The sequence below is a fragment of the Pseudomonas iranensis genome, assembly GCF_014268585.2.
GTDB classification, from domain to species: Bacteria; Pseudomonadota; Gammaproteobacteria; order Pseudomonadales; family Pseudomonadaceae; genus Aquipseudomonas; species Aquipseudomonas iranensis.
In genome coordinates, this window is the sequence record NZ_CP077092.1 from 3,371,737 (window position 1) to 3,833,109 (window position 461,373).

A 461,373-nucleotide genomic window follows, 5' to 3' on the forward strand; every position below is an offset into this window, starting at 1 on the left:
CAGCTCGCTGAAGGGTAACGAATTCGCCACGGCACCCAAGCATTCCGCCTCGCTCTGGAGTTACTACGACGTACCCGCCACTGATGTCAGCGTGGGCCTGGGTGCACGCTACGTCGGCGCTTATTACTTCGATGCAGCCAACTCCGGCAAAAGCGATGGCACCACGCTGTTCGACGCCGCCTTCAACTACAAGATCGCCAAGGGCACCGACCTGGCGGTGAACGTCAGCAACCTGCTGGACGAGCAGCACGTGGTCGGCTCCGGCACCGCGAACTTCTACAACCCGGGCCGCGAGATTACCGCCAAGCTGAGCTACAACTGGTAATTAGGCGGGCAGCCTATTTTCTCGTAAAGGAAACGGTGCCCGCTTTATCGCGGGCACCTTCGACTTGGTTATCAACCGCTGACCTCACGCAAAATTCTCTCGAGCTCAGGACGGGTCCACCTCTCCCAAGGGAATACCTCCCGGTCATCGCCGCTGTGCCAATACTCGCCCGCATCAAATGCCTGATAGATCGAAAATGCCGGCTCGGGCATCTCTGCGTACAAGGACAGATCGACGATATCGCTGATGACAATATTCATCACCTCATCACAGTAGTGAAAATCGCGGCCGCCGGTGATAAACAGTCTTGCCACTGAGATCGCCAACTGATTGAGAAGATCGCGGCTGTCGATCTGCAGGTGGTCACACATGACACTTAATTCCGTGTTTGGGGCTTTCTCAATCATCCCCAGTACGTAATCAAGCTCGGCATCACTAAGACGTGTGGCCATGGGATCAAAGTACTCGTGAGTTCGGTTTTGCGATGGATTCAGGACAAGCCTGTTAGGAAACATGTTGGCAGATTTGCTGTTAAGGGGCAGCTATGGTTCAAATGCAGCTTCGGATTGGGTGGTCCCGTTTTCCCCAGGCCTTACACGGTAGAAGTCGACTTGGACTGTCATCAGATAGAGGTGACGAAGCGGGTATCGAGACCCTCGCTTACTGGCGCTAGCGAATTGATCAATACGACCGCATCGTCGCCTTGGTTAAGGTAAATCAAGGTGTCGCCGGTCTCGAACGTCACTTTGAATCCGGCTAGCCAAGTCTCTTGCCCGTTGAGGGAATCAAGAATCCCCTCAACTTCGCAAATTATTTTGTGCTGAAGGTGGCTTGCTGACAGATCTGTAAACAGGCTTTCCATCTTCCAGGAGCAAGTCGCGTCCGGCTCTATATCAAATGAGGTGGGCGCGTCAGTCGGCAATAAATCCGCGCCTACTCGTTCGCCATCACTCAAGAGATACATGGATAAAACTTCTCTCTCGCCAAAACGCCACTCTAGAGAACCAATGTCACCCAAATACTTCTCGTGGTTGAAGTAGTACTGGTAGTACACCAGATCGCTCAGTTGCTTTCCCAAAAGCGAGCGTGCGTTTTGCAGATCCCGCCCAGCTCTTGCCGGAGACGAGGAGTAGCGATCAGGCATCAAGCATCTCGCTTAGCAGTGAATGGACACAGATAGTACACAAACACAAGGTGGCCGCTTTTGGGTATTTGGCGATCCGTGACACGGAGATCGGCCAGAAGCGGCCAGTCAGTATCGATGAAATACGTTAGATGATTCCAGTTTCAAATGAGCAGCGGGCAATACCCAGGTTGATCTACGCTTGAATGAAATCACGCAGAGAACCAGATCATGTCCCTCGCTCCCGGAAGTCTATTGGCCTTGGCTGTGGGTGTCTGCTTTTGCACATCCGTGCTCGGACAAGGGGCAGCAGACAGCGATTCTCCACCGGCGATACTGCCATTGGCATCCGAGAGTGCGCCGAGACTCATTGCCTACCCGCCGCTTGCCGAGCCGCTCGCCCGTGGAGTGGTCATCATCCAGTTTCGAACAGAGCACGCCAGGATCATGCCGGTATTTGGCAAAGTGGCTGCGCAGGTATCACCACGCTTAGGTCACCTTCACGTGACCGTCGATGACTGGAAAGGTACGTGGGCGCACACCAGTGAAGACCCGATTATCCTGGTCGGGCTAACGCCCGGTCCTCACAGAGTTCTCTTGGAAGTGGCCGACCCGACGCACCAGATCATCACCAGTACGACAGTGAGTTTTACAGTACCGGAGAAGAAACTGATGGACGCTCCCCGTACTGACGATGATCACGCGGTAAAGCCATGACTGCCGTGCTATTCACCGAAACAGGCAACGATCGGCGTCTCTGTCAGCGACTACCTGGCTCAATATCTCCAGAAAACCGGGGTCACGAGCACCAACACCGTCAGGATCTCTAACCTGCCTAGCAGCATGCCAACGGTGAGTAGCCATTTGGCCGCATCGGGCAGTGACGAGAAATTACCTGCCGGGCCGATGATTGTGCCCAGGCCTGGGCCGACGTTACACACCGCCGTAGCGGCACCGCTCAGGGCGGTAATCCAATCAAGCCCGATCAGCGCCAGGCCCAAAGCGATGGCGGCAATCGTGATGGTGAAAAAAAACGAGAAGGTCAGCAGCGAACGGACGATTTCCTCGTCGATGGGATGGCCGTTGTATTTTTTCTGAATCACGGCTCGGGGATGGATCAACTGCTTCAAGCTACTGACCAGAAGCGCGGCAGCCACCTGAAAACGGAAGATTTTCAGCCCGCCTGCTGTTGAGCCGGAACAGCCACCGACGAAGGTCAGATAGAAAAACAGCAACACAGCGAAGCTGCCCCACAAGGTGTAGTCGCCAACCGCAACTCCGGTGGTCGTGACCACCGAGGTCACATTGACCGCCACGATACGAAACGCGTCCCACCATCCGTAATCGCTGTGAAAATACAGCCAGGTACCTACTGCCAACGATGTGACGAGCAGGAATCCAATAAACCCGCGTACCTGGTGATCCCTGATCAGCGCACGCCGATTGCCTCGACATGTAGCGACGTACAAGGTGAATGGCAGGCTGCCCAGGATCATGATGACTACCGCCACCCAGTGAATTGCTGGCTGCTCCCAGTGCCCGAGGGAGGAGTCCGACGTCGAGAACCCGCCGGTGGAGATCAACGACATTGCGTGGTTGATCGCTTCGAATGGGGTCATTCCTGCGAGCCAGAGCGCCAAAGTGCCGACACCCGTCAGGCCCAGATAGAGCAAAAGGATGTACTTGGCTGCGACATGAGAACGTGGTGTCACTTTCTCCGACCAGTCCGAGGACTCTGTCTGGAAAAGACGCATGCCGCCGACTCGCAAGAGCGGAAGAATTGCGACAGCCATGCCGATAAAACCGATGCCGCCTAACCAGTGCAGCATGGAACGCCAGATCAACAAGCCGGGAGAGGCGCTATCCAGACCGGTGAGTACCGTCGAACCAGTGGTTGTGATGCCCGACATCGTTTCAAAGAACGCATCGGTGTAGCTGATATCGCTAATGAAAACCATGGGTAACGCTGCGAAGGCGCACACAACAACCCAGCTCGCGGTAGTCAGCAGGTACATGTCCCTGGGCCGAAGATTGCCAGTCTCCGGACGCCCTCGCATGATCAACAGCAGACCACAGATGAAGGTAATCAGACTCGACCAGAGAAAGGCCGACAGTTCGTCGCTATGCTCATAGACCACCAGCGTCATCATGGGTATAGCCATGCTTACCGCCAGGGTGATCAAAAAAATACCCAAAATGAAGCCGATAAGCCGAATTGCTGCGAGGGACATCACGATACCGTTCCAAATTAGCGCCGCGCAGTATCGGATGCCCTCAATAAAGACTGCGTAAATTCTCCGTAAAATTTTTACCTGCAATCAGTCAGATTGCGGGAGTCAAAGCGTGGCTATGAGTCAATTACAGGCCTTCGCAACAGGCCAGAATCGGCAGAAGCCGCCAGTGCCAGCCCTCTTCGCATCAAACGAGTCCCGGCCTGACGCTGAATGCTGCGCGTAAAATCTGGCTGCAGCATGCAGCGCCGTGCAAACGGAATTTGATCTGCGCTGATCGCTCATCAGGAGGAAACGAGTCTCTCGTAATCAGAGAAGGGCTTGAGCGCGCAGTACTGCACGTGCAGCAGATTCCCTTTGACGTAAGGCAGCGCCTCGATGTAATCACGCGCCTCTTCGAAGGTGGCGGATTCCAGTTCAAACGCGGCACCGGGACCATCGGCCAGCCCATGAACTGCGCGCACGATACCGCCAGCGAAGCCTTGCCAAACGTGCACTACCTCCGGTTTCGCCAGCCGCTTGAAGTCTTCTGCCGCTCCATCAGCACGGCGAGTCAGAATCACGAAGGTTTTCATGACACCTCCTCCGTTTTCAGCTGCTTGCGCTGGGTTGTTTCACCATACGCGACGTGCGCCATTATGCCGCTCTGGCCCACGGCCACATGCGGTTTAAGCTCATTGCGGGGAGTGTAGTCCCCACCGTTTTGGGGCCGGAAAGGTATTGGCGCATCTGTGAACAAATCCTCGAGCCGGGTGCGCCAAGCCTCTTTGGCTGCGACGGCATCTGCGGCGGTCAAGTTGCCAGTGCCGTATATGGCGAACGTCGGCAGCACATCGAACCCAGGAAAGTAGAGCGAGCCGTGCGTGATCGGAAACAGCAATTGCTCGAGTGGTCCGTTGATGCCGCGCGGCGAGTAGTCTTCTGCGGGGCCGCCGACAGCGACTGACAACATGGCCCGCTTGCCCTTGAAGGCGCCGTCACCATAGCGGTAGGCGTTGCCAGCGTCCTTGTAGCCGTGGGCGAGTCCGGCTGCCCAGACGCGATCTATCCATCCCTTCATGATGGCCGGCATGCCGTACCACCAAAGCGGAAACTGGAAGATGACAACGTCTGCCGCTAGAACCTTGTCTTGCTCCGCCGCCACGTCAGGACTTTGGCGGCGATGACGATAGGCGTGGGCGGACTCTGCTCCGAACGACAGTCGCTGAGGGTTGGCCCGCTGAGGAAAGTCGTTCTCGTCAAATATCGCTTTCCAGCCCATGGCGTATAGATCGGATTGCAGGACCTCGTGTCCTTGCGCAGTCAAGCATTCAACAGACACATCCACCAGTTGCCGCGTTAGCGACGAAGGCTCGGGATGGGCATAGATGATCAGTACTTTTTTCGACATGAAGGACGGCTCCGCTGTGATTTCGAAGGAGTGTCGCGGGGCTCGGGCCATCTGTGAAATCGCAAAATTTTGCTGCTAACATAAGATCGATGGATACCAGACGCCTTGATCTAAATCTGCTTGTGACGTTGGAGGCCCTTCTCATTGAGCAGAACGTGACCCGGGCTGCCGCCCGTCTGCATTTGAGCCAGCCAGCAGTCAGCGCTCAGTTGAGCCGTCTGCGCGACGTCTTCAACGACCCTCTTCTGATCCCCGCGCAGCGTGGAATGACGCCCACCGTCAAAGCCTTGGAGCTGCTCGTGCCGCTTCGCCAGGCACTTGACCAGGTAAGGGCGACCGTCACTACTCATCTGAATTTCGAGCCCGCGACGGCGAGCCTGACGGTATCAATCGCCTGCACGGATTACGTGCAGGCGGTTTTGATCAAACATCTCGTTGTCGCCATGCGACGCGAAGCGCCGGGTGTTCGCATCGCACTGCGCATCCTGGACGTACCACAGCTGGAGCTGCAGATGACCCGCGGCGAGGTGGATCTGGCCGTGATAAACATGAACGGGGTTCCGCCCGCACTGCACTCGCAACACCTCTATGATGAGAGTTACGTGCTGATCGGGCGTCGTGGGCATCCAAGCCTGCGCGCGGACCTGACCGTGGATGAGTTCGCGCAGCTGGAACATGTCGTGGTGTCACTGCGCGGCGGAGGCTTCTCTACCTCGGTGGATCACGCCTTGGTAGCGCGCGGGCTGCGGCGTAACGTCGTTCATTCAGCGTCGTCATTCCTTCCAGTACCGGAGTTGGTCGCGCAGTCGGATTGTGTGGCCCTGGTTCCAAGTCGTCTTGTAGAAGGTCGCAGCGAGCAACTGCTGTGCGTAGCCCCTCCCTTGCCGGTGGAAGGTTTTGCGATTGGCTTGTTCTGGCATGAGCGGTCGGATGGGCACGCCGGCTTCAAATGGGTACGTGAGTTCATCACTCGCGTGGCCGATTCTCGTGCATCCGATTATGGCAATCCAAGAACTCTGACAACCTTAAAACCCGTCCAGACAAGCTAGCGTGTCGAGTACTCGATAGGTCAAAGGCTCGCTGGTTGGCTCGCTCTTGCAAGCTGGTTGAGGCAATAAATCTACATCCATCTACGTATGGCCGATTATGGTTTTATCGGCATACCTGAATGACTGTTTTTGGCCGGAAGCAGGCGGGTATTACCTTGTTTCAGCTTCGTCAGGAGGCCAGCTCTCATAGAAAGAGCCGCCTACAGGGATCGGGTTGCCATCCATATGGTATGCGGCCCATGCCAGTACGTGTGCCATGCGTTCGGCAGCAACTGGCGACAGTCCGCAAGATTCTCTGACTTCGTCTAGCCGTACTCGGCAAACATCGAGGTGGCGTCGAACCCCGGAAAATCCACCAAGATAGAGAAAGAACTCGTCGAGAAGGATACCCACGCCTGGAACACCATAGGTGCCGGCCACACCTGGTGCCTCCTCATATAAGGCCTTCACATCATGGCCTTCCAAGGCCGCGACAGCGGTGAGTACCTCGCAAAAAGTATCTTTCATGCTGTTGCTGACCCAGAGGTCATAGCTGTTGCCGATAATGATGGGCGCGCCCATGAGTCTTACTCTGATGTCGATAATGGAATGCTGAAGAAGAGGCGTATTCAGCCATGTAGCCAATTTTCAATAGGCCGTCTCCGCTCCGATTATTATCTTTTGGGGCTGGAAAAGGCCATGCGTGGACGGCTGCTTTTGGCCGGAAGCTGCCTCCCAGGCAGCGAACCGTGAATGGTCACTCGTCAAACAAGGTCCAGCCATGGCAAATGCCGGCAAAGTCTTTTGCCGTAAAAAATAATGTCAGTTCCTTTGGGTCAAATTCTTTGTAGAGCCAATGCCCAGGAATGGGGCCTCTCGTTATCGCGTATTCCAAGCGGTATTTTTGAACAGGTCCAAAACCGAAGGAGCGTGAATTCAACTCAAACCTGTCACCTCTGTTGAGCGCCCATAGCTTTTCAACAAGGCAGTCATCAAGCACCACCTCTCCCGCTACCTCAACGAGATACTTTGAATGAAGTTTCTGTTGAAGCCTAACGCTTCTGGCCATGCATCAACCTACCTATGAACAGTCCGAGCCTCGGCACAATAATACTTGACCATGATGATGACCGCTTTGGGTTGAAAAAAGTGCGTTGGGCGTCCGCTTTTGGTCCAGGCTGTGTGAAAACGTCAGCGTCGATAGGGACGGGGCGTCTCTACGTGAAGTCCGTAGATATACGGAATCATCTTCACTGCTCTGGAGGTCAGTTCTTACGACGTTGGTTAAAGGATTTCTTGAGTTCATCGGTATCATTACTCTCGCCCCTCTCAAATCAGGTCATGCCATGAACCAAAACCCTATGGAATCCTGCCCCCGCTGTGGATCGGTCCAACACGTCAGACCAAAGGGAATTCTGATAGGAGCAGCAAGCCCAAAAAAACGCTTCAATGGGGAACAAAAAGCAGGCTATCAACGCTTGGATCAGCTAGCAGTTGATGAATGCAAGCCTGCCCTTCTGAAAGCAGCGCCGCTGGAGCAGCTGGTTGATGGGTTTTATTGCGATCATTGCGGGGTGGGTTTTGTAACAAGCGAGATTGTACAAGGTGTCGACCGAACATCGCTCTAGAGACGATGACGGGGGTTGTTTAGATCGAAACGGCTTTTCATGACAGGCAGAAGTCGAGCACACCGGGTGAAAACGCCAGTGCTTGTCTAATCTTTTGATCGTCTAGATCGTATCGAGGACGATCATGAAGCGATTCATTGAAGGCGAGGCCCGGACGCAAGTGACTCTGCTGCCGGAGTGCCTGGACGATTACGTAACCGAAGAAAATCCAGTCCGAGTGGTCGACGTTTTCGTCGATGAACTCGACCTGGGCGCACTTGGGTTTGAGGGCGTCGATCCTGCTGCAACGGGTCGTCCGGCCTATCATCCAGCGGTCTTGCTAAAGATCTATATCTACGGCTATCTCAATCGGATTCAGTCCAGTCGCCGGCTTGAGCGTGAGGCCGAGCGCAACGTCGAGTTGATGTGGCTAACGGGGCGTTTGGCCCCGGACTTCAAAACCATTGCCGACTTTCGCAAAGACAACGGCAAAGCCATTCGCAGCGTATGCCGCCAGTTCGTAGTTCTTTGTCGCAACCTCAATCTCTTCTCCCAATCGATCATCGCCATCGACGGCAGCAAATTCAAAGCCGTCAATAATCGCGACCGCAACTTCACTCAGGGCAAGGTGAAGGCACGCATGCAGCAGATCGAGCAGAGCATTGATCGATATCTGGCGGCGATGGATTCGGCGGATCGGGCAACGCCCGAAGTGGCCGAGGCCAAAGCAGAGCGGCTTAAAGAAAAGATAGAAACACTGAAAAAGCAGATGCAGACACTCAAGGACATCGAGGCGCAGCTCCACGAAAGTCCAGACCAGCAGATCTCCCTCACAGACCCAGATGCACGCTCAATGGCTACGAGCGGCCGAGGCACCGGAACGGTTGGCTGCAACGTACAAACAGCTGTCGACGACAAACACCATCTGATCGTTGCCCATGAGGTGCCAACGTTGGTAATGATCGTGGGCAACTGAGCAATATGGCGAAACAAGCGCGTGAAGAAATCGAGGCTGAATCGCTAACGGTGGTGGCCGACCGAGGCTATTACAAAGGTCTGGAAATCCCTGCTTGCGAGCAAGCCGGCATCACTACCTTCGTACCGAAACACCCCACATCTGGCAGCAAAGCCGAAGGCCGATTTGGTAAGCAGGACTTCATCTATCTTGCGGCGTCGGACGAGTATCGATGCCCTGCGGGACAGTTACTAACCAGGCGGCATTCGTCGATGGAAGACGGCATGTTATTGCATTGTTACTACTTTTCGGGCTGCCAGTCCTGCTCAATGCAAAAGCAATGTACGACGGGTAAGGAGCGCCGTGTGAAGCGCTGGGAACATGAGGCTGTAGTCGACGCGATGCAGGTTCGGCTAGAACATGCCCCGGGGAAGATGAAGGTTCGCCGCCAGACTGTTGAACATCCTTTCGGAACGCTCAAGTACTGCATGGGAAGTACCCACTTCCTGACCAAAACCCTGCCGAGGGTGAGCACTGAGATGAGCCTTCATGTGCTCGCCTACAACCTCAAACGAATGATGAGCATCTTCGGCATCGCAGGACTGCTTGAGGCGATCAGGGCGTGAACCAAGCCGCTTGGCCGTTCGTGAGCGCCTGTTTGGGTCGCTGACGCGGCCCAAACGGCAATACGAACGCCTATGCAACTGATCAAGGAAATTCGCGCTTCCGTCCGCTGATTCCACTGGCACCATCGCGACTTTCAGTTTGCGACGTATTTTGTGCGTTTTCACACAGCCTGGGCCGATAGCTGCCATCCGCCACCGGCAGCTATCAGCTGAGACGCCCGTACATCGGCCCAAGCAAGCCAAGCCACTCACAACACCTGTCCGCAGGTTTGTCCTGCCTGAACTCCCAAACCCGCACAAAAAAACCACCGATGCGTTGTCAGTTGATCCTTTTCAGCCTATCTTCAATAAAACCTATACAGCCAACCTGTATGCGTACAACCTTTTCGCCAGACATTGGTCCCGACTCAGCACCGCCACGAGTAACCCGAATGAGCCCACTATTAGCCAGCCATTACCGTGAAATCCTCGTTGGCGTCGGTGAGAACCCGGAACGCGAGGGTTTGCTGGATACGCCCCAGCGCGCCGCCAAGGCGATGCAATACCTGTGCAACGGTTACGCGATGAGCCTGGAAGACGTCACCAACGGTGCGCTGTTCGAGTCGCAGAGCGATGAAATGGTGATCGTCAGCGACATCGAGCTTTATTCGCTGTGTGAGCACCATATGCTGCCGTTTATCGGCAAGGCGCATGTGGCGTATATCCCCACTGGCCGGGTGCTGGGGCTGTCCAAGGTGGCACGGGTGGTCGACATGTTCGCGCGGCGTCTGCAGATCCAGGAAAACCTTACTCGGCAGATTGCTCAGGCGATCCAGCAGATCACCGATGCTGCCGGTGTCGCGGTGGTTATTGAAGCCAGGCACATGTGCATGATGATGCGCGGCGTCGAGAAGCAGAATTCGATCATGACCTCCTCGGTCATGCTCGGTGCCTTTCGCGACAGCTCGACGACGCGGCAGGAATTTCTCCAGCTCATCGGCCGGCGCTAGGCCTATACACAGCCTGTTAACTGTACAAGCTCAAGGAGTAGGAAGATGACCCGATTTCTGCTGCTGTTAGGACTGGCGCTCAGCATCGCAAGCTGCGGCAGTGTCGATGTTGCTCGTTATGCGGATCAGCAACCGGCATTGAATCTGGAGCAGTTTTTCAGCCAGCCCGTCAAAGCCTGGGGAATGTTCCAGAAGCGCAACGGCGAAGTGGTCAAGCGTTTCGAGGTCGATATCGCCAGCCGTCGTGAAGGTGAAAACCTTATCCTCGACGAGCGCTTCCGTTACAGCGACGGCACTCGTGAACGTCGGGTCTGGACCCTCACTCCCGGGGGCAATGGTCAGTGGAGCGGTCGTGCGCACGATGTGGTCGGTGTCGCACAGGGCCAGATCGCAGGCAACACCTTCCACTGGCGTTATCGCCTGAACCTGCCAGTTGATGATTCGACCTACGAGATGAGCATGGACGACTGGATGTACCTGGTCGACGAAGACACGTTGATCAACCGCACCCGTATGTCCAAGTGGGGTTTCGAAGTCGGTCAGGTGACGGTGTTCTTCCGTCGTCAGAGCGCCGGGGCGAACCCATGAGCAGTGGATTGACCCTGGCCTCGTTCGGCGACGGTTATCGCGCTCTGGTGATCGGCGCCAGTGGCGCCCTCGGCACGGCGTTTTGCCAACATTTGAACCAGGATCCACGCTGCGCCAGCGTCCGTACGCTGGGACGCGATACCGTGCCGAAGCTCGACCTCGAGCAGCCCGAAACGATCGCCAGCGCCGCCGCCGAACTGGCAGGCCAAGCGCCCTTTCACCTGATCATTCACGCGGCCGGCCTCCTCCATCGCGACCAAGTCAAGCCGGAAAAAAGCTACAGCGCGATCGAAGCCGAGTCGCTGCAGGCCGTGTTCCAGGTCAACACGCTGGGGCCGGCGTTGCTGCTGCGCGACTTTTTGCCATTGCTTGCGCCTCAAGGCGCGATGGCAATGCTGTCGGCGAAAGTCGGCAGCATCGGCGACAACCGTTTGGGCGGCTGGTACGCCTATCGCGCCTCCAAGGCTGCGCTGAACATGCTGATCAAGACCGCCGCCATCGAGCTTTCGCGCACGCGACCGCAGAGTCGCTTGCTCAGCCTGCACCCGGGCACGGTGGTCTCGCCGTTGTCGCAACCTTTTCGCGGAGCCTCGAGCGCCCGCCCGGCAGACATTGCCGCTGCGCAATTACTGAGTCTGATTGACACGCTGACGCCGGCCGATAGCGGCCATTTCTTCGCCTACGATGGAGAACGCCTGCCCTGGTAGGCAAGGAGTGAAGCATGAATCTGCAAACCCTCACCGAACGTGCGGCCAACAGTGAAGTTCGCGAACTGGAGCTGCTGTCACTCGAAGGTGGATTTTATCTGGCGAGAATTCGCGTAGATCAGGGCCAGTTCACCTTGCTCGATGACGCGGCCAAGCCAATGCACCTGCGTTCAATCACCCACCTTCGCGACTTGCTGCAAACCGTGCCGGCGTTTCCCTGCGTACTGGTGCAGCAATGCGTGCACGACGAAATGTGCGGCCGGGATTCAGGGCCGGTTGAAGAGCTGCGCATTCCATTTTCGCTGACCACGCCGTTATGACGCCGAAGCGAGGCGAGCGCTGAATGGCAGGCTGATAAAGCGCGCGTCGCCCACCGGCGACGCATTTATCGAACCCCTGCCCCGTCCACGGGTCTGCTTCACATCGATTCCCTGGAAGTAAACCCATGTCCACTCAACACACACTTGTCCTGCTTGCCCGAGGCGGATACGCCGCGCGCGGCGTTCTGTATCTGATCATCGGTATCTTCGCGCTGCTGGCGGCGCACGACTCCACCAAACCGAAAGACAGCCACAAGAGCCTTGAAGCATTGCTCAGCCAGCCCTTCGGCTACGTGCTGATTGGTGTTGTGGTCGCCGGCCTGCTGGCCTTCGCCGCCTGGCGTGCGCTGCAAGCGATCCGCGATGTCGACCACCACGGCAGCGAGTTCAAAGGCCTGGTCATTCGCGCAGGTCTGCTCGCCGGCGGTCTGGTCAATGCGGCGCTGGCCTTCTTTGCCTTGGGTCTGTTGGTGAGTGGTCTCAGGAGTTCGGGCGGCTCCGGCGATGGCAAGACCAAGGATCTGCTCGCGCAGCTGCTGTCGTTCGAGCATTCGAACCTGTTGATTTACCTGATCGCGCTGATCCCGCTGGGTGTCGGTATCGCCCACATCATCAAAGGCTGGAAGGCCACGTTCGAGAAATACTTCGAAGCGGATGACGAAGTGATGCGTTACGTGCGCCCGGTGTCGCGCTTTGGCTTGATCGCCCGAGGCGTGGTGTTTATCGAGATTGCAGTGTTGATGGCGGTCAGTGGCTCGGTTTACCAGGCAACCAATCCACCCGGCATGAAGGAAGCACTGGATGCTTTGCAGAATCTGCCGGCAGGCGGCGTGCTGTTGATGCTGATGGCGTTGGGGCTGATCGCGTTTTCGGTGTACAGCTTTTCCGAAGCGGCCTGGCGCCGGATCGAAATGGATGTGCCGGTGTAAGCGGCGATTCGAGGGGGCGTGTGCCCCCTCGACTGCTTCCCGTCAAGTAAACAGATCAACGCCCAACTGGAACGCTACCCATAGCGCCAGACCTGTAGCAAACATCAGCGCGATGTTTTCAAACAGGTTGTTGCGGTACTGCTTGTCCAGCAGCGATTTCTGGTTGGACATGATCAGCAAGCCCAGGGAAATCACCGGCAAACCAATGATGTTCAATGCGCTGACACCAATGGTCAGGGTGACGAAATCCGGCATGCCCGGCATCGACCAGATCAGCGGCGTGACCAGAATGAACAGCATGAACCACTTGTGCATCGGGTCGTGATGGAACTCTTTACCGTACTTCTCGCGACGCTCAGGACGAACATGCTGGAAGGCATCGGTGATCAGCATCGGAAACGCCGTGGTCTTGCCTGAAATACTGGCGAACAGCGTCGCGAACACACCGATGAAGAACACGTACCAGCCGATCGGGCCGAAGAAGATTTCCAGCGCCTTGCCCAGATCGCCCAAGGTTTTCACCTCGATGCCGTTGGGCCGTAGGATTTCCGCGCCGACGATCCAGATCGCCAGGTTGATGATGATCCCGACGAACACCGCAAACAGCAGATCGTTACGCTGAATGCGCTTGTGCTGCGGCCCGGTCCAGCCTTTCTGGCGCATGACATAGGGGTGCACGAAGTTGGCGATCGAGCCGGCGACCGCGCCGATCACTGAAACCGCCACCAGCAACGCGCCATGCACGCCTTCGTCCGGCGGAATGCTGAAGCCGATGGTGCCTTTGATGATGCCGCTGACATCCGGACCGGACATCACCGCCAAGGCGATGAACGCCAGGGTCATGATCGCCAGCAGCAGCTTCATCACGCCTTCGATCATCGTGTAGATGTTGCGCCCGACCAGCATCCACACCGCCAGCACCACCGCCACCGAGCACAGCAATGGCTGATCGATCTTGAACAGCATCGCCAGCGACTCCCCTGCCCCCTTGATCATGTAGGCGTTCATCAAGTGCCCCATCAACAGGGCATAAACCAGCATGAACCAGGCAAACACCGGGTTGAGCTGGGCGTAGCCCTGCAGGATGGTCATGCCCTGGTTATTGCACAGCTGGAACCGGGCAATGATGTTGACGATCAGGTATCTAAGCAACAGCGAGACCGCCAGCACCCACATCATCGCGTAGCCGTAATTCGCACCGGCCACTGAAGACGTGATGAGATCGCCCGCACCGAGCCACGACAGCACGGCGATAATGCCGGGGCCGAGCAGTTTCAGCGTTCGCAGGAACAGGTTTTGCGGTTTCGCAGCGGCCTGATGATCGAGTGGAGCCATGCTCGTCATAGGGGTATCTCCGTTATTGTTTTTGTGAGAATTGATGCAGTGGGCACATTAGGTAGGATGTCGTACAACAACGCTAACAGGAGAGTATGTATAAATGTGTCAAACCTCAATCACGACCACCCTCTCCGATCATTTCCGCTGATCAAAATCATCTAGAACAAGCACGTCAAATAAGCGTAGCGATGTTGCAGGCCCAAGAAATAGCCATTGATGGCCCAGCCAATCACTCATAGGATGACTGATCACAACAACAATAAGGCTGGAAATGATGAAAAGAACCCTCTTGATCGCTGCTCTCGCCTCCACGTTGAGCGTGACGACTAACGCCGCTACCTACGCTTATATCTCAAGCCCCGGCGACGGTCTGATCTCGCAATATCGCCTTGATCAGAGCAACGGCGCACTGACCCTCGTTGAGCAGATTCAGGCCGGCGACCAGGTCAATCCCATGGCCCTCACCCCGGACGGCAAAGTGCTGTTCGCAGCCTTGCGGGTCAAGCCTTTCCAGGTGCTGGGCTATCGAATCGACTCCAAAAGCGGGCACCTGACAAAGTTTACCCAAGCGCCCCTGGCAGAGAGCATGGCCTACCTGTCGACCGATCGAAAAGGTCGCTACCTGCTCGCCGCGTCCTACGGCGCCGATGCACTCAGCGTTCAAAAGATCGGCGAGGATCATCAGCCTTCCGCCAACATCCTGCGTTATCCGACCGGCCTGCACGCGCATTCGATTCGCACCGAGCCGAGCAATCGCTTCGCCTACGCCGGCAACCTGGGCACCGACAAGGTGCTGCAATATCGACTGGACGCCAAGACTGGCGAGCTCAGCCCGATCGGCAACGGCTCGGTCAGTGTTCCGGAGAAAACCGGGCCTCGGCACCTGGCGTTCTCGCCCAACGACAAATTCCTTTACGTCGTCGGTGAAATGAGCGGCACCGTGACGGCGTTTTCGATCGACGAGGCCAGCGGCGCGTTGACCCGAATCGCTGAAGCCAATGGCATTCCCGAGCGATTGAAACTGGCCCACGGCGAAGTCCGTGATGCGCGCAACAACGACTTGAAAGACGATCCGACCCCACGCATCTGGGCTGCCGACCTGCGCATGTCGCCGGATGGAAAACTGCTGCTGATGAGTGAGCGCACCAGCAGCAGCGTTTCGGCATTTGCTGTGGATCCGGCAACCGGAGGACTGACGTTTCTCGATAACTACTCAGTGCAGGAACAACAACCACGCAATATCGCCTTCTCCCCAGATGGCCACTGGCTGCTGGTGACGGGCGAGAAAAGCGCCAAGGTCGGTACGTACGCAGTGAGCAAGGATGGCGCGCTGAAGCGTGTCGGTGAAGCGGCCTCCGGCAAAGGCGCATTGTGGATCGAGATACTGCAAACGCCTGACGCATGAATATCTGCGGAGCAGCAACTGCTCCGCCGTCCTGCAACTAATCCCCCACCGCTTCGGTCATTAGGTTTGCCGAGGTTGATACATTTACGCAGACCTCACTTCCAAGAGACTGCCCCCCGTGATCAGCCATCTCGATCGCCGCAACAACCGCTCGCTGGACAGTCTGAATTTCTTCCTCGCCGATGTCCGCGACGGCCTCGGGCCGTACCTCGCCATCTACTTGCTCGCCGTGCACCACTGGGACCCGGCCAGCATCGGCGTGGTCATGACTCTCGCCGGTATCGCCGCGCTGGTCACGCAGACGCCCGCTGGTGCGCTGGTTGACAGCAGCCGGGCGAAACGGGCGCTGGTCATGATCGCCGCGCTGCTGGTCACGGTGAGTTGTCTGCTGCTGCCGTTCATTTCGTCATTCAGTCTGGTGGCGTTGACTCAAGCCTTGAGCGCGGCGGCAGCGTCAATTTTCGCCCCGGCGATTTCCGCGATCACCCTGGGCATCACCGGCCCGCGAGCATTCACCCGGCGTACCGGTCGCAACGAGACGTTCAACCATGCCGGCAACGCGTGCGCGGCGTTATTGGCGGGTTTGTTTGCCTATCTGTTCGGTCCGGTGGCGGTGTTTTATCTGATGGCGGTGATGGCGCTGGCCAGTGTGATTGCCGTTCTGTTCGTCTCGGCCGAGGCGATTGATCATGACGTCGCGCGCGGCTTGCAGCCGGGTGACCAAAGTCATCAGCCATCCGGGTTCAAGGTACTGCTGAGCAATCGCCCGTTACTGATGTTTGCCCTGTGCTGCGCGCTGTTTCACTTGGCCAACGCGGCGATGCTGCCGCTGGTGAGCCAGAAACTCGCCCAAGCCAACTTGCACATGGCCACGCCGCTGACGTCGGCGTGCATCGTCGCCGCCCAACTGGTGATGGTGCCGATGGCGCTGCTGGCCGGTGCGAAAGCCGATGTCTGGGGGCGCAAACCGTTATTGCTGGCGGGTTTTCTGATCCTGCCGCTGCGTGGCTTGCTCTACACCTTCTCGGATGATCCGTACTGGCTGGTCGCCGTGCAGTTGCTCGACGGCGTCGGCGCTGGTTTGTTCGGTGCGCTGTTCCCGGTGATGGTCAAGGATCTCACCCTCGGCTCCGGGCATTTCAATGTCAGCCTCGGCGCGCTGACCACAGCGTTTGGTCTGGGCGCGGCGCTGAGCAATGGGCTGGCCGGATTTGTCGTCGAGGCCGCCGGTTACAGCGCGGCATTCCTGACTCTCGCCGGAGTTGCAGCGGCAGCATTCCTGCTGCTGTTGATCGCTGTTCCGGAAACGCTGCAGCGGACTGAGCAATTCGAGTCCGCTGCAGTTATGGGCCAAACCTGAGCTAATCGCCACCGCAGCCATCGCCGAGCACGTTGTACGTGGCGACATGCCGCTGGCCGTGGCTGTCTTCATAGACGACCTCCACCGGAACAATTCCGCAGGCGGCGCTGGTGTCGGTGATGCTGATGGTCTTGGCGATATCCAGTGGCACGCCGGTCTGCGCAGGTTCGGTGGCGGCGAACACGTTGCCGGCGAGAATGGCCAAGGTCAAAGCAATAAACGTTTTCATGGTGTGATCTCTCTATAAAGGATGAGGAATTCAGGCCTGACGTTCAGTCAGCAATTGGCGCGCGGAATCGGCCATGACCGGCAGCGCTCCGGCGAGCATCAGGACGTCTTTGAGCACCAGGCGTCCGGCGCCGGACAGATAGGGAAAGCCATGTTGACCATCGCCCAGCGCAGCGACCCAGGCTTCAGGCGTGGTAACCAGAAAGCTCAGGGTCACCAGCGGCGTAGCGAACGCCAGCGCGCCACCGAGCAAGCCGGTGCGGCGGGACAGCGGGTTGGACAGGACCAGCAGACCGATGAGGATTTCCACCACGCCAAGCCCGGTGGAAAAGCCGTAGGTGTTGTTCGCGGTCTGCCAGGCGCGCTTGTCGGCGTTCAGCTCGCCCTCATGGGTCAGATGCGCCTTGTAGTCCTTCGGGTGTTCGTAGAAGAACGACATCACCGGGCTGTTGGCGACGAAGGGCGTGATGCTGTCGGCTTCGTACGGGACGAATTTCAGCGCGCCGATCCACAGGAAGACGATGGCGATGGCCACGCGCATCAGCGGGATACCGAGGCGATCGAGTTTGCCGAGCTGTTGTAGTCCGGCGTTGATTGAGGTGAACATGCGACGTCTCCAGATCAATGAAAGTGGAGTCAGTCTGCGGTGCTACCGAATCGTGCTTTTGTCGGTCATGCTCAACGTCTTGCTCAATCGTCTCAACTTTGCGGATTTCCATCGTGATGGGTGCCAATGAACTCGCTCGATAAGCTCATCAGCCTGGCCAACGTGCGCGGCAGCCTCGATCTGCGTTGCCAGTTCCAAGGTGATTGGGCGCGCGATCATCAACAGGAAGCCTTGGGCAAGGCGCCCTATCACATCTTGCTTAAAGGTGAATGCCGGGTTGAACTGGCCAGCGGAAAACGCCTGGCAATGCGCGCTGGCGATATTCTGCTGTTGCCACGGGGTACGCCGCATGTGCTGCACAGTGCCGGCAAAAATGTAGCGCCGATGTCGCCAACGCTGGTTCCCGGCGGGGTGTTGCCGATCTATCGGCTGGGTGGCGCGAGCGCCGATCTGGACATGCTCTGCGGTGGTTTTCATTACAACCGCGCGTCGATGCTGTTCGCCGCCCTCCCCGATTACCTGTTGATTGCCAACGATGGCTTGCCGATTGATGCGCCACTGACCGCCCTGATTGCGCTGTTGCGCAGCGAAGCCGACAGCGAACAGCCGGGCGCGCGGTTCCTCCTCGATTCACTGTCCCAAGCCTTGTTCACCTTGATTCTGCGTGCGCATCTGGCCCGTGCGGAGCAGGACAAGAGCACCCTGGCGCTGCTAGGCGACCAGCGCCTCGGCCGAACCTGTCAGGCGATACTGGCCGACCCGGCGCACGAATGGACTATCGAAGCCATGGCCGACACCGCGAACATGTCCCGTGCAACGTTCATGCGCACCTTCGCCCGGGTCGCTGGCGTGTCGCCGTGGGTACTGCTGACTCAATTGCGCATGGAGCTGGCGTTCAGTCTGCTCAGCCATTCGCATCTGGGCCTGAATGACATTGCCGTGCAGGTCGGCTACCAGTCGCAAGCTGCATTCAGCAAGAAATTCAAGGAAATCTACGGCGAGGCCCCGGGCAAGATCCGCCGCGCGATCTGAACGGATGGATCGCTTTGTATCAGCGTGTAGCAATTGCCGACGCAGATACATACGCATGCGAAGTTCGGCCGTGCGCACACACAACTGACACATTTAGCGCGCTAAATACCACTGTCGCTTCCATTCCTACCTTAACCAATCGACAGGACATCACCATGAACAAAGTCTTCGCTACCCTCGCCCTCACCGCTGCCATGTTCGGCGCCACCGCTGCGTTCGCCGCGCCGGTTAAACCTACCGTAGTGCTGGTGCACGGTGCCTTTGCCGATTCAAGCAGCTGGAACGGCGTGGTCAAGATTCTCGAGAAGGATGGCTATCCGGTGATCGCTGCGGCCAACCCGCTGCGCTCGGTCAAGAGTGATGCGCAATCGGTGGCGGATGTGCTGGCCAGCGTGAAAACTCCGGTGGTGTTGGTCGGCCACTCTTACGGTGGCCCGGTGATCAGCGAAGCCGCTTACGGCAATGCCAATGTCAAAGCGCTGGTGTACGTCGCGGCTTTTGCGCCGGAAAAGGGTGAAACCGCAGCCGAATTGTCCGGGCGTTTCCCCGGCAGCACCCTTGGCCCGACCCTGTCGGCCCCGGTTGAGCTGGCCGATGGTGGCAAGGATTTGTACATCCAGCAGGACAAATTCCATGAGCAGTTCGCTGCCGATGTTTCCCCTGCTGATGCGAAGTTGATGGCCGCGACCCAGCGCCCGGTGACCGTCGCCGCGCTCAACGAAGCCGCCACCGAGCCTGCATGGAAAACCGTGCCGTCGTACTTCGTCTACGGTGACCAGGACAAGAACATCCCGGCGCAAGCCCTGGCGTTCATGGCCGAGCGCGCGCACTCCAAGCAGACCGTCGTGGTCAAAGGCGCTTCGCACGTGGTGATGGTGTCCAATCCGAAAGCCGTCGCCAGCCTGATCGAAACCGCTGCGGCCGCGAAGTGATCCAGCGCTGAGTTGAACCTTCAAGCCCTAGCCGTGAACCCTGTTCACGGCTTTCAGCGCTGGGTGGTGTTGCAGCCGCTCGCTGAGAAAATCGACAAACGTGCGCACCTTCGCCGGTACGCGCGGATGTTTCAGATAGACCAGTTGCACCGGTAACGCCGGCGGCTCATAGGCCTGCAACACCAATTCCAGTTCACCGGCCGCAACCTGGCTGGCGACTTGATAAGACAGCACCCGGGTAATGCCCCAACCGGAACTGGCGATGTTGATCGCCGCCTGATTCGCGGTGACCACCAGACGCGGTTCGAAGCGAAAGCTCAACGGGCCATCGGCATGGGCGAATTGCCAATCGCTGAGCAAATGACTGGCGGACGACATGACGATATTGGCGCGGTTCAACTCGTTCGGATGTTGCGGTCGGCCATAGCGGGCGAAGTAATCGGGGGTGCCGCAAATCACCTGACGGACCTCGCCGACCTTGATCGCATGCTGATTGTTCTCGTGCAAATGGCCGATGCGCACGGCGACATCGATACCCTCTTCTGCCATGTTCACCACGCGATCGACCAGCAACGCCTTCAGATGCACCGAAGGAAACGCGTCGACGTATTGCGCCAGCAACGGCGCGATGAACAGCTCGCCAAACAACACCGACGCGGTCACGCTCAAGTGCCCGCACGGCACCCGATAACTGCCGGCAGCGGCCTCTTCGGCTTCGTCGACGTCGCACAGAATTCTTCGGCAATCGTCCAGATAACGATGCCCGGCTTCGGTCAAGTGCAGGCTGCGCGTGGTGCGCGACAACAGGCGCGTGCCGATGCGTTGCTCCAGCGCGGCAATGGCGCGGGTGACGCTGGGGGGCGAGGTGTTCAAACGCCGGGCCGCCGCCGCAAAGCCACCCTCCTCGGCCACGGCCAGGAACATGCGCATTTCCTGAAAACGATCCATAGGCGAGAACCTGTAAAAAACCTCGAAAACACAGTGAGTCCCTGTGGGAGCGAGCCTGCTCGCGAAGGCATTCTGTCAGTCAACATCGCCGTTGAATGACACACCGCTTTCGCGAGCAGGCTCGCTCCCACAGGGGTTGGTGTACACAGTTAAATTTGGGCAATGCTTCAACTCCCGCCAGTACGCCCGCACATTCGGATATTCCTCCAGCGATACATTTTCTTCCAATGCATGGACGGCATAGCTGACGCCAAACCCGTGGGAGCGAGCCTGCTCGCGAAGGCATTCTGTCAGGCAACATCATCGTTGAATGACACACCGCTTTCGCGAGCAGGCTCGCTCCCACAGGGGATGTGCATCGTTGTGAATCAAGCGCTTTGCAGGCCCACCGCTGTACGCTGCATGCCGACGAATTTCGGCAGCGCCTCGACCCGCCCGAGCCACGCCCGCACATTCGGATATTCATCCAGCGAGACATTGCCTTCCGGTGCGTGGGCGACGTAAGTGTAGGCAGCCACATCGGCGACGGTTGCCTTGTCGCCGGCAAGGAATGCGCTGTTGGCCAACTCGTCTTCCATCACCTGCAACAACGCATGGGAACGCTTGATCGCGTCAGCTGCGTCGTAACCGGCGCCGAACACCGTGATCAAGCGCGCTGTGGCCGGGCCGGAGCTGATCTGCCCGGCAGCCACCGATAACCAGCGTTGCACCTTGGCTTGCTCGGCCGGATCGCTCGGCAGCCACTGGCCGTTGCCGTATTTGCTCGCCAGATAAACCAGAATGCCGTTGGAATCAGCGAGCACCGTGCCGTTGTCATCAATCACCGGCACTTGGCCGAAACGATTGAGGGCAAGGAATTCAGGGGTTTTGTGCGCGCCCTTCATCAGGTCGACGAACACCAGTTCGGTCGGCACATCCAGCAGGGACAGCATCAACTCAACGCGATGCGAGTGGCCGGACAACGGATGGCGGTACAGTTTGACGGCTGACTGGGACATGACGTGCTCCTGGATTATTTGAGGTCGACCCGCTGATCGTGTCGATGGGTCTCATCCTGCTCCCCCGCCGCAAATCGCGGAATCCTCAGCAAATACAATCGAGCATTTCAGCCAGTGAAATAATCACCCGCCTCCTTAGGCGCGCGCAGGGATCATTTCACCGAGTGAAACAGTGGATTGCAGTTTCTGGCCATTCCCTCGCAACCGGCCGAGGGCGAACATGAGCCCACTTGAGCTTCAGCCCCTGGCGGCTCACCGGCCCGTTTACACCCGAGGAGAATCGAAATGGACACAGCGTCGAAACCGCAGCCCTCGCCCTGGCATGAAGGTGAGCTGACCCTGCAACGTGCCGTCGGCGCGGTGGAAATGATGGTCGGCGTCGGCCAGCGGCAACTGGCCCGCGACTGGATGCCGGACCAGCACCGCGAGTTCTATGCGCAACTGCCCTTCGTCGTGCTCGGCGCCGTCGACAGCCAGGGCGACCCGTGGGCAACGCTGCGCACCGGTCAACCGGGGTTCATGGATTCGCCGTCACCACAGGTTCTGAAGATCAAACTGGACGCGCAGCCCAACGACCCGGCCAATCAAGGCCTGCAGCCCGGCGACGCGATCGGCATGCTCGGCATCGAGCTGCACACTCGTCGGCGCAATCGCATGAACGGCAATATCAGCCGCCGCGAGGACGACAGCCTCGAGATCAGCGTGACCCAGGCTTACGGCAACTGCCCGCGCTACATCAACCTGCGCCATTACGCCTTCGTCGATGAGACCACTGACAACTCGCTCGACTTGCCGGTCAGCGAACCCTTGGTGCGCGACATGATCACCGCCGCCGACTCGTTCTACGTGGCCACTTACGTGGTGCGCGACGGTGAGCGGCAGGTCGATGTGTCCCATCGCGGCGGCAAATCCGGCTTCGTGCACATGGACGAGGACGGCACCCTGACCATCCCGGATTTCTCCGGCAACCTGTTCTTCAACACCTTGGGCAACATTCTGCTCAACCCGCGCGCCGGGCTGACTTTCATCGATTTCGAAAGCGGCGATCTGTTGCAGATGACCGGCAGCGCAGAAGTGCTGCTCGACGATCCGCAAATCGCCGCGTTCCAGGGCGCCGAGCGCCTGTGGTGCTTCAAGCCGCAGCGCATCGTTTACCGTCAGGCCGCGCTGCCGCTGCGCTGGGCCGAGCAGCCGCAAGGCGATTCGCCCAACTCGCAAATGACCGGCAGCTGGGAACAGACCCGCGAGCGTTTGCAGGCCGAGGCGCTGCGCAATCAATGGCGCGCGCTGCACGTCACGCGGGTGGTCGATGAGAGTCCACAGATTCGCTCCTTTTACCTGCAAGCCAACGATGGCTTCGGCCTGCCGCGCTTCGAACCGGGCCAGCACTTGCCGATCAAGGTCTTGCTCGACGGTCAGGATGCCGCGTCGATCCGCACCTACAGCGTGTCCAGCGCGCCGTCGGACGAGTTTCTGCGCATCAGCGTCAAACGCGACGGCTCGGTGTCTTCGCATCTGCATGATCGGGTTCAGGCATTGGACTTGATCGAAGCCCGCGCCCCGCAAGGCGACTTCACCGTCGACGCCACCGAACGTCGGCCACTGGTGCTGTTGGCCGCAGGGGTTGGGGTGACGCCGTTGCTGTCGATGCTGCGCGAGGTGGTCTATCAGGGCAAACGTATCAGCCGCATGCGCCCGACCTGGGTGGTGCAAAGCAGTCGCACCGTCGAGGATCTGGCCTTTCGCGAAGAAATCGATGCCTTGGCTGCGCGCGCCGGTGACAAGGTCAAGGTGCTGCGCGTGGTCAGCCAGCCGCCGCTGGAAGCAACAGCGCAGGGTTACGATCACGCCGGGCGCATCGACATCGCCTTGCTGAAGAGCCAGCTGCCGCTGGATGACTACGATTTCTACCTGTGCGGTCCGGGCAGTTTTACCCAGGCGCTGTACGACGGCTTGCGCAAAATGCGCATTCCCGATGATCGCATCCACGCCGAAACCTTCGGTCCTTCGACGCTGATCCGCGATGTCGAAATCAGTACCCCGGCGCCGCCGCAAGTGCCGGTCGCGGAAGAGCCGGTCAAGGTGTTGTTCGCCACGTCGGGCAAGGAAGCACGCTGGGAACCGGGCAGCGGCACCTTGCTGGAACTGGCCGAGGCACGTGGCTTGAACCCGGAGTTCAGCTGTCGCGGCGGGTCCTGCGGCACCTGCAAAACCCGCCTTACCAGCGGCCAGGTGCATTACCTCACCCCGCCGGCCATGCGCCTGGCGGACGACGAAGTGCTGATCTGCTGCGCCGCCCCGGCGCAGGGCAGCGAAACCCTGGTGCTGGACGTTTGAATGTTGAGGAGGTGCGCCATGAAGCCGTTTGCCGAAACCAACGTGGTTTGGCCGCAAGAGAACACCGGATTGTCCGCCAGTGAATGCGAACGCAGCTTTTTGCTGCCGCAATTGATGGGGTCACTCGCCGGTGAAACCTGCGCGTTGACGGGCTCACTCAGTCAACGTGAGCATCTGCCTTCGAGCCCGAACGGCTGGTTTTCCCGTGGGCTCAAGGCGTTGTTTGCTTAGGCTTTGCTAACAGCCGCCACCCTGCCCGCCGGCCGGTGCTGGCGGCTGGTGACCAGGCCAATGAACGAGATCAGCAGCGCCAGGCCAATGGTCGAAGTCACTTCAAGGCGATGTTCAGGGGTGATCATCATCACTGCCAACGCCGCGCAGATAAAGGCGATGACCAGCCAGGTGAGCCAGGGAAACAGCCACATGCGCAAGGTCATTTCGACCTTTTCCCGTTCCAGTCGGCGGCGCATGCGCAACTGCGAAATGGCGATCACCAGATACACCAGCAAGGCGATTGCGCCGGAGCTGGCGAGCAGGAACTGGAACAGTCCGGCCGGCATGAAATAGCTGAGCAAGGTCACGCCTGCGCCGATCACCGTGCTGGCAATGACCGCCGCGCGTGGCACGCCGGCCGCCGAAGTCACCTTCAATGCCGGCGGCGCATCGCCGCGTCGGCCCAGCGAATAGAGCATGCGCGAGGAAATGTAGATCGACGAATTCATGCAACTGGCCACCGCGATCAACACCACAACGTCGACGAGAAATTTAGCGTTGGGGATGTTCATCAGTTCCAGTGCGCGCTGGTAGGAACCGACCGAGGCAAGTTGCGGGTCGTTCCACGGCACCACGGAAATCACCACGAAGATCGACAGCAGATAGAAAATGCCGATGCGCCAGATCACCGAGCGCGTGGCCTTGGCGATGTTCTGCGCCGGATTGTTCGATTCCGCAGCGGCGATGGTCACCGCTTCGGTGCCGATGAAACTGAACATGATGGTGATGAACGCGCCGACCACCGCCGACATGCCGTTGGGCGCAAAGCCGCCGTGCTCGGCCATCAGCGTGCTCAAGCCACTGGCTTCGCGCTCGGGAATCCAGCCCATCAGCACCGCAAAGCCCAAGCCGATGAAACCGATGATTGCGATGACCTTGGCCATGGCGAACCAGAATTCGAACTCGCCGTATTTCGACACGCTGAACAGGTTGGTGATCACCAGCAGCACGATCGACAGCAAGGCGAACAACCAGGCATCGACCTGGGGAAACCACTGATTGAGCACATGCCCGGCGGCCAATGCTTCGATGGGAATTACCAGCACCCAGAACCACCAGTAGAGCCAGCCGATGGTGAAGCCGGCCCAGCGGCCAATGGCTTGATCGGCGTAGGTGGAAAACGAACCGGTGTCGGGGTGCGCCACGGCCATTTCACCGAGCATGCGCATCACCAGCACGACCAGCAGACCGGAGAACAGATAAGCGAGCAGCACCGCAGGTCCTGCGGCGGCGATGGCGTGGCCTGAGCCAACGAAAAGTCCTGCGCCGATGATGCCGGCAATGGAAAGCATGGTGACGTGACGCGGTTTGAAACCTTGCGCCAACTGACCGTTGGAGTCCTTGGGGTTCAGGCTAGTCATGGGTTCTTATTGTTCTCATGATCGACGTTTGGGCCACTGACTGAGCGTCAGGCGATCATCATTTCCGCTGTCGACATCAGGCGAAAGCTGCGACGCAGACGCTTTGCCGACGAAATGATGCTTCACCTTACGTGGCCCGACCGCCGCCTAACTAGCCTGAGTGCGGCATGCCGATGTCTGATTTCGACATGCCACTCTCAGGCCAGCATGGGGCGGCGGCAATCGCTGCGGCGATTTACAGCGTGTAGGAAATCCCCACCTGCACGGTTCGCGGCGCCCCCGGGTAGGCGTAAACGTTGCCGAAGGCGCCCTCTTCGTAGTCGCGATCGAAGATATTTTTCACATCGAGGTTGAGCCGCACTTTGTCGTTGACCTTGTAGAAGCTCAGCAGGTCGACCACGGTGTAACTGCCCATGGAAAACGCGGTGTTGGCGGTCTGCCCGGCGCGCTCGTCGACGTATTTCAGGCCAGTGCCGAGGCCGAGGCCTTTGAGCGTGCCGTCCTGGAACTCGTACATATTGAGCAGGCTGAAGCTGTTCTTCGGGATGTTCAGCAGGCGCGTGCCGGAGCGCAGCGTGTTGTCCTTGGTCACCTCGGCGTCGACGTAAGCGTAACCGCCGACCACTCGCCACTCGGGAGTGAGATTGCCGGTGACATTGACGTCGAAACCACGGCTGCGTACTTCACCGGCGGCGACGCTGAAGGTCGAATCCACCGGGTCGGTGGTCAGCACGTTGCGTTTTTCGATCTGGTAGATCGCCGCGTCGACGCTCAACTGCTGATCCAGCGCCTCCCACTTCACGCCCATCTCGTAGGACTTGCCTTTCTCCGGAGCGAAGCCGCCGCCTTCGCGACTGGCGCCGGTGTTGGGCTTGAACGAGCGCGCGGTGTTGGCGTAGATCGCCAGGGTATCGGTCAAATCGTAGGTGACGCCGATACGCGGGGTGACCGCATTGTCGCTGGCCTGCCAGCTCTTGCCGCCGGGCACGTAGGTTTCGTAATCGTGCTCGAAGCGCTCGAAACGTGCGCCGGCCAGCACTTTCAGTTTGTCGGTCAGGGCGACCTGATCCTGCACGAATGCCGCGTAGGTCTTGAGGTTCTCTTTATCGTGGGTCGGTGTGCGGGTCAGCGCCGGGCGTGGCTGGCCGTAGACCGGGTTGAAGATGTCGATCGGGTAGGCACTGACCGCGCCGCTGGAGCGCTGGATGATCGACTTGTAATCGTAATCTTCATACTCGATGCCGGTGAGCAAGGTGTGCTGCAGACCGCCCGTGTCGAAATGCCCGGTGAGGTTGAGCTGGGTGTCCTTGTCGGTCCACTCCAGCTTGCGGTAGTTGAAGTTGCGCCCCAGCGTGCGGCCGTCAGCGGCAATGCCGTTGGCCTCGATCGCATCACCCTTGAGCGAGCCGTCGAGCCACTGGAAACCACCGCCCAGGGTCCAGTCGTCGTTGAGCATGTGCTCGAAACGCAGTTGCGCCATGTTGTTGTCGTTGTGCAGCTTGCCGACGTCCTTCTCGCCAAAGAAGGTATCGCGCGAGGCAGTGCCGATCTGCGCCGGGTAGCGCGTCACGCCGCGATCGAGCGGCGCGTTGTTGCGCATGAAATCGCCTTCGAAAATCAGCTTGGTCGCGTCGGTGGCCTGCCAGGTCAGCACCGGCGTGATGCCGTAGCGCTCGGTCTCGACATGATCGCGGAAGGTGTCACCGCCCTCGCCCACCACATTCAAGCGATAGGCCAGACGCCCTTCTTCATCGAGCGGCCCGGAAGCGTCGAGGGTGCCGCGCTTCATGCCTTGGTCGTTCAATTGGCTGCCTAACGTAACGGTGCGCTCGGGCAACGGCTGTTTCGACACCACGTTGAAGGTACCGCCGGGATCGCCACGACCATAGAGCATGGTCGCCGGACCGCGCAGCACTTCCAGACGCTCGATGGTATTGGCGTCAGGCATGTTCGGGTAGCCACGGTTGATCGGGAAACCGTTGCGGTAGAACTCACCGGTGGTAAAACCGCGCACGGTGAAGGTGGTCAGGCCCTGCCCCCCGAAATTGTTCGCCCGACCGACGCCGCCAGCGTAATCCAGCGCATCCTGCAAACGCGTGGCGCCGAGGTCTTCGACGGCATCCTTGGTCACCACGCTGATCGACTGCGGGGTTTCATGAATGGAAGTGTCGGTGCGCGTGGCGCTGGCCGAACGGGTCGCGCGATAGCCTTGCACCGGGCCGTCTGCCCTTTCGTAATCCGCTGTGCCGACCACGTCGGTGGCTTCCAGCTCAAGCGTTGAAGAAGTCGGTTCGGCTGATTCAGCCCACGAGGAAGAAGACAACGCCTGCAGCACACAAATGGAAAGCAGAGTTCGACGCATGAGGTGAAAACCTTTACGAATAGGCCAGAACGAAGGGCAAAACCGCCAATGAAAACGCGGCGCATGGTATACGGTCGCATTAGTAATTGAAACGTATTCTTATTTGTCATGTTGATCAGGATTGGTGAGCGGGATTCATCACTCCATCCTGAAACCGCGCATTATCAGCAGCGCGTCGATGGCCTAGGCTCGTAGAGATCCGACGTCAATCGATGGCTGCGCCGCGCTACGTGGGCGTCGCCAGCCTGTCTGAAAGGAATTTGCAGATGAAATTCGACACCCCGGCCGGCTCCAATCCGATCGACCAACTGAACGTCATCGGCCAACCTGCCGACCGCATCGACGGCAAGCTGAAAACCACCGGCACCGCCCCCTACGCCTACGAGCAAAACGCAGCGGTGCCGGACGCCGCCTATGGCTATATCGTCGGCGCCGGGATCGGCAAGGGGCGCATTGCCTCAATCGATTCGACGCAAGCGCGTGAAGCGTCCGGGGTGATTGCCATCGTCACTTACGAAAACGCCGGGCCATTGGCCAAAGGCGAGTTTTACGTAGCCAGGGCCTTGGCCGGGCCGCAGGTCGATCACTATCACCAGGCCGTGGCGATTGTCGTCGCGGACACCTTTGAACAGGCCCGCGCGGCCGCCGGCTTGCTCGACATCCGCTACGTGGCCGAACCGGGTTCCTTCGATCTGGCGGCGGCGAAAGACTCCGCTACCCCACCGCCACCGGCCGGCTTCGGCCCGCCGCCGCAGACCAGCGTCGGTGACTTCGAAGGCGCCTTCAACGCTGCGCCCGTGCAAATCGATCAGCACTACAGCACGCCTGACCAGGCCCACGCGATGATGGAACCGCACGCAACCATTGCCCGCTGGAGTGGCACGCAGTTGACCTTGTGGACATCGATCCAACAGATCAACTGGGGCGTGCGCGATCTGGCGAAAACCCTCGGCATCGCCAAGGAAGATGTGCGCCTGATCTCACCGTATATCGGCGGTGGTTTCGGCGGTAAGGGCACGATTCTTTGCGACGCAGTGTTGGCATCCCTGGCCGCTCGACATGCCGGGCGACCGGTGAAAGTCGCGCTGCCGCGGCCGCTGATGTTCAACAACCTGACCCATCGTCCGGCGACGCTTCAGCGCCTGCGCATCGGTGCCAACCGTGACGGCGTGATCACGGCGATCGGCCACGAGAGCTGGTCGGGCAATCTGCGCGGTGGTCGCGCCGAAGCGGCTACCGCGTCAACCCGCTTGCTTTACGCCGGGGCCAATCGCATGACCCGTTTGAATCTCGCCGTGCTCGATCTCGCCGAGGGTTCGGCGATGCGCGCGCCGGGCGAGGCACCGGGGATGATGGCGCTGGAAATCGCCATGGATGAACTGGCGGAAAAGCTGCAGATGGATCCGCTGCAGTTGCGCATCCTCAACGACTCGCAGGTCGATCCTGAGCAACCGGCGCGGCCGTTCTCCAAACGGCAGTTGGTGGAATGCCTGAACACTGGGGCCGAACGCTTTGGCTGGCGTCAGCGCAACCCTCAACCCGGTCAGCGCCGTGAGGGCGGTTGGCTGATCGGCATCGGGCTGGCCTCGGCGATTCGCGGCGCACCGACGACCGCTTCGGCGGCGCGGGTGCGTCTCGATCGTCAAGGCGTCATCACCGTGGAAACCGACATGACCGACATCGGCACCGGCAGTTACACCATCATCGCCCAGACCGCTGCCGAAATGATGGGCGTGCCGCTGGACCGTGTCGTCGTGCACTTGGGCGATTCGCGGTTTCCGGAATCGTCGGGCTCCGGCGGCCAGTGGGGCGCCGCCTCCTCCACTGCCGGCGTATATGCCGCGTGCGTGAAACTGCGTGAAGCCGCCGCTCACGCCGTCGGGTTTGACCCGCAGCAAGCCGAGTTTGTCGACGGGCAAATTCGCGCAGGCTCGCAGCAGGTTGCCTTGGCTCAGGCCGCAGCCAATGGCGAGCTGACGAGCGAGGAGCGCATGGAATACGGTGACCTTGCCCAGCGCTTCGCCCTGCAGACCTTCGGCGCGCATTTCGCCGAAGTCGCGGTCAATGCGGCGACCGGCGAAATTCGCCTGCGTCGGCAACTCGCCGTGTGCGCCGCCGGGCGCATCCTCAACCCGAAAACCGCGCGCAGCCAGATCATCGGCGGCATGACTATGGGCGCTGGTGCGGCATTGATGGAAGAGCTGGCGGTGGATCATCGAATCGGCTTTTTCGTCAATCACGATCTGGCCGGATACGAGGTGCCGGTGCACGCCGACATTCCCCATCAGGAAGTGATCTTTCTCGATGAAGTCGACCCGTATGCCACCCCGCTGAAGGCCAAAGGCGTCGGTGAGCTGGGTATCAGCGGCGCGGCGGCGGCCATCGCCAACGCGATCTATAACGCCTGTGGCGTAAGGGTGCGCGATTATCCGATTACGCTGGATAAACTCATCGGCGAGTTGTCCTACCCGGTCTGAGACTCGATCACGCAGGATATCGCCCATGTACCCCACCACCCCCGATGGCCGCTATTTTGTGGTCAAGCAACAGCTGTGGCGTTGCAGCAATCCATCGCTGCCAGCCGCCGAGCGTGAGGCGTTTGTAGCCGAACTCATGTCAGCGCGGCGTGCGGTCAAAGAGGCGAAGCGTGCGGAGGATGCACAGGCGTTGATGTCGGCGAGAGCTCGCGTCAACGACGCCAAAGTCGCGCTGGGTGAACGCGGGCCGGTGTGGTGGGATGACGGCAGCCCGGATTACAACCGATTCAAAGTGAGCAATACACCGTATGCGCAGTGGTTTGCCCAACGGCCTGAAGAGGAAAAGTCCCCTGACTGAATGTTGAGTGGCCTGATCCGGTACTCCCTGGACATAACTGCGAAAACCACCGCAAATCCCTGTGGGAGCTGGCTTGCCAGCGATGGCGGTATATCTGCTACATCAATGCTGGATGTGCTGACCTCATCGCTGGCAAGCCAGCTCCCACAGAGATTGGGGATTAAATGAAGATCGGTGGTTCACTCATACAGGGATCTGCGGCGAGGCTCAGACTTGCAGCAACTGCCGGGTCATCGCCATAGAGGTCTCCAGCGACTGTCCGGTGCGCTGCAATTTGTTCAGCAGGCTGGCGCCGAGCCAGAGCTGATACAGCGTCTCCGCCAACTTGCGCGCATCGCCCTCGGGCAGGCTTTTGTCGGTCTGGCCTTGTTCGATGCATTCGGTGATGCGCGCGACGATGCGTTCGGCGCCGTCGCGCAAGGTCAGGCGCATTGATTCGGAGAGGTCGGCGACTTCGGCGCTGAGTTTCACCACCAGGCATTCATCGCCATGGCCTTCGAGGGTGCAGCGGTTCTGCCAGCCCTGCCAGTAATCCATCAAACGCTCGAAGGCCGTCAGCCCAGGCAATGTCAGGCGGCGCTCCATGTCGGCGAGGTAGTCGACGAAGTAATCCTCGAGTAGCGCCTGGCCGTACAACTCCTTGGATTTGAAGTAGTGATAGAACGAGCCCTTGGGCACGCCGGCGGTCTGCAGGATCTCGTTGAGGCCGACGCTGGTGAAGCCCTTCTCGGCCATCATCCGGTGGCCGGTGTCGAGCAAGTGTTGGCGGGTGTCGTCAAAGGTCGGCTTCATGGTGCGCAAAATTCCAGACAATAGACCAGTCGTATAGTTTTCAGGACCGGGAGTTTGCCATAACCGACGGGCAAAAACATTTTCTGAAAAAATTACTAGACGACTGGTCTAATTGGAAACTATGCTGCGCCCCGACACACAAATTCATGCGGCACCGACAACAAGCGAATCCCTCGCCTTCTGCCGATGCCAGACCAACCCAAGGGTGCTCTATGAAAATCTTGATGGTTCTGACTTCCCACGATCAACTCGGCAACACTGGCAAGAAAACCGGTTTCTGGCTGGAAGAGTTCGCCGCGCCCTACTTTGCCTTCAAGGACGCCGGCGCCGACGTCACCCTGGTATCGCCTGCCGGCGGCCAGCCTCCGCTCGATCCGAAAAGCGATGAGCCAAGCGCGCAGACTGCCGAAACCGACCGCTTCCGCGCCGATCCGGCCGCACAACAAGCACTGGCCACTACTGGCCGTCTGGCTGATGTGAAGGCCGAAGATTTCGACGCAGTGTTCTACCCAGGTGGCCACGGCCCGCTGTGGGATCTGGCCGAAGACAAGGCCTCGATCGCGCTGATCGAAGCCTTCGACCGCGCCAACAAGCCCCACGGTTTTGTCTGCCACGCACCCGGCGTGTTGCGTCATGTGGTGCGCGCTGACGGCCAGCCAATCGTCAAGGGCCGTGATGTCACCGGCTTCACCAATGCCGAAGAAGCGGCGGTCGGCCTGACTGACGTGGTGCCGTTCCTCATCGAAGACGAGTTCCAGCGTCTGGGCGGGCGCTATTCGAAAGTCGCCGATTGGCAGGTGCATGTGGTGGCTGACGGTCAACTGGTCACCGGCCAGAACCCGGCCAGCTCCGCCGCCGTTGCCGAAAAGCTGTTGAAGATGCTCGGCTGAATTCCTCGCTCCAACTCGATCAACGCCGCGTGCGTACAGCCCGGCGTTGTTTTTTTGCCCAGTCACTAGTCGACTGGTCTAATCAGATTCAAGGCTTACTCCATGAATAACGCTTTTTTCACGCCCGCCAAATTGGGCAACCACACCCTGAAAAACCGCATCGTTCTGCCGCCTCTCACCCGCCAGCGCAGCACACAACCGGGCAATGTCGCCAACGAGTTGATGGCCGAGTATTACCAGCAGCGCGCCGGTGCCGGTTTGCTGGTCACCGAAGGCACGCAAATCGAACCGCGTGGCCAGGGTTATGCGTGGACGCCGGGCATTCACACGCCGGAGCAGATCGCCGGTTGGCGCAAAGTCACCGAGGCGGTGCACGCCGTGGATGGCGTGATCTTCGCCCAGCTCTGGCATGTCGGTCGGGTCTCGCACACGGCGTTGCAGCCCAACGGCGATGCGCCGGTGTCAGCCTCTGCGGTCGCCACGGATCGCGTCAGCGTGTTCATCGAAACCGCGCCCGGTGTCGGTGAACTGGTACCACCATCGGCTCCGCGCGCGTTGAGCACCGATGAAGTGCAGGAACTGATCCAGCTGTACATCCAGGCCGCGCGCAACGCGATGGATGCGGGTTTCGACGGCATCGAACTGCACTGCGCCAACGGTTATCTGGTCAACCAGTTCATCTCGGCCCACAGCAACCTGCGCACCGACCAGTACGGCGGGTCGCTGGACAATCGCTTGCGCTTTTTGCGCGAAGTGGTGGCCGGCGTCGCCGAATGCATCGGCAAGGACAAGGTCGGTGTGCGTTTCGCGCCGTTGTTCACTACCACCGATGAAGCGCGGACATACCTGGGCCTGGTCGAGGAAGATCCGCACACAACTTACATTGCGGCGATCAAGATTCTCCAAGACGTGGGCATCGCCTACCTGTCGATCGCCGAAGCCGACTGGGACAACGCGCCAGCGATGCCGCAGACCTTTCGCCAGGCGGTGCGCGACACGTTCAGCGGCGCGATCATTTATGCCGGTCGCTACACCGCCAAAACCGGCGCGCAATTGCTTGAGTCGGGGCTGGCCGATCTCGTTGCGTTTGGCCGACCATTCATGGCCAACCCGGACCTGCCGGCGCGGATTGCCAATGACTGGCCGTTGAACCAATTGAACCCGGCGACGGTGTATGGCGGTGGTGCCGAGGGTTATATCGATTACCCGACCTACCCCGCTTAAGAACCCAAAACAAGTTCCTGTGGGAGCGAGCCTGCTCGCGAAGGCGGTGGGTCAGTCAGCATTTGTATTGACTGACAGGACGCTTTCGCGAGCAGGCTCGCTCCCACAATGGGATGTCAGTGGCTGCTAAACCTATACATAACAAACAATCTGTATAACTATTGGAGTTCGAATCGCTCACCGGACTTCGCTCCATGCCCCCTGCCCACCGCTTGCTCCTGATCCTCGGCGACCAGCTGTCATTCGACCTGGCCTCCCTGCAGCCACTCGATCCCCAGCAAGACCTGTTGCTGATGGTCGAGGTCATGGAGGAAGCGACCCACGTCGCTCATCATCCGCAAAAAATCGCCCTGATCTTCAGCGCCATGCGCCACTTTGCCGAGGCGTTGCGCGACAAAGGCTGCCGCGTCCAGTACGTCACCCTCGATGACCCGGACAACAGCGGCTCAATTCCCGGCGAACTACAGCGCTGGCGAACCCTCACCGGCGCCGACGAAATCCACATCACCGAATGCGGCGACTGGCGCCTTGAGCAATCAATCAAAGATTCGGGCTTGCCCGTGCACTGGCATTCAGACCGCCGTTTCCTCTGCTCCCGCGAAGAGTTCTCCAATTGGGCCAGCGGCAAGAAACAGCTGCGCATGGAGTTTTTCTACCGCGAGATGCGGCGCAAGAGTCGGCTGCTGCTCAATGGCGACGGCACGCCGGTCGGCGGTGCGTGGAATTTCGATGCGGAGAATCGCAAGGCCCTGTCCAAACACGCCAAACCGCCCTACCCGGCACGTTTCGCCAATGACGCAATCACCCAAGAGGTGCTGGCATTAGTCGGCGAGCGCTTCGCCACGCATTACGGCACGCTGGATGACTTCAACTACCCGGTGACCCACGCCGACGCCCAGGCCTTGTGGCAATACTTTCTCGACTATGCGCTGGCCGGCTTCGGTGATTACCAGGACGCCATGGCCAGCGACGAACCGTTTTTGTTTCATGCGCGGATCAGTGCCGCGCTGAACATCGGCCTGCTCGATTCGCGTCAGCTGTGCAGCGATGTCGAGGCGGCTTACTGGTCGGGGAGCATAGGTCTCAACGCGGCCGAAGGCTTCATTCGGCAGCTGATCGGCTGGCGCGAATACGTGCGCGGTGTGTACTGGCTGAAGATGCCGGATTACGCCGAGGGCAATGTGTTCGGCAACACGCGCCCGCTGCCGGAGTTCTACTGGACCGGGCAGACACAGATGAACTGCATGCGCCAGGCCATCGGCCAAAGCCTGCAACATGCCTACGCTCACCACATCCAGCGGCTGATGGTCACCGGCAACTTTGCCTTGCTCGCCGGGATTGCGCCGAAGGAAATCTGTGAGTGGTATCTGGCGATCTACATGGACGCCTTCGACTGGGTCGAACTGCCCAATACCCTCGGCATGGTCATGCACGCCGATGGCGGTTATCTCGGCTCCAAGCCTTACTGCGCCAGCGGCCAGTACATCAATCGAATGTCGGATTACTGCGGCGACTGCGCCTACAAGGTCAAGGAAAGCAGCGCGGACGATGCCTGCCCGTTCAATGCGCTGTACTGGCATTTCCTCATGCGCCACGGCGATATCCTGCGCGGCAATCAGCGCATGGGCATGATGTACAAGAACCTCGACCGCATGCCGCTGGCCAAGCAGGATGCACTGTGGCAACGCGGACAAATGCTGTTGGCGAAACTGGATAGCGGCGAAGCTTTCTAGTGCGCCTCAGGCCTGCCCGGCCATCCCGTTGCGCCCCGCCGCTTTCGCCCGGTACAGCGCCTGATCGGCGGTCTGGATCAACGCCGGCAGCGAATCCAGCTGCGCGCCCGTCCCCACCGCCATACCGATACTCACCGTAATCCGAGCAAACGGACTGCCCGGGTGGGCGATGTTCGCCTGCTGCAAACGCTCGAGCATCAGTTGCGCCACCACCGTCGCACCGGCGCTGTCGGTGGCCGGCATGATCACCGCCATTTCCTCGCCACCGTAGCGCGCGACCAGATCCGAGGGGCGTCGCACGCAGCCTTCAAGAATCTTGCTGACCGCTTGCAGACAGGCATCGCCGGCGACGTGGCCCAATGCGTCGTTGAACAATTTGAAGTGGTCGATATCGATCATCAGCAAGGCCAGCGAGGTGCCGTCACGCTGCGCGCGCCGCGCTTCCACCGTCAGCGTTTCATCGAAACAGCGGCGGTTGGCCAGGCCGGTCAGCGCATCCTTCAGCGCCAGTAATTCCAGTTGCCGATTGGACGCAAGCAGCTGCTGCTGGGCATCGCGCAAGGCTTCTTCAGCCTCAGTGCGGCGGCGGATATCGAGAATCAGGAACCAGCCGATCAATCCGGTCAGCCCCAACAGTCCGATCACTACCACCGCCGACAACGCCGCTTCGATGCGCCACGCCGCCAGCGCTTCGTCCTTGCCCAAGGCCACGGTGGTGATCAGCGGCAGCGTTTCGCTTTTGCGGAACGCGTACAGCCGCTCGACACCGTCGAGGCTGGAGGTGTAGGAGGCAGTGCCGACCGAGCGGTCAACGAGGTATTTGGCGTAGATCGGCGATTTGGAGAAGTTGCGGCCCATGTCCTGCTCGCGGAACGGGTAGCGCACCAGCAGCGTGCCATCGGTGTAAGACAGACCGATCGCGCCGTCCTGGCCAACGTCGAGTTTGCCGAACACGCGCAGGAAGTTTTCCACCCCCAGCGTCACCGCTACCACGCCAGCGAACTGCCCGCCATCGTCGTTGAAGCGCCGACTGATAGTCACCACCCATTCGTGATTGGCACGGCTCTGGATCGGCGGGCCAATGAACGGCTCGCGGCTCGGGCTGTCACGGTGGTGAATGAAATAGGCGCGGTCGCTGCTGTTGGCGCCCTCGGGAATCGGTCGGTTGGAGGACATCAGCCAATGCCCGTGCCGGTCATAGATGATGATGCCGCTGAGCTGTGGCATCAGCGCCTGCTGGCGGTCGATCAGGCTCTGGATGCGCTGAATCTGCGCCGGGCCGTTGCCCTCGGTTTCCAGACGTTCGACCAGCCCGAGCAAGAGCAGCGAGCTTTGCCGGACGATGCCTTCGGTGTAGGTGTTGAGCGCCTGGGTCAGGTTGAGGCCATGCACGTCGACTTCCGCCAGCGCACGCTCGCGCGAAGACCAGACTTTCCAGATCGTCAGCGAAGTCAGGGAACAGCCAATCACCAGCAGCAGGAGCATTACAAGGCGAGTATCACGCTTCACGTCAGTACCTTAAGGAAGTCCGGGATCCATTCCAGCCATCATTCGAACGTCGGCACTCACGGCGGCCACGTGTTCCGGGGCGCAAGCATACAAGCAGTGTGCAGCGGCTGCAGCAACAGAGTGTGCAGCGCTAAGCGGCGGGTGCGGCGGGTTTGAGGATTTCCACGAGAAAATCGATGAACACGTTGATCCGGCTCGACCCACGGTGGTTGGGCAGGTACAGCGCGTTGATGCAACTGCTGGCGTTGCCGGGGTTGACTTCATAGTGTTCAAGCAAGCGCGTCAGGCGTCCGGCGGCGACGTCATCGCGCACCAGCCAGTCCGCCAGTAGCGCCACACCGCCACCGCCAATTGCCGCTTCGCGCAGGATGTCGGCGTTGTTGCTTTGCAGGCGACCCTGGACGTTGAGCTGAATCGGCTCTTCGTCGCCCTGAAAGGTCCAGTGGTGATGGCTGCCGCCGTAATCGAAACGCAGGCATTGGTGCTCAAGCAGATCCCGCGGATGCTCAAGCACTGCGCTGCGCGCCAGATAATCCGGGCTGGCGACAATCCAACGCTGAAAGTGGCCGACGCGCTTGCTGACGATGTCTTCGCTGACCACCGTCGAGCCGAGCCGCACTGAAACGTCGATCTGCTCGCTGAGCAAATCGCTGACCTGATCGCTCAGCGACAGGCTGATCTCCAGCCCGGGATGGCGTTCAAGCAAGCGGCTCAGGTGCGGCGCAATCAGTCGCCGGCCAAACTCCACCGGCACGCTGATGCGCAAGCGGCCCTGGGCATCACTGCCACGATCGGCGACCACCGCATCGGCTTCGTCGATCGCATCGAGAATCGCCACGGCCTTCTCGAAATAGGTCTGGCCGGCGACGGTCACGCTGGTATTGCGCGTGGTGCGATTGAGCAGGCTGGCGCCCAACTCGTTTTCCAGCCCGGCCACTTGCCGTGTCACCGAAGACGTCGAAATCCCAAGCTTGCGCGCCGCCGAGGAATAGCCCCCGCAGCGCACGGTTTCAACAAACATCTTCAAGGCCAGCAACTTGTCCATAAGCGGGGTCCGGTGGTGAGGGAACGCCGCTGATTGTGCATCAGCGCCCGCCACACGTCTTGTATCGTCGTGCTTCAGGGCGCTCTCTGCAAAATGCATGTTCATCTGCTCCTGAAAAAATCGGGAAATCACACCGCCCCCTGTGGGAGCGAGCCTGCTCGCGAATGCATTCGGCCAGGCAGCCATTTATCGACTGACACTCCGCCATCGCGAGCAGGCTCACTCCTACATAATTCAGCTGTGCTCAGCATTGCGCCCCAGGAACAACGCCAGCGCCAACGCCGGCAACACCGCCACGGCAACGGCCGAGAGATTCCAGCCGAAGTGTTCGTACAGCGGGCTGGCGACCAGTGAACCGAGCGCGCCGCCGACGAAGATGCTGGTCATGTACACCGCATTCAGGCGTGCACGGCTGTGCGGGTCGAGGGCGTAGACCTCACGCTGGCCGAGGACCATGTTCAATTGCACGGCAAAGTCCAGCAGCACCGCACACACCACCAGCCATACGTAACCACTGCCCGGCAGCGCGGCGATCAACAGTGACAGCGGCGCCAGCAGCAACGCCACCAAGGTACCGCGACGACCGTGCCCGGCATCGGCCAGACGTCCGGCAATCGGCGCAGCGATCGCACCCACCGCGCCGACCAGAGCGAAGATCGCCACCTGCGCCTGGCTGAAACCGTGGTGACGCATCAGCTCAATTGGCGCGAGGGTCCAGAACAGGCTGAAACTGGCGAACAGCAAACCCTGATACAGCGAACGCTGGCGCAACACAGGAAAGCGCCGGGCCAGGGCAAACACCGAACCGATCAAGGCGACATAAGTGGCTTTGTGCGTCGGCACCCGGCGCGGCAATGCCACAGCGGTAATCAGCGCGATCACCGCCATCAGTGCCGCCGCGCTGTAAAACACCCCGCGCCAGCCGAACACTTCAACCAACAGACTCGACAGCGGCCGCGACAGCAGAATCCCCAAGAGCAGGCCGCTCATGATGTTGCCGACCACGCGCCCCCGGCTGGCTTCCGGCGCCAGATGCGCGGCCAACGGCACAAGAATCTGCACCGCCACCGAGGTCAGGCCGATCAGCAAAGAGAGCAGCAGAAACAGCGACGGCGAATGAGTCAGGCCAGCACACAGCAGCGTGACACTCGCAGCGAGGGTGAAGCCGACCACCAGACGGCGGTTTTCCATCAGGTCGGCCAGCGGCACCAGCAGCAACAAACCCAGCGCGTAACCGAACTGGGTCAGCGAGACGATCAGGCTGGCATTGGCGCTGGACAGGCCGATCTGCGGCGCGATCAGTTCGACGATGGGCTGCGCGTAATACAGGTTGGCGACGACCGCGCCGCAGCAGAAGGCCAGAAACGCGACCATCAGGCCGGAGAGTGAAGCAGGCTGTTCGGCCGGGGCCGCAACGGCAGGGTTGCCCGTAAGCATGGTGACACCTCGTTGAGTTCGGGAAAGTTGTGCCAAGGCTACGGTCAGCCGGCGGGGGCGAGAATCCGTGCCACTGGCAACGCACTGATGCGTGGCGCGCAACGTTGCTTGTGGCGCAACGCGCTGTTGCGCGGGCCGGTGATTCTCCGCTGCAAGGGTCTTCTCTACGCTTTGGCCCTGGCGCTGACGTCCGCATCGGCGCCCTTCCCCGGCTGCTACAAGGAGCGTTTCCATGACCCGCACTGCACTCGTCCTGCCACTGTCCGCCGCGTTTTTCTGCCGACCATGAACAGCCATTTGCTCAAATCCAGAACCCTGTGGATCAGCGTCGGCGTGCTCGCGGTGCTCGGTCTGATCATCGCCGTCGCGCTGATGTGGCGCCCGGCGATCGCACCAATCAAACGGCCGACGTCATTCGATACTGCGCAGTTGCAACGCGGCGCACGGGTGGTCGAGGCCGGCGACTGCGCGGTGTGTCACACCCGCCCCGGCGGCGAATACCTGGCTGGCGGGCTGCCGCTGGTGACGCCGTTCGGCACGCTGTACAGCACCAACATCACCCCGGATGCGCAGACCGGGATCGGTGAATGGTCACTGCCGGCCTTCGAGCGGGCGATGCGTGAAGGCATTGCCCGCGACGGCCACTTTCTCTACCCGGCCTTTCCTTACGTGCACTACCGGCGCATGAGCTCCGAAGACATCGCCGACGCCTATGCCTACCTGATGAGCGGCCCCGCCGTACACGCCCCGGCGCGGCAGAACCAGATGAACTTCCCGATGAACATCCGCCCGCTGGTGTCGTTCTGGAATCTGCTGTTTCTGCATGGCGAGCCGCTCACGCCGCAGGCCGAACACAGCGCGGCATGGAATCGCGGACGCTATCTGGTCGACGGCCCGGGCCACTGCGCCGGCTGCCATTCGCCGCTGAACCTGATTGGCGCGGAGAAATCCTCGCAATATCTTCAGGGCGGCAGCGTCGATGGCTGGGAAGCGCCGGCCCTGGTCGGCCTCGGGCAGCGCGCCAATCCGTGGAATCGCGAGCAATTGGTCGGCTATCTGCGCGCCGATGTCGTCGATGGCCACGGCACACCGGCCGGCCCGATGCGCCCGGTCAGCCTGAGTCTGGCGCGCTTGCCGGCCAGTGAGGCCGAGGCGATTGCCGACTACCTGCTGAGCCTGAAAAACCCGCACACGGTGAGCGAAATCACCGCGCAAAGGCCGCCTAGCAGTCCAGCGGATCACAGCAGCGGCGCCCTGCTCTTCAGCAGCGCCTGCGCCGGATGTCACGCACCCGCCGCGCCGATGCGTGAAATCGACGGCCGCCCAGGCCTGCCAAGCACTTCGGCGCTGCAAGCGGCCAGCCCGCGCAACTTTCTCAAGACCGTACTCGAAGGTGTGCCCGCCATTCCCGGCGCGCCCGGCCCGGTGATGCCGCCGTTCGCCGCCAGCCTCGACAACGCCCAGCTCGGCGCCCTCGCCGCGTATCTGCGCGAGCAAGCCAAACCCGAGCAGCCATGGACCGACCTTTCTTCCACTATTGAAGCGTTACGTCAGGAGACGAAATGAGCCAGATCACTCTCACCGTCAATGGAGCCGCCCAAGCGCTGGAGCTGGAACCGGACATGCCGCTGCTGTACGCGCTGCGCAATCACTTGAACCTCAACGGCGCCAAGTACGGCTGCGGCCTGGGCCAGTGCGGCGCGTGCACGGTGATCGTCGACGACCAGCCGGTGTTCGCCTGCCTGACGCCGTGCGCCGGCCTTGAAGGGAAAAAGATCCGCACCGTGGAAAGCCTCGGCAGCGCAGAGAAACCCGGCCCGTTGCAGGCGGCATTTATCGACAAGCAAGCGGCGCAATGCGGTTACTGCATCGCCGGCATGCTGATGCGCGCGCAGGCGTTGCTCGAACGCGATCCGCACCCGGACGAACAAACCATCCGCGAACACATGGCCGGCAATCTGTGCCGTTGCGGCACGCACTTGCGCATCATCGAGGCGATCAAGCAGGTGGCCGGGCACAACGGGAGCCGGACATGAGCGAAGCAAACGGCTTGAACCCCAGCCGCCGGGCCTTCCTGCGCGGCGGCGCGCTACTGATGGCCTTTACCCTGATGCCGGTAGCGCGGCGTGCCTTGGCCGACACCGAAGTCGACACCCTCGGCACCGTGGTGCTGGCGCCCGACCTGCCCGGCAGCTTGCGCACCAACCCATACCTGGACGCGTGGATCCGCATCGGCGCCGACGGCATCACCGTGTACACCGGCAAGGTCGAACTGGGCACCGGGGTGAAAACCGCGCTGCTGCAAATTGCTGCCGAGCGTTTGCAGGTGCCGGCCAGCGCAATCAACTTGCTCACCGCCGACACCGCACTGACGCCCAACGAAGGCTACACCGCCGGCAGCCACAGTATTTTCGACAGCGGCACCGCGCTGTACAACGCGGCCGCCCAAGTGCGGGAAATGCTCGTCGAGGCCGCCGCGCGCAACTGGCAAGTCGATGCTGCACAACTAAGCACTCGCGACGGCATCATCGAAGGGCCGACTGGTCAGCGCATGGCATATGCCGACGCGGTCAAGCATGTCGATGTGCACCAATACGCCAAGGCGCAATCACCGGCGATGGCGGCGGCCGACTTCAAACTGATCGGCCACAACCTGCCGCGCCTGGACATTCCGGCCAAGGTCAGCGGTGGCGCGGCATTTGTGCAGGACATGCGCTTGCCGGGCATGTTGCATGCGCGGGTGATTCGCCCGCCGCGTCCCGGCTGCACGTTACAGGCGTTCGATACGTCATCCATCGAGGCGTTGAACGGCGTGGTCAAAGTGATTCGCGACGGCAACTATCTGGCGGTAGTCGCCCATGATGAGTGGCAAGCGATCAAGGCCATGCGCGCCGGCATGGAAAGTGCCAAGTGGAGTGGCGGCGAGGCGATTCCCGAAGCCGCCGGGATTCACGATTTGCTCAAGCAACTGCCCTCCAAGCGCTATCCGATCAGCAACAACGGCAATGCCGGCGGCGCGACCGAGACGCGCTTCAAGGCGCGGGTGACCAAGCAGTATCTGATGCACGGCTCGATTGGCCCGTCCTGCGCGGTGGCCTGGTTCAACGATGGCGTGCTCACGGTGTGGACCCACACCCAGGGCGTCTATCCGCTGCGCGCAGGCATCGCCGAAATGCTGCGGCTGCCGCCGGACCGCGTGCGCTGCATTCACACCGAAGGCTCGGGTTGCTACGGTCACAACGGCGCCGATGATGCCGCCGCCGATGCCGCGCTGATCGCCATGCGCCTGCCGGGCACGCCGGTCAGGGTGCAATGGATGCGCGAGCAGGAAAATCTCTGGGAGCCGTACAGTTCGGCGATGGTCACCGAAGTCGATGCCGGCCTCAGTCAGGGCCGTTTGCAGGACTGGAACTACGAGCTGTGGACCACGCCGCACAACGAACGCATCGTCAATGCCGGGCGCCTGCTGCCGGCACGCCTGTTGGCGAAACCCTTCGCCTCGGCGCCGTCGGTGCCAATCGCCCAGCCCGAAGGTGATGGCGATCGCAACGCGGTGCCGCTGTACGAGCTGGGCGCGACGCGGATCAACATGAATTTCGTCACCACCATGCCCTTCCGCACTTCGGCCATGCGCTCGCTCGGTGCGCACATCAACATCTTCGCCATCGAGGCAGGTATTGATGAGTTGGCGATCAAGGCCGGGCTCGATCCGCTGGCATTGCGTCTGGCGCATCTGCGCGACCCGCGAGCCCGTGCCGTGATCGAGCGCGTGCGTGACGAAATCGGCTGGCCCCACAAGAGCAGCGAACCCGGCGCGGGGATCGGTTTTGCCTTCGCCCGCTACAAGAACATCATGGGTTACTGCGCCCTTGCGGTGAAACTGTGGGTGCATCCGCAGACCGGCGAGATCCGTGTCGATCATGTGGTGACAGCGGTCGATGTTGGCCAGATCGTCAGCCCCGATGGCCTGCGCAATCAGGTCGAGGGCGGCATCGTCCAGTCGGACAGCTGGACGCTCTACGAAAAAGTCGCCTACGACGCCGGCGGCATTCGCAGCTATGACTGGAGCGGTTATCCAATTCTGCGTTTCACGCAATTGCCGAAAAAAGTCGATGTGCACCTGCTCGATCAACCGGGCGAACCCTTCCTCGGTGCTGCCGAAATTGTGCAAGGGCCAATGGCTGCTGCCCTCGGCAACGCGGTCAGCAATGCCACTGGCCGGCGCTGGCTGAATCTGCCGCTGACTCGCTCGAACCAACCCGCCTGAACCACGCCCGCGCTCATCAGCGATGAGCGCGGATGCCGTTGCGTTGCGCGCAAAACTGCGTAGCGCCGGCCACGGATTATCAGCCCCGCCACCCCCGGTTAAGTTACCTGTACAGCGCGCGGCACCTGGCTGCCGCGCTTGAACCCTACTCATCGAAATCCGGAGCTACCCATGACCCGTCGCCTGTTTCAACCCATCGCACTCGGCCCTTACACCCTTGCCCATCGCGTGGCAATGGCGCCCCTGACCCGCTCGCGCGCTGGCCAGCCGGGCGACGTGCCGACTGCAATGAACGCCGAGTACTACCGCCAGCGCGCCAGTGCTGCGCTGATCATTACCGAGGCCACGCAGATTTCTCAGCAAGGCCAAGGCTATGCGTGGACGCCGGGGATCTACACCGATGCGCAAGTGCAGGCCTGGCGCGAAGTCAGCACCGCGGTGCACGCGGCTGACGGCCTGATCTTCATGCAGCTGTGGCACGTCGGCCGGGTTTCCCACCCGAGTTTCCAGCCTGACGCCGGTTTGCCGGTGGCGCCAAGCGCCCTGCCAGTGCCGGGCAAGACCTTTATCGTCGATGAACAAGGCAATGGCGTGTGGGGTGATGTGCCAGTGCCGCGCGCGCTCGAAACGGCGGAGATCGCCGACATCGTCGAAGACTATCGCCGCGCCGCGCGCAACGCGTTGAACGCTGGCATGGACGGCGTGGAGATCCATGCCGGCAACGGTTATCTGCTCGATCAATTCCTCAACAGCAACAGCAACCAGCGTGAAGACGCCTATGGCGGCAGCGTGGAAAACCGTGCGCGGTTTCTGCTCGAAGTGGTCGCCGCCGTCGCTGATGAGGTCGGCGCCGAGCGCATCGGCGTGCGTCTGACGCCGATGGGCCGCTTCATGGGCATGGGCGATGACACGCCCGAAGCGACCTTCGGTTATCTGGTCGAGGCGCTCAACCAGTGGAATCTGGCCTACCTGCATCTGGTCGAGCCGGCCATGGTCGGCACGGTCAAGGACGAAAACTTCGACCCGCGCTGGGACGCGATCATCGCCCAACTGCGCCAGACCTGGAACGGCGTGCTGATCCTCGCTGGCGGTTACGACGCCGAGTCCGCCGAACAGGCATTGAAAGCCAATCGCGCCGACATCATTGCCTTTGGCCGGCCATTTTTGGCCAACCCGGACCTGCCGCGTCGGCTGCACGATGGGCTTGAGCTGAACACGCCGGATCCGAGCAGTTTCTTTGGCGGCGATCAGCGTGGTTACGTCGATTATCCGTTTCACGCCTGAGGCTTGGGCTTCATAACTTTTAAGGTTTGTTTAAGGACTTTAAATAAAGCCTGCGGCCAGACTTTGCCCATCGATCAGGAGAGCCGCCATGAACCCGCAATCGGTGAAGTCAGACCCTTCCTGCCACCTGGCGCGCCCACTGGGCGCACTGTCCGGCTGGCAGGAACGCCGCGCCAAGGCCTACATGCTGCACGATCTGAGCCGCAGCCTGCGCGTCAGCGAGATTGCCGAACATTGCAATCTGTCACGCAGCCACTTTTCCCGGGCGTTCAAGATCGTCACCGGCTGCTCGCCTCAGGAATGGATGCTGAAGATGAAGATCGACAAGGCCAAAGGGCTGTTGCTGACCTCGATGGCGATTACCGAGATTGTTTATGAATGCGGATTTTCCGATCACTCGCACTTCACCCGCACGTTCGGGCGCATGGTGGGCATGCCGCCGAAGGTCTGGCGCCAACTGATGTGCGGAGCGCGGGTGGCGCTGGTGGATGCGGATGTGTGGCGGCTCAGCGATGGGTTGCTGAATTCGACGATGGGCCAGCGGTTGACGGAACTGCGGCCCTGAGTCGGATTTCAAAGGGTTTTGTTCACTCCTCCCTTTTGGCCGCGATTTTTCGCGGTTTTTTTTGGCAGCGAATTGGCGGTCGGCGTTGCGATCGCGGTGAATTCACCCCTCACCCCAGCCCTCTCCCTAGGGAGAGGGGGCCGATTTGTGGGCTTTTCCAATCCTGAGTTCACCTCGGACTTTCACGTCGGCGTATCTCCCCCAAACACCTCGGTCAGTCCCCTCTCCCACCGGGAGAGGGTTAGGGTGAGGGGCTGTTGTTTTTGCCAACCCTGAATTCAACTCGGTATTGCAAGTCGGCGTACGTCGACCAAACACCTCGGTCAGTCCCCTCTCCCTCCGGGAGAGGGTTAGGGTGAGGGGCTTTTGATCCTGGCGTCCGGCGCAAGCGGCAATCTGAAGCAGATCCGCGCGCCCTCTTCGCTGTCTTCCACGCGCAACGTCCCGCCATGGGCGCCTATTACCGTTCGGCAAATCGCCAGGCCCATGCCCATGCCGCTGCCCTTGGTGGTGAAGAACGCATCGAAAATTTCTTCACGCTGATGCTCGGCGATCCCCGGCCCGTTGTCTTGAAAAGCCACGCAGACCTGCCCATCGGACAGCGTCGACTCAATCACCAGGCGCCCGTCAGTCACGCCCTGCCCAGCCATCGCTTCCAGCGCGTTGACGATCAGGTTGTAGATCACCTGCTGGATCTGCACCCGATCCCCGAGCACCGGGTCAGCAGCGTTGAGTTGCGTGTGCAAGCTCACCCCGCGATTGTGCACATCGCTGGCCGTCAGTTGCACGACCTCACCGATCAACGCGTCAATCGACACCGGCAATCGTTGCAACGGCGCCTGCCTGGCCAAGGCGCGCAAGGCCTGGACGATCTCGGTGGCACGGGCGCTGTCGGAGCGGATGTCTTCCAGTCCCTGAATAGCCTCGTCGAGATCAGGCGTGTCGCGCTTGAGCCAGCGCAGACTGGCCGAGGCGTTCGATGAAATCCCCAGCAATGGCTGGCTGATTTCGTGGGCGATCGAGGCCGACAGTTCGCCCATCATTTTCAGGTGCGAGTTGCGCGCCAGTTCCGCCCGCGAGCTGCGCAAGTCGGCTTCCATCTGCGCGCGCAAGCGGTTGTCTTCGACCAGTTGCGCATACAGCCGCGCGGTCTGCAGCGACACCGCTGCCTGCGAGGCGAGGATTTCCAGCATGGTCAGGCGTTCGGCGCTGAACAGCTTCGGTACCAGGCTGTTTTCCAGATACACCAGACCGATCAGCGCGCCCTGCTTGAGCAACGGCAGGCACATCAGCGAGCGCGTCTGCCGTTGCTGCAGATCAGCGCTGTAGGCTTGCGGGCAGTCGGCGCGGGCATCCTCAAGCACCAGCGGCGTGCGCGTGCGCATGGTCGAATTGAGTACTGAAACCGGCGCGATCTGCTCCAGCGAGCGATCGTTGTCCTGACTGACCCGCACGTTGCCCGCCTCGACATGCGCGGCAGCGGCCAATTGCAACTCACCCTCGGCGACCAACAGCAGCGCGCCGCGATCGGCACCGGCCTGAATCATCAAGTGATTCATCAAGGTCTCCACCAGCCGATCGAGCAACACCTCTTGCGAGACCGCGCGTGCCGCTTCAATGCCGACTTCCAGATCAAGGCGCACCCGCGTCACCGGCGTTCCCGCTTCCAGGGAATGCTCGTGGGCGAGAAACGGATGCTGCGCTTCGAGCTGCCGCGCCTTGGCTTCAGCGCCCCACAGCACATAGCAGTCGCGCGCCACACGCAGGTGATGATGCGTGCCGGAGACCAGGCCGTTGGTCAGGCAGACCTCGGCCAGTTGTTCATGGGCCAGTGCTTGCTCATGGATAAACCCGGCAGCGGCCGCCGCGATTTGCGCTTGGTCGAAGCAGCGAATCGCGGCCAGCCCTTCGCCGCGCACGCGGGCCATCGCGCCTTCGATCAGCAGCAGTTTGTTGCTGAAGGTCGAAGGATTGAGCTCGACCCATGGCAGAAAACGCTGCCGTTGCTGCTCCAGCTTCTGCAGTTTTTCGGCAACAGAGCCCGGCGCCTCGGGACTGGCCAGTGCCAAGCTGTAGAACAGGTAGTAATGCGCCAGATCAATGTGCGCCGGCAGCGACCAGGTCAGCGCCTCGGCGTCTTCGAAACGGCGCAACGCGTAACGCACTTCACCGAAATACAACGCCGACATGCCCGAATACAACCACATCCACAACAGCGTCGGCTGTGAAACGCGGTCGCGATGCAGCGGGCCGAAGCGGTCATGTTCCAAAGCATCCAGCATTGCGATCGAACGAGGCTCAGGCCCATTGCGCAAATCGCTGGCAAACGCCTGTTGCGCCAGGAGAATGCGCTCGATGTCGATGTAGTGAAACTGCCGCACCCAACTCAGGCCGACGTCCAGCTCGTTCAACACGTTTGGCAGCGGCTCGCCCATGAACAGCAGATCGGAGCCGATGTGGTTGCAGGCGTAACACGACATGCCCAGATCGCCGCCGGCCTGACCGCACTCAAACGCGGCGAAAGCCTTTTGCCGCGCGTAAGCCATCGGCCGGGTCCATGCGCTGACCTGATCCAGCGCCACCAGCGTGCCGGTGCGCCCCGCCTCATAGCCGTGCAGATCAGTCAGTTCCAGCGCCAGTTCGGCGAAAGCAACACCGTCCAGATATTCGCCATAACGGTCGGCGATCATCACGCCGTACCAGGCGAAACCGTAGCCGCTGCTCGGCGTGGTGCCATGGAGCAAAGTCAGTTCGACCATCTTCGCCAGGTGCAGAAAAGCAATGTCGTCCTGCACGAAGAACGAGGCGATCAGCGTGCTCAGCAGCTCCATGGCCACTTCGATTCGCGGCTCGTTGGCTTTGGGCAACGCCGTCAACTCAGCGATCCGTCGCGCACCGACCAATTGCCGAACCCGTTCGAACGCTTCGCCCAGTTGCGCCTTCGAGGGTTGTCGCTGCAGGTCGATGTCGAGCAACGCAAGACCGGCCAGAGCTTCGCCGATCGCGCCGTGGTAATCGGAATGCAAGGTGCGCAGGCTGGCGCGCAGGCGGTAGGTTTTCGCCCGGTCCAGCACGGTGGCAGCGTGTTCCAGGCAATCGTCAAGACGCTGTTGCGCGCCGGGCAGATCCGCCAGCAACATCGCGCAGTCGGCTGCCAGCCAGCGCGCCGCGAAGGCTTGCGGGTAGAGCTGCGTCCAGCCGTTGTCGCCGAGTAACACCTCGGCGCTGCGCAGATAATCCACGGCCTGCTCGACAGCGGCACTATCGCGGGCGCGCTCGGCAGCTTCGAGCAATAACTGGATGAATTCAGCGCGTCGAGGCGCTTGCAGCGCATTGCCGGCGCTGCGCTGAATCTGACTGGCGATGTCGAAGACGCGCGCCTGCCGCTGCTCGCCGCATTGATCGAGCATGGCGGCCGCGATGCGCGCATGCTCAGCCGAACGCCCGGCCGGTGCGGTCAGCGCAGCGGCGGCTTCCAACACCCGATCGTGGGGAAACACCAGTTGGCTTGGCTCGCGCAGAAGAAATCCGGCGCTGACCAGATAATCCACGTCACGCAGCAATTGCGCCGGATCGTCCCCCAGCAAATCGCCCAACAGCGTTTCGTCACAGCGGCCACCGACATAACCCGCGGTGCGCAACACTTCACGGGCACTGGCCGGCAGACGCTGCAAGCGTTGCACCATCAATTCGGCCACGTTGTCGGCGTAGCGATAGCCGTTCACTTCGGCCTGATTCCACACCCAGCGCCGCGTCGTCGCGTCGAAACGCAGCAGACGCTCGTCCACCAGCGCGCGCGCCACCTGGCTGACGAACAACGGATTGCCGGCGGTTTTGAAGTGCACGACGCGGGCCAGCGCCTCGAGGTTGTCGACGTCAGCATCGAGTTCGACCGCCATCAGTTGCGCAACGGCCTGCACCGACAGCGGCCCTAGTCGAAGGTCACTGACTGGCAGCGCGGGTGCTCTGCGCATCTCATCGAGCCAGCCGCCCAGATGCTCCGTCAACTCGCCCTCGCGATACGCCAGAACCAGCAGCAGATGCCGCGTCGGTCGGGCGATAAAGGCTTTGAAAAACGCCTGCGTCGAGTCGTCAGCCCACTGCAAGTCGTCGATAAACAGCAGCAGCGGATGCCCCGGTTGCGCAAAGACTTCGAGCACATCGAGCAGCGCCCGATTGACTCGATCCAGGGCGTGGCGCGCCGGCATGTTCGGCAGTTCGGCGGTGGCGCCAATCAGCAGTTCGGCTTCCGGCGCCAGGTCCAGCAGCAAGCGGCCACGGCCCTTGAGGGTTTCGCGCAGTTGCTCGGCCAAGGCCTGCAAGGCCAGCGTGGGCTTGGTCAACACTTGGCTGATCAGAGACTGAAAAATCTGCGCCAGTGGCGCGAAGGGCCGGTCATTGTTCAGCAGTTCGATCTTGCCGCTGGCCCAATAACCGGGTGCCTGGCTACGCAGGACTTGCTGGATCAGCGTCGACTTCCCCGCTCCCGGTGCGCCGGCAACCAGCAGCACGCGAGCAATGCCGTCGCTGCGCACGCGCCGGATCTGTTCAAGCAGTTGCTGACGTTCGTCGTCACGACCAAACAGCACATCGCCGCGCGTGGCCGTTGCGCGAGCGTCGAAAGCGCCGAGGCGGAACGCTTCGATCTGACCTTTTTTCTGCCATTGACGCAGGCACCAGGTCAGATCGGCGGCCAGCGATTCGATGCTTTGATAGCGCGCGTCCGGCTCCTTGGCCAGGCCTTTGAGCAGCACATGACAAATGCCTTGCGGCAGGTCGGGTTGGTATTGCGCTGGCGACAAAGGCTGGACGGCGGCGTGCACATGCAACCATTGCGAGGCGTCGCGAGCGATCAGCGGCGGGCGCCCGGTCAGCGCCTCGTAGATGATTGCCGACAGCGCATAGACGTCGCTGCGCTCATCGCAATCGACGCCGTCGCGCTGCAGCTGTTCCGGCGCCAGATAAGGCCAGTGTTCCAGGCTCGGCAGTTCGGTCGCCGGCGTTTCCTGCGCGTGGGTGTGAAAGCCCATCAGCCTGACGCTGTCGTCAGCATCGACCAGCAGATGCCAAGGCAATAAAGAACCCTGTGGGAGCGAGCCTGCTCGCGAAAGCGGTGGGTCAGTCAAGGGTGATGTCGGCTGGAGTGACGCTTTCGCGAGCGCTCCCACAGGGTTTTGCGGTGTTTCCGGATGGCGAGAGTGGACCAGCGCATTGGCGGCGGCGACGGCGATATTCAGCACCCGTCCGAGTGGTAAGCCGGCGGCGTCGATCAGTCCAGCCAGCGGCGCGCCCCATTGCGGGTAGACCAACACCGGCCCGTCCGCCGAGCGAATCAGCGCAAGCGGGTTCAGCGCCCACTGCGAAGGCAACTGCAAATGGAAATCACGCTCCAGCCGCTGGCACAGCGCCGGACGCTGGATCGGCGCACGCACGGCGAACCAGCTCTGGCCCGAGCGGCCGTCTTCAAGGCTGAACCAGGTCAGTTCATGGTCACGGCGCAGCAGACTGAACCGACAGTTCTCCAGCCATGCTTCATCGAGCATCGGCGCATCGGCCGCGCGGGAAATTGCAGATGAGGATGGCTGGCCGGGCATACGCATTCACCGCTGGAAATGGGATTCAGGCTGGTGGCGAAGTATACCCAGCGTTTTTTTGCCAGAGGGCCAGCCGCTGCGCTGATGTCCGTCCGCAGCCTCAAGATGGCCGTCCAGAGCCTTGCGCTGCTGTTTCTTGCGCTATAGAAGCGCACGTCTTATCCCTCGGGATAATTGCTTTATGCCAGGCCGTCCCCTAGCGTAAGAGCCTGATAACCCGGCGCCCGCGCCCTGTCCTTCTCACCGCAACGCAGAGGCCTGCATGATCCGACTCGGCCAAGCCACGATTTCTTTGGAACGGCGCGAAGCCTTTCTCGATGGCCGGCCCTTGCGCATGGGCGGGCGGGCGTTCGAAATACTTTCGGTACTGATGCAGGCCGATGGGCGCATCGTCAGCAAGGACGAGCTGATCAATCAGGTGTGGCCGGACATCGTCGTCGAAGAGAACAATCTGCAAGTGCAGATTTCCTCGCTGCGCAAACTACTCGGGGAAAAAGAAATCATCCAGACGGTTGCCCGTCGAGGTTACCGATTATTGAAAGACCGCGAACCCAAACTGCCCGTGTTCAACGCCCTGGCCTCGGCGCCGATGGTGGCGCAGCCGCCGTTGGTCGATACGCAATCGGTGCCGGTGTTCATCGTTGACGATGAGGCCTGCGTGCGGACCGCGCTGAGCCGCTTGTTGCGCGCCGAAGGCATCGAACACCGGATTTTCCAGTCCGCCGAAGAACTGCTCGAGGCCGACATCGCCAATGGCCCGGCGTGCCTGCTGCTCGACGTCAGCCTGCCCGAAACCACAGGCCTGCAATTGCAGGCGGCGCTGAACGAGCGCGGCTTGCCGTGGCCGGTGATCTTCATGACCGGCCACGGCACGATTCCGATGTCGGTGCAGGCGATGAAGGCCGGCGCGGTGGAGTTCCTGACCAAACCATTCGATGACGATGAACTGCTCGGCATTCTGCGCAGCACCCGTCAACACGCCGCGACGGCGTTCAATCAATGGCAACGGGTTCAGCACGTGCGGCAATTGGCGGCGCAGCTGACACCGCGTGAGCGCGAGGTGCTGCCGCTGATCGTCGGCGGTCTGTCGAACAAACAGATCGCCAACCAGTTGGGCACCAGTGAAGTGACCGCCAAGGTTCATCGCAAACACATCATGGCGAAGATGCAGACCCGCTCGCTGGTCAACCTCGTCGAACTCTACGGACTGATCAGCGCTGCGCCTTCGCCTGGCCCATCGAGCCTGTCGTGAGCGCCCCGGCGGGTCGCCCGACGGCGATCGAAAACACCCCACCGACGATTGTCTGCATCGTCGATGACGACGCGTCGGTGCGCAAAAGCCTGTCGAATCTGCTGCGTTCGGTCGGTTATCGCGCGCAGGTTTATGCCAGTGGCGAAGCGTTTCTCGCCGAAGCCGACTTCGCCGAAATCGCCTGCCTGCTGCTGGATCTGCGCATGCCCGGCCTGTCCGGCATCGACGTGATGCGCCAACTGCCGCGACAGTTTCCGGTGATCTGCATGTCCGCCCATTGGGACGAGGCGGCGCTGGCTGAGTCCGGGCATTACCAGGCGTTTGAATGCCTGTGCAAACCCTTCGAAGAAGAGGTTTTGCTGGCGGCACTCGATAAGGCCCTGCACCGCCAGCACTGATCGCTTCAGCTGTCCTGCGTGGCTTCTTCCGCAGTTTCGATCGCGGGCAGCGACGCAGTCATCGAAGCGTGACACACCGCCAGAATCTCATCGGCCAGCGCCGAATCATCCGGGCAGGCCCGCGACAGCATGATCGCCCCGACGGCGTGGGCCAGCAGGTCGATGATCCGGGTTCGGCCCTCACCTTGCGGTGCATCCGCTGCCGTCGGGTATTTCTCGCCGAGCGTCTGCAACGTGCGCTCGATGCCTTCAGCGAACGCCGCTTTCACGTCCCCGGACTGCCGCGCCGCATCGCCGCACAGCGCTGCCATGGTGCAACCGGTGGAACGGCCATCGCGATGCTCGCGCGACACGTACACATCAATGAAATCCTGCACGCTCATGCTTTCGGCGGCGGCCGTGGACTGCGCCAGGCTGTTGGCCGAGGCTTCGGCCATCAGGTCGGCTTTGGAGCCGAAGTGCTTGTAGAAACCGCCGTGAGTAAAACCGGCGGCCGCCATCAGGTCAGCCACGCCGACCCCGTCATAACCGCGTTCGCGGAACATCACCGAAGCGGTTTCGACAATGTGCTCGCGATTGGCCTGAGCCTGAGCTTTGGATACGCGCATGTTGAATACCTCCAGCGCTGAAAAATCATGCGCCGATGATACATAGATGTTGGCCATAATCAAAACCATTGACAGTTTAGAGTTTGATCATCATCTTAAAGGCCCGCAAACAAACTTTTTCTGAAAAAGAGCCCACACCATGACTACTCGCCCTACTGTTCTGATCACTGGCGCCTCCTCCGGCATCGGCGCGGTTTACGCCGCACGTTTCGCCCAGCGCGGGCACGATCTGCTGCTGGTCGCCCGTGACCAGACGCGCCTGGACACCCTTGCTGCCGGTTTGCGCGCTGAGCACAACGTCAATGTCGAAGTGCTACAGGCCGACCTGACGCAACTGAGCGACCTGCAAACCGTCGAGGCGCGTCTGCGTGACGACGCGCGCATCGGCATCCTCGTCAACAATGCCGGCGCGGCGCAGTCCGGTACCTTCATCGAGCAGAGCACCGACAGCGTGGCGCAACTGGTCGCGCTGAACACCACGGCGCTGGTGCGTTTGGCCAGTGCCATCGCCCCGCGCCTGGCCAAGGCCGGCGACGGCGCGATCATCAACATCGGCTCGGTGGTGGGCCTGGCGCCGGAGTTCGGCATGTCGGTGTATGGCGCGACCAAGGCGTTCGTGCTGTTCCTCTCCCAAGGCCTGAGCCTGGAACTGTCGCCACAAGGCGTGTACGTGCAAGCCGTATTGCCTGCGGCCACCCGCACGGAAATCTGGGATCGCGCCGGTATCGACATCAACACCCTCACCGACATCATGGAAGTCGGCGACATGGTCGACGCCGCGCTGGTCGGTTTCGACCGTCGCGAAGCCGTGACCATCCCGCCGCTGCACGAAGGCGAGCGCTGGGATGCCCTGCAAGCTGCGCGGCAAGGCCTGTTGGGGCAGATTCGCCAGTCGGCTGTTGCGCAACGTTATCTGACTCAGGCCTGACCTCATCCAGACCCGCCGCTATGTCGGCGGGTTTCTATCGACAAGAGCATCTGCAATGAAGGCATTTTTCATCGAGCGCTACGGCAAGCAGAACGGCCGGATTGGCGACCTGCCCGAACCGCTGGTTGGCGCCCACGACGTGCTGATCGAAGTGCGCGCCAGCAGCGTCAATCCGCTGGACCTGAAGATTCGCAGCGGCGAATTCAAGATGATCCTGCCCTATCAAATGCCTTTGATATTGGGCAACGATGTCGCCGGCGTGGTGCTCAGCACCGGTGCGGCGGTCAAGCGTTTCAAGCCGGGCGATGAGGTTTATGCGCGTGCGCCTGAAAACAGGATTGGCACGTTTGCCGAACGCATCGCTGTCGACGAACAAGCGATCGCGTTAAAACCCGCCAATCTCGCCATGACCGAGGCGGCTTGCATGCCGCTGGTGGCGTTGACGGCGTGGCAGGCACTGGTCGAAGTCGTCAACGTGCAAAAAGGCCAGAAGGTGCTGATTCACGCTGGCTCCGGTGGCGTTGGCACGGTCGCCATTCAACTGGCCAAACACCTCGGCGCTTTTGTTGCGACCACGACCAGCACTGCGAATGTCGCGTGGGTCAAGGCGCTGGGCGCTGACGTGGTGATCGATTACAAGCAACAGGATTTCGCTATTGAGCTGCGCGACTACGACGTAGTGCTCAACAGCCTCGGCGGCGATGTCCTGGAAAAATCGTTGCAGGTGTTGAAACCTGGGGGGCAGCTGATTTCCCTGTCAGGGCCGCCGACTGCGCAGTTCGCTCGGGAGCAGGGTTTGTCGTGGCTGCTCGGGCTGGTGATGCGTCTGCTCAGCAGTAGTATTCGGCGCAAGGCGCGCAAGCGTGGGGTGGATTATTCGTTTCTGTTTATGCGTGCCGATGGCGTTCAGTTGCAAAAAATCACTGCGTTGATTGAGGCAGGAGTGATCAAACCGGTGGTTGATCGTATTTTTCCGTTCGATCAGACAGGCGACGCCTTGCACTACGTTGAACAAGGTCGGGCCAAGGGCAAGGTTGCCATCGCGGCCAACCTCAAAAGCCCCTCACCCTAGCCCTCTCCCGGAGGGAGAAGGAACTGACCGAGTTGTTTGATGGAGTGATTCCAACCTGCAATACCGAGGTGAACACAAGTTCTGAAAAGCCACCAATCGGCTCCCTCTCCCCGGGAGAGGGCTGGGCGGGCGGCGTTCCGATGAGGGGTGAATTCACCGCGGTATTTGGCCATGTGCATTGCAATAGCAAGCCCAAGTTGCCCCTCCTGCTGACACATTGAAAAAACCTCTCGCCTTGCGTTTTCCCCAACCTGCACCACGCTTGATTCACAGAAGTGCACGTTTTCATGGCAAAACTGCGGTTAACTGAATGGTTAGTTACCGCTATAATCCCGCGCTTCATTCAAACGGGACTTTCAATGTGAACCACAGTCAACGCGTCTCAGGCGTTTCAACGTTCATTCTGGTCGGCCTTGGCGTGATCATCGCCCTGCTCGGTCTGGCGCTCGCGGTCGGCGGTGTGAAGCTGGTCAGCCTGGGCGGTTCCTGGTACTTCCTGGTCGGCGGTCTGGCGATGACCGTTTCCGGGGTGCTGATCGCACTGAAGAAAACTGCAGGCGCCTGGCTGTTCGCCGCATTTCTCGTGGCCACCGCGATCTGGTCCGTGGCTGACGCCGGGCTGGTGTTCTGGCCGGTGTTCTCGCGGCTGTTCATGTTCAGCGCCATCGGCATGGTCGTCGCTCTGGTCTACCCGCTGCTGGCGCGCGCCAATGGCCGCGTGGCCGGTCGTGGTGCGTATGCCGTGGCCGCTGTGCTCGCGGTTGGTATCGCGGTTGCGGCGGGCAACATGTTCGTCGCTCACCCGACGGTTGCCGCGACTGGCACTGGCCCGGGCCTGACTCCGGTCGAGCCGGCCAAGGCGCAGAAAGACTGGGCGCACTACGGCAACACCGAAGGCGGCAGCCGCTTCGCCGCGCTCGATCAGATCAACCGCAACAACGTCGACAAATTGAAAGTCGCGTGGACCTACCACACCGGTGACGTCGCCGAGAGCGATGGCAACGGCGCCGAAGACCAGCTCACCCCGCTGCAGGTCGGCAACAAAGTCTTCATCTGCACCCCGCACAACAACCTGATCGCTCTCGACGCCGACACCGGTAAAGAGCTGTGGAAGAACGCGATCAACGCGCAATCGAAAGTCTGGCAGCGCTGCCGTGGCATGGCCTATTTCGACGCCACCGCGACCATCGCTCAGCCGAGCAATTCTTCGATCATCGAAGCCAAACCCGAGCCGGCCGCCAACTGCCAGCGTCGTCTGCTGACCAACACCATCGATGCCCGCCTGATTGCCGTCGATGCTGACACCGGCGAGTTCTGCCAGGGTTTCGGCAACAACGGCCAGGTCGATCTGAAGGCCGGTCTGGGTGATGTGCCGGACAGCTACTATCAGTTGTCGTCCGCGCCATTGATGGCCGGCACCACCGTGGTGGTTGGCGGTCGTGTTGCCGACAACGTGCAAAGCGACATGCCCGGCGGTGTGATTCGCGGTTTTGACGTAATCACGGGCACCATGCGCTGGGCGTTCGACCCGGGCAACCCGCAGGATCGCAACGCGCCGGCCGACGGCAAAACCTACGTGCGCAGCACGCCGAACAGCTGGGCGCCGATGTCTTACGACGCGGCGACCAACACGGTGTTCCTGCCGATGGGCAGCTCGTCCACCGACATCTATGGTGTCGAGCGTAGCGAACTGGACCACAAGTACGGCGCCTCGATCCTCGCGCTGGACGCCAGCACCGGTGAAGAACGCTGGGTGTTCCAGACCGTGCACAACGATCTGTGGGACTTCGACCTGCCGATGCAGCCGAGCCTGATCGACTTCGACAAGGACGGCCAAAGCGTTCCGGCGCTGGTCATCGGTACCAAGGCAGGGCAGATCTATGTGCTCGACCGCGCCACCGGCAAGCCGCTGACCGAGGTCAAGGAAGTACCGGTGAAAGCCGCGAACATCCCCAACGAGCCGTACTCGCCAACTCAGCCGAAATCCGTGGGCATGCCGCAGATCGGCGCGCAGCACCTGACCGAATCGGACATGTGGGGCGCCACGCCGTACGACCAGTTGCTCTGCCGCATCGACTTCAAGAGCATGCGCTACGACGGCCTGTACACCGCACCGGGTACCGACAAATCGCTGAGCTTCCCGGGTTCGCTGGGCGGCATGAACTGGGGCAGCATCTCCACTGACCCGGTGCACGGTTTCATCTTCGTCAACGACATGCGCCTGGGTCTGTGGATCCAGATGATCCCGTCGCAGAACAAAGGCCAGGCCGCTGGCGGTGGCGAAGCGCTGAACACCGGCATGGGCGCTGTTCCGCTCAAAGGCACGCCGTACGCGGTGAACAAGAACCGCTTCCTGTCGGTGGCCGGCATTCCGTGCCAGGCGCCGCCGTTCGGCACCTTGACCGCGATCGACATGAAGACCCAGAAAGTCGCATGGCAGGTTCCGGTCGGCACCGTTGAAGACACCGGTCCGCTGGGCATCCGCATGCACCTGCCGATCAAGATCGGTCTGCCAACCCTCGGCGGCACCCTGTCGACCCAGGGCGGCCTGATCTTCATTGCCGGCACCCAGGACTTCTACCTGCGCGCCTTCAACAGCGGCAACGGCGAAGAAGTCTGGAAAGCCCGTCTGCCAGTCGGCAGCCAGGGCGGCCCGATGACCTACGTTTCGCCGAAGACCGGCAAGCAGTACATCGTTGTCACCGCTGGCGGCGCACGCCAGTCGACCGATCGTGGCGATTACGTGATGGCCTACGCCCTGCCGTAACTCATTGCCGCACAACCAACCTCCTCCAAGCGCGCGGTGCCCCAAAGCACCGCGTCGCCGTTTTATTGCGTTAAAGATTTCAGCAGGAAGGATTCACATGTCATCGGCTGTTCGCTTTTCTCGTACCAAGCTTTCCACTGGCCTGTTGCTGGGCCTGAGCTGCACCACTGCCCTCCCCGCGCTGGCCGCCAGCGATTCCGATCTGCTGAGCCGCAGCACCCTGACCGGGGACTGGGGCGGCTTGCGTCATCAACTCGGTGAAGACGGCATCAAGTTCACTGGCGATTACAGCGGCGAAACCGCTTACAACGCCGACGGCGGCCTGCACCGTTCGGCGCGCTACTCGCAGAACATCAAGCTCGGCGTGCAGTTTGATCTGAGCAAACTCTACGGCGTCGACAACGCCGGCAAAGTGCAACTGACCATCAACGACCGGCGCGGCAACAGCGCTTCGGAAGATCTGGTCGGCAACCGCCTGCCGATTCAGGAAAACTACGGCGGCCTGTATACGCGCCTGACTGAACTGAGTTACGAGCGCAGCCTGTTCACCCCGGCGCTGAATGTGAAGCTCGGTTACATGGCCATGGGCAACGACCTCGGCGGCCTCGACAGCGGCATTCTGTGCAACTTCATGAACGCCGGTTTCTGCGGTCACCCGCTGAACATGTCCGGCGGCAGCGGCTGGACCAACTACCCCAACGCGCGTCTGGGCGTGCGGGTCAAATACGACCTGTCGCCGTCCTGGCAGCTGCGTGTGGCGGCGTTCAACGTCGATCCAGAAAGCAACGGCAATTCCAGCCGAGCCTGGCATCTGGGACCGAAGCACACCACCGGCACCGTCGTGCCGATCGAGTTGGTGTACAAGCACGCCGGCGAGCTGCCGGGTGAGTACAAGCTCGGCTATTACTACGACAGCTCCGACGTCAAACGCATTGGCAGCGACGACGAGGTGTCCGGGCGTGGCGGGCATTATTTGCTGATCGATCAGGCCGTATGGCGTTCGCCGACCTCCGAGGGCCGCAGCCTGCATGCGTTCGGTCAGTATTCGGCGGCTAGCGAAGCAGCCTCGCCGTTCAGCAAGTGGTACGGCACCGGTGTGGTTTTGTACAAACCGTTCGAAGGTCGTCCGCGTGACACCGTCGCCCTGGGTTATGGCCGCGCCGTGCCAAACCCGCGCAGCCGTGATGTGCAACAGGATGCCGCGCTGGCCAATGGTGCTGCGTTCCCTAACCTCGATAGCGCCGAGCAGTTGATCGAGTTGGGTTACGGCTACCAGGCCACCCCATGGCTGACCCTGCGCCCGAACCTGCAATACATCATCGAACCGGGGGCGTTCTCCGGGCAGGACATCGACAATTCGCTGGTGGTGGGGTTGCAGGTCAAGGCTGCGCTTTAAGCCTAGTGGTGAAAGGGCTGCCGTCATCGCGAGCAGGCTCACTCCTACAGGATTAGCGGCGTGCGCAAAATCCCTGCAAAACACAAAACCACTGTGGGAGCGAGCCTGCTCGCGAAAGCGCCGGGTCAGGCGACTGCGATGTTGAATGTTGCGCCGCCTTCGCGAGCAGGCTCGCTCCCACAGGGGGTTTGGGTCAGGTCGGAGAGTTGGATTCGCCGCTGCCGTAGCGGGATACAGAGGAATTGCGGCGGGCAGGAAATTAATTCCAGCGCATCGGTGAATTATTTCGTGTCCGCATGTATCTGAGCCAGAAGAGCCGGCGCCATCATGGAGATGGCATCGCAGCGGTAATCTGGATCAGCAAGCGGGAACAGCGCAATGAAATCACGCAAGAACACCGTCAAACCGATCGGTTTGAAAGACATCACCATCGTCGACGACGCCAAGATGCGCAAGGCGATTACCGCCGCCGCACTGGGCAACGCCATGGAATGGTTCGACTTTGGCGTCTACGGCTTTGTCGCCTATGTGCTCGGCAAGGTCTTCTTCCCCGGCGCCGATCCCGGCGTGCAAATGATCGCCGCGCTGGCGACCTTCTCCGTGCCTTTCCTGATTCGTCCACTGGGCGGTTTGTTCTTCGGTGCGCTCGGCGACAAATACGGACGACAGAAAGTCCTCGCCGCGACCATCGTTATCATGTCCCTGAGCACTTTTGCCATCGGCCTGATTCCGTCCTATGCCTCGATCGGCATCTGGGCGCCGATCCTGCTGTTGCTGGCGAAAATGGCCCAAGGCTTCTCGGTCGGTGGCGAATACACCGGCGCCTCGATCTTCGTCGCTGAATACGCGCCCGACCGTAAGCGCGGCTTCCTCGGCAGTTGGCTGGATTTCGGCTCGATCGCCGGGTTTGTCTTCGGCGCCGGTGTCGTGGTGCTGATCTCGACGATTCTCGGTGAACAGCGCTTCGAAGAATGGGGCTGGCGGATTCCGTTCTTCCTCGCCCTGCCGCTGGGCATGATTGGCCTGTATCTGCGTCACGCCCTGGAAGAGACTCCGGCGTTCCAGCAGCACGTGGAAAAACTCGAACAAGGCGACCGCGAAGGCCTCGCCGGTGGCCCGAAGGTGTCGTTCAAGGAAGTTGCGACCAAACACTGGCGCAGCCTGATGACCTGCATCGGCGTGGTGGCGGCGACCAACGTCACCTATTACATGCTGCTCACCTATATGCCGAGTTACCTGACGCACAACCTGCACTACAGCGAAAACCACGGCGTGCTGATCATCATCGCGATCATGGTCGGCATGCTCTTTGTACAGCCGCTGATCGGTTTCATCAGCGACAAGATCGGCCGCAAGCCCTTCATCGTCGTCGGCAGCATTGGCCTGTTCATTTTCGCCATTCCGGCATTCATGCTGATCAACAGCGGCAGCATCGGTCTGATCTTCTCCGGCCTGCTGATCCTCGCGGTGCTGCTCAACTTCTTCATCGGCGTGATGGCCTCGACCCTGCCGGCGATGTTCCCCACGCACATCCGCTACAGCGCGCTGGCCAGTGCCTTCAACGTCTCGGTGCTGATCGCCGGTCTGACCCCGACTGCCGTGGCCTGGCTGGTGGAAAGCACCAACGATCTGTACATGCCGGCGTATTACCTGATGGTCATCGCCGTGGTCGGTCTGGTCACTGGCGTGACGATGAAGGAAACCGCCAACAAGCCCTTGCGCGGCGCGGCCCCGGCGGCTTCCGACCTCGAAGAGGCCAAAGAGTTGTTGCAGGAACACCACGACAACATCGAGCAGAAAATCGAAGACATCGATGCCGAAATCGCCGCGCTGGAAGCCAAGCGCAAGGAACTGGCGCTCCAGCATCCGCGCATCGACTGATCAGTGCGGCGTCGGCAATCGGTCCGACGCCGCGCCGAGCTTGAGCTAGCCTTGAAACCGGATCGCATGCCATTCAAGGAGTTCACATGTTCAAGCTGATGAAAAGTTCGGTCGCTGGCGGATTGCTCTTCGCCAGCCTCCAGGCCGAAGCCGGCGGCATCATGATTTACGAGGCCGGCCACGAAGGCACAGGGCTGGCCAACGCCGGTTCTGCGGTCATGGCCAGCGACCCGAGCATTTTGATGACCAACCCGGCGGGCATCAGCCAACTGGCCGGCACGCAGATCAACTTCAACGCGCAGTTGATCCTCGGCAACGTCAGCTTCTCCCGCGACAACGCCAATACCTTCGGCGGCAACGAAGGTGGCAACGCCTTGAAGTACCTGCCCGGCTCCAGCTTCTTCATCAGCCATCAACTCGATGAGCGCTCCTCGATCGGCTTCGGCATGTACGGCAATTTCGGTCTGGCGCTGGACTACGACGATGACTGGGCCGGGCGCTATTTCGCTCAGGAGTCGGCCATTATCGGTGTGTCATTCCAGCCCACCTATGCCTACAAGATCACCGACGACCTGTCCGTCGGCCTCGGCCCGCGCTTCATGCTCGGCTACTTTCGCACCGAAGTGGCGGTCAACAACAACGTGCTCGGTCTGGGCAACGCCGAGGATGGTCAGTTGCGCTACAAGGACACCGACTGGGGCACGGGCGCCAACGTCGGCGTGCTCTACAACCTCAACGAGCGCACAAAGCTCGGGCTGGCCTGGACCAGCAAGATCAAGCTCAAATTCGAAGACAAACCCGAGCTGAAGAAAATCACCAATCCGCTGCTGCGTCTGGCGCTCAACCGTCTCGACGCCGATCAGCTGAACGTCGACATGAATGTGCCGCAGACCGTCACCACCAGCGTGTCCTACCAGCTCGATCCGCAGTGGACGCTGCTCGGCAGCCTCGGCTGGCAGGACTGGAGCGATTTCGGCAAGGTCGGCGTGGAAGTCGATACCGGCCTGGACTCGACTTCCAGAACGGCGCAGCGGCAATACAAGGACACCTGGCATGCCTCGATCGGCGCGCAGCACCAGATCAACCCGAAACTGCGCTGGAACGTCGGCCTCGGTTACGACTCCTCGGCAGTGGACGACAAGGATCGCACGGTCGACAACCCGATGAACGAAGCGTGGCGCCTGGCGACCGGGGTCAGCTATGCATTGCAGGACGATGTCGATGTGCACATGAGCTACACGCTGATCTACCTCGGCGACATGGACGTGCAACAGACCAAAGCGCGCTCCGGCGGCTCGGTCTCCGGCGAATACAAAAACGCCGCCCTGCATGTGCTGGGCGGCGGCGTGGTCTGGCGGTTCTAGGGATCACTCATCCTTCGGTGCCTGCGCCGGTGCGGTGAACCACTGCTCCGGCGGCACGCGCTTTTCCTGCTGCGGATCGCCCAGGTAATGCGGCGACATGATCTGCACGCCGTATTCATTGAACACGTCCTGAATATTGGCGTGGAGCATGCTCAGCAACACCGCACGCGGACGTGGCTGACTGGGGATGGCCTGGGCCACCAGTCGATACTCGGGATAGAAGTCCGACAGCGCGGTCTGGAACACCTGCGCCGGCGGGTCTTCGAGCACGCCCGGCGTGCGTTTGGCCGCCTCCAGCAGCATCGCCTCGACCTGGCGCCATGGCGTGTCGTAGCCGATGGTCACCACCGTGTCGACCACGTAGCCCGGACCTTGCACGGTGCGCGAGTAGTTCTTGGTCACGGTGCCGGTGATCATCGAGTTGGGCAGCGTCAGCACTTCTCCGAGGCCGGTGCGAATCCGCGTGGTGAACATGCCCAATTCGGTGACGGTGCCTTCGTACTCGCCGATCCTGACAAACTCGCCGGGGCGCAAAGTCCGCGTGTAGGTCAGGATCAACCCGGCCGCCGCTTGCCCGACAACACTGGTGGCGCCAAGGGAAATCATCAGGCCGATCAGCACCGACAAGCCTTTGAACGCATCGGTCCCGGCGCCGGGCAGATAGGGATAAGCCATCGCCAGCGCAAACAGCCAGACTGCCAGTGCGGTCAGGCGTTGCGTCGGTTGCAGGGTTTCATGGTTGAGCCAGCTGAACGTCCCCGGCGCGGCCATCCGGCGCAGGATGCGTCGGGTAAATGCGGTCACGCCCCGGGCGATGAAGAAAATCGCCAGCGCCACGCCCAGCCCCGGTATCGCATCGACGATGCCCTGCAACAGATAACCGGCCAGTTCCACCAGATAGTTGTTGAGGCTTTCGCCCCACGGCCGCGTATACGGGAAGCGTGACAGGACAAAGCCCAGCCATTCGTAGGTCAGCAGCAGGATCAGCAACCAACGCAGGAACAACAGACAGCGGCTGACCAACGGGTAGAGAAAATTCGAATCGATCAGTTGCACCCGCCCGACCTTCAGCGCCTTGGTGTGCCGATCCATCAGCGCCGGCAGTTTCGCCAACAGCTTGTGGCGCAGCCATGACAGGCACCACAGCAGCGCCAGATAGATCAGCGTGGCCACCGCCGCCAGCGCCAGCGAACGCACAATCATCTGCACGTTGCGCGCCTCACGGGTCTCGTTGACCACCTGGCGCAGTTTTTCCGCTGCGCCCTCGGCGGCTTCCTGCACCGAGGAATACGCCAGGCTGTCGACATCCTTGGGCGCAACGATAAACGCACGGGTATTGCCGATCAGCACCATGTAACTGTTCTGGATCGAATCAGTGCTGATTTTCAGCTCCGGGTCTTCCTCCAGCGCTTCACTGATCACCCGCTTCGCCCGCTTGACCCGTGAGGCCGGCGCCTCGCCAAGAATGGTTGCGCGAAACAGCATGATGCTGCGGTTGGCCACTTTCAGTTCTACCGCTTCGTCCGTTGCTGTCGTGGTGTCTTCCAGTGCCTGGCCGAGCCCGGACCACAGTGTTGCAGCCAGCAGCATCGCCAGCACCATCAGCCTGTTACGCATGCGCCGTTCCTTATGGCTGATTGTTGTGAGAGGTTTCGTCCAGCACTTCGCTGACGTCGGCCGGCTGATAGACCCAGCCGATGAACAATTCATAACCGACCGCCAGGATCACCGGCCCGGTGAACAGGCCGATGATGCCGCTGGTGACCATGCCGCCCAGCGCGCCGATCAGCACCACCGGCATCGGCACCGCCACGCCACGGCCGAGCAGCATCGGCTTGAGCACGTTGTCGGAGAGCCCGGCGATCACCATCCACACGGCGAAGATGATCGTGCCGGGGCCGACGCCATCATGGGCAAAGACAAACACCACCACCGGCACGGTAACCAGCAGCACCGGCAGTTGCATGATGCCCAGCAGCAACACCATCAACGCCAGCACACCGGCAGCGGGCACGCCCATGATTACCAGTGCCACACCGATCAAGATCATCTGGATAAAAGCGATACCGACCACGCCCTGCGCCACCGCGCGAATGGTCGAGGTGCACAGTTGCGCGATCTGCGGGCCACGCACCGGGCCGGAAATCCGCGTGGTGATCGCCACCGCTGTGCGATGGCCGCGTTCGCCGTGGGTCATGATCAGTCCGGCGACGATCAGCGCGACGACAAACACCACGATGCCTGCGCCGACGCCGGCGGCCTGATGCAACAGCACCCGGCCCCAACTGGTCAGGTGCGGCGCCAGTTCCTTGAACACCCAGCTCAGGTCCTGCGAAGCGTGCATCCAGATGCCATACAACGGCGCGCCGATCAGCGGCCAGTCGGCGACATTGGCGGGTGGCGGCGGAATCTCGAACTGCCCCGCTTCCACGGTTTGCATGCCCACCTTCACCGAATCGGCCACGGATGCGCCGAGCAGGCTCAGCGGCACCATCAGGATCACCAGCCCCAGCAATACCAGCACAATCGCCGCCCAACCGTAACGGTTGCCGAGTCTGGCGCCGAGCTTCTGGTTCAGCGGGTACAGCGTGACCGCGAGGATCAGCGCCCACAGCATCACATTGAGAAACGGATGGAAAATGTCGTAGCAGAACAGCACCAGAGTGGCGATCAACCCAGCGCGGATCAGCACGTCGAGCAAGGCTTTGGAACTGTTGAAGGCAATCAGTGGCTTATCTTCCATGGCAACATTCCTGAGCGGTGCAGCATTCGGGATGCGCTGAGCCTAGAACATGTTGGGCTGGTCTTCCTGTGGGGCGCGGGATTATCGGTTTACACAACACATTGTTGGAGCAGCCCTGCTGGCGAAAGCAGTATTTCAGGGCCAAGACCCTTTTGAATCTGCCGGCGCCTTCGCGAGCAGGCTCGCTCCCACCGGGCTTTGCGTTAATCCTCAATCTCGACCCGCCCACAAATCCAGTGTGGGAGCGAGCCTGCTCGCGAAAGCGCAAGGTCAGGCAGCACGGATGCTCAGGCTATCTACCAACAAAACCATCACCCCACCGATTACTCCGCCCGCCGCATGGTGTTAAATAGGCGCCAGTCCCGACCTTGTCGCTTCAAGCCGTGCCACGAGAACCGCTATGAAAACCCCTGCCCCAAACATCCACGCTCAAGAGGTGACCCGATGATCGAAGTCACCGAAGTCTCCATTGCCCAACTGCGCGCCGCCCTCGAATCCGGCCAGACCACTGCCGTGGAACTGGTGCAAGCCTATCTGGCGCGCATCGATGCCTACGACGGCGCCGACACCTCGACGGCACTCAACGCCGTCGTCGTGCGCAACCCCGAAGCACTGAACGAAGCCCGCGCCTCCGACGCCCGCCGTGCCAACGGTGAAACCCTCGGTCCGCTTGATGGCATCCCCTACACCGCCAAAGACAGTTATCTGGTCAAGGGCTTGACCGCCGCTTCCGGCAGTCCGGCGTTCGCCGATCTGATCGCCCATCGCGACGCCTTCACCATCGAGCGCCTGCGCGCTGCCGGGGCGATCTGCCTGGGCAAGACCAACATGCCGCCGATGGCCAATGGCGGCATGCAACGCGGCGTCTATGGCCGCGCTGAAAGCCCGTACAACGCCGCTTACCTCACCGCACCGTTCGCCTCCGGCTCGTCCAACGGCGCCGGCACCGCGACCGCTGCGAGTTTCGCTGCGTTCGGTCTGGCCGAGGAAACGTGGTCGAGCGGTCGCGGCCCTGCGTCGAACAACGGCCTGTGCGCCTACACCCCGTCGCGCGGCGTAATTTCGGTGCGCGGCAACTGGCCGTTGACCCCGACCATGGACGTCGTCGTGCCGTTCGCGCGGACCATGGCCGACCTGCTCGAAGTGCTCGACGTGGTCGTCGCCGAAGATACCGACACCCGTGGCGACCTGTGGCGCTTGCAGCCGTGGGTGGCGATCCCGCGTGTCAGCGAAGTGCGCCCGGCTGCGTACAGCGAACTGGCTGCCGACGCCAAAGCCCTGGCCGGCAAACGCTTCGCCATCCCGCGCATGTACATCAATGCCGACCCGGACGCCGGCACCAGCGAAGCCCCCGGCATTGGCGGCCCGACCGGTCAGCGCATCAATACCCGCGCGTCCGTGATCGATTTGTGGAAACAGGCGCGTCAGGCCTTGGAAGCCGCTGGCGCCGAAGTCATCGAAACCGACTTCCCGCTGGTCTCCAACTGCGAAGGCGACCGCCCTGGCGCGCCAACCGTATTCACCCGTGGGCTGGTGTCGAAAGAGTTTCTCCATCATGAACTGTGGGATCTGACAGCCTGGGCGTTCGACGACTTCCTGCAAGCCAACGGCGATCCGAAGCTTAATCGTCTGGTTGACGTCGACGGGCCGAAGATCTTCCCACACGACCCGGGCACGCTGCCTAACCGAGAAGGCGATCTGGCCGCCGGCATGGACGAATACGTGCGCATGGCCGAACGCGGCATCACGCCGTGGAATGAAATCCCAACCGTGCCTGATGGCTTGCGTGGCCTGGAGCAGACCCGACGCATCGACCTTGAAGACTGGATGGACAGCCTCGGCCTCGACGCCGTGCTGTTCCCCACCGTCGCCGACGTCGGCCCGGCGGATGCCGATGTCAATCCAGCTTCGGCCGACATCGCCTGGAGCAACGGCGTCTGGGTGGCCAACGGCAACCTCGCGATCCGCCACCTCGGCGTGCCGACCGTCACCGTGCCCATGGGCGTGATGCCCGACATCGGCATGCCCGTCGGCCTGACCTTCGCCGGCCGCGCGTACGACGACTCGAACCTGCTGCGCTTCGCCGCCGCCTTCGAATCCACCGGCAGCAAACGCCAGATCCCACCGCGTACACCGCCGCTGGCTTAATGCACTGTGTCAGCTCCCACAAACCCTGTGGGAGCTGGCTTGCCAGCGATGGCGGCCTGACAGCCGCCACAGTTCTACCTGACTGTTCCGCTCCCACAGGGTTTGGTGTGAGGGCTGCCAACTCAGCACACCGGCCCAATCCTTTCCAGGCCAATCCGCCGATCATCAGCGCCATCCTGATTACCACCGGCCCTGACCATGATCAACCGCGCCCCCTCCCGCCTCACCCTGCTTGCCATGCTCTGCGGTCTGACCGGCACCGCCCATGCCAGCGGCTTTTTCGCCGACGCCAAAAGCGATGTCCTGCTACGCAACTTCTACCTCAGCAACGACTACCGCTCGCCCACGCCCACCGGGAAAAACTACAAACAGGAATGGGCACAAGGCTTTATCGGCAACTTCTCATCCGGTTTCACCGAGGGCACAGTCGGTTTCGGCATCGACGCCCACGCCTTCGCCGGCCTGAAACTCGATGGCGGCAAGGGCCACTCCGGCACAGGCTTGCTGCCGGTCAACAGCGATGGCCGTAGCGAAAACAACTATTCCAGCGCTGGCGGTGCGTTCAAGCTCAAGGTCTCGCGTACCACTCTGGCCTTCGGCGAAATGACTGTAGAAACCCCAGTCTTCGACACCTCCGACAAACGTCTGCAACCGGAATACGCCACAGGCTTTTTGCTCAACAGCGCCGAGTTCGACAACGTCAATCTGGTCGCCGGGCATTTCACTGCATTCAAGAACCAGGACAGCTCTTCCGGCCAAGGCGATTTCTACGGCTACGGCGCCAACACCGAAGCGGGTGGCATCAGCTTCGTCGGTGCCGACCTGTTCAGCTCCAGCCCGATCGGCGGCGCACTCTACGCCTCGGAACTGAGCGACACCTGGCACCAGTATTACGGCAATCTGCACTTCAAACAGTCCGGCGTGCTGCTCGACGCCAACCTCTACCACACCCGCGACACCGGCCGCGCACTGGCCGGCGAGATCGACAACAGCGCCTTCAGCCTCTCCGGTAAATACAGCTTCGGCGCGCACACGGTGATGCTCGGCTGGCAACGCATCAATGGCGACACGCCGTTCGATTTCGTCGGCGGCGACTCGATCTACCTCGCCAACTCGATCAAATACGCCGACTTCAACGGCGCCAACGAACGCTCCTGGCAAGCCCGCTACGACCTCGACCTCGGCGCCTTCGGCATCCCCGGCCTGAACTTCATGACCCGCTACGTCAGCGGCAGCCACATCGACGGCACCCACGCGCCGAAGGGCGGCGCCTACAACCCGTTCGACGCCGACAGCGGCGACTATCAACCGCAACAAGGCAGCGGCGGCAAGCACTGGGAACGCGATATCGACCTGAAATATGTCGTGCAGACCGGCACCGCGAAGGATCTGTCGGTGCAGCTGTCGCACGTCACCCACCGCGCCAACGAAGCGCAGGCTGGCGATGATATTGACCGGATTTACGTGGTCATCCAGTACCCGCTGGGTTTCTGAACCACCCACGCCAACAAAGATGCACTCCCACATGGGTTTCTTGGCCCGAAACACTTTGGTTCGGCAGATAACCCTGTGGGAGCTGGCTTGCCAGCGATAGCGCCGGGTCAGCCAACGCAGATTGTGGATGTGCCGACCTTATCGCTGGCAAGCCAGCTCCCACAGGGATTCGGGGCAATCTCCACAACAAACCATTACCGTCCGTCGCAAACCTGCCCAGACCTGTCAGGTTTGACAGTAGCCAGACTCCCACAACCGGTGTCTGATCTTCCTTACCCGGCCAGCCCTCACTGGCCATCCAACCAGGAAGGTGTTCCATGCCCAGTAAAATCGCACCATCGCAGCATTACCCCGGCAAAATCGAAGGCGCAATCGACGTCACCCCTAAAGACCCGTTGTGGTCGCCGAGCGCACCGGCGACGCAAAAGGTTTTACCAAGCCATTTCAAAAAGGTGACCAACGCAGACGGTATCGAGGTAATCGCCATCATTTATTGCGTCGATCCCCCCATCGGGCAAGACAGCGACGATTACGTTCAAGTCGCCTTGATAATCGATGGCAAGGAAATAGACTCCACCAAAATCACCAAGGCTAACCGCAACAAGCAGTTCCTGTTTTACATCTCGCAGAACCTGCTGGAGATAAACACCGAGTACGAAATCAGCTATGAACTGCACCGCGACCTAGGAGAGACCGAGCAGCCCACAATGGCGCTCAGACTGGTATACGACAGCGTCTAGCCAGTCGTGCCCCCTGTGGGAGCGAGCCTGCTCGCGAAAGCATTGATCCGGGCAACGAAATTCAGTCTGCCGGATCGCCATCCCAAGCAGGCAAACACCTACAGGAAATCTCGGCAAACTCGGCTAAACCGCAGCGGTTGACTGCCTTGTCCTCACTCCCTATCCTCGCGCCCTGTCACGACACATTCGTGACCGGGTTTGACGGCCTGACATTCCAAGACGCACATTGCTTTCCAACGTGCGCGCGCACTCCTGTGTCACGCGCGCTGCTCAATGGTGACTGTGTGTGGGGCATCTTCGGATGCGCCGGGTACCTTGGACCGGTCCGTCAACCTGCACACAGTTGCCACCCATTCGATTGACGGCGATCTGGTGGCGGCTCTCGATGACCAAGGAGCTACACCGATGACCGATCCAACCACAAAGTCCAATTCCCGCGACCACATCGCTCACCACCCTTTCACCGTCCGACCCGACATCCCGCTCCTCGACGCCCTCGAACACGCGGCCGTGTACCTCAACTGCGCCGAATCCCTCGCCCACCAGGCCCCCTCCGCCATCCGCCCGGAACACAGCAGCTCACTGCGCTGGGCCAGCCAGCAAATGCTCGCCAACGCCCGCGCGCTGATCCATGCAGCCATCGCCGGTCAGCACTCCGCTAATGCCAGGGGTGACGCATGAATTCACACATTTCCATGACCCACAACGAACACAGCATCCCCGTCATGCTGGTCTCCACCGAAGCCCCACTGGACGTCCTGCACAGCAGCGCCGCCAGCCGCTTCCTCGCCGTCACACAAATGATGGAAAGCCTCGCCAGCCTGGACATCGCCTCAGCCAAAGGCGCCGACGTACAACAACTGGCCCACGCCGCCGCGATGCTGCTGCGCGATGGTTGTGACGTGATGGATGTGCTCGGACGGCAGATTCGTTTGCGGGTCTGAGGCGCACAAGATCAAAAGATCGCAGCCTTCGGCAGCTCCTACACCGATTTGTAGGAGCTGCCGAAGGCTGCGATCTTTTGGTTTGAGTTGCCAGAAAAAACACAACACTTGTGGGAGCGAGCCTGCTCGCGAAAGCGGTGGGTCAGTCACCGAGATGTCGACTTGATTGCAGTCGCGAGCAGCTCTCCGCTGGAGTTGTCACCCACTGCGCCCTACCGTTCGTCGCAAAACCACCTTCAACTGTCAGATCTGACAGTAGCCAACTCTCCTCGCCAGGTATCTGATATCCCCATCCGGCACGTATCCCACGGCCCCTATCAGGACGGTGTTCCATGACACTCAACGATGATTCTCAAGACGAAAATACGTTTACGTTGTTTCCCGCGAAAATCCCGCTTGCCATCGAGGATGTGATCAGCGATCCAGCGCCTCCGCCCGGCGTGCCGGTAGTCGGCTTGCCCCTAGGGATTTTCAAGGATTTGAGTGACGACAACACCGGCGCGAATGCGTTGAAGGTACTGGTCGATCCGCCCCCGCCGAACCTCTATACGAAAGTTTCTCTGTGGATCAACGGCGTGCAGAGCGGCGTCCCACAAGATGTCGGAAACGAGGTTCTCGAATTCATTGTTTTCCAGACTGAGTTCCGGGACGGAATCATCAATGTCATTCAATACAAATTGGAAACCAAGGAAGGCAACGAAAGCGAATCTACCAAACTGTGGACGCTCTATAGCGCTAACCGCCCCGGCGGCAACGCTCCCACCGGCACAGGTCCGCATCCGGAACTGCAGATCAACCTGCCTGCCCTGCTGGGCGATCCAGCGCTGATTGGCAAGACTGAAGTGGACAACGGCGTTCTGCTCACTTGCAGCTATACGCATGGCAAGGCCTACGACCTCATCACTTACGAGATCAATCGGAAACGCTACAGCCATAAAGTCATGCCGACGGAGGCCGGAAAAGACATTTCGATATTGATAGACCGTGCCAAGTTCGAACAAATTGGCAGTCTCAACGACTGCCCGTTCAGCTACACCGTTGATGATCAGTTGCACAACGGAACTCATAACGAGCGCTGGTCAAAATACATTTACGCGAATATCGATCTTGAGCGGGTGTTCTTGCCGATGCCGTTGTTGCGCGAGAAGGCTGGAGACAACACCGACGATCCAAAGATCGTGGATCTGAAAAAACTGGACGGTCACCCGCTGTTTGTGGTGGTCCTTCCAAACGATGCGCTGTATCAGAAAGACGACTGGGTGAAGGCGTACTACCGGCTTGACGATTCGCCGGAAGAGGAAACAAAGCGCGCCGCATTCACGGTAGATGATTTCGGTGCGCTGAATCCGTGCATTGTTTACATACCTAATGAAAAGCTCGTTTCAGGCAAAAGATTGCAGGTGCGTTTTCAGCTTGAACGGCCGGAGGGCACAGTCATCGGTACGTCCAGAATAGCCACGGCCAAAGTCATCGGTTCAGCACAGCCCCAACTGCAGCCACCCAAATTATTGGATCCGGCGGAAAATCCAATCGACGTGCTGAAGTACGAACAAGGCGTGTCCCTCCAGATTACATTTCTCGAAGCGGCGCCGGGGGACCATGCACAACTGGTCGAGGATCCACCGTTTGCCGGCAGCGTGCCGTTTCCTTCAGTGCCCTTCAACGCATCGAAAACGGCGGAATTCCAACTCCCATCAGAATTTCTCGTGACGCGTCGGGGGAGTACCCGAAAGTTTCGTTGGACGCTAATCCGAAATAGCATTCCTTCCGGGGAATCCCCGGATCTCACGCTAGTTATTAACGCTATCGCAACGGACGACCCGCGCTTGCCGACTCCGAATATTGCAGGGGAACTCGGGCAGCAACTCACTGTTTCGGATCTGCCGACCGATGCGCGGGTGCTCTCGGATAAAGTTCCACTCATGCAACAAACTCACCCGGTTTGGATAGACTTTGAAGGCGTCGATGTAGATGGGAAGCCCGCAACCAAAGAAGTTTCGGCAGGTGGGCTGAGTGAATTGGTGGACAGGATTTCGTTACTGGCGCCAGTCGAGTGGTTGGAAGCGCGAGAACATGGAAGTGAGTTAAGGCTGGCTTGTGCGGTCAATCTTGATGGGATTAAGGACAAGATGAAGGCAGTCCCGCTTCGGGTGCGCACTTATACAATGAGTGTGACCCAGGCATTGGAGATAGATCGCACACCAATGGTTCTTGATGGGCCCCACTTCTTTCCTGCACCCGCGCCCTACACCCCGACCTTTGCTGTAACAGCCTATCTAGATGATAACGCGCATCGAATCCGAGAAGCTTTGGGTGGCGTCCATCCCTATCATTACAGCTCATCGAATACTAACGTTGCTTCCGTTAATGCAACAACTGGGGATGTAGTTTCAACCAGTAATGGCACTGCCCGAATCGACGTGCGGGACGCCAAGGGCGACATTGTCGGTTACGAAGTGGTATGCAAAAACGTGTATGAATTAGTTTATACAGCTCAAAAACTTAACCACTCTCAGGCAGCGGCTTGGATGGGTTCCATAGGTGCGCAGTTTTTTCCAACTACTTTCCGGCACGGTTCTAGTGACCCGCTTATCAGAGCCGCAGCATTTGGTTTTCAAAAAACAGGCTCGGCGTATCTTTGGCATTGGCATACCTCAGAGTTGTGGTCGTCGGATGGGCTCTACGGTTCAAGTGTCGCAAGTGCCTATTACATAGCTCAATGGCAAACTCCGCCATACGTCGCTGGAGTCGTTGACGTCGGGAACAATGAGATAACTCTTTCCCTCAATTCCTCAATTGGATACCGTCTCAGAAATCGGTAGAGGCTTCTATGAGAGCAGACCGTGATCTCATCGAAAACTTCGCAGGAGTAACGTCAAATCAATAGATTGCGGCCTAAGCTGCGATCAATTGAGTTGCGGAACATGGCGGAAGATAGTTAGAGTCCGAACGGCCCGGGAACATACGCCCCCCAATCGGGTTCTGGATAATCTGGATTTTCCGCAGCGATGAAGAAAGGCTGAGTTATTCGCTGCTCACTCCGGCCCTTTCGCGAGCGCGCTCGCTCCCACAGTTTGACCGCATTCCAAATGTGCTGGTGAGCCTGCTCGCGAAGAGGCCATCAGCTTCGGCGGAATTCTTCGAGTTAAACGAAGCTGTTTAAAAGACACGCGCAGATACGGTCTCCAGGCTACAAATCCTTGCGCCATTACCTACAGCCAAGCCAGAATCCGCCGGCTTGTGCGCCTTGGGGTCGGGTTCTATTGTGGTCGGGTCGCTGAATGTTCAGTGATCGGGTTTAGCAGCTCGGCAAACTTTCAAGGCACGCTGGCTCCGCCTCTCTTTTTATGGCGGCTTGCGTGGGGCACTTCGGTGCGCCGGGATCCTTGAGCCTGGTCTGCTAACCCGCGTAAAGCCGCCACCCTCTTCGTTTAGCAGCGAAGGCTGACGGCTCCATCTCTCAAGGAGCTTTACCATGATCAAACCAACACCCAACCCACCCGAAACCGACCCCACCTCCCCCTACGAATCTCTCGATTCAAAAAAACTCCACCAAGCCGCCGACCGCGCACTCGACCATTACCTCTGCCCACCCGGCTCTACTCCACCGCCGTACAGCCCCCGCGCCATGTACGCCGTCACCGCCGACACCAAAAATGAAGACCTGCTGGCCAACGCCTGCGAAACCCTCGCCTCCGCTAAAACCATTGCCCAGGAATTCGCTGGGCTGGTGAAGCCATCGCAACGCCGGACACTGATGGGCATTGCGCAGCTGATCATGCTCGGGGAGCTGGCGGTGAATCGGGTGCTGGATAATCTGGAGTTGCCGCAGTAGCGGGCCTCGCTATAGGGGTCTGAGTTAGGCGCCGGCAGTGCCGACGCCTTCGCGGGCAAGCCCGCTCCCACAGGGATTTGTGTCGCTCACACGGCTTCGTTCACGCCGCCAAACTTTGTGGGAGCGAGCCTGCTCGCGAATGCGGTGGGTCAGTCCCTGAGATGTCGACTGATATACCGTTTTTCGCGAGCAGGCTCGCTCCCACATGAGTTCGCGGCTGCCTCTTAATAACTGGCGAACCAAACGTGGCCGACTACGTTTCTCCGGCATTCGGAATCAAAAGATCGCAGCCTTCGGCAGCTCCTACAAATCGGTGTTGGAGCGGCCGGAGGCTGCGATCTTTTCTTTTGTGGAAGCTGGCGGAAGACAGCCGGAGTCGAACCTGCCCGGGAACGGATGCCGTCCCCAACCGGGTTTGAAGCCCGGCCGCGCCACCGGGCGCGATTGTCTTCCTGAACTCATGGTGCGCAGGCGCCAGCCAGCGTGTTGTCGGGGCGGATCTGGCGGGATTCGCCGAGGCGGCGGGTCAGGCCGAGTCGGTCGAAATACTCCAGATACTGAATACAGCGTTTGCGTCCCAAGCCTAGCGCATCACGGAAAGTTGTCACCTCAATCGCTGGATGTTCTTCGGCGAGTTTCAGCAGCAGCGCCGCCATTTGTCGCAGGACGATGTCGCTGATGAACAGGTCGCGCACCACCTGGTGCATCAGGCCCAGCCGTGCCAATTTGCGCATTAACAGGCGAACACTGGCGTCGTCTTCGCCGAGCATTTTAGCCGCGTCGCGCACCCACGGTGGGTCGAAACCGGCCTGTTCGAATAAGGGCTGTAATTGCTGCCAGAGGATTTCATCGTCGGCATTCAGGCGCACCTGATGGTCGGGCAGGTGCAGCCAGGGGCCGCTGGCGAGGATCGAGCCGGCGCCGAGCAGTTCGTCGAGCAGGCTGATGAAGGTCGAGCGTTCCAGTGCCAGAGCGCTGAAGCGTCGCAGGCGATCGCGGTCAGGGCCCATCTGGTCGGGTTCCTGTTCGTGGAATCGCGCCAGTTGTTCGAGCAAGGTGAATTTCAACTGGCCCCAGCGCTGGACGTTGAACAGCAGCGCGCCTTGACGGGTGTCGACCAGGCGGATGTTCTCGGCCAGCGACCACTGCGCGCGCGGACGGTTGAACTGGCGTTCGAGGCGTTGCGGGTCGAGGCCGCCGGGGCTGTGGTTGAGCAGCGCTGGCAAGGCTTGTTCGAGGCTGACACTCAGAGCGAGGGTTTGCAGTTGCGCGAGGCGTTCCGGGCTGCGGCGTTGGCGCGCCGGGGCGAACGGGTCGAGCACTGTGCCGCCGCCGAGGGTCCGCTGGGCACTGGAGTCGCGCAGGATCAGCCGATCACCCTTCACCGCGTGCACCGGCGCGTTGATCAGCAGTTGCGCGAACATGCGCTCGCCGGGACTCAGGCGCGGGCCTTGCAGCAAGGCGACCCGGGCAATGACATCCTGGGTGCCAAGGTGCAGATGCACCGGGTGGAAGTGTTCGAAGGTGCGCTCGCCGGGCAACAGCTGAAAGTCGATATCGATGCGCTGGGTCGGGGCATGCAGCCAATCGGCCTGCAGCCAGTGACCACGGTGGATCTGCGCCAGTTCCAGACGATCGCCGCTGAGGTTCAATGCCACGCGTTGGCCAGCGAAGGCTCGTTCAGCGGCCTGGTTTTGCGCGTGCAGACCACGGATGCGCACCGATTTGCCGGCAGCCCCCAAGACAAGTTTGTCGCCAACCGCAACCGTGCCGGACAGCGCCGTGCCCGTGACCACAATCCCCGCGCCCGCGACGCTGAATGCCCGATCGATCGCCAGACGAAAGCCGCCCTCACAACCGCGCGCCTGCACCTCGTTGTGCGCCTGCAATAACGCCGCGCGCAACTCATCGACGCCCTGCCCGTTCATGCTCGACACGGTAAAAATCGGCGCATCAGCAAATGGTCCGGGCGCGAGCAGGTCGAGCACCTGACGCTGCACCTCTTCCACCCTGCCCGTTCCAGCGCGGTCGCACTTGGTGATCGCCACCAGCGCGCGCGGGATGCCGAGCAGTTCGACGATCGCCAGATGTTCTCGCGTCTGCGGCATCACCCCGTCATCGGCCGCGACCACCAGCAATACCAAATCGATGCCCTGCGCGCCGGCGAGCATGTTGTGGGTGAATTTTTCGTGCCCCGGCACGTCGATGAAGCCGGTCAGCCCGGCGCCCGCTTTTAGCTCGGCGTAGAGATAACCGAGGTCGATGGTCATGCCGCGTTCGCGCTCCTGCGGGCGGCGGTCGCCGGTTTGCCCGGTCAGCGCCTGCAACAGCGAGGTCTTGCCGTGGTCGATGTGCCCCGCCGTGCCGACGATCACCGGTCGACCTGCAATTGCGCCAGCTGCGCCAGCCACGCTGGCTCATCGTCGAGCTGGCGTAGATCCAGCCACAGCGCATCGTCGCCGATCCGGCCGAGTACCGGGACCGGCAAACCGCGCAACGCCGCTTCGAGATTGAGCAGATAACGCCCGCGCCAGCGCTTGGACACTTGCGGGCGACAACACAGCGCAGCGCTCGGCAGACGCGCCACCGGTTGGCTGCCACTGCCGATCATGCCCAACGCCTCGACTGCACTGACCTGCCAGACCTCGCCCAACACATCGGCGAGCAACGGTTGCAAACGCGCCGCTTGGGCGAAGATCTCGGCTTGCGGCCGAGTCAGCAGGCGCAGGCTCGGCAGTCGTTCGGCGAGGCGATCAGGGTCGCGGTACAGACCGAGCACCGCTTCCAGCGCGGCCAAGGTCAACTTGTCGACCCGCAGCGCGCGTTTCAGTGGATTTTTCTTGATCTTCGCGATCAGCTCTTTGCGCCCGACGATCAACCCGGCCTGCGGCCCGCCGAGCAATTTGTCGCCGCTGAAGGTGACGATGTCGGCGCCATCGAGCAAGGCCTGACGCACCGTCGGTTCCGCCGGCAGGCCCCAGCGCGTCAGGTCGAGCAGACTGCCGCTGCCCAGATCTTCCAGCAACGGCAAGCCATGGGCGTGCGCCAACTCGGCCAGTTCCGCAGTCGGCACCCGCGCGGTGAAGCCTTCGATGCTGTAGTTGCTCGCATGCACACGCATGATCAAACCGCTGCGTGGGCTGATCGCCGCTTCGTAGTCGCGAGCATGGGTGCGATTGGTGGTGCCGACTTCATGCAGCCGCACGCCGGCGCGGGCCATGATGTCGGGGATGCGGAAGGCGCCGCCGATCTCGATCAGCTCACCACGCGAGATGATGCCTTCCTTACGCGCGCCGAGGCTGTTGAGGGTCAGCAGCACGGCAGCGGCATTGTTGTTGACCACCGTCACCGCTTCGGCGCCGGTCAGTTCGCGGATCAGGCCTTCGATCAGATCGTCACGATCACCGCGCTTGCCGCTGGCCAGGTCGAACTCGAGATTGAGCGGATAACGTGCGGCCATTTGCACCGCTTCGATGGCTTCGTCGGGCAGCAAGGCGCGGCCGAGATTGGTGTGCAGCACCGTGCCGGTCAGGTTGAATACCCGCCGAACCTGGCTGCGTTGTTGCTGCGCCAAGCGTTCGCCGACGCGCCCGGCGAGCACTTCGGCGCCGATCTCCACCGCTGCCAATTGCCCGCTCAACACGCCGGGCCGCAGCTCATCGAGCAACTGACGCAGGCCCGTCAGCAAAGAATCCCGGCCGTAGCGCTCGGCCAACGGCGCGCACGCCGGGTGACGCAACAAGCCATCAATGGACGGCAACCGCAGGGCAACGCTGGAAGACATCAGCCACTCCTGATTTCACTAAAAACAATCCCTTTTGGGAGCAAGCTTGCTTCCAAAAGGGTTTCAGAAGTGTAGACGCACTGCCGGAGCTAGCTTGCTCGCGAAAGCGGTGTGTCAGTCAGTGTGGATGTGGCTGACCTGACGCCTTCGCGAGCAGGCTCGCTCCCACTGAGAAATCCGGGGCTGACCGGGCTTTGTGAGTCGGCACACAAGTCTGTGGCAGCTGGCTTGCCAGCGACTGCGGTGGGTCCGTCAAAGAAGGTGGTGGATGTGCCGACCAATCGCTGGCAAGCCAGCTCCCACAGGGATTCGGGGTGGAATGAACATCGTTGGTCACCACCAATCCCTGTGGGAGCGAGCCTGCTCGCGAAAGCGGTAAGTCAGTCAATGTGGATGTGGCTGACCTGACGCCTTCGCGAGCAGGCTCGCTCCCACAGAGAAATCCGGGGCTGACCGGGCTTTGTGAGTCGGCACACAAGTCTGTGGCAGCTGGCTTGCCAGCGACTGCGGTGGGTCCGTCAAAGAAGGTGGTGGATGTGCCGACCAATCGCTGGCAAGCCAGCTCCCACAGGGATTCGGGGTGGAATGAACATCGTTGGTCACCACCAATCCCTGTGGGAGCGAGCCTGCTCGCGAAAGCGGTAAGTCAGTCAATGTGGATGTGGCTGACCTGACGCCTTCGCGAGCAGGCTCGCTCCCACAGAGAAATCCGGGGCTGACCGGGCTTTGTGATTCGGCACACAAGTCTGTGGCTGGCTTGCCAGCGATTGCGGTGGGTCGGTCAAAGAAGGCGGTGGATGTGCCGACCGAATCGCTGGCAAGCCAGCTCCCACAGGGATTCGGGGTGGAATGATCATTGTTGGTCACCACAAAAACCTGTGGGAGCGAGCCTGCTCGCGAATGCGGTAAGTCAGTCAATGTGGATGTGGCTGACCTGACGCCTTCGCGAGCAGGCTCGCTCCCACAGAGAAATCCGGGGCTGACCGGGCTTTGTGATTCGGCACACAAGTCTGTGGCAGCTGGCTTGCCAGCGACTGCGGTGGGTCCGTCAAAGAAGGTGGTGGATGTGCCGACCAATCGCTGGCAAGCCAGCTCCCACAGGGATTCGGGGTGGAATGAACATTGTTGGTCACCACAAAAACCTGTGGGAGCGAGCCTGCTCGCGAAAGCGGTAAGTCAGTCAATGTGGATGTGGCTGACCCGCCGCCTTCGCGAGCAGGCTCGCTCCCACAGAGAAATCCGGGGCTGACCGGGCTTTGTGATTCGGCACATAGACCTGTGGGAGCACACCCCTCTCCCACAATTTTGCTCTGGTCAGTCGTCTCCCGGCGCCAGCAGCAGATTGGGGGCCAGACGCTGATAGCCGTCCTGGGCCAGACGCATGTCCAGCAGCAAACTGCCGAGATCCGCCGACAACGCTTCGGCTTCGGCGTCGTTCTCCAGGTAGAGCAATTTCAGGTAGCTGTTGCAGCTGGGGCAGACTTCGGCGCGCAGCGGGGCCTGTTCGGCGCTGTGCCGATCATCTTCCTGGCTCAGGTACTCGAGGCCTTTGCTCTGCTCGCAATACACGCACTTGACCCGCACCACATGCCATTCGCAGGCGCACAGCGAACACACCAGATAGCGCAAACCGTTGTGCTTGCCGCGATGGCGAATCACCCCGGCCATGGCCGGTGAACCACAGGCCGGGCATTGGCTGAGGCTGTCGCCGGGCTTGAGTTGCAGTTGCGGCACGCTGAGCAGCCAGTGGCTCCAAGCGGTTTGCAGCGCCGCGCCGAGAAACGGCACCAGCGCCGCCGGCACCAGCGAATACTGACCGCTGACCAGCGCCACCGCCCACGCGCGCAACTGGCCGGGACTGGCGGCGCGCAGCGTGTCCAGCGCGTCGATCACCGCTGGCTGATCCGCAGGCACATAGCGCTGCAGCAAGGCGTCGAGCCACGGCTGCCAGGCATCCTCGCGCACCAGGGTGTCTGCGGCGAACGGCGGCAGACCGTGCTGCTGACAGGCTTCGAAACGCTGCGCATCAAACGGCGCGGTCAGCGGCGGATCGTCGAACACCTGCTGCTGCGCCCGGCACAATCCGGCCATCAGCCGCAGATAATCCGCCAACCCATTGCCCTCGGCCAGACGCTCAAGGCGCTCAGCACGCAGGGCAAACAGGTTACGTGGTGGCAGGTACAGAAACGGCGGCGAACTGGCCGCCGCCTCGATTTCCCCGGGTTCAAGAATGCTTGGCAAAAGTCAGCCCTTTTTCGTCAGCGGTCGCTCGGGCAGGTCCCGAGGCTGTTCGTCGCGGGTCACCTCGCGGTACCACAGTTCATGGTGTTTCTTCGCCCACGGCCGGCTGACCCAGCCATGCAGCATGGCGTCGACCGAACCCTTGATCCACAAACCGGCGTAGATGTGCACGATGATGCTCAGCACCAGCACGAACCCGGCCAGCGCATGCAACAGCATGGCCCAGCGGATCACGCTGATGCCGAAATACGCGCTGAACCACGCGCGCCAGATCACCAGCCCGGTGAACAGCAACGCGAGCATGCACAGCAGTAAAGTCCAGAACAGCAACTTCTGCCCGGCGTTGTATTTACCCACCGGCGGCACGCTTTCTTCGTCGTTGACCATCACCCGGTTGATCCGCCGCAGCCACTGGCGGTCATTGGCGATAAAGAAATTGGTGCGCCAGAAGCTGAACACCAGGCCGAGGAACAGCACGAACATGGCGATGCCCATGTACGGGTGCAGGATCCGCGTCCAGGTGCCGCCGCCGAACAGGTTACTCAGCCAGAACAGCGACGGATGAAACAACGCCAGCCCGGACAACCCGGCCATGAAAAACAGGATCGCCACCAGCCAGTGATTGGTCCGCTGGTTGGCGCTGTAACGCAGGATCGTCTTGTTGCTCATGGCCGCTCCTCCCCGCGTGGATCGAAGGTGTGCACCGCCGGGTCGACCACGTGCACCGAGGTGTCGGGTGGCGTCGGATGTTCATCCTCCTCGACGCGATTCGGGCCGATGCGCACATAGTGGAAGAACCCGGCCAGCACCGCCGCACCCATCGCCAACAGGCCGAGGGGTTTGCTGATGCCTTTCCACAAGCCCACCAGCGGACTGATCGCCGGATGGTCCGGCAAACCGGCGTAGATTTTCGGCGTGTCGGCGTGGTGCAGCACGTACATCACGTGAGTGCCACCAACGCCTGCCGGGTCGTACAAACCAGCGTTTTCAAAGCCACGGCTTTTCAGGTCGACGATGCGTTCGGCGGCGTGTTCTTGCATGTCTTCCTTGGTGCCGAAGACGATCGCGCCGGTCGGGCAGGTTTTCACGCAGGCCGGCTCCAGCCCTACCGCAACCCGATCGGAACACAGCGTGCATTTGTAGGCCTTGTGATCCTTCTGCGAAATGCGCGGGATGTTGAACGGGCAACCGGTGATGCAATAGCCACAACCGATGCAGTGGTCCTGATCGAAATCGACGATGCCGTTGGCGTGCTGAATGATCGCTCCGGGGCTCGGGCACGCGGCCAGACAACCGGGTTCGGCGCAGTGCATGCAGCCGTCCTTGCGGATCAGCCATTCGAGGTTGCCGGCGTCGGTTTCGTGCTCAGTGAAGCGCATCAGCGTCCACGAATCCGCCGTCAGATCCTGCGGATTGTCGTAGGTGCCGTGGTTGTGGCCGACCTCGTCGCGCAGCTCGTTCCATTCCGAGCAGGCGACCTGGCAGGCCTTGCAGCCGATGCATTTGGTCGTGTCGATCAGCTTGGCAACGCCCTGCTGGGTCCTCACTGACGGCGGCACGGTGGTGGTGGCCGAGCGGGCAATGATGTCTTGGCTGGCCATTTACAGTTTCTCCACGTTGACCAGGAATGACTTGGATTCCGGGGTCTGAGTGTTGCCATCGCCGAGGAACGGCACCAGAGTGTTGGTCAGGTAACCGTGACGCGTCAGGCCAGTGAAACCCCAGTGCAGCGGGATGCCGATCTGATGCACGACCTGGCCGTTGACCTGCAGCGGCCGGATCCGTTTGGTCACCACCGCCACCGCTTCGATAAAGCCGCGCTTGCAGCTGACCCGCACCCGATCACCGGCAGCAATGCCCTTCTCGTTCGCCAGCACTTCGCCGATTTCCACGAACTGCTCGGGCTGAGCGATCGCGTTCAACTTGCAGTGCTTGCTCCAGAAGTGGAAATGCTCGGTAAGCCGGTAGCTAGTGCCGGCGTAGGGGAAGTCCTTGGCTTCGCCCAGGGTTTCCCAGACCGAATCGAAGATCCGCGCCGCCGGGTTGCTGGTGGCCTTCTTGTTCTGCGGGTGCAACGGGTTGATGCCGATCGGCGTTTCGAACGGCTCGTAGTGCTCAGGGAATGGCCCTTCGTTCATCTTGTCCACGGCGAAAAACCGCGCGACGCCTTCGGGGTTCATGATGAACGGGTTCATCCCGGCTTCCGGCGGCACGTCGGCCTTGTAGTCCGGCACATCGGTGCCGGTCCAGGCCTTGCCGTTCCACCACACCAGTCGCTTTTTCGGGTCCCACGGTTTGCCCGCCGGGTCCGAAGAGGCGCGGTTGTAGAGAATCCGCCGATTGGCCGGCCACGCCCACGCCCAGCCCTGATGCTGATGCATGCCGAACGGGTCAGCGTTATCACGCCGGGCCATCTGGTTGCCGGCCTCGGTCCAGCTGCCGGCAAAAATCCAGCAGCCGGACGCGGTGCTGCCGTCATCCTTGAGCAAACCGAAGCCGGCCAGTTGCGTACCGGCCTTGACCGTGACGCCGCCGGCATCGGTGAAATCGCTGACGGCGGTGCCGTTGATTTCCCGCGCCAGTTCTTCCGGCGAAGGCTCGTCGGGGATCTTGTAAGGCCACGACAGTTTCAGCAGCGGATCAGGAAACTTGCCGCCTACGCTCTGATAACGCTGACGCAGGCGCAGGAACAATTCGCTCATGATGCGAATGTCGGTCTGCGCTTCGCCGGGGCCATCGGCACCCTTCCAGTGCCATTGCAGCCAGCGGCTGCTGTTGACCAGCGAGCCGTCCTCCTCGGCAAAACAGGTAGTTGGCAGGCGAATGACTTCGGTCTGGATTTCGGCGGTTTTCACGTCGTTGTACGGCCCGACGTTCTGCCAGAACTCCGAGGTTTCCGTGGCCAGCGGGTCCATCACCACCAGCCACTTGAGCTTGGCCAATGCCCCCATTACGCGGTTCTTGTCCGGTAACGCGGCGATCGGATTGAAGCCCTGACAGAAGTAGCCGTTGACCTTGCCCTGGCTCATCAGGTCGAACATCTTCAGCACGTCGTAGTTGGGGATGTCGAGCTTCGGCAAATGGTCGAACAGCCAGTTGTTCTCGGCGGTGGCGTTGGCGCCGTACCAGGATTTCATCAGGCTGACGTGGAATTTGCTGTAGTTCTGCCAATACGAGAGCTGCCCCGGTCTGAGCGGCACCTGGGTGCGTTTGAAGATGAACTGGCCGTAATCCTGCTCGCTGTCGCTGGGCAGCGTGAGGTAGCCGGGCAAGGCGTTGGACAGCAGGCCAAGGTCGGTCAGGCCCTGGATGTTCGAGTGCCCGCGCAGCGCATTGACGCCGCCGCCGGGCATGCCGACATTGCCCAACAGCAATTGCACCATCGCCGCGCTGCGGATGATCTGCGCGCCGATCGAGTGCTGCGTCCAGCCGAGGGCATAGAGAATCGTCATGGTCTTGCCCGGCGTCGAGCAGGTGGCGATCTCTTCCCAGATTTTCTGCATCGCGTCGACCGGCATGCCGCAGATCTGGCTGGCCAGGTCGATGTTGTAGCGGCTGTAATGCTGCTTCATCAGTTGATAAACGCAGCGCGGGTCTTGCAGGGTCGGGTCGACGCGGACGAAACCGTCCTCGGCGAATTCGTAACCCCAGCCGGACTTGTCGGTATAGCTGCGTTTTTCCGCGTCATAGCCGCTGAACAGGCCGTCTTCGAAGCCATAGCCGGCTTTGACGATGAACGACACGTCGGTGTAATTGCGCACGTATTCGTGCTGGATCTTGTCCTCGGTCAGCAGGTAATTGATCAGCCCGCCCATGAAGGCGATGTCGGTGCCGGTGCGGATCGGCGCGTAATAGTCGGCCACCGAAGCGGTCCGGGTAAAACGCGGATCGACCACGATCAGCCGCGCAGCGTTATGCGCCTTGGCCTCGGTCACCCATTTGAAGCCGCACGGATGCGCTTCTGCTGCGTTGCCACCCATTACCAGGATCAGATTCGCGTTGGCGATATCGGTCCAGGTGTTGGTCATGGCACCACGGCCGTACGTCGGGGCAAGACTTGCCACCGTCGGGCCGTGTCAGACACGCGCCTGGTTATCGAACCCCAGCAGACCGAGGCTGCGAATCACCTTCTGGGTGATGTAGCCGGCTTCGTTGGATGCCGCCGATGCCGCGAGGAAACCGGTGGTCAGCCAGCGATTCACCGTTTGCCCGTTGGCATTTTTCTCGATGAAGTTGGCGTCGCGGTCGGCCTTCATCAGGTCGGCGATGCGATCGAGGGCTTCGTCCCAGCCGATGCGCGTCCATTCATTGCTGCCGGGCTTGCGCACCTGCGGGTACTGCAAGCGGCCGGGGCTGTGAATGAAGTCGAGCAGGCCCGCGCCTTTCGGGCACAGGGTGCCGCGATTGACCGGGTGGTCGGCGTCGCCTTCGATGTGAATGATGTTTTGCGCCACGTTCTTGCCGGCATCGCCCTGGCTGTACATGATCAAACCGCAACCGACCGAGCAATACGGGCAGGTGTTGCGGGTTTCACGGGTGTGGGCGAGCTTGAAGTGACGCACCTGCTCGGCGAAGGCCGCCGTCGGGGCCATGCCCAACGCGCCCAGGCTTGAGCCTGCAAGGCCGATACCGGCGACCTTGAAGAACTGACGACGGCTGAGATCCATCGTGCACTCCTGATCAGGTGGAACCCGGTACTTGTGCCGGGCTTTATCTGGACAATCACGGTTGCGACGCCTTGGCGCCGACTTTTTCACTGTAGACAAAGACCTTTCCGATTGTGTGAAAACCGACCGTCGGGTGTCTGGCCCGGATTTCCAGCCAGTTGATCGTTCCCACGCTCTGCGTGGGAATGCCTCAAGGGACGCTCCGCGTTCCACTGGGACGCAGAGCGTCCCGGGCTGCATTCCCACGCGGAGCGTGGGAACGATCAGTCAGATCGCTATTGCGAGCAGGCTCACTCCTACAGGGAACGAGTTGCGCATAGAATGTCCGGCAGAACCAACTCCGCCTTGACGAGACCGCGCATGACTTTCGATTTTGATCAGCTGTTCGACCGCCACCACACTGGCAGCACCAAGTGGAGCCGCTACCCGGCCGATGTGTTGCCGATGTGGGTCGCTGACATGGATTTTGCCGCGCCGCCGGTCATCGTCGAAGCCTTGCAACGGCGCCTGCTGCACCCGCTGCTCGGTTACAGCGTGGCCCAGGACAACCTGCGTGAAGCCATCGTCGCCGACCTGTGGAACAAGTATTCATGGCAGGTCAAACCGCAGGAGCTGATCTTTCTGCCGGGTGTGGAATCGGGCTTCAACATGGCGCTGAAGGCTTTGGTCCAGGCGCAGCAGAATGTCGTCGTGCAAGTGCCGAACTACCCGCCGCTGCGTCACGCACCGGGGCATTGGGGCCTGAATAAGGTCGAGCTTGAATTCAACGCCCAGGCCGATGGCACCTACTCCACGCCATTGGACGCACTGCGCGAGTCGCTCAAAGGCGGCGGCGCCCTGCTGCTGAGCAACCCGCACAACCCGATCGGCAAGGTCTTTGATCGCGAAGAGTTGCAGGCTGTGGCGGACATTTGCGTAGCGCAGGACGCGTGGATCATCTCCGACGAAATCCACGCTGAACTGTGCTTCGACGGCCGCATGCACATTCCCACTGCCTCGCTGAGCCCCGAGATTTCCAAACGCACGATCACCCTGATGTCGGCGAGCAAGGCCTACAACATCGCCGGTCTGAAGACCTCGTTCATGATCATCCAGGATGCTGCCCTGCGCGAACGCGTCAACCACGCCCGCTGCGGCATGGTCGACAGCGTCAACCCGCTGGGCATGGAAGCCACCCGCGTCGCCTACAGCGAAGCCGCGCCGTGGCTCGCCGAACTGAAAACCTACCTGCAGGCCAACCGCGACTGGCTGGTAGACGCCGTGCGCACGCGCCTGCCGGGCGTGACCATCAACGTACCGCAGGGCACGTATCTGGCGTGGCTCGACTGCACGGCGCTGGACCTGCCGGATCCGCAGCGGTTCTTCCTCGAACAGGGCAAGGTCGGGCTGAGTGCGGGATTGGATTTTGGTGACCGGCATCAGCAGTTCGTGCGCTTGAACTTCGGTTGCCCGAGGGCATTGCTGGAAGAAGGGATTGCGCGGATGGAGCGGGCTTTGGCTAACCGCAATCTCTGATCCTGCCCCGAGATACCCCGGTGTAAATGATCCCTGTGGGAGCGAGCCTGCTCGCGAAAGCGCAGTGTCAGTCGACACATTTATCGGCTGACAGACCGCTTTCGCGAGCAGGCTCGCTCCCACATTGGTTTTGCATAGCCAACTAAATCCAGCGCAAATCCGATCGAACTCAAGGCAAAGCCACCGGGTCAACCCGGAACACTGGCCTTGAAATCAGGAGACCCTGCAATGACTGACTATCCAAAACCACCCTTCCCGAAACAAGCCCAACCGGTGCCCGGCTCGCAACGCAAGATGGAGCCGTATCCAGACTGCGGCGAGCAGAGTTACGTCGGTTCCGGCCGCCTCGCCGGCAAGATCGCGCTGATCACCGGCGCTGACAGCGGCATCGGTCGCGCAGTGGCGATTGCCTTCGCCCGTGAAGGCGCCGACGTCGCCGTGGCGTACTTGAATGAACATGAAGATGCCAAGGAAACCGCACGCTGGGTCGAGCAGGCCGGGCGTCAGTGCATCCTGCTGCCGGGCGATATCGCCGAGAAAGCGCAGTGCCAAGCGCTGGTCGACAAGACTGTCGAGCGCTTTGGCCGCATCGACATTCTGGTCAACAACGCCGCGTTCCAGATGACCCACGAAAACTTTGAAGAGATCCCAGATGACGAATGGGTGATGACCTTCGACGTGAATATCACTGCCATGTTCAGGATCTGCCAGGCGGCGATCAAACACATGCGCCCCGGTTCGTCGATCATCAACACCAGCTCGGTCAACTCGGACATGCCCAAGCCGACCCTGCTGGCCTACGCCACCACCAAAGGCGCGATCGCCAACTTCACCGGTGGCCTGGCGCAGATGCTCGGGCCGAAGGAAATTCGCGTCAACAGCGTTGCCCCAGGCCCGATCTGGACGCCGCTGATCGTCTCGACCATGCCTGATGAAGAAGTGCAGAACTTCGGCGGCAGCACCCCGCTCGGCCGTCCTGGCCAACCGGTGGAAGTTGCACCGATTTACGTGCTGCTGGCCTCCGACGAAGCCAGCTACATCACCGGCCAGCGCTACGGCGTGACCGGCGGCAAACCGATGCTGTAACCGTGCAGCAGAAAAACTGAACCCGAGCGGCATGGCATCCCTCCATACCTGTAAGCGCCTACGGGCCAACAGGAACAGGAGGTTGTCATGTCCGCCCCCCTCGTCAGACTCTTCACCCAACCCAACTTCGCCTGGACCGATATCCGCCGCGAAGAAGAAACCCATCCCCGCCACTACCTCGCGCATCTGCTGCTGCTCGCGCTGATTCCGGCCGTGTGCCTGTTCATCGGCACCACCCAGGTCGGTTGGAGCCTTGCCGTGGGTGAAAACGTGCGTTTGAGCACGGCCAGCGCCTTGCAACTGAGCGTGTTGCTGTACGTGACGATCGTCGCCGGTGTTGCGGTCATGGGCGGGTTCATTCGCTGGATGTCGCGGTCGTTCGATGCGCGGCCAACGCTCAATCAATGCATCGGTTTTGCCGCCTACACGGTGACGCCGTTTTTCCTCGCCGGGATTGCCGGGCTGTACCCGAGCCGCTGGCTGGCAATTCTGGTGCTCGGCGCGGCGTCGATCTATTCGACGTTTCTGCTGTTCGTCGGCCTGCCGACCTTCATGCACGAGCGCAAGGAGCAAGGCCTGCTGTATTCGGCGTGCGTGTGGGGCGTTGGCCTGCTGGTGCTGGTGACCATGCTGGTGTCGATGATTCTGCTGTGGTTCAACGTGCTCATCCCCGAGTACCTGCGCACGACCGTGAGCTGAGCCGGTGCGCCTATCCTTGAAAATTCGCTGTAGTGAACGGTCATGAGTTTCGGCGTATGGGTCGCGGTGCTCGGCGCCGTGCTGCTGACGCTGGCCCTGACGTCGTCATGGTTGCGCTGGATGCCGGTCACCACTTCGGCGGTGTGCCTGCTGCTGGGCATCGCCATCGGCCCCAGCGGCCTCGACCTGCTGAAACTGTCGCTGGAAGAATCATCGTTGTGGATGGAGCACCTGACCGAGGTCGCGGTGCTCTTTTCTTTATTTGTCTGCGGTTTGAAGCTGCGCCTGCCGCTGGGCAACACGACCTGGCGTATCGCCTTTGGCCTGGCCGGGCCGGTGATGATCCTGACCATCATCGGCGTGTGTCTGCTGATGCACTGGGGCCTGCAACTGGCGTGGGGGCCTTCGCTGCTGATCGGCGCGATGCTGGCTCCGACCGACCCGGTGCTGGCCGCGCTGGTGCAGGTCAATGATGCGCAGGACATCGACAGCGTGCGCTTCGGCCTCTCCGGTGAAGCCGGGCTCAACGATGGCGTGGCCTTCCCTTTCGTTATTCTCGGCTTGCTGTTGCTGCACGGTGACGGCAGTGCCGGCGAGTGGCACCACTGGGTGATCCGCAGTTTGTTGTGGGCGGTGCCGGCGGGTTTGCTGACCGGTTACTGGATGGGCCGTGGCATCGGCCGCATCGCCCTGTCGCTGCGCATTCACAATGAGGACAGCACCCTCGGCCCCAACGACTACCTGACCCTCGCGCTGATTGCGCTTTCCTATGTGGTAGCCGATGCCATTGGCGGCTACGGCTTTCTCGCGGTGTTTGCCGCCGGTCTCGGCCTGCGTCAGGAGGAAGTCAAATCCACGGGCATCACCCAGGCACCTGCCGAGCATCTGGTGCAGCCGGTGGTCGGTCATCAGAACGTCGAACCACAGAACGCCGTGCATGGCGACATGGAGCAGTTGGAAGACAGCCAGGTCGCGGCCGGGATCATGATGGGCGACATGCTGGCGTTCGGCAGTCTGGTCGAGCGGGCGATGGAAGTGTTTCTGGTGACCCTGCTCGGCGTCGTCCTGATAGCGCATTGGGACTGGCGGGCGTTGTGGATCGGCGCCGTGCTGTTCTGCCTGATTCGCCCGCTGAGCGTGGCGCTGATGCCTTGGGGCAATCTGCTCAGCGGCCCGCAGCGTTTGTTGATCGGCTGGTTTGGCATTCGTGGCATCGGCAGCCTGTTCTATCTGTTCTTCGCCCTGAACCATGGCCTGGATGCCGATGTGGCGAAGGTCTGTACCGACATCACTTTGTCGGTGGTGGCACTGAGCATTCTGCTGCATGGCATCAGTACCCAACCGATGCTGGCGCGCTATGAACGTCTGAAGCAACGAAAAAGTTGATTCGTCGACCGCTGCGCCTGCCTGGAAATGATCGAAGATTTTTCTGCAAAAAAATGGATCGCCGGGCGCGACCCAACGGTCACAACTTTAACCGCGCCAATCATCCAGCGCGGCCCGGCAGGTTCGGTTCCCCTGCGGTGAACAGCCTATTAAACGGAACCCCGACACAAACAAGGTCACGGTCATGAACGAATGCTCGACTCCTGCGCAAATCAAGGCTTGCAGAGCACTGGCTCTGGAACGCAATCGTCAACTGTTCGAAGAAGCCCACGAACTGAACCGAGCGGCCAACGCGCTGCTGGAACAGACGCCGACCGACTTCGAACGCTTTGAGCAATACCGGGCACTGCGCAAGAAAGCCGATGCGAAGTTTGAAGATGCAATCGATCATCTGTGTGTGCTGAATGAGGACTTCCCGCCGATTCCGGCGGCGGTGCAGAATGCTGTAACTGCGCGGCGTGAGCTGGAAACGGCGTGATAAAAGTCAAAAGCCCCTCACCCTAGCCCTCTCCCCGAGGGAGAGGGGACTGACCGGGGTGTTTTTTCGTTATTCATCGACCTGAAAAATCGAGTCGAATACAAGTTTTGAAAAGCGTAAAAATCTGCTCCCTTTCCCCCTCGCCCCCTTGGGGGAGAGGGCTGGGGTGAGGGGGTAAAATCTCATTAACACCACAACATCCAGCACCTGTCCCGACCAATCCACCTCAAGGATTGGTCACCTGAATAAACACCGCATACACCCCCAACATCACCCAGAACGTGGCAAAAATCCAAGGCGTGCGCACCGAGAACAGCAGCGACTTGCGATAGCCCTTGTGGCTCGATTCCATTTCGCTGAAAAGTGGTGACTCGTCATACGCCGCGCCCATTACCGGCTCTGCGTGCAGCAACTGGCTCTGCTTGAAGTGCCAGTGATCAATGATGTCGTAAGCCGCGCGAATCCCCGGCCAGGCATTCAATGAACTGAGCACCCCGAGCAGCGCGAGAAACGGCGGCACGACGAGGGTGAACATCTTGCCCCACTCCGGATTGAGGTTGGCCATGCACGAGGCGAAAGCGATCACCAGAAACGACTGCGCCGCCAGGTAGGCGTCGGTGCGGTTGGCGAGGATGCTGGTTTCGTACTGGATTTCCCGTCGATAGAAATCCAGCCGCTCCTTGGGTGAGCCAAACATCTTGGCGTCGTGTTCGGCCAAGGCTTCTTCAACAGCGCTTGGCTGGGTCAATATGCGAGACAAGAGACGTGCCCTCCAAAGTGAACAAGACTTTTGGAAAGGCACGCGTCAGCACTAGTTCAGCCGGATCGACCAGCGCGTCATTTCATCGATTGGGCGATGATTTGCACCAGATTCAATTGGGTGAACGGTTTCGGCAGGCGCGGCAGTTCGGCGGCGAAGCCTTCCAGGCGTTCGGCGTAACCGGTGGCGAGAATGATCGGCAGATCCGGTTTGAGCAGGCGCACGGCGTGGGCCAGTTGCGCGCCACTCATGTGCGGCATGGCCATGTCGGTTATCACCAGATCGATCACTTCGCCCTGATCGAACAGCGCCAGCGCCTGGGCGCCGGAGTTCGCGCCGATGACGCGGTGGCCGAGGTCTTCCAGCAGCAGGCTGGTGCTGGTCAGCACCAGCGAATCGTCATCGACCACCAGCACGCTGAGCCTCGGCACCGCAATGGGCGCGGCGTCGCTGTACGCCGGGCGACTGGCCGTACGCTCAAGCGCTACCGGAATCCACAACTCGGCTGCCGTGCCCTGGCCCTTCTCGCTCTTGAGAATAAAGCGCCCGCCCAACTGCTCGATGAAGCCGTGCACCATCGACAAGCCCAGCCCGGTGCCTTTGCCCAGGCCTTTGGTGGTGAAGAACGGATCACGGGCACAGGCCAGCGTGGCTTCGTCCATGCCTTCGCCGCTGTCGATCAGGCTCAGGCATACGTAACGCCCCGCCGCCAGGGTCGAATGAGTTTGTTCCAGCACCACTTCGGCTTGCGCCTGAATGATCACCGTGCCGCCCTCGGGCATGGCATCGCGGGCATTGGTGGCAAGATTGAGGATCGCCAGTTCCAGCTGATTGCTATCGGCCAGCACTGGCTGCAGGTCGTCGGCAAAGCGCGTTTCGATACGGATCCCCGGTCCGAGCGAGCTGCGCAGCAGCCCGGTGATGCCTTGCACCAGTTGCGGGATATCCACCGATTCGGTCTTCAGTTCCTGGCGCCGGGCGAAGGCCAGCATGCGCTGGGTCAGCGAAACACCGCGCAAGGCGCCTTGGGTGGCGTTTTCCAGCAGTCGAGCGATTTTCGGCGCGTCGCCGATGCGTTTCTGCACGATCTCGAGGTTGCCGAGAATCACCGTCAGCAGGTTGTTGAAGTCATGGGCGATGCCACCACTGAGTTGGCCGATCGCCTGCATCTTCTGCGCTTGGAACAACGCCTCGCGGGTCTTTTCCAGGGCCTGCTGCGCTTCGTGGGCCTCGGTCACATCGCGGGTGATCTTGGCGAAGCCGAGCAACGCGCCGGTGTCGCCGCGAATCGCATCGACCACTACGTGGGCAAGAAAGCGCGTGCCGTCCTTGCGCATCCGCCAGCTGCGGTTCTCGAAGCGGCCTTCGCGGGTGGCAATCTCCAGCGAACGCTGCGGCTCGCCGAGTTCGCGGTCTTCGGGGGTGTAGAAAATCGAAAAGTGCTGGCCGATGATCTCTTCCGGCAAATAGCCCTTGATGCGCTGCGCGCCCTGGTTCCAGTTGCTGACGCAGCCTTCGGGGCTGAGCATGTAGATCGCGTAATCGGTGACGCCCTGCACCAGCAGGCGGAACTGCTGTTCGCTTTGCTTGAGGGTTTCCTCGGCCATTTTGCGGTCGGTGAGGTCGCGGGTGATCTTGGCGAAACCGAGCAGCTTGCCGTTGGGGTCGATGATTGGATCGATTACCACGTGCGACCAGAAGTGCGTGCCGTCCTTGCGCACGCGCCAGCCCTCGCCTTCGAAGCGACCTTCGCGAATCGCCGTGTCGAGCGCCCGTTGCGGCATGCCGTTGGCGCGGTCTTCAGGGGTATAGAAGCGTGAGAAGTGCTCGCCGATGATTTCCGCTTCTTCATAACCTTTGAAACGTTTGGCGCCGGAGTTCCAACTGGTGATGGTACCGTCGGGGTCGATCATGTAGATCGCATAGTCGACAACCGCGTCGATCAGCAGCCGGAAACGGCTGTCTTCGATCGCTGTGGTTCTGTTGTTCTCACTCATCACACTCACCAGCCACTGTCATGGGCTGAAGTATGCGTGAATCCGTCGATTTGAAAAGCGCCGGTTCGCTTTTGATCGCCCACCAGCGTGGCAGCAGTTGCTGGATGCGGCTTTCGGCAAAGCGGTCATCAATGAGCATGACCGTGCCGCGATCCTCACGGGTGCGGATCACCCGCCCGGCGGCTTGTACGACTTTTTGCATGCCCGGGTACAAATAGGTGTAGTCGTAGCCGGCGCCAAAAATCGCCGCCATGCGCCGCTTCATCTGCTCGTTGACCGGGTTGAGCTGCGCCAGCCCCAGCGTGGCGATGAACGCGCCGATCAGCCGCGCGCCGGGCAAATCGATGCCCTCGCCAAACGCGCCGCCCAACACCGCAAACCCCACACCCTGGCTGTCGGCGCTGAACTGGTCGAGAAACGCCTGCCGCGCGCCCTCGGCCATGCCCCGCGATTGCAGCCACTGAGTGATGCGCGGATGGCGCTCGGCCAATAAGGTCGCGACCTGTTGCAGGTAATCGAAACTGCTGAAGAACGCCAAATAGTTGCCCGGGCGCTCGCTGAACTGGCGCGCGATCAGCTCGACGATCGGCTCCAGCGAGGCTTGGCGATGGTTAAAACGCGTGGAGATCTGACTGACGATGTGCACCTGCAATTGCTCAGCGCTGAACGGCGATTCGACGTCGATACACACCGTGTCGGCGGGCGTGCCGAGCAGGTCGGCGTAATAGTTGCGCGGGCTCAGCGTGGCCGAGAACAGCACGCTGCTGCGCGCCGCGCTCAGGCGCGGACCGATGAACGCCGCCGGCACCACGTTGCGCAGGCACAGTTGCGACAACGGACGCTTGCGGTCGAGGTCGCGTTTGCTGATATCGAAAAGGTAATGCTCGTCGTACAGCTCGGCGACCCGGGCGAATTGCAGCAAGTCGAAATAGAAATTCTGCAGACCGCTGTCGAGGCCTTGCGGATGCTCGTTGAGGTAATCGCCAATGGCCGCGCAACACAGCGAGATGGCGTGCAGGAGTTTGTCCGGCGCCTTGTCGTACGCCTGATACGCCGCGAGTTGCTGCGCATGCAGCGCGTTCCATTCACGGTTGACCCGTTGCAGGGCATTCTTCAGCGCTGCCGGCGCGGTTTTGCGCACGCTGGCGAGGGTGAACTGGTCGAGGCTGGCGCTGTACATCTGCCGGCCGCGCTCGACCAGGTTGTGCGCCTCGTCGGCGAGCACCGCGACTTTCCACTGATTGAGCTGGGCCAGACCGAACAGCAGCGCGCTGAAGTCGAAGTAATAGTTGTAGTCGGCAACCACCACATCCGCCCAGCGAGCCATTTCCTGACTCAGGTAGTACGGGCACACGCTGTGCTGCGCGGCGACTTCACGCATCGCCGCCTGATCGAGCAGGTTGATGCGGCTGGCGGCTTCGCGGGCGGCCGGCAAGCGATCATAAAAACCCTGGGCCAGCGGGCAGGATTCGCCATGGCAGGCCTTGTCCGGATGTTCGCAGGCCTTGTCGCGAGCAACCATTTCCATCACCCGCAGCGGCAAGTCCGGCGCTTGCCTGAACAACACCTGGCTGGCATCCAGCGCCAGCTTGCGTCCGGGAGTCTTGGCGGTGAGAAAGAACACCTTGTCCAGTTGCTGCGGCGCCAAGGCCTTGAGCATCGGAAACAGCGTGCCAAGGGTTTTGCCGATGCCGGTCGGCGCCTGGGCCATGAGGCAGCGGCCGGTGCTGACGGCTTTGAACACTGATTCGGCCAGATGCCGTTGGCCGGGACGAAAATCCGCGTGCGGGAACGCCAGTTGCTGCGCGGCCAGATTGCGCGCTTCGCGATGGGCCATTTCCTGCTCGGCCCATTGCAGGAACAAAGCGCACTGCTGCGCAAAAAAAACCTGGAGCGACTCGGCGCTATGGGATTCGACCAGGCAGGTTTCCTTTTCGCTGACGACGTCGAAATACACCAGCGCCAGATTGATCTGCTGCAATTGCAGTTTCTGGCACATCAACCAGCCGTAGATTTTCGCCTGCGCCCAGTGCAACTGGCGGTGATTGGCCGGTTGCTTGTTCAGGTCGCCGCGATAGGTTTTGACTTCTTCCAGGCAGTTTTGCGCCGGATCGTAGCCATCCGCCCTGCCCTTGACCTTCAGTTCGCCGAATTCGCCTTGCAGCGCCACTTCGCTCTGGTACTGCTCGCTGCGCCGCGAGGCCACGGTGCGATGGCCGACGATGCCTTCCAGCGCGGTCGGTGACGGGGTGAAGCGCAGGTCGAGGTCGCCGGTCTTGGCGGTGAACTCGCACAGTGCACGCACGGCAACGCTGTAGCTCAAGCGCTCTGCTCCGCCCATTGCACGTAACACACGGCCACCGGCATTTGATGCTCGTGGCAGAACTCCAGCCAGCGCAGCTGATTGTCCTGCAAGCGGTCGCCGGGGCCTTTGACTTCGATCATGCGGTAGGTCTTGTGCTGCGGCCAGAACTGGATCAGGTCCGGCATGCCGGCACGGTTGGCCTTGATGTCGAGCAGCAATCGGTTGAACCAGTGTTTCAGGTGTTCGGCGGGCAGACAGGCCAGCGCCTGCTCCAGCAAGTCTTCATTGAGCGCGCCCCAGAACACGAACGGCGACTGGATGCCCCACTTGTCGACGAAGCGCTGGCGAATCGTCTCGGCGTAGCGGCCGTCATCGAGTTCGCCCAGGCAGGCCTGAAACAGCTCGGCGCGGCGCTCGAGGAAGTCTTCGCTGAGCAGATCCACCGGGCCGCGCTGAAACGGGTGAAAGAACGCACCCGGCAACGGTGCGAAGATCGCCGGCCAGCACAACAGGCCGAACAATGAATTGATCAGGCTGTTCTCGACGTAATGCACCGGGCCGTCATCGGCGTGCAAGTGCGCTTGCACATGAAACTCCACCGACCGCGCCGGATCGATGCGCGGCAAGTGCAAGTCGAGGCGCTCGACCTCTCTGGCCTTGGCACGCTTGAGCGGCGGGCCACCGAGTTTGCGCCGCAGGCGCGGGACGATGCGCTGCAAGCCTTGCTGCTCGGCCGCGCTTTGCGGTGCCTGTTCGGCCAGCGTGCCGAGCTCCAGCGCCAGCGCGTATTCGCCGCAGCGTTCGAGCACACGGATCATCCGCAGTCGTGCGCCCGGGTAGACGCAGTCGCGGTAAACACTCAAAGCCAGCGCAAAGTCGCCGATGCGCTCGGCGTACTGGCCGATCTGGAACAACGCCTTGGCTTGCCGGCGGCGCAGCCACGGGTTGTCGAATTGCACGGCGTTGATCTGTTCGACGATCTCGTCCAGCGCTTCACCGGCCTCGAAACGCAACTGGCACTGATGCAGGAACAGGCAGGCGTCGACGTCTTCGCGGCTGCGCAGGCCTCGGGAGTCGGCGCAGAACTCGACTTTTTCATAAGTGAAGATGCCCAGGTCGGCCAGCACGAACTCCGACCAGTCCTGATACAGATTGCCGAAGAACATCAGGCGCAGGCGATCGCACAGGTCCATCAGGGTCAGGCTGAACAGCCGCTCAGCCAGTTGCGGCGCCCAGACACGCAGGGTCTGCGCCTCGCTGAACTGTTCGGCCAGCACGGGCAGCCACTCGTCCTTGCGCCCTTTCGGCTGTTCGATAAAGGCGCCGAACGCTTGCAAGAGCTCGGCCTTGAGCAAGACGTCGAACAGTTCTGCCAGTGTCAAATCCGCGTGTTCATCGAGCCAGCCGTGATCGAGCAACGGCCGCGCCGCCTCGGCAATGTCGCCGATTTCCAGATAATTGAGTTTGCTCGCGCGAAAGTGAATGCCCTTGCGCATGACCATGCGCACCAGCAATCCCTGCGAGGCTTGCGGCAGCGTATTGAAGTCGCGGATGAAGCCGTGTTCGCTTGCGCTCATCACATCGGCATAGCGAAGCCCAAGCCAATCAAGCACTTGCCGGAAGTTGTTGAGGTAATAGAACGGATCGTCTAGAGGGTTGGAGGTCACGGGAATTCAAAGCCACGGCAAGCGAACACTGGTTATGCGTACAGATAACAGCTCAGCCCCGCCCGGCGCAAACGGAAAAAGATCAATGGCATTTTTTCGCGCCGCCATCGAACTTTTCCGCCGCTGCTGGCACCAACCGCGTTACAGGGCCGACAATGCCCGCAATCACATTCAAGCAAGGAGTCAGAGGTGGGTATGAAAATCAAGATGCTGGGCATTCCTGTAGCGGTCGCAGCCCTGTTGGCGCTGGGCGGCTGTTCGACCCAGACCGTGGTGACGTTGCAGAACGGCACCCAGTACCTGACCGAGGACATGCCGAAGACCGAGACCGAAGATGGTTTCTATGAGTTCGAAGATATTTCCGGGGCCAAGGTCAAGGTTCGCGCCGATGAAGTCGCGACCGTGCGCAAGGAAGACTGACTTGGCCTGAATGATCGTTTTTCGCGAGCAGGCTCGCTCCCACACGGGATCTACGTCGTTCACAATCCCCTGTGGGAGCGAGCCTGCTCGCGAAGGGGCCGGCACAGGCCCCGCACCAACATCAGGCTATAACAACCCCGTCGGCACTCAAACTCCCCAGCGCCACCCCCACCAACGTCACCGAATCCCCACCAAACGTCAGCACAGTATCCTGCCCGACCGCCGATGCATGGGCACGGAAATCATCCCCCGGCAACACCCCCTGCACGCCAAGAAACACCAGTTTGTCATCGGCCGTGTAGCCAACCACACGGTCCTGGCCAAACGCGCCATTGAACAAAAACGTATCCGCCCCGCCGCCCGATTCCAGCAGGTCATTGCCCGCACCACCGACAAATACGTCATTGCCCGCACCGCCGAGCAAATGATCGTTGCCCTCAAGGCCAAACAGCCAATCGCCGCCGGTATGCGCCTTGAGCATGTCAGCGCCGCCCGTTCCTCTAATACTTGATTCATAAGCGGTGAGGTTACTGCCGACTTTCAACCCCGTGGCGGTGACGCTGTGCAGCACGTCGTCCTTGAACACGCCCCAGAGAAACCCCGGTTCTTTGCTGACGATGCTGCCAATGTCACGGGTGATGCTGATCCCGCCGTTGGCATCGCGGATGTAAAGGTTGCCAGCGCCGTCGTTGGCGAAATCGAAGTGCTTCACCGACTGCTGCAAGTCGAGGGTGTTGCTGCCCTGCCCACCCAGAATGACGTTGTAGCCGCCGCTGTCGCGGAAGCTGTCATTGCCGGCGCGCCCCTCCAGATAGTCGTTACCGCTGCCGCCCTGGATCAGGTCGCTGCCGTCACTGCCGATGATGAAGGTGCTGCCCTTGTGGGGTTCGGCATTGCGGTTGAGGTCCTGCACCCATGTGTTGGCCCGCGCCGGGTCGGACAGGTTGGCGACGATGATCGTCGAGTCGCGGCTGGTCAGGTCGTAGAACTTCGATTCAAGCACTCGGGTCATGCCGTCGCCGTAGCCAGTGGGCAGGTGCGAAATCCACGTCGGGATATTCAGGATCGAATACGGCAGCACGTTCCAGGCGTTCGAGGCGTAGTGGTCGTTGAAGCTGACGATGTTGTCGGTGGTCGAGGCATGCGGCGCGTCGTGCACGCCCACCGAAGCGCTGCTGAAGGTCGAACCGTCAAGGGCACGAAACACCGGGTCGTTTTCGTAGCCGATATTCAGCACCTTGTCTCCGCTGCTCTGGGTCGGCGAGGCGTAGGCAATGTAGTTGGAATCGGCGAAGAAACCGCCCCACTTGCCAGCGCTCAAGTCAGCCATGCTGTTCACCGCCAGGCCGCCGAGGCTATGACCGCTTACCAGCACGTCTTTGCCGCTGAGGCCGTTGGCCCGGGCGAATGCGACCACATCGTTAAGCAGATTGCCAAAGGCTTCACCGACGTAGTTTTTCGCGTAATCGGCCGGGCCGAACGCGGCGAGCAGATCGTTGATCACGTCGCCAATCGAATCACCGATGAGGATTTCGCGCGGGCCGCTGGTGCCACGAAAGGCGATCCCCAGTTCGGTGAGGTGACCCTGAGCGTCGTACTTGCCGAGGATTTCCACTTGTGCGCTGGTGTAGCCGGCCTTCTCGCCGAAGAATGTCCCGCGTGCGTCGGTCTTGCCTTCATAGCCCAATTGCGCGGCGCTGATCGGTGTCCAGCCGGCCTTTTGCACGGCCTCGAGGGCGAGTTTTTCCGAATCGGGATTCCACGGGATACCGGGGATCACCCCTTGCGAATCGGTGCCGCCAATCAGCGCGGTAACCAGCGTCGCCGGCAGACCGAGGCCGAAGCCGTTGTGCTGGTAACCGGCGGCGAAGCCGTTATCGAGGTTGTGATAGGAGTACAGCGTGATCGCCATGGCATCGCTGAACAGCGCCGCGGAATCGGCTGTGCCGAAGTTCTTGTAGTCGTATACACCCATTGCCATTGCCTCTCTTGTTGTTGGAATTGTCAGAGATAGCTCACAGCCAGAGCGCGAGGCTCCGGAGCATTCATTACATCTTGCACATCCTCTGTAGGAACTGCCGAAGGCTGCGATCTTGTGGGACGCAGAGCGTCCCCGGCTGCATTCCCACGCAGAGCGTGGGAACGATCATGTGTACGCCGTACCTGTGGGAGCGAGCCTGCTCGCGAAGGCGGCAGCACATGCAACATCACAATCGCCTGAACCAGCGCTTTCGCGAGCAGGCTCGCTCCCACATTTGGATCTTCTGCACATTTGGATTTTTGTACTCGAACAATCCCATGAGCAGCGCTCCCTTCTCTTGAAAAACCGGCAGCCCGAGAAGCGCTGCCGGTTACGCCTCAGAACTGCCAGTCGAGCGTCAGACCGACGCCGTGATCTTTCTCGTTCGAGCCGATCAGGCCGTTGTAGTCAAGGTTGACCCGCACGTCGCGATTGAGCGCCAGCCCGGCGCGCACGCCGACCACGGCAGCGTCACGATCCATCGACACGCTCTGCACGGTGAACGCGCTGTTGCCGTTGGCGAAGGCCAGATGGCTGTCGGCATCGACGCTGCTCAGGTTGTGTTGCCAGCCGAGGCTGGCGCCGAGTTCCAGCTGATGGTTGTCCGACAAGGCGAAGCTGCGCTTGGCGCGCACGCCGAGGGTCGACAGCACCACGTCGCGGGTGTCTTCACCACCTTTGAGCGCGGCAGCGTCACCCTTCTCGGTGAAGCTGTCGGTGTTGAGGTGCACGTAGGACAGATTGGCGAACGGCTCCAGGTTCATCGGTTGCAGGCCCAGGTCGTAAGCGGCCTCGGTGAACAGTTGCGCGGTTGTCGCGTCACGCTTGGTTTTCTGTTTGCCGCTGACGTCGCCGAACTGCAGATCACGTTTGACGTCGATGCGATGCCAGCTGTAGGCGCCGCCGACGGTCAGGCGCAACGCGTCGATTTCATGGCCCAGATACGCACCCAAGTGGTAGCTGTCGACCGACGCCTGGGAATGCGTGCCGCTGCCCATGCTCAACGAGCTGTCGCTGTAACCGGTGACGAAACCGAGACGGGTATCTTCAGCGATCAGCCCGTCGACGCCAGCCAGCAGCCCGCCGATGGAGCTATTGGAATCGGCATTGTCGTATCCGCCATCACTCTCGCCCCATGAGCCGAGGACCTTGACCCAGACGTTGCTGCGCTCATCAGTCGGCGCATCGGCGTTGAACAGATCACGCTCACGCAGGCGCTCGCCGACGGCTTCGCGCAGGTAGCGGCTGTCGTTGATCAGCAACGTGCCGATGGCCGGGTGAATCTCGCCGGACAACTGTTGAAAGGCCTGCTGCGCCGACGCCGCGTTGGGCGACAGCAACAGGGTTTCGAACAGCGCATTGCCCGCACCTAAACGCTCGGCCGCCGCACCGACGGCGCGCTGGTTCGGCGTCAGGCCGACGCTGGCGAACGATGCCTCATTGCGCCCGACCGCCAGCTGAATGCCGCCCGCCGAGTAATCCAGAGTGCCGCCAAGGAAGGCGTAATTCGGCAAGACCTGACCGAAGCGCCCTTCAATGCCACCCGCCGCTTGCAGAATGTTGTAGCGAGTGCCGAGCAGGCTTTGCACTTCGCCGGTGCTGAGCAGGGTCGGGCTGTTTTCCAGCGACAGGCTCACCGTGGCGCCGTCGATGACGGCTTTGCCGCCCGCGACGATCTGGTCGCTGCTGGTTGGCGACAGCTCTACAGCGTAGGTTGAGCCCGGCGCGAAGGTCACGTCCCCCGCCACATTCAGGGTGCCAATGGAATTGCCCGGTGCCACCGTACCGCCGCTGTTCACCGCCAGCGCGCCGATGCGGCCATTGCCGCCGAGGATGCCGCCGTTGTTGACGGTGACCGCCGATTGCAGCGAGCCGTTGATGGCCAGACGGCCCTGATTGACCAGGGTCGGGCCGCTGTAAGTGTTGTTGCCGGTCAGCACCAGGGTGCCGATGCCTTGCTTGGTCAGACCGCCGTGGCCGCCGATGTCGTTGCGCCAGGTGTCGAGGCCGCACGTGATGTCGCTGCACACCCGCTCGGTCGGTTTGCCCTGGTCGATGATCGCGCCGATGCCCGGCAAGTCAGCAACGAACTGGCCGGAACCGTAAGCGCCCTGCACGCGGAATTCCTCGGGAATGTCCTGCTCGGTGACAAACATCGCCGGGCCGTCGATGGCCTTGCGCAGGTTGATCATGCCCCAGCCGTACAAGGCGTCGATGCCCGGTGCGCCGATGTCGGTCGCAGTGGTGCGCAACACGCTGGCGACCTGATCGCCGGACATATACGGGAAGCGCTCCATCAACACCGCGATAGAACCGGCCACGTGCGGCGCGGCCATCGAGGTGCCGTTGTAGTTTTTGTAGCCGGTGGTCAAGTTGTCGGCGTTGGTGCCTTCGATGATCGAGCTGTAGATCTTGGTGCCCGGCGCCGAGACGCAGTAACTGGCGGTGTAGCCGCAACGCGAGGAGAACGTGCTGATCACGTACGGATTGGCGCTGGCGGTGTCCGGATTCTGCTGCAATGCGGCGACCGTGATCCAGTTCGGCGCGATGTCCGGGACGAAATAACCGAGGCCGGCAATGGCATCCGGGTTGTTCAGGTTGTAGTCGTTGCCGGCGGCGAAAATGGTGACGATGCCGCTGCGTGCGGCGGCAATCGCGCCGTCGTAGGCGCCGCCGGGTTTGGTGCCGAGCAGCGTGCGGATTTCGTTGAACTGCAACTGCGCGTCGTTGACGGTGAAGTGCGGATACGCCGGATCGCGGCCGCCGAGGTCGAAGCGGTCGGTGATGCCGATGCCCCAGCTGTTGTTGATGATCCGCGCACCGCTGGCGATCAGCGCATCCCAACCGGCCTTGTACACCGCGCCGTCGTTGCCACGCACGATGCCGTCTTCAGGCCCCGGGTCGCCGTTGTCGGCGCTGATGATCTGCGCCCCGAACGCGACGCCGTGCATCACCCCGCCGTCGCGACTGCCCGCCGCGATACCGCCGACGTGGGTGCCGTGGGCGCCGAGCTTGCCGTCGGAGCCGACCGAGGGCGAACCGTCATAGCGAAACGCGTCGCCGGCTTTCACCGGGATATACGGGTCGGTGTATTCGCGGATACCGCTGGTGACCAGAGTGACGACTTTGTTACTGCCAGAGAACTCCGGATGCGCGGCGTAGACCGGCTGATCGAAGATGCCCAGTTTCACGCCTTTGCCGGTGTAGCCGGCGGCGTAGGCGTAATCCGCGCCGATCGCGCCCAGGCCCCAGTCGGCCTTGAATTCATTATTGCGCCAGCTCGACGGATCGCCGCTGCGGCCGTTCTCAACGTAAGGCGCTGCCTGTGCCATCGCACTGGCACAGAGCATGGCGACTGTCAGGGTTTTCAGGGCAAAGCGGCTACCCGATTGCGCGGGGGTATTGTTGTTATCCATCCACGACCTTCCTTAGTGATGTTGCGAAAAATCCGGTTGCCTGTGCTGCCGTTGATCGTTCCCACGCTCTGCGTGGGAATGCCTCTAGGGACGCTCCGCGTTCCAATGGGACGCAGACCGTCCCGGGCTGAATTCCTTTGCTGCGCGTGGGAACGATCAACACAGGTTTTGCGACTGCTGCGCAGTCGAGCGGGGATAAATCCCCTCGCCACAGTGGCTCAAACCCATGTAATCAGAACTGCCAGTTCAGGCTCAGCCCTACGCCATGCAGCTTCTCGCGGCTGGCCAGTTGGCCGTTGTAATCGAGGTTGACCCGAACGTCCTTGCTCAACGCCAGACTGGCCTGCACGCCGAGCAGCGCGGCATCACGCACCAGCGCCGAGCTCTCCACTGAGTACGGCGTGCCGCCGCTGGCAAAACGCAAATGCTGCTCTGATTCGATATCGCTGAGGCTGTGCTGCCAGCCGAGACGGGCGCTGACGTCCAGCGCTTGCTGGCTGGAAAGGTGGAAGGTTTTGCTCGCCCGCACGCCCAAGGTGCTCAACACCACATCGCGCTGATCGCCCGAGCTTTTCAGCGCCGCGGCATCGCCCTTTTCGGTGAAGCCTTCGGTGTCCAGATGCAGGTAGGTCAGGTTGGCGAACGGTTCCAGCGCCAACGGTTGCAGCTGCAAGCGATACGCCGCTTCGGCGAAAACCTGAGTGGTGGTCGCATCAAGCTTGGCTTTCTGCTTGGCGCTGACCTCGTCGTATTGCAGATCGCGCTTCACATCGCCGCGATGCCAGCTGTACGCCGCGCCAGTGCTCAAGCGCCAGGCGCCGATGTCGTGCCCGGCGTAAGCGCCGAGGTGGTAGCTGTCGACTTCTGCCGAAGAATGCGTGCCCGAGCCCATGCTCAAGGAGCTGTCGCTGTAGCCGGTGACCAGACCGATGCGGGTCTGCTCGTCCAGCGCGCCGTCGACACCCGCCAGCAGCCCGCCGATCGAGGTGTTGTAGCCGGCCGTGTCGTGGCCCGAATCGGTGCTGCCCCAAGCGCCGAGGGCTTTGATCCAGCCGTTGCTGCGAGTCGCCGATTCATCGTGCAGCCGCTCGCCGAGCGCATCACGCAACTGGCGGCTGTCGTTGATCAGCATTGTCCCCAGCGCTGGATAAATCTCGCCGCTCAGTTGCTGGAAGGCTTGCTGCGCCGAGGCTTGAGTCGGTGCACGAAGCACGCTTTCGTAAACCGAATTGCCAGCGCCCAGCCCTTCGACTGCCGCGGCCACCGAACGCTGGTTCGGCGTTTGCCCGACGCTGGCGAAGCTTGTCGCGTTGCGCTGGATATTCAGCTGAATGCCGGTTGCGGCGTAGTCGAGGGCGCCGCCGATGAACAGGTAGTTCGGCAGCACCTCGCTGAACTGTCCCTGTATGCCACCGGCCGCTTGCAGGATGTTGTACTGGCGGCCGAGCAGGCTTTGCGCTTCGGCGCTGCTGAGCAAGGTCGGGCTGTTTTCCAGCGCCAGGCTGACGCTGGCGCCGCTGACGGTTGCCGTGCCGCCGGCAACGATGCGGTCGCTGCTGGTGGGCGATAGCTCGACGGCGTAAGTCGAGCCCGAGTTGAGTGTCACGTCGCCGGCGACGTTCAAGGTGCCGATGGAATTGCCCGGTGCAACCCGGCCGCCGCTGTTGGCGGTCAACGCACCTATGCGTCCGGAGCCGCCGAGGGTGCCGCTGTTATTGACGGTGACCGCTGAAGTCAGCGAACCGTTGACCGTCAGCAGACCGCCGTTGACCGTGGTCGGGCCGCGATAGGTGTTGGCGCCGCTGAGCAGCAATTGCCCGGCGCCGGACTTGATCAGGCTGCCCTCGTACACCCGGTTCGTCGCTGCCGCATCACGCAGCATGCCGACGGCGTAATCGGTCTGGTCCTGCTGACTGGCGCCGGCCGGCACACCGTTCTGCCAGCCTTTGTCCTGCAGGGTTTGCTGCCAGGCGCTGTGCTCGGCGACGTCTTCGCGCTGGCGCTGGAGCAGCGCGTTGTCGGAGATGTCGTTGCTCCAGACATCGCGCTGCCCTGCCCCCAGATTGGCATCGAACGCACCGAGCAATTGCCCCGGCCCGCGCATCGCCCGGTCGAGGTTGGCGACGCCCCAACCGACGCGCTCGTTCGGTGCGTCGGTGATCGAGCCATCGAGCTGGGTGGCGGTGGTCAGAAGCACCTCGAGCGCCTGCTGGCTGTTCATGTACGGATAGCGTTCCATCACCAGCGCCAAGGCGCCGGTCGCGTGCGGCGCCGCCATCGAGGTTCCGGACTTGATCGCATAACCGCCGCCGGGAATGGTGCTGTCGATCTTCGCCCCCGGTGTGGTGATGCACCAGTACTTGGCGATACCGCACTGGTTGTACTTCTGCTGATTGCTCTGATCGAGCCCTGACACCGCCAGCCAGTGGCCTTCCAGATCCGGCTGAAAGTACGGCAGCGCCGAGCGCACGCTGGCGTTCGGATAACCGCTGTTGCCGGCGCTGAAAACGTTGATCACACCGCGCCGCGAAACATCGGCAGCGGCGTCGAGCCAGGTGCCCTTGTTCCAGTGCTGCGCGTAGGCGGCGTGCAGATCCGCGAGAGTGCGATAGCTGACATCCGGCGGCTGACTGCCCCAACTGTTATTGATCGCCCGCACCCCGGCATCGGCGAGGCTGTCGTAGACCGCTTTGAAATAACGCGGATCAGGGCTGGGGCCGAAGAGGAAACTGTCGTTCTTGTTGGTGTTGCCGACGTAGATTTGCGCGTTGTAAGCCACGCCGTGCATGCCGCTGCCATCACGGGCAGCGCCCATGGTGCCGACCACGTGGGTGCCATGGGAATCGTTGTTCGGGTTGAGCGTGCCGTCGACGTTGAACGCTGAGCCATCGACGTAGCTGCCGCTGGCGGTTACCGGGTGATAACGGTCGGCGGAGAATTCGGGATGGGCTGCATCGAAACCGGAATCGAGCGCGCCGATCTTCACGCCCTTGCCAGTGATGCCGGCTGCGTAGGCTTGATCGGCCTGCATGCGTTGCAGGCCCCAGTCGCGCAGGAACTCGGCACTACGCCAACTGGCAGGATTGCCGGGCTGGCCGGGTTCCAGGTATTGCGCCTGAGCCTGGTTTGCAGAAATCACAAGCAACAGGGTACCGAGCGAAATCGGCTTGATGTGTACGTCCATGGTCATCATTCTCGTTTTTGTTGTTTTGTTCAGGGCTGAATTGCGGTGTCGCCTGTTCCCCTCACCCCAGCCCTCTCCCAAAGGGAGAGGGGGCCGACCGTGTTGTCTTCTGTTATTCAGCGACCCGAGAAAACCAGTCGATTACGGATTCAGCACAGCTCGTTCAAGTCGGTGCATCTCGCCAATCTCCCCGGATCGGTTCCCTCTCCCTCTGGGAGAGGGTTAGGGTGAGGGCTGTTGCGCGACCACAAATGCTTCGTCCACCCGCGCCAGATCCTGCTCATTCAGCGTCCCGGCGTAGTAATGCAATTTGGTCCAGGCCATCAGGTAGTCGTAGCGCGCCTGGGCCAAATCCCGGCGGGTGGTGAACAGTTGCTGCTCGGCATTCAACGCATCGAGATTGGTGCGTTCGCCGCCCAGAATGCTTTGTCGGGTCGAGACCACCAGCGCCTCGGCCGACTTCAGGGCCTTCTGATAAGCGCGCAATTTGCTCACCCCGGACAGGCACGCGCTGAACTGGCGGCGCAGTTCGATCAAGGTTTCTCGGGTTTTGCCATCCAGTTCGTATTCAGCCTGTTCCATGGTGCGGCTGGCCTGCCGTGTGGAGGCCGATACCCCGCCGCCGGCGTACAGCGGCACGCTGACTTCCAGGCCGATGGTGTTGGTTTCGTAGCGCTGGTTATAGGTGTTGCCGCTTTCGGACTCGTTGTCGCGCATCGAGGCATAAGCACTGACTTTCGGCAGATGCCCGGCGCGGTTGCGCTCGACTTCGTAGCGCGCCACTTCCACGGCCTGACGCTGCGAAGCGAGGTTCGGGTTGTTGCTGATCGCCAGTTCATGCCAGGTGTCGAAGTTGGCCGGTTGCAGGGTGAAGGTCTGGAATTGCTGACCAAGCGGCGCCAGATCGCCGATGTCCACCGCCGACACGCCCACCAGCGCGCCCAGCTCGCGCAAAGCGGCATCCTGCTCGTTGCGCGCTTCGATCTCCTCGGCAGTCGCCAGCTCATAGCGCGACTCGGCTTCGAGAATATCGGTGCGCGTGCCCTCGCCCTGCTTGAACATGTGTTCGTTCTGCTGGAACTGCTGTTCGTAGGCCTTCTTCTTCGCCTGGGCGATGTCGATCTGGTCCTGGGCGAACAAGGCTTTGGTGTAGTTATCCAGCACGCGCACCAACAGTTCCTGACTCTTGCCGCGAAACGCTTCGTCGGCGAACAACGACTGGGCGACACCTTTGCGATATGCCGCATAAGCCTCGTAATCGAGCAGCGGTTGCTGCACCGTGAGCGCCGAGCCGTAACTGTTGTAGTTGCGCTCATCGGTGCGGTTGCGCGCACGATCATCCAGAGACGTCGCCTTGGAAGAGTTGCGGCCCTTGTTGTAGGTGTAACCGATCCGTGGCAGCAGCCCGGCGCGGCCAATCACGCGGTTTTCCAAGCCGGCATCGCGTTCCTTGATTGCACCGAGGAACACCGGATCGTTGCGCAACGCCTGTTCGTAAATCTCGAATGGCCCCATGGCCGCGACTGCCGAGTGACTCGCGAGCAGCGTCATTGCGGCCCCCAGCATGCAAAGCTTTTTCATACAGCCGAACATCCTTATTCCTCGGTCAACGCAGAACCGGCGCGATCAAGCAGCGGTTTGAACAGGTAGTTGAGGAGTGAACGCTCACCGGTGCGCACGAACATTTCCGCCGGCATGCCGGGCTTGATCACCAGGCCGTTGAGCTTTTCCATCGCCTGATCACTGACGCTGCTGCGCAACACGTAATACGGCACGCCGGTTTTCTCGTCGACCATCTGGTCGGCGGAGATCAGACTGACTTCGCCGGGCACGCGCGGGGTTTTGCTCTGGTTGAACGCGGTAAACAGAATGTCCACCGGCAGATGCGTGCCGACCTTGTCGATCAGGTTGATCGGCAAGTGCCCTTCCACTTCCAGGGTGGTGCCTTGGGGAACGATCTCCAGCAGGGTTTCGCCCTGACGCACCACGGCGCCTTCGGTGTGCACACCGAGGTTGACTGCCACGCCATCGGCGGTGGCGAGGATTTCGCTGTGCTGCAGGTCGAAACCGGCGGAGGTCAGCTGTTCGGACAGCGTCACGCTTTTCAGCTGCGCATCGGCCAGTTGCGTACGCACTTCCTTCTGGTATTCCTCGCCGTGCTGCTGCAACTTCAGGCGCGACTCAAGGATGCCCTGCTCCACGCGCCCGCTTTCGCCGGTGTTTTCCGCCAACTGCTGCTGCACTTGCGACAGTTGCCGCTGGTAGTCCATCAAGCGGTTGCGCGGGATGTAGCCGTTGTCGGCCAGCGGTTGCAGGTTGCTCAATTGTTGCTGCAGGGAGCTGGCCTGGGCATTGAGGTCGCTTCGGGCGCGGCGCATGCCGGCCAGTTGTGCGGTGGCGCCTTCGATGTTGGCGCGCAGTGCCGCTTGCTCCCGGGAGAACGCTTCGCGGCGGCTGCTGAACAGTTGCCGCTGGCCTTCCAGCACCAGCGCCAGGCGCGGGTCCGGGTCGTTGCTCAATTCAGGCGGAAAGGTCACTTGTTTGAGGTTGTCGCGCTCGGCCTGCCAGCGCGCGAGGCTGGCCCAGGCCATGCGGTACTGCGCCTGCAGCGATTGCACGTCGGCAGCCACTTGCGTCTGATCGAGGCGAAACAACGGCTGGCCCTGCTTCACGATCTGGCCTTCGCGCACCAGAATCCGGCTGACCACGCCGCTGCTCATCGACTGCACAGCCTTGCGTTTGCCCGACACCACCACGGTGCCCTGCACTGGAATGCCCTGATCCAGCGGCGCCAGTGCGGCCCAAGTGAAGAAGCTGCCAGCGCCGACGATGGCCAGAATCCAGCCCAGGCGCGCGAAGAATTTCGCATCGCGTTTCGGGCGCTCGGTGAGGTAGGCGTGTTCCATGCTCGCTTCGTTTTCAGTGTTCATGCTGGCGCTGCTCATACACCCGAATTCCTTGTCGAGGGTTGATACTGCCGACTCATGCTGAGCCCGCCCGGTGCCTGGGCAGCTTTTTCGCGTTGCTGTTCCTGCTGACCGGAAAGTGCCTTGAGCACATCCTGACTTGGGCCGAACGCCTGCAAACGACCATCGTTGAGCACGAGCAGTTTGTCAGCCTGAGCCAATACCGAAGAACGATGCGTCACCAGAATCACCGTGGTGCCCTGCGCCTTGAGTTGCGCAATGGCGCTGGCCAATGCGGCTTCGCCGACGGTGTCGAGATTGGAATTGGGTTCATCAAGCACCACCAGACTCGGCGTGCCGTACAGCGCGCGGGCCAGGGCCACGCGTTGCTTCTGGCCGCCGGACAAGCCGCTGCCGTCCTCGCCCAGTTGCGTGTCATAACCTTGCGGCAAGCGCAGGATCATTTCGTGAACGCCGGCCTGTTGCGCGGCAGCTACGACTTTTTGCGGATCGGCTTCGCTGAAGCGCGCAATGTTCTCGGCGATGCTGCCGCTGAACAATTCGATGTCTTGCGGCAGGTAACCGATGTAAGGACCAAGCTGATCGCGGTTCCAGCGATGAATATCAGCGCCGTCGAGGCGCACGGTGCCGCCCAGAACCGGCCACACACCGACCAGCACCCGAGCCAGCGTCGATTTGCCAGAACCGGAAGCGCCGAGCACACCCAGCACTTCACCAGCACTCAGATTGAAATTGACCATGTGCAAAGTGGCTGCACGCTGCCCGGGCGGGCCGGCGCTGACTTGTTCGAAAGTAATCTGGCCTTTCGGTGCCGGCAGTGCCATCGCCTCGTCGCTGGGCGGAAACGCCTGCAACAGCGCATCGAGACGGCGATAAGCCAGCTTCGCCCCGCTCCACTGCTTCCATACGGCGATCAGCTGATCGATCGGGCTCAGCACGCGGCCCATCAGGATCGAACCGGCGATCATCATGCCGGCGGTCATATCGCCCTTGATCACCAGCAACGCGCCCAGGCCCAGCACCAGGGATTGCAGACACAGGCGCAGGGTCTTGCTCAGCGAACTGATCACCGCGCCGGTGTCGCTGGCCTGGTTCTGCAAGCCGAGAAAGCGCGAATGCACGCCGAACCAGCGTTTGCGCAGGGAGCCGAGCATGCCCATCGCCTGAATGGTTTCGGCGTTGTGCAAGTGGCTGGTGGCCAACTGGCTGGACTGCTGGGAAAACCCGGCAGCCTCGCCCAGCGGCTTCTTGGTCATGTATTCGTTGATGCACGCCAGCGCGATCAACAACAGCGCGCCCGCCGTCGCCAGCACGCCGAGCCAGACATTGAACAAATAGATGACAAACAGATAAACCGGGAACCACGGCGCATCGAAGAAGGCGAACAACGCCGGGCCGGTGACGAACTGGCGGATGTGGGTCAAGTCACCCAGCGACTGCCCGGCGTTGCCTTCGCCTTTGAACAGGTTGCGTTCGAACGCGGCTTGATAGACGCGCAGATTGAAGCGGCGCTCCAACTGGCTGCCGATGCGGATGACGATAAAGCTGCGGATCACTTCCAGCAGCCCGATAAAGGCGAAGAAACCGACCACCATCAACGACAGCATTGCCAGGGTGGTTTCGTTCTGTGACGACAGCACCCGGTCATAGACTTGAAGCATGTAGATGGACGGCACCAGCATCAACACGTTGATCAGCGCGGTGAAACAACCGACGCTGATCAAGATGCTTTTATAGTCACCCAATGCCTTGATTAACGGAGCGGTGGCTGGGGCCTTCGCCATCTTCATTGATTCTTCCTGAACAGTATTCATCGCGCCTGCGGGGCGAGACTTCAATTAATTAAGCGTCCATCCCGGAATACACTTCCGTGGCGCCCATTTAAATTTTCATGACAACTAGCGCTGATTGATGCAGCGCAGTTGATTTGTTTACCTTGCTTATAACCATGCGACGAATCGCTATAGCTATATCGGTTTGTAAAAGGCAGATCAGTTATCGGGCGCCGTACGTTCCAGCGTGACGATCAGCCCGGACTTCAAAGTCGCCAGATATAACCCATCACGTTGGCGGCTGAAGAACTGGATTCTTGAGCCTTCGTGACCGGTGATCGACAAGCCGTCAGGATCAGGAAACCAGCCGATCGGAGCTTGCTCGAGCCATGCACCCAGACAGTCTGCGCCCTGGCCAACGGTCTTGTTGGCGAGCAGTTCGACGCTACAAGTATTCGAGGGCTTGTCCTGGAGCTTTTGCGCTCGCAGGTCATCGACTGTGCTGGACAGTGTTGCCTGCCACTTTCCGGCAAACACGGAGGGTTCTTCGAGTCTGAGGCTGCTTGCCATGCTTGTCGCTCCGGTCATCATCAGCGTGACTGCCATCAGCCATGCCATCGTCGTGTCAGTTAAAACGTATCGAGTCATAGGAAACTTCACTTCCGCTCGTAGCCTTGCTCGGCGATCAGTCCGATGCAAGCGAAGAAAGCGACGCACGAGGCGCCGCTTTCCTTTCACATCACGCCACGATGTCGCTGGTCGCAGCCTGGCCCACGGTGCTGACGATGAAATCAGCCACGCCATGCCCGGAGAAATCCACCGACAACAGGCTGTTGCCGCCCGACGAGGTCAACACGGCATCGCCGGCCGAACCGGTGAAGCTGTTGACGAAGTGCAGGCCCGCGCCGTTGGTGATGCCGGTCAGGTCGATCTTGTCCAGACCACTGACGAAATCGAGAATCTGATCGATCGCACCCGGCTTGGAGTCCGAGCTGGCGGCGAACACGAAAGTGTCCGATCCAGAACCGCCCCACAGTTTGTCAGCACCACCAGCGCCGTACAGGATGTCGTTGCCGGCACCGCCCTTCAGCTCGTTTGCCACGCTGTTGCCGATCAACAGATCGCTGCCCGAACCACCAATCGCGTTCTCGATGACCGCACCCTTGGCGATCGACACGTTGCCGACCATGCCGCCAACGTCGGAGAACGAAGCGCTGTTGAGGTTGATCTTCTGGTTTTGGGTGAAACCGGAGAAGTCCAGGGTATCCTTGCCGCCGGCATCCCACACCGAGAACACCACTTTGTCGCTCGACGACGACGCGCTGAGGAAATCGCGGCCGGTATTGGAGTTGAAGCCGTAGGTGGTGTCGCCGGTGCGGGTCGTGGTGTTGGCGCCGTAGAGCTTCTGGATCGCGGCGATGTCGTCCATCAGCGGGCCGGACGAGTAGGCTTCGACGCCGCCCTTGCTGAAGTTCTGGTTGGTGTTGCTCTCGCTCCAGTAACTCATGACGCTGTAGCCACGGGTGTCCTGGCCATAAGTCGCATCGTTGTAGGTCGGGTTGCCATTGCCGGCGTTGTAGTCGCCAGGGTGAGCAAGGCCCAGGGTGTGGCCGATTTCGTGGGTCAGGGTCTGACGACCGTAGTTGTTCAGATCCGGGTTCTTGTTCTGCGTGTAACCGCTGTTGATCAGGTACCACGAAGTACCGTCATAACCAGCGCCGGTCCCCGGCAGATAGGCAAACGCCGCAGCGCCATCCTGGCCACCGCTGTAGTTACCGAAGGTCATGTGCCCGTCGCCGCCCGAGGCTTTCTCGGTGAAGGTGACATTGGCCACGTCGGCCCAGGACTGCATGGCGAGCTTGGCCTGCGCCTGCTGTTGCGCGCTGAACTGACTGAACCCGCTGATGCCGTGCTTGTTCATCGTGCTGTTCGAGGCCGAGGTCAGGAACGTGTAGGTCAGTTCGATCTTGCCGCTGCCGTCCTTGTCCTGGTAGGCAGCGCCGTCACGCAGCAATTGCGTAGCCGCCTGGTCGACGGTGTACGAGGGTTTGCCATTGACCGTGAGGTTGCCGCCACGATCATACTGATGGCTAAAGCTATTGATCTGGTTGTACGCCGAGCTGAAGGCAGCCAGCTGGAAAGCCTGTTCGGCGGAATCAACAGCGTTGGTTTTAACTTTCGACATAAACACACTTCCTTGTTTAGCAATGGAACAGTTTTTGTCCGACAGGACGATCTTTGGCGAGATCGTCCTATCACTCGCCCAATGAAGGCGTAACGAACCTGACACAATTTGAAATCTGTCGTAAAGAGTTTTTTTGCGATCCAATTTGGCTGTATCAGGAAACTGCCGTAAACAAAGCGTGCGGGGAGGAAAGATTGTTTTTAGTTGTAGCGAGGGTGGAAATTGTCTGACGATTTTCTATTTAAATATTAAATATCGCTAAGTTTGAATTTGTTGGGCAAGTCACACTTTCATTCAGCGGTGCCAGTGCTTTGATATCAACTCTATGACTTTATTCGGACTGTAGGAGCTGACGAGTGCAACGAGGCTGCGATCTTTTGACTTTGACCTTTTTAAGATCAAGATCAAGAGATCGCAGCCTCGTGCACTCGTCAGCGCCTACAGAGGACGGAGGTTCAGCTACCGGTACGAATCTTATTCCACACCCGCGTGCGAATCCGGTCGATATTCAGCGGCATCGCCTCCAGCGCAAATAGCTTGCCCATCATTTCCGCGCTCGGGTAAACCTTGGTGTCGTTCTTGATCGCCGGGTCGATCAGTTTGTCGGCTTGTTCGTTGCCATTGGCGTAATGCACATAATTGGTGATGCCGGCCATGACATCGGGGCGCAGCAGGTAGTTCATGAAGGCGTAGCCGGCCTTCTCGTCCGGTGCGTCGACGGGCATGGCGACCATGTCGAACCAGATCGCCGCGCCTTCCTTGGGAATCGCATAACCGATCTCGACGCCATTCTTGGCTTCCTTGGCGCGATTCTCCGCTTGCAGTATGTCGCCGGAAAAGCCCACCGCTACGCAGATGTCGCCGTTGGCCAGGTCACTGGTGTACTTCGAAGAATGGAAGTAACTGACGTAGGGCCGCACTTTCATCAGCAAAGCTTCGGCTTTCTTGTAGTCTTCGGGATTTTTGCTGTGGTGCGGCAGGCCCAGATAGTTGAGCGCCGCCGGGAGCAGTTCCGGGCCGTTGTCGAGGATCGCCACGCCGCACTTCTGCAGTTTTTCCATGTATTCGGGCTTGAAGATCAGATCCCAGGAATCCACCGGCGCGTTGTCGCCCAGCACCGCTTTGACCTTGGCAATGTTGTAGCCGATACCGGTGCTGCCCCACAGATAAGGGAAACCGTGCTCGTTGTCAGGGTCATTGGTCTGCAGGGCCTTAAGCAGCGCTGGATTGAGGTTCTTCCAGTTCGGCAACTGACTCTTGTCGAGTTTCTTCAGCGCCCCACCCTGAACCTGCCGCGCCATGAAGTGGTTCGACGGAAAAACCACGTCGTAACCGGATTTGCCGGTCATCAACTTGCCGTCGAGGGTTTCGTTGCTGTCGTAGACGTCATAAGTGACGCCGATGCCCGTGTCTTTCTGGAAATTCTTTGTAGTGTCCGGGGCAATGTAGTCGGACCAGTTGTAGACCTTGACCGTCTCGGCTGCATGACTGACGGAAGCGGCCAGCAGCAGCGGCGCCAATGCGAGGGTTTTCTGGATCATGGGGCGATTCCTGTATGGGCTTTTTTTGTTGGCAGGCAATCAAAGGATCAAACAATCAGAAAATCAGCACGTAGCTCTTGCGCACGGTTTCCTGGATATCCCAGATCCCGAGCGTGTTGGCTGGCAACATCAGTGCGTCGCCGCCTTGTATCTGCAGGGTTTCGCCGCCACCGTCGGGGGTGAAGGTGCAGCGCCCGGAAATGAAATGGCAGAACTCCTGCGCGGTGATCTGCCGCCGCCAGCGGCCCGGGGTGCATTCCCAGACGCCGGTTTCGACACCGTCGTCGCGCTCGACACTGGTGGTCGAGGCAATTGCGACGGGTTCGCCGAGGGGCACGGCGACCGGGTTGGATTCTTCGAGCTCAAGCGTGGCGGTGTTCTTGAATTGGGTGATGCTCATGGCGTGACCTGTTTATTGAGGGAAACGGCGTTCAGTGCATGAAACCTTCCATGAACCCGGCAACCCGGCTGGCGAGCTTGCGCCGCCAGGGCGCGGTCGCGGGATTGGCCAGGGTCTGGTCTTCGTGCACGAAACTTTTGATGATCGCGTTGTAGCCGAGCCAGCGGCATGGCTCCGGTTCCCAGGCACGCAGCGCATGAATGCCGCCGTCGGGCAGGACCCACGGTTGTTGGGTCAGCTCGCTGTCGCGCTCAAGAATCAGATCGGCCAGCGTCCGGCCGCCGAGATTGCTGGCACCGACGCCCTCGCCGCCATAACCGCCAGACAACGCGATGCCGTTGGCGCGGTCGCAAAGCATGTGCGGCTTGAAATGCCGCGACATGCCAAGGTTGCCGCCCCAGGCGTGGGTGATCTGCACATTTTTCAGCTGCGGGAACAGTTCGCCGAACAGATAGCGGCGCAGTTCGACCTCATCGCGGGTGAGGTTGAAGTCATGGCGCAGCTTGCCGGCGAACTGATAACCGCCACGGGCGCCGAAGATCAGACGATTGTCGGCACTGCGCTGGCCATAGGTGACCTGACGGCTGAATTCACTGAAGGCCTGGCCGCGATTGAGGCCGATTTCGTCCCAGGTCGCAGCGGACAGCGGCTCGGTGGCGACAATCAGGCTTTGCACCGGCAATTGATAACGGCCAAGTGGCGGCAAGGTCACCGAATAACCTTCCACCGCCGGGACGATCCAACGGCTGCGCACGCTGGCCTTGGCGGTACGCAGACTGCCAGGTTGCCAGTGGGTGACCGGGCTGTTTTCGTAGATTTTCACGCCCATGTTCTGCACGGTCCGCGCCAGACCACGGACCAGCTTCGCCGGGTGAATGGTCGCGACATGGGGAGCGAAGATGCCGCCGTAGGGCTTGGCCACGCGGATCTGCTGGGCCAACTGCTCGGGACTGAGCCAGCGGTAGTCGTTATCGGTAAGGCCTTGGGCGTGCAGCTTGCTCAGGTAATCACGCAGAACGGCTTCCTGCTCTGGGTAGCGCGCGGCACAATAAAGCACCCCGCCCTTACGGTAATCGCAGTCGATGCCTTCGCGTTCGAGGACGATCTCCACTTCATCGGGGATGCTGTGCAGCAGATCAAACGAAGCCCTGCGCTGCTGCGGCGACAAGCCTGCAAGCAAGCGATCCTCACCCAGCAAGTTACCCATCAGCCAGCCGCCATTGCGTCCGGACGCACCGAACCCGGCGGTTTGCGCCTCGACAATGGCAATATCCAGGCCGGGCGCCTGTTTTTTCAGGTAGTACGCCGTCCACAGTCCGGTGTAACCGGCGCCGATGATCGCCACGTCGACATCCAGATCCCGCTCAAGCGCAGGGCGCGCCAGCAGCGGTTCATCGAGCTGATCCATCCACAAACTGATCGTGCGCCACGCCGACATGCCAGACTCCGCCACTGAAAACCTTCGATGGCGTCGATCCTAGTGGCTGCCTTCAGTGGATGTCTTGCGCGCGTGCCCGCAGAGAAATTTGTTTGGCGTAGGCCTTGGGCGACTGGCCGGTGTGTTCGCGAAAGCATTTATAGAACGCTGACAACGAATTGAAGCCGGCGGCAAACGCCAGCTCGTCGACACGCAACGGCGGCGTGGCGCTGTCCAGCGCACGCAGCAAATGCTGCAGGCGCGCCTGATTGACGTAGCGATAGAAGCTCTGCCCGAGCACCTGATTAAGCAGATAGGAAATCTGATTGCGGCTGTACCCGCACTCCTTCGCCACCCGTTGCAGGTCAAGCTCAGGGTCAAGATAGGGCTGCTGCTTTTCGAAATACTGCTGCAGGTCTTCGGCCATGAAACTCAGTTGCCGCGGTGACAGACCTAGCCGACTGACCGCCGGGCGCTGACTCTGTGCCGAGCTACCGTCGGCCTGGGTACGCACCAGCGAGGCGTACTCGTTGACGCGCCAGATCAAGCCGTCCTTGACCGTGATCGCTTCGCTGGAGCGAAACGACACCAGGCCGTCGCCGCCACGCAAAGTCACCTCGTACTGAATGAACGCGGTGTTGCCATCCACCCGGATTCGGTCGCAATGTTCGAGCAGTTCGTCGGATTCTCGCGGCATGCTCACGCGCACGTAGTCGCGTAACTCATCCAGGCCGAGCACCCGGTTCTGAAAGAAATCGTTGTACTGGATATCGGCGTGATAAAGCGCCATCACGCTGTCCAGATCCCGGTGTTTCCAGCTCAGGTGATAGCGCATGACCGTGGCCGCCGTGGCCTGGGTCTGTTCTGGGCCGTCGTCATCGGCGTGCATAAGCGGCTCGGCGAAAAAGAACCGAGCTTGCCCAACTTCCTCTGCCGCTTCAATGAAAAATCCATAGTGGCGTTTTGGCGATAATCGATGAGCCAGTGACTTACATCAAAAAATGCGAATCAATCGCTAAACGGACTGAAAAAACTCACAGTTTTTTCACACACGGATGCTACTTTTAAAGCTCAAGCACTGGTTGAGCCAATGAAGGCTCTTCCCACCTAACATGAGCAAAAGGAAGCGCTCGATGAAGCAGGCGGGCAACACCATGAATAAAGGGTTCAGCAAAGTCACCTTTCCAAACGCTTGCCAGCTGATGCGCTGGCATTTTCATCCCATGGGTTTCGAGGCAACGATGGATGCGCCGGGCAGCATGATCGCCCGTCTGTTCGACCGTGCCAGCGGCGAAACCATGATCGCCATCGCCGGGATTCCCTGCGCAACGGTGATGAATGCAGCGGACGTCGAGCGCATCATCGAAGCCATCGAGGATGAGCTGGAAGCCTTCACTCCTCCGGAATCTCTCAAGAACTACGCATAAACACCTGATTTAAAACAAAAAGCCCGCAGCGATGCGGGCTTTTTATGGGTCAGGCGCTGGTCTTTTCCTTTTCGCGTCGATGGTCGACGAAGAAGGGTTTGCCCTTGGCGACTCGATCCGACGCCCTCGGCATGTTTACCGCCTGGCTGTCCTGCGGTTCGACGTACCAATAGCAATGGCTGACGGCGCGTGTGATACCGACGTAGGCAAGGCGCAGGATTTCGTCCTTTTGCGCAGTGTCATAAGGCTCGCTGTCGCCGCTTTTGCCCAATCCCGCCATGCGATAGACCTGATTCTTGTACGGAGAACTGGTCAGATGCTGGCAATCACCCAGCAGAAATACTGCATCAGCCTGCAAGCCTTTGGCGCTGTGATAGGTCAGCTGTTTCAGCCGCCGCGCATCATAGGGCAAGCTCGAATCTACATTAAGTACAGGCTGAATATGCTGCTCTATCAATAACTTATCGCTGCTTTTTCGATAAAGCATCAAGATTGAATCGCCGCGCCGGTAATGCTCGGCCAGGCGCTGACCCAATGCTTCATCGTCCCGCTCAAGCACGTTGACCGGGTGAAGCGGCTTGGGCTCACCACTGGCCTTGGCCTTCTTGCCTGCGATTGCCGGCGCTGCACGGACAATGTGTTCGGCGGCGTCGATGATGTGCTGATGGCTGCGATAGTTGTCACTGAGCATCACTCTTGTGGTGCTCGGTGAAGGAAATTCCTTATTGAACTCCATGAAGTAACTCGGCGAGCTGCCGCGCCAACCGTAAATCGACTGCCAGTCATCGCCAACACACAATAGCGACGAACGCTGCGCCCCTCGCCCAACGTGCATGGCCGGGCCACGGCTGCGGATTTCATTGAGGCTGGCGCGAATCCACGAAACGATCTGCGGCGATACGTCCTGGAACTCATCGATCATCAAATGCGCCATAGGCCGCAGCAACTCATCGCTGAGCAGCTTGAGGTTTTCCGGCGAGTGCTCGCTGAACAGCGCGAACATGCGGTTGTAGGTCATCACTGGCGGTTTCTGGTCCAGCAGGTGATCTTCAAATGCGCGCCAGAACAGGCTCAGGGCTTCAAAGAAAAAACGATCAGGATCGTCCTTGGCGAAGCTCATCCGACTGACCGCGTCCGGTACATCCAGGCCGAGGTTTTCGATAAAGCCTGCTGCGGCGATAAAACAATCCAGCAATGGCGCCGATACCAGCTCGCCTTTGACCTTGTAATCGAAGCCGGGACCGGCGCTGGCATCTCCGGCCAACGTCGCAAGAACGCGCCTGGATGACTCGTAACTATCAAGCCATATCAATGGCTTACGGCAGAAAGCTTGAAACAGGGTGCGCTTGACCGCCCACTCTGCACGGACACTCAGCTTGGCGTTGGGTCGGGTCAGCTGGGCGTTTTCCCTGGGATCAAAGCCGAGCACCACCCAGGCATCGAGGCTGGGAATATAGCCGTGAGCGTGGAACTTCGAACCATTGATTTCGAAGGCCTGCCGATTCGGTTCGATGCCTTTGATCGGCCACGCCCCTGCGCGAAACCACAGATCCTCAATCACATCGCAGAGCTCTTCATCGCGCTTGGCCGCCAGTTCGGTGACCGCCATGCGTTTCTGCACATCGGGGTGATCGCGCTCCAGTTCCTTCAACTGTAATCCGGCACGAGACAGCGGCTGGATCAACTGGCGGAAACGCTCATCCTCGTTGAACAGGCGGTGATAACAAGCATTAAGTTGCTGGCGCTGCGCGTCATTGATACGCAGGTCAAACGGATTGCTGTCGACCTCCTCTGCGCCGCTTTGCGGGCGATCGCTGAGGTTCTCGAAGGCCTGCAAACGCTCGAAACCCGGCAGGCTGCGCACCATCGGCAGGATGCGTGAGTGGAAGGTTCTGACCAGCTCGCGGGCCTGTTTGAGGTTCAGCGGCTGCCCCCACAGCGTGAAGATTTCGATGAGTTTGTTGATGAAGTCCTTGCGCGATTCGCGGGTGAAGGTCACCACAGTCATCGAATCCAGCTCAAAACCCAGATAATGGCTGAGCAAGAGAATGCGCAGCACCAGCGTGGTCGATTTGCCGGCGCCGGCACCGGCCACCACCGAGGTGGACGGCGTATCGCTGAAGATCATCTTCCACTGCGCAGCGCTGGGCTGGGAGTGGGCCGGAAGCAAACGGGCAACGTCAGCCTTGATACGCTTCTTCAATTCCGCCGTCAGTGGCAGACGCCAGTCATCGAACAGGTGGTTATCGACGCTGGGCGGCCGATGCTCGGTGTTGCGGCTGTCGCGAATCAGCAGCACCTGGCGGCCTTCCTCCAAACCCTCAAGCTTGCCCTCCTTGAAACCGTATTCGACGCCAGCGGTGTGGCCACTGCGAAATCCGTCGGCTTGCCCGTGCAGCCACGACGCCCGGTGCTGGGCGCGCAGCTTGGTCAACCCGTGACCAAAGAATCGCGCGGCCAGACGCTTGAACCAGGGCATCTCGGCCAGTGGACGAAGTTCAGGGGGAAGATCGGGGATGTGTTGCGCCACGCTGACGGACTCCAGGGTGTGAGGCTGTGGCGGCTATGGTGTCTCGATTTGCCGTCCAGTTCTAGCGAAATGCTTACAGGTCATCGGTTTAGGCGACGAATTGAAAGTCGGATCAAATGATTTCGAGACGGCATCCCATCTAATAACCTGATCATGACGCGGCAGTTTTTGCGCTTTTTATCGATGATTGCCTGATAGATGATCGTCGTCATCAACCACGGGGCCCGCCCCCTGACGACCCTTATTAGGAGACGATCATGCTTGAACTCAGACCCTTCAGCTCGCTGGGCGGCGCCCATCATGGCTGGCTGGACGCGCATCACCACTTTTCCTTTGCCGAATACTACGATCCGCAGCGTATGAGCTGGGGCAATTTGCGCGTGTGGAACGACGACATCATCGCCGCAGGCACCGGTTTCCCGCAGCATCCGCACCGCGACATGGAAATCATCACTTACGTGCGTGAAGGTGCCATCACGCACCAGGACAATTTGGGCAACAAGGGCCGCACCGAAGCCGGTGACGTACAAGTGATGAGCGCCGGTACCGGCATCGCCCACAGCGAGTACAACCTCGAAGACAAGGAAACCAAGATCTTCCAGATCTGGATTCTGCCGACCGAAACCGGTGCGCCGCCGTCGTGGGGAGCCAAGCCGTTTCCCAAAGGCGAGCGCGAAGGTTTTGTCACATTGGCCAGCGGCAAGGACGGCGACGATGAGAGCCTGCACATTCGCGCCAATGCGCGCCTGGTGGCGGCGAACATCAAGGCCGGTGAAACCGCTGAATATCGACTGGATGAAGGGCGGCGCGCCTATCTGGTCCCGGCCACTGGCGTGATCGAGGTCAATGGCTTGCGTGCCCAAGCGCGTGACGGTGTGGCGGTAGCCCATGAGCAAGTGCTGACGGTCACGGCGATCGAGAACAGCGAGATCGTACTGGTCGACCTGGCTTGATCTGCAGGCAATAAAAAAGGGCAACCATTACGGTTGCCCTTTTTCATGTGCGCATCATTTGCTGGAAATGGCGCCGTCTACCAGAGTTTGCGCCTCGGCCACCAGTTGCTTGAGGTGGTCGTCGCCAAGGAAGCTTTCGGCGTAGATCTTGTAGATGTCTTCAGTGCCCGAAGGACGCGCGGCGAACCAGCCGTTCTCGGTCATGACTTTCAGACCACCAATGGCCTGATCGTTGCCCGGTGCATGGCTGAGGATGCTCTGGATCCTCTCACCCGCCAGCTCGGTCGAGGTGACCTGTTCCGGCGCCAGCTTGCTCAGCAGTGCCTTTTGCTCAGGGTTGGCCTTGGCGTCGACACGTACCGAGAACGGCTCGCCCAGTTCATCGGTCAGCGCGCGGTAGGCCTGGCTTGGATCGCGCCCGGTGCGCGCGGTCATTTCGGCGGCGAGCAAGGCTGGAATCAGGCCATCCTTGTCAGTGCTCCACACGCCGCCGTCCTTTCGCAGGAACGAGGCGCCAGCACTTTCTTCACCGCCAAAACCCAGCGAGCCATCAAACAGGCCATCGGCGAACCATTTGAAACCGACCGGCACTTCGTAAAGGCGACGGCCCAGGCGCTTGGCCACGCGGTCGATCAAACCGCTGCTGACCACGGTTTTGCCGACAGCGGCATCGGCGCGCCATTGCGGACGGTTCTGGAACAGGTAGTCGATGGATACCGCCAGATAGTTGTTCGGCGCGAGCAAACCACCGGACGGCGTGACGATGCCGTGGCGGTCATGATCCGGGTCGCAGGCAAACGCCACGTCGAAGCGCTCTTTCAGGCCAATCAGGCCCTGCATCGCGTGGCTGGACGACGGGTCCATACGGATTTGGCCGTCCCAGTCGACGGTCATGAAACGGAACGTTGAATCGACCTGTTTATTCACCACTTCCAGGTCGAGACGGTAGTGTTCGGCGATGGCCGACCAGTAGCGCACCCCTGCTCCGCCCAACGGATCGACACCCAGACGCAGCTTGGCATCGCGGATGGCGTCAAAGTCGATGACGTTGATCAGGTCGGCGACATAGGTGTTCAAGTAATCGTGACGATGGGTGGTGCTGGCTTTGAGCGCTTGCTCGTAGCTGATGCGTTTGACCCCGGCCAGTTTGTTCGCCAGCAGCTCGTTGGCCTTGGCTTCGATCCACTTGGTGATGTGGGTATCGGCCGGGCCACCGTTGGTTGGGTTGTATTTGTAGCCACCGCTTTGTGGCGGGTTGTGCGACGGCGTGATGACGATACCGTCCGCCAGGCCAGAGGTACGGCCGCGGTTGTAGCAGAGAATGGCGTGGGAAACTGCCGGGGTCGGCGTGTACTCATCGCCTTCGGCGATCATCACGGTGACGCCGTTGGCGGCGAGGACTTCCAGCGCGCTGGCACCGGCCGGGGTCGACAATGCATGGGTGTCGATGCCGACGAACAGCGGGCCGGTGATGCCCTGGGCTTCGCGATACAGGCAGATCGCCTGGCTGATGGCCAGAACATGCCATTCGTTGAAACTCAAATCGAACGAACTGCCGCGGTGGCCGGAGGTGCCGAACGCCACTCGCTGGGTAGAAATCGATGCATCAGGCTGGCCGGTGTAATAGGCCGTAACCAGTCGCGGGATATCGACCAACAGTTCTGCCGGTGCCGGTTTGCCCGCAAAAGGACTGAGTGTCATGCAAAAACCTCTGAAATCGGAGTGGTTCAGGAAATGCAGCGCAGTTTACTGGCAGTTTGACCACTGTGCGACGGGATGTATCCGAAACTCGCCCGATGTTTTTTAACGTTATTGACCGGGTGACAAGCGCAAGGCATCGCCGAGCAAGCCGATGACACTCGGCAGATCCCGCTCGCCGTGGTGCAACGCGCTTATCCGCAGATGATCCGCATGCAGACCTTGCAGGCTGAACAGCTCGCCGGGGGCCACGATGATCTGTTGCTTGAGCAGGCGACGGAACACATTCGCCATGTCGACCGGCCGTAACGAACGCACCCACACCGTCGCCCCGCCCTGCGGCTCGACGATCTGCAGCGTATCGCCCAAACGTTCGTGCAAAACCTGGATCAACACGGCTCGCCGCTCACCCAGCATTCGCCGCAGCACAGATAAATGCTGATCAAGCCGCCCGCCATTCAACAACCGGGCAATCGCCTTTTGGCGGATCGGCGACAAGCGAAATGCGCGCAGCAGAAAATGGCGTTGCAGCGCCTCACGCCAGTGACGCGACAGGACAAAGCCGAATGGCGCTTCAGCGCCGATGAATTTCTCGAAAGTGGAAAACACCAGCAGACGCTCAGGATCAAGCCAACTGCGCAAACGCTGTGAATCATTGCGCTCGTCAAGCTCGCTGTAGCAGTCGTTTTCCAGCACCCAGACGCCATGTTGATTGAGCAACTGCGCGGCGGCCTGCTGACGCTCATGGGTGAAACCCTTGCCGTGGGGCATGCTCAACACTGAAGACAAAAGAACCAGACGTACTGGCTCGTTCTCCAGCAGCGATTGCAGGACCGACAGGTCAAGCACGCCTTCGGCCAGCAATGGCCATTCGATCACGCGCACCCCGCACGACTCGAGCAGACGCAATATCACCCAGTCGCACGGTGATTCGACAATTACGCTGGCGTGACGCAATTCAAGCACCGAAATCAGAATTTCCAGGACCCCGCGCAGATCAGCACCGATATAGATGTCATCGGCATGCCAGAAATGCTCTGTCGAACTCGTGTACCGCGCTGCCAGGGCAACCCGCAATTCCAGCTCTCCGCAAGGTTGCACGAATGTCTGTAGCTGACGCGGATATTGGCGCAGAAGCTCACGTTCCAGCGTCAACAACGGACTGTCGAGCGGTTGCAGCGAGGCCGGTTCGTCGGCGCTTAACACACACATTCCGGGACGTCTGGCGTTGACGTACACGGTCTCCAGCAGATCATTGCCGTTGCCGGGCGCATCCATGCTGAACAGCGCTTGCGCGTAATACCCTGACTTGGCTATCGAATAGACTCGACCTTCCTTCTCCAGAAGCGAATAGGCGTACTGCACCGTTGAAATGGAGACATTCAGTCGATCCGCCAGTTGTCGCAAGGAAGGCATGCGTACCGCCGCACCACCTCCGGCGTCATCAATCAGCGTGGTCAGATATCGATAAACTGCCTGATAAACAAAGTCGTTGTCCCGCGCGCTTTTCACACCCTCATTTCCGTAGATATCGGTTCACAACCCAGGCTCCGGCTCACCGTCAGCGTTCCGTCGACCGCTCGAACGGCGCAGCCGAACGCGCCTCATCCGAACCCGAACTCTCCGAGGCCAATTGCGCGGGCGCATGAATCTGCACAGGGCCCGTTGCATAGAGGCGGATCACCAACCTGACCGGCAACCCGCTCACTTCCGTTATCCACTTCAACACCTGCTCCGGCGCGTGCAAGCCTTGCATGGCGCGGTGCAGGTCAGGCATGGCGACCAGCATGCCGGGATGACAGTTGCGCAGGAACCGCTCGAGACCTTTGCCGTTGTCGATGAACGGCGCAAACAGCAGGCACACCAGCTGCGTTTCGCTCAATCCGAAACCATTGATGAGGTAATCCTCGGCAAGCGCCCGCAGCTGCTCTGGCCCGCCGGCATTGTCATAGCTGGCCAGCAAGTGCTCGCAGACAGATTCGGCGACCTGTTTTCGCCGCATGTCGGCCAGCGTGTGACGAACATAATCGTCGATACCCGCCTCATAGGCGCGCCCCTCGATGAAGCGTGCGTACAAACCTCGCACGTGCGCCGAGATCAGAGGGTCAGCGAATACCGCTTCGCCCTGGTACAGCGCCAGGTCGTCAGGTTCATAACCGAGAAATTCGCCCAGCAGCGGCCAGCGATCCTCGATTTTGCCGACCATCATGTCGTTGATGTCGATAAAACTGGTGCGCCGGCAGGCTTCGAACTCACCTTCCGGGCGCCACGCTATCCGGTCGTCATCTGCGCGCAGCTCGCGGTAAAAATCATCACCGAGCCCGTCGAGCAGCGGAAAAAGCGCTTCGAATCCGGCATTGACCAGTTCTGGACCGGTTATTGCCACTCGCTGCATTGCACGGTTCAGGCCTTCGAGGAAATGCTGCTGACTGCCTTTGGTTTCAGTGCTGATCATGGCGTCGACACCATTGTTCCAGCGGGCGATCTGGCTGTAGTACTCGGCCGTCGCCAGATAGGCGTCATCCCATAATTCAGGCGTTTCCAGCCAGGTGCGACAGTGCCCGACCAGCAGCAGATTGACGCGACTGGCCTCACGCCCTTCGCTGCTCACAGGCGTGCGATGGTCGAACGACAGCACTTCGCGGTTATCGACCATCAGCACCTCGACCCGCGGATCGTCATAAAGAAACAGTGCGCTGTAGCTGCGATGCAGGTTTTGCAGGGCGAGCGGGCTGTCGCCACTCCAGCGCAGGGAAGCCACGCGCAACTGGAAGGTCGCCGGAGCACGTCCGGCGATGGTCAGCTGTGCGGCCCGGAGCAAGGCAAGGGTGTAGCAGCCGTCACGCAGGCCGGACTGAGGCACCAGCACCTTGAATTGCCCAATGTTTTCCATGCCGCCTGCGGCCACCACCAGGCGCTGTATCAACAACTGCAATGCCGTGCGCTCGGCTCGGGAAAAGAAACTCAGCAGACGCTGCAATACTTGCTGATAGACATAGTTCATTGCCTGATCATGGATCGTGCTCATCGGTATTTACCCGGTATCAAAAGTTTCATGCCGCGCAGACATGACAATGGGCGCGCGGCAATTGGATCAATAAGTAATAGACGCTGAAATGCTAACACTTACAAAGTTGTAGTTATTTGAAACACTTCACCTGAATAAAGCCATCCAGATGCCAAGCGTCACGCTCAACCACCCGTATTCATTGGGCTTTCGCCATTCGTAAATGATCTGAGGAAACTTCCCACAACGTCCCACGACAAATCATTACAAGAAAAGCAGAAGCAACTTCCGAAACGCCCTACAGCAATTAAACAGAAATTGGCGAAGCCAGCCGAGCCAGCCATTTGATATTGCCTTGGACAAATTGAATGCACAGCCATAGCTCATTCCTTGAGATGAAAGTAATCATTCAATTATCAGTGCTTATAGTGTGATTAGAAGATACAGATCGAAGGCAAAAACCAGTTCAGTTGCTGAAGGGCCGATGCTTCGATATCGGGAAGGGTTTACTGTCAGCGGAGGATCTAAACAGAAAAGAGTCCGTGGCGGCCACGGACTCTGATGAGCGGATTTACGCGGTTGCCACTTGCAGGGCCACTCGCTCGCGGCATGGGCATTCGTCCATGTAGCGATGCGCTTCGACGAACTCGTTGAACGGGAATACACGCGTCTTGAGCGGCAGGAGCACGCGGTCAGCGGTCAACTGGTTGATGTCACGCAGCGCACGCTGCAGAGCGACGTGGTCCTGGACAATGCCCAGCTCCGGCTTGCCGGTGAAGTTGCCGATGCAGTGCACAAAGAACTGAATGTTCTTCTGGAACGCTGCACACGCCGGAAACGGAGTCTGGTTACCACCTTGCAGGCCGTACAGCACCAGACTGCCGCGTGGCGCCAGCACATCGCCGAGCAACGACATCTGCGGACCGCCAAGACCATCGAATACCACATCGACGCCGCGGTTGTCGGTAATCTTGTTGATGCGCATCAACAGATCTTCCTCTTCGGTGACGATGACCTTCTCCGCACCGAGGGACAGCAGGTACTCCCGCTCCTCCGCCGATTTGGTCGCGGCGATCACTCGCACACCCAGAGCCTTGCCCAATTGCACAAACGACGGGCCGGCGCAGTGGCTGGCGTCAGTCACCAGCGCAAATTGACCGGGTTTGACCCGTGCCAGATCGGCATAAGCGAAGTAGGCGATCAGCAGCGGCGTGTAATGCACGCTCGCTTCGATCGGGCTGAGCACATCTGGATAACGAGTCAGCGCGGTGCGCGGCAGGACGATCGACTCGCCGTATACCGGATAGTCGTTCGGGCTTTCCGCGGGAAAACTGGCCACTTTGTCGCCAACAGACAGGTCGTCGACATCAGCGCCCACCGCAGTGACCACGCCAGCCATTTCATGACCGAGGCCCGAAGGCAGACGTGCCTGGGACGATGCCAGATTCTGGCGCCACAGGGTGTCGTACCAACTGATGCCGATTGCCTCGACACGCACCTGCACTTCGCCAGGACCTGGCTGAGCAGCCGCATGCTCTTCGCATTTGAGCACCTCGGCCGGACCAAACTTGTGAAAACGGATCGTGCGGGACATCGCAAACCTCGTCAAAGTAACCTCTAATGCCATGAACTCTATCTGGGCTTTCGACCCAAGACCATCAGTGGCTATTAATAGTCGACATGCCTGTCATTGATTCCGCATCAAGGGCGGCATTGGCAAATTCCATGAAAAAAGGCCTGCCACCGTCGCAGTAAAGCTGAATTTTCCGGTGCAGAGTACCAGCCTTTCCCCGTAAGATTCATGCCGGCCATTGTTCTCATATGGCCGCCCTCGTCAAGTTTGATGACTCTGCCAGGACTCCAGATGAATCGTAATGACCTGCGTCGTGTCGACCTGAACCTGCTGATCGTGTTCGAAACATTGATGCACGAACGCAGTGTGACTCGGGCCGCGGAAAAATTGTTCCTCGGCCAACCGGCTATCAGTGCGGCGCTGTCGCGCCTGCGCAGCCTGTTTGACGATCCCTTGTTTGTCCGCACCGGCCGCAGCATGGAGCCGTCCGCCCGCGCGGTGGAAATCTTCGCCCTGCTCTCGCCCGCCCTTGATTCGATCTCGACTGCGGTCAGTCGTGCCGCCGATTTCGATCCGGCGACCAGCACGTCGGTGTTCCGCATCGGTTTGTCCGACGACGTCGAATTCGCCCTGCTGCCCATGCTGCTCAAGCGCCTGCGCGCCGAAGCACCGGGCATCGTCCTCGTAGTGCGGCGGGTCAACTACATCTTGATGCCGGGCCTGCTGGCCTCCGGCGAGATTTCCATCGGCGTCAGCTACACCACCGACCTGCCGGCCAACGCCAAGCGCAAGGTCCTGCGCCGCAGCGCACCGAAGCTGCTGCGCGCCGACACCGTGCCGGGGCCGTTGAGCCTCGACGACTATTGCGCCCGACCGCACGCACTGGTGTCGTTCGCTGGCGACCTCAGTGGTTTTGTCGATGAAGAACTGGAAAAACTCGGACGCAAACGACACGTGGTGCTGGCGGTGCCACAGTTCAACGGACTGGGCACGCTGCTGGCGGGCACCGATATCGTCGCGACCGTGCCGGATTACACGGCTGAGGCACTGACGGCAGCCGGCGGTCTGCGTGCTGAGGATCCGCCACTGCCGACGCGTACGTTTGAACTGCACATGGCTTGGCGTGGCTCGCAGGATAACGACCCGGGAGAGCGGTGGTTGAGGTCGCGGATTCAGATGTTTTTTGGGGATCCGGATAGCCTGTAGCCGGACCTACTTGCCACCCGTCACATCCAGAAAAGTACCCGTGACAAAGGAGGCCTCCGCGCTGGCCAGCCACAAGATGGCCCGCGCCACCTCTTCCGGCTGTCCGCCCCGGCCCATCGGGATCGACTCCTTCACGCGATCCACCCGCCCCGGCTCGCCGCCGCTGGCGTGCATGTCGGTATAGATGTGCCCCGGGCGAATGCAGTTGACCCGAATACCCTCGCGCGCGACTTCCTTGGCAAAGCCGATGGTGAAGGTTTCCAGCGCGCCTTTCGACGCTGCGTAGTCGACGTATTCATTCGGGCTGCCCAGGCGCGCCGAGGCAGACGAAATATTGATCACCACGCCACCCGCTCCGCCGTGGCGCAGAGACATGCGCTTCACCGCCTGCTGCGCGCACAGGATCGGTCCCAGAGCATTGACCGCGAAGATGCGTTGCATGCGTGCAAAGCCAAGGTCTTCCATGCGCGACTGTTTCGCCAGAACGCCAGCGTTATTGACCAGAACGTCGATACGCCCGAATAAACGATCGATAGCCAAGAACAGTTCAGCAACCTGCTCGGGGTCAGCACTGTCAGCACGCACCGCGAGGCCTTTGCGCCCCAATGCTTCTACATCGGCGGCCACCGCCAGTGCGGCGGACTCGTTGGCGACGTAGCTGATGGCGACGTCGTAGCCTTGCGCGGCAGCGAGCCTTGCGGTGGCGGCGCCGACTCCGCGACTGCCGCCGGTGATCAGAATCAGCGGGGCCTGCGAAACGTTATCCATGCGACGTTCTCCTGAGCAGTTGGGCTGTCTTAGCCGATGATGATGGCGCCGCTGGCGATGACCACGCATGCCAGCATCCTGCGGACGGTGAGCTTTTCACCGAGGAACAAATAGCCGAGCAATGCGGCAAACAACACGCTGGTTTCGCGCAAGGCCGACACCGCGCCCAGTGGCGCTTCGTTCATGGCGTAGATAACGATTGCGTAGGCCAGCAGCGAGACCAGTCCGCCGACCACAGCGGCGAGCATGCCGGGCCGTACGGAAAACAGACTGCGAGCATCGCGCAGGCCGATATACACCAGCGGCATCAGCACGCCCCACAGTGCGCTCATCCAAACCGTGTAAGCCAGCGGCGCCCCCGACAGTCTCGCGCCAATGCCATCGACCACGCTGTAGGCAGCGATGAAACAACCGGTGCCCAGCGCATACGGCAGGCTCGGCACCGACAGGCTGCGCCCGCGAAAGGCCAGGGAAATGATTCCGCCGGATACCAGACTGATGCCGAGCAGTTCGCCGGGGGTTATGGTTTCGCCGGCAAACAGCGCGGCGCCGAGGGTTATAAGCGCCGGTGACGAGCCGCGGGAAATCGGATAGATCTGCCCAAGGTCGCCGACCCGATAGCTGCGCACCAGAAACAGGTTGTAGCCGACATGCAGCAGTGCCGAGAGCAGCGCATACCCCCAGCTCTCAGGTGCAGGCGCGGCCATGAAAAAGGTGGCGATGAGGCAGACGATGGCGATGGCCACGCACATTATCGTCATCGACCAGAGCCGATCGGCACCGCCGCGCAGCAGCGCGTTCCAGCTGGCGTGCAGGAGCGCGGCGAACAGAACGAGGAGTACGAGATGGATTGGCATGCGGCATTTTAGTCATCGCCGCAGCCCACATTACAGAGAAGTCTCTTCATCCAGTCATGAGCAATACCTCATGACTCAGTGCTGCGCGCCCTGCACTTTCAACGCCTCACTGAGCAACCACTCGCGAAAGTTGAGGATATGCGGCTGGGCTTCGATACCTTTGGGACAGACGAAATAATAGGCAAGCGGCGATGTGAACGGCACATCGAACAGCCTTACCAAGCGGCCGTCGCCGATTTCATTTTCGACATGGCCGCTGCGCACCAGCGCCACACCCTGGCCGAGCAATGCAGCTTCGACAGTCATGTTGGTGTCGCCAAACCTTACGCTTTCGCGCAGCGGCGAAAATGCCAGCCCGACGGACTCAAACCACGCTTCCCATTTTGGCGCCAGCTCGGCGCCGTCGCGAATCAGCAACGGCATCTGCAGCAAATCGGCGGGACTGCCCGGCCTGCCGACGCGCTGCAGCAGTTCGGGACTGGCCACGGGAAACACCTGCTCACCGAACAGGAACTCCGAATACAGACCGGGATAATTGCCCTTGCCCAAACGAATGGCGACATCAGCTTCGCCGCTGGCGAAATGGATGATCGTGTCCGTGGTATCCAGCGACACCAACAGCTCCGGGTGCAGGCGCGACAGGTTCGGCAAGCGTGGCAGCAGCCACTTCAACGCGAACGAATAGGTGGTGCTGACGGTCAGGCGAACCCTGTCCTTTTGCTCGCGCAGATCCTCCAGCGTTGCTTCAAGGCTCATGAAAAATTCGCGCACGATCGGCGCCAGCGTCGCCCCCGCTGTTGTAAGGCGTAACGCCTTGCCGCGCTCGAACAATTGCAAGCCCCAAAGTTCTTCAAGGTGCCGGAGCTGATGACTGACGGCGCTTTGGGTTACGTGCAGTTCTTGAGCGGCAGCCGTGAACGTCGGGTGCCGGGTGGCCACTTCGAAAGCCCGCAGGGTCGCGGTCGGGGGCAGGTCTCGCATAAAAATGATCCGGGGACGGTAAATGTCAGAGCATGAGGTGACGCTCATGTTAGAGCGAAACTCCTTTGGTTGCCCGTTCCGCGACATTGGCGTATTGCTCCGGCAAGTGGGCGAGGTGCTGATAACAGCGAGGCATTTAATCGCCGGATAGTCCTCCGCGCGCAGCTTCGGTCGCAATCATTGCAGATCAAGCAACACAGAATTGCCTTCAGGCCGATTGATAGCCCCCTAACGAAAGGTGCATGCTAGAGGGCTGCCTCGGCGCTTATATCATTCCGAATGATAGTTACCTTTGCTTCATTCGATTCGTGCCATCACACCCGCGCCGAGCATCATCCGCCCATCTTCAATACTTCGGCGGATTGCATCCATGGAACAATCACTCAAACATTTGCGCTTCCCGTTGGCCATGCTGGCCGTACTGGTGATGAGTGCCTGCGGCAAAACTCCGGAGACTGCCGGCGCCCCGCCCGCTGCCAAAGTCAGCGTGGCCAAGGTGCTGGAACAACCGGTCAACGAGTGGGATGAATTTACCGGGCGCCTCGAAGCGCCGGAAACCGTTGAAATCCGGCCACGGGTTTCGGGCCAGATCGATCAGGTCGCATTCACCGAAGGCGCGCTGGTCAAGAAAGGCGACCTGCTGTTCCAGATCGACCCGCGTCCGTTCCAGGCCGAGGTACGCCGCCTCGAAGCTCTGGTTGCTCAAGCCCGCGCCACCGCCACTCGCAGCGAAAACGAAGCCGCTCGCGGCGAACGCCTGCGTACCAGCAACGCCATTTCCGCTGAACTGGCCGACTCGCGCACCAGCGCTGCCCAAGAGGCCCGCGCCGCGGTTGGTGCCCTGCAGGCACAACTGGACCTGGCCAAACTGAACCTGAGCTTCACCCGCGTGACCGCACCGATCAGCGGCCGCGTCAGCCGCGCCGAAATCACTGCCGGCAACCTGGTGACCGCCGACACCACCGCGCTGACCAGCGTCGTCTCCACCGACAAGGTCTACGCCTACTTCGACGCCGACGAACGCGTGTTCCTCAAATACACCCAACTGGCCCGCAACGGCCAACGCGGCGCCACCACGCCGGTGTACATGGGCCTGTCCAACGAAGACGGCAACCCGCACCTCGGCCAGATGAACTTCGTCGACAACCAGGTCAATCCGAAAACCGGCACCATCCGTGGTCGCGCCGTATTCGACAACGCTGACGGCACCTACACCCCTGGCCTTTACGCTCGCTTGAAGCTGGTCGGCAGCGGCACCTACAACGCCATGCTGATCAATGACGAAGCCGTGGGCACTGACTTGGGCAAGAAGTTCGTGCTGGTGATGGATGGCGACAACAAGACCGCCTACCGCGCCGTTGAACTCGGTCCGAAAATCGAAGGCCTGCGCATCGTCCGCAACGGTCTGAACAAGGACGACACCATCATCGTCAAGGGTCTGCAACGGGTTCGTCCTGGCTCACCGGTCACCCCTGAAGTGATTCCGATGGCCAGCGAGCAGACCCTCGCCGCCCTCGCTCAACAACGTCAAGCGCTGGAAGCCAGCAACCTGCCCAAAGTTGCCCCTGCCAAGGGTGCATCGGGTTCGGCTGCGAAGCTGGCTGCTACGACCCCACGCGGTTAAGGGACGACAACTCCGATGAATTTTTCCCAATTCTTCATTTCCCGGCCGATCTTCGCAGCGGTGCTGTCGCTGTTGATCCTGATCGCCGGTGCGATCTCGCTGTTCCAGTTGCCGATCAGCGAATACCCGGAAGTCGTGCCGCCGACCGTGGTCGTGCGCGCCAACTTCCCGGGGGCAAACCCCAAAGTCATCGGTGAAACCGTGGCCGCTCCGCTGGAGCAGGCCATCACCGGCGTCGAGAACATGCTGTACATGTCCTCGCAATCGACCGCTGACGGCAAGATCACCCTGACCATCACCTTCGCCCTGGGCACTGACCTGGACAACGCGCAGGTGCAGGTGCAGAACCGGGTGACCCGGACCGAGCCGAAGCTTCCCGAGGAAGTGACGCGCATCGGTATCACCGTCGACAAGGCTTCGCCCGACCTGACCATGGTTGTGCACTTGACCTCACCGGACAAGCGCTACGACATGCTCTACCTGTCCAACTACGCAATCCTCAACATCAAGGATGAGCTCGCTCGCCTGGGTGGTGTCGGTGACGTGCAGTTGTTCGGTATGGGCGACTACTCGTTGCGTGTCTGGCTCGATCCGAACAAGACCGCTTCGCGCAATCTGACCGCCACCGATGTGGTGACCGCGATTCGCGAGCAGAACCGTCAGGTCGCCGCCGGTCAACTGGGCGCGCCCCCTGCCCCGACCGCGCAAAGCTTCCAGCTGTCGGTCAACACTCAAGGCCGTCTGGTTTCCGAAGAAGAGTTCGAGAACATCGTCATCCGCGCAGGCGACGACGGTGAGATCACTCGCCTGAAGGACATTGCACGCATTGAACTGGGTTCCAGCCAATACGCCTTGCGCTCGCTGCTGAACAATCAGCCGGCGGTGGCGATCCCGATCTTCCAGCGTCCCGGTTCCAACGCCATCGACATTTCCAACGAAGTGCGCGGCAAGATGGAAGAGCTGAAGAAAGGCTTCCCGCAGGGCATGGATTACAGCATCGTGTATGACCCGACGATCTTCGTTCGTGGTTCGATCGAGGCGGTGGTGCACACCCTGTTCGAAGCGCTGATCCTCGTGGTGCTGGTGGTGATTCTGTTCCTGCAGACCTGGCGCGCCTCGATCATTCCGTTGGTGGCAGTGCCGGTATCGTTGATCGGTACGTTTGCGGTCATGCACCTGTTCGGCTTTTCGCTCAACGCCCTATCGCTGTTCGGCTTGGTGCTGGCCATCGGTATCGTGGTGGACGACGCCATCGTCGTGGTGGAGAACGTCGAACGGAACATCGAACTCGGACTGACGCCGGTCGAAGCGACCAAGCGCGCCATGCGTGAAGTGACCGGGCCGATCGTGGCCACGGCACTGGTGCTGTGTGCCGTGTTCATTCCGGCGGCATTCATTTCCGGCCTCACCGGGCAGTTCTACAAACAGTTCGCACTGACTATCGCGATCTCTACAGTGATCTCGGCGTTCAACTCGCTGACCCTGTCGCCAGCGCTGGCTGCTGTGCTGCTGAAAAGTCACGACGCGCCGAAAGACCGCTTCTCGAAAGTGCTCGACAGAATCTTCGGTGGCTGGCTGTTCCGTCCGTTCAACCGTTTCTTCGACCGTGCCAGTCATGGCTACGTCGGCACCGTGCGCCGGGTCATCCGCAGCAGCGGCATCGCCCTGCTGGTGTATGCAGGCCTGATGGTGCTGACCTTCTTCGGTTTCTCCAGCACGCCGACAGGTTTCGTACCCGGCCAGGACAAGCAATACCTGGTGGCCTTCGCGCAATTGCCGGATGCCGCGAGCCTGGATCGCACCGAAGACGTGATCAAGCGCATGTCCGACCTCGCGCTGAAACAGCCGGGCGTGGAAAGCGCCGTAGCGTTCCCGGGCCTGTCGATCAACGGCTTCACCAACAGCCCGAACGCCGGCATCGTCTTCGTGACGCTGAAACCGTTCGACGAGCGTAAAGACCCGAGCATGTCCGCCGGTGCGATTGCCGGCGCCTTGAACGGCCAGTACGCGAACATTCAGGAAGCGTACATGGCGATCTTCCCACCACCGCCGGTACAAGGCCTGGGCACCATTGGCGGTTTCCGCCTGCAGATCGAAGACCGGGGCAACCTCGGTTACGACGAGCTGTACAAAGAAACCATGAACATCATCAACAAGAGCCACAATGTGCCGGAACTGGCCGGCCTGTTCACCAGCTACACGGTGAACGTGCCGCAGGTCGATGCCGCCATCGACCGCGAAAAAGCCAAGACCCATGGCGTGGCCGTCAGCGACATCTTCGACACCCTGCAGATCTATCTGGGTTCGCTGTATGCCAACGACTTCAACCGCTTCGGGCGCACCTATCAGGTCAACGTTCAGGCCGAACAGCAGTTCCGCCTTGAATCCGATCAGATCGGTCAGCTGAAAGTACGCAACAACAAAGGCGAAATGATCCCGCTGGCGACCTTCATCAAGGTCAGCGACACCTCGGGGCCGGACCGCGTGATGCACTACAACGGCTTCATCACCGCTGAAATCAACGGTGCCGCAGCCCCGGGCTACAGCTCTGGCCAGGCAGAAAAAGCCATCGAGAAACTGCTCAAGGAAGAACTTCCGAACGGCATGACCTACGAGTGGACCGACCTGACCTACCAGCAGATTCTGTCCGGCAACACCGCGCTGTTCGTGTTCCCGCTCTGCGTACTGCTGGCGTTCCTGGTGCTCGCCGCACAATACGAAAGCTGGAGCCTGCCACTGGCGGTGATCCTGATCGTACCGATGACCCTGCTGTCGGCCATTACCGGTGTGATCATCTCCGGCGGTGACAACAACATCTTCACCCAGATCGGCTTGATCGTACTGGTGGGACTTGCCTGTAAAAACGCGATTCTCATCGTCGAGTTCGCCAAGGATAAACAGGAAGAAGGCCTCGACCCGCTCGCAGCGGTACTGGAAGCCTGCCGCCTGCGTCTGCGGCCGATTCTGATGACCTCGTTCGCGTTCATCATGGGTGTGGTGCCACTGGTGTTCTCCAGCGGAGCCGGTGCCGAGATGCGTCACGCCATGGGTGTGGCGGTGTTCTCCGGGATGCTCGGGGTGACCTTCTTCGGTCTGCTGCTGACGCCAGTGTTCTACGTACTGATCCGTAACTTTGTCGAACGCGGCGAGCAGCGCAAAGCAGCCAAAGCCCTGCAATTGGAGGCGCAACAATGAGTCTGAAAGTCTTCCTGCCGAGTCTGCTGGTGCTGGCCCTCAGCGCCTGCGCCGTCGGCCCCGACTACAAGACCCCAGCCACGGAGGCGGCCAATATCACCACCGCCACCGACGGCGCCGCCGGACAAAAGAACTTCGACCGCTCGAAATTCGAAGGCATCTGGTGGCAGCAATTCGATGATCCGACCCTGAACCAGTTGGTGAGCCAGTCGCTGCAAGGCAACCGTGAACTGCGCGTGGCGTTCGCCCGCTGGAAAGCCGCCCGGGCAATCCGCGACGACGCCAGCAACGACGCGATGCCGACCATCACCAGCCGCGCCAGCAGTGACTTGGGCAAGGGCCAGATTCCCGGCCAGACCACCGACCGGGTCAATAGCGAACGCTATGACCTCGGTCTGGACATGGCCTGGGAGCTCGACCTGTTCGGCCGCATCCAGCGCAATCTGGAAGCCAGTGATGCCGACCAGCAGGCCGCCGAAGCCGATCTGTACCAACTGCAAGTCACGATGATTGCCGAACTGGTCGACGCCTACGGTCAACTGCGCGGCGCCCAGCTGCGGGAAAAAATCGCCGTGGCCAACCTGAACAACCAGCAGGAGTCGCGCAAGATCACCATCAGCCTGCGTGACGCCGGTGTCGGTGATCAGCTTGATGTCGAGCGCGCCGATGCGCGTCTGGCCAACGTCGAAGCCACCGTGCCGCAGTTGCAGGCGGAACAGGTTCGGCAGAAAAACCGTATCGCCACCCTGCTCGGCGAACGCCCGGACAAGCTGACCGTCGACCTGAGCCCGAAAGACCTGCCGGCCATCGCCAAGGCGCTGCCGATCGGTGATCCGGGTGAACTGCTGCAACGTCGTCCGGACATCCTCAGCGCCGAACGGCAACTGGCTTCGGCCACCGCGCGTATCGGCGTGGCCAAGGCCGATCTGTTTCCCCGGGTCAGCCTCAGCGGCTTCCTCGGCTGGACCGCCGGGCGTGGTTCGCAGATCGGTTCTTCGGCGGCCAACGCCTGGGCGCTCGGCCCAAGCATCACCTGGGCGGCGTTTGACCTCGGTAGCGTTCGCGCTCGTTTGCGCGGCGCCGACGCTGACGCCGAAGGCGCGCTGGCCAACTACGAGCAACAAGTACTGCTGGCTCTCGAAGAATCGGAAAACGCCTTCAGCGATTACGGCAAGCGTCAGCAACGTCTGATCTCGCTGATCCGTCAGAGCGAATCGAGCCGCAAGGCTGCCGATCTGGCGGAAATCCGCTATCGCGAAGGCACCACCGATTTCCTCGTCCTGCTCGACGCCCAGCGTGAGCGCCTGAACGCCGAAGACACTCAGGCCCAGGCCGAAGTCGAGCTGTATCGCGGCATCGTCGCAATCTACAAGGCCCTCGGCGGTGGCTGGCAACCGGAGACAGTTGCCAGCAAGTAAAGATTGTTAAAGAGCTCCTTTGGTTGGCCGCAACCAACCAAATTTTTTGCCCCGCGTATCATTCGGTCGCGGGGTTTTTTTATGCCTTTGTGCAGCACAAGGTTTCTTGTTGATCGTTCCCACGCTCCGCGTGGGAATGCCTCAAGGGACGCTCCGCGTCCAGTGACGCGGAGCGTCACGGGCTGCATTCCCACGCGGAGCGTGGGAACGATCAACACAGCTCCTACCGGGGATCAGGGTTCCAGGACGGTGACGGTGGCGGTGGTACCGGCGCGCAGGCGATGCTTGCCGGCAAAGTCACCATCAATGCCAATGCGCACCGGCACCCGTTGCGCCAGTTTCACCCAGGTGTAACTCGGGTTGATGTTTGCCAGCAGACGACTGCCCGGCGCGTTTTCGCGGTCAGCGATGGCAAAGGCGATGCTTTCTACCGTGCCGCCGAAACGCTCACCGCTCATCAATTGAATGCGTACCCGATCACCCTCCTCGATTCGCGGCAACTTGGTTTCCTCGAAGTAACCGCTGACATAAAAGGAATCGCTGTCGACCAGCGCCAGCAGTGCCCCGCCCGCCTGTGCGTAATCACCTTGGCGGGTCAGCAGGTTGGTGACATAGCCGCTCACTGGCGATTCAACGCGGGTGCGCTGCAAGTCCAGTTCGGCTTGGGTCAGCGCGGCAATTGCCAGTTGCACATTGGCTTCGGCCAGCCCGAGGTTGGCCTGATTGCGCAATAGATCCGCCTGGGCAACCGCTACGTCGGTACTGGCCTTCTCCCATTCTTCACCAGAAATCGCGAAGCCCTGCTTCAGCGTACGGCGGCGGCGCTCCTCGCTCTGACGTTGTTTGAGCAACGCCTCACTGGCGACGATTGCCGCTTGCGATTGCCCCAGCGACGCCTTGGACACTTCCACCGAACGCCGGGCATGCTCGACCGCCAGTTGATAGCGCGCCGGATCGATCTCCAGCAACAATTGGCCCTTGTCGACATGCTGGTTGTCCTGCACCGCCAGTTTGACGATACCCCCCGAGACATCCGCCGACAGCGTCACCACATCTGCCCTCACCCGGGCATCCCGCGTCCACGGCGCCCGGGTGTAATACTCCCAGGCGAACCAGCCGAGGACGATCGCCAGGATCACCACTGCCACGGTCATCATTCGTGCAACTAGTGCTTTCAAGACATCAGGCTCCCATCAACAGAATCAGCGTGGCGCAGACACAGGCATACAGCGCGCCTTCGAACAGTGCTTCATGCCACACCAGGCGCAGCACGCCGAGGCGCCGCAGACACCAGTCCAGCAACATGAAAATCGGAATCGCCAGTAACAGTGCCTGGGCAATCGGCGGCAGATAAACGCCGCCAATTTCGAAATCAATGGGCAAGTTGCGGTTCTCCTTCCAGGCCTTGAGGTTGCAAATAATCGCCGTGCCGCTCGAGGAACGACACGACAATCAGCAGCGCCACACGCATACGAAACACCGACCATAGATGTTCATGACTGGCGGCGTGCAGCTCGTCCAGCTCATCTCCGAGTTGGTGCAACGTGGCCAGCAGCGCCGCAAGCTGGACATCGTCGCGACCGGCAACCAAACGACCAGTCTTGCGCAACGCCGACGCCAGGCGTTGGCCGAACGCATCGGTAAGTAGTGCGTTGTTCTGCGCCTGCTGCCGCAGCTGATGCATGGCCACGCCCAAGGCCACGCATGCCAGGCTGATTTCATACAAGCGCTGCATGGCACGATCGTTCGCCGCTGGCAGCAGGCCGAGCATGCTGGTCAGGCGATCGGTCATCCGACTCTCGAAAGCGAATTGTTGTTCATCGGTCGCCGGCATTTTGCTCAGTTGGTACACCTGCTCCCGCGCTTCGCCGTACAGGCGGCGGATGCGCAAGGCCGGGCGGAACGGGAAGATCAGCGCATAAACGATCAGGGCCAGCATCGCTGCGCTGACGTAGGCGCCGGCGAATTCGAACCATTGAATCGCCGTGTTCTGGCCAGTGCCGGTATTTTGCGGTCCGAGCATGAGAAAACTGGACAGGCCAAGACCCATGCCGATACCGGCGGTGGCCGGACTGGAAATGCCCACGGCAATGGCATACAGCAGCGGCGCCAGCAGCAACGCGAGCAGCTCGAAATCGCTGATCGCCGGCACCAGCATGAATTGATAGAACGCCGATACCAGCAGTGCCAGGCCCAGGCCGCGCGCATAGCTTTGCGCAGCCATCAGCGGACGCGGAAAAGTCGCCATCAACGAACAGAGAATCCCCACCAGAATCATCCCGCCGCGCGCGCCATCCCACGCCGTTTCGATCCAGATCAACCCGCTGACCAACAGCGCGGTAAAGGCACGGATCGCATTCATCGAGGCCAGGGTGAAATCCAGATGCAACGGACTGCTCTGGCCGCGATAGAGACAACTGGCCGGGCGCCCTTCCTGAATCGCGTCGCTGAGTTCGAGGATCTGCTCAAGTTGCTGCAACAGGCGCGCCTGCTCCCACCGCAGCGCCCATGCCAATGAACGCAGGGTCGCGCTCATGTTCTCGGTCTGCTGCTCGGCCTTGTACGCCAATGCTTCGAACTGTTGCTGCAAGGTGACGAAACGCTGCCGATCGGCGCCAGACAGCGCGCGGCCCTGTTGCGCCAGCTGCTCAAGCAACGCCAGTTCCTCGGCACGCAACTGCTGGACCTCCAGCGGCAGATCGCCCTCCCAGCGCTCGATGAGCAATTCACGCTGATGACGCAGCGCGGTGAGTCGCGAGGTCAGCAGCATCAGTTGATTGCCGAGCAGCAATACCAGGTTGTCGGCACTGCGCAAACGTGGGGCATCGAAATACAAATGACGTCGCAAACCTTCCAGTGCGCTGATCTCACCGAGCAGCTGCATCTGCCGACGCTGGAAATCGGCTTCGCTTTCTTCCGTGCGAAGCACTTCGGCGGCGTGGCTGGCGGTCAGTTTGATCACCTGATCGATTTTGGCGAAATAACCTTTGGCCACTGCTTCAGGCCGGGCTGTGAGCAGGCTCACCACGCAAACGCAGGCAACGGCCAGCAGGGTTTCGGTGACGCGGGTGACCGCTAGCAAAAACGTGCCTTCCTGATCCGGGATTGCCAGCAAGGCCACCACCACTGCGGTGTAGCCACTGAGCACGAACGCCTGGGAACTGGTGTAGCGCAGCAAGGTGCCGCCCGCCGTGCACAGCGCCAGCCACAACGCCAATGTCGTGATGAACGGAAGCGGCGCCTGAGGGAAAATCGCCATGATCAGCACCGCCACCGCCGCACCCACGGTGGTGCCGATCACCTGGCCGAAACTGCGCGCCAGTGCCATCCCTGCCAGTGGCTGGCTGACGATCACCACGGCCATGATTGACCACTTCGGCTGTTCGAGATCGAAGATGAACGCCAGATAAAGGGTCAACAGCCCGGCGGCGATGGTCCGCAGGGCAAACAGCAGAACAGCCTGACCGGGATGGATCAAAGCCTTGAAATAGGTGTACAGCGCAGACATGGGCACTCTCTTTAAAACGACTTCTGCAAGCGTAGACATTGCAGCAAAAGCCTGACGGATTTCACAGTCGACACGTGTTGTAGGACGATTCGCTGGCAACGGTTTGACTCACGCGCCAAGCTGAACGAAGCTTGCCGCTCTGCTCAAGTTCGAAGCTTTCGGAAACCCGCATGACTCAGTCCCGCCGCAACCTGCTGATCGGCCTAGGCCTAGTACTGATCCTCGGCGTCGTCTGGCTGTCCTGGCGCAGCAGCACTCCGACCATCCCCGATGCTATCAAACATGGCTACAGCGAAGCGCTGAACGCCGCGCGCACCGGTGAACCCGGTGCGGCGCGCCAGTTGTACCAGCAATTGGGCCGCCCGGACATCTCGGTCAAGCGCCGGGTCTGGCTGCATGGCGAGCTGCCCAATTACCCCAGTCCGCAGGCGTTGAAGCTGGCGGACATCGACTTGCATCACGAAGCGCCGCAAGTGCGCGTCGCAGCGATCAAAAGCATCGTCGGTCTGGTGCCCGGCGGGCAACGCAGTCTGCTGCTAGGACCGTTGCTCGATGATGAAGAGCAAACTGTCCGTTTCGCCGCGATCAATGCCCTGCTCGGCCTGGCCCCGGACGAGCTCGGCCTGTATTTCGCACCGCTACAGCAGGCCATCGACGGCTGGCAACAGACCCTGGAAAGCCAGCCGGAAAGCGCCGCCAACTATGCGCAACTGGCCCGTCTCTATATTCACAACGCCGAATACAAGCAGGCCCAACAGGCTTTGGACAACACCCTGCGTCTGGAACCGGGCAACCTGCCGGCGCTGGTCATGCAGATCGATGTGCTCGACCGCCAGGGCCAGAGCGATGCCGCTCGCCAGTTGCTCGCCCGCCAACTCAAGGCGCAGCCCGATTCGGCCTATCTGCAACATGCCCTCGGTCTGTGGCTGCTGCACCATGGCCAGCGCGAATATGCCCTGCTCGGCCTGTCCAAAGCGGTCGAACTGGAACCGGACAACAAGGATTATCGCTACGACCTCGCCACCACCCTGCACAGCGCGGAAGAACTGGAAGCGGCGCAGAAACAACTGCAGGAAATCGTCCAGCGCCACCCCGCCGACCGCAAGGCGCGGGTGTTGCTGATCAACTACTGGAAAGAAAGCGGCCAGCTGCAGAATGTGCAGATTCTGCTGGCGCAACTGGAGCAGCTGAATCCGGACGACCCGGCCCTGCAACAAGGTCTTTGATCAAGGTACAGCGGGTGCGATCAACCACCTGTCGAAAGAAAAAGCGGAACCGTGAACATGCCCTGAGGTCAAGTTATTCAGGCGGCTCACTTAAGCCAGCCGCCGGATTACCCTAGTCATAAGAGGGCGTTTTTTGACTACATCAAACGAGTTGATCAGTGCAAAGGCCGCCGTCGGCATTGTAGGTCTGGATGACATCCTTGCCGGTGGCCTGTCTCGCGGCCATGTGTTTTTGCTCGAGGGGGAACCCGGAACCGGCAAAACTACCGTGGCTTTGCATTTCCTCCGCGCCGGTGCGCTGGCCGGGGAACGTTGCTTGTACATCACTCTTTCGGAAACCGAGAAAGAACTGCGTCAAGGTGCGCTCTCCCACGGCTGGGAGCTGAACGAAAACATCAAGATCTTCGAGCTTACACCGCCGGAAAGCCTGCTCAATGCCGAGCATCAGCAAAGCCTGCTGTATTCCTCGGACCTTGAACTGGGCGAGGCGACCAGGCAGATTTTCGAAGTGGTCGAACGCTTCAAGCCGACCCGCGTAGTGCTCGACAGCCTCTCGGAAATCCGCCTGCTGGCGCAGAGCTCCTTACGCTATCGTCGGCAGATTCTGGCGATCAAGCACTACTTTGTGCGCTACGACGCCACCGTTCTGCTGCTCGATGACCTGACCACCGAATCCCTCGAGAAGACCGTGCACAGTGTCGCCCACGGCGTGATTCGCCTTGAAGAGCTGACGCCAAGCTACGGCGCCGAGCGTCGTCGCGTACGAGTGGTCAAATATCGCGGGCAGAAATACCGTGGCGGTTTCCACGATTTCACCATCATGGGCGACGGCGTCCATGTTTTCCCACGCTTGGTAGCGGCGGAACATCGCGGCGACTACCCACGTCTGCAGCTGTCCAGCGGCATCCCGCAAATGGACGCCCTGCTCGGCGGCGGCATCGAGACCGGCTCCAGCACGCTGATTCTCGGCCCGGCCGGTACCGGCAAATCGATGATTTCGATGATCTTCGCCGCCGCAGCGGTGGCCCGAGGCGAAAAAGCCGCGCTGTTCATTTTCGATGAAGAGCTGGGCCTGCTGTTCGAACGCATGCGTCATCTGGGCATCGACCTCAAAGCCTTGCAGGCCACCGGTAATCTGCTGATCGAACAAGTAGACGCGGCCGAATTGTCTCCCGGTGAGTTGTCCCACCGCGTGCGGCGTTGCGTCGATGAGCTGGGTATCAAAACCGTGGTGATCGACAGCATTAACGGCTATCAAGCGGCGATGCCGGAAGAAAATGCGCTGGTGCTGCACATGCACGAGCTGCTGCTGTACCTTAACCGCAAAGGCGCGGCGACCTTCATGACGGTCGCCCAGCACGGTCTGGTCGGCGATATGCAGGCGCCGGTCGATATCACTTACCTGGCCGACACGGTGATTCTGTTGCGCTACTTCGAAGCCCTCGGCAAAGTCCGCCGGGCGATCTCGATTATCAAAAAACGTACCGGCAACCACGAGTCGACCATCCGTGAATACCGGATTTCCTCGCGTGGCATGACCATCGGCCAACCGCTGGAATCCTTCCAGGGCGTGCTGCGTGGCGTGCCGACCTACATGGGAGCGAGCAATCCATTGCTTGAGGATGAAAGCTTGTGACGGTCAACACGCCGTTGGCCGAGCGGGTGCTGGTGCTGGCGCCCATGGGTCGTGACAGCCAGATCGCGTTGATGATTCTCAACGAAGCCGGTTACGGCGGCATGGTGGCGCCGAATCTCGGCGCTCTGTGCACCGAACTGGAGGTCGGCGCCGGGTTGCTGCTGATTGCTGCTGAAGCGCTGCGCGGACCGGAACTGGAAGGGCTTATCGCCTACCTTGACCAGCAACCCGCGTGGTCGGACATGCCCATCGTGCTGCTGACTCATCATGGCGGCGATGAACAAGGTCCGCCGTCGCGTCTCAGCACCCTGCTCGGCAACGTGACTTTTCTCGAGCGCCCCTTCCATCCCGCGACGCTGGTCAGTCTGGTCTCCGCCGCCCTGCGCGGGCGGCGACGACAATATGAAGCACGCGATCGGCTGATCGACCTGAGTGAAAGCGAACGACGCCTGCAATCGACTCTGGAAACCCTCGAGCAACAGGTTGAAGAGCGCACCGCACAACTTCGCCACAACGAAGAAGCGCTGCGCCAATCGCAGAAAATGGAAGCGGTCGGCCAACTTACTGGCGGCATTGCTCACGACTTCAACAATATGCTCACCGGCATCATCGGTAGCCTGGAACTGCTGCGCCGGCGTCTGGCCCGGGGCCGCACCGAAGACCTCGACAGTCTGATCGATCTAGGCGTGACCTCCGCCAACCGCGCCGCCGGCCTGACTCACCGCTTGCTGGCGTTCTCGCGTCGGCAATCCCTCGACCCGAAAGCCGTGCAGATGAACACGCTGGTGCTGTCGATGGGCGAGCTGCTGCAACGCAGCCTCAATGAAAGCATTCATCTGGAGATGCGCCTGGACGACGACCTCTGGGTTGCCGAGGCCGATCCCAATCAACTCGAGAGCGCCCTGCTCAACCTGGTAATCAACGCCCGCGACGCGATGCCCGAGGGCGGCAAACTCGTGGTGGAAACCAGCAATCAGGTGCTGCATCGCGATTTCACTGCGGCTTACAGCAATCTGGAGCCGGGCGATTACGTGATGCTCAGCGTCACTGACAACGGCAGCGGCATGCCGCAGAGTGTGGTCAGCCGCGCGTTCGATCCGTTTTTCACCACCAAGCCGATCGGCCAGGGCACCGGCCTCGGGCTGTCGATGATCTATGGCTTCAGCAAGCAATCACGCGGGCATGTGTCGATCGACAGTGAAGTCGATCAAGGCACCACGGTAAAACTCTACCTGCCGCGTTTCCGTGGTGAGGAAGTGGAAATTCCCGTCTCGGATTCGCAGCAGGCTCCGTATGCGATGGATGGCGAGACCGTACTCATCGTCGAAGACGATCCGGCTGTACGCGTGTTGGTCAGCGCCGTGCTCAGTGAGTTGGGTTATGCCTTCGTGGAGGCCGGTGATGCCGACGGCGCCATGCCGATTCTCAACTCGACGCAACGCATCGACCTGCTGATCAGTGATGTTGGCCTACCGGGGATGAACGGTCGTCAACTGGCGGAGGTTGGTCGGCAATATCGGCCAGGTCTGAAAGTGTTGTTCATCACCGGTTATGCCGAGCACGCGGCGGTGCGCGGTGGCTTCCTCGACTCGGGAATGCAGATGATCACCAAGCCCTTCACCTTTGATCTGCTCACCGCCAAGGTGCGCGAGATGATCAATAGCTGAGCCTGTAGGAGCTGCCGAAGGCTGCGATCTTTTGACCTTGATCTATAAAAAGCAAAATCAAAAGATCGCAGCCTTCGGCAGCTCCAACATATCAGGCCAGCAACTCCTGAATCTTTTCCTGCAACACATCCAGATCGAACGGTTTTTCCAGGATCGGTGCCTTGCTGGTGATCGGGCTGCCGGTCTCACGGATTTCCTGCGGGTAGCCGCTGATGAAAATCACTTTGAGGTCCGGTCGCAATTTCACCGCTGGCTCGGCGATCTGCACGCCGGAGATCCCGCCCGGCAGGCGGAAATCGGTAATCAGCATGTCCAGGTGAGGTTTGCTGGCGAGGATCTCGAAAGCCTGCTCGCCATTTTCCGCTTGCAACACGCGATAGCCCTGCCCTGACAGGTAATCCGTCAGGACCATCAAGATAACCGGTTCGTCTTCGACGACGAGTACTACATCTTGCGCATCTACGCTCATGGGAAGCCTTTGTTCGGTCAATAGCTGCTGATACGACCGTGTGGTCACTCAGAGGTTGCGTCGGATATGCCGTTTTCCTGGATCGGCAGACAAACGCGAAACAGGGCGCCTTCGTTGATTTCACTCTCGACGACGATGGAGCCGCCATGGGCGGCGACGATCTGCTCGGAAATGAACAGACCCAGCCCGAGCCCGGCCACCACCGTCTTGGCGGACACCCGTTCGAACTGCTGAAAAATACGCTTCTGGTTCTCGGCGCTGATGCCGATGCCGTGGTCCTGGACCTCGACCCGCGCCTCCTCGCCTTCGCGATAGACGCGCACCTGAATCGGGCTGCGACCGCCATAACGCAAGGCATTGGTCAGCAGATTGGACACCACTTGCTCGATGCGGAACTCGTCCCAGCAACCTTCGACCGGCTCGGACGCCTCAAAGGAAACGCTGGTTTCCGCCGCCTCCATTTGCGGAGCAAAGTTCTGCAGCAGATTGCTGACCAACTGCACCAGATCGAAACGACTCGGGCGGATCGACAGTTTGCCGGTGCGTATCCGCGAGACATCGAGCATGTCTTCGATCAGACGGATCAGACTTTTGATCTGCCGCTCATCGCGGTCGACCATCGCCTGCATCTTGTCGAGGGTGAATGCCGCGGCGTTGTCTCGCGCCAGGTGCATCTTGCGCAGTTGGGTTTCAAGAATCAGACCATTGAGCGGCGTGCGCACCTCGTGCGCAACGATGGACATGAAGTCATCGCGCATGCGCACCGCTTGTTCCAGCTCAAGCTGAGTGCTTTGCAGTTGTTGCAGCAGCGCTTCCTGCTCGCGGCGGGCCTGCTCCAGCGCCTCGACCTGCTGTTTCATGGCCTTGCTCTGGCGATACAGATCGACGAAAACGTTGACCTTGCTCTTCACCGCATGAATGTCCAGCGGCTTGTGCAGGAAGTCCACCGCACCGCTTTCGTAGCCCTTGAACGCGTAGTTGAGTTCACGGCCGGCGGCGCTGACGAAAATGATCGGAATGTTCTTGGTCTTCTCGGTGCCGCGCATCAACTCGGCCAGTTCGAAGCCATTCATGCCGGGCATCTGCACGTCGAGAATGGCCATGGCGAATTCGTGTTGCAGCAACAGCGACAGTGCTTCGTCCGCCGACAGAGCCTTGTAGACCGTGCGATCCTCGCGCTTGATCAGCGCTTCCAGCGCCAGCAGGTTTTCTGGCAGATCGTCAACGATCAACAGTTTGGCTTGGATATTACTCAGCATGCGATTCGTTCCAGCTCGACTAGCAGACGGCCGATGCCGTGAATGGGTAGGACATGATCCGGCTGCAGAACGTTCAGTGCAGCCTGGGGCATGGTGGCGACTTGTGCATCATCGGGGTCTTGAACAATGGTCAGGCCGCCGCAGTGCTTGACGCAGGCCAACCCGCGCGCGCCATCGTGATTGGCGCCGGTCAGCAGCACGGCGGCGAGTGTCTCGCCGTAAACGTCAGCGGCCGATTCAAACAGGTAATCAATAGACGGCCGCGAATGATGCACGCGATCCTCCAGGCTCAGCGACAGGCTGCGATCCGCTTCGACCGACAAGTGATAACCGGGCGTGGCGAAATACACCGTGCCGGCTTCAATGTCCTGCTTGTCTTCAGCTTCCTTGACCGGCATCGCCACACGGCGGGAGAACACTTCGGCCAGATGACTGCGCCGCTCTTCCGGCAGATGCAGAACGATGATGATCGGCAGCACATAGCCTTTGCGCAATGGCCCGAGCAGGGTCAGCAACGCCTCGACACCGCCTGCGGAGGCGCCGATCACGACGGCCTCGATGCGAGGCAGGCTCGGGGTGTCGTTCATGATTTGCGGTAGATCCGTTCTTGTTTGACCAACGCCTCGAACTGGCTCGAATAGTTGGAAAAATCCAGGGTTTCCTTGCTGCCCAGCACCAGAAAGCCGCGATGCGATAACGATTCATGGAACAGCCCGAACGCCCGGTCCTGCAACTTCTTGTTGAAATAGATCAGCACGTTGCGGCAGGAAATCAACTGGGTTTCGGAGAACACGCTGTCGGTGGCCAGGCTGTGGTCGGCGAACGTCACGTTCTCGCACAGGCTCTTGTCGAAAATCGCGTAGCCGTAGGCTGCCGTGTAGTAATCGGCAAACGAACGCTGACCGCCGGCCTGCTGATAGTTGGCAGTGTAGGCACGGACGTTTTCCATGGAGAAAATCCCTTGCTTGGCCTTCTCCAGCGAGCGCGGGTTGATGTCGGTGGCGTAGATGATCGTGCGGTCGAGCAGGCCTTCCTCGCGCAACAGGATCGCCATTGAATAGACCTCCTCGCCCGTGCTGCATCCGGCAATCCAGATCTTCAGCGACGGATAGGTGCGCAGCAGCGGCACCACTTCGTTGCGGATCGCCAGGAAGTGCGACGGATCGCGGAACATCTCGCTGACCGGGATCGTCAGCAGTTGCAGCAGTTGCATGAACGCGGTCGGGTCGTGCAGGACTTTTTCTTGCAGGGCCGAGATGGTCGCGCACTCGAACTGACTCAGCGCGTGCTGCACCCGGCGCTTGATCGAAGCGCCGGAGTAGTCGCGAAAGTCATAGCTGTATTTCAGGTAAATCGCCTCGATCAACAAGCGTAATTCGATTTCGCTGTTGCGCTCGGCTGAACTGCTGCGTTCCACTAGATGCGTTCCATTTTCGGTAACCACACACGTATCAGCGAGAACAGACGATCAAGGTCGATGGGCTTGGCCAGGTAATCGTTGGCGCCCGCTTGCAGGCAGCGCTCCTGATCGTCCTTCATGGCCTTGGCCGTCACCGCGATGATCGGCAGCTTGCGCCAGCGCGGATCCTTGCGGATTTCCATGGTGGCTTCGAAGCCATCCATTTCCGGCATCATTACGTCCATCAGCACCAGGTCGATGTCCTCGACTTCATGAAGTTTCTCAATCGCTTCGCGGCCATTACGGCCGATCACCACGACTGCGCCTTTGTGTTCCAGCGCGCTGGTCAGGGCGAAGATGTTGCGCACATCGTCGTCCACCAGCAGCACTTTGCGACCTTCAAAGACCTTGTCGCGGCTGCGCGCGGTCTTGAGCATCTTCTGCCGTTCATGGGACAGCTGCGATTCGACTTTGTGCAGAAAGAGTGTGACCTCGTCGAGCAATCGCTCCGGGGAGCGTGCGCCCTTGATGATGATCGAGCGCGAATACTTGCGCAGTTCGGCCTCTTCGTCGCGGGTCAGGTTGCGTCCGGTATAAACGATGACCGGCGGGAACGAGCAGATGTCCTCGGTGGACATGCGCTTGAGCAGATCGTTGCCGAGCATGTCCGGCAGCTTGAGGTCGATGACCATGCAGTCGTAGATGGTCGTGCGCAGCAATTCCAGGGCGTCCTGGGCCAGGCCGACGGCAGTGATTTCGATGTCTTCGTCGCCAATCAGCCGCGCGATGCTTTCGCGTTGCAGATCGTCATCTTCGACCAGCAACACGCGTTTGACCTTCTGCGTCAGCTTGGCCTCGAGACGGGCGAACACATCCTTGAGCTCTTCGCGGGTGGTCGGCTTCACTGCGTAGCCGATCGCGCCCATGTGCATGGCCGCTTCGACGCGGTCTTCCACGGAAATCACGTGCACTGGAATGTGCCGGGTTTCGGCGCGTTCTTTCAGGCGTTGCAGCACGGTCAGACCGGAATGATCCGGCAGGCGCATGTCGAGCAGGATCGCATCCGGAACGAATTCGCGCGCCAGGTCGTAACCTTCGTCAGCGCCGTGGGCGACCAGACACATGTAGCCCAACTCATGGGCCAGGTCATAGAGGATACGGGCGAAGTTCGGTTCGTCCTCCACCACCAGAATGCAGCGGGTGGCGAACGGTGCCTTGTCGCGATCGTCGGCAAAGCGCGGGATGACTGCCGGAATCGCCGATGCGAGCGGAGCCGCAACAGCAACTGGCGCAGGCGTCACAGGTGCCGGGTGGAACGTCAGCGGCGCGGCCGGCGTTTCGCCGAACTCGTGATACTGGCGCGGCAACACCAGCGTAAACGTGCTGCCCTGCCCTGGCACGCTGTCGACGCTGATCGAACCGCCAAGCAACGTTGCCAGATCCCGCGAGATTGACAGGCCCAGACCGGTGCCGCCGTACTTGCGATTAGTGGTGCCATCCGCCTGACGGAACGCCTCGAAGATACTTTCCTGCTGATCCGCGGCGATACCGATCCCGGAATCCTTGACGCTGAAGGCGATGTGATCGTTCGGCTGCGCGGTGATGCTCAGGCTGACGGCGCCGTGCTCAGTGAACTTGATCGCGTTGGACAGCAGGTTCTTGATGACCTGCTCCAGACGCTGACGGTCGGTGAACAGCAAGCCCGGTGCGTCCGGCTGAACCTCGACGCTGAAGGCCAGTTTCTTGTCCGCCGCCAAGGGTTCGAACATCGAGCGCAAGCCGTCGACCAGACGATCGACGCGGGTGTTTTCGGCAATCACTTCAAGCTTGCCGGCCTCGACCTTGGAAATGTCGAGAATGTCGTTGATCAGGTTGAGCAGATCGTTGCCGGCCGAATAGATCGACTCGGCAAACTTGACCTGTTCCGCCGACAGATTCTGCTGCGGGTTCTCCGCCAGCAGCTTGGCCAGAATCAGCGAACTGTTTAGCGGCGTGCGCAGTTCGTGGGACATGTTGGCGAGGAATTCGGACTTGTACTTGCTCGAGCGTTGCAGCTCTTCGGCACGCTCTTCAAGCTGGATCTGCGCATGATTCAGCTCGGTGTTTTTCTTGTCCATCGCATCGCGCTGCTCGGCGAGCTGCTCGTTGGTCTGCTCCAGCTCCACTTGCTGGGTTTCCAGATGCGCCTGGGATTCCTTGAGAATCCGCGACTGTTCTTCCAGCTCTTCGTTGGCAGTCTTCAGCTCTTCCTGCTGCACTTGCAGCTCTTCATTGAGCTGCTGGGTTTCGGCGAGCACTTCCTGCAAGCGCTGACGGTAACGCGCCGCTTCGATCGAGGTGCCGATGTTGCCGGCAATCAATTCCAGCAATTCGATGTCGCGCTCGGACAGCGGACGCAGGAAGCCCAGCTCGATCACACCGTTGACCCGATCGTCATCGCTGGTCGGCACCACCAGCACACTGTGCGGCAGGCCTGCGCCGAGACCGGAGCTGACTTTGAAATAGTCGCCCGGGACCGCGTCGAGACGGATCAGGCGCGCTTGTTCTGCGACTTGGCCGACGATGCCTTCGCCGCTGTAGATCGTTTGATTGAGCTCTTCCTGCTCGCGGGAGAAACCATAAGTCGCCACGCGCTTGAGGCCGCCATGCTCTTCACGCACATAAAGCGCGGCGACGGCAGTGCCGAGGTATTGCGCGCAGAATTGCAGAATGTTGCGCCCCAGCAGGTTCAGCGTCAGTTGCCCCAGCACCTGCTCGGCCAATTGTGTCTGGCCGTTGCGCAGCCACGCCTGTTTCTCGAGGCGTTCAGCGCTGGCCAGCTGCGCGGCGAGGTTGGCGCTGTAGTTGGTCGACAGGTTGAGCAAATCACGGCGGCCGATGTAGGCCAGCAACCCACTGATACCGACGATGAAAATCAGATAAAGGGTGATGCTCCAGATGGTGGTGCGACGCACATCCTCGTTGCGCGTGGCGCGCAGCACTTGCTCGGTCTCGATGACGTCCTCGAATTGCTTGCGGATCTCATCGGTCAGGCGCTTGCCCCGCCCGGCCTTGACCGCGCCGCGATAATCACCGCTGCTGCGCTGCAGATCGATCATCGACTGCGCGTAATTGGCCCACTCCACCTGCAAGGCTTGCAAACGGCGCAGGCGATCGGTCTGCACCGGATTATCGGCGGTCAGCTCCAGCAACGTATTGAGGGCAACATCAATGCGCGGCTTGGCGATCTCATACGGGTCGAGGAAGTGCTCGTCACCGCTGAGCAGATAGCCGCGCATGCCGGTTTCCAGATCAACGGTGAGCTTCACCGCTTCATTGGCGTTATTGATCACCCGGTCGGTGTGCTCGACCCATTGGATGACCGACAGCAAATAAGTGATCAGCGAGACGAAGAACACGGCGCTGAGCACGCCGACGCCCAGCGGCAGGCTGACGTTGCGACTCAGAAGTTTGCGGAACCGTTGTTCATCAACCGAGGACGGAGAGGACATGGGGCAGCCTTGTCGAACTGTTGAAAACCCGAGAGTTTGCCCCAAAACCCCGCCATGGATCCATTTTTCTCACACAAATGAAGGCATTTTCCTACACGCGCCTGCGCATTGGACGACGCCAACGGTTATCCTTGCCGCACCGCACTGACCTGTTCTTTTTTGTATCAGCTCGGGAACTTGTGGCTATGCGCCACTTACTCATGCAAGAGTCCGGCAAAATTCGCTTGCCCGGTATCCCCCGATTTCAATTTTTGAGAGTCCTGCCATGTCTGCCAATGCCTCCACTATCCTTGTCGTAGAAGATGACGACATCGTGCGCATGCTCATCGTGGATGTGCTGGAGGAGCTGGAATACACGGTATTGGAGGCTGATGACGGCAACGCGGCACTCGAGATCCTTGCGAATCCTGGCAAAGCCATCGATTTGATGATGACCGACCACGGCCTGCCTGGCATGGATGGTCGCGAACTCTCTCAAAAGGCCCGTCAGCTGCGCCCTGCTCTGCCCATCCTGTTCGCCAGTGGTTATGCCGAGACTATCGAAGTACCCGGCGACATGCATGTCATCGGCAAACCTTTTTCGATTGACCAGTTACGCGACAAGGTCAAATCCATACTGGAATAGTCCTGCAGATCTACCAACATCAGGTGGAACCCGAGCGATCTTGATCAACCGGCACTGGCGATGAGCACACATCACTGTGGTTTAATTGCGCCCTTTTTTACGCGCCGAGAATTCAGTGATGTCCCACTCCGTTCCCACCAAAGTCCTGGTCATCGGCTACGTCTGGCCCGAGCCCCGCTCTTCGGCGGCCAGCGGGCATGTCATGCAGATTCTGGAAGCGTTCCTCGAGCAAGGCTGGGACATCACGTTCAGCAGCCCGGCCGGCCCCGGTGAACACAAGGCTGATCTGACGGCGCTGGGCATTCGCGAAGTATCGATCGAGCTCAACAACGGCAGTTTCGACACGTTCATTAGCGAGTTGGCCCCAGATATCGTGCTGTTCGATCAGTTCATGATGGAAGAACAGTTTGGTTGGCGGGTGGAGAAACACTGTCCGGACGCCCTGCGCATCCTGGAAACCTCCGACCTGCAAAGCCTGCGACATGCGCGTCATCAGCGTCTGAAAGACCGGCTGAAAAGCGACGACGAGCAGACTGATTTCACCGAACTGTTCGCACCGGCATTGCACGAAGAATTCCAGCTGATGGCGAGCACCGATCTGGCCAAACGGGAAATCGCTGCGCTGTACCGGTGTGATTTGAACCTGATGATTTCCGAAGTCGAGATCGACCTGCTGGTGGAGGAATTTGGCCTGCCTCGGCAAATCCTGCATTGGTGTCCGTTGATGATTGATCTTCCGGACACCGCCGCGCCAGGTTTCGAAGAGCGCGCGCATTTCCTCAGCATTGGCAACTTCCGTCACGCGCCAAACTGGGATGCCGTGCTCTGGATGAAGACCACGCTCTGGCCGCTGATCCGCGCGCGCTTGCCTCGCGCGCAACTGCATATCTATGGCGCCTATACGCCGCCCAAAGCCACCGCATTGCACAACCCGGCCCAAGGCTTTCACATCATGGACTGGGCCGAAGATGCGCTTGAAGTGATGTCCGCAGCGCGGGTCTGCCTTGCGCCATTGCGCTTTGGCGCGGGAATCAAGGGCAAACTGGTGGATGCCATGCTCTGTGGCACGCCAAGCGTAACGACACCGATCGGCGCCGAAGCCATGCACGGCGATGCTCCTTGGCCGGGAGCCGTTGCCCTGGACGCAAATACCTTCGCCGAACAGGCGGTGCAACTGTACGAAGATCCAGCGCGCTGGCAGCAGGCGCAGATTCAGGCTTCGGCACTTTTGCAGCAGCGTTATCAGCGCAGCGTACATGGCCCGCGTCTGATCAACCGGATAGATGATTGCCGACAACACTTGGCACAACTTAGAAACGACAATTTCACCGGCGCCATGTTGCGACATCACACACTCAAAAGCACTCAATACATGGCTCAATGGATCGAAGCGAAAAATCAGTTGAATCCAACAGAGCGTTGATCACATCAATTACATGACTTGCATTAAAAGTGAACTTTCGCAATAACACGAACATGCCTATAAACATCCTGCGCGCAACTAATCAATCACTTCGCAGGATATGCAACATGGAAAACTTCGACGATGTACCAACCCATCAATGGATGGCTGATTCACCACAAATCGATAATCTTTCGTTATTTGAAATGACCCTGCCCGGCGCGCATAACGCCGGTTGTGACTGGGAAGCGTCTTACGCCCTGATTCCCGGTAAAAACTGGCTTGCCTGCCAGGACGTTTCGTTTTATTCGCAGTTGAAGCGCGGTGCTCGCGCACTTGATGTACGCCTTGTTTACAACAGCAAGGCGAAACAACTGGCGAGATTCCGTTTCCAGCACAGTGGATTCAACTCTTCGCGAACGCTTGAAGACCTGATCAGGGACGTTAAGGGGTTTTATGAAAGTAGCCCGAACGAGTTTATCGTTCTGGACTTCCATGAACTTTCCAACGCTACAGATCCATTCAACCATGAGGAATTCAGAACAGCTCTGCTGGAGCACCTTGGGGAACGGATCATTCCCACCGAAAATCTGCATCTGACAATTGGCCAACTCAAAGCCATCGATCCATTGCAGCGCATTATGGTGGCTGCGCCGATGACCTGGGAAACCCTGGACTTCCGCTTTTATAGCCAGATCAATCACAAGTGGATCGGCAAATCACAGGTCAGCACCTCGGATCTTTATGGCTATATAGACAACGTACTGAGCACACCTGTCAGTACGCGCCGGCCGTGGTCGCTGTCGGCAACCAGCTACACACTGGGCGGGCCACAGCGAATCCTCGACAGTCTTGACGAGTGGTTCGACCCGGAAAAATCCGATTGGGCGCGCAAGTGCAACATCATCAATTTCGACTTCATCAAGAATTCGAATATCGTGCGCTTCTGCCAAATGGCCAACTTGCAAAAGGCCCGCGACAAGCTCAGCTGAGCGGTCTCCACGGACGGCCGATCGGAAGTGGCACAAATGGCAAAAAACGAGGCATGATCGCGCAGCGATAATAAAAAAAGTGCCTCGTCATGACCCGAACCGCTCGCGTGACCGACCCTTCCTACGAGTTGATGGACGACCATAACGGCTTGTCCATCATCTACCGCCAGCACGGCTTCCCCTGCCCGCTGGTGCGCTGGCATTTTCACAAGGAATACGAACTGCACCTGATCGTTGCCAGTTCCGGCAAAGTGTTCATCGGCGATTACATCGGCAATTTCTATCCGGAAACCCTGTTTCTGACCGGTCCCAACCTGCCGCACAACTGGATCAGCCAGGTCGCTGAAGATGAAGTGGTGGAGAAGCGCGACATGCTGGTCAACTTCACCGACGAACTGTTCGAGAGCGGCCATCAGGTGTTCGCTGAGCTGAAATCCCTGGCGCCACTGCTTGAGCGCGCGCAGTACGGCATCGAATTTCGCTGCAAGCGCACGATCCGTCAGGCCATGACGCTTATGCAGCGGATCGCCGACAGCACCGGCATCACCCGCCTCGGGCATTTTTTCATCCTGATGGAATTGCTTGCGGCCAGTGATGACTTCCAGTTGTTGTCCGGCGCCACCACCCCGCAACTGGCCGACGAACACAACATCGACCGCACCAACCGCGCGGTCGATTACATCTTCAGCCATTACGCGCGGGACATTTCACTGGAAGAAGTGGCCGAGCACCTGGGCATGACGCCGACCTATTTCAGCCGGGTATTCAAACAGGCCACCGGGCGCAACTTCATTGAATTCGTCAACCGCCTGCGCATCAGCAAATCCTGTGAGCTGCTGGCCGATGGCGACAAACCGGTGACCGAGGTGTGCTTCGAGTCGGGCTTCAACAATATTTCCAACTTCAATCGACGCTTCCAGCAACTCAAGGGCATGACGCCGTCGCACTATCGACGGCTGGCGGTGCAGCGGCTGACTGAACAGAATCATCTCTGACGACACGCCACCTGTGGGAGCGAGCCTACTCGCGAAAGCGTGCTGTCAGTCAAGAACCCTGTGACAGGCATATCGTATTCGCGAGCAGGCTCGCTCCCACAATAAACCGTGCCCCGACTCGCGAAAATCTGTACGCATTCGCTAACGGTCCCTCGCGCAAAACCCCTTCCCTGCGTTCACCCAACCAAACCCCAGTGCAAAAAAGTATCAACAAAAGTGCTAGGGATGATTTGTCAGCCCCGCCGTTGAAGGCTGTAATCAGCGCAGATTCTTCCTGCATTCGGAAGACACAAAAACAATAACTGTCCTTCTGCCCCGTCGGGTGTCAGAAAAGGAGTGCACGATGCAACCCACTGCAAAAGCTCTGCTCGCTCTCACCTGCATGACCCTCAGTAGCGTCAGCCTTGGCGCCCAGACCCTGACCATCGCCACCGTCAACAACAGCGACATGATCCGCATGCAGAAACTCTCGAAAACTTTCGAGAGCGAGCATCCGGACATCAAGCTCAATTGGGTGGTACTGGAAGAAAACGTCCTGCGTCAGCGCCTGACTACGGACATCGCCACTCAGGGCGGCCAGTTCGACGTGTTGACCATCGGCATGTACGAAGCCGCACTCTGGGGCGGCAAGGGTTGGCTGGAGCCGATGAAGGACCTGCCGGCCAGTTACGCCCTCGACGACGTCTTCCCGTCGGTGCGTGAGGGCCTGTCGGTGAAGGGTTCGCTGTATGCGCTGCCGTTTTACGCGGAGAGTTCGATCACCTATTACCGCACCGACCTGTTCAAGGCAGCCGGGCTGACCATGCCGGAGCGGCCGACCTGGGAAGAGATCGCCGGGTTCGCGGAAAAGCTCACCCAGAAAGACAAAGAGCAATACGGCATCTGCCTGCGCGGCAAGGCCGGCTGGGGTGAGAACATGGCGCTGGTCACCACGGTCGCCAATGCTTACGGCGCGCGCTGGTTCGATGAGCAGTGGAAACCGGAATTCAGCGGCCCGGAGTGGAAAAACGCGCTGAATTTCTACGTCAACACCATGAAGAAATCCGGCCCGCCGGGCGCATCCAGCAACGGTTTCAACGAAAACCTCGCCCTGTTCAACAGCGGCAAATGCGCGATCTGGGTCGACGCCAGCGTCGCCGGCTCGTTCGTCACCGACAAGACCCAGAGCAAGGTCGCCGATCACGTCGGTTTCACCTTCGCTCCGCATCAGGTCACGGATAAAGGCTCGGCGTGGCTGTATTCGTGGGCGCTGGCGATTCCGACCAGCTCCAAGGCCAAGGACGCAGCAAAAACCTTCAGCGCCTGGGCCACGTCCAAAGAGTACGGCGAACTGGTTGCCAAGACCGATGGCATCGCCAACGTGCCGCCGGGCACCCGCGCTTCGACCTACAGCGACGCGTACATGAGCGCTGCGCCGTTTGCCAAGGTGACGCTGGAATCGCTGAAGGCCGCTGACCCGAGCAAGCCGACGCTGAAACCGGTGCCGTACATCGGCATTCAATTGGTGACCATTCCCGAATTCCAGGCAGTGGGCACCCAGGTCGGCAAGCTGTTCTCGGCTGCGCTGATCGGCCAGACCACGGTGGATCAGGCGCTGGCGGCGGCGCAGCAGACTACGGAACGCGAGATGAAGCGCGCGGGTTATCCCAAGTAAGCGCTGAACGACTTGCTCCTGCCTCTTGTGGGAGCGAGCCTGCTCGCGAAGGCGTCGTGTCAGCCAACACACATGACACTGATCCGGCGCTTTCGCGAGCAGGCTCGCTCCCACATGGGGATCTCCATAGGTCTGTATGACTCGGTTGTGAATGCCATGAATACTTCAACTGCCAAAGCCCACATCGAACTGTCGCCACCCCAGCGCAAGCTGCGCGTGCGCAATCCCGGCTGGTTTCTGGTCAGCCCCTCGGTGGCGCTGTTGCTGCTGTGGATGATCGTGCCGCTGGGCATGACCCTGTACTTTTCGATGATCCGCTACAACCTGCTCTACCCCGGCGAAAACGAATTCGTCGGGCTGGAGAACTTCACTTACTTCCTCACCGATTCGGGCTTCATGCCCGGCGCGACCAATACGTTGTTGCTGGTCGGTAGCGTGCTGCTGATCAGTGTGGTCTTCGGTGTGTTGATCAGCGCGTTGCTGGAGGCCAGCGAATTCCTTGGGCGCGGCCTGGTGCGGGTGATGCTGATCTCGCCGTTCTTCATCATGCCCACCGTCGGCGCGTTGATCTGGAAGAACCTTATTTTCCACCCGGTCTCGGGGATCCTCGCCTACATCTGGAAGCTGTTCGGTGCGCAACCGGTGGACTGGCTGGCGCACTACCCGCTGCTGTCGATCATCATCATTGTTTCGTGGCAATGGCTGCCCTTCGCGATCCTGATTCTGATGACCGCCATGCAGTCGCTGGATCAGGAACAGAAAGAAGCCGCGCGCCTCGATGGTGCCGGTCCGATCGCGATCTTCTGGCACCTGACCCTGCCGCACCTGGCGCGGCCGATCGCCGTGGTGGTGATGATCGAAACGATCGTCCTGCTCTCGGTGTTCGCCGAAATCTTCACCACCACCAACGGCGGCCCCGGCTACGCCTCGACCAACCTCGCCTACCTGATCTACAACCAGGCGCTGGTGCAGTTCGATGTCGGCATGGCCTCGGCGGGCGGCTTGATTGCCGTGGTCATCGCCAACATCGCCGCGATCATTCTGGTGCGGATGATCGGCAAAAACCTGACTGACAAAGCGTGAGGCCTGCCATGACCCTCCAACAATCCCGCCGCCTGCAAAGCCTGCTGCTCGGCACCCTGGCCTGGGCCATCGCGATCGTGATTTTCTTCCCGATCTTCTGGATGGTGATGACCAGTTTCAAGAGCGAAATCGACGCTTTCGCCACGCCGCCGCAGTTCATCTTCACGCCCACGCTGGAGAACTACCTGCACATCAACGAGCGCAGCGACTATTTCAGCTTCGCCTGGAACTCGGTGGTGATCTCGTTCAGCGCCACGGCCCTGTGCCTGTTGATCGCGGTGCCGGCGGCCTACTCGATGGCGTTCTACGAAACCCAGCGCACCAAAGGCACGCTGCTGTGGATGCTCTCGACCAAGATGCTGCCGCCGGTGGGCGTGCTGATGCCGATCTACCTGCTGGCCAAGAGTTTCGGCCTGCTCGACACGCGCATTGCGCTGATCGTGATCTACACGCTGATCAACCTGCCGATCGTGGTCTGGATGGTTTACACCTACTTCAAGGACATCCCCAAAGACATCCTCGAAGCCGCCCGCCTCGACGGTGCGACGCTGTGGCAGGAAATGGTTCGCGTGCTGCTGCCGATCGCCAAGGGCGGCCTCGCCTCGACCGTGCTGCTGTCGCTGATCCTGTGCTGGAACGAGGCGTTCTGGTCGCTGAACCTGACCTCATCGAATGCTGCACCGCTGACCGCTTTGATCGCCTCGTATTCAAGTCCCGAAGGGCTGTTCTGGGCCAAGTTGTCGGCGGTCTCGACCCTGGCCTGTGCGCCGATTCTGATCTTTGGCTGGATCAGCCAGAAACAACTGGTGCGCGGGCTGTCGTTTGGGGCCGTGAAATGAAGCCTCTCAATCTAATGCGATTCACTGTGGGAGCGAGCTTGCTCGCGAAAGCGGAGCGTCATCCAACAATGATGGTGACTGACACGGCCCCATCGCGAGCAGGCTCGCTCCCACAGTCGGAATGTGCGGCTGGTTCAATCGAATAATAAATTGCGGAGGCCCATCTCATGGCCAACCTGAAAATCAAGAATCTGCAAAAAGGCTTCGAAGGCTTTTCCATCATCAAGGGTATTGACCTTGAGGTGAACGACAAGGAATTCGTGGTCTTCGTCGGCCCCTCGGGTTGCGGCAAATCCACCCTGCTGCGCTTGATCGCCGGCCTTGAAGAGGTCAGCGGCGGCACCATCGAACTCGATGGCCGCGACATCACTGAAGTCAGCCCGGCCAAGCGTGATCTGGCGATGGTGTTCCAGACCTACGCGCTGTACCCGCACATGACTGTGAAAAAGAACATGTCGTTCGCCCTCGATCTGGCCGGCGTGCCGAAAGCCGAGGTCGAGCGCAAAGTTGGCGAAGCGGCGCGGATTCTCGAGCTCGGGCCGATGCTCGAGCGCAAGCCGAAACAGCTCTCCGGCGGCCAGCGCCAGCGCGTGGCGATCGGCCGTGCCATCGTGCGCAACCCGAAGATTTTCCTCTTCGATGAGCCGCTGTCGAACCTCGACGCGGCGTTGCGCGTGCAGATGCGTCTGGAGCTGCTGCGCCTGCACAAGGACCTGCAAGCAACGATGATCTACGTGACCCACGATCAGGTCGAAGCGATGACCATGGCCGATAAAGTCGTGGTGCTCAATGGCGGCAGGATCGAACAGGTCGGCTCGCCGCTGGACCTGTATCACAACCCGGCCAATCTGTTTGTCGCAGGCTTTCTCGGCACGCCGAAAATGGGTTTCCTCAAAGGCAAGATTGCCCGCATCGACGGCGCCAGCTGCGAAGTTTCGCTGGACGCCGGCACGCGCATCACCCTGCCGTTCAACGCCGCCAACCTCAGTGTCGGCAGCGCAGTCACGTTGGGTATTCGCCCTGAACACTTGGAGCTGGCACAACCCGGCGACTGCACGTTGCAGGTGACTGCCGATGTCAGCGAACGCCTTGGCAGCGATACCTTCTGCCACGTCACCACCAGCGCCGGTGAAGCCCTGACCATGCGCGTGCGCGGCGATCTGGCCAGCCGTTATGGCGAGCAATTGAGCCTGCGCCTGGACCCGACTCACTGCCACCTGTTCGACGCTGAAGGTGTGGCGCTGACTCGCCCACTGCGCGCTGCCGCCTGATTTCGAGACTATCCGATGAAACTCAACCAACAGAACCTCAACCGCCTCGCCGCCCAAGTGCAACTGCCGGGCTACAACCTGAGCGACACGCGCCATGGCATCGCCCACATCGGCGTCGGCGGTTTCCACCGCGCGCACCAGGCGTATTACACCGATGCCTTGATGAACACTGGCGAAGCGCTGGACTGGGCAATCTGTGGCGTCGGCCTGCGACCGGAAGATCGCCGTGCCCGCGATGATCTGCGCGAGCAGGATTACCTGTTCACTTTGTTTGAACTGGGCGACAGCGATGACACCGAAGTGCGCGTCATCGGCGCGATCCGCGACATGCTGCTGGCCGAAGATGGCGCGCAAACGCTGATCGACAAACTCGCCGAACCGCAGATCCGCATCGTTTCGCTGACCATCACCGAGGGCGGTTACTGCATCGACGACAGCAGCGGCGAATTCATGGCGCATCTGCCGCAGATTCAACACGACCTCGCCCATCCCGAAGCGCCGGGCACCGTGTTCGGCTTCCTTTGCGCCGCATTGGCCAAACGCCGTGCTGCGGGCGTTCCGGCATTCACTGTGATGTCCTGCGATAACCTGCCGCACAACGGCGCGGTCGCGCGCAAGGCGCTGCTGGCGTTCGCCGCGCTGCGTGATCCGCAATTGCGCGACTGGATCGACCAGAACGTCAGCTTCCCCAACGCCATGGTCGATCGCATCACGCCGATGACCAGCACCGCGCATCGCCTGCAACTGGCCGACAAACACGGCGTCGACGATGCCTGGCCGGTGGTCTGCGAACCGTTTGTGCAGTGGGTGCTGGAAGACAAATTCGTCAACGGCCGCCCGGCGTGGGAAAAGGTCGGCGTGCAGTTCACCGACGATGTGTCGCCGTACGAAGAGATGAAAATCAAACTGCTCAACGGCAGTCACCTGGCGCTGACGTATCTGGGCTTTCTCAAGGGCTATCGCTTCGTCCACGAGACCATGAACGATCCGCTGTTCGTGCGGTACATGCGCGCTTATATGGATCTGGATGTCACGCCGCAGTTGGCGCCGGTGCCGGGCATTGATCTGAGCGAATACAAGGACACGCTGGTGGCGCGGTTTTCCAATCAGGCGATTGCCGATCAACTGGAGCGCGTGTGTTCGGATGGCTCGTCGAAGTTTCCCAAGTTCACCGTGCCGACGATCAATCGGCTGATTGCCGATGGCCGCGAGACCAAACGCGCGGCACTGGTCGTCGCGGCGTGGGCGTTGTATTTGAAGGGCGTGGATGAGAATGGCGATACGTATTCGCTTCCGGACCCGCGAGCGGCGTTTTGCCAGGGGCTGGTGGCGGACGATGGGTTGATCACCGAACGCCTGTTGGGCGTGGAAGAGATTTTCGGCACGGCGATACCGAAGTCGGCGGAGTTTGTTGCAGCGTTCGAGTGGTGCTGCCAGAGTTTGCGCGAGGTTGGGGTTTCGCGGACTTTGGAACGGGTGCTCGGCTGAAAAGCCCCTCACCCTAGCCCTCTCCCGGAGGGAGAGGGAACCGACCGCGTGGTTCTTCCGTTATTCATCGACCTGAAATTCCGAGTCGAATACAGAGTGTGAAAGGCATGAAAATCTGCTCCCTTTCCCCCTCGCCCCCTTGGGGGAGAGGGCTGGGGTGAGGGGGTAGCTCTTGATCTTCAGCGCAATCTGACAGGCCCATATATGACAACAACAAAGCTCTTCCTGGGTATCGACTGCGGCACCCAAGGCACCAAAGCGATCATCCTCGATGCCGACAGCGGTCAGGTGCTCGGGCTGGGCGCGGCGCCGCACACGATGATCAGCGGCGCCAACGGCCGCCGCGAACAAGACGTCCAGCAGTGGCTCGACGCTTTCGTCAGCGCGACCCGCGAAGCGCTGCAAGCGGCCAGTGTCGACGGCCAGGCGATCCTCGGCGTCGGCGTCTCCGGGCAGCAACACGGCCTGGTCCTGCTCGATGAGCAAGGCGAAGTGCTGCGCCCGGCCAAGCTCTGGTGCGACACCGAAACCACGCCTGAAAACGACCGTTTGCTCGCGCAACTGGGCGGCGAGCAAGGTTCACTGGAACGCCTCGGCGTGGTCATTGCGCCGGGCTACACGGTGTCGAAACTGCTCTGGACCAAAGAGCAGCATCCCGACGTGTTCGCACGCATCGCCCGAATTCTGTTGCCCCACGACTACCTCAATTACTGGCTCACCGGCCGCGCCTGCAGCGAATACGGCGACGCCTCCGGCACCGGCTATTTCAACGTGCGCACGCGGCAATGGGATGTGCAGATCCTGCGCGACATCGACGCCACTGGACGTCTGCAAACCGCCCTGCCCGAGCTGATCGACGCGTACGCCGCCGTGGGCACGATCCTCCCAGCGATTGCCGAGAAGCTGGGCATCAACCCCAACGCCGTGGTTTCAAGCGGCGGTGGCGACAACATGATGGGCGCCATCGGCACCGGCAATATCCAGCCCGGCGCGATCACCATGAGCCTCGGTTCGTCCGGCACGGTCTACGCCTATTCGGAGGCGCCGACTGTCAGCGCCGATGCCTCGGTCGCGACGTTCTGCTCCTCCAGCGGCGGCTGGCTGCCGCTGATCTGCACCATGAACCTGACCAACGCTACCGGCGCGATTCGCGAGCTGTTCAACCTCGACCTGCCGACCTTCAACGAACGGGTCGCGCAATCACCGATCGGCGCCGAAGGCGTAAGCATGCTGCCGTTTCTCAACGGCGAACGCGTCCCCGCCCTGCCCCACGCCACCGGCAGCCTGCATGGCCTGACCATGGACAACCTGACCCAAGCCAACCTGTGCCGCGCCGCTGTCGAAGGCACCACCTTCGGTTTGCGCTACGGGCTGGATTTGCTCCGCCAGAATGGTTTACAAAGCCTGCGCATTTGCCTGATCGGCGGCGGCTCGAAGAGCGCGGTGTGGCGGCAGATCGTCGCCGACATCATGAACGCTCCGGTGATCTGCACCGAACAGAGCGAAGCCGCCGCACTGGGTGCGGCGATTCAAGCGGCGTGGTGCGCGTCGCGCTCTAACGGCGATGATGTCTCCCTGGCCGAGCTGTGCGAGCGCTGCGTGAAACTCGACACGGGCAGCGAAACCCTGCCGATCGCCGCCAATGTCGCGGCGTTCCAGCAGGCCTACGAACGCTATCAACAGCATGTCGCAACCCTATAACGAGCAAACAACTATGTACCTGGTGTGTGGCGAAGCCCTGTTTGATTTCTTCAGCGAAAACGATGCCAGTGGTCTGGCCTCGAAAGTCAATTTCAAGGCGATTGCCGGCGGCTCGCCGTTCAACGTCGCCGTAGGACTGCGCCGCTTGGGCGTGGACTCGGCGCTCTTCGGTGGGCTGTCCACCGACTACCTCGGCCGGCGTTTGCAGCAAGTCCTGCAGGACGAAGGTGTGCGCCCGGATTATCTGGTGGATTTCGCCGCGCCGACCACCCTGGCGATGGTCGCGGTGGGCGCCAATGGTTCGCCGCATTACAGCTTTCGTGGCGAAGGCTGCGCCGATCGGCAACTGAGCGAGGCGCATCTGCCGACACTTGGCGACGAGGTTCGCGGCCTGCACATCGGCTCGTTTTCGCTGGTGGTGCAGCCGATTGGCGACACACTGCTGAAACTGGTCCAGCGCGAAAGCGGCAAACGCCTGATCAGCCTCGACCCCAACGTGCGCCTCAACCCCGAGCCGAACATCAATCTGTGGCGCGAGCGCATCGCCACGCTGGTGCAACTCGCTGATCTGATCAAAGTCAGCGACGAGGACCTGAGCCTGCTCTATCCCGAGCAGGATCCGCAAAACGTGATTGAAGGCTGGCTCGAACATCGCTGCCAGATCGTCTTCCTGACGCGTGGTGGCGACGGCGCAACAGTGTTCAGTCGCGCCCATGGCTCGTGGTCGGTACCGGCGAATCCGGTGAAGATTGCCGATACGGTAGGCGCTGGCGACACCTTCCAGGCCGCGCTGATCACCTGGCTGACCGAGCACTCGCTGGACTCGGTCGAAGGCGTGCAGCAGCTCAGTCGAGAGCAAATCGACGGCATGCTCAGGTTCGCCGTACAAGCCGCCGCACTGACCTGCAGCAAAACCGGTCCGGATTTGCCCTATCGTCATCAATTGAGCTGAGCGCGTAGACTGTCGGCCTTTTTGCGCACGACGGAAAACAGCTCTTGAATCACAGGCACATCCTCGCCCTTCTGACCCTGGCCACCCTGCTGAGCGGTTGCGGCACCTCGCCGCCCCGCTCGCCGGAAGACATCTGCGCAATCTTCCGCGAGAAAAGCGACTGGTACGACGCTGCGCAAGTCACCCAGAAACGCTGGGGCGTGCCGATCCAGGTGCCTTTCGCGATCATGTATCAGGAATCCGGCTACCGCTACGACGCCAAGACGCCGCGCAAATACCTGCTTTGGGTGATTCCGTGGGGCCGCGTCTCGACCGCTTCCGGTTATGCGCAAGCCAAGGATGAAGTCTGGGCCGACTACCAGAAAAGCACCGGCCGCAACTGGGCCGATCGCGAAGACTTCGACGACGCCATCGACTTCGTCGGCTGGTACATGGACAAGACCACCTCGATCAACGGCGTGTACAAATACGACGCCTATAACCAGTACCTGAACTACCACGAAGGCTGGGGCGGCTTCCGCAACAAGACCTACGCGAGCAAAGCCTGGCTACCGCCGACCGCGCGCAAGGTGCAGAACCGTTCGGATCTGTATGCGCAGCAATATGCCGGCTGCAAGGAAGACCTCAATCGCGGGTTCTGGAGCCGGTTCTGGCATTGGTTGTAGAAGCCGTTCGCGAGCAGGCTCGCTCCCACGGGACCTTAGTGAACGCCGATTTTGTTTACACCCGAGAAACCTGTGGGAGCGGGCTTGCCCGCGATGGCAATCTCTCAAACACCATCAAAGTCTATGAAAGGCCCGATTTCACTGACCCAAACCGCCCTCCTAAGGGTTTTCCCTATGGCATCAAGGCCCCACACCTACGCCATTTGCGCCTTGAATGAGGCCGTCTAATCCTGCAACATCCATCACCTGCTTATTCAACGGACGGAATTCAAGGCATGCTGGACGCCAATGCAACCCACATCACCCTCTCGATCGAAGACGCCAACGCCGACCTGCAAGTCCTCAGCTTCACCGGTCGCGAAGCCCTCAACGAACCGTTCCGTTTCGACCTCGAACTGGTCAGCGCCCGCCCCGACCTGAAGCTCGAAGAGCTGCTGCACAAGCGCGCCTGCCTGACGTTCGGCGCCACCGGCGAAGGCAAGATTCACGGTCAGGTCTATCGCATCGAGCAGGGCGACTCCGGCAAGACCCTGACCCGCTACAGCATCAGCCTGATGCCGCAACTGGCCTATCTGCAGCACAACCATGATCAGCAGATCTTCCAGCAACTGACGGTGCCGAAAATCATCGCCCAGGTGTTGGAAGATCGCGGCATTCTCTCCGACGCCTACAGCTTCCAGCTCGGCGCCGAGTACCCGGAACGCGAGTATTGCGTGCAATACGATGAGTCCGACCTGCACTTCATCCAGCGTCTGTGCGAAGAGGAAGGCATTCACTTCCACTTCCAGCACAGCAGCAGCGGCCACAAACTGGTGTTCGGCGACGACCAGACCGTATTCCGCAAACTGAAGCCGGTCAGCTACCAGCAGGACTCCGGCATGGCTGCGGAGAAACCGGTGATCAAGCGCTTCAACCTGCGCCTGGAAACCCGCACCACCCGCGTCAGCCGTCGCGACTACGATTTCGAAAAACCCAAGCTGCTGCCCGAAGGCGCGGTCAAATCCGAATTCGCCCCGGACCTGGAAGACTACGATTACCCCGGCCGCTTCACCACCCGCGAGCGCGGCAAGTTCCTCTCGACCCGCGCCCTCGAACGCCATCGCAGCGACTACAAACTCACCGAAGGCAAAGGTGATGAACCGACGCTGACCAGCGGCCATTTCCTCACACTCGCCGAACATCCGCGCGCCGAGTGGAACGACCTCTGGCTGCTGCTGGAAGTCTTCCACGAAGGCAAACAACCGCAAGTGCTCGGCGAAAACGTCACCAGCGACGTCACCGACAACAAAAGCGATTTCCATCAGGGCTACCGCAACAGCTTCCTCGCCACCCCGTGGGACGCGCACTACCGCCCTGCCCTCGAACATCCGAAACCGAAAGTCCTCGGCAGCCAGACCGCCGTCGTCACGGGTCCTGCCGGTGAAGAAATCCACTGCGACCAGTACGGCCGCATCAAAGTGCAGTTCCACTGGGACCGCGACGGCCAGTCCGACGACAAAACCACCTGCTGGATGCGCGTCGCCAGCGGCTGGGCCGGCGCAGCCTACGGCGGCATCGCCATCCCGCGCATCGGCATGGAAGTCCTCGTCACTTTCCTCGAAGGCGACCCCGACCAGCCTCTCGTCACCGGCTGCCTGTACCACAAGGAAAACGTCGTCCCCTACGACCTGCCGGCCAACAAGACCCGCAGCACCTTCAAAACCCTCAGCTCCCCGGGCGGCAAGGGCTACAACGAATTCCGCATCGAAGACAAAAAAGGCGCTGAACAGATCTACATCCACGCCCAGCGCGACTGGGACGAAAACATCGAACACGACCAGAAAATCCGCGTCGGCAACGAACGCCACGACACTGTTGAAGCCAATGTGCTGAGCGAGTTCAAGGTCGAAGAGCACCGCATCACCCATCTGGACCGCATCAGCGAAATGCGCGCGGATGATCACCTGACGGTGGGTGTGACGCAGCATGTGAAGGTGGGGACTGGGCAGTTTGTTGAGGCTGGGACGGAGATTCACTATCACGCTGGTGACAAGGTGGTGGTTGAGGGTGGCATGGAGCTGACCGCCAAGGCTGGTGGGAGTTTTGTGAAGGTTGATGCGGGTAGTGTGACCATCAGCGGCACGGAAGTGAAGGTGAATTCGGGTGGTGGTCCGGGAGCCGGTACCGGCATTCAGATCCTCGCCCCATTCATTCCGGGACTCGCAGCCATTGATAACGCCGGACGCCTGATGCAAACCCGCGCTAACCAGATGATGCAGGCGGAGTCCCTCGCCGTGACGCCGAAACTCAAAGCACCTACCGGCATCTGCGTCGAATGCCTGAAAAAAGCCATGCGTGAAAAACTCGCCCTGCAATCGGGGGCCAATTGATGACAAAGAGTGACGCAGCTAAAGCCTGGAGCGAAGCGCAAAAGAACGCTCAGTCGATATTCGCGATCGTTGAGATCGGCCTGTTGCCAGAACCCGATCGATTGCAGTTCGTCAGAGCTGACCCGTCACGACGGCCGTTGATGGTGCAACCGGAATTCGCCGAACTGCGCAACTACGGCCCGTGGCTGGTCGACGTTAGCCACATGGATTTCGAAGCCTTTCTCGCTCACGAACACTTCACCGGCTGCACCGCAATGGCCAGTTGGATTCGTACCGACTGCCCAGCCGACAAGCTCGCCGCTCACCTGAGTGATGCGTTGCTGGCAAAAAATGAAGCTGGCGAAGTCCTGATGATCCGTAGCTACGCGCCAGAAGTGCTGCCGATGCTGTACGCACGCGATGATCTGTCTTGGCATGCTTGGCTGTTTGGCCCACTGCAGGAGTGGTGGGTGCCCACAGAAGAAGATCAATGGCACTCTCTGAAGGGCCTCAACCTTGAAAAGCCCGGAAGATACGAGCCTATTTTTCTTGACGCAAAGCTGTGGACGGACATGGAGATCGATCCCCTGCCCTACAGCCTCACTACTGAACTGGAAAAAGAAGCGCCTGAAGTGTTTGCCAGCACCTGCCACGGTGCACGGTTGAAGCAAGTGAAAGAAGCGCTGGACGCTGGCCGCAGTGAAGGTTTAACAGACGCGGAAGACGTCACTCTCTTTGCCAGCCTGCAATTGATGGACCGCGAATTTCCGTCGAACTGGCCGATGTGGGAGAAGGCGAAAGAACGGGCAATTGGAGAGAGGTTGCCGCTTGGTGTGGTGATGCGAGAGTTGTCGGAGTGAGTGTCGAGATGAGCATGTTGATCAGCACTTTCTGTCTGTCTCAAGTTTTCTGGATATTCAAGATGCATTGCTGGATAAGGAATTTACGTAAATGACCGTGGCCATGAATACTAAGCGGCAAAAAATCTGGCGTCGCCGCAATCTTGTCATCGGGGTATTCGTTTTACTGCTGCCTTTCATTGGATCGTATCTTTATAACCAGTTTCGTACGCCGGGTGCGATGTTGACATCTGCGAACTATATGGATCGGCCTATTCTAAGCTTTTGGATAAACGATTTCTGGGGCGGAAATCTCGCCGCAATGGGAGGCGGCGGCACTATGTGCTGCAAAAAAATTCAAGGGCCTACTGTAAAAGTAACTTGGATTCTTAGCCGAACTGGAGAGCAACTCCGTCAAGGGGTAAAAAAAGAAACTCATGAAAGAATTCTTCCCTTACCTGAACGTCAGAGGACAGATGAATTTCTTCACGTACGATTCCTTCCTGGAAATATCGTAGAACTGAAATGGAGTCCTGACCTCGTTAGCCCATTCGAAAAATTCCATAGATCTTCAACCAGTCCGGAGCAAGGAAGCCTGAAATGAGCGGAAACTCTAATCTAGATCGTGCTCAGACGGTCAGTACAAAAGCTTGCGCAGTTACTGACGGGCAGAAAAAATCAGTTTTGCCCTGCGAGTCCACGCTACACATCTCATTTTTTTTTGATGGGTTCGGTCGAAATTCGGTCAACGATATTCAGGAAGGTAACCTAAGCAATGTGGCCCGCCTGTTTTTCGCACATCCGGATGACACTGGCCAAGACAGAATTCAAACAAATGTGGATCGCCGCAGATTCTACATATCCGGTCTAGGGTCTGACTTCGATGCGTCACTCGGCGGCGGCGCTGCTACCAGCGGGGCTGGCATTGATGGCGCGTTGAGCCGAGCCAAAGACAGTGCTTTGAAATCCCCCGAAGACACTTTCAGTAAGAGCCCACTTGATGCAGCAAAAGATATTCTCACGGGTAAAAAATGGTGGGAATCTTTGTTAAACAACCTGAAGGTTGGCAATGTCATCTCCGGAGCCATTAAAGCCGCAGCGCCGGCGGGGCTAGATCTTTTCGGAATAACTCGAGACAACGAGTATACCGCTACTTTTTTCAAAACAGGCGTTGATACGCGACTTGAGGCAGCATTTAAAGTCGTAGAAAAGACACTCGCTGATGCAAGAGAAAAAAGTGGCGCGCCTGTAAAGCGTATTTCCATCTCTGTCTTTGGATATGACTTCGGGGCGAGTCTTGCTCGAGCATTCACCCATAAACTGTTCGAAGAGTGTGATCCCGCAACAAATGTTTTTAAAGGCGCCCAACTCGAAGTGAATTTCGCCGGATTGTTTGACGCGGTGGATCGAAGCGGCGACAGCTCTATTTTACTGGAATATTTCATCCCGTTTGTGAACATTGTGGATGACGGCGAGTGCCTCGCTGGGCCCGTTAAATCTGCGCTTCATCTTGTTGCCGCCCATGAGTGCCAGGATTCTCGCCGCTCCAGGCTGATCGGCACTGGTCCGTCCACTCCTAAATGGGAGGAACGATTAGTACCAGGGACGAGCTACGACGTGGGAGGCGGTTTGAAAAAAACCGACGTCGCTCATAGCACGGAGCTTCAACTAGCAAGTTTGCATGAAATGTATCAAGCTGCCCGAAAGGCAGGAGTTCCCTTTCCTACACTTGACGAATTGCATGAGAGCCAGCCAGATATCGCCGAGTATTTCATACTGAACGATCATATCAACGGCGCAAGCGCGATCGGCGCGAGCAAAGATTACATGAGTAAAGCGGGTAATAAAAAAGTATCTGCTGAAAGCTTCCTAGCCCATCGTCGATTGTATATCCAACGTTTGCGTGGTTTATGGGAGTTGTATCGTGGGCAGCATCAAGCATATGACGACCAAGAAGAGCGCCTGCAACGTCCTATTTTTAGCAAACAAGGCTCAATCGCACGAGCGCTAGGGATGAGCAGCGAAAGCGCCGCTCAAGCAGCAAAACGCGATCAGGCTCTCAAGCAAACTCAGCAAGGCAAGGCTGCCCTCCGCGCCGAGCTAAGTTGGCTTGAGGACGTAGACCGCGAAGCCTGGAGGTTGAAAACCAGCTTCCCATCTGCCCCAGTAAAAGCACTGCTAGACGAGTGGTTCGCTGCTGTCCCTAAAGGCCTTAGTTTCGACGTTGAAGATCTACTCGAATTTTACGTAAACGATCAATACATGATCCAACAGATACCTCGGGGCACGGGTATTCCGATACCTAAATACTTTCGCGTTCGAGAGTTCGACATGCCGAGCCTGAATAAAACCAAAGGCATGGCCCCCGACTATCTGGAACAGATGATGCGGAAACCTTCAGCAGAGGCTCCCGGTGCATCAACCTAAACTCAGGAAGATTCATTTCAGTCTCAAAGACTCAATATTGCTTTTCTAGTTTGGATTTCATGCGCTTGATAGATATTGCTGCGGACGCACGTCGAAAACGAACATGGCGAAGAAGGCGAATAGCCGTTGCTTTACTAGCTTTGCTGATTAGCTACGCCACCCCAAAAATCATTAATCTATTTCGTACGCCCGGCGCCATGCTGACATCAGAAAATTACACAGACCGCCCAATTTTCAGTTTTTGGGTAAATGACTTTTGGGGCGGCAATCTGTTCGCAATGGGCGGCGGTGGAATAATGTGCTGCTCCAAATTTGAGGGAGACACAGCTAAAGTCACCTGGATATTGGACATAACCCAACAGCAGCAAATACAGGGCTCGGTAGAAGAGCGCCATGAACTTCAGCTTTCGCTTCCCCAGCGCGGCCCGCACGATCAGTACCTGCATGTGCGCTTTGATCCGGGTTATAAAGTACGGCTCGGATGGAGTCCTGACTTGTTTAGCCCATTTGAACCCCGACCAACCAAGACGGTGTCGGGAAGCATTGAGGCGCAGTAAAAATATGCGATTCAGCCAAGCGCCCATATCCAGTCGCACGAAGATAGTGATCTGCGTGACAGTGCTGCTGGCCGCTTTTGTGACATCTCTAATTCATGACCGTGTTCGTACGCCCGGGGCTGCCCTTACATCCCACAACTACACTGATCGTCCCATTGGCAGCTATTGGGTAAATGGTCACTGGGGCGGTAACGGAGGCGTGACCTGCTGTTGGAGCATCGATGGCAACACCGCTAAAGTTGCGTGGATTCTGAGCATGTCTAAAGCTCAAGAGGACCAAGGGATGAAGATCGAAAGACACGAAGTGCAAGTGCACTTACCCTCACGCAACCGCGGCGATGACACGTTGCATGTCTATTTTCTTCCGAACAATCGTATCGAGTTGATGTGGGCATCGACGGTGCTGGATCCGCTTCGTCACGAAACGGAAATCTTGCCACGCTGAAACACGGGTCGTTTCTCACTCCCTCCCGTGGCCACGTCCAATCATTTTCTCATCAAACCGGCGCCTTCCAGCTCAACATCTGCTGCTGCGCCACCTGCAGCAAATTGAACATTCGCGCTTTATCGCTCAGCGTCGCCCTCGCCTGCATCGCATTTGCCGGGCTGGCCCAGGCCAATGACACTTCTGCTACATCCAAGGTGGTGTCGTTGACTGAGCCACCAACGCAATTGTGCAAAGTGGTTACGGCCGATATGAAGTACATCGACAAAGCCGGTAATCCCGAGGAAATCAGCTACCGGAAATTGTCTGACGCATGCCGTCAGCAGAACTGACAGACGCTTCTGATTTTCCGCTTGGCCATAGGCGTGGGGTGGCTTCGGCGGTTATGCTCGGGGCCTTCCCTACTGCCGCAAGGATTGGCCATGCAGTTGTCGTTCCGCACGTTGTCGAGCTTCACTTCAATCCTGTGTTTTCTGCTGGCGCTGGTCTGGGGATTTTTTCCGGAGGTGTTGCTGGCGATCTGGAGTATTGGCTATTCGGAAGGCACCGGCGTAGTCGCAAGGCGCAGCGCGGTGCTGTTTGCGGCGTTGGGGGTGATGTTTTATTTGCTGCGCAATGCTCCGCCGTCAGCGGCACGCAGTGCACTGAGCAATGGTTTTATCGTCGGTTGTTTCGGTTTGGCGGCGTTGGGTTTTGGCGAATGGCTCAATGGTCATGCCGGCCCCGGGATCTTGCTCGCGGTGCTGGTCGAGTTCGCGCTGGGCCTGGGTTTCGTGCAGGCCCGGCGCGTGACGGTCGAACTGGGTGAAACGGTGGGTTAAACGGCTCGAGAACGAGCGCTGGTTTGATGTGTCGTGGTTTGTTGCGCGAGGTCGGAACGCAGGCCAGCGACCAGGTTGTTGATTTCACGGCAGCTGTTCAGGCGGCTGGCGTCGATTCCGCTGACGTAGAGATCGGCTTGGTCGGTCCGATGGTCGCCAAACACTTTGACGGACATCGACAAGTCGGGTGACAGCGTGCACTGGCAGCGTTTCGGCAGGAAGCTGCTTTCAATGATATTGCGTAATTCCAAGGCAGATAAAAACATGGCGAACCCTCTCCTTTCTGTGCGATTGCCAATCAAGTATTCACGCTGACCCTTCGCTGCGCCTTCACGGGTGTGCCCCCGCTGTTTCCGTGGTGCGGCAAGTGGTGGTACTGCGAAATGCCCATTGGAGTGTAGGCGCCCAAATCCGGTGCGCCTCACCGGAAGAACGCATAAAACGTGCCTTTGATCGGTTCGTTTGGCGCCCTGCAAAATCAAGCACTTGGAAACATGGCCAGTATCCTGCTATTTGCAGAATGCATGAACCGACCGCCCGTCCACTGCAATCTGCAATCTCCGGCTGAATTTGCTTTCGAAGACCATGACGGCAAGAATGTCTCCCATTGCAATTCAACCCGCACGGAGGCTTCCATGAATTCCTTACGCATTTGCGCGATCACTGGGCTGTTAATCGCCAATCTTTCCACCCTCGCCCACGCCGCCAAGCTCGAAGACGTGGCGCCGTATCCCAAAGCCGAAGCCGGGTTTACCCGTCAGGTCATCCATCTGCCGAAACAAGAGCAGGAAGAGAATTTCCAGGTTGAAATTCTCGCCGGCAAAACCCTCGAAGTGGATTGCAATCGCCAGCGTCTGGGCGGTGTTCTCGATGAAAAGAACCTGCAAGGCTGGGGCTATCCGTTCTATCGCCTGGAAAAGGTCATCGGCCCGATGAGCACGATGATGGCCTGCCCGCCCGGCAGCCAGAAAAAGCGCGCTTTCGTTCCGGTTGTCGGTGACGGCTTCATGTTGCGCTACAACAGCAAGTTGCCAGTCGTGGTGTACGCGCCATCGGACGTCGAAGTGCGCTATCGCATCTGGTCGGCGTCGGAAAAAGTCGGCACCGCCCTGCAGGAATAACCCGAGCGCTTGTTACGCCGGCACGCCGCAAGCAGCGGCGCGCTCGGCGACATGGCGCAGGCTGTCGAAGTTGATGTTGGCCCCGGAGTCGATGGCGACGAATGTCTGATCGCGAGCGCCGCTGCGCGCCACGTACTGCTTGATCCCCGCCACGGCCAGCGCCCCCGACGGTTCAGTGATCGAACGGGTATCGTCGTATATATTCTTGATCGCGGCGCAGAGCTCGTCATTGCTGACCGTGATTACTTCATCTACGCAGAAGCGGCAAACCTCAAAGCCATACGCGCCGATCTGCGCCACCGCTACGCCATCGGCAAAGGTACCGACGCTTGGTAGAACCACCCGCTCGTCCGCGCGCAAAGCGGCTTGCAGACAGGCCGAATGTTCGGATTCGACGCCAATGATCCGCACTTCCGGGCGCAGGTATTTGACGTAGGCCGCGATACCGGCGATCAAGCCTCCGCCGCCGACCGGGATAAAGATCGCATCCAGCGCGCCTTGATGCTGGCGCAGTATTTCCATCGCCACGGTGCCTTGTCCGGCGATCACTTCGGGATCATCGAACGGTGAAACGAACGTGCATCCGGTGTGTTCAGCCAAATGCAACGCGTGGGCCAGAGCAAACGGGAAACTCTCGCCATGCAGCAGTGCTTCGGCACCGCGACTGCGCACGCCGAGGACTTTGAGCTCAGGGGTGGTAGACGGCATGACGATCGTCGCGCAGATGCCCAACTCCCGTGCCGCCAGCGCTACACCCTGCGCGTGATTACCCGCCGATGCAGTGATCACTCCCCGCGCTCTCTGCTCTTCGCTCAGTTGCACGAGTTTGTTGTAAGCACCACGGATCTTGAAAGAGAACGTCGGTTGCAGATCTTCGCGCTTGAGCAAGATCCGGTTGCCCATTGTTTCAGACAACGCTGGCGCAAACTGCAATGGCGTACGCACCGCAATGTCGTACACCGGCGCGGCCAGAATCTTTTTCACGTAGTGCTCAAGCAGTGCTTGCTGGTCGGGGCAGTGCGGCATGGTCGTCTCCTGACATTTTTCAGAACCCCGGAGACAGAAAGTAAAAACCCGCCTCTAGGGCGGGTTGGGTGCTGCAGTCGTGAGCTAGCCCGCCAAATGAGGAATGGCGGTGATAATGCTTGGCTGGCGGCGCGATACGGTGAAAGTCATGGGCTGGAAATTAGCCTGCCGGCGGATGACAAGTCAATGGTCAATTGTGCTTCGCGCCGGTAGGCTGGCGATTCTGCTCATCACACCAAGGAAGGAAAGCATGATGTCCATCGCCCTGCCTCTCACCGCTTTGCTCGCGTTCAGTGGGTACACAGTTTCGGTAATGCTCCAGGCTGAACAGTCACTGATCGACTTCGGCATCAGCCTCATGTCACGACCAGACACCGCGCAGGTAGTCATCGATCTGTACCTGCTGGCGACACTGGCCGGTGTTTGGATGGTCAAGGACGCCCGGTCTCGGGGACGCTCCGTCTGGTCGGTAGTGCCTTATTTGCTGCTGACCACCGTGTTCGTTTCAGTGGGGCCGCTGTTGTACCTGGTGATTCGCGGAATTCAGGAACGGCGCAAATCTGCCGCTGCGCCGTCGGCCCAGCCTCACAATTTTGAATCTTCCTGAGAACTGAACAGTCACTGCAAATGAGAACAACAACTTCCGCTCCAAGCCGATGAACGTGGAGATTGACCATGAACATTCGCCAAGTGCTGTTCGCCGTCCCGCTGCTGGTCGCCGCCCTGGCCAGCCCTGCTGTTTTCGCCGTCGATGAAAGCGACGCCGTCAAGAAACCCGAATGCCCAAAAGGCCAGGTGTGGGACAGTAAAACCCAGCAATGCGTGTTGCAGACCAGCGGCACAACGCAGCCCTGATTTCCTTCATACGGTTCAGGCCGTGGCCGGCAACCACAGCCTGAATCGCGCGCCACCCAACGGCGAACTCTCAACGGTCAGCGTGCCGCCCTGCGCTTCCAGTGCGCGGCGGCTGATCGCCAGACCGAGGCCGAATCCGCCGGTCGCGCGATCACGGCTGCGGTCGAGCCGATAGAACGGTTCAAAGATCCGCTCGCGCTCGTCGTCGGGAATGCCGATGCCATCGTCGTCAACCCATATCTCACAACCGCCAGCAATGACCTGCACGCCAATCTGAATGCGCTTTTCGCAATAGCGCATGGCATTGCGCAACAGGTTCTGGATGGCCCGGGCGGTCAGGCGCGGGTCCAGCGCAAAGCGTTCGAGCTGACCGTGCAGCAGGACGTCGATCACAATTTCCGGCGATTCCAGTTCCTCGTCGACGCTGCCCAGAATGCTGTCGATGAACTCGTCCAGCGACACCTCGATGCGCTCGGGCGATTGCGCCGGATTCTGCAAGCGGCTGTAAGAGAGCAATTCCAGTACCAGTTCATCCAGCTCACGAATATGTGCGACCAAACTCTGCAAGCGCTCGCGGCTGGCGGCTGGCAAGTCTTCGGACAACGCCAGCGCCAGGCCGAAATCCAGACGCGTCAACGGCGTACGCAGCTCATGGGAAACGGCGTTCAGCAGATCACGTTGCTGGTTGAGCAGGTTCTCGATATCGCCGGCCATGGTGTCGAACACGTTGGCGAGGCTGCCGATGTTCGAACTCGGTGCTATTCTGGTCCGCTCGCTCAAGTGTCCTTTGCCAAAGCGTTCGGCGGTCCCTTTCAGGCGCTCCAGATCGCGCCAGTGCGGACGCAGCCAAAGCAACAGGCAGCCGAGCAACATGGCGCCGATCAGCACGTTGATGCTCCAGTACAACAGATCGACGTCGACCGGATCGGGCGGCACGACCATGCGCACGGCCATGTCCGCATTCAGCGGAGTTACCGCCAATGTTCGCCAGCCCCAGTCGCCGATGCGCACCACGTTTTCACCACGGTGCAGACGTTCCTGCTCGATGGGCGTGAACACCGGGTCGTCGATTGGCGTCAGGACGATGTGCAGCGGCTGGAATTCCTTGTCCATCGCCGCTGCAATCTCCGGCCACTGCTCTTGCGGCGCAGCATGAAACTGCTTGGTGATCAGCGATTGCAGACCTCGGGAAAAGTCGAGGTTGTAGGTGACGAAGCGATCCCGGAAGGCCATGACCACCAGATCCGGCACCAGATAGATCGCCGCGCTATAGGAGACGATCGTCACCAGATACAGGCGAAACAGAATGCGAAACATCAGCTCAGCATTCCCATTCGGAGCGGCTGAACAGATAGCCCTTGCCCCACACAGTCTTGATCTTGCGCGCCTCGCCGGCGTGATCGTCGAACTTGCGTCGCAGCTTGGAAATCGCCACGTCCACCGAGCGATCGGTGCCGTTGAATTCAATCCCGCGCAGACGCTGAAGAATCTGATCGCGACTCAGCACTTCGCCGGCGTGCCGGGCCAGCACCACCAGCAGATTGTATTCACCGCTGGACAGCTCGACCGCTTGGTCGCGCCAGGTCACGGTGCGTTCGGAGAGGTCAATGCACAGATTGCCCATGACGATCCGGTCATTGACGGCCAACGGTTCGCCGAGGCTGCTGCGCCGCAACAAGGTACGCACCCGCGCCAGCAGCACCCGTGGCTCGCAGGGTTTGGTGACGTAATCGTCAGCGCCCATTTCCAGGCCCAGCACCTGATCATGGCTGTCATCGCGGGCCGTGAGCATGAGGATCGGCAGTGTCGCTGAATCGGCGCGCAGCAAGCGGCACACCTGCAAGCCGTCGAGGCCCGGCAGCATGAGGTCGAGGATCACCAGATCCGGCGGACTGATCCGCGCCCGTTCGCGCACATGGTCGCCACGGCCGATGACGCTGACGGAATAACCGTTGCGCTCCAGGTAGCTGGAAATCAGTTCGGCGAGGGCGGTGTCGTCTTCGACGAGGAGGATGTTGGGCATGGGGTGTTCCAGAAAATGCTGTGGCGACAGTCAGGGCTCATTCGCTCGCACATTGAAATGCGATCTCCTGTGGGAGCGCGCCTGCTCGCGAAAGCGATCGAACTGTCGCAATAAATTTCAAGGCCTGCAGGATATACGCCCTCGCGCACCACCGAGCAAAACCCTTACACAATTTCACACAGCAACTACAAAGCTTCACCGCTAACCTCCCCGTCTGGCCGTAGGATGCGGCCTTCAATATTGGGGGTTGTACATGTCTGGAAAACTGCTGGCCGGGCTCGGCCTGATCGCATTGGCGCTGACGCTGAGCGCTTGTGATTCATCCTCGAACGCCGAAGAGCAGACGCCGCCGGCCACCGTGCGCGTAGAGACCATTAAAGCCGAGCCCCTGTCGATCAGCAGCGAACTGAGCGGCCGCATCGCCGCGCCACGGATTGCCGAAGTGCGTGCGCGAGTGGCGGGCGTGGTGTTGCAGCGCACCTATCGCGAAGGGAGCGACGTGAAAAAAGGCGATGTGCTGTTCCGCATCGACCCGGCACCTTTCAAGGCGGATCTGGACAGTGCCGAAGCCGCGCTGCGCAAAGCCGAGGCCAACGCCTTTCAGGCGAAACTGCAAGAACAACGCTATTCGCAGTTGATCGAGGACCAGGCCATCAGTGGTCAGGACTATGACAACGCCCGCGCCGCTGCCCGGCAGACCGCCGCTGATGTCGCCGCCAGCAAGGCAGCGCTGGAACGGGCGAAACTGAACCTCGGTTATGCCACCGTGACCGCGCCGATTTCCGGCCGCATCGGCCGCGCGCTGGTCACCGAAGGTGCGCTGGTGGGGCAGAACGAAACCACGCCGCTGGCGCTGATTCAGCAGCTCAACCCGATCCATGCCGACCTCACCCAGTCGACTCGCGAGCTCAATGAACTGCGCCGGGCGTTCCGTTCCGGGCAGTTACAGGAAGTCGGTCAGGACCAGGTCAAGGCCACACTGATTCAGGATGACGGCAGCCTGTATCCATTGCCTGGCAAGCTGCTGTTCAGCGACATCACCGTTGATCCGGGCACTGGCCAAATCATCCTGCGCAGTGAATTCCCCAATCCGGATCTCGACCTGCTGCCGGGCAGTTTCATCCGCGTACGCCTTGAACAGGCAACCATTCAGAACGGCATTACCGTGCCGCAACGCGCGGTGCAGCGTGACAGTGCCGGCATTGCCCAGGTGCTGACCGTCGATGAGCAGATGCGCGTGGCGCAGCAACCGGTGCAACTGGGTGCGGTGCAGAACAATCGCTGGATCGTCACCGGCGGCCTGAAGCCCGGCGACCGCATTGTCATCGAAGGCCTGCAACACGCCCGTCCCGGGGAAAAAGTACAGGTCGACGAAACCCCTCTTCCACTTGCCCAGACCACTGGTCAGTAAGCAGGACGCTCTTATATGCCGCAGTTCTTTATCGACCGCCCGGTGTTTGCCTGGGTGGTCGCCCTGTTCATCCTGTTGGCCGGTGCGCTGGCCATTCCGCAGTTGCCGGTCGCGCAATACCCGGACGTCGCACCGCCGCAGATCGAAATCTATGCCGTGTACCCAGGCGCCTCGGCGCAGACCGTCGATGAGAGCGTGGTCAGCCTGATCGAGGAAGAGCTCAACGGCGCCGATCACCTGCTCTACTTCGAATCGCAGAGCAGCCTTGGCAGTGCGACGATCAAGGCAACCTTTCAGCCGGGCACCAACCCGGAACTGGCGCAGGTCGATGTGCAGAACCGCCTCAAGGTTGTCGAGTCGCGGCTGCCGCAAGCGGTGAATCAGCAGGGTTTGCAGGTGGAGAAAGTCTCTTCCGGTTTCCTCTTGCTCATCACTTTGACCTCCAGCGACGGCAAGCTCGATGACGTGGCGCTCAGCGATTATCTGGCGCGCAACGTGATGAACGAGATCAAGCGTCTGGACGGTGTCGGCAAGGCGCAGTTGTACGGCGCCGAACGGGCCATGCGCATCTGGATCGACCCGCGGAAGCTCATCGCTTTCAACCTGACGCCAGCCGATGTCAACGAGGCTATCGTTGCGCAGAACGCCCAGGTTTCAGCGGGTAGCATCGGTGATCTGCCGTCGCCTTCCGCACAGGAAATCACTGCGACGATTCTGGTCAAGGGCCAGTTGTCGACGCCGCAGGAATTCGCCGACATCGTGCTCAAGGCCAATCGCGATGGCTCCACGGTGCGCATCGGTGACGTCGCGCGAGTGGAGATCGGCAGTCAGGAATACCAGTTCGGCACACGCCTCAACGGCAAGCCCTCCACTGCCGTTGGCGTGCAGCTCTCTCCCGGCGCCAACGCACTCAACACCGCAACGCTGGTGCGGGCGAAGATGGACGAGCTGGCGCGCTACTTCCCGGCGGGCGTGGAGTACAAGATTCCGTATGACACCTCGCCCTTCGTCAAAGTCTCGATCACCAAAGTGATCTACACCCTTGGCGAAGCGATGCTGCTGGTGTTTGCAGTGATGTTCCTGTTCCTGCAGAACGTGCGCTACACGCTGATCCCGACGCTGGTGGTGCCGGTGGCGCTGATGGGCACGTTCGCGACCATGCTGGCGCTGGGCTTCTCGATCAACGTGCTGACCATGTTCGGCATGGTGCTGGCCATCGGCATTCTGGTGGATGACGCCATCGTCGTGGTAGAGAATGTCGAGAGGATCATGGCCACTGAGGGCTTGTCGCCCAAGGAAGCCACGCGCAAGGCAATGACGCAGATTACCGGCGCGATTATCGGCATCACTCTGGTGCTGGTCGCGGTGTTTATTCCGATGGCGTTCATGCAGGGCTCGGTCGGCGTGATCTACCAACAGTTCTCGCTGTCCATGGCGACGTCGATTCTGTTCTCGGCGTTTCTCGCCCTGACGTTGACGCCGGCGTTGTGCGCAACATTGCTCAAGCCTGTCGCCAAAGGTGAGCATCACGAGAAGTCCGGATTCTTTGGCTGGTTCAATCGTCGTTTCGAACAACTGACCGATCGCTATCAGGGTTGGGTCAGCTATGCGCTCAAGCGCACTGGTCGCTACCTGATGATTTACGTCGTCCTGTTGATTGGACTTGGGTTCTGTTTCGCGCGCCTGCCCTCTTCGTTTCTGCCTACAGAAGATCAGGGCTACACCATTACCGATATCCAGCTGCCGCCGGGCGCGACCAAGAACCGCACCGTGCAAGTAGCCGAACAGCTCGAAGCGCACAACGCCGGTGAGCCGGGGATCAGTGACAGTGTCGTGATTCTGGGTTTCAGCTTCTCCGGTAGCGGCCAGAACGCGGCGCTGGCGTTTTCGACGCTGAAGGATTGGTCGGAACGTGGCAGCGACGATGCCGCAAGCTCGATCGCTGACCGCGCCAACGCGGCGCTGAGCCAGATCAAGGACGCCATGGCGTTCTCGGTGCTGCCGCCGCCAGTAGATGGTCTCGGCACCTCAAGCGGTTTCGAATTCCGTTTGCAGGATCGCGGTGGCCTGGGCCATGCGACCTTGATGCAGGCGCGTACGGAACTGCTCGCGGCCGCCGAAAAAAGTCCGGTACTGATGAACGTGCGCGAAAGTGCGCTGGCCGAGGCACCGCAAGTGCAATTGGTCGTTGACCGCAAGCAGGCGAACGCCTTGGGTGTTTCATTCGCCGACATCGGCAACGTGTTGTCCACTGCCGTGGGTTCGAGCTACATCAATGACTTCCCCAATCAGGGGCGCATGCAGCGCGTGGTTGTGCAAGCCGAAGGCGATCAGCGCAGTCAGGTCGACGACTTGCTGAAAATGCATGTGCGCAACAACGCCGGGAACATGGTGCCGCTGTCGGCGTTTGTCCAGGCCAACTGGATTCAAGGCCCGGCGCAGTTGACCAGGTACAACGGCTATCCGGCGATTGCCATCTCCGGCGAACCGTCTGCCGGGCACAGCACCGGCGAAGCGATGGCGGAAATCGAGCGTTTGGTAGCGCTGGGGCCGAAAGGCCTGGGCCAGGAATGGACCGGGCTGTCGCTGCAGGAGCGTTTGTCCGGCAATCAGGCGCCGATTCTGCTCGGCTTGTCGCTGCTGGTGGTGTTCCTGTGTCTGGCGGCGCTGTACGAGAGCTGGTCAATTCCGACGTCGGTACTGCTCGTTGTCCCGCTGGGTGTGCTCGGCGCGGTGCTGGCGGTGACAATGCGCGGGATGCCTAACGACGTGTTCTTCAAGGTTGGCCTGATTACCATCATTGGCCTGTCGGCGAAGAACGCGATCCTCATTATCGAATTTGCCAAGAGCCTGTATGACGAAGGTCACGACCTGATCGATGCAACGTTGCAGGCTGCTCGCTTGCGCTTGCGGCCGATCGTGATGACCTCGCTGGCGTTCATTCTCGGCGTGGTGCCATTGGCCATCGCCACGGGTGCCAGCTCGGCGAGTCAGCAAGCGATCGGCACTGGCGTGATCGGCGGGATGATCACCGCCACGCTTGCGGTGATCTTCGTGCCGGTGTTCTTCGTCGTGGTCATGAAGCTCGTACAACGATTCACCAGACGACACTGATCAAACTGTGGGAGCGAGCCTGCTCGCGAATACGTCCGGTCTGCCAACGCTAATGTTGGATCTGCTGAAGTCTTCGCGAGCACGCTCGCTCCCACAAAGTTGACAAACATCCTGCACAGTGGCCACATCTGTCATCGCTGGGCTAAGGTGTTCAAACCACCCTAGCCCACCGAGCTTTCATGCCCTTCCTCGCCCGCACCCACCCTCGCCTTTCGGCTGCCGCCGTGCTCGGCCTAGCCACCGGCCTGCTGGTCCCCGCCGATTCCATCGTCAGCAAAATTCTCATTGGCTGGAACACCGGCGTGTGGACTTACCTGATCCTGATGTTCTGGCTGACCATACGCGCCAAGGCGCCTGACGTGCGCCGCATCGCCGAGGTCGAAGACGAGAACGCCGGGTTGGTACTGTTCGTGGTGTGCATCGCCGCACTGGCGAGTCTGGCGACCATTACCTTCGAGCTTGCCGGCAGCAAGGATCTGGAAACCACGCGCAAACTCATGCATTACGGTTTTACCGCGCTGACGATAATCGGTTCGTGGCTGCTGATTGGGGTGATCTTTTGCGTGCACTACGCGAGGTTGTTTTACACCTGGAACGGCAAGGAGCCGGCACTGCGTTTTGCTGAAGGACTGACCACGCCCAATTACTGGGACTTTTTGTACTTCTCGTTCACCATCGGCGTGGCTGTGCAGACTTCGGATGTGGGGGTTGCAACGCGGGATATTCGAAAGATTGTGCTGGCGCAATCATTGATTGGGTTCGTGTTCAATACGGCTATTTTGGGGTTTTCGATTAACATTGCGGCAGGCTTGTTCGGTTGAATATCGCACGGCAACCCCAAGCATAAAAACAACCTCTTGCATAGCTGTAATATCTGACAGTTTACAAGTCAGCATAGGTCGTCTTATATGAGTTATCCACGCACTCTTATCCTACGATGCTGCTTGGATCTTCCCGACTCGATAATATGGAGATTGAACTCATGAGCAGCGCAGCACTGAAAATTGGCTATAACCAAAACGATTTCATAGACGAATTCACCGCCGACTTGGAAGACGGGACGAAATTCAGAGCTCTGTATACAGAATTAATATCTGGCACGACTCCCGGCAGGGGTGACGTCTACATCGTCATTGCCTATGACCGTGAAAAGCCATTCGTGCGGACCTTCACCATCGTTTTTGAAAAATCCAAGCTTGAGGCGTCAACAGCTATTACAGACGTTGATGTCGGTGCAAATGTTACTTACAACAGCTACGAAAACCAAGAGCTCCCTACTTTACAAAAAGCGACTTCTGGCACCCTAGAGTATAAACTGGACACGGAAACCAACCATTTCACTGGCACCTTCACAGCGGACATAGCTAAATCCGACGCAAGTGGAACCTTTCCGTGCATCGCGAATTTCGACACCTCATTGACTTGACCAAACATTAAAAACATTAAAAGCCCCATCATGAATGAAGGGGCTTTTTTATAACTCGTTAATTCATTTATTTACCATTTGAATTGAAGACCAAGCGTAGCGCCGATCGGCATTTCGATATTGTTGCCCCTCATATATTCCAGTTCCGCATGCGCCTGCCATCGATCCGACATGTTAAGCGCAGCACCGCCGCCAACTTTTACACGCGAACCGGAGAGGTCGTTATTGAATACATTATTATTGACCTGTACTTCGTTGTTCTTTGAGAACTCGTGAGCTAGAGCCACACGAGCATAAGGCTGCCAGACAACGCCGTTGCGCAATTTCAAGTTTCGACCTAACGTCATACCGCCCTCGGCACGCATGGAACGGGTACGATCACCCTCCACAATCAAGCCGTTCGCCAACTCATAATCCTTGCCCTGGATTATTGCAGCACTGCCTTGGATATACGGTTCAATGAAATAGCCTTGATCGAATGCGAAATGGCGTCCGAACTCAATGGACCCGCTGACACCAGTGTTGTCGTAATCGCCCTTCGTACGATTGCCATCACTCAACCCGACTTTAGCTTCATTCTGGAAATGATTGAACTTGACGACGTTATCAAGGTAATAGCCTTTGGCATTGTCGATCCAAGTGAGATAGGAGCCCACATAGTAACTTTTGATCGTGCCGCTGGTTCCGCGGTGCAAATTCAAGTCAGAATGACTTTGCCCGGCCATGGCGCCCAACAGCAACTGTCCACCACCTATAGGAAGCGGAGCATCTGCGCCAAGCGTGAAACCTTGCTGATCTTGCCGATAACCATCACTAAACGCGTCCGAAACATTGTACTTACTGCCATACGCCCTGCCCCACGGGCCGGATTTAGAGTGATTGAAACGCACTTCACCCATACGGCTGCGCAAAGACATGGCCTCTCCATCCAGCACAGTGATGGCAGTATTGAAAAGCGCTGTGACAGCGCGAGTAGATGGGCTGACCGTCCGAGCAGTCGGATCGAGAAACCAGTCGTTGCCGCTTTCGCTCTGTTTCAAGCCATAGGAAAACGCACCTAAATCGACCTCGCCATTGACGTTGGCCAATGAGAATTTGGCGTCACCGCCGGCGACATGCACAAGATCCACGGGTTGACCGCTTGCCAGCTCTGTCCCGGTTGAGGCGACCAACAAACGATGATCTCCAGTCGCTGTTCCTGTGATATTCAGCACGTCGGATTGATTTGTTGCGAAATTGACATTCATTTCAAACAGGCCACTACCAGAAAGGTTGTGCACGGCCAGTCGATTGAAAGCGGTATCGGCACCGATCCTTACCGTACCACCATCGAGCACCAAATCGCCCACCTGACTATTGCCCGTCATATTCCAGCGTGACGTCGAATCGATAGTGGCGCTGGAGACATTGGTCATGACACCGGTCAATTGCGAGTTTTGCTGCAGCGCAACAGCAGCAGTTGCCCCAGTATCGGCTGTCACATCTCCGGTCAACGAAGCCTGCTTGAAACCAAGCGCTGCCGTACTGGTATCCGCAATCTGCACATTGCCCTTCAGGTCACTGCGCTCCACATTGACGTCCGCATTGCCCAGCCCCTTGACTTCAATAATGGTCCCGTTGCCACCCGTCAGCCTAGAGCCGTCGAGGACGTCGATCCGGGAAGCGGCAGCGCTCGTACCCTCATAATCCACGACAATTGCCGACCCGCTTTTGCCCTCAACGCTCGAACCTCGCAACAGCAAATGGCTGCCAGGCAACCCTGCACCTTCCAGTCCAAGCCGTACGCCATTCTGGCCACCGAGTATCTGGCTGCCTGCCGTGGCGGAAGCGGAACCGCTCAGCAACGTTACACCAAAACTGCCTGCCCCCGTCCCTTCGATAGTGGAACCTGAGAACTCCAGAGTACTGAAGGCCGTTGCACGAGCTCCGCCTGTTACTCCCCGGATCGTGCTGTCACTGACTGTCACCTTCGAGCCGGAATTGACGTTGATGTTGCGCCCGGCTTGCAGCCCAAGGCGATCACTGGAGATAGTGCTGTTGCCAGAAATCCTCACGGTACTGTTGGCTAATTCAACCCCGGCACGCGCATTGCCACCTGTCACAGTGGTACCTGCCAGGTTTACGACTGATCCATCGGAGGTAGAAATCCGCTGAGTAGTGGCGCCTACCGCATTGACTTGAGATTGCCGAGCGACGATGCCCAGAGTCTCAGCCTGATCGATATTCAATGTCGCCCGCTGTGAAAGCTGCCAGGACTCCACATTATCGCCTCTGTCGACGGTGTGAGCAGTTCCCACCAGTCCGGCGGCGAACGCAGACTCGCAAGCCAGCAGTGAGAAGCAGAATGAAGACGTTCCACGCCAGATAACGGTCTTGGCACGAGTGCGAAAATATGTGGTTGTCCAACGAGATGAAGTACTCAAATCCAATTCTCCAAATATACGACGATGGTGATAGATCGAGTAGGATCCTTCACCCAAGGCGGCGCCAAACTACCGATCCGTTACGCATTGGTATGTAGGACATGTCCGATATTGCTAAATTGTGTTTTTCCAATCGTTGCCAACCGCCGAGACAACGATCTGTCTCGGCAGTAATCTGACAAGCCTAAATTGTCGGAGTACCTTCACAATAATTGTTGCTTGAATTTAGTAGCGACACCTCATTAAAAAACTCTTCAGAAGGATTCGGAGCACCCGAGATAAGTATCGAATACCAAACCTTGATATAGCCATTTGGCAATCCGGAACTGAATGGTGGTTGAATGGGCTTAAGTTTAGTTAAATACGGCTTGACGTTAAGAACGAACTCCGCCGGGTTTTCGGTTCCAAGTACGGTGTAAGTGTCACTAAATTCTGTACCTAGGATTTTCTTGGTCCCAAGCGGATCTTCATAGCCTTCGGAGTAAACTGTAACAACGGTGTCTTTCGGCATATTCACTGCATCTATTGTCACGGTCACCGGCAACTCTCGATCAGGCCGGGTAAGATATGCGCATGATACGTATCCATTGAAAAGCCTGACTGTTGGCGCTACTAAGTCGACCTTGGCGAGATCCACTTGGACTGCAGTATTAAGTGACTCTGTGACGGCCGGACTGGTGGCGCTATTTTCGATCGTCCAACATGCCTGTTTTTGACCTGGCGCCCCAATTATTGCATCAAATTCATCTGGCTTCATCGTATGGGTCAATGGGTCCGTATCACCCGCAGTGAGCGCAAAGTCAGCAATTTCTTCGCCGTTTATCAAAAACCTGGCAATGTCACCTGCTACAGGTACCCACGTGTCTCCGGTTTTTATCATCGGTGTGCTGAATGTGATATCCGCCAAACGGTCGGAAGCGGTGATGTGGTTCTTGGTTCCCGACGCGCCCACCACTGTAACTTCAACCATGTTAGGGTTTTTGATGTCGGGAAAGCCTGGGTTACTTGGGCCGGGGGCAAGCAAATTGATTTCGGAGGCGGTACCTGGCGGAGCAACTTCCGGATCAGTTCCACGAAAAAATTTATAAGATCCATTAATCGTCACTGCCGCGGTCGCGTTATCCCAAAGCGCCAGTAATCTGCTGGTTGTGATAGGGAACTGCAACACAGTGGCGGCCCCCAAGACGCGAATCCCCAAACCAACTGAAAGCGTTCCATTGGTGACAGCTGCAGCGATGCGGTCGGTGTCTTGCGCATTGTCGGGGCGCTTGACATTCAAATACACCGTACCCTGCAGATCGTTGAGGTCGATTGGATCCGGAGAGATACCCTGCGGAAACTCACAATCGTGAAAGATTGGAAGTGGCTCTCGAGAAATTTGATAATCATTGGCAACCGCTAGTTCGCTGATGTTGCCCGTCGCGTCCGTCAATGTGTACCAGAGATATTCCCGCGAATTTGTTTTTGGCAATTCAGCACTTGGCACTTCAACTGTATCCGCTGTTAATCGCTGAGTATGGAGCAACTTTCCAGTTCCATATGTAGGGCCCGAGTACACATGAATCGTGTCGCTTGCATTATAAAACTCGTAGCTCCGATTGATGCTTATTTGTAAAAACTCATTATTTGCCAGCCATGCGTCGTCGACAGTTTTATTGGGCAAATTCAGGTAAACAGCTCTTTCCGGCTGAAATTTCGTACCCGAGCCCTTGTCCACTTCTGGTGGATTTCTATCGATTTCTACAGTGAACCAATTCGAGTCATCCCGATTGCCGTTCTTCCCGTTAAGTACGCTTAACAGAAACTCCCATGTTGTTGACAATTTATTCACATCATCATCCAGCAGCGCCGCGGTCGGCACGCTGATAAGCACTTCCGTCTGGCGGCCGGCGACGAGCCCCAAATCGTCATCCGCAATCATGGTCTCAGTCCCGCCAGGGCCTTTTCGCTGGTACAACTCATATAAATCGTTATCTTCGGGCGTCAGGATTGTTGACGTAAGGAATCTTACCTGCGCTGTACCTGAATCAATGATGGTTTTCGGCAACAGCCTACCGGGTAGCAAGCCAACAAATTCGGGATCAGCCAAGCGTACCCCTACGTTAACGTTGGAAGTACGCAGCGCAAGACGACTACTTTTACCAAGAGCAACAGCAGATTGCGGCTTACCGTTAAAGCTTGAAGTATTCACGTTCATTTCCTCGTATTAATTAAAAACCTAAGCCGCACACAAGCAACTTCCTGCCGCCGACATGCATGATGTAGAGGCCAGACCGCTTTGATTGCGACTGTGTTACAACATTTACTTCAAAGGACCGCCGCCACAGGGCACTGGGCAGCCTGGTTCAATGCGGTCTATTTTCACCAGACCGGGATGTGATGCATAAATCGGCACCCCCCGACGGAGGATCGTGTATCGGGCGATGGCAGAATGCTTGTCAAACATAGGCCTTATAAAAGGATCAAACGGAATATCTATAACAAACCCTTTAACAGGTTTATCACCATCAATTATTTCCCTGAACGTATGTTGCGGAGTGAGTACAGGGAGAGATCCATTCAATGTCGCAAACCCCTGCCAGAGGAGTACACATACATCCTCGTCCTGAAATATATTCGCAGCCTCAGGCACTATCTGGACTCGTATTTTCTCGCCAACCCAAGGATCAGTGTCGCAATTGATATAGCCATAAAGATCTGCATTCGGAAATGCTGGCGGCCGAAGCGTGGGGGTGAGAGCGTGGACGATTGTCAGCTTACGCGTGGGCGATTCATCAGGGTTACCATTCCTTCCCACAAGCACATAATAAATTTCGGCAACACCGTCTTCTATCATATGCTCTGCTGTGAGATCGAATTCGAACTCTGGCTTATCGTTGATGTAGGTATATCTGTCGTTGAAAATTTCCGTTGTTTTCGAGCTTTGCTCCCAACAAACATAAAGCTCCGTGTAGTCTTCATCTTCTCCTGGAAGCGGTTTTTGTGGAAAATTTGCCCAGCGCGGTATTCTCCCTTTTGTACCGTTAATCAAAATATCTGGCGGCACGTGGCCGTCCGGGTCTGATGAACTAATGCCATCTAATGTAAAAGGCTCCGCGGTGAGCTGATTACTCTGCTCCATGTTATCTACTCTCTGCGATAATCTGCTGTGTGCACGACAATCAAGTCTGTGTTGGCCCGATTAGGCGCCGGATTCTCCCTTTTGCCTACTGTCATATCTGACAGGTCAAATGACCGTCTGTCGGATTAATCGGATGGATCACTGCAGGCGAATATCAGAGCACTTGACGATATTTCGTTTTTCGGAGAACACTGAAACCGGTTTCAGAGCTGTCCCCGCGATATAAAAATAAGGTCTATACGCCCGTGAACGACTTTTCCGCCGCCCAGCGCAGCCGCGTGACCATGCTCGATGTCGCCGAGCGGGCGGGCGTGTCCAAGGCAAGCGTGTCGCGCTTCATTGGCGATGACCGTCCCCTGCTCTCCGAAGCAATTGCCTTGCGCATCGAACAAGCCATCGCCGAACTCGGCTACCGCCCCAACCAGATGGCTCGCGGTCTGAAACGCGGGCGCACTCGCCTGATCGGCATGCTGGTCGCCGATATCCGTAACCCTTATTCGATTGCCGTGATGCACGGGGTGGAAACCGCTTGCCGTGCGCACGGCTACAGCCTGGTGGTGTGCAACACCGACCGCGATGATGAGCAGGAGCGCCAGCATCTGGCGCTGTTGCGCTCGTACAACATCGAAGGGCTGATCGTGAATACCCTGGGCCATCACCGTGACGAATTGCATGAACTGCGCCGCGAGATGCCGCTAGTGCTGGTCGATCGAAAGGTCGACGGGCTCGACAGCGATATGGTCGGGTTGAACAACTCGCAAGCGGTAGAGATGGCGGTTACGCACCTTGAGCAACGCGGATATCGCGATCTTTTGCTGGTCACTGAACCGTATGACGGAACCAGCTCGCGGATCGAGCGGGTCAGCAGTTTTCAGGCGCAGATTGCTCAGCGCTCGACCCTGACTGGGGCGATGCTGGAAACCGGTGATGATCTGAACGCGCAACTTCAAACCTTTTTAAACACACCCGGTGATGGCCCGAAAGCGCTGTTTTGCGCCAATGGCGTGGCGGCGCTGGCGGCGACTCATGCGTTGCGCGCACTCGGTGTGCGCTTGTTCGAGGATGTCGGGTTGATTGCCCTGGATGATCTGGATTGGTATCCGTTGGTGGGCAGTGGGATTACTGCGTTGGCGCAGCCGACGCAAGAGATAGGCGCGCGGGCGTTCGAGTGTTTGCTCAAGCGCTTGCGTGGGGATGATGAGGGGGCGCGGGTGATGGATTTTGCGCCGGTGCTGATTGAGCGGGGTTCGACCCTGGGGATTGGCAGTGACTGATCGGGCGCTTTCGCGAGCAGGCTCGCTCCCACAGTTGGAATGCGGTCACCTGTGGGAGCGAGCCTGTTCGCGAAGGGGCCCAGAAGAACACCGCAGAACCAACTGATATTTTTTTGAACAAAAATGAAACCGGTTTCAGAGGTCAATAACAATGAATAAACCAGCCGTTTCCATCAGTCTGTCCAGCTACGGTGCAGAGCTTGTGCGCCAGCGAGGCCAGGATTCTTTTATCGAGGTACTCGCGGCAGCCGGCGCCAATCGCATCGAGTGGCGCGAAGAACTGCTGACCCGCGAAGACCCTTCACAACTGGCTCAGGCTACCCAAGCGCAGGGCTTGCAAAGCATTTATTCCTCGCCCGCAGAACTGTGGCTGGCCGGGCAAGCGCAACCGAATCCCGAGTTGATTACCGCGCTGCAACAGGCCCAGGCGTTCGGTTCGAAATGGTTGAAAGTTTCGCTTGGCTATTTCACTGACAACTCTGACTTGCAGGCACTGGCCGAGCGACTCAAACAAAGCCCGGTTCAGTTGCTGGTGGAAAACGACCAAACCCTGCACGGCGGGCGCATCGAGCCGTTCCAGCGCTTCTTCGCCACCGTCGAGCAGCACAACCTGCCGATCAAGATGACCTTCGACATCGGCAACTGGCACTGGCAGGACCAGTCTGCCGCCAGCGCCGCACGCGCGCTCGGCCGTCACGTCGGTTATGTGCATTGCAAAGCCGTGGCGCGCCGCGCCGACGGCAAACTGGTTGCGGTGCCGCCGGCCGTCAGCGACCTGCATCTGTGGGAACAACTGCTGCGGCACATGGACCAAGGCGTTATGCGCGCCGCCGAATACCCGCTGCAAGGCGATGACCTGGTGCAACTGACCCGCGAACACGTCGCCGCCCTCGCCCGCCTCGGTCAATCGCGCCTGGAGCCAGCCCATGTCTGAGATCGATATTCTTTCCTTCGGTGAAACCATGGCGATGCTGGTCGCCGAGCAGACCGGCGACTTGGCTAAGGTCGAGCAGTTTCACAAACGTATTGCCGGAGCGGACAGCAACGTCGCGATCGGCTTGTCGCGGCTGGGTTTCAACGTCGCGTGGCTGAGCCGGGTCGGTAACGATTCGCTCGGGCGCTTTGTGGTCGATACGTTGATCAACGAAGGTCTGGATTGCAGCCACGTCGAAGTCGATAAAAGCTACCCGACCGGCTTCCAGTTCAAATCACGCAATGACGATGGCAGCGACCCGCAGGTCGAATATTTCCGCCGTGGTTCGGCGGCCAGTCATTTGTCGACGCAATCGATCGAGCCGTCGCTGCTCAATGCCCGTCATCTGCATGCCACGGGTATTCCACCGGCGCTGTCTGCCTCGACCCGGGAAATGTCCTTCGAACTGATGACGCGCATGCGCAACGCCGGGCGCAGCGTGTCGTTCGACCCGAATCTGCGCCCGAGCCTGTGGGCCAGCGAGGGCGAGATGATCCGCGAGATCAACCGCCTCGCCGCCCTCGCCCACTGGGTGCTGCCGGGGTTAAGCGAAGGTCGCTTGCTGACTGGTTTTGATGATCCGGCGGACATCGCCGCGTTTTATCTGGATCAGGGTGCCGAAGCGGTGGCGATCAAGCTTGGGCCTGAAGGCGCTTATTACCGCACGCACCTCGATCAGGGTTTTGTCGCTGGCGTGCCGGTGAGCAGCGTGGTCGATACCGTGGGCGCCGGTGATGGCTTTGCGGTGGGGATGATCAGCGCCCTGCTCGAGCACCAGAGTTTTGCCGAGGCGGTGCAGCGGGCGAACTGGATTGGCAGTCGCGCGGTGCAGAGTCGTGGCGACATGGAGGGGTTGCCGACCCGCCAAGAGTTATCGGTTGAATTTGAATCCGCCTTCGCGAGCAGGCTCGCTCCCACATTTGGAATGCAATCGCCTGTGGGAGCGAGCCTGCTCGCGAAGAGGCCTGCCTGATCACCGCAAATCAATGAACCTGCTGCGACAAAAACAACAAGCTCAGGAGTCACACCGATGAAAACCGCTACCCTCGCCACCCGTCGCTGGTGGTACATCATGCCGATCGTGTTCATCACTTACAGCCTGGCCTATCTCGATCGCGCCAACTACGGCTTCGCCGCCGCGTCGGGCATGGCCGAAGACCTGATGATCACGCCGGGCCTGTCCTCGCTGCTCGGCGCGCTGTTCTTTCTTGGGTACTTTTTCTTCCAGGTACCGGGCGCGATCTACGCGCAGAAACACAGCGTGAAAAAGCTGATTTTCGTCAGCCTGATTCTCTGGGGCGGGCTCGCCACGCTGACGGGCGTGGTGTCCAACGCCTATTGGCTGATCGTCATTCGCTTCATGCTCGGCGTGGTCGAAGCTGCGGTGATGCCGGCGATGCTGGTCTATCTCTGCCACTGGTTCACCCGTGCCGAACGCTCGCGGGCCAACACTTTTCTGATCCTCGGCAACCCAGTGACGATGCTGTGGATGTCGGTAGTCTCGGGTTATCTGGTACAGCATTTCAGCTGGCGCTGGATGTTCATCATCGAAGGTCTGCCCGCAGTGTTGTGGGCGTTTATCTGGTGGCGTCTGGCCGATGATCGTCCGGCCCAGGCGAAGTGGCTCAATGAGCAGGAAAAACACGATCTGGAAAGCGCCCTCGCCGCAGAGCAGGTCGGAATCAAAGCTGTGAAGAACTACGCCGAGGCGTTCCGTTCGCCGAAGGTGATCATTCTGGCGCTGCAGTTTTTCTGCTGGAGCATCGGCGTCTACGGATTCGTTTTGTGGCTGCCATCGATCCTCAAGGCAGGCGCGCAAATGGACATGATCGAGGCTGGCTGGCTGTCGGCGCTGCCGTATCTGGCGGCGGTCATCGGCATGCTTGCGGTGTCGTGGGGTTCGGACAAGTTGCAGAAGCGCAAACGCTTCGTCTGGCCGCCGCTGCTGATCGCCTCGATCGCGTTTTATGGCTCGTATGCCTTGGGCGCCGAACATTTCTGGTGGTCGTACACGCTGCTGGTGATTGCCGGCGCCTGCATGTACGCGCCGTATGGGCCGTTTTTCGCCATCGTTCCGGAGATCCTGCCGGCCAACGTTGCCGGTGGCGCCATGGCGCTGATCAACAGCATGGGCGCGCTCGGCTCGTTCGGCGGTTCGTATCTGGTCGGCTACCTGAACAGCTCCACCGGCTCGCCCGGCGCCTCCTACCTGTTGATGAGCGGCGCGTTGCTGTTGTCGGTGGTGCTGACGATTTTCCTCAAGCCCGGCGCCAGTGATCGCGTCGTCGCCAAAGCCGCCGCCACGCCGCGTGTGCCGGCGCATTCCTGAAAGGATTTTTTGCCATGAAAAAACAGGTCTTGCTGTACAAGAAACTTTCGCCCGCGCTGATGGCGCGCCTGCAAGAGCAGTTTGACGTAACACTGATCGAAAGCCTCGACGCCGATGGCCTCATGCAGTTGCGCGATGCCCTGCCCCGCGCCCAAGGTTTGCTCGGCGCCAGCCTGAAACTGGATGCGGCGTTGCTGGATCTGGCGCCGCAGCTGGAGGCGATTGCCAGCGTCTCGGTGGGTGTCGACAACTACGACATCGAGTATCTGAATCGGCGCAAGGTTCTGCTGACCAACACCCCCGACGTGCTCACCGAAACCACCGCCGACACCGGATTTGCCCTGATCCTCGCCGCTGCCCGGCGGGTGGTCGAACTGGCGAACATGGTCCGTGGCGGGCAGTGGAGCCGCAATATCGGCCCGGCGCATTTCGGCACCGATGTGCATGGCAAGACGCTGGGCATCATCGGCATGGGCCGCATCGGCGAGGCCCTGGCCCAGCGCGGGCATTTCGGTTTCGGCATGCCGGTGATCTACCACAGCCAGTCGCGCAAGCCGGCGGTCGAGGAGCGGTTCGCTGCGCAATATCGCAGCCTCGAAGAGTTGCTCCAGCAGGCCGATTTCATTTGCCTGACTTTGCCTCTGACGGCGCAGACCGAACGTTTGATCGGCGCGGAACAATTTGCGCTGATGCGGCCGGAGAGCATCTTCATCAATATCTCGCGGGGCAAGGTGGTCGATGAGGCGGCGATGATCGAGGCGTTGCGCACCAAGCGTATTCGCGCGGCGGGGCTGGATGTGTTCGAGCGCGAGCCGTTGAATCATGACTCGCCGTTGTTGCAGTTGAGCAATGTGGTGGCGACGCCGCACATGGGCTCGGCGACCCATGAAACCCGGGAAGCAATGGCGCGGTGTGCGGTGGAGAATCTGTTGGCGGCGTTGAATGGACAGCGGCCGGCGAATCTGGTGAATCCTCTAAACTGATCGTTCCCACGCTCAGCGTGGGAATGCAGCCCGGGACGCTCCGCGTCCCTTCCGAAAGCTGGAACGCGGAGCGTCCCTAGAGGCATTCCCACGCGGAGCGTGGGAACGATCAGCAAGGCGCCGGGGCAGGCAATGCAAGACCCTCAGGCACTCCGCGCCTGCAACAGCTGCACCGCGCACAACGCAATCCGCGCGCAGGCATCCGCCAGTTTGACCCGATCCACCACCAGACCGATGCGAATATGCCCCGCCGCGCTCGGCCCGAACGCTTCGCCGGCCAGCACAGACACGCCATAACCTTCCAGCAAGCGCTCGGCAAACGCCTGAGCGCCAAGCCCAGTCTGGCGCACATCGACCATCACGAACATGCCGCCATCCGGGCGGATCGGCTGCAAACCGGGGCAACCGTACAAACGTTCGCAGACCAGATCGCGGCGCAAGCGATACTCCTCGCGCATCTGCGTGACTTCCGGCAGATCACTTTGCAGCGCCACTTGTGCGGCCTTCTGTACGAAATCCGGCAGACCGAAGAGCATGCTCAGCGACAGATTCACCAGATGCTCGGCCAAGGCTTTCGGGCCGATCATCCAGCCGATGCGCCAACCGGTCATCGCATGGGATTTCGACAGACTGTTGATCGTCGCGGTGCGCTCGGCCATGCCCGGCAGGCTCGCCGGGCTGATGTGCTCGCCTTCATATAACAGCTCGCTGTACACCTCATCGCTGATCAGCCACAGGTCATGGCGAATGCACAGCGCTGCCAGTTCCTGCCAGATCAGCAAGGGCAGACTCGCGCCGCTGGGATTGTTCGGGCTGTTAAGCAGCATGGCGCGAGTTCGCGGGGTAATGCGCGCGGCGACATCGGCGGGGTCGACACGAAAACCGTTCTCCGGGCGCACCGGCACCGCAATTACCTTGGCACCGCAAGCGCCAAACACGCCTTCGTAGGTGACGTACATCGGCTCGGCGACGATCACTTCATCGCCCGGATCGAGCAGACACTGCGCCACCGAATACACCGCGCATTGCGCGCCGGGCAGGACAATCACCTGATCAGGACCAACACGCTGACCACTGCGCTGACGATGACGCTCGGCAATCAGCCTGCGCAGCTCGAACCGACCACGCACATCGGCGTAATGGGTGTCGCCGGCCAACAGGCTATCGATCGCGCCATGGACGATCGGCAACGGCGTATCGAAATCCGGATCGCCGACGCTTAACAACAAAACATCTACGCCCTCGGCGCGCAGTTCCAGCGCTCGGTCGTGAATCTGCCAGGCAGCGGCACCCTCCCCGGCGATTCGTTGGGTCAAGGCTGAATAGCGCATGTACGTCTCCTGTTAGCGCGGTTTCCAGCCTTCACCGTATCTCAAATCACGAAACGCGCCACCATGGCGTTCAAATCCACCGCCAGTCGCGACAGTTCGTGGGTCGCGGCGCTGGTCTGGTTGGCGCCGGCGGCCGATTGCGTGGCGAGGTCGCGGATGTTGACCAGGTTGCGATCGACTTCGCGGGAGACTTGCGCCTGCTCTTCCGAAGCGCTGGCGATAACCAGGTTGCGTTCGTTGATCTGGTGAATAGATTGCGTGATCTGCTCCAGCGCCACGCCGGCCGCGCGGGCCATTTCCAATGTGGTCTGGGTGCGCTGATTGCTTTGCTGCATCGACGAAACCGCTTCTCCGGTACCGTTCTGGATGCCGGCAACCATTTTTTCGATTTCCTGGGTCGACTGCGCGGTGCGATGCGCCAAGGCGCGCACTTCGTCAGCCACCACGGCAAAACCACGGCCAGCCTCGCCGGCACGCGCGGCTTCAATCGCAGCGTTGAGCGCCAGCAAGTTGGTCTGCTCAGCGATGGCCCGAATCACGTCCAGCACCTTGCCGATGTCACGACCCTGCGCGGCGAGGCCTTCGATCATCTGCGCGGTGTTCTGCACGTCGTGAGTCATGGTCTGGATTGCGTCGACGGTTTTCACCACCTGATCGCGACCTTCGCGGGCGGCGTGGGTCGACTGATTCGAAGCCTCGGAAGTCGACACGGCATTGCGCGCCACCTCTTCCACCGCAGCGGTCATCTCGTTGACGGCAGTGGCGGCTTGTTCGATTTCGTTGTTCTGTTGTTGCAGGCCGCGCGAGGCCTCTTCTGTAACAGCGCTGAGTTCTTCGGCAGCGGCGCCCAATTGCGTGGCGGAACCGGCGATCTGCTCGATGGTTTTGCGCAGGTTGGTTTGCATCGCGGCCAAGGCTTCGAGCAGGCGCGCCGGTTCATCCTTGCCGTCGTCTTCAATAGCTTTGCTGAGGTCGCCGTTGGCAATGGTTTGCGCGGCGAGCACGGCGCGGTTGAGCGGCGTGACGATGCTGCGGGTCAGCAACCAGGCGAGCAACACGGTGGCCAGCGCCGCAATCACGGCGACGATGATGATCCCGGTGATGGCGCTGTCATAGTTTTCACCGGCCTTGGTGGCCGCCGCTCTGGCCCCGGCGGTATTCATGCCGATCAACTTGTTGAGCTGCTCGCCCATCTGATCGGTGCCTTCCTTGATGCGCGTGTTGATCAACGCACGCAGCCCTTCGAGATTGCCCTGGCGCGATAGCTCAAGCATCTGGTTCTGCGCTTGCAGATAGTTGTCGAGCGTGGTCGAAAATGTCTCGAAAACCGCGTGTTCTTCAGGGCCTGCCGGCAACGCAGCGTAGCTGGCTTGGGCTTTGCGCACCTTGTCGACCAGCACCGCGACGCGGGTTTCTGCCTCTTGCAGGCTGGCCGGTTCGCGATTGACCAGCACGCGGAACGAGAGAATGCGCATGCGCAGGACGTTTTCCGTGACCACACTGAGGTGGGTCACGCTTGGCAACTGGTTGGTGTCCATGTCGACCGACGCCTGACGAATGACCGTCATGCGGCTGACGGCGAACACGCCGAGGACAATCACCAGCAAGGCGATAAAGGCAAAACCGAGGAAAGCACGGGGCGCGATATTCAGGTTACGCAGGGACATGGTCGGACTCTCGAAAGAAAGAAACTGCGAGCGTCCATGCCGTGAGCACTGGCCCATAGCGGGCGACAGTCCGGCAGCACTGAGTTGTGGTTTTGTGTGCGCCTGACCGTTGTATCGGCCAGGCTTGAGGAAGGTTTCGGGTCGGCGGTAAATATTTTTCAGGCTGAGGCGAGTTGCCAGACCCGAGCAATATCGGTGGCGCGTTCACGCAGCAGGCGCGGGGCTTCGGCGCAGGCTTGTTCCAGAGTCATCGGCCCGCTGGTAACAGCAAACGCGGCGTCGATGCCGTGTTGATAGAGTTCCTGATAACCCTCGCCCAAGGTCCCGGCAATCACGATCACCGGCACAGCGTATTGTTTGGCAACTCGCGCGACACCGAACGGTGTTTTGCCGCGCAGGGTTTGCGCATCGAAGCGCCCTTCTCCAGTAATCACCAGATCCGCACCTTTGATCGCGTCAGCGAGCCCGACCAGTTCCGCCACCACCTCGACGCCCGCCTGAAACTGCGCGCCGAGAAAAGCCTTGGCGGCAAACCCCAGACCACCCGCCGCGCCGCTGCCCGGTTCATCGCGCACGTCCTTGCCCAATGCTTGCGCGCAAAGCTCGGCGAAGTGCCCAAGCGCCTGATCGAGCTGGTCAACCTGCGCGGGCGATGCGCCCTTCTGCGGGCCGAAAATGGCCGAGGCGCCATGGGGGCCGCAGAGCGGATTGTTGACGTCGGCGGCGATGTCGAAACGCACCTCGGCCAGACGTGGATCAAGTCCACTCAGGTCCAATCGCGCCAGTTGCGCCAAGGCCAGGCCGCCGGGTACCAGCGACTGATTCTGCGCATCCAGCAACTTCAAACCCAATGCCTGCATCGCCCCGGCACCGCCGTCATTGGTCGCGCTGCCGCCGATCGCCAGGATCACTCGTTGCGCGCCGGCATCCAGCGCTGCACGAATCAATTCACCGGTGCCAAAGGTGCTGCTGATGCAGGCATCGCGCTGTCCCGGCGGGACCAGTTGCAGACCGCTGGCCTCGGCCATTTCGATGATCGCGGTGTGGTTGTGCGGCAGCCAGCCCCATGCGGCTTCGACCGGCGCGCCCAGTGGACCGCGCACGCGGGTGCGGCGTAACTCACCTTCGCAGGCTGCAAGAATCGACTCGACCGTGCCTTCGCCGCCATCGGCCATCGGGCATTTGATCAGCGTCGCCTGCGGCCAGACCTGCGCCAGTCCGAGGGCGATGGCTTCGGCAACGCCTTGGGCACTCAGGCTGTCCTTGAACGAGTCGGGGGCGATGACGATCTTCATGGGAATTCTCCGGTTGCAGTGGCATTCATGCTGCCAGTCGGCATGCGCCTTGACGCCGGTCGGGTGCACAAGTGGCGTCGACGTTTATTGTTCATTTCCACAAAAGTTATGTGTTGGTCGTGCCGCCCTCATCGCTGGCAAGCCAGCTCCGACAGGGTTCTGCGGTGAATATGGAAGTTATGAACGCCTTCTGACCTGTGGGAGCTGGCTTGCCAGCGATGGCGGCCGCAAGGACAACTCATGTCAATGGATCAGTCTGCGGCAACAGCTGCACCCCCAGGTACAACGCCAGCATCCCGTCCAGCTTCAACGGATCAACCCCGCTCAGCTCGGCAATCCGTTCCATGCGATAGCGCAGGCTGTTGCGATGGATACCCAGCGCTTCGGCACAGGCCTGGCTCTGCCCGTCGTGCTCGCACCAACTGCGTAGCGTTGCCAGCAACTGGCCGTTGCTGTCCTTGGCGATGACCTTGCGCAGCGGCTTGAGCAGTTCGTCCAGCGCATCATCGTTGCGATGCCGCCACAGCATGACCGGCAAGCGATAACGATTGAGCGTCAGCAGTCTCGAATTCGGCAGCACGTCACGACCATACGCCAGCAAGTCGCCGACCCGTCGATAACAGCGGCGCAACCCGGCCAGGCCATCCGCCTGCCCGCCGACGGCGATCCGCAGAACTTTCCAGCCGAGGCCATCGAGTTTTTCCAGCAGGCGATCGTGCTCGACGTTCTGGCTCGCCGGGCGACACCACAACAGCGAAGACTTCGCCGAACTCACGCACCAACTGTCGGGATACCGCGAGGTCAGCCATGCACTCAATGCCTCGACGGTTTGCCCCGGGGCGTGCTCAAGCCCCAGTTCAAACAGATACGGCACCCGGGTCAATTGCGGCTTGAGCCCAAGCTGCTGCGCCTCATCGATCAGGCGCGGCGAATCCCCCGCCTCGCTCAGCAGCAAAGCCAGCAGATCATCGCAACGCTGCCGTCGCCATTGCTGCTCGGCCTGCTGGTTGCGCTGGCCGACGAGCATTTCGGCGGTCATGCGCACCAGCTCGGCGTAGGTGCGCAATTGCTCCGGCTCGCCGGTGATGCCAAGCACGCCGATCAAGCGCTGATCGAGCAACAGCGGCAGGTTGATGCCCGGTTGCACGCCTTTGAGGTGCACCGCCGTCTGCGCATCGATTTCCACCACGCGCCCGTTGGCCAACACCAGTTGCGCACCTTCATGCCGGGTGTTGATGCGCTCCGGTTCACCGCTGCCGAGGATCAGGCCCTGACTGTCCATGACATTGACGTTGTACGGCAAAATGGCCATGGCCCGGTCGACGATGTCCTGGGCAAGGTCGTGATCGAGTTCGAACATAGCGGCGGCAATCCTTCATTTCAGGCACGGACGGTTGTTCAGCCGCACAGGGTCTGGCGGCAAACCCTGTGCTCAGGCACAAAGACAATCCGGCCAAAGGTGGCCGAGACTCTCAGGGCGATCAACGTTACCCTTTGCATCGCAAAAAATCATAATAAAGAGAGAGCCGCTATGTCGCAGAGCGCCGCAGCTACCCAGACCATCGACGACGGTAAAAACGCCGTCTACAAACGCATCACCCTGCGTTTGATTCCCTTCATTTTCATCTGCTACCTGTTCAACTACCTCGACCGGGTCAACGTCGGCTTCGCCAAATTGCAGATGCTCGACGCACTGAAATTCAGCGAAACCGTATATGGCCTCGGCGCCGGCATCTTCTTCATCGGTTACGTGCTGTGCGGCGTGCCGAGCAACCTCGCACTGACCCGCTTCGGTCCTCGGCGCTGGATTGCCTTGATGATGATCACCTGGGGCACGCTGTCGACCTGCCTGTTGTTCGTCACCACCCCGACCGAGTTCTACACCCTGCGCTTTTTCACCGGTGCGGCTGAGGCGGGTTTCTTCCCGGGCGTCGTGCTGTATCTCTCGCAGTGGTTCCCGACCTTCCGCCGTGGCCGGATCATGGCGTTGTTCATGTCGGCGATCCCCGTCTCCGGGCTGCTCGGCAGCCCGTTTTCCGGCTGGATCCTTAACCACTTCGCCGCCGGCCAAGGTGGCCTGGCCGGTTGGCAGTGGATGTTCCTGCTGCAAGGCATTCCGACGGTGATCCTCGGTGCGCTGGCATATTTCCTGTTGAGCGACAGCTTTGCCAACGCCAAATGGCTGACCGCCCACGAACGTTCGGTGCTCGAAGCCGACCACGCCGAAGACCTCGCCAAAAAACCGAAAACCGCCACCGACTCACTGCTTGCGGTGTTCAAGAACCCAGCGATCTGGGCCTTCGGCCTGATCTATTTCTGCATCCAGAGCGGCGTGTACGCGATCAACTTCTGGCTGCCGTCGATCATCAAGAACCTCGGCTTCAGCGACAACCTGGTGATCGGCTGGCTGAGTGCGATTCCGTATCTGCTCGCGGCGGTGTTCATGCTGGTCGTCGGGCGCTCGGCGGACTTGCGCAAGGAGCGCCGCTGGCACTTGGTGGTGCCGATGCTGATGGGCGCTGTCGGTCTGGTGATCGCAGTGAATTTCGCAGCGAATCCGGCGATTGCGATTCTCGGCCTGACCATCGCGACCATGGGCGCACTGACTGGTCTGCCGATGTTCTGGCCGGTGCCGACCGCCATGCTGAGCGCGGGCGCGGCGGCTGGTGGTCTGGCGTTGATCAATTCGATGGGGCAGATGGCCGGGTTCCTCAGCCCATATCTGGTGGGTTGGGTCAAAGACAGCACTGGCTCGACGGATGCGGCGTTGTATGTGCTGGCGGCGGTGATCGTTGGCGGGAGTCTGCTGGCGTTGCGGATGACGCGGACGTTGCGGGCTTAATCAGAAGCACAGATCAAAAGATCGCAGCCTTCGGCAGCTACTGTGGAATGCGTTCCCTGTAGGAACTGCCGAAGGTTGCGATCTTTTGCGTTTAAGCGGTGCAATCATGCATAGCGCCAGCCGACGCAACATCTATGCTGAATCTGCCGGCCGCTTCGCGAGCAGGCTCGCTGCCACAGGATTTGTGGCTCCTGGATGTGGGAAATAATGAGCATCCGCTCAATATTCAACACAAAAACCACGTATCCTGCGCGCCCCGTTCAACCATCACGTCGCGAGAACAGTTTGTCTAAAGGTATCGCTCTATCGGTTTCAGCCTCGGTGCTGTTTGCCGTCATGTATTACTACACGTCGCTGCTGACGCCGCTGAGCGGCGTGGAAATCTTCGGCTGGCGCATGCTTCTGACCGTGCCGTGCATGACCGTGTTCATGCTGGTTTCCGGGGAATGGCGGCGGGTGCTGGAGCTGTTCCGATTGATCGCAGCCAGGCCGAAGCTGATCGCCGGGCTGCTGGTGTCTTCCGCGCTGCTCGGGGTTCAGCTGTGGCTGTTCATGTGGGCACCGCTCAATGACTACAGCCTGGATGTATCGCTGGGTTATTTCTTGTTGCCACTGGCGATGGTGCTGACCGGGCGGATTGCCTATGGCGAGAGCTTGTCTTACCTGCAGAAAATCGCCGTATTCTTCGCCAGCCTCGGCGTGTTGAACGAGTTGTATCAGGTGGGTGGTTTTTCCTGGGCGACGCTGGTGGTCGTGGTCGGTTATCCGCTGTACTTCGTACTGCGCAAATACCTGAAAACCGACAACCTGGGTGGCCTGTGGGTCGACATGACCCTGATGCTGCCGGTCGCTTACTGGTTTGTGCAGGGCGGCGAACAGGGCCTGGCCGTGTTCGATCAATATCCAGGACTGATGTGGCTGATTCCGCTGCTCGGCCTGATCAGTGCGTCCGCGCTGGTGGTGTACATCATCGCCAGCCGCTTGCTGCCGTTCAGTCTGTTTGGTTTGTTGAGCTATGTTGAACCGGTGTTGTTGCTTGCGGTGGCGTTGTTGTTGGGGGAAAGCATCAAGTCGGGCGAGTGGCTGACTTACATCCCGATCTGGCTGGCGGTTGTGGTGCTGGTGTTCGAGGGCTTCAAACACTTGACGCGCCAACGCCGCTCTTGAATCCAACACAAGACAAATGTGGGAGCGAGCCTGCTCGCGAAGTCGTCAGACCAGTCAACATGACTGTTGAATGAAAGTCCGCATTCGCGAGCAGGCTCGCTCCCACAGGTTTTGTATGAAGCAAAAAAATCCCGGCCCTGCATCTCTGCAGGCCGGGATTTTTTCATTTGAGATTACTCGGTGGTCAACACACCACGACGCACCTGGTCACGCTCGATCGATTCGAACAGAGCCTTGAAGTTGCCCTCGCCGAAACCGTCGTCACCCTTGCGCTGGATGAATTCGAAGAACACCGGCCCCATCAGGGTTTCCGAGAAGATTTGCAGCAGCAGGCGCTTGTCGCCCTGCTCCGAGGCACCGTCGAGCAGAATGCCGCGTGATTGCAGCTGATCGACCGGCTCGCCGTGGTTCGGCAGGCGACCTTCAAGCATTTCGTAGTAGGTATCCGGCGGCGCGGTCATGAAGCGCATGCCGATTTTCTTCAGCTGATCCCAGGTCTTGATCAGGTCGTCGGTGAGGAACGCAACGTGCTGGATGCCCTCGCCGTTGAACTGCATCAGGAACTCTTCGATCTGCCCCGAGCCCTTGGACGACTCTTCGTTGAGCGGGATGCGGATCATGCCATCCGGTGCGGTCATGGCTTTCGAAGTCAGCCCGGTGTACTCGCCTTTGATGTCGAAGTAACGGATTTCACGGAAGTTGAACAGCTTCTCGTAGAAGTTCGCCCAGTAGGCCATGCGACCGCGATAAACGTTGTGGGTCAGGTGATCGATGATCTTCAGGCCGGCGCCAACCGGGTTGCGATCAACACCTTCGATAAACACGAAGTCGATGTCGTAGATCGAGCTGCCTTCGCCGAAACGGTCGATCAGATACAGTGGCGCGCCGCCGATGCCTTTGATCGCCGGCAGGTTAAGCTCCATCGGACCGGTTTCGATGTGGATCGGCTGAGCGCCGAGCTCCAGCGCGCGGGAATAGGCTTTCTGCGAATCCTTGACGCGAAACGCCATGCCGCAAACGGATGGGCCGTGTTCGGCGGCGAAGTACGAGGCGACGCTGTTGGGTTCGTTATTGAGGATCAGGTTGATCGCGCCCTGACGATAGAGGTGCACGTTCTTGGAACGGTGGGTCGCGACTTTGGTGAAGCCCATGATCTCGAAGATCGGCTCCAGCGTGCCGGGAGTCGGCGCTGCGAACTCGATGAACTCAAAGCCCATCAGGCCCATTGGGTTTTCGTATAAATCTGCCATGGTGACGCCTCATCATTTCTTATCAATTAACCAGGGTTATTTGTCAGGAAAGTGATGTAGAGGGAGGCGCACAGGAGATGCCACGCACGCTGCGCGCGAGGAAGTCTCCGTAGATCAGTTGGAACCCGAATATCTTCATTGTCGACCCAAGGCTCTTGCGGGCGAGGCTTCTGCTGCCAGAAGACGATTATTATTGTATGCGTAAATCGATTCTACACAGCGTAACGGGGCCTGTCTGCCCTCTGTATAAAATCCGCTTTTTTTCGTACGGCGCAAGAGCCATCTGCGATCTATTCTCCCCTCTGGCTCAATTGTTTATCGGGTCGGATTTCTAGACCACAGGATGTGTCCATGCCGCTGACCCGTCGAACCCGCCGCAAACGCAGGACCCGCATCGTCGTGACTGTGCTCAGCGGTCTGCTGCCAATCGTGCTGGGCAGTGGGATTCTTTATATGCAGGCAGAACGCACACTGCAGCAAAGTGCCGGGGAGACGGCCGAACAAGCGCTGCGACAGTTCGATCTGATGCTCGATAACACGGCAGAAGCCGCTCGGGTCCTGCTGCCGCTTGCCGGGAAAAATTGCGAAGAGGTGAAACTGGCCCTGCGCGAACACGTGACCCGCCGCCCCTTCGTGCGCTCGACCAATCTGGTCTGGGACAACAATCTCTACTGCAGCTCACTCTTCGGGGCGTTCCAGGAAGCCGTCAATGCCGGGGACTATCATCAAGGCAAACTGTGGTTGATGAACGGCAATCCGGTGACGCCCAATACGGCCTTGTTGATCTACCGTCTCAGCGACGGTCGCGGTGGCGCACTGACCACACTGGATGGCTATCACTTGAGCAACATCCTGCGCCTGATCGGCCGCCAGACATTACTGACGTTGCAAGTGGGCGATAACTGGCTGTCCGCCGACGGCAAAGTTCATCAGGGATCACTGCCTGCCCCGCCGGTCGCGCACAGCCTGCTGGAATCCGAGCGTTACGGCTTCAAAGTATCGGCGGGTTTCCCCCAGGGCGAAGTCCGGCGTTACATGGCGGCTGAATATCCTCCGCTGTTCAGCCTGTTGATTTTCTTCGGTGCAATCTCCGGTGCCATTGGCCACTTCGTTCAGAAGCGATCGACCTCGCCCAGCCACGAAATGATGCGCGCACTCGAGGCCGGGGAATTCATTCCTTACTTCCAGCCCGTGGTTCACGGTGACAGCAAGCAGTGGTCGGGCGCTGAAGTGCTGATGCGCTGGAATCACCCGAAAGAGGGGCTGGTACGCCCGGACCTATTCATTCCATTTGCCGAGCACTCAGGTCTGATCGTGCCGATGACCCGCACGCTGATGCAACAGACTGCGGCCCTGCTGGGACCGCACTCTGTGAACTTCGCCAAGCCTTTCCATATCGGCATCAACATCAGCGCCAGCCATTGCCAGGATCTGGAGCTAGTCGAAGATTGTCGTGACCTCCTGGCGGCGTTTGCGCCCGGCAGCGTCGAACTGGTGCTGGAATTGACGGAGCGCGAACTGATCGAGCCGAACGACATCACGCTTCAGCTGTTTGAGCAATTGCATGCACTTGGAGTAAAAATCGCGATCGACGATTTTGGTACCGGACACTCGAGCCTTGGTTATCTGCGCACCTTCAACGTCGACTTTCTAAAGATCGATCAGAGCTTCGTGGCCATGATCGGCGTAGACGCGTTATCGAGGCATATTCTCGACTCCATCATTGAACTGTCGGCCAAACTGGACTTGGGCATTGTTGCCGAAGGTGTCGAAACTCAGGCCCAGGCTGATTACCTGACCGAGCATAACGTTAACTTTTTGCAAGGCTATTTGTACGGTAGACCGATGCCTGGCGCTGATTTCCTCGAAGCATTAACTCATCATTAAATCGCCGACTCTGCCCTCCGAACAACCGCACCAAATTGATACAAAAAGTCATTGTTGTTACATGACGACAACATCAGGATTTACTCTTGTCGCATTAACTACTACAATTTTTTCAACCTGAGCCAGACTGGCAGGTGAGCCAATTATCACCGAGTCGCTTCCAGGCTCTTGGCTTATAGCTTTGTTTGCGGTTGGTATCAGCCAAACACACTATTGGAGTAAAGATATTGTCCAGACTCGCTGAATTTCGCGCAGCTGAAAAGGCCCTTCAGGAACAGCTCAAACAGCTGGAATCGCTGAAGAACGATGCCGGGCTGAAGAAAGAAATCGAATTCGAAGAAAAGCTCCAGGGACTGATGAAAACCTACGGCAAAGGCCTGAAAGACATCATCGCCATCCTTGATCCAAACCCGGCAAAGTCCGGTCTCCAGCAGTCCGCAGCGCCCAAGACCCGCCGCGCCCGCGTGGTCAAGGTTTATCAGAACCCGCACACTGGCGAGCTGATCGAAACCAAGGGCGGCAACCATCGCGGTCTGAAAGCCTGGAAAGAGCAGTACGGTGCAGCCACCGTGGATTCATGGTTGCGCGGTTAATCTGACGCCAACAAAAAGCCCTGCCTGATGCAGGGCTTTTTTATTGACAATATCTAACAAATGAAATGATTTTCATCGAACAAGTTGGAAATTTGTGTAACGCTTCTGAATCATCAGGCTAAACATTTTGCTGCGCGATGTTACCTCAAGCGCTTGATCAAACTATGTGCTTAATCCTTTCCGGTAAGCGAACTGCTGCGAGTTAGTACGAACGTTTATAATTTCAGGCTGTTGCGCGCCGCTTCTATATCGTCGGCGCTCGCCTTATAAACGTCGGCCTGACCGGCATATGAAAGTACGTAAGCCTTGTCTGTTTCCACAGCTGCCACCAACGTTTGTGATAATACGTGTCGACCGTTCTCGGTGACCGTGCAGGTCGTCTCCAGCCCGGACAATGAGCCGAGCGCAGCCGGATGAATTCTGTTGCAGACGCTCTGATAACCACTGCGGAAGAAATCTTTCTGGATCGATTTGCGCATCTCCAGCAGCACGCCTTGCAAATTGACCTGATGCCCCGCCTCCACTTGCGTCATCGTCAACTCCATCACCATCACCTGATTGCCATCAGCATCGAGCTTCACCGCCCGCTGCCGCGAGACTGGCGGCGCGGTGTCCGGCAATGCTTCAACCTCCCAGCCCGTCGGCCAAGTGATACCTGGTTCGGCCATCGCGGGGAAAACCACAGCTGACGACAAAGCAAAAAAAACAAACACGGATTTCAACAGTCGGATCATTGCCGGACGCACTCATGGATAGAAAGCAAAGTCTGAGCCCCGCCTTCGCGCAGGGCAAGCCCGCCTTGCATTTGGCGATGCCGGCCGGCATGCGTATCATTGCGCCCATTCACTCGCCCATTTGTTATTGGAGGGCCCATGAGCCTCAACGAACTGAACACTTTCCCCGGCGTGACTGCCGCGCCAGACAGCGCAACCCGCAATTTCGTGTTCAACCACACCATGCTGCGCGTGAAGGACATCACCAAGTCGCTGGATTTCTACACCCGCGTACTGGGTTTCTCGCTGGTCGAGAAGCGTGATTTCCCGGAAGCCGAGTTCAGCCTGTACTTCCTCGCGCTGGTCGATAAATCACAGATCCCGGCCGACGACGCTGCGCGTACCGAATGGATGAAATCGATCCCGGGCATTCTCGAACTGACCCACAACCACGGCACCGAAAACGATGCCGACTTCTCTTATCACAACGGCAACACCGACCCCCGCGGTTTCGGCCACATCTGCATCTCAGTGCCGGATATCGTCGCTGCGTGTGCACGGTTTGAAGAGCTGGGTTGCGATTTCCAGAAGCGTCTGACCGATGGCCGGATGAAGAGCCTGGCATTTATCAAGGATCCGGATGGTTACTGGGTTGAAATCATTCAGCCTGCGCCGCTGTAAAAGCTGAAAGCCCCTCACCCTAGCCCTCTCCCAGAGGGAGAGGGGACTGATTGCGGGATGTTGGAGAATTACGCCGACTTGAACGATTGGCGGTGAATCCATAATCGACCGGCTCTCTCAGGTCGATGGATGACTTCAGACACCTCGGTCGGCTCCCTCTCCCTCGGGAGAGGGCTGGGGTGAGGGGTGGCTTTCTACGCGCAATAAAAAAACCCATGATCGCTCATGGGTTTTTTCGTTTTCGACCTGGCAGTTACGCCGGGGCCGAAGTCCGGATCAAGTGATCGAACGCACTCAGCGAAGCCTTGGCGCCCTCGCCCACTGCGATCACGATCTGCTTGTACGGCACAGTCGTCACGTCGCCCGCTGCAAAGATCCCCGGAATCGAAGTCTCGCCACGATTATCGACAATGATCTCGCCACGCGGCGACAGCTCGATGGTGCCCTTCAGCCAATCGGTGTTCGGCAGCAGACCGATCTGCACGAAGATGCCTTCCAGCTCAACCGTGCGCAGTTCATCCGAGGTGCGGTCCTTGTAGCGCAGACCGTTGACCTTCTCGCCATTGCCGGTGACTTCAGTGGTTTGCGCACTGGTGATCACGGTAACGTTCGGCAGGCTGTGCAGCTTGCGCTGCAACACAGCATCGGCGCGCAGTTGTACGTCGAATTCCAGCAACGTTACGTGCGACACGATACCGGCCAGATCGATGGCTGCTTCAACGCCGGAGTTACCGCCGCCGATCACCGCTACGCGCTTGCCTTTGAACAGCGGGCCGTCGCAGTGCGGGCAGTAAGCCACGCCTTTGTTGCGGTATTCCTGCTCGCCCGGGACGTTCATTTCGCGCCAGCGCGCGCCGGTCGCCAGGATTACGCTTTTGGCTTTCAGAGTCGCGCCACTGGCGAAGTGGACTTCATGCAGCTCGCCGTTCTTGCCTGGGATCAGCTTGTCGGCGCGTTGCAGGTTCATGATGTCGACGTCGTACTGCTTGACGTGTTCTTCCAGCGCCGTGGCCAGTTTCGGTCCTTCGGTTTCCTGCACGGAAATGAAGTTCTCGATGGCCATGGTATCGAGCACCTGGCCGCCGAAACGCTCAGCCGCGACACCGGTGCGGATGCCTTTACGTGCGGCGTAGATAGCGGCCGAAGCACCCGCTGGGCCACCGCCGACGACCAGCACGTCAAAGGCTTCCTTGGCGCTGATTTTCTCGGCCTGACGCTCAATCGCGCCGGTGTCGAGTTTGGCGAGGATTTCTTCCAGGCCCATGCGGCCCTGGCCGAAGTTTTCACCGTTGAGGTAGATGCTCGGCACGGCCATGATCTTGCGATCGTTGACTTCGTCCTGGAACAGCGCGCCGTCGATGGCGACGTGGCGGATGTTCGGGTTGAGCACGGCCATCAGGTTCAGCGCCTGGACGACGTCCGGGCAATTCTGGCAAGACAGCGAGAAGTAAGTCTCGAAGCTGAACTCGCCTTTGAGCGAGCGAATCTGCTCGATGACTTCAACGCTGGCTTTCGATGGGTGGCCACCGACTTGCAGCAGCGCCAACACCAGCGAGGTGAATTCGTGGCCCATTGGAATGCCGGCGAAACGCAGGCTGATGTCGGCTCCAGGGCGATTGATCGAGAACGATGGCTTGCGGGCATCGTCACCGCTGTCGATCAGGGTAATTAGGCTCGAAAGACTGGCAACGTCTTTCAGCAGGTCCAGCATTTCACGGGATTTCGCACCGTCGTCGAGGGATGCAACGATCTCGATCGGTTGGGTGACCCGTTCCAGGTACGATTTCAACTGGGCTTTAAGATTGGCGTCCAACATACGGGCGATTTCCTTTATTTGAGGCGAAAAAAAGCCCGAGCGAATCTCGCCCGGGCATTTTTATTGGGCGGTGCAGCTAACTTAAGAAGGTGCGGCGTGCCGCCCTGCGTTGCATGTCACAGACTTAGATCTTGCCGACCAGGTCCAGCGATGGAGCCAGAGTGGCCTCGCCTTCTTTCCACTTGGCCGGGCAAACTTCGCCTGGGTGTGCAGCGACGTACTGAGCAGCCTTGATCTTGCGCAGCAGCTCGGAAGCGTCACGGCCAACTCCGCCATCGTTCAGTTCAACGATTTTGATCTGGCCTTCAGGGTTGATCACGAAGGTGCCACGGTCAGCCAGACCAGCTTCTTCGATCAGTACGTCGAAGTTGCGCGAGATGACGTGGGTCGGGTCGCCGATCATGGTGTATTCGATTTTGCCGATGGCTGGCGAAGTGTTGTGCCAGGCAGCGTGAGCAAAGTGGGTGTCGGTCGAAACGCTGTAGATTTCCACGCCCAGCTTCTTGAACTCAGCGTAGTTGTCGGCCAGGTCTTCCAGCTCGGTTGGGCAAACGAAGGTGAAGTCGGCTGGGTAGAAGAACACTACAGACCACTTGCCTTTCAAGTCAGCATCCGAGACTTGAACGAAGTCGCCGTTTTTGAACGCGGTAGCTTTGAACGGTTTTACTTGGCTGTTGATGATAGGCATCGATGACTCTCCGTCAGGGGTTATGAAGTTGATGGGTGAATCCTACCCACTCACTCGACGGAAGGCTCATTGGCAAACCTGATACTGCTGATTTGTTTTCGCTATTAGCTGACTGTATTAATAGAAGAAAACGATCTCTACGGTTGCTCCGGCTTATCCATAATCCGAGCCATTCCCTGGAATGGGCTGACCTCAACATAGCGCATGGCGGATTTCATGTCCTTCCAGCCGACGTAACTCATCAACGATTTAAGATCCCAGCCGCTTTGATGCGCCCAGGTGGCAAAGCCACGCCGCAGTGAATGGCTGGTGTAGTTGGCGGCGGCAATCCCGGCGCGCTGCAACGCCTGGCGCAGCAGCGGAATGATGCTGTTGGCGTGCAGGCCCTCCTCGCTCAGATTGCCCCAGCGATCAATGCTGCGGAACACCGCGCCGCGTACCAGCGCAGCCTCTGTAATCCAATCGATATAGGCCTGCACTGGGCACAGCTTGAGCAGCGCCGGGGCCTGGTAGGTCTGCCCGAGGTTTTCCCGGTCGCCCTTGCTGCGCGGCAGATACAAAGTGATGCCCTTGCCAGCACTCGCCTGCACATGCTCGATTTGCAAACGGCACAATTCGTCGCTGCGAAAGCCCCGCCAGAAGCCCAGCAGAATCAGCGCGCGATCCCGATGAGCCTTGAGCAAGGTCGGGCGGTCCTGATCCTGGCGGGCGGTTTGCGCCTCCTGCTCCAAGCAATCGATCACTCGTTGCAAATCCTGCAGTTGCAACGGCTCAGCCTGTTTTTCCTGCGCCGGGTGCAAGGCGCGAATGCCCTTGAACACCTTGCGCACTACTGGCGCCTTGGTCGGATCGGCAAAGCCCTGACTGTTATGCCACTGCGCCAGCGCGGACAGACGCAACTTCAGCGTATTGATCGACAGAACCCCGGCGTGCTCCACCAGATAGCGCGCAACGCTGTCGGCAGTAGCCGGCAGAAATCCGCCCCACGTCACTTCGAAATGCTCAATGGCCATGCGATAGCTGCGGCGGGTGCTGTCCCGGGTGGCGGCTTGCAGATATCGATCGATGTCACTCATGTGCAGTTTTCTCGCTGGCGTACGGGTTCAGACATGCAGAGGCGCATTTTGCCGCCTGACATTGGGTAATACCAGTATATCCCGCGTGTTTTAATTCAAATATTTACCTATATTTTCAGCATGGTACACTGCGTACTTTAGTGGCATGTACCACAGTACGTAACCGTAGGAGTTCACATGGCCCGTGGCGGCATTACCAAAGCACTGGTGCAAATTGCGCGCACAGCGATCCTGGCTCGCGGCGAACACCCAAGCATCGATGCAGTACGCATTGAAATGGGCAACACCGGCTCGAAAACCACGATCCATCGCTATCTGAAAGAACTGGATGACGGCGCACAACCAGCAGAAGCGTCAGCAGAACCGATCGATGATGAGCTGACCGCCCTCGTCTCTCGCCTCGCCCAGCGTCTGAAAGAACAGGCGCAGGAGCCCATCGAGCAAGCCCGCGAACAGTTCGAAGAGCAACGGGAAGCACTGGAAACCGAGCTGAAACAGGTTCGCCAGGCGCTGGAAAAACTCGAACACGACCACGACATTCAGGGCGCCGCGCTGCAACGCGAATCCGAGGCGCTGAGCAACACCCGCTCGATGCTGCAAACCGAACAGACGCGCAATGCCGGTCTCAACCAGGCATTGGCCGATTTTGAATTGCGCTTGCAGGACAAGGACGAACAGATCCGCTCGCTGGAAGAAAAACACCTGCACGCCCGCGATGCGCTGGAGCATTACCGTAACGCCACCAAGGAACAGCGCGAGCAGGAACAGGCCCGCCATGAAGGGCAGCTTCAGCAGATCCAGGCCGAACTGCGTCAAGCCCAGCAGAGCGCGTTGGTGCGTCAGGATGAGATCACGCAGCTGCACCGCGACAACGAACGCTTGCTCACCGAAAACCGTGGCACCCAGCGCGAGCTGAATCTGGTGCAGGATCAGATCAAGCAGAGCAATCAACGGCAGGATCAATTGCTCGAGCAAGCGACGCGCATGGACAGCGAGCGCACCCTCCTCCAGGAACGCCTGCGCGTCGCGACGCTGGAAAGCCAGGCGCTCAAGCAGAGCGTTGACGAACAGACGCAGCTCAATCAGTCATTGGAAAAGGAATTGCTCAAGGCTCAGGCAAGCCTTGAGGAGAGTCAGCGTCTGGCGGCTGCCGTTGCGGCAGCGCCAGACTCGACCAAAGCGAAAGACGCTTAAGCGCTGACCGGCGTACGCATGGTGACGAACTCTTCGGCGGCCGTCGGGTGCACCCCGATGGTGTCGTCGAAGTCGCGCTTGGTCGCGCCGGCTTTCAAGGCGATCGCCAGACCTTGCACAATCTCGCCAGCGTCCGGGCCGACCATGTGGCAGCCAAGCACCTTGTCGGTCTTGGCGTCGACCACCAGCTTCATCAGGGTTTTCTCCTGACAGTCAGTCAGGGTCAGCTTCATCGGCCGGAAGCGGCTTTCGAAGATCACCACTTCGTGGCCACATTCGCGCGCTTCTTCTTCGCTCAAACCGACTGTGCCGATGTTCGGCAGACTGAACACGGCGGTCGGGATCATCTTGTAGTCCACCGGGCGGTATTGCTCCGGCTTGAACAGACGCCGCGCCACAGCCATGCCTTCGGCTAGCGCGACCGGTGTCAGCTGCACGCGACCAATGACGTCGCCCAGCGCCAGAATCGACGGCTCGGTGGTTTGATACTCGTCGTCGACTTTGATGAAGCCCTTGTCGTCGAGCTGAACATCGGTGTTTTCCAGGCCGAGATTGTCGAGCATCGGACGCCGACCGGTGGCGTAGAACACGCAATCGGCTTCGAGTACACGACCATCCTTGAGCGTCGCCTTCAAGCTGCCGTCAGCCTGTTTGTCGATGCGTGCGATGTCGGCATTGAATTGCAGGTCGAGACCGCGCTTGGTCAATTCTTCTTGCAGGTGCTTGCGCACCGCCCCGTCGAAACCACGCAGGAACAGATCGCCGCGATACAGCAGCGTGGTGTTGGCACCAAGGCCATGGAAAATCCCGGCGAACTCGACCGCGATATAACCGCCGCCAACCACCAGCACACGTTTGGGCAACTCTTTGAGGAAGAACGCCTCGTTCGAACCGATTGCATGCTCGTGCCCCGGGATTTCAGGAATCTGCGGCCAGCCGCCGGTGGCGATCAAAATGTGCTTTGCCGTGTAGCGCTCGCCATTGACTTCGACCTCGTGCGGCCCGACGATTTTCGCGTGCGCCTCGTGCAGGGTCACGCCGCTGTTGACCAGCAGATTGCGATAAATGCCGTTGAGGCGATTGATCTCGCGATCCTTGTTGGCGATCAGCGTGGCCCAGTCGAAGTTGGCCTCGCCCAGGTTCCAGCCGAAACCGGACGCCTGCTCGAAGTCCTCGGCAAAGTGCGCGCCGTAGACCAGCAGCTTTTTCGGCACGCAACCGACGTTGACACAGGTGCCACCCAGGTAACGGCTCTCGGCCACCGCCACTTTCGCCCCGAAGCCGGCGGCAAACCGCGCAGCCCGCACACCGCCGGAACCGGCACCAATCACATAAAGGTCAAAATCGTAGGCCATTTCTATCTCCTCGGCAGGCCATCAGCATACCCGCAGTCATCCATTGGGCAAGCACTGCCATCCATATAAGGGCGGAAAATGAAAAAGCCACCCGGAGGTGGCTTTCTTTTGCAGACGAGGCAAACGCTATCAGTAAGCTTTGCCAGTCTTGTAGAAGTTTTCGAAGCAGAAGTTGGTCGCGTCGATGTAGCCTTCAGCGCCACCGCAGTCGAAACGCTTGCCCTTGAACTTGTAGGCCATCACGCAGCCGTTCTGGGCCTGCTTCATCAGGGCGTCGGTGATCTGGATTTCGCCGCCCTTGCCTGGCTCGGTCTGTTCGATCAGGTCGAAGATGTCCGGGGTCAGGATGTAGCGACCGATGATCGCCAGGTTCGACGGCGCGTCTTCCGGCTTAGGCTTCTCGACCATGCTGTGTACGCGGTAGATGTCATCGCGGATCATTTCGCCAGCGATTACGCCGTACTTGTTGGTTTCCTGCGGATCGACTTCCTGGATAGCGACGATCGAGCAGCGGAACTGCTTGTACAGCTTGACCATCTGGGTCAGCACGCCGTCGCCGTCGATGTTGACGCACAGGTCGTCCGCCAGAACCACGGCGAACGGTTCGTCACCGATCAGCGGGCGGCCAGTCAGGATCGCGTGACCCAGACCTTTCATTTCGGTCTGACGGGTGTAGGAGAACGAGCACTCGTCCAACAGCTTGCGGATACCGACCAGGTACTTTTCCTTGTCGGTGCCCTTGATCTGGTTTTCCAGCTCGTAACTGATGTCGAAGTGGTCTTCCAGAGCACGCTTGCCACGGCCGGTGACGATGGAAATCTCAGTCAGGCCCGCGTCCAGTGCTTCTTCAACGCCGTACTGGATCAGTGGCTTGTTTACCACCGGCAGCATTTCTTTAGGCATGGCTTTGGTCGCTGGGAGGAAGCGAGTGCCGTAACCGGCTGCTGGAAACAAGCATTTCTTGATCATATAAGTCCTTGAAAAGGCTGTGTGTACGAGTTTCGAGGCAGTCTAATCAGGCGGCGTGCGCCTTACAATGCCCCGCGCTGGCTAACCGATGCCAACATAGAGAAATATTCGCGCGGATAGTTCCATCCGGGTATTTCAGCGGCGGAGTCAGCGTAGCTCAAGATCCGGGCAAACAGGATCACCATACGCTTATCAGCCCCCAATGCGAGCATTTGCCGCTATCATGGCGCCTTTGAACCACCGAACGAGAATGACCAGATGGCTGCGGTAAAAATCATCAACGGGTATGTGATCGACAAGAAAGACGGCAAGTGGACGCTGACAACCACTAATGGCGAACATATCGCCGGGCCTTTCGACAGCGAGCAGATGGCGACGGATGTAGCCTCGGTGTTCACCGATACACCTGCTTCTTCCAAGCGCCGCGGCAAAGATCAGGACTGATCCTGCCAGCACTTGCGCCAAGCCCTGCCAGAACGCAGGGCTTTTTTTTGCCTTGTTGGCAAACAAGTGGCCAATCGCTATAACCTTTTCATCGCGGCGCTGTCAGAGCAACCAGTCCCCCACTTGAAGATCACGCAACCATGAACCTGAACAAACTGCAGCCGCTCTTCGCGGTACTTGTACTCAGCGGCTGTGCCACCTCGCAGCCGACCTATCTGAATAATGGCGAACAGGGTCTGAGCATCGATTGCTCCGGCGAAGCCAATTCCTGGGCGATGTGCTACGAAAAGGCCGATGCCTCCTGCGCCGGCACCGGTTATCGGATCGTCGGCACTGATGGCACACCGGCGCCCAAGGAAGATGACAAAACCCTGGGCGTTGACGTTGGCAACTACAAGACCCGCAACGTCGTGGTCGTCTGCAAATAAGCCTTACATGTGGATTTCGGCGAACTTGATCCCGAGGCCACGGACGACCTCGATCAGATCGTCGAGACGATTGAAGGACTCGACTTCATCATTGTCATCCACCAAAAAGTAGCTGCGTCCTGCACTCTTCTTGAAAAACACGATCCATTCACCGGGATTCGCCGGGTTCTGGATGACATGGGTGGCAGAGATAAGGCCCTCTGCATGGCGCTCCCGCACGTGCTCTCGCTTCATCGCGACTCCATAAATGACAATGCCGCCACAGCAGGACTGTGACGGCATCGGGTGCTGATGTTCGCTAGTCTATCAGCCGGAAATACAGGCGTTCGCGGCTTTCTGCACATCATGAGGGCGAACCGGCACGTTGGACATGCGCTCATGCAGCTTGATGCTGCTGCCGCCGGCGCGATCTTCGATATCAAACACGGCTGCCGGGCCTGACGAAAGTTTGCCGGGAACGATGACTCGTACACCGTCCTTCTGCGGCTGGACTTGCAACGCACCACGACTGTCAGCGAGCTTGTCGGTCAGACACTGCGCATACTCCTGGGGCTTTTTGCCGGAAATCACGCTCATGGTTGGCAGCGTTTCATTGATTTCCGAAACATTTGCACAACCGGCCATCGCCAGAATCAACGGCACACACACCACACCCCACTTCATATCAATCCTCCGTCAAAGACCGTCCGACAGCACAAATGCCGCTTTTCTCCGGGGCCTTGTGCATTTAACCCGCCCGCCGTGGCGAAGTTCTGTTCAAAATTTGTCAAAGCAACGCCCGACGGCCAGATAATAACCCGTGCGGGCTGATAAACTGCGCCCATCGACAAGCTATCGTTTTGATTTAGTAGAAAAAGCCCTTCTGGAGGCGCCCATGAAATTCATTCACCAGCGCGAGCACCTCAACGAAGACGACATCGTCGTCATTCAGTGCTCGCAGATGTGCAACATCCGTTTGATGAACGACGCCAACTTCCGCAGCTTCAAAAACGGCGGCCGTCACACCTACCACGGCGGCGCGTTCGACACTTTCCCGGCGCGCATCACTGCACCGAGCACCGGCTTCTGGAACATCACCATCGACACCGTCAACCGCCGCGCAATCAGCGTGACGCGCAAGCCGACGCTGACCCATTCGATCAAGATCATCCGTCGCTCCAGCACTAAACTGAGCTGAGACGCACAGCCTATTCTGAAAGGGAAACATGACCGTGGCGCAAAAAACCAAATACGTGATCAAGTACAAACTGGACGGTGAACAGCGTTTCGAATTCGCTGAACTGGAAACCGGCACTGACGAGGAAGCGAAAGCGGCGCTGAAGAAAATGCACGCTGACGAAGAACTCAGTGACATCAAGGTCAGCAAAGCGCTGTAACCGAATCATGCAACCGACCACGTTTGACCTGTTCGCCGACAACGAACCCGTACAGCAAGCCCGCGCCGAGCAGATCGGCGAACAATCGTGGGTGCTGCGCGGATTCGCCTTGCCACAGGTCGAGCAACTGCTGACCGAGCTCCAAGCCATTCTTGTCGCCGCCCCGCTACGCCACATGGTCACGCCCGGCGGTTTCAGCATGTCGGTTGGCACCAGCAGTTGCGGGCAGTTGGGCTGGATCACTGATCGCAGCGGTTACCGCTATTCCAGCGTCGATCCACTCAGCGGCTTGCCGTGGCCATCGATGCCGGCGGTGTTTGCCGATTTGGCCCACGAGGCGGCGGAACGCGCCGGCTTTCCGGGTTTTCAGGCCGACTCCTGCCTGATAAACCAATACGTCCCCGGCGCCAAGATGTCGCTGCATCAGGACAAGGACGAAAAGGGTTATGCCGCGCCCATCGTTTCGTTGTCGCTGGGGTTGCCGGCAATGTTTCTGTTCGGCGGTTTCGAACGCAGCGATAAAACCCAGCGCATCCCGCTGCTGCATGGCGACATGGTGGTCTGGGGCGGCGTGGACCGCCTGCGCTATCACGGCGTGCTGCCAATCAAACCCGGCCATCACCCGCTCTTGGGCGAACGGCGCATCAACATCACCTTCCGCGTTGCTGGCGATCAGTAAAAGTTTGACCGCAAGGCGCGGAGTGTCGCGGGTTACGATGCTGGTTAACCTGACTCAAACAGGTCAACGGATTCCCTCTCATGGACACGCTTTCGAAGACGATCAGAACTGAAGACGATCCACGCTGGGCCGCCGTGGTTGCGCGCGATCCGCGTGCGGACGGGCAGTTTGTCTACGCAGTAAAAACCACCGGCGTTTATTGCCGACCGAGCAGCCTTGCGCGCCTGCCCAAACCGCAGAATGTCGAGTTTTTCGACACCGCCGAAATGGCCGAAGCAGCGGGATACCGGGCAAGCAAACGCGCCAGCAAGGACCAGAATGACGCGCAGCGCGCGGCGATCATCGCAGCGGCCTGCCAGCAGATCGAAGCGTGCGAGACATTGCCCGCGCTCGACAGCCTTGCCGCCAGCGCCGGCCTTAGCCCTTTTCATTTTCATCGAGTATTCAAAGCTGCAACAGGCCTGACGCCCAAGGCTTACGCCATGGCGCATCGTTCGCGCAAGCTGCGTGCGCGCCTGGCCGGCGGCGGCTCGGTGACCGACGCGCTGTACGACGCCGGATTCAATTCCAACAGCCGTTTCTACGAATCAGCCGATCAACTGCTGGGCATGAAGCCCACCGACTATCGCGCTGCCGGACAGAACAACGACATTCGCTTTGCCGTTGGCCAATGCTCGCTTGGGGCAATTCTGGTGGCGCAAAGCGAACGTGGGATTTGCGCGATTCTGCTCGGCGACGATCCGCATCAGTTGGTCTGCAACCTGCAGGATCAGTTTCGCAACGCCAACCTGATCGGCGCCGACAGCGAATTTGAACAGTTGATCGCCAGCGTCGTCGGCTTTGTCGAAGCGCCCGCGACGGGCCTGAACTTGCCGCTGGATATACGCGGCACCGCGTTTCAGGAGCGCGTCTGGCAGGCGCTGCGCGAGATTCCCGCAGGCAGCACCGCCAGTTACGCCGAGATCGCGCAACGCATTGGCGCGCCGACTTCGATGCGTGCGGTGGCCCAGGCTTGCGGGGCCAACCGCTTGGCGGTGGCGATTCCCTGCCACCGCGTGGTGCGCAGCGATGGCAACCTTTCCGGCTACCGCTGGGGCGTCGAGCGCAAACGCCAACTGCTTGAGCGCGAACTCAACGATTGACGTCGATCACCACCCTGCCCCGCAGTTGCCCGGCAAGCAGTTTGGGCGCAGCCTCAAGGGCTTCGCTCAAACTGATTTCCTGACTGATCAGTTGCAATAAAGAGAAATCCAGATCCCTGGCCAGTCGGTCCCAGGCCTCGATACGGCGTGCTTTGGGCTGGGTCACGCTGTTGATTCCAGCCAGCGTCACGCCGCGCAGAATGAACGGCGCTACCGAGGCCGGAAAGTCCATGCCTTGCGCCAACCCGCATGCCGCAACCACGCCTTCCGAACGCGTGCTCGCGCAAGCGTTGGCCAACGTGTGGCTTCCGACCGAATCGACCACCGCCGCCCAACGTTCCTTTGCCAATGGCTTGCCCGGTTCGGACAAGGTGGCGCGATCAATGATTTCGGCAGCGCCCAATTGCTCCAGGTATTCATGCTCGGACACGCGGCCGGTGGATGCCACCACGCGGTATCCCAATTTGCTGAGCAAGGCGATGGCAAAGCTGCCGACCCCGCCGTTGGCGCCAGTGACCAACACTTCACCGTGAACCGGCGTCACGCCATGGCGCTCCAGCGCCAGAATGCACAGCATCGCCGTGTAGCCGGCGGTGCCGATGGCCATGGCTTGCGCCGGGGTGAAAGCTTCGGACAGTGGGATCAGCCAGTCACCGTTGAGCCGGGCCTTTTGCGCCAGTCCGCCCCAGTGGCTTTCACCGACACCCCAACCGTTGAGCAGCACCCGATCGCCCGCCTTGAAATCGGCATGCGAACTGGACTCGACAGTCCCCGCCAGATCGATCCCCGGAACCATGGGGAACTTGCGCACCACCGGGCTGCTGCCGGTGATCGCCAGGCCGTCTTTGAAATTCAGCGTGCTGTACGCGACGTTCACGCTGACGTTGCCTTCGGGCAGATGCTGTTCATCGATTTGCTGCAACTTGGCGCGATAACCGCTGTCGTCTTTGTCGATCAGGATGGCGTTGAACATGACGGCCTCTCGAAAATGATTTGAAACAAGCATGCCTTGAAATAGCACATCGCAACACATTGCCACACTCGACTTTCGCCAAGCCACCCGCACCGACGCTGAAAAACTGCACGTGATGTTCAGAATTTCAGACTGGCCCCGCAGCCGGTTTTGCTGTTAAAAACCGCGTGCCGTCCCTGCCCGTTTCATCGTTCGGAGAATTGCTATATGAGCCAGTGGCCAGACACCCGCATCCTTGATCTTCTCGGTATCGAGCTGCCGATCATCCAGGGCCCGATGGCCGGGGCGACCAACTCTTCGATGGTGATTGCCGTGTGCAATGCCGGCGGCCTCGGTTCAATGCCCGCAGCGATGCTGAGCAGCGAGCAACTGCGCGAAGAACTGAAAACGATTCGCCAGCACACCACCAAGCCGTTCAACGTCAATTTCTTCTGCCATCAGCCACCGGCGCCTGATGAACAGCAAGCCCGTGACTGGAAAAACCTGCTCGAACCTTACTACCGTGAATTGGGTGCCGATTTCGACGCGCCGACGCCGGTGTCCAATCGCGCACCGTTCGACGAAGCAGCGTGTACAGTGCTCGAAGAGCTCCGACCCGAGGTGGTGAGTTTCCATTTCGGGCTACCGGAAAAAACCCTGCTTGATCGAGTCAAGGCAACCGGGGCGAAAATCATTTCGTCTGCGACTACGGTCGAAGAAGCGATCTGGCTGGAGCAACACGGCTGCGATGCAATCATCGCCATGGGTTATGAGGCCGGTGGGCATCGCGGGATGTTTCTCAGTGATGATCTGAGCACCCAGGTCGGCACCTTCGCTCTGGTGCCACAGGTGGTCGACGCGGTGAAAGTGCCGGTGATTGCAGCCGGTGCGATCAGCGATGCGCGGGGTGTTGCAGCGGCGTTGATGCTCGGCGCCTCGGCGGTGCAAGTTGGTACGGCGTACCTTTTCACGCCGGAAGCCAAAGTCAGCGCCTCACATCACAAGGCCCTGCGCACCGCCAAGGAAAGCCAGACCGCCATCACCAACATTTTTACCGGACGCCCGGCACGGGGCATTCTCAATCGGGTCATGCGTGAACTCGGCCCGATGTCAGCGCAGGCGCCGGCCTTCCCGTTGGCTGGCGGTGCGCTGATGCCGCTGCGGGCCAAGGATGATGCGGACTTTGCCAACCTCTGGGCCGGTCAGGCGTTGACGCTGGGCAAGGATATCGGCAGCGCTGAGCTGACCCGGCAACTGGCCGAGGGAGCATTGGCCAAACTCAACCGCCACTGAATTTATGCGGCGAGCGGATTTATTCCCTCGCCACTAGGCGGCGTATCGCTATATATTTCCGTATACAGCGATTGCGCCCGTGTATCGGCGTTATCCAAAGCAAAGCATTTACCGCCGATCACGGAGCCTTTACATGACACTTGCTGCCACACGCCTCGCCCCTGCCTGCTTCGCTTCACTCCTCGCAATGTTCAGCATGGGCGCCGCGCAGGCCGACGAAGTGCAAGTGGCGGTCGCCGCCAATTTCACCGCGCCAATCCAGGCCATCGCTGCCGACTTCGAAAAAGACACCGGCCACAAACTGGTCGCCGCTTACGGCGCCACCGGCCAGTTCTACACCCAGATCAAAAACGGTGCGCCCTTCCAAGTGTTCCTCGCTGCTGACGACGTGACCCCGGCAAAGCTTGAGCAGGAAGGCGAAACCGTCAAAGGTTCGCGCTTCACCTACGCCATCGGCACCCTGGCGCTGTGGTCGGCAAAAGAAGGTTATGTCGATGCACAGGGTGACGTGCTGAAAACCAACCAATACCAACACCTTGCGATCGCCAATCCAAAAGCTGCGCCATACGGTCTCGCCGCCACCCAGGTGCTGGAAAAACTCCAGTTGAGCGAAGCCACGAAAAGCAAAATCGTCGAAGGCCAGAACATCACGCAGGCCTACCAGTTTGTCTCCACCGGCAACGCCGAACTGGGCTTCGTCGCCCTGTCGCAAATCTACAAGGACGGCAAAGTCAGCAGCGGTTCAGCGTGGATTGTCCCGGCCACCCTGCATGATCCGATCAAACAGGACGCGGTGATCTTGAACAAGGGCCGGGACAGCGCCGCTGCCAAGGCCTTGATCGATTACCTCAAGGGGCCGAAAGCCGCTGCGGTGATCAAATCCTTCGGATATGAACTGTAAATGTCGCTGACCAGTGCCGACTTCGCCGCGATCTGGCTGACCCTGAAACTGGCGTCACTGACCACTGCGATCCTGCTGGTGATCGGCACGCCGATCGCGCTGTGGCTATCGCGCACCTCGTCGTGGTTGCGCGGGCCGATCGGCGCCATCGTTGCGCTGCCGCTGGTGCTGCCGCCGACGGTGATCGGTTTCTATCTGCTGCTGGCGCTGGGGCCGCACGGTTTTCTCGGTCAGTTCACTCAATGGCTGGGGCTGGGCACGTTGACGTTCAGTTTCACCGGGCTGGTCATCGGTTCGGTGATCTACTCCATGCCGTTCGTGGTGCAACCGCTGCAAAACGCGTTCTCGGCAATTGGCACCCGCCCGCTCGAAGTCGCGGCGACCTTGCGCGCCAATCCCTGGGACACGTTCTTCAGCGTGATCCTGCCGCTGGCGCGCCCCGGCTTCATCACCGCAGCGATTCTCGGCTTTGCCCACACCGTGGGTGAATTCGGCGTGGTGCTGATGATCGGCGGCAACATTCCCGACAAGACCCGCGTGGTCTCGGTGCAGATTTACGACCATGTCGAAGCGCTGGAATATGCCCAGGCACACTGGCTGTCCGCGGCGATGCTGGTGTTTTCGTTTCTGGTGTTGCTGGCGCTGTACTCCAGCCGCAAGACCCGCGCAGGCTGGAGCTGATCGATGATTGATGTACGCCTGAAACGCACTTATCCGGGGTTCGATCTGGATGTCGATCTGCAAGTGCCGGGCCGCGGCGTCACCGCGCTGTTTGGTGATTCCGGCTCGGGCAAAACCACTTGCCTGCGCTGCATCGCCGGGCTGGAGCGCGCCGAGCACGGTTTTGTGCAGATCAACGATGAGGTCTGGCAGGACAGTGCCAAGGGCATTTTCGTCCCGCCGCATAAACGTGCGCTTGGCTATGTGTTTCAGGAAGCCAGCCTGTTCGCGCATCTGTCGGTGCTGGCCAATCTGGAGTTTGGTCTCAAACGCATCGCCAAGTCGCAACGCCGGGTCGATATGAACCAGGCCACAGAACTGCTCGGCATCAGCCATTTGCTCGAGCGTCATCCACAGCATCTGTCCGGCGGCGAACGACAGCGCGTCGGCATCGCCCGCGCCCTGCTGACCAGCCCGAAACTGTTGCTGATGGACGAACCACTGGCGGCTCTCGACAGCCGGCGCAAGAGCGAAATCCTCCCATACCTGCAACGCCTGTACGACGAACTGGATATTCCGCTGTTGTACGTCAGCCATGCGCAGGATGAAGTCGCACGTCTGGCCGATCATTTGGTATTGCTCCGTGATGGCAAAGCCCTCGCCAGCGGCCCAATCGGTGAAACCCTTGCGCGCCTGGATCTGCCTTTGGCGCTGGGCGATGACGCCGGGGTGATCATCGAAGGCCAGGTCAGCGCCTACGACGCCACCTATCAATTGCTCAGCCTGCAACTGCCGGCCACTGCAATGAACATTCGCGTCACCCATGCGCCGATGGCCGTGGGCCAGGCTCTGCGCTGCAAAGTGCACGCGCGCGACATCAGCCTGGCGCTGAACAATGATGCAGCCAGCAGCATTCTCAATCGTCTGCCCGTTACCGTCATCAGCGAACAGGCCGCTGACAACAGTGCCCATGTGCTGATCCGCCTCGATGCCGGCGGCACGCCGCTGCTGGCGCGGATCACCCGCTTCTCGCGTGATCAACTGAGCGTGCATCCGGGCCAGCGGCTGTGGGCGCAGATCAAGGCGGTGGCGGTGCTCGCGTAAATCATTCGGCACGACGGCCAGCGCCTGCGGTCAATCAGTTACAGACTGCCGTATGACCGAAGGAAACCGCCATGCCCGATACCGTGCTGACAGATGCTCTGCCCGCCGATCTGCATTACGTCGATGACACTCAGCCTGGTATCACCCGGAAAAAACTGCGCGGCAAGTTCGTCTATTTCGAACCATCGGGCCAGCGCATCACCGACCCGGACGAAATCAAACGCATCAATGCCCTCGCGGTACCACCGGCCTACACCGATGTATGGATCTGCGCCGACCCGTGCGGCCATTTGCAGGCCACCGGCCGCGATGCGCGCGGGCGTAAACAGTACCGTTATCACGCACGCTGGCGCGAAGTGCGCGACGCCGACAAATACTCGCGCCTGCGCGACTTCGGCATGGCCCTGCCCAAACTGCGGCGCAAGCTCGAGGCGCTGCTCGATGAGCCGGGCTTCAGCCGCGACAAGGTCATGGCCACGGTGATTACCTTGCTCGACGCCACGCTGATCCGCGTCGGCAATACCCAATACGCACGGGACAATCGCTCTTACGGTTTGACCACGTTGCGCAGCCGGCATGTCGAGGTCAACGGCAGCGCGATCCTGTTCCAGTTCCGTGGCAAGAGCGGCATCGAGCACCAGATCACCGTCAAGGACCGTCGCCTGGCGCGAATCATCAAGCGCTGCCTGGAAATTCCCGGGCAAAACCTGTTTCAGTATCTTGATGAAAATGGCGAACGGCACAACGTCACCTCCTCCGACGTCAATGCCTATCTGCAAAAGCTCACCGGCGCGGCGTTCACCGCCAAGGACTATCGCACCTGGGCGGGCAGCGCCCTGGCGTTGTCGGTGCTGCGCGAGTTGCAGCATGAGTCGGAAACCGAAGCCAAGCGCCATGTGGTAGAAGCGGTGAAGAACGTCGCCAAACAGCTGGGCAACACGCCGGCGGTGTGCCGCAAGTGCTACATCCACCCCGCAGTGGTCGAACATTTCATGCTCGGCGCCCTCGCCGAACTGCCCCGTCCGCGCGTGCGCAAAGGCCTGCGCGCCGAGGAAGTAGCCTTGGCGATGTTTCTCGAGCGGATGTGTGAGGTAAGCGAGGCGTCTTGATCTCCAGCGTAACGCTCGCTCCTACAAAGGTTTGCCGACGAGTTGAACTGGGTATTTTTTGCACGATCACACAGGTCTTCTATAGTTGATCTGAAGGTTCGCGCCACGCGGACTTTTTGTTGCAACTCAGCCGTTTCAGCGAACGGAGGTGTTTCATGTCCGAAAAAGAGTCCATCACCACCCTCCTCACCCTGCTCGACGCCCGCCAGGCGCGCCTCGCAGCCGCCTGCAAAGAGATTGCCGACTGGGTCGATCATCAGGGCGGGCATCCGACAGCTTTGCGCATTCGCGACCGGCTGCACGACATTGAAAAGGATGCGCCGCTGATTCGCGATACGCTCTCGACGCTCAAACCGATCGACCGGCCGTTGCCACGGTTCAGATAGGCCTCCGCGTAGCAGTCCTCTCTGCATCGGCGCAGAGAGGACGCCGATTGGTACTTTTCCGACCGACTCAGTCGCCCTTGCCGGTACGGCCGCCTCCATGGCTGTGCTGCCCGCCGACGCGTGCCTTCTCGGCCCGATCAACTTTCACGTTGACTGGACTCTCGCCTTTCTTGCCGGCTTCCTTGATTTTCTGTGGGTCTTCAGCGAACGGTTGATCCTTGTGATGATTGGTCATCTCAATGTCCTCAGAATAGTTATATACATACACTTAACAGACTCTAGTTTCAGCCGATTACAGTTCAACTTCGCACCGACAAATGGTCAGAATTCCGAAGCGAAGCGGTAACAAACTCCAACCTCTTTTGCACATCAACCAGCAACTCGAAAAGTTATACGAAGCGGCGCAGAAAACAGCAGGCTGTATAAGTTTCATCACAAAGTTACCGTTCATCGGCCTGAGGAAAAATTTTCAAAACATTTTTCGCCGGCTCGTAATCGGAGTAGATGTCCGGTGCGACAACGGACATAACTAGCGAAACGTTAATTGATATCGGAGAGCTATCATGACCACAGGAAATAAAAATCCAGGTAACTTCGCAAACGATCGTGAAAAGGCATCTGAAGCCGGCAAGAAAGGCGGTCAGTCGTCGGGCGGCAACTTTGCCAATGATCGTGAAAAAGCATCCGAGGCTGGCCGCAAAGGCGGGCAGAACAGCCACGGCGGCGGTCGCAAGTCCTGAGTGAGCAGCACAAGGGCAGCCCTGCTGCCCTTTGAAATCGGCTGATGGAGCGCAATCATGAGAACGGTAACGGCTTCTGCACGAGGCGAAGTGCAACGAAACAAGGGAGCAGAAGTGTATCCCGAAGCAGCGCGCAGTTCGCAAGTGACGAGGTCGGATGTTTCGCCTGTGTCCCCTTGTGTTGAAAGACAGCAAATCAGTCCACGATACAGGGAAAGCGTTCAGCAGGAATGTTATGAACGCCGGGAACTTACTGTTAATGCAGAGAACTCCCGCACTGCGAATACACAACCCACTTATGAGCGCTCTTCTTAGCAGACCGGTCAAACTTGTAGTTACAAGACAAGCGAGACCCATAGAGCAAACCAATCAGCTAACTAGTCAGCACTTTGCGAATGACGACGGCACGCAGTTTGTGCATCCTTGATTCGCCAGTTGCTATATAGAGAAATGAGGAAGTTTGAAATGGCACAAGATAAACAAGGCGGCATGTCGGTAAACGAAGCAGGTAAAAAAGGTGGGGAAGCCACTTCAGCTTCGCACGACAAAGAGTTTTATCAGGAAATCGGTAGCAAGGGCGGCCAGAACAGCGGCGGTAACTTCAAGAACGATCCGGAACGTGCCGCTGAAGCCGGGAGCAAGGGCGGTCAGAACAGCGGAGGCAATTTCAAGAACGACCCGGAACGCGCAGCAGAAGCAGGCAGCAAAGGGGGCCAGAACAGCGGCGGCAACTTCGCCAATGATCGGGAAAAAGCCTCTGAGGCCGGACGCAAGGGTGGTCAAAACAGCCATGGTGGCGGGCGCAACAGTTGATGCGTCGGGTGCAGGGGAGCGTGGCTCCCCTGCCCACTTTCATTCAAGCGAAATTACAGCTATTGCTTAGGAGTCCTGACCAGCCGAGGGAATCGCCATGCCTGTTCATGTCATCAACTTCACCGGCCCGATCAACGCCTCGACCTGCGGCCAATTGATCGATAAAGCCTCGCTCGCCGTAAAGGAAGATGCACCCAGACTGATCGTCAACATCGCCACCATGGGCGGTGAATGCAGTTACGGTTTCACGATGTACAACTTCCTGTTGGCCCTGCCTATTCCGGTACACACCCATAATCTGGGAACCGTCGAGTCGATGGGCAACATTGTCTTTCTGGCCGGCCAGCGCCGCACCGCCTGTACCCACAGCAAGTTTCTGTTTCACCCATTTCATTGGCACCTGCAAGGTTCGGTCGATCACTCGCGCATGTCGGAATACGCCATGAGCCTGGATTACGACTTGCACCTCTACGCCCAGATCGTCGCCGAGCGTACGAGCAACGGAAAAAATGCGTTGGAGACAGAGAAATATCTGACAGCAGCTCCGCGCATCATCAACCCTGAAGAAGCCATGCATTCGGGCCTTATCACGGCGATTGAAGACACCGAGGTTCACGCGGACTTTGTCTGCTCGTGTATCTACTCCTGACTCGTCCCACTTGATAACGCGTCGTAGCGGGCGCGTTCCTGGCTTATCAGCCGGCAATTCAGCCAAAAATTCCAGACGAAGTTGTACAGAATCGATCTGCCGTACAGATTTACAAATCGCCCAATCAGCCGGTCATCACGCCCGTTTCAATTTCTCTGAATTATTCATTTCGCCAGATATCCGTCTTCTTAACAGGCGGAGGAAATGTATGAGCGGAGAGGATTTGTACGTGATTGATTACCTGCTTCACGGGAAGCCCAGGTCATTCGTCATTCGCACAAAAACCATGAACAATGCCGAAGCGTGGCAATGGGCAAGTTGTGACGCGGGTATCGCGCCCATCCCCCGCCCCGGCCGACCTCCGTTGAAACGTTTTTCCAAACCAATGGCGGAACGCTTTGGCGTGACCGAGGTGCAATGGCGAGAATCAGTACCTTTGGTCTGGGAGGAGGATCACGTGAAATGACAGAACGCACATTGAAATTCGGTTTCGGCCGCTCATGGGATGACGAGATGGCGGAGAACGCCGCGATGTTCCGCGAGGCCGATCTGCTCGAAGAAGCGGCTTACAGGATCATCGAGAACGACACGGACAATCCTGAAGCCTGGGCCCGTTTCAGCGAAGCCAAGGCTATGGCCGACGCCAAACGAACGGCGGCCTATCAGGACTGGATGCGCATCAAGCGCGCGATGAGCAAGCCGCGCTCGAAATAGCGGACTGGCGCCTCATGGCTTGAGGATCAGCAGCAGTTCGCCTTTCGGGACGACGTAAGTGGCCAGTTCGACGCCTTTCTCGTTGCCAATGTTCTTCGCCACATGCGCGACGCCCGCCGGAATGAACAACGAATCGCCGGCCTTGAGTATCACCGGCGCCCGCCCTTCGAGCTGATACTCGAACGTGCCGCTGATGACATAGGCGACTTCGACGCCGGGATGAGCATGTCGAGGCGAGGTGACGCCAGCGTCGAAATCGATACGCGCCTGAATCACCTCACGATTGTCAGCGCCGAGATCCTGACGAACCAGATCGGTGCGGCTCAGACCTTTCTGCCAGCTCGTTGCCGGCGCATCCGCCGCATGGGTAAAGCCTGTCAGGGAGGCGAAGACAACGGCAGAAGCCAGAAACAGTGGACGGTACATGGTGATGCCCTCTTGAGCGTAGTGTTGGTGTGAGGGCTACTTTGGGCTCGGCATGTAGGGCGGATGTGTCTCGAAGGCGCAGTTTGGTGTTGCCGTGTGTATCGGCTGGGGGTTGATACATGCTTATACAAACGTGTCGCTGGCCACCGCCACAAGCCACTCTCTGAAAGCGCTGATCTTTGGCGATTCAGCGGTTTCATGGGGTGTAACCAAATAGAAACCGAGATCATCCTGCAGGCGCAGGTCGAACGGTGCGACCAACCGGCCCGCACGCAGATCGTCGTTCACGTAGGTCGAACGACCGATGCACACGCCATGCCCGTCAATTGCCGCCTGCACCGCCATCATCGCCAGATCGAAGGTCAGCTTCGCGCCGTCGGCCAACTGCGCAGGCTGGCCGGCGGCGCTGAGCCAGGCCTGCCAGTCGCTGGCGGTGAGGCCGCTAACTTGTACAAGCGTGTGACTAGCCAGATTTTCCGGAGTGTGCAATGTCGTCGCCACTGCTGGACTGCACACGGGAAATACCTCATCGGCCATGAGAAAGTCCGCGCGCAGACCTTTCCAGTCGCCCCGTCCGTAGCGAATCGCCGCGTCGATGCCTCCTCGGCGAAAATCCGCCAGATCGGTAGTGGCGCTGATGCGCACATCGATGTCCGGGAACGCCTGCTGAAATGCCGGAAGGCGCGGCAAAAGCCATTTCGACGCAACCGAGACCAGCGTGCTGATGGTCAATACGCTGGACCCGCGCGACTCGAGTAATTGTTGCGTCGAATGGCGCAACGCTTGAAATGCAGAACGCACCCCCGGCAGGTAGGCCTGCCCGTCTTCGCTAAGCGCCAGGCCATCCTTGAGGCGCAGGAACAATGCCACGCCCAACTCGGCTTCGAGGCGCCTGATCTGGTGACTGATTGCTGTCTGCGTGACGTTCAACTCGGTCGCAGCGGTGGTAAAGCTCATATGCCGAGCCGCCGCTTCGAACGCGCGCAGGCCGTTGAGGGAGGGAAGTCTGGCAGTCATAAGGCTAAGGAGCGCATGAGAATTTGTCATACGCTAGCACTGCAAATGACCTTTGCGAAAGTTTTGGCCGCAGTGGATCGTGGCGCCTCCACTTTCAAGGGACATGCCATGAAACTTTACTTTGCACCGAAGACCTGTTCGCTCGCCCCGCATATCGTCCTGCGCGAACTCGGCTTGCCGTTCGAAATGATCCTCGTCAACAACCAGACCAAGCGCACGGCTGACGGCCGTGACTTCCGCGAGATCGATCCGAAAGGCTACGTGGCCGCGCTGCAACTGGATAACGGCGAAGTGCTCACTGAAGGCCCGGCGATCCTGCAGTTTCTCGCCGATCAAGTCCCCGGGAGCGACTTGGCACCTGCCGCCGGTACGTGGCAGCGCGCACGTTTGCAGGAACACCTGAACTTCATCAGCTCTGAGATTCATGCCGCCAGCGCGCCATTGTTCAGCGCGGAAATTCCGCAGTCAGTCAAAGCGTTTTTTCGGCAGAGATTATTCGAACGGCTGGATTACCTGAATCTTCAATTGGATCGTAAGAACTATCTGATGGACACCTTCGGCATTGCCGACCCCTATCTGTTCACGGTGCTGACCTGGTTGCCGACATTTGATATCGATATTGCCGAATGGCCAGCTCTGGCCACCTCTATGCAACGCATCGGCGCGCGGCCCAGTGTGCTTGCTGCCATCGCGGCGGAAGCAGCGACTTTGCCAGTCTGAACGCGCGCGGGCCATGGCCTTAGGGAATCTGTAAACTGCCGCAATCTTCATTCACTCAAACAAGAGATGCCCATGGCCAATCAAGACATCATCTTCACGCCGGATCCCGACACCGATTCGATTTCCTCCGACGTTGCCACCTTCGGCGGCATCATGGTTTCCACGCAGATTCCAACCCGCGCCGATGGCAGCCTGGAACTCGGCGGCATCACCGAGCAGAGCGAGTGCACCCTGCAAGCGCTGAAAGTCGCACTGGAACGTGCCGGCAGTTCGATGGACCGGGTGCTGCACCTGACCATTTACCTCACCGACATGGGCGATCGCGGGGCTTTCAATGAAGTGTACAAACGCTACTTCGCCAAGCCTTGGCCGGTGCGGGCGGCGGTAGGCGTGGCCTCGCTGGCAGTTGAAGGGATGCGTGTGGAAGTGACCGCGATGGCCGCGAAAGGCTGATCGAATTTGCGGATGTCACTCAATGATTTTCGGATGACACACCGCTTTCGCGAGCAGGCTCGCTCCCACAGTGGATGTATTCCGGCCCGGAGCTAACCCTGTGGGAGCGAGCCTGCTCGCGAAGAGGCCGGCACATTCAACACAATAGCTTGTCGATCTTTGCCAATCGCCATCGGGCAGCACAAGCGTGCCCGCCAAGCGTTTCACGGGTAGAATGCGCGCCTTGACCGTGACCGCCTGACTAAAAAAACTATGTCCTTGCCCAAGCATCACCTGGAATTGCTCAGCCCTGCCCGCGATGTCGCCATCGCCCGCGAGGCCATCCTGCATGGCGCCGACGCCGTGTACATCGGCGGCCCGAGCTTCGGCGCGCGCCACAACGCGTGCAACGAAGTCAGCGAAATCGCTGAGCTGGTCGAGTTCGCCCGCCGTTACCACGCGCGCATCTTCACCACCATCAATACCATCCTGCACGACAACGAGCTGGAGCCGGCGCGCAAGCTGATCCATCAGTTGTACGACGCCGGCGTCGATGCGCTGATCGTCCAGGACTTGGGCGTGATGGAGCTGGACATTCCGCCGATCGAGCTGCACGCCTCGACCCAGACCGACATCCGCACCCTCGAGCGAGCGAAGTTCCTCGATCAGGCCGGTTTCTCGCAGTTGGTGTTGGCCCGTGAGCTGAACCTGAAAGAAATCCGTGCCATCGCCGATGAAACCGATGCCGCCATCGAGTTCTTCATCCACGGTGCGCTGTGCGTGGCCTTCTCCGGCCAGTGCAACATCTCTCATGCGCAAACCGGCCGCAGCGCCAACCGTGGCGACTGCTCCCAGGCTTGCCGCTTGCCGTACACCCTCAAGGATGAAAAGGGTGGCGTGATCGCCTACGAAAAACACCTGCTGTCGATGAAAGACAACAACCAGAGCGCCAACATCCGCGCACTGGTCGAGGCCGGCGTGCGCTCGTTCAAGATCGAAGGTCGCTACAAGGACATGGGCTATGTGAAAAACATCACTGCCTATTACCGCCAGCGCCTCGACGACGTGCTTGAAGACCGCCCGGACCTGGCCCGCGCTTCCAGCGGCCGTACTGTGCATTTTTTCCTGCCCGATCCGGAAAAGACCTTCCACCGTGGCAGCACCGATTATTTCGTCACCGATCGCAAGATCGACATCGGCGCCTTCGATTCGCCAACCTTCACCGGCCTGCCGGTCGGCACGGTGGAAAAAGTCGGCAAGCGTGACATGCAGGTCGTCACCCATGAGCCGCTGTCCAACGGTGACGGTCTGAACGTACTGGTCAAACGCGAAGTGGTCGGTTTCCGCGCCAACATCGCCGAGGCCAAAGGCGAGTTCGAAGAAGACGGCGAGAAGCGCTACCGCTACCGCGTCGAGCCGAACGAAATGCCTGAAGGCCTGTTCAAGCTGCGTCCGAACCACCCGCTGAATCGCAACCTCGATCACAACTGGCAGCAGGCGCTGCAGAAGACCTCTTCGGAACGTCGCGTGGCCCTGAGCTGGATCGCTCGTCTGCGCGAAGAACAGCTGGAAGTGACCGCGACCAGCGAGGAAGGCATCAGCGCCAGCGTCACCCTCAACGGGCCGTTTGGTGTCGCCAACAAGCCTGAGCAAGCGCTGGAGCAATTGCGCGACCTGCTCGGCCAGCTCGGCACCACGCAGTATCACGCCACTGACATCAAGCTGGATGCGCCGCAAGCGTTCTTCATTCCCAACTCGCAGCTCAAGTCGCTGCGCCGCGAAGTCATCGAAGCGCTGACTGCGGCACGTGTCGCCGCGCATCCGCGTGGCAGCCGCAAGGCCGAAACCACGCCGCCACCGGTGTACCCGGATTCGCACCTGACCTTCCTCGCCAACGTTTACAACCAGAAGGCCCGCGACTTCTACCACCGTCACGGCGTCAAGCTGATCGACGCAGCGTACGAAGCCCACGAAGAGCCGGGCGAAGTGCCGGTGATGATCACCAAGCACTGCCTGCGTTTCTCCTTCAACCTGTGCCCGAAACAGGCCAAGGGCGTGACCGGCGTTCGCACCAAGGTCGCGCCAATGCAGTTGATCCATGGCGATGAAGTGCTGACGCTGAAGTTCGATTGCAAGCCGTGCGAGATGCACATCATCGGCAAGATGAAGGGCCACATCCTCAACCTGCCGCAGCCGGGCAGCGTGGTCGGCCACATCAGCCCTGAAGACCTGATGAAAACCATCCCGCGCGCACCGCACTGAGTGACCGGCGTGTGCGGTGCTTCGGTACCGCGCACGCCTGCGCCGCTCTGCCTGAGCAAATCGCAGGCATAAAAAAACGCCAACTTCTTGCGAAGTTGGCGTTTTTTCGTAGATGGCAGGGGCGGCTGGATTCGAACCAACGCATGGCAGGATCAAAACCTGCTGCCTTACCGCTTGGCGACGCCCCTGTAGCTCTGGTCAGCGGCTCCGTTAGGATCGCTGTGAGAACGGGGCGCAATTTAACAACATTCATTTCGTTTGGGAAGCCCGAGATGAAATATTTTTTGTTTTAAAACAGCCACTTATTATTTTCGCGCGAAAACAATGGGTTTCGCCTCTGTGTATCACACTGTATACGCACCCCGCCGCCATACACGCCCTTGCAAAACTGCCGTCCGGGGACACACAACGGATACCTCGCTACGCTTCAATGCACCCAGGGTTTCAAGGGTTCATCCAGCCCCTTGGCCACAGGCTCGCAAAGGAGACGTCAGCATGAAACAGGCTCTGCATACCTCTAAAATCAAGGCCGCACTTGGTTTGTCAGTCTTGGCGCTGTCACTGCTCGGCGCCGTCGGCAGCGCTCAGGCGCAAACCACTGAACCGGCCGCCGTCAGCTATTCCGCGCCCTCTCCTTTCGGCCCGCTGAAGCACATCAAGGCAGGCTTGCTCGATGTGGCTTACGCCGAAACCGGTCCTGCCGATGGCCCGGTGGTGATTCTGCTGCACGGCTGGCCCTACGACATTCACAGCTATGACGAAGTCGCACCACTGCTGGCGGCCAAGGGTTACCGCGTGCTGATGCCGTATGCACGGGGTTATGGCGACACGCAATTCCTGTCCAAAGCCACTCTGCGCAACGGCCAGCCGGCGGCATTGGCCAGCGACATCATCGACTTCATGGATGCGCTGAAGATCAAGCAAGCGGTGCTTGGCGGCTACGACTGGGGCGCGCGTTCAGCGGGCATCGTCGCAGCGCTGTGGCCAGAGCGCGTCAAGGCGCTGGTGGCGGTCAGCGGCTATCTGATCGGCAATCAGGCCGCCGGGCAGAATCCACTGCCGCCAAAAGCCGAATTGCAGTGGTGGTACCAGTTCTACTTCGCCACCGAACGCGGCCGCGCCGGCTATGAAAAGAACACCCACGACTTCGCCAAACTGATCTGGCAACTGGCCTCGCCGCAGTGGAAATTCGACGACGCCACTTTCGACCGCAGTGCCAAGGCGTTGCAGAACCCAGATCACGTCGAGATCACCGTGTTCAACTACCGCTGGCGGCTGGGCCTGGTGCAGGGCGAGGCGAAATATGCGGCGCTGGAAGAGAAACTTGCTACTGCGCCTTCGATCAGTGTGCCGACCATTACGTTGGAGGGCGATGCCAATGGCGCGCCGCATCCCAAGCCTGAGGATTATGCGAAGCGGTTTACCGGGAAGTATGAGTTTCGGTTGATAGAGGGTGGGGTTGGGCATAATTTGCCGCAGGAGGATCCGAAGGCGTTTGCACAGGCCGTGGTTGATGCGGATCGCCTCTGACAGACCCGCCCCAAAGGCCCTGCAGTGGTCAACTAATTCCGGACACCTCGATAGGTGGTTTTGACGCCATCGCCCGCTCATAGACGGTCGTTGGCAGATAGCCCAGTTTCGAGTGCAGCCGTTCGTTGTTGTAAAACCCAACGATGTACTCGGTGATGTCGCGGATCGCTTCAGCATGGTTCGCGTAGTCACGTCGCCATACCCGTTCCATTTTCAAACTCAGGAAGAAGCGCTCCATCACGGCATTGTCCCAGCAATTACCTTTACGGCTCATGCTCTGCTGCATGTCGTTTCTTGCCAATAACTCTCTGTAAGTTGCGCTCGCGTATTGGCTGCCACGATCCGAGTGGGCAATCAGTCCTGGCGGTGGTTGACGTTGCGCGATGGCCAGCTGCATTGCGGTGCACACCAGCTCTGCCGGCATGTTGGGAGCCATCGACCAGCCCACGATCTTGCGTGAAAACAAGTCCAATACCACGGCCAGGTACAGCCAGCCACTGCGGGTGCGGATGTAGGTGATGTCAGCCACCCATGCCTTGTTTGGTGCCGCTGGATCAAATTTTCGGTTCAGCACATTCCCAGCAATCGGCAGGTCATGATTGCTATCGGTCGTGTGTACAAACTTGCGCTTCCATGCCGAGCGTAGGCCGTTGGCACGCATCAGACGGCGGATTTTATACAGCCCAACAGACAAGCCTTTGCCACGCAAAGCGTCGCGCAATGGGCGGCTGCCGTAGCAGCCACCACTCTCGGCAAAAGAAGCCTTGAGCTGCACAACGACAGGGCAACTCTGCCGAACGGGCGCATCAACCCGCTTCTGAGACTCATAGAAGCCCGAACGGCTAATGCTCAGTAGTCGACAGACATGTGCCACTGAGTAAGCCTTCTCTTGCAGCTGCCGAACCAGTCGATACCTTACTTCAGCTCGCGGGCAAAGAAGGCGGTAGCCTTTTTTAGGATGTCGTTATCCACTTTGAGCTGCCGATTTTCCTGCTCCAATTGCCGGATGCGCTGTTGCTCCGCCGTTAATGGTTTACCGATTCCGGCCTGCCCCAATTGCTCTGCCTCGTATTGCTGAAGCCAGCGTCGAACGGCTGTCTCACCAATGTTCAGATCCTGGCAAACCTGCGAAACGGTTAGCCCCTGATCCTTGACCATCTTCACGACTTGCAGCTTGAAGCTGTCGTCGAATGCCCTGCGTTTTTTGGTCATGAATAACTCCTCGATAGATGTATTTTCCACCTATCGGGGTGTCCGGGGAAATTAGACCACTGCACCCCTCACCCTAGCCCTCTCCCGAAGGGAGAGGGAACTGATTGGGGGATGCCTAAGAGTCACGCCAACCTGAAAGCGCTGTAGTGAATCCATAATCGACATCCATCTTTCAGGTCGATGTACAGCGCAAGACACCTCGGTCGGCTCCCTCTCCCTCTGGGAGAGGGCTGGGGTGAGGGTTTTTGCGGGCTGCACCGGCTGGTTTTATTTGACCAGCCGCTTCTCCTTCGAAGGCCGATAACCGAAGTACGAGCTATAGCACTTGCTGAAATGGCTCGGTGAAACGAAACCACACGCCACCAGCACTTCCACCTGCGACAGCTCGGTGTGTTGCAGCAGGCGCCGTGCTTCGGTGATGCGCAGTTCCAGGTAATAGCGCTGCGGCGTGGTGCCCAGTTGTTCCTTGAACAAGCGCTCGAGCTGGCGCCGTGAGCGGCCGGCGTAGACCGCCAGTTGTTCCAGCTCCAACGGTTCTTCGAGGTTGGCGTCCATCAGCTTGATCACTTCACGCAGCGGCGCGCTGACGCAGATGTTTTCATCCGGTTTGATGCGCCGGTAGCGCGACTCTTCGAAGGCGAGGATGTCTTCGATACCTTCGACCAACGCCTTGCCGTGCAGGCCCTTGATCCAGTCCAGCGCCATGTGGAATGCCCCGGATGGGCTCGATGCGGTGAGTCGGTCGCGATCAATGACGTAGGGTTCGCTGCTGACATGGGTGCTCTTGGCGATTTCGGTCAGTGCCGGGCGATGTTCCGGGTGGATCGAGCAGCGATAGCCGTCGAGCAAACCGGCGCGGCCGAGAAACCACGAACCGTTCCACAATCCCGCCAGGCTCACGCCCCGCTCCGCTGCGGACTTGAGCAAGCCGATGAATTCATCGCTGGCGCGCAGCTCGGTGCGATAACCGCCGCACACCACCAGCAGATCCAGCTCGTTAAGCGCAGCAGAATCCAGGCGCGCATCGGGGCGGATGACCAGGCCCAGATCGCTGATCACCTCGCCATCGCCCAGGCCGAAAGTGCGCGACGAGAACAGTCCCGGGCGCAACAGGTTGGTGGTGACTACCGTGTCCAGCGCCTGGGTGAAGGCCGGGAGTGAAAAGTGTTCAAGCAAGAGGAAACCGGTGCGGGTTACGCCGGTGTTATCGGGGTTCTGTTCATTCAGATAGCGAAGGTTCTTGCCCTTCATGCCACCGCTGAATTGACGTCGTTCAATCAAGGTCGGGTCCATCGGTCGTTGTTATGCGGCGATAGTTGGCCGGTTCTGCGCAAGAGTCAATCTCGCTCGGGGTTGATGACTGGTTACGCAGGGTACGGCACGCGCATTTACGACTGTTGACCAGCACTCGAAGATTGCGCGGAATGATCGTCCGCATGCTCACGTTGCAGAGAATCGCCGATTTCCTCTACCGCACAACCAACGTCATAACCGGCACGGATCAACTCGGCGAACCGGAGCATCACTGAAGTGCCGGCATCCAGCGCCAACGCATCGATCATCAAATCCCGTATCGGCGCGCACAATTGGGCGTCAATTTCATCTGCATGTTCCTGACCGGTGGCACGGGCAATGCGCAAGGTCGCAGCGACGCCGCTGGTGTCTTCGTCAATGTCGAATACCTCGTCAAACAACATGCCCAATGTCCCTCCCGGTTGCTGCTCCGGTCGGCTCCAGTACCTGAGTTCGATAGACTCTCGTTTGACCCTTTCCAGGTAACGTCTGATCTTTCCCGGAATCGTCGCTGCTGCTTTCACGCGATTGTAGTATTGGTGGCTGGCCAGACTGGCGGCGTCTTTGACAACCTTCCACGCAACGAACCAGAGCTGGGAAACACTGTAGGTGTGCAAGGCTGCACGCAGCGTGCTCTTTATCTCGTCCCACTCTTGCTCGCCGAGTTCATGGCCATACCACTTGCATTGGTCACCCAGGTAGCACATGACATCGGCAACGGCGTAATCAAGCCACAGGTTGAAAATACCGTCGCGGTCCGTATAGACCCGCGCTGACAAAGAGCGGATCACCTCGTTTGCGTTTACCCCCGCAGAGCCGGGCATCAACAGGTAAGCCACCTGCGCGCTGATCTGCCAAACCTCATCACCTTTCCAGTAATACGTTCCAGGTTTTGCTTTCGACGGGTCCTCCAGAAGCAAGCCCGCGCTCTTCAAGGTCTCCACGAATTCATCGAAGTACCGAGGTGCCAGCCCTCGACAATCAGCGAGCGTAAACCCCGCATTGGTCAACCTGGGCGTGACCGCTTTGTCCAGCGCTGACAGCAAGAGCACCTGCGCGTCCGTAATCGCGGAATAATCCACCACATGGCAGGCCTGCGTGCGGCGATATTCTGCGAGAACCGACACGAGTTCCGCCGCTTTGGTTTTTTCAGCCTCCAGTGCCAGCGCATCCCGCTCTTTCCGGCAGCGAGTGCAGAGCGTGGTCGAGCGCAGTGCACTTTGCAGGCCTGCGAGCGGTTGCGAACTTCAACCAGTTCCTCACATTGAGGGCATATCTGGTTTTCATCGAACGCATTGCAACGTTGACGTATGAAGGCAGCCAGAGTGACGCCCTGAGGCATCTGCACAACCTCACCTAACGCACTCACTTTTTCACGGAACTGTCCTGACTCATCCATTGCCCAGTAGCGCTGGATCAACTCGATTTCTATAGGGTCTTCGGTCAGTAGTTGTAGCTGATTGTCATGCCAAGCGTCCTGTTGCATTCCTGGAGAATTGATCTCGCCATCCGCCGATTTTGCGGATCGACTACGTGCCTCAGCGTTGCGCAACACTGTCGCCAGTTCGAGGCGCGTGGCGCTCTTCCAACAAGGTCCTGGGCAACGCAAACCCTTCAAAACTGCGCTGAGTAATCGGGTTGTTGGCCTTCTGCGCGCCAATCCGATAACGCATCAACCCATCGGCAACGGCAAAGGTCAGGTCGACGCTGGTGTCGGTTCGGCCATTGAGGTGCCCGCGACTGAGCAGCCGAAACAACGACCACGGCCCGCGGTAGCTCAGGCTGGCGGTGTTGCCGGTGCTGTGTATCAGGGTCAGTTGGCTGCCATTGTTGTTGCCAAGGCTGTTGGGCCAGACCAGTCCGGTGCGTTGCGGCGCGCCGTGCTGGTAGGGGATCAACTGGCCGTCGACGCTGAGCATGCTGCTCAGGCGGGTGGCGCTCAGGGCCAGGGGTTCGATGGTCAGTTGTACGGCCAGGTGGCCGCGATGGTTGAAGAAGGTATCGCGGATGCGCTCGGCTTTTTTCAGTTGTTCAAGCACGTCGCTGCGCACCAGATAGCCGCCGAGGCTGTCGGAATACAGGGCGTCGAGGTTGTCCTTGAGGAACACGTTCAGGTACTGATCATGGAATTGCTGCAGCCGCCCTTGAGGGCCGAAGAAGGCTTCGAAGTCCTCCAGCGACGCATCCTCGCCGCTGGCCTTGAAAGGGTAACGGTTCGCCAGGCGCTCGCGGTAAAAGCTGTAAATCTCACTGTCCCAACGTTTTTCCAATTCGCGCAGGGCGGCAATCACCAGTACCTGTGCAGTCTGATCAGCGAGTTTTTTTACGTGCTGGTTCAGCGGCTCGGGCAGGCCCACCGCGACGCGTTGCAAATTGGCAATCGGGTCAGCACCGTCCAGGGAAAAGCGGTTGAGTACGGTTTTCAGCGCCGCCTTGCCGGGATCCGGATTGTCATGCACGGCTTTGGCGTAGTCGTAGACGGCACTGACCGAGCGCAGGGCTTCTTCGTAATAGGATGGCTGCTCGCCTCGTGCGGTGATCAGCTCCGAGAGACTGGAGAACGCGCGCCGAATGCCAGCGGCCTGTTGTTGGCCGTCCGAGACCTTGTCCAGCGCAAGCGGCGCCTGTCCTTCGTTCAAGGGTACCGATGGATAGATCACGCTGTTGTCGCGCAAGGTTTCCAGCAAACGCCGCAATGGCGCGGCCGGGCCGGTGACTTGTTCCAGCACCGCCACGCCGTGACTGAGGTCATCGAAGTCGGTGACCGCGAACTGATTCAGCGCCCGTCGCCAACTGTCGATGTAGTCGGCACTGTAGAGGGCGCGGATGCGTTGGGTCAGCACTTTACGGTCTTCGTCGGAGTAGTCCAGGCGTTGGCGCTCGCCGAGTACCCACTGGTCGATCATGGCCAGTTCGATAATGTCCGCGGTGCCGGGCTCGAAGTAGCTCCTGAAGCCCTTGGCGGTGAGCAGCGGCGGTAACTGCAGGCCGCTGCTCTCCTGATCAGAGTTGAGCGGGCGGTAGACGATGTCGAACGCCGGGCCGACCTCGTTGCGCAGGTCCAGCGGTCGATGCAAACGCTCCAGGGCATCCTGTTTCAGGCTCATATAGACCCGTTCGGCCATGGGCAACTGGCGCAGTTGCTGTTGCACCTGGGTAATGCGTTCGCGGTAGTGCGGCAGGTCGGCATCAGCGTATTTCAGCGCGTAGCTCAGGTGCCCCATCAAGTCGGCCTGCAACTGGCCCTGGCCCGGATAAGCACGCTGCCATTGCTTGGCGACCCATTCTTCGACGATGGCCGGGCGACGGCTTTGTCGCTCTTCTAGCATGCGGTACACGCGCAGGGCCGTCAGTTGCTGAGTGCTTCCGGCGGGCGCAGTGTCGATTGCATCCAATACACCACTGGCAATCGCCGGGAGGAAGCGTTTGGACAGCAGATTCAGGTACGCCTCATCCACGGTAGGGCCAATCGCCCGCCCCTGGTACAACCCCATATCCGACAGCAACGGCCAGGCCTCGCGGTAGTCGCCGTACACGAGCACCGCATCCCGAATCTGGTCCAACGGCACCAGCAGGTTACGGCCGGTGGTATCCACCTTGGCGTCGATGTCCCGACCACTGAATTCCTGACTCTTGGCCAAGACGCCGGCCGCCTTGTCACGGTTGACGTTGAAGTACAACTGCCAGGTCCCGATGATCACCAGACATCCCAGTGACGCGACACTGAACCCGGCGATCAGCAGCCGACGTTTGCTACGGGCCACCGTGATGTTGTCACCCGCCAGACCTGCTTCGGGGTAGATCACACGCTGGAACAGTTGCTGGGCAAAGTACACCGCTGTACCACCGACAGGTTTGACCTCGGGTGGCGGTGGTGGCAGCCGGTAGGCTTGCCCTGCCTCTTTGACGAAGGCATTACTCAGGGTTCCCTGCTGCAATACCGAAGAGAAATACAGCCCGCGCACCAGCGCCGGCGTAGTGAAGCGATCACTGCCAAGCATTTCACTGAGGAAGCCGAACAGAGCCGGGCGCAGCCCGGCCATCTGCTGCGCCAACGCCAGCAGACGATCACGTTCGATCAAGGTGCGCGATTCACCCATACCATCGAAAATCTGTTCGCTCAGGCAGGCGACAAAGGTTTGATATTGGCGGGTCAGCTCGGCTAGCCAAGCATCAAAATCATCCACGGCGTCCAGACTGAAAGTGAAACCCAAGAGGTCTTCACGCCCACTGCGCGACAAGCGGGCGAAGAACTCTTCGAACCCCTCCAGCAGGTCGAACTTGCTCAGCGTCACGTATACCGGCAAGCGCGTACCCAGCTGCCGCGTCAGCTCAAACAATCGGGTGCGCAGCAAGTTGGCGTGAGCCTTGCGTTGTTCCGGGCGCTGCGCCAACAACACCTGCACATCGATCACCAGCACCACACCATTCAACGCTCGACGGCTGCGGTTGCGCGTCAGCCAGCCGAGCAGGTGCGACCAAAGACGCGGGTGAGTGCCAGCGGGCCGTACCGGTTTGACCTTGCCGCGCTGCTCGCTGTTTTCAGCCGGTGAATCGGGGTGACTGAGGAACTCGCCCGGAGGGTCGATCAAAACTGCTTCGTCGCCAATCCACCAATCCACCGAATAGGCCAGTTGTTCTTCCTGATCGATCCTGACCCCCGCCTTGGTCACATGGGACAAAGCGAAGCTCTGATTGGAACGCGTGATCAGGCTGGTCTTGCCGGCATTTTCCTCGCCCAGCACCAGATACCACGGCAACTGATAGAGCGAACGGCGGCGCTCCATATTGTTCAGCAAATTGCCCAGGCTACGGTCCAGTGCTCGCTCTTGCGCCTCGATATAAGGAAGGCAAGGGTCAGCCTGCAGCGCAGCCTCATGCTGGCGCTCAACCTGCAAGCGCTGTAAACGACTACGCACCCGCCACGCCCAGACCAGCAACGGCACCACCAGCACCACGACACTGGCCGAAACGCGCATCGCCAGTTCACTCAGCGGCTGATGCTCACGCCAGGTCCACTGCGGGCCCAGCCACCAGATGGCGACCAACAAAAACACCACACCCAGCAGCACCAATACCGGCACCGCCTGGCTGAACTGACGCAGCACCGGCAGACCCCAGCGTTTGAGGTAACTCCAGACCATCCCCATAAATCGCTCCTACTCCTTAACCGCTTTGATCAAATGACTGTCGTCGATGAGTTGCGCCACTTTCCGGTACAACTCCGGCTCCCAACCCTGCGCCGTGGTCTCGCGCATCAGCCGCGCAACGCTGGCGTACAGGTCATCCGCCAGCCACGAGAGGCCACGCGAGGCCAACAGCTCGGCGGCGATCACGGTGGCGTAGCTGCGCTGACGCGGAGCGGCGTGGGCGGCGTGCAGTTCTTGCAGGCGCAGCAGCACCCGCTCGACGCCCTCAGTGTTGAGTTGCGCGGCCAGTTCGTCGCGTAAACCGGCGTACTCCTGCACCGGGCTACCGTTGGTTTGCGCTTGGTCGGCAGCACTGATCCAGGCCTGAGTCTGCGCATCCACGAACGGCGTGCCGTCGCTAAAGCACAACTCGAGCAAGGCCGGCAAACGGCAGATAAAACGCTCGCAGGTCTGGCGAATGGCGGCCGCCACTTCTTCCATAGCCAGCCGCGAGGCGACCTCGGCGGCCAGATAACTGCCACGCAGCCAGTACGGCGAGGCGCAGACGCTTTTTTCGATGCGCAGCAACAGGTTCGGGTCCAGGGCGTTATGGTTCAGCGCGTCCTGATAGCCATCGACGATGTCCTTGGGCACCGCGGTCAATTCAGTGCGACGGTCGCGGGTGACGGGGGGCGCGGTGCGCAGATGCGACCACAGGCCGAAGCGTCGCAGTTGGTAGCCAGTGGGGTCGTAGGGGTCCTGCTGGTTGATCTGTTCGGCCATGGCCAACACGGCGCGGCGTTGTTCGCGCTCGTTGTTCGGTGCTTGCGGTTTGGGGCTGGTGAAAAAGGCTGACTCCAGCGCACCGCCAGAGGTGGCCGCACGGGTGGGCTCAGTGGCAACGACCGGCTCGCTGTATTTGTCCAACTGGCGTTGCAACGCGTCCAACGGGGCCGGGTCGAACCTGGCGCTTTCGACACAGCGTTGCAGATTGGCCAGGGCCAGTTCGGCTGCGGCTTGGCAGGCGGGTTCAAAACTGCTGCGCTCCAGGGTCGGCAACACCTGCCCCAGCTCGCCCAACAGACGCTGCACTTGCTTGCGTTTGTTAAGGTAGCCGGTGGGACCGGGCTTGGGGTGGGCACTGTCCCAATACAACTCGACCATGCCGGCCAACAAGCCCAGGGCGTCGGCCCATCGCGCCCATTGCCGCGTCCGCAGCCACACCACTTGCAGGTGGGCAACGATGCGCCAGTGCTTGCATTGGGTCGCCAGATACTGTCGGGAGGCTTCGTCGATATATGTCCAGTCGATATCACTCTCGCGCAAGCCGCCGAGCTTGACCATTTCCTGGTCGATAGCCTGGTAGGTTTCATCCTCCACATCGAAATGCCCGGCAGGTTGCTCGGGCTCAATGGGTGTCAGCAACAGCGTGACGACATCCGCCGGCACGTCGATTACCAGCGACATACCTGGCGCTCCTGTTCGATCAATTCACCCAGCCCTTCTGCGTCGAATACCAGACCGTGCAGCCGGGGATAGTCGCTTTCCAGCCGCAGGCGCTGGCCACCGCCCATATTGCGCAACAGCGAGATAGCCTGCAGGCCGCGTCCGGCGTCGACCACCAGGCCGGCGTCGTCCAGCACCTGCCACTGGTACGCCTCGGAGACTGGACGCTCGTCCTTGAACAGTTGGATGCGAATCTTGTTGGGCCTGGCCGGCTCATCCAGCACCAATTGGAGTCGGGATATTTTCGATTCGCAGCTGATGGCCAGGTAAGGTCGGGGTGGTAATGCACCCAGGGCTGGGGCTGAGATAACCATGCGTTGGTGCTGATCGTTGTCTGCCTCCGGAAACGACGACAACCTGAAACGCTGATCTTCAGGGGGACGTCTGGCTTCATTGCGCTGGACCAGATCGACAATAGGCAGTACACGGCCCACGTCGCGTGGCGGCGCAGGCGGACGATGAATCGGCGTGCCGGCAGCCAGGTCAAAACATTCCAGGCGCTTCAAGGGCGAAACAATGGCAGGACAATCCTGAGCCGCTGCCTGCGCTTCCACGACGGCCATAACCGTCAGGCAAAACCCCCATTTCCATCCTCGCCATCCGCTGTGCATCAATGCCTCCTGATAGACCCAACCGAAATCCGCAGCGGGCACTGTTCCAACTTTCGAACTAACGCAGCCCGCCTGAAAGTTCACTGAATTAACTTAACGAGCCTCACCCGAGTGCAAATAATAGGCAAGCGAAAGACGAGCAACTTATTACTCGGACCTGTATTAAAAGACGGATCGCTCAGATTTATCCCATGGGACTTGTAGGAAAATTTACAAAAATACTATCTGGTACTTTTCCTACATCTTAAAGCCACGAATCGCGTCCACATCGTCCTACATGACAAATCCCGCAACAGCTGTTTCTAATACGCCGACTTTACGAAAAGGATTATTCCCATGTCTAAAACTCACGGATCTGTCGCGCCAAAAGAACGCGTCAATATCAAGTACGTCCCGGCCACAGGCGATCAACAGGCTGAAGTCGAGTTGCCTCTGAAGTTATTGATCACAGGCGATTTCAAAGGACACAGCGAACTAACCGCCCTTGAAGATCGACAATCCGTTCGAATAGACAAAGACACTTTCAATGACGTCCTGAGTAAAGCCGAAGTTGCACTGGACATGGCCGTCCCGTGCGTGCTGAGCAACAACCATGACAGTGATCTGCATGTGCAACTTCAATTCAAAAGCATCAATGACTTCGGCCCCGACGCCGTCGCGCGCCAAGTGCCTGAACTGAGCAAGTTACTGGAATTACGCGAAGCCCTGGTTGCACTCAAGGGCCCGATGGGCAACGTCCCGGCTTTTCGCAAACACCTGCAGAGTCTGCTGACCGATGAAACCTCCCGCCAACGCTTGGCCAGCGAGCTGAATCTGGTGCTCGACGCGCCAGACCATTGATCTGAACGCCCTTCTCAACGGAGTAGTCCCCATGTCCAAGGAAAGCGCCGCCGCCCAAGTGTTGGTGGCTGACGAACCGCTGTCGTTGCTTGATCAATTGCTGGCCAACACCACCATGCTCCCCTCTCAGGAAGGCTACGTCGTGGCTCGCCAGGGCGTGGCCGCGTTTATCAGCGAGATCCTGCAAAGCGGTGATCACCAGCAGCCGGTCAACAAGCACCGGGTCGACCACATGATTGCCGAAATCGACCGCGCCCTGAGCCAGCAGATGGATGTGATCCTGCATCAGCCGCAGTTCCAGCAACTGGAGTCGGCATGGCGTGGTCTGAAGTTGCTGGTGGACCGCACGGATTTTCGCGAAAACATCAAGCTGGAGATGCTGCATGTCACCAAAGAAGAGCTGTCGGACGACTTCGACAATGCCGGCGATATCACCCGTAGCGGCCTGTACAAGCACGCCTACACCTCTGGCTACGGGCAGTTCGGTGGCGAGCCGATTGCGGCGATGATTGGCAACTACACTTTCGGCCCGTCGTCCCCGGACATGAAGCTGCTGAGCTACGTCGCCTCCGTTGGCGCCATGGCCCATGCCCCTTTCGTAATGGCCGCCGGTCCTGAATTCTTCAATCTCAAGAGCTATCAGGATCTGCCGTCGATCAAGGAAGTCAGCGATATTTTTGAAGGGCCCGGCCATACCAAATGGCGCGGCCTGCGCGAGATGGAAGACTCCAAATACATCGCCGCGACGCTGCCGCGCTTCCTGCTGCGCTCGCCCTACGACGGCCTGGAAAACCGGATCCGCAGCTTCGCCTACGACGAAAACGTCGACGGCAACCACGACAATTACCTGTGGGGCAACACCGCGTTTCTGATGGCGTCGCGCATCACCGACAGCTTCGCACGCTACCGCTGGTGCCCGAACATCATCGGCCCGCAATCCGGCGGCGCGGTGGATGATCTGCCGGTGCACCTGTACGAATCCCTGGGCCAGTTACAGGCCAAGATCCCTACCGAAGTGCTGATTTCCGATCGCAAGGAATTCGAGCTGGCCGAAGCCGGTTTCATTCCCCTGACCATGCGCAAAGACAGCGACAACGCAGCGTTCTTCTCCGCCAACTCGATACAGAAACCGAAGAATTTCCCCAAGACCCGCGAAGGCCAGCAAGCCCAGACCAACTACAAGCTCGGCACCCAGTTGCCGTACCTGTTTATCGTCAATCGCCTGGCCCATTACATCAAGGTACTGCAACGCGAGCAGATCGGCAGTTGGAAGGAACGCCAGGACCTGGAACGCGAGTTGAACACCTGGCTCAAGCAGTACATCGCCGATCAGGAAAACCCATCGTCGGATGTACGCAGCCGTCGACCCTTGCGCGCCGCGCAAATCGTCGTCCAGGACGTGGCGGGCGATCCGGGCTGGTACCAGGTGTCGTTGGCCGTGCGCCCGCACTTCAAGTACATGGGCGCCAACTTCGAGATCTCACTGGTGGGCCGGCTGGACACCCAGTAAGTGGGCGCCTGGAGTCTGTTCGAGCGCCTGGAACCCGACGCACCACGCTACCGCGCGGACAGCGCGGATGATCAGGCGCGCCAGCGTGTCGATGCAATCAAACGCCACCTGGAACAGGTGCTCAACTCACGCCAGGGCTGCTCGCAAAGCAGCCCTGAACTGGGTCTGCGCGATTTCAACGGAGTCACTCAGGCCAGCAGTGATCTGGTGCTGACTATCAGCGCCGATATCCGGCGTTCGGTGGAAGCGTTTGAACCGCGCATCAAGGTCACGGGCGTGCGCTTTCAGCACGACCCGGACCTGCCGCTGGAGCTGAACTTTCGCCTGGATTGCCAGGTGCAGGTCAACCACAAGGAAGAACAGGTGCAGATCGAGGTGGCCATGCACGGCCGCGACGGCTACACCCGCGTGAGATGAGGATGCAATGGACTTGAAACAACGCTTTGCCGAGGAGCTGCGCTACCTGCGCGAACTCGGTCGCGAGTTTGCCGAGGACAATCCACAGTTGGCGCAGTTTCTGGGCGACGAGGCCGGCGACCCGGACGTGGAGCGGCTGCTGGAAGGCTTTGCCTTCCTCACCGCCAAGTTGGGCATGAAGATCGATGACGATTTGCCGGAGCTGACCCATCCGCTGCTGCAGATGCTCTGGCCCAACTACCTGCGGCCCTTGCCCAGTGCGACCATCATCCGTTTTACACCGTTGCCGGATGTGATCAGCCAGCGCCAGGTGATTCCCAAGGGCACGCGGCTGTTTGCCAAGCCCGTGGACGGCATCTCGTGCGAGTTTCGCACTTGCACCGACGTCAGCTTGTACCCGTTGGTTCTGGCGCAAGTCAGCGATGCTCACAGCCGCGAAGCCTCGACGCTTCGAATCGACCTCAACGTGCTGACCCAGCAGCCGCTCGACAGCCTTAAGTGCGATCAACTGGATTTTTACCTCGGCGCAGACAATGCCACCGCACTGAACCTGTACCTGTGGCTGGCTCATTACCTTGAAAGCGTCACGCTGTACGTCAACAACACGTCTTACCGCCTGAACCCCACCGAGTTGGGCTTCCCCGGCTTCACCGCCGAAGAAGCATTGCTGCCCTACCCGCGCAACGTGTTCGATGGCTACCGCATCCTGCAGGAATACTTTGTGTTCCCGCAGCGCTTCCAGTTTTTCAGCCTGACCCACCTGGCGAAGGTCTGGCCCGCCATCAGCACCGACCAGATCCGCTTCGAGTTTCAGTTCTCCCGGCCAATGCCCGTCGATACGCACTTGCGCACTTCAGACCTCCACCTGTTCTGTGCACCGGCGGTCAATCTGTTCCGCCATGATGCCGAGCCCATCACGCTGGACGGACGCAGCCAGGAACGGCGCATTACACCCAGTGGCAACCGCCCCGATGCCGTTGAGGTTTTCAGTGTCGACCAGGTAGCCGGTTGGGACGCCGCCGACAAAGAGCGAAGGGGTGAACCGTTGCGACGTTTTACTCCGTTCGAGTCGTTCCAGCATGAGATCGAACATGCATGGGGCCGCACCGCGCTGTACTTCCGTACGCATATCGAACAATCCCACGGTCGTGCAGGTTTGCGCCATCGAATCGCCTTCGTGCGTGGTGATGAAAGCCTGTACATCGGCGAGCATGAAGCGGCGTCCATCGAGCTGACCTGCACCAACCGCGACTTGCCATTGGCCCTGGGAGTGGGTGACGTGTCGCTGTCCAACGAATCCACGCCTTCGTTTGCCACCTACACCAATCTCACCGCGCCGACCCGTTCCTACCGGCCGGTGCTGGATGCCAGCCTGCACTGGACGCTGATTTCCAACCTGTCGCTGAATTACCTGTCATTGCTGTCGGCCGAGCCGCTCAAGGCAGTGATCCGCGCCTATGACTTTGCCGCCCTGCACGACCTGCAACAGGCCCGCGCCACACGCAAGCGCCTGAACGGCATCGAGAATGCCGTGACCAGCCCCGTCGACTGGCTGATGAAAGGCCTGCCCGTGCGCGGCGTGCAGACCCGTCTGCAACTGAACCAGGACGCCTTCCTTTGCGAGGGCGAGCTGTACCTGTTCGGCAGCGTGCTTTCGCACTTCTTCGCCCTGTACGCGAGCATCAATTCCTTCCATCGCCTGGAAGTGATCAATACCACTAACAACGAGCGCTACGAATGGCCACTGTTGACCGGCAGACAACCCGTGATCTAGCCGATGTGCTGCTGGCCGACGCGCGGAACTACTCGTTTCACCGTCTGCTCGAGCATTTGCACGCCTTGCATGGTGATGACCTGGAAGCGCGACCCTTGAGTTCGGCGGCGAGACGCCGCGTGCGCCTGCAAAGCCATGCGGGGCTGGGTTTTCCGGCGTCCGACGTGATATCGGCTGCGCGCGTGGAGAGTGGCAGTGACGAGGTGCGCTATCGCTTGCAGACGAGCTTCTTTGGCCTGCACGGCAGCGACTCGCCGCTGCCCGGTTATTACCTGGATCGCCTGGCCTATGAACAACACCAGGATCGCGGCATTCGTCCCGCGTTCATGGACTTCTTCAACCATCGGCTGCTGACCCTGCTGCATACCAGTTGGCGCAAGCACCGCTATTACATTCGCTTCCAGGCCAAGGGCAGCGACCGCTTTTCGCGTTACGTATTTTCCATGGTCGGCCTGAATGACAACGACCTTCGTGGTGCAACGCCGCTACCGTGGGGCCGATTGCTGAGCTTTGCCGGCTTGATCGCCAGCCGCAGCCGCTCGCCCTCGGTGGTGTCCGGCATCGTCGCGCATTGCTTCGACCTGCACGGCGTTCATATCCGTGAGTTCGAGGCACGCTCGGTGAGTCTGCCGCAACGCCAGCGTCTGATACTCGGCAAGGCCAACGGTATTCTGGGCAGCGATTTCGTGGTTGGCGACCGCAGCAAGACTCGCGCCAGCAAATTCACGTTAGTGATTCCCAACCTGACTCAAGCGCGCTTTCGTCAGTTCCTGCCCAGCGGCGATCAGTTCGCACGCTTGCGCCAGTTGATGGATTTTCTGCTGCGCGATGCCACCGCCTACGACCTGGAACTAGGGTTGCGCGAAGAAGACGTACCGCCGTTCAACCTGCAACGCGCCAGCGGCACCCACTTGGGCTGGACCAGTTTTATCGAGCGCCAGCAACACCGTTACCCCGCCGTGGTAAGGATTCGGGGGCGCGCATGAAACTGAGCCTGGTTATCAGCAATCCTGCGCAGTTGCTCCACGGTTATTTGCCCGGTCATCAATTTGGCCCGCAGGGTGGGAGCATCGGTAGTGCGGCGCCGGACTGGCGTCTTGAAGATCGCATCAATGGCGTGCGGCCCTACCACTGTGACATCCGCGTCATCGAAGGCCGGTTCTGCGTGATCGATCGCAGCGGTACAACCTGCGTAAACGGTCACGATCTGCCGCTTGAGCGGCATATTGCAATAAGCCTCAACGACGGTGATCGGTTGCAGATTGGTGCGTATCAGGTCGTGGTGCAGTTGGGCGAGTACGCCCAAGGACAGCGTGCTCTCGACGAATTGCTCGGTGGCCACCCTGAGGACATGCACATGTGGCAACAAGACCTTCCGAACACGCTAGCGGCTGACAGGCGACCCGCCACTTGCCCGGATTTCGAGCGCCTTTGCCAGCCCGTGGATCTGGCCGAGCAAGGCGATCCGCTGCGAGCAATGCGGCAGGCACCGCTTGCCGGACCGCTACCTGACATGTACGCGGCTGCAACCAGGCGCAGCATCAGCCGGTTCAGCAAACTGCGCCTGGGCACCTTGTTGCTGGCCTGTCTGGCACTTGGCGGCTGCACCATGTTCGGCAAGATCGGGCAAGTGATCTGGACGCCCTCCATCCCGGTCGGCGGCCCCAACGACCAGCCCAGCCGTTACTCCCTGAGCCTGTACGCCAGCGACAATGTCAATCCACGGCTAATCAGCACCGGCACGGCACTGGATGAGGACGCGAGCCTTTCGCCGTACACGCTCAACGTGCAAGCCGTCAGCCCGCAAGCCCTGACGGACAAAGTACAAACCTTGCTCGATCATCTTTACGAAAGCGTGCCGGCCCAATCGCCATTGAGCGAGGAGCCCACACCCGTCGTGCCGATGTCGCCCATCGAAGACGCGCTGCTGGGTGACTACGACGCTCAGGGTGTGAGCCTGACGACTCCATGGGGCAAACCGGCGCTGGCGCTTGTCGCCACACCGATTGCCTTCAAGGTGTTGCAACTCACCGACGATTCCCTGCTGGTCAACGCCAGCCCTCAAGCCTTGGCCGACGACCTGAAAAAGACCTTGGGCAGCAGCTACATCCGTGCCGACGACTACCTGCTCCAGCCCGGCCAATTCAAGTTCATCGACCTGCGCGCACTGGATGAAGACACCCGTTTTATCGCAGTGATCGCCAACTACCACAGCACTGATGTCGGACAGTGGAAGCAGCGACTGCGCGTCGAGCCCAAAGGTCGGCAATACGCGGTGCTGGTACAGCTGGACGCCGAGCAGGTCAGCCTCAAGGGAGAAACCCGATGACGCTCTTTCCAGCCGCTTTTGCCCAGAGTAATTACCGATGAGTTCACGTAACCCCGTCATTTGGCATGAGGGTTTGTTCGTTAAACCCCAGCACTTCCAGCAACAGGTCCGCGCCGCCGAAGCCGCCGTGCATCAGCGCCTGCACAGCCTCAACGATGCACTTTATGGCTTCAGCGAACTGACCCTGAACAGCGAATACCTGAACTTTGGCAAAGTCGCCGTTACCCAGGCGCGAGGCATCATGCCCGATGGTAGCGTCTTCGATATTCCCCACGACCTCGCCCCGCCCTCCCCACTGGAGATCGCTGACAGCAACGCGATCGGCCAGATCGTCTACTTGGCCCTGCCGCTACGTTCCATCGGTGCCCTCGAAGTGCGCTGGCCCGACCAGTACGGCAACAGCCGCTACATCGTCCGCCGCGAAGAAATCCGCGACACCCACAGCGATGACGGCGATCAGGTCGGCATGGATCTGGCCGTGCCCAATTTGCAACTGATGCTCGAACGCAGCGACCGCAGCGCCTTCACCGGCATCGCCCTGGGCAGGATCAAAGACAAACGCCCGGACGGCAGCCTGGTAATGGATGAGCACTTCTACCCCACCAGCCTGTCCCTGCAAGCGGTGCCGGCGTTGCACCGCTACCTTGGTGAGGTGGCCGGGCTGATGCGCGAGCGAGCGAGGAATCTGGCTCAGCGGATAGGTTCACCGGGACAATCGGGTGTGGCTGATGTCAGCGACTTTAACCTGCTGCAAACCCTCAATCGGTTGTACCCGCTGTTCCAGCACCTGGCCCGCCAACGTCAGGTTCACCCCGAGCAGTTGTACGTCGCCTTGGCTCAAGCCTGCGGCGAACTGGTGACCTTTACCGACGAGGGCCACCTGCCGCAGGAATATCCGGCCTATCAGCACGAAAACCTGCGCGAGTCGTTCCAGCTACTCGAGCACACCTTGCGTCGCGCCTTGGGCACGGTGCTGCAACCACGAGCGCTGTCATTGCCAATCATTGAGCAGCAGTACGGCGTGCGCAGCGCCGCGTTGAACGACAAACGCCTCCTCGACAACGCCGAGTTCATCCTCGCCGTGCGCGCCGAACTGCCTGCGGAGACCCTGCGTCAGCAACTGCCGCGGCAGATCAAGATCAGCTCCACCGAAGGCCTGGAGCAACTGGTCAGCCTGCAACTGCCGGGCATTCCCCTGCGGCCGCTGCCGGTGGCGCCGCGCCATCTGCCGTTCCATGCCGGCTTCAGCTACTTCGAACTCGACCGCCATCACCCCGCCTGGCAAAGCCTGAGTAGCGGCAGCGGGTTCGGCTTCCATATTGCCGGTGAGTTCCCGGATCTGGAGTTGCAGTTCTGGGCGATCAGGAGTGAGCGAGATGAATAAGTCCGCAGCCGATTCACGGTTCGATGAGGAAATATCCGGCGCCATCCACAGCGACAGCGAAACCATTACTGTCAGGCGTCAGACGTGTTTGCCTGACCCGGAGTTCGACCTGCGCGGCCTGGCCTGGAACCCGTTGTGCGATGCCGCCATGCCGCTGATAGGCCTGGTCATCCGCCTGCGCCGTCTGGATCAGCACGACGACGTACCTGAGTTGTACCTGAGCGTCAGCAACCAGATCACCACGATCATGGAAGAAGTCCGTCAACTTGACTACGACGCCGGCATGCTCAAGGCCTATTCCTACAGCCTGTGCCTGCTGGTGGACGAGGTGGTCATGCGCACCTCGTGGGGCAAGTCGTCCAGCTGGAGCGCACGCTCATTGCTCAGCCAGTTTCATGAAGAAACCTGGGGCGGCGAAAAATTCTTTACCGTGATGAACAACATGATCCCCGAAGCCGCTCGCTATCAGCACGTGCTGGAGTTCATGTACCTGTGCCTGATCGCCGGTCTGAAGGGCAAATACGGCGCCCACGCCAGGGGCGATGACGAAATACAGAAGATCATCAGCCAGCTGCACGGCCTGCTGCGCCCCCTGCGCGGCGAGACGCCCAAACGCCTGACCGATCCGCTGAAAAACGTCGCGCCACGCAACTACAGGATCAAGCGGGCGTGGCCGTTGTGGACGCCTTGGGCTCTGGCAGCGGTCGTGCTGACGGTCGCCTACACGATCTACACGATCCGCCTGAATGCCATCACTGAGGAAGTGCTGGTGTCGCTGGAACGGATTCTCAACCTGTAACCGATTTCCAGCGTGCTCATCCCGAGCGCTGCGAAGCCATGGCCTCTTGGGCCAAAAACCACGACCTCAGAGTCGTTAAATCATCGCGACAAGGAGCATGTCATGCCAACACCCGCGTACATCAGCATCCACGGCAAAACCCAGGGCCACATCACCAAGGGCGCCTTCACCGCTGACTCGGTGGGCAACGTTTATGTGGAAGGCCACGAAGATGAAATCCTTGCTCAGGAAATCGACCATCAGATCGGTGCCCCAACTGACCCGCAAAGCGGCCAACCCACCGGACAGCGCGTGCATAAACCGCTGACCTTCACCAGTGCGCTGAACAAAGCCTCACCACTGCTTTACCAGGCCCTGGCCACCGGCGAAATGCTGCCGACTGTTGAGGTGAAGTGGTTTCGCACCAACCTCGATGGCAAGCAGGAGCACTTTTTCACCACCAAGCTGGAAGAGGCCACCGTCGTTGATATCCACACCGTGCTGCCCCACGCCCAAGACAGCGACAACTCCAACTACACCCAATTGATCAAGACCAGCCTGGCGTATCGGAAGGTCAGCTGGAGTCATGTGGTGGCCGGTACCGAAGCTTCGGATGACTGGCGCAAGCCGGCAGCAGCGGGCTAAGCGCGTACCCGACTCCGCCGCTGCGGTTCGTGTAGCGGCGGAACCTCCACTGACTTGAAATCTGTTAAGGAGGCGCAATGCCTGCCGTCGTACTGGTCGGACACGACCATGATTGCCCATTGTGTGGTCCCACCGTCGTGGACAGCGGTTCGAGCAACTTGATCGTCAACGGTCGCGCCGTCGCTCGTGTTGGCGACAGCCTCGGCTGTGGCGCCGTGATCAACAGCGGTTCGCCCTCAATGATCGTGGACGGGCAACCGGTAGCCCGCGTCGGCGACACCACCGACCACGACGGCGCACTGGAGAACGGTGAGCCCGATTGGCTCATCGACTGATATTTTCACCTGCGACAGGGAGGCCCCATGCCCCGCCAAAGCGACCTGCGTTTCACCTTCGAGCCCCTGCAAGGCGATCCCTTTGACGTGGTCTCGTTCACCCTCGAAGAAAGCCTGTCCCAGCCATTCAAACTCTCTCTGGAACTGGCCAGCCACAACGCCGCCGTCGACTTCAATCGCGTGCTTGACCTGGCGGGGCTGTTCACCATCTGGCGCGGCGAAACCGCGGTGCGCTACGTCCACGGTCTGGTCAGCCTGTTCACGCAGGGCGACACCGGCTTTCGCCGCACCCGCTACAGCGCCGTGATCGAGCCGACCCTGAGACGTTTCGATCTGCGCTCCAACTGGCGCATCTTCCAGGCCCAGACCGTGCCCGACATCATCACCAGCGTGTTGGCCGAGCAGAAGCTGACCGACATCCGCAGCGAGATCTGCTTCGACCACCAACCCCGCGAATACTGCGTACAGGCCGGCGAAACCGACCTCGATTTCATCGCCCGCCTCGCTGCCGAAGAAGGCCTGCTCTACACCTTCGAACACCGCGTCGACGGCCACACCCTGGTTCTCACCGACCGAGTCGGCGGGCTGGGCACCATCGGCACGCACACCGACTGCCCGGTGATCTACCAGGCCATGGGCGGCGGCGATGCTACGGAACCGGCACTGACCCGCTTCCACTACACCGAACAGGTACGCACCGCATGCCAAGTGCAGCGCGACTACACCTTCACCCACCCGCGCTACAACCAACAGCACACCGCCACTGGCGACCAGGACCTGAACAACCAGCACAAGGATTACGAACGCTACGACTATCCCGGCCGCTACAAGCGCGACATCGCCGGCAAACCCTTTACCAAGACACGCCTGACCGCCCTGCGCAACGACGCCAAGCTGGCCCATCTGGAAGGTGACGATGAACGCCTGCAACCGGGGTTGGCGTTCGACCTCAACGATCATCCCCGTGAGGATTTCAACGACCGCTGGCGCACCATCGCCGTTCAGCATCAAGGCAAACAGCACAGCAGCCTCGAAGAGGAATCGTTCGGCAGCGACCGAGGCACGTCTTATGAAATGCACGCCAGCGCGATCCGCTGGACCTCCGACTGGAAGGCGCCGCTGCGTCCCAAACCCTGCATCGATGGCCCGCAGATCGCCACAGTCGTCGGCCCGCCGGGGGAAGAGATCTATTGCGATGAATGGGGCCGGGTCAAAGTGCAGTTCCCGTGGGACCGTTCGGACAAAAACAACGATCAGAGTTCGTGCTGGATTCGTGTGGCTCAAGGCTGGGCAGGCGCGACCTGGGGCGCGATGGCGGTCCCACGAGTCGGGCAGGAACTGATCATCAGCTACCTGGACGGCGACCCGGACCAGCCGATTGCTACCGGCCGAGCCTACCGCGAGACCAACCTGCCGCCGTATGAACTGCCCAAACACAAAACCCGCATGACCATCAAAAGCCGCACGCACAAAGGGGCGGGTTTCAATGAGCTACGGTTTGAGGATGAGTTGGGGCAGCAGGAGGTGTTTATTCATGCGGAGAGGGACAAGAACGTTCATGTCAAAAATGACAAGAGGGTGTTCGTTGGCAATGATCGTAAAGAAGAGATTGGGAACGATGAGCATGTTTTGATCGGCAATGATCAAATTCACGCCATAGGCCAGAATCGCAATCTGGACGTCGGCCGTGACCATAAGGTTTTCATTGGACGCGATCGGTGGGATGCCGTGGGCAATGACCGATACGAGTCCACAAGCGCCAACCGCTATATCGAAGTTGGCGGTGATAGCGAGCACACCATCAAGGGGTTGCATAGCATTCAGGCAGGTCAGGGCTTTGAGTGCGCTACGACCGTTTATAGCTTGCAGGCCAGTGAGAAAGTCGTCTTCAAAAGCCCAGGGGGAAGTATCACTCTCGATGCTCAAGGCATTCACCTCAACGGCTTAGCCATCACAATCCAAGGGCCAGTATCGGCAACGGCGTCGGGCGAGGGGCAACCTTTTTCTCTGCAACTGGAGCCCGAGGCGGGACACACCTGCGTGGAGAAAACAAAATGACTCCAACTATTATCCAAGCCTTCGCAAAGGAGCAGCACGCCGCCAATGCGTCGTTGTATCTGTTGCTTGACCCATTGGCGGACTGCGCCGAAGACGACCCATTGCATATCGACGCTCTGTGCCAATCATTAGGCAGCGATGCAGTGACTAGACTGCGCCGCCCAGATTTGGCCCATACACCGCAAGCATGCCCGGTGCTGGTGACTCTAGCCGCGGCTGGTGCCGAACCCTCAGCGTACTTATTGTCGTTGTCGGCACTGCGTGCCAAACAAGATGAACGTCGCTCAAGACGCTATGTATGTGGATGGCTCAGTAGTGCCGCAAAAGCCACGACGGTCAGCAGTCACCTCATAAAACTCGGTTATTTGCCGATCTCGGTGGGCACAAAATTCTTTCCGGTGTATGAGCCGTTACGCCTGGAATTGCTGGTCGCAACGTTGAAAGTTGGGGAGACAGGAAGCTGGTGGCCGATCCATCAGTGGCTAATCCCCACAAGCAGTGGCGCCAGCAGTTGCTTGATTGGCCAGCCGGACACGAGCGTTGAATTCTCGGCATTCAACAGCTCAGTACAACAGGATGCCGCACTGGTGTCCTCACTGCTCGGCGCTTGGCGTCGCGCTGTCAGCCTTCCGCTTGCTTACGCTCCTGCTCGCTGGCAAGGCCCTACCTTGCTCCCTCCTCAAGCCGCTGCTCAGGCATATAAACAGATACGTGACGCTCGCCATTTGGGGCTGAAAAACCAGCACGACATTGTGGCCTTGGCATTACACCGTCTGATGCTGCATTCGAGCCTCCATACACACACAGATATAGGCCTGGTCATAGAGCGGGCAATCGAGAATGGCACCTCACTCGCAAAACTTTTTGCCGAATTGAATGACCAGTCCTGGCAAAGGATCGTGTCGGATTTGACCTTTGCAGGAGCACATCAATGACCCTGAGTTCGCAGCTTGAGATTACCGTAGTAGAAACATGCCTTCCTTCGGACCAATGCAACGCCTGCAACCGGCAAGGATTACCAATCCTCCCGCTGCGAAAGGCTCTGGTACCGCGAGCTAGCGAAGACACCGGTGCGATGTCCAATTCGCGCATGGGCCTGCGTACATTACGCGCGGGCTATTTGTACGTACTACTTGATCAGCAGACCTGGCAAGCCTATCAAGTGACCCCCGATGGTTATCTACGTCAGTTCAATCCCGACGCACCTCCCGAGGCCAATGAGACTCCATTGTGCGATGCCTGTACCTCGGCGGGCCACGACGCTCCAGCGTCCTTTCTCAACATCGATATCCGTAAGTACACCCATGCGTGGCTGGCCTTTGCCAGTGATCCGTGGCCTCGCAGCGTTCTCGACGCTTATAAAAACAGCGCTGCTTCGGGACGCTTCCGAAAACTCGACCTGCGAACTGCTCTGGACGCCCCCGACGGCGTAGAGAACGCGTTGCTGATGACAGCGACGGAGCCTCGCGTGGATCAGCAAGTTCATGAATACCAGCGTCATCAGGCTGTCGGAGACCTGGATAAGGTCCATGGGTTTCACAGCCGCGTAACACGGTTGGGTGCACTAAAGAATTACTTGCGCCAAACGATTGACCAGCAAGGGTTGCAGCAAGGTGTACTCGCTCTGGTGCTGGACGACACGGTGGGCCTGATTCAACAGTACAACTACTTGCGTAACGGCTGGATTGAGGCGCGTCAGCGATACATTGAAGACCCGATGAGGACCTACAAGCGCCAAACGTCAGATCTGCTACTGGCGATTCGCCAAATGCACCCGATCTGGGCCGACCAGCAGACCGCCTCATTTGCTCCCATGACGGGCGATGCGGCCCCGACCTTTGGCGACCCGGAGGTGGAGCGTCGACGCGCCATCGAAGAAAAAGTCCGGAAATACAATGCGTCACTGGAAAAGCGCTACAGCGAAGCCGATCGCGCCTCGTTTGAAGAAGACTATCAGCGCGAGTTGGCAAACTACCAACACTACATCGATTGGTGCGGCAGGCAATACGCAGAGCTCTGCCATGGCGCGCCGTTCAAGCACATTGAGGAGCATGACTATGATGGCGCTGATTTCACGTCAGGAGTGGCCTACAGTCTGACCATGACGATGTGCCTGCGCGGCGGCATCAGCGAAGCACCGCTCGTCAACCAAAACAGCGCCAATGAAAAAGCGCCTTTTACGGATAAAGACCCGACAGCGAAGCTTTGGCTCGAGTGGCTGAAAAATCCGCAGAGCCCGGTCTATCGCGCGATATTGAGGCGGGACGAATCGCTGCTGGCGGGCTTGTTACCCAGTTTCAGCGTGACCGGCGACGCCGACTGGAACGACAGTGAAAAGCTTTACTCCGCAGTGGCCAAGGCCCTGACCAGCGATGAATTCAACCGCTATGTCCAGCCGCGTATCCAGACCGCCATGGCCCAACTCCTCGGCGCACTCAACGCTGCCAGCGCGCGACTCCAACCGAGACTCGGGCCCGGCGTCAGTCGTGTAGTTTCTCGACTCAACAGTGCAAGCCAGCTGTTGTACAACGGCGTCCACCTCACCGAACTCAAGATTCAAATGAAGTTCAGCGAGTACTACGCGTTGCTGTCCGAATACTTGCGCAAGGCGCAAACTCGGGCGTCCGAAGCTATCCGTTTGGGCGAAAAAAGCGCAAAAGCCAACGTGGACAAGGTGAACCACAAGTTCCAAAAGGTGCAAAGGAAAGTCGTCCCGCTGATCAGGACAGGGCTTCTCAGCATGGCCGTGCTGGATCCCAAAGTGGCCAATCAACTGATCACCCTAACGGTTTGGGTGGAGGGCGAAGCCGACAATCTGCGACGCGACCTGATGCGCAATACCGAGCAAGGCGTTGGCGGCGCGGGAGCCAGCGCCCAGCATTTACTGCAGGAAGCAGCGGTGGGCGTTGGCAGCCTGGACCCGAAGGCCCGGGCGACGTTACGCGGGCTCATGGTGTCAACAACGGTAGCAGCCGACTGGGTGCGTGCGGGGTTCATCGGGCTACGGGGAGTTGCCGGCAGCGGTCAGCTGTTGTTGGCGTTGGGCGGGTTTTATCTGCTCAACGACTCCATGAAGAAAAACTTTGAAGAAGCCGAGCGAGCGCTGGGCGACAAGGCTCCTGAAGCCAGACTGGCTCTGTATGGCGCGACGCTGGGGGTACTGGCTGCCGGCATGGAAGTGATAGGGATCGCACTTGAAGCAGGCGCGGGGAGAATTCAGCACGCGGCAGGCTTGCCTGCTCGGGTGACAGCTACCGCCAAGGCTACATATCGGGCTGGCCAGATCATTGCCAGAGCGGGAGCCGTGATTGGGGCTGTGACCGGGTTGTTTGATGCCGCCCAGGCGGGAATGGCCGCTAGTCGTACCATGAAGGCTGGTGACAAGTCGGCAAAGAATCTATACATCGCATCGGCATTTCTAAGCGGGTCTGGCGCAGCTTTTGGCATTAGTGCTGCTATCTATGGCGCGACGGCTCTTATGGGCCCAATGGGCATCGCCATCCTGCTGGGCATAGCAGGATATAGCGTTTTCCAATGGGCCAAAAGTGAAGAGTCCTCACCACTGGAAAAATGGGCCAGGCGCTGTTTCTTTGGTTACGCCAACGAAACGCCAAAGATTCACTGGAATCAGCCCGAACATGCTCCGGTTGCCATCGCCGAACTGAACGCCGCGACCTTCGGTGTCGATGCCGACGTGCGCTTTCGTTTGCGTTTGATCGCCGGCCAGAGCTATCACAGGGGCGGTTCGACAGGCGGAGCCGGCACCCTAGCTCAGGAAGAGAGGCTGGAATATCGCTTGGTATTGCCATGCTTTCAGCCGGAACATTCGGACTATCAATGGACCCTGCGCCTTCTACGCGAAGGGGACGACCCTACCACTGGGGAATCCGGCGAAGTGGCCGCGAATGGTAGCCTAATTGCATCCTCCACGCCCTCAACAGCCATCGACGATGCCACAACCACACGAAAAATGGACTATCACGTGGAGCGTGGCACGCCGATCGTCACCACTCGCAGCGCCGCGTTACCCAACAAGAGCGCCCTAGAAATTGTGGACATTTCGGGCGCCCTTGTGCTCAAGCCTCGGAAGGGAGGCCAGAAAATCGAAGGTGCCATTCTGTCGCTCACCTACTGGCCCGACCGCACCGTACTCGATGGGTATGCAGCGCTAACCCTGACTGCCTACTCCAATCTTTAATCCTTCCGGAGTTCACTCATGTTCTTCACAGCACCTTTGCTCGACCCACCGGCCCCTGGCTGGAAACGCGATCTACCAAAACCAAACGAGGCACCGAGCATCGAGCCTTATCCACCAGTACTGTCAAATTCGCCTAACCATGTTGACCAAACTTACCTTGAGTTGCGGCGCTCTACAGTCCGAACACGAGGTGCCGGACCATGGCTTGCAGCATTTTTTTTCGCACTGGCCGTTGCTCCGTTCCCGATCATCCTGCCACTTGAAACATGGGATTTTTCCTCACTGTTCGTCACTTTTACCATCCTAGTATTATTCATTATCGGAATATGGGGTGGTGTGTACGCTTGGCGGATGGACGTAGAATCCCCCCGCGACGAACCCATTCGCTTCAACCGCCTGCGCCGCAAAGTCTATGTCTATCGCTTCCACCACGACGGGCTACGCCCCTTCAGCCGAACTGCCTGGGGCGTGCGTGCCGAGGTCTACGACTGGGATGATCTGCGCGCAGAGGTGAGCAGCGTATATGGCCCCATGGGCACTGGCGGCCTGATCGAGTCGGTGAGCATCGCCGTGGTGAAACCCGGCACCTGTCAGGTGCTCGAGCGTTTCCATTTCGCCCACGGCACCATGCAGGGCGAAATGTACTGGGCCATGGCCCAACTGTTCATGCAGCAGGGCCCGCAAGCCCTGCCCATCTTTTCCAAACCACCGCGCGACTGGAACAACGAAGACGTCCGCTTCAACCTCGCCCGCCGCCTCGCCCCGAAAGTGCAATGGCCCGCCGACATTGACCTGCAATCAAGGACGGCTCCGTAATGTCGTACACCGAACCGTTACTCGAGCCACCAGCGCCTGCCTGGAAACGCGATCTGCCAAAGCCGGATCAAACTCCTAGCAACCTCCCATATCCACCCGTGATGCCAAGTCCGCCTAATCATGCGGATGCCATTTACCTTGAACTACCACGCTCGGCACTGAGAATACGAGGGCTAGGCGCCTGGTTGGGGATAGCTATTCTAGGTTTGTCCTTTCTCCTGCTTACAACTCCCCTAATCCTCCCTCCTGCACCATGGGAATCTGTTGATTGGGGCTTCATTCTAGTCTGCCTCGGTTTATCCATTGTCCTGTTTTGGTTCGGTATTCATGTCTGGCGAATGGACGTAGAGGCCCCCCGCGACGAACCCATCCGCTTCAACCGCCTGCGCCGCAAAGTCTACGTCTATCGCTTCCACCACGACGGGCTACGCCCCTTCAGCCGAACCGCCTGGGGCGTACGTACGGAGGTTTACGACTGGGATGATCTACGCGCCGAGGTGAGTAGCGTATATGGCCCGATGGGCACCGGCGGCCTGATCGAATCGGTCAGCATCGCCGTGGTGAAACCCGGAACGTGTCAGGTGCTTGAGCGCTTCCATTTCGCCCACGGCACAATGCAGGGCGAAATGTACTGGGCCATGGCCCAACTGTTCATGCAGCAGGGCCCGCAAGCCCTGCCCACCTTCACTAGACCACCGCGCGACTGGAACAACGAAGACGTGCGCTTCAATCTCGCCCGCCGCCTCGCTCCCAAAGTGCGGTGGCCTGCGGAAATAGACTTGGAATCACGCACCGCTCCCTGAATACGGACCCGCCGCGATAGGGCACATGCCCCTTTGGCTACCTGCCAGCGCCCCCCGCAAGCTCAAAGCTGCAAGCAGCACTCACAAAGAACCGGAACTGCCCATCATGCTTTTTACAGCACCTTTACTCGACAAACCCGCGCCTGGCTGGAAACACGACTTGCCGGGGCCAAACGAATCGCCGTCCACAGAACCGTATCCGCCCGTACTGTCAAATTCACCCAACCATGTTGATGGCGTGTATCTCGAAATGGCGCGGGCCACGATGAGAATTCGAGGAGTTGGTGTTTGGCTAACACCCTTCATGTTCGCGCTTGCTCTCATCCCTCCTAGCGTTTGGATCATTCTTTTTATAGCGACTGGAGTTGTACCTTCTTTTGTATTCAATTCGTTCGGACTCATCGCACTTATCATCACTGTTTGGGCAGGCGTGTTCTTCTGGCGAATGGACACCGAAGCCCCTCGCGACGAACCCATCCGCTTCAACCGCGCCCGACGCAAAGTCTATGTCTACCGCTTCCATCGTGACGGGCTGAGACCCTTCAGCCGCACCGCCTGGGGTGTGCGCGTCGACGTTTTTGACTGGGATGATCTGCGCGCCGAGGCCTGTAGCATCTACGGCCCCATGGGCAGTGGCGGCCTCATCGAAACCGTCACCCTTGCTGTGGTGAAACCTGGCACCCATCAGGTAATAGATCGCTTTCATTTCGCCAATGAAATTCAACAGGGCGAAATGTACTGGGCCATGGCCCAACTGTTCATGCAGCAAGGCCCACAAGCCCTGCCCACCTTCCCCAGACCACCGCGCGACTGGAACAACGAAGACGTGCGCTTCAACCTCGCCCGCCGCCTCGCCCCGAAAGTGCAATGGCCCGCCGACATTGACCTGCAATCAAGGACGGCTCCGTAATCGTCTTTACGTCTCTTATGCTCAATCACTCGAAAAAGCCGGAGGTCGGTTGGCTTGTGGCGCGCACCCGCAATAGCTGCATCACTACTCTGTTACGCCATCAGCCCCACCACCCAATCAATGAACACCCGCAATTTCAAACTGACATGCCGGTTCGGCGGGTACGCCAGATAAAGCGGCATCGACTCAAGCTGCCAGTCTTCAAACAACCGCACCAACTCGCCCCGCGCCACATGCGCATCAGACATATACGTCGGCAGCCACAACACACCCATGCCGGCCAGCCCTGCCGCCAGATAGGCATTGCCGTCATCCACTGCAAGCACATGCTGGCCCTTGATCTGCAGGCGCTCGGTGCCGTTGTGCAACGTGTACGGAAGAGGTTTACCAGTGCGAGCCCAGAGGAACGCGACGACGCGGTGATGGGAGTCTTGCAGTTCCAACGGGTGCTCGGGCGTCCCTTCTCGGGCCAGATAAGCCGGCGCGGCGAAAACACCCAAGGGCAGATCGGCAAGCTTGCGCGCCATCAACGATTGATCGAGCAGCTCGCCGCCGCGCACCACGCAATCGACGTTCTCATCGATGATGTCGACGATGCGGTCGCTGACGCCCATGTCGATCTGGATGTCCGGGTAGCGCGCGTGAAAATCCGGCAAGGCTGGGACCAGAATATGCCGCGCGAACGGGCTCGGCACGTCGATGCGCAAACGCCCGCGCGGCCGTGCGGCGGCACCGGGCAGGCTGGTTTCGGCGTCGTCCATATCGGCCAACAGCTTGATCACCCGCTCGTAATACGCCGCGCCATCAGCGGTGACGTTGACCTTGCGTGTGGTGCGGTTGAGCAGCTTGACCCGCAGCCGCGCCTCCAGTTGCTGCACCAGTTGCGTCACCGTGGTCTTGCTCATGTGCAAGGTTTCGGCAGCTTTGGTGAAACTGCCCGCCTCGACCACCCGGGCAAAGGCCTGCATCGCATCGAACCGGTCCATCCGCGCCCCTCGATTGTTTGGGATTTGCAAACAGTGAACGCCAAGCTTGCGCGTTTATCCGCGCACTGCAAATACCTAAAGTCGTTCCCATCAACCCCTGATGGAGTCAGCCCCATGTCCAAGCGCGATGTAGTGTTCCCACCCGCCCGCCATGCCTTGTATGAGCGTCACCGCTACTCGCCGGCGATTCGCTCAAACGGTTTCCTGTTTGTCTCCGGCCAGGTCGGCAGTCGCGAGGACGGTTCACCGGAGGCGGATTTGCCCGGCCAGGTACGCACCGCCTTCAACAACCTCAACGCGATCCTCGCTGCGGCCGGTTGCAGCTTCGATGATGCGGTGGATGTCACCGTGTTCATGGTCGATCCGCACTCGACGTTCGAAACGATCTGGACTGTGGTGCCGGAGTTCTGGGGCGAAGCGCCGTTTCCGACCATCACCGCTGTCGGCGTGACCTGGCTGGCGGGTTTCGATTTTGAAATCAAGGTGATTGCCAGACTGCCCGAAGCGGCTTGACCGGAACGGCACACAAACAGACACAACGCGCCGGCACGGAGGCTGGCCAATCTCCTCGCGAATGCGTATAACCTCGCCGTTTCGTCTACCCTGACGTGGCGCGCCGTTGACTACCGGTGGCCCTTCGAATGTTGACGCTTACGAAACGGAGAATTCTATGTTCAAGCGTACCCTCGCCCTCACCGCCGGTCTGGCGCTGTCCTTTTCTGCCCTGATGACGCAAGCCGCTGATGTCCTGCGCGTCAGCGCGATTCCCGACGAAGCCCCGACCGAGCTGCTGCGCAAATTCGAACCGCTGGGTGCCTATCTTGAGCAGCGGTTGGGCATGAAGGTGCAATTTGTCCCCGTCGCCGACTACCCGGCGGTGGTTGAAGCGCTGGCCACCGATCGCCTCGATATGGCCTGGCTCGGCGGTTTCACTTTTGTGCAGGCACGTTTGAAGACCGACGCCACCACGCCAGTGATCCCGCTGGTGCAGCGCGAGCAGGACGCGCAGTTCACCAGCAAATTCATCACCGCCGACCCGAACGTGAAAAGCCTCGCCGACCTCAAGGGCAAGACCTTCGCCTTCGGTTCGGTATCGTCCACCTCCGGTAGCCTGATGCCGCGTTACTTCATGCTGAAAAACGACGGCATCAAGCCGGAAGGCTATTTCAGCCGCGTCGCCTACTCCGGCGCTCACGACGCCACCGTTGCCTGGGTGCAGGCCGGCAAGGTCGATGCCGGGGTGTTGAATGCCAGCGTCTGGCAGAAACTGGTCGACGCCGGCAAGGTCGACACCAGCAAAGTCAAAGTCTTCGCCACCACCCCGACCTACTTCGATTACAACTGGACCGTGCGCGGCACCCTTGATCCGAAGCTGGCGGCGAAAATCAAGAAAGCCTTCCTCGACCTCGACCCGGCCAATCCTGAGCAGAAGAAGATTCTTGATCTGCAGGCGGCCAGTCGCTTCATCGAAACCAAGCCTGAAAACTACAAGGGCATCGAGGAAGCCGCCCGCGCCGCCGAACTGCTGAAATGACCCTACGCCTCACCCAGGGCAGCCTGCGCCACGCCAATGGCGTCGCTGCCCTTCGCAACATCGACGTGCAGATTGGCGCTGGCGAACAGGTGGCGATCATCGGCCCGTCCGGCGCGGGCAAGTCGAGCCTGCTCAATCTGCTGGCCACCGCGCTCAAGCCCAGCAGTGGCGACATCGAAGTGCTCGGCGAACGCGCCTGGCACTTGTCGGCGCGCCAGCGCCAGCGCCTGCGTGCGCGCATCGGTCTGGTGCATCAGGCGCCGCCGATTCCACCGCGTCAGCGGGTCATTACGGCGGTGCTGGCCGGCAAGCTCGGTCAGTGGAGTCTGGGCAAAAGTCTGCTGAACCTGCTGCATCCGCTGGATGTGGCTGGCGCTCGTGCGGCGTTGGCGCGGCTGGACTTGGGCGACAAACTGTTCGCCCATTGCCAGCAATTGTCCGGCGGGCAATTGCAGCGCGTCGGCATTGCGCGGGTGCTGTATCAGGCGCCGGAAATATTGCTCGCCGACGAGCCGGTTTCAGCGATGGACCCGGTCCTCGCCGGCCACACGCTGTCGATCCTGGCGCGCCATGCTCGCGAGCACAACGTCACGCTGGTGGCGAGCCTGCACGCGGTGGAACTGGCGCTGGCGCACTTTCCACGGATCATTGGCTTGCGCGACGGGCAGATTCTTTTTGATTGCCCATCCGATCAAGTCAGCCTCGACAAGCTCGATGCGCTGTACGCCAATGAACAACTGCAATCGCCAGCGCCTGCGGTCGCACCTTTGATTGTGCAGATTCCGCGATGCTGAAGGCCAATTCACGGGACCCGGCGGCGTGGCCGCGATTGTTGCTGACGCTGCTGGCGCTGGCTTTGCTGTGGCCGGGCATTCAGCTCAGCGAGCTGGACCTGAGCGTGCTGTTTCAGGCCGATAGCCAGAACGAAATGGGCCGTTTCGTTTCGGCATTCTGGCCACCGGCGCACGATCAGGCGTTCCTGCAACTGCTGCTCAAAGCCACCCTGCAAACCCTGGCGATTGCCACGGCGGGCATGGCCTTGGCGTTGCTGTTGGCGGTGCCGGCCAGCCTGATCGCCAGCCGCGCGTTGTCGCTCTCGGCGGCGTCCCGGGGCGGCGTGCCGAGCCTGCCCGGGCGCTTGCTGCGCTGGCCGGTACGCGGATTGCTGATTTTTCTGCGCAGCGTGCCGGAGATCGTCTGGGCGCTGTTGTTTGTGCGCGCCGTTGGCCTCGGCCCGGCGGCGGGCGTGCTGGCCATCGCCATTACCTACAGCGGCATGCTCGGCAAGGTCTACGCAGAAATTTTCGAATCCACCGACCAGCGCCCGGCGCACGCATTGTTGCAGGGCGGCAGCGGTCGGTTGGCGGCGTTTGCTTACGGCACGTTGCCGAATGTCGCCGCTGAATTGCTCTCGTACACGGTGTATCGCTGGGAGTGCGCGATCCGTGCCTCGGTGGTGATGGGCTTTGTCGGTGCCGGTGGGCTGGGGCAACAGATCGACCTGTCGATCCGCATGTTTGCCGGCGGTGAAGTCGCCAGCATGTTGCTGACGTTCCTGCTGCTGGTGCTGTGCGCCGATCAACTCAGCCGCCTGCTGCGCTGGAGGCTGACATGAGACGCCTGATCAATCTGCTGCTGATCGTCGTGATCGCATTTGCGGTGTTCACTTCCTTTGCTTATCTGGAACTGGATCTCGCCGAACTCGGCAGCGCCAACAGCCTCAAGCAGATGGGCAGTTACGTGCAGCGCTTTCTAAGTCCCGACTTGAGCGCCGGCTACCTGAAAGCCATTGCCCACGGTTCGCTGGAAACCCTGGCCATGTCGGCCCTCGGCACCCTGCTTGCGGCACTGTTCGGCATCGTTCTCGCGCTGCCCGCCGCCGGGCGTTTCGGCTGGCCGCTGCAAAGTGCGGCGCGTCTGCTGCTCAACGGCTTGCGGGCGATTCCAGAGCTGGTCTGGGCGGCGCTGATGGTGCTTGCCGCCGGTCTCGGACCGAACGCCGGCACCCTCGCCCTCGCTCTGCACACCACCGGCGTACTCGGTCGGCTGTTCGCCGAAGCGCTGGAAAACACCCCGCCGCAACCCGCCGAAGCGATTCGCTTGCAGGGCGGCAATCCGATCCTCGCTTTTTGCTACGGCACCCTGCCTAACCTCGCCCCGCAACTGCTCGCCTACTGCCTGTATCGCTGGGAAAACAACATCCGCATGGCCAGCGTGCTCGGTTTCGTCGGCGCCGGCGGCCTGGGCCAGATGCTGTATGTCAGCCTCAGCCTGTTCCAGGAAGCCCAGGCCAGTACGGTGATTCTGGCGATGCTGTTGCTGGTGTTTCTGGTCGATTGGTTGAGCGCCTGGAGCCGGCAGCGTTGGGTCAAAGCGTAGGCCGAGTGGATATCTGGCAAAAGCTGATTATGCTTCAGGAAACCTTGCAGCCCTGCGAGGCGGTCAGACTGTGCAAGCTTCACGCGACAGCGATGGCGACAGATGCCGACGGGCCAGAGTGCGACAGGCAGTAACGGGGGACTCCGGCCTACAACAATAAGCACGACGGAGAACACCCATGGCCACAATCGACACAGCATCCACCGGCACGCCACCGCGCAGCGGCGGCATCACCAAGGAGGAGCGCAAGGTCATCTTCGCCTCCTCGCTGGGCACGGTTTTCGAGTGGTACGACTTTTACCTCTACGGCTCACTGGCGGCGATCATCGCCAAGCACTTCTTCGCCGGCGTCAACGAAACCACCGCGTTCATCTTTGCCCTGCTGGCCTTTGCCGCCGGGTTTGCGGTGCGGCCGTTCGGCGCCATCGTCTTCGGGCGCCTGGGTGACATGATCGGGCGCAAGCACACGTTTCTGATCACCATCGTGATCATGGGCGTGTCGACGGCAATCGTCGGTTTGCTGCCGGGCTACGCCACTATCGGCGTCGCTGCCCCGGTGATTCTGATCACCCTGCGTCTGCTCCAAGGTCTGGCGCTGGGTGGTGAATACGGCGGCGCGGCAACCTACGTAGCGGAGCACGCACCACGCAACCGGCGTGGCTTTTTCACTTCGTGGATTCAAACCACCGCCACCCTCGGTCTGTTCATGTCGTTGCTGGTGATTCTCGCCTGTCGCACGGCGCTGGGTAACGAGGCGTTCGAAGCGTGGGGCTGGCGGATTCCGTTTCTGCTGTCGATCATTCTGCTGGCCGTGTCGGTGTACATTCGCCTGCAACTGAGCGAGTCGCCGGTATTTCAGAAAATGAAGGACGAAGGCAAGGCCTCGAAAGCGCCGCTGACTGAATCCTTTGCGCGCTGGGACAATCTCAAAGTGGTGATCATGTCGCTGCTCGGCGGCACCGCCGGGCAAGCAGTGGTCTGGTACACCGGGCAGTTCTATGCGCTGTTCTTCCTGTTGCAAACACTGAAGATCGACGCGCAGACCGCCAACCTGCTGATCGCCGGATCGCTACTGATCGGCACACCGTTCTTCGTGATTTTCGGCAGCCTGTCCGATCGCATCGGGCGCAAACCGATCATCATGGCCGGGTGCATTCTGGCTGCTTTGACCTACTTTCCGATCTTTACTGCGCTGACCCAGTACGGCAACCCGGACGTGTTCGTCGCGCAGGAGAAAAATCCGGTCAAAGTGATCGCCAATCCTGATCAGTGTTCATTCCAGTTCGATCCGGTGGGCAAGGCCAGATTCACCAGCTCCTGCGATCTTGCGAAAACCTTGCTGGCGAAACGCGCGATCCCTTATGAGAACGTTGCTGCCGAACCGAACACGGTGGCGCAGGTGCGCATCGGTGATCGCGTCATCGAGAGTTTCGAAGGCAGCACCCTCCCCGCCGCCGACTTCAAGGCCCGCAACGACGCCTTCACCGCCAACCTCGGCGCGGCGTTGAAAGACGCCGGTTATCCGGAAAAAGCCGATCCGGCGAAAATCAATTACCCGATGATGCTGCTCCTGCTCACCGTGCTGGTGATCTACGTGACCATGGTTTATGGCCCGATCGCCGCGTGGCTGGTCGAACTGTTCCCGACGCGCATCCGCTACACCTCGATGTCGCTGCCCTACCACATCGGCAACGGCTGGTTCGGCGGCTTCCTGCCGACCGTGGCGTTCGCCATGGTCGCCGCCACCGGTGACATCTACTACGGGCTGTGGTACCCGATCGTGATTGCAGTGGCGACGGCGATACTCGGCACGTTCTTCCTGCCGGAAACCAAGGATCGCGACATTCTGAAAGACTGAAAAAGCCGCAGCGCCCTCTCCTGCGGGAGAGGGCCCTGGCGCTGAAAAATTTCGAACGTCTGCCGCCGCGCTGTCTCCAATGTTTACACCCACAGGAGGCCAGCGCCATGAACCCCAACGACGACAAAACCCCCAACGCCCCGCCCACCGATGCCAGCGGCAAACCGGTGAACGTGGTCGAGCGCGATCTGCAGGACCGCGACGGCAAGACCGAAGGCGTGGACAAGGTCATCACGCCGTCTTCCACTCGGGTCAAAGAGCAGGAAGCCGAAGAGCTGCAGCGTAAGGTCGATGAGATCGAGCGTAAGGTTGCAGACGGTAACTGAGTGCAGCGTGGCTGTGGCCGCGGCTTTGAGCGGCGGCTGTCAGCCCGATGACCAAAAGCTGATTTCCTACAGAATCGAACTACACAGCTGATCGACTTCACGTGCATCACAAGCGAAGCGTCTGACAGATTTGCATCGTCTGTTTGCGGATGATGTCTCCCTCGTCCCGCCAGTGACGACAACGAGCCACATCCCCCTTAGACTGCTTCACATTGTTCATGGAGGTCATGATGAGCGCTGAACTCTCACTTATTGTTTCAGACTTCGAAACCGAAGAAGAGGCTGCGAGCTATGACCTTTGGTATCGGGCCAAAGTACAAGCTGCACTTGATGATCCGCGACCTGGAATCCCTCACGATGAGGCAATGGTGATTCTGGCCCAAAAGATAGAAGAGAGACGCAAAAATCGACGCGCTGCCGGTTAGATGGAGCGATCAGGCTCTCGACGATCTGGCTGACATTACTGGATACATTGAGCAATTCAACCTTCGCGCTTCAGCATCGCTGCTTCGCAAAGTTGGAGCGGCTGCGCAGACGCTTTCTTCAGTTCCACATGGTTTTCGCTTCGGCCGGATACCGGGCACTCGCGAAATGGTGATTCATCCGAACTATCTGCTGGTCTATCGGGTGAATGGCCAGATCCGAATACTGACGGTAATTCATGCCCGAAAGAAATATCCCTGACCTTTCAACCCAAAAAAAGGCGGCCAACCGGCCGCCCAAACGTACTGCACGAGAGTCCTCTACAACGTCAGCTGCCCACGCTCCTCCTCGGTCAGCTGCTGTTTCGCCTGTTCATCCAGCGCCCCGGCGCCCAGCACCTGCACCGGGCTGTCCGGGTTGTAACCGGTCGCTGGCGCGCGACTGGCACCATCGCGCGACGGTGCCAGTTGCTCGTTGCCGAAGCTGAGTACCTGCACGGTGAACACCGAGGCCTGGTTCTGCCGCGCCGCTGCCTGTTGCTGCCGGGCGACGTCTTCCGCCGCTTGGGTGGCTGAGGATGCCGCCGAACTGGCCGAGGTGATCGCGCCGGTATTCACCGCTGACACCACCGGCACGCCGGTCGCTTTGCCCTGCACCGAAATGTTCGCGGCGTTGACCACCGTCAGCGCGGCGATGTTGACGTTGCCTGACACGCGAATCCCCGCCTCGCCGGCATCGATGGTGCCCAGTGGCGCGATCAGGTCGATGTTGCCCGGTGCCACTTCGGCGATCGGGTTGAGCGTGGCGATACCGGCGCCGGTACTCGGCACCGACGGCGACAGCGTGACGTTGCCCCAAGTGTCGTAGACACGTTTTGGCGGCGTGTAGACCACGGTGGTTTTCGAGCCGCGACCGGCGTTGATATCGCCCTCGGCGGACCAGCCAAGAATCGAGCCGCCGAAGGTGGTCATGATCCGGCTCTGGCCGAGCAGAATGCTGCCTTGCGAATACAGCTGAATGTCGCCCGAACCCTGAGTGATGATCCCCGCCGTCGACGGCGGCGCCGCGCCTTCGATGCCGAACACCTGGCCACCGCCCGGTGTGAGCATCTGGATATCGCCGCCAAACAGCGTCTTGACCCCGGCGCCACCGTACATCGTGATATCGCCGTCGTAACGGATCGGATTGCCGGCGACATCAGTGGTCGGGAACAGTGCCGCAATGGCGTTGCGACCGCGCAGGTAACTGCCAGTGCGCGGGCCGTCGGCATCGGTGTATTCCAGGCCACCGGCACGCAATTCGGCGAAGTACACCTGGCGGGCGAAGATCGCCTGTTCGGTACTCGGCAGTGCGGCGAAGAAGGCTTGCGCCTGTTCGGCGCTACCCTTGAAGCCATAACCCAGGCTCAGCCAGCTCTGCAGTTCTTCGACGTAGGTCTTGACCACTTTGCCCGGCTGCGCGCTGAGGGCCACAGCAGAATCCGCTACGTTTCGCGGGTTCAGATAACGCGCAATGAACTGTGAGTAATCCGGCCCCTGCGCGCCCGCACCCGCTTGCATCACGATGCTCGCACCGGGGCGCTGATCACCTGCCACGACAGGGCCGAGGCTGGTGATGCTGGCGCGATCTTCCATCAGGATATTGCGCCCGGCATTGACGTCCAGAACACCCGGGCCGGCAATGTCGAAGCTGCTGTAGAGAATGTCTCGCCCGGCCGAAACCCGCGAAATGTCGCGCGCATCGTTATGCACGAACAGATTGCCGGTAGACGCGATCTGTTCGTTGTTGCGACTCATGCCCCCAACGGGCGCAAACGTGGGTTGCCCCAAATTGGTACCGGACGCCACGATGTCACGCCCCGCCACCATCCACACCGGGCCTGCCGATTCATACCAGGTGCGCTTCGTGGTCGCGAACGCCAGCGTTTCGCCCGTGCGAATTCCTACCAGGTCACCGGTCAGTGCATAGAAGCGCGCCGGCCCCTGAACACTGCTCAACCCCGAGTAGCTATCGGGACCAAAGGCAAACAGTGGATAGCGCGAATTGGTTTGCGCCAGCACACCATCGCTTCCGGCGTTGGTCGTGATCGGCCGAGCGGACTGGTTGTTGCCGTAGCCATTGAACGCGGGTGCAAACGGTGTGGCGAGCGCCGCCGGGCTGGCCCCTGACTGGTTGATGGCGTAGCCGCCGGCATAGATCGAATCCCCAGCGATCAGTTCAAGCTGCCCCGCGCTGGAAGGTGCCAACAGCAATGACCAGGCCAGAGCCGGCGCCGGGTTGCCTATGCCGTAGGCCGCTGATGGTCCCGCATAAATCGAGCCTTGGCCGGCCACGGCACGCAATATCGAAGGAAAGACGAAGCGGTCATCGGTCGGTGACCCGTTAAGCCCGGCGACGGGGTCCTGCCCGGTGGTTTCCATCAACTGGGTGCTGGGCGTCAGGTTGCCGCCGGCCGAGAACAAATCGATGGCCGTGTGATCGGTCCACAGCGAGAAACCACTCAAACCGCCACCGGCATGGTAAATGCCATCCGCCGTGGTAAACGGTGTGGAATTCTGCAACCTCACGCGGCCCGGATCGGCGGCGCCACCCAACACCAGATCGCCGCGGGTGTTGAGGCGCATGCCGGAGTCACCGGGAATCAGCACCAGCCCACCACTGGCATTGCTGGCCGTCGAGTTGAACGGGTCGAAGGCGCGCGTTTCCCGTGGGTCATGAAACAGCGCCGAGGCGCCGTACTGCAGATTGATACCGCCCAACGCGGCGCCCGTCAGTTGCGCCGCACCGCGCAGGTTGATTAGCGCGCCCTGCAAGTCGTGCGTCGGCGTGCCGGTACCCGCCAGGCCGGCACGTGCCTGCAGAGACGGATTAAGGACACCGCCCAGACGAATATCCAGGTCTCCGCCACCGGTCAGTTGCAGGTTCCCGTCACTGTCCACGCGGCCCGTACTGCCGACAGCCACGATCAACCCCTGACTGCGAGGGTACGACGCATACCTGTCGTCGCCCATGGCCTTGAGCATGCCAGCATCCCCGCCGGCGCTCAGACTGATGTTGCCGCCGCCCAGCGTACCGAACCCGGTAAAGCCTACCAGATAAGGTCTGGTTTCCTCGCCCAGCGCTGGCAATGGCTGCGCAGCGTAGCTGCCGAAATTGATCCACCAGGCAGTCGGTACATCGTTGTTGCCGGTACCCTGGCGCCAGAGCCAATTGCCCACCGCCACACTCGGCACCTGCTCCCGCGTACCGTCGCCCGTGGCGACCGAGCGACGGCCAAGCACGTCACCCGACACAGACCCGCCGGCATTGATCGTCAGGTTACCGCCCATCTGCGGATACCAGGCCTGGTAGAGGTTGGCACTGCCGCCATCGACCCATTTTTCGTAATCGCTGCCAGCGCTGCCCAATACCGAGCCATCAGCCGACAGCCTTCCGCGGGGCTGGTTATAACGCGCGTCGACGTCTGCCGATTGGGTGCCGGCGGTGTAGACGCCGAAAGGTGAGGCCATGCTGAGGTTACCGGCCGCCATCAAATCCAGGTCGCCGGTGCCAGTACGCAAAACGCTGAACATCTGCGTATGGGCCTGGGCGCTCTTGCTCGGATTGTTTTCAATGCACAGTGCCGGGTCGATGGAGCACCAGAACAATTCGTCATCGTTCATCGGTGTGTAATCCGGCATGCCCATCCAGTTGCCAGGCGCCCACACACTGCGCGCCATGGGCGCGCAAGAACCGGGAGCGATATCACAGAGCACAAGGTATTCCTCGGGAACCGGTTCGTACGGTGTAAAGCCATACTCGTTATCCACCGCCCAGACCAGTTTGCCGGCCACCTCGATCATGCTCACACCATAGTGAGTGTCGGCCATCTGCAAGTTGCCGACGCTGGCCTGAGGTTTCACGCTACGGCTGTCGGCCGCGGTCAGATCGGCCCCTGCCACCATGCGCATCGACCACGACGCACTGCCCGCCGGCAGCATGCTGGCGATCGCCCAGTTTCGACCTTGCTGGTTTCCATTGGCAGGACGCAGATCGAGGAATACCGTGCCATCGGCGAGCTTCACGTTGGTCATGGAGGGAATCAGCGAACCCCGCAACAGCGCCAACGTTCCGTTCAACACCACACCCACCGTCTTATTGTCGGCATCAACCGCACCCGGCAGCGGCACGCCTTTGGGCCAGAGCACGGCCTGCAGTGCGGTGGCGTTGTTCAAGCGGATACCTGCACCCAAACGACTGCCGGTCGGCAGGGTCACAGCGTTGTCGAGCAACGTACCGGCGGCATACATCAGGTTACCCGCCGCGTCATGCACATCGCCGGCCAGCACCGTTCCACCCTGTAACGCGTAAGGTGCGGCCAAAGTGCTCTGAACCGGCAACACCGTGCCCGCAGCCAGTGTGGCGGCTTGAATCGGCAGGTCGTAATTCAAGGTGGCGCCAACCGGAAAGAGCGTCCCTTCGGCAAGGCTGACACCACTGCCCGGTACGATCAGGTCACCGCCGAAAGGCTGTATCCCCGGCAACAGTTTCCAGCCAGCGTCGTCCACGGTTTCCGGCGGCGGTGCGAAACCGTCGTTGATGCTCCCGTAGATATCGAGGTTGCCACCGGCACGGATCAACAGGCTGCCCGCTTCCCCGCTGCCATACACCGAGGTCCGGCGAGTGTGCGGGTTGAGGCTGGCGTAACGGTAGCCGGACAAGTCGAGATCGCCCTGCACCACCAGATCGCCGTCAGCGGTTTTGCTGACGATTTCCACCCCCGGGCGCAGATGAAACGCATCGGCATAGGTCGCATTGTTGAGGCCGGCCAGTTTGCGTTGTAGCAGATCACTGTTACCCAGCGCCGCATCGATAAAGCCGCTGCTGTCTGAGTCAATGCGATCCAGGTAGGCTTGATCGATCATTTGATACGGGCGACCGCTGGCCGCCGGATCGGTGCCATCGGCAGCATCACTGTAACTTCGCACGGCATTCAGCCCGATGGAGCGGGCACCTTGAATACTCAACGTACCGCTGGCATCCACCGCAATGTCACCGCCGCCCAGGCGCGGTGCATTCAGCTCCAGCGTCCCACGCAACACGTCATCGCGTTGCCCCGCCTGGTTTCCAGGCACTGCATCGGTGCCGTGACGCAGGTCAATCCGTGCACCAGCGGCCAGCGTCAGCACGCCGTCACCTGAATTGAGTTCAACCATGGCGCGGTTCGGTGCGTCGATGATTTTGCCGTAGCTGTCGACGCGCAGTACGCGGCCATGGGCATCGAGCAGCGCGTTGCCTGTCAGGTTCAAACCGTTTTTGCCGGCAAGGCGAATGCTGCCGACCCGTTCACCACTGGCATCGATCACCCCGTCCACGGTCAGGTTGCCGTTGTCCACCGAGACATTGACTTCGCCCGCTTTGAGTTCGTTACCGATACGCAGACTGCCTTGCTTGAACTGGAAGCTTCGACTGCCCACTACCCCGCCGGCATTCAAGCGCAGGTTAAGGCTGGCAAAGGCCTCGCTCAAATCACCCGCCAGGCGCTGGGCGCGAATGTCCACGCCACCGGCCTTGTACGGCACCCACGTACCGCCCGCGTCGTAATAGCCACTGCTGCTGCCGACAATCTGCCCTTGCAGATCAACCTGTCCAGCGTCAGTGGCCAGGGCCACAACGTTCAATTGGCCGGCCTGATTGTTGACGGCGGACAGATCGATTCGCGAGCCCGCCAACTGACGAATATTGCCGTTGTTGCTCTGCAACGACACGTCGCCGCCCCAGCTGTATTTCTGCACATCATTGAACGGCAGAACCCGGCCCGCCATGTCCACCTGCGCGCCGCTGCCAAGCAGCAGATCATCCTCGGCATTGACCAGCAGCTTGCCGCTGGCGAGGACGATGCGACTGTCGAGCACAACACTGCGTGCCGTCAGGCTCAGTTGCGCACCGAGGGCATCCGCGGCAGCCGTTGTGGCGCTACCACTCAGAGTCAGGTTGTTGCCCGCCTTGAGTTCACTGACCGAGGCGGCCTCGCCGGTCAGCAATGGCGTGCGCAGATTGAGATTGCCGCCGCTGTAGCTGAACCCCTTGACCGCGTCGTAAGCTCCTTGGGATTCGTACACCGCCAGACTGCCCTTGTGGTTGGCGGTGATGCGCTCGCTGGCGTTGAGGTTGACGTTGGCAAACCCCAGGGCCAGTCGGTCATTGCGATCCAGGCCATTGGGCTGCGGGTTCGGGCCATAACCCAATTCGATCCGCTGCGCCTGAATATCCAGCGTACCGTGCCCGTTGCCGGCGCCGTCCTTGACCACCGTACCCGGGGCCTGAGTGGCCCCGTTCCAGATCAGATTGCGGGTGCGGATCGTCGCGACATCGGTGGCAGCGCCCGAGCCGTAGATGGCCGGGCTACCCAACACCAGATTCTGCAAACGGCTCTGGCCGGTCTGCGGATCAATGGTGTCGAGGGTCACGCTGCCGAAAAAGTTGAACGCATCGCGGGCCACCAGACTCAGGGTTTCCAGGGCGGGGGCGCCAGATTGCGTGTCGCCCTGCAACAGGCGATCCAGCACGTTCTGGTTAAGCGTCAGGCCCGCGGGTGTGCGGCCGCTGGCTGCGGCCAGTGCTTGCGCACTGCCGGCATTGACCACACCGACCGAAAGCCCGAGTTGGCGAGTGCCAAAGCGCACGCTTTCGCCCAGTTCGAAGTCTTTGTCAGTGGCGGCGATGATGCTGCCGTTGGAGTACAGCAACGCCGCAGCGGTGCAATCGGCCGTCGGACAGTTGCCGATACGAATGCTCCCGCCCCCGCCATCGGTGGGCGCAAGCACCGGCGTCCAGCCGTTGGACACCACCAGCAGGCTGGAGCGCCCCGGCTCGTAGACGAAACCGGCTGCGGCATCATACGGGACGTCACCTCGCCCCAAGGTATTGACGCCCGCTCCCGCATCGATGGTGATGCCGCCATTGGCGCTGTTACTGCTCAGCACAACCTCTGGCGCCGAGAGGATCGCGCCCTCGCGCAGACGAATCGCCGAGGTATTGCCGATCACCTTGATCGAGCCGCCCTCCGCACCGTAATACACGGTTGGGGTGCCACCGATGGTCAAACGTCCGGCATTCAAGCGGTTGAGGGTGTCGGCGTACAGCGATACACCGTCGAACCCTGGCGTTCGCGTATGCCCGGCACCGAGAATTTCAAACTCTGCGCCGGTATAACCGCCCTGAACGACCGCCGTACCAATGACCCCGCCGCTGGCAGGTTTGAACAGCACCTGCCCGTTGAAGTCCAGGGCTGAGTCGTGCTCGCCGCCACTGACCATGCGCAGGTGCAGCGTGTTGCCGTCCAGCGGTGTGCGGGCGCGCGGCAGACCGCGGCGGGCAGCATCGTTGAGCACAAATTGGCTGAACCCGGTTTCGTTGTACTGTGAATAGCGCCGCAGCACATCGGCGGACGTCACGATGACCTGGCTGGGCAAACTGTCGCGGATACCGGTGTTGGCAATCGACAGCTGTCCGGCCGTGGTCCACGAGCCATTGCGCAACTTCAACGCACTGTCCATCGGCCCCGCAATCGCTTGACCATTGATTTCGACCCGGAAGGCGCCCGGTAACAAGGCAAAGGTCGATGGCAACAAGGTGTAGGTGCCGGGTGCCAGTCCGGCAACGCCGGTCCCGAGGGTGATCTGCTGGCCGATACGCGGGTCGACCGCGCCGGCCTCGGCCAGCATCGGCGCATAGCGGCTCTGGTCACCGGCCACGATTGCATACACGGGGTTATTGGCCAGCCCCGGCAAACTGAAGGTGCCATCGGTGGCATTGCGTACCAGCGGATTGAAACGCGCATCGGTGGAGCCACCTCGTCCGGAGACAAAACCGGCACCGCGCAAATCGCCGCCGCCCGAAAGGTCGATCACCGCCCCGGCCTGCACATTGGTGTATTGCGCATCAAGGATGACCCCGGAGGTCGCTCCGGCAATGCCATTCAACATCACCGACTTACCGTTGTACCGATAGTCGATACCGTCGGTGGTTCCTCCATAGGGCATGACCAGTCCGGCGGCGCTGACTGAAGTCACGCTGCCCGGCAGAAGGTGAAGTTCACGGGTTTTGACAATGACGTCATCACCCAGGGATATCAGCCCCAAGGGCGCACGAATGACGCCGCCCTGCTCGATCTGTCCCGCACTGAGTGTCAGGCTGCCGAACACCGAGTAAGGCAAAGCGGTCGGCGCCGCCCCGTGATTGCCGATACGCAACGTATGCTCCGGCACCGATCCGGCCATACTCTGATAGCCCACTCGCACCTCAGCCGAGACGCCACTGGCCGGGTAGATCTGCGCAGCCCGCATGTGCATGTCACCCGCAGTCCACAGACGGCTGCGCTGCTGTTCATCGGTTGGCGCGAGGAAGCGCAGGTCGCCCTGGCTGTCCAGCGTGACCAGACCAAAGCCACGGCGGCTGACCGCCAGGGCCGGTGCGGCCGATTGCACGAGAGTCCCTTCGGTGCCGAATGAAAGCGAGTTGCCCAGGTCCAGCAGGTTCGCGCTGGCGGTGAATTGCGCGCCGGACAACTGCGCTGTCGGATTGCTCATCACCCGCGGACGCACTTTGACTTCCGAGCTGAAATAGGTGCCCAGCCCTGACAGGCGCAGGTAAGGTGCGCTGAGGTTGACCCGGGCGCTGTCACTCGCCGACTCGGCCAATGAAAGGGAACCGGCGAACAGGCTCAGGCCCTGTCCCATGTGCAGGTCGACATCGCCGTCGAACGTCATCAGACCGTTGCTCAGCAGACTCACGCTGTCGAAGCCACCGCTCATAAGCTGATCGGCACTCAAGCGTGTACGCCCGTAGCGTAAAAGTGGCGAAGCCTCTCCCGCTCGCAGCGGCTGCGGCAGTGCCGGCGCAGGCCCTTGGGCAATGATCAGTTCACGTGGCACGCGCACCGCATTGCTCAAGTTCGCGGAACCGTACGCCGGTGTATCCAGAGCGATCTCCAGACGCCCGCCCGCCGCACCCGCACCGCCAGCATTGGCCTGCAGACTGCCCTCGATGAACAGACCATTGTAGGAACTCAGGGTGATCCGTCCGCCATCGGTGGCCACACGAGCGGGGCCTTGCCCACCGCTATCGAGCACGGCTTGCGCACCGGACGCTTCCAGTCGCGCACCGTTGCGGATGATGACGAAAGCATCGGCAGCGGTCGCCGTGACTTTCTTCACATCAATCTCGCCACCGACAATGATCGAGCCACCCTTGCCAACCTGGCCGTAGACGCGGCCCAGCGCATCGACAGCGGTCGCTGCCCGACCGGCGACATCGATCAAGGCATGTTCACCGATCCAGATCGAACGGTTGTGCGGGGTCGGATCGGCCTCTTGCAAGGACGTCGCCACATCAATCGCGCCGAACTGCTGTTGACGGATATCGACAACACCGCCCCAGGCGTTGAGTTCACCATCAAGCGTGATCTGGCCTGCCCCGCGCAAACCGATGCGCTGGCCGGGATCGACACTGATCCGTGAGCCTTCGCCAATCGACAACGGACTGCTGGCGGGATCAATCAAGCCAGCAAGCGTCGCGCCGGCCTGCAATGCGACAGAAGCGCCGGCCCTTTGCGTCAAGACGCCCTTGAGCGGGTCTTCCTGAAATAACGCGGGCGTCCATAGCTCCAGCGCAGCGCGCGGCGACATACCGGACACAATGGTCGAGGCGGATTCGCCAAATCGATAGACCGGCATCTGCACATCGATCGCGCTTTGCGCGGCGACCTCCAGCCCCTTCAGACCGATGATGTTGTAGGCGCTGAACCCCGTGCGGAACAGCTCCGGCGTCAGGCGCAAGGTCTGTTCTTCGGCCACTTCGCCGGAAGCGCCGATCCGCACCTTGCTGGCCTGCACGGTCAAGGTGCCGCCGCCGTTCACGCCATAGCCCTGCACCTCGCCATCGAGCACCATGCGCGACAGGCCTGGCGCACTGTTGGCGCTGGATTCAAGCGTCACGTCGCCACCCTTGCCGCCACGCGTCTTGCCGTTGGCCAATACCGCACCGCCCGACGAAACATCGACCAGACTGCCACTGGCCAGCAGAATGTCGCCGGTACTGCGGATCGACACTGTCCCGCCATTGAGGTACGCCAGGCCGCCCGCGTCGTCCGGGTTACTCGACAGGTTGCGCCACAGACCGCGTGTCTGCAGCTGCACACCCTGCGCAACCGTCACTCGCGCTTGCTTGCCTGCTGAAACCTGGAGACTGGTGTCATCACGCCGATCGGTGGCGAGCTGGTTCAAAACGTTGCCCAATTGCAGGCTGCCGCCTTGCGCACTCAGATCGGCATTGACCTGCACGTCAGGGCTGAACAGGGTGATGTTGCCACCGTGATCCACCGTCACGCCTTCATTGACTTCAATCGTGTTTTTCGCCGAGATCTTCAGCGCGCCCAGCGCGAAACCATTGAGCAGCCCGGCATCGAGGAACAGTTTGCCTGCGCGTTCTGCCGCGACCGCGTCGGTCAGCGCTGCGTTCGCTACGCTGGCATGCGCGCCCCCCACTTGCACCTGATCGAGCATCGGGTCGAGTTGATAGAGCAGGCCGGCACTGGCAGCGACATAAGCAGCATCGTAACTGCCAACCACCAACTGCCCTCGCCGCGCCCGGGCGGTCTGGGTCTGGGCATAGCCGTCCAGACCTGCCCGCGGTGCCTGGATTTGCCGTTCGCCCTGAAACACCTCACCCAACAGCTGGCCTTCCAGCACGGCGTTGCCCGTGGCGATCACCAACTGGCCGGCATCCCGGCCAACGGTGTAACCCGCTTCCTGACGACGCGTCGGCGCGATCAGCGGGCTATAGAAATAATCCGTCTGGCCCCAGCGCTCGCTGTGACTTTCGTAACCTTTGTAAAGACCGTTGTAGAGAATATCGCCCGGCGCACGCGACACTTCGTATAACCGCCCGTCCGCACCGCGCAGCCAGCTCTGGCGAATCTCGCCGCCCTGCACATCAAGCGTGCCGCCGGACACATTGATCAGCGAACCTTTTTCGCTGATCACGTCCTGTCCGGAAAACCGCACCTCACCGCCCTGCGCCATCCATTCACCAACGCCATGGCCCTGAGTGCCGAGGTATCCGCCGACCTCCAACAACCCACCGGCGGTGTACCAGCGGTCGGTGGCGTAACCGTTGGTGCCCGCCGGCACGAATACCAGCTCACGGACATCGACCCAGATGTCGTTACTGTTGAGCGCGCCGTTCTCGCGATTGACCGGCGCATCACGCTGCTCGTTGCCCTGGACGTTGATCTTGATGTTGTTGTTTGCCATCGCCACTTTGACGCCGAGGGCGCCGGACACGTCGATCACCGCCCCCTCGCGCAATAGACTGCGCCGTCCCGCGGCAACCGCCACCTGCCCACCGGTGGCAAGGGTGATCGAGCCGCTTTTGAATTCGACGGTGCCGCCGCTGCCGATGTCGATGCGTGACTGATCGCTGCGGATCCGGTTGTTGGCATTGACGCCGGTCAGCGCGGCCTCGCGCTGGCTGTCCAGGGCCGTGAGATCACTGCTGTCGAGCAGAATCGCACTGACGCCATTTTCGCCCAGGGTCACACGGCCTTGGGCATCGCTGGCCGGATTGAGCAAATGCACGGTGCCGCGCGTCGCCACCGAAGTGCTCGCCAGCAGCACACCGTTTTGCACAACGTCGCGGCCGGTCAGGGTGATGTCGCCGGTGGATGCCTGGATCAGGCCGGTGTTGCTGACCTTGCCCGAGCTGTCAGCCTTGAAACCGGGAATGACCTCACTGCCGAAAGTGGTTGAATAACCATTACCGTCGGTGCCCGAGCCCTTGCGGATATGGAAACGGTCCCCCGCACCCAGCACCGTCTGACCTTTGGCCGTACTGATCGAGCCGTCGTTCTGCACGTCCTGGCCGAGCAGCAAGGTATAGCCGCCGGCGTCGGTGGAGAGCGCAGGTTGATGCGTTTGTATGGCTGCGCCACGCTCCACCAGGACTTTGCCAGCAGCGTCGGTGAAGGTTGGCTGACTGCCGGTGCTGTCGAAATACAGACCCCGATCGCGAAATTGTGCATCGGTCATGTTCGCGGCTGCCGCTACCAGATTTCGCACATTGACCTGGCTGCCACCGCTGAAGACGATGCCGTTGCGGTTGATCAGCATCACCGTGCCGTCCGCTTTGATCTGCCCCTGAATCTGGCTGGCCCGTGCGCTCGGATCGTTGACGCGATTGAGCACCGCCCAGTTGGCCTGCTGGGCAAATTCCACTGTGGTATTGCGGCCGACGTTGAACGTTTCCCAATTGAGAATCGCCTTGTCGGCGGTCTGCTCGATCTTCACCGTGGTCTTGCCGTCGGCCTGGGTCTGTTGCGGGCCTTTGGCGTTCATCCAGCCCTGGCTCAGGCTGTTATCGACCTTCAGGCCGCCCTCGCCCAATCCGTCCGGAACCACTTGCACACTGCCCAATGCGGCGGCACGTCCAGCGGCTTGTGCGGCCTGCTGAGCGGCAATCGCTGCCACGGTGTTATTGAGTGTCTGCAAAGAGCGCTGCAACTGCTGGCTGGCCCGTTGCTGCTGTGCCAGCGGTGGGGTCATTCCCGGCAGACCACCCCCTCCCGGACGCGACGCCGAAGCCTGCTGCGCCGCGCCCTTCGCGGCAAACCAGGTGGAACTGAACGCTGTCGCCGCCTCGGCACTGCCCGCCACCAGACACAAGGCGACGGCTTGCGCCAATGGCTTGAGCAGCCACTGTGCGGGATCGCCCGCGCCACGTTTGATCGGCCGGATACGGTTACTGTGACGGGAGGTGCGAGCAAGCATCACTACAGGTCCTTTTGGGTGGCAGGTCGGATCAGCCCTGCTGTTACGACATAGGCAGTTGGCGAGCCTCACGACCGAACGGATGTCACACAAACTTCATGATCAAGGAGTAAATCGGCAAAAAAAAACAGCAGCCCGAAGGCTGCTGCCGTTTCATTGCAGTTGAGACAAGGCTTACAAAGGACGGCCAATGCCGTTGCAGGCGTTGGCGTTGTTGATGTCCAGGTTATTGCCCGAGGTGTTGGTGATGAAGTTGGCGGTCACAGCGGTTTTCCAGTTGTTGGGAACCGGCGTGAAGCTGTGGGCGACGGTGGCGACGTTGTTGCCCGGGTTGCTGTAGTGGGTGGTCAGGAAGTTGCGCACGGCGGTGGCCACGGCTGCATCTTTGTAGCACTGGCCGAAGATGAAGTTGGTGTAAGCCACAATCGGGTAACCGCTTGCCGGGTTAGGCACGACCGGGGCCCAGCCAGCCGGGTTGGCAGGTGCGCTTGGCACCGGTGCAGTGCTCAGCGCCAGCGTCACGTTAGCGTTGGTTGGCTGGACGCCATTGACGCGGGCAACCACAGCGTTGCTGGTGGCGTTCACGCCGTCCGGACCCACATAGCCGATCGAACCGTCCACGGCGTTCACCGCAGTGGCCACATCAGCGGTGTTGGCTACGCCGACCCAAGTCGATGGCAGCGCGGAACCGGCCGGCAGACGAGCGTTGGTGAAGGTGGAGTTGACGGCGAATTTGGTCGGGCAGATCGAGTTCAGGTGACGGCTGAGGATTTCGGTGGTGCCGCTCGAAGTGCTGCGATAAACCACGCGGATTGCGGTGGTGTCGGCGGTACCCAACAGCGCGCCCCAGGTAGTCTTGGTGCCCGACAACGCGTCGCACAACTGAGCGCTGGTCAGGTTAAGCGCGGTCTGACCGGATTTTTTGTACGGAATGGCAACCGAAGTGGCCACCGATGGCAGCTGGATCAACGGGCCGTACGAAGCACCGAAGTTGCTGGTGTAGGTGCTGAGTTCCGTAGCGCTGAGGATCGAGTCGCTGGCGGCGAAGTGCACAGTACCGGTGGTGCTGAACTGGGCAGCGTTGTTGGTCAGGAAAGCGCTTTTGCCGATGCCGCTGCCGGTCACGGCGTAGCTGAAGTTGGCAGGCAGGATGCTGTTGGCAGAACCTTTGTACAGTGCGGCAGGCAGCGAGGCGCCACCACCGGTTACGGCCATGGCCTGGGCGGAAGCCAGAGCGGCGACGGTCAGTGAGGCGGCGATCAGAGTGCGCTTGAACATGAAGAATCTCCTTTTCAACTTGGTTTGGAACACAGGTTTCGGAAGGCTTGCATGACACCGGGAGGGTCCACCGCAGTGGAGCCGCAGGAAGAAATTCGCAGCTTCCGGTGACAGATAAAGGAAAAAACCTCGGGAGCTGAGCGGGGATTTTGGTGCGGATTTCTCGGGTGTATGCGGTGGGTTGCGGCGCGTCTGGATCGCGGGTTTGGCTGAATCGGGCTGGAGCCGTTGGCGGGTGGTTGCAGATGACAGAATGGAGAACCCGAGGATGGCGGGATCGGGACTCGGGTGAGGGTCAGGCCGGTGCAAAATATTTGAGTTTTGTGTTGTCGGGACTGGCGCTTTCGCGAGCAGGCTCGCTCCCACGGTTGAAATGCGTTCCTCTGTGGGAGCGAGCCTGCTCGCGAAGAGGCCGGCCCGGCCGACATCAAACTGGGCTACTGCACCAACTGGTTGATCTCAATAATCGGCAACAACACCGCCATCACAATCACCAGCACCACCCCGCCCATCACCACAATCATCAGCGGCTCGAGCAACGCGGTCATGCCCATCGCCCGTCGTTCAATGTCCCGGGAAAGCGTCTGTGCCGCACGCTCGAGCATCGGTGGCAGCGAGCCGGTTTTCTCGCCGCTGGCGATCAGGTGAATCAGCACCGGTGGGAAGACATTCTCCACGCGCAACGCTGCGGCGAGGTTGACGCCTTCTCGCACTTTCGCCGTGGCCTCGCTGACGCTCAGGCTCAAGCGGTCGTTGGACAAGGTCTGCCGCGCCGCTTCCAGTGCACGCAACAACGGCACCCCGGCGCCGCCGAGAATCGCCAGCGTGGACGCGAAGCGCGCGGTGTTGAGGCCGAGAATGAAACGCCCGAACAGCGGCAACTTCAACACCCGGTGATGCCAGCTCAAGCGCGCCGCCGGATTGCGCAAATACAAACGCCAACTCCAGAACGCCCCGGCCATGAGCGCCGCACACAACCAGCCCCACGCGCGAATGAAATCACTGGCCGTGAGCATCGCCAGGGTCAGCCCCGGCAAATCCTGCCGCGCTTGAGAGAACGCGCTGACCACCTGCGGCACCACGTAACTGAGCAGGAAAATCACAATGCCGATCGACACCAGCCCCACCACGCCCGGATAGATGAACGCAGTGAGAATTTTGCCGCGCAGGTTGTTGCGTTCCTCGATGTAATCGGCCAACCGTTCCATCACCTGGGCGAGATCGCCGGACTCTTCGCCAGCGGCAATCAGCGCGCGGTAAATCTCGGGAAAATCCCGTGGCCGCGACGCCAGCGATTCCGCCAGACGCATGCCGCTGCGCACATCGGCGCGCACGGCGCTGAGGGTCTGGGCGATGTGCTTTTTCTCGGCCTGCTCGACTGTGGCGCTCAGTGCTGCTTCCAATGGCAGGCTGGCGCCGAGCAGGCTCGCCAGTTGCCGCGTGGCCCAGGCGAGGTCGTTGTCGGAGAGTCTGGCGCTGAACAAACCGCCGCCACCGTGTCGGGCGACGTTGCTTTCCTCGTGCACCGACAGCGCTGTCAGGCCACGTCCGCGCAAGGCACTGAACGCTGCGCTCTGGCTGTCCGCCTCAAGGTGCCCGGACTCGATTTTTCCCGTGGCATCCGCCGCTTCAAAGCGATAGCGATTCATCAGGCGTCCCGTGTCACGCGAAGGATTTCTTCCGGCGCGGTGGCACCGCTGCGAATCCAGCGCTCACCGTCCTCACGCAGGCTGAACATCCCTGCTTTCGCCGCCGCCGCGCGCAGGGCCTGCTCCCCTGCCCCTTGGTGGATCAGCGTGCGAATGTCGTCGTCGATGCAGAACAATTCGTGGATGCCGGTGCGGCCGCTGTAACCGGTGTGATTGCACGCTGCGCAGCCCACCGGGCGCCAGGTGCCGGGCGTGGCCGGATCTTCCTGTTTGCACTGATTGCACAGGCGCCGCACCAGACGTTGCGCGAGGACGCCGAGCATCGATGACGCGAGCAAGAACGGCTCAATGCCCATGTCGATCAGGCGATTGACCGCCGACACCGCGTCGTTGGTGTGCAGCGTCGCCAGCACCAGATGCCCGGTGAGCGAGGCCTGCACGGCGATTTGTGCGGTCTCGAGATCGCGGATTTCGCCGATCATGATGATGTCCGGGTCCTGCCGCAGAATCGCCCGCAGCGCGAGGGCAAAGGTCATGTCGATCTTGGCGTTGACCTGAATCTGGCTGATCCCCGGCAAATCGTATTCCACCGGATCTTCCACGGTAAGGATGTTGCTGGTGCTCGCATCCAGCCGCGCCAGCGCCGCGTAGAGGCTGGTGGTCTTGCCGCTGCCGGTCGGCCCGGTGACCAGGACGATGCCGTGGGGCTGGCGAATCAAATGGTCGAGTTTGGCCAACACCTGCGCATCCATGCCCAAGGTTTCCAGATGCAAGCGCCCGGCCTGTTTGTCGAGCAGGCGCATCACCACGCGCTCGCCATGGCCGGTGGGCACCGTCGACACCCGAATATCGATCGGCCGCCCCGCTACGCGCAACGCGATACGACCGTCCTGCGGCAAGCGTTTTTCGGCGATGTCGAGTTGGGCCATGATCTTGATCCGCGACACCAGCGCACCGTGCAACGCCTTGCGCGGCGAGACCACATCGCGCAGGGTGCCGTCGACGCGGTAGCGCACCACCGAATGGGTTTCGAACGGCTCGATGTGAATGTCGCTGGCCTCATCGCGCGCGGCCTGGGTGAGCAAAGCGTTGATCATGCGAATCACCGGCGCGCCGTCCTGGGTGTCGAGCAGGTCGGTGATTTCCGGTATGTCCTGCATCAGCCGATCGAGATCGACCTCGTTTTCCGCCGCACCCACCACCGCCGCCGCACTGCCGGTATCGGCGTAAGCGCTGGCGAGCAAACCGTCGAGCTCGTCATCACGCACCCGCTCGATCCGCGTCGCGCCGAACTGCCGACGCACTTCGCTTATCGACCAGCCGGGCGTCGATGGGCACACCGTCAGCACGCCATCGCGCAACAGAATGCGCTGCGCCTTGGCCCAGGCGTAAGGCAATGCACTCATCGCTCACCCTCCCCACAATTCGCCATGGCAATGCGGTCCTCTGTGGCAATGAGATCCCCAGTGGCAATGAGATCCCCAGTGGCAATGCGATCCCCCGTGGCAATGCGATCCCCTGTGGCGAGGGGATTTATCCCCGTTGGGCTGCGAAGCAGACCCAAACCTTGAGAACCGGTTTCTACAGGCAAATCGCGTGTACCGGTTTTACGACTGCTGCGCAGCCGAGCGGGGATGAATCCCCTCACCACAGTCATCATCTCAGTCAAAACCGGGTGCTCCTTTCAATCGGTACCGTGGCAATGGAATCCTCAGTGGCAATGCGATCCCCTGTGGCGAGGGGATTTATCCCCGTTGGGCTGCGAAGCAGACCCAAAACCTGAGAACCGGTTTCTACAGGCAAATCGCATGTGCCCGGTTTACGACTGCTGCGCAGCCGAGCGGGGATGAATCCCCTCGCCACAGTCATCATCTCAGTCAACACCGGGTGCTCCCTTTGATCGGCACCGTGGCAATGCGATCCCCTGTGGCAATGGAATCCTCAGTGGCAATGGGAACCTCTGTGGCGAGGGGATTTATCCCCGTTGGGCTGCGCAGCAGACCCAAACCTTGAGAACCGCTTTCTACAGGCAAATCGCGTGTGTCCGGTTTACGACTGCTGCGCAGCCGAGCGGGGATGAATCCCCTCGCCACAGTCATCATCTCAGTCAAAACCGGTTGCTCCTTTCAATCGGTACCGTGGCAATGCGATCCTCTGTGGCAATGGAATCCTCAGTGGCAATGGGAACCTCTGTGGCGAGGGGATTTATCCCCGTTGGGCTGCGAAGCAGACCCAAAACCTGAGAACCGGTTTCTCCAGGCAAATCGCGTGTACCGGTTTTGCGACTGCTGCGCAGCCGAGCGGGGATAAATCCCCTCGCCACAGTGATCATCTCAGTCAAAACCGGGTGCTCCCTTTAATCGGCACCGTGGCAATGCGATCCCCTGTGGCAATGGAATCCTCAGTGGCAATGGGATCCCCTGTGGCGAGGGGATTTATCCCCGTTGGGCTGCGAAGCAGACCCAAACCTTGAGAATCGATTTCTCCAGGCAAATCCCGTGTACCGGTTTTACGACTGCTGCGCAGCCGAGCGGGGATGAATCCCCTCACCACAGTCATCATCTCAGTCAAAACCGGGTGCTCCCTTCAATCGGTACGGCTTTGATCGTGGCCCGTGGGCCTGATGTCGGCCCCGGCGCTGGCACGCCTTGCGCGGCGCTTGGCAATTGCGGCGCCTGCATGTCAGGCATCGCCCAGCTGCGTTCCGGTTGCAAGCCGCCCTGGGCGCGGCGCATGAAGTCGTAGCGGTTGAGGGTGATGCTGCGCCCCGCTTCGCTGTCGCGGATGATGTACGGGCGCAGGAACACCATCAGGTTGGTCTTGGTGATCGCCCGGCGTTCGTTGCGAAACAGCGCGCCGATACCCGGCAGGCTGCCCAGCCACGGCACGGCATCATTGCTCTGGCTGTAGCCGTCCTGGAGCAACCCGCCGAGAACCATGATCTGCCCATCGTCGAGCAGAATGCTGGTGTCGATCGCTCGTTTGTTGGTGACGATGCCGGCGGCGGTCACGCTGTTTGAAGCACGTTCATCAATGCTGCTGACTTCCTGATAGATATCCAGCTTCACCGTGCCGCCCTCGGAAATCTGCGGGCGTACGTTGAGCTTGAGGCCGACCTCTTCTCGGGTCACGGTCTGGAACGGGTTGTTGCTGGTGCCACCGCCGCCGGTGACGTAGCTGCCGCTGACAAACGGGATGGTCTGGCCAACAAAAATGCTCGCCGCTTCGTTGTCCAGGGTCAGCAGGTTCGGCGTCGACAGCACGTTGGTGCCGCCCTTGCTCTTCAGCGCTCGGGCCAGCACTTTCAGGTCGAGAATCTTGCCGATGCCGGGGATGTCGACCGTGCCGTTGACATAGCCAAGATTCAAACCCTGCGGCAGCACGTCGATGCTGTTCTTGGCCCCCGTGTTGAGACCCGCACCACCCAGATTAGCGCCACCGATCACGCCTTTGCCGCCGAGGTTACCGGTCTGCCATTGCACACCGAATTCACTGGCATCGTCCTCGCCGACCTCGACGATCAGGCTCTCGATCACCACCTGCGCACGGCGCTGATCCAGCAAATCGATAACCTCACGCAAATTGCGATAAAGCGGCTCCGGTGCGGAAATCAGCAGCGTGTTGGTGGTGGCATCAGCCTGAATCGTCACCCCGCCAGCGCTGAACGCAACGTTCTGTTCGCTGCTCTGCGTGCCGCCATTGCTGGCCGCGCCGCCACTGCCCTGCGCATAACTGCCGCCGCTTGCACCGCTGCCAGTCGTCGTTGAAGTGCCAGTGCTCGGCGTGCTGCTCTGGCCGTTCTGCCCGGCATTGCCGCCAGTGCTGCTGCCCATCGCGCTGAGTACCGACCGCGCCGCGTCGCTGCTGCCGCTGTCACTCTCGCCGGTGAGCAAACCGCGCAACGCCTGCGCTAATTTCGCCGCTTGGGCATTGCGCAGATAAACCACGTGCAGATTGCTCGGATTGCTCTGCGCGTTATCGAGTTTGTAGATCAGGTTGCGCGCCAGCTCGGTGCGCTCGGGGCTTCCGGCGCGGATGATGATGGTGTTGGAACGTGGGTCGCCAATCACGGCGATTTTCTGCGTCGGATCATTGCCCGGCGCGTCGAGCAAGTCGGCCACCATCGGCGCGATGTCGGCGGCGATGCCGTTCTGGATCTGCACCACGTCGGTGTCGATCGCGCTCGGCGTGTCGATGCTCTCGATCAGTTGCGCAACACGGGTAAGGTTCTCGGCGTAATCGGTGATGACCACGGTGTTGTTGCCGGGATAAGCGTTGATCGGATTGTTCGGCGAGACAATCGGGCGCAGCACCGGGATCAGGTTCACCGCGTTTTCGTATTGCAGGCGAAACGTGCGCGTGAGCATGCCGTTGCCGGCCGGTTTGTCAGCGCTGTAGATCGGCCCGCCGAGCAGTTTCGCGTCGGCCTCCGGAACCACCTGCGCCACGCCGCCGACATCGACCACGCTGAAGCCTTGCATGCGCAACGCCGCGAGCAGCATGTCGTAGGCCTGACGGGCCGGCACCTGACCTTCCGAAACCAAGGTCAGATTGCCCTTGACCCGTGGATCGACGAGAAACTGCTGCCCGGTGGCCCGCGACAGCGCCCGAACCACCGCCTGAATATCCGCCTCGACGAAATTCAGCGTCACCGGTTGCTCGCCCAACGGATTACGCGCAACCGCATTGCTCGGCGCAACGCCAGCACTGCGCCCACGCTGACTGATGTTGTGTAACTGCTTGGGCACCGGCCGCGCCTGAGCCTGCGCGCGCTCGCGATCGGCCACCGCATCGCCGCTGCGCTGGGTGTTGGCCAGCGGCCGGCCGAGTTCACTGTCCACCAACAACGGCGGCTGATTCTGCGGCGCCGTGGTGCTGTTGCACGCGCTCAATGCCATCAGCAACAACGGCAGCGCCAGACGTGCCGGTTTGCAGCGTGACTCCTTCATGAAGCTTCCTTAGCGCCCTGCGCCTGATCCATGCGAACGGTGCCTGACAATGTGCCGGCGGTGACTTCGGTCGAGGTTTCAGTTGCGCGTTGCAACTGCGCCTCGACCACCTGCAGAGAAAGTTGTGACGGCTGGCTGAGCAGCCAGTCGAGCAGCGCATCGGCCGGCGCGGCGTCGACATTCAACTGCCACGCACCGCCCTCCGCTTCCTGTAATTGGTAATGCCCGGCCAGCCCCGCCGCTTGCAGACTTTGCTCCAGCGACTGGCCAACGCTCTGCCCCTGCGGCCGCACATTGACGCTGCGCAACAGCACTTCCAGCGCCTCGGTTTGCGCGCGCAACTTGGGCGTTTCGCTCTGCCAAAAAGTGATCCTGGCCAACGGCGGCTTGACCAGCGTCAGCCAGATCAGCAGACCGATCAGCACCACGGCCATGCCGGCGACCATGCGTTTTTCCCGCAGCGCCAACGGCTGCCAACGCGCCTGCAACTGACTGCTAAAGCGCTGCCAGCGCGCACGGTAAATCGCCAGCGTCGCCCTACTCATCGTCTGCTCCGCTGTCGTCGTCTTCGTTGGTGTTGGCGCTGGATTCATCGCTCGGCCGCAAGGTCCAGCCTGCGTCATCGGCAGTGACGCTGATGCCGGCCTGGGCCAGGGTGCTTTGCCAGTCCTTGTCGTTGCCGCCACGGTTTGCATCGCTGAGCAACGCCAGCTGCAAGGCGCCGTTGCGGTAGGTCAGACGCTCGACACTGCCGGCCATGAACGGCATGCCCGTGCCGGCCTGCAACACCAGCCGATTGAAGTTCTGCGCCGGGTCATCGACCGCGCCTTTTTGCCGCTGCTCCACTTGCTGACGCGCCTGTTGCAGCGGGTTGAGAATCACCGGCAATTCAGGAAACGCCTGCTTCACCCGCTGACTCATCTGCGCCTTGAGCTGCTGGCCCTGCCGCGCTTCGCGAGCGGCGTACATATTCAGCCCGATCACCCAGACTGCCACGGCCAAAGCCACACACCCGACAGCACGACCCCAGCCACGTTGCTCGCCGCCGCTTTGCTGCAGACCACCGTGCAAACCCCAACCGGGCAAGGGGCCGATCCAGCGTTGTGCTGATCCGGCTTCGAACGATGCCTCATCAACTTCGTCACCGAGCAACGGCTCAACCTGCGCGCTGTTCAAACTCTCGCGACGGAGCAAATGCCCGTCCGCCACACAAGCGACAAACCCCGGCAGCACTGGCAGGCCGTACGGCGCCGGATACAAACCGCGCAGCGTCAACTTCGCCTGCTTGAGCACCGCAGCCAGACGCTGCAAATGCTGCCACGAGACCCAGGCAATCTGCACCTGCCCGCTTGCATCACGAGGGCTGTGGCCGATATGCATCTGGCTGCTATCACCGAGCATCAACGCCTGCGCCGCGCACTGCACCGCGGCCGCGGTTTTGTTAGCGGGCAGCGGCGGTAGATCAATGCTGGCGAGCAGGCTGTCGGCCGGATGCAGAAAACACAGCAGCGGTGGTTGCTTCGGCCGTTGCCCCAACTGACTCAAAGTGAGCCGTTCCTCACGACTGACCTGCCCCTGACGATCCAGCCAGGCGCAGCTCACTTCGCTGTGCAACTCCAGCTCCGCCAGCGGCGGCAACGCGACGCGCAACTGGCTCATGCGCCCACCCGCGACCAGATCACCTGCGGCAGCCGATCCTCGCTGCGGTGCAGCAAAGCGTCGAGGCTGACCCGCCGTTGATCACGCCGCGCCTCACCGCGCAAACGAAACCAGTCACTGGTGATGCCGACCTTGACGCTGCTCATTTCCAGCTGCGGCATGCGCAAGCGGTTCACGAAATCGCCGCGATTGATAAACCAGCGCCCGGCGTCACGCTCGGCAATCAACGCCGTCGCCCGCTCCAGCGAAAGTCCCGGCACATAGGCCGCCAGCACCTGCGCCGTCGCGGTGTTGCCGTTGATCCACGTCGTCGCCGGAATCACCGTCACGTACGGCGCCAGTTGGCCGATCAGCGCATCCGTCACGCCTTCGACGCTGCGCAAATCATCCAGCGTGCGCAGCATCGGCAGCTTCGGCGGTGGCGGTTTGTGATCGGCATCCGGCGACGTCGCGCGGCCGCTGTCGAAACCTGCTTTGCCCGTCGCACCAATCTGCGCATTCAGCAGATGCGGATACCCGGCAATCACCCGCTGACGGATGCGCTGGCTGACAACGCCACTCACGCCGATCAGCTCACACAAGCGCTCGAACGCCTGCACCTGCGCCTCATCGATGCGCTCGTTGGCGACCAGATTGCGCAGGTTGAACTTGCCCTGCTCGTCCTCCAGCCGCCCGGCAAAACCCGCCGCCAGCAACGGCTGCGCCCAGGGCTGATCACGCCGGGTCAACGGATCACGCAGGCGCGCATCCCAGAGCAACTGCCGGCTGATCTCCAGACCACCCAGCGCCAGCCAACGCCCCTGCACACGCTGCTGATCGGCCTCCAGCGCCCGGGTCGCCACGCTCTGCCGCGTCAACATCCCCGCCGCAATCACCGCCACCACGGCGGCGATCAACAACGCGCTGATAATCGCCATGCCCCGTTGCTTCGCCCCGTTGAGCGAACCTGTGTTCACGGCCGGCCTTACAACTGCCAGGAACCGATATCGGCATTCACGCCATCGCCGTCAGGCTGGCCATCGGCGCCGAGGGAAAAGATATCGACCTCACCATTCGCGCCCGGGTTGAGGTACTGATAAGGCCGGCCCCACGGGTCATTCGGCAAACGCTCCAGATACGAACGCCAGTTGCTGTTCTTCGCATCCGCCGGCCGCTCGACCAACACCTTCAGCCCCTGATTCATGCTCGGATACGTGCCGTGATCGAGGCGATACAACTTCAACGCCTGCATCAACCCGCCAATATCCTGCTTCGCCGCCGTCGCCCGCGCCTGATCCGGCCGGTCGAGCACCTTGGGCACCACCATCGCCGCCAGAATCCCCAGAATCACCACCACCACCATGATCTCGATCAAGGTAAAACCCTGCTGGCTACGCGGTGTGCGCGGCGACTGACTGAGCGTGTTCAAAGGTGCGATATCCATCTCGACATTCCCTGGCTTGATCCGAATTCGACGCGCAGTGTTGCAAGAAGATATGTCAGGGATGTTGAAAATCCTCGGGTGTTTCCGTCGTCAAGCCGTCAAGGACGGGGGTTAGCGTCGAGGGCTGGGTTTTGCTTTTAGGCCATGTATGCGCGCGCGAACGCGAGAGGAAGGATTCACCCTGATTGAAGTGCTGGTGGCACTGGCGATCATCGCCGTCGCCATGTCCGCCGCCGTGCGCGTCGCGGGGTTGATGACTCAGAGCAGTGGGGTTTTAAGGGATCGGTCGGTGGCGATGATTGCCGCGCAGAGCCGGATGGCTGAGCTGCGCCTGGAAGGCCGGTTGCCGAATGGGATGAAGGCTGTTGAATGTGATCAAGGACGGCTTATGCTGCGCTGCGAACAGGTGATTGCCAGCGCAGAGAATGGGCGGCTGCTCAAGGTTGGAATTCAAGTATTCGACCGCAACCAGGATGCGCCGCCGTTGGCCAGACTGGAGACCCTGTTGTCACGGCCAGGAAGCCCCTCACCCTAGCCCTCTCCCGAGGGAGAGGGAACCGATTCGGGGATATTCGAGAAATACGCCGACCTGAACGCATCGCTCTGAATCCATAATCAACGCGGTCGCTCAGGTCGATGTAAAACGCAAGACACCTTGGTCGGCTCCCTCTCCCTCCGGGAGAGGGCTGGGGTGAGGGGCTCTTTTACTCGAGTGTCTACAGGTCTCAGGCATACGCAGCTATGCAGCAATGGAAACTCCGGCAATACACCAGAATCACACCGACCAGAACGCAGCATCACAAATCCATAATCAACGCGCACGCTCAGGTCGATGTAAAACGCAAAACACCTCGGTCGGCTCCCTCTCCCTCCGGGAGAGGGCTGGGGTGAGGGGCTTTTCTGCCGCACCTAAAATCCCAAGGCCCCGCGCCGGATCAAGGCCAACGACATCACCCCGCCACCTCCAAATTATCCATAACCCGATTCACCGCCAGCTCCCCCAACATGATCAGTTGAGCAACCCCCAACAGCGCCCGCCGCTGCGGGGCCGGCAACAGACTGGAAATGTCCTGAGCAATCGTCTTCGCCGAAGCCAGCGTTTCACTCGCATCAGCCAGCAGTTCTTCATTCTTGGTATCCGCCGTCACCGCATACATCCCACGCGCCTTACGCGGCGGAGGCAGGAGATTGTTTGGCGACAGGTAATGATCAAGCGCGCGGTCGGCGGCTTCGTGGAGCTTGTTGGAATCTAGGGATTCGTAGGGAGACGTGGGATCGGTTTCGGGTGGGTTGGGTGTGGGTTTGATCATGGTAAAGCTCCTTGATTATTGGAGCCGCCACGTTTCGCTGCGAAACGAATAGGGGTGGCAGCTGTACGCAGGTTCGCAGACCGGGAATCAAGGAACCCGGCATACCCGAAGGTATCCCGCGCACAGCCGCCATAAAGCACCATTGCCAAAAATGACAACGAACTGGAGCGCTGTGCGCCTTGATTGATCCGGGCTGCGAAACCCGATCGCTGATTCGTCAGCGACGCGACCACAATAGAACCCGCCCCCTAGGCGCACAAGCCGGCGGATTCTGGCGTAGCTGTAGGCAAAGGCGCAAGGATATGTAGCTTGGGAGCATGACCTAAGATGTCTTTTTAAACATTGATGTTTATCGAGCCCGCGAATGTGTTCCCCTGTCCTGCAGCATTTAATCGCGGGGGGCTGGGCGATTATTTAGAAAGTGGAGTTATACCGTCAGCGCGGCGGCGAAAGCATTGGAGCGAATTTATTCAAAGCGAAGTGATGTAAATAACCAGGCATGCATGGCATCATAACGCCACTAATCATACGCTGAGACTGAAGATGGAACTGATAAGTCAAGAAAAGATAATGCAGGTACTTGATTGGGCCTACGAGAGGTCTGTGAATGGGTTCTCCGGTCTTGATTCCGCCGAGGAGCTCGCAGCCAGCTACGCCAAAGAGGAAAGCCCTGCTTACGATCAAGCTAACTCCCTGATTCGCTGGCAGAACACCAAATCGGCCACCTCTGGCTTCATTACCGGCTTAGGTGGATTGATTACGCTGCCCGTAGCGTTGCCCGCCAACATCACAAGTGTGCTTTTCGTACAAATTCGTATGATCGCCGCCATCGCCCACTTAGGTGGCTACGACGTGAAGGATGACAAGGTCAAGACTCTCGTTTTCGCCTGTCTCACAGCCAACTCCGCCAAAGAAGTGCTAAAAGACATCGGTATTGCCGTAGGCAACAAACTTGCGATGAACGCCGTGAAGTCCATTTCCGGTAAGACTCTGATAGAGATAAACAAAAAGGTCGGCTTCAAGCTGTTCACCAAGTTTGGTGAAAAAGGCGTGATCAATCTTGGCAAAGCTGTGCCGCTGCTGGGAGGCCTGATTGGTGGAAGTTTCGATGCCTACACGACCAACACCGTCGGTAATGTAGCGCGCGATACATTTACACCAAAAGAAGTGGCTGCTGCATAAAGGACCGTTTTAGCGGTAGCTGCATTTCCCCGTGTTCATGCAAATGCAGAGGCAAAAGCAGCAAGCGCTACAGAGGGGTCGGATGTATTTTTAGAAAATAAATCCGCCCCTTTGTCTTTCCAAAGGTTTCCAACGTCGTACACACCATCAGCAATCAGCATCCCCCCCGTGGGAGCGAGCTTGCTCGCGAAAGCGCCAGAATAAACACCCGATCAATCACCAGGTGATCCCGACACCCGCATCAACCCGGCAATTCCAAATTATCTAGCGCCCGATTCACCGCCAGTTCCCCCAACATGATCAGTTGAGCAACCCCCAACAATGCCCGCCGCTGCGGCGCCGGCAACAAACTGGAAATGTCCTGAGCAATCGTCTTCGCCGAAGCAAGCGTTTCACTCGCATCAGCCAGCAGTTCTTCATTCTTGGTATCCGCCGTCACCGCATACATCCCACGCGCCTTACGCGGCGGAGGCAGGAGATTGTTTGGCGACAGGTAATGATCAAGCGCGCGGTCGGCAGCTTCGTGGAGTTTGTTTGAATCGAGGGATTCGTAGGGAGATGTGGGATCGGTTTCGGGCGGGTTGGGTGTTGGTTTGATCATGGTGAAGCTCCATTTTTATACCTGGTGGAACCACCAAAACCTGTCGCTAAACAAGTAAGGGTGGCAGCTGTGCGCGGGTTAGCGAACCGAGAGGTATAAGACCCGGCAGACCCGAAGGTCTCCCACGCACAGCCACCATAGCGTCATCGCAAACGTCTGCGACAAACTGGAGCGTCGTTGAACTTATACCTGGTCGGGTCGCTAAACCCGGTCGCTGGATTGCAGCGACCCATAGACGATATAGACCAAGAACAAAGCTCACAAGCCGGCGGATTCTGGCGTAGCTGTAGGCAAAGGCGCAAGGATATGTAGCCTGAGAGCGTGACTGGAGATGTCCTTTTAAACATTGGCGTTTATCGAGGCCTCATGCCGTCACGTTCCACAAAATAGATCCGTCCCTTTTATTCTCAGGAAAAACACGCGATCACTTTTGCAAGTCGCTTCATGCCTCGACAAGCTCATGACTAAGCTTTTTTCGCGCCTAAATGCTGAGATCTCGAGAAAGCACCGGAAAGACTTGTCGGTCGCAGAACCTGAGATTCCATTAGCGACACTGAAGCGATTTTTCGATGTCAATGATACAATCGACCTAGCACGGCCTGAGGCGCCTGCGCCATGCATATGATGTCGCGCGGGGTTAATCAAGTGTTAATTACCACCAAACTGCACCTTAGAGCAGTATTTAGGGTTGACCGTTACACGCAACGCAGGATTAGATATTGCACTTGTTTCTTTTAATTGAGCTTATAACTTATGGGAGCATCTAACAAATATGTTAAATGACTCATTAATCCGCGCCGCATTATTAACTCGACTAAGGAACGCTCATCCTCGGCCTAAAGCGCTTATTGAAGAATTGCGGGTTCATAATGGCAATGCTATTGCTGACGTAGTCGCCATCCATAGTGAAGCTCATTGTTATGAGATCAAAGGTGATGGTGACAAAATTGAAAGAATTGCTCAGCAAGGCTTATATTACGACCTTGCTTTTCGAAAAGTTACCTTAGTGACCACTTCAAAGCACATAGCAAAAGCCGTTAAAATCGCCCCAAGTCACTGGGGCATTCTTGAAGCAAAATGCAACTCATCAAATAGAATTGTTTTTAAATCAGTACGCCAAGTAAAGAAGAGTGCATCATTTGACAAGCAGATAGCATTGTTAACCCTATGGCGAAACGAACTGCTTGATATCGCACTCGAACTAGAAGAAAAAGTTCAGAGCAAAACAAACAGAGACTCTCTATCCTCTCTGATTTCTCGGGCTTTCGGAGCACAAGAGCTCAGCCTGACAATAGGCAAAGCCCTTGTACTTAGAAGCCTTATAAAAGATCAAGCATGAAAGATATATGAGAGTTGATTGTAGGTTTCAAAATACTACCAGGCATCACCGTTGACCCAAGCCCAGCTGCTTTTTCAACCAAATACAAATCCCCTGCAGAGTTGCCGTGTCGAAAAAAAGGCTTTGCTATGATAATTGAAGCAATATCATTATATTGCTTGAAACCTCTTGGATGCGTCTTAATGCCACCGCCGCGCACAATATAGTGTTTGCCTTCGTAAGAGTAGACCACTTTAGGCGCAGTCACGTTGAGCATGTTACGCGGATCAATATCAGAGTCCGAATAATCAGGACTTACAATAGTATAATCACCAAAAATCACATGCCGACCAGAAAATGCTGGAATAGCATTGTTAAAGATGGCAATTTCGTTGCGAACCAAATGAACTTCACTATTAGTTGAAAGTACATCACCCGCAGCAGGAGGAAGTGTAGAACCTGTAATCACAATTGATTCATATGCGTGATCAGCAAGAGCAGCCGCGCAAAAAGCTTTTATCTGTAGAGAACGAGTCAGCGCATCAACACCCTTACAGACCCTATTATCTATAACAAGTACCCATCTATCATAAATGCCATCCCCCATCGCTAGGAGATGCAAAATATCTGACCGAATCAAATTATAGCTAATGAGATCTTCGCTTGAGACACGTAGAGCAATTCTTCTACTTTTTACAACTTTAGTGATTGCAGGCGTGAACACACAAGCATTTCGATCCGCTGTGCGATCTATACCAACAACTGGGTTAAAACAAAGATTCTGAGCAAACATGCATGCTGCAAAATATTCATAGCTCGGACGCCCTCCAATGTGGATTGAGTTTGGAATATCGTAGTCGTCCACAAAGTACTCAGGTACGCCCTTCATATTCAAGCAAAATTTTCGAGAGACTTTCTCGATGCTCTGCTTTAAAGTCGAGGCATCCATATCCTTTTTCATAGGAAGATCGAAAAAAGGAATGACGAGTTTTTTCTTTTCCTTGCTAAGAGACTTAATCGCCCCAAACTCATTGGCCTTAGCTTTAAGAAACGGCATGTACTTATGCATTTGCGCTGATCATCCTTCTGACGCTAATCTTATTAATAATGGTATTAAATAGAGTATAGTTCCCTAAATCATGCCTCACGAAGCCTGCCAAGATTGCAGGGTGTATAGACAGCTTCTCCGCGTCCTTAAATAGATCCTGCGCACTGTGATGCCTTCTTACAGAGGCGGATCGCCAATCGCTACGACTTATAAATATTTCTTTAGCTAGTTGGTTCGCCTCGAGTTCAATATGATTTTCACCGACATCTTCGAGACAATCAAAGTGAGGCTCATACAGTTGATCATAATGAATCGATACATGAGCAAGCTCATGCATGAGTGTAAACCAAAAATAATCATATCTATCATATCGCAGTGTCATACCGACTATCGGAGTTCCACATGGGAGCTTAAAGAAAACCCCGTCAGTCTTCATTCCGGCAGACTGTGGCAAATAGATAAGCACAACACCATATTGCCAAAGCAGACTGGATATATTCGTTATATTTTCCACATCCAGAGAATATCTAGCGATCTCCTTTAGCGACTGTTGGGATAGGCCATTAAACTTCTGCACCTTCCCGTTAGAAATCACGATCTCAGCGTAGCGCTGCACCTGAGAAAGCCATAAAAAAACTTCAGCCTCTTTATCTGTCCCACTTCGACGAAAAAGAGCACTGCTCGCAACCCCAGAGAGTAGATCTTTGAATATAAGAGGGTCATCAGAGCCCAGTTTATCTATGATCTCGGTATAGGCTTTAAGCGCTCCCAAAAGACTTTCAGGAGAGCAGTCAGATGTTGAGACGAAAAAATCTTCGAACTCATCTTTATCATCCATGAGCAGGAGCTCCGAATTTTTGAGCGGCTTCTTTAGCCATCTCGAAATAATCAAGGCTTTCTTTTTTTCTTTCTGGAAAACACGTCATACCGATTTTATTGTAGTAAGCGGCTGCTTTTGGCAGTGAATGCAGCGAAAATCCCGGACGTAAACCTAAGGTTTCAGTGGCAAATTTAGACGCATATTTAATAAGGTCAGACCCCACGCCTTTAAAGCGTGCAGCACTCAGCGGATTAGGCCTATTCCATGGTGCAACTGCGACATACTCTATATAAAAAATCCCTTGACCATCAATTATACTGTCCTTCGGGTGATATATAAGGCAAGCAGCCTGAACAGCGTCCTCTGCCAAGTAAAAAAACCAATTATACTCTTGGGCACTATGATGAATAGCTTTAGCCGTCCATCGCCAGTGAGCATCTTCCATCTGTAATTCCGATATTTTTTGCAAGAGCTCCGCCTCGCACGTTACAGAACTCTTTACACAATGGAGTATTTCAATATTTTTCGCGGTCCATTCCTTATCACACTTACTGGCCAACGCAATATCCCAACCATGCAAAAGCTGAAAAGATATGCTTTTGCCGGTCGTATTGGTTTTAACACCTGTGAACAAAGCCGAGGCAGGAGGGGATGAAGCGATAAGGGATTTAATCCTGTTTATATCCATATAACACCACACTTAAAATCATGAAGTTTTTAAGGAAAGCTTTGGGCTCTAAACTGGCACCTAGATTCCACCATGGCCGGATTTGATCACGACTACGCTCGTGGCAGCTTGAAAATACCAATCTGCGCTTCGGGAGAGCAGTGAGTGTGTACAGCGCGAAAAAAGTACGAAATCCATTTCTTATCCTTCACTTTCAATCAACCAAAATACATCGAAATCTTTCACCATAATGGCATTATAGTATTATCTTGTCGAAGTGAATGTCTACATCCTCGCGCAATTTGCTGACGTGCGGTTTTTTTCCTGGTCAGACAGGAGCCCCTGCTGCGCCCACTTAGATTGGAACAGGTCGCTTTTTGCGACCACGCTGCCAAGCAAAAGAGGCTTCAGGGACGTCAGAGAAAAACGGAGGTATACGACTAAATAATCTTTTTTTGAACAATCGCTTGAAAGGTCACGGTTTAGTAAATTTGAGGCCAAGATCACAAAGAATTGAGAACAGAAGGCACCTGCTTTTCGACGCCCACTAACGATTATTTAGTCAGTTCTTTCTGAGTGCCGAAGAGCTTAAAACGTTGTTCTAGTAGGGTATTCCCCAGTTAATACGACGAGGCAAAATCACTTCAATTCTGCAATTTCTATCTAGTCAACCTCGGCAAAACCACCCCTCCCCAACCTCTCCACCCCCAACCGCACCCTCTCCCCCTCGCTCAATCACCACCCCATCCCCTCAACCCCCACCAACTTCACCCCAACCCCAACCTTCTCCCCACCAAAAAACTCCTCGGCGCACCACCATTCAAACTCAATATCGCCACCGTTCCACTCCCCCCCGCGATCACCCCGCTCACCTTGATATCCACCGGTGCGGTCTCATTGGAGAACCACTGCAACGCCGGGTTATCGCTTCTCGCCGCGAGCACTTGCGGGGTGGCTGCGGGGGTGTGGGATTCCGCCGAGGTCAGTAGCAGCGACGACCACGTCGCTAGGCCCACCAGGGCGGCGAGCAGTGCCAGGGCCTGGACGGTTTGCGCCGGGGTGATCCGTGCGGTGAATTTCATGGGTTGTCGCTCCTTGTTGTCCCTGCTGCCAGCCTACGCGGCAATTCTCTCCGTTTTATTTCACATGCCTTACATGTTCGCCGGGCACGATGGGGTGGGACGCCAAGGAGCGCGCGGGTGATGAGCAGGCAGCAGGGTTTTACGTTGATCGAGTTGATGGTGGTGCTGGTGATTATTGGGATTGCCAGTGCGGCGATCAGTTTGAGTATCAGGCCTGATCCGTTGCAGTTGTTGCGCAAGGATGCCGAGCGGGTTGCGCAGTTGTTGCAGGTGGCGCAGGCGGAGGCTCGCGCCGATGGGCGGCCGATTGTGTGGGTGACGGATGCCAAGGGGTTTCGCTTTGGGCGGCGTGGGAATGATGGCGTGGGGTTTGAGTCGTTCAAGGAGGATGCGCAGTTGCGCCCGCGTGCGTGGCAGAGCCCGAAGGTGGAGGTGCGTGTGGAACCTCGGCAGACGGTGGTGCTGAATGCCGAGTGGATCAATCCGCCGTTGCGGCTGATTTTGTCTGATGGGGCCAATCGGCTGAGTGTGCTGCGCGATGGCAGTGGGCGGATCAGTATTCAATGAAGACTCAGCAAGGGTTCACTCTGATCGAGGTGATGGTCGCGATTCTGCTGATGGCGGTGGTGAGTCTGATTGCCTGGCGCGGGCTGGACAGTGTGACGCGGGCGGACAGTCATTTGCAGGCGAGCAGTGAGCAGAGCGATGAGTTGTTGCGGGTGTTGAATCAGTTGCAGCGGGATGTGGACATGCGCGCGGGGGTGGAGTTGAGCGAGCCGCGCAAGGTCGGGGCTGAGGATGAGGCGCCGACCGCGCCGCCGGCGGTGACGGTGCGCAGTAGTGATAGCAAGGGGTTTCGGCTGGACATTATTCGTAGCGCGGCGGATCAGCCAGGGGCGTTGCAGCGGGTTCGGTGGTGGGTCAAGGGCGATACGTTGTATCGGGCGGTGGCTGAGGCGCGCAGTCGCTATCCGTTGCCGGCGCCTGGGAATGGGGTTGCGGTGTTGAGTGAGGTGAGTGACGTGCAGGTGCGGGTTTGGGAGGTGGATAAGGGATGGCGGCAGTTGAGCGGGAATCGGCGGGAGGATCCGTTGGGGTTGGAGATTCGTTTGAGTCGGCAGACGGCGCAGGGGGTTGAGCGGTATCGGCAGGTCATTGGGTTGTTGCAATAGCCGGATCACCGCGGTTTTTTTGTAGGAGTGAGCCTGCTCGTGAGTGCGGTGGGTCAGTCAGCATTGTTGTTACTGGTAGACCGCTTTCGCGAGCAAGCTCGCTCCCACAATTGGGTTGGGGGCGGTCAGTTGCAGGTTGGGTGGCTGTTAGGCCGTCATCGCTGGCAAGCCAGCTCCCACAGAGATCGAGTGCGACCGGAAGATATTGGTCAGCTGGGCAACCGCTTTCGCGAGCAGGCTCGCTCCCACAATTGGGTTGGGGGCGGTCAGTTGCAGGTTGGTTGGCTGTTAGGCCGTTATCGCTGGCAAGCCAGCTCCCACAGGGATCGAGTGCGACCGGAAGATATTGGTCAGTTGGGCAACCGCTTTCGCGAGCAGGCTCGCTCCCACAGGGGATCTGTGTGTGGCAGGCAGTTAGCTGAGGACGACCACGCCGCCGGGGAGTTCGGTGCATTTGACGCCGTAGGCATCGCGGATCAGCAAGGCGACGCCGGCGAGTTGGTCGAGGTTGAAGCGGGCCTGGACGCGGCGTTGGCCGAGTTCGCGGTTGAGCAGCAGGAGCATGCCGGGGCGGTAGCGGTTGATTTCGTCGATCATCTGGCTGAGGGTGGCGCCGTTGAACACCAGCACTTGTTGGCGCCAGTTCATCACGGCGGCGGTGTCGACGGTTTGTACGTTGCCGATTTGCCGTGCGTCGTAGGTGACTTGCTGGCCCGCTTCGAGGCGCAGGTTGCGGCCGTCGATGGCGACGTCGACCGTGCCGTCGAGGCAGGTCACGCAGACTTGCTGGTCGGTGTTGCGCAGGTTGAAGCGCGCCTGGCTGGCGCGCAACCACCCTGCCCCGGCCTGCATCGCCAGTGGCAGGCGTGCGGTTTGCACTTCGACTTCGCCGCTGACCAGTTCAAAGCCCTGCACGCCGTTTTCGACGCTGCGCTGGTTGATGCGGGTCTGGGTGTTGAGTTCGAGGCTGACGCCTTGCGCCGGTTCAACCCGGCGCTGCTGGCCGACTTCGGTGATGTAGTCGGCGCCCAGTCCTTCGAAGCCACCGGGAATCGTGCCGCGCACCAGCAGGAATGCGGCGGATGCCGCAATCGCGCCGCCGAGAAATGCCCGTCGACCGAAGCCGCGTCGGCCCTGCACGGCTTCGGCGGCCGGTTGCAGGTGATGCCATAGCCGCTTGGCTTCTTCGAAGGCCCGGGCGTGTTCGCCACTCTGCGCGCACCATTCGCGCAGGGCGCGGGCGTCGGCGACAGTGGCACGGCCCGAGGTCAGCAGGATCAGCCAGTCGTGGGCTTCGCTGTGCAGAGACTCGGTGGCCGAGGGCTCGGCGGGTTTCAGTCGAAAGATGTTCAAACGCGCAAATTCTCAACGGATTAATCGGGTCACTATTCGCTAGACGGTTTTCCGGCCCCGCGACCGAACCGCTGAAACACTTTTCTTTCCAGTTTCGCTGCGCAGAAGCCCAACGCGGCTTTGATTTCCTTTTCAACCATGCGCGTGGAAATGCCGAAACGCTGGGAGATTTCCAGGTGTGGCGCCTCTTCCAGCCGCGCGGCGATAAAGATCCGCCGACGCCGTGCGGGCAGTTCGTACAAGGCGCTGAGCAGGGCCTGCATCTCCTTTTGCCCACCGACCACCCGCGCCGGGTCGAGGGCTTCGTCGCCCAGTTGCAGCAGTTCCTCGACTTCGGTGCCGGTGAGCAGGCGCGCATCGGCCTGACGGCGGTCGGCGGCGATGTTCAGGGCCATGCGATACAGGTAGGCGTTGGGCTTGAGCAGGTTCGGCGGGGTTTCCATGCGATCGACCCGCAGCCAGGTTTCGTGCAGCACGTCGTTGGCCAGGTCCTCGGAACCGAGGCGGCGGCGCAGGCGCACGCGAAAATCCTCGTAGGAGCTGAGGAACAACTGGCCCATCACGCTTTGTCCGGCGTCTTTCATCCCCCGGAAACTCCTTCCCATCTCGTGCATTCCATGCGTTTCCCTGACGACTCCGGTAACAACAGCAACGTGACCGGCTGGCGCAAGGCGCTGGGCGTCGGCCGATCGATTGTGAGGTTGCGAAAACTCTCCACCAGCGCGTTATCGCGCCGTACATCGCCGGTCGAAGTGACCAACCGGTTGTGCTGCACCACGCCGTCGCGCCCGACCCACACCTGCAACACCGCGCGATAACTGCCCGGCCGGGTCAGCGGCGAAAGGCACAGCTTGCGCTCGATCGCCGCTTGCACCGCCGTCGCATAACTGCGGTTGACCGCGACAGCGGCCGGCGTGGGTTTGTCCGTCGGCACTGGCAGGTCTTCCACCTGCGCCGCTTGCAGGGTGAACGCGTCGGCGCGGGCGTAGCGCGCCATCAACCCGGTGCCGCCGAGCAGATGACGCAAGGCGTCGGCGGCGGTGAATTCGCCATCCACGGGGAGGGAGCGGCGGCCCCGGCTCAACTGGCTGTCGACCAGCACGGCAACGCCCGTGGCGCGGCTGTATTGATCCAACGCCCGAGCGAGTTCCTGCGCGGGGATGTGCAAGGTCATGCGCATGTCCGCCGCTGCCGGATCAGCATGGGCTGCGCTGGCCAGCAGACCGAGCAACCACCCCAGACCCGCGCGGCGCACAAGCGTCGCCGAGCGCTGAAGACTGATCCGCGAACTGCCTCGCTGCACGACTGGCGCACCCCTGAAAATCGCTATCCTGCGGGGCATTTATGACTCTGGTATGACGGGCGGTGCAAAAAAACCATCACGGGTTTTGCGCCGCGCTTGCACTAGACTCAAACCCCAGAGCGGCCCATTCGGGCGGGCCAGGAGGCGGACATGAAAACGCGGTGGATGTGGGTCTTGCTGATGACGGTGGGCGCGGCGCAGGCGGAGGAGCCGCTGGGTTGTGTCGAGGTCACGGTCGGCGGTTACAAGGCGCCGAATTACGATTGCCTGAGCCAGCAGATGGGCAACAACCCTGACGGCGCGGCGGCGGCGCAGAAGAACATGGAAGCGTTGAATGTGCCGGTGCACAAGCGACCGCCGAATCAGGTCGGACTGGCGACCCCGGCGGCGACCAGTACGCGGATGGGCAATACGTTTGGCACCTCAGTGAAACCGCAGCGGCCGCCGCAGTGAAGGACTGATCGTTCCCACGCTCCTGCGTGGGAATGCAGCCCGGGACGCTCTGCGTCCCATTGGAACGCGGAGCGTCCCTTGAGGCATTCCCACGCGGAGCGTGGGAACGATCGGCGTTTACCTCTTCTTTCTCTCGTTTTGTTTTTACGACGCAACTCAATCGCTCGGGGTCTGGCGGAAGCTGACGGCCAAGCGATTCCAGCTATTGATCGTGCTGACCGCAACCGTCAAGTCCACCAGTTCACCTTCATCAAATTGCTCGCGCGCCTGTTGGTAAACGTCATCCGGCACGTGGCTTTCGGCCAACAGCGTCACCGCCTCGGCCCAGGCTAGCGCCGCGCGTTCGCGGGGGTTGAAGAAGTTGCTGTCGCGCCACACCGCGATCGCATACAAGCGCCGATCACTCTCCCCGGCTCGCCGCGCGTCCACCGAATGCATGTCAGTGCAGAATGCGCAGCCGTTGAGTTGCGAAGCGCGGATCCGGATCAATTGCAGCAGCGGCGCTTCGATACTCAGGTTGGCGGTCAGCGCCTCCATGGCAAGCATCGCTTTCATCGCCTTGGGCGACGCGTTGTAGTAATCCAGACGCAGGGACATGGCGCGGCTCTCGGCAGGCGGAATGATGAGTTCACGGTACGGGCTGTGCAGGCTGTGTTACAGCCCCAATTCCACGAATTTCGGCTACACCACTGAACCTCGGCCAAACGCAATATCTGTGGGAGCGAGCTTGCTCGCGAAAGCGGTTTCCCAGACAAATATTCATCCACTGCACCACCGCCATCGCTGGCAAGCCAGCTCCCACAAGGTTTAACGTCGTTCACAAGATTTGTGCACGCCGCAAAAACTGTGGGAGCTGGCTTGCCAGCGATAGCGGAGTGTCAGACAACGAATCTGTTCAATGACCCACCGCCTTCGCGAGCAGGCTCGCTCCCACAGGGACTTGCGCCAATTTGCGGTTTTTACTCCACGCAACTACTGCCAAAAGCCCAACAACGCTAATCTGACCGACACCTCACTCAACACCCGGGAGCCTCGTCGGTATGGAACTTCATGTCGTGATCAACGGCCGCAAGGATCTTGCCGGCCAGCTGTATCAGCAGTTGCGCGCGGCGATTGAATCCGGGCGACTGGCGGCGGGTACGCAGTTGCCGCCGAGTCGCTTGCTGGCCGAGCAATTGGGCATCTCGCGCAAGACCATTTCCGACACCTATGCGCAGCTGACCTACGAAAATTTCCTCACCGGGGTGATTGGCAAAGGCACCTATGTCAACGCCCGCCCGGCGCAGGTGCAGCGCAAGCAGAGCCACACCGAGCTGGCCAGTGCCGAGGTGATCGAGAGCTGGCGCAATCTGCCGGTGTTCCTCCGTCACCCGACGCTGCAAGGTTCGCTGCGCTACGACTTCATCGGTGGCGCCACCAGCAAAGCCCAGTTCCCCCACGACGACTGGCGCCGCTGCGTCGCCCATGCGATGCGGCAGATGGCGCAGTCGAAAGGTTTCTACAGCGTCGCCGAAGGCTTGCCGGCGCTGCGCAATGCGATCGCCCGGCACATCGCCTTTTCTCGTGGCATCAACTGTCAGGACGAGGACATCGTGGTGTGCAACGGCGCGCAACAAGCGCTGGACCTGATTGCTCGCGTACTGACCCGCCCCGGCAGTCTGGTGGCGATGGAAGATCCGGGCTATCCACCCGCGCGCTTGCTGTTCGGCACACACGGCGCCGAAGTGGTCGGGGTGCCGGTGGATGCCGAGGGTATTCAGGTCGAGCAGATTCCCGATGGCACGCGGCTGATTTATGTCACGCCGTCGCACCAGTTTCCGCTGGGCATGGCGATGAGTCAGGCGCGCCGCGAGGCCCTGCTTGCCCGTGCCTATGAGCTCGGCGCGATCATCATCGAAGACGATTACGACAGTGAATTCCGCTACGAGGGCCGGCCTACCGACTCGCTGTACAACCTCGATCAGCGCGGTATCGTCGCCTACGTCGGCACCTTCTCGAAAACCTTGCTGCCGGAGTTGCGCCTGGGCTACGCGATCCTGCCGCCGTCGATCATCGAAGCGGTGATTCGCGCCAAGCAGTTGACCGATCTGCACGCCTCGACCCTGCCGCAATGGGCGCTGGCCAAGTTCATCGCCGAAGGTTGCCTGCTCAAGCACATCCGCCGCTGCCACACGATCTACGCGCAACGCCGCGAACGCATCCTGGAGCGCATGGCGACGGATCTGGCGCCATGGCTGCAAGCCGTGCCGGCCAGTGCCGGATTTCACATGGCGGTGTTCTGCAAGGTGCCGATCGATTTGCCGCTGGTCATCGAGCTGGCAAAAAAGGTCGAGGTCGGCCTGTATGCGATCAGTGGTTTCTACTACCAGCAGCCGGCGAAAGAAGGCCTGTATTTCGGCTTCGGCGCCATCGAAACCCTCGACATCGACATCGCCCTCGATCGCCTGCGCGACATCCTCGAACAGCTGTCATGAGCCGTTGGTATAAGGCTTTTACCGCCGATTGGTTATTGGTGATTCACGGCGGCAGGCCTATTCTGCACAGGCGTTACCCCTCAATGAGCAGGATTCGTCCGGCCTGATTCAGGAGTGTGAGCAATGTCCAACGAAGTGATCAACACGGTTGAGGTCAAGGCGGTTGCGGGCCGCTCGGAAGAGCTTGGCAAGCAATTGCAGAAGATCGTCGATACCCTGCGCGAAACCCCGGGCTGCGATTCCTACCTGGTCGACCGCTGCCCCGAGGACAGCCACCGCTGGACGGTCAGCGCGCGCTGGCAGTCGGAAGCGGCAATGCAGGCGCATTTCAACCGGCCCGAGGCACAGGGGTTCATCGACCTGATCGACAGCCGCCTGGCCAATAGCGTGGATTTCAACAGCTTTCCCATCGTCTGAACCGGCCTCTTCGCGAGCAAGCTCGCTCCCACAGGGTTATTTGTTGTTCACAAGATGGGTGAGCAACCGCAGAACCTGTGGGAGCGAGCTTGCTCGCGAAGGCGATTTGCGCCGCACCGAAATCCTTCCGAGGCCAATTGGTCACCTGATCTTCGCGAATATTGGCCGTTTGAACCGGCCACATTGCGGCCTACTGTGAGCACACCCCAACCATCACAGGTAACCCGCCATGAAAGCCCTGCACCTCGTCGCCGCCGCCCTCGCCTTCACCCTCTCCGCCTCGGCAATGGCTCACGATCCGTCCGAGAAAATCACCATTCTGCAGGAACAACTGCTGAAAAACGCCCCCGGCAAGAAAGCCATGATGATCGAAGTCGACTACCAGCCCGGGCAATCCTCAATCGCCCATAAGCACGAAGGTACGGCGATGGCTTACGTACTCGACGGCGAGGTGATTTCACAGGTCAAGGGCGAAAAAGCGATCACTTACAAGAAGGGCCAGTTCTGGTACGAGCCGGCCGGTTCCGAGCATCTGGTGTCGAAAAACGCCAGTTCGACCAAGCCGGCCAAGTTGCTGGTGTTCATGGTGCTGGCCCCGGATGAGCAGGTGCTGATCCCGCTGGACAACTGATGGCTGCGTGACCAGCCATAAACGAAAGGCGCGAATCGAGCATTTGCGCCTTTTTTATTGCCTTGGGGCATTACCTGCAAACGCTTAAAGCCAATAAAACTAAACCCGCACAGGTTATTCAGGCAACGGTCAGGCCGGCAGGTTTACCCTGAATATCCGCCGATATCTTCGGCCCGTGCACACTCCTCGACAGACCTTGTTTCACGGGAGAAACACCATGAAACCTGCGCTTCCCGCCCTGCTGGCGATCTCCGTTTTGCTGCTTTCTGCCTGCTCTGTTCCCACTGCTCCGCAAGCCGTGTCATCCCTCGACACGCTGCTGCCGCACCCGACCGGTCGCAGCAGTGCCACTTTGGTCAAGAGCGGTCCCGGCGTCTCGCTGGGGGTGATTTACAGCCCCGGCACCCAGGCCAATCGACAATACCTGCGCGAGTATCAGGCCAAGGCCGGCACCGGTTTTGGTCAGAGCCTGCTGGTGCAGCCGATCCACGACGCCTACGTCGCCAGCTCCAGCCCGGATCGCGCGGTGGAGTGGGTCAACGCTTCGCTGCAACGCCAGTTCGGCTCGGTGACGGTGTACTCGGACATGCAAAGCCTGCGTGCCGCCAGACCGGATGTAACCGCAATCGTCGACACCCGCAGCCAGTTGATCACCTCGCGCAGCTCGGATATCCGCGCGGATGTCAGTGCCGATTTTTACGATGCGCAATTGAACTACATCGGCACGGCGAAGGGCTCGCAGGCGCGGGAACTGACGCCGGTGTGGGCGGACTTCAAGCGCTCGGAAGAGATCGTCGCGGATATCAATCAGCAGGAGGAATTGCAGTTGGCGGCGTTGCGGGAGTTTGACCGTTCGCTGAGTAATCTGGTTGTGCGGCCGGGGGAGAAAGTGTCGATGCTTGAGGGTAAACCAGCTCAAAAGTTGTATTGAATGTAAGTGCCTCTTCGCGAGCAGGCTCGCTCCAACATTTGGAATGCGATCAACTGTGGGAGCGAGCCTGCTTGCGAAAACGCCAGCCCAGACACCAAAAAAAACACAGGCATAAAAAAGCCCCGGCATCTCGCGATACCGGGGCTTTTTCATTCAGCCACTACTTACGCCAGTTCAAGCTCGGCGTTCGCAGCAACCGCAGGCAGGATCGCTTGCCCGCTCAACGCCAGATCCAGCAGTTCGCGGTTGGCCACCGCGTACATGGCGTAGTCCGTACCGCTCGCAGCACGGATTTCCACCAGCATGGCACGCCAGCGTTCGATCATGCTTTCGTGCTGGGCCATCCACAGCGCCAGGCGTGCTTCCACGTCCTGGGAACCGTCGCCCTGTTGCAGGACGGAGATGGTAATCGCCCGTTGCTGCCAGTCGACATCATCACGGAACGCTTCACGGGCCAGAGCCTGCCAGTTGTTTTCCACCGGCAAGGCGCTGATCTGTTGCAGGTACCAGGTGATGTCCAGCGCAGAGCCGACGGCGAAGTAAGCCTTGGCCACTTCGGCCGGGTCCTGCCCGGTGACGTCGGCGGCTTCGATGATCGGCAGCAGCGTGTACAGGTGCGAGGTGCCCGCAACCATACGCGCCAGCAATTCCGGCACACCGGCTTCGACGTACGCCTGATAGCGCGACTGCCAGTTCTCGCGGATTTCGCCGCTGAGCAGTTCGTCGAGTTTCAGGCCCAGCTCTTTCAGGTGCGGACCGAAATGCGCGACGTCACGGGCAGCGTTCTGCTCGTTGCGACGGGCACGCAGGAACCAGCGCGTGGCGCGACGGCCCAGACGCATCAGCTCGTCCATCAGTTCCAGCTGCACGTCAGCGGAAACCTGATAGTCCAGCGCTTCGATCTGACGGAACCAGTGCGGGAGGTGGAAGATGTCGCGCACGATCACGTAAGCGCCAGCCACGTTCGCCGGGCTCATGCCGGTCGACTCTTTGAGTCGCTGCACGAAGGTGATGCCCATGTGGTTGACCAGATCGTTGGCGATCTGGGTGCTGACGATCTCGCGCTTCAGACGGTGACGACGCATGGCTTCGGAGAACTTGCTGACCAGGGTCGGCGGGAACGCCGTTTCCATGTCGCGGGTCAGGTAATCGTCGTCCGGCACCAGCGAGCCCAGCAGCTGTTCCTTGAGGTCGATCTTGCTGTAGGAGATCAGCACCGACAGCTCAGGACGGGTCAGGCCGTGGCCCTCAGCGACGCGCTCGGTCAGTTGCTCTTCGGTCGGCAGGAACTCGATGGCACGGTCCAGCTTGCCACGACCTTCCAGATCGCTCATCAGACGCTTGTACTCAGCGATGCGCGCGTAGGCACGGCGCGCCGCCAGGGACAGGGCCTGAGTCTGCTTGTAGTTGTTGCCCAGCACCAGATTGCCGACTTCGTCGGTCATGCTCGCCAGCAACTGGTTGCGTTGCTTGTCGGTCATGTCACCGGCCTGAACCACTTCGTTCAGCAGGATCTTGATGTTCACTTCGTGGTCGGAGCAGTCCACGCCACCGGCGTTGTCGATGAAGTCGGTGTTGGAACCGCCGCCATTCAAGCCGAATTCCACACGACCCAGTTGGGTCATGCCGAGGTTACCGCCCTCGCCCACCACTTTGCAGCGCAGCTCATTACCGTTGACGCGCAGTGCATCGTTGGCCTTGTCGCCGACATCGGCGTGGCTTTCGGTGCTGGCCTTGACGTAGGTGCCGATACCGCCGTTCCACAACAGATCCACCGGCGCCTTGAGCAAGGCATTGAGCAGTTCGGTCGGGGTCAGCTTGTCAGCCTGGATGTCAAAGCGTTCTTTCATCTGCGGCGAGATCGCGATGCTCTTCGCGCTGCGCGAGAAGATACCGCCACCTTCGGACATGATGCTGGTGTCGTAGTCGGTCCAGGCCGAACGCGGCAGGTCGAACAGACGCTGACGCTCGACGAAGCTGGTCGCCGGGTTCGGGTTGGGGTCGATGAAGATGTGCATGTGGTTGAACGCAGCGACCAGTTGCAGCTTGTCGGACATCAACAGGCCGTTACCGAACACGTCGCCGGCCATGTCGCCGACGCCAACCACGGTGATGCTGTCTTCCTGAACATTGATGCCGCGCTCGCGGAAGTGGCGCTGTACGCCGACCCACGCGCCTTTGGCGGTGATACCCATTTTCTTGTGGTCGTAACCGGCCGAACCACCGGACGCAAACGCGTCACCCAGCCAGAAGCCGTAGTCGATGGCGATGCCGTTGGCGATGTCGGAGAAGGTTGCAGTGCCCTTGTCCGCCGCGACTACCAGGTACGGGTCATCGTCGTCATGACGCACGACGTTGACCGGCGGTACCAGTGCGCCGTCCTTCAGGTTGTCGGTGATGTCCAACAGACCGGAAATGAAGATGCGGTAGCAGGCGATGCCCTCGGCCGCGATCTCGTCACGGCTGCCGCCCAGTGGCAGACGACGCGGCAGGAAGCCGCCCTTCGCGCCCACTGGCACGATGACCGAGTTCTTCACTTGCTGGGCTTTTACCAGGCCGAGCACTTCGGTGCGGAAGTCTTCTTCACGATCGGACCAGCGCAGACCACCACGGGCAACGTTGCCGAAGCGCAGGTGCACGCCTTCGACGCGTGGCGAGTAGACGAAGATTTCGAACTTCGGCACTGGCTTGGGCAGCTCAGGGATAGCATGCGGGTTGAACTTGAAGCTGAAGTACGACTTGTTCTGGCCGTTGGCGTCAGTCTGATAGAAGTTGGTGCGCAGGGTGGCTTTGATCAGGTCGAGGTAACGACGCAGGATGCGGTCTTCGTTGAGCACCTGAACGTCGTCCAGTGCGGTCAGAATCGCTTGTTCCAGACGCAGTTGCTTGTCTTCCAGATCATCGCTGCCGAGCTTGCGCGCCAGGTAGAAACGGGTCTTGAACAACCGGGTCAGTTCGCGAGCGATGTCGGTGTGGTTGTTCAGGGTGCTGGCGATGTAACCCAGGTCGAAGCCCAGACGAATCTGCTTCAGGTAACGGGCGTAGGCACGCAGCAGCGCCACGTCGCGCCATGGCAGACCGGCGGTCAGCACCAGACGGTTGAACGCATCGTTTTCGGCATCGCCGCGCACGATGTGCACGAACGCGTCCTGCAGGGTGTCGTTGAGTTGCTGGATGTCGAGGTCCAGACCTTCGGCAGCAGTGAACGCGAAGTCGTGAATCCAGAACTCGCGGCCGTTGGTGTGGCGCAGGCGATACGGGAATTCACCCAGTACGCGCAGGCCGAGGTTTTCCAGAATCGGCAGGACGTCGGACAGCGCCAGCGGCGTGTCGGCGTGATACAGCTTGCAATGCAGCTCGCGCTGGCCGGAAACCTGACCGAGTGGCTGATAGAAGCTCATCACCAGCGGATTTTTTTCGCTGAGGCTCAGCAGGTGCTGCATGTCGACCACGGCCGAATGCGCGGCAAAACGCTCGCGGTAGCCGGCCGGGAAGCCTTTCGGGAAGTCGGCCAGCACGTTGGTGCCGTGGGCTTCGCCGAAGCTCTCGACGGTCAGTGCGGCGTAGTCGTCCTGCCAGCTGCGGCAGGCCTGGACCACTTCTTTTTCCAGCAGTACCGGGTCGATGTCGAGGCGGTTCTTCGGATCGACGCGCAGAATCAGCTGCACGCGGGCCAGCACGGATTCCGAGAAGAAAGTCCAGAATTCGCAATCGGAAGCCTTCAGGCGCTCCATCAGCACTTGCTGGATCTTCTGGCGGACTTCGGTGGAATAGATGTCGCGCGGCACATAGGCCAGGCAGTAGCAGAAGCGACCGTACGGGTCTTTGCGCAGGAACACGCGGATCTTGTTGCGTTCCTGGATCTGCACGATCGACATCACGGTGGTGAACAGTTCGTCGACCGGGGTCTGGAACAGGTCGTCACGCGGCAGCACTTCGAGGACCTGTGCCAGTTCCTTGCCCAGGTGAGCCTTGGACTGGAAGCCGGAGCGGCGCTCGATTTCTTCGACCTTGCGGCGGATGAACGGGATGACCCGCACGCTCTCGCCATACACCGACGAGGTGTACAGGCCCATGAAACGGTGTTCCTTGATGACTTTGCCGTCGGCGTCGATTTCACGGATCGACACATAGTCCGGGTAAGCCGGACGGTGTACGCGGCTCGGGTGCGCAGCCTTGGCGAACGACAGCAGGGTCGGTTCGCGCAGGTAGGACACGGCGTAGTCTTCGATGCGCAGGTCTTCGTAGGTCAGGCCGGTGCGCAGCAGTTTGGTCAGGCCGAGGAAGGAATTCTGGTCGTACTCGATGTGACCGCCATCGGCCTGGTCGGTGACCACGAACTCTTCGTAGCCGAGGAAGGTGAAGTGGTTGCCCACCAGCCATTCCAGGAAGCTCTTGATTTCGTTCTTTTCGTCGGCATCGACCGGATAGGCGCTGTTGTCCAGCTGGGTGAGGATGTCCTGCACCTTGGCTTTCATCGGCTCGAAGTCAGCGACGGCGACGCGCACTTCACCGAGCACCTGCTCAAGCTCTTTGCTCAGCACGTTCAGCTCGGCCGCGTTGGCGCAACGGTCGATTTCCAGGTACATCAGCGATTCGTGCAGCACGCCTTCGCCGATGCTGCCTTTTGGCAGGACTTCCAGCAATTCGCCCTTGCTGCCACGACGTACGCTGAGCACGGTGGTCTGCAGGGTGTGAATGCTGTAGCCGCGACGGTTCAGCTCGGTACGCACCGAGTCGACCAGAAATGGCAGGTCGTGGTGCAGCACTTCGACCGCGGTGTGGGTCGACTGCCAGCCGTGGCGTTCGTAATCGGGGTTGTAGACACGCACTTGCGGTTGCGCGTGATCGAAGCGCTCAAGCAGGCGCCACGCAGAGAGAGTACAGCCAGCGAGGTCGGAGAGGCGACGTTGAGTCAGCTCGTCCAGGGAAATGATGCCGAAGAATTGTTCAGCGAACAGCGCCACTTGTGGCAGTGCCTGTTCACTGATGTGCTGCGCCAGTGCCGCTTGCAGTTGGTGCTGGAAGTCGGCTTTGCTGGCTGCGGTGAAGAACGCCATCTGTGGTACTCCGCTTAAGCTTGTTATTGATGGAAAGCGTCGCGTGCAACACCCCTTTCGGGGCTGGTGTCGCCCTGTTCCTGATTCTCGGGCAGAGGAAACAGGGAGACAGGTGGGTGAAGCTGGACGGGACACTCAGGTCACATTCACCTTCCATGAATGAGCATCTGCAAAAGCGACTGCCAACGCTGCCAGCAATGCCTTTACGGGTGCTCATCCGTTGCGCAGCTTAATGGGTGCGACAATGTGTCTGCTTGCGGTGCTGCGACATATTCGGTCATTGGCACGTAAATGCAGGGTTTGGCCTGCATCAACACTAGCAGGCGTGCGCCGAAATGCAGGTTCGAAACCCCGGTTTCACGGGACTTTCGTGCCAGGTCGGTCGCCGAGGACGTTACATATCCGGAAACGAAAACGCCCAAGGCCCTGTTATCGACCCTGAGCGTGGCATCCGGTTCAGCGCCAGCGGTTGACGCGGATCAGTCCGGCAGCTCCTCAAAGGCTCTGAATTTGCTCACCGTGGCGCAGTCGTAGCACATCGTCTGCAGGATCTGCTTGTCCATGCTGGCGTCAATGTTGCTCGAATCGCATTCGCGGCAGAACAGGCGCAGATGGCTGAGCAAGTCGCTGTCGAACGCCACGGAGGAAAAGAACTGCGGGACCAGTTCGTCACGCCAGTACATGCCCGGCGATTTGGAAAATCCGGCGCCGCTGTCCTTGAGCACCACGTCGTAGAGCAAGCGCTGCAAGGCCGTTTGCGGTACTCGCGCATCGCGATGGGCGTTCTTGCGCCAGTTGCGCGCGAGCGCGTCCTGCGCCGTGCTCAGCATGTTGCGCGGAATGGTGTTGGAGGCGTGACTGCGCCCTTTGGAATTGCCGGTGGCATAAAAGTGCGCGGCGTTTCGTACCGCCAAGCGGGCGAAGTAATACAACTGACTCACCGAGAAGTCCTGCAACAACTGCCCGACCACCTCTTCGGCACGGGCCTCGGCCGTGAAGGCAAAATCCACTTCAGCGGCCAGCACACGGATGTATTGAATGGACGCTTCGCGGGCGAGACTGAAGACCAGCGAATAGATTTCGCTCTTCCAGGCGGCTTTGACGCTGCCCGACAACTCCTGATACAGGACCTGATACAGATTCTCGCGAGTACAGCGCGTTACGCCGTCGAGCGTGACGCTGGGCAGCCAGCGCACCGCGCTGTACTCGCGGATATTGCAGCCCTCGCTGCGATCGAAGGCGTTGATGTCGGAATCGGTGGAAACTGCCAGCACCCCGGCCTCGTGCAGGCCTTTGAGCAGCTCCTCACGGGCCTCGAACGTCAGGGCGAGCAGCTCTTCTCTGGATGGCGCATTCAACGGCGCAATCCATTCAACGGTCGCGCCGTAACCATCATCCAGCAAGGCGAGCAACGTCAGCTTCTGGACAAATCCCAGATTGGCGTAAGGCACTGCGGGGCATCGCGCGCCATATCGAGCTTCCAATTCCAGGCGATCACGCGCGGCCCGGGCGGCAAGCTGCTGCTGGCGCACCTTGAAACATTCTGTGCAGCTGCAAGTCGTGTGGCGGGTATTGGTGCCTGGAAGGCTTTGCTGGTGCTCACAGCGTACGCATTTGAAGGTACTGCGCAGCGAAAGCGGAGTACCTCTGGCGTGTCGGCGCACCCACATCGGCAGTTTGCAGTAAGGACAGCTGAGGTCGGCACTGATGACCGGGGGCAAAACCTTGAGCAGACTGCGCACCGTTGCAGGGATCTGAAATTCCGCCATCAGCGCGGCAGTTTTCTCGCCTTCGAGATAGCGCTTGTAGATTTCCTCGATCTGTTCATCGGACAGGTGGCGGATTTGTTCGGCGCGGTCGAAATATTGGGTCATGGCAAAGTTCCCTTTTTGGGGTTGTCGTAACGCACTCCATTGCGCAAGAGCGGCGAAACTAACGGTAAAAAGGCGGCGATCACAAGCGAAAAATCGCAATTTCGGATGGATTTTGCGCATCCGGTAATTGCCTTACGCTGGCGTCGGATTTTCCCTTCTTGCTACTCGGAAATGGGCGACGGAAATATCCTGCTTTGCCACTTTTTACCGATGCAGGCAGCGCAAACCGGTTGAGACTGGCAAAATCGCGCCTTCGAAAAGACTCACCGCCGCCACTGCCCAGGATTTCCCCCATGCAAATGACCACCGCCCTACTGATCGTCAACCCGTGCGACGACGAAGAAGACAACATGGCCATGCTCTGCTGCCACAGCGACAAGGGCGAGATGTTCCTGATGAGCCGTTATCCGGATGAGGATGAGCTGGAGATCACCCTGGATGGCGAGCCTTCGACGCTTGACGGAGTGAAGGTCACGCTGACGTCGAATCTGCTGAAGATCGAGATTGCTGCGGCGGATGCCGATGCGTTGAATGGCGATGATGTGCTGGAGATCAGTTTTAATCCGGATATGGTGGATATGGATGAGGTTGTCGAGACTTTGAAGAACATTCTCGATGGCACCGGGACCTTTATCAGCGAGGTTTGATATTGACCGGGCTGGCCCTTTCGCGAGCAGGCTCGCTCCCACATTGGAATGCGTACATCAGACCCTGTGGGAGCGAGCCTGCTCGCGAAGAGGCCGGAACTGCCATCCGATAAGTTTCCTGCTGACAGGAGATCAAAAGATCGCAGCCTTCGGCAGCTCCTACAGGGGATCGCATTCCAACCGGGAAGCTGCCAAAAGCCGCGATCTTTTGCTCTTTTGCACAAAATGCCGTTAGTCGCCGCCCCCCACGATGGATTAAAGTAACGCCCCCAGCCCCGGCGTTATCCAGACGCCCCGGCCACCCCCTTTCCAGGAACAGTCACCGATGGAACATCGTGAAGCGCTGCTGGCGCTGCGAACCTTTCTTTCAACGCAGATTCTCGGCCAGGAAAAACTCATCGAGCGTTTGCTCATCGCCCTGCTCGCCGACGGCCATATGCTGGTCGAGGGCGCACCCGGTCTGGCCAAGACCAAAGCGATCAAAGAACTCGCCGAGGGCATCGAAGCCCAGTTCCATCGAATCCAGTTCACCCCCGACCTGCTGCCGGCCGACATCACCGGCACCGAAATCTACCGTCCGGAAACCGGCAGTTTCGTCTTCCAGCAAGGGCCGATCTTCCACAATCTGGTGCTGGCTGACGAAATCAACCGTGCGCCGGCCAAGGTGCAATCGGCCTTGCTCGAAGCAATGGCCGAGCGCCAGGTCAGTGTCGGGCGCAGCACCTATGAGCTGTCGCCGCTGTTTCTGGTGATGGCCACGCAGAACCCGATCGAACAGGAAGGCACCTATCCGCTGCCGGAAGCCCAGCTCGACCGTTTCCTCATGCACGTCAAGATCGGTTTCCCCGACGCCGCTGTCGAACGGCGCATCCTCCAGCAGGCCCGTGGCGAGGCGCTGAACGGCGAGACCAAGCCCGAGCGTCGGGTCAGCCAGCAGGCGATCTTCGCCGCGCGCAAGGAAATCCTTGGTTTGTACATGGCCGACGCCGTGGAGGAATACCTGGTGCAACTGGTCATGGCCACGCGCAACCCGGCCAAGTTCGATCCGGAAATGGCCGAATGGATCGCCTACGGCGCCAGTCCGCGCGGCTCGATCGCCCTCGATCGCTGCGCCCGCGCCCACGCCTGGCTGGCCGGTCGCGACTTCGTCAGCCCGGAAGACATTCAAGCGGTGCTGTTCGACGTGTTGCGCCATCGCATCATTCTGTCGTTCGAAGCCGAAGCCGCTGGCATCGATCAGGATCGCGTGGTGCAGCGGATTCTCGACGTCGTCGCCGTCGCTTGACCCCCATGAACGCCGCCCTGCCCTCCGAACCCGGTATCCGCATCAGCCTCGCCGAGCTGATCGAAATGCGTCACCGCGTGCGCGAGGTACAACTGTTTTCGACGCCGAGTCAGCGCAGCCCGCTGATCGGCCTGCATCACTCGAAATTCCGTGGGCGTGGCGTCGACTTCGACCAAGTGCGGGTGTATCAGGCCGGTGACGACGTGCGCACCATCGACTGGCGCGTCACCGCGCGCACGCAGGAACCGCACACCAAGCTGTTCCACGAAGAGCGCGAGCGACCGATTTTCATCATGGTCGAGCAAAGTACGCGGCTGTTTTTCGGCTCGGGGCTGATGTTCAAGTCAGTGCTGGCGGCGCAGGTTGCAGCGTTGATCGGCTGGGCCGCGCTGGGGCACAACGACCGCGTCGGCGGGTTGGTGTTCGGCGACAACGAGCACTACGAAATCAAGCCTCGCCGGAGCAAGCAGAGCCTGCTGCAATTGCTCAACCGGCTGGTCAAGGTCAACCAGTCGCTGCACAGCGAGCGCGAGCCGGATCGCGATGCCTTCGGCGTGGCCCTGCGCCGCGCGCGGGAAGTGCTGCGCCCGGGCAGTCTGGCCATCGTCATTTGCGATGAACGCGCGTTGTCCGACAGCGCCGAGCAGCAGTTGAGTTTGCTGGCGCGGCATTGTGATCTGCTGATGCTGCCGCTGTCCGATCCGCTCGATCACGCCCTGCCCGCTGCCGGCCTGCTGCGCTTCGCCGAGCGTGGCGCGCAACTGGAAATCGACACGCTGAATTTCGACCTGCGCCAGACCTACCGCGCTCAGGCCGAAGCGCGCATCGCCCGTTGGGAATTGCTCGCACAAAAGCTGCGAGTGTTGCTGATGCCGTTGAGCACGCAGAGCGAAATGGTCGAGCAGATGCGCGAGTTCCTCAACCCGCAGCGTCCGGGGAAAGGTCGATGAACGGCCTCGAACAACTGCAACCGCTGATCTCGCCGCCGCCGATCGCCTTCTGGCCGCCGGCGCCAGGCTGGTGGCTGCTGCTTCTGCTGTTGCCGCTGCTGGGTTTTGCCGTGTGGAAGCTGCGCCGTTTCACTCCGATCAAGAAACGCCCGGTGGTACGCGCCGAGCAACCGCTGGACCCGGTGCGCATCGCCGCGCTCGCCGAACTGGCGCAAATGCCCAAGCCTTACGACGGCGCTCCGGCCGGTGCCTGGCTGCAACAACTCAACGGCCTGCTCAAACGCCTGTGCCGCAACCACTATCCGTACAGCCAGAGCCACACCCTCAACGGCCGCAAATGGCTGGCTTTCCTCGATAACCGCTGCCCGGCTGCCGGCCTGACGCGCTGGATGGTGCTGGTCGAAGGCGCGTACAAGCCGGAATGCAAACTCGATGACAAAGCCATCGCCGGCCTGACCCAAGCGGTCGACACGTGGATTCGCAAACATGTTTGAGTTCGCCTGGCCGTGGATCTTCGTGCTGTTGCCGCTGCCGTGGTTGATGCGTCTTGTCCTGCCGGTGGCCGACAGCGGCGAGCCGGCGCTGAAAGTCAGCTTCCTCGCCGACCTCGAAGGCCTCGCCCACCGCCGCGCCCGCGCCAACTTGCCGACCTGGCGGCAGCAGGCGCCGTTTATCCTGTTGTGGCTGATTCTGCTGACCGCCGCCGCCCGCCCGCAATGGCTTGGCGAACCACTGCCGATCGCCGCCAGCGGTCGCGATCTGCTGGTGGCGGTAGACGTGTCCGGCTCGATGGATTTCCCCGACATGCAATGGCAGGACGAAGAAGTCAGCCGCCTATCGCTGGTGCAGCACTTGCTCGGCGATTTCCTTGAAAGCCGCGACGGCGACCGCGTCGGTTTGATCCTGTTTGGCAGTCAGGCCTACCTGCAAGCGCCGCTGACCTTTGACCGGCGCACCGTGCGCGTCTGGCTCGACGAGGCGCGGATCGGCATCGCCGGCAAGAACACCGCGATCGGCGATGCCATCGGCCTGGCCCTGAAACGCTTGCGTCTGCGCCCGGCGCAAAGTCGCGTGCTGATTCTGGTCACCGACGGCGCCAACAACGGCGGCGAAATCAATCCGCTGACGGCCGCAAAACTCGCCGCCAGCGAGGGCGTCAGAATCTATCCGATCGGCATCGGCGCCAATCCCGAGGACAGCGGCTCGACCGGCCTGCTCGGGGTCAATCCGAGCCTTGATCTGGATGAGCCGGCGCTCAAGGCCATCGCCGAAATCACCGGCGGCCAGTACTTCCGCGCCCATGACGGCCTGGAGCTGCAAGCGATCAAGGACACCCTCGATCAGCTCGAACCGGTGACCCAGCAACCGACTCAGGCACGCCCAGCGCAAGCCTTGTATCACTGGCCGCTGGGGTTGGCGCTGTGGTTGAGCCTGTTGCTGGTCGTCCGCGAACTGTGGCCGGACAATCCGCTGCAACGCCTGTTTACCAAGCAACTGTATTTGCAAAGTCCACTGCCGGACTGGCGTGAGCGCTTGCAGCGTTTGCGCCTGCGGAGGCGCCGATGATCGCGCTCTGGCCGCACTGGTTCCGCCCTTGGTGGCTGTTGCTGTTGCCGCTGCTCGGCTGGCTGCTCTGGCAACTCTGGCACCGACAGAAACGCGCCGGTCGCTGGCAGATGATTCTGCCGCTGGCATTTCACGCTGCGCTGCTCAGTGGCGGCAGCGGGCGCCAGAGCAAACTGCCGTGGATCGCCCTTGGTGTGGCGTGGTTGCTGACCATTCTGGCCTTGCTCGGGCCGAGCTGGGAGCGCGTCGAACAGACCAGCCAGAAACCCGCCGATCCGCTGGTAGTCGTGCTCGAACTGACCCCGGAGATGCTCGCCACCGACTCGCCACCGACGCGTCTGGAACAGGCGCGGCGCAAGCTGTTCGACTTGTTGCAGGCGCGCAGCGATGCGCAGACCGCCATCGTCGTTTATGCCGGCAGCGCGCACACGCTGGTGCCGCTGTCGGATGACCTGGCGACCAGTCGCAATCTGCTCGACGCGCTCAAGCCGTCGCTGATGCCGGAAGCCGGCCACCGCGCCGATCTGGCCGTGGGCAAAGCATTGGCCTTGCTCAAGCAAGGTGCGCTGGGACAGGGTCGGATTCTGCTGATCGGTTCGTCGCTCAACGAAGAAGAACGGCGAGGCATTCGTCGTGCGCTGAATGGCGAGTCGACGCAACTGCTGATGCTCGGCATCGGCACCGCTGAAGGTGCGCCGATTGCCCAGGAGGACGGCAGTTTCCTCAAGGACGAGCAAGGCGCGATCCGCGTGCCGCAACTCGACAGCCCGGGTCTGGCGACTTTCCTCAACAGCGTCGGCGGTGAGTATCACCCGGCGCGACTCGACGAGGCTGATCTTGGCGCCCTTGGCCTGCTCAACGGCCCGCGCAGCCTGCGCGACGACGGCCAGACCGTGCGCCTCGATACGTGGGCCGATCAGGGCTATTGGCTGCTGTTGCCGCTGTTGTTGCTGGCTGCGTGTGCCGGGCGCCGTGGCTGGCTGTTCTGCCTGCCGCTGCTGTGGTGCCTGCCGCAACCGAGCTACGCTTTCGACTTCGAAGACTTGTGGCTGCGCCCCGATCAACAGGGTTTGCACTTGCTCAAGCAGAAACGACCGGCCGAAGCCGCGCAGCATTTTGACGATCATCAATGGCAAGGGGTGGCGTTGTACGAGGCCGGCGACTACAGTGGCGCCGCTCAGCGTTTTGCCGAGGGCAGCGATGCCCGCGCCCACTACAATCGTGGCAACGCCTTGGCAAAAAGTGGCGAGCTGGAAGCGGCGATCGATGCCTACGAACAGGCGCTCGAGCTGCAACCGGATCTGCGTCCGGCGCAGACCAACAAGGCGCTGGTGGAAAACCTGCTGAAGCAGAAAAACGCCCCGCCGCCGCCCGAACCGGATAACCAGCCGAACGAACAAAGTCTGCCCGGCGATGAGCCCTCGCCCACCACCGCGCCCCCTCCGGCGGTGAGCAGTGAAACCCAGAGCGAGGCGCAACCGGCCGAGTCGGCCAGCGAACCGCCGCCGACCGCCCCGCCGCTGCCCGGCCCCAATGAAATCCCCGGCAGCAACGAGGAAGAGGAAACCGACACGGTGCCGACCCTGCGCCCGAGCGAGAACAACCTCGAAGGCGAGCAGCGTCAGGCGCTCGAGCAATGGCTGGGCAAGATCCCGGACGACCCGGGCGAACTGCTCAGGCGCAAATTCTGGTACGAACAGCAACAACATCAGGATCAGGAAAACAATCGATGACCCGCTTCACCGCTCTCTTGCTGCCCCTGCTGATCTGCACGGCCACCGCTCAGGCGGCCGAGCTGACCGCCAGCGTGGATCGCAGTCGCCTGAACTCCGGCGAGACGGTCGAGCTCACCCTCGAAACTGACGACGTCACCCAATTCGGCAAGCCCGATCTGTCGGCGCTGGAAGCGCTGTTCGAAGTGCGCGGCACGCGCCAGGTCAACCAGCTCAACACCCTCAACGGCGACAACCGCGCGACCACCCGCTGGATCATCACCTTGCTGCCGAAAGAGAACGGCAGCGTCGTGATTCCGCCGCTGCAACTGGGCGAAGCACAGAGCCAGCCGATCACCGTGCAGGTGATCGCCAGCGACAACCGCGAAGACAGCAACAGCCTTGATCCGGTGTTCATCGAAGCCAGCCTCGATCAGACCAGCGTCTACGTGCAGGCCCAGGCCATCCTGACTTTGCGCATCTACCACTCGGTTTCGCTGTACGACGACAGCAGCCTGAGCCCGCTGCAAATTGCCGATGCGCGCATCGAACAACTTGGCGACACGCGCACCTACGAGAAAGACATCAACGGTCTGCGCCACGGCGTGATCGAGATGCGCTACGCGATCTATCCGCAACACAGCGGCCTGCTGACCATCGCGCCGCAGACGTTCAGCGCCACGCTGGTCGATACCGCGCCATCAGCAGACGCCTCGGGGCCCAAGCCCGGCAAACTGATGCGCGTCAGCTCGGCGTCGATTCCGCTGACGGTCAAACCGAAACCGCTGACCTACCCGGTCGATGCGCCATGGTTGCCGGCGCGCAGCCTCAGCCTCAGCGAAAGCTGGAGCCCGGAACCCGACCACACCCAGGTCGGCGATTCCCTGACCCGCAGCCTGACCCTGAAAGTCGAAGGCCTCGCCAGCTCGCAACTGCCAGCCCTGCCCGCCACCGACGTCAACGGCCTGCGCCGCTACCCCGATCAACCGGTGCTGAGCAACCAGAGCAGCGACCGCGGCATCATCGGCAGCCGCGAAGAACGCGAAGCCCTGGTGCCAAGCCGCAGCGGCGCGATCGACCTGCCAACCGTCGACGTGGTCTGGTGGAACACCTTCGAAGACCACCTCGAACACAGCAGCCTGCCCGCGCGCACCCTGCAAGTGGCGAACAACCCCAGCCTGCAAATCGACACCCCGGCCGGCACCCTGCAACCGAGTACGCCCGACAACGACACCCTGTGGTGGTGGAAACTCAGCACCCTGATCCTCGCCTGCACCACCCTGCTCGGCTTCGGCCTCTGGTGGCGCGCCCGCTGGCAACCGGCAATCCACCGCGCCGCCCAGACCGGCCCTAGCCCACGCACCCTGCTAGACGACATCAAACGCGCCAGCCAGGCCAACGACCCCCACGCCACCCGCCAGGCACTGGACGCCTGGGCGCGGCAGCAGCCGGAGACACTGGCGGACATGGCAGCGCGGTTTGTGCCGTTATCGGATGCGCTGGATGGGTTGAATGGTGCTCTGTACAGCGAGACGGGGCAGCATTGGCAGGGTGAGGATTTGTGGCGGGCGATTCGAACGATTCCAGCGGCGGAACGAGTGCAGGATCCGGTGAGTGAGAGTGGATTGCCGCCGCTTTATCCGAAGTGAAAAGCGAAAGATCGCAGCCTTCGGCAGCTCCTGCAAGGGAATGCATTCGCAGCCTTTGTTTTTTGTGGTGAGGGGATTTATCCCCGTTGGGCTGCGAAGTAGCCGCAAATTCCGCAACTCAAATATGCCTGACACACCGCAGGGTCTGATTTTGCGACTGCTGCGCAGCCGTTCAGGGCGGTGCGACGTTTCGCTAAATCCCCTCGCCACAGGAGTCCGTGCGAAGACTGCGCGGTGCAATAGACTGTAAACTCTCCCCCTCTTTCGCCGCCTCCTCATTCCCGCGCGGCCATCACCTCTTTTCTGTAGCGGAGTCCACCTTGCGTCTGTTCCACACCTCCGACTGGCACCTTGGGCAAAACCTGCACGGCCAGGAGCGCGATTTCGAGCACGCGTGTTTTCTCGAATGGCTGCTGCGCCAGTTGCACTTGGCGCAGCCGGATGTGCTGCTGATCGCCGGAGACATCTTCGATACGGTCAATCCGCCGGTCAAAGCGCAGGAACGCCTCTACGATTTCATCGTCAGCGCTCACGAACAGCAGCCGCTGCTGACCATCGTGATGATTGCCGGCAACCATGATTCCGGCTCGCGGATCGAGCTGCCGGCGCCGTTGATGCGGCGTTTGCGTACTCACGCGTTGGGTCGGGTGCTGTGGCTGGATGACGGGCAGCTCGACGCCGAGCGCTTGTTGCTGCCGCTGCCGAATGCGCAGGGAGAAATCACCGCGTGGTGTCTGGCGCTGCCGTTCTTGCGCCCGGCGGAAGTCACTGGCGCGCATCTGGGCGACAACTATTTGCGCGGCATCGGTCAGGTACATGAGTGGCTGATCGCGGCGGCGAATGCCAAGCGCCAGCCCGGGCAGGCGTTGATCGCTATCAGCCACGCGCACATGGCCGGGGGTTCGGTGTCGGAGGATTCCGAGCGCAGCCTGATCATCGGCAATGCCGAAGCGCTGCCCGCCAGCCTGTTCGGCGAAAGCATCAGCTATGTCGCCCTCGGCCATTTGCACAAGCCGCAGAAGGTCAATGGTGAAGAGCGCATCCGCTACAGCGGCTCGCCGATTCCGCTGTCGTTCTCCGAAATCGGTTATCAGCATCAGATTCTCGATGTGGTCCTCGACGGTGAAACACTGGTCAGCGTCGAGCCGAAACTGATTCCGCGCTCGGTCAACCTGCAACGCATCGGCCCGGCGCCGCTGGCCGAGATTCTGCTGCAACTGGCCGACCTGCCGAACATCGATCTGCTCGCCGAAACCCAGCGCCAGCCATGGCTGGAAGTGCGCGTGCGTCTTGACGAGCCGCAACCGGATCTGCGCCATCAAGTGGAAACCGCACTGCAAGGCAAAGCGGTGCGACTGGTGCGCATCGCCGCTGAATACGCCGGCAATCGTGGTGCCGATGGCAGCGATGACGGCAGCACGCTGATCGAACTCGACCAGCTCACCCCGCAGGAATTGTTCAGCCGCGCCTGGCTCGACAACTACGGCAGCGAGGTCGACGAGCAGACGCTCAAGGACTTCGCTGAACTGCTGCAGGACGTGCAACTGGAGGGCGAGCAGCCATGAAAATTCTCGCCATTCGTTTGAAGAACCTCGCCTCGCTGGCCGGGCCGTTCGAGATTGATTTCACCGCTGAACCGCTGGCCAGCGCCGGTCTGTTCGCAATCACCGGCCCGACCGGCGCCGGCAAAAGCACGTTGCTTGATGCCTTGTGTCTGGCACTGTTCGGCGCTGTACCGCGTCTGAACAACACCGGCCGAGATGCGAAAGTCCCCGATGCTGACGGTGAAATCGCCACTGGCGACCCGCGCACCTTGCTGCGACGCGGCACCGGTGAAGGCTATGCCGAAGTGGATTTTGTCGGCGTCGATGGCCGCCGCTATCGCGCGCGTTGGGAAGCCAATCGCGCTCGCGAGAAGGCTGGCGGCAAGTTGCAAGCGAGTCGGCAGAGCCTGCGCGACCTCGATCAGGATCAACTGCTCGCTAGCCAGAAAGGCGAATACAAAACCCAGCTGGAAGCCGCGCTGGGCCTGAACTTTGAACAGTTCACTCGCGCTGTGCTGCTGGCGCAGAGTGAGTTCAGCGCGTTCCTCAAGGCCGACGACAACGACCGCAGTGAACTGCTGGAAAAACTCACCGACACCGCGCTGTACACCCGCCTCGGCCGCCGCGCCTTCGACAAGACCAAAGAAGCCCGCGAAGCGCACAAGCTGTTGCAGGATCAGGCTACCGGCGTGACGCCGCTGGCGCCGGAAGCACGCGCCGAACTCGACGAGCGTTTCAACACCGCGCAGCAACAGATGAAGGCGCAACAGGCGCAGCTCAAACAACTTGAGCAACAACACAGTTGGCTGAAGGATTTGCGTCAGTTGAAGGAAGCGCAGCAAGCGGCCAGCGAACAACTGCAAACCGCGCAACAGCAATGGCAGGCCCTGGCCGGCGAGCGGGTGAAACTGACGCGTCTGGAACAGCTTGGCCCGCAACGCCATCAGTTCGCGCGCAAGGCCGAGCTCGATGCGCTGCTGACACCACTGGCGGCGCAGATTGCCGCGCACACCCAACAACACGCGGCACTCGGGGAACGCCAGACGCAGCTGGAACAGAACCTCGACGCAGCGAAAGTCGCCCTGAGCGCAGCGCAACAACGCCAGAGCGAAAATGCGCCGTTGCTGCGTCAGGCATTCGAAGAGCAAAGCACCCTCGCCCGCCTGATCAAGGACACCGCCAGCAGCGCCGAAGCCCGGCAAGCGGCCGAGCAAGCGTTCAAGGATGGCCAGAGCGCGATTCAGGCTTTGCAGGAAAAGCAGACTGAAGTCGCCGCGCGTTTGCAACGCATCGCCGCGGAGCTTGAGCAGAGTGCGCATCTGGCGCCGTTGAGCGATGCCTGGAGCGCCTACCGCGACCGTCTGCAACAGCTGATGCTGATCGGCAACCGCATGAACAAGGGCCAGAGCGAACTGGCGTCCCTCGAACAGAACGCCGCGCGCAGTGCTGAGCAACTGGCCTCGCACAAACAGCAACTGGAAGTGCTGTTCAAAGAGGCCGGCGCAGAGCCGGACGCAGTCGCCGAACAGATCGGCCTGCTCGGCACATTGCTGCAGGACAACCGCAAACAGCTGCGCGCGATCGAAGACCTGTCGCGCCTGTGGGCGTCTCAGCAGGATCTCGACAAGCGCAGCGCCGAGTTGCAACAACGCCAGCTCGACGCGCAGCAGCAACGCGAACGCTTGACCCAGGACGGTGTGAAAACCAAGGCCGAATTGACCATCGCCGAGCAGACCCTCAGCGTCACTCGCGAACTGCTCGAACGTCAGCGGCTGGCGCGCAGTGCCAGTGTCGAAGAGTTGCGCGCGCAGTTGCAGGACGATCAGCCCTGCCCGGTCTGCGGCAGCAACGAGCACCCGTATCATCAGCCCGAAGCGCTGTTGCAAAGCCTTGGCCGTCACGATGAAAGCGAACAGGCCAATGCCCAGCAAGTGGTCGATCAGCTCAAGGAAAAACTGATTGAGCTGCGCGGCGAAGTCGGTGGCGTGATCGCACAACAGAAAGAATTGCTCCAGCAACAGGAACAACTGGCGGCGCAACAACAAGCCCTGGCCCCGAGCCTCGACGCGCATCCGCTGGCCGCGCAACTGTTCAATCAGGACGCCGACAAACGCGACGCCTGGCTCAGCCGCCAGACCGAGCAGTTGAACCAGAGCATCACTCAGGACGAACAACGCCAAAGTGCGCTGCTCACCTTGCAACAGGACGCTGCGCGCTTATCGCAACAATTGCGTCAGGCCGAGGTAGCGCATCAGCAAGCGGCGCAACAGCTGAGCCATCAGCAGCATGAACTCAACAGCGACCGTCAGCGCCTTGAGGAAGAACTCAGCGCGTTCGGCCCGCTGCTGCCCGCCGACACACTTGAGGCCTTGCGCCTGGAGCCGGCGGCAACGTTCATGCAGCTGGACCGGCAGATCGCCGAGCGTTTGACCCAGCTCGAACAGCAAAAGGAAGAGCTGAGCGAACAGCAGCAACGCCAGCAGACGCTGGAGAAAGAGCAGGATCGCCAGCAGCTGCGCACTCAGCAGCTGCACAGTGCCGAACAGCAATTCACGGCGTTGACCGAGCAGCAGCAAAGCTGTCAGGAAAAACTCGCGCAGTTACTTGGCGAGCACAGCAGCGCCGAGCATTGGCAGCAGCAACTGGAAAACGCGGTGGAACAGGCACGTAGCGCGGAAACCAGCACCGCTGAGGAGCTGCAAAGTGTGCGCACGCAACTGGTGCAGATCGCCGCTGAGCTCAAGGCCCAACAGGAACGCCTGCAAGCACTGCAAGCTGAAGACCTGGTACTCGCCGGCAAGATCGCCGATTGGCGCGCCAGCCATCCGGAACTGGATGACGGCGGCCTCGAGGACTTGCTGCGCTTCGATGACGCGCAAGTTGCAGAACTGCGCCAGACCCTTCAGCACAACGAAAAAGCCATCGAACAGGCCCAGGTCCTGTTGCAGGAGCGCGATCAGCGCCTGCTCGATCACCAGGCCCGGCAGGACGGCAATCTTGACGCCGAACAGCTGGACAGCGCCCTCGCCGAGCTGCAAAACCAGTTCGCCGTCAGCGAGCAGCAGTGCGCCGAACTGCGCGCCGAACAGGTTGAAGACCAGCGCCGGCAGAACGCCAATCAGGCGCTGGCCCAGCAGATCGCCGACGCCTATGCCGAGTACCAGCGCTGGGCGCGGCTCAGTGCCTTGATCGGCTCGGCCACCGGCGACACCTTCCGCAAGATCGCCCAGGCCTACAACCTCGACCTGCTGGTGCATCACGCCAACGCGCAGCTGCGCCAACTGGTCAAACGCTATCGCCTCAAACGCGGCGGCAGCATGCTCGGCCTGCTGGTGATGGACACGGAAATGGGCGACGAACTGCGTTCGGTGCATTCGTTGTCGGGCGGCGAGACGTTCCTCGTATCACTCGCCCTTGCGCTGGGTCTGGCCTCGATGGCGTCGAGCACGCTGAAAATCGAATCGCTGTTTATCGACGAAGGTTTCGGCAGCCTTGATCCTGAATCCTTGCAGTTGGCGATGGACGCGCTCGATGGCTTGCAGGCGCAGGGGCGCAAGGTCGCGGTGATTTCCCATGTGCAGGAAATGCACGAGCGGATTCCTGTGCAGATTCAGGTGCGGCGTCAGGGCAATGGTTTGAGTACGCTGGAGGTGAAATGAACACACTGTATTCGTTCCGCCGCTGCCCTTACGCGATGCGTGCGCGAATGGCCCTGCGTTATGCAGGCGTGCCGGTGGAGATCGTTGAGGTCAGCCTCAAGAACAAGCCGGCGGAAATGCTCGCGCTCTCGCCCAAGGGCACCGTGCCGGTGCTGAATGCCGATGGCGTGGTGATCGATGAGAGTCTGCAGATCATGCGCTGGGCGTTGGCGCAGAATGATCCGGATGATTGGTTGCTGGCCGGCGACTCGTTCGCAGCGCTGTGGATGGAAAAACTGATTGAAGGTAATGATCAGATTTTCAAATCGGCACTGAATCGCTACAAGTACGCCGAGCGCTACCCCGAGCAGCCGATGGAAGCTTATCGAGCTGAAGGTGCGTTGTTTCTGCAGAAACTGGATGAGTTGCTTGAAGGACGTGACTACTTAATGGCCGAGCATCCGAGCCTCGCCGACATCGCCCTGCTGCCCTTCGTCCGACAGTTCGCTCACGTTGATCGCGAGTGGTTTGCGCAGACGCCTTATGTTCGCTTGCAGGCTTGGTTGCAGCGCCTGCTTGAATCTGAGCTGTTCACCTCGATCATGAAAAAATAACCCTCTGTCCCTTTGATCGTTCCCACGTTCCGCGTGGGAATGCAGCCGGGGACGCTCTGCGTCCCATTGGAACGCGGAGCGTACCTTGAGGCATTCCCACGCAGAGCGTGGGAACGATCTTCGTCAGGCCAGTGCGTTGCACATGCCCAGCGCCATGCAATCCACTTCAAACGGCCCGAGAAAATCCGCCGCGACCTTGACCGGTGGATTGCCGGCCATCAGCCCCAGCGTGTTGGCGCGTTCAATGTTGTGCGCGATGTTGTGGTTGGCCTCTATGGCCCGGGCCAAGCCGCCCACCGAGCCTTGGCCAAACCCCAAGAGGGAAGCGCCGTTGGTCATCAGCGCGAGGCTGGCGATGACCCAGAGTCTGTAGCCTTTCATGCGCCGCCGACTCCTGCGAGTTCGGCCCTGTCGACCATTGCGCTTTGCGAGCGCAGTTCGAACTGGATGCCGGGGTGGGCGACGTCGATCGGGGCGTCGAAGCTGTGTTCCATGTGTGCGCCGATGCTGACGAACAGCACCACCGCCAGGTACAGACCGATGGCCAGGTAGGCGCCGCATTTGGCGGAAGTGAGGATTGCGCTGGCCATGGTGTTCTCCGTGGGCAAAGGTTTCGATGGCCACAGAATCAATCAAAAAAGCCGAAGCAACCACTCAGGGTTTGCAATGGTGAATATCAGCTTCGTTGATTATTTAGCCGCTCTATTTGCCGGCGAGAGAAAACCTATGAGTGCAGAACGCGCGCGCGTAGGAGCTGCCGAAGGCTGCGATCTTCTGATTGATCGTTCCCACGCTCCGCGTGGGAATGCCTCAAGGGACGCTCCGCGTCCCAATGGGACGCAGAGCGTCCCGGGCTGCGTTCCCACGCAGAGCGTGGGAACGATCAGGTTACGCACACGCGTAGGAGCTGCCGAAGGCTGCGATCTTTTGATTTTGCTTTGCAGCCCGTGACGCTCCGCGTCACTGGACGCGGAGCGTCCCTAGAGGCATTCCCACGCAGAGCATGGGAACGATCAAGATCGCTGCCTTCGGCAGCTCCAACAAGGAGATGGCAATTTCAGGCTTGGGTTTTGTGATCCAGCGCGGCGTAGAAGTTGGCGCTTTGTTGCAGGTATTTCTGGGTGTAGCTCTGGGTGTGGGATTTTTTGCTGGCGATTTCGATGTTGGCACCGGCTGGCAATACCACGGTGGCAGAAATGGCGGAAGCGGCGATGACGGAGAAGAGATTGAAATTCATGGCGGTAACCCTCGTGTTCGTTTGCTTGGTTTGCCCGGCGGGCTGTGAAACAAACGTAACGCTCGAGGGTTGCCTCCTTGAAATCTTTTGTAGCATTAGCCGTTATCAGTGCAATTAATACAACGATACAGGCCCCGTAGACCGGGGCCTGTGGCTTATTGTCGCACCAGGAATTTCAGGTCGCTTGGCGCGTCCATCGGCAGTTTTTGCACGGTTTTGCCCAGCAGACCGGTCTTGGCATCGCGCTCGACGACGACAATCTGGTTGCTCTTCTGGTTGGCAATCAAGACAAATTTACCGCTCGGATCGAGGGCAAACTCGCGCGGGTGATCACCCTCGACCGAGCGCTTTTGCAGCTCTTTGAGCTGACCGGTCGCAGGATCAATGCTGAACACTACGAGCTGATTGGCCGTGCCGCGATTGCTCACGTAGAGAAACTTGCCGTCAGCCGAAGCATGCAGCGCCGCGCCGGCTTTGTCCGAGGTCGGCTGGCCCGCTGCCAGATCGACCAGTTGCGTCTGGGTCAGTACGCCGTCCTTGTAGTCGAACACCGCGACCTGTGCACTCATCTCCATGGTCAGCCAAGCGTGTTTGCCATCAGCGCTGAACAGCAGATGACGCGGGCCACTGCCGGCCGGCAGCGCTACCGAGGCGGTTTTCGCCGGCGTTAGCGGCAAGTGCGGATTGGCCTTCGGGTCGTATTGATAGATGAAAACCTTGTCCGCGCCCAAATCATTGGAGAACACATAGCGCCCGTCCGGCGAAGACACCGTCGAGTGCACATGATTGGAAGCCTGACGCTCAGGGTTGACCCGACTGGCCGGGTGGCCGCTCATCTGCACCACCGGTTTCAGCTGGCCGTCGGCATCGACCGGCAATACCGCCAGGGTACCGCCCGGATCTTCCATCACTGAGTAGTTGCTGACGAACAGGTGTTTGGCATCGGCGCTGAGGCTGGAATGGGTCGGCTCGTTGCCCAGGCTCTGCACTTGATTGATCAGGCTCAGCGCATGGGTCTTCGGGTCGATGGCGAAGCTGCTGACGCGACCGACCGGATCGCTCTGGCCCGGGCCGTTTTCGTTGACCACGAACAGGCGTTTCTGGTCTTTCGAGAGGGTCAGCCAGGACGGGTTTTCGGTCTTGACCACTTGCAGCGGCTTGGCGTCGATCTGGCCGGTGGCGCTGTCGAACTGCATGCGGTAGATGCCCTGGCTGGAACCGGCGGTGTAGGAGCCGACCAGCAATTGCAAGGTTTCGGCAGAGGCGCTGGAAAGCCCCATCGCGCCGACGCTGCCGGCCATCAGCAAAGGCCAGAAATTACGCATCTTCATTATTGTCATCCTCATCGTCGCTGCTGCTGACTACGTCGCCGACGCACACCAGACGATGCTCGCCCGTGGTCTTGGTGTCGCTGGCGTAACCGACGATCAGCCAGCTCTGCAGCGTCTCATCGAACGTCGCTTGCGCGACCTGCGCCGGGGTGAATTGCCAGTGCTTGGCTTCGCGGCCATCGATGCATTCGATGTGCAGGTTATCGTCCTCGTCGAGGGCGAATTCGAAGGCGTGCAGGCCATCGATTTCGACCATACCGCAGTGTTCGAGGGCGTTGAGAAGGGTTTGGGCAGTCATGGCAAACAGTCTTTCTAGGGGGGAAAGGGCCAATGATAGCCCAATGTGATCCGAAGGCCCCTGCTGGAACCTCTGTGGGAGCGAGCCTGCTCGCGAAGGCGGTGTGCCAGCTGATCGTTCCCACGCTCTGCGTGGGAATGCCTCTAGGGACGCTCCGCGTTCCAATGGGACGCAGAGCGTCCCGGGCTGCATTCCCACGCGGAGCGTGGGAACGATCAATCAAAGACACAGGAAATTACGGTGCTGGCTAGATCGCCTCACGCGATGGCTTGCCATCCACCAGGCGCTGAATCCGCAGTGGGTTGGCGTTTTTCAGTGGCTCGGGCAGCAAGCTGTCCGGGTAGTTCTGGAAGCACACCGGGCGCAGGAAGCGATCGATCGCCAGCGTGCCCACTGACGTGCCGCGCGCATCGGACGTCGCCGGGTACGGCCCGCCGTGCACCATCGAATCGCACACTTCGACACCGGTCGGATAACCGTTGAGCAGGATGCGCCCGACCTTCTGTTCCAGCAGCGGCGTCAGTTCGGCGAATTGCTCGAAATCAGACGGCTCGCCGATGATCGTCGCGGTCAATTGACCGTGCAGGCCGTGCAGCGCCGCGCTCAGTTGTGCCTGATCGGCCACTTCGACGATCACTGTGGTCGGGCCGAACACTTCTTCCTGCAGCACTTCATCGCCGTTGATCAACAGGCTGACATCGGCCTTGAACAACTGCGGCTGCGCCTGATTGCCCTGCTGCTGATTGCCGGCCAGATGCTCGATGCCGCTGTGCGCCAGGAGTTTTTCCAGGCCTTTGCCATAGCTGCCGAGGGTGCCGGCGTTGAGCATGGTTTGCGCCGGTTGATCACCGATCGCAGCGGCGACTTGTTGGACAAACGCGCTGAATTGCGGCGAGCGAATACCGATCACCAGACCCGGGTTGGTGCAGAACTGACCGCAACCCTGAACCACCGAAGCGGTGAGGTCGCGGGCGACGGTTTCCGAACGCGTGGCCAGTGCCTGCGGCAGCACGATGACCGGGTTGATGCTCGACATCTCGGCGAACACCGGGATCGGTTGCGGACGTGCGGCAGCCATGTCGCACAAGGCGCGACCGCCCTTCAGCGAACCGGTGAAACCAACGGCCTGAATCGCCGGATGCTTGACCAGCCATTCACCGACGCCGCCACCGTAGATCATGTTGAACACGCCGGCGGGCATACTGGTTTTTTCTGCAGCACGAATGATCGCGTCGGCGACCAGTTCAGCGGTGGCCATGTGACCGCTGTGCGCCTTGAACACTACCGGGCAACCGGCGGCCAGCGCTGCTGCGGTATCGCCACCGGCAGTGGAGAACGCCAGCGGGAAGTTGCTGGCACCAAACACGGCGACCGGGCCGAGGCCGATGCGGTACTGACGCAGATCCGGACGTGGCAGCGGCTGGCGATTCGGCAATGCCTGATCGATGCGTGCGCCGTAGAAATCACCGCGACGCAGGACTTTGGCGAACAGACGCATCTGCCCGCTGGTGCGACCACGCTCGCCCTGAATGCGACCGGCCGGAAGCGCGGTTTCGCGGCAGACCACGGCGACGAAATCGTCGCCAAGCGCATCCAGCTCATCCGCGACCGCATCGAGGAACTGCGCGCGACGTTCGGCGCTGAGGCTGCGATAGGTCGGGTAAGCCGCAGCGGCAGCCTTGGCGGCGGCGTCGACTTCTTCGGCCGTGGCCTGAATGAAATCGTGCGGCAAGGCCTCGCCAGTGCTGGCGTCGACCGAGTGCAGTTTGACGCTGCCAGCGGCGCTACGCTGACCGCCGATGTAGTTGTGACCGAGAATCTGAGTCATGGGATCTCCTTAAAGGGTGCCGATGCTGTCCGGTTCAAAAGCCGCCTGAACCGGTGCGATACCGTTGACCAGCGGTGCGCCGAAGTCGGCCTGGCTGATCTCGAACGTGTCGCCCGGCTGAGTGCGGATGCCGTCGGCAAACGACAGGGTCGCTGTGCCGAAAAAATGAATGTGCACGTCGCCCGGACGCAGGAACTGACTGTATTTGAAGTGGTGGTACTCGAGGTTCGCCAGGCTGTGGCACATGTTGGCCTCGCCGCTGAGGAACTCGTTCTGCCAGAGCACTTCGCCGTCACGCAGGATTCGGCTGGTGCCGGCAAGGTGTTGAGGCAATTCACCGGTACGAAGTTCCGGGCCATAACTGCAACTGCGCAATTTCGAGTGCGCGAGGTACAGGTAATTCTTGCGCTCCATGACGTGGTCGGAGAACTCGTTACCGACGGCGAAACCGAGGCGATACGGCTTGCCATCGTTGCCGATGACATACAGGCCGGCCATCTCCGGCTCTTCGCCGGCGTCTTCGGCAAACGGCGGCAGCGGGAACGGCTGCCCCGGACGCACGACAATGCTGCCGTCGCCCTTGTAGAACCACTCTGGTTGCACGCCGGCCTGCCCCGCCGCCGGTTTGCCACCCTCCACGCCCCATTTGAAAATGCGCATGGTGTCGGTCATCGCCGCTTCATCGCCGGCCTGCTGGTGCATCTTGTCCCGGGCCGAAGCACTGCCCAGATGGGTCAGACCAGTACCGCTGACCAGCATGTGCGCCGGATCCGGGTGATCCAGTGGCGGCAGGATGCGCAGGTCTTTGAGCAACTGCCCATAGTCGTGGCTGGCACCGAGGCCGAGGCTTTGCACTTGCTGCTCAAGCGAGCTGCCGGCCTCGATTGCCGCCAGGGCCAGATCACGGACACTGCGGGCGTCCTGGACTTCGCGGACCTGACCGCTGTCGACCACGCCGGCCCGGCGCTCGCCGTTGGGTAATTCGAATTGAACCAGATGCATGATTTTCTCCTATTCCCTCAAAACACCGCCGATCCACTGTGGGAGCGAGCTTGCTCGCGAAAGCGGTGTATCAGTCACCTCAAATGTTGAATGTGCCGACCTCTTCGCGAGCAAGCTCGCTCCCACAGGGGCCGGCGTCGATCCGTCAGGTTCGGGTCGCGCCACGGGCACTTGCTGCGAACTGGTCGACGGGCAACGCGTGTTTGCGCTCCAGCACGCGATAAACAACGCCGGTCAGAATCAGCCCGAACACCATCACGCCCGAGAGGAAGTAGAGTCCGGACGCCAGATTGCCGGTGTATTCCTTCAACGCGCCGATCACGAACGGCCCGATGTAACCGCCGAGGTTGCCGACCGAGTTGATCAAGGCAATCCCCGCCGCAGCACTCGCGCCGGCAAAGAACCGCCCCGGCAATGTCCAGAACACCGCGGTGCACGAGAACAACGCGAACGCCACCAGACACAGCGCCGCCAGTTGCGCTACCGGCAGCGACAGCCAGGCACTGAGGAACAGGCCCAGCGCACCGAGCACATAGAGCACCGCCAAGTGGCCGTAGCGATCATTCAAACGGTCGGAGCTGCGCGGAATGATCAGCAGGCCGATGATCCCGAAAATGTATGGCACCGACGAGACGAACCCGGTGACCAGATCGCTGCCGCCGAACTGTTTGATCAGCGTCGGCAGCCACAGGCCGAGGCCATAAATGCTCAGGGTCACCGGCAGATAGAACAGCGCCAGCAGCAACACGCGTTTGTCTTTCAGCGCATGCAGCGGATTGCCGTGACGGGTCTGGCCGTACTCCTGCAAATCCTTTTTCAGTTCGCCGGTCAGCCAGTCTTTTTCCGCCTGATCCATCCACTTCACTTGCTGCGGGCCGTCCGGCAGCCAGCGCAGGACCGGCCAGGTCAGCAGGATCGCCGGGGTGCCGATGACGATGAACAGCCACTGCCAGCCGTGCAGGCCGAGGATGCCGTCCATGCCCAGCAAACCACCGGACACGGGACCGGTGATCATCATCGCGATCGGTTGCGAGAGGATGAAAAGGCCAAGGATCTTGCCGCGATGGCGCACCGGGAACCATTGGGTGATGTAGTACAGCACGCCGGGGAAGAAGCCCGCCTCGGCCGCGCCGAGCAGAAAGCGCATCACATAGAAGCTGTGCGGTCCTTGCACAAAGGCCATGCCGATGGTGATCGCGCCCCAGGTGATCATGATCCGCGCGAACCAGCGCCGCGCGCCGAAGCGTTCGAGCATCAGGTTGCTGGGAATCTCGAGAAGAAAATAGCCGATGAAAAACAGCCCGGCACCGAGGCCATAGGCGGCGTCGCCGATGCCGATGTCGGCGCCCATGTGCAGCTTGGCGAAGCCGACGGCGGAGCGATCCACATAGGCGATCAGGTACAGCAGGATCAGGAAGGGAATCAGTTTCAGTGTGATGCGCCGGACAAGCCGCAATTCCTGGCTCATGAGATCGGTCTCCGATTGTTGTTTTTATAGAACCTCGGGGGACGCCTCTCGCCAAAACAGCCAGGGCCATCCCTCCGTCGAAAACGACTATATAGTAATACTAATTACCCAACAACACTTCCAAAGCGCGGATTTTGAGCTTAGATTAAGCGTCAGCTCGCAAACAATAGTCTTACAATAAGAGAATCGATCATGTCTGATAAGAAACCCACCCTGCGCTCCGCCCAATGGTTTGGCACGGCCGACAAGAACGGCTTCATGTACCGCAGCTGGATGAAGAATCAGGGCATCGCCGACCATCAGTTCCACGGCAAGCCGATCATCGGCATCTGCAACACCTGGTCGGAACTGACTCCGTGCAACGCGCACTTCCGCCAGATCGCGGAGCACGTCAAACGCGGGGTGATCGAGGCCGGTGGTTTTCCGGTGGAATTCCCGGTGTTCTCCAACGGCGAATCGAACCTGCGCCCGACCGCCATGCTCACCCGCAACCTGGCGAGCATGGACGTTGAAGAAGCGATTCGCGGCAACCCGATCGACGGCGTCGTGCTGCTCACCGGTTGCGACAAAACCACTCCAGCACTGTTGATGGGCGCGGCCAGTTGCGACGTGCCGGCCATCGTCGTCACCGGCGGCCCGATGCTCAACGGCAAGCACAAAGGCAAGGACATCGGTTCCGGCACAGTGGTCTGGCAGCTCAGCGAACAAGTCAAGGCCGGCACCATCACCATCGACGACTTCCTCGCAGCCGAGGGCGGCATGTCGCGTTCGGCGGGCACCTGCAACACCATGGGCACCGCGTCGACCATGGCGTGCATGGCTGAAGCGCTGGGCACTTCGCTGCCGCACAACGCCGCGATTCCGGCTGTGGACGCACGCCGTTATGTGCTGGCGCACATGTCCGGCATGCGTGCGGTGGAGATGGTGCGCGAAGACCTGAAACTGTCGAAGATCCTCACCAAGGAAGCCTTCGAAAACGCTATTCGCGTCAACGCTGCCATCGGCGGTTCGACCAATGCCGTGATCCACTTGAAAGCCATTGCCGGACGCATCGGCGTCGAGCTGGATCTGGACGACTGGACCCGCATCGGTCGCGGCATGCCGACCATCGTCGACCTGCAACCGTCCGGGCGTTTCCTGATGGAAGAGTTCTACTACGCCGGTGGTTTGCCAGCGGTACTGCGTCGCCTCGGCGAAGCCAATCTGATCCCCAACCCGAATGCACTGACGGTCAACGGCAAGTCCATCGGCGAAAACACCAAGGACGCGCCGATCTACGGCGAAGACCAAGTGATCCGCACCCTCGACAATCCGATTCGCGCTGACGGTGGCATCTGCGTGTTGCGCGGCAATCTGGCGCCGTTGGGCGCGGTGCTCAAGCCGTCCGCCGCCACTGCTGAACTGATGCAGCATCGCGGGCGTGCGGTGGTGTTCGAGAACTTCGACATGTACAAGGCGCGGATCAACGATCCGGAGCTGGACGTCGATAAGGATTCGATTCTGGTGATGAAAAACTGCGGGCCGAAGGGTTATCCGGGCATGGCCGAAGTCGGCAACATGGGCCTGCCGGCCAAGCTGTTGGCAGAAGGCGTGACCGACATGGTGCGCATTTCCGATGCACGCATGAGCGGCACCGCATACGGCACGGTGGTTTTGCACGTTGCCCCGGAAGCCGCAGCCGGCGGGCCTTTGGCGGCAGTAAAGGAAGGCGACTGGATCGAGCTCGATTGTGCCAGCGGCCGTTTGCATCTGGACATTCCGGATGCTGAACTGGCCGCACGCATGGCCGATCTGCAAGCACCGCAGCAATTGCTGGTGGGCGGTTATCGTCAGCTGTACATCGATCACGTGCTGCAGGCGGATCAGGGTTGCGACTTTGACTTCCTGGTTGGCTGCCGAGGTGCCGAGGTTCCGCGTCACTCTCACTGACAGCGCAATTCCCCTGTGGGAGCGAGCCTGCTCGCGAAGAGGGAGTGTCAGTCGACATCTATTTGACTGATATGCCGCCTTCGCGAGCAGGCTCGCTCCCACAGTTGCTTTTGCGTATCGCCTCAAATCTGTGCCGTGCCTGCTATGATGCGCGGCATCTCCATCGCTCAGGATCGCGCCACTCCCCATGGATTACCGCAAACCTTCCGACCGTAAAAGCATGCACTCGCGCATCGTCCAGGAACTGGGCATGCAGATCGTCTCCGGACGCTTTTTGCCCGACGACAAACTGCCCGCCGAAGCCTTGCTGTGCGAGGAGTACGCGGTCAGTCGGCCGGTGTTGCGCGAGGCCACCCGAGTGCTGGTGGCCAAGGGGCTGGTGTATTCCAAACCGCGCGTCGGCACAGTGGTCAAGGCCCGCCGCGAATGGCACATGCTCGACCCGGACGTGCTGCACTGGCTGATGCAAAGCAGCCCACAAAATGAATTCTTCAACGTGCTGACCAGCGTGCGCAGCATCATCGAGCCGGCAGCGGCCGCCCTCGCCGCTCAGCATGCAACCGATGCCGACATCGCTGCGATCAACGAAGCCTACCAACGCATGGAAGCCGCACCGACCCCGGAAGCGCTGTTGCAACCGGACCTGGACTTCCACAGCCGCATCGCCGATGCGACGCACAACGACCTGCTGGCGAACCTGTGCAACATGTTGGCGGTAGCAATTGCCGAGGCGTTGAAGCATTCCAATCAACGGCCGAATCTGCATGAACTGGCGTTGCCCAGGCACAAGGCGATTCTGACAGCGATCGAGAACCGCGATGCCCTGGGTGCTCGGCATGCGACGCTGGTGCAGTTGGATGATGCGCGTAGTGCGTTGAGTGTGGTGCTTGGCGCAGAGCTTTCTTAGGGCTTGAGACCGCTTGCCCTCACCCTAGCCCTCTCCCAGAGGCAGAGGGGACCGATTGGGGGATATTTGAGATTTACGCCGACTTGAACGATTTGCGCTGAATCCAACATCGCTTGGTATTGCAGGTCCAGTGATTTGCTTTGAATCCATAATCGACTCGATCTTTCAGGTCGGTGTATGGCGAGAGACACCGCGGTCAGTCCCCTCTCCCTCCGGGAGAGGGCTAGGGTGAGGGGCTCTTGATCTTGAAGCACAAAAAAAGCCGCAACCCCCAAAGGTTGCGGCTTTGTCGTTTCAGCCTGTCAGATCAGTGGGCAAACAGCGAATTGCCCTTCTGCCCCGCCAGTTTCTCCGGCTTGATCAGGAACTTGGCAAGCGCCGGCAGCAGCCACAGCGCGCCGAACATGTTCCACAGCAGCATGAAGGTCAGCATCAGGCCCATGTCGGCCTGGAACTTGATCGCCGAGAAGATCCAGGTGCACACGCCGATTGCCAGGCACAGACCGGTGAACAGCACCGCTTTACCGGTCGACTTCAGCGTCTGGTAATAGGCTTCCTGCAGCGGCAGCCCGGCACGCAGGAAACTCTCGAGGCGGCTGTAGATGTAGATGCCGTAGTCCACGCCGATCCCCACGCCCAACGCCACCACCGGCAGCGTCGCGACTTTCACGCCGATGCCCATGAACGCCATCAGCGCGTTGCCGAGTACCGAGGTCAGCACCAGCGGCAGGACGATGCACAGCGTCGCCGCCCACGAGCGGAAGGTGATCATGCACATCACCGCCACGCAGATGTACACCAGGATCAGGATGGTCAGCTCAGCCTGTTTGATGACTTCGTTGGTGGCCGCTTCGATCCCGGCGTTACCGGCAGCGAGGATGAATTCAAGACCGTCCTTATTGTTTTCCTTGGCGAACTCCTGCACCGCGTTGACCGCACGATCAAGGGTTTCGGCCTTGTGATCGTTGAGGAACACCAGTACCGGTGCCAGCGAGCAGCTGTTGTTGTACAGACCATCGGCGCGGGCGATCGAGTTGTTCAGCACGTCCGGGTTGCGCGACAGGGTTTCCCATTTCAGGTTGCCCTCGTTCATGCCCTTGATCATCTGCTTGGACACGGTCACCAGCGAGATCGCCGACTGCACGCCCTCGGTGTTCTGCATCTTCCACATCAGCTGATCGATCGGCGCCATGGCTTCGTAACGCGAGCAGCCTTCGGCTTTGGTCTTGACCATCACCACCAGCACGTCGGAGCTGGTCGAGTAGTTGCTGATGATGAAGTTGTTGTCCTTGTTGTAACGCGAGTCCGGACGCAGTTCCGGCGCGCCCTGGTCGAGGTCGCCGATCTTCAGGTTCTGGCTGTACCAGAGGCCGCCACCGAAGGCGATCAGCGCCAATGCGACCGAAATCGGTGCGACTTTCGGGCTGGCGAAGTTCGACAGCAGGCGCCAGAACGGGTGTTCACGGTTGGCGTCCTTCTTGCTCTTGGCAATCGCGCGCTTGCTGATGCCGACATAGGAAATCGCCACCGGCAGCAGGATCAGGTTGGTGAACACGATCACCGCAACGCCGATGGACGCGCCGATGGCCAGTTCACGGATCACCCCGATGTCGATGATCAGCAGGGTAATGAAGCCCACCGCATCGGCCAGAATCGCGATCATCCCCGGCAGGAACAACTGGCGGAAGGTGCGTCGTGCAGCGGTCAGGGCGTTATCGGCCTCGCTGGATTGCAGGGCGATACCGTTGATTTTCTGCACGCCGTGGGAGATGCCGATGGCGAAAATCAGGAACGGCACCAGCATCGAATACGGGTCGAGTCCGAAACCGAAGAAGTGCATCAACCCGAGCTGCCAGACCACCGCCACCAGCGTCGTGCTCAACACCGCGATGGTGCTGCGCAGGCAGTTGGTGAACCACAGCAGCAGAATCAGGGTGATGACGAAGGCGACCCCGAAGAACAGCACCACCATCACCAGACCGTCGATCAGGTCACCGACCTTCTTGGCGAAACCGACGATGTGGATCTTGATGTTGGGGTTCTGCGCTTCGAACTTGTTGCGGATCTTGTCTTCGAGCTCATGGGAGAACTGGCGATAGTCCAGCGCCAGCAACTTGCCCTGATCCTGCGGGTCCGGATAGGCCTCCAGCAGCGGGATGTCGACGATGCTCGACTTGAAATCGTTGGCCACCAGACGCCCGACCTGGCCGGACTTGAGCACATTGTTGCGCAGCAGATCGAGGCTGTCCTGCGAGCCGTTGTAGCTCTGCGGGATCACTTCACCGCCGGCGAAACCCTCTTCGGTCACTTCGGTCCAGCGTACGCTCGGGCTCCACAGCGATTTGAGGCCGGAACGATCGACGCCGGAAATGTAGAACACTTCGTCGTTGATCTGGCGCAGGGTCTCCATGTACTCCTTGGAGAAGATGTCGCCGTCGGTGGCTTCCACCGAAATACGCACGGTGTTGCCCAGGTTCGCCAGATCGTTGCGGTGCTCCATCATCTTTTCGATGAAGGGATGCTGCAGCGGGATCATTTTTTCAAAACTGGTCGACGGCCGGATCAGCGTGGCCTGCCAGAACAGGAAAATGCTCACCACCAGGCAGATCAGGATCACGGCCGGACGGTTGTTGAAGATCAGGCGCTCGAGAACCGTCGCCTTTTCCTGCTGAGGAGTGATCAAGGAAGTCATAGCCCCGCCTTCTTGTTATTGGTCTCGGCACCGTTTGGCTGGGTGATGTGCAAACCACCCTGCCCGGTCAGAATCAGGTTGCCGTTGCCGGCGGCGGTGACCGACGACAGCGAAATGCGATCCGGGCGGTTGAACACGCTGAAGGTTTCGCCGTTGTCGCTGCTGCTGATCACCGAGCCGCCGTTGCCGACGATGACGATCGAACCGTCTTCCAGCAGCGTGCCGCCGGACAGGCCGAACTCCAGCGCACCGCGGGCGGCTTTGAGTTCGACCTGCTCCCAGTTGCTGCCGAAATCAGTGGAGCGATAAAGGTTGCCGCGCAAGCCGTACGCCAGCAGGGTCTGCGGCTGCGCCGTGCCGATCACGCCGAACAGCGAACCTTCGTACGGGCCTTCAAGCTTTTCCCAGGTCTGGCCGTCATCGGCGGAGCGGAACATGCTGCCGGACTCGCCGACGATGAACAGCCCGGCGTCTTTCACGGCGGCGATGGCGTTGAGGTGGAACTGGTCTTCGTTGTCGAGGCGGTCGCTGACGTCTTCCCAGTGCTTGCCTCCGTCGGTGGTTTCCAGCAGCGTGCCGTAGGCGCCCACGGCAAAGCCGCTGCTGGCGTCCTTGAACCAGACGTCGAGCAGCGGCGATTCGCGTGCGAGGTCTTCGAATTGTTTGGTCCAGGTCAGACCGCCGTCTGCGCTGGCGAGAATCTGCGCGTCGTGGCCCACGGCCCAACCGTTTTTGTCGTCGACGAAATACACGGCGGTGAGCAGTTGCCGGGTTGGCACCTTGGCCTGGGTCCAGGTCTTGCCCTGGTCATCGGAATAGACGATGTGCCCGCGATCGCCGACCGCGACCAGACGCGCGCCAGCGTGGACGACATCAAGAATCAGGCTTTTTGCGGCCTTGGCCGATTCGGTGGCATAGACCACGTCAGCCGGGGCCTCGGCGGCAATCACAGGTGCCGATAACGTGGCGAAGCCCAGCAGCGAGAGTGCTGTGGCCAGCAACGCGGTGTTGCGTAACGCCGGCGGGCGGCAACGACTCATAGACCTTCCCCTATTTATTATTGTTGGGCCATCGGGCCTTCAAGGGCGCCGCAAGGGTGCTCAGCTACTGGCGTTTCAGAAGCATAGTCCTGAAACCCGCAATCCAGAGCCCCTTCGGAAGCTGGCTCATCCTATCGGGCTTTGCAAATGTCTGACAATCGGCGCCGCGTTATCTTTTGTTAACCGAAAGCGGCTCTCTGTAACCCATCATTTTCCCTGTGGGAGCGAGCTTGCTCGCGAAAGCGGTGGGTCAGCCAATAAACAGGGTGACTGATACACCGCGTTCGCGAGCAGGCTCGCTCCCACAGGGGTTGGCGGTAGCTTGGGAATTTGAATACATGACCATTCGCCGGGGTGATGAGGCAAATCTCATCAGAGGGACTTGCAGGATCGGTATTATGGTATACCATCAGACGCACAGACATTCTCAATCCTCCAACGGAGCAGCTCATGAGTTTCGAAATTCGCAAGATCGTCAGCTATGTCGAAGAAACCTTCATCGAAGGCGGCAAGGCTACTGACAAGCCGGTGACCATGGTCGGCCTCGCCGTGGTGATGAAGAACCCGTGGGTGGGCAATGGTTTTGTCGAAGACCTCAAGCCGCAGATCCGCGCCAACTGCTCCGACCTCGGCGCAATGATGGTCGAGCGTCTGGTCGGGATCATCGGCGGTGCCGAGAAGATCGAGGCCTACGGCAAAGCGGCGGTCGTCGGCGCTGATGGCGAAATCGAGCACGCGTCGGCGGTGATCCACACCCTGCGCTTCGGCAATCACTATCGCGAAGCGGTAAAAGCCAAGAGCTACCTGAGCTTCACCAACAAGCGCGGCGGCCCGGGCACGTCGATTCAGATCCCGATGATGCACAAGGACGACGAAGGCCTGCGTTCGCACTACATCACCCTGGAAATGCAGATCGAAGACGCGCCGCGTGCTGACGAAATCGTGGTCGTGCTGGGTTGCGCCGACGGTGGCCGCCTGCACCCGCGCATCGGCAACCGCTACATCGATCTGGAAGAACTGGCCGCCGAAAAAGCCCAGTAATCACAACAAGAAAGGCATTGCAGGAGCGCTCCATGATTCGGCTCACCGCTGAACTCACCCCGGCTGGCACCAGTTACCTGGCGACCGGCCAAGGCCAGCCCGTGGTCTTGATCCACGGCGTGGGCCTGAACAAAGAAATGTGGGGCGGACAGATTGTCGGCCTCGCCAGCCAGTATCAGGTGATCGCCTACGACATGCTCGGTCACGGCGCCAGCCCGCGCCCGGCCAGCGGCACCGACCTGCTCGGTTACGCCGATCAGTTGCTCGAGCTGCTCGATCACCTGAATCTGCCCCAGGCAGCGGTGATCGGTTTCTCCATGGGCGGCCTGGTCGCCCGGGCTTTTGCCCTGCACTATCCCGAGCGCCTGCAAAGCCTGGTGGTGCTGAACAGCGTGTTCAACCGCAGCGAAGAACAGCGGGCCGGCGTGATTGCTCGCACTGCGCAGGCTGCCGAACACGGCCCGGACGCCAATGCCGAGGCGGCGCTGTCACGCTGGTTCAGCCGTGAATATCAGGCAGCCAACCCGGCGCAGATCGCCGCGTTGCGCCAGACATTGGCCAACAATGATCCGCAGGGCTACCTGACCACCTACGAATTGTTCGCCACCCAGGACATGTATCGCGCCGACGACCTCAGCACCATTGAGGCGCCGACGCTGATCGCCACCGGCGAACTCGACCCCGGCTCGACGCCGGAAATGGCCGAGCAACTGGCCCGGCGCATCCCAGGTGCGAAGGTTGCCGTGCTGCCCGAGCAACGGCATATGATGCCGGTAGAGTCGCCGCGTCTGGTCAATCAGATGCTGCTGGAATTTCTCCAATTCGCACACTCCCGACAAAACCATATAAAGGGGATCGTTGCATGACACTCGCACGCTTCCAGATGTGCATCGGCGGAGACTGGGTCGACGCCCTCTCCGGCAAGACCTTCGAAAGCCTCAACCCGGCCTCCGCGCAAGCCTGGGCGGAACTGCCCGACGCCGATGAAGCGGACGTCGAACGCGCCGTGCAAGCAGCGCAAAATGCCTTCGACAGCCCGGCCTGGCGCGGCCTGACCGCCACTGCGCGGGGCAAATTGTTGCGCCGCCTCGGTGATCTGATCGCAGAAAACAAGGAACACCTGGCGCAGCTGGAAAGCCGCGACAACGGCAAGCTGATCCGCGAAACCCGTGGCCAGGTCAGCTATCTGCCGGAATTCTTCCACTACACCGCAGGCCTCGCTGACAAGCTTGAAGGCGGCACCCTGCCGTTGGACAAGCCTGACCTGTTTGCCTACACCGTGCATGAAGCCATGGGTGTGGTCGCCGCGATCATTCCATGGAACAGCCCGCTGTACCTGACCGCGATCAAACTGGCCCCGGCTCTCGCCGCCGGCAACACGATTGTGATCAAGCCGTCCGAGCACGCCTCGGCGACCATTCTCGAGCTGGCGCGTCTGGCCCTCGAAGCCGGGATTCCGCCGGGCGTGGTCAACGTCGTCACCGGTTACGGCCCGAGCACCGGCGCCGCCCTCACCCGCCATCCGCTGATCCGCAAGATCGCCTTCACCGGCGGCGCGGCCACGGCGCGGCATGTGGTGCGCAGCAGCGCCGAGAATTTCGCCAAGCTGTCGCTGGAGCTGGGCGGCAAGTCGCCGAATATCATCTTCGCCGACGCCGATCTCGACAGCGCGATCAACGGTGCGATTGCCGGCATCTACGCGGCGTCCGGGCAGAGTTGCGTGTCCGGTTCGCGTTTGCTGGTGCAGGACGAAATCTACGACGAGTTCGTCAATCGTCTGGTCGAGCGCGCCCAGCGCATCCGCATCGGCAACCCGCAGGAAGACCACAGTGAAATGGGCCCGATGGCCACCGCGCAGCAACTGGCGGTGGTCGAAGGTCTGGTCGCCGATGCGATCGCCGAAGGCGCGCGTTTGCGCACCGGTGGCAAGCGTCCGGCGGATCTCGGCGAAGGCTGGTTTTACGAGCCGACGCTGTTCGAGTGCGACCGCAATTCGATGAAGATCATGCAGGAAGAAGTCTTCGGCCCGGTCGCCTCGGTGATTCGTTTCAAAGACGAAGCCGAAGCGCTGGCGATCGCCAATGACTCACAGTTCGGCCTCGCCGCCGGCATCTGGACCCGCGACCTCGGTCGTGCCCATCGTCTGGCCCGCGATGTGCGCTCGGGGATTATCTGGGTCAACACTTACCGTGCGGTGTCGGCGATGGCGCCGATCGGCGGCTTCAAGAACAGTGGCTATGGACGCGAAAGCGGCATCGATTCGGTGCTGGCCTACACCGAACTGAAAACGGTGTGGATCAACCTCTCCCAGGCGCCAATGCCTGATCCGTTTGTGATGCGCTAGGAGTCCTGCGAAATGATCGAACCCGGCATTTACAAAGACGTCATGAGCTCGTTCCCGTCCGGCGTTACGGTGGTCACCACCCTCGACCCGGACGGCGGCATCGTCGGCATCACCGCCAGCGCGTTCAGCGCGCTGTCGATCGACCCGGCGCTGGTGCTGTTCTGCCCCAACTACGCGTCCGACACCTACCCGGTGCTGCGCGACAGCAAGAAATTCGCCATCCATTTGCTCTCCGCCGAGCAGACCGCCGAAGCCTACGCGTTCGCCGGCAAGGGCAAGGAAAAGGCCAAGGGCATTGAGTGGCATTTGAGCGATTTGGGCAACCCGATTCTGGCCAAGGCCACGGCGATCATCGAGTGCGAGTTGTGGCGTGAATACGACGGCGGCGATCACGCGATCATTGTCGGCGCAGTGAAGAACCTGATCCTGCCCGAGCAACCGGTGACGCCGATGATTTATCACAAGGGCAAGTTGGGTGCGTTGCCTGCCTTGACCTGATTGCCCCACCCAACTCCCACTGTGGAACGACCCATTGTGGTGAGGGGATTTATCCCCGACCGGCTGCGAAGCAGTCGTAAAACCATTGCGCGCGGAATATCTGGCAAATCGCCGTTGCAGGTATTGGGGGTGCTTCGCACCCCGTCGGGGATAAATCCCCTCACCACAGGGTTCATTCCAACAAGGGGATCTGTGTTGTGAGGAGGAATGATGAGTAACGATAAGTACGAAAAAGGGCTGCAGATCCGTACGCAGGTATTGGGCGAAGCCTATGTTCAGCGCTCGATCGAGAACGCCGACGACTTCACCCGTCCGCTGCAGGAAATGGTCACTGAATACTGCTGGGGCCATGTCTGGGGGCGTGAGGGTCTGTCGCTCAAGGAGCGCAGCATGATCAACCTGGCAATGATCTCGGCGCTCAACCGCCCGCATGAACTCAAGCTGCATGTGCGTGGCGCCTTGCGTAACGGCCTGAGTCGTGAGCAAATACGCGAAATTCTGCTTCAGGTCGGCATTTATTGCGGCGTTCCGGCGGCCGTGGACAGTTTCCGGCTGGCCCGTGAAGCCTTTGCCGAAGCCGACGCCGAGGCCTCCAGTTAACCCTCGGCTGTTTTGATGCCCGTCTGGCATGGACAGCCAAGCTCAAGAGCGGACCCCATGAAACGCCAGCCACTCGACGACAGCTTCAAGGTCAATCGCAACCCCGTTACCCTGCGCGAAATCGTGCTGGACAAACTGCGTAGCGCGATCATGAATTTCCAGCTCATGCCAGGCGATCGTCTGGTCGAACGCGATCTGTGTGATCGCCTCGGTGTCAGCCGCACTTCGGTGCGCGAAGCCTTGCGTCACCTCGAATCCGAAGGTCTCGTCGAATTCGCCGATGCCAAAGGCCCGCGCGTAGCCATCATCACCCTCGACGACGCCGTCGATATCTACGAACTGCGTTGTGTGCTCGAAGGCCTGATCGTCCAGCTGTTCACCCTGCGCGCCAAAGCCAAGGACATCAAAGCCCTGGAAAAAGCCCTCGATGACAACCGCAAGGCGCTCAAGGACGGCGAGCTGCAACAGGTCATCGACTCGGTGCAGGGCTTCTACGACGTGCTGCTCGAAGGCTCGGGCAACCATGTCGCCGCCACCCAATTGCGTCAGTTGCAGGCACGCATCAGCTATCTGCGCGCGACCTCGGTGTCCCAGGAAAACCGGCGCGGCGCAAGTAATCACGAGATGGAAAAAATGGTCGAGGCGATCAAGAGCGGCGATCCGCTGGCGGCGCATCAGGCCTGTGTCGATCACGTCCGCGCGGCGGCTGCCGTGGCCCTCGACTACCTCAAGCGCAAGCAGGAAGAAACCGGCGTCGCCGTCAAAGGCACCCCGGCGATCACCCTGCCGATCGCGCTGAAAGAACCCCGCATAGGTCAATGACATGTTCAGCCCGAGCTTTTGCCCGAAATGCGGTGGCCCTGACCTCGGTCAGCAGACGCCGCCGGGTGATACGCACGAGCGCCTGATGTGCCGCGGCTGCGGCTATATCCACTACGTCAATCCGAAGATCATTGCCGGCTGCATCATCGAGCAGGACGGCAAATACCTCTTGTGCCAACGGGCGATTCCCCCGCGCCCCGGCACCTGGACCCTGCCGGCCGGTTTCATGGAAAGCGGTGAGACCACCGAACAGGCGGCGCTGCGCGAAGTCTGGGAAGAAAGCGGCGTGCGTGCGGAAATCGTCTCGCCGTATTCGATCTTCAGCGTGCCGAAGATCAGCGAGGTGTACATCATCTTCCGCGCCATCGCCCTGGAGATCACAGGGCAGTACGGGCCGGAAACCATGGATTACAAGTTCTTCGCCCCTGAAGAGATTCCGTGGGAGCAGATCTACTACCCGGCGATCCGGCAGATTCTCGAGCGCTATATCGAAGAGCGCCAAGCTGGGGTTTACGGGATCTACATGGGCAATGATGACAGCGGCAAAATTCACTTCATGCGCTGAGTTCTGATCGTTCCCACGCTCCGCGTGGGAATGCCTCCACGGACGCTCCGCGTTCGGCTCTGGATGGGACGCAGAGCGTCCCGGGCTGCATTCCCACGCGGAGCGTGGGAACGATCATGCGGCTTAGATCGGGGCAAAGGCCTCAACGATAATGATCTCCGCCCTCGCCCAGTCCTCGCGATAACTTTTCGCCTCCTGATACGCCGGCGAGCGGTAGCACGCCACGGCTGTTTCGTAGTTTTCAAACTCGATGATCACCGTGCGCTGTGGCGTCTGCCGTCCTTCCATCGCTTCGCTGCGCCCGCCTCTGGCCAGAAACTTGCCGCCGAATGCGGCAATCGCCTGCGGGGTGCGCTGGGTGTATTGGCTGTAGTGCTCGGTATCGGCTATATCCACATGTGCAATCCAGTACGCCTTCATAGTGACCTCTTTGTTGATTTTGTATTATGGTATACCAATATATTTCCAACGAACCCTGAGAGTCCAGCATGGCCTTCAACAGCATCGAAGAAATCATCGAAGATTATCGCCTCGGCAAAATGGTCCTGCTGGTCGATGACGAAGACCGCGAGAACGAAGGCGACCTGCTGCTGGCCGCTGATCGTTGCACACCGGAGGCTATCAGCTTCATGGCCCGCGAGGCACGCGGGCTGATCTGCCTGACCCTGACCGACGAACATTGTCAGCGCTTGGGCCTGGAGCAAATGGTACCCGCCAATGGCAGCGTGTTCAGCACTGCATTTACCGTGTCGATCGAAGCGGCGGTCGGCGTGACTACCGGCATTTCCGCCGCAGATCGCGCCTGCACAGTCGCCGCCGCCGTCGCGCCGAATGCCCGCGCCGAAGACCTGGTGCAGCCCGGCCACATCTTCCCGCTGCGCGCCAAGGAAGGTGGCGTGCTGACCCGTGCCGGGCACACCGAGGCCGGTTGCGATCTGGCGCGTCTGGCCGGTTTCACCCCGGCCTCGGTGATTGTCGAAGTCATGAACGACGACGGCACCATGGCGCGCCGTCCGGATCTGGAGCAGTTCGCGCGCAAGCACGGGATCAAGATCGGCACGATTGCCGACCTGATCCACTATCGCCTGAGTACCGAGCACACCATCGAACGCATCGGCGAACGTGAACTGCCGACGGTGCATGGCACCTTCCGTTTGATCACCTTCGAGGATCGCATCGAAGGCGGTGTGCACATGGCGATGGTCATGGGCGACCTGCGCCGTGAAGAGCCGACGCTGGTGCGCGTGCATGTGATCGATCCGCTGCGCGACCTGGTCGGCGCCGAGTACAGCGGGCCAACGAACTGGACGCTGTGGGCGGCGCTGCAACGGGTCGCGGCGGAAGGCCATGGGGTTGTGGTGGTGCTGGCCAATCATGAATCGTCGCAGGCGTTGCTCGAGCGCGTGCCGCAGTTGACCCAGCCGCCACGGCAGTTCAGCCGTTCGCAGTCGCGGATCTATTCCGAGGTCGGGACTGGGGCGCAGATTCTGCAGAATCTGGGGGTTGGCAAGCTGCGCCACCTTGGCCCACCGCTGAAGTACGCGGGATTGACCGGGTATGACCTTGAGGTGGTTGAGAGCATTCCGTTTACCGAATAACCCTGTTATCGATACTCCCCTGTGGCGAGGGGATTTATCCCCGTCGGGCTGCGAAGCGGCCCCGATTCCTGCCAACGCGATCCGCCAGAAATATCGCATGTCCCGCTTTCAGGGCTGCTCCGCAGCCCAACGGGGATAAATCCCCTCGCCACAGTTTCATTCGCTACACATTTGGATGAAGACCGGAAAGACAGATCCGCCAGATAACCGGTAAGGCAAAGTGCTTGCACAAAGTTTGGAATACCATAATATGATATTCCATAGACCGGACGAACCAAAAAACCGTCCAGCTACTGCTCCCGACAGGCGGGCAACAACGCAAGGCCCGCTCAAAAACACAACAATGAGGGCGTGAACATGGTGTTGAACAAAGCTGCAACCGCGATCTTTTTCGCGGGACTGCTCAGCGTTACCGGCCAAGCTGCAATGGCTGCCGAAAGCGTGAATTTTGTCAGCTGGGGCGGTAGCACCCAGGATGCGCAGAAACAAGCCTGGGCCGATCCGTTCAGCAAGGCCAGCGGCATCACCGTCGTTCAGGACGGTCCCACCGACTACGGCAAACTCAAGGCCATGGTCGAAAGCGGCAACGTGCAGTGGGACGTGGTCGATGTTGAAGCCGATTTCGCCTTGCGCGCCGCTGCCGAAGGCCTGCTCGAACCCCTCGACTTCAAAGTGATCCAGCGCGACAGGATCGACCCGCGCTTCGTCAGCGATCACGGCGTCGGCTCGTTCTTCTTCTCCTTTGTCCTCGGCTACAACGAGGGCAAGCTCGGCGCCAACAAGCCGCAGGACTGGAGCGCGCTGTTCGACACCAAGACCTACCCAGGCAAACGCGCCCTGTACAAATGGCCAAGCCCCGGCGTGCTCGAACTGGCGCTGCTGGCCGATGGCGTACCTGCCGACAAGCTCTACCCGCTGGATCTGGATCGCGCCTTCAAGAAACTCGACACCATCAAGAAAGACATCGTCTGGTGGGGCGGCGGCGCGCAGTCGCAGCAACTGCTCGCGTCCGGCGAAGCGAGCATGGGCCAGTTCTGGAATGGCCGTGTGCACGCCTTGCAGGAAGACGGCGCACCGGTCGGCGTGAGCTGGAAACAGAACCTGGTCATGGCCGACATTCTGGTCATCCCCAAAGGCTCGAAAAACAAAGATGCGGCGATGAAGTTCCTCGCCAATGCCAGCAGCGCCAAAGGCCAGGCCGACTTCTCCAACCTGACCGCCTACGCGCCGGTCAACCTCGACAGTGTGGAGCGTCTGGATTCGACGCTGGCCCCCAACCTGCCGACGGCTTACGCCAAGGATCAGATCACCCTTGATTTCGCTTACTGGGCCAAGAACGGTCCGGCTATCGCGACACGGTGGAACGAATGGCTGGTCAAATGAAAATCGCGGCCACTGCGCCCCGTTCTTCCACTGCCACCGGGAGCGCCGCCGGCGCTGCCGGTTCGGCTTTCAAGCAACGCTGGCGCGGCGCCGGCAACCTCGTCCCGGCGCTGCTGTTCCTCGGCCTGTTCTTTCTGGCGCCGTTGATTGGCCTGCTGCTGCGCGGTGTGCTCGAACCTGTGCCGGGTCTCGGCAACTACGAACAACTGTTCGCCAACTCGGCCTATGCGCGAGTGCTGCTCAACACCTTTTCGGTGGCCGGGCTGGTGACGCTGTTCAGCCTGCTGCTGGGCTTTCCGCTGGCCTGGGCGATCACTTTGGTGCCGCGCGGCTGGGGGCGCTGGATCCTCAATATCGTGTTGCTGTCGATGTGGACCAGCCTGCTCGCCCGCACCTATTCGTGGCTGGTGTTGCTGCAAGCCTCGGGCGTGATCAACAAGGCGCTGATGGCGCTGGGCATCATCGATCAACCGCTGGAGATGGTGCACAACCTCACGGGCGTGGTGATCGGCATGAGCTACATCATGATCCCGTTCATCGTGCTGCCGTTGCAGGCGACCATGCAGGCCATCGACCCGATGATCCTGCAGGCCGGCTCGATCTGCGGTGCCAGTCCGTGGACCAACTTCTTCCGGGTGTTCCTGCCGCTGTGCCGGCCGGGTCTGGCGTCCGGCGGTTTGATGGTGTTCGTGATGTCGCTCGGTTACTACGTCACCCCCGCTTTGCTGGGCGGGGCGCAGAACATGATGCTGCCGGAGTTCATCATTCAGCAGGTGCAATCGTTCCTCAACTGGGGCCTGGCCAGTGCCGGCGCCGCGTTGTTGATCGCAATCACCCTGGTGCTGTTCTACTTCTACCTGAAGCTTCAACCGGAATCCCCGGTTGGCGCCAGTAACGCGAGGTAAGCCGACATGCTCCTGACCCCTAATGCCATGAGCCGGCGCATGCGTTTCGGCCTCTACGCTACGACTGGGCTGATCGGTCTGTTCCTGCTGTTGCCGATCGTGTTCATCGTCCTGCTGTCGTTCGGCTCCTCGCAGTGGCTGGTGTTCCCGCCACCGGGCTGGACGCTGAAATGGTACGGCCAGTTCTTCTCCAATCCCGACTGGATGAACGCCGCTGCCGCCAGCCTCAAGGTCGCCGTGCTGACTACGATCTGCGCCGTGGCCCTCGGTCTGCCGACCGCGTTTGCGCTGGTGCGCGGGCGCTTTCCCGGCCGCGAGATGCTCTACGGCCTGTTCACCCTGCCGATGATCGTGCCGCTGGTGATCATCGCCGTGGCGGTGTACGCGCTGTTTCTCAAGCTCGGCTACACCGGGACCATGTTCGCTTTCGTCGTCAGCCACGTGATCGTCGCGCTGCCGTTCACCATCATCTCGATCATCAACTCGCTGAAGCTGTTCGATCAGTCGATTGAAGACGCGGCGGTGATCTGCGGTGCCTCGCGCCTGCAAGCGGTGTTCAAGGTGACGTTTCCGGCGATCCGCCCGGGCATGGTCGCCGGCGCCCTCTTCGCCTTCCTCGTTTCATGGGACGAAGTGGTGCTCAGCGTGATGATGGCAAGCCCTACTCTGCAAACCCTTCCCGTGAAAATGTGGACCACCCTGCGCCAGGACCTGACGCCAGTGATCGCCGTCGCTTCGACGCTGCTGATCGGCCTGTCGGTATTGGTCATGGTGATCGCCGCCGCCCTGCGCCGGCGCAACGAAATCAGCGCCTGAGCGCCCAGGAGTACGACATGAGTGCCGTGATCAAAGACGCATCCCAGCAGAACGACAAACCCCTGGTCAGCCTGCGCAACCTGAACAAGCACTACGGGGATTTCGCTGCCGTGGACAATATCTCGCTGGACATCAAGGACGGCGAATTCCTGACTTTTCTCGGCTCCAGCGGCTCGGGCAAAAGCACCACGCTGTCGATGCTCGCCGGGTTTGAAACACCGAGCAGCGGCGAGATCCTCGTCAACGGCCAGTCGCTGGTCAATGTGCCGCCGCACAAGCGCGACATCGGCATGGTCTTCCAGCGCTACTCGCTGTTCCCGCATCTGTCGGTGCGCGACAACATCGCCTTCCCTTTGGCGATTCGCAAACTGGCGACAGCCGAGCGCGAAAAACGTGTCGATGCGATGTTGAAACTGGTGCAGCTTGAGCAGTTCGCCCATCGCCGGCCTTCGCAACTGTCCGGCGGTCAGCAACAACGTGTCGCCATCGCCAGGGCGCTGGTTTACGAGCCACGCATCCTGCTGATGGACGAACCGCTGGGCGCGCTGGACAAGAAGCTGCGCGAGGACTTGCAGGATGAACTGCGCCAGCTGCACCGGCGCCTGGGCATCACCATCGTTTACGTGACCCACGACCAGGAAGAAGCCATGCGTCTGTCGCAACGCATCGCGATTTTCAGCCACGGCAAAATCGTCGGTCTGGGCAGTGGTTATGACCTTTACCAGAATCCACCGAATGCGTTTGTCGCGTCGTTTCTGGGCAATTCGAACTTCCTCAAGCTCAAGGCGCAGAGCAATGCAGCGGCGAGTTTCGAGGGACAGTCATTGTCGATTCGGCTGACAGCGGGATTGCATACCGATCAGGATGTGCTGCTGATGGTGCGTCCGGAAAAGGCCTTGGCGCTGAGCGTGCAACAAGCGCTGGATGAGCCGCTGGCGGCAGGCTGGAATGAGGTGTCGGCGAATGTTGTGGAGGTGCTGTTTCTCGGTGAAAGCCAGACGTGCAGCGTGGTGACTGCGGGCGGGACTTCAATGACGGTGAAAGCGCTGTCGGCCGCGGGCATGCCACTCAAGGCCGGCGATCCGGTCCGGGTGCGCTGGGCGACGGCGGATGCTTGTGTTTATACCGAGTGGACCGAGAGCGATTTGAACAAGGCTGCCGGTGCTCACTGATTGCGCTGAGTCAGTTGGATCTACCCCCTCACCCCAGCCCTCTCCCCCACGGGGGGCGAGGGGGAAAGGGAGCCGATCTTCATGCTGTGCAAAATGTAAGTTCGACTCGGTATCGCACGTCGGCGTATCTCGCAACAACACCTCGGTCAGTCCCCTCTCCCATTGGGAGAGGGCTAGGGTGAGGGCAAGCAGGCGACGCGGTATTAGCCAATGGCCCGGTACCCTTCAATCTCATCCGGCCACGCCGTCAGCACTTCAAACCCGCTTTCCGTCACCGCGACCATATGCTCCCACTGCGCCGACAACGAGCCATCCTTGGTCAGCACCGTCCAGCCATCCGGCATGTTCTTCACATGGCGTTTGCCGGCATTGAGCATCGGTTCCACGGTGAAAATCATTCCGGCCTTGAGCTTCAGCCCTTGGTTGGGAAAGCCGTAATGCAGTATCTGCGGTTCATCGTGATAGACCTTGCCGATGCCATGGCCGCAATACTCGCGCACCACGCTGAAGCCCTCCGCCTCCGCCAGGCTCTGGATCGCATGACCGATATCGCCCAGCGTTGCGCCCGGTTTCACTGCGCGAATGCCCGCGCACATCGCGTCGTACGTAGTCTTGATCAGGTGCTGCGCCTCGGGGCTCGCCTCACCCACGACGTACATGCGGCTGGTATCACCGAACCAGCCATCCTTGATCACGGCGATATCGAGGTTGACGATGTCGCCGTCCTTCAATGGCGTACCCGATGGAATCCCGTGACACACCACGTCGTTGACCGACGCGCAGACGGTTTTCGGAAAGCCGTGATAACCGACGTTGGCCGGCACGGCTTTCTGCACATTGACGATGTAGTCGTTGCACAACCGGTCCAGCTCATCGGTGGTCACCCCGGCCTTCACATGCGGCACCAGCATCGCCAGTACTTCGGCGGCGAGTTTGCCGGCAGCGCGGGATTTTTCGATGTCGGCCGGGGTGTTGATCTTGATCTGGTTTCTCATGCGCTGACGGCTTCCTGAGTCAGTTGTTGCAGATCCAGTCCGCCGTTCTGTTCGGCGCGGATCAGCAGGCGGCAAATGGCGCTGTGGTCGAGGTTGGGATGCAGCTCGGCGAGCATGCCGATGCGCATCCAGTGCTCGGCCTGCGCGTTGATCGAGCGGCTGAGGGCGTTGCTGGAGATGCGCAGGTTCTCGTGCATGTCCTCTGAAATCTTTACGATGCCCATATATGAATCCGATACGATGTGTATATGGATCGTATATTAGCCAGGGCATATGACAGATTGCAATGCCGACGACAAAATCGACGCTGTCACAGATTCGCCTCCCCCTCCACCGCGCAAATCGACTACCATGCCGCCGCCGGTTTCCACACGGAATTAATAGGGAATCCGAAATGCTTGCACAGCATCGATCGGAACTGCCCCCGCAACTGTAGGTGCCGAGCCTGCTCCTCGACTGCCACTGGGTGAATCCCGGGAAGGCCGGAGCGTGGCGATGACGCATCAGTCAGGAGACCTGCCGGCACAGTGACTGACTAACCGGCGGGGTGTCCGGGAAGGACATCGTGCCGTGCGCATTTTCCCTGTGCCGGCCTTGCGCAGTTTCCACGACCGCGCCCGAGGTGTGTTTCCAACCGTACCCGCCTGCTCCCGTACGGTTCTCCTGGAGACTGCCCCATGCTGCTGCCCCGCGTTGCCACCCTGCTCACCGCTTTGAGCCTTTGCGCCCTGGCGCAAGCGACGCCGACTGCGTATCCGCTGACCGTGGAGAACTGCGGCAGCAGCCTGACCTTTCAGCACGCGCCCGCGCGCACGGTGACCATCGGCCAGGCCGGTACGGAAATGCTTTATGCCTTGGGCCTGGGCGACAAAGTCGTCGGCACCTCGTTGTGGTTCAACGACGTGCTGGGCACATACAAAGCGCAGAACGACAGGATCGAGCGCCTCGCCGACAACGAGCCGAGTTTCGAAGCGGTGATCGCCAAACGCCCGGAACTGGTAGCCGTCGAGCTGGAATGGATGGTCGGCCCGCAAGGCACGGTCGGCACCCGCGAGCAGTTTCATGAACTGAAGATTCCTACCTATCTGCTGCCCTCCGACTGCGAAGCCAAGGACAACCTCGTCGGCTCGGACGGCACGCGGCTGGCGCCGTTTCGCATCGACAGCATCTACAAAGCCGTGAGCCAGCTCGCAGCGATTTTCGATGTGCAGGCGCGTGGCGAGCAGCTCAATGACCAGCTCAAAGCCAGCCTCGCGCAGTCGATCGCCACGGCGAAAAAGCAGCAGCGCAAAGACGTCAGCGCCCTGGTGTGGTTCTCCAGCGCCGAGATGGACATCGAGCCTTTCGTGGCCGGGCACAAAGGCGTTCCCGATTTCATGCTCAGCACCCTCGGCGTGCGCAACGTGGTCGAGTCGGATGAAGAATGGCCGACCGTCGGCTGGGAAACCATCGCCAAGGCCAACCCGACATTTCTGGTGATCGCGCGCATGGATCGTCGACGTTTCCCGGCGGACGACTATCAGAAAAAACTCGCCTTCCTGCGCAGTGATCCGGTGACGCGCAACATGGACGCGGTCAAGCACAACCGCATCATCATCCTTGACGCCATGGCCATGCAGGCCAGCCTGCGCACCTTCGACGGCCTCGCACAACTGGCCAGCGCCATCAACGGCTACGACCTGTCGCCATGAGCAGACGCCTGATCCGTTTGCTGCTGGTGCTGTTGACGCTGTCGGTCGCGCTGATTGGCGGCGTGGCCATTGGCGAGACTTCGATCGAGCCGAGCGTAGTGTTGCAGGTGCTGGCCAACAAGCTGTGGGGCGCCGGTTATGTGCTCGACCCGATCGACGAAGGCATCGTCTGGAACTATCGCCTGACCCGCGCGCTGGTCGCGGCGGCCTGCGGCGCCGGCCTGGCGACGTGCGGGGTGATCCTGCAATCGCTGCTGCGCAATCCGTTGGCCGATCCGTATCTGCTGGGAATTTCTGCTGGCGCCTCGACTGGCGCGGTGATGGTCGCCCTGCTTGGCGTCGGCGCCGGGGCGATTTCATTGTCGGTCGGTGCCTTTGCCGGCGCGGTGACCGCGTTCGTACTGGTGATTTTGTTGGCACGGGTCAGCGGCTCGGCCAGTGGCACCGGGCAGATCATTCTGGCCGGGATTGCCGGCTCGCAACTGTTCAACGCCCTCACCGCTTTTCTGATCACCCGCTCGGCCAGCTCCGAACAAGCGCGCGGCATCATGTTCTGGCTGCTGGGCAATCTCGGCGGCGTACGCTGGCCGTCGGTGTGGCTGGCGGTGCCGGTGGCGGTGTTGGGCTTGGTTGTTTGTCTGTGGCATCGCCGAGCCTTGGATGCGTTCACCTTTGGCGCGGACTCGGCAGCCTCCCTCGGCATTGCCGTGCGCCGCGTGCAGATTCTGTTGATCGGCTGCGCCGCGCTGGTGACGGCGGTGATGGTGTCGATTGTCGGCTCGATCGGTTTTGTCGGCCTGGTGATTCCCCATGCCGCGCGGTTGTTGCTCGGCACGGGGCATGCGCGTCTGTTGCCGGCCAGTGCGCTGGGCGGCGCGGTGTTTCTGATCGCCGCCGATGTGCTGTCGCGCACCCTGATCAAGGGTCAGGTGATCCCGGTCGGCGTGATCACTGCGCTGGTCGGCGCACCGGTGTTCGCGCTGATTCTGGTGGGCCGGAGATCGGCGCGATGAACACGGTTCTGAGTTGTGCGGGTGTGGGCTTCAAAGTGCGCGGTGCCGAGTTGCTCAATGGTGTCAGCCTCGACGTTCAGCGCGGCGAGACCCTGGGCATTGTCGGGCCAAACGGTTCGGGTAAATCCACGCTGCTGAAACTGCTCGCCGGCTTGCGTGAACCGAGCGCGGGCCATGTGCAGCTCGACGGTCGGACGCTGGGCAAGATGTCGCGGCGCAGCATCGCGCAGACGCTGGCGGTGGTAGAGCAACAGGCCGACACCGACGATGGCATTCGCGTGTTCGACGCGGTGGCGCTGGGGCGCACGCCGTGGTTGTCAGCGCTGCAACCGTGGTCGCCGGCCGATGACGCCATCGTCGAGCAAGCGCTGATTGACGTCGACGCCGTGCACCTGCGCAACCGCCTCTGGCGCAGCCTCTCCGGCGGTGAACGCCAGCGCGTGCACATCGCCCGCGCACTGGCGCAGCGCCCGCAGATCCTGCTGCTCGACGAGCCGGCCAACCACCTCGATATCCAGCATCAGTTGAGCATTCTGCAAGTGGTGCGCGCACTGCCGGTGACGACGTTGATCGCCTTGCACGATCTCAATCAGGCGCTCAAATGCGATCGCCTGGCGGTGCTGGAGCGCGGGCGTCTGGTGGCATTGGGCGAGCCGCTGCACGTGCTGACGCCGGAGCGGTTACAGACGACTTTCGGGGTCAGGGCGCACTATCTGACAGACCCGTTCGATGGTGCGCCGATATTGCGCTTTCTTGCCTGATGCAGTGTAGCTGAAACACCGCTTTCGCGAGCAGGCTCGCTCCCACAAGGGGATTGTGTCTTGCCGTGAATGACGGGGAGAACGCGAGTTCTGTGGGAGCTAGCCTGCTCGCGAAGGCGTCAGGTCATCCAACATTGATGTCGATTGACACACCGCTTTCGCGAGCAGGCTCGCTCCCACAAGGGTTTTGTGTGTTGCCGTGAATGTCGTGGGAATGTGAATGCTGTGGGAGCGAGCCTGCTCGCGAAGGCGTCAGGTCATCCAACATGGTGTCGACTGACACGCCACTTTCGCGAGCCGGCTCGCTCCCACAGGGTTATGTATTCCAGGGCGGTAATGGGTCAGGCCCACTCTTTGCGCAGTTGCCGTGCGGCGCTGACCATGTGCACCAACGCCGCTTCGGTCTCAGGCCAGCCTCGGGTCTTCAAACCGCAATCCGGATTGACCCACAGACGCTCAACCGGAATACGCTGCGCCGCCTTGCGCAGCAAGCCAACCATTTCCGACACATCGGGAATCCGTGGCGAGTGAATATCGTAGACGCCCGGGCCAATGTCGTTCGGGTAGGCAAACGCTTCAAACGCTTCGAGCAGTTCCATGTCCGATCGTGAGGTCTCGATGGTGATGACATCGGCGTCCATCGCCGCGATCGACTCGATCACATCGTTGAATTCGCTGTAGCACATGTGCGTGTGGATCTGGGTTTCGTCGCGCACGCCGGAGGCGCACAAGCGGAACGCTGCGCTTGCCCATTCCAGATACGCCGGCCACTGCGCCCGGCGTAACGGCAAGCCTTCACGAAACGCCGCTTCGTCGATCTGCACGATTTTGATTCCTGCCGCTTCCAGATCATTCACCTCGTCACGAATGGCCAGCGCCAGTTGTCGAGCCTGCACCTCGCGGCTGACGTCTTCGCGAGCGAACGACCACATCAGCATGGTCACCGGGCCGGTCAGCATGCCTTTCATGACCTTGTCGGTGAGGCCCTGGGCGTAGCGGATCCACTCGACCGTCATCGCTTGCGGGCGGCTCAGGTCACCGAAAATCACCGCCGGTTTGACGCAGCGCGAACCGTAGCTCTGCACCCAGCCAAAGCGGGTGAAGGCATAGCCGTCGAGCTGTTCGGCGAAGTATTCGACCATGTCGTTGCGCTCGGCCTCACCGTGCACCAGCACATCCAGGCCGAGGCGTTCTTGAATTTCCACCGCGTGGCGAATCTCCGTGTGCATCGCATCGGTGTAATCGGCCGCGCTGAGCTTGCCTTGCCTGTAGGCCTGGCGCGCCAGACGGATCGCCGCCGTTTGCGGAAACGAGCCAATGGTGGTGGTCGGGAATAACGGCAGGTCAAGCTTGCCGCGCTGTTTGGCAATACGCTGGGCAAACGGCGATTGGCGTTGTGCATCCTTGGCAGTGATCGCCGCAACCCGCGCTTGCACGGCCGGTTTGTGAATACGCGGCGAGGCGGCGCGGCTGGTTTGTACCGAGCGGCTTTGCGCCAGGGCGCGCAATACCTGCGGCGATTCCGGCTCGCTGACCGCTCGGGCGAGCACGGCGACCTCTTCGCACTTCTGCACGGCAAACGCCAGCCAGCTTTTCAGTTCGGCATCGAGCTGGTCTTCGCGGCCGAGATCGACCGGGCTGTGCAGCAACGAGCAGGACGGCGCCACCCACAAGCGATCACCCAAACGTTCATGAGCATGACGCAACGTCGCCAGCGCGTTTTGCAGATCGCAGCGCCAGACGTTCCGGCCGTTGACCACACCCAGCGACAGCACTTTATAGGCCGGCAGACGATCCAGAATGGTCGGGTATTGATCCGGCGCGCGCACCAGATCGATGTGCAGGCCGTCGACCGGCAGGTTCGCCGCCAGACCGAGGTTTTCTTCCAGGCCCCCAAAGTAAGTGGCAAGCAGTTTTTTCAGCGGATCGCGCTGGATCTGGTTGTAGGCGCGCTCGAAGGCATTCTTCCAGTCCTGCGGCAGATCGAGCACCAGAATCGGCTCGTCGATCTGCACCCACTCCACACCCAATGCCGCCAGCCGCGCGAAGATCTGGCCGTACAGCGGCAGCAGGCGGTCAAGCAAATCGAGCTTGTCGAAGTCGGCGCCTTTGGTTTTGCCCAGCCACAGATAGGTCAGCGGGCCGAGGATCACCGGTTTGACGTTGTGCCCCAGCGCGCGGGCCTCTTCGGTTTCCTCAAACAGCTGCTCCCAACCCAGGTGGAAGTGCTGGTCGGCGCTGAATTCCGGTACGAGGTAGTGATAGTTGGTGTCGAACCATTTGGTCATTTCCTGAGCGTGACCTTCGCCGCAGCAAGCATTACTGACGCCTCGGGCCATGTTGAACAGGGTGTGCAGCGTGGCTTTGCCGTCATGCGGGCGGAAGCGCTCGGGGATCACGCCGAACATCAGCGAGTGGCTCAGCACTTGGTCGTACCAGGCGAAATCGCCGACCGGCAGCAAGTCGATGCCGGCGTTTTTCTGCAAGTCCCAATGGACCTTGCGCAGCTCACGCCCGACGTCACGCAGGCCCGCCTCGTTCAGTTCTCCTTTCCAGAACGCCTCTTGCGCTTTCTTCAGTTCGCGGTCGCGACCGATGCGCGGAAATCCAAGGGAATGGGCCAGTGCCATGACAAACAACTCCAGATGCTTATTCGATGGCGAGTATTGTCGGGAACCGTGCTTAGTGAAACAAACTCATTCTACTCCTGATGATCACAAGTTTTGCTCATGCAAGGATTCCCCGACCTAGCGACTTTTTGAGTTGCGAGGCCAGGCATCCAGGCCTATGTTGCTGTTGAGATGTCTGCCTGCGCATGAAGCGCTATGACTCACCGAAGGAAATCGAAATGTCGAAAGATTCCCGCCCTGCCGTGCTTGGGCTGATAGGCAATACTCCGCTGGTTCAGGTCACCCGCTTCGATACCGGACCGTGCACGCTGTTTCTCAAACTTGAATCGCAGAACCCTGGCGGCTCGATCAAGGACCGTATCGGTCTGGCGATGATCGACGCCGCTGAGCGTGACGGTCGCCTGCAACCGGGCGGCACGATTGTCGAGGCCACTGCCGGCAATACCGGTCTGGGTCTGGCGCTGGTCGGCCGCGCCAAAGGCTATCGTGTGGTGCTGGTGGTGCCGGACAAAATGTCCACCGAGAAAGTCCTGCACTTGAAGGCCATGGGCGCCGAAGTGCACATCACCCGCTCCGATGTCGGCAAGGGCCATCCCGAGTATTACCAGGACGTCGCCGCGCGTTTGGCCAAGGACATTCCCGGCGCGTTTTTCGCCGACCAATTCAACAATCCCGCCAACCCGCTGGCCCATGAATGCAGCACCGCACCGGAAATCTGGGCGCAGACCGAACATGATCTGGACGCCATCGTCGTCGGCGTCGGTTCGGCCGGCACGCTGACCGGGTTGAGTCGTTTCTTCAAGCGCGTGCAGCCGAATCTGGAAATGGTCCTCGCCGATCCGGTCGGCTCGGTAATGGCGCAATACAGCCGCGACGGCACCTTGCCGACGCCCGGTTCGTGGGCGGTCGAGGGTATCGGCGAAGACTTCATTCCGTCGATCACTGACCTGTCCAGCGTGCGTCACGCCTACTCGATCAGCGATGCGGAAAGCTTCGATCATGCGCGCCAACTGCTCAAGGCCGAGGGCATTCTCGGCGGCTCATCGACCGGCACCCTGTTCGCCGCCGCGCTACGTTATTGCCGCGAACAGACCGAGCCGAAACGCGTGGTCAGCTTCGTCTGCGACACCGGCACGCGCTACCTGTCGAAGGTCTACAACGACCAGTGGATGACCGATCAAGGCCTGTTGCAACGCAAAGGCTATGGCGACCTGCGCGACTTGATCGCACGGCGTTTCGAGGATGGTCGAGTGATCAGCGTCGGCCCGGACGACACCCTGCTCACAGCGTTCCAGCGCATGCGCCTAGCGGACGTTTCGCAACTGCCGGTGCTGGTCGAAGGCAAGCAACTGGTGGGCGTGATCGATGAGTCCGACATCCTCCTCGGCGTGCACGAAGACGCCGCACGTTTCAGCCAGTCGGTGTCGAGTGTGATGACCGACAAACTGCAAACCCTCGCCCCGGCTGCGAGCCTGGCCGAGCTGGAAGCGGTGCTCAGCCGTGGCCTCGTCGCGATCATCGCCGACGCCTCAGGCTTCCATGGCCTGATCACCCGCACCGACATGCTCAACCAATTACGGAGATCCCTTGCATGAGTCAGCACGACGATAAATCCCAAGGCTTCGCCACCCGGGTGATCCACGCCGGGCAAGAACCGGACCCGACCACCGGCGCGCTGATGCCGCCGATCTATGCCAACTCGACTTACCTGCAAGACAGCCCCGGCGTGCACAAGGGGTTCGACTACGGCCGCTCGCACAACCCGACGCGCTTCGCCCTGGAGCGCTGCGTCGCCGACGTCGAAGGCGGCACCCGCGCCTTCGCTTTCGCCTCGGGGCTCGCGGCGATTTCCACGGTATTGGAACTGCTCGACGCCGGCTCACACATCGTCTCCGGCAATGACTTGTACGGCGGCACCTTCCGCCTGTTCGACAAGGTCCGCCAGCGCAGTGCCGGGCACCGTTTCAGCTTCGTCGACCTGACCGATCTGTCGGCGTTCGAAGCCTCGCTGCAGGACGACACACGCATGGTCATGGTCGAAACCCCGACCAACCCGCTGCTGAGCCTGTCGGATCTGGCCGCGATCGCGCGCATCTGCCGCGCGCGCGGGATTATCTGCGTGGCCGACAACACCTTCGCCAGCCCATACATTCAGCGCCCGCTGGAGCTGGGTTTCGACATCGTCCTGCACTCGACCACCAAATACCTCAACGGCCACTCCGACGTGATCGGCGGCATTGCCGTGGTCGGGCAGAACGCCGAACTGGCGGAAAAACTCGGTTTCCTGCAAAACGCCGTCGGCGCAATTTCCGGGCCGTTCGATGCGTTCCTCACTCTGCGCGGAGTGAAGACTTTGGCGCTGCGCATGGAACGCCATTGCAGCAACGCGCTGGATCTGGCGCAGTGGCTGGAGCAGCAACCGCAGGTCAAGCGTGTCTACTATCCCGGCCTTGAGTCGCACCCGCAGCATGAACTGGCCAAGCGGCAGATGCGTGGTTTTGGCGGGATGATTTCTGTTGATCTGAACAGCGATCTGGACGGCGCACGACGCTTTCTCGAGAACGTGCAGATCTTTGCACTGGCGGAAAGTCTGGGTGGCGTGGAGAGCCTGATCGAACATCCGGCGATCATGACGCATGCGACCATTCCGCCGGAGATTCGCGCAAAGCTGGGGATTGGCGACGGGTTGGTGCGGTTGTCGGTCGGGGTTGAGGATGTTGAAGACCTGCGTGCCGATCTGGCTCAGGCACTGGCGAAAATCTAACACCGCGCCGGCGGCAAAACCCTCGACATCGGGCGGCTCATTCGAGTCGCCCGACGTTGCACTAGCACATTTGTGCTAATCGACCCTACTCCCCCTCGGCGCTATATTCCTTGCACTCCAGAACGCTCCCGACGTTGCCCTTTCGCAGCGCGCGGGATCGTTGTGCCTGCAATTCAGAACGACACCAAGGAAGAAACACCATGAAATCCCTGATCGCAACACTCACCCTCAGTGCGCTTTTTCTCACTGGCTGCGCCACGCCGAAACAATGGGAAGCCACCGGCGGCAGCAAAACCGATGGCATCGTCCAGGTGTCCTATGAACTGGGCCAATTCGAAAGCGGCCAGACTAACGCCGAGCAGGGACTGACTATCGCAACGCAACGCTGCAAAACCTGGGGCTATAAAACTGCCGAGATCACCGGCTCGGAAAAAAACATCTGCCGCACCATGGGCAAGTTCAATTGCCTGCAAACCACCATTACTCAGGACTACCTCTGCAAGCGATAACAGCGCGATTATTACGGCGCTAAACCTGCCGATCACGCAGCCCGCGCAACGTGGCGCGCAACTCGGCCGGCCGCACAGGCTTCGACAGAATCGCAATCTGGCGGTCGTGCAAGGCAGCCTGAATCTTCTCGACGTCGTGCCCGGTGATGATCATCGCCGGCACGGCCCAGCCGCGCTGCCTGCGCACTTCATCGATGCATTCGATACCCGTGGCATGGGTGCCGAGGTCATAGTCGGCAACGATGATGTCGCAGTCGGTGACCAGATCTTCAGCCGACCCCTCGCCCTGCACCACGCAGCCCCAGCGTTCAAGCAACGCTGAAGTCGCCAGCAGCACGTTGCGATCATCCTCCACCAGGCAGACCTTCAGCCCCGTCAACAAACCCGCTTGCCGCGCTTCACCGCGAACAACCAGTGACTGCGGTGCCGCTACGATCGGCAAACCGCCAAGGGTCACTGCCGTGCCGCGCCCCAACTGTGAACGCAGCGCCACTTGCACACCGATCAGTTCACCCAGACGCTTGATGATCGACAGACCCAGCCCCACGCCTTCGACGTCTTTATCGCGCACTTGCCGCACGCGATAAAATTCCTCGAAGACCTTCTGCAGATGTTCTTCGGCGATGCCGTTGCCGCGGTCGTAGATGACGATGGCCAGCCCTGCCCCACGCTTACGCACGCCGATCAGCACGGGCCGCTGCGCGCCGTATTTGAAACAGTTGGAGAGCACGTTCTGCACCATGGTCGCCAACAGTGCCGGATCGGTTTTGATCCAGTAGTTGCACGGTCGCAGCCGCAGCTCGACCCCCGCCCAACGTGCCGCTTCCTGATGTTGGCAGACGATGTCCGCGAGCCATTCACCGAGATTGAGCGTTTGCATTTTCGCTTCAACCCGGCCGTTATCGAGGGTGTAGAGGTCGAGAATCGAGCGGAACAACTGCGAAACGTTGAGCAGGGAGCGGTCAATGTTGTCGACCAACCGCCGCTCTTCATCACCCAGGCGCGACTCCCGCAGACACGCGGTAAACAGTCCGATGGAATGAATTGGCTGACGCAAGTCATGACTGGCCTGCGCCAGAAACCGCGACTTTTCCAGATTCGCCGCCACCGCTTCTTCCGAGGCCTTGCGCGTGCGCTCCAACAGCAAGTGCGCATAAAACGGAATCACCGTGCTGGTGATCAGCAGCATCAGCACCATGAACGGTTGCGCCTGCCAATACGGAGTCAGGCGATAGACCACCAGCAGCGCCACCAGCGCCAGCCCGGTGGCAATCGCCAGATAGCGCGAGCCGTAGCGCATGCCGTTGCCGAGATTGACCCAGACCATCACCGCGTACAGCGGCAGCGCCGCTTCGCCACCGATCACCAGCCCGAAACAGGTGCCGGTGTAATCGTGGGCCATGGCGAAAATCCGTCGCGCCGGATAATGCCCCGGCCAACGCGCAATGGCCTGGCGAAACACGATCGACGCCAGCAGGAACAGGCTGATATAGGTGATGACCGGCAGGTAGGTCTCGAAGCGATGGCCCGGCAAAAAGACCAGTACGACCATGTAAACCACCGCGATGGAGGCGATGATGATGCGCAGATTGGCCTGGTCGAGTTCGGTGTTTTTCTCGAACTTCATGGGAAACGTCCTTGTGCAGCGATTGCAGTTTCGGAAGCAGCCTACAGGCAACCTTCGCGTCCAATGCTAAGGTGCAGGCCTTGAATCACGCCTGACCCAGGGAGGGTCGCATCATGACGTGCCGGATCATCATAGCCGACGATCACCCACTGTTTCGCGAAGCAATGTTGCGCACTGTGCAGCGCTTGCTGCCTGAGATGTTGCTTGAAGAAGCCGGCGACTTCGAGACCGTGCTCAAGCTGCTGGTGCCGGACAACGAGCCGGACACGCTGATGCTCGATCTGCGCTTTCCCGGGCTGACATGCATCAGCCAGCTCGCCGATTTGCGCCGACAGTTGCCGCGCACCACGCTGATCGTGGTGTCGATGGTCGACGATCAGGCATTGATCAGCGAAGTCATGGCGGCGGGCATCGACGGTTTCATTGGCAAAAACATTGCGCCGGATGAAATCGGCCAGACGATTCTGGCGATCCGTGAAGGCGAGGTGCTGGTGAAGTCGGCGCCGTCCGGCTTGTTGCCGCTGGAAACCGCGACGACGCTGACACCGCGCCAGCAGGACGTGCTGCGTTTGATCGCGCAAGGCAAGACCAATAAGGAAATTGCCCGTGAACTGGATATCTCCCCGTTCACGGTACGCATCCATGTGTCTTCGTTGCTGCGCACGCTGGATGTGCCGACGCGGGCGGCAGCGGCGGTCAAGTATTCGGGGCTGTGAAGCGCTTTTACGGATCAACCTGCGCCATCAGATCCGGCACCGACTCCGGTCGTTTCGCATAGCGCTGGGCCAATACCGCGCAGACCATCAGTTGGATCTGATGGAACAGCATCAGCGGCAGAATCAGCACGCCGATGGTGCTGCCGGCAAACAGTACCTGCGCCATCGGCACGCCGGTCGCCAGGCTCTTTTTCGAGCCGCAGAACAGAATAGTGATGCGGTCTTCCTGATTGAAGCCGAACGCTTTGCTCAACAGAGTTGATGCCACCAGAACCAACGTCAGCAGGATGCAGCAGACCACCACCAGGCCGAGCAACTCGAACAATGGAATCTGCTGCCAGATGCCTTCGTTGACGGCTTCGCTGAATGCGCCGTACACCACCAGCAGAATCGAGCCCTGATCGACGAATTTCAGCCAGTTCTTGTTGCGCCCTACCCACGCGCCGATCCAGCGGCGGGCGATCTGCCCGGCAATGAATGGCAGGAGCAATTGCACACTGATCTTGACGATGGCATCAAGGGTCGAACCGCCGTCACCGTGGACGTTGAGCAGCAGCGTCACCAGCAGCGGTGTAAGGAAAATCCCGAACAGGCTGGACGCCGCCGCACTGCAGATCGCCGCCGGAATATTGCCTCGCGCCAGCGAAGTGAACGCGATGGCCGACTGCACGGTCGCCGGTAATGCGCAGAGGTAGAGCATGCCCATGTACAGCTGATCACCGATCAGCGGTGACAACAGCGGTTTCAGCGCCAGACCGAGGATCGGGAACAGTACGAAGGTCAGGCCGAACACCAGCAGATGCAGACGCCAGTGGCCGGCGCCGGCGATGATCGATTCGCGCGACAGCTTGGCGCCGTGCAGGAAAAACAGCAGGGCGATGGCGATGTTGGTCAGCCAGCCGAAGCCGACCGCGACTTGACCGCTGGCCGGCAGGAAGCTGGCCAGCAGGACGACGCCGATCAAGGTCAGCGTGAAGTTATCGGGCAGAAAACGTGGGCGCGTCATGAGATTCATCCGGGGGTTGCCAGTGCGTGCCGACGACTCTAACGTGACTGGCAATTACCGACTAACGCCGAAGAGCCGCAAGATGCCGCCTAAAGGACATAGCAAAAGCGTTCGCCGCAGTGTTCCCGGGCTGCCCAGCCTGCCGCGCCCGGTGTATGGACGCACCGAATCGCTGCCCAATCGCGCCCTCACCCGCCGCCACAGTCATCCGTGGGTGCAGTTGTCATACGCGATTCAGGGTGTGCTCGAAGTGCAGACCAGCGCCGGCCGATTCGTCGCGCCGCCGGAGCGTGCGGTGTGGATTCCGGCCGGCGTGCCGCACCGGGTGTTCAGCGCACCGCATACGGAAATGCGCAGCTTGTACATCGACAGCAGCGTCACCGGTTGGGCCGCCGAGCATTGCCATGTGCTCGGCGTCAGCGATTTGCTCAGGGAGTTGATTCGCGCCTTCAGTCAGGTGCCAGTGGAATACGACGAGAGCGGCCCTGACGGACGCTTGGCCCAGGTGATCCTTGATCAATTGGCCGACGCGCCGACCATCGACTTGATGCTGCCGCTGCCGCAAGACCCGCGCCTGAAGCAGATCTATCAGAGCCTGGAGCAACACCCGGAACAGCAGACCACGCTGAGCCACTGGAGCGAAAAATTCGGCATCACCGAAAAGACTCTGACCCGCCTGTTTTTGCGCGACACCGGCCTGACCTTCCGCGCCTGGCGCCAGCGCCTGCGCCTGCTCGGCGCCCTGACCCCGCTGGAAAAAGGCGAGCGTGTGACCGATGTTGCGCTGGCTTGTGGATACGACTCGACCTCGGCGTTTATCGCCGCGTTTCGTCAGCAGTTTGGGCAAACACCGGGTGAATTCTTTGGTTGACCCCTCCCAATCAGTGCCTTACACAAGTTTTACAATCAGCCGTCAACATATTTTGCAAGGAATAACAACTGTCAGACTTGACAGTTGTATAAGACCAAAGCAGGTGTAACTTATCGGTTGACGTAGCGGATTAAAATTGCGCTCCACCCAAAACATTTATCTTGAGGTTTATATCGTGAACAATCTAAAACTCACTCAGCTTGGAATTGACAAAAGCAGTAAACCTTTATCACTCCAACATAAACCTATAACGCAAGAAGAGTATTACAAAGCAACTTTTTCCCCTGCGTTTCCGCCAATCACCACATTCCAGCCCAATCAGTACTTCTATGAATCCTGGTCGGAAGATACCATTAGCGTCGTTGGTCGACGTGACGCTGAAGGCGTGTTTTATCAGATTGGATTTGTCCTCCCACGCAACATCAAAACCGGCAGTTACAACATCGAAGATTGGGGAGACGGCAAAGTTAGCGCCAACGTCGTCGCAGATGGAGTGATTCTCGGTGGAAAACAGGGCAAGATAGACCTCACTCGGTCCGGAAGTTCGATTGTGGCTACATTTTATTTCGAAATCACCCATGGCGGTACGTTATACAAAGTACAAAACGGTAAATTATCTTTAACGGCAACGGGAGAACTCTGACTAAATCCAGTCATCAACTACAATCTATTGCCAAACTGAAAGCAGTACTTTCGCAGTGTTTGGCAAGTCTAGTACGACAAAGCAGTGCAGAATTGGGCGTGATTTTACATTGCAAGTCTCGAACGCCCAGGCAAGGCAACACCTGTAATACTTCGTTTTTCTCGAACCAACCCTCAGAAACAAACGATTTTTCTTTGCCATAAATCTGTCGCTAGCATGGTCCCGTCTGACTCAAATCAAACAAGAGACAGGGAGCGTGCCATGCCTGCCACAAACATTAATATCGGCGAACCCTGGATGTGGGGCGCCTTCATCGTCTTCGTTCTGGCCATGCTGGCCCTGGACCTGTTTGTCTTCGGCGGGCGCAAGGCGCACCGGGTGTCGGTGCGGGAAGCGTCGGCCTGGGTGATTGCCTGGTGCCTGTTGGCGCTGAGTTTTGCCGGATTGCTCTGGTGGTATCTGCACGGTGAATTCGGCGGTGAAATCGCCCGACAGAAAACCCTGGAATTTCTCACCGGCTATCTGATTGAGCAGTCGCTGTCGATCGACAACATGTTCGTCTTCGTAATGATCTTCAGCTACTTCGCCGTGCCACCGGAATTGCAGCGGCGGGTGCTGCTGTACGGCGTGCTCGGCGCGATCGTCATGCGCGCGATCATGATTTTTGCCGGGGTGTGGCTGGTGTCGCAGTTCGAATGGCTGCTGTATGCCTTCGGTGTGTTCCTGATCATCACCGGGATCAAGATGCTGATCTTCGCTGATCATCAACCGGATCTGGAAAAGAATCCGTTACTGCGCTGGGTGCGCGGGCATATGCGCATCACCAGTGGCTTTCATGGCGAGAAGTTTTTCATCCTGCAGAACGGCGTGCGCTGGGCAACACCGATGTTCCTGGTGCTGGTGCTGATCGAGGCCAGCGACCTGATGTTCGCCGTCGACAGCATTCCAGCGATCTTCGCCGTCACCACCGACCCGTTCATTGTTTTCACTTCGAACATCTTCGCGATCATGGGCCTGCGCGCGTTGTACTTCCTGCTGGCGGACATGGCTGATCGCTTTCACCTGCTCAAATACGGGCTGGCGATCGTGTTGGTGTTCATCGGCGGCAAGATGGTGCTGATGCCGTGGTTCCACATGCCGGTGGAATGGTCGCTGGCAATTGTCGGCTCGGTGATTCTGGGGTCGGTGCTGTTGAGTCTGGTGACCAGCCGCGAGGCAGAACGCCGCACCGAATGACACAACCCACCCCCACCTGTGGGAGCGAGCCTGCTCGCGAATACGCCGGATCATTCAACATAGGAGTTGAATGACACACCGCTTTCGCGAGCAGGCTCGCTCCCACATTTGAAGTGCGGTGCTCTTATTTATCGGACTTGATACTGGTCCACACCCGCGTGCGCACCCGCTCCATTTTCTGCGGCAACGGCTGCACCACATACAGGGTTTTCAGCGCTTCGCTGGTCGGGGTCAAGTTGGGGTTGTCGGTGATGTCCTTGTTGACCAGCGGCATCGAGTCCTTGTTGGCGTTCGGGTAGCCGAGGAAATCACTGATCGGCGCGATCACTTTCGGGTCGAGCAAGTGGTTGAGGAATTCGTGGGCCTCGGCGACGTTCTTCGCGCTCTTCGGAATGGCGAAGGTGTCGAACCAGATCGGCGCGCCCTCCTTCGGCAAACGCCAGTCGACCACCACACCGTTGCCTGCTTCTTTGGCGCGATTGCCGAACTGGTAGAAGCTGCCGGAATAACCGATCGCCACACAGATGTCGCCGTTGGCGATGTCGGTCATGTACTTGGCCGAGTTGAAGTACGTCACGTACGGCCTAATCTTCATCATCAAGGCCTTGGCCTTTTCATAATCCGCCGGATTCTGGCTGTTCGGATCGAGTCCGAGATAATGCAGGGCCAGCGGCAGAATTTCCGACGGCGAATCGAGCATCGCCACGCCGCAGGCCTTGAGCTTTTCCATGTTCTCGGGCTTGAACACCAGATCCCAACTGTCCACCGGCGCGTTGTCGCCCAGGGCGGCCTTGACCTTGGCCGGGTTGAAGCCGATCAGCACGGTGCCATACATGTACGGCACGCCGTACTGGTTGCCGGGGTCGTTGGCGTCGAGCAACTTGAGCAACGCCGGATCCTGGTGCTGCCAGTTCGGCAATTTCGACTTGTCGAGTTTCTGGAACACGCCGGCCTTGATCTGGGTTTCGATGAACTGGTTGGACGGCACCACCAGGTCGTAACCGGAGTTGCCGGTGAGCAGTTTGGCTTCCAGGGATTCGTTGGTGTCAAAGGTGTCCCAGGTCACTTTGATCTTGCTTTGCTCGGCGAAGTCCTTGGGCACTGACGGCAGGATGTAATCCGCCCAGTTGTACACCCGCAGTTCGCGCTGCTCGGCCTGGACGGCGCTGGCCAGCAGCGTCAGGCCACACACGGTGGCGCCCAGAATGCGTTTGATCGTGACCATGGTTGTTTCCCCGAATGCGACGTGAGATCGATGGTTCTTATGTTCTGTACACGGCAGTGGCTGTAACGATAGCCAAGGGCAAAAAAGGTCGAGCCTGTTGTTATGGTTTCGATTCTTGCTGACAGCGTAGCGCGATGACAGTAGGCGGCAGGCCAAAAGGGGATCGATATGGCCAATTTGCTTGACCGCTGAAATGCGCAAACAAAAATGCCCGGCGCTGGGCCGGGCATTGCTGTGTTGCCGTTGGGATCAGTCGGTATAGCCGAGTCTGGCCGCCCTGCTCTGCTGCGCCTGACCGCGAGTTGCCAGGCAGTAATACAACGGCACGGTGACCACCAGGCCAACCAGCCACGACAGGTCGGCACCTTCCACCAGATTGGCGTACGGCCCGACATACAGCGAGGTGTTGGCAAACGGCAGCTGCACGATGATGCCGATGAAGTAGGCAATGATCGCGTGCAGGTTGAAGCGCCCGTAAATGCCGCCGTCAGCGCGGAAGATCGAGGCAATGTCGTAGTTGCCGCGCTTGATCAGGTAGAAGTCGATCAGGTTGATCGACGCCCACGGCACCAGCACCAGCAACAGCGCCAGAATCAGTCCGATGAATTCGGAAATGAAATCCGCCGAAGCACCGAGAGCGACCACGCAGCATCCGGCCAGAATCACGCTCGACAGCCCCACGCGCACCTTGATGCTCGGCGTCCACTGGCTGGCGAAGGTCTGGATCGAGGTGATGATCGACAGCACCGCGCCATACAGATTGAGCGCGTTGTGGCTGATGATGTTGAGCAGAAACAGCACCATCAGAATCGGCCCCAGCCAGCCGGTGGACTGCTTGACCGCTGCCATCGCTTCAGTGCCTTCCGGCGTCGCCAGCACCGCCACCGCGCCAAAGCTGAACGACAGAATCGTGCCCAGCGTTGCGCCCAGATACGTCGCCCAAAACGGTTTGGCAATGCCGATGTCCGCCGGCAGATAACGCGAATAGTCGGAGACGTACGGCGAGAAGCTGATCTGCCAGATGATCCCCAGCGACACCGTCGCCAGCCAGCCGGAGAGATTGAAACTGCCGCGCGTCAGGAAGTCCGCCGGCAAGTCATGGGCGAAGATGTAGATGAACCCGGCCAGCAACGCGCCACCCATCACCCAAGTGCCGATGCGGTTGAGCGTATGGATGAAGTTGTAGCCGATCACACCGATCGCCGTGGCGGCCAGGGCGCCGATCAAAATGCTCAGCGGCGCTGGCACTGACGGCGCAATGCCGACGATGGATTTGCCCGCGAGCACGATGTTGGAAATGAAGAAACCGATGTAGATGAGCGCCGCGAAAAACACGATCAGCAGCGCGCCATAGCGGCCGTACTGACCGCGACTCTGGACCATTTGCGGAATGCCCATGCGTGGGCCCTGGGCCGAGGCCAGCGCAATCACCACGCCGCCGATCATGTGCCCCAGCGCAATCGCCAGCAGCCCCCAGAACAGATTCAGATGGAACACCTGGACCACCATGGCGCCGGTGACGATGGGCAGTGGCGCAATGTTGGTGCTGAACCAAAGAGTGAACAGATCGCGGGCCTTCCCGTGGCGTTCCGCGAGTGGGACGTAATCGACCGTATGATTCTCGATCAACGGATCTTGCCGGGACATCTGGGACATATGCATGAACTCGAGTTTGTCTGTTTTTATCTTTGTATGAAGCCAAACCGGGAGGACTCTTGGGTCGCCCCTCAGATGCAGACCATATTATGGTATTCCAAACTTTGCACAAGCCTGATCCGCTGATTCTGTCGCTGTCTGATCCGCTATCCTCGCTGATCCCACCCCTGACCGGCTAGCTGAAAGCCCCGTAAACACTGAGTTTCCGACGAAAGTGGCACGTTTATCGGTTCACCAGAAAAGCTCTTGCAAGATATGTATTACGGTATACCATCAGACCTACTAACCATAAAAACCGCGTCACACCACCCGAGGACCACCCAATGATCGATGCTGCCATTTACAAACAAGTCATGGGCTCGTTCCCGTCCGGCGTCACCGTTATCACCACGCTGGACGACGACGGGCAGATCGTCGGCCTGACCGCCAGCGCGTTCAGCTCGCTGTCGATGGACCCGGCGCTGGTGCTGTTCTGCCCCAACTACAGCTCCGACTCCTATCCCGTGCTCATCAAGAACAAACGCTTTGCGATTCACCTGTTGTCCAGCGTGCAGCAAAGCGAGGCCTATGCCTTCGCGCGCAAAGGCAAGGACAAGGCGCAGGGCATCGAGTGGACGTTGAGCGAACTGGGCAACCCGATCCTCGCCAATGCCACGGCGGTGATCGAGTGCGAGTTGTGGCGTGAATACGAAGGTGGCGACCACGCGATCATGGTCGGCGCGGTGAAGAACCTGATCGTTCCCGAGCAGGTCGCCGGACCGCTGGTGTATTGCCACGGCAAGATGGGTGCGTTGCCGGTTGTGGCGTGATTTCACCAGATCTCGGATATCCCATGTGGGAGCGAGCCTGCTCGCTCCCACAGGTTTTGGTGTTGCCTGGGCGTCCGTCTCAGGTCCTAAACCGGCTCACCAACTGATTCAACGTCTGCGACAACGCCGTCAGGTTCTGCGCATCCTGCCGAGTCGAATCCGCCAGGCTCGCCACCAACTGCGCATCGCCATGAATCTGGCTGATGTGCCGATTGATGTCTTCCGCCACTTGATGCTGTTCCTCCGCCGCTGTGGCGATCTGCGTGTTCATGTCGCGGATCACGTCGACCGATTCACGAATCAATTCAAAACTCGCCCGCGCCTCGTTGATCGACACCACGGTTTCCTGTGACACCTCGAGGCTGGCGTGCATCTGCTTGCCCATCTGGTGGGTGCGCCGCGCCAGATTGCCGAGCAGTGCGTCAATCTCACCGGTGGAGTCGGAAGTGCGTTTGGCCAGCGCGCGAACTTCATCGGCGACCACGGCAAAGCCCCTGCCCTGTTCACCGGCGCGCGCGGCCTCAATGGCGGCGTTGAGCGCGAGCAAATTGGTCTGCTCGGCAATTGAGCGAATCGTGCCGAGAATCGACTGGATGTCGTTGCTGTCCTGCTCCAGTTGCTGCATCGACTCGGCGCTGTGGCCGATCTCCTGACTCAAGCGCCCGACGTTACTTACCGCCGCGTCGATCTGCTGCTGCCCGGTGTGTGCCTGACGCTGACCGTTGTCTGCTGAATCGGCCGCTTGGCTGCACGAGCGTGCGACCTCGTTGGAAGTGGCGACCATTTCGTGAAACGCCGTAGACACCATGTCCACCGCCTCACGCTGACGCGAAGCGACGTCGGCCATTTCTGCCGAGACTTCAGTGGCGCTGCCGGAGCTGCTGTGAATCTGCCCTGCCGCCTGGCCGATGCGTTGAATCAGCGTACGAATCGCTTCAAGAAACTGGTTGAACCAGCCGGCCAGTTGCGCGGTTTCATCCTGCCCGCGTACTTCCAGTCGCGCAGTCAGATCGCCCTCGCCTTGAGCAATACCTTCGAGACCACTGGCGACACCACGAATCGGCTTGACCATCAGTCCGGCAAACCAAGCGCCGGCCATTGCAAACAACAATGCGCAAACCACAGCGATAGCGCCGATCAGCCAGGTCAAACGAGTCGCCCCGGCCATAACTTCGCTCGCCTTGACCAAGCCGACAAACCGCCAGCCCAACGCCTGCGACGGCCAGACCAACGCCATGTAATCCTCGCCGGCCAATTGCACCTCGACCAGCCCTTTGCCTGCCTCGGCCAGTTGCTGATAACCGTCACCGAGATCGCTGAGTTTCTTGAAGTTGTGCGCCGGATCGCTCGGGTCCACCAGCACGGTGTTGTTGGCTTCCATCAGCATCAGATAACCGCTCTCGCCGAGGCGAATCTGCTTGACCAGGTCGGTCAACTGCTTGAGCGACACATCGATATTGACCACGCCAGCATTGCTGCCCAACTGGTTGTTGAAGCTGCGCACAGTGCTCACCAGCACCACGGCATCCGCCGCCCAGTAATAGGCCTCGGTGCGCAGGGTTTTGCCGGGATTGGCCATCGCGGTTTTGTACCAGGGCCGGGTGCGCGGATCGTAGTTCGCCAACTTCGCATCGCCCGGCCAGAACAGATAACCGCCCTGCTCGGTGCCGACGGACAGATAGGTATAGGCCGGGTGCGCCTTGGCCATACCCTCGAACAGCTTGAACAGCTGTTGATCCTGCGGCCCCATCGGCACTTGCGCGGCGTCGCTGCTCAGGTAGCGTTTGAGGCTGGTGTCGATGCTCTGCAGTTGCGGATGCTCGGCCAGGTAAGCAACGTTCTGGCTGATGCCCTCGAAAAACAGCTGCATCGCGTTTTCCACCTGACGCACCTCGCGCCCGGTGCTATCTGTAAAGGTGTCGCGCGCGCCCTCGCGGACATTGAGGATGATCAGCGCCGCCACCAGTAACACCGGCAGGCTGGCGATTACCGCAAACGCCAGAGTCAGTTTTTGTTTTATGTTCATTGCTTGCGCCTTCCTTGTTCGAAGTGTCGGTCAGAAATATTTTGCGGATATTCCGTATTATGGTATACCAATATTAAATCAACCGAACAGCCGTCCTCGAAGGCGTGCTTGAATGGTGAGAAGACTCGCGAGCGCACAGCGCTCACGTCAGTTCGACAGGCCCGCATACGACCGGCCAATTACAAAAGACTCGAGGTAGCGTCATGAAATTTTCCCTGTTCGTACACATGGAACGCTGGGACGAAAGCGTCAGCCACCGCCAACTGTTCGAAGACCTGACCGAACTGACGCTGATGGCCGAGGCTGGCGGTTTCAGCACCGTGTGGATCGGCGAACACCACGCCATGGAATACACCATCTCCCCAAGCCCGATGCCGCTGCTGGCCTACCTCGCAGCAAAAACCACGACCATCCACCTCGGCGCCGGCACCATCATCGCGCCGTTCTGGCACCCGCTACGCGTCGCCGGCGAATGCGCCCTGCTCGACGTGATCAGCAACGGCCGCATGGAAGTCGGTCTCGCCCGTGGCGCCTATCAGGTTGAATTCGACCGCATGGCCGGCGGCATGCCCGCCTCCAGCGGCGGCCAGGCCCTGCGCGAAATGGTCCCGGTGGTCCGCGCCCTGTGGCAAGGCGACTACGCCCACGACGGCGACATCTGGAAATTCCCCACCTCCACCAGCGTGCCGAAGCCGATCCAGAAGCCCAACCCACCCATGTGGATCGCCGCCCGCGACCCCGACTCGCACAACTTCGCCGTGGCCAACGGCTGCAACGTCATGGTCACGCCATTGATGAAAGGCGACGAAGAAGTCCTTGACCTGAAGAACAAATTCCAGACCGCACTGGACAACAACCCAGACGTACCGCGCCCACAATTGATGGTGCTGCGTCACACCCACGTGCACACCGCTGATAACCCGGACGGCTGGAAGGTCGGCGCGAAAGCCATCTCACGTTTCTATCGCACGTTCGATGCGTGGTTTGGCAACAAGCAAACACCAGTCAATGGCTTCCTCGCGCCGAGTCCGGAAGAGAAGTTTGCCGGACGTCCGGAGTTTGAACTGGAGAGTCTGCACAAGACCGCGATGATCGGCACGCCGGAAGAGATCATTCCGCGGATCAAGTACTACCAGGAACTGGGGGTGGATGAGTTCAGCTTCTGGTGTGACAACAGCCTACCGCATGAGGAGAAGAAGAAGTCGCTGGAGTTGTTTATCAAGCATGTGGTGTCGGCGTTTCGTTGAGTCACTGCTGAGTGCGTTGCCCAAATAAAAAGCCCCGAGCAATTCGGGGCTTTTCAGTTCTGCATGCAAATAATCTTCTGGGATATTCCCACCACCAAACCAGGACTCAAAAAATCTGTCTTGTCAGAGCCACTTCTATATCTGGTCGACATCAACTCCTACTGCTGTTGCTCATAGTACACGGCCGAAAATTTGGCCTTCATCGTCAGAGTCAATTTATATCCAGCAATAATCAGGCGTAATCTCACGAGCTATCCCAGCTGACACAAGAATATTTCTAACCCGAAGGATCGACTGCGCGTGACCGCTAAATACCAGAGTAGAGCTTTTTTGGAGCATATTTCTCGACATTAAAAAATTGTGACCTGTCACTTCGGAAACCGCCCTTATCGGTGCTTGATTTCGAAAGTCGCCGCGACAGCGAATTTCATACAAGATCCGCAACGGTCAAGCACCGTGCTTCGGTTTAAAATCATCGATGGTTTTGTTTTTTTGCTTCAGTAAAGACTCTACAAATTCGATATCAAAATGCAGTAAAAACACAATAGCATCGTAAATTTTCCAGCGATGAATTTCAAAACTATCGACTATCGAAAGAAGATGGTCTTTTATAAGAGGTAGATATTCTTGATATCTTTCTCTCTTTGCAAAATCAAGCGCAGCAGTTATTTCAAATGGTTTACTGTTCGCCAGCAAAATCATTTTCGAGACAAGTGGAAAGACTTCAGCTCTCGCGGCCTCAGCGTGGCCTCGTTCGGCCCTATTGGCATAGTATTGAGTCAGCGCATAAAGTATATGACTATAAGTATCGTCATAACCGTGCAATCGATGGAAGTAATTCCCTTCGATGCTTTCAGGCTTTTCCATACATTTCTCGAGAGCCATGAAACCATCTCGGCATCCCCAATGGGTCAAAAGCTTCGCGGCCAGGAACCGCTCTTTATCATCCCGTGTGCGACAAAGTAATGCCCTAACGGCGTCAACTCGCTCCTGAGGAATATCCTCTGAATCCAGGTCTCCGGCTTCGACAGCATAATCAGCATGCTCCGGGATATCGTTTAAAAGCCCGTATATGTTCGAGTCCATAGATGTTTCTTTTATACCTTTGTCTGGTCATCCCAAAACAAAATGAGGGACGGGTCACAACTTGCGGAACGCTTACTAAACGAGATCAGTGCCTTTCTATGTTCCGCCCTACTCAATTGCTGCGCTTAAACCCTTCACCCGCACTGAGGCGCATGCCTGAATACGGATCACTCACATCTGTACCAAGCTGAGCGATGGCGTCTTCGATAGCTTCTGCAACTTCAAACGAAACTTCGTCAGCTTTACGACTTAAAATAAAATCGTGCGTGCCCTGAAGCCCAAGCCCTGCGCTGACCGAAATGGCAAGCTCAACACAAGCAAGGTCGAAGCCGTCCCAGCAAGCAATCAAAAAAGTGTCGAGCTGCGTCTTCAACGGCTCCTCCAGTACGGTATAACTGTGCCATTGGCGATCACTCAACGCCCATAATGCCTGTAAACACTCGCCTCTTTTCTTGCGCTGAATGGGAATGCTATCGATGATGCTGGAAAACTCGTGGCGCAAGTCTTCGGCCGTCATAGTGTCTGGTAGCGCATCATAGTAAGAAACTGCTTTCATCTCTGAACACCTCGAAGTACCTGCTCACCGCACATAAAAAGGAACAGCGAATACCAGGAAAAACTGGCGAAAGCTCTGCGTGATGAGGTACATCGTCAACCGCAGAGCCTAAAATGGCTTTGAGGGGATCCCCCAAGGTCTGCCCCTGAGGGGTCCCCGATTTTTCCTACAGAAAATCAAGATATTGGATGAGTGAAGAGATCTGCATGCGTCGGCAACCTGGTTCAGCTTTGATAGCTGGCTCATGCTGACCCCATACTTCTGTAGGACCATGGACACGCGGGGCATGGATCATTCGATCATGCCCCCTTTGGTTTTCCCTGATAGAAGAGAAAACAAACACTCACCCCTCCACATAGTCTTTAACTTTATAAAAGTTCTTGTAGATCCAACGCACTGACAGAAGAACTGAAAGAGGCAGCCCAAACCACTTGAATACCATGTTGACATCCGGTTCAAAAAACAGATACAAAACTGCCATAAGCAAAAAAACTAAAAGCAGCGATACCAGAAGAAACGCGGACCAAACAAATCCGATCACGCTAAAGAAAATAATCCCCCTTAGAATAATATTTTTATTTCGCACCGCTCGCCTCCTTATAAAAGTCAAACACTTTTCCGCCCACTCCACCTGTGTACACACCCAGTGCCGAACCATAAGGCAGACCGATACCTGTGAGCGGTAAATTATTATTATCGAACTGCCTTACCGTCACACCGAATAAAGATGTTGACTTCCAGCCATCTGACGCTCTGACTTTCAAGGAACCTTTGCAAACCCTGCTCCTGCGTCATCAGGCGCACAGCCTAAAGTAGATTTGTGAAAAAAGGGAGGCAGACCAATTACATTAAACTTAGTCAGTCCCCATTTAACCCCTAGAAAATATTATTATAATCATACATATACTCTTCATATTCTCCAGCAGTCCAAATATGACCATCGAGACGATCGACCATGATTATACCGCCCGCTTTATTCTCTACGGCGTTATCATATCCCAACGTGAAGGACCAAAACAAAGGCGGCTTTTGTCCTTGTTCACTTATCCTAATTTTTCCGAGATTCGTGACATGTGTCTGCGCCAACTCAAACGCAACCGTAGAAGAAATTCGGCTTTCTCGATATTCGACTGGCACGCTAAAACAAGGTATGTGATGCCTTCTAAAATCAGAAACCACCGCCACCAACTTAACCCTATCAACACTGATAAATAGATAGCCTGAATAAATCAACCCGTTATCCGGCCTGAAACCTTTATCAAATAAACTGATGAGCTTCAACCCTGAAGCTTTAACCGGCTCACATAAAAACAAATCGCATTTCTTTTGCATAACTTCAATTCCTCATGGATGAACAATCACGCCGCCGCTTTGAATATCCTCTAACGCATTCGCGGGTACGGCATAACTTGACCCCACTCCTAACGGCCACGGATCACGAATTCCTGCCATTCCGTTCTTTACGGAGTCGATAACTAACGCAGGCAGCCGCCCAGTTCTGTCTTCACGTTTACGATAACTGCGCTACCGCTTTCTGTAGAGGCTTTGATCATTTCCATAGTTATGACACGCGACGGGGGACAACCCACGCTTTTACTCCTTCTTGTCGTAGAGGGTGCGGCCCTTGCTTTGCGCGGCCAGCAGGTTCAGCTCATTACCGGCGTAGACGTATGCTTCGTTGCCTGCGCTGATCTTACCCGCGACCAGAGTGGTGTCGAGGTGCGAGTTGGGGAAGGAAACGGGGACAGACCACGTTTTCGAGTGCCTTCTATACGTGGTCTGTCCCCATTTAACCCCCCCAGGAGTACCCAGCTTTTGCATTCAACGTGGTCTGCACCCATTTATCTCTCAGACGATATCGACAATCAGCGTGGCGACCTGCGCGGAGCTCAGAAGGAGAAAAATAGCGAAATTCGGTTTTACGAATTATCAAAGTTTGATAAAAGATCATCCAGCACTTGTCGTTTTCCGACAGCGACAACTCCTCTATCAAGATCATCAAATGCACCAATCTTTGCCATTAACAGTCCGTTCCCCTCCGCCACATATTCGAAGAGCATCAGATCTTCCGAAATCTTTCCAGACCAGCCAATGAGTAAGGCTTCTTCCATATCCAAATCTATAGGCACAATGGCTACATAAGAACATCTCTCAGCCAAGAACGCCTGCAGAATTGCCCCATCTGAAAGATCCGATAGGCGAATATCTCCAAAAAACTTTAGCTTCCCATCGCGTTCCATGGTATGCACTATCGAATGACTTCCTTGGGGAACTTCAATTCCCCGTGATTTGAACCCACTCCATAGCCCTAAATATTTGACGATCTCGTGCCTGGCTGCCAAGCCGAGTTACCCAAAAGCAACCAGGCTGCATATCCCTGCATATTTTCGACAACGCGTTCATGTATGAAGTCGAATATTGCTCTCAATGAATCATGAGGCTTCGCCGAGGCAACAAAGCTAGCTGCAGATAATTTTAATCTGCATCTGTTTTCCCCATTCAGATTGATTGTCTGATCGGGATCTGACAAGTCATTTTCTCTCGAAATTTTGATTTCAGTAATCATAATGATTTCCCGCTTCGTCGTTAAAATGCGCCCCCCGATTTTGCGGATCACCTTCCCCATAATCATGTCCCGCAGCATCGTCACGAATTCTCACTGTCCGCGTACCGCCACCTGAAGCGGGAACCTCAAACTCATAAATGGCTCCGGACTGAGGGTTGCCCCGTTTGTCGACACTTTGAATTACTCGGCTAGGCTGCTGACTGGTCGGAATCCCGGCCTGCCGTTTCGCTTCATTAAATGCTCCTCCTCGACCAAGCCCCGGGGGCTCATATTTTCAGAAATTGTACCTATTTCGTCTGGACTCTTTACAGCAGAGGAACCTTTGCCTGCAATCCTTTCTGGCAGAATCCCGGCGCCCATCAAGACCAACTCAGTGGCGTCTGCCGCCGTTTATTTCCCGCTATCGCACCTTCGATGCGTGGTTAAGCAACAAGCAAATCCCGGACAATGGTCTCCTCGCGCCGAACCAGGAAGAGAAGTTTGGCGGGCGTCCGGTATTTAAACGGGAAAGAAACTACCTTGCCTGCTGTGGGTTTCGACCTTGTGTTCATCACCGGCCAAGGACAGGGAGATATCGCGCTTGGCCTCGACGGTGAGGTTGCCGGTAGCTTCGGCTGTGCTAGCGACGACGTTGATGTCGCGACCGGCATCGAGCCTCAGGTCGCCGCGGCCTTTAACGCTTGACGCCAATTGAAAGGTGGTCTGTCCCCGTTTATCCTCGAAGAGCTGTTTGGTCAGCAGCAGAAAGCCAATATGCGTAAGCGTGGCCCGGCTCCGAAATGGCAACAGTAACTGGAATCCATCGACCAGCTATCTAAGAGCCAGCAGAAATCCGTTGCGCAGATGCTCGATGCCCTGATCCCTCAGACCACGACCTAAAGCGAGCAGTGAAGGAAGGGAAATTTCGCAGTAAGTAAAAAGACTGCGACCAAATCCTGAAAAATCGAAAAATGCATGCAGGACAATCATGAATAACAAGCAACTGAACGAAACAAGTATGAAAAGGGGACAGACTACGTTTTCGTAATGCTTTCTAAACGTGGTCCGCCCCCATTTATTTTCTCCTGTCAGTCCAGACTGAATTTAACCTGAGTACCGTCCGGTAAATTTTTAATCTTATCGGCTATATCGGCTCTGAGCCGCATGCCTTCTACAGCATCGGCAACATATAAATTATCCAAGGAAAAATCACCACCCATTACAAAAGGCACTTTGGGCAGCAAACGCATCCCAGCACGAACTGGACCATTGCGCTTTTGCCACTGATGAGCCAACGGATAGCCTGTCAATACTTCATAGTCGTGCAGAACTACTTCAGCCCAGCTTTCAACATCCGCAGCCAAGTACTCTAACGAGCCAGTTTCCGGATCAAAAATGTAGATACTGCCATCCTTGATACAGAACTGTCCACCAAAGATATCTTCAGCAAAAAAGACAACGTTATCGGCTACGTCATTGTAGCTACTGCGCCACAGGTCAGCGTGATTCCAATCAGATATGCCTATTTCACTTTGGCTGGAGTCGCTTGGAAAAACATGCAGCGCGCCTTCAAAAGCATAGAAGCCATTGCGCTGACGCAGCACATTAACAAGTTGTTCCGCCGAAGTCCCTGCCAGTTTGCGTATTGGCCCAGACAGTTCTGGTTCACGCTCACTCAAGGACGAACTTGCAATCGATAACAACTTATCCAAATTATTCACAATCTAATCTCTCACCTCTATTCTAACCTTCGTCCCGTTAGGCAACTCTCTGCATTGAGCGCCAATACAAGCGCCTGCCCCACGGTTATCACCAGCGGTGATATGCCTTACTGAGGCTTCGTGCCCCCTTCCTGGAACATGGCGGGCGGATATTCATCACGGTCGAGGCCCGGTTTTGTTTCAATTCCGCGCAAAGAATCACGCCTGCGCGCTGCCGCATTATCTCGATCTATGGTCAACGTGTCAGGCTTTCCTGCCCCTAGAAGGAAACGGGGACAGACCACGTTTTGGAGTGCCTTCTAAACGTGGTCTGTCCCCATTTATCCCACGCATTTCTTGGCGCTCATCATTACTGATGACCGACAATTTGCCCTGCCTGCCTTCAAGTTTTATGCAACTCACACATCTTATTCAAAAAAATCAGAAGCCTTGAATAAATCAGTAACGGAACCTCAATCACAACTGTATCTCCTGATGTCTCTATACCTAAAGGAAGCGAAACGTAAAAATCCTTTTGCTGAGATGCCTCCGAGAAAATCGAAGCATTTAAGTTGCTTTTTATACCTATAACATCTTTAAAGAAAACACACTTTTCCGCCCCTTCCGACAAAATTGAAAACCCAATTTTAAAAATCCGAAAAACTATAAAATCAAAATTTAGCTGATAAATCCCAACACCTAAACCCTCATGAATAGTAGATGGAATAAAAACTCCATACCCGGACAAACTTATACTATTTAGTTGCTTCAAAGCACTCATCAATGCAACCCCTTTAGAAACTCTCTAAGCCCTTCATTAGTAGCGGGAAAGTATACGAAAATTTTTGCCCGACTTCGCCACCACCTAATGCTGCCCCTTCCTCAGATGCGAAATATCCTCTGAAAGTAATGTTTTGGCCACCTTTGGACTGGGTGTACTCCAGCATTTTCTTTAATGGGCCTACCAGTTCTGCTGCGCCATCCGGACCAACGCCCAAAAATCCTTTACTCGTACCAATTGCTAAATCATCAAAAATCACATCGGTTCCGATCATGCTCACTTTTGGAGAGTATATTGACCCTATATCATTGGCAGCTTAGAAATTGACTTTACCGAGATCGACCGGAATCTGCCCAACACCCTCTGCGCCAGAGTCGAGCAGGTTAGCTGTACCCTGTTCAACTTTGGAAAACCACGAGCCCGCCTTTCCGATCAAAGCTAATAATCCTGCACCGGTGATTTCACCGGCCATGAACGCACCCCAGGCTAGGCCGGTGTCAGATCACATCTAGGCCTCTACAATTAACAAGAGACATTCAAACCACAAGCAGAGATAAAATCACGTATCGGTATATCAAGAACGCTACTTTCTCCAGCGGAGAGTACATCTTGCAATGTGACGATGCCTTTTTCAAAGTCTAAAGAAACGTCAAAGCAATTAAACTCGAACGCCCTGAACAGAATGCTCTCTGAGCAAACCCGCTCATCAAAGGCGTTTTTCAAAATAGAGCGAACGCTGTCGTCCAACTCTTGGGCCACAAATCGTTCTATTATCGTGCCGCCACTGCTCATAACCATTCCTAACCAGTACGAGAACGCAGTCTGGATCACACCATCCCGAACATTTATTTTGATTGTCGAGATCGGAGCGCATCAGACGTTTGTTCCAATCACCTTACTTGGGAAAACGGCGGACAGACACGTTTTACTCCTTCATGTCGTAGAGGGTGCGGCCCTTGTTTTGCGCGGCCAGCAGGTTCAGATCATTACCGGCGTAGACGTAGGCTTCGTTGCCTGTGCAGATCTTCCCCGCGACCAGTGTGGTGTCGAGGTCCGGGCTGGTATTTGCGTCGCCGCTGGCGATGAATCAGCAGCTTCCTGAAAAGAGTGGTCGTCCTCTTCATGGACGCGTTTCTTGCCGTGCCTGCTGTGGATTTCGACGTTGTGTTCATCACCGGCCGAGACAGGGAGATATCGCGCTTGGCCTCGGCGGTAAGGTTGCCGGTAGCTTCGGCGATGGCGACAACGTTGATGTCGCGACCGGCATTGAGCTTCAGGTCGCCACCGCTTTTACGCTGGACGAGAATTGAAAGGTGGTCTGTCCCCGTTTATCTCCTCCATTTGTTGTGAATAACGCTTTTCTAATCTTTCAGCAGACCTTTGAACTCCATCGCGTTCATCTGGAAAGTAAGCAGAATAAACATCAGCTGCAATTTTCATCAGAGAAACGTAGTCAGCCACAGGTATGCTAGAAGTTAACGCTTCCCCCAAGAAGAAACTTACCTCATTGAATTCTTCTGGATCGTCCCAATCCTGATCAAGCGAGTAAAAAAAACCTTCAGCCACTGAGGACCCATGTCCCTGCGAAGCGTCGTAGATAAACGCAGGAAAATTAGTCCTCCCTCTTACGATAGAAGCCTCAATTAACTCGTAAAGACCCTCATAATCTGCGTCAGTTGAAGAAAATGATTCCTTGAGAACCTCTAACCAAACCAAATCAGCCATTATTTCGTCCTCGGCGGCATAGTAATAAATGAGTTTGTTATATCTCCAGTTTTGCTATCACGCGTCACTTGAAAGTAATAACCATCAACTTTGATACTGGCCTCCCTCATGGCTGGATTAGCTCTGAACAAAGAGCCAGCTTCGACTGCCGCCCTGCTCGACATATCAGCCACCTTGATATCTGACAGAATTTTCGAATCATAAGTTGTCTTGGTGGATTTGGACTTGTATCCACCGACCAACTCGCCCCGAGTGTTAGTTTTAGGCAACTGATAACTATACTCCACAAGGCCAGGATAACGGACATCCGTAGTTTTGTTGGAGATTTTTGCCCCAGTTTTTTCAACCGACTCCAAGAAGGCATCGCTGTTATGAGCACCAGAAATCGTCCCCGCCTTACTATTACGCACGCCAATCTGGGTGTTATGACTAAGAACTTTCTCGCCAAAATCTTTCAAAAATGTAGAGGTTGCCTGACCTCCAACGGTGGCTGCCCCCTCTGAACCTATCGCTGCCGGCCTAACGACTGCCGCAATCTGCTCAGCCGTTAGCTTAGCCCCAGTTTTCGCTTCGATCTCCATCAAACCGCGGAGATCACTCAGTTCCTTGGCTGCGGCCCCACCTGCTGTGGCCCCTAACCCCACGGGAAGTGCCTCCGACATTCCTGCCTCAGCGGTCCAGATCGCGACTTCGTTCGCGCACAGCACTGGGTTTGCTGCACAAGTAGCTGCACCTCTCGTGGCCAACTGTCCAAGCAAACCAATCGCTTCCGGCGCAAGAGCAATAATTCCCGCTGCAGCCAACAATTTCACCGCATTAGCCGGATCCCCTTTCGGAAGGTGGTCGAGGACCGCTCGCGTCCTAGCGTTGGTCGAGTCGGCGATATTGCTATGAAGGAATTGATCTGTGATCCCCGAATCGTCATTTTCCCAAAGTTTATTTAATGCAAGAGAGCCTTCATCAATCTCAGCCTTGATCTGCGCGCAATCGCCGGTCGCCCAACAGTTATTGAGCCGCGCCGTGTTATCCGCATCACGCTTGGCAAACTCAGCTCGAACAGCATCACAGTTGTCTTTACACTCCTTAAGCGCTTTCTCGAGGTCTTTTACATCCTGGTGATTCAGGAAGTTGTACTGTGTCGCGTTGTTGGCAACCCAAGAAGCGTTTTCCAATGACTCTTGATCAGTATTGCCCAGCGCAGTTGCGGAGAGCACCCCCACTATCTGCGACCCCATGAGCAACAACTCGGGATTGCCCTTGAACCATTTGTTCATCTCACCAACAAGCGCTTCATTCGCACCAGCCGCCAACGCGCCTGTCGCAAAATCCCCGCCGGTCATCTCCGACAACAGCCCACCCACCGCCGCATGAATGATGATTTTGCCCGCTGAGCCATCATCCAGAACGCCCTGCGTGAGATCGCCCACCATGTTGAAGCTGAACGCTGCGACGGTATTGAACAGAGCCGTCTTCAGAACGTCACCGGCACTTGCATCGCCGCCGACTGCCTTGGTGATCAGCGCCGAAGTGCCACCCTGGATGATTTGGCTTCCAGCGAATCTGCCGACGCCCTCCCACGTGGCTAACGACGGGCCGAGCAACTTTCCGGTATTCGGATCGTATTTCATCCCCGTCAGCTGGTTCAGGTATTCGGCCATCAATCCGGCTGTCACTCCGGAAATCACATAGCCCTTCAGTGCATCGGATGAAGTAACGTCCGCGAAAACCGCTCCAAGGTTTCCGCCGTTATTGATAAAACTGGTCGTGGCATTTGTGGCTGCACCTGTTGCCACAGCGGCGAGGCCTGCGGCCCAGGCAGTACCCATGCTCGCGCTTAGCGAAGCGAACGCAGCAGGCCCGACAAAGGCAGCCATGACGATCGCAATAATCATCTGCGAAGCCGGGCCAAGCCCCGAGTTGCTGTATTTAAACGACTCGTGAATCTCCTTCACGCGCCGCCAATCAACATCTCCCCGAGCCTCCGCATCCTTCAACCACGCCAGTTGCGGATCAGCCTTGACCATCGCATCAATGGTCTGGCTGACGGACTCCTGACTCACATCCTTGATGTCAATCTTCAGCCCATCGACCGCTTTCAGGACGATGTTGCCCTTGGCGATCATCTGCGTCTGGCGCAGGGTTTCGTCGGTGTTGCCGCGACCCTTGGCCGAGACCCATGCGGCGTTGTTGTTGGTTTTGGTATGGCTCTCGTCATGCAGATCCTTCACCCCTTCGAAGGTGATGGTGCCGCCGCTGTCGAGGAGGATGTCCTTGCCGCTGTCGAGTTTGGCCACCTGGTAATGCTGGTCGCCCAGGCTGACCAGAGACAGGTTGCCGCCGGTCTTGATTTCGCTGCCGACGTGGGTGACCTGGGTGACTTCGTCGCGCTGGAGTTTCAGGTTGCCGAAACCGCCCTTCTCCTTCATGTCGTAAAGGGTGTGGTCCTTGTTCTGCGCGGCCAGCAGATTGAGATCGTTACCGGCGTAGACGTAGGCTTCATTGCCTGCGCTGATTTTGCTCGCGACCAGTGTGGTGTCACGGCCGGAAATGGTTTTTACGTCGCCGCCGGCGATGAACTCAGCTGCTTTCTGAACAGTGTGGTCATCCTGTTCATGGACGCGTTTCTTGCCGTCCTTGCTATGGGTTTCGACGTTGTGTTCATCTCCGGCCGAGGACAAATAGATGTTGCGACGGCATCGAGCTGCAGGTCACCGCCGCTTTTACGCTCGACGCGAATTTGAAGGTGGCCTGTCCCCGTTTGTCTCTCGAAAGGTGGTCTGTCCCCATTTATCCGGTCCCCATCTATCCGCTTTTCTTTCAATCGTCGGGAATCTCGATATGAAACGAATCTGCATCAATTTTCAAAGACATCCATCCTGGCCCAGGCAAAACATTTATTTCACCCTCAAGAAAATACTCACTTGCAGACTTATCGACTTTAGGCCCACTAATAAACTCCTCGACAAACTCATTACCTGAGGAACTCTTTCGATCGAGAGAATATTCATAGATAACTTTTCTCAACACACTCACACCAGAAAAGACCAGCCAGCAGTCACCCACATATTCATGCATTGCGTGCAAACCTTCACTCTCGCTCTCGTATCTGACCCATTCACCACCCTCGCTTCGAGCGTGTAACAAACCATTTACAAGACTCCATTCAACATACTCCACATCTCTAGCGGGATCGTAAATGTAATGAACAGGAAAAATACTTTCGCCCTTAGGACACTCATCTTCATCACACTGTACGATCCGAGCGCCATCCGCCGCTGTTACCAACTTCGTTTTTTTCAAGGCTAGGCCTCTTTCGACATAAAGGCGAACTACTCCATTTTCGAGCTCAAAGCCTCCATATACGCAGTCAAATGTGACGAGGGAATCAAACATCGCTGAAACTATCATTTTATTTTCTCTAGAACGATGGTTTTCATACTATGGAGATCAGTAATCTTACTACCGTCTGTGCGTAGGAACGTGTGCCCCGAGAATCGAGCATCTAGACCTCCATCCTGGATAACCCTGACGCCAACCGACTCAAGATCGGCTGCACTTGGTAGTTTTCCATACGTGGGGAAACGGGGACAGACCACGTTTTGGAGTGCGTTGTAAACGTGGCCTGTCCCTATTTACCCTTGTTCGAAATTTCGCTTCCGAATTTATTGCTCTGTTGAGTATTGAGGAAACGGGGACAGACCATGTTTTCGAGTGCCTTCTATACGTGGTCTGTTCCCTTCCCCCCCAAGAGTACCCAGCTTTTGCATTCAACGTGGTCTGCACCCATTTATCTCTCAGACGATATCGACAATCAGCGTGGCGACCTGCGCGGAGCTCAGAAGGAGAAAAAATAGCGAAATTCGGTTTTACGAATTATCAAAGTTTGATAAAAGATCATCCAGCACTTGTCGTTTTCCGACAGCGACAACTCCTCTATCAAGATCATCAAATTCACCAATCTTTGCCATTAACAGTCCGTTCCCCTCCGCCACATATTCGAAGAGCATCAGATCTTCCGAAATCTTTCCAGACCAGCCAATGAGTAAGGCTTCTTCCATATCCAAATCTATAGGCACAATGGCTACATAAGAACATCTCTCAGCCAAGAACGCCTCCAGAATTGTCCCATCTAAAAGATCCGATAGGCGAATACCTCCAAAAAACTTTAGCTTCCCATCGCGCTCCATGGTATGCACTATCGAATGACTTCCTTGGGGAACTTCAATCCCCCGTGATTTGAACCCACCCCATAGCCCTAAATATTTGACGATTCTCGTGCCTGGCTGCCAAGCCGAGTTACCCAAAAGCAACCAGGCTGCATATCCCGGCATATTTTCGACAACGCGTTCATGTATGAAGTCGAATATTGTTTCCAATGACTCATGAGGCTTCGACGCAATAAAACTAGCTGCAGACAACTTTAATCTGCATTTTCCGTTACCCTCATTCAGATTGATTGTCTGATTCGAATCAGATACGTCATTTTCTCCCAAATTTTTGATTTTAGTAATGATAATAATTTCCCGCTTCGTCGTTAAAATGCGCCCCGCGATTTTGCGGATCACCTTCCCCGCAATCATGTCCCGCTGTGTCGTCACGAATTCTCACTGTCCGCGTACCGCCACCTGAAGCGGGAACCTCAAACTCATAAATGGCTCCGGGCTGAGGGTTGCCCCGTTTGTCGACACTTTGAATTACTCGGCTAGGCTGCTGAATGGTCGGGGGAAAATGCGGACAGACCACGTTTTGGAGTACTTTTTCAACGTGGCCTGCCCCCATTCATCCACACTCTTCCAATACCGTTTCAACGTAATTTTCCTTCACTTAACCCTTAGCAATCAGGGTTACCTTCCACAACTTACCATCCTCTGAAAACTCCATACGTAGATCGTATGTTGAAAACTGATATTTGCACCACTGCCGGACTTTACCAATCAACATATCAACTTTAGCAGATGCTCCTGCGTCTGCCGTACCCAATACCTGAGTGACATTTTTGGCAGTCCAAGCATGAGCAGCCCGATCAAGCACATATTCGTTATACGGTGAATAGCCTTCATCCTCCTGCACAAAAAAATGAATGTGATTTAATTGTCCCGCGCGAAACCCAAGCTCTATCCCAGACTTTATAAACTTGTAATATTTTGTTTTCCCGCCTGGATCATTATAGGCATCAGGAGTCTCTGAAATGACGGGCTTTTCTTCAAAACGTTGCCATAGACCCGTGATGACTGATCCATTCTCATCTTGACCGAGAGCGTGAATAAAGTCAGACCAAGTATTCATTATTTGATAACCCCAATCTCTCGATTTCTTTCCACTATTTTTTTAATTGTCTCATCGACAATTTTTGAATCATAACCTCGATTGCGTAAATTTTCTCGCAATGCGTCTGTATCACGGCACACCGCGCCGCACAGATCAATGGCGTCCTGTTGAACCTGTGCACGGGTATTTTTACCCCCATACGTGGGACCCGCAATGTGGACATCGCGAGGAACCTCCACGGCTGTTGCGTTTTGGTAAAGCGATTTGGCCTCCACCTCTGTAAGGGGACGACCTAATTCAGCTTCTTTTGCCGTACGCAATGCAGCAAAGGAAGGGATGTGGTCGTGCTCTAACCCGTCAGCAACTACTTCTCTTGACTTGAGATTTTTATAGGAGTCAACCTCAAGTTCTTGAACCGGTGCTTTGGACGCTTCGTTTCCTTTTACACCACCCGTACCCTTTACGTCGGCTTCCTTTGTGGCAGTCGTACCTTTCCCGGTTGCCCTACCCGGAAAAATTCCACCCCCCATCTGGATCGCGACAGCACCCAATTTTGCAAAGAAACCACCTTCCTGTAAATTCACGATGGAGGCTATTGACCCAGTGGAGTTTAGATTCCCTACCTGAACAACTCCTACCCAATAGGCTTCTCCACTTTTGCCTTCACTTCGTAGCGTCGCTATCAGCTTCGAGAACTTTTCGTCATCGTCGGCCAAATCGTGGGAGATTTGACGGCAGGTATCAGGTGCCCCTTTACAAAACTCGTCCAGCTCTAACTCTCTTTGCTTGTCAAGCGCTTCATATTTATCCCTGACAGCAAGCTTTTCCTTATCCGTGGTCTTGCTGTCCATCTCAGCGAGCATCTCTTTCACCTCACGGTGGTAGAGATAGTTATAAGTCGTGGCACTCCCGGCGATGCTGGCTCCCAACTGTGAATTGCCATCAACGAGGGCCGCTGCAAGAACACCCGTGAGTTGGGACAACATCACCTGCAGCTGATCATTGCCAGCGGCGAACTTCACCAGCGTATTCATCGCAGCTTCATTCAGCCCAGCAGCCGCCGCACCGGTAGCAAAATCCCCGCCAGTTACTTCGGAAATCAAACCGCCCATCAGCGCATGCGCGACAACTTTTACTACGCCACCTTCCGGGAACTTGATCGTTTGATCGCCAACGAAATTGAACCCGGTCGCCATCGCGACACTGCCCGCTTCTCCCAGCAACGCGGAACCAAAGTTGTCAGCAAAACTTCCGCCACCAATGGTGGTAGAGATGCCACTGGAAATGAACGCGCGACCCGCAGTTCGGATCGCTACGTCGGTAAAATTACTGCTGGTCAGAATACTTGCGGCTTTGCTGCCCCCCGCTGTAAACCAATTGGCATCGGCATAATCAAGCATGCCTGCGGTGAAGCCAGCGATAGCTGCGTTCTTGAGACTGTCGGCGCTGAATGTTTCCTTGAATGCAGCGCCGAGGTTCCCTTTATTGCTGATCGTGCTTGTCACGCCCGTCGTAGCGAGAGTTGTGGCGAATGCGCCGCCGAAGCCACCGCCGACCAAGCCCAGTCCTGCCGGCCCCATCACAAAAGACATCATGATGGCGATGGCAATTTGCGCCGCTGGCCCGACGCCCGAGTTCTCGTATTTAAACGACTCGTGAATCTCCTTCACGCGCCGCCAATCAACATCTCCCCGAGCCTCCGCATCCTTCAACCACGCCAGTTGCGGATCAGCCTTGACCATCGCATCAATGGTCTGGCTGACGGACTCCTGACTCACATCCTTGATGTCAATCTTCAGCCCATCGACCGCTTTCAGGACGATGTTGCCCTTGGCGATCATCTGCGTCTGGCGCAGGGTTTCGTCGGTGTTGCCGCGACCCTTGGCCGAGACCCATGCGGCGTTGTTGTTGGTTTTGGTATGGCTCTCGTCATGCAGATCCTTCACCCCTTCGAAGGTGATGGCGCCGCCGCTGTCGAGGAGGATGTCCTTGCCGCTGTCGAGTTTGGCCACCTGGTAATGCTGGTCGCCCAGGCTGACCAGAGACAGGTTGCCGCCGCTCTTGATTTCGCTGCCGACGTGGGTGACCTGGGTGACTTCGTCGCGCTGGAGTTTCAGGTTGCCGAAACCGCCCTTCTCCTTCATGTCGTAAAGGGTGTGGTCCTTGTTCTGCGCGGCCAGCAGATTGAGGTCGTTACCGGCGTAGACGTAGGCTTCATTGCCTGCGCTGATTTTGCTCGCGACCAGTGTGGTGTCACGCCCGGAACTGGTTTTTACGTCGCCGCCGGCGATGAACTCAGCTGCTTTCTGAACAGTGTGGTCATCCTGTTCATGGACGCGTTTCTTGCCGTCCTTGCTATGGGTTTCGACGTTGTGTTCATCTCCGGCCGAGGACATGTTGATGTCGCGCTTGGCCTCGGCGGCGAGGTTGCCGGTGGCTTCGGCTGTGCTGGCGACGACGTTGATGTCGCGACCGGCATCGAGCTTCAGGTCGCCGCCGGTTTTCACTGTCGACGCGAGGTTTTCCACGGTGGAGGTAATGACTGAGCGGTGGCCGCCATCGAATGATTCGTGGAGTTCGTCTTCGTCGCGTGTCGCCAACAGGTTGATGTAGCGCGCTGCACTCAGGCTGGCGTCACCGCCGCTGCTGATGGCAGACGCGTTGGTCAGATCCTGTCCGGACTTGATGGTCAGGCTGTCGCGAGCGCTGATGAAGCCGCCGTCGTCGACAAGGGTGCGCATGCCGCTGCCATCACGCACAGCGATGGCGGTACGATCGTTGACGATATCGCCCTTGAGTGTCGTCAGTTCGACCTGATTGCAACGGATTTCGCCGGCCAGTGCGTTGCGAATGCTGTCGGTGGCCATGAGTTTGATACGCTCATCGGCTTCCACCAGACCGCCCTGATAGAGGCTGCCCTTGACGTCGACGGACACGTCGTTGCTGGCCTTCAATGTGCCGACGTTGACCAGATCGCTACCGGCCAGCATTTCCAGATCTCGGCCCTGAATCAGGCTGCCACCGCGCACGTTGCGCGACTCGGCCTGCGCCAGATACAACACCGGCACCAGCACTTTCTGGCCGTCGACGATGCGCTCTTCCATCCAGACAATGTCGTGGGTCAGCGCAGCGACCTGCGCCGAGGTCAGGCTGACGCCGACAGAGAGGTTCAGTTGGTTTTTGCTGGCGAGAGCGTTATCCATCAGATAACGAAATTGCTCGTAGTCGTTCTCCAGGCCACCGGCGAGAAAACGCTGGCCGGTCTGGGCCATGACGGCGTCGCTGATCAGCCGCGATTCATAGCGACCGTCACCGAGGCGACGCGCCGCTTCGTCGGCGCTGAAGTCGAGCTTGCCGAGCAGGTAGTCGGAGCTCATGAACGCGGTCGTCTGGGTCAGCTCCGGATTGGTTTCGATCAGATAACGGCTCTGCGGATTCGTGCTTTGCACGAACATGCCGTACGGGCCTTTCGGCAACCGGAAGGTCGAGGAAGCCGTCGGGTCGACTGCGGCGAACGGCACACCTTTGAAGTCCACCGGTGTGAAGCTGATCTGCTTCACGCCATCGGCGTCGACATGCTCGATACGGGTAACGGATCTGGAGGTTTGGGCGACAGCGTCGGTGCTATGTTTGCCCAGGTTGATGTTGATGCCGCCGACCGCGTCAGTCTGGTCGCTGGCCAGAGAACCTGTCAGTTGACCATAAGTGTTGTCGTATAGCGTGCCGTTCTGGATGCTGTTGGTGACGTCGAGCTTGACCTTGCCGCCGGCCTGCATCACCGCAGCGTAAACGGCGTTGCCGTTTGCATTCCAGGTGGTGACGTCACTCATCAAAGAGAATCGCGAATCACTGGAGCGACTGATCAGTTCATCGAACCGCGCCTGATCGAAGTTGCCGGCCGCGGTAGCCGCGTTGAACGCCGGAACATCGACGAACTCCATCTTGTCCCAGAGGCTGTTGTCGATACGCCCAGGGGTGCCCCTTTTCACCACTCGCGTCCCCGAACGCGACTCCGCGCCCTGGTTCAGCAGGCTGTCAGCCGTCACGGTCAGGTCGCCGTTGGCGGCCAGCAGGCTGTAACGGTTTTCAACCTGGTTGGCGTGGATGGTGAAGTTCTTGCCTGCCACGAATCGCGCCGCGCGCGAGTCCTTGAGCACCTCGTCGTTGAATTGGGTAGTGATGGTGATGGTGCCGCGCTTCCAGCCATCACCACCATCGCAGTGCTGACCGCACACCCAGCTCAAACTGCCGGACGACTGACCGGAAGTCAGCTCGAACTCGGCTTTGGCGTTTTCGAAGGAAACCGCGTTGATGTCGACGTCACCCTCGCCTTCGATGGTGCCCGACAAGTTGCTGAACAACGCCGCGCGCCCGCCATCGACAGCGTCGAAGCTCATGTTGCCGCGGCTGTAAATATCGCCGTAATAGTTATTCAGGCTGTTGCCGTGCAGCTTCATCGTGCCGCCGCTGAACAGCAGCGTGTCGGCATCGTTGTAGAGACCGTTGGCGGCGGTGAATTCGAGATTGCCTTGGGCGCCGAGGGTGCCTTTGTTATTGATCCGTGCCGCCGTCACCGTGAGGTTCTGGTTGGCGATCAGGCGACCGAGATTGTCCAGTGTGCCGCGCAAGTTCATCACGGTGTCGCCGCCGCTGACCAGTCGCCCGTCCTGCTGGATCACGTCGCTGGCGCTGATCGTGAGTTTCTGCTGCGCGGAGACTTTGCCGCTGTTGAGCAGATTGCCGCCGAGGGTCAGCGCCAGATCGCCGCCGCTGAGCAATTGTCCGGCATTGTTCAGGTTGGCCACGTTGAGGCTGAGCGCCGAAGCACTGGCGATCCGCTCGCCAGCATTGAGCGTCAGGTTCTGCGCACTGGTGTAGGTAAGCCCGCCGTTCAGTTGCCAGGTGCCAACGCCGTTGACCGAGCCGACATCCCATACACCATTGCCCAGCCCGGTGAGACTGCCCTGGTTGTTGGTCAGTTGGCTGACATCCAGATCGAAAAGGCCCTGCGCCGCATGGCGCACATTGCCGCTGAAGTTATTGATTTCGGCACCAGACAGCAGCAGGTCCTGACTGCCGATTTCGATCACGCCGCTCTGGTTGTTCAGATTGCCGAGCAGCTTGATCTGACTCGCAGCGCCACCGAGGGCGCGGAGCTGACCACCGGCGCTGTTATCCAAGCCGCTGGCAGTCAGCTTGAGGCTGTTCGCCGATTCGATCAGGCCGCCCTGATTGAGGACCTGCCCGACGGCTTCGAGCCCCAGCTGATTACCGCTGATCTCGCCGCTGATGTTGTCCAGGCTGGCACCAGTGAAGATCACCTGATCCTTGCCGAACATCTTGCCGGCGCGGTTGGTTAGGCGCGTCACGGTCAACGTCACGTCATCGATCAGGCTGGAAATCAGCCCGGCCTTGCCGCTGGCTGCACTGTTGTCGAGGTCGGCACTGGTGATGCTCACCGAGTCGGCTTGCAGCGTGCCGCCCTGGTTTTGCAAATTGCCGTTGTTCAGCGCCAGTTCGGCATGGCTGCCGTTGGCCAGAATCACACCTTGCTGATTGAGCAGTGTTTTGCCAGTAATCTTCAGGCCGTCGCTGCCAGCGATGATCTGCCCGGCAGCGTTGTTGTTGATCCAGGCGCTATTGATGTCCAGGCGCTTGCCTTGCAGGGTGCCGCCGCGGTTATCCAGCGAGGTCAGTTGATCAAGGAGTAAGCGCTGTGCGCCAGCATCGACCAGACCGTTGACGTTGCTGAAGACTCCGGCAATGTTGAGGACGACATCGCCGCCATTACCGACGATGCCGCCCTTGTCGTTGTTGCCAAGTTGTTTGGCATTGATGTCGATAGCGTTGCCAAGCAGGACACCGGCGCTGTTGTCGACCTCGTCACCGTCGATGTGCAACTGACCTTCGCTCTGAATCCGGCCCTGTTGATTCAGCAGTTGCGACTGGCTTGGTGCAGTTTGCTTGAAGATCAACCGCGCGCCATCGGCACCTGCGGCCAACAACCCGTTGGCACGGTTATCAAGGCTGGCCGCGTGCAACTCCAGGCCGTCGGCGATCATCCGCCCGCCACGGTTGTCGACGTGTCCGTCCTTGGCCAACACCAGCAATTGCCGGGCGGCGACTACACCGCCACGGTTATCGACCGAGCTGGCACGCAGTTCCACATCGCCTTTGATGGATTGCAGACGGCCCAATGCGTTGTTCAAGTGCTGCTGGACGAGGAGCGTCAGTTGCCCGGTTTCGGCACTGAGCGTGCCGTCGTTGTTGCCGATCAGATTGCGCAGGTTTGCGTCGACGATGCCGCCCAAAAGTTGGCCGCTGGCGTTTTGCAGATCTTGCGCGGTCAGGCTCAGGCGATCGGTCCCCTGGATCAGGCCAAGGCTGTTATCCAGGTCTGCACTGGAAACCACGCTGTCATCGGACGAAATCGAGCCTTGCGTATTATCCAGCGTGCCGCGACTGGCCACCTCGAGGGTTTTGCCCGTCAGACTTGCGTTGCGGTTGTTGATGCTCTGCGCAGTGACGGTCAAGCGATCCGAGGCTTGCACCTTGCCGTCGTGGTTGTCGAAATCCTGCATCAGCGTCAGATCAGCAGCACCGTTTTCCGCGCTGATCACACCCTTGGCGCTGTTATCAAGGCGAGTGGCCGTGACGTGAATGTCGTCGGCAGCCAGCGTCCCAGCCTGATTGAGCAACTCCCCTCCCGACAGTGCCAGTGTGGTTTTCGCCTGGATCTTGCCCGCGCCGTTAGTCAGACGTTCGCGGGCGACAACCTTGGCCTCACCGTCGCTGGCGCCGATCAGGCCGCCGCTGTTGTCCAGTTGACGGGCGTCCACGTCGAGGCGACCGGCGATCACTTTGCCGCCGGTGTTTTTTACCTCCTGAGCATTGAGCTTGAGGCTGCCGCCGGCGATTTCGATACGACCCTGACGGTTGTCGATACTGTCGACCACCAGTGTTGCCGCTTGCCCATCGGCGAAGCGAATCAGGCCGCTGAGGTTGACGATGGCCGGCGCGCTCACGACCAGACGGGTTTCACCATAAACACGCGCATTTACACCTTGGTTGACCAGGCGCGCCGCGTTCAGAGTGAGGTCTTGAGCCTGCACGGTACCGTTCTGGTTCTCAAACGTTGCGGCTGCGCTGGCGGCCAGGGTCCGGCTGGCCAACACGCTGCCACTGTTACTTACCGAAGCACTGTTGATCGACAGATGACCATTGGCGTTGCGGCTGTTGTCTGCGTTTACCCCGGCTTCAATCACACCGGTATTGGTCAGCCTGCCGCCGCTGCTCAGGCTGACGCTGTCACGGGCAGCGAGGCTTTGGCGATTGATCAGGTCTTCGGCGGTTTGTACGGTGACCTGCGTACCGGCATAAACCGCGCCTTGGGCATCGAGACTTTTGGCCTTTACATCGACGGCATTACCCGCCGTGACTTTAGCCAGGGTCAGCTGGCCATTGGCGTCGATCTGGATGTCACCTGCGCTGGCGGCAAGATCCCCCGCCAGCTTCACACCAACGCCCTGCTCGGTGCCGACCAGTTTGATTGCACCGGCATACATGCCGCCGAGCGCCGAGGAGTCGATGGCCAGTTGTGGTCTGGCGCTGCCGTCATCGGCACGGGCGGTGGCGTTGAGGGTGTCGGCGTTGACGTCGTTGCGACCGGTGGTGATGTTCAGGTTTTTTGCGTGGATCTGTGCATTGATCTGCGCACTGCGGGTAATGATTTCGAAACTGTCGACATTGCTTGCATCAAGACCAACGCCGTCAATCGACACGCTTCCCTGGTCGACCTGAAAGCGTTCCAGGCGACCGTTGTCGAGCACCGGTTACCGGTGGTCAGCGTGACACGTGGCGTGTTGATGAAACCGCAACCGTTGCAACTGATGCCGTAAGGATTGGAAACGATCACCCGTGCCGATTGCCCTGCGACTTCGGTGTAGCCGCGCAACTGGCTCGGGCTGCCGCCATTGACTTCGTTGAGGATGGTTTGTGCCGCTGCGCCACGCAGGTTCGGGTTGCCGAGAATGATCCCGCCCAGTTGCGTCTGTTGCATGCGGTCGGTGGCGTTGTTGAGGATGACGCCTTGCGCACCGACGTTGTAGTCGTGGAACTGGTTATGCGACAGGCCACTGCCATTGGGCGCTGCGATGTTGACGATTGGCACGCCATTGCCGGCGCGATCCAGACTGGTGCCGGGTGCACTGACAACGATGCCGTCCGCCTGCGCCCACACCGGTTGCCAGAACATGACGTTCGCCAGCAAAAAGGCCAGACCACGCTTGGGCATGCCGCAGAATTGCTCGCGCTTTTTTACGGCCGCAGAAGGTTGGCTGGCCAGGAAGGCCAGGTGGCGAATGTCCATATCAGAATCTCGAAGCGGGCAAAAATTAAATGAAGAAATCCAGGCGGAAATAGATCGGCGCTTCGCGCTCGGTCAGCGCGTCCGGTCGTTCCAGGGAATGGGCGAAAGTCACGCTGGCGGCCACATGCTGACCACGTGCGAACAACTCCAGCGAGTTGCTCGACATGCGTCCGTGCTGATCGCCGTTGTAGCGATCGCCGCGAATTACGCCCTGGTCGTAACCGAGGCTGGTGCCGTATTCGGCGAACACCGGTTGCAGCCATTCGGCAGTCACCGGGCGGCTCCAGCGCAGGTCGTTGCGCCAGTAGCCACCACTGTCGCCGGACAGCGATTGATCCTTGTAGCCGCGGATCGACGCCGAGCCGCCGAGGCTGGTGCGCTGTGGGCTGAACAGCACGTCTTCGCTGCGCTGGCCGGTCATCAGGCTGCTGAAGCTGAAGGACTCACCGAGTAATTTGAATGGCTGCAAATAGCTCAGGGTTGCGCTGTATTTGCGGTAGCGTGCATCCGGTTCGCCGGGGCCGGGATCGTGACTGCCCTGCGCATCGAAAGCGCCGATGCCCTCCTGCATGCCAGCGTCGAAGTTGACGAATGCGCTGCCGACACGACGGCCATGGTTGAAGCCGAATTGCGCTTCGCTGATGCGATTGCTGCTCAGTTTGAGTTTGCTGTCTTCGATGAAGTTGTTGCTGCGCAGGTAGGAAAGTCCCGCACTGAGGGAGGTCTTGCTGACCGCGTCGCGATGGATCACGCGCTCGGCGCGCAGTTGATGGTTTTCGCTGTCGCCGGTCTGCTTGAAGTTGTAGCCGTTGGCGGCGATCTGCGAGCGGTACTCGCTCTGGCTGTAGGTGTAACTGAACGTCCACCAGCCCCACGGCAGGCTGTAATTGAGCATGGCGTTGTTGGAGGTGTGCTGATGATCGGTCATCGCATCGTGACCGCCACGCAGGCTCAGTTGGTCGGCCAGACCCAGCGGGCTGTCCCAATCGAACGATGTGCCCCACTGCTGCTCGCCGGTGCTGCGCTGACCGTCGTTGCTGCGCGACAGGCCGGCGCGCCAAGGTTTCTGCGGCGTGTTGGTGACGCGCACTTCACTGCCGCCGACATTCTGCCCCGGCGCCAGCTCCATTTTGGCCTGGTTGGACGGCAGGCGATTGAGCTGGTCGACCATTTGCTCGATCTCGCGCAGGTTGACCAGTTCACCGCTTTTGCCGGGAAAGGCCATGGCCAGTTCGCGATCCGAGAGCCGGCTGTTTTCCGCGCCCTTCATGCCTTCGAGCTTGCCTTCGACCACGAGCACTTTCAGGTGCCCGGCGGACAGATCCTGTTGCGGCAGATACGCGCGACTGGTGACCAGACCTTTTTCGATGTAGTGATCGGTGATGACTTTGAGCAGCTCGTTGAGCTGCGGCACGCCGAGGCATTCGCCGATATAAGACTTGAGCAGACGCGCCTTTTCACGCTCCGAGAGGCTGTCTGCACCTTTGAGTTCGATGTCCTTGATGGTGAAGCAGCGCGTATCGGCGGGTGCTGTCGGTTGCGCCGGTTTGGCGTCTTTGCCGGGCAGATCCTTGAGTTCTTCGAGGCGCCGCTGCTGCTCTTCGAGCAAACGGTTCTGACGTTCGCGGATCAGGTCGGTTTCACCGGGAGTGGGCGCAGCCCAGGCAGATTCAAGCGGAGAGAGGCAGAGCAGCGCCAGGCACAACCGCGCCGTGAAGGCGGGTGAAAACATGTTCGATCCCTCGACACAAAAAGTGACATCAAAATAGTGGCGCGATATTAGAGGGCCATCATTTTGACGTCAAACTTAAGTTTGTACCGCTCATCGGGGTTTACCGCGCTTTCATACGGGTGAAACCAGCACCTGCGTACAAGTGGCGGGCGCGTTTTGCGCGGATAGTGGCCGTTGCCCATTCGGCATCTATTCTTGCCATACACGATCACAAGGAGTTTGCATGAGAACCTTCAAGACCCAAGACGGCACCGAGATCTATTACAAGGACTGGGGCAGCGGCAAGCCCGTGCTGTTCAGCCACGGCTGGCCGCTGGATGCCGACATGTGGGAATACCAGATGGAATACCTGAGCAGTCGCGGCTACCGCACCATCGCCTTCGACCGCCGTGGTTTTGGTCGCTCGGAGCAGCCGTGGACCGGCTATGACTACGACACCTTCGCCGATGACATCGCTGGCCTGATCAACCATCTGGACCTGCGCGACGTGACCCTGGTCGGCTTCTCCATGGGTGGCGGCGACGTCAGCCGCTACATCGCCCGCCACGGCAGCGAGCGCGTTGCCGGTCTGGTATTGCTCGGTGCGGTGACGCCGCTGTTCGGCAAGAAAGCCGACTTCGCCGACGGCGTCGACAAATCGGTGTTCGACGGCATCAAGGCCGGCCTGCTGAAGGACCGCGCGCAGTTCATCGCCGACTTCAACGCGCCGTTCTATGGCACCAATCAGGGCCAGAAAGTCTCTGACGGCGTGCTCACGCAAACCCTGAACATTGCGCTGATGGCATCGCTCAAGGGCACCGTCGACTGCGTCACCGCGTTCTCGGAAACAGACTTCCGCCCGGACATGGCCAAGATCGACGTGCCGACCCTGGTGATCCATGGCGACGGCGACCAGATCGTGCCGTTCGAAACCACCGGCAAGCAGGCCGCCGCACAAATCAAGGGCGCCGAGTTGAAGGTCTACGCCGGCGCGCCGCACGGGTTTGCCGTGACCCATGCGCAGGCGTTGAATGAGGATCTGCTGGCGTTCCTCAACCGGTAATCCCGCCCGGCAAAAGCCGTAGTCAGATGCTGATGAATTAAGGCCCGCGCGATGCGGGCCTTGTGTTTTGCGCTATGGTATTTTCCTGCGTCCACCACTCGGAGAAGGAAATCCCATGCTGCGAATACTCGGCAAAGCCTCATCGATCAACGTGCGCAAAGTGCTGTGGACCTGTGCCGAACTGGACGTGCCGTTCGAACGCGAGGACTGGGGGTCGGGCTTCAAGTCGCCGAACACGCCGGAGTTTCTCGCGCTCAATCCCTGCGCCATGGTGCCGGTGATCCAGGACGGCGGTTTCACATTGTGGGAATCCAACACAATCATTCGTTATCTGGCGACGCGTTACGGCGGCGCTCACTTGTATCCGGCCGAGTCCATCGCCCGCGCGCGGGTCGATCAGTGGATCGACTGGCAGGCCTCTGAGCTGAATCGCTCTTGGTCGTACCCGCTGATGGCGCTGGTGCGCACGTCGCCGGATTATCAGGTTCGCGATGCCCTGGCTGCTGGCTGCCGGGACTGGACGCGCAACATGGAAATCCTTGACCGCCAACTGGAGAAGACTGGCGCTTACGTCAGTGGCGAGCAGTTTTCCCTGGCGGACATTCCGATCGGGCTGTCGGTCAATCGCTGGTTCGAAACGCCGCTCGATCACGGGGACCTGGCTGCGGTGCGCGCCTATTACGATCGCTTGAATCAGCGCGACGGTTATCGTTTGTACGGGCGCAATGGCACGCCATAAAGATGCGCTCGATCAGGCTTGCTCACGCACCACGCCCCGCTCTTCAAGCAAACGCACGAACATGCTCAGACTGCGCGACACCGTGCCCCGTCGCCACACCAGCCAGGTAGTCAGATAGCGGAAGTCCGCCGTCAGCGGCCAGACACTGACCGTCGCGCTGCCGGGCATGCTTTGCAGCATTTTGCGCGGCATCAGCGCCAGGCCGGCACCGGCACTGACGCAGGCGAGCATGCCGTGGTAGGACTCCATTTCGAAGATCTTGCCGGGTACGGCAGCGTCAGTGCTGAACCATTTTTCGAAATGATGCCGGTAGGAACAGTTGGAGCGGAAGGCGTAGATATTCTCGCCGTTAACGTCCGCCGCACGTTCGACCGGTGAATGATTGAGCGGCGCGATGATGACCATTTCCTCCTCGAACGCCGGCACACCTTCCAGAGCCGGATGCAGCACCGGACCGTCGACGAATGCAGCGGCGAGACGCCCGGACAGCACGCCGTCGATCATCGTCCCCGATGGCCCGGTGGACAGGTCGAGGTCGACCTTCGGGTGCTGCTGGTTGTACGCCGCCAACAGTTCAGGAATACGCACCGCTGCGGTACTTTCCAGCGAGCCCAGAGGGAACGCGCCTTGAGGTTCTTCCCCTGCCACCGTAGCGCGGGCTTCCTGCACTAGATCGAGAATGCGCCGCGTGTACTCGAGAAAACTCCACCCGGCCGGCGACAGGCGCAGACGACTTTTCTCACGGATAAACAGATCGACGCCGAGGTCCTGCTCCAGCTGCTTGATCCGTGTAGTCAGGTTCGACGGCACGCGGTGAATGTGCGTGGCGGCAGCGCTGATGCTGCCGTGCTCGGCCACGGCCTTGAAGATTTCCAGTTGCACCAGATCCACAGTCATTCTCCAATCGTGAAAGAAACGCTCTGTATTATTCAGTTTCCAGAAAACTAACACCACCCTACTCTAGGCCCATCCGACGAACCTACAGGACAACGTCATGAGCCAGATTTCCAGCCAGACCCACGCCATCTCGATCAACCCTGCCACCGGCGAGCAGATCGGGCATTACGCGTTTGAATCCGCCGCTGCCCTTGATGCGGCACTGACTCGCGCTGCCTTCGCTTTTGGCAAGTGGAAGCGCAAGCCGCTGCAGGATCGTTCGCTCCTTTTGACCGCCCTCGCCGGCGCGCTGTGTGAAACCTCAGAAGCGATGGCAACCATGATCACCCGGGAAATGGGCAAGCCGATCGCCCAGGCCCGTGGCGAAATCGAGAAATGCGCCAAGCTCTGCGAGTGGTACGCCGAACACGGCCCGGCCATGCTCGACGCTGAGGCGACCCAGGTTGAAGGCGGAAAAGCGCGTATCGAGTATCGTCCGCTGGGGCCGATTCTGGCGGTGATGCCGTGGAACTTCCCGATCTGGCAAGTGCTGCGCGGCGCGGTGCCGACGCTGATCGCTGGCAACACTTACGTGCTCAAGCATGCGCCGAACGTGATGGGCAGCGCTTACCTGCTGCGCGATGCGTTCGTCCGCGCCGGTTTTCCCGATGGCGTGTTTGAGGTGATCAACGTCACCCCGGAAGGCGTTTCCAGCGCCATCGCCGATTCGCGCATCGCCGCCGTGACGCTGACCGGCAGCGTCCGCGCCGGCATGGCCATCGGTGCTCAGGCCGGTGCGGCATTGAAGAAATGCGTGCTGGAACTCGGCGGCTCCGATCCGTTCATCGTGCTCAACGATGCTGATCTGGATGAGGCGGTGCACGCGGCGGTGGTCGGTCGTTATCAGAACTCCGGCCAGGTCTGCGCGGCCGCCAAACGTCTGATCATCGAACAAGGTGTGGTCGAGGAATTCACCCGCAAGTTCGTTGAAGCGACACGTCAGTTGAAGATGGGCGATCCGCTGGAGGCCGAAACCTATATCGGGCCGATGGCGCGCTTCGATCTGCGTGATGAACTCGATCAGCAAGTGCGTGACACGTTGGAGGAAGGCGCGACGCTGCTGCTCGGCGGCAGAAAAGCCGAGGGCGCCGGCAACTTCTACGAACCGACCGTGCTCGCCGATGTAACCGACCGCATGACCTCGTTCAAGCAAGAACTGTTCGGCCCGGTCGCCTCGATCATCATCGCCCGCGATTGCGCGCACGCCGTGGCCCTGGCCAACGACAGCGATTTCGGCCTGACTGCCACGATCTACACCGCCAACGTCGCACTGGCCGAGCAACTGACCAGCGAACTGGAAACCGGCGGCGTGTTCATCAACGGCTACTCGGCGAGCGATCCGCGCGTGACCTTCGGCGGCGTGAAGAAGAGCGGCTTCGGTCGTGAGCTGTCGCACTTTGGCGTACGCGAATTCTGCAACGCGCAGACCGTGTGGCTGGATCGTAAATAAGCTTGGTGCTGTAAAACCTGTGGGAGCGAGCCTGCTCGCGAAAGCGTCCTGTCAGTCACTGCTGCATCGACTGACACACCTCTTCGCGAGCAGGCTCGCTCCCACAGGGGCACGGCTGCGCAGATGATTTGGGGCACGACTCCCACATGCTCTGCTTCGATTTACAGATATTTCAGCCACCTGATGTCCCGCCGCCGCGCTTTCAGTGCCGAAAACCAGCGCACTGCCGGGAACAGCACCACGGCAAGAACCACCGCCGCCAGCCACACCGCCGTCACCGTCGAAAAGCCGAAATAGCTGCCCTGATTCAGGCCGAACAGCGCCACAGCGATCAGGTACAACACCTTCAACACATACAAGTGCAGCAGATAGAAAAACATCGGTGCCGAGCCGAACACCGTCAGCCAGCCAGTCCAGCGGCGACTCTGCACGCGCTCAAAGGCGAGCAACAGCAACAGACCCGTACTCACAGTCAGCGCGAGAAACAGCAGCGACGGCGGGTATTTGGTGATGTTGAAAAAGCTCATCAGTGTCTGCACCAGCGAATCGCTGATCACCCACGGTTTTTCGCCGTAGCCGTTAATCAAGCGCAGCACCACAAAGCCCAGCAATCCACCGACCCCGGCGATCAGCAAACGACGCTGACGCACCGCCGCGTCCATGCCGCGAGCAAACCACGGCCCCAGCGCATAGCCCAGGCCGATTACACCAATCCACGGCAGCAGCGGATACGAGGTGCGCAGGCGCAGGGTGTCGCTGATCTCGATCCAGCCGCGGTCATGCAGAATCGCCCAAGGCACATGCATCGCCGACTCAACCGGGAAATGCACCGCGTCGAGCAGGTTATGCCCGACGATGATCGCCACGCTCAGCGTCATCAGCAGCGCACGTGACAACCAGACCAGCAGCGCCAGCGCAATCATGCTCAGGCCGATCGCCCAGATCACTTGCAGGTAGATCACGCTCGGCGGCAACTGGAAGGTCCAGGCGAAGTTGACCAAAGTGAATTCCAGCGCCACCAGGAACAATCCGCGCTTGAACAGAAACGCGCTGACATCGGCTTTGCCGGCGTATTTTTCACCGTACAGCCATGCCGACAAACCGGTCAGCAATACAAATACCGGCGCACACAAATGCGCCAATGTGCGGCTGAAAAACAGCGCCGGCTCGGTGCTGGCGATGTCCATCGGATCGGAGACCTGTCGGTGCAAGAGAAAGGTTTCACGTACGTGATCGAGCAGCATGAACAGGATCACCAAGCCTCTGAGCGCATCAATGGATAGCAGCCGGCCAGTCGTCAATGGGGCATTACGGGGAAGCACTGGGGTCATGGATCTTTCGCAATCGAGAGGAATAACACCGGACAGCCACAACGCCGCCCGCAAATTTCGCGTTACCTTATAACACCAGAAAAACAAAACCCAAACATGCATCATCGAAGTTGCCCATCAGCGCCAGCCTTCTATAGTGAACAGGTCCGCCCTGCCCTTGAGCGCTGTCCATGGTCAATACCGAACACCTGATCATCTGCGAGCACTGTGATTGCGTGTACGAGAAAGTCGTGCTCGCCAAACATCAGAAAACCCTGTGCGTGCGCTGCGGTGGCGTGCTGCAGCGCTTCAACGGCCTGACCATCGAGCAGCGTCTGGCCCTGACGTTCACGGCGGCGATGCTGTGGCTGTTTGCCAATTTCTATCCGGTGATGAGCATCAGCCTCAAAGGCATGAAAAACAGCGCGACCCTATGGGATTCGGTGCTCGCGCTGAGCCAGGGGCCGATCACCTTTATCGCCATGGTCGCGGCGATCGCAATCATCATCGCCCCGGCATTTCAGCTGGTGTTGCTGGTCTGGGTGTTGAGTTTCGCCCTCGGCATGAGGCGGGCACCGGGGTTCAATCTGTGCATGCGCTGGCTGGAAACCCTGCGCCCGTGGAGCATGCTCGAGGTGTGCCTGCTGGGCGCGATGGTCGCGGTGTTCAAACTCGCCGGCCTGCTCGATGTGCTGCCGGGGATCGGCCTGTTCGCCCTGGCGGTGCTGAGCCTGATGATGATCCGCATTGCCGGCCGTGACATCCGCGAACTCTGGGACATTTTATGAAGCGTCCACCGACCGCCAGCGAACTCAACCTGTGCCTCTGCCACAGCTGTGGCCTGGCCTGCGATATGACCGACGAGCCACACGAGTGCCCGCGCTGCGATGCGCCGCTGCATCGGCGCAAAACCAATTCGCTGACGCGCACCTGGGCGTACATGCTCGCCGCGCTGGCGTTTTATGTTCCCGCCAATCTGCTGCCGGTGATGAATACGGTGATGCTCGGCAACGGCGCCGACAGCACGATCATGAGCGGCGTGCTGGAGTTCTGGGAGGCCGGGGCGTGGGACATTGCCCTGATCATTTTCATCGCCAGTATCGCCGTGCCGGGGATCAAATTCGTCGCCCTGTCCTTGCTGCTGGTCACCGTACAGCGCAACAGCGATTGGGCGCGCAGGGAGCGTTCGAAGCTGTACCGTTTCGTCGAGCTGATCGGCTATTGGTCGATGCTCGACGTACTGGTGGTCGCACTGGTCGCGGCGCTGGTGAAATTCCAGGCGCTGGGCGATATCGAGCCACGACCGGGCATCCTGTTCTTCGGCCTGGTCGTGGTGTTCACCATGCTCGCGGCGATGAGTTTCGACCCGCGCCTGATCTGGGACAGGGACACCAGCGACACGCTCAGCGACGCAGCGTCTGGAGCAGCACCTGCAACGGATGGCGCAGCGCCTGATCCGACTGGCGCTTGACCTGGCTGCGGCAGGAGTAGCCGGTCGCCAACGCCTCGCCCTGCTCCGCCGGCGCCTGCACCTGACGCGCCCACGACTGCTCATAAATGACTGCCGAGGTCTGGCGATTGCGTGCTTCGTGGCCGTAAGTACCGGACATGCCGCAGCAACCGGTAGCCTGCGTGGCCAGCTTCAGACCGGCACGTTCGAAGACCTGTTCCCACTGGCGGGTCGCGGCCGGCGCGTTGGTTTTCTCCGTGCAATGGGCGAGCAGACGGAACGCTTTGGGCCGAGCCTCAGGCGTCTGCTCCGGCATGACCTTGAGTAACCATTCCTGAACCAGCGCTACTTCTGGGCACTCATTCAGGCCCGGTACTTTCAGGTATTCCTGGCGATAGACCAGAGTCATCGCCGGATCCAGCCCCAGCAGCGGCACGCCGGTCTGCGCCAGCGCCTGCAACTGCTCAGCGTTACGCAACGCCGCCCGATTGAACGCCGAGAGAAAGCCCTGCACATGCAGCGGTTTACCGTTGGCGCTGAACGGCGCGAGATAGACCTGATAACCCAGGCGCGAAATCAGCTCGACCAGATCAGCCAGCAGCGGCGCTTCGAAGTAGCGGGTGAAGGCATCCTGCACGATCACCACGCTGCGTTCGCGTTGCTCTGAGGTCAGTGCCGACAGCGTTGCAACCGTTGCCGGCTGCACCTGCCAACGGCGCATCGTCGCATGGAAATCGAAACGGCTGAGCAGCGGCACATCGACCATGCCACCGATCCGCGCCAGTGCGCCACGCACCCAGCCCGCGCCCATCAAGCCGTTGTACAGCGCCGGAATACGCGCCATGTACGGAATGGTGTATTCCAGCGAGGCAATCAGGTAATCCCGTGCCGGACGCAGATAACGACTGTGATACAGCTCGAGAAAACGCGAGCGAAATTCCGGCACATTGACCTTCACCGGGCACTGCCCCGCGCAGGATTTGCAGGCCAGACAACCAGCCATGGCGTCGTACACCTCATGGGAAAAATCCGCCGATGGATCGCGACTGTTGCGCCAGCGCTGCCACAGCGTACTGAAAAACGCCGGTTTACGGATTGCATCCGAGAGCACGTCGACGCCCGCCTCGCCCTGCAACCGCAGCCATTCTCGAATCAGCGAAGCGCGGCCCTTGGGCGACTGCGCGCGTTCGCGGGTGGCTTTCCACGACGGGCACATGGCGTCATCAGGATCGAAGTTGTAGCAGGCGCCGTTGCCATTGCAGTGCATGGCCGCGCCGTAGCTTTGCCAGACTTTCTCGTCGATTTGTCGATCCAGCTCGCCGCGCAGGGTCACTTCGTCGATCTTCAGCAGTGCTGCGCCGCTGTTGGCCGGCGTAGCGATTTTGCCTGGGTTGAACTGGTTGAGTGGGTCGAACGCGGCTTTCAAGGCTTGCAGTGCCGGGTACAACTCGCCGAAGAATGCCGGCGCGTACTCCGAACGCAGGCCCTTGCCATGCTCGCCCCAGAGCAGGCCGCCGTAGCGCTGGGTCAACGCCGCTACGCCATCGGACACCGGGCGTACCAGCGCCGCTTGCTGCGGGTCTTTCATGTCGAGGATCGGCCGCACGTGCAGTACGCCGGCGTCGACATGACCGAACATGCCGTACTGCAAACCGTGGCTGTCGAGCAGGTCGCGCAGTTCGGCGATGTATTCGGCCAAATGCTGCGGCGGCACTGCGGTGTCTTCAACGAACGGCTGCGGGCGGGCTTCGCCGGCGACGTTGCCGAGCAGGCCCACCGCCCGTTTGCGCATGCCATAGACCTTGTTCACCGCTGCCTGACCGATCGCCAGTGTATGTCCGAGGCGCTCCACGGTGCGGTCGTTTTGCAGATGTTCGAGGAACGCTTCGACGCGGCGTTGCAGATCTTCGGGATCGTCACCGCAGAACTCGACCAGGTTGATGCCCAGAGTCGGCCGCTCAGCGTTTTCCGGAAAATATTCGGCAACACCGTGCCAGACGATGTCCTGCATCGCCAGCAGCAAAACCTTGGAATCGACGGTTTCGATCGACAACGGCTTGAGCGCCATCAACGCCCGCGCATCACGCAAGGCATCCATGAACCCGGCATAGCGGATATTCACCAGCATCGTGTGTTTGGGAATCGGCAGCACGTTGAGCCGCGCTTCGACGACGAAGCCCAGCGAGCCCTCAGCGCCGCAGAGCACGCTATTGAGGTTGAAGCGCTGGTCGGCCTCGCGCAGATGCGCCAGGTCATAACCGGTCAGGCAGCGGTTGAGATCGGGAAAGCGTGCCTTGATCAGCTCGCCCTGTTCATCAATGATCTGCCGCGCACAACGATAGATTTCGCCGACGCGATCATCGCGGGCGCACTGCGCTGCAAGCTCATCCTCGGCCAGCGGCAGACCGTGCAGACGCTCGCCGCCGCGCAGGATCATCTCCAGTTCCAGCACATGGTCGCGGGTCTTGCCGTAGGTGCAACTGCCCTGGCCGCTGGCGTCGGTGTTGATCATGCCGCCGACCGTGGCGCGGTTCGAGGTCGACAGTTCCGGAGCAAAAAACAGCCCGGCGGATTTCAGCGCGGCGTTGAGCTGGTCCTTGACCACCCCGGCCTGCACGCGCACCCAGCGTTGTTCAACATTGATTTCCAGAATGCGATTCATGTGCCGCGACAGGTCGACGACGATGCCGTCCGTCAGCGATTGACCGTTGGTGCCGGTGCCACCGCCACGCGGGGTGATCACCACTTTCTCGTACGCCGGTTCGGCAATCAGCCGCGCCACACGTGCAACGTCTTCGGCGTCCAGCGGAAACACCGCCGCTTGCGGCAAGCGCTGATAGATCGAGTTGTCGGTCGCGAGCACCACGCGGCTGGCGTAATCAGCGCTGATTTCACCGCGAAAGCCGCTGTCCTTCAGGGCGGCGAGGAATTGTTGGTAATCGCCGGTCAGGGCTTTGGCAGGCGACAGCTGGGCAATCATCGGTCGGGTCATCTCGGTCAAATCGGACTGTGTGGCGGTGAACAGTTGTGCGCAAGGAATGATTGCGTCAGGCTCCGCCATCTGATTGCGCCCATATTCATTGCTGGCCAGCCATGGAACAAGCGTAATTTCGACCCGCTATCGATGAGTTTTACGAATGAATCCGCGCACCCTCACACCGTCCATGTCGCTGCTGCTGGCTTTCGAGGCCGCCGCTCGCCACGAGAGCTACACCCGCGCCGCCCATGAGCTGTCACTGACGCAGAGCGCGGTCAGTCGCCAAGTACAGATTCTCGAGAAGATGCTCGGCATGCGCCTGTTCAGCCGCGAAGGCCGGCAGGTGGTGCTGACGGATGTCGGGCGCATGTATCAGCGCGAGCTCAGCGAAGCCCTCGGACAGATTCGCAGCGCAACCTTGCAGGCGATGGCATTTGGTTCGGGCATCCATAGCCTGCGCCTGGCGACGCTGCCGACCTTCGGTTCGAAATGGCTGCTGCCACGGTTGAAGGATTTCTACACGGCGCACCCGGGCATGACCGTGCACCTGCATTCGCGGATCGAAACCATCGACTTCGACACCAGCGAAATCGACGCGGCCATCTGTGTCGGCGGCGGTGAGTGGCCAGGCCTGACCGCCCTGCCCCTGCACACCGAAGAACTGGTGGCGATTGCCAGCGCGCAGCTGTCGGCGACTGAACGCGACGAGGCCGAGCGACACATGGCCGGGCAGTTGCTGCTCAACGTCAGCAGCAATGCCCAGGCATGGGCGGAATGGTTCAGCCATCATCAACTGCCGCATCGCAGCATGCGAATCGGGCCAAGCTTCGAAATGACCTCGCACTTGATTCAGGCAGTACGCGCCAATATCGGCGTCGGCCTGGTGCCGCGTATTCTGGTCGAGGAGGAATTGCTCAAGGGCGAATTGCTGCAACTGGGCGAGCCGATTACCAGCCGACGCAGCTATTACCTGGTGTATCCGCCGCGCAATGAGAATCTGCCTTCGTTGAAGGCGTTCAGGGATTGGCTGGTTCATACGCTCTGAAGGATCGCGTCGCGGCCATTCGCGAGCAGGCTCGCTCCCACAGGGAAATGTATGCCAACTGTGGGAGCGAGCCTGCTCGCGAAGAGGCCAGTCGCAACGACCTCAAAACCTCGGCTTGACCGCCCGCCAATCCGCCTTGTACCGCTGCATCTGCCGCACATCATCGCGCTGGCGAATGCCGCACGTCAGGTACTGATCATGCAGCTTGGCCAGTTGCTCATGGTCCAGTTCCAGCCCCAACCCCGGCGCACGGGTGATCTTCACGCAGCCATCGACAATCGGCAGCTTGCCGCCCTTGATCACTTCCTCGTCCGGCTCCTGCCACGGGTAGTGGGTGTCGCAGGCGTAATCCAGATTCGGCACTGCCGCCGCAACGTGCGCCATGGCCATCAGGCTGATACCCAAGTGCGAATTGGAATGCATCGACACGCCGAGGCCGAACACGTCGCACATTTTCGCCAGTGTCTGCGTATCCCGCAGGCCACCCCAGTAATGGTGGTCGGCGAGGACGATCTGCACGCTGTTCAACGCAACGCTGCGGCGGAACTCGTCGAAATCAGTGACGACCATATTGGTCGCCAAGGGCAGACCGGTGCGTTTGTGCAGTTCAGCCATGCCATCAAGGCCCGGCGTTGGGTCTTCGTAATACTGCAGGTCATCGCCGAGCAGTTCGGCCATGCGAATCGCCGTCTCCAGCGACCAGTTGCCGTTCGGGTCGATGCGCAGCGGCAATCCCGGAAAGGCTTTTTTCAGTGCCTTGATGCAAGCCACTTCATGCTCCGGCGGCAAGGTGCCGGCCTTGAGCTTGATGCTCTTGAATCCGTACGCTTCGATCATCCGCGCTGCCTGCGCGACGATCTGCTGCTCGCTCAGCGCCTCGCCCCAGTTGTCCGGCCTGTAGGGCGAGTCGATATGCTCGGCGTACTTGAAAAACAGGTAAGCGCTGAACGGCACTTCATCGCGAATCGCGCCGCCGAGCAGGTCCACCAGCGGCACGTTCAGGTAGTGCGCCTGCAAATCGAGAAACGCTACTTCGAATGCCGAGTAGGCATTGCTCACCGCTTTGCTGGCGTGGGAACCGGGGGCCAGTTCAGCGCCAGCGACGCTGGCGGGTTTATTCGCCGCCACGGTGGCCTGCACGATTGCGCGCAACTGATTGAGGTTGAACGGATCAAGGCCGATCAACTGGCTCTGCAATTGTTGCTGGATCGCCAGCGCCGGGGCATCGCCGTAGCTTTCGCCGAGGCCGATGTAGCCGTTGTCACTTTCAATCTCGATGATCGAGCGCAGGGCAAAAGGTTCGTGGATGCCACTGGCGTTGAGCAGTGGCGGATCGCGAAAGGCAATCGGGGTGACGCTGACACGGGTGATTTTCAAGATAACGCTCCTGACGGATCAACAATCGATTCAGTGGCTCGCAGCCGGACGAGCCGGCGCCACAACGGCGGCTTCGTCACTTGGTTTTGCCGGGGTTTTGCCTTTGGCGCCAGGCGCCGTGCGGGCGAAGAAGATCACCATGGCGGCGACCAGCGATGTCGCCGCCAGGCCATACAGGCCGCCCTCGATGGAACCGGTGGTTTGTTCGAGAATGCCGAACGCGGTCGGCGCGACGAAGCCGCCAAGGTTGCCGATGGAATTGATCAGCGCGATCACCGCCGCAGCGATGCGCGCGTCCAGATAGCTTTGCGGAATCGGCCAGAACAGCGCCGATGCCGCTTTGAAGCCGATGGCGGCAAAGCAGATGGCGACGAAGGCAAACACCGGGCCGCCGGTGGTCGACATGAACATGCCGATGGCGGCGATCACCAGGGTCAGCGCGACCCAGGCCTGCTGGAATTTCCATTTGCCGGCCATCGCTGCGAAGCCATACATGGCGACAATCGAAATGATCCACGGAATCGAATTGAGCAGCCCGACCTGGAAATCTCCGAGGTTACCCATCTTCTTGATCATGCTCGGCAACCAGAACGTCGCGCCGTAAATGGTCAGGGCAATGGAAAAATAGATGAAGCAGAACAGCGCGATCTGTCGGTCAGCCAACAGCTTGAACATCGACGGCTTGGCGACTTGTACCGCTTCGCGAGCGCGCTGCTCCTCGGCAATCGCCGCGACCAGTGCGTCTCGCTCTTCCTCGCTCAGCCACTTGGCTTGACGCGGATGCGATTGCAGCCAGAACCAGACGAATGCGCACAACACCACCGAAGCCGCGCCCTCGATGAGAAACATCCACTGCCAACCGTGCATGCCCAATCCGCTGATATGCAACAGCGCACCGGACACCGGGCCGGAAATTACCGAGGCAATCGCTGAGCCGCTGAGAAACACCGCCATGGTTTTGCCGCGCTCGGACGCTGGCAGCCATTGGGTGAAGTAATAAATGATCCCCGGGAAAAACCCGGCCTCGGCCGCACCGAGAATAAAGCGCAGCACGTAGAAGCTGGTTTCACCTTGAACAAACGCCATGGCCATGGCCGCAGCGCCCCAGGTGAACATGATCCGAGTCAGCCAGACCCGCGCGCCGTAGCGCTGCAACAGCATGTTGGACGGCACTTCGAACAGTGCGTAACCGATGAAAAACAGCCCGGCGCCAAGTCCGTACGCCGCTGCGCCGATACCCAGATCGGTTTCCAGATGGCTGCGCACGAAACCGATATTCACCCGGTCGATGTAATTGACGATGAACATCACCACGAACAGCGGCAGGACGTGGCGTTTGACCTTGGCGGCGGCGCGGGCGAGCACCGTGATGTCCGGCGGACTCTGGAGGGTTTTCAAGGGGCGACTCCCGATCTTGTTTTTTTAGGGATGACTTGAAGCGATGAGCCGATCATGGACGTCGCGCATTGATCCCGTCTAATCTAAACAGGCATGCGATTGATATCCGGATTAGATCAATGTTCGAGCTCACCCAACTGCGCTGTTTCACCACGGTCGCCACCGAACTCAACTTTCGCCGCGCCGCCGAGCGCCTGAACATGACCCAGCCGCCGCTGAGTCGGCAGATTCAGCTGCTGGAGCATCACCTTGGCGTCGAATTGTTTACCCGCAGCACCCGAAGCGTTGCGCTGACGGCGGCGGGCAGGGCGTTTTTCGTTGAAGCGCAGAATCTGCTGGAGCGCGCCCAGCAAGCAGCGATCACCGCACGCCGGTTTGCCGAGGGCGACATTGGCTCGGTGAATATCGCGTTCGTCGGCAGCGCGGTATATGAATTTCTGCCCAAGGTGATCGCCGAAGCGCGGCTTAAACAGCCTCAGGTGAAAATCGATCTGGCAGAGATGAATACCTATCAGCAGCACGAGGCATTGCGCGCTCGTCGTATCGACCTGGGCATCGCCCGGGCGCCATTGCAGGAACCGGGCTATGCCACCGAATGCCTGGTGCGCGAACCATTTGTGCTGGCGGTGCCGAGCGGGCATCGGTTGGCCAATGCAGCTGAGGTATCAGTGGCTGATCTGGATAAACAACCGTTCCTGATGTACTCCCATGAAGCCTATCCGCCGTTCAACGAACTGTTGACCGGCACGCTGCGCTCAGCGCGGGTGGCGCCGGATTACGTGCAGTGGCTGGGCTCGTCACTGACGATTCTGGCGCTGGTCAACGCTGGCATGGGTCTGGCGCTGGTACCGCGTTGCGCGACCAGCGTGGTGTTCCGGAATGTGCTGTTTCGCGAGATCGATCTGGGCGAAGGGGTGCAAAGCGAACTGCATCTGATCTGGCGGGAGAACAATGACAACCCGGCGTTCGCGATGTTGCTGGAGGCGATTCGCCGGGCGGTGGTGCAGGGTTGGGGCTGAAGAAGTTTATCGTCTAGACCGTGGTTTCAGAGGCGGCGGCGCACTGGGGCCTTTGATCAAGGGCACGTCCAGCATTTTTCCGTCCGGCCCGACAAAGAGTCGCTCTAAATGCTTTGGCATGGGTTGTGGTGCTCTGGCAGTTGGCATGTTGATCCCTCTGATACTGGGCTGAACTCGACCCATTTGACTTTCGCGGAATCTATCAACAAAAACTCCGCGCCAATAGATGCAGGTTGGCCATCATCCGTGAGCCAACGCGGATATTTCATCACGAACTGACCATTGGATGACTCCCGTGGCCACTCGACCGGCCAGCCAAATACGCGCCTTTCGTCGTTTAAATGCAGGGTTATAAAGCGCTCATGTTGGGCGAAAGCGCAGAACCATTCACTGGGGAAAGAAGATTGTTTCGTTACATTTCGTCTGCGCAACCAGCGGTGCAACTTGTCACTCGTAGCCAGGTAACAGGCAAACAATCCCAGCATCAGCGAAAACACAAATGCGCAGAGCGTTTGCGCCCGATCATCCCAGTTTCCTAATGAAAAACCCTTCGAGCCAATCCACAAACAGAGGTTGCCCACCGCCAACACCGCGCCCTGAATCACAAATGTGAATATCAGCGCCTGCACGATCTGGCCGAACGTATCCGGTCGTTTGAATGCCGTAAGTGAATAGAAGATCCAGGTCGATAGAAACCCCGGGATGAGGTACTGCAACAGCGGAATGATGTCCTTGACCAGATCATCCATGATCCGAGACTCCTTTCAGTCATGCCGATCCCGTCACGGGCCGACATCCACAGCCTAGTCAAGGATCCTGCTGCGCCTCGCGGTCAACTGTCACAGCTCATTGCGAGCGTTTGGCGGGAGTCTCCATCCAATGAAAAAAGGCAGACACCGAACGTCGGTGTCTGCCTTTTTTGAGATCCGGGCGCCCGGTTACAGGCAGTCACGCACCGATTGGCGCAGCGATCCGGACTTGGCCCAAGGCGGCCCCTGATAGAGGGACACTTTGCTGCCGTCCTTGTATTTGACGATATCGAGAATCTCATCCGCCGTGATAATGCTCGGCGCGGTAATCCGGTAGCCGTTGGAAATCGACGTCTGCGAAGTCTTGGCCACGTCCTTCTGCCACAACGGTAACAAACACGCGGCATATTCCTTGGGAGGCTTGTCACTGGTCTTGCTGAGGTTTGGCTCGCCCGGCACCAGCGATGCTGGTAACGAGCAACCCGTCAACAGGGCCAGTGCCAAAGTGCCGATCCATACGCGCATGCTGTTTACCTGTTCCGAAAAAACGTGAATGTACCGTTTAACGGCGTGCACATCCATCGTGGCACCCCGCCGTTACCGGGGTTTGGACAATTTTTTACATCGGTTCAGCCGGGCGTCAGATGGCCTGGCCCCAGGTGGAAAAATGCGACTACTCTTTTCTACCGAGAATGTTCTGGAGGTGATCATGCGGCTCAATGAATACGAACACGAACTTCAACGGGATTTGCAAAGCGTGGCGTCGGACCTGAGGTGGTCGGCGGTCGACCTCAAGCGCATTGCCGAACAATTGCGCAAATCAGGTAACGAGGCAGACGCCCAGACTGTGTTGCGGTCTTGCGAAATCCTGCAAAACGACGAAGAGAGATTGCAGATCTATGCCAAGGAGGTAAAAGCCCGGACCATCAGCCGAATCAAGGTGCACTGACTCCTGATCCAAACAGAAGCCCCGGTCGAAACCGGGGCTCTTTCGTTATAACGCATCAACTCACGTTCTGGCTTTGCACCCGCTTGGCGCGTTGCTTGTAACCAGGAAGCGCCGCCGCATAGGCCATCGCTTCCTCCCTGCTGGTGAATGACGCCAACCGGTCGCCCTGAGTGCAAACCCGCCATGGGCCGTTGTTCACGCTAAGCACGTCATAACCGTTCATGTGCAGCTTGTTCAGCATTGGAATGCTCATGAGCACCTCCATTTCGTCAACGGTGTTTTCGGTGTACGGGCTTACCTTACACCCGCTCCCCGCTGCGGTGTAAACCGGATTCGCCCTGGCACATGTCAATTCACTGGCACTTTTTGCTACGCAAATGGCTCCGAATCAAGAGGGAACCTTTAAATCCGCTTGCGGCTCGAATATTGCAGATTGATTACAGTTTTATGACACGCATCAACAGGGCAATCATGAAAGTACGCGCCACCGTCATTTGCGAGCAGGATCGCCATATCCTCCTGGTACGCAAACCCCGCCATCACTGGTCATTACCCGGGGGCAAAGTCGAACCCGGGGAAACCCGTGCGGCGGCAGCCGTGCGCGAGTTGCAGGAGGAAACCGGGCTCAATGCGGAGGACGTCCTGTACCTGATGGATTTTCAGGCGGGCAGTACGCGGCATCATGTGTACGAGGCTTCGGTGGTCAACCTCGACGACGTGCGCCCGCAGAACGAAATCGTCGATTGCATCTGGTACCCGCTCGATGCCGTGCACAATCTTGAAACCAATGAAGCGACAAGGCGCATCGTGCAGGCCTTTCAACGGCGTTTATAACGATCAGCCAGCGAACGCCCGGCGACCGGCGCTGATTTCCGTGCGCAACTCACCAATGAAATTGGAAATATCGCGAATCGTCACCAGATGCTCGGGAGAAACGCCGTCAAGCAACAACTCGACACGCCCACTGCCCGGCTCATACACCTTGATCCGCAACAGACCTTGTCCGGTCGGTGTGCAATCACACTTGAACGTGGGGAAGCCTGACTCGACGATCCGGCAGATATCGGCAATGGCAAGCATGGACGGGCGCCTCGCAGGCGGAGAATCGATCCATCGAGCATAGACCCACGGTGTGTTTACTGCCCGCTAGAGAATGCCAAGCCGATCACAACTCACTCATGCCATTCAATGCGCGTCGTGATCCCAGATCCAGTTCCACATTCCGGGCAGATTCACCGGCTCAGCGCTTTGCTGAACAGTACGCGCCAACGCAGCTTTTTCCAGTGCGGCCTGATTGTCGTAGAACGGCTTGTCCGCCAGTCTGACCCCGGTCGCCGCCGCGCTATCGAGCAGAATCTGCAGATATTCGCGAGTGTGGCGCGCGGTGTAGCGATTGAGGTCATGGAACGTCACCACGACCGGGATCACGCCATCCACGGTTGGCAATTGACCCACGGCGATGCGCTCGCGCACTTCCGATAACTGCCGCAGCATGTTCGCCCGACGCCGAGGGCTGGCGTTGAAGCCCCAGATCTTGCCGTCGTTGGCACTCAAGTCCGTGAGCAAGACGTGCAAGCCGTGTTTTTGATAGGCCGCAAATGTGCGCTTGTCGTAGTTCCAGAACGGCGGGCGCAACAGCTTGGGCTGCGCCCCGGTGATAGCGGCGATGTCAGCGCTGCCATCGGTCAGCGATTGCTCCAGTTCCTGCGGATCGAGCGAGCGATGGTTGGTGTGCCAATGAGTCGCGGTGTGGAAAGCGAGAATATGTCCCTCGCCGTGTTCACGCCGCATCAGGCTGCGACCGATCTCGCTGTTGCCTGCTCGGGGTGCTCGGGTCTGCACGAAAAACACGGCTTTGATATTTGCCTGCAGCGGATTGGTTTGGAGGCTGTCGAGCACCGTCGCCGTGGGATTCCACCATCCTGAAGCACTTGGGCCATCATCGAATGTCAGCAAAAAACGTACGGGGGCCTGGGCCATCAGGCGCGTTTCGGTTTGCGTGGTCATTTCAATCGGCGCGGCGATGCAACCGGCCAGACCGAGCGCGATGAGCGCAACACAAAGAAATTTGCATCCGGATGTCATGTCTTGCCCTGAGGCCGAGGCCGTCGTGTTGTCGAATGGCAAAACTCCATCGCCTTTGTTCATCCCTGCGCGGCTATCCGCGAGCGCAGGTTGGATAAGGTACACAGGGTTTGGTTCCGGTGCTGCTTTCAGCGCGTCATCGGCCGGCACATTGGCAGGTCCGACTAGACTCAAATGTCCTCAAGGAGATTTCAGCCATGTGCGGAAGACTCACGCAGTACCGTGGGATTCACGATTTCGTCGCGGTCTTGAGCATCCCGGATGCGTTGATCAATCACGTTGGCGATGCGCCACTGGATCGCTACAACGCAGCGCCCACCACTGCGCTGGCGGTTCTGCACCAGCACGAACAGGCCATTCATGCCGACAATCTGCGCTGGGGCTGGCGGCCGCATTGGGCCAAGGATCGTGCCCCACCTATCAATGCTCGGGTGGAGAAAGTCGCCCACGGCGCGTTCTTCCGGTCGATCTGGCGGCAGCGGCTGATCGTGCCGGTCGACAACTGGTTTGAATGGGTTGATACCGGGGAAAAATCCCGACAGCCCTGGTTGATTCGTCGGGCGGATCAGGCTCCGGTCTTCTGTGCCGGTATCGGCCAGTTTCCGGCACCGGGGGTTGCGCCGAGGGAGGACGACGGGTTCGTCATCATCACCGCTGACAGCCTGGGCGGCCTGCTCGATATTCACGATCGCCGCCCAGTGGTCTTCGATTCGGCGCGAGCTCGGGAATGGCTTGATCCGGCTACGCCACTGGAACGCGCCGAGCAGATGCTGCTGTTTGAAGGCGAGCCCAGTGATGCCTTCGAATGGTACAAAGTCGGCAAAGCGGTCGGCAATACGCGTAATCAGGGCGCACAATTGATAGAACGAGTCACTAAATAATCCGTCCATCCTTGCGTTAATCAAGCAACGCCGCCACTGAGTCCCCTGCGTTACAAAAAGTGTTTCAACCGCGATACACCCCCCGTAAAACAGCCGTTTGAGCGAATCAACCGCCTGTCAGACATTTCGACAGTCATACATACATTTTCCCGCGCTGCGGATAGCATGCGCGCCGCCTTTCCGATTGGTATACCAGTTGACCAAAGAGTCAAAGAAATCAGGAATCCATCAACAACTTTCAAGCCTTGCAGAGAAATAAGTGAGCGACGATTTTGCAATCAAACAGGTCAGCGGCCTGAAGTGTGTCCATCTGTCCAAGACAGAACGCCTGGAACTCGACTGTTTTATCGGCCATTACATCAAGACCCGAAACCTGCACAGCGTGCCCGATATCGAACGCACCCTGCGCAGCACCCTCGAGGGTTATCCCGGCCATCCGCCGGTGATGGTCAATGAGCTCAATGCGTGGATCGATCGAACGTTGGGGTATCGCGCGACCTACCCGGACTTCACGCAGCTGGCAGACCTCTGAAACGCGAAGAGCCCCGCTGCTGCGGGGCTCTTCGTATGGGTTGTTCAAGGTTTCAGCGGACGCTCCTGATCGCGGTCCGACAACTCGCGGCTGTCATCGTGCTTCCAGGTTTTTTCCTGCCTCTTTTGCCGCTCGATTTCTTCTTCTGTTGGCTCATCATCTTCCGCACGCGTTTGCTCAGTTGCCATGTGCACCTCACCTCAGAACAGTTGATGATCGTTAAAGGGTAGAACACTTTTGCGCGCCCGAATTCACCAAGGAATTTTATCCCGCGCGGCGTACCATAGCGCCATCCACCCTTACGTCAGGAAGACGCCATGCTCTACCGAATCGCCGCCGACGGGCTGGTGCTGTTTCACTTGTGTTTCATCTTGTTCGTGCTGTTCGGCGGGCTGCTGGTGCTGCGCTGGCCACGTTTGATGTGGCTGCACTTGCCGGCGGCCGCATGGGGCGTGGCGGTCGAGGTATTGCACCTGACCTGTCCGTTGACCTATTGGGAAAACCTCATGCGCCACGCGGCCGGGCAGACCGAATACGCCGGCGGCTTCATTGAGCATTACATCTGGCCGATCATCTACCCGGCCGGTCTGACACCGCAGATTCAACTGGCCCTCGGCAGTGTGGTACTGGCGGTCAACCTGTTGGTGTACGCACGACTGCTGCGCTCATGGAAACTGCGCCGGGCCCGGCGCATTCCGTTTTAACGCGAGGCCGGTTTCAACGTCTCCAGCCACTGCGGATCGAAGCGTGGCTGGTCAGAATCAAGTCCCTGCGCCTGCATCCGCGCCTTGTGCTGTTCGACTTCGTCACGCAATTGCCCGTGATCGCCGGAGTTGCCATCCAGCTCATGCATTTGCAGCAATCCGAGGTGATAGAAACGCAACACCTTCATCGCCGTCGGATCGTTGTTCTGCACCGCCGCTGTTACCTGATGCATCACGTTGGTGATGCTCATCAGATTGCGCTTGAGGCGCCAGCTGTACACCGCCGGGGCCATCCAGGTCTGATGCCAGAAACGCCCGCGCAACAGCGCCGCCGTCAGCAGAAACGCCACGAATACGCCGCCGACATTGAAACGCAGGTTATCCCCGTCGGGTTCACCGAACACTGCCACCGCGACCGACGAAAACAGCATGGCCAGCAGCAGAAACAGCACGGCGATAATGATCGTGCTGCGGCGGGTCTGCTGACGAAAGGTAGCGGGGTCCATCGGCTGAATCTCGAACATCGAAAATGACTTCCTTGAGTGGCAAAACGCGCAACGGAAAAAACTCGCCAGCGCATTATCGCATCGCACCGGGTTTTAGCTATGCTGGGGCTCCTTTTCATCTTTTCAAAGTCCAACGGGACATGGCGGTATAACGCAGATCGTGCCATCTTCATTCATGGATACACACTATTCGGATGCCATCCGCTGCGTTGTGGATGGCATCGTTTTAAGGATCACTGCATGACCCAACGACACGTAATCAATGCCTCGGTCAGCCCGAAAGGCAGTCTGGAAACCCTTTCTCAACGTGAAGTTCAGCAACTGAGCGAAGCCGGATCCGGCAGCACCTATACCCTCTTCCGCCAGTGCGCCCTGGCCATCCTCAACACCGGCGCGCATGTCGATAATGCCAAGACCATCCTCGAAGCCTACAAGGACTTCGAAATCCGCATTCACCAACAGGATCGCGGTGTTCGCCTGGAACTGCTGAACGCTCCGGCTGACGCGTTCGTCGACGGCGAGATGATCGCCAGCACCCGCGAAATGCTCTTCAGCGCCCTGCGCGATATTGTCTACACCGAGAACGAACTCGACAGCCAGCGCATCGACCTGAGCAATTCCCAGGGCATCAGCGACTACGTGTTTCACCTGCTGCGCAACGCGCGCACCCTGCGCCCGGGTGTCGAGCCGAAAATCGTGGTGTGCTGGGGCGGTCACTCGATCAACACCGAAGAGTACAAATACACCAAGAAAGTCGGCCACGAACTGGGCCTGCGCAGCCTCGACATCTGCACCGGTTGCGGCCCGGGTGTGATGAAAGGCCCGATGAAGGGCGCAACCATCGCCCATGCCAAACAGCGCATTCACGGCGGTCGCTACCTCGGCCTGACCGAGCCAGGCATCATCGCCGCCGAAGCGCCGAACCCGATCGTCAATGAGCTGGTGATCCTGCCGGACATCGAAAAGCGTCTGGAAGCCTTCGTCCGTGTCGGCCACGGCATCATCATTTTCCCGGGCGGCGCCGGTACGGCCGAAGAGTTCCTCTACCTGCTCGGCATCCTCATGCACCCGGACAACGCAGGCCTGCCCTTCCCGGTCATCCTCACCGGGCCGAAGCATGCCGCGCCGTATCTGGAACAGCTGGATGCGTTTGTCGTCGCGACCCTCGGCGAAGCGGCGAAGCAGCATTACGAGATCATCATCGACGACCCGGCCGAAGTGGCGCGGCAGATGACTCAAGGCCTGAAAGCGGTGAAGCAGTTCCGCCGCGAGCGTAACGATGCGTTCCATTTCAATTGGCTGTTGAAGATCGATGAGGGCTTCCAGCGCCCGTTCGATCCAACCCACGAAAACATGGCCAACCTGAAACTGCATCGCGACCAGCCACCGCATGAACTGGCGGCCAATCTGCGTCGGGCGTTTTCCGGGATCGTCGCCGGTAACGTCAAGGACAAAGGCATTCGCCTGATCGAAGAGCACGGGCCGTATCAGATCCGTGGTGATGCGGCGATCATGCAGCCGCTTGATGCGCTGCTAAAGGCCTTCGTCGCCCAGCACCGGATGAAGTTGCCGGGTGGCGCGGCGTATGTGCCGTGCTATCGCGTCGTCGCGTAATTTCAAGTCGTAACGCACACCCATTGTGGGAGCTGGCTTGCCGGCGATAGCGGTCTTTCATTCAACAGAGACGTTGAATCAGATGACGCTTTCGCGAGCAAGCTCGCTCCCACAGGATTTGTGGTGTGGCGCAAATTGGAGTCACAACCTCAATCCCCCTGTGGGAGCGAGCCTGCTCGCGAAGAAGCCCGAAAGAACACATCAGTCTTTCGGGTTATCCACCAACCGCCGAGCCAACGCTTTAGCCTGCGCAGCGACGTCCGTCACCGCCGTACTTTCCCACCACATCCCGCGCAACGGCGGGCCCATGGCGAACAACCGAGCGCTCACCTGCCCTTCGGCATCCACCACTGCGCCGTCCTTTGCTGTGATCCCCAGCGCCAGCGGCCCCGGCTGCACCAGTCCCCGCGCCAGCAATTGCTGCGGCAACGGTCGTGCGACTCGCCGCCAGTCGTATTCGATACCGCTGGAATTGATCAGCGCCGCACCGCTGACCACGCCTGTTTCAGTCTCACCCCGCGGACGGATGCGAATGGTCACAGCATCGCCCGCGCCGGGCTCAATGCCCTTGAAAAACGCGGCGTGAATGCGCAAGCGCCCTTGCTTGTGCAGCCGTTCGATCAACTCGGCGCTCAGTGGCGGCGAACGATGGTGATGACTCTCCCACCATGGCCGTACATGCCGTACGAATTGTCGACGCTGCACGTCAGTCGCCTGACTCCACAACCGCGCGATGTGCGCGCGAACCGTATCCAGCGGCGCCTGCCAGTCGATGCCTTGGGCGACTGCGTCGCGACAATGTCGACGCAACTCGCCCAGCAACTGGCGGGGCGTACGAATGCTGTGATCCTGCGCCAGAAAATCCACCCAGGCCGGCGGTTGACGGCGCACGTGCGGCAGCAGGCCATGCCGGGAGAACACCTCGATCGGCCCGCGATGCCCGGCCTGCTCAAGCGACACCACGGCATCAACCATCGTCAGCCCGGAGCCGATAATGAGCACGATGGATTGCGGGTCCAGTTTGCGCATCACAGCGACATCCCAAGGGTCCAGCGCGGCGGCATTGAGGCCACTGGATTGGGTCTGCGGCGTGCGAGCGGCGGGGAACATGCCGGTGGCCAGCACTGCCTGCGCTCCACGCAAAACCTGGCCATCGCTCAGGGTGAGCTGCATTGAGCCGGTCCCGCTTTGCAAGTCAACGGCTTCAGCACAGATGTGTTCTACGCTCGAACCTTGCAGCGCGCCCACCGCCCGGGCCTCAGCCAGACGCTGTTGCACATAGACCCCGAACAGGCCACGCGGCGGAAACAGCTCACTGACCGGCACGTCCTGCTCAGCCGATTCCGGCCAGCCGCCGCCGGCAATATGCGCGGTCAGCCACTGCGTCAGATCATCAGGATTATCCGGGTCGACGCTCATCCGCGCCGCGTTGCCGTTCAGCGTATGTCCCAACTCAACTGCGCTGTAAGCCTCACCACGTCCCAGTTCAGCACGCGGCTCGATGATCGCAATTCTTCGTTGCCCAGGCAGGCGTAACAATTGCACCGCCAGCATGGTGCCACTGAGGCCGCCGCCGATGATCAGGATGTCCGCAGGCTGCTCCATTCAGATCACCACATTACGCACGAACCGCGCAGCCACATCGCCTTCGTTGCGGTAGGCATGCGGTTGATTGCTGGCGAACATGAAAAACTCTCCTTTATTGATGTGCTGCGCCTGATCGCCGAGCATCAGTGTCAAGCATCCTTCAAATACGTAAATCTGCTCGCTCCAGCCATCGGCATCCGGTTGCGACGGATAAACTTCGCCCGGTTGCAGACACCATTCCCATTGTTCGACTTCGCGGCTCGCGGTGGCTTTGGACAGTAGCACGGCTCTGCTGCCGGGAATCGTGCCCGCCCAGGCAACCTCATTGATCCGGCTCGGGTCGCGCGCATCGTGCGCCTGGATCAGATCACTGAACGCAACGTCAAGCGCTTCGGCGACGCGATCAAGCGTGGTCAGGCTGACATTCTTTTCGCCTGCCTCGATTGCCACCAGCATCCGTCGGCTCACCCCGGATTTTTCCGCCAGCGCGGTCTGGCTCAAGTCCGCAGCATGGCGCAGGCGCCGAACGTTCTGGCTGACGTGTTGCAGAACGGAGGCTCGCTGAGTCAAATCTTTGTGCACTATATTGCTCACTCGGTGGGGTTGGGCAGTATACTGCGCAACGTTGGCGGCAATTGTGCAGCCTCCCTTTTAATGTGCGCAAGGTCATGATGTCGCCAAACAATTCTGCGTCCCGAATCCGCTTCTCCCGCTTCAGCAAAGCCGAGTGCGTGCTGGTGCTGATCACCATGATCTGGGGCGGCACGTTTCTGATTGTGCAACATGCCATGACGGTCAGTGGCCCGATGTTTTTCGTCGGCCTGCGCTTCGCCGCAGCGGCGGCGATTGTCGCGATGTTTTCATGGCGGCACCTGCGCGAGTTGACCTTGTTCGAAGTCAAGGCAGGGTCGTTCATCGGTGTAGCGATCATGCTTGGTTATGGCTTGCAGACGGTCGGGCTGCAAAGCATTCCGAGCAGTCAGTCGGCGTTCATTACCGCGCTGTACGTGCCGTTTGTGCCGCTGCTGCAATGGCTGGTGCTGGGACGGCGTCCGGGGTTGATGCCAAGTATCGGGATCATGCTGGCGTTTACCGGTTTGATGTTGTTGTCGGGTCCCTCAGGGGCGGCGCTGAATTTCAGTCCCGGAGAAATTGCGACATTGATCAGCGCCGTTGCGATTGCTGCTGAAATCATTTTGATCAGCACTTTCGCCGGGCAGGTGGATGTGCGGCGAGTGACGGTGGTGCAACTGGCGGTGACGGCGGTGTTGTCGTTCTTGCTGGTAGTCCCGACCGGTGAAGTGATTCCGGATTTTTCCTGGTTGTTGCTGGCGACCGCTTTGGGCCTGGGCGCGGCGAGTGCGGCGATTCAGGTAGCGATGAACTGGGCACAGAAGAGTGTTTCGCCGACTCGGGCGACGTTGATCTATGCCGGTGAACCGGTGTGGGCCGGGATTGTCGGACGGATTGCCGGGGAGCGCTTGCCGGCAATTGCGCTGGTTGGGGCCGGGTTGATTGTTGCGGCGGTGATTATCAGTGAGCTGAAGACCAAGGGAAGGTCTACCGAGGCAGAAGCTGAGCTGGAGCGGGAAACGCAGGGGTGACCCGCAATCTCTTCTAGCTGCTCGCGAAAGCAGCGCACCATCGTTACCTCTGAAACAACGCCAAACACACAAATCCCAACTACTTTGTAGGATTCTGAGACATCCTCGCGTTTGGTGATCAGGGAGCTGGCACGTATGATGCTTCACAAACTTCCGCAGATTAGAAGCCTATGTCCCTGATAGTTCTACTGCTTCTGCCGTTCATTGGCAGCTGTCTGGCAGCGGTGCTGCCGCACAATGCGCGTAATGCCGAATCCCTGCTGGCGGGCCTGGTCGCTTTGATCGGTACCGTTCAGGTCGCGATGCTGTACCCGCAAATCGCCCACGGTGGCGTGATCCGCGAAGAATTCATGTGGTTGCCGAGTCTGGGGCTGAACTTCGTTCTGCGCATGGACGGCTTCTCCTGGCTGTTCTCGATGCTGGTGCTCGGCATCGGTACACTTGTCTCTTTATATGCCCGTTATTACATGTCGCCGGACGACCCGGTGCCGCGCTTTTTCGCATTTTTCCTGGCGTTCATGGGCGCCATGCTCGGGCTGGTGATCTCCGGCAACCTGATTCAGATCGTGTTCTTCTGGGAATTGACCAGCCTCTTCTCGTTCCTGCTGATCGGCTACTGGCACCACCGCGCCGATGCGCGGCGCGGTGCTTATATGGCGCTGATGGTCACCGGTGCTGGCGGGTTATGTCTGCTGGCCGGGGTCATGATTCTCGGCCATGTCGTCGGCAGCTATGACCTCGACAAGGTCCTGGCCGCCGGCGATCTGATTCGCGCACATGCCCTCTACCCCGTTCTTCTGCCACTCATCCTGATCGGCGCGCTGAGCAAAAGCGCGCAGTTCCCGTTTCACTTCTGGCTGCCCCACGCGATGGCGGCACCGACGCCCGTCTCGGCCTATCTGCACTCGGCGACCATGGTCAAGGCCGGGGTTTTCCTTTTGGCACGTCTGTGGCCGTCGCTGTCCGGCAGTGAGGAATGGTTCTACATCGTCAGCGGAGCGGGCGCCTGTACGCTGTTGCTCGGCGCGTACTGCGCCATGTTCCAGAACGATCTCAAAGGTTTGCTGGCCTACTCGACCATCAGCCATCTCGGTCTGATCACTTTGCTCCTGGGCCTGAACAGTTCACTGGCCGCGGTGGCGGCGGTGTTTCACATTCTCAATCACGCGACGTTCAAAGCCTCGTTGTTTATGGCCGCCGGCATCATCGACCACGAAAGCGGTACCCGTGACATTCGCAAACTCAGCGGCCTGATCAAGCTGATTCCCTATACGGCAACATTGGCCATGGTCGCCAGCGCCTCAATGGCCGGCGTGCCGCTGCTCAACGGTTTCCTGTCGAAAGAAATGTTCTTCGCCGAAACCGTGTTCATCAACGCCACGGCGTGGGTCGAAACCACTCTGCCGATCGTCGCGACCATCGCCGGCATGTTCAGCGTGGCCTACTCCCTGCGTTTCACCGTCGACGTATTCTTCGGCCCCACCGCCACTGACCTGCCGCATACGCCGCACGAGCCGCCACGCTGGATGCGCGCCCCAGTCGAGTTGCTGGTCTTCACCTGTCTGCTGGTGGGGATTTTCCCGGCGCAGATCGTCGGGCCACTGCTCGCCGCTGCCGCGCTGCCCGTAGTTGGTGGGGAGTTGCCGGAATACAGCCTCGCCATCTGGCACGGCTTGAACGCACCGATGATCATGAGCCTGATCGCCATGTCCGGCGGCATCCTTCTCTATCTGCTGCTGCGCAAGCAGTTCAAGCTGGGCCGTTTCAAGTACCCGCCGCTGGTGGGCCGCTTCAATGGCAAGCGTTTGTTCGAGCGCAGTCTGGTCGTAATGATGCGCATCGCCCGGCGCGTCGAGCGGCGACTGGGCACCAAGCGCTTGCAGATGCAGCTGTTCCTGATGGTTTCGGCTGCGGTGCTCGCCGGTCTGATCCCGATGCTGCACAGCACGCTGACCTGGGGCGACCGGCCGAAAATTCCCGGATCCATCGTCTTCGTCACCCTGTGGCTGCTGGCGATTGCCTGTGCGCTCGGCGCCGCGTGGCAGGCGAAGTATCACCGTCTGGCCGCCCTGACAATGGTCAGCGTCTGTGGTCTGATGACCTGCGTGACCTTCGTCTGGTTCTCCGCGCCCGACCTGGCGCTGACGCAACTGGCGGTCGAAGTGGTAACCACGGTGTTGATCCTGCTTGGCCTGCGCTGGTTGCCGCGCCGCATCGAAGAAGTCTCGCCACTGCCGAGCAGCCTGCGCAAGGCGCGTATTCGTCGTTTGCGCGACTTGCTGCTGTCGATTGCGGTCGGTGCGGGTATGGCGCTGCTGTCCTACGCCATGCTCACCCGGCAGACGCCAAACCATATTTCCTCGTTCTACCTCAGTCGCGCCCTGCCCGAGGGCGGCGGCAGCAACGTGGTCAACGTGATGCTGGTGGACTTCCGTGGTTTCGATACCCTCGGCGAAATCACCGTGCTGGCCGCCGTGGCGCTGACCGTATTCGCCCTGCTGCGCCGCTTCCGCCCACCGAAGGAAAGCCTGCAGTTGCCGGCGCAGCAACGTCTGCTGGCACCGGACGTGGTCACCGATCTGGTCAACCCGCGTTCGGCCAGTGACACCGCGCTCGGTTTCATGATGGTCCCAGCGGTACTGGTGCGCCTGTTGCTGCCTGTCGCGCTGGTGGTGTCGTTTTATCTGTTCATGCGCGGGCACAATCAGCCGGGCGGCGGTTTTGTCGCCGGGCTGGTGATGTCGGTGGCCTTTATCCTGCAATACATGGTTGCCGGCACGCAGTGGGTCGAAGCACAAATGAGCCTGCGGCCATTGCGCTGGATGGGCACCGGGCTGCTGTTCGCCACTGCCACCGGTCTCGGTGCGCTGCTCGCCGGTTATCCGTTCCTGACCACTCACACCTGGCACATCAGCGTGCCGTTGCTCGGTGATATCCATATCGCCAGTGCGCTGTTCTTCGATGTCGGCGTGTACGCCGTGGTGGTCGGATCGACGTTGTTGATCCTCACCGCCCTCGCCCACCAATCGGTGCGTGGTCACAAGACGGCCTCGCTGCCCAAGTCCGTCGCCAGCAAAGGAGCCGTCTGATGGAAGAAGTCATCGCAATCGCCATCGGCATTCTTGCCGCGTCCGGGGTCTGGCTGATCCTCCGGCCGCGAACCTTTCAGGTGGTCATGGGCCTGTGTCTGTTGTCGTATGCAGTGAACCTGTTCATTTTCAGCATGGGTAGCCTGTTCATCGGCAAGGAACCGGTGATCAAGGACGGCGTGACCCAGGACTTGCTGCATTACACCGACCCGCTGCCCCAGGCGCTGGTGCTTACGGCGATCGTCATCAGCTTCGCCATGACCGCACTGTTCCTCGTCGTATTGCTCGCCTCGCGCGGCTTGACCGGCACCGACCACGTCGACGGCCGGGAGCCTAAAGAATGATGGCGATGACTCACCTGATCGCCGCACCGATCCTGCTGCCGCTGCTGACGGCTGCGATCATGCTGATGCTGGGCGAAAAGCATCGGCCGCTGAAGGCGAAAATCAACCTGTTCTCCAGCCTCCTCGGCCTGTTCATTTCAGTGATGCTGCTGCAATGGACGCAGACCACCGGCGTACCCGGCTCCATCGGCGTGTACCTGCCGGGCAACTGGCAGGCACCGTTCGGCATCGTTCTGGTGGTTGATCGCCTGTCGGCACTGATGCTGGTGCTGACCGGCGTTATCGGCGTCAGCGCCCTGCTGTTTGCCATGGCCCGCTGGGACGGCGCCGGCTCAAGCTTTCACGCTCTGTTCCAGATCCAGCTGATGGGCCTGTATGGCGCGTTCCTGACTGCGGATCTGTTCAATCTGTTCGTGTTCTTCGAAGTGTTGCTCGCCGCGTCCTACGGTTTGTTGCTGCACGGCTCAGGCCGGGCGCGGGTGTCGTCGGGGTTACATTACATTTCGATCAACCTGCTGGCATCGTCACTGTTTTTGATCGGCGCTGCGTTGATCTACGGGGTGACCGGCACGCTGAACATGGCCGATCTGGCGATGAAAATCCCGCTGGTGCCGGAAGCCGATCGTGGTTTGCTGCACGCTGGGGCAGGGATTCTAGCGGTAGCGTTTCTGGCCAAGGCTGGGATGTGGCCGCTGAACTTCTGGCTGGTGCCGGCCTATTCCTCGGCCAGCGCGCCGGTGGCGGCAATGTTCGCGATCATGACCAAGGTCGGCGTCTACACCCTGCTGCGCTTGTGGACCCTGTTGTTTTCCGGCCAGGCCGGCGCCTCGGCATTCTTCGGCGGCGACTGGCTGATTTACGGCGGCATGGCGACCATGGCTTGCGCAGGGCTGGCGATTATCGCCGCGCAACGCCTGGAGCGCATGGCCAGCCTGAGCATTCTGGTGTCGGCGGGCATCCTGCTCTCGGCGATCGGCTTCGCCCAGCCGAACCTGATCGGCGCTGCGCTGTTCTATCTGGTCAGCTCGACCCTGGCGCTGAGCGCATTGTTCATGCTCGCCGAACTGATCGAGCGCTCGCGCTCGGCCAACGAAATTCCGCTGGAAGACGAAAGCGAACTGCTGCCGCGTCCACAGGAATCCCTGCAACCGCCCAAGGGCATCAACCTTGATGACGAGCAGAAAGCCGTGGTCGGCCAAGTCATCCCGTGGACCATGGCCTTTCTCGGTTTGAGCTTCATTGCCTGCGCGCTGTTGATCATCGGCATGCCACCGCTGTCCGGGTTCATCGGCAAGCTCAGCCTGATCGGCGCATTGCTCAACCCGTTGGGACTTGGCACTGCGGCGCCGCTGTCTCCTGGCGCATGGGGATTGCTGGCCCTGTTGATCCTGACCGGTCTGGCTTCGCTGATGGCGTTCTCGCGCCTCGGCATTCAGCGCTTCTGGACGCCGGAGGAGCGCCCGTCACCACTGCTGCGCAAACTCGAATGCGCGCCGATTTTCCTGCTGCTCGGGCTAAGCATTGCCCTGACGTTCAAGGCTGAACCGCTGCTGCGCTACACCCAGGCTACGGCCGATGCGCTGAACAATCCGCAGCAATACGTGCTGGCGGTGCTTGGCACTCGGGCGGTGCCGAGCCCGCAAGCCAGAGCCGACATGCTCGAGGTGCAGCCATGAATCGACTGTTCCCCGCTCCCTGGTTATCGCTGGCCCTGTGGATTCTGTGGCTGACCCTGAATCTGTCCGTCAGCCCAGGCAATCTGCTGCTCGGTGCCGCGCTGGGTTTCGCCGCGCCACTGATGATGCGCAAATTGCGGCCGAAACGTGCGCGCATCCGCAACCCCATCGCCATCCTGCGTCTGTTCTTCCTGGTCGGCCGCGACGTCATCATGTCCAACCTGATCGTCGCCTGGGGCGTAGTCAACGCCAGACGTCGTCCGCCCAACTCATGCTTTATCAAGGTGCCTCTGGACTTGCGCGATGCCCATGGTCTGGCGGCACTGGCAATGATCTGCACCGTGGTGCCCGGTACCGTATGGTCGGAACTGGCGCTGGACCGCAGCGTTCTGTTGCTGCACGTCTGGGATCTGCACGACGAAGCGCAGTTCATCGAGCACTTCAAAAGCACTTATGAGCGACCGTTGATGGAGATTTTCGAATGAGCCCATTGCTGTCGAATGCGATTCTGCTGACGCTGTTTCTGTACTGCGTGGCGATGGCGCTGACCCTGGTGCGCCTGTTCAAAGGCCCGTCAGCTCAGGATCGGGTACTGGCGCTGGATTACCTGTATATCGTCGCGATGCTGATGATGCTGACCCTGGGCATTCGTTACGCCAGTGATACCTACTTCGAAGCGGCGCTGCTGATCGCGCTGTTCGGCTTCGTCGGCTCGTTTGCCCTGGCGAAATTCCTGCTGCGTGGCGAGGTGATCGAATGAATACCGAATTGTCTTTATGGGTCGAGATTCCGGTGGCGGTGCTGCTGGTGCTCAGCGGCGTGTTTACCCTGCTGGGCGCAACAGGATTGCTGCGCATGAAGGATTACTTCCAGCGTATGCACCCGCCAGCGCTGGCCTCGACAATCGGTGCCTGGTGTGTGGCACTGGCGTCGATCATCTGCTTTTCGGCATTGAAATCCGCACCAGTGGTGCATGCCTGGTTGATTCCGATCCTGTTGGCGATCACCGTGCCGGTGACCACCCTGCTGCTGGCGCGGGCGGCGTTGTTCCGCAAACGTATGGCCGGGGATGATGTGCCGGCCGAGGTGAGCAGTCGTCAGACTGAAAGTGGTAACTGATGATCATATGGCGCCGGTGATGGCGCCATCGCTACAGTAGGAACGCGCCCTCGATTGTGGGAGCGAGCCTGCTCGCGAAGAGGCCAGTCGGGGCGTCGCCAATTCCGGATCGGCTCAGACCCACGCTACTGCCAACAACCCCGCCCCCAGCAGCGCACACAACGGCGAATACACCCAGGTATCCAGCCGCGCAAATCGCGAACCCTTCACTTCCTTGAAGAACCCGACCAGATTCGAATCACCGATCGCCCGAGCAAACATCAGCAACGCGATCGCGCTGATCACCCATTGCAGTGCCTTGTGCTGCACCGCCGGCACGCCCCAACCGACCCGCATACAAACCAGCGCGGCAATTATCAGCAGCGCAGCGGCGACTGCCAGCGTCAGCCAGCCTGAGGGCTTGAAGGCCGGGCGTACCGTGGCGACGAAGCCCGACACCGGCACCTGCGGCACCACCACCGCAGCCGCCCATTGCCCACCCAACGCCCAATAAACATGCATCAGGCCGATTGCCGCGAACACAGTCACCAGCCATTGAGCCAACACAAAGGTCATGGTTGAAATCCTTCAAAGGGATTTGAACAAACCATCGTAGTCGGATTTTTTGGCCGTGCACGACCGGTCGGCGGTGCACGGTATTGACCGCGTTATTTCAGATCAGCCGTCACCTTGTCGGCCACATCCTTGGGCAGCCACGCCTGCCACACATCCGGATGCGTCTTCATGAACGCGACCGCCGCCTCACGAGGCGCGGTGTGCTTGTCACTCATATCCGCCAATGCCTTGTTCAGCGGCTCGATGGGAAAATCGACCTTGCTGAAGAACTCGGCAATTTGCGGGTTCTGCTTTTGAAACGGCGTAGACACGCCAATCGACAGTTTCGATGCCAGCGAGCGGGTTGGTTTCGGATTGGGATTATCGGCGTCTGTCAGCGTCTTCCACGCCTCGGCATCGAACGGCGGCTCTTCCAGTTGCACCAGTTTGAATTTGCCAAGCAGTGGCGTCGGCGACCAGTAATAGAACAACACCGGTTTGCCGCGACGAATCGAAGAGCTGATCTCGGCATCCAGCGCAGCGCCGGAACCGCTGCGGAAGTTGGTGTAGTCGTCCTGCAAGCCATACGCCGTGAGCTTCTGCTTGTTGACCACTTCCGAAGTCCAGCCGATCGGGCTGTTGAGGAAACGCCCTTTGCCCGGGCTTTCCGGGTCCTTGAACACGTCCTTGTATTTCTTCAGATCAGTGACACTGCGCAGATCCGGCGCCAACGGTTTGATGCCTTTGGCCGGGTCGCCCTTGATCACGTATTCCGGCACCCACCAGCCTTCAGTGGCGCCCTTTACCGTATCGCCCAGACCGACGACCTTGCCCTCGGCTTCGGCCTTGACCCAGACCGGACTGCGCCCGGCCCACTCCTCGCCAATCACCTGGATGTCATTGTTGGCCAGCGCGGTCTCAAGGGTAATAGTGGTACCCGGCAAGGTATCGGTCGGCAAGCCGTAGCCTTTCTCGACGATCACCCGCAGCACCTCGGTGATCAGGCTACCGCTTTCCCAGTTCAGGTCGGCAAAGTGGATCGGCGCCTGTGCCGCCTGCAGCGATTGCGCTGACGTCAGCAAACCAAAGGTGGCCACGCTGGCGGCCAGTAACCGTCGAAATCCGTTCATGCATCGCACCTCGTGCTGTTCACAGCAATGGCAGTTGGCCTGACAGAAACGCAAGCCTCTGAATGACTCAGTCAACTGACTTTAGCCGAGGTTCCTGCTTTTTCCGGGGTCCGCTGCGTGCGAGGTTACGTTTCAGACTTTTCCTGCAGGCTTTGCAGCTCCCGTCTGACCATGCTGGCGTATGCCGCCGGTTGCAATGCGTAGAGCTGCGACGCCACCCAACTCAGCCAGACACCTTGCAATTCGGCCTTGCGGGCGAACAGGCGCTGCGCGTCTTCGCGTGCGCTGTCGAGATTTTGCGAATGGAAGTGCGCGCGGCTCACTCGCTGGCCTTGAAGGAAATCAGTTCACCTTTGCGCCATTTGGCAGCCTTGGCGGTGACGGCTTTCAAGGTTTTGGTCAGGCCTTCCTGCAATTGTTCATTGGCGGCGAACACCGTGACGACGCTATGACCTTCCTTGAACAGAATCGCGTGACCGTCGGCCGTACTGACAAATGCGTAGTCGCCCAAGCCGTAAACCGTGAGTTTGATGTCGCGAAAACGAATGTCCATCTTGCCGCCTTCACGGCTGGGCAACACTGACGCGATGAAATGGTCGCCGACCTTGAGCTTGAGCCCCGGTTTGTCATCGACTACCAGTGCACTTTCGGTATCGATTTCGGCGATGTAAATGCCTTCGGCGTTTTGCTCGGTGATGTAAACAAAACGTGATTGAAATTGCTTGACCAGCTTTGCACGCAAATCACCCAGCACGAACAAAGCATGCATATCGAGGTTACTGACTGCCAAAGAAACATCCCCACATTTGAAAAACCGTGCAGCGGAAAACACGCACGGCAAAAAACGGCAATGCCGATGAAAACTGCAAAATCACTCAAAAACCCGAAGCGAGCGAAGCGCTCTTGATCGCGAGGTTCGTAGACTACTGGATTGTCATTAGTGAAACCCGCTCTGAAGTCGGCAAACCTTGAAGGAAAAAGCCTCAAGTGCGACTGGAGCAAGATCTGACTACGAACTTCAGGGAAATTTCTCACGAAAAAAAGCACTTTTCCGACATATCGCTGGCGAAAAATTGCTTTAGATAAGCCCGGTCGTCAACAGGTACTGGCGATTCTAGAGCAGCGATGCTCCTTACGACTACCCGCAACGGCCGTTAAATCCCGGCCGACTGATGAAAAGGACTTCATATGTGCACTTTGACTCATTTTGCCACGTCGGCCGACGCGCGAATCAACACACCTCTGACGATGAAGGTTGCCGACCTCGACAACCTTCCGACATCTTCTAACAATCATCGAACCCCACACTTTCAAGTGGTGCCAGCGGGTATTGCGTTCTTTCACATCAAGGAGATATCCACGGGACGTGTCAGAGGTTTCCGCGGCAATCACAACGAAGCCTGCGCCCTCGCCCGCTCGCTTGAATCAAAAATCGAACTCCGCGCCAGCGGCTGCCTCTGATAAGGGGAGTGAACGAACAAGCCGCACCGGCACCGACCCAGGAGTAGATGATGGAACTGCCAACCGAGCTTAACCTGACCACCCTTTTCGAACAGCTGGGCCTGCCCTCGGATGAGGCGTCGATCAATGATTTTGTCGAAGCACATCCGCTGGATCCGGACACTAAACTCATCGATGCCGACTTCTGGTCACCCCAGCAGGCGCAATTACTCAAGGAATGGCTGCGGGCCGATGGCGAAGAAGCGCCGATCGTCGATGAGCTGAACGTCCGTCTGCATCGCGGTAAATAAGGGCGATCAGTGCAGGCTGTCGCCGGGCTCGATATTCAATTGTTCGAGCCAGGCAGCCTTGCACTCCTCCGCTTCATCGCGACTGGCGAAGGCTGTACCGCGTCGCTCACCGTTGAGCAAAACTACCCAGCACACACTGCGCCCCATCGCGCGTAAGCCGGCCGGAACACCGCTGCCGATCATCACTGCCACGTCTACCCTGCACTGCATGTGCCCTCCGAAATAATTAGCTACCTAACTAAGTCGTCAGATTAATGCTTTCCGTCGAGAGGAAACAGCAACCGCCGTGCACAGATTCATTGCGTCAACGGTAATAATCTCAGCGCGGATTCTCAGGTTTATAGCCCAGACGCAACCCGCCCCAGTGTCGGCCCTTGATCATGATCGGCACCGATAAATCATGCATCAGCTCACCCGTATCGCGCGTGTAAGTCTGCAACAGCACTGGTTGCTGATGGCTGCCGCAGCGGATACCGGTGCGGTCAGTGAATTTGCGTTTGGTGCGGTTGTACACCGTGTCGACCTGCACATCGCCGGTCAATGGCTGGCTGAATGCCTGGTTGTGCGTCGGTACATAACCCTGCTGCGTGCAGGCAATCGCAAAAACCAGCCCTTCATGACGCGCCAATAAAGGCTCTTGAATCGCCGGCAAGACCTGATCGGTGTATCGATCAAAGCGGGTTTGAAATTTGGCTGGTTCGGTGCCCGGAATCATCTGGTAGCTGCGATCGAACAGGTCATCCAGGCTGATCCGCCCCTGTTCAACATCCGCCTCGAAGCGCGCCGCGATCTGGCTCGCACCTTCGCGCGCCAAGTCATAAATGCGCTGGTGATAGTCATCCAGGCCGACCTCGGCCAAGCGCTCGCTGATAGTTTCCGCCTGCCCTTCCATCTGCACCGCAGCCTCGGCGAGGCGGCGGGTCTGCTGATCGCTGATCGCCAGATCACTACGCATTTGCTCAATCGCGCTGAACAGCGCATCAAGCTGCTCGCGATTGGTTTGCGCGCCACGGGCGATTTCGCTGACCTGGGTTTCCACTCCGGCGGCAAGTCGCGCGATGTTCTCAAGATGCTGACCGGTGTGCTCGACCTGTTCGACGCCGGTGTGCAGATCGCTCGACAACTCGCGAATCTGCGCAACCACTTGCGCGGTGCGCTGCTGAATGTCAGCGACCATCTCACCGACCTCACCCGTGGCCGCCGCCGTACGCGCGGCCAGTCCGCGCACCTCGTCGGCGACCACAGCGAAACCGCGACCATGCTCACCGGCCCGGGCTGCTTCAATCGCAGCGTTCAACGCCAACAGGTTGGTCTGGCTGGCAATCGACTGAATCACCAGCGTCACCCGCTGAATGTCGTCGCTGCGCACACTCAGGGCCTCGATCAATTCGCGACTGGCATTGGCGCGCTGACTGAGTTGCTGCATGCGCGAAATCGAGTCGAGCAGTTCGCTGCGCCCCGCAGCGCTGCTGTGATGCGCTTGGCTGGCGGCGTCCAGCGCGTCGCGACTGAGCTGTGAAGTCGCCTGCTCGGTGGCGATCATCACTTCGGCGTTGCTGACGATCTGCGCCGCCGCGTCGAGTTGCGATTCGAGTTTGTTCGCCAGCGCCTTGACCGAGAACGCCACCCCGGCGGCTGACAGTGCGTTGTGACTGGTGGTGTAGGAAAGATCGCGGGTCAGTGCGGACAATTCGCTCGCACTATCGACCGGGACAGCAGCAGGAGCGCTGCGCGAACGCAGGCGCGGCAGCCAGACAATCAGTATCGCCAGCGGCATGCCGAGGTAGAGCGACCACTCGGCCATGTCCATGCAGGCCAGCAACAGCATCAGGGCGATGCTTTGCAGGGTCGGTGCGATCCAGCGTTTTTTCGGCAAAAGCACTGGTGCAGGCAGCGCCGCAACCAGAGATCCATCTCTCGTCATCTTGATCACCCCACGTTTGTTCTCATTGTTGTGACTGCATTAAACGCCACTACAACGCCATTATCCATGGTCCGTTAGTCGGGGGGTCTGTGGCAGGTCAATGGAACGACGGAGGAAATAGCGCAGACGAGCAAAAACAAAGATCGCAGCCTCCCGCAACTCCATGTCGAAGCTGCCGAAGGCTGCGATCTCTTGCAGGCGCCCCCATTCAGGGGCCGCCATGGAATCAGGCCTGACGCTGGTGCTTGTCGATCTGCTCGTGACGCTCTTGAGCTTCGATGCAGTACTTGGTGGTCGGGCTGATCAGCAGGCGTTTCAGGCCAATGGCCTCGCCGCTGTCGTCGCACCAGCCAAAGCTGTCGTCCTTGATGCGCTCAAGGGCTTGTTCCAGTTGCGGCAGCATGCGCTGGTCGCGATCGATCGCGTTGACCAGCCAGGTGCGCTCTTCTTCAACCGAAGCCGCGTCCGCCGGGTCAGCCGGGGTGTCCAGGCTTTCGATGGCGATACGATTTTGCTCAATGCGCTCGTGGGTTTCGACTTTCATGTTCTGCAACAGCTCAGTGAAGAAAGCGTGTTGCTCTGCATTCATGTAGTCATCTGCCGGCATAGCCAGCAACTTGTCCTTTGTCATTGATATCTCTATAAAAAAACGTGCATTAAGGCGAATAAGGGAGCGTTTCGGCGAACCGTGTCGGCCGTCGAAAAGGCATCGTTTTATTGCAAACGCCACCCGGCACTCAATTTACGAGGGGCGGCAGTCTAAGGCCCGATCAAGACCTCAGCAACTGTAAATACAGGGAATTTGTCCGACAGGAGCTGGAAACTGCTCTGACACAGGCTTCACACGGCCATCGGAGTGCGTTTATAGCAAGAAATTCAGTCCAGCGGCTGTATATAGAAGACAAACGGCTAACCAACCCGCCAGCGACAGCGGAGATTATTCTCGCAAGGTGCATCGTTTCAGCCCGGCAGAGCTTACGCAGCCCTTCTATTATCAGGCCCACCGCGTGCTCAACTCGCCTGAAGGATGCTGCCCATGCCCCGCCCCGCTCTGCCGGCCACAGACGAAATTTCCTTCGCCAGCGCGCCGGTCAACGCCGAGCGCCTGCTGCAAATGATCAGCGAAGAGTATGACGCCCTGCCGCGCCAGCTCAAACGCGTCGCCAGCTACATCAGCCAGCAGAGCGAGCGAATCATGGTCGAGCGCATCAGCGACATCGCCCGCGAGTGCGAAGTGCATCCGTCAGCCATTGTGCGTTTCTCGCAACGTTTTGGGTTCAGCGGCTTCAGCGAGATGCAGGCGCTGTTCCGCCAGGCCTGGACGCACAGAACCACGCCAGCGCAAAACTATCAGCAACGCATCCGCAGCCTGATCGCCAACAACTCGCAGACCGCCAACAGCGGCGACCTGGCCCGCGAGTGCATCGACGCAACGCTCTCGGGCATAGAACGCTTGGGCCGCGAACTGGACGAGCTGGCGTTCGATACAGCCGTCGATCTCATCGTCAATGCCGACGACATCTATGTGGTCGGAGTCCGCCGCTCGTTCGCCGTCGCCGACTATCTGGTTTACAACCTTCAGCACACGCAGAAGCGCATTCATCTCGTCTCCGGCGTCGGCGGCAGCTATCGCGAGCAAATGCGCAGCGTGCGCGCCAACGACCTGGTCATCGCCATCAGTTTTGTACCCTACGCCAAGGAAACCCAAGACTGCCTGCGCTTCGCCCGGCAGCAGAACGCCAATGCCTTGATCATCACCGATAGCCCTCTCTCGCCACTGGCAAAACTTGCCAATAGCGTGTTGCTGGTCAATGAAGGCAGTGCGCTGGCCTTTCGTTCGCTCAGTGCAACGCTGTGTTTGTGCCAGGCGCTGTTTGTGGCAGTGGCGTATCGGCTGGGCTTGAATGTCGATGAAATTCACGAGCAGGCCGGATTCGACGACTGACAATTGCCTCTGGGTCGGCTAGGTTATGCCTTCCCACCGGTTCGACTTGAAGGAACGCGTCATGAAACTGATCGGCATGCTCGACTCCCCCTACGTGCGCCGCGTAGCAATCTCCGCCAAATGCCTGGGGATCGACCTCGAACACGAGTCGGTCTCGGTGTTCCGCCATTTCGAACGATTCCAGCAGATCAACCCTGTGGTCAAGGCGCCCACATTGATCCTCGACGACGGCGTGGTCCTGATGGACTCGACCCTCATCCTCGATTACCTCGAAGCCAGCTGCGGCAAAAGCCTGCTGCCAAGCGATCTCAAACAACGCGCCCAGGCCCTGCGCCTGATCGGCCTGAGCCTCGCCGCCTGCGAAAAAGCCGTGCAGCTTTACTACGAACGCAACTTGCGCCCGGCCGACATCCAATATCAGCCTTGGGTTGAACGCGTCGAAGGCCAACTCGCCGCCGCGTTTACCGCACTGGAAAAAGAACTTGAACACAGTGACTTGCCGGTCGACGGCTCCCTCGCACAGACCGGCATCAGCCTGGCGGTTGCCTGGAGCTTCACCGAACTCGTCGTACCCGATCAGATCGACGCAACACGCTTTCCGCGTATCACCGAGTACACCGCCTACGCAGAAGGCACCGATGCGTTCATCAGCACACCGATGAACTGATCATGAGCTCCACCGACACCGCCGCCCCGGCGTTAAAGGAAATCTTCAACGCCAAGCGCTTGCAGCACATCGCTGACGAAATGAGCGCGGTGTACCCGGCGTTCAAGGCCAAGGCGTTTCTCAAACACGCCCGGGACGGACTCGCTGAACTATCAGTGATGCAACGCATGGCGCGTGTCAGCGAAAGCCTGCATGCCGTGCTGCCGCTGGACTACGAAGATTCCTTACATGTGTTACGTGAACTCGCACCAAGGCTGAACAGCGGCTTCGTCAGCATGTGCCTCCCACACTACGTCGCGAGCTACGGCGCCCATGCGTTCGACACCTCAATGGACGCGCTGAAGTACTTCACCACCTTCGGCTCCTCCGAATTCGCCATCCGCTACTTTTTGCGCAGCGACCTCGAGCGCTCGCTGGAACGAATGCATGACTGGACCCGAGACGAAAACCACCACGTTCGACGCCTAGCCAGCGAAGGCAGCCGCCCTCGCCTGCCATGGTCGTTTCGCCTGGAAGCGGTGCAGGCTGATCCTCTGCTGGCCGCCGGGATACTGGATCGGTTGAAGGCGGACGAGAGCTTGTACGTGCGCAAGTCCGTGGCCAACCATTTGAATGACGTGACGAAAGTGCATCCGGAGTGGGTGCTGGACACGATTGAAGGTTGGTCGCTGGACAACAAGCATACGGCCTGGATTGCCAAGCATGCGTTGCGCAGTTTGATCAAACAGGGCGACGTGCGCGCGCTGACGGTGATTGGCGCAGGGGCGAAGGCTGAGGTTGAGTTGTTGGATGTGCAGGTCGAGCCGGCGGTGGTGAGGTTGGGGGAAGCGATTACTTTGTCGTTTACGGTGAAGTCCATGGTGGCGCACGAGCAAAGGCTGGTGATTGATTATGCGATTGAGTATGTGAAGGCAAATGGCGGGGTTTCGAGGAAAGTTTTCAAGTTGAAGACTCTGGGATTAGCGGGTTTCGGGACTGAGATAGTGCGACGGCATCAAGTCATCAAGGATTTTACGACACGCAAGCATTTTGCCGGCCGGCATGGAGTGCAGGTGATGGTTAATGGGGAGGTGTTGGGGAGTGCGGCGTTTGAGGTTTTGATTTGAGGCGTGAGTTGTTTATTCACCAAAAAAGCCGGTAGCGGATCAGTGCACTGGCAGCCGTGCTTCGACACTGCACGCGGCGGCACAGTGGACGATTCACGGCTTCAGCGCTTACCAACTTCCGTACGGGATGCCGAATTTCTCGATATAGCGCTTGGACTTTTCGCTGACGGGATAGGCGTAGCGACCACCGTTTTTCCCAAGCTCCGGCCCTAGCGGCTCAATCTCGCCTTGCGCTCGAGCAACCTTTATCGGTCGATGACATGAGTCTCTTACCCACACCTGAACAACACCGCCCGGAGCAAGTCCCAAGTAAACAGAGGCCATGAAGCGTGCTGTCCTGTCAGGTCTCTCGGGGCACCGTTGACTGGTAGAAGTCACCATTATCTGTCTGGCATTCTCTGGAATATCCACCCACGCTTGCCACGTTTTCTGTTCAACGATTGATTGCCAGCGAACATAGATACGAATGGGTAGATCGGCCCCCACCACTCTTTTACCGCTGCCCCCCACCCCTGTCCAGCCGCGAGCAGAGTCAGTACCGTTTTCAGGCTCTCCGCCCGCAGCAGTCCCTCCACCGGTTCTAAAGAAAACTTTGCCGGTTATGTCCTGCACCGAACTGTCCTCCACCCATACCTTCATGTAATCGGGCTCAGTGAAAGCCAGCTCCCACCATTTCGACTTTGGATCGCTCTTGGCTGAGAGCAGATCAGAAGACTGGCAACCCGTTATGCATACGCCAAGTAGCAGGGCGACAAATAATTTCATTACCAAAGAGTCCAGTCAGGTACGTGAGGATGCTGCACGCGAATCGCGTCTGCGGTGGGCGCATTGATATAGACGGCGCGGACTCCGCTGCCGTCTCTTCTTCCAAGAGGGTGATTCCAATTTGCGGACATGTGAATGTATTTCAACTTCAGCAGGTTCTCCTCTTGCTGAGTTGTGGTGTAGTCACCTGCGACAAATCGGTCGCACAACGCCTGAAGCTCTGACGGGACCGCCAAAGCAGCCGTGGCTGGAATATCATCGAAGCGAACCCCCTTCTCTTTTGCCAAGCTATGCATCACCCGAAGATATACCCTCGACAACAACCCGCTTACGGGACGTTTGAGTTGCAGAGCTGCATAAACGCGCTTTCTACGGGGACTGAGCCGGTCCTGTTGATCCACGGGCAGGAGAAGCGCGTCCGGCGTAACAATTTCCAGCAGATCTTCGGGCCACCCCCTTGAGATCCACTCATTTTTAATGACCATGGCATCGCGGTAGATCGACGTAGTAGATACATCGGTAAACTTCGAGACCTCAAGCGTTTGCATTGGACTGACCAGTACACACTCTTCAATGTCATCGCGGTAACCGCCGCCGATGTCGGAATGCACCCCTGGAAGAATGACTTCCAAGTGGTCGGCTTTAACGCGACTCAATGCGAAATTAGCGCGATATTCGTCCCGCGCCGACAGCTGAACGACGTCAGTAAAAAACCGCCGGTCGAGGTATAGCTTGATACCCGTGGCCACAGGACTTTTAACGTTGCCAAGATTCGACCAGCCAGCAACCGACGGCACAGTGTCGAACAGCCCGATGAATCCCATGTTGATGCTGCCTTGGTACTGATCGATGAAGGTGCGACTAAAGTCGCTCGCATTGTTGCGCAATACATCTCCGAGTGGCCCTTGTTTCCCGCGGACTACTGCATTGGCAAAATGCCTCGCGGCAGCTGCGCCGCGACTAAATCCGAACGTATCGAAAGTCAGCGAGGTAATTTCACTGTTTGGATTTTCGTTAATTACATCTTCAATACGCGATTTGATCTCGCTAAATGATTGTTGGACACGACCCGCTATACCCGTGTCTCCGCGGCCCGTGCCCGCTCCGAATGTACTGTCCTCTTCTCCCGATCGAGTGCCAATCCCCTCTATATACACCCTGCGAAACGCCCGCTTGTGCGAGCCGTCTCCTTCGGCTTTCTGAGGTGCGAAGTACAGTTCGCTCAGTTTGTAAACGTTGGTTGTTTCATTGGCATAGCTACTATCTGGATTGCGCATATAGGGCTTGCAACTGGCATCGATATCCTCAGGCGCTATCGGATGCTGAGCACCACACAACAACCCCGCAGCTGAGTTGTTCGCGTTGTTGCCCGTACCATCAAAGAACACCCCGATCCTCAACGCAATCCCGATTTTCTCGGGCTCGCGCGCAGGCTCTTTACCATGCTTCTCATACTCGGCCCAATGCTGGGCGTGTATGTCGACGGGCTTGGCTTCTTCGTAGCGATAGTTTTTCGGCGGGTTTGGAACGTAGCCACTCAATCCTTGATTCCTTCTGATCCTTGAAGAACGGCCAGAAGGGTGGCAGCCGGGAGGGGGCGGTGCAAGCCGTGGCGGTGTGCCAGCCATGGAGCGTCAGTGCGAGCAGGCTCACTCCCAAAAGGTATCAACCCGTGAAAGCAGCCAGGGTGAATAACCCTGTGGGAGCGAGCCTGCTCGCGAAAGCGGTGTGTCAGTCAGCATCGATGTTGCTGAAAGATTGCCTTCGCGAGCAGGCTCGCTCCCACAGGGGGACGGGTTGCATCAGGCTAACCGCGCAACAGGCCCTGCTCTGCCTCACATAACCCCACCACATAATCCCAGACCACCCGCAGCCGCACGGATTTGTGCAGCTCCCGGCGGGTGCTGATCCAGTAGCTGCGCTCGATGCTTTCATCCGGCAACAGTGCCACCAGATCCGGGTCGGACGCGGCCATGTAGCACGGCAGCACGGCGATGCCCAACCCCGAGCGCGCCGCTTCCTGTTGGGCGATGACGCTGGTGCTGTGAAACACCACGCGCGGGCTGCGGCAGAAGCTGTTGAGGAACATCAGTTCCTGACTGAACAGCAGGTCGTCAACGTAACCGATCCACGCATGTCGGCCCAGGTCTTCGCAGCTGTGCAGTGGCGGTGCGTTGTCGAGGTAGGTTTGGCTGGCATACAACGCGAGTCGATAGTCAGTGAGCTTGCGCGTGACCAGCATGTCGGCGGATGGCCGTTCGAGGTGGATGCTGATTTCCGCTTCGCGGTTGAGGATGCTGACAAAGCGCGGCACAGCGACCAGTTCCACTTCCAGCCCGGGATAGCGCTCGAACAGACCGATCATGCGACTGGCGAGGAATTTGATGCCAAGGCCTTCGGTGACGCCGACACGGATCTTGCCCAGCGGCGCGGTGGACTGGGTGATTTCTTCCTGCGCCAGCAGCGCGACGTTTTCCATCGCTTCGGCGTGCTTGAGTAGCGCCTCCCCCGCCGGGGTCATTTCATAGCCTTGGGCGTGCTGGACGAACAGCGCCGTGCCGAGGCTTTTCTCGATCGATTCAATATGCCGCGCCACCGTCGCGTGGGTGGTGTTTAGCCGGCGCGCGGCGGTGAGCAGGCGGCCACTGCGTTGCAGCTCGAGAAAAAAGCGCAGGTCGTTCCAGTCGAACATGGCAGGTCCTTGTCAGCTGTCGTCACTTCGGGCTGTTTGAAAACGCACAGCGGCTGCGCAAAAACTAACATTCTTTTAACGAAAGCTAACAACTAGAGTGTCCGACAATAAAAACAAAAAGCGAGGTCAGGGCATGCAGACGTCCCTGGATGAATTCGACTACATCGTGGTCGGCGCCGGCCCCGCCGGTTGCTTGCTGGCCAACCGGCTTTCGGCGGATCCGCAGCAACGGGTGTTGCTGCTCGAAGCCGGCGGACGCGACAACTACGCCTGGATTCATATTCCTGTGGGTTACCTGTTCTGCATCGGTAACCCGCGCACCGACTGGTGCTTCAAAACCGAACAACAACCGGGCCTCAATGGCCGCGCGCTGAGTTATCCGCGCGGCAAGGTGCTGGGCGGCTGTTCGTCGATCAACGGCATGATCTACATGCGCGGCCAGGCCGGCGACTATGACGGCTGGGCGGCGGCAGGCAATCCGGGCTGGGCCTGGAAAGACGTGCTGCCGCTGTTCAAACAGAGCGAAAACCACTTTGCCGGCGGCGCTGAATTTCATGGCGATCAGGGTGAATGGCGAGTCGAACAGCAGCGCCTGTCGTGGCCGATTCTCGATGCCTTTCGCAGCGCTGCCGAGCAAAGCGGCATCGCCAGCATCAATGACTTCAACCAGGGCGACAACGAGGGCTGCGGCTACTTTCAGGTCAACCAGAAAGCCGGGGTGCGCTGGAACGCGGCCAAGGCCTTTTTGAAACCGCTGCGCAGCCGGGCGAACCTGACCGTGCTGACCGGCATCGAGGTTGATCGTGTCTTGCTGGAGAACGGCCGCGCGGCGAAAGTCAGCGCGCAGCATGAAGGCCAGACCAGACAGTTCAAGGCGCGCAAGGAGATTGTCTTGTGCGCCGGCTCGGTCGGCTCGCCGAGCATTCTGCAGCGCTCCGGCATCGGTCCGCGGCCGCTGCTCGAACGCTTAGGGATAGGCGTGATTCATGAGCTGCCGGGCGTCGGCGGCAACCTGCAGGATCACCTGCAACTGCGCCTGATCTACAAGCTGGAAAACGCCCGCACCCTGAACCAGATCGCCGGCAGCGTGTGGGGCAAGATGGGCATGGGCCTGCGTTATCTGTACGACCGCAGCGGGCCGTTGTCGATGGCGCCGAGTCAGTTGGGCGCGTTTGCCCGCTCCGGTCCCGAGCAAACCTCGGCGAACCTGCAATATCACGTGCAGCCGTTATCACTGGAGCGTTTTGGCGAGCCGCTGCACAGCTTCCCGGCGTTCACCGCCTCGGTGTGCGACCTGCGTCCGCAGAGCCGTGGGCGCATCGAAATTCGCTCCGCCGATCCGCAAGCGGCGCCGCTGATCCAGCCCAATTACCTCAACCATCCAGAAGATCTGCGCGTCGCCGCCGATGCAATTCGCCTGACCCGTCGCATCGTCAGCGCCCCTGCCCTGCAAGCGTTCAAACCGGTGGAATACCTGCCCGGCGACAGCTTGCAAAGCGAAGAACAATTGCATGAAGCGGCGGCGAAAATCGGCACGACGATTTTCCATCCGGTCGGCACCTGCCGCATGGGCAACGACGGTGACGCAGTGGTCGATGCGCAATTGCGCGTGCATGGCGTGCCGGGTCTGCGCGTTGCCGATGCGTCGATCATGCCAAGAATTACCTCGGGTAATACCTGTTCGCCTACGCTGATGATTGCCGAGAAGGCGGCACAACTGATTTTGTCCAGATCCGCAGATATCTCCCCTGTGGGAGCGAGCCTGCTCGCGAATGCGGTAGCTCACTCAGCCTAGAAGTTGACTGACAAAAAGCTTTCGCGAGCAGGCTCGCTCCCACAGGAATCATCACCAGACTCAGGCATCGCGCATTACCGGACACGCAACACCAGTGGAACAACAAAAACAATCACTGTGAGGGATACCGATATGTCAGAACACGTTCAGCCGCTGGACGCTGCGGGCAGCGCCGAGACCAGCAACGCCACGCAAAAAGTCATCTTCGCTTCATCACTCGGGACGGTGTTCGAGTGGTATGACTTCTTCCTCTACGGCGCCCTCGCGGCGGTGATCAGCAAGCAGTTCTTCGCCGGGGTCAACGACACCACGGCATTCATCTTCGCGCTCATGGCGTTCGCCGCCGGCTTCATCGTACGGCCGTTCGGCGCGTTGGTGTTCGGCCGCCTGGGCGACATGATCGGGCGCAAATACACCTTTCTGGCGACGATCATTCTGATGGGCGTGGCGACGTTCTGCGTCGGCCTGCTGCCGACCTACGCCAGCATCGGCATCGCCGCGCCGATCATTCTGGTGGTGCTGCGCATGCTTCAGGGTCTGGCGCTCGGTGGCGAATACGGTGGTGCGGCGACCTACGTAGCCGAACACGCGCCCATCGGCAAACGCGGCTTCCACACCAGTTGGATTCAATCCACCGCGACCCTCGGCCTGCTGCTCTCGCTGCTGGTAGTGCTCGGTTGCCGCTACTTCACCGGCGACCAGTTTGAAGTCTGGGGCTGGCGCATTCCGTTCCTGCTGTCGATCGTGCTGCTGGGTATTTCCACCTGGATTCGCCTGAGCCTGCACGAGTCGCCGGCCTACCTGAAAATGAAGGAAGAAGGCAAAACCTCGAAGGCGCCGATCCGCGAATCCTTCGGCAAATGGGAAAACCTCAAAGTCGTGCTGATCGCCCTGTTCAGCATCAACGCCGGGCAAGCAGTGACCTTCTACGCCGCGCAGTTCTACGTGCTGTTCTTCCTCACCCAGTTCCTGAAAATGGACCCGGCGGTGGCCAACAGTCTGCTGATCATCAGCGTGGTGATCGGCGCGCCGTTCTTCATCTTTTTCGGCTGGCTGTCGGACAAGGTCGGGCGTAAACCGGTGCTGATGCTCGGCCTGCTGCTGGCCACCGCGCTGTACTTCCCGATCTTCAAATCCCTGGCCCATTACGCCAACCCGGCAATCGATCAGGCCAGCCGTCAGGCGCCGATCACCGTCCTCGCCGACCCCGCCACTTGCACCTTCCAGTTCGATCCGGTGGGCAAGGCCAAATTCGACAGCCCGTGCGACAAGGTCAAGACCTTTCTGGCCAAACAAGGCCTGCCGTACTCCAGCGTCGCTGCGCCTGCGGGCAGCGCCGTGCAAGTGAGTGTCGGCGACGTGAAGCTGGATGGTTTCGATGAGGCGGCACTGCGCGGCGCGATTACCCTCGCCGGCTACCCGCAACAAGCCGATATGCAGCAGATCAACAAACCGATGATCGTCGCCCTGATCGTCGCGCTGATCATCATCTCCGCCATGTGCTACGGGCCGCTGGCGGCGCTGATGGTCGAACTGTTCCCGACGCGCATTCGCTACACCTCGATGTCGCTGCCCTACCACATCGGCAACGGCTGGTTTGGCGGATTCCTGCCGACGGTGTCGTTCGCGCTGGTGGTGTACACCGGGGATATTTTCTACGGGCTGTGGTATCCGGTGCTGATCACCGGGGTGAGCCTGGTGGTGGGGATGATCTGTCTGCGTGAGACGAAGAATATCGATCTCGACAAGAACTGAGCGTCGTCATCGAATCCGCTTCTGGCCTGCCCTGAAGCGGATTACTGCCTTGAGATTGAATGTTCGACAGAATGATGGCACTTACCTATCATGCCGGCGCATTCGGCATGGCCCCAGTGCCACAACCCGAGCGCATCGGCCCCAACGACATCCAATCATCCTAAGGAACAGGATATGGCGAACAATTCACCCTCCCCACAAACACCCTCCAGCTCCCCTGCAACTGACGCTCCCCCTAAAGGAGAAAAGATCTTGGCCTGGTTCGGTCAAGTCATCCTCCCGTTGGTACTCGGCTCGTTTCTCTTCACCGGCATCCTCGAAGGCTACAAAAGTACGTTAGGCGAGAAGAAAGACATCATCGACAGCTACTATCGCCCCATGCGTGCGCTGCAAGCCTCCTGCTCCAGCCAGCACCACCAATTGGTCAGCAAATACAGCCAACTCGCAGCTAACTACCAACTGCAATTCAACGAACTGGCGCATATGCAAGGCCATCCCGAAGTGAATACCCTGGCTGGTTACGACGCAATCCCCAAGGCGATCTGGACTCGCACCGAGGAACTGGCCAAGGCCACTCCGGAACTCGCTCGCGCCGTGTCCCAGTGCAGCACTGAGCTCTACATCAAATATGAAGAACTGGCACTGGTGACCGGTACCTACACAAAGTTCAAGGAGCTGGCCAAGACACGAGATGAGAAACACGCGGATATCAACCGCAGGCTGCAGCAAAGCAAGGATTCATTGACCGCTCCCGTCCAGGCAGAAGACATGATGGGGTTGGCGCGCAAGCTGGTGTCCACGCCATTCGAAAAAACAGAAGAGCAGCAAAAGCTGCTCGACGAAATAAAGGTTTATGCCGAACCAACCGTCAAGGCCTATGAGCTGATAGGAGCAGCCGAAAGCGAGACATTCGATAACGAGCGAGACTTTTTCCGGGCCACACATGATCTGTTTGCCGAAGAGATCAGCGCCAGGCAATCCAAAGGCTTCCTCAGCTATTTTTTCTGACCCGAACTTTGAAGGAGTATCGCCATGTTCAACGATAAACGTGTCGGCATTTCCTGCCCGGCATTGCAGGCAATCGAGCCAGTACTGAACAGCTGGATAAACTGCACGCAGCGCTACATTGATGTTTGGGAAGGTGGTGATTTGCCCTACTGGTACAACGAGCAGGCCAACGTGAGCATTCTCGCCGGAGCCGCCTGGAAAGCCGACTGGACCGCCATCGAGGAATACCAGATCATCAAGATCGCTACCGAGGCGGACGAAAAGACCTCAGTGATCGGCCGCAACGATTTGTACATTGCCGATGACAAAAACGGTTATTGCATCGAAGCCAAGATCGCTTACGTGCCAATTGATGATCTGACGGCCGCCCGCGACCGGATACTGGGCAAATGCAAACTGGCGACCTTTGAGGCCGGCCGACTTGACTACGACGAGCCTAAAGTCGGCGCCGTATTTATCGCGCCCTATTCGCTCGCCAAACCGGCAAGCATTGAGCAGATCGAGGCCTTCCAGACAATGCTCCTGGCATTGCCCAACGATGCGCTCGCCTGGGTCTGCCCAACAGACGCACAGAAAACTCCCAGCCATGACAACAAGCGGTACCCGATGGTGGCGCTACTTTTGTTAAATGGCTGACTCGGCAAGATTGCCCGCTGGCGTATGAAGTACGTCAGCGGCATCAGCCTTCAGCCTTGATCACCTCGAATTTCACTTGATCCGGATAAAACGCCACGTACTCGCGGATCGGTTCAACCGAGACCTTCGGGTTTTCATAAGTCCACACCGCGTTGGCACCCTCATGTCCGGGCACTTGCAGGCTGAAATAGTTGGCGTCGCCCTTGTACGGGCAATAGCTGGTGTGGTCGGTGCGGGCGAAGTATTTTTCGTCGATGTCTTCGCGCGGGATGTAGTACACCGGCGGATAGTTGGCTTCGTTGAGGATCAGCGCGTGAGAGGACGCGGCGACCTGGATGCCGTGGAATTTAACCAGTAGACAGCCGCTGAGTTGTTCGACGCTGATCACGGGGCTGGGGCTTTTCATGGGGTTCTCCTGAAGACGGCGAAGAGACCGGTTCAGGTATAGCTGATGGGCTCGGGTCTGGTTGAGATTGCAGCCGAACGGCGAAAATCTTTGGCAATCGTTTTATCTGTATATCCATACAGATAAAAGTTGCTCGCGCGGCAGACTCCAGCCATCCTGTGCGCTCCCACAAATCAACCAGCGATGGTAGCTATGCGGCTGTACCTCTGTGAAAAACCTTCCCAGGCCAAAGACATTGCGGCCGTGCTCGGCGCTAGGCGTCGCGGCGACGGCTGCTGGTTGGGGACGGATGTCACAGTGACCTGGTGCATCGGCCATTTGCTCGAAACCGCGCCGCCGGATGCCTACGACGCTCGCTACAAACGCTGGGTGCTGGCCGATCTGCCGATCATTCCGGACAAGTGGAAAATGACCGTCAAGCCGCGCACCGCCAGCCAGTACAAAGCGGTGAAGCGTCTGCTTGGCGAGGCCAGCGAACTGATCATCGCCACCGACGCCGACCGTGAGGGCGAGATGATCGCCCGGGAACTGGTCGAGCACTGCCGCTATCGCGGGCCGATCCGCCGCTTGTGGCTGTCGGCGCTGGACGAGGCGTCGATTCGCAAGGCCTTGGCCGCGCTGAAACCGGGAGCCGAAACATTCAGCCTGTATCACTCGGCGCTGGGCCGTTCACGCGCGGACTGGCTGATCGGCATGAACATGAGTCGACTGTTCACCTTGCTGGGCCGTCAGTCGGGTTATCAGGGCGTGCTGCCTGTGGGCCGAGTGCAGACGCCTACCCTGCGACTGGTGGTCGACCGCGACCGCAGCATCGCCGATTTCGTCCCCGTACCGTTCTGGGCAATCGATGTGGAACTGCTGCACAACGGCACAGCGTTTAGCGCGCAATGGCGCGCACCAGCGGATATTTGTGATGATCAGGATCGCTGCCTGAATCAGGCGTTGGCGCAACAAGCAGCGGCGGCGATCAGCAGTGCAGACAGCGCACGGGTGATCAAGCTGAAAACCGAGCGCATGCGCGAAGTGGCGCCCCTGCCCTTCGATCTCGGCACCTTGCAGGAAGTCTGCTCGAAAAAGCTTGGCCTTGGCGCGCAGGAGACCCTCGACATCGCCCAAGCCCTTTACGAAACCTACAAAGTCATCACCTATCCGCGCAGTGATTGCGGCTTTCTGCCGTTGAGCCAACACAGTGAGGCGCCATCGATCCTCACCGCATTGCGTCAGGCCGATCCGAGCCTTGAAGTGTTGCAGGGTTTTCTCGAACCGCAGCGGCGCTCGCGAGCCTGGAATGACGCCAAGGTCAGCGCTCACCACGGCATCATTCCCACCATCGCCGCGAAGAACCTCGAACGTCTGACCGGCAAGCATCGCGCGGTGTACACGCTGATTCGCGCGCGCTACCTGGCGCAGTTCCTGCCCAATCACGAATATGATCGCACCCAGGCCGATTTCGATTGCAACGGGCAGGCGTTGCGCGCGGTGGGCAAGCAGATCATCGAAGCGGGCTGGAAGCGTGCACTGCCAGAGGCATTGGCCCCGGCCAAGGGCCGCGAAGCCCCCGCGCCGCAAACCTTGCCGACCCTTAGCCAGGGCGTCGAATGCGCTGTGGCGAAAGTGAATCTCAAGGATTTGTGGACGCAACCGCCAAAACCCTACACCGAAGGCGATCTGATCAAGGCGATGAAGAACGTCGCCAAACTGGTCGAGGATCCGCTGCTCAAACAGAAACTCAAGGACACCACCGGCATCGGCACGGAAGCTACCCGCGCATCGATCATCCAAGGGCTGCTGGATCGTGGTTATCTGGTGAAGAACGGCAAGGCACTGGCGGCGACACCTGCGGCGTTCAGCCTGATCGATGCGGTACCGCGCGCGATCGCCGATCCCGGCACTACGGCGATCTGGGAACAGGCGCTGGACATGGTGCAAAGCGGCGAGATGAGTCTGGAAGAATTCGTCACCAAACAGGCTGCGTGGATGAGCAAGCAGGTCAGCCGCTGCTCAGCCCTCAGCCTGACCATCAGCGGCCCGCCGCCTGCCGGCAAAGCCGCAGCGCCGTGGAAAAAAAAGCGCAAGTCGACGGCCAGCAAAGCCGCCGGTACGCGCAAACGCACGGCGCGTCCGGCGACTCGCTGAATCCCTTGAGGTTCCCTTCTCTACGTTGCTGAAACGGACCTTTTCTCATTCCAAAACAGCTTTGTCCGACAATATGTAGTGCTTGAAAATAATCACTACAAAACCGTTGACGGCATCGTTTTGCTTTTGCATGATGAAGACGTTCCCCGATCGGGAGCACTGGTAACACGCTTGAGCAAACTCGTCTGACCGCCGAGTTGTTTTTTCCGGATACACGCTGCCCACAAGGCAGATTGAAGAAGCTGACCTGGCCTGAACGTCCAGTACAAGGACGAGAAGCGCTGGCGAAAATTCTCAAGACGCTTGTGGCCGACACTGGATTGTCGTCAAGGAGCCTCCCGGTTTTCGCTGCTTCTCCTCGTTGTGACGCTATTGCGTAGCAGTTATTCAACACGACTACATGCAACAGATGCATGACCCCGTACTTCATACGGGCGAGCGCTGACGTCCTGGTTTCGGTGCCAGGGATCAACTAACCGATGGGCTACCTGTATTAGCGAATCAACTTTGAAAGATCACCAGACTGGTCAAGGGGCATAACAATGAATCTGAACAATCAACCCACCATCGAAGAACTGGCGCGTATGTTCGCGGCGCAGAAAGACAGCCACGACAGCCATATTCTCTGGATCAGCAAGTCGGGCCAGGTACACATCGACTGCCTGTCGCCCCATGCTGGCGAGGAAGAGTTCGACCGCAACCACCAGAACCTGCTGGCCCGCCTGAAGATGTACCGCCGCGGCCACGGTTATGTCGGCAAGAAGGCTGCGGCCGACAAGGACTTCATCGGCAGTGTGCTGCAGACGCTGAAACAGGCGTGGGATTCGATGCAGAATCAGAATGAAGTTCGGGTGATTGATCGGTTGTATTGAGTTGTAGATTATTTGACTAAGCGCCTGCTTCCGATTGGGAGCAGGCCCTTTGTTGTTCTTTTGAGTTTTGCGGCGTGAGTGCCCCCGTCGCCCCTCACCCCAGCCCTCTCCCGAGGGAGAGGGAGCCGACCGAGTTGCCTCAGCTCAACCGTAGATCTGAATGACCGTGGCGATTATGAGTCAACGAAGCTCGTTCAGGTCGGAGTAACTTGACCAAACACCTCGGTCAGTCCCCTCTCCCGCTGGGAGAGGGTTAGGGTGAGGGGCTTTTCATGCCGAGCACCAGCTCCACAAACGCCAACGCCGCCGCACTATGGTAATTATTCCTGCGCCGCAACAACGCCGCGCCACGCTGTGGCGCCTCCCCTTCGACCCGCAAGCGGCGCAACGCGCGGTCTTCGCTGGCAATCGCCTCGGGCAGCATGGTCGCCAGCGGCGCATGCCGCACCACTTCCAGCAACGTACTCACCGAATTCACTTCAATCCGCACATGCGGCGTAATCCCGTGCTCACGGAAATACTCATCCACCAATAACCGCGTAATGAAGCCCGGCGCCAGCAAGGCGAAATCCAGTGAAGCAACCTCCACCGGCGTCAACACCGAACGGCTGTCATAGAGCGGATGCCCAGGCCCGACCATGATCCCCAGCGTCTCGGTAAACGCCGGTATGCATTCGATATCGGCATTGCGCACCGGGGTAAACGCGATCGCGACATCCAGCGAGTCATCCGCCAGCCCGGCCTCGATGTCGTCCATCGACAACTCGAAGATCTCCAGATGAATCCCGGGAAACCGTGCCCCGTAGTCGCGCACCAGTGGCCCGACCAGATACGCCATGAACGTCGGCGTCATCGCCAGGCGTAGCGTGCCGCGGGACAAGTCCTTCACGTCGTGCAAGGCGCGCTGCCCGGCCCCCAGCTCCACCAGCACGCGCCGCGCGCATTCGATGTAAGCCGCTCCGGCATCCGTCGGCTTCACCGTGCGTGAGGTGCGATCAAAGAGAGTCACACCGAGGTTTTCTTCCAATTGACGAATCTGCTGCGACAGCGTCGGCTGCGATACATGCAGCGCTTCGGCAGCTCGGGTGAAGCCTCCGTGATCGGCAACGGCGAGCAAATAACGCAAATGTCGCAACAGCATGAGGACACCAACTATAGGCAGGGCTTATGCCAAGCATTGTATATCGGTCTTGGACGCTATGGATCGACCGGCGCAAGATTGCTTCCACACAAGCAAGCCAACCCCTGAAAGGAGTGACACCATGCAACAGTCCCACGCCTACAACGACAACAGCCTGGCCCTGGCCACCCGCGTTCTCGACGCCAAGGCGAAAAAAGATCTGTCGTGGCAGGATCTTGCTGACGGCACCGGCCTCAGCCTGGCCTACGTCACCGCCGCCCTGCTCGGCCAGCATCCGCTGCCGAAAAACGCTGCTCAAGTGGTCGGCGACAAGCTCGACCTCAGCGCCGATGACGTCGCCGCTCTGCAAATCATTCCTTTGCGTGGCAGCCTCAGCGGCGTGCCGACCGACCCGACCATCTACCGTTTTTACGAAATGATCCAGATCTACGGCACCACGCTGAAAGCGCTGGTTCACGAGCAGTTCGGTGACGGCATCATCAGTGCGATCAACTTCAAACTGGACATCAAGAAAGTCGAAGACCCGGAAGGCGGCTCCCGCGCGGTGGTGACGCTCGACGGCAAATTCCTGCCGCTGCGCCCGTTCTAATGCGCCCGGCCCGCATCCTGCGTGCGGGCCATCTCATTTCTGCCACGAGGACACGCCCATGAAAGCCCTGATCGACGGTTTCCTGAAATTCCAGAACGAAGCCTTCCCGCAACGCAGCGAGCTGTTCAAACATCTGGCCACGACTCAGCAACCCGGCACGCTGTTCATCACCTGTTCCGACAGTCGCGTGGTGCCTGAGCTGCTGACCCAGCAAGAGCCCGGCGAACTGTTCGTGATCCGTAACGCCGGCAATATCGTGCCCTCCTACAGCCCGCATCCGGGCGGGGTCTCGGCGACAGTGGAGTATGCGGTGGCGGTACTGGGAGTGAGCGATATCGTGATTTGCGGCCACTCCGATTGCGGCGCAATGACGGCAATTGCCCAGTGCAAATGCATGGATCATCTGCCCGCTGTCAGTGGCTGGCTGCAGCATGCCGAGTCGGCGAAGGTGATGAACGAAGCGCGCGTGCATGGCAGCGACGCGGCGAAATTGAGTTCGATGGTGCGCGAGAATGTGATCGCGCAACTGGCGAATATCCAGACCCACCCGAGTGTGCGCCTGGCCCAGGAG

At 59.6% G+C, this 461,373-nt stretch carries 393 protein-coding genes, 2 tRNA genes, 5 pseudogenes and 1 riboswitch (2 of these 401 cut by a window edge); of the genes and pseudogenes, 219 read left to right on the plus strand and 181 right to left on the minus strand.

What is annotated here, in order from left to right; all coding sequences use genetic code 11:
* Window positions 1-325 carry the final stretch of a TonB-dependent siderophore receptor gene (locus HU724_RS15080; RefSeq protein WP_186569603.1) on the plus strand. The gene continues 2,066 nt to the left of window position 1, outside the view, so the window shows 325 of its 2,391 coding nt (coding positions 2,067-2,391); its start codon lies beyond the left edge, outside the window; it ends in the stop codon at window positions 323-325.
* Window positions 326-396: 71 nt separating this feature from the next.
* Here the strand turns inward: HU724_RS15080 and HU724_RS15085 are convergent, their stop codons facing one another.
* Both HU724_RS15085 and HU724_RS15090 read right to left on the minus strand, forming a co-directional pair.
* A complete protein-coding gene (locus tag HU724_RS15085) occupies window positions 397-777 on the minus strand; it encodes a hypothetical protein (protein WP_133337675.1) in 381 nt (126 codons plus the stop codon).
* A 170-nt stretch (window positions 778-947) separates the two neighbouring features.
* Window positions 948-1,469 (minus strand): hypothetical protein, encoded by a 522-nt coding sequence (locus tag HU724_RS15090; RefSeq protein ID WP_133337673.1) that lies wholly within the window; start codon window positions 1,467-1,469, stop codon window positions 948-950.
* A gap of 210 nt (window positions 1,470-1,679) precedes the next feature.
* Between HU724_RS15090 and HU724_RS15095 the strand changes: the two genes are divergently transcribed.
* Window positions 1,680-2,165, plus strand: coding sequence for a DUF6130 family protein (locus HU724_RS15095; protein WP_186569604.1), 486 nt, complete (start codon window positions 1,680-1,682; stop codon window positions 2,163-2,165).
* A gap of 59 nt (window positions 2,166-2,224) precedes the next feature.
* On the opposite strand, the gene HU724_RS15100 is transcribed toward HU724_RS15095, so the two are convergent.
* The 3 genes from HU724_RS15100 to HU724_RS15110 all read right to left on the minus strand — a co-directional run bounded on the left by HU724_RS15100 (window position 2,225) and on the right by HU724_RS15110 (window position 5,069).
* Entirely contained in the window at window positions 2,225-3,679 is a 1,455-nt protein-coding gene (locus HU724_RS15100; protein WP_186569605.1) for a TrkH family potassium uptake protein, read from the minus strand.
* 284 nt (window positions 3,680-3,963) lie between these two features.
* On the minus strand, window positions 3,964-4,254 hold the full coding sequence (locus HU724_RS15105) for a hypothetical protein (protein ID WP_122610606.1): 291 nt from the start codon (window positions 4,252-4,254) through the stop codon (window positions 3,964-3,966).
* Window positions 4,251-5,069 (minus strand): NAD(P)H-dependent oxidoreductase, encoded by an 819-nt coding sequence (locus HU724_RS15110; protein ID WP_186569606.1) that lies wholly within the window; start codon window positions 5,067-5,069, stop codon window positions 4,251-4,253. The genes HU724_RS15105 and HU724_RS15110 overlap by 4 nt, the downstream gene beginning before the upstream one ends.
* A gap of 89 nt (window positions 5,070-5,158) precedes the next feature.
* Here HU724_RS15110 and HU724_RS15115 point away from each other — a divergent pair, with 89 nt between their 5' ends.
* On the plus strand, window positions 5,159-6,118 hold the full coding sequence (locus HU724_RS15115) for a LysR family transcriptional regulator (protein ID WP_186569607.1): 960 nt from the start codon (window positions 5,159-5,161) through the stop codon (window positions 6,116-6,118).
* 150 nt (window positions 6,119-6,268) lie between these two features.
* On the opposite strand, the gene HU724_RS15120 is transcribed toward HU724_RS15115, so the two are convergent.
* Together HU724_RS15120 and HU724_RS15125 are read right to left on the minus strand one after the other, a co-directional pair.
* Window positions 6,269-6,679, minus strand: a complete 411-nt coding sequence (locus HU724_RS15120; RefSeq protein ID WP_125916284.1) for a hypothetical protein — start codon at window positions 6,677-6,679, stop codon at window positions 6,269-6,271.
* Window positions 6,680-6,854: 175 nt separating this feature from the next.
* The gene (locus HU724_RS15125; RefSeq protein ID WP_122880606.1) at window positions 6,855-7,166 is read right to left on the minus strand and encodes a hypothetical protein; all 312 of its coding nucleotides are present in this window, start codon (window positions 7,164-7,166) and stop codon (window positions 6,855-6,857) included.
* Window positions 7,167-7,849: 683 nt separating this feature from the next.
* Here HU724_RS15125 and HU724_RS15130 point away from each other — a divergent pair.
* The 6 genes and pseudogenes from HU724_RS15130 to HU724_RS15155 all read left to right on the plus strand — a co-directional run bounded on the left by HU724_RS15130 (window position 7,850) and on the right by HU724_RS15155 (window position 12,818).
* Window positions 7,850-9,285 (plus strand): annotated as a pseudogene (locus HU724_RS15130) (IS1182 family transposase).
* 431 nt (window positions 9,286-9,716) lie between these two features.
* Entirely contained in the window at window positions 9,717-10,274 is a 558-nt protein-coding gene (folE, locus tag HU724_RS15135) for a GTP cyclohydrolase I FolE (RefSeq protein ID WP_016774771.1), read from the plus strand.
* A 45-nt stretch (window positions 10,275-10,319) separates the two neighbouring features.
* Window positions 10,320-10,862, plus strand: coding sequence for a DUF3833 domain-containing protein (locus tag HU724_RS15140; RefSeq protein WP_133337663.1), 543 nt, complete (start codon window positions 10,320-10,322; stop codon window positions 10,860-10,862).
* Window positions 10,859-11,569 (plus strand): SDR family oxidoreductase, encoded by a 711-nt coding sequence (locus HU724_RS15145; RefSeq protein WP_186569608.1) that lies wholly within the window; start codon window positions 10,859-10,861, stop codon window positions 11,567-11,569. Before HU724_RS15140 ends, HU724_RS15145 begins: the two co-directional genes overlap by 4 nt.
* A 14-nt stretch (window positions 11,570-11,583) precedes the next feature.
* The gene (locus tag HU724_RS15150; RefSeq protein ID WP_016774774.1) at window positions 11,584-11,889 is read left to right on the plus strand and encodes a DUF6482 family protein; all 306 of its coding nucleotides are present in this window, start codon (window positions 11,584-11,586) and stop codon (window positions 11,887-11,889) included.
* A 125-nt stretch (window positions 11,890-12,014) separates the two neighbouring features.
* Window positions 12,015-12,818, plus strand: a complete 804-nt coding sequence (locus HU724_RS15155; protein WP_186569609.1) for a DUF1206 domain-containing protein — start codon at window positions 12,015-12,017, stop codon at window positions 12,816-12,818.
* Window positions 12,819-12,860: 42 nt separating this feature from the next.
* Here the strand turns inward: HU724_RS15155 and HU724_RS15160 are convergent, their stop codons facing one another.
* The gene (locus tag HU724_RS15160) at window positions 12,861-14,153 is read right to left on the minus strand and encodes an Nramp family divalent metal transporter (protein WP_371699886.1); all 1,293 of its coding nucleotides are present in this window, start codon (window positions 14,151-14,153) and stop codon (window positions 12,861-12,863) included.
* Window positions 14,154-14,427: 274 nt separating this feature from the next.
* On the opposite strand from HU724_RS15160, the gene HU724_RS15165 reads away from it, so the two are divergent.
* The gene (locus HU724_RS15165) at window positions 14,428-15,561 is read left to right on the plus strand and encodes a lactonase family protein (protein ID WP_186569610.1); all 1,134 of its coding nucleotides are present in this window, start codon (window positions 14,428-14,430) and stop codon (window positions 15,559-15,561) included.
* 118 nt (window positions 15,562-15,679) lie between these two features.
* The gene (locus HU724_RS15170; protein ID WP_186569611.1) at window positions 15,680-16,921 is read left to right on the plus strand and encodes an MFS transporter; all 1,242 of its coding nucleotides are present in this window, start codon (window positions 15,680-15,682) and stop codon (window positions 16,919-16,921) included.
* 1 nt (window position 16,922) lies between these two features.
* On the opposite strand, the gene HU724_RS15175 is transcribed toward HU724_RS15170, so the two are convergent.
* Together HU724_RS15175 and rclC are read right to left on the minus strand one after the other, a co-directional pair.
* Entirely contained in the window at window positions 16,923-17,150 is a 228-nt protein-coding gene (locus tag HU724_RS15175; protein WP_123442446.1) for a DUF2790 domain-containing protein, read from the minus strand.
* A gap of 30 nt (window positions 17,151-17,180) precedes the next feature.
* Window positions 17,181-17,756 carry a reactive chlorine resistance membrane protein RclC gene (rclC, locus tag HU724_RS15180; RefSeq protein WP_186569612.1) on the minus strand — a complete coding sequence of 192 codons (576 nt, stop codon included), beginning with the start codon at window positions 17,754-17,756 and terminating at the stop codon, window positions 17,181-17,183.
* A gap of 126 nt (window positions 17,757-17,882) precedes the next feature.
* Between rclC and HU724_RS15185 the strand changes: the two genes are divergently transcribed.
* Window positions 17,883-18,788, plus strand: a complete 906-nt coding sequence (locus tag HU724_RS15185; RefSeq protein ID WP_186569613.1) for an AraC family transcriptional regulator — start codon at window positions 17,883-17,885, stop codon at window positions 18,786-18,788.
* Between the two features lie 155 nt (window positions 18,789-18,943).
* Entirely contained in the window at window positions 18,944-19,720 is a 777-nt protein-coding gene (locus HU724_RS15190; protein ID WP_073476253.1) for an alpha/beta fold hydrolase, read from the plus strand.
* 27 nt (window positions 19,721-19,747) lie between these two features.
* Here the strand turns inward: HU724_RS15190 and HU724_RS15195 are convergent, their stop codons facing one another.
* Together HU724_RS15195 and HU724_RS15200 are read right to left on the minus strand one after the other, a co-directional pair.
* Window positions 19,748-20,668 (minus strand): LysR family transcriptional regulator, encoded by a 921-nt coding sequence (locus HU724_RS15195; protein ID WP_186569614.1) that lies wholly within the window; start codon window positions 20,666-20,668, stop codon window positions 19,748-19,750.
* Window positions 20,669-21,036: 368 nt separating this feature from the next.
* Window positions 21,037-21,666, minus strand: a complete 630-nt coding sequence (locus HU724_RS15200) for a glutathione S-transferase family protein (protein WP_186569615.1) — start codon at window positions 21,664-21,666, stop codon at window positions 21,037-21,039.
* Window positions 21,667-21,951: 285 nt separating this feature from the next.
* On the opposite strand from HU724_RS15200, the gene HU724_RS15205 reads away from it, so the two are divergent.
* Both HU724_RS15205 and HU724_RS15210 read left to right on the plus strand, forming a co-directional pair.
* Entirely contained in the window at window positions 21,952-24,003 is a 2,052-nt protein-coding gene (locus HU724_RS15205) for a 2Fe-2S iron-sulfur cluster-binding protein (RefSeq protein WP_186569616.1), read from the plus strand.
* Between the two features lie 18 nt (window positions 24,004-24,021).
* Entirely contained in the window at window positions 24,022-24,234 is a 213-nt protein-coding gene (locus HU724_RS15210) for a hypothetical protein (RefSeq protein ID WP_123442440.1), read from the plus strand.
* On the opposite strand, the gene gabP is transcribed toward HU724_RS15210, so the two are convergent.
* Together gabP and HU724_RS15220 are read right to left on the minus strand one after the other, a co-directional pair.
* Window positions 24,231-25,637, minus strand: a complete 1,407-nt coding sequence (gabP, locus tag HU724_RS15215; RefSeq protein ID WP_071172494.1) for a GABA permease — start codon at window positions 25,635-25,637, stop codon at window positions 24,231-24,233. The genes HU724_RS15210 and gabP overlap by 4 nt on opposite strands.
* Window positions 25,638-25,872: 235 nt before the next feature.
* Window positions 25,873-27,999 carry a TonB-dependent siderophore receptor gene (locus tag HU724_RS15220; protein WP_186569617.1) on the minus strand — a complete coding sequence of 709 codons (2,127 nt, stop codon included), beginning with the start codon at window positions 27,997-27,999 and terminating at the stop codon, window positions 25,873-25,875.
* 266 nt (window positions 28,000-28,265) lie between these two features.
* Between HU724_RS15220 and paoC the strand changes: the two genes are divergently transcribed.
* Together paoC and HU724_RS15230 are read left to right on the plus strand one after the other, a co-directional pair.
* Window positions 28,266-30,476 (plus strand): aldehyde oxidoreductase molybdenum-binding subunit PaoC, encoded by a 2,211-nt coding sequence (paoC, locus tag HU724_RS15225; protein WP_186569618.1) that lies wholly within the window; start codon window positions 28,266-28,268, stop codon window positions 30,474-30,476.
* A 25-nt stretch (window positions 30,477-30,501) separates the two neighbouring features.
* Window positions 30,502-30,834 carry a hypothetical protein gene (locus HU724_RS15230; protein WP_186569619.1) on the plus strand — a complete coding sequence of 111 codons (333 nt, stop codon included), beginning with the start codon at window positions 30,502-30,504 and terminating at the stop codon, window positions 30,832-30,834.
* A gap of 207 nt (window positions 30,835-31,041) precedes the next feature.
* Here the strand turns inward: HU724_RS15230 and curR are convergent, their stop codons facing one another.
* Entirely contained in the window at window positions 31,042-31,626 is a 585-nt protein-coding gene (gene curR, locus HU724_RS15235; RefSeq protein WP_016770670.1) for a TetR family transcriptional repressor CurR, read from the minus strand.
* A 212-nt stretch (window positions 31,627-31,838) separates the two neighbouring features.
* On the opposite strand from curR, the gene HU724_RS15240 reads away from it, so the two are divergent.
* The 3 genes from HU724_RS15240 (at window position 31,839) to HU724_RS15250 (ending at window position 35,473) form a co-directional block, all read left to right on the plus strand.
* Window positions 31,839-32,516, plus strand: a complete 678-nt coding sequence (locus tag HU724_RS15240; RefSeq protein ID WP_073476243.1) for a type 1 glutamine amidotransferase domain-containing protein — start codon at window positions 31,839-31,841, stop codon at window positions 32,514-32,516.
* 102 nt (window positions 32,517-32,618) lie between these two features.
* Complete coding sequence (locus HU724_RS15245) at window positions 32,619-33,740, plus strand: alkene reductase (RefSeq protein ID WP_186569620.1); 1,122 nt, start codon at window positions 32,619-32,621, stop codon at window positions 33,738-33,740.
* A 194-nt stretch (window positions 33,741-33,934) separates the two neighbouring features.
* Window positions 33,935-35,473 (plus strand): cryptochrome/photolyase family protein, encoded by a 1,539-nt coding sequence (locus tag HU724_RS15250; RefSeq protein ID WP_186569621.1) that lies wholly within the window; start codon window positions 33,935-33,937, stop codon window positions 35,471-35,473.
* 6 nt (window positions 35,474-35,479) lie between these two features.
* On the opposite strand, the gene HU724_RS15255 is transcribed toward HU724_RS15250, so the two are convergent.
* The 3 genes from HU724_RS15255 to HU724_RS15265 all read right to left on the minus strand — a co-directional run bounded on the left by HU724_RS15255 (window position 35,480) and on the right by HU724_RS15265 (window position 39,464).
* Window positions 35,480-36,982 carry a sensor domain-containing diguanylate cyclase gene (locus HU724_RS15255; protein ID WP_130901265.1) on the minus strand — a complete coding sequence of 501 codons (1,503 nt, stop codon included), beginning with the start codon at window positions 36,980-36,982 and terminating at the stop codon, window positions 35,480-35,482.
* Between the two features lie 130 nt (window positions 36,983-37,112).
* The gene (locus tag HU724_RS15260) at window positions 37,113-38,027 is read right to left on the minus strand and encodes a LysR family transcriptional regulator (RefSeq protein ID WP_186569622.1); all 915 of its coding nucleotides are present in this window, start codon (window positions 38,025-38,027) and stop codon (window positions 37,113-37,115) included.
* A 234-nt stretch (window positions 38,028-38,261) separates the two neighbouring features.
* Window positions 38,262-39,464 carry an MFS transporter gene (locus HU724_RS15265; RefSeq protein WP_186569623.1) on the minus strand — a complete coding sequence of 401 codons (1,203 nt, stop codon included), beginning with the start codon at window positions 39,462-39,464 and terminating at the stop codon, window positions 38,262-38,264.
* Window positions 39,465-39,476: 12 nt separating this feature from the next.
* Here HU724_RS15265 and HU724_RS15270 point away from each other — a divergent pair, with 12 nt between their 5' ends.
* The 5 genes from HU724_RS15270 (at window position 39,477) to HU724_RS15290 (ending at window position 45,580) form a co-directional block, all read left to right on the plus strand.
* On the plus strand, window positions 39,477-41,030 hold the full coding sequence (locus HU724_RS15270) for a c-type cytochrome (RefSeq protein ID WP_367617186.1): 1,554 nt from the start codon (window positions 39,477-39,479) through the stop codon (window positions 41,028-41,030).
* Window positions 41,027-41,500 (plus strand): (2Fe-2S)-binding protein, encoded by a 474-nt coding sequence (locus tag HU724_RS15275; RefSeq protein WP_186569624.1) that lies wholly within the window; start codon window positions 41,027-41,029, stop codon window positions 41,498-41,500. The genes HU724_RS15270 and HU724_RS15275 overlap by 4 nt, the downstream gene beginning before the upstream one ends.
* Window positions 41,497-43,731, plus strand: coding sequence for a xanthine dehydrogenase family protein molybdopterin-binding subunit (locus HU724_RS15280; protein WP_186569625.1), 2,235 nt, complete (start codon window positions 41,497-41,499; stop codon window positions 43,729-43,731). The genes HU724_RS15275 and HU724_RS15280 overlap by 4 nt, the downstream gene beginning before the upstream one ends.
* A gap of 171 nt (window positions 43,732-43,902) precedes the next feature.
* Window positions 43,903-45,015, plus strand: coding sequence for an alkene reductase (locus tag HU724_RS15285; protein WP_186569626.1), 1,113 nt, complete (start codon window positions 43,903-43,905; stop codon window positions 45,013-45,015).
* Between the two features lie 88 nt (window positions 45,016-45,103).
* The gene (locus HU724_RS15290; protein WP_016774798.1) at window positions 45,104-45,580 is read left to right on the plus strand and encodes a helix-turn-helix domain-containing protein; all 477 of its coding nucleotides are present in this window, start codon (window positions 45,104-45,106) and stop codon (window positions 45,578-45,580) included.
* Window positions 45,581-45,930: 350 nt separating this feature from the next.
* Here the strand turns inward: HU724_RS15290 and HU724_RS15295 are convergent, their stop codons facing one another.
* On the minus strand, window positions 45,931-51,123 hold the full coding sequence (locus tag HU724_RS15295) for a trifunctional serine/threonine-protein kinase/ATP-binding protein/sensor histidine kinase (RefSeq protein ID WP_437180361.1): 5,193 nt from the start codon (window positions 51,121-51,123) through the stop codon (window positions 45,931-45,933).
* Window positions 51,124-51,436: 313 nt separating this feature from the next.
* On the opposite strand from HU724_RS15295, the gene HU724_RS15300 reads away from it, so the two are divergent.
* A complete protein-coding gene (locus tag HU724_RS15300) occupies window positions 51,437-52,426 on the plus strand; it encodes a response regulator (RefSeq protein ID WP_186569627.1) in 990 nt (329 codons plus the stop codon).
* Window positions 52,423-52,824, plus strand: a complete 402-nt coding sequence (locus HU724_RS15305; RefSeq protein ID WP_225927621.1) for a response regulator transcription factor — start codon at window positions 52,423-52,425, stop codon at window positions 52,822-52,824. Before HU724_RS15300 ends, HU724_RS15305 begins: the two co-directional genes overlap by 4 nt.
* A 5-nt stretch (window positions 52,825-52,829) precedes the next feature.
* Here HU724_RS15305 and HU724_RS15310 read toward each other — a convergent pair whose 3' ends face one another.
* Window positions 52,830-53,432, minus strand: a complete 603-nt coding sequence (locus tag HU724_RS15310) for a TetR/AcrR family transcriptional regulator (protein WP_186569628.1) — start codon at window positions 53,430-53,432, stop codon at window positions 52,830-52,832.
* A gap of 139 nt (window positions 53,433-53,571) precedes the next feature.
* On the opposite strand from HU724_RS15310, the gene HU724_RS15315 reads away from it, so the two are divergent.
* From HU724_RS15315 to HU724_RS15340, 6 genes are all read left to right on the plus strand, one after another.
* Window positions 53,572-54,360 (plus strand): SDR family NAD(P)-dependent oxidoreductase, encoded by a 789-nt coding sequence (locus HU724_RS15315; protein WP_186569629.1) that lies wholly within the window; start codon window positions 53,572-53,574, stop codon window positions 54,358-54,360.
* Window positions 54,361-54,415: 55 nt separating this feature from the next.
* A complete protein-coding gene (locus HU724_RS15320) occupies window positions 54,416-55,432 on the plus strand; it encodes an NADP-dependent oxidoreductase (RefSeq protein WP_186569630.1) in 1,017 nt (338 codons plus the stop codon).
* A 361-nt stretch (window positions 55,433-55,793) separates the two neighbouring features.
* Window positions 55,794-58,199 (plus strand): glucose/quinate/shikimate family membrane-bound PQQ-dependent dehydrogenase, encoded by a 2,406-nt coding sequence (locus tag HU724_RS15325; protein WP_186569631.1) that lies wholly within the window; start codon window positions 55,794-55,796, stop codon window positions 58,197-58,199.
* Between the two features lie 97 nt (window positions 58,200-58,296).
* Window positions 58,297-59,595, plus strand: coding sequence for a carbohydrate porin (locus tag HU724_RS15330; RefSeq protein ID WP_186569632.1), 1,299 nt, complete (start codon window positions 58,297-58,299; stop codon window positions 59,593-59,595).
* 378 nt (window positions 59,596-59,973) lie between these two features.
* The gene (gene proP, locus HU724_RS15335) at window positions 59,974-61,476 is read left to right on the plus strand and encodes a glycine betaine/L-proline transporter ProP (protein ID WP_024013032.1); all 1,503 of its coding nucleotides are present in this window, start codon (window positions 59,974-59,976) and stop codon (window positions 61,474-61,476) included.
* Between the two features lie 86 nt (window positions 61,477-61,562).
* Complete coding sequence (locus tag HU724_RS15340; RefSeq protein WP_186569633.1) at window positions 61,563-62,840, plus strand: OmpP1/FadL family transporter; 1,278 nt, start codon at window positions 61,563-61,565, stop codon at window positions 62,838-62,840.
* Between the two features lie 3 nt (window positions 62,841-62,843).
* Here the strand turns inward: HU724_RS15340 and HU724_RS15345 are convergent, their stop codons facing one another.
* A complete protein-coding gene (locus HU724_RS15345) occupies window positions 62,844-64,457 on the minus strand; it encodes a mechanosensitive ion channel family protein (protein ID WP_186569634.1) in 1,614 nt (537 codons plus the stop codon).
* A gap of 10 nt (window positions 64,458-64,467) precedes the next feature.
* Window positions 64,468-65,583 carry an AI-2E family transporter gene (locus HU724_RS15350; protein ID WP_186569635.1) on the minus strand — a complete coding sequence of 372 codons (1,116 nt, stop codon included), beginning with the start codon at window positions 65,581-65,583 and terminating at the stop codon, window positions 64,468-64,470.
* Window positions 65,584-66,027: 444 nt separating this feature from the next.
* Between HU724_RS15350 and HU724_RS15355 the strand changes: the two genes are divergently transcribed.
* The 7 genes from HU724_RS15355 (at window position 66,028) to HU724_RS15385 (ending at window position 74,744) form a co-directional block, all read left to right on the plus strand.
* Window positions 66,028-67,731 carry an amidase gene (locus tag HU724_RS15355; RefSeq protein ID WP_186569636.1) on the plus strand — a complete coding sequence of 568 codons (1,704 nt, stop codon included), beginning with the start codon at window positions 66,028-66,030 and terminating at the stop codon, window positions 67,729-67,731.
* A 198-nt stretch (window positions 67,732-67,929) separates the two neighbouring features.
* Entirely contained in the window at window positions 67,930-69,225 is a 1,296-nt protein-coding gene (locus HU724_RS15360; RefSeq protein ID WP_186569637.1) for an OprD family porin, read from the plus strand.
* A gap of 317 nt (window positions 69,226-69,542) precedes the next feature.
* Complete coding sequence (locus tag HU724_RS15365) at window positions 69,543-69,965, plus strand: hypothetical protein (protein ID WP_186569638.1); 423 nt, start codon at window positions 69,543-69,545, stop codon at window positions 69,963-69,965.
* Between the two features lie 405 nt (window positions 69,966-70,370).
* A complete protein-coding gene (locus HU724_RS15370) occupies window positions 70,371-70,646 on the plus strand; it encodes a DUF3077 domain-containing protein (protein WP_186569639.1) in 276 nt (91 codons plus the stop codon).
* The gene (locus tag HU724_RS15375) at window positions 70,643-70,909 is read left to right on the plus strand and encodes a short-chain dehydrogenase (protein WP_186569640.1); all 267 of its coding nucleotides are present in this window, start codon (window positions 70,643-70,645) and stop codon (window positions 70,907-70,909) included. Before HU724_RS15370 ends, HU724_RS15375 begins: the two co-directional genes overlap by 4 nt.
* Window positions 70,910-71,241: 332 nt before the next feature.
* On the plus strand, window positions 71,242-73,731 hold the full coding sequence (locus HU724_RS15380; RefSeq protein WP_186569641.1) for a hypothetical protein: 2,490 nt from the start codon (window positions 71,242-71,244) through the stop codon (window positions 73,729-73,731).
* A gap of 653 nt (window positions 73,732-74,384) precedes the next feature.
* Entirely contained in the window at window positions 74,385-74,744 is a 360-nt protein-coding gene (locus HU724_RS15385; RefSeq protein ID WP_101158650.1) for a DUF6124 family protein, read from the plus strand.
* A gap of 357 nt (window positions 74,745-75,101) precedes the next feature.
* Here HU724_RS15385 and HU724_RS15390 read toward each other — a convergent pair.
* The 7 genes from HU724_RS15390 to fdnG all read right to left on the minus strand — a co-directional run bounded on the left by HU724_RS15390 (window position 75,102) and on the right by fdnG (window position 85,436).
* Window positions 75,102-75,197, minus strand: a tRNA-Sec gene (locus tag HU724_RS15390).
* A gap of 5 nt (window positions 75,198-75,202) precedes the next feature.
* The gene (selB, locus tag HU724_RS15395) at window positions 75,203-77,119 is read right to left on the minus strand and encodes a selenocysteine-specific translation elongation factor (RefSeq protein WP_186569645.1); all 1,917 of its coding nucleotides are present in this window, start codon (window positions 77,117-77,119) and stop codon (window positions 75,203-75,205) included.
* Window positions 77,116-78,528: an L-seryl-tRNA(Sec) selenium transferase gene (gene selA / locus HU724_RS15400; protein WP_186569642.1), complete on the minus strand. Its 1,413-nt coding sequence runs from the start codon at window positions 78,526-78,528 to the stop codon at window positions 77,116-77,118. Before selA ends, selB begins: the two co-directional genes overlap by 4 nt.
* 1,314 nt (window positions 78,529-79,842) lie before the next feature.
* A complete protein-coding gene (gene fdhE, locus HU724_RS15405; protein WP_186569058.1) occupies window positions 79,843-80,769 on the minus strand; it encodes a formate dehydrogenase accessory protein FdhE in 927 nt (308 codons plus the stop codon).
* Window positions 80,770-80,772: 3 nt separating this feature from the next.
* The gene (locus HU724_RS15410; protein WP_125926631.1) at window positions 80,773-81,438 is read right to left on the minus strand and encodes a formate dehydrogenase subunit gamma; all 666 of its coding nucleotides are present in this window, start codon (window positions 81,436-81,438) and stop codon (window positions 80,773-80,775) included.
* Window positions 81,435-82,370: a formate dehydrogenase subunit beta gene (gene fdxH / locus HU724_RS15415; protein WP_160769317.1), complete on the minus strand. Its 936-nt coding sequence runs from the start codon at window positions 82,368-82,370 to the stop codon at window positions 81,435-81,437. The genes HU724_RS15410 and fdxH overlap by 4 nt, the downstream gene beginning before the upstream one ends.
* Window positions 82,371-85,436, minus strand: a complete 3,066-nt coding sequence (gene fdnG, locus HU724_RS15420) for a formate dehydrogenase-N subunit alpha (protein ID WP_186569059.1) — start codon at window positions 85,434-85,436, stop codon at window positions 82,371-82,373.
* A gap of 360 nt (window positions 85,437-85,796) precedes the next feature.
* Here fdnG and HU724_RS15425 point away from each other — a divergent pair, with 360 nt between their 5' ends.
* The 5 genes from HU724_RS15425 (at window position 85,797) to HU724_RS15445 (ending at window position 90,600) form a co-directional block, all read left to right on the plus strand.
* On the plus strand, window positions 85,797-86,951 hold the full coding sequence (locus HU724_RS15425) for a MalY/PatB family protein (protein ID WP_186569060.1): 1,155 nt from the start codon (window positions 85,797-85,799) through the stop codon (window positions 86,949-86,951).
* Window positions 86,952-87,179: 228 nt separating this feature from the next.
* Entirely contained in the window at window positions 87,180-88,037 is an 858-nt protein-coding gene (locus tag HU724_RS15430) for a glucose 1-dehydrogenase (protein WP_016774822.1), read from the plus strand.
* A gap of 87 nt (window positions 88,038-88,124) precedes the next feature.
* Window positions 88,125-88,736 (plus strand): Yip1 family protein, encoded by a 612-nt coding sequence (locus HU724_RS15435; protein WP_130926696.1) that lies wholly within the window; start codon window positions 88,125-88,127, stop codon window positions 88,734-88,736.
* 42 nt (window positions 88,737-88,778) lie between these two features.
* On the plus strand, window positions 88,779-90,122 hold the full coding sequence (locus HU724_RS15440) for a cation:proton antiporter (RefSeq protein ID WP_186569061.1): 1,344 nt from the start codon (window positions 88,779-88,781) through the stop codon (window positions 90,120-90,122).
* Window positions 90,123-90,306: 184 nt separating this feature from the next.
* Window positions 90,307-90,600, plus strand: coding sequence for a hypothetical protein (locus HU724_RS15445; protein WP_016774825.1), 294 nt, complete (start codon window positions 90,307-90,309; stop codon window positions 90,598-90,600).
* Between the two features lie 226 nt (window positions 90,601-90,826).
* Here the strand turns inward: HU724_RS15445 and HU724_RS15450 are convergent, their stop codons facing one another.
* The 4 genes from HU724_RS15450 to HU724_RS15465 form a co-directional block, all read right to left on the minus strand.
* Window positions 90,827-91,360: a hypothetical protein gene (locus tag HU724_RS15450; RefSeq protein ID WP_137213665.1), complete on the minus strand. Its 534-nt coding sequence runs from the start codon at window positions 91,358-91,360 to the stop codon at window positions 90,827-90,829.
* A 77-nt stretch (window positions 91,361-91,437) separates the two neighbouring features.
* Window positions 91,438-93,357, minus strand: coding sequence for a hybrid sensor histidine kinase/response regulator (locus HU724_RS15455; protein ID WP_186569062.1), 1,920 nt, complete (start codon window positions 93,355-93,357; stop codon window positions 91,438-91,440).
* Window positions 93,350-95,680 carry an ATP-dependent DNA helicase gene (locus HU724_RS15460; RefSeq protein WP_186569063.1) on the minus strand — a complete coding sequence of 777 codons (2,331 nt, stop codon included), beginning with the start codon at window positions 95,678-95,680 and terminating at the stop codon, window positions 93,350-93,352. The genes HU724_RS15455 and HU724_RS15460 overlap by 8 nt, the downstream gene beginning before the upstream one ends.
* Window positions 95,677-97,329 (minus strand): VRR-NUC domain-containing protein, encoded by a 1,653-nt coding sequence (locus tag HU724_RS15465; RefSeq protein WP_186569064.1) that lies wholly within the window; start codon window positions 97,327-97,329, stop codon window positions 95,677-95,679. Before HU724_RS15465 ends, HU724_RS15460 begins: the two co-directional genes overlap by 4 nt.
* 195 nt (window positions 97,330-97,524) lie before the next feature.
* Between HU724_RS15465 and HU724_RS15470 the strand changes: the two genes are divergently transcribed.
* Window positions 97,525-97,749, plus strand: coding sequence for a YgdI/YgdR family lipoprotein (locus HU724_RS15470; protein ID WP_016774830.1), 225 nt, complete (start codon window positions 97,525-97,527; stop codon window positions 97,747-97,749).
* 121 nt (window positions 97,750-97,870) lie between these two features.
* On the opposite strand, the gene HU724_RS15475 is transcribed toward HU724_RS15470, so the two are convergent.
* From HU724_RS15475 to HU724_RS15530, 12 genes are all read right to left on the minus strand, one after another.
* Window positions 97,871-99,724 (minus strand): polyurethane esterase, encoded by a 1,854-nt coding sequence (locus tag HU724_RS15475; RefSeq protein ID WP_186569131.1) that lies wholly within the window; start codon window positions 99,722-99,724, stop codon window positions 97,871-97,873.
* A 383-nt stretch (window positions 99,725-100,107) separates the two neighbouring features.
* Window positions 100,108-103,185, minus strand: a complete 3,078-nt coding sequence (locus HU724_RS15480) for an autotransporter serine protease (RefSeq protein WP_186569065.1) — start codon at window positions 103,183-103,185, stop codon at window positions 100,108-100,110.
* A 232-nt stretch (window positions 103,186-103,417) separates the two neighbouring features.
* Window positions 103,418-106,369, minus strand: coding sequence for an autotransporter serine peptidase EprS (gene eprS, locus HU724_RS15485; RefSeq protein ID WP_186569066.1), 2,952 nt, complete (start codon window positions 106,367-106,369; stop codon window positions 103,418-103,420).
* Between the two features lie 222 nt (window positions 106,370-106,591).
* Window positions 106,592-107,962 carry a TolC family outer membrane protein gene (locus HU724_RS15490; protein ID WP_186569067.1) on the minus strand — a complete coding sequence of 457 codons (1,371 nt, stop codon included), beginning with the start codon at window positions 107,960-107,962 and terminating at the stop codon, window positions 106,592-106,594.
* Window positions 107,963-107,964: 2 nt separating this feature from the next.
* The gene (locus HU724_RS15495) at window positions 107,965-109,314 is read right to left on the minus strand and encodes an HlyD family type I secretion periplasmic adaptor subunit (RefSeq protein ID WP_186569068.1); all 1,350 of its coding nucleotides are present in this window, start codon (window positions 109,312-109,314) and stop codon (window positions 107,965-107,967) included.
* On the minus strand, window positions 109,311-111,086 hold the full coding sequence (locus tag HU724_RS15500; RefSeq protein ID WP_186569069.1) for a type I secretion system permease/ATPase: 1,776 nt from the start codon (window positions 111,084-111,086) through the stop codon (window positions 109,311-109,313). Before HU724_RS15500 ends, HU724_RS15495 begins: the two co-directional genes overlap by 4 nt.
* A 201-nt stretch (window positions 111,087-111,287) precedes the next feature.
* Complete coding sequence (locus HU724_RS15505; RefSeq protein WP_186569070.1) at window positions 111,288-111,716, minus strand: AprI/Inh family metalloprotease inhibitor; 429 nt, start codon at window positions 111,714-111,716, stop codon at window positions 111,288-111,290.
* Window positions 111,717-111,807: 91 nt separating this feature from the next.
* The gene (locus HU724_RS15510; RefSeq protein ID WP_136492641.1) at window positions 111,808-113,253 is read right to left on the minus strand and encodes a serralysin family metalloprotease; all 1,446 of its coding nucleotides are present in this window, start codon (window positions 113,251-113,253) and stop codon (window positions 111,808-111,810) included.
* 455 nt (window positions 113,254-113,708) lie between these two features.
* Window positions 113,709-114,794, minus strand: coding sequence for a polyamine ABC transporter substrate-binding protein (locus HU724_RS15515; protein WP_186569071.1), 1,086 nt, complete (start codon window positions 114,792-114,794; stop codon window positions 113,709-113,711).
* Window positions 114,795-114,849: 55 nt separating this feature from the next.
* Complete coding sequence (locus HU724_RS15520; RefSeq protein ID WP_125926617.1) at window positions 114,850-115,194, minus strand: cupin domain-containing protein; 345 nt, start codon at window positions 115,192-115,194, stop codon at window positions 114,850-114,852.
* A gap of 31 nt (window positions 115,195-115,225) precedes the next feature.
* On the minus strand, window positions 115,226-116,632 hold the full coding sequence (locus tag HU724_RS15525) for an NAD(P)/FAD-dependent oxidoreductase (RefSeq protein WP_122746142.1): 1,407 nt from the start codon (window positions 116,630-116,632) through the stop codon (window positions 115,226-115,228).
* A 52-nt stretch (window positions 116,633-116,684) separates the two neighbouring features.
* The gene (locus HU724_RS15530; RefSeq protein WP_186569072.1) at window positions 116,685-117,500 is read right to left on the minus strand and encodes a helix-turn-helix domain-containing protein; all 816 of its coding nucleotides are present in this window, start codon (window positions 117,498-117,500) and stop codon (window positions 116,685-116,687) included.
* A 265-nt stretch (window positions 117,501-117,765) separates the two neighbouring features.
* Between HU724_RS15530 and HU724_RS15535 the strand changes: the two genes are divergently transcribed.
* The gene (locus tag HU724_RS15535; RefSeq protein WP_039761582.1) at window positions 117,766-118,038 is read left to right on the plus strand and encodes a DUF1652 domain-containing protein; all 273 of its coding nucleotides are present in this window, start codon (window positions 117,766-117,768) and stop codon (window positions 118,036-118,038) included.
* A gap of 49 nt (window positions 118,039-118,087) precedes the next feature.
* On the opposite strand, the gene HU724_RS15540 is transcribed toward HU724_RS15535, so the two are convergent.
* Entirely contained in the window at window positions 118,088-120,568 is a 2,481-nt protein-coding gene (locus HU724_RS15540) for a UvrD-helicase domain-containing protein (RefSeq protein WP_186569073.1), read from the minus strand.
* A 257-nt stretch (window positions 120,569-120,825) separates the two neighbouring features.
* Here HU724_RS15540 and HU724_RS15545 point away from each other — a divergent pair, with 257 nt between their 5' ends.
* Window positions 120,826-121,521: a pirin family protein gene (locus HU724_RS15545; protein WP_186569074.1), complete on the plus strand. Its 696-nt coding sequence runs from the start codon at window positions 120,826-120,828 to the stop codon at window positions 121,519-121,521.
* A gap of 54 nt (window positions 121,522-121,575) precedes the next feature.
* Here the strand turns inward: HU724_RS15545 and pgm are convergent, their stop codons facing one another.
* The 4 genes from pgm to HU724_RS15565 all read right to left on the minus strand — a co-directional run bounded on the left by pgm (window position 121,576) and on the right by HU724_RS15565 (window position 127,820).
* The gene (gene pgm / locus HU724_RS15550) at window positions 121,576-123,222 is read right to left on the minus strand and encodes a phosphoglucomutase (alpha-D-glucose-1,6-bisphosphate-dependent) (RefSeq protein ID WP_186569075.1); all 1,647 of its coding nucleotides are present in this window, start codon (window positions 123,220-123,222) and stop codon (window positions 121,576-121,578) included.
* A 108-nt stretch (window positions 123,223-123,330) separates the two neighbouring features.
* The gene (locus tag HU724_RS15555; RefSeq protein ID WP_056789812.1) at window positions 123,331-124,731 is read right to left on the minus strand and encodes an aminotransferase-like domain-containing protein; all 1,401 of its coding nucleotides are present in this window, start codon (window positions 124,729-124,731) and stop codon (window positions 123,331-123,333) included.
* Window positions 124,732-124,780: 49 nt separating this feature from the next.
* Window positions 124,781-126,247, minus strand: coding sequence for a hypothetical protein (locus tag HU724_RS15560; protein WP_186569076.1), 1,467 nt, complete (start codon window positions 126,245-126,247; stop codon window positions 124,781-124,783).
* Between the two features lie 550 nt (window positions 126,248-126,797).
* A complete protein-coding gene (locus HU724_RS15565) occupies window positions 126,798-127,820 on the minus strand; it encodes a zinc-dependent alcohol dehydrogenase family protein (protein WP_186569077.1) in 1,023 nt (340 codons plus the stop codon).
* A gap of 270 nt (window positions 127,821-128,090) precedes the next feature.
* Here HU724_RS15565 and HU724_RS15570 point away from each other — a divergent pair, with 270 nt between their 5' ends.
* Complete coding sequence (locus HU724_RS15570; RefSeq protein ID WP_016774850.1) at window positions 128,091-129,005, plus strand: LysR family transcriptional regulator; 915 nt, start codon at window positions 128,091-128,093, stop codon at window positions 129,003-129,005.
* Window positions 129,006-129,011: 6 nt separating this feature from the next.
* Here HU724_RS15570 and HU724_RS15575 read toward each other — a convergent pair whose 3' ends face one another.
* The 3 genes from HU724_RS15575 to gcvA form a co-directional block, all read right to left on the minus strand.
* Window positions 129,012-129,773, minus strand: coding sequence for an SDR family oxidoreductase (locus tag HU724_RS15575; protein WP_186569078.1), 762 nt, complete (start codon window positions 129,771-129,773; stop codon window positions 129,012-129,014).
* A gap of 29 nt (window positions 129,774-129,802) precedes the next feature.
* Window positions 129,803-130,630 carry an EamA family transporter gene (locus tag HU724_RS15580; protein ID WP_186569079.1) on the minus strand — a complete coding sequence of 276 codons (828 nt, stop codon included), beginning with the start codon at window positions 130,628-130,630 and terminating at the stop codon, window positions 129,803-129,805.
* Between the two features lie 75 nt (window positions 130,631-130,705).
* The gene (gcvA, locus tag HU724_RS15585) at window positions 130,706-131,611 is read right to left on the minus strand and encodes a transcriptional regulator GcvA (protein ID WP_186569132.1); all 906 of its coding nucleotides are present in this window, start codon (window positions 131,609-131,611) and stop codon (window positions 130,706-130,708) included.
* 370 nt (window positions 131,612-131,981) lie between these two features.
* Between gcvA and mexE the strand changes: the two genes are divergently transcribed.
* From mexE to HU724_RS15600, 3 genes are read left to right on the plus strand one after another with little or no spacing between them, the layout of a single operon-like run.
* Window positions 131,982-133,235 carry a multidrug efflux RND transporter periplasmic adaptor subunit MexE gene (mexE, locus tag HU724_RS15590; protein WP_039761553.1) on the plus strand — a complete coding sequence of 418 codons (1,254 nt, stop codon included), beginning with the start codon at window positions 131,982-131,984 and terminating at the stop codon, window positions 133,233-133,235.
* Between the two features lie 15 nt (window positions 133,236-133,250).
* Window positions 133,251-136,430, plus strand: a complete 3,180-nt coding sequence (locus HU724_RS15595) for an efflux RND transporter permease subunit (protein ID WP_130909872.1) — start codon at window positions 133,251-133,253, stop codon at window positions 136,428-136,430.
* The gene (locus tag HU724_RS15600) at window positions 136,427-137,848 is read left to right on the plus strand and encodes an efflux transporter outer membrane subunit (protein ID WP_016774854.1); all 1,422 of its coding nucleotides are present in this window, start codon (window positions 136,427-136,429) and stop codon (window positions 137,846-137,848) included. Before HU724_RS15595 ends, HU724_RS15600 begins: the two co-directional genes overlap by 4 nt.
* A gap of 233 nt (window positions 137,849-138,081) precedes the next feature.
* On the opposite strand, the gene HU724_RS15605 is transcribed toward HU724_RS15600, so the two are convergent.
* Genes HU724_RS15605 through HU724_RS15615 form a run of 3 tightly spaced genes read right to left on the minus strand, consistent with a single transcriptional unit; the run spans window position 138,082 to window position 141,356 of the window.
* Window positions 138,082-139,005, minus strand: a complete 924-nt coding sequence (locus HU724_RS15605; RefSeq protein ID WP_437180362.1) for an HlyD family secretion protein — start codon at window positions 139,003-139,005, stop codon at window positions 138,082-138,084.
* 25 nt (window positions 139,006-139,030) lie between these two features.
* A complete protein-coding gene (locus HU724_RS15610) occupies window positions 139,031-139,231 on the minus strand; it encodes a DUF1656 domain-containing protein (RefSeq protein ID WP_016774855.1) in 201 nt (66 codons plus the stop codon).
* Complete coding sequence (locus tag HU724_RS15615; RefSeq protein ID WP_186569081.1) at window positions 139,221-141,356, minus strand: FUSC family protein; 2,136 nt, start codon at window positions 141,354-141,356, stop codon at window positions 139,221-139,223. The genes HU724_RS15610 and HU724_RS15615 overlap by 11 nt, the downstream gene beginning before the upstream one ends.
* A gap of 170 nt (window positions 141,357-141,526) precedes the next feature.
* Between HU724_RS15615 and HU724_RS15620 the strand changes: the two genes are divergently transcribed.
* The 3 genes from HU724_RS15620 (at window position 141,527) to HU724_RS15630 (ending at window position 145,885) form a co-directional block, all read left to right on the plus strand.
* Window positions 141,527-142,582, plus strand: coding sequence for a tetratricopeptide repeat protein (locus tag HU724_RS15620; protein ID WP_122611339.1), 1,056 nt, complete (start codon window positions 141,527-141,529; stop codon window positions 142,580-142,582).
* 133 nt (window positions 142,583-142,715) lie between these two features.
* Window positions 142,716-144,218: an ATPase domain-containing protein gene (locus tag HU724_RS15625; RefSeq protein ID WP_186569082.1), complete on the plus strand. Its 1,503-nt coding sequence runs from the start codon at window positions 142,716-142,718 to the stop codon at window positions 144,216-144,218.
* Entirely contained in the window at window positions 144,215-145,885 is a 1,671-nt protein-coding gene (locus HU724_RS15630; RefSeq protein ID WP_186569083.1) for an ATP-binding protein, read from the plus strand. The genes HU724_RS15625 and HU724_RS15630 overlap by 4 nt, the downstream gene beginning before the upstream one ends.
* Before the next feature lie 91 nt (window positions 145,886-145,976).
* Here the strand turns inward: HU724_RS15630 and HU724_RS15635 are convergent, their stop codons facing one another.
* From HU724_RS15635 to HU724_RS15655, 5 genes are read right to left on the minus strand one after another with little or no spacing between them, the layout of a single operon-like run.
* Complete coding sequence (locus tag HU724_RS15635; RefSeq protein ID WP_016774860.1) at window positions 145,977-146,354, minus strand: response regulator; 378 nt, start codon at window positions 146,352-146,354, stop codon at window positions 145,977-145,979.
* Window positions 146,355-146,398: 44 nt separating this feature from the next.
* Window positions 146,399-147,613, minus strand: coding sequence for a hybrid sensor histidine kinase/response regulator (locus HU724_RS15640; RefSeq protein ID WP_071172558.1), 1,215 nt, complete (start codon window positions 147,611-147,613; stop codon window positions 146,399-146,401).
* Window positions 147,607-148,200: a chemotaxis protein CheB gene (locus tag HU724_RS15645; protein ID WP_122506843.1), complete on the minus strand. Its 594-nt coding sequence runs from the start codon at window positions 148,198-148,200 to the stop codon at window positions 147,607-147,609. The genes HU724_RS15640 and HU724_RS15645 overlap by 7 nt, the downstream gene beginning before the upstream one ends.
* Window positions 148,197-149,030: a CheR family methyltransferase gene (locus HU724_RS15650; RefSeq protein WP_186569084.1), complete on the minus strand. Its 834-nt coding sequence runs from the start codon at window positions 149,028-149,030 to the stop codon at window positions 148,197-148,199. The genes HU724_RS15645 and HU724_RS15650 overlap by 4 nt, the downstream gene beginning before the upstream one ends.
* Window positions 149,030-152,503 (minus strand): response regulator, encoded by a 3,474-nt coding sequence (locus tag HU724_RS15655; protein WP_186569085.1) that lies wholly within the window; start codon window positions 152,501-152,503, stop codon window positions 149,030-149,032. Before HU724_RS15655 ends, HU724_RS15650 begins: the two co-directional genes overlap by 1 nt.
* A gap of 265 nt (window positions 152,504-152,768) precedes the next feature.
* On the opposite strand from HU724_RS15655, the gene HU724_RS15660 reads away from it, so the two are divergent.
* The 20 genes from HU724_RS15660 (at window position 152,769) to HU724_RS15755 (ending at window position 173,607) form a co-directional block, all read left to right on the plus strand.
* Complete coding sequence (locus HU724_RS15660; RefSeq protein WP_186569086.1) at window positions 152,769-153,128, plus strand: response regulator; 360 nt, start codon at window positions 152,769-152,771, stop codon at window positions 153,126-153,128.
* Between the two features lie 118 nt (window positions 153,129-153,246).
* On the plus strand, window positions 153,247-154,551 hold the full coding sequence (locus HU724_RS15665) for a glycosyltransferase (RefSeq protein WP_186569087.1): 1,305 nt from the start codon (window positions 153,247-153,249) through the stop codon (window positions 154,549-154,551).
* Window positions 154,552-154,658: 107 nt separating this feature from the next.
* Entirely contained in the window at window positions 154,659-155,522 is an 864-nt protein-coding gene (locus HU724_RS15670) for a PI-PLC domain-containing protein (RefSeq protein WP_186569088.1), read from the plus strand.
* An 89-nt stretch (window positions 155,523-155,611) separates the two neighbouring features.
* On the plus strand, window positions 155,612-156,517 hold the full coding sequence (locus HU724_RS15675; RefSeq protein ID WP_056789758.1) for an AraC family transcriptional regulator: 906 nt from the start codon (window positions 155,612-155,614) through the stop codon (window positions 156,515-156,517).
* A 343-nt stretch (window positions 156,518-156,860) separates the two neighbouring features.
* Window positions 156,861-158,171, plus strand: a complete 1,311-nt coding sequence (locus tag HU724_RS15680) for an ABC transporter substrate-binding protein (protein ID WP_039761571.1) — start codon at window positions 156,861-156,863, stop codon at window positions 158,169-158,171.
* 156 nt (window positions 158,172-158,327) lie between these two features.
* Entirely contained in the window at window positions 158,328-159,254 is a 927-nt protein-coding gene (locus HU724_RS15685; RefSeq protein ID WP_186569089.1) for a carbohydrate ABC transporter permease, read from the plus strand.
* A gap of 8 nt (window positions 159,255-159,262) precedes the next feature.
* On the plus strand, window positions 159,263-160,093 hold the full coding sequence (locus HU724_RS15690) for a carbohydrate ABC transporter permease (RefSeq protein ID WP_016774872.1): 831 nt from the start codon (window positions 159,263-159,265) through the stop codon (window positions 160,091-160,093).
* A gap of 167 nt (window positions 160,094-160,260) precedes the next feature.
* Complete coding sequence (locus HU724_RS15695) at window positions 160,261-161,364, plus strand: ABC transporter ATP-binding protein (protein ID WP_073476158.1); 1,104 nt, start codon at window positions 160,261-160,263, stop codon at window positions 161,362-161,364.
* A gap of 15 nt (window positions 161,365-161,379) precedes the next feature.
* Complete coding sequence (locus HU724_RS15700; RefSeq protein WP_186569090.1) at window positions 161,380-162,852, plus strand: mannitol dehydrogenase family protein; 1,473 nt, start codon at window positions 161,380-161,382, stop codon at window positions 162,850-162,852.
* 204 nt (window positions 162,853-163,056) lie between these two features.
* Window positions 163,057-164,553, plus strand: a complete 1,497-nt coding sequence (gene xylB / locus HU724_RS15705; protein WP_186569091.1) for a xylulokinase — start codon at window positions 163,057-163,059, stop codon at window positions 164,551-164,553.
* A 13-nt stretch (window positions 164,554-164,566) separates the two neighbouring features.
* On the plus strand, window positions 164,567-165,505 hold the full coding sequence (locus tag HU724_RS15710) for a carbohydrate kinase family protein (RefSeq protein ID WP_186569092.1): 939 nt from the start codon (window positions 164,567-164,569) through the stop codon (window positions 165,503-165,505).
* Window positions 165,506-165,549: 44 nt separating this feature from the next.
* On the plus strand, window positions 165,550-166,170 hold the full coding sequence (locus HU724_RS15715) for a transglycosylase SLT domain-containing protein (protein ID WP_016774877.1): 621 nt from the start codon (window positions 165,550-165,552) through the stop codon (window positions 166,168-166,170).
* A 275-nt stretch (window positions 166,171-166,445) separates the two neighbouring features.
* Window positions 166,446-168,539: a type VI secretion system Vgr family protein gene (locus tag HU724_RS15720; RefSeq protein WP_186569093.1), complete on the plus strand. Its 2,094-nt coding sequence runs from the start codon at window positions 166,446-166,448 to the stop codon at window positions 168,537-168,539.
* Window positions 168,539-169,378: a DUF4123 domain-containing protein gene (locus tag HU724_RS15725; protein WP_186569094.1), complete on the plus strand. Its 840-nt coding sequence runs from the start codon at window positions 168,539-168,541 to the stop codon at window positions 169,376-169,378. Before HU724_RS15720 ends, HU724_RS15725 begins: the two co-directional genes overlap by 1 nt.
* Window positions 169,379-169,469: 91 nt before the next feature.
* Complete coding sequence (locus HU724_RS15730; protein WP_189691490.1) at window positions 169,470-169,961, plus strand: DUF3304 domain-containing protein; 492 nt, start codon at window positions 169,470-169,472, stop codon at window positions 169,959-169,961.
* A complete protein-coding gene (locus tag HU724_RS15735; protein ID WP_122603678.1) occupies window positions 169,958-171,784 on the plus strand; it encodes a phospholipase effector Tle1 domain-containing protein in 1,827 nt (608 codons plus the stop codon). Before HU724_RS15730 ends, HU724_RS15735 begins: the two co-directional genes overlap by 4 nt.
* 59 nt (window positions 171,785-171,843) lie before the next feature.
* Complete coding sequence (locus tag HU724_RS15740) at window positions 171,844-172,341, plus strand: DUF3304 domain-containing protein (RefSeq protein WP_189691491.1); 498 nt, start codon at window positions 171,844-171,846, stop codon at window positions 172,339-172,341.
* Between the two features lie 4 nt (window positions 172,342-172,345).
* On the plus strand, window positions 172,346-172,786 hold the full coding sequence (locus tag HU724_RS15745; RefSeq protein WP_122603679.1) for a DUF3304 domain-containing protein: 441 nt from the start codon (window positions 172,346-172,348) through the stop codon (window positions 172,784-172,786).
* A 104-nt stretch (window positions 172,787-172,890) separates the two neighbouring features.
* Complete coding sequence (locus tag HU724_RS15750) at window positions 172,891-173,118, plus strand: DUF2790 domain-containing protein (RefSeq protein ID WP_186569133.1); 228 nt, start codon at window positions 172,891-172,893, stop codon at window positions 173,116-173,118.
* A 90-nt stretch (window positions 173,119-173,208) separates the two neighbouring features.
* On the plus strand, window positions 173,209-173,607 hold the full coding sequence (locus tag HU724_RS15755) for a hypothetical protein (RefSeq protein WP_122746120.1): 399 nt from the start codon (window positions 173,209-173,211) through the stop codon (window positions 173,605-173,607).
* Here HU724_RS15755 and HU724_RS15760 read toward each other — a convergent pair.
* Window positions 173,604-173,873, minus strand: a complete 270-nt coding sequence (locus HU724_RS15760; protein WP_016774885.1) for a DUF1652 domain-containing protein — start codon at window positions 173,871-173,873, stop codon at window positions 173,604-173,606. The genes HU724_RS15755 and HU724_RS15760 overlap by 4 nt on opposite strands.
* A gap of 369 nt (window positions 173,874-174,242) precedes the next feature.
* On the opposite strand from HU724_RS15760, the gene eco reads away from it, so the two are divergent.
* On the plus strand, window positions 174,243-174,728 hold the full coding sequence (eco, locus tag HU724_RS15765) for a serine protease inhibitor ecotin (RefSeq protein WP_125926527.1): 486 nt from the start codon (window positions 174,243-174,245) through the stop codon (window positions 174,726-174,728).
* Between the two features lie 36 nt (window positions 174,729-174,764).
* Here the strand turns inward: eco and ilvA are convergent.
* Window positions 174,765-175,754, minus strand: a pseudogene (ilvA, locus tag HU724_RS15770) (threonine ammonia-lyase, biosynthetic); the annotation flags it as partial.
* 250 nt (window positions 175,755-176,004) lie between these two features.
* Here ilvA and HU724_RS15775 point away from each other — a divergent pair.
* Both HU724_RS15775 and HU724_RS15780 read left to right on the plus strand, forming a co-directional pair.
* On the plus strand, window positions 176,005-176,361 hold the full coding sequence (locus tag HU724_RS15775) for a DUF2834 domain-containing protein (RefSeq protein ID WP_186569134.1): 357 nt from the start codon (window positions 176,005-176,007) through the stop codon (window positions 176,359-176,361).
* 68 nt (window positions 176,362-176,429) lie between these two features.
* Entirely contained in the window at window positions 176,430-176,609 is a 180-nt protein-coding gene (locus tag HU724_RS15780; protein ID WP_071172577.1) for a hypothetical protein, read from the plus strand.
* A 15-nt stretch (window positions 176,610-176,624) separates the two neighbouring features.
* On the opposite strand, the gene HU724_RS15785 is transcribed toward HU724_RS15780, so the two are convergent.
* Both HU724_RS15785 and HU724_RS15790 read right to left on the minus strand, forming a co-directional pair.
* Window positions 176,625-177,926, minus strand: coding sequence for an ATP-binding protein (locus HU724_RS15785; protein WP_073476613.1), 1,302 nt, complete (start codon window positions 177,924-177,926; stop codon window positions 176,625-176,627).
* 4 nt (window positions 177,927-177,930) lie between these two features.
* The gene (locus HU724_RS15790) at window positions 177,931-178,632 is read right to left on the minus strand and encodes a response regulator (RefSeq protein ID WP_016774890.1); all 702 of its coding nucleotides are present in this window, start codon (window positions 178,630-178,632) and stop codon (window positions 177,931-177,933) included.
* A 253-nt stretch (window positions 178,633-178,885) separates the two neighbouring features.
* Here HU724_RS15790 and HU724_RS15795 point away from each other — a divergent pair, with 253 nt between their 5' ends.
* From HU724_RS15795 to HU724_RS15810, 4 genes are all read left to right on the plus strand, one after another.
* The gene (locus HU724_RS15795; protein ID WP_186569096.1) at window positions 178,886-180,043 is read left to right on the plus strand and encodes an efflux RND transporter periplasmic adaptor subunit; all 1,158 of its coding nucleotides are present in this window, start codon (window positions 178,886-178,888) and stop codon (window positions 180,041-180,043) included.
* Between the two features lie 15 nt (window positions 180,044-180,058).
* The gene (locus HU724_RS15800; RefSeq protein ID WP_186569097.1) at window positions 180,059-183,157 is read left to right on the plus strand and encodes a multidrug efflux RND transporter permease subunit; all 3,099 of its coding nucleotides are present in this window, start codon (window positions 180,059-180,061) and stop codon (window positions 183,155-183,157) included.
* Window positions 183,158-183,336: 179 nt separating this feature from the next.
* Window positions 183,337-183,978 (plus strand): DUF1345 domain-containing protein, encoded by a 642-nt coding sequence (locus HU724_RS15805; RefSeq protein ID WP_186569098.1) that lies wholly within the window; start codon window positions 183,337-183,339, stop codon window positions 183,976-183,978.
* Between the two features lie 161 nt (window positions 183,979-184,139).
* On the plus strand, window positions 184,140-184,583 hold the full coding sequence (locus HU724_RS15810) for a hypothetical protein (RefSeq protein ID WP_186569099.1): 444 nt from the start codon (window positions 184,140-184,142) through the stop codon (window positions 184,581-184,583).
* 71 nt (window positions 184,584-184,654) lie between these two features.
* Here HU724_RS15810 and HU724_RS15815 read toward each other — a convergent pair whose 3' ends face one another.
* The 3 genes from HU724_RS15815 to HU724_RS15825 form a co-directional block, all read right to left on the minus strand.
* Window positions 184,655-187,006 carry an autotransporter outer membrane beta-barrel domain-containing protein gene (locus HU724_RS15815; protein ID WP_186569100.1) on the minus strand — a complete coding sequence of 784 codons (2,352 nt, stop codon included), beginning with the start codon at window positions 187,004-187,006 and terminating at the stop codon, window positions 184,655-184,657.
* A gap of 184 nt (window positions 187,007-187,190) precedes the next feature.
* Window positions 187,191-189,197, minus strand: a complete 2,007-nt coding sequence (locus HU724_RS15820) for a hypothetical protein (protein ID WP_186569101.1) — start codon at window positions 189,195-189,197, stop codon at window positions 187,191-187,193.
* A 111-nt stretch (window positions 189,198-189,308) separates the two neighbouring features.
* Window positions 189,309-190,127: a hypothetical protein gene (locus HU724_RS15825; protein WP_186569102.1), complete on the minus strand. Its 819-nt coding sequence runs from the start codon at window positions 190,125-190,127 to the stop codon at window positions 189,309-189,311.
* Window positions 190,128-190,372: 245 nt separating this feature from the next.
* Between HU724_RS15825 and HU724_RS15830 the strand changes: the two genes are divergently transcribed.
* The 5 genes from HU724_RS15830 (at window position 190,373) to HU724_RS15850 (ending at window position 195,686) form a co-directional block, all read left to right on the plus strand.
* Complete coding sequence (locus HU724_RS15830; RefSeq protein ID WP_186569103.1) at window positions 190,373-191,401, plus strand: LacI family DNA-binding transcriptional regulator; 1,029 nt, start codon at window positions 190,373-190,375, stop codon at window positions 191,399-191,401.
* Window positions 191,402-191,552: 151 nt separating this feature from the next.
* Window positions 191,553-192,335, plus strand: coding sequence for a sugar phosphate isomerase/epimerase family protein (locus HU724_RS15835; protein WP_186569104.1), 783 nt, complete (start codon window positions 191,553-191,555; stop codon window positions 192,333-192,335).
* Window positions 192,328-193,347, plus strand: a complete 1,020-nt coding sequence (locus HU724_RS15840) for a sugar kinase (RefSeq protein ID WP_186569105.1) — start codon at window positions 192,328-192,330, stop codon at window positions 193,345-193,347. Before HU724_RS15835 ends, HU724_RS15840 begins: the two co-directional genes overlap by 8 nt.
* 57 nt (window positions 193,348-193,404) lie before the next feature.
* On the plus strand, window positions 193,405-194,703 hold the full coding sequence (locus tag HU724_RS15845) for an MFS transporter (protein ID WP_186569106.1): 1,299 nt from the start codon (window positions 193,405-193,407) through the stop codon (window positions 194,701-194,703).
* A gap of 14 nt (window positions 194,704-194,717) precedes the next feature.
* Window positions 194,718-195,686: a 2-hydroxyacid dehydrogenase gene (locus HU724_RS15850; RefSeq protein WP_186569107.1), complete on the plus strand. Its 969-nt coding sequence runs from the start codon at window positions 194,718-194,720 to the stop codon at window positions 195,684-195,686.
* Window positions 195,687-195,829: 143 nt separating this feature from the next.
* Here the strand turns inward: HU724_RS15850 and HU724_RS15855 are convergent, their stop codons facing one another.
* The 4 genes from HU724_RS15855 to HU724_RS15870 all read right to left on the minus strand — a co-directional run bounded on the left by HU724_RS15855 (window position 195,830) and on the right by HU724_RS15870 (window position 201,339).
* Window positions 195,830-197,017, minus strand: a complete 1,188-nt coding sequence (locus HU724_RS15855) for a pyridoxal phosphate-dependent aminotransferase (RefSeq protein ID WP_186569108.1) — start codon at window positions 197,015-197,017, stop codon at window positions 195,830-195,832.
* 41 nt (window positions 197,018-197,058) lie between these two features.
* Window positions 197,059-198,684, minus strand: coding sequence for a methyl-accepting chemotaxis protein (locus HU724_RS15860; RefSeq protein ID WP_186569109.1), 1,626 nt, complete (start codon window positions 198,682-198,684; stop codon window positions 197,059-197,061).
* Between the two features lie 158 nt (window positions 198,685-198,842).
* Window positions 198,843-199,979, minus strand: coding sequence for a glycerate kinase (locus tag HU724_RS15865; RefSeq protein WP_186569110.1), 1,137 nt, complete (start codon window positions 199,977-199,979; stop codon window positions 198,843-198,845).
* Window positions 199,980-200,217: 238 nt separating this feature from the next.
* Window positions 200,218-201,339 carry a sugar diacid recognition domain-containing protein gene (locus HU724_RS15870; protein ID WP_186569111.1) on the minus strand — a complete coding sequence of 374 codons (1,122 nt, stop codon included), beginning with the start codon at window positions 201,337-201,339 and terminating at the stop codon, window positions 200,218-200,220.
* A 171-nt stretch (window positions 201,340-201,510) separates the two neighbouring features.
* Between HU724_RS15870 and HU724_RS15875 the strand changes: the two genes are divergently transcribed.
* Together HU724_RS15875 and rarD are read left to right on the plus strand one after the other, a co-directional pair.
* On the plus strand, window positions 201,511-202,821 hold the full coding sequence (locus tag HU724_RS15875) for an MFS transporter (protein WP_186569112.1): 1,311 nt from the start codon (window positions 201,511-201,513) through the stop codon (window positions 202,819-202,821).
* A 285-nt stretch (window positions 202,822-203,106) separates the two neighbouring features.
* Window positions 203,107-203,988 carry an EamA family transporter RarD gene (rarD, locus tag HU724_RS15880; protein ID WP_122506800.1) on the plus strand — a complete coding sequence of 294 codons (882 nt, stop codon included), beginning with the start codon at window positions 203,107-203,109 and terminating at the stop codon, window positions 203,986-203,988.
* A 173-nt stretch (window positions 203,989-204,161) separates the two neighbouring features.
* On the opposite strand, the gene hppD is transcribed toward rarD, so the two are convergent.
* Window positions 204,162-205,238 carry a 4-hydroxyphenylpyruvate dioxygenase gene (hppD, locus tag HU724_RS15885; protein ID WP_186569113.1) on the minus strand — a complete coding sequence of 359 codons (1,077 nt, stop codon included), beginning with the start codon at window positions 205,236-205,238 and terminating at the stop codon, window positions 204,162-204,164.
* 351 nt (window positions 205,239-205,589) lie between these two features.
* Between hppD and HU724_RS15890 the strand changes: the two genes are divergently transcribed.
* A complete protein-coding gene (locus tag HU724_RS15890) occupies window positions 205,590-207,125 on the plus strand; it encodes an EAL domain-containing protein (RefSeq protein WP_186569114.1) in 1,536 nt (511 codons plus the stop codon).
* 227 nt (window positions 207,126-207,352) lie between these two features.
* The gene (locus HU724_RS15895; protein WP_016774912.1) at window positions 207,353-207,718 is read left to right on the plus strand and encodes a histone-like nucleoid-structuring protein, MvaT/MvaU family; all 366 of its coding nucleotides are present in this window, start codon (window positions 207,353-207,355) and stop codon (window positions 207,716-207,718) included.
* A gap of 215 nt (window positions 207,719-207,933) precedes the next feature.
* On the opposite strand, the gene HU724_RS15900 is transcribed toward HU724_RS15895, so the two are convergent.
* A complete protein-coding gene (locus HU724_RS15900) occupies window positions 207,934-208,452 on the minus strand; it encodes a DUF4946 domain-containing protein (protein WP_186569115.1) in 519 nt (172 codons plus the stop codon).
* 138 nt (window positions 208,453-208,590) lie between these two features.
* On the opposite strand from HU724_RS15900, the gene gloA reads away from it, so the two are divergent.
* Window positions 208,591-209,112, plus strand: coding sequence for a lactoylglutathione lyase (gene gloA / locus HU724_RS15905; RefSeq protein ID WP_186569116.1), 522 nt, complete (start codon window positions 208,591-208,593; stop codon window positions 209,110-209,112).
* A 253-nt stretch (window positions 209,113-209,365) separates the two neighbouring features.
* Here gloA and ahpF read toward each other — a convergent pair whose 3' ends face one another.
* From ahpF to HU724_RS15920, 3 genes are all read right to left on the minus strand, one after another.
* Window positions 209,366-210,928, minus strand: a complete 1,563-nt coding sequence (ahpF, locus tag HU724_RS15910; protein WP_186569117.1) for an alkyl hydroperoxide reductase subunit F — start codon at window positions 210,926-210,928, stop codon at window positions 209,366-209,368.
* A 124-nt stretch (window positions 210,929-211,052) separates the two neighbouring features.
* On the minus strand, window positions 211,053-211,616 hold the full coding sequence (ahpC, locus tag HU724_RS15915) for an alkyl hydroperoxide reductase subunit C (RefSeq protein ID WP_016774916.1): 564 nt from the start codon (window positions 211,614-211,616) through the stop codon (window positions 211,053-211,055).
* A gap of 137 nt (window positions 211,617-211,753) precedes the next feature.
* Entirely contained in the window at window positions 211,754-212,692 is a 939-nt protein-coding gene (locus tag HU724_RS15920) for a site-specific integrase (protein WP_186569118.1), read from the minus strand.
* A gap of 177 nt (window positions 212,693-212,869) precedes the next feature.
* Here HU724_RS15920 and HU724_RS15925 point away from each other — a divergent pair, with 177 nt between their 5' ends.
* Window positions 212,870-213,886, plus strand: a complete 1,017-nt coding sequence (locus HU724_RS15925; protein ID WP_186569119.1) for a DNA-binding protein — start codon at window positions 212,870-212,872, stop codon at window positions 213,884-213,886.
* Here HU724_RS15925 and gorA read toward each other — a convergent pair.
* Window positions 213,883-215,241 carry a glutathione-disulfide reductase gene (gorA, locus tag HU724_RS15930; protein ID WP_186569120.1) on the minus strand — a complete coding sequence of 453 codons (1,359 nt, stop codon included), beginning with the start codon at window positions 215,239-215,241 and terminating at the stop codon, window positions 213,883-213,885. The two genes, HU724_RS15925 and gorA, sit on opposite strands and share 4 nt — an antisense overlap.
* Before the next feature lie 129 nt (window positions 215,242-215,370).
* Window positions 215,371-216,210 (minus strand): UTP--glucose-1-phosphate uridylyltransferase GalU, encoded by an 840-nt coding sequence (gene galU / locus HU724_RS15935; protein ID WP_024013124.1) that lies wholly within the window; start codon window positions 216,208-216,210, stop codon window positions 215,371-215,373.
* A gap of 258 nt (window positions 216,211-216,468) precedes the next feature.
* Here galU and HU724_RS15940 point away from each other — a divergent pair, with 258 nt between their 5' ends.
* The gene (locus HU724_RS15940; protein ID WP_016774922.1) at window positions 216,469-216,654 is read left to right on the plus strand and encodes a hypothetical protein; all 186 of its coding nucleotides are present in this window, start codon (window positions 216,469-216,471) and stop codon (window positions 216,652-216,654) included.
* Window positions 216,655-216,794: 140 nt separating this feature from the next.
* Window positions 216,795-217,082, plus strand: coding sequence for a hypothetical protein (locus tag HU724_RS15945; RefSeq protein ID WP_016774923.1), 288 nt, complete (start codon window positions 216,795-216,797; stop codon window positions 217,080-217,082).
* A gap of 3 nt (window positions 217,083-217,085) precedes the next feature.
* On the opposite strand, the gene HU724_RS15950 is transcribed toward HU724_RS15945, so the two are convergent.
* Both HU724_RS15950 and HU724_RS15955 read right to left on the minus strand, forming a co-directional pair.
* Window positions 217,086-217,316 carry a hypothetical protein gene (locus HU724_RS15950; protein WP_016774924.1) on the minus strand — a complete coding sequence of 77 codons (231 nt, stop codon included), beginning with the start codon at window positions 217,314-217,316 and terminating at the stop codon, window positions 217,086-217,088.
* 72 nt (window positions 217,317-217,388) lie between these two features.
* A complete protein-coding gene (locus HU724_RS15955; RefSeq protein ID WP_071172600.1) occupies window positions 217,389-217,745 on the minus strand; it encodes a hypothetical protein in 357 nt (118 codons plus the stop codon).
* Window positions 217,746-217,956: 211 nt separating this feature from the next.
* On the opposite strand from HU724_RS15955, the gene HU724_RS15960 reads away from it, so the two are divergent.
* From HU724_RS15960 to ada, 4 genes are all read left to right on the plus strand, one after another.
* On the plus strand, window positions 217,957-218,259 hold the full coding sequence (locus tag HU724_RS15960; RefSeq protein ID WP_007912251.1) for a DUF1883 domain-containing protein: 303 nt from the start codon (window positions 217,957-217,959) through the stop codon (window positions 218,257-218,259).
* A 28-nt stretch (window positions 218,260-218,287) separates the two neighbouring features.
* On the plus strand, window positions 218,288-218,458 hold the full coding sequence (locus HU724_RS15965) for a hypothetical protein (RefSeq protein ID WP_016774926.1): 171 nt from the start codon (window positions 218,288-218,290) through the stop codon (window positions 218,456-218,458).
* 7 nt (window positions 218,459-218,465) lie between these two features.
* The gene (alkB, locus tag HU724_RS15970) at window positions 218,466-219,137 is read left to right on the plus strand and encodes a DNA oxidative demethylase AlkB (RefSeq protein WP_122698162.1); all 672 of its coding nucleotides are present in this window, start codon (window positions 218,466-218,468) and stop codon (window positions 219,135-219,137) included.
* Between the two features lie 80 nt (window positions 219,138-219,217).
* Window positions 219,218-220,279, plus strand: a complete 1,062-nt coding sequence (gene ada, locus HU724_RS15975) for a bifunctional DNA-binding transcriptional regulator/O6-methylguanine-DNA methyltransferase Ada (RefSeq protein WP_186569121.1) — start codon at window positions 219,218-219,220, stop codon at window positions 220,277-220,279.
* Here the strand turns inward: ada and acuI are convergent.
* Window positions 220,269-221,252 carry an acrylyl-CoA reductase (NADPH) gene (gene acuI / locus HU724_RS15980; RefSeq protein WP_186569122.1) on the minus strand — a complete coding sequence of 328 codons (984 nt, stop codon included), beginning with the start codon at window positions 221,250-221,252 and terminating at the stop codon, window positions 220,269-220,271. The genes ada and acuI overlap by 11 nt on opposite strands.
* A 207-nt stretch (window positions 221,253-221,459) precedes the next feature.
* Here acuI and HU724_RS15985 point away from each other — a divergent pair, with 207 nt between their 5' ends.
* From HU724_RS15985 to HU724_RS16010, 6 genes are all read left to right on the plus strand, one after another.
* Entirely contained in the window at window positions 221,460-222,524 is a 1,065-nt protein-coding gene (locus tag HU724_RS15985; RefSeq protein WP_186569123.1) for an NAD(P)H-dependent flavin oxidoreductase, read from the plus strand.
* Window positions 222,525-222,657: 133 nt separating this feature from the next.
* A complete protein-coding gene (gene modA / locus HU724_RS15990) occupies window positions 222,658-223,425 on the plus strand; it encodes a molybdate ABC transporter substrate-binding protein (protein WP_186569124.1) in 768 nt (255 codons plus the stop codon).
* Window positions 223,426-224,106 (plus strand): molybdate ABC transporter permease subunit, encoded by a 681-nt coding sequence (gene modB, locus HU724_RS15995; RefSeq protein ID WP_122506786.1) that lies wholly within the window; start codon window positions 223,426-223,428, stop codon window positions 224,104-224,106.
* Between the two features lie 3 nt (window positions 224,107-224,109).
* The gene (modC, locus tag HU724_RS16000; RefSeq protein ID WP_186569125.1) at window positions 224,110-225,189 is read left to right on the plus strand and encodes a molybdenum ABC transporter ATP-binding protein; all 1,080 of its coding nucleotides are present in this window, start codon (window positions 224,110-224,112) and stop codon (window positions 225,187-225,189) included.
* A gap of 71 nt (window positions 225,190-225,260) precedes the next feature.
* Window positions 225,261-226,298, plus strand: coding sequence for a DNA topoisomerase IB (locus HU724_RS16005; RefSeq protein ID WP_110600373.1), 1,038 nt, complete (start codon window positions 225,261-225,263; stop codon window positions 226,296-226,298).
* Window positions 226,299-226,453: 155 nt separating this feature from the next.
* Complete coding sequence (locus HU724_RS16010) at window positions 226,454-226,684, plus strand: hypothetical protein (protein ID WP_016774936.1); 231 nt, start codon at window positions 226,454-226,456, stop codon at window positions 226,682-226,684.
* 67 nt (window positions 226,685-226,751) lie between these two features.
* Here the strand turns inward: HU724_RS16010 and HU724_RS16015 are convergent, their stop codons facing one another.
* Complete coding sequence (locus tag HU724_RS16015) at window positions 226,752-226,919, minus strand: con-10 family general stress protein (protein ID WP_110645428.1); 168 nt, start codon at window positions 226,917-226,919, stop codon at window positions 226,752-226,754.
* 328 nt (window positions 226,920-227,247) lie between these two features.
* Here HU724_RS16015 and HU724_RS16020 point away from each other — a divergent pair, with 328 nt between their 5' ends.
* The 5 genes from HU724_RS16020 to HU724_RS16040 all read left to right on the plus strand — a co-directional run bounded on the left by HU724_RS16020 (window position 227,248) and on the right by HU724_RS16040 (window position 229,600).
* Window positions 227,248-227,424, plus strand: a complete 177-nt coding sequence (locus tag HU724_RS16020; protein WP_016774938.1) for a con-10 family general stress protein — start codon at window positions 227,248-227,250, stop codon at window positions 227,422-227,424.
* Window positions 227,425-227,889: 465 nt separating this feature from the next.
* Window positions 227,890-228,237, plus strand: a complete 348-nt coding sequence (locus HU724_RS16025) for a con-10 family general stress protein (RefSeq protein WP_029241506.1) — start codon at window positions 227,890-227,892, stop codon at window positions 228,235-228,237.
* A gap of 97 nt (window positions 228,238-228,334) precedes the next feature.
* Window positions 228,335-228,886, plus strand: coding sequence for an ATP-dependent Clp protease proteolytic subunit (locus HU724_RS16030; RefSeq protein WP_073476696.1), 552 nt, complete (start codon window positions 228,335-228,337; stop codon window positions 228,884-228,886).
* A gap of 208 nt (window positions 228,887-229,094) precedes the next feature.
* Window positions 229,095-229,352: a DUF6555 family protein gene (locus HU724_RS16035; RefSeq protein WP_016774941.1), complete on the plus strand. Its 258-nt coding sequence runs from the start codon at window positions 229,095-229,097 to the stop codon at window positions 229,350-229,352.
* Window positions 229,349-229,600, plus strand: coding sequence for a hypothetical protein (locus HU724_RS16040; RefSeq protein WP_122602898.1), 252 nt, complete (start codon window positions 229,349-229,351; stop codon window positions 229,598-229,600). Before HU724_RS16035 ends, HU724_RS16040 begins: the two co-directional genes overlap by 4 nt.
* Before the next feature lie 12 nt (window positions 229,601-229,612).
* Here HU724_RS16040 and HU724_RS16045 read toward each other — a convergent pair whose 3' ends face one another.
* Window positions 229,613-230,026 carry a cupin domain-containing protein gene (locus HU724_RS16045; protein WP_186569126.1) on the minus strand — a complete coding sequence of 138 codons (414 nt, stop codon included), beginning with the start codon at window positions 230,024-230,026 and terminating at the stop codon, window positions 229,613-229,615.
* 123 nt (window positions 230,027-230,149) lie between these two features.
* Window positions 230,150-231,043, minus strand: coding sequence for a transcriptional regulator GcvA (locus tag HU724_RS16050; protein WP_186569127.1), 894 nt, complete (start codon window positions 231,041-231,043; stop codon window positions 230,150-230,152).
* Window positions 231,044-231,151: 108 nt separating this feature from the next.
* Between HU724_RS16050 and HU724_RS16055 the strand changes: the two genes are divergently transcribed.
* The 3 genes from HU724_RS16055 to HU724_RS16065 all read left to right on the plus strand — a co-directional run bounded on the left by HU724_RS16055 (window position 231,152) and on the right by HU724_RS16065 (window position 234,457).
* Window positions 231,152-231,763: a glutathione S-transferase N-terminal domain-containing protein gene (locus HU724_RS16055; protein ID WP_186569128.1), complete on the plus strand. Its 612-nt coding sequence runs from the start codon at window positions 231,152-231,154 to the stop codon at window positions 231,761-231,763.
* A 72-nt stretch (window positions 231,764-231,835) separates the two neighbouring features.
* Window positions 231,836-232,216, plus strand: a complete 381-nt coding sequence (locus HU724_RS16060; RefSeq protein ID WP_024013136.1) for a RidA family protein — start codon at window positions 231,836-231,838, stop codon at window positions 232,214-232,216.
* Between the two features lie 252 nt (window positions 232,217-232,468).
* The gene (locus HU724_RS16065; protein ID WP_186569129.1) at window positions 232,469-234,457 is read left to right on the plus strand and encodes a peptidase U32 family protein; all 1,989 of its coding nucleotides are present in this window, start codon (window positions 232,469-232,471) and stop codon (window positions 234,455-234,457) included.
* Window positions 234,458-234,570: 113 nt separating this feature from the next.
* On the opposite strand, the gene HU724_RS16070 is transcribed toward HU724_RS16065, so the two are convergent.
* Window positions 234,571-234,645 (minus strand) — tRNA-Gln (locus tag HU724_RS16070).
* A 307-nt stretch (window positions 234,646-234,952) separates the two neighbouring features.
* Here HU724_RS16070 and HU724_RS16075 point away from each other — a divergent pair.
* Window positions 234,953-235,987, plus strand: a complete 1,035-nt coding sequence (locus HU724_RS16075) for an alpha/beta fold hydrolase (RefSeq protein WP_186569130.1) — start codon at window positions 234,953-234,955, stop codon at window positions 235,985-235,987.
* A gap of 28 nt (window positions 235,988-236,015) precedes the next feature.
* On the opposite strand, the gene HU724_RS16080 is transcribed toward HU724_RS16075, so the two are convergent.
* From HU724_RS16080 to vasI, 6 genes are all read right to left on the minus strand, one after another.
* Window positions 236,016-237,199 (minus strand): IS3 family transposase gene (locus tag HU724_RS16080; protein ID WP_217847173.1). Its coding sequence is split into 2 segments (ribosomal slippage): window positions 236,016-236,935 and window positions 236,935-237,199, totalling 1,185 coding nucleotides; the frame shifts between segments, so codons are not numbered across the junction.
* A gap of 267 nt (window positions 237,200-237,466) precedes the next feature.
* On the minus strand, window positions 237,467-238,492 hold the full coding sequence (locus HU724_RS16085) for a GlxA family transcriptional regulator (protein ID WP_071172615.1): 1,026 nt from the start codon (window positions 238,490-238,492) through the stop codon (window positions 237,467-237,469).
* Window positions 238,493-238,587: 95 nt separating this feature from the next.
* Window positions 238,588-239,619, minus strand: coding sequence for a hypothetical protein (locus tag HU724_RS16090; protein WP_225927622.1), 1,032 nt, complete (start codon window positions 239,617-239,619; stop codon window positions 238,588-238,590).
* A gap of 411 nt (window positions 239,620-240,030) precedes the next feature.
* Window positions 240,031-243,642 carry a type VI secretion system membrane subunit TssM gene (tssM, locus tag HU724_RS16095; RefSeq protein ID WP_186569735.1) on the minus strand — a complete coding sequence of 1,204 codons (3,612 nt, stop codon included), beginning with the start codon at window positions 243,640-243,642 and terminating at the stop codon, window positions 240,031-240,033.
* Between the two features lie 9 nt (window positions 243,643-243,651).
* Complete coding sequence (gene tssA / locus HU724_RS16100) at window positions 243,652-245,088, minus strand: type VI secretion system protein TssA (protein ID WP_186569734.1); 1,437 nt, start codon at window positions 245,086-245,088, stop codon at window positions 243,652-243,654.
* Complete coding sequence (gene vasI, locus HU724_RS16105) at window positions 245,076-245,738, minus strand: type VI secretion system-associated protein VasI (protein ID WP_225927623.1); 663 nt, start codon at window positions 245,736-245,738, stop codon at window positions 245,076-245,078. The genes tssA and vasI overlap by 13 nt, the downstream gene beginning before the upstream one ends.
* Before the next feature lie 336 nt (window positions 245,739-246,074).
* Between vasI and tssB the strand changes: the two genes are divergently transcribed.
* The 16 genes from tssB (at window position 246,075) to HU724_RS27600 (ending at window position 264,535) form a co-directional block, all read left to right on the plus strand.
* Window positions 246,075-246,578 carry a type VI secretion system contractile sheath small subunit gene (tssB, locus tag HU724_RS16110; protein WP_186569733.1) on the plus strand — a complete coding sequence of 168 codons (504 nt, stop codon included), beginning with the start codon at window positions 246,075-246,077 and terminating at the stop codon, window positions 246,576-246,578.
* Window positions 246,579-246,609: 31 nt separating this feature from the next.
* Entirely contained in the window at window positions 246,610-248,088 is a 1,479-nt protein-coding gene (tssC, locus tag HU724_RS16115; RefSeq protein WP_186569732.1) for a type VI secretion system contractile sheath large subunit, read from the plus strand.
* Entirely contained in the window at window positions 248,089-248,505 is a 417-nt protein-coding gene (gene tssE / locus HU724_RS16120; protein ID WP_186569731.1) for a type VI secretion system baseplate subunit TssE, read from the plus strand.
* A 7-nt stretch (window positions 248,506-248,512) separates the two neighbouring features.
* The gene (tssF, locus tag HU724_RS16125) at window positions 248,513-250,279 is read left to right on the plus strand and encodes a type VI secretion system baseplate subunit TssF (protein ID WP_186569730.1); all 1,767 of its coding nucleotides are present in this window, start codon (window positions 248,513-248,515) and stop codon (window positions 250,277-250,279) included.
* On the plus strand, window positions 250,243-251,265 hold the full coding sequence (tssG, locus tag HU724_RS16130) for a type VI secretion system baseplate subunit TssG (protein WP_186569729.1): 1,023 nt from the start codon (window positions 250,243-250,245) through the stop codon (window positions 251,263-251,265). Before tssF ends, tssG begins: the two co-directional genes overlap by 37 nt.
* Entirely contained in the window at window positions 251,262-252,608 is a 1,347-nt protein-coding gene (gene tssJ / locus HU724_RS16135) for a type VI secretion system lipoprotein TssJ (protein WP_186569728.1), read from the plus strand. The genes tssG and tssJ overlap by 4 nt, the downstream gene beginning before the upstream one ends.
* 37 nt (window positions 252,609-252,645) lie before the next feature.
* Entirely contained in the window at window positions 252,646-253,992 is a 1,347-nt protein-coding gene (tssK, locus tag HU724_RS16140; RefSeq protein ID WP_186569727.1) for a type VI secretion system baseplate subunit TssK, read from the plus strand.
* A complete protein-coding gene (gene icmH, locus HU724_RS16145; protein ID WP_186569726.1) occupies window positions 253,985-254,791 on the plus strand; it encodes a type IVB secretion system protein IcmH/DotU in 807 nt (268 codons plus the stop codon). Before tssK ends, icmH begins: the two co-directional genes overlap by 8 nt.
* Window positions 254,792-254,893: 102 nt before the next feature.
* Window positions 254,894-255,415 (plus strand): Hcp family type VI secretion system effector, encoded by a 522-nt coding sequence (locus tag HU724_RS16150; protein WP_186569725.1) that lies wholly within the window; start codon window positions 254,894-254,896, stop codon window positions 255,413-255,415.
* A gap of 77 nt (window positions 255,416-255,492) precedes the next feature.
* Entirely contained in the window at window positions 255,493-255,750 is a 258-nt protein-coding gene (locus HU724_RS16155; RefSeq protein WP_186569724.1) for a PAAR domain-containing protein, read from the plus strand.
* Between the two features lie 27 nt (window positions 255,751-255,777).
* On the plus strand, window positions 255,778-257,808 hold the full coding sequence (locus tag HU724_RS16160; protein ID WP_186569723.1) for a type VI secretion system Vgr family protein: 2,031 nt from the start codon (window positions 255,778-255,780) through the stop codon (window positions 257,806-257,808).
* Window positions 257,805-258,743: a hypothetical protein gene (locus tag HU724_RS16165; protein ID WP_186569722.1), complete on the plus strand. Its 939-nt coding sequence runs from the start codon at window positions 257,805-257,807 to the stop codon at window positions 258,741-258,743. The genes HU724_RS16160 and HU724_RS16165 overlap by 4 nt, the downstream gene beginning before the upstream one ends.
* A complete protein-coding gene (locus HU724_RS16170; protein WP_186569721.1) occupies window positions 258,740-262,006 on the plus strand; it encodes a T6SS effector BTH_I2691 family protein in 3,267 nt (1,088 codons plus the stop codon). The genes HU724_RS16165 and HU724_RS16170 overlap by 4 nt, the downstream gene beginning before the upstream one ends.
* 18 nt (window positions 262,007-262,024) lie before the next feature.
* On the plus strand, window positions 262,025-262,822 hold the full coding sequence (locus HU724_RS27825; RefSeq protein WP_367617187.1) for a DUF6708 domain-containing protein: 798 nt from the start codon (window positions 262,025-262,027) through the stop codon (window positions 262,820-262,822).
* Window positions 262,823-262,923: 101 nt separating this feature from the next.
* Window positions 262,924-263,625, plus strand: coding sequence for a DUF6708 domain-containing protein (locus HU724_RS16180; RefSeq protein WP_367617207.1), 702 nt, complete (start codon window positions 262,924-262,926; stop codon window positions 263,623-263,625).
* Window positions 263,626-263,650: 25 nt separating this feature from the next.
* Complete coding sequence (locus tag HU724_RS27600) at window positions 263,651-264,535, plus strand: DUF6708 domain-containing protein (RefSeq protein ID WP_225927624.1); 885 nt, start codon at window positions 263,651-263,653, stop codon at window positions 264,533-264,535.
* A gap of 92 nt (window positions 264,536-264,627) precedes the next feature.
* Here the strand turns inward: HU724_RS27600 and HU724_RS16190 are convergent, their stop codons facing one another.
* Entirely contained in the window at window positions 264,628-265,521 is an 894-nt protein-coding gene (locus HU724_RS16190) for a LysR family transcriptional regulator (protein ID WP_186569718.1), read from the minus strand.
* 114 nt (window positions 265,522-265,635) lie between these two features.
* On the opposite strand from HU724_RS16190, the gene HU724_RS16195 reads away from it, so the two are divergent.
* The 9 genes from HU724_RS16195 (at window position 265,636) to HU724_RS16235 (ending at window position 272,302) form a co-directional block, all read left to right on the plus strand.
* Complete coding sequence (locus HU724_RS16195) at window positions 265,636-266,034, plus strand: RidA family protein (protein WP_186569717.1); 399 nt, start codon at window positions 265,636-265,638, stop codon at window positions 266,032-266,034.
* Window positions 266,035-266,191: 157 nt separating this feature from the next.
* Window positions 266,192-267,055, plus strand: a complete 864-nt coding sequence (locus HU724_RS16200) for a putative selenate ABC transporter substrate-binding protein (RefSeq protein ID WP_186569716.1) — start codon at window positions 266,192-266,194, stop codon at window positions 267,053-267,055.
* Window positions 267,052-267,849 carry a phosphonate ABC transporter ATP-binding protein gene (locus HU724_RS16205; protein ID WP_186569715.1) on the plus strand — a complete coding sequence of 266 codons (798 nt, stop codon included), beginning with the start codon at window positions 267,052-267,054 and terminating at the stop codon, window positions 267,847-267,849. The genes HU724_RS16200 and HU724_RS16205 overlap by 4 nt, the downstream gene beginning before the upstream one ends.
* Complete coding sequence (locus tag HU724_RS16210) at window positions 267,843-268,670, plus strand: PhnE/PtxC family ABC transporter permease (protein WP_186569714.1); 828 nt, start codon at window positions 267,843-267,845, stop codon at window positions 268,668-268,670. Before HU724_RS16205 ends, HU724_RS16210 begins: the two co-directional genes overlap by 7 nt.
* A complete protein-coding gene (gene phnE, locus HU724_RS16215) occupies window positions 268,667-269,434 on the plus strand; it encodes a phosphonate ABC transporter, permease protein PhnE (protein WP_186569713.1) in 768 nt (255 codons plus the stop codon). Before HU724_RS16210 ends, phnE begins: the two co-directional genes overlap by 4 nt.
* A 178-nt stretch (window positions 269,435-269,612) precedes the next feature.
* Window positions 269,613-271,292 (plus strand): MFS transporter, encoded by a 1,680-nt coding sequence (locus tag HU724_RS16220; RefSeq protein ID WP_186569712.1) that lies wholly within the window; start codon window positions 269,613-269,615, stop codon window positions 271,290-271,292.
* A gap of 107 nt (window positions 271,293-271,399) precedes the next feature.
* A complete protein-coding gene (locus tag HU724_RS16225) occupies window positions 271,400-271,618 on the plus strand; it encodes a hypothetical protein (protein WP_042606898.1) in 219 nt (72 codons plus the stop codon).
* A 230-nt stretch (window positions 271,619-271,848) separates the two neighbouring features.
* Entirely contained in the window at window positions 271,849-272,043 is a 195-nt protein-coding gene (gene relB / locus HU724_RS16230) for a type II toxin-antitoxin system RelB family antitoxin (RefSeq protein WP_186569711.1), read from the plus strand.
* Window positions 272,044-272,089: 46 nt separating this feature from the next.
* Window positions 272,090-272,302, plus strand: coding sequence for a type II toxin-antitoxin system RelE/ParE family toxin (locus HU724_RS16235; RefSeq protein ID WP_262137240.1), 213 nt, complete (start codon window positions 272,090-272,092; stop codon window positions 272,300-272,302).
* Between the two features lie 59 nt (window positions 272,303-272,361).
* Here HU724_RS16235 and HU724_RS16240 read toward each other — a convergent pair whose 3' ends face one another.
* The 9 genes from HU724_RS16240 to gspG all read right to left on the minus strand — a co-directional run bounded on the left by HU724_RS16240 (window position 272,362) and on the right by gspG (window position 295,805).
* Window positions 272,362-284,847, minus strand: coding sequence for a filamentous hemagglutinin family protein (locus tag HU724_RS16240; protein WP_186569710.1), 12,486 nt, complete (start codon window positions 284,845-284,847; stop codon window positions 272,362-272,364).
* Between the two features lie 174 nt (window positions 284,848-285,021).
* Window positions 285,022-286,125: a substrate-binding domain-containing protein gene (locus HU724_RS16245; protein ID WP_122698143.1), complete on the minus strand. Its 1,104-nt coding sequence runs from the start codon at window positions 286,123-286,125 to the stop codon at window positions 285,022-285,024.
* Between the two features lie 437 nt (window positions 286,126-286,562).
* Complete coding sequence (gspF, locus tag HU724_RS16250) at window positions 286,563-287,774, minus strand: type II secretion system inner membrane protein GspF (protein WP_041480124.1); 1,212 nt, start codon at window positions 287,772-287,774, stop codon at window positions 286,563-286,565.
* A complete protein-coding gene (gspE, locus tag HU724_RS16255) occupies window positions 287,774-289,180 on the minus strand; it encodes a type II secretion system ATPase GspE (RefSeq protein WP_186569709.1) in 1,407 nt (468 codons plus the stop codon). The genes gspF and gspE overlap by 1 nt, the downstream gene beginning before the upstream one ends.
* A gap of 1,161 nt (window positions 289,181-290,341) precedes the next feature.
* Window positions 290,342-292,723: a type II secretion system secretin GspD gene (gspD, locus tag HU724_RS16260; RefSeq protein WP_186569708.1), complete on the minus strand. Its 2,382-nt coding sequence runs from the start codon at window positions 292,721-292,723 to the stop codon at window positions 290,342-290,344.
* Entirely contained in the window at window positions 292,720-293,268 is a 549-nt protein-coding gene (gene gspM, locus HU724_RS16265; RefSeq protein ID WP_186569707.1) for a type II secretion system protein GspM, read from the minus strand. The genes gspD and gspM overlap by 4 nt, the downstream gene beginning before the upstream one ends.
* Window positions 293,261-294,382 (minus strand): type II secretion system protein GspL, encoded by a 1,122-nt coding sequence (gene gspL / locus HU724_RS16270; protein ID WP_186569706.1) that lies wholly within the window; start codon window positions 294,380-294,382, stop codon window positions 293,261-293,263. Before gspL ends, gspM begins: the two co-directional genes overlap by 8 nt.
* Window positions 294,379-295,299, minus strand: a complete 921-nt coding sequence (gene gspK, locus HU724_RS16275) for a type II secretion system minor pseudopilin GspK (RefSeq protein ID WP_186569705.1) — start codon at window positions 295,297-295,299, stop codon at window positions 294,379-294,381. The genes gspL and gspK overlap by 4 nt, the downstream gene beginning before the upstream one ends.
* A 47-nt stretch (window positions 295,300-295,346) precedes the next feature.
* Entirely contained in the window at window positions 295,347-295,805 is a 459-nt protein-coding gene (gene gspG / locus HU724_RS16280) for a type II secretion system major pseudopilin GspG (protein ID WP_123442313.1), read from the minus strand.
* 148 nt (window positions 295,806-295,953) lie between these two features.
* On the opposite strand from gspG, the gene gspI reads away from it, so the two are divergent.
* Window positions 295,954-296,340, plus strand: a complete 387-nt coding sequence (gspI, locus tag HU724_RS16285; protein WP_186569704.1) for a type II secretion system minor pseudopilin GspI — start codon at window positions 295,954-295,956, stop codon at window positions 296,338-296,340.
* Between the two features lie 415 nt (window positions 296,341-296,755).
* Here gspI and HU724_RS16290 read toward each other — a convergent pair whose 3' ends face one another.
* Window positions 296,756-297,115, minus strand: a complete 360-nt coding sequence (locus tag HU724_RS16290) for a DUF6124 family protein (protein WP_016774969.1) — start codon at window positions 297,113-297,115, stop codon at window positions 296,756-296,758.
* A 543-nt stretch (window positions 297,116-297,658) separates the two neighbouring features.
* On the opposite strand from HU724_RS16290, the gene HU724_RS16295 reads away from it, so the two are divergent.
* Window positions 297,659-298,297 carry an EcsC family protein gene (locus tag HU724_RS16295; protein ID WP_129999477.1) on the plus strand — a complete coding sequence of 213 codons (639 nt, stop codon included), beginning with the start codon at window positions 297,659-297,661 and terminating at the stop codon, window positions 298,295-298,297.
* Between the two features lie 241 nt (window positions 298,298-298,538).
* Here HU724_RS16295 and HU724_RS16300 read toward each other — a convergent pair whose 3' ends face one another.
* Complete coding sequence (locus HU724_RS16300) at window positions 298,539-298,898, minus strand: DUF6124 family protein (RefSeq protein WP_065616219.1); 360 nt, start codon at window positions 298,896-298,898, stop codon at window positions 298,539-298,541.
* A 772-nt stretch (window positions 298,899-299,670) separates the two neighbouring features.
* On the opposite strand from HU724_RS16300, the gene HU724_RS16305 reads away from it, so the two are divergent.
* Window positions 299,671-300,237, plus strand: coding sequence for a sce7726 family protein (locus tag HU724_RS16305; RefSeq protein WP_186569703.1), 567 nt, complete (start codon window positions 299,671-299,673; stop codon window positions 300,235-300,237).
* Here HU724_RS16305 and HU724_RS16310 read toward each other — a convergent pair.
* From HU724_RS16310 to HU724_RS16325, 4 genes and pseudogenes are all read right to left on the minus strand, one after another.
* On the minus strand, window positions 300,218-301,285 hold the full coding sequence (locus tag HU724_RS16310) for a beta family protein (protein WP_186569702.1): 1,068 nt from the start codon (window positions 301,283-301,285) through the stop codon (window positions 300,218-300,220). The genes HU724_RS16305 and HU724_RS16310 overlap by 20 nt on opposite strands.
* On the minus strand, window positions 301,278-302,102 hold the full coding sequence (locus HU724_RS16315) for an ImmA/IrrE family metallo-endopeptidase (protein ID WP_186569701.1): 825 nt from the start codon (window positions 302,100-302,102) through the stop codon (window positions 301,278-301,280). The genes HU724_RS16310 and HU724_RS16315 overlap by 8 nt, the downstream gene beginning before the upstream one ends.
* Window positions 302,095-302,772 carry an N-acetyltransferase gene (locus tag HU724_RS16320; RefSeq protein ID WP_186569700.1) on the minus strand — a complete coding sequence of 226 codons (678 nt, stop codon included), beginning with the start codon at window positions 302,770-302,772 and terminating at the stop codon, window positions 302,095-302,097. The genes HU724_RS16315 and HU724_RS16320 overlap by 8 nt, the downstream gene beginning before the upstream one ends.
* Before the next feature lie 697 nt (window positions 302,773-303,469).
* A pseudogene (locus HU724_RS16325) lies at window positions 303,470-303,833 on the minus strand (type II secretion system protein N); the annotation flags it as partial.
* Window positions 303,834-303,953: 120 nt separating this feature from the next.
* Between HU724_RS16325 and HU724_RS16330 the strand changes: the two are divergent.
* A complete protein-coding gene (locus HU724_RS16330) occupies window positions 303,954-304,400 on the plus strand; it encodes a GspH/FimT family pseudopilin (protein ID WP_186569553.1) in 447 nt (148 codons plus the stop codon).
* On the plus strand, window positions 304,397-305,005 hold the full coding sequence (locus HU724_RS16335; protein WP_186569554.1) for a type II secretion system protein GspJ: 609 nt from the start codon (window positions 304,397-304,399) through the stop codon (window positions 305,003-305,005). The genes HU724_RS16330 and HU724_RS16335 overlap by 4 nt, the downstream gene beginning before the upstream one ends.
* A gap of 414 nt (window positions 305,006-305,419) precedes the next feature.
* Here the strand turns inward: HU724_RS16335 and HU724_RS16340 are convergent, their stop codons facing one another.
* From HU724_RS16340 to HU724_RS16350, 3 genes are read right to left on the minus strand one after another with little or no spacing between them, the layout of a single operon-like run.
* Complete coding sequence (locus HU724_RS16340; protein ID WP_186569555.1) at window positions 305,420-306,358, minus strand: FecR family protein; 939 nt, start codon at window positions 306,356-306,358, stop codon at window positions 305,420-305,422.
* A gap of 32 nt (window positions 306,359-306,390) precedes the next feature.
* Window positions 306,391-306,942 (minus strand): RNA polymerase sigma factor, encoded by a 552-nt coding sequence (locus HU724_RS16345; protein WP_122698125.1) that lies wholly within the window; start codon window positions 306,940-306,942, stop codon window positions 306,391-306,393.
* Window positions 306,939-307,661, minus strand: coding sequence for an STN domain-containing protein (locus HU724_RS16350; protein ID WP_186569556.1), 723 nt, complete (start codon window positions 307,659-307,661; stop codon window positions 306,939-306,941). The genes HU724_RS16345 and HU724_RS16350 overlap by 4 nt, the downstream gene beginning before the upstream one ends.
* A 150-nt stretch (window positions 307,662-307,811) precedes the next feature.
* On the opposite strand from HU724_RS16350, the gene HU724_RS16355 reads away from it, so the two are divergent.
* Window positions 307,812-308,114, plus strand: coding sequence for a hypothetical protein (locus HU724_RS16355; RefSeq protein ID WP_122698123.1), 303 nt, complete (start codon window positions 307,812-307,814; stop codon window positions 308,112-308,114).
* A 156-nt stretch (window positions 308,115-308,270) separates the two neighbouring features.
* Here HU724_RS16355 and HU724_RS16360 read toward each other — a convergent pair whose 3' ends face one another.
* Window positions 308,271-308,711: a carboxymuconolactone decarboxylase family protein gene (locus HU724_RS16360; RefSeq protein ID WP_076562576.1), complete on the minus strand. Its 441-nt coding sequence runs from the start codon at window positions 308,709-308,711 to the stop codon at window positions 308,271-308,273.
* A gap of 443 nt (window positions 308,712-309,154) precedes the next feature.
* Between HU724_RS16360 and pdxR the strand changes: the two genes are divergently transcribed.
* The 4 genes from pdxR to HU724_RS16380 all read left to right on the plus strand — a co-directional run bounded on the left by pdxR (window position 309,155) and on the right by HU724_RS16380 (window position 312,567).
* A complete protein-coding gene (gene pdxR / locus HU724_RS16365; protein ID WP_186569557.1) occupies window positions 309,155-310,588 on the plus strand; it encodes a MocR-like pyridoxine biosynthesis transcription factor PdxR in 1,434 nt (477 codons plus the stop codon).
* Window positions 310,589-310,711: 123 nt separating this feature from the next.
* Window positions 310,712-311,005, plus strand: coding sequence for a putative quinol monooxygenase (locus HU724_RS16370; RefSeq protein WP_016774982.1), 294 nt, complete (start codon window positions 310,712-310,714; stop codon window positions 311,003-311,005).
* A 229-nt stretch (window positions 311,006-311,234) separates the two neighbouring features.
* Window positions 311,235-311,636 (plus strand): cupin domain-containing protein, encoded by a 402-nt coding sequence (locus HU724_RS16375; RefSeq protein ID WP_186569558.1) that lies wholly within the window; start codon window positions 311,235-311,237, stop codon window positions 311,634-311,636.
* Window positions 311,637-311,853: 217 nt separating this feature from the next.
* Window positions 311,854-312,567 carry an ATPase gene (locus HU724_RS16380; RefSeq protein ID WP_186569559.1) on the plus strand — a complete coding sequence of 238 codons (714 nt, stop codon included), beginning with the start codon at window positions 311,854-311,856 and terminating at the stop codon, window positions 312,565-312,567.
* A gap of 164 nt (window positions 312,568-312,731) precedes the next feature.
* On the opposite strand, the gene HU724_RS16385 is transcribed toward HU724_RS16380, so the two are convergent.
* The gene (locus HU724_RS16385; RefSeq protein WP_186569560.1) at window positions 312,732-317,627 is read right to left on the minus strand and encodes an NAD-glutamate dehydrogenase; all 4,896 of its coding nucleotides are present in this window, start codon (window positions 317,625-317,627) and stop codon (window positions 312,732-312,734) included.
* A 479-nt stretch (window positions 317,628-318,106) separates the two neighbouring features.
* Window positions 318,107-319,501, minus strand: coding sequence for a hypothetical protein (locus HU724_RS16390; RefSeq protein ID WP_186569561.1), 1,395 nt, complete (start codon window positions 319,499-319,501; stop codon window positions 318,107-318,109).
* A gap of 293 nt (window positions 319,502-319,794) precedes the next feature.
* Here HU724_RS16390 and HU724_RS16395 point away from each other — a divergent pair, with 293 nt between their 5' ends.
* The 10 genes from HU724_RS16395 (at window position 319,795) to HU724_RS16440 (ending at window position 333,106) form a co-directional block, all read left to right on the plus strand.
* Window positions 319,795-320,148 carry a hypothetical protein gene (locus tag HU724_RS16395; RefSeq protein ID WP_116658751.1) on the plus strand — a complete coding sequence of 118 codons (354 nt, stop codon included), beginning with the start codon at window positions 319,795-319,797 and terminating at the stop codon, window positions 320,146-320,148.
* A gap of 325 nt (window positions 320,149-320,473) precedes the next feature.
* Window positions 320,474-321,433 (plus strand): AAA family ATPase, encoded by a 960-nt coding sequence (locus HU724_RS16400; protein ID WP_007913915.1) that lies wholly within the window; start codon window positions 320,474-320,476, stop codon window positions 321,431-321,433.
* A 5-nt stretch (window positions 321,434-321,438) separates the two neighbouring features.
* Window positions 321,439-322,383: a DUF58 domain-containing protein gene (locus HU724_RS16405; RefSeq protein ID WP_016774988.1), complete on the plus strand. Its 945-nt coding sequence runs from the start codon at window positions 321,439-321,441 to the stop codon at window positions 322,381-322,383.
* Window positions 322,380-322,877: a DUF4381 domain-containing protein gene (locus tag HU724_RS16410; protein ID WP_186569562.1), complete on the plus strand. Its 498-nt coding sequence runs from the start codon at window positions 322,380-322,382 to the stop codon at window positions 322,875-322,877. Before HU724_RS16405 ends, HU724_RS16410 begins: the two co-directional genes overlap by 4 nt.
* Window positions 322,870-323,949: a vWA domain-containing protein gene (locus HU724_RS16415; RefSeq protein WP_186569563.1), complete on the plus strand. Its 1,080-nt coding sequence runs from the start codon at window positions 322,870-322,872 to the stop codon at window positions 323,947-323,949. The genes HU724_RS16410 and HU724_RS16415 overlap by 8 nt, the downstream gene beginning before the upstream one ends.
* On the plus strand, window positions 323,946-325,682 hold the full coding sequence (locus HU724_RS16420; protein WP_186569564.1) for a tetratricopeptide repeat protein: 1,737 nt from the start codon (window positions 323,946-323,948) through the stop codon (window positions 325,680-325,682). The genes HU724_RS16415 and HU724_RS16420 overlap by 4 nt, the downstream gene beginning before the upstream one ends.
* Window positions 325,679-327,310, plus strand: a complete 1,632-nt coding sequence (locus HU724_RS16425) for a BatD family protein (protein WP_186569565.1) — start codon at window positions 325,679-325,681, stop codon at window positions 327,308-327,310. Before HU724_RS16420 ends, HU724_RS16425 begins: the two co-directional genes overlap by 4 nt.
* A 320-nt stretch (window positions 327,311-327,630) precedes the next feature.
* Entirely contained in the window at window positions 327,631-328,875 is a 1,245-nt protein-coding gene (locus HU724_RS16430) for an exonuclease SbcCD subunit D C-terminal domain-containing protein (RefSeq protein ID WP_110603684.1), read from the plus strand.
* Window positions 328,872-332,513, plus strand: a complete 3,642-nt coding sequence (locus HU724_RS16435; RefSeq protein ID WP_186569566.1) for an AAA family ATPase — start codon at window positions 328,872-328,874, stop codon at window positions 332,511-332,513. The genes HU724_RS16430 and HU724_RS16435 overlap by 4 nt, the downstream gene beginning before the upstream one ends.
* Window positions 332,510-333,106 carry a glutathione S-transferase gene (locus HU724_RS16440; RefSeq protein ID WP_186569567.1) on the plus strand — a complete coding sequence of 199 codons (597 nt, stop codon included), beginning with the start codon at window positions 332,510-332,512 and terminating at the stop codon, window positions 333,104-333,106. Before HU724_RS16435 ends, HU724_RS16440 begins: the two co-directional genes overlap by 4 nt.
* A gap of 123 nt (window positions 333,107-333,229) precedes the next feature.
* Here HU724_RS16440 and HU724_RS16445 read toward each other — a convergent pair whose 3' ends face one another.
* The 8 genes from HU724_RS16445 to HU724_RS16480 all read right to left on the minus strand — a co-directional run bounded on the left by HU724_RS16445 (window position 333,230) and on the right by HU724_RS16480 (window position 340,270).
* The gene (locus HU724_RS16445; protein ID WP_186569568.1) at window positions 333,230-333,487 is read right to left on the minus strand and encodes a hypothetical protein; all 258 of its coding nucleotides are present in this window, start codon (window positions 333,485-333,487) and stop codon (window positions 333,230-333,232) included.
* A complete protein-coding gene (locus tag HU724_RS16450) occupies window positions 333,484-333,696 on the minus strand; it encodes a hypothetical protein (protein WP_186569569.1) in 213 nt (70 codons plus the stop codon). The genes HU724_RS16445 and HU724_RS16450 overlap by 4 nt, the downstream gene beginning before the upstream one ends.
* Window positions 333,697-334,163: 467 nt before the next feature.
* On the minus strand, window positions 334,164-334,343 hold the full coding sequence (locus HU724_RS16455; RefSeq protein WP_186569570.1) for a hypothetical protein: 180 nt from the start codon (window positions 334,341-334,343) through the stop codon (window positions 334,164-334,166).
* A 155-nt stretch (window positions 334,344-334,498) separates the two neighbouring features.
* Window positions 334,499-335,674: a lactonase family protein gene (locus tag HU724_RS16460; protein WP_186569571.1), complete on the minus strand. Its 1,176-nt coding sequence runs from the start codon at window positions 335,672-335,674 to the stop codon at window positions 334,499-334,501.
* Complete coding sequence (locus HU724_RS16465; protein WP_122746069.1) at window positions 335,661-335,972, minus strand: DUF5629 family protein; 312 nt, start codon at window positions 335,970-335,972, stop codon at window positions 335,661-335,663. The genes HU724_RS16460 and HU724_RS16465 overlap by 14 nt, the downstream gene beginning before the upstream one ends.
* Before the next feature lie 247 nt (window positions 335,973-336,219).
* Window positions 336,220-337,800 carry an aldehyde dehydrogenase (NADP(+)) gene (locus HU724_RS16470; protein WP_186569572.1) on the minus strand — a complete coding sequence of 527 codons (1,581 nt, stop codon included), beginning with the start codon at window positions 337,798-337,800 and terminating at the stop codon, window positions 336,220-336,222.
* A gap of 9 nt (window positions 337,801-337,809) precedes the next feature.
* A complete protein-coding gene (gene araD1, locus HU724_RS16475; RefSeq protein ID WP_186569573.1) occupies window positions 337,810-338,802 on the minus strand; it encodes an AraD1 family protein in 993 nt (330 codons plus the stop codon).
* A 145-nt stretch (window positions 338,803-338,947) separates the two neighbouring features.
* Window positions 338,948-340,270: an MFS transporter gene (locus HU724_RS16480; RefSeq protein WP_125927346.1), complete on the minus strand. Its 1,323-nt coding sequence runs from the start codon at window positions 340,268-340,270 to the stop codon at window positions 338,948-338,950.
* Window positions 340,271-340,462: 192 nt separating this feature from the next.
* Between HU724_RS16480 and HU724_RS16485 the strand changes: the two genes are divergently transcribed.
* Both HU724_RS16485 and HU724_RS16490 read left to right on the plus strand, forming a co-directional pair.
* Window positions 340,463-342,199 carry an IlvD/Edd family dehydratase gene (locus HU724_RS16485; protein WP_024013184.1) on the plus strand — a complete coding sequence of 579 codons (1,737 nt, stop codon included), beginning with the start codon at window positions 340,463-340,465 and terminating at the stop codon, window positions 342,197-342,199.
* 187 nt (window positions 342,200-342,386) lie between these two features.
* Complete coding sequence (locus HU724_RS16490; RefSeq protein ID WP_024013185.1) at window positions 342,387-343,106, plus strand: FadR/GntR family transcriptional regulator; 720 nt, start codon at window positions 342,387-342,389, stop codon at window positions 343,104-343,106.
* Between the two features lie 307 nt (window positions 343,107-343,413).
* Here HU724_RS16490 and HU724_RS16495 read toward each other — a convergent pair whose 3' ends face one another.
* On the minus strand, window positions 343,414-345,798 hold the full coding sequence (locus HU724_RS16495) for an efflux RND transporter permease subunit (RefSeq protein WP_024013186.1): 2,385 nt from the start codon (window positions 345,796-345,798) through the stop codon (window positions 343,414-343,416).
* Complete coding sequence (locus HU724_RS16500; protein ID WP_016775010.1) at window positions 345,795-346,838, minus strand: WD40/YVTN/BNR-like repeat-containing protein; 1,044 nt, start codon at window positions 346,836-346,838, stop codon at window positions 345,795-345,797. The genes HU724_RS16495 and HU724_RS16500 overlap by 4 nt, the downstream gene beginning before the upstream one ends.
* A 450-nt stretch (window positions 346,839-347,288) precedes the next feature.
* Here HU724_RS16500 and HU724_RS16505 point away from each other — a divergent pair, with 450 nt between their 5' ends.
* The 7 genes from HU724_RS16505 (at window position 347,289) to HU724_RS16535 (ending at window position 352,708) form a co-directional block, all read left to right on the plus strand.
* The gene (locus HU724_RS16505) at window positions 347,289-347,879 is read left to right on the plus strand and encodes an amino acid synthesis family protein (RefSeq protein WP_007968626.1); all 591 of its coding nucleotides are present in this window, start codon (window positions 347,289-347,291) and stop codon (window positions 347,877-347,879) included.
* A gap of 32 nt (window positions 347,880-347,911) precedes the next feature.
* The gene (locus tag HU724_RS16510; protein ID WP_101155075.1) at window positions 347,912-348,745 is read left to right on the plus strand and encodes an alpha/beta fold hydrolase; all 834 of its coding nucleotides are present in this window, start codon (window positions 347,912-347,914) and stop codon (window positions 348,743-348,745) included.
* The gene (locus HU724_RS16515) at window positions 348,742-350,223 is read left to right on the plus strand and encodes an aldehyde dehydrogenase (RefSeq protein ID WP_071172701.1); all 1,482 of its coding nucleotides are present in this window, start codon (window positions 348,742-348,744) and stop codon (window positions 350,221-350,223) included. Before HU724_RS16510 ends, HU724_RS16515 begins: the two co-directional genes overlap by 4 nt.
* Before the next feature lie 12 nt (window positions 350,224-350,235).
* Entirely contained in the window at window positions 350,236-350,721 is a 486-nt protein-coding gene (locus tag HU724_RS16520) for a flavin reductase family protein (protein WP_016775013.1), read from the plus strand.
* Between the two features lie 210 nt (window positions 350,722-350,931).
* Window positions 350,932-351,321, plus strand: coding sequence for a carboxymuconolactone decarboxylase family protein (locus HU724_RS16525; protein ID WP_186569574.1), 390 nt, complete (start codon window positions 350,932-350,934; stop codon window positions 351,319-351,321).
* Between the two features lie 57 nt (window positions 351,322-351,378).
* Window positions 351,379-352,143, plus strand: coding sequence for a GntR family transcriptional regulator (locus tag HU724_RS16530; RefSeq protein ID WP_016775014.1), 765 nt, complete (start codon window positions 351,379-351,381; stop codon window positions 352,141-352,143).
* Window position 352,144: 1 nt separating this feature from the next.
* Window positions 352,145-352,708 (plus strand): NUDIX hydrolase, encoded by a 564-nt coding sequence (locus HU724_RS16535; protein WP_024013191.1) that lies wholly within the window; start codon window positions 352,145-352,147, stop codon window positions 352,706-352,708.
* A 123-nt stretch (window positions 352,709-352,831) separates the two neighbouring features.
* Here the strand turns inward: HU724_RS16535 and HU724_RS16540 are convergent, their stop codons facing one another.
* Entirely contained in the window at window positions 352,832-353,128 is a 297-nt protein-coding gene (locus tag HU724_RS16540) for a DUF1330 domain-containing protein (RefSeq protein ID WP_186569575.1), read from the minus strand.
* A 68-nt stretch (window positions 353,129-353,196) separates the two neighbouring features.
* On the opposite strand from HU724_RS16540, the gene ribBA reads away from it, so the two are divergent.
* From ribBA to HU724_RS16565, 5 genes are all read left to right on the plus strand, one after another.
* Window positions 353,197-354,306 (plus strand): bifunctional 3,4-dihydroxy-2-butanone-4-phosphate synthase/GTP cyclohydrolase II, encoded by a 1,110-nt coding sequence (ribBA, locus tag HU724_RS16545; protein ID WP_016775017.1) that lies wholly within the window; start codon window positions 353,197-353,199, stop codon window positions 354,304-354,306.
* Window positions 354,307-354,663: 357 nt separating this feature from the next.
* Window positions 354,664-355,689, plus strand: a complete 1,026-nt coding sequence (locus tag HU724_RS16550) for an ABC transporter substrate-binding protein (protein WP_186569576.1) — start codon at window positions 354,664-354,666, stop codon at window positions 355,687-355,689.
* Window positions 355,686-356,594, plus strand: coding sequence for an ABC transporter permease (locus HU724_RS16555; protein ID WP_130927333.1), 909 nt, complete (start codon window positions 355,686-355,688; stop codon window positions 356,592-356,594). The genes HU724_RS16550 and HU724_RS16555 overlap by 4 nt, the downstream gene beginning before the upstream one ends.
* 6 nt (window positions 356,595-356,600) lie before the next feature.
* Window positions 356,601-357,410: an ABC transporter permease gene (locus HU724_RS16560; protein WP_007918021.1), complete on the plus strand. Its 810-nt coding sequence runs from the start codon at window positions 356,601-356,603 to the stop codon at window positions 357,408-357,410.
* A gap of 17 nt (window positions 357,411-357,427) precedes the next feature.
* Window positions 357,428-358,582, plus strand: a complete 1,155-nt coding sequence (locus HU724_RS16565; RefSeq protein WP_186569577.1) for an ABC transporter ATP-binding protein — start codon at window positions 357,428-357,430, stop codon at window positions 358,580-358,582.
* A 203-nt stretch (window positions 358,583-358,785) separates the two neighbouring features.
* Here HU724_RS16565 and map read toward each other — a convergent pair whose 3' ends face one another.
* Window positions 358,786-359,577, minus strand: coding sequence for a type I methionyl aminopeptidase (map, locus tag HU724_RS16570; protein ID WP_024013195.1), 792 nt, complete (start codon window positions 359,575-359,577; stop codon window positions 358,786-358,788).
* Window positions 359,574-359,801 (minus strand): ParD-like family protein, encoded by a 228-nt coding sequence (locus tag HU724_RS16575; protein ID WP_007918027.1) that lies wholly within the window; start codon window positions 359,799-359,801, stop codon window positions 359,574-359,576. The genes map and HU724_RS16575 overlap by 4 nt, the downstream gene beginning before the upstream one ends.
* 120 nt (window positions 359,802-359,921) lie before the next feature.
* A riboswitch (cobalamin riboswitch) is annotated at window positions 359,922-360,115 on the plus strand.
* A 139-nt stretch (window positions 360,116-360,254) separates the two neighbouring features.
* Between HU724_RS16575 and HU724_RS16580 the strand changes: the two genes are divergently transcribed.
* The 3 genes from HU724_RS16580 to HU724_RS16590 are packed head-to-tail and all read left to right on the plus strand — an operon-like array spanning window position 360,255 to window position 363,042.
* Window positions 360,255-361,268: an ABC transporter substrate-binding protein gene (locus HU724_RS16580; RefSeq protein ID WP_186569578.1), complete on the plus strand. Its 1,014-nt coding sequence runs from the start codon at window positions 360,255-360,257 to the stop codon at window positions 361,266-361,268.
* Window positions 361,265-362,281 carry a FecCD family ABC transporter permease gene (locus HU724_RS16585; protein ID WP_073471135.1) on the plus strand — a complete coding sequence of 339 codons (1,017 nt, stop codon included), beginning with the start codon at window positions 361,265-361,267 and terminating at the stop codon, window positions 362,279-362,281. Before HU724_RS16580 ends, HU724_RS16585 begins: the two co-directional genes overlap by 4 nt.
* Window positions 362,278-363,042, plus strand: a complete 765-nt coding sequence (locus tag HU724_RS16590) for an ABC transporter ATP-binding protein (protein WP_186569579.1) — start codon at window positions 362,278-362,280, stop codon at window positions 363,040-363,042. Before HU724_RS16585 ends, HU724_RS16590 begins: the two co-directional genes overlap by 4 nt.
* Window positions 363,043-363,383: 341 nt before the next feature.
* On the opposite strand, the gene metE is transcribed toward HU724_RS16590, so the two are convergent.
* Window positions 363,384-365,672: a 5-methyltetrahydropteroyltriglutamate--homocysteine S-methyltransferase gene (gene metE, locus HU724_RS16595; protein WP_186569580.1), complete on the minus strand. Its 2,289-nt coding sequence runs from the start codon at window positions 365,670-365,672 to the stop codon at window positions 363,384-363,386.
* Window positions 365,673-365,890: 218 nt separating this feature from the next.
* Here metE and HU724_RS16600 point away from each other — a divergent pair, with 218 nt between their 5' ends.
* The 3 genes from HU724_RS16600 to yecR all read left to right on the plus strand — a co-directional run bounded on the left by HU724_RS16600 (window position 365,891) and on the right by yecR (window position 368,945).
* Window positions 365,891-367,267: a pyridoxal-phosphate dependent enzyme gene (locus HU724_RS16600; RefSeq protein WP_186569581.1), complete on the plus strand. Its 1,377-nt coding sequence runs from the start codon at window positions 365,891-365,893 to the stop codon at window positions 367,265-367,267.
* Window positions 367,264-368,436 carry a cystathionine gamma-synthase gene (locus HU724_RS16605; RefSeq protein WP_186569582.1) on the plus strand — a complete coding sequence of 391 codons (1,173 nt, stop codon included), beginning with the start codon at window positions 367,264-367,266 and terminating at the stop codon, window positions 368,434-368,436. Before HU724_RS16600 ends, HU724_RS16605 begins: the two co-directional genes overlap by 4 nt.
* A gap of 200 nt (window positions 368,437-368,636) precedes the next feature.
* On the plus strand, window positions 368,637-368,945 hold the full coding sequence (yecR, locus tag HU724_RS16610; RefSeq protein ID WP_186569583.1) for a YecR family lipoprotein: 309 nt from the start codon (window positions 368,637-368,639) through the stop codon (window positions 368,943-368,945).
* A gap of 19 nt (window positions 368,946-368,964) precedes the next feature.
* Here the strand turns inward: yecR and HU724_RS16615 are convergent, their stop codons facing one another.
* Window positions 368,965-370,572 carry an ATP-binding response regulator gene (locus tag HU724_RS16615; protein WP_186569584.1) on the minus strand — a complete coding sequence of 536 codons (1,608 nt, stop codon included), beginning with the start codon at window positions 370,570-370,572 and terminating at the stop codon, window positions 368,965-368,967.
* A gap of 113 nt (window positions 370,573-370,685) precedes the next feature.
* Here HU724_RS16615 and HU724_RS16620 point away from each other — a divergent pair, with 113 nt between their 5' ends.
* Window positions 370,686-371,288, plus strand: coding sequence for a LuxR C-terminal-related transcriptional regulator (locus HU724_RS16620; protein ID WP_186569585.1), 603 nt, complete (start codon window positions 370,686-370,688; stop codon window positions 371,286-371,288).
* Window positions 371,289-371,295: 7 nt separating this feature from the next.
* On the opposite strand, the gene HU724_RS16625 is transcribed toward HU724_RS16620, so the two are convergent.
* Entirely contained in the window at window positions 371,296-372,294 is a 999-nt protein-coding gene (locus tag HU724_RS16625; RefSeq protein ID WP_101155109.1) for a bile acid:sodium symporter family protein, read from the minus strand.
* Between the two features lie 82 nt (window positions 372,295-372,376).
* On the opposite strand from HU724_RS16625, the gene HU724_RS16630 reads away from it, so the two are divergent.
* From HU724_RS16630 to HU724_RS16640, 3 genes are all read left to right on the plus strand, one after another.
* Window positions 372,377-373,165, plus strand: a complete 789-nt coding sequence (locus HU724_RS16630) for an AraC family transcriptional regulator (protein WP_186569598.1) — start codon at window positions 372,377-372,379, stop codon at window positions 373,163-373,165.
* A gap of 175 nt (window positions 373,166-373,340) precedes the next feature.
* Complete coding sequence (locus HU724_RS16635) at window positions 373,341-373,808, plus strand: hypothetical protein (protein WP_186569586.1); 468 nt, start codon at window positions 373,341-373,343, stop codon at window positions 373,806-373,808.
* 261 nt (window positions 373,809-374,069) lie between these two features.
* Window positions 374,070-375,044, plus strand: coding sequence for a TerC family protein (locus HU724_RS16640; protein ID WP_130888551.1), 975 nt, complete (start codon window positions 374,070-374,072; stop codon window positions 375,042-375,044).
* Between the two features lie 124 nt (window positions 375,045-375,168).
* On the opposite strand, the gene HU724_RS16645 is transcribed toward HU724_RS16640, so the two are convergent.
* On the minus strand, window positions 375,169-376,269 hold the full coding sequence (locus tag HU724_RS16645; RefSeq protein WP_016775035.1) for a polyamine ABC transporter substrate-binding protein: 1,101 nt from the start codon (window positions 376,267-376,269) through the stop codon (window positions 375,169-375,171).
* Window positions 376,270-376,518: 249 nt separating this feature from the next.
* The gene (locus tag HU724_RS16650; protein WP_186569587.1) at window positions 376,519-377,925 is read right to left on the minus strand and encodes a purine-cytosine permease family protein; all 1,407 of its coding nucleotides are present in this window, start codon (window positions 377,923-377,925) and stop codon (window positions 376,519-376,521) included.
* Window positions 377,926-378,248: 323 nt separating this feature from the next.
* Here HU724_RS16650 and HU724_RS16655 point away from each other — a divergent pair, with 323 nt between their 5' ends.
* A complete protein-coding gene (locus tag HU724_RS16655) occupies window positions 378,249-378,734 on the plus strand; it encodes a flavin reductase family protein (protein ID WP_016775037.1) in 486 nt (161 codons plus the stop codon).
* Between the two features lie 79 nt (window positions 378,735-378,813).
* Here HU724_RS16655 and HU724_RS27975 read toward each other — a convergent pair whose 3' ends face one another.
* On the minus strand, window positions 378,814-379,581 hold the full coding sequence (locus HU724_RS27975; RefSeq protein WP_370593578.1) for a methyl-accepting chemotaxis protein: 768 nt from the start codon (window positions 379,579-379,581) through the stop codon (window positions 378,814-378,816).
* A 138-nt stretch (window positions 379,582-379,719) separates the two neighbouring features.
* Window positions 379,720-380,760 (minus strand): annotated as a pseudogene (locus tag HU724_RS27980) (cache domain-containing protein); the annotation flags it as partial.
* 203 nt (window positions 380,761-380,963) lie between these two features.
* On the opposite strand from HU724_RS27980, the gene HU724_RS16665 reads away from it, so the two are divergent.
* Window positions 380,964-382,007, plus strand: coding sequence for an LLM class flavin-dependent oxidoreductase (locus HU724_RS16665; protein WP_186569589.1), 1,044 nt, complete (start codon window positions 380,964-380,966; stop codon window positions 382,005-382,007).
* Window positions 382,008-382,454: 447 nt separating this feature from the next.
* Here HU724_RS16665 and HU724_RS16670 read toward each other — a convergent pair whose 3' ends face one another.
* The 12 genes from HU724_RS16670 to HU724_RS16725 all read right to left on the minus strand — a co-directional run bounded on the left by HU724_RS16670 (window position 382,455) and on the right by HU724_RS16725 (window position 389,467).
* A complete protein-coding gene (locus tag HU724_RS16670) occupies window positions 382,455-383,093 on the minus strand; it encodes a hypothetical protein (RefSeq protein ID WP_186569590.1) in 639 nt (212 codons plus the stop codon).
* Between the two features lie 112 nt (window positions 383,094-383,205).
* The gene (locus HU724_RS16675) at window positions 383,206-383,649 is read right to left on the minus strand and encodes a hypothetical protein (protein WP_122698081.1); all 444 of its coding nucleotides are present in this window, start codon (window positions 383,647-383,649) and stop codon (window positions 383,206-383,208) included.
* An 876-nt stretch (window positions 383,650-384,525) separates the two neighbouring features.
* A complete protein-coding gene (locus HU724_RS16680; RefSeq protein ID WP_122698079.1) occupies window positions 384,526-384,981 on the minus strand; it encodes a hypothetical protein in 456 nt (151 codons plus the stop codon).
* Window positions 384,982-385,568: 587 nt separating this feature from the next.
* Complete coding sequence (locus tag HU724_RS16685; RefSeq protein WP_217847174.1) at window positions 385,569-385,889, minus strand: hypothetical protein; 321 nt, start codon at window positions 385,887-385,889, stop codon at window positions 385,569-385,571.
* A gap of 68 nt (window positions 385,890-385,957) precedes the next feature.
* Window positions 385,958-386,299, minus strand: coding sequence for a hypothetical protein (locus HU724_RS16690; RefSeq protein WP_186569592.1), 342 nt, complete (start codon window positions 386,297-386,299; stop codon window positions 385,958-385,960).
* On the minus strand, window positions 386,205-386,426 hold the full coding sequence (locus HU724_RS27830) for an HNH/endonuclease VII fold putative polymorphic toxin (protein WP_122698076.1): 222 nt from the start codon (window positions 386,424-386,426) through the stop codon (window positions 386,205-386,207). Before HU724_RS27830 ends, HU724_RS16690 begins: the two co-directional genes overlap by 95 nt.
* Window positions 386,427-386,713: 287 nt before the next feature.
* Window positions 386,714-387,001, minus strand: coding sequence for a hemagglutinin repeat-containing protein (locus tag HU724_RS16700; RefSeq protein WP_186569593.1), 288 nt, complete (start codon window positions 386,999-387,001; stop codon window positions 386,714-386,716).
* Window positions 387,002-387,282: 281 nt separating this feature from the next.
* The gene (locus HU724_RS16705; RefSeq protein WP_225927625.1) at window positions 387,283-387,915 is read right to left on the minus strand and encodes an SMI1/KNR4 family protein; all 633 of its coding nucleotides are present in this window, start codon (window positions 387,913-387,915) and stop codon (window positions 387,283-387,285) included.
* A gap of 382 nt (window positions 387,916-388,297) precedes the next feature.
* Window positions 388,298-388,675, minus strand: coding sequence for a hypothetical protein (locus HU724_RS16710; RefSeq protein ID WP_186569594.1), 378 nt, complete (start codon window positions 388,673-388,675; stop codon window positions 388,298-388,300).
* Between the two features lie 13 nt (window positions 388,676-388,688).
* Window positions 388,689-388,949: a hypothetical protein gene (locus HU724_RS16715; RefSeq protein WP_186569595.1), complete on the minus strand. Its 261-nt coding sequence runs from the start codon at window positions 388,947-388,949 to the stop codon at window positions 388,689-388,691.
* Window positions 388,950-388,991: 42 nt separating this feature from the next.
* On the minus strand, window positions 388,992-389,147 hold the full coding sequence (locus HU724_RS16720) for a hypothetical protein (protein ID WP_186569596.1): 156 nt from the start codon (window positions 389,145-389,147) through the stop codon (window positions 388,992-388,994).
* A gap of 50 nt (window positions 389,148-389,197) precedes the next feature.
* Window positions 389,198-389,467: a hypothetical protein gene (locus tag HU724_RS16725; RefSeq protein ID WP_016775048.1), complete on the minus strand. Its 270-nt coding sequence runs from the start codon at window positions 389,465-389,467 to the stop codon at window positions 389,198-389,200.
* Window positions 389,468-389,685: 218 nt separating this feature from the next.
* Here HU724_RS16725 and HU724_RS16730 point away from each other — a divergent pair, with 218 nt between their 5' ends.
* Entirely contained in the window at window positions 389,686-389,985 is a 300-nt protein-coding gene (locus HU724_RS16730) for a hypothetical protein (RefSeq protein WP_130927882.1), read from the plus strand.
* Here HU724_RS16730 and HU724_RS16735 read toward each other — a convergent pair.
* The 9 genes and pseudogenes from HU724_RS16735 to HU724_RS16770 all read right to left on the minus strand — a co-directional run bounded on the left by HU724_RS16735 (window position 389,966) and on the right by HU724_RS16770 (window position 405,768).
* Entirely contained in the window at window positions 389,966-390,400 is a 435-nt protein-coding gene (locus tag HU724_RS16735) for a hypothetical protein (RefSeq protein ID WP_186569597.1), read from the minus strand. The two genes, HU724_RS16730 and HU724_RS16735, sit on opposite strands and share 20 nt — an antisense overlap.
* Window positions 390,400-393,090 (minus strand): annotated as a pseudogene (locus HU724_RS27610) (DUF637 domain-containing protein); the annotation flags it as partial. The gene HU724_RS16735 and the pseudogene HU724_RS27610, both read right to left, overlap by 1 nt.
* Window positions 393,091-393,217: 127 nt before the next feature.
* The gene (locus HU724_RS16745; protein WP_225927626.1) at window positions 393,218-393,793 is read right to left on the minus strand and encodes a hypothetical protein; all 576 of its coding nucleotides are present in this window, start codon (window positions 393,791-393,793) and stop codon (window positions 393,218-393,220) included.
* A gap of 473 nt (window positions 393,794-394,266) precedes the next feature.
* Window positions 394,267-394,998 (minus strand): hypothetical protein, encoded by a 732-nt coding sequence (locus HU724_RS16750; RefSeq protein ID WP_186569871.1) that lies wholly within the window; start codon window positions 394,996-394,998, stop codon window positions 394,267-394,269.
* Window positions 394,904-395,179, minus strand: a complete 276-nt coding sequence (locus HU724_RS27835; protein WP_125927969.1) for an HNH/endonuclease VII fold putative polymorphic toxin — start codon at window positions 395,177-395,179, stop codon at window positions 394,904-394,906. The genes HU724_RS16750 and HU724_RS27835 overlap by 95 nt, the downstream gene beginning before the upstream one ends.
* A 45-nt stretch (window positions 395,180-395,224) precedes the next feature.
* Window positions 395,225-395,686: a DUF6392 family protein gene (locus HU724_RS16760; protein ID WP_016775045.1), complete on the minus strand. Its 462-nt coding sequence runs from the start codon at window positions 395,684-395,686 to the stop codon at window positions 395,225-395,227.
* Window positions 395,686-403,449: a DUF637 domain-containing protein gene (locus tag HU724_RS16765; protein WP_225927627.1), complete on the minus strand. Its 7,764-nt coding sequence runs from the start codon at window positions 403,447-403,449 to the stop codon at window positions 395,686-395,688. Before HU724_RS16765 ends, HU724_RS16760 begins: the two co-directional genes overlap by 1 nt.
* Window positions 403,347-404,036 (minus strand): filamentous hemagglutinin N-terminal domain-containing protein, encoded by a 690-nt coding sequence (locus tag HU724_RS27615; RefSeq protein WP_225927628.1) that lies wholly within the window; start codon window positions 404,034-404,036, stop codon window positions 403,347-403,349. The genes HU724_RS16765 and HU724_RS27615 overlap by 103 nt, the downstream gene beginning before the upstream one ends.
* A gap of 25 nt (window positions 404,037-404,061) precedes the next feature.
* Window positions 404,062-405,768 (minus strand): ShlB/FhaC/HecB family hemolysin secretion/activation protein, encoded by a 1,707-nt coding sequence (locus HU724_RS16770; protein ID WP_186566693.1) that lies wholly within the window; start codon window positions 405,766-405,768, stop codon window positions 404,062-404,064.
* Between the two features lie 223 nt (window positions 405,769-405,991).
* Here HU724_RS16770 and HU724_RS16775 point away from each other — a divergent pair, with 223 nt between their 5' ends.
* Window positions 405,992-406,810 (plus strand): alpha/beta fold hydrolase, encoded by an 819-nt coding sequence (locus HU724_RS16775; RefSeq protein ID WP_186566691.1) that lies wholly within the window; start codon window positions 405,992-405,994, stop codon window positions 406,808-406,810.
* Window positions 406,811-406,925: 115 nt separating this feature from the next.
* Entirely contained in the window at window positions 406,926-407,549 is a 624-nt protein-coding gene (locus HU724_RS16780) for a glutathione S-transferase family protein (RefSeq protein ID WP_186566689.1), read from the plus strand.
* A 12-nt stretch (window positions 407,550-407,561) separates the two neighbouring features.
* On the opposite strand, the gene ptrR is transcribed toward HU724_RS16780, so the two are convergent.
* Window positions 407,562-408,440: a putrescine utilization regulator PtrR gene (gene ptrR, locus HU724_RS16785; RefSeq protein WP_133336964.1), complete on the minus strand. Its 879-nt coding sequence runs from the start codon at window positions 408,438-408,440 to the stop codon at window positions 407,562-407,564.
* A 103-nt stretch (window positions 408,441-408,543) separates the two neighbouring features.
* Between ptrR and HU724_RS16790 the strand changes: the two genes are divergently transcribed.
* Window positions 408,544-409,935, plus strand: coding sequence for an aldehyde dehydrogenase family protein (locus HU724_RS16790; protein WP_186566687.1), 1,392 nt, complete (start codon window positions 408,544-408,546; stop codon window positions 409,933-409,935).
* Between the two features lie 161 nt (window positions 409,936-410,096).
* On the opposite strand, the gene HU724_RS16795 is transcribed toward HU724_RS16790, so the two are convergent.
* A complete protein-coding gene (locus HU724_RS16795) occupies window positions 410,097-411,266 on the minus strand; it encodes an acetyltransferase domain-containing protein (RefSeq protein ID WP_186566685.1) in 1,170 nt (389 codons plus the stop codon).
* 170 nt (window positions 411,267-411,436) lie between these two features.
* Here HU724_RS16795 and HU724_RS16800 point away from each other — a divergent pair, with 170 nt between their 5' ends.
* Window positions 411,437-412,033, plus strand: a complete 597-nt coding sequence (locus tag HU724_RS16800; RefSeq protein ID WP_122507947.1) for a paraquat-inducible protein A — start codon at window positions 411,437-411,439, stop codon at window positions 412,031-412,033.
* A complete protein-coding gene (locus tag HU724_RS16805; protein WP_186566682.1) occupies window positions 412,030-412,716 on the plus strand; it encodes a paraquat-inducible protein A in 687 nt (228 codons plus the stop codon). The genes HU724_RS16800 and HU724_RS16805 overlap by 4 nt, the downstream gene beginning before the upstream one ends.
* Here the strand turns inward: HU724_RS16805 and ydiJ are convergent.
* Window positions 412,649-415,675, minus strand: coding sequence for a D-2-hydroxyglutarate dehydrogenase YdiJ (ydiJ, locus tag HU724_RS16810; RefSeq protein WP_186566708.1), 3,027 nt, complete (start codon window positions 415,673-415,675; stop codon window positions 412,649-412,651). The two genes, HU724_RS16805 and ydiJ, sit on opposite strands and share 68 nt — an antisense overlap.
* A gap of 157 nt (window positions 415,676-415,832) precedes the next feature.
* On the opposite strand from ydiJ, the gene HU724_RS16815 reads away from it, so the two are divergent.
* On the plus strand, window positions 415,833-416,717 hold the full coding sequence (locus tag HU724_RS16815) for a LysR substrate-binding domain-containing protein (RefSeq protein WP_024013229.1): 885 nt from the start codon (window positions 415,833-415,835) through the stop codon (window positions 416,715-416,717).
* Window positions 416,718-416,819: 102 nt separating this feature from the next.
* Here HU724_RS16815 and HU724_RS16820 read toward each other — a convergent pair whose 3' ends face one another.
* Both HU724_RS16820 and HU724_RS16825 read right to left on the minus strand, forming a co-directional pair.
* Window positions 416,820-418,094 carry a glucarate dehydratase family protein gene (locus HU724_RS16820; RefSeq protein WP_186566680.1) on the minus strand — a complete coding sequence of 425 codons (1,275 nt, stop codon included), beginning with the start codon at window positions 418,092-418,094 and terminating at the stop codon, window positions 416,820-416,822.
* A 30-nt stretch (window positions 418,095-418,124) separates the two neighbouring features.
* On the minus strand, window positions 418,125-419,492 hold the full coding sequence (locus HU724_RS16825) for an MFS transporter (protein WP_186566678.1): 1,368 nt from the start codon (window positions 419,490-419,492) through the stop codon (window positions 418,125-418,127).
* A 119-nt stretch (window positions 419,493-419,611) separates the two neighbouring features.
* On the opposite strand from HU724_RS16825, the gene HU724_RS16830 reads away from it, so the two are divergent.
* Window positions 419,612-420,511, plus strand: a complete 900-nt coding sequence (locus HU724_RS16830; RefSeq protein ID WP_186566676.1) for a LysR family transcriptional regulator — start codon at window positions 419,612-419,614, stop codon at window positions 420,509-420,511.
* Between the two features lie 104 nt (window positions 420,512-420,615).
* Here the strand turns inward: HU724_RS16830 and HU724_RS16835 are convergent, their stop codons facing one another.
* Both HU724_RS16835 and HU724_RS16840 read right to left on the minus strand, forming a co-directional pair.
* On the minus strand, window positions 420,616-421,260 hold the full coding sequence (locus tag HU724_RS16835) for a DUF6338 family protein (RefSeq protein WP_186566673.1): 645 nt from the start codon (window positions 421,258-421,260) through the stop codon (window positions 420,616-420,618).
* Between the two features lie 189 nt (window positions 421,261-421,449).
* Window positions 421,450-421,785, minus strand: a complete 336-nt coding sequence (locus tag HU724_RS16840) for a hypothetical protein (RefSeq protein ID WP_024013232.1) — start codon at window positions 421,783-421,785, stop codon at window positions 421,450-421,452.
* Between the two features lie 184 nt (window positions 421,786-421,969).
* Here HU724_RS16840 and HU724_RS16845 point away from each other — a divergent pair, with 184 nt between their 5' ends.
* Window positions 421,970-422,209 (plus strand): hypothetical protein, encoded by a 240-nt coding sequence (locus HU724_RS16845; protein ID WP_051600740.1) that lies wholly within the window; start codon window positions 421,970-421,972, stop codon window positions 422,207-422,209.
* Window positions 422,210-422,264: 55 nt separating this feature from the next.
* Here the strand turns inward: HU724_RS16845 and HU724_RS16850 are convergent, their stop codons facing one another.
* Window positions 422,265-422,462 (minus strand): hypothetical protein, encoded by a 198-nt coding sequence (locus tag HU724_RS16850; RefSeq protein ID WP_024013234.1) that lies wholly within the window; start codon window positions 422,460-422,462, stop codon window positions 422,265-422,267.
* 218 nt (window positions 422,463-422,680) lie between these two features.
* On the opposite strand from HU724_RS16850, the gene HU724_RS16855 reads away from it, so the two are divergent.
* Complete coding sequence (locus HU724_RS16855; protein WP_186566706.1) at window positions 422,681-423,043, plus strand: NUDIX hydrolase; 363 nt, start codon at window positions 422,681-422,683, stop codon at window positions 423,041-423,043.
* A gap of 3 nt (window positions 423,044-423,046) precedes the next feature.
* Here HU724_RS16855 and HU724_RS16860 read toward each other — a convergent pair whose 3' ends face one another.
* Window positions 423,047-423,289: a DUF1652 domain-containing protein gene (locus HU724_RS16860; protein ID WP_016775073.1), complete on the minus strand. Its 243-nt coding sequence runs from the start codon at window positions 423,287-423,289 to the stop codon at window positions 423,047-423,049.
* A gap of 105 nt (window positions 423,290-423,394) precedes the next feature.
* On the minus strand, window positions 423,395-424,294 hold the full coding sequence (locus HU724_RS16865) for a polysaccharide deacetylase family protein (RefSeq protein WP_186566671.1): 900 nt from the start codon (window positions 424,292-424,294) through the stop codon (window positions 423,395-423,397).
* A 197-nt stretch (window positions 424,295-424,491) separates the two neighbouring features.
* Between HU724_RS16865 and HU724_RS16870 the strand changes: the two genes are divergently transcribed.
* The gene (locus HU724_RS16870; RefSeq protein ID WP_186566669.1) at window positions 424,492-425,175 is read left to right on the plus strand and encodes an SOS response-associated peptidase; all 684 of its coding nucleotides are present in this window, start codon (window positions 424,492-424,494) and stop codon (window positions 425,173-425,175) included.
* Window positions 425,176-425,434: 259 nt separating this feature from the next.
* Entirely contained in the window at window positions 425,435-425,707 is a 273-nt protein-coding gene (locus HU724_RS16875) for a hypothetical protein (protein WP_016775076.1), read from the plus strand.
* Between the two features lie 44 nt (window positions 425,708-425,751).
* Here HU724_RS16875 and HU724_RS16880 read toward each other — a convergent pair whose 3' ends face one another.
* Window positions 425,752-425,895 carry a hypothetical protein gene (locus HU724_RS16880; RefSeq protein WP_024013238.1) on the minus strand — a complete coding sequence of 48 codons (144 nt, stop codon included), beginning with the start codon at window positions 425,893-425,895 and terminating at the stop codon, window positions 425,752-425,754.
* 129 nt (window positions 425,896-426,024) lie between these two features.
* Here HU724_RS16880 and HU724_RS16885 point away from each other — a divergent pair, with 129 nt between their 5' ends.
* Entirely contained in the window at window positions 426,025-426,411 is a 387-nt protein-coding gene (locus tag HU724_RS16885; protein WP_041480792.1) for a DUF2784 domain-containing protein, read from the plus strand.
* Here the strand turns inward: HU724_RS16885 and HU724_RS16890 are convergent.
* Complete coding sequence (locus tag HU724_RS16890) at window positions 426,408-426,935, minus strand: DUF3087 domain-containing protein (protein WP_186566667.1); 528 nt, start codon at window positions 426,933-426,935, stop codon at window positions 426,408-426,410. The genes HU724_RS16885 and HU724_RS16890 overlap by 4 nt on opposite strands.
* A 222-nt stretch (window positions 426,936-427,157) precedes the next feature.
* Between HU724_RS16890 and ppnN the strand changes: the two genes are divergently transcribed.
* The gene (gene ppnN / locus HU724_RS16895; RefSeq protein ID WP_122612505.1) at window positions 427,158-428,531 is read left to right on the plus strand and encodes a nucleotide 5'-monophosphate nucleosidase PpnN; all 1,374 of its coding nucleotides are present in this window, start codon (window positions 427,158-427,160) and stop codon (window positions 428,529-428,531) included.
* A 201-nt stretch (window positions 428,532-428,732) separates the two neighbouring features.
* Here ppnN and HU724_RS16900 read toward each other — a convergent pair whose 3' ends face one another.
* Both HU724_RS16900 and HU724_RS16905 read right to left on the minus strand, forming a co-directional pair.
* Window positions 428,733-430,136 carry an FAD/NAD(P)-binding protein gene (locus tag HU724_RS16900; RefSeq protein WP_186566665.1) on the minus strand — a complete coding sequence of 468 codons (1,404 nt, stop codon included), beginning with the start codon at window positions 430,134-430,136 and terminating at the stop codon, window positions 428,733-428,735.
* On the minus strand, window positions 430,137-430,700 hold the full coding sequence (locus tag HU724_RS16905; protein WP_186566663.1) for a helix-turn-helix domain-containing protein: 564 nt from the start codon (window positions 430,698-430,700) through the stop codon (window positions 430,137-430,139).
* A gap of 86 nt (window positions 430,701-430,786) precedes the next feature.
* On the opposite strand from HU724_RS16905, the gene HU724_RS16910 reads away from it, so the two are divergent.
* From HU724_RS16910 to HU724_RS16940, 7 genes are all read left to right on the plus strand, one after another.
* Entirely contained in the window at window positions 430,787-431,722 is a 936-nt protein-coding gene (locus HU724_RS16910) for a DMT family transporter (RefSeq protein WP_110601058.1), read from the plus strand.
* Window positions 431,723-431,892: 170 nt separating this feature from the next.
* Window positions 431,893-434,811, plus strand: coding sequence for a monovalent cation/H+ antiporter subunit A (locus tag HU724_RS16915; RefSeq protein ID WP_186566661.1), 2,919 nt, complete (start codon window positions 431,893-431,895; stop codon window positions 434,809-434,811).
* Entirely contained in the window at window positions 434,811-435,155 is a 345-nt protein-coding gene (locus tag HU724_RS16920; protein WP_016775082.1) for a Na+/H+ antiporter subunit C, read from the plus strand. Before HU724_RS16915 ends, HU724_RS16920 begins: the two co-directional genes overlap by 1 nt.
* Window positions 435,152-436,831 carry a monovalent cation/H+ antiporter subunit D gene (locus tag HU724_RS16925; protein WP_186566659.1) on the plus strand — a complete coding sequence of 560 codons (1,680 nt, stop codon included), beginning with the start codon at window positions 435,152-435,154 and terminating at the stop codon, window positions 436,829-436,831. Before HU724_RS16920 ends, HU724_RS16925 begins: the two co-directional genes overlap by 4 nt.
* On the plus strand, window positions 436,828-437,316 hold the full coding sequence (locus tag HU724_RS16930; protein ID WP_186566657.1) for a Na+/H+ antiporter subunit E: 489 nt from the start codon (window positions 436,828-436,830) through the stop codon (window positions 437,314-437,316). The genes HU724_RS16925 and HU724_RS16930 overlap by 4 nt, the downstream gene beginning before the upstream one ends.
* Window positions 437,313-437,591: a K+/H+ antiporter subunit F gene (locus HU724_RS16935; RefSeq protein ID WP_016775085.1), complete on the plus strand. Its 279-nt coding sequence runs from the start codon at window positions 437,313-437,315 to the stop codon at window positions 437,589-437,591. Before HU724_RS16930 ends, HU724_RS16935 begins: the two co-directional genes overlap by 4 nt.
* Window positions 437,588-437,950: a Na+/H+ antiporter subunit G gene (locus HU724_RS16940; RefSeq protein WP_186566655.1), complete on the plus strand. Its 363-nt coding sequence runs from the start codon at window positions 437,588-437,590 to the stop codon at window positions 437,948-437,950. The genes HU724_RS16935 and HU724_RS16940 overlap by 4 nt, the downstream gene beginning before the upstream one ends.
* A 114-nt stretch (window positions 437,951-438,064) precedes the next feature.
* Here HU724_RS16940 and HU724_RS16945 read toward each other — a convergent pair whose 3' ends face one another.
* From HU724_RS16945 to HU724_RS16960, 4 genes are all read right to left on the minus strand, one after another.
* Window positions 438,065-438,505 (minus strand): DUF3995 domain-containing protein, encoded by a 441-nt coding sequence (locus HU724_RS16945; RefSeq protein WP_186566653.1) that lies wholly within the window; start codon window positions 438,503-438,505, stop codon window positions 438,065-438,067.
* Window positions 438,506-438,597: 92 nt separating this feature from the next.
* Window positions 438,598-439,614, minus strand: coding sequence for an ABC transporter substrate-binding protein (locus HU724_RS16950; protein WP_024013250.1), 1,017 nt, complete (start codon window positions 439,612-439,614; stop codon window positions 438,598-438,600).
* Between the two features lie 125 nt (window positions 439,615-439,739).
* Complete coding sequence (locus HU724_RS16955) at window positions 439,740-439,937, minus strand: hypothetical protein (protein WP_186566651.1); 198 nt, start codon at window positions 439,935-439,937, stop codon at window positions 439,740-439,742.
* Window positions 439,934-440,383 carry a hypothetical protein gene (locus HU724_RS16960; RefSeq protein WP_024013252.1) on the minus strand — a complete coding sequence of 150 codons (450 nt, stop codon included), beginning with the start codon at window positions 440,381-440,383 and terminating at the stop codon, window positions 439,934-439,936. Before HU724_RS16960 ends, HU724_RS16955 begins: the two co-directional genes overlap by 4 nt.
* Window positions 440,384-440,862: 479 nt before the next feature.
* Between HU724_RS16960 and HU724_RS16965 the strand changes: the two genes are divergently transcribed.
* Together HU724_RS16965 and HU724_RS16970 are read left to right on the plus strand one after the other, a co-directional pair.
* A complete protein-coding gene (locus HU724_RS16965) occupies window positions 440,863-441,075 on the plus strand; it encodes a hypothetical protein (protein ID WP_434093606.1) in 213 nt (70 codons plus the stop codon).
* Between the two features lie 50 nt (window positions 441,076-441,125).
* The gene (locus tag HU724_RS16970) at window positions 441,126-441,365 is read left to right on the plus strand and encodes a DUF2789 family protein (protein ID WP_016775092.1); all 240 of its coding nucleotides are present in this window, start codon (window positions 441,126-441,128) and stop codon (window positions 441,363-441,365) included.
* 6 nt (window positions 441,366-441,371) lie between these two features.
* On the opposite strand, the gene HU724_RS16975 is transcribed toward HU724_RS16970, so the two are convergent.
* The 3 genes from HU724_RS16975 to HU724_RS16985 form a co-directional block, all read right to left on the minus strand.
* Complete coding sequence (locus HU724_RS16975) at window positions 441,372-441,575, minus strand: hypothetical protein (RefSeq protein WP_016775093.1); 204 nt, start codon at window positions 441,573-441,575, stop codon at window positions 441,372-441,374.
* Window positions 441,576-441,684: 109 nt separating this feature from the next.
* Window positions 441,685-443,289: a methyl-accepting chemotaxis protein gene (locus HU724_RS16980; protein ID WP_186566649.1), complete on the minus strand. Its 1,605-nt coding sequence runs from the start codon at window positions 443,287-443,289 to the stop codon at window positions 441,685-441,687.
* 226 nt (window positions 443,290-443,515) lie between these two features.
* Window positions 443,516-443,920 (minus strand): TraR/DksA family transcriptional regulator, encoded by a 405-nt coding sequence (locus HU724_RS16985; protein WP_016775095.1) that lies wholly within the window; start codon window positions 443,918-443,920, stop codon window positions 443,516-443,518.
* A gap of 405 nt (window positions 443,921-444,325) precedes the next feature.
* On the opposite strand from HU724_RS16985, the gene HU724_RS16990 reads away from it, so the two are divergent.
* The 3 genes from HU724_RS16990 (at window position 444,326) to HU724_RS17000 (ending at window position 447,007) form a co-directional block, all read left to right on the plus strand.
* A complete protein-coding gene (locus HU724_RS16990; protein WP_186566647.1) occupies window positions 444,326-445,234 on the plus strand; it encodes a MurR/RpiR family transcriptional regulator in 909 nt (302 codons plus the stop codon).
* 61 nt (window positions 445,235-445,295) lie between these two features.
* Window positions 445,296-445,901, plus strand: a complete 606-nt coding sequence (locus tag HU724_RS16995) for a glutathione S-transferase (protein WP_186566645.1) — start codon at window positions 445,296-445,298, stop codon at window positions 445,899-445,901.
* 2 nt (window positions 445,902-445,903) lie between these two features.
* The gene (locus HU724_RS17000) at window positions 445,904-447,007 is read left to right on the plus strand and encodes a DNA alkylation repair protein (RefSeq protein WP_186566643.1); all 1,104 of its coding nucleotides are present in this window, start codon (window positions 445,904-445,906) and stop codon (window positions 447,005-447,007) included.
* A gap of 108 nt (window positions 447,008-447,115) precedes the next feature.
* On the opposite strand, the gene HU724_RS17005 is transcribed toward HU724_RS17000, so the two are convergent.
* The 3 genes from HU724_RS17005 to HU724_RS17015 all read right to left on the minus strand — a co-directional run bounded on the left by HU724_RS17005 (window position 447,116) and on the right by HU724_RS17015 (window position 450,464).
* Window positions 447,116-447,772, minus strand: coding sequence for a DUF2931 family protein (locus HU724_RS17005; RefSeq protein WP_110601045.1), 657 nt, complete (start codon window positions 447,770-447,772; stop codon window positions 447,116-447,118).
* Window positions 447,772-449,313: a phospholipase effector Tle1 domain-containing protein gene (locus HU724_RS17010; RefSeq protein ID WP_186566641.1), complete on the minus strand. Its 1,542-nt coding sequence runs from the start codon at window positions 449,311-449,313 to the stop codon at window positions 447,772-447,774. The genes HU724_RS17005 and HU724_RS17010 overlap by 1 nt, the downstream gene beginning before the upstream one ends.
* Before the next feature lie 266 nt (window positions 449,314-449,579).
* Entirely contained in the window at window positions 449,580-450,464 is an 885-nt protein-coding gene (locus HU724_RS17015; RefSeq protein WP_186566639.1) for a LysR family transcriptional regulator, read from the minus strand.
* Between the two features lie 133 nt (window positions 450,465-450,597).
* On the opposite strand from HU724_RS17015, the gene HU724_RS17020 reads away from it, so the two are divergent.
* The 4 genes from HU724_RS17020 to HU724_RS17035 all read left to right on the plus strand — a co-directional run bounded on the left by HU724_RS17020 (window position 450,598) and on the right by HU724_RS17035 (window position 455,658).
* Entirely contained in the window at window positions 450,598-452,259 is a 1,662-nt protein-coding gene (locus HU724_RS17020; RefSeq protein ID WP_186566637.1) for a GMC family oxidoreductase, read from the plus strand.
* Window positions 452,260-452,391: 132 nt separating this feature from the next.
* A complete protein-coding gene (locus HU724_RS17025; RefSeq protein ID WP_186566635.1) occupies window positions 452,392-454,014 on the plus strand; it encodes an MFS transporter in 1,623 nt (540 codons plus the stop codon).
* A gap of 252 nt (window positions 454,015-454,266) precedes the next feature.
* Window positions 454,267-455,022 (plus strand): hypothetical protein, encoded by a 756-nt coding sequence (locus HU724_RS17030; RefSeq protein WP_186566633.1) that lies wholly within the window; start codon window positions 454,267-454,269, stop codon window positions 455,020-455,022.
* 24 nt (window positions 455,023-455,046) lie between these two features.
* Window positions 455,047-455,658 (plus strand): hypothetical protein, encoded by a 612-nt coding sequence (locus HU724_RS17035; protein ID WP_186566631.1) that lies wholly within the window; start codon window positions 455,047-455,049, stop codon window positions 455,656-455,658.
* Window positions 455,659-455,701: 43 nt separating this feature from the next.
* Here the strand turns inward: HU724_RS17035 and HU724_RS17040 are convergent, their stop codons facing one another.
* Entirely contained in the window at window positions 455,702-456,064 is a 363-nt protein-coding gene (locus HU724_RS17040) for a DUF427 domain-containing protein (RefSeq protein ID WP_186566629.1), read from the minus strand.
* 192 nt (window positions 456,065-456,256) lie between these two features.
* On the opposite strand from HU724_RS17040, the gene HU724_RS17045 reads away from it, so the two are divergent.
* Complete coding sequence (locus HU724_RS17045) at window positions 456,257-458,200, plus strand: DNA topoisomerase III (protein ID WP_186566627.1); 1,944 nt, start codon at window positions 456,257-456,259, stop codon at window positions 458,198-458,200.
* Between the two features lie 542 nt (window positions 458,201-458,742).
* Window positions 458,743-459,072 (plus strand): hypothetical protein, encoded by a 330-nt coding sequence (locus HU724_RS17050; protein ID WP_041480831.1) that lies wholly within the window; start codon window positions 458,743-458,745, stop codon window positions 459,070-459,072.
* Window positions 459,073-459,325: 253 nt separating this feature from the next.
* On the opposite strand, the gene cynR is transcribed toward HU724_RS17050, so the two are convergent.
* A complete protein-coding gene (gene cynR / locus HU724_RS17055) occupies window positions 459,326-460,213 on the minus strand; it encodes a transcriptional regulator CynR (protein ID WP_186566625.1) in 888 nt (295 codons plus the stop codon).
* Between the two features lie 121 nt (window positions 460,214-460,334).
* Here cynR and cynS point away from each other — a divergent pair, with 121 nt between their 5' ends.
* On the plus strand, window positions 460,335-460,802 hold the full coding sequence (gene cynS / locus HU724_RS17060; protein WP_186566623.1) for a cyanase: 468 nt from the start codon (window positions 460,335-460,337) through the stop codon (window positions 460,800-460,802).
* A 58-nt stretch (window positions 460,803-460,860) separates the two neighbouring features.
* A protein-coding gene (locus tag HU724_RS17065) for a carbonic anhydrase (RefSeq protein ID WP_186566621.1) crosses the window boundary here: on the plus strand, window positions 460,861-461,373 show its 5' portion. It continues 147 nt past the right edge of the window; 513 of the gene's 660 nt are visible here — the first part of the coding sequence; the start codon lies at window positions 460,861-460,863; its stop codon lies off the right edge, out of view.

Bases quoted from the DNA above. Each gene is read 5' to 3' on its own strand.
- HU724_RS15720 (WP_186569093.1), top strand. From the start codon at position 166,446: ATGCTGGACGCCAATGCAACCCACATCACCCTCTCGATCGAAGACGCC.
- HU724_RS15640 (WP_071172558.1), bottom strand. From the start codon at position 147,613: ATGCTGAGTAATATCCAAGCCAAACTGTTGATCGTTGACGATCTGCCA.
- HU724_RS15110 (WP_186569606.1), bottom strand. From the start codon at position 5,069: ATGTCGAAAAAAGTACTGATCATCTATGCCCATCCCGAGCCTTCGTCG.
- HU724_RS16920 (WP_016775082.1), top strand. From the start codon at position 434,811: ATGGAAGAAGTCATCGCAATCGCCATCGGCATTCTTGCCGCGTCCGGG.
- HU724_RS17050 (WP_041480831.1), top strand. From the start codon at position 458,743: ATGAATCTGAACAATCAACCCACCATCGAAGAACTGGCGCGTATGTTC.
- HU724_RS15500 (WP_186569069.1), bottom strand. From the start codon at position 111,086: ATGAAGATGGCGAAGGCCCCAGCCACCGCTCCGTTAATCAAGGCATTG.
- HU724_RS16725 (WP_016775048.1), bottom strand. From the start codon at position 389,467: ATGAGCAGTGGCGGCACGATAATAGAACGATTTGTGGCCCAAGAGTTG.
- HU724_RS16045 (WP_186569126.1), bottom strand. From the start codon at position 230,026: ATGTACCGTCCACTGTTTCTGGCTTCTGCCGTTGTCTTCGCCTCCCTG.
- HU724_RS15735 (WP_122603678.1), top strand. From the start codon at position 169,958: ATGAGCGGAAACTCTAATCTAGATCGTGCTCAGACGGTCAGTACAAAA.
- HU724_RS16680 (WP_122698079.1), bottom strand. From the start codon at position 384,981: ATGCAAAAGAAATGCGATTTGTTTTTATGTGAGCCGGTTAAAGCTTCA.
- HU724_RS16885 (WP_041480792.1), top strand. From the start codon at position 426,025: ATGCTCTACCGAATCGCCGCCGACGGGCTGGTGCTGTTTCACTTGTGT.
- HU724_RS15955 (WP_071172600.1), bottom strand. From the start codon at position 217,745: ATGAAGTGGGGTGTGGTGTGTGTGCCGTTGATTCTGGCGATGGCCGGT.
- HU724_RS15535 (WP_039761582.1), top strand. From the start codon at position 117,766: ATGAATAAAGGGTTCAGCAAAGTCACCTTTCCAAACGCTTGCCAGCTG.
- HU724_RS15675 (WP_056789758.1), top strand. From the start codon at position 155,612: ATGACCCGAACCGCTCGCGTGACCGACCCTTCCTACGAGTTGATGGAC.
- icmH (WP_186569726.1), top strand. From the start codon at position 253,985: ATGAATAAGTCCGCAGCCGATTCACGGTTCGATGAGGAAATATCCGGC.
- HU724_RS15340 (WP_186569633.1), top strand. From the start codon at position 61,563: ATGTTCAAGCTGATGAAAAGTTCGGTCGCTGGCGGATTGCTCTTCGCC.
- HU724_RS16815 (WP_024013229.1), top strand. From the start codon at position 415,833: ATGAATCCGCGCACCCTCACACCGTCCATGTCGCTGCTGCTGGCTTTC.
- HU724_RS16790 (WP_186566687.1), top strand. From the start codon at position 408,544: ATGAGCCAGATTTCCAGCCAGACCCACGCCATCTCGATCAACCCTGCC.
- gspL (WP_186569706.1), bottom strand. From the start codon at position 294,382: ATGAGCCAGTTGCGCGTCGCGTTGCCGCCGCTGGCGGAGCTGGAGTTG.
- HU724_RS15295 (WP_437180361.1), bottom strand. From the start codon at position 51,123: ATGCTCGATGAAGCATGGCTGGAGAACTGTCGGTTCAGTCTGCTGCGC.
- modB (WP_122506786.1), top strand. From the start codon at position 223,426: ATGTCGCTGACCAGTGCCGACTTCGCCGCGATCTGGCTGACCCTGAAA.
- HU724_RS15810 (WP_186569099.1), top strand. From the start codon at position 184,140: ATGAGCAGCGCAGCACTGAAAATTGGCTATAACCAAAACGATTTCATA.
- HU724_RS15660 (WP_186569086.1), top strand. From the start codon at position 152,769: ATGTCTGCCAATGCCTCCACTATCCTTGTCGTAGAAGATGACGACATC.
- HU724_RS15840 (WP_186569105.1), top strand. From the start codon at position 192,328: ATGTCTGAGATCGATATTCTTTCCTTCGGTGAAACCATGGCGATGCTG.
- HU724_RS15330 (WP_186569632.1), top strand. From the start codon at position 58,297: ATGTCATCGGCTGTTCGCTTTTCTCGTACCAAGCTTTCCACTGGCCTG.
- gspE (WP_186569709.1), bottom strand. From the start codon at position 289,180: ATGAGTGCATTGCCTTACGCCTGGGCCAAGGCGCAGCGCATTCTGTTG.
- HU724_RS15140 (WP_133337663.1), top strand. From the start codon at position 10,320: ATGACCCGATTTCTGCTGCTGTTAGGACTGGCGCTCAGCATCGCAAGC.
- cynR (WP_186566625.1), bottom strand. From the start codon at position 460,213: ATGCTGTTGCGACATTTGCGTTATTTGCTCGCCGTTGCCGATCACGGA.
- HU724_RS15160 (WP_371699886.1), bottom strand. From the start codon at position 14,153: ATGGCTCCACTCGATCATCAGGCCGCTGCGAAACCGCAAAACCTGTTC.
- HU724_RS16360 (WP_076562576.1), bottom strand. From the start codon at position 308,711: ATGTCCCTGCGTCTGGATTACTACAACGCGTCGCCCAAGGCGATGAAA.
- HU724_RS16490 (WP_024013185.1), top strand. From the start codon at position 342,387: ATGGATTACCGCAAACCTTCCGACCGTAAAAGCATGCACTCGCGCATC.
- HU724_RS15200 (WP_186569615.1), bottom strand. From the start codon at position 21,666: ATGTCCCAGTCAGCCGTCAAACTGTACCGCCATCCGTTGTCCGGCCAC.
- HU724_RS16910 (WP_110601058.1), top strand. From the start codon at position 430,787: ATGATGTCGCCAAACAATTCTGCGTCCCGAATCCGCTTCTCCCGCTTC.
- HU724_RS16975 (WP_016775093.1), bottom strand. From the start codon at position 441,575: ATGCAGTGCAGGGTAGACGTGGCAGTGATGATCGGCAGCGGTGTTCCG.
- HU724_RS15480 (WP_186569065.1), bottom strand. From the start codon at position 103,185: ATGGATAACAACAATACCCCCGCGCAATCGGGTAGCCGCTTTGCCCTG.
- curR (WP_016770670.1), bottom strand. From the start codon at position 31,626: ATGAAGCCGACCTTTGACGACACCCGCCAACACTTGCTCGACACCGGC.
- HU724_RS16800 (WP_122507947.1), top strand. From the start codon at position 411,437: ATGGTCAATACCGAACACCTGATCATCTGCGAGCACTGTGATTGCGTG.
- HU724_RS16500 (WP_016775010.1), bottom strand. From the start codon at position 346,838: ATGAGTCGTTGCCGCCCGCCGGCGTTACGCAACACCGCGTTGCTGGCC.
- HU724_RS15505 (WP_186569070.1), bottom strand. From the start codon at position 111,716: ATGACTCGATACGTTTTAACTGACACGACGATGGCATGGCTGATGGCA.
- gspM (WP_186569707.1), bottom strand. From the start codon at position 293,268: ATGAGTAGGGCGACGCTGGCGATTTACCGTGCGCGCTGGCAGCGCTTT.
- HU724_RS16915 (WP_186566661.1), top strand. From the start codon at position 431,893: ATGTCCCTGATAGTTCTACTGCTTCTGCCGTTCATTGGCAGCTGTCTG.
- HU724_RS16565 (WP_186569577.1), top strand. From the start codon at position 357,428: ATGAGTGCCGTGATCAAAGACGCATCCCAGCAGAACGACAAACCCCTG.
- HU724_RS16840 (WP_024013232.1), bottom strand. From the start codon at position 421,785: ATGCGCGTATGGATCGGCACTTTGGCACTGGCCCTGTTGACGGGTTGC.
- HU724_RS15685 (WP_186569089.1), top strand. From the start codon at position 158,328: ATGAATACTTCAACTGCCAAAGCCCACATCGAACTGTCGCCACCCCAG.
- HU724_RS15365 (WP_186569638.1), top strand. From the start codon at position 69,543: ATGCCCAGTAAAATCGCACCATCGCAGCATTACCCCGGCAAAATCGAA.
- HU724_RS16040 (WP_122602898.1), top strand. From the start codon at position 229,349: ATGACAGAACGCACATTGAAATTCGGTTTCGGCCGCTCATGGGATGAC.
- HU724_RS16865 (WP_186566671.1), bottom strand. From the start codon at position 424,294: ATGACATCCGGATGCAAATTTCTTTGTGTTGCGCTCATCGCGCTCGGT.
- ahpF (WP_186569117.1), bottom strand. From the start codon at position 210,928: ATGTTGGACGCCAATCTTAAAGCCCAGTTGAAATCGTACCTGGAACGG.
- HU724_RS15985 (WP_186569123.1), top strand. From the start codon at position 221,460: ATGAGCCAGTGGCCAGACACCCGCATCCTTGATCTTCTCGGTATCGAG.
- HU724_RS16410 (WP_186569562.1), top strand. From the start codon at position 322,380: ATGAACGGCCTCGAACAACTGCAACCGCTGATCTCGCCGCCGCCGATC.
- HU724_RS17035 (WP_186566631.1), top strand. From the start codon at position 455,047: ATGTTCAACGATAAACGTGTCGGCATTTCCTGCCCGGCATTGCAGGCA.
- HU724_RS16435 (WP_186569566.1), top strand. From the start codon at position 328,872: ATGAAAATTCTCGCCATTCGTTTGAAGAACCTCGCCTCGCTGGCCGGG.
- ppnN (WP_122612505.1), top strand. From the start codon at position 427,158: ATGACCCAACGACACGTAATCAATGCCTCGGTCAGCCCGAAAGGCAGT.
- HU724_RS17025 (WP_186566635.1), top strand. From the start codon at position 452,392: ATGTCAGAACACGTTCAGCCGCTGGACGCTGCGGGCAGCGCCGAGACC.
- HU724_RS15795 (WP_186569096.1), top strand. From the start codon at position 178,886: ATGTCTGGAAAACTGCTGGCCGGGCTCGGCCTGATCGCATTGGCGCTG.
- HU724_RS15085 (WP_133337675.1), bottom strand. From the start codon at position 777: ATGGCCACACGTCTTAGTGATGCCGAGCTTGATTACGTACTGGGGATG.
- HU724_RS15475 (WP_186569131.1), bottom strand. From the start codon at position 99,724: ATGGGTGTATACGACTACAAGAACTTCGGCACAGCCGATTCCGCGGCG.
- folE (WP_016774771.1), top strand. From the start codon at position 9,717: ATGAGCCCACTATTAGCCAGCCATTACCGTGAAATCCTCGTTGGCGTC.
- HU724_RS16630 (WP_186569598.1), top strand. From the start codon at position 372,377: ATGCCGCCTAAAGGACATAGCAAAAGCGTTCGCCGCAGTGTTCCCGGG.
- HU724_RS16795 (WP_186566685.1), bottom strand. From the start codon at position 411,266: ATGACCCCAGTGCTTCCCCGTAATGCCCCATTGACGACTGGCCGGCTG.
- HU724_RS15470 (WP_016774830.1), top strand. From the start codon at position 97,525: ATGAAAATCAAGATGCTGGGCATTCCTGTAGCGGTCGCAGCCCTGTTG.
- HU724_RS16960 (WP_024013252.1), bottom strand. From the start codon at position 440,383: ATGCATGCTTTGTTCGTGCTGGGTGATTTGCGTGCAAAGCTGGTCAAG.
- HU724_RS15240 (WP_073476243.1), top strand. From the start codon at position 31,839: ATGAAAATCTTGATGGTTCTGACTTCCCACGATCAACTCGGCAACACT.
- HU724_RS16415 (WP_186569563.1), top strand. From the start codon at position 322,870: ATGTTTGAGTTCGCCTGGCCGTGGATCTTCGTGCTGTTGCCGCTGCCG.
- HU724_RS16445 (WP_186569568.1), bottom strand. From the start codon at position 333,487: ATGAAAGGCTACAGACTCTGGGTCATCGCCAGCCTCGCGCTGATGACC.
- tssA (WP_186569734.1), bottom strand. From the start codon at position 245,088: ATGTCGCTGGTAATCGACGTGCCGGCGGATGTCGTCACGCTGTTGCTG.
- HU724_RS16845 (WP_051600740.1), top strand. From the start codon at position 421,970: ATGCGGCTCAATGAATACGAACACGAACTTCAACGGGATTTGCAAAGC.
- HU724_RS16480 (WP_125927346.1), bottom strand. From the start codon at position 340,270: ATGAGCCAGGAATTGCGGCTTGTCCGGCGCATCACACTGAAACTGATT.
- galU (WP_024013124.1), bottom strand. From the start codon at position 216,210: ATGATCAAGAAATGCTTGTTTCCAGCAGCCGGTTACGGCACTCGCTTC.
- HU724_RS15260 (WP_186569622.1), bottom strand. From the start codon at position 38,027: ATGGACAAGTTGCTGGCCTTGAAGATGTTTGTTGAAACCGTGCGCTGC.
- HU724_RS17005 (WP_110601045.1), bottom strand. From the start codon at position 447,772: ATGAAATTATTTGTCGCCCTGCTACTTGGCGTATGCATAACGGGTTGC.
- ahpC (WP_016774916.1), bottom strand. From the start codon at position 211,616: ATGCCTATCATCAACAGCCAAGTAAAACCGTTCAAAGCTACCGCGTTC.
- HU724_RS16625 (WP_101155109.1), bottom strand. From the start codon at position 372,294: ATGACGCGCCCACGTTTTCTGCCCGATAACTTCACGCTGACCTTGATC.
- HU724_RS16735 (WP_186569597.1), bottom strand. From the start codon at position 390,400: ATGGCTGATTTGGTTTGGTTAGAGGTTCTCAAGGAATCATTTTCTTCA.
- HU724_RS16425 (WP_186569565.1), top strand. From the start codon at position 325,679: ATGACCCGCTTCACCGCTCTCTTGCTGCCCCTGCTGATCTGCACGGCC.
- HU724_RS15345 (WP_186569634.1), bottom strand. From the start codon at position 64,457: ATGCGTAACAGGCTGATGGTGCTGGCGATGCTGCTGGCTGCAACACTG.
- HU724_RS15965 (WP_016774926.1), top strand. From the start codon at position 218,288: ATGACCGTGGCGCAAAAAACCAAATACGTGATCAAGTACAAACTGGAC.
- HU724_RS15310 (WP_186569628.1), bottom strand. From the start codon at position 53,432: ATGCGCGTATCCAAAGCTCAGGCTCAGGCCAATCGCGAGCACATTGTC.
- HU724_RS15565 (WP_186569077.1), bottom strand. From the start codon at position 127,820: ATGTCCCGCACGATCCGTTTTCACAAGTTTGGTCCGGCCGAGGTGCTC.
- HU724_RS15785 (WP_073476613.1), bottom strand. From the start codon at position 177,926: ATGTTTCGCATTCTGTTTCGCCTGTATCTGGTGACGATCGTCTCCTAT.
- HU724_RS15520 (WP_125926617.1), bottom strand. From the start codon at position 115,194: ATGAGCATCACCCAATTCAAGAACACCGCCACGCTTGAGCTCGAAGAA.
- HU724_RS15655 (WP_186569085.1), bottom strand. From the start codon at position 152,503: ATGTCCTCTCCGTCCTCGGTTGATGAACAACGGTTCCGCAAACTTCTG.
- HU724_RS16150 (WP_186569725.1), top strand. From the start codon at position 254,894: ATGCCAACACCCGCGTACATCAGCATCCACGGCAAAACCCAGGGCCAC.
- HU724_RS15245 (WP_186569620.1), top strand. From the start codon at position 32,619: ATGAATAACGCTTTTTTCACGCCCGCCAAATTGGGCAACCACACCCTG.
- HU724_RS16460 (WP_186569571.1), bottom strand. From the start codon at position 335,674: ATGAAGATGCGTAATTTCTGGCCTTTGCTGATGGCCGGCAGCGTCGGC.
- HU724_RS16980 (WP_186566649.1), bottom strand. From the start codon at position 443,289: ATGACGAGAGATGGATCTCTGGTTGCGGCGCTGCCTGCACCAGTGCTT.
- HU724_RS16305 (WP_186569703.1), top strand. From the start codon at position 299,671: ATGTTAAATGACTCATTAATCCGCGCCGCATTATTAACTCGACTAAGG.
- HU724_RS16385 (WP_186569560.1), bottom strand. From the start codon at position 317,627: ATGGCGTTCTTCACCGCAGCCAGCAAAGCCGACTTCCAGCACCAACTG.
- HU724_RS16065 (WP_186569129.1), top strand. From the start codon at position 232,469: ATGTCCTTGCCCAAGCATCACCTGGAATTGCTCAGCCCTGCCCGCGAT.
- HU724_RS16400 (WP_007913915.1), top strand. From the start codon at position 320,474: ATGGAACATCGTGAAGCGCTGCTGGCGCTGCGAACCTTTCTTTCAACG.
- HU724_RS15490 (WP_186569067.1), bottom strand. From the start codon at position 107,962: ATGTTCGGCTGTATGAAAAAGCTTTGCATGCTGGGGGCCGCAATGACG.
- HU724_RS17040 (WP_186566629.1), bottom strand. From the start codon at position 456,064: ATGAAAAGCCCCAGCCCCGTGATCAGCGTCGAACAACTCAGCGGCTGT.
- HU724_RS15545 (WP_186569074.1), top strand. From the start codon at position 120,826: ATGCTTGAACTCAGACCCTTCAGCTCGCTGGGCGGCGCCCATCATGGC.
- gspG (WP_123442313.1), bottom strand. From the start codon at position 295,805: ATGGATATCGCACCTTTGAACACGCTCAGTCAGTCGCCGCGCACACCG.
- HU724_RS15125 (WP_122880606.1), bottom strand. From the start codon at position 7,166: ATGGCCAGAAGCGTTAGGCTTCAACAGAAACTTCATTCAAAGTATCTC.
- HU724_RS15530 (WP_186569072.1), bottom strand. From the start codon at position 117,500: ATGCACGCCGATGACGACGGCCCAGAACAGACCCAGGCCACGGCGGCC.
- HU724_RS15575 (WP_186569078.1), bottom strand. From the start codon at position 129,773: ATGGATAACGTTTCGCAGGCCCCGCTGATTCTGATCACCGGCGGCAGT.
- HU724_RS16470 (WP_186569572.1), bottom strand. From the start codon at position 337,800: ATGACTCAGATTCTCGGTCACAACTACATCGGCGGTCAGCGTAGCGCC.
- HU724_RS16200 (WP_186569716.1), top strand. From the start codon at position 266,192: ATGTTCAAGCGTACCCTCGCCCTCACCGCCGGTCTGGCGCTGTCCTTT.
- HU724_RS16880 (WP_024013238.1), bottom strand. From the start codon at position 425,895: ATGGCAACTGAGCAAACGCGTGCGGAAGATGATGAGCCAACAGAAGAA.
- proP (WP_024013032.1), top strand. From the start codon at position 59,974: ATGAAATCACGCAAGAACACCGTCAAACCGATCGGTTTGAAAGACATC.
- HU724_RS16650 (WP_186569587.1), bottom strand. From the start codon at position 377,925: ATGTCCCAGATGTCCCGGCAAGATCCGTTGATCGAGAATCATACGGTC.
- HU724_RS15775 (WP_186569134.1), top strand. From the start codon at position 176,005: ATGATGTCCATCGCCCTGCCTCTCACCGCTTTGCTCGCGTTCAGTGGG.
- HU724_RS15900 (WP_186569115.1), bottom strand. From the start codon at position 208,452: ATGATCCGACTGTTGAAATCCGTGTTTGTTTTTTTTGCTTTGTCGTCA.
- HU724_RS15120 (WP_125916284.1), bottom strand. From the start codon at position 6,679: ATGGGCGCGCCCATCATTATCGGCAACAGCTATGACCTCTGGGTCAGC.
- HU724_RS15635 (WP_016774860.1), bottom strand. From the start codon at position 146,354: ATGAGCGTAGATGCGCAAGATGTAGTACTCGTCGTCGAAGACGAACCG.
- metE (WP_186569580.1), bottom strand. From the start codon at position 365,672: ATGGCACTGGCCCATTCCCTTGGATTTCCGCGCATCGGTCGCGACCGC.
- HU724_RS15680 (WP_039761571.1), top strand. From the start codon at position 156,861: ATGCAACCCACTGCAAAAGCTCTGCTCGCTCTCACCTGCATGACCCTC.
- HU724_RS16505 (WP_007968626.1), top strand. From the start codon at position 347,289: ATGAGTTTCGAAATTCGCAAGATCGTCAGCTATGTCGAAGAAACCTTC.
- HU724_RS16010 (WP_016774936.1), top strand. From the start codon at position 226,454: ATGTCCGAAAAAGAGTCCATCACCACCCTCCTCACCCTGCTCGACGCC.
- HU724_RS16835 (WP_186566673.1), bottom strand. From the start codon at position 421,260: ATGGATGATCTGGTCAAGGACATCATTCCGCTGTTGCAGTACCTCATC.
- tssB (WP_186569733.1), top strand. From the start codon at position 246,075: ATGTCTAAAACTCACGGATCTGTCGCGCCAAAAGAACGCGTCAATATC.
- HU724_RS16050 (WP_186569127.1), bottom strand. From the start codon at position 231,043: ATGACTGCCAGACTTCCCTCCCTCAACGGCCTGCGCGCGTTCGAAGCG.
- HU724_RS15445 (WP_016774825.1), top strand. From the start codon at position 90,307: ATGAACGAATGCTCGACTCCTGCGCAAATCAAGGCTTGCAGAGCACTG.
- HU724_RS27825 (WP_367617187.1), top strand. From the start codon at position 262,025: ATGTTCTTCACAGCACCTTTGCTCGACCCACCGGCCCCTGGCTGGAAA.
- HU724_RS17020 (WP_186566637.1), top strand. From the start codon at position 450,598: ATGCAGACGTCCCTGGATGAATTCGACTACATCGTGGTCGGCGCCGGC.
- HU724_RS16015 (WP_110645428.1), bottom strand. From the start codon at position 226,919: ATGACCAATCATCACAAGGATCAACCGTTCGCTGAAGACCCACAGAAA.
- HU724_RS15690 (WP_016774872.1), top strand. From the start codon at position 159,263: ATGACCCTCCAACAATCCCGCCGCCTGCAAAGCCTGCTGCTCGGCACC.
- HU724_RS16805 (WP_186566682.1), top strand. From the start codon at position 412,030: ATGAAGCGTCCACCGACCGCCAGCGAACTCAACCTGTGCCTCTGCCAC.
- HU724_RS16560 (WP_007918021.1), top strand. From the start codon at position 356,601: ATGCTCCTGACCCCTAATGCCATGAGCCGGCGCATGCGTTTCGGCCTC.
- HU724_RS15710 (WP_186569092.1), top strand. From the start codon at position 164,567: ATGTACCTGGTGTGTGGCGAAGCCCTGTTTGATTTCTTCAGCGAAAAC.
- HU724_RS15605 (WP_437180362.1), bottom strand. From the start codon at position 139,005: ATGATGACCGTGGCAGTGGTGATCCTGGCGATCGTCCTCGGCTGGTTC.
- HU724_RS15760 (WP_016774885.1), bottom strand. From the start codon at position 173,873: ATGTTTTTATCTGCCTTGGAATTACGCAATATCATTGAAAGCAGCTTC.
- HU724_RS16380 (WP_186569559.1), top strand. From the start codon at position 311,854: ATGAAACCTGCGCTTCCCGCCCTGCTGGCGATCTCCGTTTTGCTGCTT.
- HU724_RS15320 (WP_186569630.1), top strand. From the start codon at position 54,416: ATGAAGGCATTTTTCATCGAGCGCTACGGCAAGCAGAACGGCCGGATT.
- HU724_RS16315 (WP_186569701.1), bottom strand. From the start codon at position 302,102: ATGGATGATAAAGATGAGTTCGAAGATTTTTTCGTCTCAACATCTGAC.
- tssG (WP_186569729.1), top strand. From the start codon at position 250,243: ATGGCCACTGTTGACCGGCAGACAACCCGTGATCTAGCCGATGTGCTG.
- HU724_RS15695 (WP_073476158.1), top strand. From the start codon at position 160,261: ATGGCCAACCTGAAAATCAAGAATCTGCAAAAAGGCTTCGAAGGCTTT.
- HU724_RS16075 (WP_186569130.1), top strand. From the start codon at position 234,953: ATGAAACAGGCTCTGCATACCTCTAAAATCAAGGCCGCACTTGGTTTG.
- HU724_RS15925 (WP_186569119.1), top strand. From the start codon at position 212,870: ATGGCCCGTGGCGGCATTACCAAAGCACTGGTGCAAATTGCGCGCACA.
- HU724_RS15440 (WP_186569061.1), top strand. From the start codon at position 88,779: ATGAGTTTCGGCGTATGGGTCGCGGTGCTCGGCGCCGTGCTGCTGACG.
- pgm (WP_186569075.1), bottom strand. From the start codon at position 123,222: ATGACACTCAGTCCTTTTGCGGGCAAACCGGCACCGGCAGAACTGTTG.
- tssF (WP_186569730.1), top strand. From the start codon at position 248,513: ATGGACTTGAAACAACGCTTTGCCGAGGAGCTGCGCTACCTGCGCGAA.
- HU724_RS15515 (WP_186569071.1), bottom strand. From the start codon at position 114,794: ATGATCCAGAAAACCCTCGCATTGGCGCCGCTGCTGCTGGCCGCTTCC.
- HU724_RS16205 (WP_186569715.1), top strand. From the start codon at position 267,052: ATGACCCTACGCCTCACCCAGGGCAGCCTGCGCCACGCCAATGGCGTC.
- HU724_RS15380 (WP_186569641.1), top strand. From the start codon at position 71,242: ATGACACTCAACGATGATTCTCAAGACGAAAATACGTTTACGTTGTTT.
- gcvA (WP_186569132.1), bottom strand. From the start codon at position 131,611: ATGCGAGACCTGCCCCCGACCGCGACCCTGCGGGCTTTCGAAGTGGCC.
- HU724_RS15495 (WP_186569068.1), bottom strand. From the start codon at position 109,314: ATGAGCAGCGCCAGCATGAACACTGAAAACGAAGCGAGCATGGAACAC.
- HU724_RS16055 (WP_186569128.1), top strand. From the start codon at position 231,152: ATGAAACTTTACTTTGCACCGAAGACCTGTTCGCTCGCCCCGCATATC.
- HU724_RS16035 (WP_016774941.1), top strand. From the start codon at position 229,095: ATGAGCGGAGAGGATTTGTACGTGATTGATTACCTGCTTCACGGGAAG.
- map (WP_024013195.1), bottom strand. From the start codon at position 359,577: ATGAGAAACCAGATCAAGATCAACACCCCGGCCGACATCGAAAAATCC.
- eprS (WP_186569066.1), bottom strand. From the start codon at position 106,369: ATGGACGTACACATCAAGCCGATTTCGCTCGGTACCCTGTTGCTTGTG.
- HU724_RS15230 (WP_186569619.1), top strand. From the start codon at position 30,502: ATGTACCCCACCACCCCCGATGGCCGCTATTTTGTGGTCAAGCAACAG.
- HU724_RS16675 (WP_122698081.1), bottom strand. From the start codon at position 383,649: ATGAAAGCAGTTTCTTACTATGATGCGCTACCAGACACTATGACGGCC.
- HU724_RS16720 (WP_186569596.1), bottom strand. From the start codon at position 389,147: ATGGCCGGTGAAATCACCGGTGCAGGATTATTAGCTTTGATCGGAAAG.
- HU724_RS16195 (WP_186569717.1), top strand. From the start codon at position 265,636: ATGTCCAAGCGCGATGTAGTGTTCCCACCCGCCCGCCATGCCTTGTAT.
- HU724_RS16665 (WP_186569589.1), top strand. From the start codon at position 380,964: ATGAAATTTTCCCTGTTCGTACACATGGAACGCTGGGACGAAAGCGTC.
- HU724_RS15275 (WP_186569624.1), top strand. From the start codon at position 41,027: ATGAGCCAGATCACTCTCACCGTCAATGGAGCCGCCCAAGCGCTGGAG.
- HU724_RS15960 (WP_007912251.1), top strand. From the start codon at position 217,957: ATGAAATTCATTCACCAGCGCGAGCACCTCAACGAAGACGACATCGTC.
- HU724_RS16375 (WP_186569558.1), top strand. From the start codon at position 311,235: ATGAAAGCCCTGCACCTCGTCGCCGCCGCCCTCGCCTTCACCCTCTCC.
- modC (WP_186569125.1), top strand. From the start codon at position 224,110: ATGATTGATGTACGCCTGAAACGCACTTATCCGGGGTTCGATCTGGAT.
- HU724_RS15620 (WP_122611339.1), top strand. From the start codon at position 141,527: ATGACTCAGTCCCGCCGCAACCTGCTGATCGGCCTAGGCCTAGTACTG.
- gspD (WP_186569708.1), bottom strand. From the start codon at position 292,723: ATGAAGGAGTCACGCTGCAAACCGGCACGTCTGGCGCTGCCGTTGTTG.
- HU724_RS15315 (WP_186569629.1), top strand. From the start codon at position 53,572: ATGACTACTCGCCCTACTGTTCTGATCACTGGCGCCTCCTCCGGCATC.
- HU724_RS16900 (WP_186566665.1), bottom strand. From the start codon at position 430,136: ATGGAGCAGCCTGCGGACATCCTGATCATCGGCGGCGGCCTCAGTGGC.
- HU724_RS15510 (WP_136492641.1), bottom strand. From the start codon at position 113,253: ATGTCGAAAGTTAAAACCAACGCTGTTGATTCCGCCGAACAGGCTTTC.
- HU724_RS16580 (WP_186569578.1), top strand. From the start codon at position 360,255: ATGCTGCTGCCCCGCGTTGCCACCCTGCTCACCGCTTTGAGCCTTTGC.
- HU724_RS15250 (WP_186569621.1), top strand. From the start codon at position 33,935: ATGCCCCCTGCCCACCGCTTGCTCCTGATCCTCGGCGACCAGCTGTCA.
- HU724_RS16850 (WP_024013234.1), bottom strand. From the start codon at position 422,462: ATGAGCATTCCAATGCTGAACAAGCTGCACATGAACGGTTATGACGTG.
- tssK (WP_186569727.1), top strand. From the start codon at position 252,646: ATGAGTTCACGTAACCCCGTCATTTGGCATGAGGGTTTGTTCGTTAAA.
- HU724_RS16550 (WP_186569576.1), top strand. From the start codon at position 354,664: ATGGTGTTGAACAAAGCTGCAACCGCGATCTTTTTCGCGGGACTGCTC.
- HU724_RS15745 (WP_122603679.1), top strand. From the start codon at position 172,346: ATGCGATTCAGCCAAGCGCCCATATCCAGTCGCACGAAGATAGTGATC.
- HU724_RS15105 (WP_122610606.1), bottom strand. From the start codon at position 4,254: ATGAAAACCTTCGTGATTCTGACTCGCCGTGCTGATGGAGCGGCAGAA.
- HU724_RS16590 (WP_186569579.1), top strand. From the start codon at position 362,278: ATGAACACGGTTCTGAGTTGTGCGGGTGTGGGCTTCAAAGTGCGCGGT.
- HU724_RS16335 (WP_186569554.1), top strand. From the start codon at position 304,397: ATGAAGACTCAGCAAGGGTTCACTCTGATCGAGGTGATGGTCGCGATT.
- HU724_RS15175 (WP_123442446.1), bottom strand. From the start codon at position 17,150: ATGAAAACGTTTATTGCTTTGACCTTGGCCATTCTCGCCGGCAACGTG.
- HU724_RS15155 (WP_186569609.1), top strand. From the start codon at position 12,015: ATGTCCACTCAACACACACTTGTCCTGCTTGCCCGAGGCGGATACGCC.
- HU724_RS15645 (WP_122506843.1), bottom strand. From the start codon at position 148,200: ATGAACGACACCCCGAGCCTGCCTCGCATCGAGGCCGTCGTGATCGGC.
- HU724_RS15805 (WP_186569098.1), top strand. From the start codon at position 183,337: ATGCCCTTCCTCGCCCGCACCCACCCTCGCCTTTCGGCTGCCGCCGTG.
- HU724_RS16620 (WP_186569585.1), top strand. From the start codon at position 370,686: ATGACGTGCCGGATCATCATAGCCGACGATCACCCACTGTTTCGCGAA.
- HU724_RS15845 (WP_186569106.1), top strand. From the start codon at position 193,405: ATGAAAACCGCTACCCTCGCCACCCGTCGCTGGTGGTACATCATGCCG.
- HU724_RS15800 (WP_186569097.1), top strand. From the start codon at position 180,059: ATGCCGCAGTTCTTTATCGACCGCCCGGTGTTTGCCTGGGTGGTCGCC.
- HU724_RS16085 (WP_071172615.1), bottom strand. From the start codon at position 238,492: ATGGACCCGACCTTGATTGAACGACGTCAATTCAGCGGTGGCATGAAG.
- gspF (WP_041480124.1), bottom strand. From the start codon at position 287,774: ATGAATCGCTATCGCTTTGAAGCGGCGGATGCCACGGGAAAAATCGAG.
- HU724_RS15090 (WP_133337673.1), bottom strand. From the start codon at position 1,469: ATGCCTGATCGCTACTCCTCGTCTCCGGCAAGAGCTGGGCGGGATCTG.
- HU724_RS16295 (WP_129999477.1), top strand. From the start codon at position 297,659: ATGGAACTGATAAGTCAAGAAAAGATAATGCAGGTACTTGATTGGGCC.
- HU724_RS16020 (WP_016774938.1), top strand. From the start codon at position 227,248: ATGACCACAGGAAATAAAAATCCAGGTAACTTCGCAAACGATCGTGAA.
- HU724_RS16030 (WP_073476696.1), top strand. From the start codon at position 228,335: ATGCCTGTTCATGTCATCAACTTCACCGGCCCGATCAACGCCTCGACC.
- HU724_RS16985 (WP_016775095.1), bottom strand. From the start codon at position 443,920: ATGACAAAGGACAAGTTGCTGGCTATGCCGGCAGATGACTACATGAAT.
- HU724_RS15350 (WP_186569635.1), bottom strand. From the start codon at position 65,583: ATGGAAGATAAGCCACTGATTGCCTTCAACAGTTCCAAAGCCTTGCTC.
- HU724_RS16685 (WP_217847174.1), bottom strand. From the start codon at position 385,889: ATGGAACGCGATGGGAAGCTAAAGTTTTTTGGAGATATTCGCCTATCG.
- HU724_RS15430 (WP_016774822.1), top strand. From the start codon at position 87,180: ATGACTGACTATCCAAAACCACCCTTCCCGAAACAAGCCCAACCGGTG.
- HU724_RS15725 (WP_186569094.1), top strand. From the start codon at position 168,539: ATGACAAAGAGTGACGCAGCTAAAGCCTGGAGCGAAGCGCAAAAGAAC.
- HU724_RS16775 (WP_186566691.1), top strand. From the start codon at position 405,992: ATGAGAACCTTCAAGACCCAAGACGGCACCGAGATCTATTACAAGGAC.
- HU724_RS16860 (WP_016775073.1), bottom strand. From the start codon at position 423,289: ATGCTTGCCATTGCCGATATCTGCCGGATCGTCGAGTCAGGCTTCCCC.
- HU724_RS15860 (WP_186569109.1), bottom strand. From the start codon at position 198,684: ATGTCCCTGCGTAACCTGAATATCGCGCCCCGTGCTTTCCTCGGTTTT.
- HU724_RS16245 (WP_122698143.1), bottom strand. From the start codon at position 286,125: ATGTTCAAGCGCACTCTGATCGCCGCCTCACTGACCGTCGCCGCTCTG.
- HU724_RS16025 (WP_029241506.1), top strand. From the start codon at position 227,890: ATGGCACAAGATAAACAAGGCGGCATGTCGGTAAACGAAGCAGGTAAA.
- HU724_RS16780 (WP_186566689.1), top strand. From the start codon at position 406,926: ATGCTGCGAATACTCGGCAAAGCCTCATCGATCAACGTGCGCAAAGTG.
- HU724_RS16495 (WP_024013186.1), bottom strand. From the start codon at position 345,798: ATGACTTCCTTGATCACTCCTCAGCAGGAAAAGGCGACGGTTCTCGAG.
- HU724_RS15835 (WP_186569104.1), top strand. From the start codon at position 191,553: ATGAATAAACCAGCCGTTTCCATCAGTCTGTCCAGCTACGGTGCAGAG.
- HU724_RS15865 (WP_186569110.1), bottom strand. From the start codon at position 199,979: ATGAAGATCGTCATCGCCCCCGACTCGTTCAAGGACAGCCTGAGTGCC.
- pdxR (WP_186569557.1), top strand. From the start codon at position 309,155: ATGGAACTTCATGTCGTGATCAACGGCCGCAAGGATCTTGCCGGCCAG.
- HU724_RS15560 (WP_186569076.1), bottom strand. From the start codon at position 126,247: ATGAGCACGATCCATGATCAGGCAATGAACTATGTCTATCAGCAAGTA.
- eco (WP_125926527.1), top strand. From the start codon at position 174,243: ATGAATTCCTTACGCATTTGCGCGATCACTGGGCTGTTAATCGCCAAT.
- HU724_RS16855 (WP_186566706.1), top strand. From the start codon at position 422,681: ATGAAAGTACGCGCCACCGTCATTTGCGAGCAGGATCGCCATATCCTC.
- HU724_RS16970 (WP_016775092.1), top strand. From the start codon at position 441,126: ATGGAACTGCCAACCGAGCTTAACCTGACCACCCTTTTCGAACAGCTG.
- HU724_RS15595 (WP_130909872.1), top strand. From the start codon at position 133,251: ATGAATTTTTCCCAATTCTTCATTTCCCGGCCGATCTTCGCAGCGGTG.
- gspI (WP_186569704.1), top strand. From the start codon at position 295,954: ATGCGCGCGCGAACGCGAGAGGAAGGATTCACCCTGATTGAAGTGCTG.
- HU724_RS16310 (WP_186569702.1), bottom strand. From the start codon at position 301,285: ATGCATAAGTACATGCCGTTTCTTAAAGCTAAGGCCAATGAGTTTGGG.
- HU724_RS15525 (WP_122746142.1), bottom strand. From the start codon at position 116,632: ATGTCGGCGTGGCGCACGATCAGTTTGTGGATGGATCAGCTCGATGAA.
- acuI (WP_186569122.1), bottom strand. From the start codon at position 221,252: ATGTTCAACGCCATCCTGATCGACAAAGACGACAGCGGTTATCGCGCC.
- HU724_RS15700 (WP_186569090.1), top strand. From the start codon at position 161,380: ATGAAACTCAACCAACAGAACCTCAACCGCCTCGCCGCCCAAGTGCAA.
- HU724_RS16555 (WP_130927333.1), top strand. From the start codon at position 355,686: ATGAAAATCGCGGCCACTGCGCCCCGTTCTTCCACTGCCACCGGGAGC.
- HU724_RS16940 (WP_186566655.1), top strand. From the start codon at position 437,588: ATGAATACCGAATTGTCTTTATGGGTCGAGATTCCGGTGGCGGTGCTG.
- HU724_RS15825 (WP_186569102.1), bottom strand. From the start codon at position 190,127: ATGGAGCAGAGTAATCAGCTCACCGCGGAGCCTTTTACATTAGATGGC.
- HU724_RS16770 (WP_186566693.1), bottom strand. From the start codon at position 405,768: ATGTTTTCACCCGCCTTCACGGCGCGGTTGTGCCTGGCGCTGCTCTGC.
- HU724_RS16830 (WP_186566676.1), top strand. From the start codon at position 419,612: ATGTTCGAGCTCACCCAACTGCGCTGTTTCACCACGGTCGCCACCGAA.
- HU724_RS16710 (WP_186569594.1), bottom strand. From the start codon at position 388,675: ATGAGTGCTTTGAAGCAACTAAATAGTATAAGTTTGTCCGGGTATGGA.
- HU724_RS16420 (WP_186569564.1), top strand. From the start codon at position 323,946: ATGATCGCGCTCTGGCCGCACTGGTTCCGCCCTTGGTGGCTGTTGCTG.
- rclC (WP_186569612.1), bottom strand. From the start codon at position 17,756: ATGTTCACCTCAATCAACGCCGGACTACAACAGCTCGGCAAACTCGAT.
- HU724_RS15150 (WP_016774774.1), top strand. From the start codon at position 11,584: ATGAATCTGCAAACCCTCACCGAACGTGCGGCCAACAGTGAAGTTCGC.
- HU724_RS15210 (WP_123442440.1), top strand. From the start codon at position 24,022: ATGAAGCCGTTTGCCGAAACCAACGTGGTTTGGCCGCAAGAGAACACC.
- HU724_RS16535 (WP_024013191.1), top strand. From the start codon at position 352,145: ATGTTCAGCCCGAGCTTTTGCCCGAAATGCGGTGGCCCTGACCTCGGT.
- HU724_RS15300 (WP_186569627.1), top strand. From the start codon at position 51,437: ATGATCCGACTCGGCCAAGCCACGATTTCTTTGGAACGGCGCGAAGCC.
- HU724_RS16455 (WP_186569570.1), bottom strand. From the start codon at position 334,343: ATGAATTTCAATCTCTTCTCCGTCATCGCCGCTTCCGCCATTTCTGCC.
- HU724_RS15855 (WP_186569108.1), bottom strand. From the start codon at position 197,017: ATGCGCTATTCAGCCTTGACCCAACGAATCGCCGGGGAGGGTGCCGCT.
- HU724_RS16355 (WP_122698123.1), top strand. From the start codon at position 307,812: ATGAAAACGCGGTGGATGTGGGTCTTGCTGATGACGGTGGGCGCGGCG.
- HU724_RS16405 (WP_016774988.1), top strand. From the start codon at position 321,439: ATGAACGCCGCCCTGCCCTCCGAACCCGGTATCCGCATCAGCCTCGCC.
- HU724_RS15095 (WP_186569604.1), top strand. From the start codon at position 1,680: ATGTCCCTCGCTCCCGGAAGTCTATTGGCCTTGGCTGTGGGTGTCTGC.
- HU724_RS27835 (WP_125927969.1), bottom strand. From the start codon at position 395,179: ATGGGGGCAGGCCACGTTGAAAAAGTACTCCAAAACGTGGTCTGTCCG.
- HU724_RS16760 (WP_016775045.1), bottom strand. From the start codon at position 395,686: ATGAATACTTGGTCTGACTTTATTCACGCTCTCGGTCAAGATGAGAAT.
- HU724_RS15850 (WP_186569107.1), top strand. From the start codon at position 194,718: ATGAAAAAACAGGTCTTGCTGTACAAGAAACTTTCGCCCGCGCTGATG.
- alkB (WP_122698162.1), top strand. From the start codon at position 218,466: ATGCAACCGACCACGTTTGACCTGTTCGCCGACAACGAACCCGTACAG.
- HU724_RS16515 (WP_071172701.1), top strand. From the start codon at position 348,742: ATGACACTCGCACGCTTCCAGATGTGCATCGGCGGAGACTGGGTCGAC.
- HU724_RS15730 (WP_189691490.1), top strand. From the start codon at position 169,470: ATGACCGTGGCCATGAATACTAAGCGGCAAAAAATCTGGCGTCGCCGC.
- relB (WP_186569711.1), top strand. From the start codon at position 271,849: ATGAGCGCTGAACTCTCACTTATTGTTTCAGACTTCGAAACCGAAGAA.
- paoC (WP_186569618.1), top strand. From the start codon at position 28,266: ATGAAATTCGACACCCCGGCCGGCTCCAATCCGATCGACCAACTGAAC.
- HU724_RS15945 (WP_016774923.1), top strand. From the start codon at position 216,795: ATGAACCTGAACAAACTGCAGCCGCTCTTCGCGGTACTTGTACTCAGC.
- phnE (WP_186569713.1), top strand. From the start codon at position 268,667: ATGAGACGCCTGATCAATCTGCTGCTGATCGTCGTGATCGCATTTGCG.
- HU724_RS16870 (WP_186566669.1), top strand. From the start codon at position 424,492: ATGTGCGGAAGACTCACGCAGTACCGTGGGATTCACGATTTCGTCGCG.
- HU724_RS15435 (WP_130926696.1), top strand. From the start codon at position 88,125: ATGTCCGCCCCCCTCGTCAGACTCTTCACCCAACCCAACTTCGCCTGG.
- HU724_RS15940 (WP_016774922.1), top strand. From the start codon at position 216,469: ATGGCTGCGGTAAAAATCATCAACGGGTATGTGATCGACAAGAAAGAC.
- tssM (WP_186569735.1), bottom strand. From the start codon at position 243,642: ATGGGGATGGTCTGGAGTTACCTCAAACGCTGGGGTCTGCCGGTGCTG.
- HU724_RS16180 (WP_367617207.1), top strand. From the start codon at position 262,924: ATGCCAAGTCCGCCTAATCATGCGGATGCCATTTACCTTGAACTACCA.
- HU724_RS16225 (WP_042606898.1), top strand. From the start codon at position 271,400: ATGAACCCCAACGACGACAAAACCCCCAACGCCCCGCCCACCGATGCC.
- HU724_RS16890 (WP_186566667.1), bottom strand. From the start codon at position 426,935: ATGTTCGAGATTCAGCCGATGGACCCCGCTACCTTTCGTCAGCAGACC.
- HU724_RS16240 (WP_186569710.1), bottom strand. From the start codon at position 284,847: ATGCTTGCTCGCACCTCCCGTCACAGTAACCGTATCCGGCCGATCAAA.
- gorA (WP_186569120.1), bottom strand. From the start codon at position 215,241: ATGGCCTACGATTTTGACCTTTATGTGATTGGTGCCGGTTCCGGCGGT.
- HU724_RS16950 (WP_024013250.1), bottom strand. From the start codon at position 439,614: ATGAACGGATTTCGACGGTTACTGGCCGCCAGCGTGGCCACCTTTGGT.
- HU724_RS16210 (WP_186569714.1), top strand. From the start codon at position 267,843: ATGCTGAAGGCCAATTCACGGGACCCGGCGGCGTGGCCGCGATTGTTG.
- HU724_RS16220 (WP_186569712.1), top strand. From the start codon at position 269,613: ATGGCCACAATCGACACAGCATCCACCGGCACGCCACCGCGCAGCGGC.
- xylB (WP_186569091.1), top strand. From the start codon at position 163,057: ATGACAACAACAAAGCTCTTCCTGGGTATCGACTGCGGCACCCAAGGC.
- HU724_RS15285 (WP_186569626.1), top strand. From the start codon at position 43,903: ATGACCCGTCGCCTGTTTCAACCCATCGCACTCGGCCCTTACACCCTT.
- HU724_RS17000 (WP_186566643.1), top strand. From the start codon at position 445,904: ATGAGCTCCACCGACACCGCCGCCCCGGCGTTAAAGGAAATCTTCAAC.
- HU724_RS16320 (WP_186569700.1), bottom strand. From the start codon at position 302,772: ATGGATATAAACAGGATTAAATCCCTTATCGCTTCATCCCCTCCTGCC.
- HU724_RS17045 (WP_186566627.1), top strand. From the start codon at position 456,257: ATGCGGCTGTACCTCTGTGAAAAACCTTCCCAGGCCAAAGACATTGCG.
- HU724_RS16345 (WP_122698125.1), bottom strand. From the start codon at position 306,942: ATGAAAGACGCCGGACAAAGCGTGATGGGCCAGTTGTTCCTCAGCTCC.
- HU724_RS15780 (WP_071172577.1), top strand. From the start codon at position 176,430: ATGAACATTCGCCAAGTGCTGTTCGCCGTCCCGCTGCTGGTCGCCGCC.
- HU724_RS16160 (WP_186569723.1), top strand. From the start codon at position 255,778: ATGCCCCGCCAAAGCGACCTGCGTTTCACCTTCGAGCCCCTGCAAGGC.
- HU724_RS15205 (WP_186569616.1), top strand. From the start codon at position 21,952: ATGGACACAGCGTCGAAACCGCAGCCCTCGCCCTGGCATGAAGGTGAG.
- HU724_RS15165 (WP_186569610.1), top strand. From the start codon at position 14,428: ATGATGAAAAGAACCCTCTTGATCGCTGCTCTCGCCTCCACGTTGAGC.
- HU724_RS16995 (WP_186566645.1), top strand. From the start codon at position 445,296: ATGAAACTGATCGGCATGCTCGACTCCCCCTACGTGCGCCGCGTAGCA.
- ada (WP_186569121.1), top strand. From the start codon at position 219,218: ATGGACACGCTTTCGAAGACGATCAGAACTGAAGACGATCCACGCTGG.
- HU724_RS15875 (WP_186569112.1), top strand. From the start codon at position 201,511: ATGTCGCAGAGCGCCGCAGCTACCCAGACCATCGACGACGGTAAAAAC.
- gspK (WP_186569705.1), bottom strand. From the start codon at position 295,299: ATGGCGATTATCAGCGCGTTGTTGATCGCCGCCGTGGTGGCGGTGATT.
- HU724_RS27615 (WP_225927628.1), bottom strand. From the start codon at position 404,036: ATGGACATTCGCCACCTGGCCTTCCTGGCCAGCCAACCTTCTGCGGCC.
- HU724_RS15410 (WP_125926631.1), bottom strand. From the start codon at position 81,438: ATGAGCAACAAGACGATCCTGCGTTACAGCGCCAACCAGCGGACCAAT.
- HU724_RS16060 (WP_024013136.1), top strand. From the start codon at position 231,836: ATGGCCAATCAAGACATCATCTTCACGCCGGATCCCGACACCGATTCG.
- HU724_RS15580 (WP_186569079.1), bottom strand. From the start codon at position 130,630: ATGCCAATCCATCTCGTACTCCTCGTTCTGTTCGCCGCGCTCCTGCAC.
- vasI (WP_225927623.1), bottom strand. From the start codon at position 245,738: ATGCACAGCGGATGGCGAGGATGGAAATGGGGGTTTTGCCTGACGGTT.
- HU724_RS16965 (WP_434093606.1), top strand. From the start codon at position 440,863: ATGAAGGTTGCCGACCTCGACAACCTTCCGACATCTTCTAACAATCAT.
- HU724_RS15195 (WP_186569614.1), bottom strand. From the start codon at position 20,668: ATGGATCGTTTTCAGGAAATGCGCATGTTCCTGGCCGTGGCCGAGGAG.
- HU724_RS16640 (WP_130888551.1), top strand. From the start codon at position 374,070: ATGCCTGCCACAAACATTAATATCGGCGAACCCTGGATGTGGGGCGCC.
- HU724_RS15950 (WP_016774924.1), bottom strand. From the start codon at position 217,316: ATGAAGCGAGAGCACGTGCGGGAGCGCCATGCAGAGGGCCTTATCTCT.
- mexE (WP_039761553.1), top strand. From the start codon at position 131,982: ATGGAACAATCACTCAAACATTTGCGCTTCCCGTTGGCCATGCTGGCC.
- HU724_RS15755 (WP_122746120.1), top strand. From the start codon at position 173,209: ATGCAGTTGTCGTTCCGCACGTTGTCGAGCTTCACTTCAATCCTGTGT.
- HU724_RS16655 (WP_016775037.1), top strand. From the start codon at position 378,249: ATGATCGATGCTGCCATTTACAAACAAGTCATGGGCTCGTTCCCGTCC.
- HU724_RS16190 (WP_186569718.1), bottom strand. From the start codon at position 265,521: ATGGACCGGTTCGATGCGATGCAGGCCTTTGCCCGGGTGGTCGAGGCG.
- HU724_RS16520 (WP_016775013.1), top strand. From the start codon at position 350,236: ATGATCGAACCCGGCATTTACAAAGACGTCATGAGCTCGTTCCCGTCC.
- HU724_RS15100 (WP_186569605.1), bottom strand. From the start codon at position 3,679: ATGTCCCTCGCAGCAATTCGGCTTATCGGCTTCATTTTGGGTATTTTT.
- HU724_RS16005 (WP_110600373.1), top strand. From the start codon at position 225,261: ATGCCCGATACCGTGCTGACAGATGCTCTGCCCGCCGATCTGCATTAC.
- HU724_RS16170 (WP_186569721.1), top strand. From the start codon at position 258,740: ATGACCCTGAGTTCGCAGCTTGAGATTACCGTAGTAGAAACATGCCTT.
- HU724_RS15665 (WP_186569087.1), top strand. From the start codon at position 153,247: ATGTCCCACTCCGTTCCCACCAAAGTCCTGGTCATCGGCTACGTCTGG.
- HU724_RS16395 (WP_116658751.1), top strand. From the start codon at position 319,795: ATGCAAATGACCACCGCCCTACTGATCGTCAACCCGTGCGACGACGAA.
- HU724_RS16155 (WP_186569724.1), top strand. From the start codon at position 255,493: ATGCCTGCCGTCGTACTGGTCGGACACGACCATGATTGCCCATTGTGT.
- selA (WP_186569642.1), bottom strand. From the start codon at position 78,528: ATGTCTTCCAGCGTTGCCCTGCGGTTGCCGTCCATTGATGGCTTGTTG.
- HU724_RS16165 (WP_186569722.1), top strand. From the start codon at position 257,805: ATGACTCCAACTATTATCCAAGCCTTCGCAAAGGAGCAGCACGCCGCC.
- HU724_RS16510 (WP_101155075.1), top strand. From the start codon at position 347,912: ATGATTCGGCTCACCGCTGAACTCACCCCGGCTGGCACCAGTTACCTG.
- HU724_RS16600 (WP_186569581.1), top strand. From the start codon at position 365,891: ATGTCGAAAGATTCCCGCCCTGCCGTGCTTGGGCTGATAGGCAATACT.
- HU724_RS27975 (WP_370593578.1), bottom strand. From the start codon at position 379,581: ATGGCCGACGTCGCTTCGCGTCAGCGTGAGGCGGTGGACATGGTGTCT.
- HU724_RS15185 (WP_186569613.1), top strand. From the start codon at position 17,883: ATGAACTCGCTCGATAAGCTCATCAGCCTGGCCAACGTGCGCGGCAGC.
- ribBA (WP_016775017.1), top strand. From the start codon at position 353,197: ATGGCCTTCAACAGCATCGAAGAAATCATCGAAGATTATCGCCTCGGC.
- HU724_RS15425 (WP_186569060.1), top strand. From the start codon at position 85,797: ATGACTTTCGATTTTGATCAGCTGTTCGACCGCCACCACACTGGCAGC.
- HU724_RS15360 (WP_186569637.1), top strand. From the start codon at position 67,930: ATGATCAACCGCGCCCCCTCCCGCCTCACCCTGCTTGCCATGCTCTGC.
- HU724_RS16930 (WP_186566657.1), top strand. From the start codon at position 436,828: ATGAATCGACTGTTCCCCGCTCCCTGGTTATCGCTGGCCCTGTGGATT.
- HU724_RS16990 (WP_186566647.1), top strand. From the start codon at position 444,326: ATGCCCCGCCCCGCTCTGCCGGCCACAGACGAAATTTCCTTCGCCAGC.
- cynS (WP_186566623.1), top strand. From the start codon at position 460,335: ATGCAACAGTCCCACGCCTACAACGACAACAGCCTGGCCCTGGCCACC.
- gloA (WP_186569116.1), top strand. From the start codon at position 208,591: ATGAGCCTCAACGAACTGAACACTTTCCCCGGCGTGACTGCCGCGCCA.
- HU724_RS15870 (WP_186569111.1), bottom strand. From the start codon at position 201,339: ATGTTCGAACTCGATCACGACCTTGCCCAGGACATCGTCGACCGGGCC.
- HU724_RS16300 (WP_065616219.1), bottom strand. From the start codon at position 298,898: ATGATCAAACCAACACCCAACCCGCCCGAAACCGATCCCACATCTCCC.
- HU724_RS15265 (WP_186569623.1), bottom strand. From the start codon at position 39,464: ATGCTTACGGGCAACCCTGCCGTTGCGGCCCCGGCCGAACAGCCTGCT.
- HU724_RS15385 (WP_101158650.1), top strand. From the start codon at position 74,385: ATGATCAAACCAACACCCAACCCACCCGAAACCGACCCCACCTCCCCC.
- HU724_RS16605 (WP_186569582.1), top strand. From the start codon at position 367,264: ATGAGTCAGCACGACGATAAATCCCAAGGCTTCGCCACCCGGGTGATC.
- ydiJ (WP_186566708.1), bottom strand. From the start codon at position 415,675: ATGATTGCCCAGCTGTCGCCTGCCAAAGCCCTGACCGGCGATTACCAA.
- HU724_RS15220 (WP_186569617.1), bottom strand. From the start codon at position 27,999: ATGCGTCGAACTCTGCTTTCCATTTGTGTGCTGCAGGCGTTGTCTTCT.
- HU724_RS15280 (WP_186569625.1), top strand. From the start codon at position 41,497: ATGAGCGAAGCAAACGGCTTGAACCCCAGCCGCCGGGCCTTCCTGCGC.
- HU724_RS16645 (WP_016775035.1), bottom strand. From the start codon at position 376,269: ATGGTCACGATCAAACGCATTCTGGGCGCCACCGTGTGTGGCCTGACG.
- HU724_RS16290 (WP_016774969.1), bottom strand. From the start codon at position 297,115: ATGATCAAACCCACACCCAACCCACCCGAAACCGATCCCACGTCTCCC.
- fdxH (WP_160769317.1), bottom strand. From the start codon at position 82,370: ATGGCCAGCCAAGACATCATTGCCCGCTCGGCCACCACCACCGTGCCG.
- yecR (WP_186569583.1), top strand. From the start codon at position 368,637: ATGAAATCCCTGATCGCAACACTCACCCTCAGTGCGCTTTTTCTCACT.
- HU724_RS15890 (WP_186569114.1), top strand. From the start codon at position 205,590: ATGCCGCTGACCCGTCGAACCCGCCGCAAACGCAGGACCCGCATCGTC.
- HU724_RS15370 (WP_186569639.1), top strand. From the start codon at position 70,371: ATGACCGATCCAACCACAAAGTCCAATTCCCGCGACCACATCGCTCAC.
- HU724_RS15920 (WP_186569118.1), bottom strand. From the start codon at position 212,692: ATGAGTGACATCGATCGATATCTGCAAGCCGCCACCCGGGACAGCACC.
- HU724_RS16450 (WP_186569569.1), bottom strand. From the start codon at position 333,696: ATGGCCAGCGCAATCCTCACTTCCGCCAAATGCGGCGCCTACCTGGCC.
- HU724_RS16330 (WP_186569553.1), top strand. From the start codon at position 303,954: ATGAGCAGGCAGCAGGGTTTTACGTTGATCGAGTTGATGGTGGTGCTG.
- gabP (WP_071172494.1), bottom strand. From the start codon at position 25,637: ATGACTAGCCTGAACCCCAAGGACTCCAACGGTCAGTTGGCGCAAGGT.
- HU724_RS16370 (WP_016774982.1), top strand. From the start codon at position 310,712: ATGTCCAACGAAGTGATCAACACGGTTGAGGTCAAGGCGGTTGCGGGC.
- HU724_RS27600 (WP_225927624.1), top strand. From the start codon at position 263,651: ATGCCCCTTTGGCTACCTGCCAGCGCCCCCCGCAAGCTCAAAGCTGCA.
- HU724_RS16465 (WP_122746069.1), bottom strand. From the start codon at position 335,972: ATGACTGCCCAAACCCTTCTCAACGCCCTCGAACACTGCGGTATGGTC.
- HU724_RS16575 (WP_007918027.1), bottom strand. From the start codon at position 359,801: ATGGGCATCGTAAAGATTTCAGAGGACATGCACGAGAACCTGCGCATC.
- HU724_RS16945 (WP_186566653.1), bottom strand. From the start codon at position 438,505: ATGACCTTTGTGTTGGCTCAATGGCTGGTGACTGTGTTCGCGGCAATC.
- HU724_RS15355 (WP_186569636.1), top strand. From the start codon at position 66,028: ATGATCGAAGTCACCGAAGTCTCCATTGCCCAACTGCGCGCCGCCCTC.
- HU724_RS15145 (WP_186569608.1), top strand. From the start codon at position 10,859: ATGAGCAGTGGATTGACCCTGGCCTCGTTCGGCGACGGTTATCGCGCT.
- HU724_RS16925 (WP_186566659.1), top strand. From the start codon at position 435,152: ATGATGGCGATGACTCACCTGATCGCCGCACCGATCCTGCTGCCGCTG.
- HU724_RS16670 (WP_186569590.1), bottom strand. From the start codon at position 383,093: ATGGACTCGAACATATACGGGCTTTTAAACGATATCCCGGAGCATGCT.
- tssJ (WP_186569728.1), top strand. From the start codon at position 251,262: ATGAAACTGAGCCTGGTTATCAGCAATCCTGCGCAGTTGCTCCACGGT.
- HU724_RS16485 (WP_024013184.1), top strand. From the start codon at position 340,463: ATGTCTGATAAGAAACCCACCCTGCGCTCCGCCCAATGGTTTGGCACG.
- HU724_RS16525 (WP_186569574.1), top strand. From the start codon at position 350,932: ATGAGTAACGATAAGTACGAAAAAGGGCTGCAGATCCGTACGCAGGTA.
- araD1 (WP_186569573.1), bottom strand. From the start codon at position 338,802: ATGCATCTGGTTCAATTCGAATTACCCAACGGCGAGCGCCGGGCCGGC.
- HU724_RS16715 (WP_186569595.1), bottom strand. From the start codon at position 388,949: ATGATCGGAACCGATGTGATTTTTGATGATTTAGCAATTGGTACGAGT.
- modA (WP_186569124.1), top strand. From the start codon at position 222,658: ATGACACTTGCTGCCACACGCCTCGCCCCTGCCTGCTTCGCTTCACTC.
- HU724_RS15670 (WP_186569088.1), top strand. From the start codon at position 154,659: ATGGAAAACTTCGACGATGTACCAACCCATCAATGGATGGCTGATTCA.
- HU724_RS16585 (WP_073471135.1), top strand. From the start codon at position 361,265: ATGAGCAGACGCCTGATCCGTTTGCTGCTGGTGCTGTTGACGCTGTCG.
- HU724_RS16615 (WP_186569584.1), bottom strand. From the start codon at position 370,572: ATGAAGTTCGAGAAAAACACCGAACTCGACCAGGCCAATCTGCGCATC.
- HU724_RS15600 (WP_016774854.1), top strand. From the start codon at position 136,427: ATGAGTCTGAAAGTCTTCCTGCCGAGTCTGCTGGTGCTGGCCCTCAGC.
- HU724_RS16440 (WP_186569567.1), top strand. From the start codon at position 332,510: ATGAACACACTGTATTCGTTCCGCCGCTGCCCTTACGCGATGCGTGCG.
- HU724_RS16935 (WP_016775085.1), top strand. From the start codon at position 437,313: ATGAGCCCATTGCTGTCGAATGCGATTCTGCTGACGCTGTTTCTGTAC.
- HU724_RS15570 (WP_016774850.1), top strand. From the start codon at position 128,091: ATGAATCGTAATGACCTGCGTCGTGTCGACCTGAACCTGCTGATCGTG.
- HU724_RS15290 (WP_016774798.1), top strand. From the start codon at position 45,104: ATGAACCCGCAATCGGTGAAGTCAGACCCTTCCTGCCACCTGGCGCGC.
- HU724_RS15615 (WP_186569081.1), bottom strand. From the start codon at position 141,356: ATGTCTGCGCTGTACACCTATTTCAAGGCTTTGATCCATCCCGGTCAG.
- tssC (WP_186569732.1), top strand. From the start codon at position 246,610: ATGTCCAAGGAAAGCGCCGCCGCCCAAGTGTTGGTGGCTGACGAACCG.
- HU724_RS15790 (WP_016774890.1), bottom strand. From the start codon at position 178,632: ATGCCCAACATCCTCCTCGTCGAAGACGACACCGCCCTCGCCGAACTG.
- hppD (WP_186569113.1), bottom strand. From the start codon at position 205,238: ATGGCAGATTTATACGAAAACCCAATGGGCCTGATGGGCTTTGAGTTC.
- HU724_RS16390 (WP_186569561.1), bottom strand. From the start codon at position 319,501: ATGACCCAATATTTCGACCGCGCCGAACAAATCCGCCACCTGTCCGAT.
- HU724_RS16745 (WP_225927626.1), bottom strand. From the start codon at position 393,793: ATGTTTGATTCCCTCGTCACATTTGACTGCGTATATGGAGGCTTTGAG.
- HU724_RS15375 (WP_186569640.1), top strand. From the start codon at position 70,643: ATGAATTCACACATTTCCATGACCCACAACGAACACAGCATCCCCGTC.
- HU724_RS16540 (WP_186569575.1), bottom strand. From the start codon at position 353,128: ATGAAGGCGTACTGGATTGCACATGTGGATATAGCCGATACCGAGCAC.
- HU724_RS15455 (WP_186569062.1), bottom strand. From the start codon at position 93,357: ATGAGTGAGAACAACAGAACCACAGCGATCGAAGACAGCCGTTTCCGG.
- HU724_RS16530 (WP_016775014.1), top strand. From the start codon at position 351,379: ATGAAACGCCAGCCACTCGACGACAGCTTCAAGGTCAATCGCAACCCC.
- HU724_RS15190 (WP_073476253.1), top strand. From the start codon at position 18,944: ATGAACAAAGTCTTCGCTACCCTCGCCCTCACCGCTGCCATGTTCGGC.
- HU724_RS17015 (WP_186566639.1), bottom strand. From the start codon at position 450,464: ATGTTCGACTGGAACGACCTGCGCTTTTTTCTCGAGCTGCAACGCAGT.
- HU724_RS15740 (WP_189691491.1), top strand. From the start codon at position 171,844: ATGCGCTTGATAGATATTGCTGCGGACGCACGTCGAAAACGAACATGG.
- HU724_RS15115 (WP_186569607.1), top strand. From the start codon at position 5,159: ATGGATACCAGACGCCTTGATCTAAATCTGCTTGTGACGTTGGAGGCC.